We start from the raw sequence: 461,373 nt of genomic DNA on the forward strand, positions 1-461,373 counted from the left end.
AAGCTCTTGACTGCGGATTCCGCGGCGACCCGGCTGACGCTGCTCGAGGAGATGCCGTCGGCCAGCACCACGGCGATGCCCTTCAGGCCGAGCAGCGGCTCCTCGGGGATCAAGACGCCGTGGAAATCCTGATTGGTGTCCTTGCGGCCCTGATCCGAGAATTGCCCGACCGATATTTTCAGTGCGCGCGGCATCGTCCGTCCCAAAAGCGAATGGGGCCCTCCGTGCAGGAGAGCCCCATCAGCGGGCCTGGATCAAGCCGCGAGACGCTGGCGCTTCGGCGCCGTCTTCACATGCGTGGTGTAGAGCGTCAGCCCGGTGAAGGCGAGGCCGCCGGCGAGGTTGCCGAGCACGGTCGGGATCTCGTTCCAGATCAGGTAGTCCATGATCGAGAACTTGGCATGCAGCATCAGTCCCGACGGGAACAGGAACATGTTCACCACCGAATGCTCGAACACCATGTAGAAGAACACCAGGATCGGCATCCACATCGCGATGACCTTGCCGGGCACCGTGGTCGAGATCATGGCGCCGACCACGCCGGTGGAGACCATCCAGTTGCAGAGCATGCCGCGGATAAACAGCGTCGCCATGCCCGCCGCGCCATGCGCCGCGTAGCCCAGCGTTCGCGCCTCACCGACATTGCCGATGGTCATGCCGACCTTGTCGGGCTCCTGCGTGAAGCCGAAGGTCGTCACGAACGCCATCATGAACGCCACCGTGAGCGCGCCGGCGAAATTGCCGATAAAGACGAGGCCCCAGTTGCGCAGCACGCCGCCGAGCGTGACGCCGGGGCGCTTGTCGAGCAGCGCGAGCGGCGAGAGCACGAACACGCCGGTCAGGAGATCGAAGCCCAGCAAATAGAGCATGACGAAGCCGACCGGAAACAGCAACGCGCCGACCAGCGGCTGCCCGGTGTTGACGTTGATCGTCACGGCGAACCAGGCGGCCAGCGCGAGGATCGCACCGGCCATGTAGGCGCGGATCACGGTGTCGCGCGTCGACATGAAGATCTTGGATTCACCGGCATCCACCATCTTGGTGACGAATTCGGACGGTGCGAGATAGGCCATTCGTAAAGTCCCCTTGCGCAATTCGGCCGCGCCGGTTGCCTGCCGGAAGCGACGCGGGTGGGTTGAAATGCTCGTCCGTCCGGGGAGATGGGGCTTGAACGATTGCTCGCGGCGCCCGGGCCGGGCGCCTTGGTCCCCTCGCCGCAGCCAGCGCTGGCTTCGGCAATCCGGAGAACGGCAGTCGTCGTTGACTGGTAGAACCAAAAGCAATGGATATGCCAACCGCAGGGAGCGCCGGCCGGTCATAAAACCTACGTTAATCCAATGACTTAGATAGCCCAAACGGGAACCGGCCGGCGCAATGGCGCAGAATTATGCAGCATGCCCAGATGTCGCCCAAGCCGAATGCGCCCCTCTCTCCCTGTCATCCTGAGGAGCGCCAAGGGGTCCGCGCAAAGCGCGGCCCGATGACAGGCTCCGCGCGTCTCGAAGGATGCACGGCCCGGCTGGTGGCCGTCGATCCTTCGAGGCTCGCTGCGCTCGCACCTCAGGATGACGGGGAGAGAGGTCAGGCAGGGTCGATACGCGCCGGCCTACTTCACCTCGGTGCGAACCGGCGTGTCCTTCAGGCCGTTGTTGTCGTAGGCCCTGCGCAGCGTGCCGTTGGCGATCGCTTCCGTCATGAATTTGCTGACGAACGCCGCCGCGAGTGGATGGTTGAGCGGGACGGCGACCGCGGTGACGGTCTGCTTGAAGGTCTCGTCGAGAACGCAAGAGCCCGGAATCTTCTTCGCCATCGCAAGGAGCTGATCGCGCGACAGCGCGAAGGCGTCCACCTCGCCGTTCTCCAACAGATGGAAGATCTCGTCATAGGTCTGATAGCCCGTGACCTTGGCATGTTTGAGATGGGCGATCGCGCCCCGCATCGTCGTGGTGTTGTTGACGGCAGCGACCTTGACGCCGTCCTGATCGAGGCTCGCAAAATTGGTGATCTTCGAGCCCGGCCTGACGATGTAGGTGGCGTCGGCGACCTCGTAGATCGGCCCGAACGTCATCCTGGTTTCGCGCTCGGGATCCCTCGGCAGGAAGGTGACGTCCCAAGTGTTCTTCGCCGCGGCGTCGGTGATTTGGCCGGAGTTCTGGTGCACGACATATTCGACGGGAACGCCGAGCTGCGCCGCCATCTCGCGGCCGAGATCGACGGGAACGCCGGCATAGCCGTTGTCGGTTTTGGTCGACCAGAACGCGCCGCCCGCCGGACTGATCGCGATCGCGACCCGGAGCTTGCCGGTCGGCGCGATCTGATCCTTCAGGGCGTCGGCATTTGCGGATGTGGCCATAACAATCACTCCCAGAACGAGACCGGCCAGACGCAGCAGTCGAGACAACATCGGACGTCCTCCACGCCGGTCTTGCTGTCCGGCCGGCGCGCACCAAACCGCACGGCGCCGCCCTGTGCAAGCGCCGGTCTCGCAACGGAGCTATCCGTATCGGCCTATTTGACCCGGATGGTGATCTTCTCGGAGACGACCGGCGGGTTGAAGGGATAATGCTTGGCATCACCCAGCACCAGCTGGAGCGTGTGCTTGCCGGGCGCGAGATCGAGCTGCGTCTCGGTCTGGCCCGCGCCGAAGTGCTGATGCGACTTGTCCGACGGGATCGGCTCGTTCGGATTGAGCGGCTCATCGACATCGATCAGCAGATGGTGATGGCCGCTGTTCGGATAGTCGTCGCCGGCATGGGTGACACCCATGTTGTGCAGCCCGAAGCGGCACACGAACGAGCCCTTGAGAACAGCGCCGTTGCGCGGCCAGATGAAGTACAGTTTGGCGTCCTTGCCCGCCGGCTTGTTTTGCGCGACGGCGGGAGCAGCGAGCAACGCCAGTGCCGCAGCGAGCATGATCAGGCCTGCATGTCTCATAGCCCCTCCATCAAGCCCGGCGATCGCGGATGACCGCTCAGGGCGACAGCGCAACCCGGAAACCGTGGGTCGGGTAGCGCACATTGGTGTCGTAATTGTCGCGATTGGCCGGGCGCACATAGCGCGCGTCATTCTTCCAGGAGCCGGAGCGAATGACATGGGAGCCGCAATCGCCGCCGGTCCAGACCGCACCGTCGTCCGGCGCGCCCTGGTAATTCCTGTGCCAGCAATCCTCGACCCATTGATCGACCCCGCCGCCCATGTCGTAGAGACCGAACGGATTCGGCTTGAAGCTGCCGACCTTGACCGGCTGTTCGGCGGCAGCATCACCGCCGCAATCCTTGCAGCCGGCATGGCCCGGCTGCATCTGGTCGCCCCACCAGTATTTCGACTGGGTTCCGCCGCGCGCCGCGTACTCCCATTCGGCTTCGCTCGGAAGCCGATACGGCTTCTTGGTTCGCTCGGCGAGCCAGGCGACATATTGCTTCGCATCGCTCCAGCTCACATTGGTGACCGGAACATCGTCCTTGCCGCCGGCCGTGACGCCGCAAGCCTTGGCCGCCGCGCAGGCATTCCACTCCCGCACGGTGACCGGATATTTGCCCATCGCGAACGGCTTCACCGCCACCTTGCGGATCGGCCGCTCCGACGGGTCGTCATTGCTGCCCATCGAGAAGCTGCCGCCCTTGAGCGACACCATCTCGGGTTCCGGCAGCTCTGGGGTGGGGCTCGCGGATGGCGCAGGTTGCGGCGAGGCCTGCTGCACCGGTGCTGCCGGAACCGGGCTTGAACTCTGGCTCGGTGCCGGTGCCGGCTGCTGCACGGCAGGCGATGCCGCCGATGACGGCGGCGCCTTCGCCAGGTCGACCAGCTTGCTGCGCGGTTGCGCGAGCAGGTACCACAGCGCGCCGCCGGCGATGATCGCGATCGCCAGCCCGAGCAGCGTCAGCAGGATGGACTCGCGGCGCCGCCGTGTCCTCTGGTAGGCGGCGGCGTCCGGCAGCACGCGGTAGACCCGGATCGGATCTGTGATGTTCTTCACCTTCTTGTCGCCGAGCGATTCGTAGCCGCAGACCATCTTGTGCTTGATCTGCTCGTAGATGCCGCCGGAGATGAAGACGTCGCCTGGCGCGGCGATCCCTTCCAGCCGCGAGGCCACGTTGACGCCGTCGCCATAGATATCGTCGGACTCGATGATGATGTCGCCGAGGTTGACGCCGATCCGGTACTCGATCCACTGATCCCGCGCGATCGCGGCGTTGCGGCCGATCATGTTCTGCTGGATCACGATGCTGCACCGGACCGCCTCGACCGGGCTGTCGAACATCGCGATGAAGCCGTCGCCGGTGGTCTTGATCAGCTTGCCATGGTGCTCGGCGATGGTCGGCTCGATCAGATCGCGCTCGGTCCGCTTGACGCGGGTGTGCGTGCCCTCTTCATCGAGTTGCATCAGCCGGCTGTAGCCGGCGATGTCGCCGACGACGATCGCGGCGAGCCGCCGCGGCACGGCATCGCGGGGAGGCTGTGGACGGCCTGACTTGAAGTCGCGAATCTCTCCCATGGCGCTCCGGCTGCTCCACACATGCGTGCTCGCGGCGCAACCGGCGCCTTGTGCCCGAGGCACGGCCAAACCTACCACATCTGCGGTTCGGGACAAAGTTCGTGAAGCGTGACCAGGTCACGGATTGCCGTGCCTCCGCCGGCCGGGCAGGCGCGGATCGTCTCGGCGGTAACCGCCGCAAAACGCCCGGTATCAGCCCCCTTGCGTGGCGGGCGTGCGGATCTCGCGCGGAAGGATGATCGCAGCCGCAATGGCCAGCAGGCACAGCGCGGCGAAGGCTCGCAGCATCATCGAAAAGCCGCCCTGGTCGTAGAGCCAGGCCACCAGGCCGACCGACGCGCCCGCCGCTGTGAAGCCGACGAAATAGCGCACCGCATAGGCGCGCGAGCGCCATTCCTCGGTCGTGTACTTGCCGACCATCGCGTCATTCACCGTCACCTGGCCGAACGCGCCCATCACGATGCCGATCGAAACCACGATCAGCGGCAGGTTGGACAGGCTCGCGGCGAGATAGAGGAACGGTGCCAGCATGAACGACAGCGGCAGCGCCACCGTCTTCAGCGAATGCCGGTCGAGCAGCTTGCCGATCGTGTACTGCGTCATCGCGCCGAACACATAGACCCCGGCCGCGATCACCCCGAGCAGCGCCGGGCTCTTGGTCAGGTCCGCGAGCCGTTCGGCGAACAGCTTTGGCAGCGCCACCGTCACCGCGTTGAACGTGGTCGAGATCGCGATCACCACGATCAAAAGCGACAGCACCACCCGCCACATGTCCTCCTTGGCGACGCGCACCTGCGCGGCCGCCTGCCTGGAGCCCTTGCGATCCTCATGCACCACCGTCATCGCAAACGCGATGCCGATCAGCACGGTGACCGTGCCCGGCACGATGAAGGCCCAGCGCCAGCCGAGATACTGGCCGATCACCCCGGTGACCAGCGCCGACGAGGCAACCCCGAGATTGCCCCAGACGCCGTTGATCCCCATCTGGGCGCCGAGCTTCTCGGCATAGGACACGATCATCGCGGTGCCGACCGGATGGTAGATCGAGGCGAAGATGCCGATCGAAAGCAACGCAGCGCCGAGTTGCAGCGGCGCCTGCACGAAGCCGACCGAGATCATCGACAGGCCGATGCCGACGAAGAAGATCACCATCATGTGGCGGCGGCTCCAGCGATCGCCGAGCCAGCCGGTAATGAGCGAGCCGGCGCCGAAGGCGACGAAGCCGGGCGTCGCGTAGGGCAGCAGTTCCGAATAGGCCATGCCGAGCGCCGGCCCCATGATGATGACGGCGGCGGCGAAAATCAGCATCGCGTAGTGGTCGATGAAATGGCCGGCGTTGACGAAGCTGATCACCCGGCTCGGACTGTTGCTCGGGCTATTCCTTGGGCTATTCCCTGGACCATTCATGGACACGTCTCTCACGCGATTCTTCAATTGCTCGGAAATAGGTTATAGGTGCTTGTCCTGACGGGATGTCGCCAATGACTATCGCCGAACCGCCAATCAGAGCCCTCCACGACGACCGGCGCGTCACCGGTGACGGCGTCCACATGGTCGCGCGCAACTACCGCAAGGGCGTCCGGCTCGATCTGCACATGCATCGCGAGGCGCAGCTGGTCTATGCCGCCTCCGGCACCATGCAGGTGACCACGCCGAAGGGCCGCTGGCTGGTACCGCCGGACCGCGCAGTGTGGGTCCCTGCCCTGCTGCCGCACGCAATCGACGTGCTCGCCGACATCGAGATGCGGACGCTGTATTTCGACCAGGCCTGGCTCGCGCGCGAGCGGCGCAGCGACAGTCTCGGCCATGAATTCGTGGTGCGGGTGTCGCCGCTGGTGCACCAGGCGATCCTCGCGCTGTTCGATACACCCTGCGGACGCGAGCGCACCGAGCTGTTGATCAGGCTGGTGATGCTGGAGCTGCACCAGGCCGAGGATTCCGCAACCTTCATCCCGCTGCCGCAGGAGCCGCGCTGCCGCCGCGCCGCCGACATCGTGCTGACCGATCCGACGGGGGATCACGAGATCGATGCGCTGGCACGCACCGTCGGCACCTCGGCGCGGACGTTGTCGCGGCTGTTCTCGCTGGAGACGCAACTGTCCTTCAAGAGCTGGTGCCAGCGCGCGCGCATCGCGGCCGCGATCGAACGGCTATCGACCGACGCCAATGTCTCGGTCAAGCAGGTCGCCTCCGACCTCGGTTATGCCAGCGTGCCGGCATTTTCCCATGCATTCCGCCAGGTCACCGGCAAGACGCCGACCGCATTCGCGGAGAAATCGTGCGAGAAAGCGTGAACCGAAGTTGTCACCGGGCGCAGCGATGACGAATTATACCGCTGTCGCGCTGCGACATATTTCCGTACGATCCATGCGCTTGATTGCAGTCCTCCCGACCTTAAATCCCGTGTAAGGTCCGGCTTCACTGAATACGACCTGCTGGATGCGACGCGCAAATGGCCAATGCCTTCTTCTCCGACCTGCTCTCGACCATCTCCGAACGCGGCCGCGTCCTGCTCGGCCGCGCCAGCCCGGCCAATGACAAGCAGGATGCGTCCGAGCTTCTGGAATTGTGCGAAGCGCTGCTGTCCGGCCGCGGCGAGGCCTCCGGCACCGCGATGGCACGCGAAGTGCTCGACCGCTACCACCATCTCGATGCCGCCGGCCGGCTGTCGTTCTTCCAGACGCTGGCGCGCGATTTCGGACCCGATCACGCCCGGCTGGCGCAAGCGATCGACGCCTGGCGCGCCAACGCCAATGGCGACGATGCCAGCGACCTGCATTTCGCCTCCGAGCCGCGCCGTCAGGAACTGATCCGCCGGCTCAACCGCGCGCCCGGCGGCACCGGCGATCTGGTGTCGATCCGCTCGGATCTGCTTTCACTGATGAAGGGCAACAAGGACCTCGCCGCGCTCGATCGCGACGTGGTGCATCTGCTCTCGTCCTGGTTCAACAGGGGATTTCTCGTGCTGCGCAGGATAGACTGGTCGTCGCCGGCCAATATTCTGGAGAAGATCATCCGCTATGAGGCCGTGCATGAGATTCGCGATTGGGACGATCTGCGCCGCCGCATCGATCCGGTGGATCGCCGCTGCTACGCGTTCTTCCATCCGGCGCTGGCCGACGAGCCGCTGATCTTCGTCGAGGTCGCATTGACCGAAGCCATTCCGGGCGCGATCGCGCCGCTGCTTGCCGAAGAGCGCGAGCCGGTGCCGGTCGAGAAGGCCCGCACTGCGGTGTTCTACTCGATCTCCAACACCCAGCGTGGGCTCGGCGGCATCTCGTTCGGCAGCTTCCTGATCAAGCAGGTGGTTGAAGAGCTGCGGCGCGAATTGCCCAAGCTCGACAATTTCGTCACGCTGTCGCCGGTGCCGGGCTTCATGCAGTGGATCAAGCAGGCCGACGACGTGCCGCTCACCGACGAGGATCGCCAGTTGCTGGAGAGCCTCGGCAAGCCGGACTGGTTCGAGAACGCCGAACTCGCCGCGCAGCTGCGCGGGGTGCTGGAGCCGCTCGCCGCCTACTACTTCCTGAAGGCGCGCACGCCGAAGGGCCGGCAGATCGATTCGGTCGCCCGCTTCCATCTCGGCAATGGCGCGCGGCTGGAGCGGATCAATTGGCTCGGCGATCTCTCGCCCAAAGGACTGCGCGAATCCGCCGGCGTGATGGTCAACTACCTCTACCGTCTCGACGACATCGAGAAGAACCACGAGGCCTACGCCAACAACGGCGAGGTGATCGCCTCGAGCGCGGTGAAGAAGCTGTTGAAGGGCGATGGCCGGCGGCTGCTGGACAGGCGGCTGGGGTAAGACGCTCCCTTCCCGTCATTGCAACGACGACTGGGAGCTTTCCAACCCCGTCATCCTGAGAGCTTGTGACGGATTCGGCTCCTGCGGAGTTTTTGGCGGCTGTTCGTCGCAGCAATTGGCAGGTTTGAGTTCGAGTTCGGCGATGACCCGTTGTTTAGGCTCTGGAGAGGCGGTTGCCTTGCAGGATGTTGTTGACGAGGGCGTACCAGAGCACGACGGCACGGACCTTTTCGATGCCGCGCACGGTCAATTGCCGCAGGTCCCAATTGCGCCAGCGGGCATGGATGCACTCGCAGATCGACCGGGACCTGTATCGGGCCTTGCCCTCTTCGCTCGCCATTCGCGCACGCCAGGCCAACACCCCCGGACCGTCGCCGCGCCGCGGTAGATAGGGATCGGTACCGTGCTTGGATTGAGTGGGCGGACAAAAGATATCGATGCCCTCGGCATAGGCCCATTCGATGTCCTCGGCACTGCCAAAGCCGCCATCGACGAGATGGTCCTTGGGCAACCCTCCGGGCCGCGCACGCTGCCGCTCCAGCATGGGGCGCATCAGGCCGCGATCGGATCCGATGTTGCAAATTCTGGTGTCGACGACGATCTGCTCCCCGGCCACGCTCGTCACCTGCACGTTGTAGGCGGGGCGGAAGCCGCCGTTCGCCATCTTCATGACCCGTGCATAGGCGTCCGTCGTGGAGGCCCGCGGCTCCTTCGGCGTCTTGCCGTTGCCGCGACTTTCTTCGCGCTCCTTGCGCTGCTGCTTGATCTCGGCGAGCGCCGTCTGCGCCGCCTTCACCCGCGCGCTGCGTTCCCGCGCGGCCCGCTCCTTGGCTGCCCGGGCACGCTTATTGCTGGCGTCCGAGCGTGTGTCGACCTCGCGCTTGAGGTCTTCCACCACGGCCTCAGCCTGCGCCAAATGCTTATCCAGCGTCGCCTCGCGCCGGAACGAGGCCGCCCCGGCGCTGGCCCGGACCCGCATGCCATCCTGCGCCAAGGTCTCCAGATCGACGAGACCGGCCTTTGCCAACGCTGCCAGATGCTCACTGAGCAGTCGGTCAAGCAGATCGGCGTTGCCGACCCGGAAGTCCGCCAGCAGGTGATAGTTCACCGACACCCCGCCGCACAGCCAGCGATAGGCATCGTGGCTCTCGCACAGCCGCTCCAACGCCCGCGCGCTGCCAACGCCTTCGCTGGCGGCATAGAGCCACAGCGCCAGCAAAAGCCGGGGCGAGGTCGCGGGGTGACCGGGACGATCGCCGCGAGCCTTGATCCGGTCCTCCAACTCACTCAGATCAAGCTCTTCGACATAAGACCAAATCAGCCGCACCGGATGGTCTTCCCCGATCAGGCTCTCAATATCAACCGCTCGCAGCGCAATCTGGTCGCGCTGGGGCTCACGCAGCCGCGGAGCGCCGGGCAAGCCCGCTTCGGCTGGTGGCTTCGCCTGCTCCGGCAGGTCCCCAAACAACTCATCGGCAGCCAACATCACCTCCCGCGAATCCATCATCGCCAGAGAATCACACCGCGCCGGCTTTCGGCTATAATGCTCGCTGAAACCCCAAAAAAATCACACCCTCTGAGGAGCGGCCTCTTGGCCGCGTCTCGAAGGATGTACGGCCCGGCCGGTGGCCGTCGATCCTTCGAGACGCCGCTTCGCGGCTCCTCAGGATGACGGGCAGTGTTCGGCGCCTTGGCTTCGGATTGATGTCCTACTTCATGCCGAGCTCGATATTCTCGAAGCGTTGTAGGAATTCCGATTGTAGCGGTTCTAATGAGTAACCAGCATCACGCAGTCGCGGATCGCGGCCGCAGCCCGGCCGGCAGATGCGCGTCGATCCAGGCCGTGATCGTACGCTCGTTGCGATGGTAGAGCAGGCCTGCGGCGATCACGGCAATTCCGATCAGCGACAGCGAGAACGGGAACCACAGCGAGTCCTTGAACACGACGTCGGCGAGATGGCCGAGATAGAGACAGATGCCGAACGCGCCGAACACCGCATAGGCACGCCGCATCAGGATCACGGCGATCACGACGAGACCGACATTGAGCAGGCAATAGACCGCCTTGCTGAGTTCGGTCGAGCCTTCGGAGGCACTGATGCCGCCCCAGAACGCCATCAAGCCGAACAGGTGCAGCCAGAACGCAAAGTCGCCGTTGCGGCTGCGATAGTCCACGATCCACGCCACCGCGAGCACGGCAAGACCGAACCAGACCGACACCCGGCGCCGCATCTCGAAATCGGCATAGGCGGTGCCGCTGAACCACGGCGCCAGATCCATCGACATGAACCACAGCGCAACCGAGATGATCGCGACGATGAAAGCGAAGCGATAGGAGCGCAGCGCAACGATGCCGGCGGCGACGGTGGCGATCTCCATGAAGATCCAGCTGCCCTTCACCCAGACGTAGAAGTCCTGCACCGTTCCGGGCTTGCCGAACTTGCCCCACCAGCCGAGTTCGTCCTGAATGCCATACACCGCGAGCGGCGCCATCGAGACCGCGATCGCGATCAGCAGCCCGCCGGGAACCCGCAGATTCCTGTCGTGCCAGAGGTGGTGGCCTGCCACGGCGAAGCCGACCGCATAGGCGATCGCGCAGGCCGTGAGCGCCCGGCCGCCCATCTGGGTGAAGGCCAACGTCGAGAACAGGCCCATGGCGCCGATCACGATCAGCGCACCGGCGTACCAGAGCACGTGGGCGGCATCGAATTTGGCGGCCGGGCTGGCCTCGCTGGCCGAGCTGCTGCTCGCCAGGAAGGCCAACAGGCGGTCCAAGTCGGCGGCGCTGATCACCCCGGCATCGGCGGCGTCCCGGAGATCCTTAGCTGAATATGGCATGCGGCTATCCTTGCGGCCGGTTTCTGCGCCCTCCCTGGATGATCCGGAAGGCGCCTTCCCACATGAGTATACGCAGATATGAGCAACGTTCAATAATTTATTGAGCGACGCTCAAAATTTTTGGCGTGCGGGACATGTTCCGGGACCCGGCGCCGCCGCCGGGTGCCCGGGCCGCCCGCGCCAACCGGCTCAGCATCGATGGCCGCTCGCCTCAACGACGCACGACGAGCGTCTCGACAATGCCGGCATGATCATCGCGCGTGCGGTGAACAAGATGTGCGAGAGCGAAGACGGTCGATGCTCGACCTGCGACCGGGGTCAACGCGAACGTGCTTCGCTGGCCCCCACATGTCCGAAGCTTGTCTCGAACATTGCGCTTTGCTGCTGGCGACACGATCAGATTGACTGATCTCAACGCAGCCGACGACGTGCGCAGAATTCACGAGAGCAATCGCAAGCCTCGAAGTCGATTCCTGACACCGCGCTGACATCGCAAGCACGCGCGACGCGAAACAGTTTCACAATCCGACATTCATCGAGCTTGCGACAATTTCACGATACATCGACAGCGCTTTCCGTATGCTCGCCGGCGGGGTTGGTCGTGTAACCGCAGGGGACTTCATCATGAAAAAAATTCTGCTCGGCATTGCCGGCCTCGCAGCAATCGGCACGCCGGCCTTTGCAGCCGATCTCGCTCCGCGCACCTATATGCCGACCAAGGCGCCAGCGCTGGTCTCGCCCGCCTACGATTGGAGCGGCTTCTACATCGGCCTCAACGGCGGCGGTGGATGGGACAGGAATTGCTGGAACAACACGGCTCTGTTCGGCACGCCGGTGAGCCCAAGCGTCGGCGAAGGTTGCGCGAGCAATTCGGGCGGCACGGTCGGCGGTCAGATCGGCTATCGTTGGCAGGCTGCATCGTGGGTATACGGCGTCGAAGCGCAGGGCAACTGGGCCGACATCTCCGGATCGAGCCAGAGCCTGCTGTTTCCCAACATCACCAACCAGACCAAGACCGATGCATTCGGCTTGTTCACCGGTCAGATCGGCTATGCCTGGAACAACGCGCTGCTCTATGTGAAGGGCGGCGCTGCCGTCACCGACAACCAATATTCCGGCTGGTCGAACGCAACCGGCATCGAACTCGGCACGGCCAATGACACGCGCTGGGGCGGCGCCATCGGCGTCGGCTTCGAATACGGCTTCGCACCGAACTGGTCGCTGGCGCTCGAATACGATCATCTCTTCATGGGGACCGGCAATGTCGCCTTCACCGGCGTCGCTCCCGCCAATCTCGGCGTCAATACGCGCAACGAGGACATCAGCCAGGACATGGACCTCGTCACTGCGCGCATCAACTACCGCTTCGGCGCGCCCGGCATCGGGTACTAGCGCGTGAATCCGCAACCGAGATTGCAAGAGACACTGCACGGGAGACGACAAGGAATGCTGAAACTGAAAATGCTGCGCCAGGCGATCCTTGTGGTTGCCGTGGCCTCGATCGCAATGCTTGCCGCCAACGCGGCCTCGGCGCGCGGCTTCCATGGCGGCGGAGGCTTCCATGGCGGCTTCTATCGCGGCGGATTTTATCGCGGCTATGGCTGGGGCTTCGGTCCCGGCTTCTACGGACCCGGCTATTACGGCTATCCGTATTACGGCTATCCCTACGATGGCGGCGGCTGCTACCTCGTCCGGCGCCGCGTGCACACGCGTTACGGCTGGCGCATCCGCACCTTGCGGGTCTGTGACTGACGCGGTCGGCTCACCGAGGATCGCAAACCTCGCTTGGTGAACAAAGGGAGCGTCGTCGCACTGACCGCGCTCCCTACTCCGCCAGCGCCTTCATCTCCTTGTAGAGATCCGACTTCCCCTCGAAGCCGATGCCGGGAAGCTCGGGCATCGTGATGTGGCCATTCTCGACGCGCACGCCATCCGGGAAGCCGCCATAGGGCTGGAACAGATCGGGATAGCTCTCATTGCCGCCGAGGCCGAGGCCGGCCGCGATGTTGAGCGACATCTGGTGGCCGCCATGCGGGATGCAGCGGCTCGGCGACCAGCCGTGGGTCTTCAGCACCGCGAGCGTGCGCTGATATTCGCAGAGCCCGTAGGACAGCGCGCAATCGAATTGCAGCCAGTCGCGATCCGGCCGCATGCCGCCGTAGCGGATCAAATTGCGCGCGTCCTGATGGCTGAACAGGTTCTCGCCGGTCGCCATCGGGCCGGGATAGAATTCGGCGAGCGCGGCCTGCAACGCGTAGTCCAAGGGATCGCCGGCCTCCTCGTACCAGAACAGCGGATACTCCCGCAGCATCTTGGCGTAGGCGATCGCGGTCTCCAGATCGAAGCGGCCATTGGCGTCGACGGCGAGCTGCGCGGCGCTGCCGATCTCCTTCAGCACCGCCTCGATGCGCGCACGATCCTCGGCGAGCGGCGCGCCGCCGATCTTCATCTTGACGACATTGTAGCCGCGGTCGAGATAACCGCGCATCTCCTTGCGCAAGCTCCCGAGGTCCTTGCCCGGATAGTAGTAGCCGCCGGCGGCGTAGACGAACACGCGCGGATTGGCGCTGACGCCATGGCGCTCGGCGAGCAATCGGAACAGCGGCTTGCCGGCGATCTTCGCGACTGCGTCCCACACCGCCATGTCGATGGTGCCGACCGCGACCGAGCGCTCGCCATGGCCGCCCGGCTTCTCGTTCGACATCAGCGTCGACCAGACCTTGTCCGGATCGAGATTGTCGCCGGTGGTATCGAGCAGCGATGTCGGATCGGCGTCCAGGAGACGCGGCGCAAAGCGCTCGCGGATCAGACCGCCCTGCCCGTAGCGGCCGTTGGAATTGAAGCCATAGCCGACCACGCGCCTGCCGTCGCGCACCACGTCGGTGACCACGGCAACCAGGCTCGAGGTCATCTTGGTGAAATCGATATAGGCGTTGCGGATCGGCGAGGAGATCGGTTTCGTCACCTCGCGGACGTCGACGATACGGACGGACATGCTTGTGCTCTCAAAGTTAGGCTTGCCGCCTCATCGTCATTGCGAGGAGCGAAGCGACGAAGCAATCCATATTTCAACTTGCGGCGCGATGGATTGCTTCCCTTCGCTCGCAATGACGCGGAGGAAGCGCCTCAGGACTTCGCCTTATCCCTAAAATACGGCTCGACCGGGCCGTGCACCTTGATGGTCAGCGGATTGCCGTAGCGATCCTTGGCATTGCCGGCGGTGACCCGCACCCAACCCTCGCTGATGCAGTATTCCTCGACATTGGTCTTCTCGGCCCCCTTGAAGCGGATGCCAACGTCGCGCGCGAGGATCTCGGCGTTGTAATACGGGCTGTTCGGGTCGACCGAGAGGCGGTCGGGGAATTGGTCGTTGGTGTTGTCGTCGCTCATAGCAGCGCCTCGATGTCCTTCTTCAATCCTTCGGGCCGGGCGGTCGGCGCATGCCGCGCCACGACCTTGCCGGCGCGATCGACCAGGAACTTGGTGAAGTTCCACTTGATCGCCGGCCCGAGCAGGCCCGACTTCTCACGTTTCAGGTGTTCATACAATGGATGCGCAGCACTGCCATTAACGTCGATCTTGGCGAACATCGGAAACGTCACCGCGTAATTGGTCTCGCAGAAGGTGGCGATCTGCTTCGCATCGCCCGGCTCCTGCGCGCCGAACTGGTTGCAGGGGAAGCCGAGCACGGCAAAGCCGCGCGGCGACAATCCGGCGTGCAGCTCCTGGAGGCCCTTGTATTGCGGCGTGAACCCGCAGGCGCTCGCCGTGTTCACGATCAGCAGCACCTGCCCCTCGAATCGCCGCAGCGGCATGTCCTCGCCAGCGAGCGACTTTGCGGTGAAATCGTAGACTGTCGTCACGTTAGGCCACCGGATCAATGGCGGCGGACGGCGTGCCGCCGGCCTCGATTGCCTCGCCCGCGGCAAGACAGAGATCCTCGCGGTAGCGGGCGGCGACCAGCTGCACGCCGACCGGGATCCGTCCGACGAGGCCCGTGGAGACGACGAGCCCCGGCAGTCCCATGAAGGGAATCGCGATCTGCGGCAGCTGCGCGTGCCACACTCGGGCGAACGACGCCTCGTCCTTGCGGTCGAGATGATCGGGGAACGGCAGCTCGCCGGACACCGGCATCAGCAGCACCGGGTATTTGTCGAGGAAGGTAAACCATTCGCGGGTCAGCGTGGCGCGGCGGGTCAGCGCCTGCGACAGGTCGAACGGATGCACCCGGGCGCGCACGCCGCGCAGGCAGGCCAGCGCGCCGGGATCGCCCTCGCGCTCGGCGAAGGCGAGCTGGGCCTCAAAGCCGTCGCCGAGCCAGAGCCGGGTCTGGATCTCGGCCGCCTCGCGCAGCGACGGCGTATCGTCGATCTCCTCGACGATCCAGCCGGCATCGCGCAGGCGCTTGCCGGCATCGGCCACCGCGGCGACCACTTCCGGCACCGGGTTGAGGCCGTCGGGATTGAGGCACATCGCAACGCGCTTTTCGCGCGGCGGGCCCTCGAGCGGCACCGGCGCGTACCAGGGATCGCGATAATCCGGCGCCGACATCGCCGCCAATGAAATGCGCAGGTCATTGACGGTGCGCGCCAGCGGGCCCGACACCGCGCTGATCTGCGGGCCGATCGGACGCTCCGGCAGCGCCGCGTTGAAGGCCGGGATGCGGCCCAGGCTCGGCCGCAGGCCGTGCACGCCGCAGGCATAGGCCGGATAGCGGATCGAGCCGGCGATATCGGTGCCATGCGCGATATGGCCGATGCCGGCCGCGACCGCGGAGCCCGCGCCACCCGACGAGCCGCCCGGGGTGATGCCGGGATCGCGCGGGTTCTTGGTGTCGCCGTGAATGAGGTTGGTGGTGAACCAGCGATAGGACACCGCCGGACAATTGGTGCGGCCGAGCAGCACCGCGCCGGCCTTGCGCAGATTGGCGACCACAGGGTTGTCGACCTTGGCGATCAGGTCGCGCTGCGCCTTCAGCCCGTTGGTGGTGGCGTAGCCCTCCTGGTCGACATTGACCTTGATCGTGATGGGCACGCCGGCGAGCGGACCGACCGCCTCGCCACGCGCGATGGCCGCATCGACCTTGGCCGCCTGCGCCAGCACGTCGTCCGGCCGGTGATCGACCACCGCGTTGAGCTTCGGATTGACCGCGTCGAGCCGGGCCAGCCCGGCCTCGGCGGCTTCCTTCGCCGAGACCTTCTTCGATTTGATGAGGGAGGCGAGCTCGGCCGCCGACAGACGCCAAATATCCTGCATGAGACACTCCGTATGACGCAGGCGTTTTAGCCCCACACGAAGAGCAAGGCCAGCGGCCCGCCGCCTGATGTTTCAGCGGACATGTGCGATGTAATAGGCAAGGTCGCCGATCTGCTCCTTGCTCACCGTCTGCATCACGTCGGCCATGGTGGCGTCGTAGCCGTGGCGGCTGTTGTCCTTGTATTCGGCCAGCGTCTTGGCGAGGTAGTCCTCGCGCTGGTTGGCGATGCGGGGGACGTTGTCCTTGCCGGAAAAATCGGTGTTGTGGCAGCTGTTGCAGCGGTTCTGCTGCGCCAGCGCCTGGCCGCGCGCGATTCTAGCGGGATCGCCGGCATCCGCGGGCGGCGCGGGCTTCGGCAGGGTGGCGATGAAATCCGAGAAGGCGCGCAGATCGTCGTCGGTCATCGGCTTCGCCATCTCGTTCATCGGGTCGAACACCCTGAGCTTCTCGCGAAACATGAACAGCTGGATCAGCGCATAGGGTGCCTGCTGGCCGCCGAGCGACGGCGTGTTCTCGGTCTCCGACGTGCCATGCTCGCCATGGCAGGCAAAGCACGCCGCAGCGCGCTCCTGGATGGTCTCGGCATTGGCGGAGAATGTGACGAAGGCAAGTGCCAGGGTGGCGATGATGATTTTGTGCATTGTCCACTCCCGGCATATTCCGTCATTGCGAGGAGCGAAGCGACGAAGCAATCCATCTCTCCGCACGTGGAAAAATGGATTGCTTCGCTTCGCTCGCAATGACGTCGTTGGTAATTACTGGTTAGCGACCTTCGGCTTGCCGTAGCTGACGCGATAGACCGCGCCGTTCCAGTCGTCGGAGACCAAAAGCGAGCCGTCCTTCAGCAGCATCACGTCGACCGGGCGGCCGACATATTTGTTGTCCTCGAGGAAGCCGGTCAGGAACGGCTCGACCGACTTCACGGTGCCGTCCTTGTTCAGCCTGACGACGACGACGTCGCCGCCCTGCTTCTGCGACTTGTTCCAGGAGCCGTGGCGCGCGACGAAGATCACGTTCTTGTAGGCCTTCGGGAACATGCTCCCGGTATAGAAGCGCATGCCGAGCGAAGCGGTATGCGGGCCCATCAGGCCGACCGGCGCGGTATAGTCCTTGCAGGACTTACCCCAGCCGAGCTCCTGGTCGATGATGTTGCCTTGCCAGCAATACGGCGCGCCGAAATCCTCGCCCGCCTTGGTGACGCGGTTGAGCTCGTCTTCCGGCACCGTCTCCGACAGCCAGTCGCGGCCGTTATCGGTGAAGTACATCTGCTTGGTCTCGGGATTCCAGTCGAAGCCGACCGAGTTGCGCACGCCGAGCGCGTAGACCTCGGCGCCGGAGCCGTCGAGATTCATGCGGCGGATCTGGCCGTGATCGGCATCATGCAGCACGTTGTTGCCGGGCTGGCCGACCGGGACATAGAGCTTGTTGTCGGGGCCGATGGCGATGAACTTCCAGCCATGCGCCTCGTCCTTCGGCAGCTTGTCGTAGATCACGGCCGGCTTCGGCGGGTTGTCCAGATTGTCCTCGATCTTGTCGATCTTGGAGACCTTCGAGAGTTCGGCGATGTAGAGCGTGCCGTCCTTGAAGGCGACGCCGTTCGGGCGATAGAGGCCGGAGGCGATCACCTTGACCGAGCGTTTGCCGTCCTTGTTGACGATCGCATAGACCTTGTCGACGAGCCGGCTGCCGACGAACACGGTGCCCTTGTCGCCGAGCGCCAGCGAGCGCGCATTGGGCCATCCCTGCGGCATAGACCTCGACATTGAAACCGGCCGGCACCTTGAGCTTGGCGAGCGGCAGCTTGTCGGGCGCGGCCGGCAGCGGCGGCGGCGCCACCGGCGCAAGCTTGGCGGCGGCCTCATTGTCCGGACGGCCGATCATGGGCGAGCCCGGCGGCAGCGGCTGCGCGGCAGGCGCGGCACCGGCGGCGGGCGCGGCCGCGGGCTGTTGCGCCGCAACAGAGAGCGTGAACGCCCCCAGCATGGCCCCCGCCAGCATCAGGCTGCGTGGTGCGAACGAGCGTTTTTTCATGATGATCTCCCCTGGGTGGAAGCCGTTGTTGATTGCGCCATTAATGTGGACCGGCGCGGTTCGGCTTTCCGTTCATAGTCTTGCGAATTTGTCCGGACAATTGCAATCGGAAACATCACTGACATCGGCCAACGCATGGTTGTAGGCGGCGGCCGGGTCAGCGTGCGTCAGTGCCTCGTCATCGAGCGGTCCGGGCGATCCAGCATCGCCTCGGTGAAGGGAAACTCCAGCACGATCTCGCCCTCGTCGTCGGTCACCTCGATGACCGCGCTGAGCAGCGCACCATCGGCCCCCTCGGTCTTGAGCAGCTCGCGAATCATCGCCCGCGCCATCTCCCACGCACGATCAGGATCCCGCAGGATCTCGCCGTCGGGATCGGAAATCAGCTCGTCGCCGATACGGGTATTGAAGAAATAGCGTGGCATCGGCTGAACTCGGCTCGGTTAGTCGCTTCCCGTCGCGGGGAAGCACAGTTTAGTCACCAGGACCTTGGGAGGACCGCGGGCCCCTGTTTCTTAATCCAACATCACCATTCACCGTGTGGCGAACAACAGGAAAAAGGTCTGATGGCACCGGGTTTTGACGGGAACGGCGCGCACAAATTTGTGAGTGGGCCGCAATTGCCTTCCGCAGTGCAACATGCCGCTCCGCAGGGCTCCTTGCGAAAAATTTAAGTGGCGAACTTTTCGAACCGCAGTAGTTTACCCGTTAGGGCGGAAAGTTCGTCCGGTTGCAACAAGGAGAGCCAAATGGCCTGGAAAGCACCGAAGATCGTCGAAGTGTCGGTCGGCATGGAAATCAACATGTATATGTGCGCCACCCGCAAGTAAGCGGCAGCGCCCACTACACGTTTAGCGTTTTAGCGCAGGTGGACATCCGGGCGTAACGCGCTCCCGAAGAGGGGAGTGTGCTTCAAAGCCGGGGTCCACCTCGTAACGTTTCTGGGTTCGAGAAAAACTCTCCAGGGGACGGATCATGCTTCGTGTCGTCGTCCTGGGTGCCGCGGCGGGTGGCGGCGTTCCGCAGTGGAACTGCGGCTGTGCCGTGTGCAGAACGGCGCGAACCGATCATCCGGAAATGCAGAGCACGCAGGCCTCAATCGCCGTCAGCGGCGACGGCGCGCACTGGTTCCTGGTCAACGCCTCTCCCGATCTGCGCCAGCAAGTGACCGCCACGCCGCAACTGCATCCGAAGCCCGGTGCGCTGCGCCACAGCCCGATCGCCGGCGTCATCCTAACCAACAGCGAGGTCGATGCGGTCGCCGGATTGCTGTCGATGCGCGAGGGCTCGCCGTTCACGATCTACGCGCATGAGCGCGTGCTTGCGATCCTGCGTTCGAACAGCATCTTCAACGTGCTCGGCGAAACCAACGTCGTTCGCCAGCCCATTGCGGTCGACCAGGCCTTCGAACCCGCGTTGCCCGACGGATCGCCGTCGGGGCTCGAGGTGCTGCCGTTCGAGGTTCCCGGTAAAGGCGCATGGTATCTCGAGGGCAAGGCGCATCCGGCGGGGGCCGACGGCGTCGGCGATACGCTCGGCCTGCGTATTGCGGACAAGCGCAGCGGCAAATATTTCTACTTCCTGGCCGCCTGCGCCCGGGTGACCGACGATTTGAAAGCGCGGCTGAAAGGTGCTCCGCTGGTGTTCTTCGACGGCACGGTGTGGCGCGACGACGAGCTGGTCGCGGCGGGGCTTGGCAGCAAGACCGGCCAGGGCATGGGACATATCGCGATGTCCGGCGATCAGGGCGCGATCGCGAGCCTCGCCGGGCTCGACATCGGACAAAAAGTGTTTTTGCATATCAACAACTCCAACCCGGCACTGCTTGGGACCTCGGCCGAACGCAAGGCGGCCGAACAGGCGGGCTGGCAGATTCCCTCCGACGGAACGGAGATCGTGCTGTGAATATGGTGCCCACCAACGGAATGACCGCGCTCTCGATCGGCAAGGGCATCACGCTCGACAGTGCCGAGGAGATGGAGGCCACGCTGCGCACGATCGGTGCGACGCGCTATCACAGCCTGCATCCGTTCCACCGCCTGCTGCACGGCGGCAAGCTCAACAAGGGCCAGGTCCAGGCCTGGGCGCTGAACCGCTACTACTATCAGAGCACGATCCCGCTGAAGGACGCGATGGTGATCTCGCGCTTCCGCGACCGCAACACGCGGATCGAATGGCGCCACCGCATCGAGGATCATGACGGCGACCTCGGCAATGAAGGCGGCATCGAGCGCTGGCTGAAGCTGACTGAAGGCCTCGGCCTCGACACCGCCTACGTGGAGTCCACCGAAGGCATCCTGCCGGCGACGCGCTTCGCCGTGGAGGCCTATGTGCATTTCTGCCGCGATCGCACGCCGCTGGAGGCGATCGCTTCCTCGCTCACCGAATTGTTCGCGCCGAACCTGCATGAGGAGCGCATCTCGGGGATGCTGAAGCACTACGACTTCGTCAACCCCGACATCATGAGCTATTTCAGCCGCCGCCTGACCCAGGCGCCGCGCGACGCCGGCTTCGCGCTGGACTACGTCAAGCAGCATGCGAAGACACCCGCGGAGCGCGAGGCGGTCTGCAATGCGCTGATCTTCAAGACCAACGTGCTGTGGGTGCAGCTCGACGCGCTCTATCACGCCTATGTCAACGGCCAGATTCCGCCCGGCGCCTTCGTGCCGAAGGCGAGCTAAGGACACGATCATGGCCAGCCGCAACATCAGCGTCAGGGAGACCAGCCGGCCGAAACTGCCGCGGCATACCAAGCTGAAATTCGACGAGACGCGGCAGGTCTGGGTGATCCTGGCGCCGGAGCGCGTGCTGGCGCCGGACGAGATCGCGGTCGAGGTGCTGCAGCTCTGCGACGGCGTGCGCAGCGTCGCCCAAATGGTCGACCAGCTCGCGGAGAAATACGCCGCTCCACGCGAGGCGATCGCGACCGACGTGATCGCGATGCTGCAGGATCTGGCCGACAAGGGCTTTCTCACCGAAGCGCGCGAGAGCACGGCATGAGTGACACACTCGCCGACAACAAGATCACGACGGGCCCGAGCGACGGGCTTGCGGTGCTGGAAGGCGCCCGCTCGGCGGCCGAGACCTATGGCATCCCGCTCGCGGTGCTGCTCGAGGTCACCCACCGCTGCCCGCTGCAATGCCCGTACTGCTCCAACCCGGTCGAGCTCGACCGCGGCTCGACCGAGCTCACCACTGAGGAATGGAAGAAAGTGCTGAGCGAGCTCGCCGAGCTCGGCGTGCTCCAGGTCCATTTCTCCGGTGGCGAGCCGACCGCGCGCAAGGACATCGTCGAGCTGGTGCAGCACGCATCCGATGTCGGGCTCTATTCCAACCTGATCACCTCGGCGGTGCTGCTGACCAAGGACAAGCTGTCGGCGCTGGCCGATGCCGGCCTCAGCCATGTGCAGATCAGTTTTCAGGGCAACGAGCCCACCGTGGCCGATCGCGTCGCAGGGCTGAAGGACGCGCACAAGAAGAAGCTCGAGGTCGCGAAATGGACCCGCGAGTTGGAGTTGCCGCTCACGGTGAATGCGGTGATGCACCGGCAGAACCTGCATCAGCTGCCCGACATCATCCAGATGGCGGTCGATCTCGACGCCGACCGGCTCGAGGTCGCCAATGTGCAGTATTACGGCTGGGCGCTGAAGAACCGCGCCGCGCTGATGCCGACGGTCGAGCAGATCGAGGAGACCAGCCGGATCGTCGAGGAGGCGCAGGCGCGCCTGAAGGGCACGCTCGCGATCGACTATGTGGTGCCGGACTATTACGCGCTGCGGCCGAAGAAATGCATGGGCGGCTGGGGCCGCCAGTTCTTCAACATTTCGCCCGCCGGCAAGGTGCTGCCGTGCCACGCCGCCGAGAGCATCACCGGGCTCGAATTCGAGTCGGTGCGCTCGAACCACTCGATCGCCTGGATCTGGCAGAACTCGGAGGCCTTCAACCGTTATCGCGGCACCGGCTGGATGCCGGAGCCGTGCAAGTCCTGCGAATTCCGCGAGGTCGATTACGGCGGCTGCCGCTGCCAGGCCTTTGCGCTGACCGGTGACGCCGGCAATACCGACCCGGCCTGCGCGCTGTCGCCAAGGCACGAGGAAATCTTCAAGCAGGCCGAGCGGGAATCCGCCGGCACGCAGAACCGTTTCCTCTATCGCAACTTCGCCGGCGGCACGCTGGAGACGGTCGAACACCAGGAAAAGTCCCAGGACAACTCTCATGGCGCCTGACGCCGACGCCGGCAAGGCTGCCAGGCGCTCCGATCCCTTTGCGCCGCTGACATCGGAATGGCTCGATGTCGGCGACGGTCACAACCTGCACGTCGAGAGCGTCGGGCGCGAGGGCGGCATCCCGGCGGTCTATCTGCATGGCGGCCCGGGCAGCGGCTGCCAGCCGGACCATCGCCGGCTGTTCGATCCCGAGCGCTTTCACGCGGTGCTGTTCGATCAGCGCGGTTGCGGCCGCAGCCGGCCGAAGGGCAGCCGCGACCACAACACGACGCAGCATCTGATCGCCGACATGGAGAAGATCCGCGAACGCTTCGGTATCGCGCGCTGGATGGTGGTCGGCGGCTCCTGGGGCGCGACGCTGGCGCTGGCCTATGCAGAGGCTCATCCGGAACGGGTCAGTGGCCTGGTGCTGCGCGCGACGTTCCTCGGCACGGCCGAGGAGCTGGACGACGTCTTCCTGCGCGCTCTGCCACGCTTCTATCCTTCGCTGTATGAGGACTTCCTCAACTTCCTGCCCGAGGATGAGCGCGCGACGCCGCTTGCCGCCTATTATCGCCGCATCCTCGATCCTGATCAGGCCGTGCATGCGCCGGCCGCGCGCGCCTGGCACGACACCGAGCGCGTGCTGTCGGAGCACACGCCGAAGCAGACGCGGCTAGACCTCAAGGCGTCGGGTGCCCTGCCCTCGACGCCGTTCATGGAGGCGCACTACTTCGCCAACGATTGCTTCATGCGGCCGCACCAGCTGATGGACGAGGCCGGCCAGCTCGCCGGCATTCCCGGCATCCTGGTGCAGGGCCGCTATGATCTGCTGTGCCCGCCGGCGACCTCGCACGCGCTCGCGGCGCGCTGGCCGGGCAGCGAAGTCCGCATCATCGATGGCGCCGGCCACATCCTCTACGATCCCGGCATCCGCAACGCCGTGATGAAGGCGATCGCGGATTTGGCGGCAAGACAATGACTACGCGCGCACTCATAAACTGATCGCCCGCACAGCCCATTGCTTGGACTTTGATGGCGACCTGAGCTCGTCCGGCTCCGTTGGGTTTGTGGTGCAAGGTCGTTTGCGGCGTTCTCTGTCCAATCAGGATTGTGACAAGCCAGGCGGCGCAATCGACAAGATCGGGCCGTGCGATTTCATGTGCTGCCCCACATTCCGGCTGCCCCTCTCCCACCTGCCGAATGGGCGGCCCCACGAAAAATGTTCCGCTGTTATCCGACCGAATGGCCGAAATAGAGTTCCTTGTCTGGAGGGAGCCAATCGCCGTCGCGCGCGTTCTGTTCCAGGAACAATGAAGGACAGGAGCATGGGTTTGAACAGCATCGTCTTCTCTGACGTACCCTTCAGAGGCGGTGGTTGTGTTCACTAGTGAACATTTTGATCGGCGGCGGGCGGCGTATCTGGCAACAGCCCTTTGCCTCTGCCGTCTCGTGCAGAACGACAAATACTGAGCCATTTACCAAGCGCGCCATGGATCACACACGCAATCGCATTTCGACCGGCAACGCCGGTTTGGACTATGTCCTTCGTGGCGGCTTGCCACGCAACCGCTTGTATCTTGTCGAGGGAACGCCCGGTTCGGGCAAAACAACGCTCGCCCTCGAATTTCTCCAGGACGGGCAATCCAAGAACGAGCGGGTGCTCTACATCACGTTGTCGGAAACCAAGGAAGAGCTCGAAATCGTCGCGGCCTCCCATGGTTGGAATCTCGGCGGAATCGATATTTTTGAACTGAGCGCTGCGGACGAAGTCCTCGGCCCGGGCAGAGATCAGTCGATACTCCATAGCTGGGAAATCGAGCTTGGAGAAACGATCAAGCTCATCAAGGCGCAGGTCGAGAAGATCAAGCCCACCAGGGTCGTGTTCGACAGTCTCTCCGAAATGCGGCTGCTCGCCCAGGATCCGCTCCGGTATCGGCGGCAGCTTCTGGTTCTGAAGCAATTTTTCTCCGGTCTCAGTACGACCGTCCTGCTGGTGGACGACTTCACCGGATCAGGCGGCAATTCGGACAATCACTTACATAGCCTTTGCCATGGCGTCATTACCCTGTCGCGGCTGACGCTGGACTTTGGCGCGGCACGGCGGCGGCTTCAGGTTCAAAAGCTTCGAGGCGTGGATTTCATCGCCGGATTTCATGACTTCGTCATTCGGCGTGGCGGCCTGGATATTTTTCCTCGACTGGTCGCGGCCGAGCATGAAATCGAATACTCGAACGAACGCGTTCGTAGCGGCATACCGGAACTTGACGCCTTGCTGAATGGCGGCCCTGCGCGCGGCACAGGAATTCTGATCACCGGCCCCTCCGGCGCGGGTAAAACCACTCTCGGGCTGCAATACCTCGCTGCTGCTTGCGCGAGAGGAGAGAAGGTGACGGTCTATCAATTCGACGAGCGCATCGACACCCTTTTGGCGCGCGCGGAAGCCATGGGCCTCAATCTTCGAGCGTGCATCGATAAGGAGCAGCTTGTCGTTCGGCAGATCGATCCTGCGGAGATTTCGCCGGGCGAGTTTGCCGCCAACGTTATCAAGGAAGTCCAACAACGCTCCATCAAGATCCTCATGATCGACAGCCTCAGCGGCTACGTCGCCGCCATGCCGCAGGAGCAGCAACTTATTCTGCAGCTTCACGAACTGCTGTCCTACCTGAGCCAGTCCGGCGTCCTGACGCTGATGATCAACCCCCAAAGCGGCTTCTTCGGAAACCTGGAGACGAATGGCTTGGATGTTTCTTATCTGGCCGACACGGTCATCCTTCTGCGGTTCTTCGAGGCTGCAGGACGTATCAGGAAGGCCATCTCCGTGGTCAAAAGCAGGTCCGGAAGGCACGAAGATACGATCCGCGAGATGCGCATCGACGACCGGGGCGTGAGGGTCGGCGAGCCTCTGTCGGAGTTCAGGGGCATCTTGACCGGAAAACCGGAATACACCGGCGCAACCAATCCTCTCATGGAAGATCGCGGTTCAGGTGCATAGGACAGCAGCTGAGGGCCATCGCGTCCTGATCATCGCCCCTTACGGCCGCGATGCGGAGAGCGTATCGGGACTACTGCTGTCCCAGGGGTACGATACGAAGATCTGCGAAAGCTTCGTCGAGCTCGCGCCACTCGTCGATGCGCACGCGGGCGTCATTCTGATGACCGAGGAAGCACTCGGCGTTGACACGTCGGCGCTGCAATCCGCCCTGACGGCACAACCGGCATGGTCGGACATTCCGTTCATTCTACTATTCGGCCGACGAGCGGGACGCGAGCGTCCGAATGAGGCCGTCCGCCGAAAACTGCCGCCAAGCGCGACGAATGTGGTCTTGCTCGAGAGGCCACTCAGCAGCGAATCCCTGCTGAGTACGATCACGTCGGCGATGCGGGCGCGACAGCGACAGTTTCTGATGCGCGACCAGCTCGCGGAGCTAGACACGCAGCGGGCGAGGTTGACAACGCTGCTCGACAATCTTCCGGTCGGGGTCATGTTCCTTGACAAGACCGGAACCGGTCTGCTCTCCAATCCGGCATTCAGACGTTTTTCCAAGTCCGGCAAAAGCCCCGCTTTCGACCCTGGGGCAGAACATGAATGGCTTGCGCAGGACATCGACGGGTCTCCGCTCTCGCGAAGCCGTTTCCCGAGCGCGCGTGCGCTGCAGGGCGAACATGTGACCGGGGTCGAATTTCTCTACACGGGCTTGGCAGAGGGACCGGTCTGGACCCGGATCAGCAGCGTGCCAATCTTGAGAGACGGCGCGATCATGGGGGCGATAAGCGTCGTCGTCGACATCAACGAGCAAAAGCTCGCGCAGCAACGGCTGGCAAAGGCCGCCGAGACGCTCGAACTGCAGGTAGCCGAACGTACCGCGGAGCTCGAGAAGGCCTTGGCCGATCTCCGCAAGGAGACGGCAGAGCGGTCGCGGGCAGAATCCGCGCTGATCCAAGCTCAGAAGATGGAAGCTGTCGGCCAGCTCACCGGAGGCATTGCGCACGACTTTAACAACATGCTGACGGGCGTCATCGGCGCCATCGATTTGATGAAACGGCGCATTGCATCAAATCGGTTTGACGACTTGAATCGCTTCATGGACGCGGCGAGTACATCGGCGCACCGGGCTGCCAATCTGACGTCACGGCTTCTTGCCTTCTCGCGCCGGCAATCTCTAGACAGCAAACCGACCGATATCAATGCCCTCGTCCGGTCGCTCTCGGACCTGCTACATCACACGGTGGACGAGAACATCTCGATCGCCATCGAAACCAACGAGGACGTGCCCGCCGCCATCGTGGATGCCAATCAACTCGAGAACGCCATCCTAAACCTCGCCATCAACGCGCGAGACGCGATGCCTGACGGAGGCAAGCTTACCGTCGAGACGTCCGTAGTTGACCTCGACGCGACATATACAAGGTCTCGACCAGGCATTTCGCCCGGCCGCTACGTGGTCGTGGCAGTTTCGGACACCGGTGTCGGAATGACGCCGGACCTGATTGAAAAGGTCTTTGATCCTTTCTTCACGACAAAGCCTGTGGGGCAAGGCACCGGTCTCGGCCTATCGATGGTCTACGGGTTTGCACGGCAGTCAAACGGCCAGGTCCGGATCCATTCGACGCCGGGCCAGGGCACCTCCGCGAAGATCTACCTGCCGGCTGCGGATCAAAGCGCGGTCGAGACCACCGTTCATCATGAAGCGTCTCCGCAGGGAGCCGGTCAGCCCGTTCTGCTTGTCGAAGACGACCCTTCGGTTCGTCTTCTCATCGGCGAACTGCTCTCGGAGCTGGGTTACGGAACGATCGAAGCCCCTGATTCTGACACCGCAATCAAGCTGCTGGAAAGCGGCCGCCCGATAGACATGATGATTTCCGATGTTGGACTGCCCGGCATGAACGGCCGGCAGCTCGCTGAAGTCGCTCGCAAGCATCATCCGAAGGTGCCGATCCTGTTCGTCACCGGCTATGCCGCAAACGCCGCCATTCGAGCTGGTTTCCTTGGAACGAATATGGCGATGATAAGCAAGCCCTTTCAAATTGAAGAACTGGCGGCAAAGATAGGTGAGATGCTGTCCTAGGTCGTGTACCCATAAACGACGGCTTGCGGCGACGGCTTTTGACTCCGAGCGGCCTGCTGGCGGCGATTTCCGCTACAAGTTCTTGGGGGACTCACGGCCGCTTTCGGGTCGCTAACAATTGACGGATATGGTCCAGCACGGGTCGATAGTTCAGCTTCTTTGCCGCCTGCGGGCCCTCCTCGCAAAGATCGCCAGCTAACGCGAGGACTTTGCCGACTGTAGCTCCCAGCATCGTCTTCACAGTCGGGTGGTTGCCCCTTATCCAGGCAGAAAGAGCAAACCCGGAACCGGTGGGACTACCCGCGTCGATCAAGGCAACATCGATATTGTGCTTGCCACCTTCGAGGCATTCACGCGCCTCATCGTGGTCCGTTGCCTCCACCACGCGATAGCCGCACTCGCGAAGGTACTCCGCCAGCGGATGCCGCACGAGAACGTCATGTTCGACGATCAATACAGTTGCTGCTTGCATACGTACTACAGCGCAGGACCGAGCATCTCCGCGATCAGCATTGCGATCTGCTTGGGATCGTATGGCTTGCTGATGAACCTACCTACGCGGCTCGCTGCGCCCTCCAGTTCTGTGCTTCCGGAGGCAACGAGGATGAGCAGCATCGGTTGCATGACGCGCAATTTCCTAGCTAAATCAAGACCATCAAGAGTGCCTGGCATTCGAATGTCGGTTATGAGCGCGTCGATCCGTTCGCCTGATGAGATGTAATCCATCGCATCATCTGCGGTGGCTGCCTCAACAACCCCGAACCCAGCGCTTCGAAGCTGCTCAGCTGCATCAGATCGGATTAACCATTCGTCCTCCACGAGCAAAATCCTGACCCTATCGCTCTTTAGCTGCTCTTGGGGGACCATCGTTGGCGCCTCGGATGTTGTCAGACAAACCGCAGGAGGGGTACAACGTTCCAAACCATTGAGCCCTCTGCCATTTGCGCCACGTCGACGATAACAATCACCGGCGATTCCGAGCGCACGGTAATGTCGAGAACGACTTGGAAGCTTTTGCATTGGTTAAAGGCGGATTATGGGGCCTCGGTCGAGGACCTCGTCCGTTCTAAGCTCACGTCGACTTCCGCTGCTGCCCCAACAGAGATCCTTAGGGCTTTTTGGTGCTATGATTAGCTGCTAACGGCAGTGCAGCACCTACATTTTGGGACTTCCCATTGACATCCAAAGACCAGCCGGGACTTCAACGCAGGCCTCTCGTCAACGAGCCGGCTAAGGAACGTGCCGAGCGCTTGGCCAATCTGCTGGCCTCTATAGTTGAGTCCAGCGACGACGTGATCGTCAGCAAGAATCTGGACGGCATCATTACGAGCTGGAACAAGGGGGCCGAGCGCATCTTTGGCTATGCGGCCCTCCGAGGCGATCGGTCGGCCGATTACGCTTGTGATCCCGGAGGATCGACTAAGCGAAGAACGCGACATTTTAACGCGCATCCGACGTGGTGAACGGATAGACCACTTTGAGACTGTTCGCCGACGGAAGGATGGTAGCTCAATCGTCGTTTCGCTCACTGTCTCTCCCGTCAAAGATGCCCATGGCAACATCGTTGGCGCATCGAAGATTGCGAGGGATATTACCGAGCAGAAGCGGGCTCAGGAGCAGATCGGGATTCTCGCTCGCGAGGCGGAGCACCGAAGCAAGAACATCCTCTCAAACGTGCAGGCAATCATCAATCTTTCCCAGTCCGACACTTCCGAAGGCCTCAAGGATGTGATCAGCGGGCGCATCCAAGCGATGGCAAATGTTCACTCGCTGTTTGTTGAATCGCGGTGGATAGGCGCTGAAGTCTCGGCGATCGCCAGGCAGGAACTCGCCCCTTATCTCGATGAACACGGCACGCGGGTTCGGATGGACGGTCTTCAAACCATGTTAGAACCTACCGCTGCGCAGGCGATTGCTGTGGTCTTGCATGAGTTGGCAACCAATGCTTCCAAGTATGGAGCGCTATCTAACGCGAAAGGCCATGTTAGGTTGACGTGGTCGCGCAGCAAAGATGGAGTACTGGCGCTCCGTTGGACCGAATTGGGTGGTCCGAGCGTAAGTGCGCCAAAACGCAAGGGCTTTGGTAGTCGCCTCATCGAAGGAACCATCAAACCACTTGGCGGTATGGTGCGCTTTGACTGGCGTTCGGAAGGCCTTGATTGCGAAGTCGCCGTTCCGACGTGAAATCCCATACGAACTGGCTTCGCTGCTCTTCCACCGCGGCAACTTCCGTTCATGACACGAGGCCGCGGTTACGTCGGCTTCAACGTTAGCTTCTGGCACAAGAGCGGACGCGACGAGTTTATGAGTACGCGCCCCAGAGACCGCGTGAGCTCCTTTGTCGTGTCGTTCCGGGCGCGCTGTCCTGGCAATGATTTCGGAATAGTGGAAAAATAGCGTTGATTTGCCCGACGTGTCAAGTAGGTATTTTAATACTGGCTGCTCCTTTGCATGGGGTTGTTTCGCTGTTTTGGTCAGTGCCCCCTCAAACCAGGTTCAAATCCTTCGGCTTGATGCCGGGGAAGATGCGCTCGAGGCTTGCCTGCTGCAGGCCGTAGACGCGCTGGATCAGCCCGGCGAAGAACGCCTTGTAGTCGGTCAGAACCGGAAAATCGCGGTTCTGGAACAGCGTCGCTTCCGCGACCTTGACCTGCTCGCCGGCCATGCGCCCGCCATTGATGCCGCCGCCCATCACCCAATAGATGCTGCCATGGCCGTGATCGGTGCCGTGGTTGCCGTTCTCGCGGAAGGTACGGCCGAATTCGGAGATCACGACCACAACGGTGTCGCGCCACATCGCAGGCCCGATCTCCTCGGCGAAGCCGGCAAGGCCGCGGCCCAGTTCGCCGAGCCGGTTGGCGAGATAGCCGGTTGCCGCGCCTTGCGCGACATGGGTGTCCCAACCGCCAACATCGACGAAGCCGAGGTTGAACTGCTCGCGCATCAAGTGCCCGATCCGCCGCGCCGACAGCTCGAAGCCATGCGGCGACACCGCGCCGCGGTTCGCCGCCGCCATCTCCTCGGAGACGGATTTGTAGACCTCGTCGCGGACACGAAAACCTTCCGACACCGAGTTGGCGAGACTGCCCTGCGTGTACATCCCCTTGATCAGCTGCGCCTGGCGGTCGTCGACGCCGGGCTTGCTGACGCTTGCGATCGAGGTGTTCGGGACCTGGCTCTGGCCGCGGAAGATCAGCGGCAGCTGATCGGTGAAGGCGATCGGCTTCACCCGCGCCAGTTCATGCGCCAGCCTGCTCATGAAGCCGGAGCGGTAGTCGCGGCCACCGCCAACGGCTTGGCCGAGCTCAATCGTGTCCTGGGTCTCGAAATGACTGCGCGAGAGGTCGTCGCTGGTGCCGACGAACGGCACGAACGCGATCTCGCGCTTGGCCCACAACGGATGGATCGAATCGCGCAAGCTTGGATGCAGGCCCCATTCGGCGTCGAGCGTCAGAGCCGCATTCGGATTGCCGGCATCGGGCCGCGCGACCGCAAGCGTCGGGCGCGCGGCGTAATAGAACTCGCTGCCGACCGGCGCGATCACGTTGGCGGCGTCATAGGCGCCGCGCAGGAACACCACGAGCAGGCGCGCATCGGTCGCGGGCGCCGCCCAGACCCGGCCGGCCACGGTGAGCGAAGCGGACGCAGCGAAGGCCTTGATCAGTTCACGGCGGTTCATTGGCGAACCTCCCTTTCAGTGCATGAACTCGGGTGACGACAGGAAGAGCGTGTTCCAGTCCTGCGGCGAGACCGCCTGATCGAGCGCGGCGAGCGTGGTCGGACTCAGCGTCTGCTTGAGATTGCTGAAATAGAGCCCGTTCATGACCTGCGGAAACGCCGGCTGGTCGACCGCGTTGGGCTCGTTCGGCTTGAACAGCCCGGCCGATCCCGAGCCGATCGCGCGCGCGATCTCGAACCGCAGCATCATCTGCCCCGGGCCGTTCCAGGCCGTCGACAGCATCGAGTAGCCGTCTGGCGTCTCGTGGTTGAACAGACCTTCCGACAGGCGGTTGAGCCAGCCCTGGATCGGCATCGTGTTGAGAATGACCTTGGTGTCGTAAGCGAGCCGCACGGCCGAGATCACGTAGAGCACGGGATCCTTGAACTTGGCGCCATCCTTCAGCGTCGCGGTGAACTCCGGCGCATGCACCAGCGTCGACATCACGGCCGCGATATCCCCGTCGGTCTGCTGGAAGGTCTGTGCCATGCGCTGCACCAGCGCCTCGGGCGGGTTGTCGGATACGAAGTAGGTGGCGAGCTGCCTCGAGATGTGCGCCGCGGTTGCCGGGTGATGACAGAGGATGTCGAGGGCTTCGTCGACCTCCGCGAGGCCCCGGCCCTTGATCTGATGGCCGAGGAAGGTCTTGTCGCCATAGTCATGGCGCGCCGGATTGAACTCGAAGCCGCCTTCCCGAACGAGCTGGGACTGCAGCTCCGGCTTCAGCTTGGGATCCTGCGATGCGAAGTCGACGCCGACACCCGTGAGGATCCGCGCCAGCGCCTCGACGTCGGCCTGGCTGTAGCCGGATCCGACGCCCATCGTATGCAGCTCCATGATCTCGCGGGCGTAGTTCTCGTTGAGGTGGCCGGCCGCGTTGTCGGCATTGTCGAGATAGCGCAGCATCACCGGGTGATGCAGCGTCGCCGACAGCAGGGTGCGGAATTTGCCGAGTGCGTTGGCGCGGATCGCGTGATCCTCATAGTCGCCGATCAGCACGCGGATCATGGCCTTGTACTGAAACGCGTTGAAGTGGTTGTACCAGAACCAGGTCATCCGCTCGCGGAGCTGATCCGGCGCATAGAGCGCGCGCAGGATGGTGCGGGCCGCGGCCTGCTTGACGCGATCGTTCATTCCCTGCTGAAACACCGTTTGCGCCGCCCGGCGCTGCTCCGGGTCGGCGACCTGGTTGGCCGACTTGGCCTGCAGGTCGAAGGTCACCGCGATATCGAACGGGAAGCGATGCACGTCCGGCATCGCCTCGATCTGCGCATGCACGGCAGCCGGCAATACGGAGGCGGCCGGATGCAACTGCTCCTGCAACCAGCGCTCGGTGCCGATCTCGCGCAGATGCGCCGCGCTGGAGGCGCTGACGCCCCAGGTCAGGCGATCGAGCAGCGCGATGTCCTGCGCCGTGAGTTCGGCCGCCCGCGCCGGCTGGTGCAACGCCACCAGCCCCGCGATCGCACCGATCACCAGTTTCGCGACTGCCCGCGATCCGAGTACGGCCGTGATGCTCATGAAGGCTGACCTGCTCGGCTCATGGTGTCATGCCCTCACGGTTTGCACTTGCCGGGAGGACAGGCCGGCGCGGCGCGTGCCGCGGGCCTTGGCGGCGCCGCCGGCCGCGGTGGCGGAGCCGCGCGTTGCGCCTGCATCGCCGGCCGCGGTGGGGGCGGCGCGGCGCGCGGCGCCGGTGCGGGTGCCGGACGTGGCGCAACGGCTGCCGCGCGGGGCGGCGGAGGTGCGGGGCGCGGCGGCGGGGCGGCCCGCTGTGGCGCAGGCCGGGAGACCGGCGGCGGCGACACCGCGGCACGCGCGGGCGCCGGACGCGCCGCCGGCGTCGGCCGCACCGATGTCGCGCGGTTCGTCGGCGGCGGGGCCGTGGCAGGCTTCACATTGCCGGTCGGCGCGGTCGCGGCCCGGTTGAGCTGTTGCCTTTCCGGCTTGCCGGCGGTCGCGGGCGAAGCCGGCGCGTTTGTCGCCGGGCCAGCGGTGGGCTTGGTCGGGGCAGCAGGTTGCGCGTTGGCAGGCGCCATCGCCGTCGCAGGCTTGGCGGGCGTCAGCGCGTTCGGCTTTGCGCCGGATTGCGCAGTGCCAGGCTGCGTCGTACCGGGTTGCGTGGTGCCCGGCTGCACGGCGCCATGCTGTTGCGCGGGATTGGCCGGCGCGGTCGCCGACTGCGGCAGCGGCGGTCCATTCTTCGCGCCCGGCAGCGTATGCGCAGTCGGTGCGCCCATCGCGTTCGGCGCGGCCGCTGCGTTCGGCGCGGCGGGTGCGTTCGGTGCAGCGCCTGGCGCTCCCATCGCCGCGCCCTGCGCAGGCGTGACGCCTTGCCGACCGGCCGGCGGTGCGAGGTTGGCGCGCTGCGCCGCCGCCGCCGGCAGTTGCGGTGCCGCGGTGACCGGTGCACCGCCCATCGCCGCCGTCACGCCGGCGGCACGGAGCTGCGCCGGCGTCGGGTTCGGGTTGTTGATGACCGTGTTGATCACCGTCGTGTTGTGGATGTTGTTGAACACGATGTTGTTCTGCGGCGGCACCACATAGGCCGGCGCGGCGACATAGGCCGGCATCGCCACGAAGAACGGCGTCGGCAGCACGAACAGGCCGATCGGCGGCGGCGGCGGCGGCAGCACCACGAAGTCCGGCGGCGGCGGCGGCAGGAAGAACACCGGCGGCGGTGGCGGCGGCGCGAAGGCAAACACCGGATCGCTGTAGTACAGCACTGGACGGTCGACATAGACGATCTCGTCGGGCGGCGGCGGCGGCACGTCGTAGTCGAGCGCCGTGAACTGCGGCGGCGGCTCCAGTGCGGCCGAGAGATAGGAGAGCCGGCGCCTTGCGTCATAGGCGTGCGGCCCGCGCGGATAGCGCCGCAGATACGACCAGTACGCATCGGGCGTATCTGCATTGTAGGTGCGCCGCCAGGTGATCGCCTCGCGCCGCGCCGCCACGATCGCGCGCACCCGCTTGGCCAGCGGATCGGTCGGATAGGCCTGCAGATAATCTTCGTAGCCTTGCAGCGTGTCGCGCTCGAGCGCCGCCGCATAGGCGTCCTGCGCCGGAAAATCGCGGATCGGCTTGGTGCGCAGTCCGGCATCGACCTGCTGCGGCGGGGCATCCGGCTTGCGTTCGAAGAACATGAAGGGCGCATCGACCTTCTGCGCGTTCCACGGGATCTCGGCGCCCTTGGTCATTTCGTTGACGCGCAGGCGAACGCGGTCGAACACCTCGGGCAAGGTCAGGCCGCCGGCGCGGATCATTTCCGCCAGCGCCTGCGCGTACGGCCCGTAAGGCGGCGCACCGTCAGGCGCGACGGTGCCGGGCGCCGAATTGAAGGCGATCAGCATCTTCGGATCGGGATCGACCAGCGCAAGACCGCCGGCCAGCGGCTGGCCGTCCTTGGCAAAGGGATTGCTGCGCGCTGCATCGAGCACGATCACGCCGGCCTTGATCGGCAGCGCCGAGAGCTGATGGCTGTAATCCGAGATGCGGATCGCCTCGACCGGCACGTCGGTGTCGCGGGCGATCTTGGCGTCGACCGGCACGAAGTAGTTCTCGCCGGTGAGCTGCACGCCGTAACCGGAGAGATAGATGAAGGCCACCGCATTGGGTCCCGCGTCCTGCACCTTCTGGATGAAATCGCGGAACGACTTGCGCAGCGTCTCGGCATCGAGATCGCGCGCCCCGACCACGTCGAAACCGGCGGCCTGCAAGGTCTGCGCGATCAACCCGGCATCGTTCGCGGCGGTTTGCAGCGCGCCGGCCTGATAGGCGCCGTTGCCAACCACGAGCGCGAGGCGCTTCTCCTGATCCTCCGCATGGGCAGGAAGTGACGCGAGCGACACCAGGCCGACAATCAATGCCCACAAAATTCGCGCCATGGCGGCTGTCCTTTTTTCTTCCCGGAAACGGGCGTGTCGGATGAAAATGCTACTTCCGTGAATGCGCGCTGAACAGGATTGCGGCAATTGTGGCAATCCTTGGTCTGTACGCTGCCGGGCAGCAGGAACCGGCTTCCCTGGCCCGCGCGGGTCAGCGATATTGTGCAGATAAAACAGGCAAAAAAGGAGCACTCGATGCCAATCGCTGGACAGGGCATGCTGCTGACCTCGATGGATATCGACAGCTTACACGAAGCTGAATTCAACCGCTGGTACGACCGCGAGCATCTTGAAGAACGGGTCGCGATCGACGGATTCCTCGAAGCCCGTCGCTACGTCGCCGATGACGGCAAGCCGAAATATCTGAGCCTGTATTCGACCGCGACCTTCGATGTGCTCGAGAGCCCGGCCTACCGCAAGGCGCTCGCCAACCAGACCGACTGGTCGAAGGCCAACATCGCACGCTTTCAGAACATGATCCGCGGCGTGGCCCGCATCACGATCAGCCGCGGCGTCGGCCGGGGCGCGGCGCTTGGCATCATCCGCCTGCGCCCGCCGGCCGATGGCGCCGACAAACTCCGCACTGCATTGCGGGAACACCTCGATCCGGCCGCGCGCGACGGCATCATCTCGATGCACCTGCTGGAAAACGATCCCGTGCTGTCGAAGCCGCTGACACCGGATGCCGACAAGGCCGATCCCGGCGCCGGCGACTGGTTCGTGCTGATCGACGCCACTGACGTCAGCGCGGTGCCTGCTGCCTTGTCAGCGATCACCGGCAACGCAGCCTTGAAGCCGCTGGTGGTCACCAGCGGCGTCTACAGGCTGTTGTGGGACATCGCGAAGAGCGACCTGCCGCGGAGCTGACAAACGACTTGGCGGTGCAGTCATGCTGCACCGCCGCATAACGCGATCGAGATTAACGCTGAGCGCACATCAGCCGCGCGAAAGCAGATGATCGGACAATTTAGCCTTTGCCTTCTCTGGAACGGCTCTAATAAGATAAGCCTATGATCCAATTCAAAAACCAGAACAACGCCAACATGAGCGTTCGTCGTCAACGATAAGGCCGCGCGGTCAGGCATTTTCGCGCGGGTCAAAGGTAGGAATGAAACCGACTGATATCTCGGCGCCGGATTACTTTCATAAAGTAGTCGATTGCCAATGGGCCTGCCCCGCACACACCCCCGTTCCCGAGTACATCCGGTTGATTGCTGAGGGGCGTTACAGCGACGCCTACATGATCAATTGGAAGTCCAACGTGTTCCCCGGCATTCTCGGGCGCACCTGCGACCGTCCGTGCGAACCCGCGTGCCGCCGCGGCCGGGTCGAGGACAATCCGGTCGCGATCTGCCGCCTGAAGCGCGTCGCCGCCGACTTCAAGGACGACATCAAGCATCGCCTGCCGAAGCCTGCGCCGAAGAACGGCAAGCGCGTCGCGCTGATCGGCGGCGGCCCCGCCTCGCTCGCCGTCGCGCGCGATCTCGCGCCGCTCGGCTATCACTGCACCGTGTTCGACGGCGATCCCAAGGCCGGCGGCATGATGCGCAGCCAGATTCCAAAATTCCGCCTGCCCGACAGCGTGATCGACGAGGAGACCGGCTACATCCTGGGCCTCGGCGTCGAGTTCAAGGGCGGCCAACGCGTCGAGAGCCTGAAGCAGCTGCTCGCCGAGAACTACGACGCGATCTTCGTCGGCAGCGGCGCGCCGCGCGGCCGCGAGCTCGACATTCCCGGCCGCAAGGAGGCCGCCGCCAACATCCATATCGGCATCGAATGGCTCGCCAACGTGTCGTTCGGCCATGTCGACAAGATCGGCCGCCGCGTCATCGTGCTCGGCGGCGGCAACACCGCGATGGATTGCTGCCGCACCGCGCGCCGCCTCGGCGGCGAGGCCGTCAAGGTGGTGGTCCGCTCCGGCTTCGAGGAGATGAAGGCCTCGCCGTGGGAGAAGGAAGACGCCATCCATGAGGACATCCCGATCCTCAACTACATGGTGCCGGTGGCGTTCAAGCACGTCGCCGGCAAGCTGATCGGCGTCACCTTCCAGAAGGTGCGGGCCGAGTACGACACCAAGGGCCGGCGCAATCTGGTGCCCTCGGGCGAGCCGGACGAGACAATCCCCTGCGACGACGTGCTCGTTGCGGTCGGCCAGGAGAATGCGTTCCCCTGGATCGAAGCCGATTGCGGCATCGAATTCGACAAGTGGCACATGCCCAAGGTCGATCCCAAGACGTTCGTCTCGACCAATCCGAAGGTGTTCTTCGGCGGCGACGCGGCGTTCGGCCCGAAGAACATCATCTGGGCGGTGGCGCACGGCCATGATGCCGCGCTGTCGATTCACAAGATGCTGTCCGGCGAGGACATCAACGAGCGTCCGCTGCCCGAGGTGCACGTCTCCTCGCAGAAGATGGGCATCCATGAGTGGAGCTACGACAACGACATCTCCGCCGACAAGCGGTTCAAGGTGCCGCATCGCGACAAGGTGGTCGCGCTGAAGGACATCCGCACCGAGGTCGAGCTCGGCTACGACCTCAAGCTCGCGCTCGGCGAAGCGCAGCGCTGCCTGAATTGCGACGTGCAGACGGTGTTTGCCGCGCCGCTCTGCATCGAATGCGACGCCTGCGTCGACATCTGTCCGATGGACTGCATCAGCTTCACCCAGAACGGCGAAGAGGATGATTTGCGGCAGCGCCTGAAGGCGCCCTCGCCGCATCACGACCAGGCGCTGTACGTTTCCGGCGACCTGAAGACCGGCCGGGTCATGGTCAAGGACGAAGACGTCTGCCTGCATTGCGGACTGTGTGCCGAGCGCTGCCCGACCGGCGCCTGGGACATGCAGAAGTACCTCATTGATATGGTTCAAGCGGGATCAACATGTCAGTCCAAAGCCCGATCAGCAGCGTAAACGACTTCGTCGTACGCTTCGCCAACGTCAACGGTTCGGGCTCGGCTTCCGCCAACGAGCTGTTCGCGCGTTCGATCCTGCGCCACGGCGTGCCGGTCAGCCCACGCAACATCTTCCCCTCCAACATCCAGGGCCTGCCGACCTGGTACGAGGTGCGCGTCACCGAGGACGGCCATCTCGGCGCCCGTGGCGGCGTCGACATGATGGTGGCGATGAACCCGCAGACCTGGGACAAGGACATCGCCTCGATCGAGCCCGGCGGCTATCTGTTCTACGATTCGACCAAGCCGATGCCGTCGTCGAAATTCCGCGAAGACATCACCGTCATCGGCGTGCCGCTGACCGCGATCACCAACTCGACCTACACCGATCCCAGGCAGCGCCAGCTGTTCAAGAACATCATCTATCTCGGCGCGCTGTGCGCGCTGCTCGACCTTGATCCCAAGCTGGTCGAACAGTTGATCGGCGAGCAGTATAAGGGCAAGGAGAAGCTGCTGTCCTCCAACGTCCATGCGCTGCATCTCGGCCGCGACTGGGCATTGCAGAACCTGAAATGCCCGCTCGGGCTGCGGGTGAAGAAGTCCGACAAGGTCGGCGACCGCATCTTCATCGAAGGCAACAGCGCCGCCGCGCTCGGCGCCGTCTATGGCGGCGCCACCGTGTGCGCCTGGTATCCGATCACGCCGTCATCGTCGGTGGCGGAAGCCTTCACCAGCCACTGCAAGAAGTACCGCCACGACCCCGAGACCGGTAAGGCGAAATACGCCATCGTGCAGGGCGAGGACGAGCTCGCCTCGATCGGCATCGTGATCGGCGCCTCCTGGAACGGCGCGCGCGCCTTCACCGCGACATCGGGTCCCGGCATCTCGCTGATGACCGAGTTCATCGGCCTGTCCTATTTCGCCGAGATCCCGGCCGTGATCATGAACATCCAGCGCGCCGGCCCCTCCACGGGCATGCCGACCCGCACCCAGCAATGCGACGTGATCGCCTGTGCCTATGCTTCGCACGGCGACACCAAGCACGTGCTGCTGTTCCCGGAAGATCCGGCCGAGGCGTTCGAGTTCGCCGCCGCTGCCTTCGATCTCGCCGAGCGGTTGCAGACCACGATCTTCCTGATGCTCGATCTCGACATCGGCATGAACCACCGGCTGTGCCGCCCGCTGAAATGGGACGACGCCAAGCAATACGACCGCGGCAAGGTGATGACGGCGGAGATGCTCGAAGAAGGCCGCGATTTCGGCCGCTATCTCGACGTCGACGGCGACGGCATCCCCTATCGCACCTATCCCGGCACGCATCCGACCAAGGGCTCCTACTTCACCCGCGGCACCTCGCGCGACCGCTACGCGCGCTATTCCGAGGAAGGCGCCGTCTACGCCGATAACATGCAGCGCCTGGTGCGCAAGTTCGAGACCGCGCAGGACATGGTGCCACGGCCGCTGCAAGCCAATGCGGCCAAGCCGACCAAATACGGCGTGCTGTATTTCGGCTCGACCTCGCCGGCGATGGACGAGGCGATCGGGATTTTGGAGGCGCGCGGCCACCAGCTCGACCGCATGCGGATCCGCGCCTTCCCGTTCCACTCCAGCGTCGCGAGCTTCATCGCCGACCACGACTTCGTCTACGTGGTCGAGCAGAACCGCGACGGCCAGCTCCGCCAGCTGATCGTCAACGAGAACGGCATCGATCCCGTCAGGCTGGTGCCGATCCTGCACTATGACGGCACGCCGATCACCGCTCGCTTCATCGCGGGCGCAATCGGCGACCACCAGGATCATCTCAAGGTGACCCCTCTCCGCAAGGCCGTGACATGACGTACATTGCAAAGCCGAAGTTTCATCATCCCGGCCTGAAGAAGAACGAGCTGGGCTATACCCATCGCGACTACGAGGGGAAGATCTCGACCCTGTGCGCCGGCTGCGGCCACGATTCGATCACCGCCTCGATCATCGAGGCCTGCTACGAGCTCTCGATCGAGCCGCACCGGGTGGCGAAGATTTCCGGCATCGGCTGCTCGTCGAAGACCCCGGACTATTTCCTCGGCAATTCGCACGGCTTCAACTCGGTACACGGCCGCATGCCGTCGGTCTTGACCGGCGCCAACCTCGCCAACCGCGACCTGATCTATCTCGGCGTCTCCGGCGACGGCGACTCAGCCTCGATCGGCTTCGGCCAGTTCGCGCATTCGATCCGGCGCGCCGTCAACATGACCTACATCGTCGAGAACAACGGCGTTTACGGCCTGACCAAGGGCCAGTTCTCGGCGACCGCCGACCGCGGCTCGAAGTCCAAGAAGGGCGTCACCAACACCGACAACGCGATCGACCTGGTCGCGATCGCGCTGCAACTCGGCGCCACCTTCGTGGCGCGCAGCTTCTCCGGCGACAAGACGCAACTGGTTCCGTTGATCGCGGCTGCGATCCGGCACAAGGGCGCGTCCTTCATCGACGTGATCAGCCCCTGCATCGCCTTCAACAATCACGCCGGTTCGACCAAGAGCTTCGACTATGTTCGCGAGCACAATGACGCGGTGAACCGGCTCGACGTGCTGGTCGGCCGCGATCCGATCAGCGTCGACTATGCGCCGGGCACCGTGCAGGTGGTCGAGCAGCATGACGGTTCCAGGCTCGCGCTGCGCAAGCTCGATGCCGACTACGATCCGCACGATCGGCTCGGCGCCCAGACCTTCCTGCAGAAGCACGCGGCCAAGGGCCAGATCGTCACCGGTCTGCTCTACGTCGATCCGGACGCCGAAGACCTGCATACCCATCTCGACACCGTCGAGACGCCGCTCAACACGCTGGATGAACAGGCGCTCTGCCCCGGCTCGGCCGTGCTGGACAAGATCAACGCCAGCCTGCGGTAAGTTCGAATTCTCGCCGTCACAATACGCGGCAGGGATGTGCAACAAGCTCTATGTCGTCCCTGCGAAAGCAGGGACCCATAACCACCGATGCAGATTGTCGAGCTGCGCTGGAACAACGAATCCCGTTTACAACTGAGGGCACGGCGTATGGGTCCCTGCTTTCGCAGGGACGACAGCGGAGTTCGTGACGGCTACCTGTCGCTCAGCACCTCGCCGAACAGCGCCCAGGACTTGCCGTCGAATCGCGCCATCTGGATCTGGCGGATCGGCGTCACATTGTCGGGCTCGGTCTGCACCTTGATGCCCGGCAGCAGCATCGGCAGTGCCAGCGGCTTCAGATTGGTCGCCTGCTTGATGATGTTGTCGCGACTGTAATCGCCGTTGCAGTTCTTCAGCACCGCCGCCATGACCTGCGCGACCGTGTAGCCCTGCACGTTGAACAGATCGCCCGCGCTCGCATTCGGCTGATACTTCTTCATCCAGGCGGAAAACTCCTGCTGCGCGGGATCGTCGGCCCAGCGCGGATCGGTCGGGTCCTTCAGATAGAGCCCGGTCACGACACCGATGACGTTCTCGAGCCCGGCCGGCTCGAGCACCGCCGAGACGGAGTTGGAGACGGTCGGCAGGATGGTGAGCGGCTTCCAGCCCATGCTCGCCGCCTTGCGCAGCGCTTGCGCCGCGAATTTCGGCGTCGCCTCGGCGAAGAACACGTCGGCGCCGGACTCCCGCATCGTCACCATCTGGGAGTCGATGGTTGGATCGGTCGTGAGATACGTGGTCTCCGCGACGATCTGGCCGACATGCTCGCCGAGTCCGTCCTTGAAGCCCCTGAGATAGTCCTTGCCGGCGTCCTCGTTCGGCGTGATGACGGCGATCTTGGCATCCGGCTTGGTCTTCAGGATGTACTTCGCATAGAGCTTGCCTTCGAGCTCGTAGGTCGGATTGAAGCCGACCGTCCACGGAAATTGCTTCGGATCGTTCCACCGCGTCGCGCCGGACGACACGAACAGCTGCGGCACGTGCTTGATGTTGAGATACTTCTGCACCGAGATATTGGGTGCGGTGCCGACCGCGCTGAAGATCGCGAGCACCTCGTCCTGCTCGACCAGCTTGCGGGTCTGCTCGACCGTCTTCGACGGCGAATAGGCGTCGTCGAGACTCTCGAACTCGATCTTGTGGCCGTTGATGCCGCCCTGATCGTTGAGCATCTGGAAATACGCGGCTTCGGCCCGCGCGATGGTGCCGTAGGCCGATGCCGGGCCGCTATAGGGCGCGGTGTTTCCGATTTTGATCGCGTCTTCGGCTGCGATGGATGGCGAGATCGACGAGGCCGTGAGGGCGGTGACGGCGAGCAGGCCCGCCAGGCGGGAGCGAGTTGACAAGAGCGTATCCTTTTCTTGGTTTTCTTGACGCGGCGCACATTATCCATCGCGCCCGCGCAGACAATCACCAAGAACGTCTCCGTGCCATGTCCGCATGCCTGCATCACGTTTTCGCAGAACGTGATGCAGCTTCAAAATTCGTAGATGTGCCGAGAGGTTCGCCGAGCGAGACTTGCATTCCGCGCGGCGGCCTGTGCCGCGCTCATCTCCGCGAACGCGACATCCTCACGCCGCAACCGCCGCCGCGCGCGGGCTGACGACGTATTCCTTCAGCACCTTGTCGGTGCCGTCGACTTCGGTCAGCGCGACGTCGTAGGTCCATAGATCGGCGAGATGCTGCAGCACGCGCCGCGTGTCGGTCTCGTTGAGCTGGGCACCCTTCACGGTGGTGTGACGCAGCAACAGCCGGCGATCGCCGTCGAGATCGACGTCGACGACCTCGATATTGGCGTCGACGAAGCCGACGTCGTATTGCCGCGCCAGCTCGCGGCGCACCCGGCGGTAACCGCGTTCGTCATGGATCGCATCGACCTTGATCCCCTGGCTTTCGGCCGGATCGTCGTGCAGGTGGAACATGCGGAAGCGCCGGATCAGCGCCGGGCTGAGAAACTGGTTGATGAAGCTCTCGTCGCGGTAATTGCTCCAGATCTCGCGCAATACGCCCTCGACGTCGCCCTTGCCGGCAATATCGGGGAACCAGTCGCGGTCCTCGTCTTCCGGGTCCTTCACGATCCGCTCGATGTCCTGCATCATGGCAAAGCCGAGCGCGTAGGGGTTAAAGCCGGAATAGCGTCGGTCGTCGAATTCCGGCTGGAACACCACATTGGTGTGCGACTGCAGGAATTCGAGGAAATTGCCGTCGGTGATCTGGCCCTGCTGATGCAGCCGATTCAAGATGCGGTAATGGACGTAGGTCGCGGTGCCCTCGTTCATCACCTTGGTCTGGCCCTGCGGATAGAAGTATTGCGCGATGTGGCGCACGATGCGGATGAGCTCGCGTTGCCAACCCTGCAGGCGCGGCGCGGTCTTCTCGAGGAAATAGAGGATGTTCTCCTGCGGCAGACCGAGCAGCGCGCGGCGCCGCTCGGCGGTGAGGGTGGCCTTGCTCTTGGCCTTGGTGTTCGGCACCGTCCGCCACAGATCGTTGAACACGGCTTCCTCGTGCTGCCGCCGCTCGCCGGCTCGCTTCTCCTCGGCACGCAAATCGAGCGTCTTCTTGCCGGGATAGCGGTCGACGCCATGCGACATCAGCGCATGCGCGGCATCGAGCGTCCGCTCCACCGTCTCGCGGCCATGGCGGTCCTCGCAGGCCGCGATGTAGCCCTTGGCGAATTCGAGATAGTCGAGGATGCCGTCGGCATCGGTCCACTGCTTGAACAAATAGTTGTTTTTGAAGAAGTGATTGTGCCCGAACGCCGCGTGCGCGATCACCAGCGTCTGCATCGTCGCCGTGTTCTCCTCCATCAGATAGGAGATGCAAGGCGAGGAATTGATCACGATCTCATAGGCGAGACCCATCAGGCCCTTGCGGTAGGACGCTTCCTGGAAGGCGAACTGCTTGCCGAATGACCAGTGCTTGTAGAACAGCGGCATGCCGACCGAGGAGTAGGCGTCGAGCATCTGCTCGGCCGTGATCACCTCGATCTGGTTCGGATAGACGTCGAGCCCGAGCTCGGTGCGCGCGATCTTCTCGCAGGCATCGTGAATCCGCTGCAACGTCTGGAAATCCCAGTCGGCGCCCTCGAACAACCGTTCGCCGGAAGACCCCATCAACTATACCCTTTCCTGACTGGTGGTGCGGCGCTTGAACAGGTCCTGGAACACCGGGAAGATCTCGCCGCGCTCGCTCACCTTGCGCATCGATAGCGGCGCGCCTTCGTTGCGCAGACGCTCATAGAGCGTCCAGAGAGAGGAATCCGGCATGTCGAAGGTGTAGTTGGCGGCCTCGCCGACCTCGAGATAGGCGAAGAACTGGCAGACCGGCAGGATCTTGTCGGTCAGGAGAAGCCCAGTCATCCCGCTGTCGGAGGTCATGTTGTCGCCGTCCGAGGCCTGGGCCGCGTAGATGTTCCAGTCGGCGGGCCGGAAGCGGGTGCGGACGATGTCGTTCATCGCGACCAGTGCGCTCGACACCAGCGTGCCGCCGGAGGCCGGCCCGTGGAAGAACGTATCCTCGTCGACTTCCTCGGCGCGATCGGTGTGCCGGATGAACACGATCTCGACATGCTTGTAGCGCCGCTTCAGGAACACGTAGAGCAGCATGTAGAACCGCTTCGCTAGGTCCTTCATGTGCTCGGACATCGAGCCCGAGACGTCCATCAGGCAGAACATCACGGCCTGCGCCACCGGCTTCGGCACCGTCTCGAAGCGGCGGTAGCGGATGTCGATCGGATCGATGAACGGGATCCGCTTGGCCTTGGCCTTCAACGCCTCGAGCAGCGCCAGCAGCTCGCGGCGGCGCGTCTCGTCATGGCATTCCGCAAGCTCCGCCTCGAGGGCCTCGATGTCGTCCTTGCGCGGCCGGCGCAGCGCCACGCGTCGTGCCAGCGCCCGGCTCACCGTACGGCTGATCGAGATGTTGGCGGGCGAGCCCGAGGTCGCATACCCGGCGCGCTGGATGCCCTCGTTCTCGGTTTCCGCAAGCTTGCGCTTGGCGAGGTCGGGCAGCTCGAGATCGTCGAGGAAAAGGTCGACGAATTCCTCGCGGCTGAGCACGAAGCGGAAAGCGTCCTCGCTGTCGCCCTCGCCCGCCCCGGAGCCCTTGGCGCCGCTCTGGTTCGGGCGCTGCAACCAGTCGCCCTCGACGAATTTCTTGTTGCCGGGCAGCACCATGTCACGGGTGCCGCCTTCGCGCCGGAACCGCGGCTCATCCATGCCGTCCAGCGGGATAGTCACCTCGCCGCCTTCAAGGACATCCTTGATGTCCCGATCCTGCGACGACTTCTTGACGGCCCCCTGCACCAGCGCCTTGGCGCGCCGCAGGAAGCGCTGGCGGTTCTCCAGGCTCTTGCTACCCGGATTCAACCGCCGATCGACGATGTGCATGACCACTTTGCATCTGCCTCGCGCCGGATGCGATCAGAGTCGCATCGCATTCTTGCTTGGACGGAACGGAAGGCCGGTTGTTGCCGGCTTTCCGGATCGTGCATCAGCCGGCCTGCTTCACCCGCATGTACCACTCGACGAGCCGGCGGACCTGGCGCTCGGTATAGCCGCGCTCCACCATCCGCTCGACGAACTCGCCATGCTTCTTCTCGGTCTCGCCGTCCTTCTTGGAACCGAACGAGATCACCGGCAGCAGATCCTCGACCTGCGAGAATATCCGCTTCTCGATCACGTCGCGAACCTTTTCGTAGGAGGTCCAGCTCGGGTTCTTGCCGCCATTGTGCGCCCGCGAACGCAGCGAGAACTTGACGACCTCGTTGCGGAAATCCTTCGGGTTGGCGATGCCGGCCGGTTTCTCGATCTTGGTCAGCTCCTGGTTCAGGAGTTCCCGGTTCATCAGCTGGCCGGTGTCGGGATCCTTGAAGTCCTGATCCTCGATCCAGGCATCGGCGTAGTCGACATAGCGGTCGAACAGGTTCTGGCCGTAGTCGGCGTAGGATTCCAGATAGGCCTTCTGGATCTCGTTGCCGATGAACTCGGCATAACGGGGCGCGAGATCGGCCTTGATGAATTCGAGATAGCGCTTCTCGGTCTCGTCGGGCAGCTGCTCGCGGCGGATCGCCATCTCCAGCACATACATCAGATGCACCGCGTCGGCGCCGACCTCCGTGGTGTCGTGGTTGAAGGTCGAGGCCAGCACCTTGAAGGCAAAGCGGGTGGAGACGCCGTCCATGCCCTCGTCGACGCCGGCCGCGTCCTTGTACTCCTGCACGCTGCGCGCCTTCGGATCGGATTCCTTCAGGCTCTCGCCGTCATAGACCCGCATCTTGCCGAACAGCGTCGAGTTCTCGTGCTTGCGCAGCCGCGACATCACCGAAAAGCGGGCCAGCGTTTCCAGCGTGGCCGGCGCGCAGGGCGCGGCGGCGAGCTCGGAGCCCTGGATCAGCTTCTCGTAGATCTTCTGCTCCTCGGTGACCCGCAGGCAGTACGGGACCTTGATGACGCAGATGCGGTCGATGAAGGCCTCATTGTTCTTGTTGGTCTTGAAGCTCTGCCATTCAGCCTCGTTGGAGTGCGCGAGGATGATGCCGGTGAACGGGATCGCGCCGATGTTCTCGGTGCCGATATAGTTGCCCTCCTGCGTCGCGGTCAGCAGCGGGTGCAGCATCTTGATCGGCGCCTTGAACATCTCGACGAACTCGAGCACGCCCTGGTTGGCGCGGTTGAGGCCGCCGGAATAGCTGTAGGCGTCCGGATCGTTCTGGGCATAGGTCTCGAGCTTGCGGATGTCGACCTTGCCGACCAGCGAGGAGATGTCCTGATTGTTCTCGTCACCGGGCTCGGTCTTGGCAACCGCGATCTGGCGTAGCCGAGAGGGCTGGATGCGCGCGACGCGGAATTGCGAGATGTCGCCGCCGAACGCCTCGAGCCGCTTGTAGGCCCAGGGCGACATCAGCCCGCTCAGCCGGCGGCGCGGAATGCCGTACTTCTCCTCGATCATCGGCCCGAGCTGCTCCGGGTCGAACAGCCCGAGCGGGCTCTCGAACACCGGCGACAGCTCGTCGCCCGCCTTCAGCACGTAGATCGGATGGATTTCCATCAACGCCTTGATGCGCTCGGCGAGCGACGACTTGCCGCCGCCGACCGGCCCGAGCAGATAGAGGATCTGCTTGCGCTCTTCGAGGCCCTGCGCGGCGTGGCGGAAGAAGCCGACCAGGCGCTCGATCGTGTCTTCCATGCCGTAGAAGCCGGCGAAGGCCGGATACGACCGTATCGTACGGTTCAAAAAGATACGGCCAAGGCGTGGGTCCTTGGCCGTGTCGATCATCTGGGGCTCACCGATTGCCGCTAGTAACCGCTCGGCCGCATTGGCGTATCGCATCGGATCACTTCGACACGACTCCAGATACTCGGCCATCGACATGTCGGTCTGGCTTCGCGCTTCAAACGACCTTGCGAAGGCGTTGAACAAAGAATCGTTGTACATGATCCCTCTCTCCACGATATGTATCGCCGCACGACTGACACGAGTCGTAACAAGAGCGTCCTAGGATCGAATCAGCGTCGGCACGCTGGGTCTATTGGACACTCGACCGACTCACTTCGGCAATGCACGGCGCGTGCAGCCTCTGCCTTATCAACAGGCAGGAAGCTTAATGGTTCATCAATATCCCCCGTTGGCGGCCTGTTTTTGACGTTTGTAACCCCTCCGCCACATCCGTGGTTTAACGGGGCCCAAGCCTCCGAACAGGCTTCCGAAGCGGACATCCGACCGAGGCGACTTCCCCGTCCGAAATGAACGTTGGGCTTCCCTGAAAACGTGTGACCGTCCAGCCTTGGCGTCAAGATGCGCGCGTCACAGATTCGGATGAACAAACATTCAGAAGCCGTTGAACGCGCCTTCTTCTCGCCGCGACTAAGGCAACGAGCCCGTGCAGTTCCGCGCGGCACCATTGCCGCGCTGTAGAGATGACACCTTCACAGCGCGGCATATTCCCAAGGCCGATCATGCAACGAACGTTCCTAGTTGTCGCACTCGCAGCCGCCGCCTGTGCCGGCGCGTCGTCAGCCGTCCAGGCGCAGGAGGAGGTCGACAAGGCGGTCGACCAGGGCCTGGCAGCCGCCTTCGACAACAGGATGTTCGCCGGCCCCGCCCGGCTCGAAAGCCTACGCCTGCTTCGTGCGGCGCTACGATGCAAATCATCTCGCGCAGCACCCGAAGCAGAAGGTCAACACGATGAAGCTTCTGGTCGAGGCCGAAGACGCGCCGGAGGACAAGACCACCAATTACTCGTTCCGCCTTGGTGTCACCTACCGTCACCGCTCCGGCAATTTCGACTCCAGCGGCTACTGCAACCACGCGATCGCGACCGAATCCGGACAGGACATCCGCTTCGAATGCGGCGTCGATTGTGAAGGCGGCGGTATCAGCGTGGCGTTGTCGAAGGACGATAAATCCGCGATCGCACGCCTCGCCAGCATCCGGATGTGGAATCGCAACAAGCCCGACGATGACGCGGAAGAAGAACTGGTCGCCGGCGCCGACGACAAGATGTTTCGTCTCGATCGCGCCGGCTTGAACGAATGCGCCGAACTTGTGACCGACCGCAAGGAACTCGCAGCGCTTCGCCACAAGTGATAGACTTGATCAGATCAGCAACGATCGCGCGAGGGACGCCATGCATCGACGCAACATCCTGTGGGGCACGCTCTCCGCGCTCGGTGCAGCCTTCGCGGCGCCACAAGCGCAGGCTGCCACCGAGACAGCGCCGCAAAGGCTGAAGGTGGTCTACCACCTCGACGACCTCGACAAGGTCAGTTTCGTGATCGGCAATATCCAGAACCATCTCGACGGCGTCGGCGGTCCCGGCAATGTGACGATCGCGCTGGTGGTCCACGGCCAGGCGCTGAAGGCGTTTCATGCGTCCGGAGCCAACCCCGACCTGTCCAAGCATGTCGGACAGTTCAGCCGGGATGGCATCGAGCTCGCCGCCTGCGGCAACACCATGAAATCGCAGAACATCGGCCTTGCCGACCTGCTTCCCGGCTTCGTCGCCGCCGAGCGCGGCGGCGTCGTGCGGCTCGCCGAGCTGCAATCCCAGGGCTATCTCTACCTGCGTCCCTGAGGTTCGGGCGCGCAGCGCAACGCGTCATAAAAATGTGCTGAGATCGGGGTCTGCTCGGGGTGCATCCGAGGGGATCGAACTGTTGTGAATGGCGTTATCCCTTGGGAATGCTGATATTCCGCCCGGGCCCCCAGTCATGTTGACAATCCCGCTCCGCCCCCGAAAGCTGCCCGGGAACCCAAAAATCGACCCTCGATCGAACGAGAACAGGCACCCATGAACCCCGTCAAAGCACTCGAAAATCACCGCCAGGCCGTCTGGCTGGACTTCCTGGCCCGCGGCTTCGTCGCCAAGGGCGACCTGAAGCGGCTGATCGAGACCGACGGCGTCAAAGGCGTGACGTCCAACCCCTCGATCTTCGAGAAGGCGATCGGCTCTTCGGACGAATATGACGGCGCGATCGGCCAGGCGCTGAAGAAGGGCGACCGCTCGGTTGCCGACCTGTTCGAGCATCTTGCCGTAGTCGATATTCAGCACGCCGCCGACGTGCTGCGCCCGGTCTACGACCAGAGCCATGGCAGCGACGGCTTTGTCAGCCTCGAAGTGTCGCCCTATCTGGCGATGGACACCAAGGGCACGATCGCCGAGGCCGAGCGGCTCTGGAAAGACGTCCACCGCAAGAACCTGATGGTCAAGGTGCCGGCGACGCCAGAGGGATTGCCGGCGATCGAGTATCTGATCGGCGAAGGCATCAGCATCAACATCACGCTCCTGTTCTCGCAGGAGGTCTATCGCCAGGTCGCCGAGGCCTACCTCAAGGGCCTGGAAAAATACGTCGCCAAGGGCGGCGATCCCTCCCATGTCGCAAGCGTCGCGAGCTTCTTCGTCAGCCGCATCGACTCTGCCGTCGACAAGCAGCTCGACGAGAAGATCGCAAAGGCCAACGATCCGCATGAAAAGGAGCGCCTCGCCGCGCTCAAGGGCAAGGTGGCGATCGCCAATGCAAAACTCGCCTATCAGGACTACAAGCGCCTGTTCTCGGGCCCGCGCTGGGACAACCTCACCGCCAAGGGCGCCAAGCCGCAGCGGCTCTTGTGGGCGTCGACCGGCACCAAGAACAAGGATTACAGCGACGTGCTCTATGTCGAGGAGCTGATCGGCCCCGACACCGTCAACACCATGCCGCCGGCCACCCTCGACGCCTTCCGCGACCATGGCAAGCTCCGCGACAGCCTCGAGGAGAACGTCGCGGACGCTCGCCACGTGCTGGAGCAGTTGGAGAAGTCCGGCATCTCGCTCGACGCGATCACCGAGGAGCTGGTCAAGGACGGCGTCAAGCTGTTCGCAGACGCCGCCGACAAACTGTACGGCGCGGTTGCCTTCAAGCGTGCCACCTCGCTCGGCGGCGGCATCGACCACCAGAAGCTGGCGCTCGGCGCCACCATCGCGAAGGCGGTCGAGAACAGCACCGAGGAATGGCGTACCTCCGCCAAGATCCGCCGGCTCTGGCACAAGGACAAGTCGGTCTGGACCGGCGACGACGAGGACAAATGGCTGGGCTGGCTGACCAGCGCCGCCACCGCCGACGTCGCCGACTACGAGGATTTCGCCAAGCGCGTGAAGGGCCAGAACTTCACCGACGCCGTTGTGCTCGGCATGGGCGGCTCGAGCCTCGGACCGGAGGTCTTGGCCCAGACCTTCCCGCACAAGTCCGGCTTCCCGCGGCTGCACGTGCTCGACTCCACCGATCCGGCGCAGGTCCGCGCGATGGAGGAGTATGTCGACATCGCCAAGACGCTGTTCATCGTCTCCTCCAAATCCGGCGGTACCACCGAGCCGAACGTGATGAAGGACTATTTCTTCGACCGCGTCGCCAAGGCGATCGGCAAGGACAAGGCCGGCCACCGCTTCATCGCGGTCACCGATCCGGGCTCGTCGTTGCAGAAGATCGCGATCAAGCAGGGCTTTGCCCGCATCTTCTATGGCGACCCTGCGATCGGCGGCCGCTACTCCGTGCTGTCGCCGTTCGGCCTAGTGCCGGCGGCCGCCGCGGGCATCGATGTCCGCAGCCTGCTCGGCCATACGCTCGCCATGGTGCGCTCCTGCGGCGCCGACGTGCCGCCGCGGGAAAACCCGGGCGTCCAGCTCGGGCTTGCGATGGGCATTGCGGGCCTCGAGGGCCGCGACAAGGTGACGATCTTCGCCTCGCCCGACGTCGCCGATTTCGGCGCCTGGGCCGAGCAGCTGATCGCGGAATCGACCGGCAAGGACGGCAAGGGCCTGATCCCGATCGAGGGCGAGACGCTCGGCGATCCCGGCGTCTATGGCAACGACCGCTTCTTCATCGACCTCCGCACCGAAGCCGAGACCGACGCCGCGCATGAGGCCAAGCTCGCCGCGCTCGAGGCTGCCGGCCATCCGGTGGTCCGGATCGTCATGAAGTCGATCGACCATATCGGCCAGGAGTTTTTCCGTTTCGAGATCGCGACCGCGGTGGCGGGCTCGATCCTCGGCATCAACCCGTTCAACCAGCCCGACGTCGAGGCGGCCAAGATCAAGACCCGCGAGCTGACGGCGGCATTCGAGAAGACCGGATCACTGCCGGCCGAAGAGCCGGTGGTATCGGCCGACGGGGTCGATCTCTACACCGATGCGCAGAACGCCGAGGAGCTGCGCAAGGCCGGCGCCAATGGCGATCTCGATTCCTGGGTCAAGGCCCACCTCTCGCGCTCCGGCCGCGGCGACTATGTCGCTTTGCTCGCCTATATCGAGCGCGACGGTGACACCATGGACGCCATGCAGGCGATGCGTCTCAAGGTCCGCGATGCAAAGCATCTTGCGACCTGCGCCGAATTCGGCCCGCGCTTCCTGCACTCGACAGGACAGGCCTACAAGGGCGGCCCCGACAACGGCGTGTTCCTCCAGGTCACGACCGACGACCCAAAGGACCTGGCGGTGCCCGGCCAGAAGGCGAGCTTCGGCGTGATCAAGGCGGCGCAGGCGCGCGGCGATTTCGACGTGCTCACCGAGCGCGGTCGCCGGGCGCTGCGCGTGCACCTCAAGGGTGACCTTACCTCCGGGCTGGCGGCGCTCGATGCCGCGATCTCGGCTGCACTGAACTGACGGAGGCCACGATGCAACTCGGCATGATCGGCCTCGGGCGGATGGGCGGCAACATCGTCCGCCGCCTGATGAGCAACGGCCACACCGCCGTGGTCTACGACAAGGACCCGAAGGCGGTCGCGGCGCTGGTCGCCGACAACGCCACCGGCGCCTCGTCGCTGGAGGATTTCGTGCTCAAGCTGGAAGCGCCGCGCACCGCCTGGGTGATGCTGCCGGCCGGCAAGATCACCGAATCCACCATCGAGGCGCTCGCGAAGCTGATGCAGCCCGGCGACGTCATCATCGACGGCGGCAACACCTTCTGGCAGGACGACGTCCGCCGCGGCAAGGCGCTCAGGGAGCGCGGGCTGCACTACGTCGACGTCGGCACCAGCGGCGGCATCTGGGGCATCGAGCGCGGCTATTGCATGATGATCGGCGGCGAGAAGGGCGTGGTCGACCGGCTCGACCCGATCTTCAAGACGCTGGCGCCCGGGATCGGCGACATCCCGCGCACCCACGGCCGCGACGGCCGCGATCCCCGCATCGAGCAGGGCTACATCCACGCCGGTCCCGTTGGCGCCGGGCATTTCGTCAAGATGATCCACAACGGCATCGAATATGGCCTGATGCAGGCCTATGCCGAAGGCTTCGACATCCTGAAGAACGCCAATATCGAGGCGCTGCCGCCGGACCATCGGTTCGATCTCGACATCGCCGACATCGCCGAAGTCTGGCGCCGCGGCAGCGTGATCCCGTCCTGGCTGCTCGACCTTACCGCGTCCGCACTGGCGCAGAACCACACGCTCGACAATTACTCCGGCTTTGTCGAGGACTCCGGCGAAGGCCGCTGGACCGTCAATGCCGCGGTCGACGAGGCGGTGCCGGCCGAGGTGCTGACGGCCGCGCTCTACACCCGATTCCGCTCGCGCAAGGATCACACCTTCGCCGAGAAGATCCTCTCGGCGATGCGCGCAGGTTTCGGCGGCCACAAGGAGCCCCCGAAGAAGGCTTGACTTGAAGCATTGTCGAGCGAAGTGGGCACCGGTTCGCGTAAAGAAAACACGTCTAGAGCATGATCCGAAAAAGTGGAAGCCGGCTTTCATGCTCAAACAAGGAGATCATGATGCAATTCCGTGGAAACGCATCATGATCTAGAAGATAACCGCGGAAGGTCACGTGCAGAAGAAACCCGATCCCTGCTCCTTCATCATCTTCGGCGCCACCGGTGATCTGACGCACCGGCTGGTCGTCCCGGCGCTCTACAATCTCGCCGCCGGCAACCTGCTGCCGGACAAATTCTGCGTCGTCGGCATCGCCCGCAAGGGCATGTCGAGCGACCAGATGAAAGACAGCCTGCTACAAGGACTGCGGAAGTTCGCCACCCGCCCGGTGGACGAGGCGGTCGTCACGCGCCTGTTCGAATGCGTCACCGCGATCGAGGCCGATCCGAGCGATCCCCCTTCCTTCGATGCCATGAACGAACGGCTCGACAAGCTCGAGAAGGCCCGCGGTACCGGCGGCAACCGTCTGTTCTATCTCGCGACCCCGCCGAGCGCCTTCCTGCCGATCAGCGAGCAGCTCGGCCGCACCGGCATGCTGAAGGAGAACGGCGCCTGGCGGCGGCTGATCATCGAAAAGCCGTTCGGCACCGATCTGCCTTCGGCCAGGGCGCTCAACGCCGCGCTGCTGAAGCTGATGGACGAGCACCAGATCTACCGGATCGACCATTACCTCGGCAAGGAAACGGTGCAGAACATCCTGGTGCTGCGCTTTGCCAACGGCATGTTTGAGCCGATCTGGAATCGCAACCATATCGACCACGTCCAGATCACCGTCGACGAGAAGCTCGGCGTCGGTCATCGCGGCAGCTTCTATGACGCCACCGGCGCGCTGCGTGACATGGTGCCGAACCATCTGTTCCAGCTGCTGTCGCTGGTGACGATGGAGCCGCCGGCGCGGTTCGACGCCCATGCGGTGCGCTCCGAAAAGGCCGAGGTGCTGAGCGCGATCCAGCTCCAGAGCGAGCAGGAGGCGTTGTCCAACTCGGTGCGCGGCCAGTATCGCGCCGGCCGGATCGGCGACACCGAGATCGAGGACTATCTGAAGACGCCGGATGTCAGGCCCGATAGCTCGACCGAGACCTATGCCGCGCTGAAGCTGACCATCGACAATTGGCGCTGGGCCGGCGTGCCGTTCTATCTGCGCACCGGCAAGGCGCTGGCCACCAAGCGCACCGAGATCGCGATCAAGTTCAAGCAGGCGCCGTTCGCGATGTTCCGCGATACGGCGGTCGACCGCCTGTCGCAGAACTACATGGTCATCTCAACCGAGCCGACCGAAGGCATCGAGCTGCAGTTCAACACCAAGGTGCCGGGCCCGACCATCAACATCGATGGCGTCGAGATGAAGTTCCGCTACAAGGACTACTTCAAGGCCGAGCCATCGACCGGTTACGAGACGCTGATCTATGACTGCATGATCGGCGACAATCTGCTGTTCCAGCGCGCCGACAGCGTCGAGGCCGGATGGCAAGCGGTGCAGCCCTTCCTCGACGCCTGGAAGAGCGCCGGCGGGCGCGGTCTGCAACCCTACAAGGCCGGCACCGAAGGCCCGGAGGCCGCCAACGCGCTGCTGACCCGCGACGGCCGCAGCTGGCGGAAGCTCGGCTGACATGACCACGAGCGGCGAGCGCAGGGTCATCACGGTCGCCGATCCGGCGGCCCTGGCGAAGACCGCCGCCGAGCGGGTGATCGCCCGGATCGACCGGAACCCCGGCCGGATCGCGATCTGCCTCACCGGCGGCTCCAGCCCCAAGGCGCTCTACCAGCTGCTGGCGACGCCGGACTATCGCAGACGGATTCCGTGGGATCGCATCGACTGGTTCATCGGCGACGAGCGGCTGGTGCCGCGCAAGGACAGCCTGCACAATATGAGCATGGCGCGCCAGGCATTCCTCGACCGCTGCGCGCCGGCGGCGAATGTGCACCCGATCGCAACCGACACCGCCGATCTCAGGGATCCCGACGTCAGCGCGGCGCTGTACGAGAACGAGCTGATGGCGTTCTACGGCGCCGAGCACCTCGATCCGACGCGGCCGCTGTTCGACCTGGTGCTGATGGGAATGGGGCCCGACGGCCACACCGCCTCGCTGTTTCCAGGTTATCCCGCAGTCGAGGAAACCCTGCGCTGGGTGGTCGGGGTGCCCAAGGCCAATGTCGAGCCGTTCGTGCCGCGGGTCTCCTTGACCCTGCCTGCCCTCGCCTCCTGCCGCGAGATGATGTTCGAAGTGTCAGGCGAAAACAAGCGCGCGATCTTGACGCGCCTGTTCGCAGGCGAGAACCTGCCGGCAAACCGCGCACGATCGCTGGGCGAGACCGTCTGGCTGATCGATCAGGCCGCGCTGCCGGAGGATTTTCGTGGATGATTTCGCTGGGTGACTTTCTTGGGTGACGGGCAGACCCCCTGCGCCCTGGTCGTGATGGGCGTCTCCGGCTCGGGCAAGAGCACCATCGCCGACCGCCTCGCGATCCGGATCGGCTGGCGCTTCGAGGATGGCGACAGCTTTCATCCGCCGAGCAATGTCGCGAAGATGCATTCCGGCCGGCCGCTCACCGACGAGGATCGCTGGCCCTGGCTGCGCGCGATCGCCGCCGAGATCGACCGCACCTGCGGCGTCCGCGAGCGCGCCGTGATCGCCTGCTCCGCGCTGAAGCGCAGCTATCGCGACATCCTGGTGCATGGCCGCGGCGATATCCGCATCATCTTCCTCGACGGCACGCAGGAGCTGATCGCCACGCGGCTGGCCGCGCGCAAGGACCATTTCATGCCGCCGGGCCTGCTCGCCAGCCAGTTCAAGACGCTGGAACCGCCGACGCCGGACGAACGCCCGATCACGGTCGCGATCGACCGTTCGATCGACAGCATCGTCGAAGACATCGTCAGTCAACTGAAACTGGATCGCTCATGACCCGCATCGCACTTGTCGTATCCGATGTCGACGGCACGCTGCTCACCAAGGACAAGACCTTGACCGATGGCGCCCTCACGGCGGTGCGCAGGCTGCATGAGGCCGGCGTCGGCTTCACCATCGTCTCCAGCCGGCCGACTATCGGAATGGGCTTTCTGGTTGCACCGCTCGCGATCAAGTTGCCGATCGGCGCCTTCAACGGCTCGTCGATCGTCGATCCGCAATTGAGGCCGCTGGAGCAGCATGTGATCCCGCCGGCCGTGGCCAAGCGCAGCATCGATCTGCTTCGCGCGCGCGGCGTCGACATCTGGCTGTTCACCAACGACCGCTGGCTGACCCGCAATCCGGACGGCGAGTACAACGCGCACGAAAAGCGCGCGATCAAGCATGATCCGACCATCGTCGACGATTTCACCCCCTATCTCGACCAGGCCTGCAAGATCGTCGGTGCGAGTTCCGATGCGCCCCTGCTACAACGCTGCGAGGCTGAGATGCAGCAGATGGTCGGCCCTGATGCGACCGCGGTCCGCTCGCAGACCTATTATCTCGACGTCACCCCGCCCGGCCACGACAAGGGCACTTTCGTCGAGGGCATCGCGAAACGCCTCGGCGTGTCGCTGGAGAATGTCGCCACCATCGGCGACATGCAGAACGACCTGCCGATGTTCGCGCGAAGTGGAATCTCCTTCGCGATGGGCAATGCCAGCGATGACGTCAAGGCGCGCGCCACGCATGTCACCGAGACCAACGAGCGTGACGGTTTCGCGCGCGCGATGGACGTGGTGCTGACGACAGGTCGCTAAGGCACCATCAGCTCGACCGCTGCACCGCGGGCTTCTCGGCGTGGGCCCTGGCGGCGCTGAGATTGTGCACGGTGTTGATCAGCGCGATATGGGTCAGCGCCTGCGGGAAGTTGCCGGTCTGGCGGCCGGCACCGGAATCGAACTCCTCCGCCAGCAGTCCGAGATCGTTTGCGACCGCCACCACGCGGTCGAACATGGTCTGCGCCTTGTCGAGATCTCCCGCCAGTACATGGGCGTCGGCAAGCCACAGGCTGCAGGCCAGGAATGCGCCCTCGATCGGTTGGATTTCATCCGACACCTCGCGCGGATCGTGCCGCAGCACAAAGCCGTCGCGCATCATGTGGCGCTCGACCGCCGCGATCGTGGCGCGGATGCGCGGATCGTCCGGCGGCAGGAAGCCGACCGACGGCAGCAGCAGCAGGCTGGCGTCGAGCAGCTTCGAGCCATAGCTCTCGACGAAGCTGTTGAGGTCGGGATCGAAGCCGCGTCGGCAGACGTCGCGATGGATGGCCTCGCGCAGCACCCGCCATTTGACCAGTGGCGCCTTGAAGCCGAACCGCTCCGCGCTCTTGATGGCGCGATCGAAAGCGACCCAGCACATCACCTTGGAGAACACGTAGTGCCTGGGAACGCCGCGCCGCTCCCAGATGCCGTGATCCGGCCGGTCCCAGACATCTGCGAGATGATTGACGACGGTGCATTCCAGCGACCAGTTCTCCTCGTCGAGCTTGAGTTTGACCATGCGAGACTGGTGGAAGGCGTCGATCAGCTCGCCATAGACGTCGAGCTGAAGCTGTGCATGGGCGGCGTTGCCGACGCGGACCGGCGTTGCCCCCTCATAGCCGGGCAGCCATCCGGCCTCCCATTCGAGCAAGCGGCGCTGCCCCAGGATACCGTACATGATCTGCATGTTGGCCGGCGCGCCGGCCACCGCCCGCAGCAGCCAGTTGTGCCAGGCCGCCGCTTCCTCGGTATAGCCCGAATTCATCAGCGCCAGCAGCGTGAAGGTGGCGTCGCGCAGCCAGCAGAAGCGGTAGTCCCAGTTGCGCGCGCCGCCGAGCTTTTCCGGCAGTGACGTGGTCGGTGCCGCGACGATGCCGCCGGTCGGCCTGAAGGTCAGCGCCTTCAGCGTGATCAGCGAACGCATCACGAGGCCGCGCTGATAGCTGCTGTCGTAGGTCGAACGGCTGCACCATTCCTTCCAGTATTCCTCGGTATCCTTCAGCGCCGCTTCGGGATCGATCGGCTCCGGCAGCGGCTGGTAGGACGCCCCGTAGGTCAGGACGAACGGCACGGTGTCGCCCTCGCCGACCTCGAAATCGGCGATCGTGGTCAGGTCCTTGCCTGTGGTTTCGACCGGCGTGCGCAGCACGGTCATGTCCTGCCCGCAGATCGCCAACAGCCCCTCGCCGTCCGGATTCTTCTTCACCCAGGGGACATCGACGCCGTAGCCGAAGCGAATCACCAGTTCCATGTGCATCCTGACGCGGCCGCTGATCCCGCGCACGAGGCGCACCACGTCGGAGGCGTTGCCGCGCGGCGGCATGAAGTCGGTCAGCACAACCACGCCGCTTGCGGTCTCGAACCGCGTCTCCAGGATCAGCGTGTCGTCCCGATAGCGGCGCGAGGTCTGCTTGATCTCATCGGCCGGCGCCAGCAGCCAGCGCCCATTCCGCGACGTGCCGAGCAGCGCCGCGAAGCACGCCTCGGAATCGAACGCCGGCCAGCACAGCCAGTCGATCGAGCCGTCGCGGCCGACCAGCGCCGCGGTCTCGCAATCGCCGATCAATCCATAGTCTTCGATCCGGGAAGCCACACACCGTGCTCCGCATTAGCCCGCGTGCAACCGCTCGCGGGTTGCGCGCTTCAGCGCCTCGATATCGATCGCCGACGCGAGCTGCTCGAGCGGGATCGGGAGCCGGCGTTTCCAGTTCGGATGCTCGTAGACGGTGCCTGGGATGTTGGGCTGCTCGACAATGCCGAGCAGATCCTCCATCGACACTGCCAGCATCCGCGACCGCGTCCGCGCCATGAAACTCACGACCGAATCAAAATCATTGCTGTGGATCTCGTGCCGGCGCAGCACGTCGTCGAGCTGGCCGAGCGCGTCCCAGCGCCCCTGGTCGGTCTCGCCGGGATCGATCCCGAGTCCGCGCTTGGTCTTGAGGTCGCTGAACGAGCGCCAGCCGGCATAGGTCGAGAGGTCGTGGGTGTTGAAGGTGACCAGCGCGTTCGGCAGATAATAGTCGGCGTTGCGGAACACGCCCTGGTCGTCGGTCTCGAACATCATCACGAGGTAGGACCAGATGCCCCAGCCGTTCATCTGCTCGCGGAACCCCGGCGGCACGGTGCCAAGGTCCTCGCCGATCACGACGCAGCGGCTGGCCGTGCTTTCCTGCGCGGTCGCCGCCAGCAGCGCCTCGAACGGCATCAGCACATAGGCGCCATTGGCCGGCCCGAAGCCGCGCGGCACCAGATAAAGCCGCTTCAGCCCGAAAGCGTGGTCCAGCCTGATCGCGCCGGCATGGTGCATCGAGGCGCGCAGCATCTGCCGGAACGGCTCGAATGAGCGCTGTTCGAGGCCCGCGGCGTTGAAGCCGGCCAGCCCCCAGTCCTGGCCCGCGGTGTTGAGTGGGTCCGGCGGCGCGCCGACACCGAGATGACGCGAGATCGCAGTCTGCTCATTCCAGGCGTCGAAACCATCCGACTGCACGCCGACGGCGACGTCGAGATAGAGCCCGACCCGCATGCCGAGCTTGTGCGCCAGCGCCTGGCAGGCGCCGAGCTGGCGGTCCGCGGTCCATTGCACGAATTCGACGAACTCGACCTCGGCGGCGCTGTCGCGCGCCTCCCGCAATCTGGCGCAAGCCGCGTCATCGGGCTGCCGCCATTCATCCGGCCACTCCCACCACGGTTTGTTGAACTTGTGCCGCATCGTCTCGAAGCAGGCGAAGCGCGACAGCAGCGCGCCCTGCTCGTTGCGAAAAGCCTCGAAATCCTGCCGGCGGCCGGGACCGGGATTGGCCTTGAAGGCAGCGAAGGCCGCGCGCAGCGCGGGCCATTTCAGCGCCGCAACGCCGACATAGTCGACCAGGTCGTGGCCACGGAGCTGCGCCAGCGCGGCCTGCATCCCGGCATCGATGCGGAATTCGGGAATCTTCTCGACGTCGATATAAAGTGGGTTGAGGAACAGTCGGCTGCTCGGCGAATACGGGCTGCAATCACCGGGCCGGTCGTCGAACAGCGCATGCAGCGGATTGAGCCCGATGCCGTCGGCGCCGAGCTGGCGGGCGAATGTGAGCAGCCACTGCAGATCGGTGAAGTCGCCGATGCCCCAGTTGCGTGCGGAGCGCACGCCGTAGAGCTGCACCGCGATCACCCAGCAGCGATCGAACGTGCCGCCGAACGCGCCCTCCGGCGCCACCAGGAACGGCAGCTGCTCGCTGCCCGATGCGTCCGACAGCAGCAAGCGGTGCACGCCCTCCGGGAGGCCGGACGGCCACGCAACGTTCCGCCGATGCGCCTCGCCTTGCGCGAGCACCGCATCGCCGCTCATGACTTTCCATTGCACCGGAAGCTGCGCCGCCTCGGCGAGCTGCGTTTGCGCAGCCTGGCCGCCTCTGACGACCACGGGATCGGTGACGATCCGCCGCGGCGTCTGGGGCGGCAGCGCCGCCAGGATCGCCGTCAGCGCCTCCGGGGTTGTCACACGACGGTGACCGCTCCCATCGATATACTCGGTCTGGATTCCCAGGGTCTGGGCTTCGGCGTAAAGGTCCATTCGGCACGCTGTCTGCTCGCAACGGTATTGGGATCGTTGCTAAATTGTATAGATACGGGAAAGGGATAGTTGATGTTCAACGCTCTACCCTATCAAGCGTTCCCACCGGGAACCAATGCCCGGCGAGCGGCTTTCTATATGGGTCTGGCGCGCCTCCTTCCCGGCGTCGGGACGTCATTTGCTTATTCAATGGCGGCATCACCGTGAACAAAACTCTCCGGCCTGTCGAGAGTGCCCATGGCACTTTTCATGTCACCGATGTCTACCCGTCGGTCGACGGCGGCCGCTTTCCGGTCAAGCGCATCGCAGGCGAACCTGTCGAGGTGTGGGCCGACATCTACCGTGACGGACATGACGTGATTTCAGCGGCATTGGTGTGGCGGCACGACGGCGACAACGCGTGGCAGGTCGCGCCGATGTCGCAGCATAGCGACGACCGCTGGGGCGGTGCCTTCGTGCCCGACCGGCCCGGCCGCTACACCTACGCGATCGAGGCCTGGACCGACGACTTCGCCAGCTGGCGGCATCGCTTCGAGCAGAAGCAGCGCGACGGCGGCGACCACACGCTGGACGCGGTCGAAGGCGCGGGGATGCTGACCCGGGCGCAGGCCGGGGGACCCGCCGCAGCCGCCGTGATCATCCGGCAGTGTGAAATCTATCTGCAGAGCGGCGAGCCGGGCGCGCTGCTGGCACCGGAATTGCGCGAGGCGATGGCCGGCAGCCAGTTCCGGCGCGATTTGATGCGCTCGCCGCTCTATCCCCTCACCGCCGACCGGCCGCGGGCGCGCAGCGGCGCGTGGTACCAGATGTTTCCGCGCAGCCAGGGCAAGCGACCGGGCATGCATGCGACCTTCAGCGATTGCATCGCGCGGCTGCCCGACATTGCCGCGATGGGGTTTGACGTCGTGCTGCTGGCGCCGATTCACCCGATCGGGCGGACGCATCGCAAGGGCCGCAACAATGCCGCGATCGCGCAGGCCGGCGATCCCGGCAGCCCCTACGCGATCGGCTCGGCCGAGGGCGGCCACGACGGGGTGCATCCGGAGCTCGGCACGCTCGACGATTTCCGCGCTTTCCTTGCGGCCTGCCAGTCGCACGGCCTCGAGGTCGCACTCGATTTCGCCGTGCAATGCTCGCCCGATCACCCCTGGCTGACCGAGCATCCCCAGTGGTTCAAGCGGCGACCGGACGGATCGATGCGTACGGCCGAACATCCGCCGCAGCGCTGGGACGATGTCGTCAATCCGGATTTCAGCTGCGACGATGCCGCCGCGCTGTGGCGCGCGCTGCGCGATGTGGTGCTGTTCTGGGTCGAGCAGCGCGTCAAGATTTTCCGGGTCGACAATCCGCACACCAAGCCGTTGGCATTCTGGGAATGGCTGATCCGCGAGGTGCAGGACCGCGACGCGGATGTACTGTTCCTTGCGGAAACCTTCGCGCGGCCGAAATTGATGAAGGGCCTCGCCAAGCTCGGCTTCACGCAATCCTACAGCTATTTCACCTGGCGCACCCAGCGCATCGAGCTCGAACAGTATGTCGGCGAGTTGATCTCCTATCCCGAGCGTGACTTCTTTCGGCCGAATTTCTTCGTCAACACACCTGATATCCTGCCCTTCCATTTGCAAAGCGGCGAATCCTGGATGTTCAAGTCGCGTCTCGCGCTGGCCGCGACGCTGTCAAGCAGCTACGGCATTTATAGCGGTTTCGAGCTTCGCGAGCACACGCCGGTCCCCGGTCGCGAGGAATATCTCAACTCGGAGAAGTATGAGATCAGGGTGCGCGACTGGGACGAGCCAGGGAACATCAAGCCTTACATTGCGGCGCTCAACCGGATCAGGCGCGGCAATCCGGCCCTGCAACAATTCGCCAATCTGCGCTTTATCAACGTCGATGACGGCGGCGTGATCGGCTTCGTCAAGGAGGCGGTCGATCAGGGCAATGTGATCGCGACTGCGATTGCCTTGTCGGCCGAGCCGCGTGAGGTCTGGCTTCCGCTCGGCGACGTCATGGTCGGCCTTGGCGATGCCCGTCGGCCCGTCACGGAACTGGAAGACCTTGTCACCGGCGAGCGTCATGCGCTCGAATGGGGAGGCATCCGCCTGCGTCTCGATCCTGCGCGCGATCCCGCGTTGCTGCTGCGCTGTGTCGCCTGAAGGAGCCGTCATGAACGTTTTCTCCTCCGTCAACACCGAGGTGAAGATCGCGACCGAGACCGCGGACCAGCTCTGGTACAAGGACGCGATCATCTACCAGCTGCACGTCAAGGCGTTCGCCGACAGCAATAATGACGGCATCGGCGACTTCGCGGGGCTGACGGAGAAGCTCGGCTATTTGCAGGAGCTCGGCGTCACCGCGCTGTGGCTGTTGCCGTTCTATCCCTCGCCCGGCCGCGACGACGGCTACGACATCGGCGACTATGGCGACATCAATCCCGATTTCGGGACCATGAAGGACTTCAAGCGCTTCATCCAGGAGGCCAAGAAGCGCGGCCTGCGCGTCATCACCGAGCTCGTGGTCAACCACACCTCGGACCAGCACGCCTGGTTCAAGCGCGCGCGCCGCAGCCCGCCGAATTCCAGCGCGCGCAGCTGGTATGTCTGGAGCGACACCGACCAGAAGTACCTCGATACGCGGATCATCTTCACCGATACGGAAAAGTCGAACTGGACCTGGGATCCGGAGGCCGGCCAGTTCTACTGGCACCGCTTCTTCTCGCATCAGCCGGATCTGAACTTCGACAATCCGCGCGTGGTGCGCGCCATCGTGCAGGTGATGAAGCGCTGGCTCGACACCGGCGTCGACGGCTTCCGGCTCGACGCCATCCCCTATCTGTGCGAGCGCGACGGCACCAACAACGAGAACCTGCCGGAGACGCATGCCATCATCAAGCGGCTGCGCCAGGAGCTCGACGCCTATGCCAAGGGCAAGATCCTGCTGGCCGAAGCCAATCAATGGCCGGAGGACGTGCAGGAATATTTCGGCCATGGCGACGAATGCCACATGGCCTATCATTTCCCGCTGATGCCCCGCATCTACATGGCAATCGCCCAGGAAGACCGCTTCCCGATCACCGACATCCTCAGGCAGACGCCGGACATCCCGTCGGCGTGCCAATGGGCGCTGTTCCTGCGCAATCACGACGAGCTGACGCTCGAAATGGTCACCGATGTCGAGCGCGACTATCTGTGGTCGACCTATGCCAACGACCCGCGCGCCCGCATCAATGTCGGCATCCGCCGCCGTCTTGCGCCGCTGATGGACAACGACCGCCGCAAGATCGAGCTGATGAACTCGCTGCTGCTGTCGTTCCCCGGCACGCCGATCATCTATTACGGCGACGAGATCGGCATGGGCGACAACATCTATCTCGGCGACCGCAACGGCGTGCGCACGCCGATGCAATGGTCGCCGGACCGCAATGGCGGCTTCTCGCGCGCCGACCCGGCGCGGCTCTACGCACCGATGATCATGGACCCGGTCTACGGCTACGAGTCGGTCAATGTCGAGGCGCAGTCGCGCAGCCTGTCCTCGCTGCTGTCGGCGACCAAGCGGCTCATAGCGGTGCGCAAGTCGACGCTGGCGTTCGGGCGCGGCACCATGACCTTCATCCGTCCCGAGAACCGCTCGGTGCTGGCCTATGTCAGGCAGTACCAGGGCGAGGTGATCCTGTGCGTCGCCAATCTGTCGCGCTCGGCGCAGGCGACCGAGCTCGATCTCTCCGCCTTCAAGGACCGCATTCCGCTCGAGATGCTCGGGCGCACGCGCTTCCCGGCGATCGGCGAGCTGCCCTACATGATCACGCTCGCGCCCTACGGCTTCTATTGGTTCGAGTTGCAGGAACGCGACAAATCCGAGCCGGTGACGCCGCGCGCGGTACCGGAATTCGAGACGCTGGTGGTGCCGCTCAACTCGACCTGGACCTCGCTGGCGCGGGAGCGCGGCGTGTTCGAACACGACGTGCTGCCCGGCCATCTCGCCCGTTCTCGCTGGTATCCCGAGCATTCCGCCAAGGCGATCCAGCCGACGTTGGTTTCGGCGATCCCGTTCTGCGATGTCGGCGACAACCGGCCGTGGCTGATCTTCTTCGAGACCACGCAGCGCGGCACCACCAGCCGCTACGTACTGCCGATGCAGATCGAGTGGGTTCGCTTCGACCGTGAGCGCTACAATCCACGCGCGTTCGCCGCCGTGCGCCAGGGCGCGCGCGAAGGCACGCTGCTCGACGTCGCCACCGACCAGATCTTCACCGGCCTGTTCCTGCGGAACTTGCGGGAAAACCTCACGGTCGACGAAGGCGAGCAGGGCCTGAAGCTCGAATTCCGGCCGACCAGCCGGTTCTCCGACCGGCCGGTGCGGCAGCCGGAGCGGATTCGGGTGTTCGAGAACGATCAGCCGCATTCGACCGCGCTGGTCGACAATGAATACGTCACCAAGATCTACCGCAAGCTCGAAGTCGGCATCAATCCGGAGATCGAGATGGGCCGCTTCCTCACCGAGGTGGTCGCATTTCCGAATACGCCGGCTTTGCTCGGCACCTCCGAATTGGTCGAAGGCGACAAGCGCAGCGCCGTCGCCGTGCTGCATGCGATGGTGGTCAACCAGGGCGACCTCTGGAGCGTCGCGGCCTCGCATCTCGACCGCCTCATCGAGCGGCAGCGTCTGCTCGCGGCGAGCGAACATCCGGAGGAAAACGGCGATCAGGCCACTTGGCTGCGCCACATGGCGCATGCGGGAAAGCGCCTCGCCGAGCTGCACATCGCACTCGCCAGCAACCGCGACCTGCCCGACTTCGCGCCCGAGCCGACCAGGCCCGAAGATCTGCAGCGCTGGACCGACGAGATCATGGCCCGCGCCGAGCGCGTGTTCGACACGCTGAAGCAGCGCCGCAGCTCGCTGAAAGAGGCCGACCGGGTGCTGGCCGATCAATTGCACGCCCAGCACGACACGCTGCCGGAGCGGCTTAAGGCGCTGCTGCCGCGCGAGACCGACGGGCTCAACATCCGTCACCACGGCGATCTGCATCTCGGCCAGCTGCTGGTGGTCAAGGACGACGTCTTCATCATCGATTTCGACGGCGGGCCGGGCCGCACCATCGCCGAGCGGCGCCGCAAGGCACCACCCGCACGCGACGTCGCCGGCCTGATCCGCTCGATCGACTATGCGGCGACGGCGGCACTGGAACGGGCCCTCAAGGTCTCCCCCGACGAGAGCGGCAGGCTGAGCCTCGCTCTGGCCGAATGGCGCGACCAGGCGGCCGACGCCTTCCTGGCCGCCTATCGCGAGACCATGGCCGGCCAACGCCTGTGGCCCGCCGACGCCAAGGCGGCCGACCGCCTGCTCAACTTTTTCCTGCTTGAGAAAGCCTTCTACGAGATCGAGTATGAGCTGGCCAACCGGCCGGATTGGCTGCGGGTGCCGCTGACCGGCCTGTTAAGGATTCTGGCGCAACAGCCGCATGAGGGTGCATGAACAAACTGCCCGCCGAGGCCTATGCCATCATCGAGGGCCGTCACTCCGATCCCTTTCACTATCTCGGCCTCCATGCCGAGGGGGATCGCAATGTCGTGCGCGCCTTCCTGCCTGACGCCACCAATGTCGAGGCGATCGGCGAGCATGGCGAGACGGCACCGCTGGCCCAGATCCATGATGCCGGCCTGTTCGCGGGCCCCCTGCCGAACGGCTCGACTCGCTACCAACTCCGCGCCCGCTTCGGTGACAACGTCGTCGAGTTGGAGGACGCCTACCGCTTTCCGCCGATCCTGAGCGATTTCGATCTCTATCTGCTCGGCGAAGGCACGCATCAGCGCGTCTACGACACGCTCGGTGCACATCCGATGACGCTCGACGGCGTCGACGGCATCGGCTTCGTGGTGCTGGCGCCGAATGCGCGGCGGGTCAGCGTGGTCGGCGACTTCAATTTCTGGGATGGCCGGCGTCACCCGATGCGCGTGCGCGGTCCCGGCTACTGGGAGCTGTTCATTCCGCGCGCCCGCGTCGGCGATCACTACAAGTTCGAGATCATCGGACGCAACGGCCAGCATCTGCCCCTGAAGTCCGATCCCCTCGCGTTCGCCGCCGAGGTGCGGCCGAAGACCGCGTCGATCGTGATCGACGAGCGCAAAATCCCGCATCCGCGCCCGGCGCCCGATCGCGTCAACGCGCTGAGCTCGCCGATGTCGATCTACGAGGTGCACCTCGGCTCGTGGCGCCGCAAGGGCCGCAACGAGTGGCTGACCTATCGCGAGATGGCCGAGCAGCTGCCGGCCTATGCCAGCGACATGGGCTTTACCCATGTCGAATTCCTGCCCATCACCGAGCACCCGTTCGACGGCTCATGGGGTTACCAGCCGACCGGCATGTTCGCGCCGACCAGCCGCTTCGGCTCGCCGGACGATTTCGCCGCGCTGATCGACGCCTGCCACGGTGCCGGGCTCGCCGTGCTGCTCGACTGGGTGCCCGGGCATTTTCCCGACGACCCGCATGGTCTTGGCAATTTCGACGGCACCGCGCTGTACGAGCACGCCAATCCGCTGCAGGGCCGCCACCTCGACTGGGGCACGCTGATCTACAATTACGGGCGCACCGAGGTCACCAACTTCCTGGTGTCGAACGCACTGTTCTGGCTCGATCGCTACGGCATCGATGGGCTCCGCGTCGATGCCGTAGCCTCCATGCTCTATCTCGACTACAGTCGTCCCGCCGGCGGCTGGATTCCGAACAAGTATGGCGGCCGCGAGAACATCGAGGCGATCGACTTCCTGCGCCGCTTCAACACCGAGCTATTCGCGCATTTTCCGCAGGCGACGACCGCTGCGGAGGAATCCACCGCATGGCCGCAGGTGTCGCGCCCGGTCGAATATGGCGGGCTCGGCTTCGGCTACAAGTGGAACATGGGCTGGATGCACGACACGCTGAAGTATATCGGCAAGGATCCGATCCACCGCAAATTCCATCACGGCGATATCCTGTTCGGCCTGCACTACGCCTTCTCGGAGAACTTCATCCTGCCGCTGTCCCATGACGAGGTCGTGCACGGCAAGCGCTCGATCCTCGGCCGCATGCCGGGCGACGACTGGCAGCGCTTCGCCAACCTGCGCGTCTATTACAGCTTCATGTTCGGCCACCCCGGCAAGAAGCTGATGTTCATGGGCTGCGAGTTCGGCCAGGAACGCGAGTGGAACCACGACTACTCGATCGATTGGCATCTGCTGCAACAGCCGCGGCACAGCGGCATCCAGAACCTGGTCCGCGATCTCAACCGGCTCTATCGCGCGCTGCCGGCGCTGCACGAGCTCGACTGCGACCAAGCCGGCTTCGAGTGGGTCATCACCGACGACGCCAACAACAATGTGTTCGCCTGGGTCCGCAAGGGCAATGATGCGCGCGCCCGCTGCCTGGTGGTCGCAAACTTCTCACCCAACGTCTATCGCAACTACCGCGTCCGCGTGCCGTTCGCCGGCAAGTGGCATGAGGTGCTCAACTCGGATTCCTCCCACTACGGCGGCAGCAATGTCGGCAATATCGGCGAGGTCCGCGCTTCGGACGGCGCCACGCCCGAGCTGACTCTCACCATTCCGCCGCTGGCCGCGATCTTCCTCGTACCGGAAAGCTGATTGATGCGACTGACCGGAGGAACGTCCGCGCGGCTCGGTGCAAGCTGGGACGGCCGAGGCACCAATTTCGCGCTGTTCTCGGCCAATGCGGAGAAGGTGGAGCTGTGCCTGTTCGACGGCCAGGGCCGCCGCGAGCTCGAGCGGATCGCGATGCCGGAGCGCACCGAGGACGTCTGGCACTGCTATCTCAACGACGTCTCGCCGGGCCAGCTCTACGGCTATCGCGTCTCGGGGCCGTATGCGCCGGAGCGCGGCCACCGCTTCAACGCCAACAAGCTGCTGCTCGATCCCTACGCCAGGCGGCTCGCCGGCCGGCTGGTGTGGAGCGACGCGCATTTCGCCTACCGCACCGGCAGCGCGCGCGAGGACCTCTCGTTCGACCGGCGCGACAATGCGCGCGGTATGCCGAAGGCCGTCGTGGTCGACGAGACCTTCAACTGGGGACGGCGTGAGATCCGGCCGCAGATTCCCTGGTCCGACACCATCATCTACGAGGCCCACGTCAAGGGCCTGACCCAGAAGCGCGAGGACGTGCCGCCGAACCTGCGCGGCACCTATGGCGGCCTGTCGTCGCCGGCGATGATCGACCACCTCAAGCGGCTCGGCGTCACGACCATCGAGTTGCTGCCGATCCACGGCCTGATCGACGACCGCGTCCTGGTCGAGAAGAAGCTTTCGAACTACTGGGGCTACAACACCATTGCTTTCTTCGCGCCGGAGGCGCGCTACGCCCAGGACAATGCGCTGGACTCGTTTCGTACAACAGTCGCGCGGCTGCACGATGCCGGCATCGAGGTGCTGCTCGACGTCGTCTACAACCACACCGCCGAAGGCAACCATATGGGCCCGACGCTGTGCTTTCGCGGCATCGACAACGCCTCCTATTACTGGCTGAACCGCGAGAACCCGCGCTTCTACGACGACTTCACCGGCTGCGGCAGCTCGGTCAACCTCACCCATCCGCGCGTGTTGCAGATGGTGATGGATTCGCTGCGCTACTGGGTCGAGGTCTGCCATGTCGACGGCTTCCGCTTCGATCTCGCCACCACCCTGGCACGCGGGCCGAACGGGTTCGAGCGCAACCATCCCTTCCTCGCCGCAATCCGCCAGGACCCGGTATTGGCAACGGTGAAGATGGTCGCCGAACCCTGGGACCTCGGCCTCGGCGGCTACCAGGTCGGCGCCTTTCCATCGCAATGGTCGGAGTGGAATGACCGCTATCGCAGCGCGATGCGACGCTACTGGAGCGGCGAAGGCAGCCTGATCGGCGACATCTCCGGCCGCATGACCGCGTCGTCGGATCTGTTCCACCACGACAATCGCGCGACCCGCGCCAGCATCAACCACATCACGGTGCATGACGGCTTCACCCTCGCCGACCTGTTCAGCTACAACGAGAAGCACAATGAGGCCAATGGCGAGGACAATCGCGATGGCTCCAATGACAATCACAGCAACAATTGCGGCCATGAAGGCCCGACCAACGATCCCGCGATCATCGCGCTGCGCCGCCAGCTCAGGAAGAACGCGCTGGCCTGCCTGCTGCTCGCCCAGGGCACGCCGCTGATCCTCGCCGGCGACGAGGTCGCCAACACGCAAGGCGGCAACAACAACGCCTATTGCCAGGACAACGAGACCGGCTGGATCGGTTGGGACAATCTCGGCACCGACGACGATGCGACCGATTTCATCGGCCACCTCACTGCGCTGCGCCAGCGCTTCGGCCAGATCCGCTGCCAGAGCTGGCTCGACGGCCGTCGCACCGACGGCAGCTATGGCGTGCTGTGGCTGACACCAGCTGCGGAGGAGATGAAGGAATCCGACTGGAAATTCCCGGAGAGCCGGTTCCTCGCCTATGTGCTGGGGCCGATGGAACAAGGACAGGCGCCGATCTTTATCGTGCTCAATGCCGCGCCGCAGGAGATCGTGTTCAGAATGCCGAAGATGGCCGAATACAACAGCTGGCAGCAGGTTCTGAACACGACCAAGACCGAGCAGACCGGCGAGCAGTTTGCATCCGGCGCCGACACCACCGCACCGCCGCGCTCGGTGCTGGCATTTGCAGGCTCCGCATGAGCACCCAGCATTTCGGCCCTGAGCTCACTCCCGATGGCACGCGCTTCCGGCTGTGGGCGCCGGCGGCCAAGCGCGTCGACCTATTGCTCGACAAACCGCACCCGCTGACCCGCGATGCCGCCGGCTGGTACGTCGCCGAGATCCCGGGCGCCCGCGCCGGCTCGCGTTACAAATTCCGCATCGATGACGAGGTCGACGCGCCCGATCCCGCCTCCGCCTTCCAGCCGGACGACGTGTTCGGCCCGGGCGAAGTCATCGATCATGCCGCCTTCCAATGGCGCGCGACCGACTGGCGCGGACGTCCATGGCATGAGGCCGTCGTTCTCGAGGCCCATGTCGGCACCTTCACGCCGGAGGGCACCTACCGCGCCATGATCGACAAGCTCGATCATCTCGTCGCAACCGGCATCACCGCACTCGAACTGATGCCGCTGGCGGACTTCGCAGGCTCGCGCAATTGGGGCTATGACGGCGTGCTGTGGTACGCGCCCGACAGCGCCTACGGTCGTCCCGAAGACCTCAAGACACTGATCGACGAGGCGCATTTGCGCGGGCTGATGGTGATGCTCGACGTGGTCTACAACCATTTCGGGCCCGAGGGGAATTACCTCGGCCGCTATGCGCCCTCTTTCTTCAGCGACGCGCACACGCCATGGGGCAGCGCGATCGACTACCGCGTGCCCGAAGTGCGGGCCTTTGCGGTCGGCAGCGTGGTGAGCTGGCTGCGCGACTATCGCTTCGACGGGCTGCGGTTCGACGCGGTCAACACCATCGTCGAAGCCGGCGAAATCTCGATCCTGCATGATTTCAGCAGGGCCGCGGGCCAGCTCGCCACCGAGACCGGCCGGCAGATCAACCTCGTGCTGGAGAACGGCGACAACATTGCGAACCTGCTCGACGCCGCCGAGGACCCGCCGGACGGTAGATTCCGTGGCCAGTGGAACGACGATTATCATCACGCCTGGCACGTGCTGCTGACCGGCGAAAAGCAAGGCTACTATGGTGACTACCGCTCACCGAAACAGGACCTCGCCCGCGCGCTGTCGTCCGGCTACATCTATCAGGGCGAAATCTCCGAGTTCTGGGGCGGCAAGGCGCGCGGCGAGCCGAGCGGCGCGCTGTCGCCGACCTGCTTCATCAACTTCCTGCAGAACCACGACCAGATCGGCAACCGGCCGCTCGGCGATCGGCTCGAGAGCCTCGCGAAGCCAGAGGCGATCGAGGCCGCTCTGGCGATCACGCTGATCGCACCCAACACGCCGATGCTGTTCATGGGCGAGGAATGGGGCGCCACGACGCCCTTCCCGTTCTTCTGCGATTTCAAGGGCGATCTCGCCAACGCCGTCCGTGCCGGCCGGCGCAAGGAATTCGCCTGGGCCTATGCCAAATATGGCGACGATATTCCCGATCCGCTTGCCGAGCAGACGGCGCGGTCGGCTGTGCTTGACTGGGCCGCGCGCGAGCACGATCCCGGCCGCGCGCGGCTTGCGCTGGTGCGTGACCTGCTCGCCGTGCGGCGGCAAGAGATCACGCCGCGGCTGCAAGGGGTGCGCTTCGGCGATGCCATCGTGGCGGGCGACCTTCTGACGGCGCATTGGCAGATGGGGGACGGCAGCACGCTGCGGCTGACCGCCAATCTATCGGATCGCGCCATCAGCGAAGCGCCGGAGCCGAAGGGAACTGCGATCTGGGGCGGCGCGTTGTCGGGCGACCTCCCCGCCTGGGCGGCACGCTGGCACATCGGATAGCACAATGCCTCCGGCGATCCCGATCGCGACCTACCGACTGCAACTCACTGCCGATTTCGACTTCGATGCCGCAGCCCAGGTGGCGCCGTATCTGAAGGCGCTCGGCATCAGCCATGTCTATGCCTCGCCGTTCATGAAGGCACGCAAAGGATCGACCCATGGCTACGACGTCGTCGACCACACCAAGTTCAATCCGGAGCTCGGCGGCGAGGAGGGCTTTGCGCGGCTCAGTGACGCGCTGAAGAAGAACGACCTCGGCCTGATCCTCGATTTCGTGCCGAACCATGTCGGCGTGCATTTCGCCGACAATCCGTGGTGGCTCGACGTGCTGGAATGGGGACCGGTGTCGCCGCACGCGGTCTCCTTCGACATCGACTGGGACCAGCTGCCTTATCGCGCGCGCGGCGGCGTGCTGCTGCCGATCCTCGGCTCGTCCTACGGCCAGGCGCTGGAGCGCGGCGAGATCGAGTTGCGCTACGATGCCGGCGAAGGCAGTTTTTCAGCCTGGTATTTCGAGCACCGCCTGCCGATCGCGCCGGAGCGCTATGGCGAGGTACTGCGGACCATCGTCCGCGAGGCCGGCGCCGAGGACAGTCCAGCCGGGCGCGCGCTGCTCGAGCTCGCCGCCAGGTATCGCGGGCTGCGTCACCCGAACCGCAAGGAAGCGCCGGCGCTGAAGGCGGCGATCCGGGCGATCGAGGGCGCCGCCGAGCTCATCGCGAGCGGGCTCAATGCCTATCGCGCCGGCGAGGATCGCCCCACCCAGACGCTGGCGCTGCATCATCTCCTGGAGCGTCAGCACTACAAGCTCGGCCATTGGCGGCTTGCCTCAAGCGACATCAACTATCGGCGCTTCTTCGACATCAACACGCTTGCGGGCCTCAGGGTGGAGGACGCCGCCACCTTCGAGGCGAGCCACAGCCTGGTGAAGCGATTGATTGCGGAGGACCGGCTGCAAGGCCTGCGGCTCGATCATATCGACGGCCTGCGCGATCCCGCGCAGTACTTCCAGCGGCTGCGCCGTCTGATCCGCTCGGCGCAGGGCGGCAAGGCCAGGCCGTTCTACATGGTGATCGAGAAGATCCTCGGCGAGAACGAGAAGTTGACGAAGTTTGCCGGCGTCCACGGCACCACCGGCTATGAATGGATGAACACGATCAGCCAGGTGCTGGTCGACGGCGCCGGCCTCGATCCGCTCAACGAGATCTGGCGCCAAATCAGCAACCAGTCGCCGAACCTCGTGCCGGTGCTGCGCGCGGCCAAGCGCCGCGTGCTGGAGACCTTGCTGACCAGCGAATTCACCGTGCTGGCGCGGCTCGTCGCGCGCATCGCCAGCGGGCATTACTCGACCCGCGACTTCTCCGCCGACAGTCTGCGGCAGGCGCTCGAGCTCTACGTGCTGCATTTCCCGGTCTATCGCACCTATCTCACCGCCTCCGGCCCGACAGCGCATGATCGGACGCTGATCAGCGAGACCATCGAGCGCGCCCGCGCCGACTGGTTTGCCGCCGACGACGGCATCTTCGACTTCCTGCGCGATGCCCTGACCATGGACCTGCTGAAGCCCGGCCGTCCCCCGCACAGCGCGCCGCGGGTCCGGCGCTTCGCGCTGAAAGTGCAGCAGTTCACCGGGCCGATGATGGCGAAGTCGCTGGAGGACACGACGTTCTATCGCTATCACCGACTGCTCGCGCTCAACGAGGTCGGCGGCGATCCCGCGGCGAGTGCGATCGCGCCCGAGACCTTCCACGCCATGATGCAGGTCCGCGCCCGCGACTGGTCCCACGGCATGACGGCGACCGCGACCCACGACACCAAGCGCGGCGAGGACGCCCGCGCCCGCATCATGGCGCTTGCCGAAATTCCCGGCGAATGGACCAGCGCGGTGGCGCGCTGGAAGGTGCTGAACGCGCCACATCTGGTGCTGGACGGCGAGATGCGCGCCCCATCGGCGACGTTCGAATACATGCTGTACCAGGCCCTGCTCGGCGCCTGGGATCCGGACGACCCATCGCTGGGCGCACGCATCCAGGCCTATGCGCTGAAGGCAGCGCGCGAGGGCAAGCAGGAAACCAGCTGGCTCAATCCGCACGAGCCTTACGAGGCCGGCGTGAAGACATTCATCGCGCGGATCCTCGATCGCAACATCTCACCCGAGTTTCTCGGCGCCCTCGACACGCTGGCCGGGCGCACGGCGCTGATCGGCGCGCTGAACTCGCTCAGCCAGATCACGCTGAAGGCGACCATGCCGGGCGTGCCGGATTTCTACCAGGGCACCGAAAGCTGGGATCTTTCGCTGGTCGATCCGGACAACCGCCGTCCAGTCGACTTTGCTGCACGCGCGGACATGCTTCCAGCGCTCGATGCACCGGATTGGGATGCGCTGGCCCGGAGCTGGCGCGACGGCCGGCTGAAATTCGCGTGGACGCGGCATCTGCTGCGGCTGCGCAACGAGATGGCCGAAATCTTCACCAACGGCGGCTACGAGCCGTTGACGGTCAACGGCCCGCACCGCGATCATGTCGTCGCCTTCGCGCGGCGCCATGGCCGCGAGGCTGCTATTGTCGCGGTGACGAAATCATTTGCGCCATTCACGCAGGACGGACGCAGCTGGCCCCGTCCTGAGGCGTTTGAAGGCGAGCTCGACCTGAGCGGATACGCGCCGCCGGGCGGGGACAGCAAGCTCCAGCTTTCGACGCTGTTCGCCAAACTGCCGGTCGCGGTGTTGAAGGCCAAGACCGCGGCAGGAACAAAGCACGCCGCAAGGCGTGCACGTGCACACAGCTAGCACCGCGGGTCAGCGCTTGGTCAGCAGCAACTGCCCGCTCTTCTGGATGGCAGCCTGTGCCACTTCGGCAAAGCGTTGCAGCAGCCATGGCAGCGTAACTTCCAGGCGCACATGAGTATCCTCGACATCGACGTGTCCGGCCGCGACCTGCCCCAGTGCGCGGACACGAAAGTTCATGCGGTTATTGTCCCAGCGCTCCTCGTCGACGCTCATGACAGGTACATTCGCCGCGGCGCGCGACAAGCCGGCTTTCAGGCGCCGCACCGCCTCGTCGCGGCCAAGGCTATGGGGAATCGAGACAATCAGCGGAGCCGACATCGCAGTGCACTCCTCCATGGATTCCGTTGATGTAGTTCTGTTCCAACCCAAACGGAAGATCACACAGGTTTATCGTATTGCCGTAAGGGGAACCTTCGTAGTTGCGAATTGTTTCCCTCCCCGAAGGGCAGAGATCAATAAGCCCACGGGGCTGAGGAGAGCTCAATGTCAATTGGAACGATCATTCTTATCATTCTGGTCATCGCACTGCTCGGTGGCTTCAGCGGCATCGGCGGCGGACCGTTCTACGGTACCGGCTATTACGGCGGCGGCGGCCTCGGCCTCGTGATCGTGATCCTGCTGATCCTGCTGCTGATGGGACGGCTGTAGCATCCCGCGACGGAGCAACTCACATAGAGATGTCATCACCCGCGAAAGCTTTCGCGGGTGATCCGGTATTTCAGAGGCAGCAGCGACCGAACCGACAAGCCGCGGCATACTGAATACCCCGCCTTCGCGGGGTATGACGAACTAAGCCCGCGGCACAATCTGCTAATTCCCCGCAAGCTTCTTCATCGCTGCCTTGATCGACGATGCCGCATCCTCATAGCCGTCCCAGGCCTTGGTCTTGGCGAGCAGCGCCGGCACGGTCCGTACCGTAAATTTCTTCGAATCGAGATTGCCGCGCAGCTGGCTCCAGGCCAGCGGCATCGAGACCGTGGCGCCCGGCCGCGCCCGCGGCGACAGCACCGCGACCGCGGTCGACATCCGGTCGTTGCGCAAATAGTCGAGGAAGATCTTGCCCTTCCGTTTGGCCTTGGACATGTTGATCAGATAGCGCTCGGGCTCGTCCTGCTCCATCCACTGGCAGACGGCCTCCGCGAATGCCTTGGCCTCCTTCCAGCTCACCTTGTCCCTGGCGCCGTCGGTCAGCGGCGTGACGACGTGGAGACCCTTGCCACCCGTGGTCTTGCAGAAGCTTTCGAGGCCCACAGCCGACAGTCGCTTGCGCATGTCCTTGGCCGCGTCGATCACCTCGGTGAACGCCACATCAGGCGCAGGATCAAGATCGAAAACCAGGCGGCCTGGCGTATCGTAGGCGTCAGGCGCGCAGTTCCACGGGTGCAGCTCGAGGCCGCCGAGCTGCGCGACCGCCGCGAGACCCTCGATCTGGTCGATCTGCAAATACGGTTTGCGGTCACCGGACACCTTGGCGAGCTTAAGCAGCTTCGACGTGCCGGCCATTGCGTGGCGCTGGAAGAAGGTTTCGCCCTTGATGCCGTCAGGAGCACGAACGATCGAGCATGGCCGTCCCTTCAGATAGGAGATCATCCATTCGCCGACCGCCTCGAAATAATTCGCGAGATCGCGCTTGGTCACCGGCTCGCCGTCGCCGGCGTCTGGCCATAATGCCTTGTCCGGATGCGAGATCGCGACGCCCATGACTTCGGCGGACGATTTTCCGGCCGACGTTCCGGACGATTTCCCTTTGGCCATCGGCTTCACCACGTTGGTTGCGACCGGCCGTTCGGCCTCGACCTCATGCGCCGGCTTGTCCTGGCGCAGGCCCTTGAACGCAGCCTGGCGGATATTGCGGGCGTCGGTCCAGCCGGCGAATTCGATCTCGGCGACCAGCTCCGGCTTCAGCCAATGCACGTCGCGGGTCTTCTTCGGCGCATCCTTGCCGCCGAACGGGCTGGTGTCCGATGCCGCGGCCTTCAGCGCCGGCATGATGCGGCGGACGGTGTCCTGGCCGAAGCCGGTGCCGACGATGCCGACAAAGGCCAGATGATCGTCGCGATAGACGCCGGCCATCAGCGAGCGGAATTTGCCGTTGGTGGTCTTCCAGCCGCCGATCACCACCTCATGGCCGGCGCGGATCTTGGCCTTGGTCCAGTCATCGGAACGGCCGGAATGATAGGTCCCGTTGAGCTTCTTGGAAACGATGCCTTCGAGGCTGAGCTCGCGCGCGGACTCCAGCACGGCCTCGCCGCGCTGCTCGAAATGCTCGACATAGCGGATCAGGAGGTTCTTGCCCTTGCGCGACGCCAGCAATTTCTTGAGCCGCGCCTTGCGCTCGGCGAGCGGCAGCGGACGCAGATCCTCGTGGCCGGCAAACAGCAGGTCGAACGCGTAGAAGATCAGGTGGTCAGTCTTGCCATCGGACAGCGCCGCCTGCAGCGTCGAGAAGTGCGGTATACCGTCCTTGTCGAGCGCGACGATCTCACCGTCGATCAGGACGTCCGGCAGCTTGCCTGCCTCCGTCACGATCGCACCGAACTTGTCGGACCAGTCGAGCCCCTTGCGCGTCTTCAGCACGGCCTCGCCGTCCTCGACGCGGAGCTGCACGCGATAACCGTCGAACTTGATCTCGTGGCACCAGCCCGCGCCGTTCGGCGGGCTCTCGACCGCAGCGCAGAGTTGCGGCTTGACGAAATCTGGCATCTCCGACACCTGCTTCGACGTCGCCTTTCGCGCCTTCAACTTCGCTTTCGGCGCCGGCGCCTTGGTTTTGGCGCGCGCGTCCGCGGCCATGCCGTGATTGGACTGCCAAACCGCATCCGCCTTGGCCTTCCCGTTCCCCTTGGCCAGCATGAACGGCTTCGGCGCCCGGCCTTTGCCGGCGGCGATCTGGTCCATCGAGCGTCCCGATGCGACCGAGCGATCCTCGTCGAGTATCGCCTCGCCGTTACCCTCCACGGCATATTCGTCGCGGTGCTTGATCAAGAGCCAGTTGGTGCGCTTGCCGCCGAAGCGGTCGTTCTTCATCCGCACCAGCACCCAGCTGCCGTGCAGCTTGTCGCCATGCAGCGTGAACTTGAGGTCGCCCTTCTTGAAGCCGCGCTCGGGATCGTCCGATTCCCAGGTGCCACGATCCCACAGCTGCACGGTGCCGCCGCCATACTGTCCCTCCGGAATCGTGCCTTCGAAATCGCCGTAGTCGAGCGGATGGTCCTCGACCTCGACCGCGAGCCGCTTGTCGTGCGGATCGAGCGAGGGCCCGCGCGTCACCGCCCAGGACTTGAAGACGCCGTCGAACTCCAGCCTGAAATCATAATGCAGGCGCGTCGCATCATGCTTCTGGATCACGAAACGCCGTTGCTTGCTTGGCGCGACCTTGACTTCGCCCGACGGCTCGCTGGTCTTCTCAAAGTCGCGCTTCTTGCGATAGGTGGTGAGGTTTCTCAGCGACACGTGCAGGCCTCGGCGCAAATCATGGCCGCCGCCCCCGTGCGGCCTTCAGGAACCAAAACCTACGGTATCCGTTCAAGTTCCAAACTCAAGCTGTTTGGAGACGATCATGGCCGCTCCCCGCGCCTACTGGAAGGGCACGCTCAAACTTTCGCTGGTGTCGTGCCCGGTGGCGCTCTATCCGGCCTCGACCTCGGTCGAGAAAACCCGCTTCCACATGATCAACCGGGACACCGGTAACCGGCTGAAGCAACAGATGGTCGACAGCGAGACCGGCGACGTCGTCGAGGGCGACCAGAAAGGCCGCGGCTATGAGGTGAGCAAGGGCAAATATGTCGAGATCGAGAAGGACGAACTCGAGGCGGTCGAGATCGAGAGCAACCACACCATCGACATCGACAGTTTCGTGCCCGAGGGCGAGATCGACAAGCGCTATCTTGACCACCCCTACTACATCCGGCCCGACGGCAAGGCCGGAGTCGACGCCTTCGCGGTGATCCGCGACGCCATGAAGGACCAGGACCGGGTCGCGCTGGCCCGCATCGTGCTGACCAACCGCGAGCACGTGATCGCGATCGAGCCACTCGACAAGGGCATGCTCGGCACCACCCTGCGCTACCCCTACGAGGTGCGCGAGGCGGACGACTATTTCGACGACATCAAGAGCCCGAAAGTGACCAAGGACATGATCGAGCTTGCGAGCCACATCCTCGACAGCAAGGCCGCACATTTCGATCCGTCGAAATTCAAGGACGAATACGAGACCGCGTTGAAGGCGCTGGTCCGCCGCAAGGCCGCCGGCAAGCCGATCAAGGCCGCGGAACGCGAGGAGAAGCCGAGCAATGTGGTCAACCTGATGGATGCGTTGCAGCAGAGCTTGAAAAGCGGGAAACACGGCGCCCGGCGCTCGCGCTCCACCGCGCGCCGCCCGACCTCGCACCGCCGCGCCGCCAAGAAGACGCACCGGTCGAGTGCGCGGTCGCGCAAGGCGGGGTGAACTGATTCGCCTTGCGAGCGTATCGAGGCAATCCATCTCTCCATATGCGCGGAGGGATGGATTGCTTCGTCGCTACGCTCCTCGCAATGACGGATGAATGCAATTCATCCAGTTACTTCTTCTTCGAGCTCTTGCGCTTCTTGGCTGTCTTGCGCTTCTTCGACGCTTTCTTCTTGGAGGACTTCTTCGGTACCTTCTTGCCCTTGGCGCGCGCCTCGGACAAACCGATCGCGATCGCCTGCTTGCGGCTCTTCACCTTCTTCTTGGAGCGGCCGCTGCGCAGCGTGCCGGCCTTGCGCTTCTTCATCGCGCCCTCGACATCGCGCGATGCCTTTCGCGAGTATTTTCTGGCCATGGGTTCTCCTCTCCCGGTGAGGGAAAACAAGCCTCGATGGCAGCGAAAGTTCCGTTTGGTGTCGTCGGACGAGGGCACTGACGTAGCCCGCATGAGCGCAGCGACGTGGGAGAGATGCCCCGGATATCGCGGAGCCTGTCATCGGGCGCGCGTTCGCGCGACCCATTGGCTCATCCGGGCCACACGTTAGTCCGGCCCGCGCAGCCGATAGCCGATGCCGGTCTCGGTCAGCACGAATTGCGGACGTTCGGGATCGGCCTCGATCTTCTGGCGGAGCTGGCGCACATAGACGCGCAGATATTGCGCGTCGGTCAATTCGTCCCACAATTCCTTCAGCAGGAAGCGATGCGTCAGCACCTTGCCGGCGTGCTGCACCAGCACCCGCAGCAGGTCGTATTCCTTCGGCGACAGCTTGATCTCCTTATCGCCGACCTTGACGATCCGGCGCACCAGATCGACCGAGAGGTCTCCGGAGCGGAACACCGGCCGCTCGCCCTGCACCTGCAACTGGTGGCGCAGCGCCGCGCGCAGCCGCGCCAGCAATTCGTCCATACCGAACGGTTTTGTGAGATAGTCGTCGGCGCCGAGATCGAGCGCCTGCACCTTGCCGGCCTCGTCGCCACGGCTCGACAGCACCACGATCGGGACGCTCTCGTTGCGACCGCGGATCATCCGCAGGAGGTCGTGGCCCTGGATATCCGGCAGTCCGAGATCGAGGATGATCAGCGCCGGCCCCTCGGCCAGCAGCTCCAGGGCGTTTCTCCCGTTGGAGGCTTCCAGAATATCGTAGCCCTGCGTGCTCAGCCCCATCCGCAAAAGCTTGCGGATCGGCGGCTCGTCGTCGATGACCAGGACCTTGATCGGCGTCGCATTCATGCAGCAGTGTCCAGCGCGTTGGTGTCGGCGGGGATCGGCAGGCGGATGGTGATGACGGCGCCGCTCCGGTCGGAGCGGTTGGCCGCCGCGATCGTGCCGCGCATCGCCTCGACGAAGCCGCGCGAGATCGCCAGCCCAAGGCCGGTGCCGGGGCGGACATGGTCGCCCTTCTCTGCGCGATAGAATTTGTCGAACACGCTTTCGAGCTCGGCGGCGGGAATGCCGTTGCCCTCGTCGAGGATCTGCAGCGTGACCGCGCCACGGTCGCGCGTGCCGCGGATCGAGATCGTGGTGTCCGACGGGGCGTATTTGGCGGCGTTGTCGAGCAAATTGAACAGCACCTGCTCGAACAGCACGGCGTCGAGCTCCAGCATCGGCAGGTCGGTGGCGAGTTCCAACGACACACGGTGATGCACCAGGATCTTGGCGGCGCGGCGCAGCGCGCTGCCGACGATCTCCCCGACATCGTGCCGCGCGGTGTTGGGCACGATCGCGCCAGATTCCAGCTTGGTCATGTCGAGCAGATTGGCGATGAAGCGATTGAGCCGCTCCGACTCGTCGATCACGGTGGCGAGCAGATCGTGCTTCTGGGCGTCGCTGAGGTTCGCGCCGAGATCGCGCAGCGCCGAGGCCGAGCCGAGCACCGAGGCCAGCGGCGTCTTGAGATCGTGCGAGATCGAGGTCAGGAGCGCGCCGCGCAAACGGTCGGATTCCACCGTGCGCTTGACGCGATCCATGTCCTCGACCAGCAGCACGCGCTCGATCGCCAGCGCGCCCTGATCGACCAGCGCGTCGAGCAACCGGCGCTGGTCCGGCGTCAACAGCGGCCCGGTGCGGTCGTCGTCGATGCCGATCACGCCGATCGGGCCCCGGCCGGTGCGCATCGGCAGGAACAGCCGCTTGCCGCCCGGCAGCGTGTCCGAGCCGCGGCCGGCAGGACGATCGTTGCCCCAGGCCCAGTTGGCGGCCGCGAGATCGGCCTGATCGAGCTGGTCCTCGGGCGGATAGCCGCTCTTGACGGTCAGCATGCCGCCCTCCGGCAGCAGCAGCACCACGCGGACCTTGAGCATCAGCGCGATTTGGTAGGCGGTCGCCCACAGCACGTCGTCCAGCGTCGCAGTGCCGGCGAGCTTGCGGCTGAAGGCGTAGAGCGATTCGGTGGTGCGGACGCGGCCGATCGCCGTGTCGGCCTGAGTCCGCACCCGCGCCGCGACGTTGGAGACCAAAAGCGCGATCAGCATGAAGAAGAAGAACGCCGCGACATTGGTCGGGTCGGTGATCGTGAACGTGTAGACCGGCGGCAGGAAGAAGAAATTGTAGCACAGCGACGCCGCGACGCTCGCCAGCAGCGACGGCCACAGCCCGTAGCGCGCCGCGGCGCCGACCACGGCCGTGATGAACACGAGGTCGACATTCTCGATGCCGAAGAACGGCTGGATCAGCTTGGCCGCGCCGAGCCCGATCGCGGTCAGCAGCAGCGCCATCAGATAGGGCCGCGGATTGAACGGATCCTGCCGCTGCGCGGTCTGCACCGCCGCCTTGCCGACCGGCAGTTCGTCGCCGGCGATCACGTTGACGCTGATATTGCCGGCGCGACGCACCAGATCGTGCACGACCGATCCATGCGTCAGCTCGAACCAGCGCGAGCGCGTCGACTTGCCGATGATGATCTGGGTGACGTTGTTGGCCTGAGCGAAATTGATGACGTCGTCGGCGATGCGGCGGCCGACACCGGGCAGCGTCAGCGCCTCGCCGCCGAGCGATTCCGCCAGCCGCATGGTGTCGGCAAGCCGGTCGCGCTGCTCGTCGCTCAGTTGCAGGCTGCGCCGCGTCTCGATGCTGACCGCGGTCCATTGCGCATGCAGCCGGTCGGCGAGCCGCTTGGTGTAGCGCACGAGGCCTGCGGCGCGCGGATCCTCGCTTAGGCAAACCAGGATGCGTTCGCCAGCAGCCCACGGACCCTGGATCGCATTGGCCTGCATGTGGTTGAGCAGCTGCTCGTCGACCCGCTCGGCGGTACGGCGCAGCGCCAGTTCGCGCAGCGCGGTCAAATTGCCGGGCGAGAAGTAATGCTCCAGCGCCCGCTCGGCCTGCTTGGGCACATAGACCTTGCCTTCCCTCAGCCGCTGGATCAGATCGTCGGGCGTCAGGTCGATCAGCTCGATGGCATCGGCGCGATCGATCACCGAGTCCGGCACGGTTTCGCGCACCCGCACGTGGGTGATCTGCGCGACGACGTCGTTGAGGCTCTCGATGTGCTGGATGTTGATCGCGGTGTAGACGTCGATGCCGTGCGACAGCAGCTCCTCGACGTCGAGATAGCGCTTGGGATGCCGGCTGCCCGGCGCATTGGTATGGGCGAGCTCGTCGACCAGCGCGAGCTGCGGCCGCCGCGCGATCACGGCGTCGAGGTCCATCTCCTCGAGCGTCTGGTCGCGATAGCCCAGCCGCTTCCGCGGGATCACTTCGAGACCCCTGAGCAGTGCCTCGGTCTCCACCCGTCCGTGGGTCTCGACGACGCCGACCACGACGTCGACGCCCGCCTTGAGGCGGGCGTGGGCGCTCGAGAGCATCTCGTAGGTCTTGCCGACGCCGGGGGCGGCGCCGATGAAGATCTTCAGTCGCCCAGAGCGATCGGTCTCGCGGCGCGCCGCCTCCAGCAGCGCATCCGGCGAGGGTCGTTTATCGGGGTCGCGCTGATTGGCCATACCGCAATATAGTCATCCTGCGAGAGCGGGCCTACTCCCCTATTTCGCCTTTGCCGCATCGAGCGCCAGGTTGAGCGCAAGAACGTTAACGCGGGGCTCGCCGATCACGCCGGCAAGGCGGCCCTGGGTGTTCTGCGCCACCAGCTCGCGCACCGTATCCTCCGACATGCTACGCGCCTTGGCGACACGTGGCACCTGGAACAGCGCCGCATCCGGCGAGATGTCGGGATCGAGCCCGCTGGCCGAAGTGGTGACGAGATCGACCGGTACGCTGGCGGACGGGTTCTCCGCCTTCAGCTTCTCGACATCCTCCTTGACCCGGTCGTTCAGCGCCTTGCTGGTCGGGCCGAGATTGGAGCCGCCGGAATTGGCCGCATTGTAGGGCGCCGGCACGGTCTTGGAAGCATCGCTCGGATCGGGCGCCACCGTCGCCGATGGCCGGCCGTGGAAGTATTTATCCTCCTTGAACTCCTGCCCGATTAGTGCGGAGCCGATCACCTTGCCGTCCTTCTCGATCAGGCTGCCTTGCGCCTGCTTCGGAAAGATGACGCCGGCGATCGCCGTCATGGCGAGCGGATAGGCAAGGCCGGTGATCGCGGTCAGCAGCACCAGCACCAGGATGGCGGGACGGATTTCTCTGAGCATGATAGGTCTCCTAAGTCTCTTTCGTCATTGCGAGCGAAGCGAAGCAATCCATGGTTCGGCATAACGGATGGGTGGATTGCTTCGTCGCTTCGCTCCTCGCAATGACGGTTGTGGTTACGCCAGGCCCAAGGCGGCGACGATGAGGTCGATCGCCTTGATGCCGATGAACGGGATGATGATGCCGCCTAAGCCATAGATCATCAGGTTGCGGCTGAGCAGCGCGCCGGCGCCGACCGCGCGATACTTGACGCCCTTCAGCGCCAGCGGGATCAGCGCAATGATGATCAGCGCGTTGAAGATGATCGCCGACAGGATCGCGCTCTGCGGGCTCGCCAGGTGCATCACGTTCAGTACCTGGAGCTGCGGGTAGAACGCGAGGAACATCGCCGGGATGATCGCAAAGTACTTTGCGACGTCGTTGGCGATCGAGAACGTAGTCAGCGCGCCGCGGGTCATCAACAGCTGCTTGCCGATCTCGACCACCTCGATCAGCTTGGTCGGGTTGGAATCGAGGTCGACCATGTTGCCGGCCTCGCGGGCGGCCTGCGTGCCGGTGTTCATGGCGACGCCGACATCGGCCTGCGCCAGCGCCGGTGCGTCGTTGGTGCCGTCGCCGCACATCGCGACCAGCTTGCCCTTGGACTGCTCGTCGCGGATCAGCTTGAGCTTGTCCTCAGGCGTTGCCTGCGCCAGGAAGTCGTCGACACCAGCCTCGGCCGCGATCGCGGCCGCGGTCATCGGGTTGTCGCCGGTGATCATCACGGTCCGGATGCCCATCCGGCGCAATTCGGCGAAGCGCTCGCGGATGCCGCCCTTGACGATATCCTTCAGGTGCACGACGCCGAGCAGCTTGCCATCCTTGGCGACCGCCAGCGGCGTGCCGCCGGCCTTGGCGATCTCGTCGGCAATCGCCTGGATTTCGCGCGCCTCGGGGCTCATGTTCGCCGCGACCGCCCGGACGGTATTCCCGGAGGCCACCGTGCGCGGTGCGCCGCCGTCGACATAGGCGAGGATGGCGTCCACCGCACCCTTGCGAACCGACATTGCGCCGGCATCGATGCCGCTCATGCGGGTCTGCGCGGTGAACGGAACGAAAGTAGCATGGAGCTCATGCATGTCGCGGCCGCGGATGCCGTATTTCTCCTTGGCGAGCACCACGATCGAGCGACCCTCCGGCGTTTCGTCGGCCAGCGAAGCAAGCTGCGCCGCGTCGGCCAGGTCCTGCTCGGAGATGCCGCGGATCGGGCGGAAGGCGGTCGCCTGGCGGTTGCCCAGCGTGATGGTGCCGGTCTTGTCCAACAACAGCGTATCGACGTCGCCGGCGGCTTCCACCGCGCGGCCGGACATCGCCAGCACGTTGAAGCGCACCAGGCGGTCCATGCCGGCAATGCCGATCGCCGACAGCAGCGCGCCGATCGTGGTCGGGATCAGCGTCACGAACAGCGCCACCAGCACCACGACCGAGATCGAGCCGCCGGCATAGGCCGCATAGCTCGGGATCGTCACGGTGGCGAACACGAAGATGATGGTGAGGCCGGCGAGCAGGATGTTGAGCGCGATCTCGTTCGGCGTCTTCTGCCGCTCGGCGCCTTCGACCAGCTTGATCATGCGGTCGATGAAGGTCGAGCCCTGCGCCGCGGTGATGCGGACCCGGATCCAGTCCGACAGCACCTGGGTGCCGCCGGTGACCGCGGAACGGTCGCCGCCGGACTCGCGGATCACGGGCGCGGATTCACCTGTTATCGCCGCCTCGTTGACCGAGGCGACGCCTTCGATCACCTCGCCGTCCGACGGGATGTTGTCGCCGGCCTCGACCAGCACGATGTCGCCGACCTTCAGCGAGGTGCCGGGCACCATGCGATAGGTGCGGTCGGTACCGGTCAGGAGCTTGGCCTGGCTTTCGGTGCGGGTCTTCTTCAGCGATTCCGCCTGCGCCTTGCCGCGACCCTCGGCGACGGCCTCGGCGAAGTTGGCGAACAGCACCGTGAACCAGAGCCAGAGGATGATCTGGAAGGTGAAGCCGAGGTTGGCGCTGCCGGTGACGAGATCGCGCACGAAGATGACCGTGGTCAACGCGGCCACGACCTCGACCACGAATATCACCGGGTTCTTCGCCATCAGCCGCGGGTCGAGCTTGACGAAGGCCGATTTGATCGCCGGCACCAGGATCTTGGGGTCGAGCATGGTCGACGCCGTCACCTGCTTCTGCAGTCTAGTGGTTTCCATGGATGTCACTCCGGACAAATCAGATCAGAACAGGGTGTTGGCGTTCATGGCGAGGTGCTCGACGATCGGCCCGAGCGCCAGCGCCGGGAAGAAGGTGAGACCGCCGATGATCAGGATCACGCCGATGACGAGGCCGACGAACAGGCCGCCGGTGGTCGGGAAGGTGCCGGCCGAGGCCGGGATCGACTTCTTCTCGACCAGCGAACCCGCGACCGCCATCGCCGGCACGATCATGAAGAAGCGGCCGACGAACATCGCGGACGCCAGCGTCAGATTGTAGAACAGCGTGTTGCCGGTGAGGCCCGCGAACGCCGAACCGTTATTGCCGGTCGCTGAGGTGAAGGCATAGAGCACTTCGGTGAATCCGTGCGGACCGGCATTGGCCATCGAGGCCACCGCCGACGGCAGCACGACGCCGACCGCGGTCCAGCCGAGATACATCAACGGCAGCACCAGGATCGCGAGCATCGCCATCTTGACCTCGCGCGCCTCGATCTTCTTGCCGACATATTCCGGGGTGCGGCCGACCATCAGGCCGGCGACGAAGATCGCCAGCACGACGAACAGCAGCATGCCGTAGAGGCCGGCACCGACGCCACCGATGATGACCTCGCCGAGCTGCATGTTGATCAGCGGGATCATGCCGCCGAGCGCGGTGAAGCTGTCATGCATCGCGTTGACCGCGCCGCAGGACGCAGCGGTAGTTATCACGGCGAACAACGAGGACGCGACGATGCCGAAGCGGACCTCCTTGCCCTCCATGTTGCCGCCGATCAGGCCATAGGCCTGCAGGAGGGAGGTGCCGTTGGCTTCCGCCCAATAGGTGACGGCGACGCCAGCGACGAACAGGATACCCATCACGGCGAAGATCGACCAGCCCTGGCGCTCGTTGCCGACCATGCGGCCGAACACGTTGGTCATCGCCGCACCGAGCGCGAAAATCGAAACCATCTGTACCAGATTCGACAGCGCGGTCGGGTTCTCGAACGGATGCGCGGCGTTGGCATTGAAGAATCCGCCGCCGTTGGTGCCGAGCATCTTGATCGCGACCTGCGAGGCGACCGGCCCGAGCGCGATGGTCTGCTTGCCGCCCTCCAGCGTGGTGGCATCGACATAGGCGCCGAGCGTCTGCGGCATGCCCTGCCAGACCAGAAACAGCGTGTAGACGATGCAGATCGGCAGCAGCACATAGAGCGTGCAGCGCGTCACATCGACCCAGAAATTGCCGACCGTGCGCATCGACGAACGGGTGAAGCCGCGGATCAGCGCCATCGCCAGCGCGATGCCGGTTGCCGCCGACAGGAAGTTCTGGTGGGTCAGGCCAAGCATCTGGACCAGATAGGACAGCGTGCTCTCGCCGCCGTAGTTCTGCCAGTTGGTGTTGGTGATGAAGGAGATGGCAGTGTTGAAGGAGAGATCTTCGGCCACCGCGGTCTGTCCGGCCGGGTTGAACGGCAGCACCGCCTGCAGCCGCATCAAGCCGTAGATCAGCGCGAAGCCGCCGACATGGAACAGCAGCATGGCGACCGTGTAGGTCAGCCAATGCTGCTCGCGCCGCTCGTCGACGCCGCCGACCCAGTAAATGCCCCGCTCGATCGGGCGCAGCGCGGGCGAGAGGAAGGTATGCTCGCCGTTGAACACGCGGGTCATGTACCAGCCGAGCGGTTTGACCAGCGCGATCACGATCACGCAGAACAGGATAATTTGAATCCAACCGATGACGGTCATCGCGTCAAACCTTTCGAATGGGTGCGAAGCGCAGCAGCGACGCGAACATGCCGAGCAGCAGCCCGGTCAGCACCGCGTCGGCCAACAGAATTGTGCAAAGCGCTGACATCGACGGCCCTAGAAGCGTTCCGGCCGCAGCAGCGCGTAGGTGAGGTAGAACAGCAGGCCGAGCGAGACGAGGCCGGCGAGCGAGTAATCGAAGATCATCGCCGCCTCCGTTACAGCCGTTCGCAGGCGTAGGCGTAGCCGATGCCGGCCGCGAAGAAGCCGATCGCGAGCGCCGCCATGAGAATGTCCATCATGAGAGACTCCTATGCGTCCAGGGGCACGGGCGACGGTATAGGTGCTCCGCACCGGATCGCCGTGAAGTGCCATCCGGCGCATAGGTTTTCGAGATGTGACGCATAAGGACGTTATAGGAATCGTATAAGTGCCTCCGTAATCGTCGTCCCGGCGAGGGCGGGACGACAGCGAGGTCTTTATGGAATCCCTATATCTCCGCCCCTCGCCTCGTCTCGTTTTCAAATAGCACTCCGGCCATTTTGGGCCTGCGGCCAATGCTTTGGTCCGTAACCCAGGACGAGATGACGCGATGTCCGTGCTATCCCAAACCACCTCGACCGATCTCGGCGAACGGCTGCGCGACGCTTGCACTGTCACGGCCGAGTTCATGGCCGACATCATCAGCCAGACCTGCCGGCGCTTTCCCTCGGTCGGGCAGAGCGCCAAGACCTCGCGCGTCGAGCGCCTGATCCAGTCCGGCGCCTGGACCGATGCCGCGATCGCGCTGCTCGATCTCGAACTGCCGCAATGGCAGGTCCGCCGCCTGGTTTATGACGAAGGCGAGTGGCACTGCGCATTGTCGCGCGAGCGCGAGCTGCCCGATTGGCTCGACCAGTCGATCGAGACCCGCCATGCCGATCTCGCGCTCGCGATCCTCAGCGCGTTCGTCGAAGCGCAGCGGATCTCGGCGCCCGAGAATCGCACCAGCGTGCCGACCGTCCGCCGCGAGACCCGCACGCTGTACGAGCCGCTGTTCGTCGACAATATCGGCTGACGGCGGCGCAATCGTGAACGCGAAACAACTGCCACAGCAGCTGCAATCGTTCCAGGTCATGGTCCGGTTCGGCTTCCGGCTCGCCATCATGATCGGCTTTGCCATCTTTGCCGGCGCTGGGTTCGGCAAGGGCCTGGTCACGCTGCTGTGGATGTCGGCGCTGATCTGCGCACTCGTAGGCGTCGTCAAGCGCGAGGTACCGTTTGCCGCGAACCTCAATCATTGGGACGAAATGACCGCCTATGTCGCGCTGTGCGCGCTCGGCACCGGCCTGATCCAGGGTCTCTGAACCATACCCGAAAATCCTATGCCGCCCCTATGAAGTTGCTGTCCGCTCACGCTCGATTTCATATCCGGTAACACAGACATTGATCGCGTGAATTCCACCTCAAGGACCACGTCAGTGAAACTCGTCGAACCTCCCTCGTGTAGCGCAGCGTCCAGTATTGTCTTCATCGGCCGCAACCGCCGCGGCCAGTGGGTCGCCCAGCAGCAGAACGGCCTCTATGGGGGCCTGTTCGTCAACCGCGCTCAGGCGGTCAAATACGCGCTGTTCGAGAACGGCCAGCACCCCGAAATGATCGTCGAGCTGTCGCGTGAGATCGAGCTCGATATGCGCGGCGAGACCGCAAAGCTTCCCGCAAGCCGCGTGGCCTGAGCCACTCCCATGACTGCGAAAGCTGACACGGCCGATTGGCTGTCGGGCTTCATCCCGGATCTTCCGACCCCCTTCACCCACCGCGACGAGATCGATGCCGAGGCGTTCGGCCGGCTGTGCGAGCGCCAGATCGCGGCCGGCGCCACGGCGCTGGTGGTCGGCGAGACTGCGGGCGAAAGCGCGACGCTGGAGCCGGCTGAGCGCGTGCAACTGGTTCGCACCGCCGCCAATGTCGCGCGCAGGCGGGTCCGCATCATTGCCGGTGCCGGGTCGAATGCGACGGATCGAGCCGTCACCTTCGCGCAGGCCGCCGAGGCGGCCGGAGCCGACGTCATCATGTCGGTCGTGCCCTATTACAACAAGCCGATGCCGCAGGGCATGGCGGCGCATTTCCGCGCCGTCGCAGCGGCCACCACGCTGCCCGTGATCCTGCACGACATTCCGCAGCGGACGGTCAAGGGGCTTCCGGATGAGACCCTGCTCGGGCTCGCAGCAGTGCCGGCGTTCATCGGATTGCGAGACAGCAGCGGTGACGTCGCGCGCATGGTGCGCCTGCGCTCGCGTCTGCCGGCGACGTTCCGCATGTTGACCGGGGACGATGCATCATCGGTCGCCTGGCTCGCGGCCGGCGGCGACGGCTGCATCTCGACCGTGGCAAATATCGCACCCGATCTGTACGTGGCCGTTCACCGACATTTCCGCGCGGGCCGGCCATATCAGGCGCGTGAGTTGCACCAGCGCCTGGTGCCGCTCGCAACGTTGCTGGAGCGCGACCATCCCGCCGCGTTGAAGTTCGCGCTGGGTCTGCTGGGGCTCATCCAGCCGGCGACCCGGCTGCCGATCGTTCAGCTCGGCGGACCGGCGAAGGCCGAGGTCGCGCAGGCGATGGCCGGGCTTGCCGACGCGTATCTTGCAGCCGCGCGCTGAGATTTGCCAAAGCCATCGCAATGCACAATGAGATCAGTGCACGGGCCCGTGACACCGCGCCATATTGAGGTTCCCGGACGGCGCCCCATATCCACGGCAAGGGAGTGCTTGCCGTGCAGACCCTCAAGGCGGCTCTCGTTGTGGCGACCGTCCTGGTCGCCTTGGTTGCTTCCATCGGTCCCGGCGCAGCCGCGGACAACAACCGTCTTGCCCTGACCATTTCGATCGATGGCGCGATCGGCCCGGCATCGGCCAGCTACGTCAAGGACGGCCTGGCCAAGGCAACCGAGCGGCACGCCGAAATCGTCATCCTGCGCCTGAACACGCCGGGCGGTCTCAGCACCAGCATGCGCGAGATCATCACCGACGTGCTGGCCTCGCCCGTTCCCGTCGTCGGCTACGTTGCGCCCTCCGGCGCCCATGCCGCAAGCGCCGGGACCTACATCCTCTATGCGACCCATCTCGCGGCCATGGCGCCCGGCACCAATATCGGCGCCGCGACGCCGGTGCAGATCGGCGGCCCGCTGCCGGGCCTGCCGGGCAGCACCCCGGACAAGGGCGGCAAGGAGAAGGACGGCGGCAGCGTATCGGAAACCAAAGATGCCATGACGGCGAAGGTGACGAACGATGCCGTTGCCTTCATCCGCAGCCTCGCCGAACTGCGCGGCCGCAATGCCGACTGGGCCGAGAAAGGGGTCCGCGACGCCGCCACCCTCTCCGCCAACGCCGCATTGCAGGTCCATGTCATCGAATTCATCGCCCATGATACGGCCGACCTGCTCAGGCAGGTCGATGGCCGCACGGTGGAGCTTTCCCCCGGCAAGACGCAGCGCCTGGCGACCAGGGACGCCGTGATCGAGGCGATCGATCCCACCTGGCTCGCACGCGCGCTTGCGGTCGTCACCGACCCCAACATCGCCTTCGTCCTGCTGATGGTCGGCATCTACGGCCTGATCTTCGAATTCATGTCGCCCGGTGCCGTGGCGCCCGGCGTGGTCGGGACGATCTGCCTGCTGCTCGGCCTCTACGCGCTGAACATGCTGCCGATCAACTACGCCGGTTTTGCTCTGATGCTGGTCGGCATCGCGCTGTTGGCGATCGAGGCCTTCAACCCGACGGTGGTGATCGGCCTAGGCGGCATCGTCGCCTTCGTGCTGGGGGCTGCCATGCTGTTTCGGGTCGAGGCGCCCGGATACCGCTTGTCGTGGTCGGTGATCGGCATCGTCGCGGCGATGTTCGCAGGCCTCATTCTCGTCGTGCTCGGCGCGCTGCGCCGCGCACGCAACGGCCCACTCCGTGTTGGCGCACAGGCCATGCGCGGGCTGCCGGCCGAGGTGCTCGACTGGACCGGGACGACAGGTCACGTCTTCACCAATGGCGAGCGCTGGCAGGCGCGCGGCACCGAGGCATTCAAGGCCGGAGAGACGGTCGAGGTCGCCAACATTGTCGATTTGACGCTGGTGGTGCGGCGCGCGCCGGCCACCGCCGGCGAAGGAGGTAAAGCATGATGCTTGATTATTTCATCTATGCGGCGATCGCGTTGCTGATTATCGTCTTCCTGACCCAGGCGGTGCGCGTGCTGCGCGAATACGAGCGCGGCGTCATCTTCACGCTCGGCCGTTTCACCGGGGTGAAGGGTCCGGGGCTCATCATCCTGATTCCGGTGGTGCAGCAGCTGGTGAAGGTCGATCTCAGGGTGGTGGTCCAGGTGGTGCCGCCGCAGGATGTGATTTCGCGCGACAACGTCTCGGTCAAGGTCAACGCCGTGCTCTACTTCCGCATAGTCGATCCCGAACGCGCCATCATCAAGGTCAGCGACTACATGGCCGCGACCAGCCAGCTGGCGCAGACCACGCTGCGCTCGGTGCTCGGCAAGCACGAGCTCGACGAGATGCTGGCGGAGCGCGACAAGCTGAACGCCGACATCCAGGAGACGCTGGACAGGCAGACCGACGTCTGGGGCATCAAGGTCACCGGGGTCGAGATCAAGGATATCGACATCAACGAAACCATGGTGCGGGCGATCGCCAAGCAGGCCGAGGCGGAGCGGTTGCGGCGCGCCAAGGTGATCAACGCGATGGGCGAGCAGCAGGCGGCCGAGAAGCTGGTCGAGGCCGGCCGGATCCTGGCCCAGGAGCCGCAGGCGATGCAGCTGCGATATTTCGCGGCGCTGCATGACATTGCCGGCGAGCGCTCCTCGACCGTGGTGTTCCCGCTGCCGATGAATCTGCTCGAACACCTGACGCGACGAGGTGAACCGGCGACTTGATCGGAATCGCTAATGCCCGTGATGCTTGGCCCGCCAGGCCGGGCCCGGGCCGCGCATATAGTGCGCCTCGGGCCGGTACGTGCTGATCGGCTCCTCGCCGATCCAGGCGAGGAATTTGAGCAGCCCCTCTGCCGCGCTGCGCAGCAGCGAACGGATCGATGTCACGGCGCGCATCTCAGTAGTCCCACTTCTCGCCGAGCACGACCGGCGGGCGCGGATACCTTTCGGCATCGCCACCGGGCACGCCGGCATCGATGTGGGTCCGCACCCAATCGTCATGCCCGCGATGCAGCAGCAGCTCGTTGCGCAGCCGATGGATCTTGGCGGCAGCGATGGCGCGGTGAAGCGTTCTGAAGGCGAGACCGATCCGCCGGATACTCCGCCGGAACATCGCGGGCATCGCGCCGGCCGAACCGTGCGGCCGGGCATCGTGTACTTGGAGCAAGGTCATGTCCCACCTATCTGTTGGCGGCACGCGCGAGCGCCGCGTCACACCAGAAGATGCTGGGAAGGCCGTAGGAATTCGAGAGGACCCGTAGCCCTGTCGCATAGCCGCAGCATAAGCGGCCGCCGAAGGCGGCGGACGCATCGCAGCGATGCCGCAAATCGCAACATTACGGACAATTTTACCCTCAATCGGCAACGCGAGGGCCCGGTTTACGGTCGGCGGCAAGACCGGTAACCTCGCCCCCGATGCGACGTGGAGACGACCCATGCGGCCCAAAGATCAGACCAACTGGATGTTGACAGACGCGATCGAGGCGCTCGCCCGGGCGGAACGGTTGCACCAGAGTTTCCTGAACATCCACCCGCGCGCGGGCAGCAGCGAGCCGAGCTGGGAACCGCCCATGGACGTGATCGAGACCGAGCAGGAGATCCTGATCCTGGTCGCGCTACCCGGGGTCGATCCCGACGAGGTCGAGGCCGCGCTCGACGGCGGCACGCTGGTGATCTCCGGCCGCCGCACCTTGCCCGCCGAGCTCCGCAACGCCCGCATCCTGCGCCTCGAACTGCCGCAAGGCCGGTTCGAGCGCCGCATCGCGCTGCCGACGGGCCGCTACAGCATCAGCCGCTTCGCCGCGCATGGCTGCGTCGGCCTGCGGCTCGGAAAATCGAGCTGAGGGGATTTCGCCATGGCCGCATCAGACGTTTCAAGCCCGGCATCGAGTTCGACGCCAATCCCGAGCGATGCGACGATCATCGTCCCCGTCCGCAACACCGTGCTGTTTCCGGACGTCATCATCCCGATCACGATCGCGCGTGCGACCTCGATCGCCGCTGCCCAGCAGGCGGTGCGCGAGCAGCGGCCAATCGGCATCCTGCTGCAACGCGATCCCGAGACCAACGATCCCGGCCCGGACGGGCTCTACCGTGTCGGCACCGTCGCCAACATCGTGCGCTACATCACCGGCGCCGACGACAGCCATCATCTGGTCTGCCAGGGCGTGCAGCGCATGCGCGTGCTCGACTATCTGCCCGGCACGCCGTTCCTCGCCGCCCGCGTGCTGCAGATCCCCGAGCCCACCACCACCTCGCCCGAGATCGAGGCGCGCTTCCTCAATTTGCAGCGCCAGGCGCTGGAGGCCGCGCAATTGCTGCCGCAGACGCCGCCCGAATTGATCGCTGCGCTGCAAGGCACGACGTCGCCGGCGACCCTCGCCGACCTTGCGACCTCCTACATGGACATCAAGCCGGCGGAGAAGCAGGATATCCTGGAGACCATCGATCTCGTGGCGCGGATGGACAAGGTCTCGCGGCATCTCGCCGAGCGCATCGAGGTGCTGCGGCTGAGCCAGGAGATCGGCCAGAAGACCAAGGCGGTGTTCGACGAGCGGCAGCGCGAGGCGATCCTGCGCGAGCAGATGGCGACGATCCAGCGCCAGCTCGGCGAGGGCGACGGCAAGGCCGCCGAGGTCGCCGAACTGACCAAGGCGATTGTCGATGCCAAGATGCCACCGGAGGCCGAGGGCCAAGCGCAAAAGGAACTGCGCCGCTACGAACGGATGCCGGAAGCGGCGGCCGAAGCCGGCATGGTGCGCAGCTATCTCGACTGGCTGATCGACCTGCCCTGGAGCCTGCCGGAGGAGAAGCCGATCGACATAGCCGAAGCGCGCAAGATCCTCGACCACGACCACTATGGCCTGGAGAAGATCAAGAGCCGCATCATCGAATATCTCGCGGTGCGCAAGCTGGCGCCCGGCGGCAAGGCGCCGATCCTGTGCTTCCTGGGTCCCCCCGGGGTCGGCAAGACCTCGCTCGGCCAATCGATCGCGCGCGCGATGTCGCGGCCGTTCGTTCGCGTCTCGCTCGGCGGCGTGCATGACGAGGCCGAAATCCGCGGCCATCGCCGCACCTATATCGGCGCGCTGCCCGGCAACATCATCCAGGCGATCAAGAAGGCCGGCGCGCGCAATTGCGTGATGATGCTGGACGAGATCGACAAGATGGGCCGCGGTGTCCAGGGCGATCCGTCGGCGGCGATGCTCGAGGTGCTCGACCCCGAGCAGAACTCGACCTTCCGCGACAACTATCTCAGCGTGCCGTTCGACCTGTCGCGCGTCGTGTTCATCGCTACCGCCAACATGCTCGACGGCGTGCCGGGCCCGCTGCTCGACCGCATGGAACTGATCAGCCTGCCCGGCTACACCGAGGATGAGAAGCTCGAGATCGCCAAGCGCTATCTGGTGCGCCGCCAGCTCGAGGCCAACGGCATCAAGGCCGACCAGGTCGAGATCGATCCGGACGCGCTGCGGCTGATCATCAAGAGCTACACCCGCGAGGCCGGCGTCCGCAATCTGGAGCGCGAGATCGGCAAGGTGTTGCGCAATGTCGCGGTGCAGATCGCCGAGGGCAGCACCAGCCCCGTCACCATCGCGCCGAAGGACATCGTGGCGCTGCTCGGCCAGCCCCGGTTCGAGAACGAGATCGCGCAGCGCACCAGCATCCCCGGCGTGGCCACCGGGCTGGCCTGGACCCCGGTCGGCGGCGACATCCTGTTCATCGAGGCCTCGCGCACGCCGGGCAAGGGCGGGCTGATGATCACCGGGCAACTCGGCGAGGTCATGCGCGAGAGCGTGCAGGCCGCGCTGACCCTGGTGAAGGGCCGCGCATCCCAGCTCGGCATCGATCCTGCCGTGTTCGAGAAGAGCGACATCCACGTCCACGTTCCCGCCGGTGCAACACCGAAGGACGGCCCGAGCGCAGGCGTTGCGATGTTCACCGCCCTCACCTCGCTGTTGACCGACCGCACGGTGCGCAGCGACACCGCGATGACCGGCGAGATTTCGCTGCGCGGTCTCGTGCTTCCGGTCGGCGGCATCAAGGAGAAGGTGGTCGCCGCCGCCGCCGCGGGCCTGACCCGGGTGATGCTGCCGGCGCGCAACAAGCGCGACTACGACGACATCCCGGCCGGCGCCCGCGCCAAGCTCGAGTTCATCTGGCTCGAACGGGTCGACGAGGCAATCGCCGCTGCGCTGGAGCCCGCTAAGGCCACGTCTGCGGCGGCGGAGTGAGCGGCGGCGGATAACGCTCCGCGTTGATCATCTCGCCCGGGGCTCACCCCTCTCCCCAGCCCTCCCCCGCATCCGCCTTCGCCAAGAGGCTTCGGCGGACAAGAGGGGGAGAGCTGGGGAGAGGGGTGCCGCACGGCGTGCTCTCTCCACTCCATGTTCAGCGCCCTCGGAGCGGTGACGCTCAGCTCTTGCCCATGCAGTCTTCTATGTAGAACCAGCGATCGTCGCCGGTCAGGCCCTTCTGCTTCACCTCTTTGCGGCAGGCCTTCAGCTTGGGCTTGTTGGCGCTCCACTTCGCCTTCATGTCCTTCAGCTTCTGCATGGTGATCTTGACCTTCGACGGCTTGGCCTCGGTCGTGCTCTGGGCTGCTGCGGTGTTCAGCGAGCCGGCGAGAAGCAAGGCGGCCACAACGCAGCTTGCGGTACGAAACATGGCTGAAAATTCCCTTTGATTATCTGTTGAATTGAACATGCCGGCGCAGTCGCACGCGGGACGCAAGATGTCCCGCGCGCGACCGGTCTGCGATCAGAGGATTTTGACCGCGCTGAGCAGCGTCATGTAGACGCCCCAGGCCAGCGGAATGCCGACGAACAGCCAGAACAGCGCGGCCTTGGCGTCGAGCCCGCCAAACCCGATGCCGTAGGAGCCGTGCGGTCCGGCCGCCGCGGCGCTGGCGCTCGCATCCTGCAGCTTGGCGACTTCGGCGTCGCTCATGTGCCACTTCGGATCGACCGGCTTGATCAGGTAATTGCAGATCAGGCCGGCGATCAGCATGGCGCACAGGATGTACATCGTGGTGTTGTAGAGCTGGTCGCGCGGCACGCCGGCGGCCAGCTGAAATTCACGGATGTAGTTCACCACCACAGGACCGATGATGCCGGCGGTCGACCATGCCGTCAGCAGACGGCCATGGATGGCGCCGACGAACTGGGTGCCGAACATGTCGGCGAGATAGGCCGGCACGGTGGCGAAGCCGCCGCCATACATCGACAGGATGATGCCGAAGCCGAGCACGAACAGGAGCTTCGATCCCATTGCGGCAAAGGTCGGCGCCAAGGCGTAGAGCACGATGCCGAGAATGAAGAACGTGTAGTAGGTGTTCTTGCGGCCGATCTTGTCTGACAGCGATGCCCAGAAGAACCGGCCGCCGATGTTGAACAGCGACAGCAATCCGGCAAAGCCCGCCGCGATCGCGGCGATCTGCGCCTTCTGTCCGGCATCGAGCTGGTTGAAGCCGACATTGTGCAGCCCGATCAGCTTGCCCGCAAAGATCTCCTGCAACATCGGCGAGGCCATGCCGATCACGCCGATGCCGGCCGACACGTTGAGGCAGAGCACCCACCAGATCAGCCAGAATTGCGGCGTCTTGTGCGCGTTGTCGAGATGGACGTTTTTGCTCGAGATCATCGCGTTGGCTTTCGCCGGCGGCGTCCAGCCCTCCGGCTGCCAGCCGGCCGGCGGAATGCGGTAGCGGAACGCACCGATCATCATGAACACGAAGTAGATCGCGCCCATGGCGAGGAAGGTTTCCCAGACGCCGACCGAGGTCGGGGTCTTGAAATAGTTCATCAGCTTGTCGGCGAGCGGGGCGCCGATCATCGCGCCGCCGCCGAAGCCCATGATCGCCATGCCGGTTGCCATGCCGCGACGATCGGGGAACCATTTCACCAGCGTCGACACCGGCGAGATGTAGCCGAGGCCGAGGCCGACACCTCCGATCACGCCGGAGCCGAGCCACATCAGCCAGAGCTGATGCGTGTAGACGCCCAGTGCGCCGATCACGAGACCGCCGGCCCAGCACAGCGCGGCGACGAAGCCGGCCTTGCGCGGACCGACCTTCTCGAGCCAGCCGCCCCAGATCGCCGCGGAGACGCCGAGCAGCACGAAGAACAGCGTATACATCCACCCCAGGCTTGCGACCTTCCAGTCGCAGGTTGTGGTGAACAATTCCTGGACCAGCGAAATATCCGGGCACGCCTTCGGCGCGGTCAGCCCGATCGCGCGCGACAGCGGCAGCCAGAACACAGAGAAGCCGTAGGCCATGCCGATGCACAGATGGATGCACAGCGCGGCCGGCGGCACCAGCCAGCGGTTGAAGCCGGCGGTCGCGATCGTGTGTTCCTTGTCGAGGAAACCTGCGCCAGCCGCAGACACGCGTCCAGCGCTGCTCATCGTCGTCATTGTAACCTCCCCTGCAGCCGCCGTTACATCGGGCGCATCTGCGTCTTCGATCCCGTCTCAGCCCTTGCGGCAACCGTAGGCTCGGCTGCTCCGCACATTCCCTCGATGCGCCGGGACCAACCACGCGCATTGTCGGAAATGCTAACCCCCGATACGAACGGTTATGCCTGGCCGTGCAGCCCGACCAGGACGCAGGCCGGCCCTTGTCCGTCCAAATGCCCACGTCAGGGCACAGCTTCACCTGCACGACCCGGCGGAGATTATCAATTCGCGCAGAAGGGGAAATAGGTGTCGATAGGCAAAAGGTAGATATTCAGCTGCATCTAGCCCCTACGCGGCGATGCAGCATTCGATTTATCTATCGTTCCATTGATCTTCTGGATCAGGAAAACGATCCGGACATCACTGCGTTCGGTGATCTCGACCTTGTCGCCGGTCTCCTGGATCAGGGCCGGGATATCGATCACCGACAGCGGATCGGTGCAATGTACTTCGAGGAAATCTCCCGCCGTCACGCCCCTGAGCGCCTTGCGTGTCTTTAGCGCGGGCAGCGGGCATTTCAGGCCGGTGAGATCGAGCTTGGTCGTTGTCATGGTTCGACCATGGCGAAGCCGTCATGCATCGTCAACGCACCACCTGCTCAGCTTTCGACGGGCGCCGACGCATGCATATCGTCGATCGGGATCGCGGCGCGCAGCATCAATTCGGCAACATCCTCGGTGTCGTCGAGATGCACGACCGGCAGCGTGGTCTTGACGGCAACATCGCTGGCGATCCCGACCACGCGCTGGTCGTCGGGAAACAGCAGCGGCTTGCCGTTGGCGGCGCGATACACCTCGATCTTGTTGATCGGCTCGCGCTTGAAGCCCTCAACCACGACCAGATCGACAGGCGCCATCTTGGCGAGCAATTCCGGCAGCCGCGGCTCGGCGGCGCCGCGCAGCTCGTGCATCAGCGCCCAGCGCCGCGTCGAGGACACCAGCACCTCGGTCGCGCCGGACTGCCGGTGCACCCAGGAATCCTTGCCGGGCAAGTCGACGTCGAATTCGTGGTGGGCATGCTTGATCACGGAAACCCGCAAGCCCTGCCCGAGCAAATGGGGGATCACCCGCGACAGCAGGGTGGTCTTGCCGGCACCGCTCCATCCCGCGAGGCCAATCACTTTCATGCGCGTCTCCAAAGGCACTTAGCGTCCAATGCTGCTTATATCAGCGTTGAGCCCATGTCATGCCAGCCTGGGTGACGAGCGATTGGGTCCCCTAGTGGAGCGCCTTCGGAAGCTCGTGGAGCAGATGCGACCACAGCACGAGCGTGAATCTCGGCAACCGCCCGGTGGCGACGAGCAGCAAGGTGCCGACTGCCGCGATTGGGGCTCATCCCGTGGCTCGCTATCCTGCAGCGATCACCCGGCCCGCTGACCGACCGGCCGTCCCGGGCCTGGCAGGTCTTGCCGATCGACCCTCTCTGGCGGGTTTGCAGCGCACCCGCTTCCGCGGGCGTTGCGTGTCGGCTGCCAGCACTTCTTCCAGTGTCGTGTTCCTAAAGCGAAGCCTTCTGGACATCGCATCGCTCCCTGAACGGGTAGGAGCCCCATCAGTCGTTCAGCCACCGGCCCCGCGACCGGGTTCATGTCGGTGACCAGGGATAACCAGCGACGGAGCGCTTTGCTCCAGGAGAACAGTCGCCCTTCGCCCCACGTTACCGACCAACCGGCTATCCAGCGGATATACCTCGAAGTTTCCAATGCGCGGGACGGCCGGAACACGATAATGTGCAGCACTGGAGGATCATCCATGCCTCGCTCGCCTTCGATCGTGCCGCAGCAAGTCGACCGCGACACCTATCTGGTGCTGAACGATTTCGGCCGGCTTGGCCGTGCCTGGTGCGAAACCGAAGAGGAAGGCTCAGACCGGAAAACGCTGATCCGCCGCCTGCTGGATGACCAGTACAGCCAGCCGGTCCGCATCGTGGCCTTCAATACCAACGAGGGATGGTCGCGCGACGTCACGACCGATATCGCCGACGAGCTGCGGCGCCGTTTCGTCGAATACGATGAAGTCCCGAGTTCGGTGCGGCAGTTCGTGGAAACGGCCATGCGGCACTGAGCCGGATTGCCATGATCCAGCGCCGGCGGGCTCGAACCCCCACCCGAATCCAGATACCCCAATGAAATAAATGAGTTATTCGGCGGATCCCATGGCCGCCCCATAAGGCAATATTAACAGCATCTGCCTTACCTGTTCTCCCGGTCAACGGGAGATCCGATCAGTGCTCAATCGTGATGCTGTGCGAGACGCCACGGGCGCCAGGGACCGGGTCCTGGTCACCGCGATCTTTTTGGCGTCGGGCGCGGCATCCCTGATCCTTCAGGTGCTCTGGTTCAAGCAACTGCAATTCGTGCTGGGCAGCGCGACCGTCTCGGTCAGCGTCACGGTGGCAAGCTTCTTCTTCGGCCTCTCCCTGGGCAGCGCCCTCGGCGGCCGGATCGCCGACAAGGTCAGCCGCCCCCTAACGATCTACGGCTTTCTCGAACTCGCGCTCGCCGTCGTTTCCCTGGCGGTGACGGCGTTGCTGTCGCATTGGTCGACTTGGGTGGGCTGGCTGTCGCCGATGCTGGACCTGGAGTCGCCATTCCGGTTGCCGCTGATGGTGGCGCTGTCGCTCGCCATCCTGTCGCTGCCGACGATGCTGATGGGCGCGACCCTGCCCTTCCTGGTGAAATTCCTGACCCGCACGCAGACCGATTTGGCCAACCGCATCGGCCTGCTCTACGGCTTCAACACCCTGGGCGCCGCCATTGGCACCCTGACCGTTGGCTTTGTCCTGATGGGCCTGTGCGGCATCACGGGATCGAGCCTGGTTGCGGCGACGTTGTACCTCTGCGTCGGCGGCGTGGCCCTGCTGGTTGCGCGCAGCGCAAGCCCGATCGTTGCGGTCGCGGCAACCACGCCGGTGCCAACCGCCGCGCCGGCACACGACAGGACGTCGATCCTGATCGCGATCTTCGCATGCTCCGGTTTTGTCTCGATCGCCTATGAAGTGGTCTGGTTCCGCTTCCTGACCAATATCAGCACCTCGAGTGTCTACGCATTCTCAGGGATGCTCGGCGTCTACCTGCTGGGGCTGGTGATCGGCGCCCTGATCTGCGCCAGGCTGCTCGCCCCGCGCAAGGATCAGTTGCTGCGATACTTCGCCGTCACACAGCTCTTGATCGCAGTTGCGGCCACGCTGACCGTCGCAATCCTCGGCAAGGCGCGCACCGTCGGCGTAACACTGTCGCCGATCGTATCGGGCCTCTTGCCGGTCCAGGTGCAGGAGCTGCTGGGCGGTGACGTTCCATTCTTCCTCATTTGTGCCATTGCCCTGTTGCTGCCGACCACGCTGATCGGCATCAGTTTTCCGCTGGCCAGCGAACTGACCGTGATGCAGATGAGCGCGCTCGGTCGCAGGATCGGCACGCTCTACGCCTTGAACACGATCGGCGGCGTGCTGGGCTCGCTGGCGGCGGGGTTTCTCCTGATCCCCTATCTGGGCAGCCAGGGCGCGCTCACCGCATTGATCGTCCTCAACGTCCTGCTGTTTGTTACGACGACTTTGTCGCAACCGGATCTTCTGAAACAACGCACCCTGTGGCGGCAGGGAGCGATTGCCGCCAGCGTCATCGCCGCATCGCTGCTGCTGCTCACCCCGCATTATCTGCAGCGGGTGCTGACCGCGATCGAAGGCGGCGATGTCCTCGAATTGCGCGAAACCAAGCAGGCGACTTTTGCGGTGGTCGAGTATCGCGAGAAGGCGGCGGGCACCTATCAGCAGCTGGTGGTGAATTCGAAGAGCTACGCCAACAATCGCCCCGAGGGCCGGCGCTACATGGCCGCGATGGGCCACTATCCGATCCTGCTGCACCAGGGCCCGGTCGAAACCGCGGTCGTGATTTGCATCGGGACCGGAACCACGGTGGGCGCGATCAGCACCCACCGGGAATTGCAATCCATCGACGCGGTCGATCTGGCCTCGACAGTGTTCGAAGTCGCGCCGCGTTTCGTGCCGATCAACAAGCAGTTCCATCAGAACCCCAAGGTCCATCAGATCGTGGCGGACGGGCGCCACTTCCTGCTCGGGACCAAGGAAAGCTTCGACGTCATCACTCTCGAGCCGCCGCCGCCGCACGACGCCGGCGTCATCAACCTCTACACCGAGGAATTCTATACGCTGGCAAAGCAGCGGATGCGCCCCGGCGCCGTGCTCGCGCAATGGGTGCCGCTGGATTTCAATCGCGGCATCCTGCCGAAGATGATCCTCAAGGCCATGATGGGCCAGTTCAAGCATGTCTCGCTGTGGCTGCCGTCCAGAATGGAAGGCGTGGCGATCGCCTCCGACGAACCCCTGCAGATCGACCCGCGCACGCTTGCGATGCGGATGTCAAAGCCCGGTGTGGCTGACGATCTGACGGCAAACGGCCTGGGCGAGCCCGAGGATTTTCTGGCGACATTCATCGCCGCCGATGCAAAGCTCGCAGCCTTTGTCGGGGACGTGCCGACCCTGACCGATGATCGGCCGCGCCTCGAATATTACAACTGGTATCCGCTGAGCCCGATCAGCGTCGATGAATTGAAGCGACTGCGCGAACCGTTGGAAGCCTATCTCGCCGGCACGCGCATCGACGAGGCCCGCCTCAACACCGCGCGCACCGTCGCCAATGCGATCCTGGATGAGCACAAGGCCAGCGCTGACGGCGACGCCTCCGCCGCCCGCGCCGCACTTCGCCTCGCCGTCAAGCTCGACCCCGACAATTCCTATGTCGGCTTCCTGGACCGCAAGCTGCACGAGTGAGGCCGCCTCGGGCGGAGTCGCGAATTGCTGAACAATGCTGCAATGACGAGTCCCACTCACAACGAGCGCTGCGGCGTATGGGTCCCGGCCTTCGCCGGAACGACGGCGGTGGATCTGGCGCCGCGCGCCACTACGCCGGCCTGAAGCCCGCCTTGGTCAACGCGGCCCGCCCTTCCTCCGACGCCAACGCGTCGAGAAACGCCTGCACCGCGGGCCGCCGCTTGCGCGCCGTGACCAGCGCGAAGTCGTAATGCTCTTCGGCGAGCGGAATGAAGCCGAGCCCGGAGGCTTCGGCGACCGGCGCAATCGTCATGCCCCAGTCGGCGCGATGCTGCGCTACCGCGGCCGCAACCGCATTGTGCGAGCGCGGCTGATTCCAGTAGCCGTCGGGCCGGCTGCCACCCAGCAGGCGATCGATCAGGATGCGGGTGCCGGCGCCCTGGTTGCGGTTGACCATGATGCAGGCGGGATCGGCGAGCGCGGCGCGCACCGCCTCCTCCGCACTCAGGCCGGCAAAGCGCGCATCGTCCTTACGGAACACGATGCCCTGCATGCGCCGCCAGCCCGGCACCAGTTCGAGGCCGTCGGCGAGATACGGCGCGTTGTAGGTCTCGGTCTTGTCGTCGAACAGATGGATCGGCGCGAGATCGCATTCGCCGCGCTTGGCAGCTGCAAGCCCGCCGAGGCTGCCGACCGCGATCGAACGCACCATAAGGCCTGCATGCGCCAGCGGTGCGGTGACGAGATCGAGCCCGGTGCAATGGCTGCCGACGATCACAAGATCGGGCACCCGCACATGCGGCGTGAACAAGATCACCTCGGCGTCGCTGCCGGCCGCCAGTTGGTCGGCCAGCGCCTCGATCTTCAGGAAGCCGTCGGCTTGCGCGAACGAGGTGATCGCGCCCGAACCCTTGCCGCTCGGATAGGCGATCAGGCCGTCGGCGCCTTCGACCAACGACACCATCACGAACTCGGTGCGGCCGAGTTCGGAGGCGATGCGCACCGGCACCTTCGCCGCGACCTTGGCATCGGACCGTGGCGGCAGGCCGGCCATCCGCCGCAGCGTCGGCACGATCATGTCGTGGAAGGTGAACATTGCCGAGGTTGGGAAGCCCGGCAGGATCACCACCGGCTTGCCGTCGCAGACCGCAAGGCACAGCGGCTTGCCCGGCTTCAGCGCCACGCCATGCGCGACGATGCCGGGCTTGCCGAGCTTTGCGATGACGCGATGCGAGACGTCGCCGGCGCCCTTCGAGGTGCCGCCCGACAGCACCAGCATGTCGCTGTCCGCCAGCGCCTTGCGCATCGCGGCCTCGAGCATCGCCTCATTGTCCGCGATCGCGCCAAGGAACGACGCGTCGCCGCCATTTTCGGCGATCGCCGCGGTAACGATCGCGCCATTGGTGTCGTAGATCGCGGCCGGCCGCAGCCGCTCACCCGGCTGCACCAGTTCGTCGCCGGTCGAGAGGATCGCAACGCGCGGACGGCGCACCATGGCGACTTCGGCGATGCCGCAGGCCGCGAGCATACCGATCTCGCGCGAGCCGATCATCGTTCCCGCGCGCAACAGCGCCTCGCCGCGCGCGATGTCGGAGCCGGCGTAAGACACAAACTGCCCGGGCGACGCCGCGCGCCGGACCTCGATGGCATCCTTGCCGGCCGGCTGGGTGTGCTCGACCATCACGATCGCATCCGCACCGCGCGGCACCGGGCCGCCGGTCGCAATCGCGGTCGCGGTGCCCGGCAGCACCGGCAGGGCCGGCGCGGTGCCGCACGAAATGGTCTCGCCGTTCAGCGCGAGTTGCACCGGCGCGCCCTCGCCGGCGCGCGCAAGATCGGCGGAGCGTACGGCAAAGCCGTCGACATTGGAGCGATCGAACGGCGGCACGTCGATCGGCGCCACCACGTCCTCCGCCAGCGCACGGCCGAGCGCATCGGCGAGCAGCCGCGTCTCGGACGGCATTTGCCGCGGGAACAGCGCTGCCTCGAAGTGCGCGATGGCTTCCTCGCGCGACAGGATGGTCAGGAACTGGTCCTGCTCGACGGACGGGTTTGGTTTCGGCGTGAACGGTTGGGTCATCTCGGGAACTCACTCCCGCAACATATAGGCATCGACGACCGTGCCCGCAGCGAAGCCTTCCGCGGAGCCGGGCACAATCAGCAGGGCTTCGGCGCGCGCGATGGCATCGAGCGACAGGTCGGCGATCGCAAGCGCAGCCCAGTGGCTCTGCCGACGCGTCAGCAACACGACCTCCGCCATACCGACGCCAGAGGCGATCTTGCGTTCCAGCGGCAGCGCCAGGGTCTTGCGCGGCTGCCGGCCCGACAGGCGGTCAAGCACGGGAAGCGCGACTGCCCACCAGGCCGCGAAGGCCTGATCCGGCGCGCCCGGCAAGGCGATGACCGGCGTCGCGTCGATCCGGCCGGCTGCCGCAGTCCGCCCGGGTTGCAGGGCAATGCCATGCGCGATCAGTGTCCCGCGCGTCGCCAGCGCATTCACCGCCGCATCGGTGTGACCGACGCCGGTGCCGCCGATTGTGGCGATCAGATCGCAGCCTGCGGTATCGAGCGCGTCTGCGATCGCCGCCATATCTGGCGCCACCTCGGTGCAGACGATTTCGGCGCCCGCGAGGCGCGCGGTGTCCGCGATCAGCTGTGCGGTCAGCTCACCGTTCGAGATATTGACGATGCGCAGCCGCGGCCGCCGGACGCGCAACATCTCCAGCCCGGCCGCGCGCGCGAGCAGCAAACCGCGCGGCAGCAGCGGCTCTCCCGCAGCAAGCACGTCGCGCCCCGCCGCAATATCGCTGCCGGCACGCCGGACGCCCTGCCCCGGGATCGCCTCAGTGAGCACCTGCGGCAGCGGACCGGAGATGTCGACCGCATCGGCGTCGACCACGCAGTCGGTGCCGTCGGGCATCGTAGCACCTGCCTCGACCCAGACCGGGAGTTCGGCCAGCGGCAGCGGCGCATAGGAGGACGCGCCGACCAGATCATCGGCGCGCAGCGCCCAACCGTCGCGGGCCGCGACATCCTGCGGCGGATAGGAGCGCAGGGCCGGCATCTCGGCGGCAATGCAGCGCAAGGCATCGGCCGGCGGCAGCTCGACCGGCTCGACCGGCACAAGGTCGCGCAGCATGGCAGCCAGCGCCGTATCGAGCGGGGTAAGCGAAGCCGGAAAGCGCTGGGCAGTGACCATGGCCCGCTATGGACCGAATCGGCCCCGAAAGAAACCGCCTCGCGCCCGTCCGCCGCTGCGTCATTAGACCGATGGCGCGTTGACGCGGACCCCAAACTAGTTGCAAAAGAAACCGATATAACCGGGTTCCAGAGGCCCGGGACAATCATAATGGCCAATGCGCCAGTTCAGGAGGGAGACAGAATGAACGCCACCAGAGCGTTTTCAAGCGAAGTGGATACCGGTTCGCGTAAAGAAGACGCGTCAAAACAAAAATCTGGAGCCCGGCTCCGATTCAATCGGAGCGGAAATGGCTCCAGACTCGCCATGTTCGGGACGCTCGCAGCCGCGCTGCTGGCCTCCTCGGCCGCATCGGCGCAGGTATCCGATGACATCGTCAAGATCGGCGTGCTGACCGACATGAACGGCCCGGCCTCGACGCCGACCGGACAGGGCTCGGTGACCGCCGCCCAGATGGCGGTCGACGATTTCGGCGGCAAGGTGCTCGGCAAGCCTGTTACGGTGATCGTCGGCGATCACCAGCTCAAGCCCGACATCGGCGCCACCATCGCGCGGCGCTGGTACGACGTCGATCAGGTCGACCTGATCGTCGACGTGCCGGTCTCGGCGGTCGGCCTCGCGGTGCAGAACATCGCCAACGAGAAGAAGAAGCTGTTCATCACGCACTCGACCGGCGCGACAGATTTCCACGGCAAGTTCTGCTCGCCCTATGCAATGCAGTGGGTGTTCGACACCCGCGCACTCGCGGTCGGCACCGCACAGGAGGTGGTGAAGCGCGGCGGCGACAGCTGGTTCTTCATCACCGACGATTACGCGTTCGGCCACTCGCTGGAGAAGGACGCCTCCGCGATCGTGACCAAGAACGGCGGCAAGGTGCTCGGCGCGGTGCGGCCGCCGTTCGCGACACCCGATCTGTCATCCTTCATCCTGCAGGCGCAGGCCTCCAAGGCCAAGATCATCGGCATCGCCGGCGGACCGCCGAACAACACCAACGAGATCAAGACCGCGGCCGAGTTCGGCGTGTTTGCCGGCGGGCAGCAGATGGCGGCGCTGCTGGCGCTGATCACCGATGTCCACTCGATCGGGCTGTCGGCCGCCCAGGGCCTGTTGCTGACCACCTCGTTCTACTGGGACATGGACGACAAGACGCGTGATTGGTCGAAGCGCTATTTCGCCAAGATGAACCGGATGCCGACGATGTGGCAGGCCGGCGTGTACTCCTCGGTGACCGCCTATCTGAACGCGATCAAGGACAGCGGCACTGACGATCCGCTCAAGGTCGCGGCCAAGATGCGCGAGAAGCCGGTCGAGGATTTCTTCGCCCGCAACGGCAAGCTGCGCGAGGACAATTTGATGGTGCACGATCTCTGGCTGGTCCAGGTCAAGACCCCGGCCGAGTCGAAATATCCATGGGACTATTACAAGATCCTGGCGAAGATCTCCGGCGAGGACGCATTCGGCCCGCCGGACCCGGCGTGTCCGATGGTGAAGAAATAAGATGGGCAGCGGTCATTCCGGAATGGTCCGAAGGACCATATCCGGAATCTCGAGATTCCGGGTTCGATGCTGACGCATCGCCCCGGAATGACATCAGCTGAGACGCGATAGCGTCTCCGCTGATGTCACTTCGCCACTCCGATCTCGCGGAAATATCTGAGCACGCCGGGGTGGATCAGATTGATGTCGGGCGCCGCGGCGACGGTGTTCGCCGCCGTGGTCTCGCACGCCTGGGCGAGCTTCTTGCAGAACTCCGCCTCGACGCCATGCAGCGTCTTCGCCAACCGGTAGGCGACATCGTCGGACAAGGTCTCGCGCACCAGGACGTAGCTCCACGAGCCGATCGACGCGATTGCCTCGGTCTGCTTCGGATAGCTGCCGGCCGGAATGGTCAGCGGCTTCAGGAAAGTGTGCTTGGCGCGGACGCGCGCGATCTCCTCCGCGGTCGGCGCGATGAACCGCGCTCCGGCCGCACTCTCGGCGAGCTTGGTGAAGCTCGGCCAGCCGATCCCGGCGCCCCAAAGTGCTGCGACGCGGCCATCCTCCAGCATCGCAGGGCCATCGCCGGCACGGTCGAGATAGATCGATTTGAAATCCTCGTCCTGCTTCAGCCCAATGCCGTCGAGGATGTAACGCGACAGGATCGGGATGCCGGAGCCCTTGGCGCCGAACGCGACCGACTTGCCGACCAAGTCCTGGATGGTCCGGTACGGGCTGTCGGCGCGGACCACGAACATCCCCGGGGCCGAATACATCGCGGTGAGGATCTTCAGTTTCGTCGCCGGCGGCCGGCCGATGCCCTTGAAGGCCTCATAGGCCGGTTCGCCCGCCACGGTTGCGATATCGACGCTGCCGGCCTCGAGCAGCGGGATGTTCTCGTTGGAGCCCTTGGTGTTGCGCGGCTCGATCGACAGCGTCGGATCGGCCGCGTTCACGACCTCGGCAAGCGCGTTGCCATAGAGCGGAAAGCCGCCACCCGGCGTCGCGGTGGCGAAACTGATCGTGGTCTTCGAACTTTCCTTGGAAATGGTCCTGCCCCCCTCCTGCGCCGCCGCGCCGTCCGCGAGCAGCAGCGCGCCGGCGCAAATCATCACAGCGAATTTCATCCCGGGCCTCAAGCATTGCACATGAGCCCGACTATCGTCGCACGGGCAGGGTCGTAGGCAAAGCCGGCGTTTTGTGAAACCATAACGGCAACAGTCACAAGAAAATGACGGGAGAGACGATGTTCCGGTTCGCACGTGCTGCGTTGCTTGGTTTGATCTGCTGCCTTGCCTCGGGTGCCCCCTCCTCCGCTGCCGACTATCCGAATCGTCCGGTGCGCTGGCTGATCGGCTTTGCCGCCGGCGGCCCGGTCGACATCGTCGCTCGCATCATGAGCCAGTGGCTGTCCGATCATCTCGGCCAGCAATTCGTGGTCGAGAACCGCGCCGGCTCCGGCGGCAACATCGCCGCCGCCGCCGCGATCAACTCGCCGGCGGACGGCTACACGCTGCTGTTCGTCGCGCCCAACAACGCGATTTCGACCTCACTCTACAAGAAGCTGCCCTACGACTTCCTGCGCGACACCACGCCGGTCGCCAGCATCATGCAGCTCACCAACATGCTGGTGGTCTCGAACGCGATGCCGGTGAAGACCGTTCAGGAGTTCATCGACTATTGCAAGGCCAATCCCGGCAAGATCGCCTATGCGTCATCCGGCAACGGCACCTCGGTGCACATGTCGGCCGAATTGTTCAAGGCGATGACCAAGTGCGACATGCAGCACGTGCCGTATCGCGGGTCGGCGATCGCCTTTCCAGACATCATCTCCAACAAGGTGCAGCTGATCTTCGACAATCTGCCGTCGGCGCTGGAGCAGTCGCGCGGCGGCAGCGTGCGCGCGCTCGGCGTCACCTCGCCGCAGCGCTGGCCGGGTGTGCCCGATGTGCCGGCGATCGCCGAGACCGTTCCCGGTTTCGAGTCGGTCGGCTTCTACGGCATCTCGGCGCCGAAGGGCACGCCGCCGGAGATCGTCGAGATCCTCAACAAGGCGGTCGGCGAGGCCTTGAAGGACCCCAAGCTGGTGGCGCGCCTCGCCGAGGTCGGCGGCATCCCGAAGCCGATGACCCCGGCCGAATTCGGCAAACTGGTCGCCGACGAGACCGAGAAATGGCGCAAGGTCGTGGATTTCGCCGGCGTCTCGGTGGATTGAGGCGTGGATGGCTGCCACGGGCCGGTCGGGGGCGGCATTGCCGAAACCCGACGCAGCCTGTAAACGGAGCCCGCACCGTTGCCCGCCGCACCATGCGGCCCGCAAGGCGGCGGGGCCTGTAGCTCAATGGTTAGAGCCGGCCGCTCATAACGGTCTGGTTGCAGGTTCGAGTCCTGCCGGGCCCACCAAGCGGATGCGATTTGTGCGGACACTTTGAAAACGACTCGATTTCACCTTTTAGAACGACTCGATCTCGTTCCAAAAACGACTCGATCTTAGATCCCACTGAAACACCTCACGAATTTTGCCTCGATTTGTTCTCCTATTTTTGGAGCTCGAAAGATCCAGCTGCACGAGCGTGCACAACGGTCCGTCCGTTCAGTTGAAGTCGCGAAAAGCTTATGTGGCGGGCTTTCGCTTGCAATTCAGCACGCATTCCTCGGCCGAAGGACTTCTCTGACCGTCATCGCCAGGATGACGAGATCAAGCCGAAACGACCAATGGCGTATATACGCGAGATCGCGGGCGACTCGCTTCTCCATAGCCGTCAAATCCCGCGTCTCACCTCTGCATCCATTCACTTGTGCCCATCCGGTCATTCCCGGCCTCACCGAGTGACGGTAGGCGTACCTCGTGATCAGCCTGGAATACATCGCGTCGTGGACAAGAGCGTGCGGCCTTGGACCAACGACTGACATGTCGCCCCAGAGAACGTTGAAGAGTTGGGGAAGCTCGTCCAGGCTCGTCTTGCGCAGCACTCGCCCAATCCGAGTCACGCGGGAATCGCCCGGGCGCGCCTGACAAACATGTGCACCGTCCTCCATGCACGTCATCGTCCGAAACTTCAATATTTGAAAGCGTTGGCCGCCACGCCCCCCGCGCCATTGCCGAAATAAAATCGGCCCCCGAGTCTCGATCTTCACTGCTATCGCGATCATGATTATCGGCAAGAGCAGGATCACAAGCGCCGACGCAGCGATCATCAGGTCAGACGCTCTTTTGAATCTGCAGTTTGGGCCGATTTGCTCCCGCTCCCTCGCAATCCGGCTGCGGAACGTCCCTGCTCTCTTCAGCCTTAGATCTTGGGAACGCCCATCACGGCGCCCGTCTCCCGTCGTACTACGCTGAGGTTTGAAGGGATCCGACCGATCGGCTTCACCTGCAATTCCTCCACGGATCACACCGCGCCGATCTCTGTGGTTACGGGCGAGATGCCTGGCAAGCACGCCAGACGCGCCAAGGACATTAGGCCATTGCATTCCGATCCTCGCATGGAAACGACGACCATTCCTCCTGGCTGCTGTTGCATCCAGATCGTCGCGTCGGTTGTCAAAGCATCAAGGATGCCGATCGGCGTCCCCTCGGATGCTCCAGCTCGGCGCCCAAGCCCGTAGCGCCCGCTAGAGACAGACCTCGCATCGATGACGACGATACAGTCGATGTTCGCGGGATGGCGAGATTCCGTCGGTGTTAGGTCTGATGCGCCTGCACCGATCCGTTTGGACGCTTGCGGGACCGGCAAGACCGCCCTACTGAATGAGGCGGCATCGACATCACATCGCGCGGACGGATACGAGAAGCGCCATCCCATCGCGTGGCGTCGGCCCAGGAGCTCCGTGACAGCCATCATTCTGGCGGCATTCGGTTCCCTACTTCTCCTGACGCGCGTCATCGGCCTGCGCCAGATGATGCTGGCCGTCATGCTTTTGCGACCGTCCTGCGATCGCGCGTTTGATATCATAAAAGCCAGCCTTGGCGAGCATTCCGGGCCTGGTGCAGCGATCAACGCACTATTGATTGCCATGGCGCTCATCGCCGTCGTCCAACTTCCCAACGTTGCATTCTCTGCAACCTTGCTCGGATGGGGCGGCCTGCTTCTTACGAGCGCGATATCCCTCCTTCAAACGACGGATCTAAGCGCAGGCATACGAAACGTTCTCGCCCTCGCGACCTACGGAGCCGCCTTCACCCTTCCGTATGTGCTCGTCAAGAACCGGCGAATTGCGGCACAGTGTCTCGCCATTGCGCTCAGCTCGTCCGTGATACCGTCGATGTACGCGCTCGTCGAACTCGCGGCGAATCCCGCAATCCTGACCGGGGCACAGCGACTTCAGAGCACGTTCACGCATCCAAATATTTACGCGTTCTACATCATCGGCGTTCTCGCCCTCATTCTCTTCATGCATTGCTCTGCGGGATTCGGCATCTCGGCTCCAATGCGACGGGCTACGTTCGTCTACGCGCTCTATCTGCTGTTCTTGCTGCTGCTGACCAAGACCCGCAGCGCGTGGCTCGCGGCACTGTTCCTTACCGCAGGCTATGCGATAGTTGTGGACCGCCGCTGGCTCCTCGCCGTGGTCGTGGTGCCGGCCTCGCTTTTCTTGCCGGGGATCTCTGACCGCCTGGCCGATCTCGAGGTCGGCGCCGTCGATGGCGCTTACGAGCATCTAAACTCGATGGCGTGGCGAGAAGTGTTGTGGAAAGACACGCTTGAATGGCTGGCCTCCAACCCCCCAGGTCTGTTCGGCTACGGGTTGGGATCCTATCAATCCTACTTTCCTCTTTTCTTCGCGCGCGGAGACGGACAGGAGGGGATCGGTCCCCACAATGCTTTCCTGCAAATCTACTTCGAAATGGGAATCGCCGGACTATCAAGCTTCCTTCTTCTGATGGTTGCGATCATGTACAGGCTCGTCTCGACCATCGGCAGGGATTTCGCTGGCTCCTTCACAATGCTCTTGTTGTGTGTCGGCTATCTCATCGTTTTCTATTCAGACAATCTTCTTGATTACTTGCAATTTCAGTGGTTCTTCTGGTTCACGATGGGAACCACGTGCGCTTCACGTCGTTTCGCCGAACCGGCATCGCAATTGCGTCACTTCCCAAGCAGCGTCGTACTATCGAGTGGCTATCCTGAGCGATCGCTCCGGGATCAAGGAATCGTTGCGCGTCGATAGCTGCTGTGTGAACAAACGTGCCAACACCGACGCCTCTCGATCCACATCGTGCAAGGCCATGACGCGCTCACGGGACCTATGTCCCATGGCTCGCAAAGTCTCAGGCTGGGCAACGAGACATTCCGTCATCGCCGAGGCGAGCTCCTCAATGCAACCCGAAGGAACGATCCAGCCCGTTTTGCGAGCGATCACCAGCTCCGGAATGCCTGCGATTTGCGTTGCCAGCACCGGACGCCTGAGCGCCATTGCTTCCATGATGACTACCGGCAGATTTTCCGCGAGGCTTGCCACGACAACCGCTCGAGCTTTTAGCATTTCATGACGAACGTCGGCGCTGCTCAACCAGCCGAGCAGATGGACCGACCGAGACAGCCCAAGCTCCACAATGAGGTCCTCGAGCTCAGGGCGCGCTTCTCCGTCTCCAATGATTGTCAGCTCAAACCGGTGGCCCGCAGCGGCCACCAGTGCTGCAGCCCGGATCAGAATGCTTTGACCCTTCTCCCTGCATAGCCGGCCCACACACAAGAGCCGCGCGGCATCGGCAGCTCCCTCGTCGGCCGCCTCATAAAACTTTCGATCTAAACCGCAACGAACGAGCTTGATCTTATTCTGATCGGCAAGGTCGCACCAACGGTAGAGTTGAGACCTCCCGTAATGGCTGACGGCGGCGACGAATGCGGCTTCACGGATCTTAACTCGCAACCCGATGAATTCAGGCTTGTCGTATTCATCGTAGCCGTGGACCGTAAAGCTGTACGTCACGCCGGAAAGACGGGCAGCGAGCAGCGCGAGTTCGGCAGGGTTGGTTCCGAAGTGAGCATGAATATGTGTAGCGCCGGTTCGCCGTACGAGCGAGGCCACTCCGCACGCTTCGATGAAGTAAAGCAGATGCAGCAAAGGTCCACGATCACTCCGGCGCATCAAGCCCATGGTCGCTGCCAATGCCCTCGCAAAGCGTCGCGGATGCAGCAGAAGAGATTGAGCGACTGCACCCAGCAGGCCGAACGGCCGCTGAAGCAGGTAGGTCGTCCTGGATTCCTCCTCGATATCGCCGGGGTCAACCAAGGTCTTGCCGGCTCTTGCTGCGACGCGGACGACCTTAACGCCCAAACGCTCGAGTGCCTGGACCTCTCTCTTGATGAAAGTGTGCGTCACGGCGGGATATTGATTGATCATATACAGGACGATCGGCCGGCCATTTTCCGCCATTGGCACACGCTGAACAAATGGATCAGTTCTTGGAATGACCGGACGCATAGGCTGGGCCCTCTCCATGGATCGCTTCATGCGGCCAATTCCGCGGTCGGCAAACCCGGATAGTCCAGGACACCCCGGAGCTGTGTGCGATCCGGACACTGTCTTTCACGTCCACCAGACCTTCCGATCGCTTCCACGCTCGCCGCGAGTCGTCGGATTCCCAAAGCGATACGAGGAAGGATCCGTTCGGCTCGAGGAAGTTGCCAAAGCGGATCAGGATTTCTCCCGGCTGCTGGAAGTAATAGAGGACCTCATTGAGGATGATCGTATCGAACTTGCGCTCCGGGGTGTACGTGGCGATGTCGCTCGCAACGAATGTCGTGCGCGGGTCTGCCCAGGCCCGTCTCGCGACCTCGATCGCACGGTCGGAAATGTCCACGCCGACATACTCGATGTTCGTTAGCTGGCCGAACCAATTCCGCAGAATGCCCGAACCGCATCCAAGATCGAGCACATTCGCCACACGTCCGTCATACCGGCAGTAGCCGGCAATTACTGCGTAGCGGGCCATCTCCTCGATATTGTTGAGATAGTCCCATCTACCGATCTCGTAATCACGGTTGGGGGGCTGCGGCTCAGCCGCAAGACGGCGGTGCGAGCTCTGGTGGAACACCGCCCCGGTCAGTCCGCGGACACTTTGACGTAGCCGCCCGGGGACAATCCGTTCGATCATTTGACGCGTCTGCATCTGCGTCCTCACGCCTGCGGGCCCCGCCAGGGCGAATCCGGTCAGTTCCAATTGCGGGGATTGAGTGTCGAGCCGCCCCGATTTCTTCCTCGTCGCAAACAACTAACGCGGCGTGTGCCCATTGGACAGGCCAACCGACGGCACAATTGCGTACTAGTCCAGACAGATCATTGACGCTACGGCCACACCGCGGACTATCGCTGATGTCAGGCAGACCTGCGGTGATTGGTGAAAGTAACGCAGACGACATTCAACAACGCCGCCCCCGCACACGCGAGACGATCCGTGGTGAGTCACCTTCTGCGCGAGATGGTCCGAACTACCCTTTACCGGATCGGGGCGTTGCCGCTTTATCACAGGCTTCGTAACCGGCAGACCTTGACGGTCGTCACGTTCCATCGTGTCCTCCGGCGCAGCGATCCGCGTTGGGAAACAACGCTTGCCCCTTGGACGCTCGACGACCGGACCTTCGATCAGTGTCTCGCCTTCTTCAAGCGCCACTACACCATCGTAGGGCTGGACGACGTCAGACGATCCCTGAGGCGGGAGCGCTCTCTTCCAGCGAGGAGCCTGCTGCTTACATTCGATGATGGTTTCGCCGACAATTTCGACTACGCGTTGCCGTTGCTACAAAAGCACGGCACGCCGGCCACGATCTTCGTCACTTCAGACCGGATTGGACGCGAGGAGCGGCTCTGGACCGAGGACTTGCTCTCCGCCGTCATGGTTGGACGGATCGGTCAGCAGCAGGTCGCCTCCTTGTATCAGATTCTGTTTGGTGCAAACGATGATCCGAACGACACCAGTCTCGTTTGGGACATCGTGCGTCGCGGTCCCGAGCTTGAAGGCGCGATGGTCGAGACGGCTCTCTCCGCAGCGGGGGTCGATCTGCGAAGCATTAGGTGCCCCGCGCCAGATGCTAACATCTGAAGAAATCGTCACTCTCGTGCTGAACGGGATTTCCATCGGCGCCCATGGACAAACGCACACGGCGTTTCCCCTGTCGTCAAATCCTTCAGCCGAGCTTCATCAACCCCTTGCAGTGCTGAATGAAATCGTCACGCCATGCGGCGGCAGCCCGGTCGACGCCGTTTCATTTCCCCACGGAGCCTACACATCCGAGATCGCCGATCAGGCGCTCACCTCCGGCTACAAGCTGCTGTTCACCGGCGATCCGGAACTACATGTTCTCGATCACGGCTTTCTGCCGAGCCCGTACATTGGGCGGCTCGATGTCGAGGGGGAGCGGATCGCCCCCAATGGCCGGTTCCGGCCAGAGGTCCTCGCGACGTCGTTGTTTGCCGCGCGCCGGCAGTCGACGGCTCGCGTCCTGCCTCCGGATGGAAAACGTCGAAGCGCCGTCGTCCAAATCATGGCGACGAAGGCGCGCAGCCCGTCGGCGGACATTTCGCGGTGGCTAAGGTTACCGGCGAACACAGCGTCCAGCACGAAAAGCGAGGCTCGTTGATGCGCCTGCGACGGGCCATGCTGAATTCTGCCCTGCAGCAGAATGCAACCCTTCTCCTGTTTTTCGCAACAGGCATTGTAATCGCCCACCTGCTCACGCCACGGCAGGCCGGATCCTATTCGATAGCCATAGCGGCCGCCGGCACTGTCGCTGATTTGAAGGATACTGCGCTTGGATCCTATGTCGTCAGCGCACCACAGCTCGATAAGCCTCTGTTGAGGGCGGCCTTCGGTCTCAGCCTGTCGATCGCCGTTGGTCTCACAGTGGTATTGATGGGGCTGAGCTTTGTTCTCACTGATTTTTATGACGACGAAGCTGTCGGCCGCTCCTTGCGGATTCTGGCCTTTGCCCAGCTCGGTCCAGCCATCGCCTTTCCTGCGACGATGCAACTCATGCGCGCCATGCGCTTCGGCGTTCTACTTGCTGTCGGCCTGGTCGCCGCAAGCTGTCAAAGTGCCGTTTCCATCACTTTGGCAAAACTCGGATATGGAGCCGATGCGCTGGCGTGGGGCTATTTCACGTCCGCAGCAGTCACGGCAGCAATGACCGTTGCTTGCATGCCCGACGGCTTGCGCCTGGCTCCGACGCTTGCAGGTACGCGGCATCTGCTCACCTTTGGAGGCTGGACTTCCGCGACCCTCCTCGTTGGAAGCGCTACAATATCTGGACCGGAACTAATGATCGGCCGAGCCGTCGGGCTCGCCGATACCGCGCTGTTTTCCCGAGCTCAGAATCTCGTCTCTTTCGTCAGAAATGGTCTTGTGCTGGGCATGACAAGACCCATGCTGCCGAACCTCGCGGAGCGCGAGAGCCGCGGCGCCGATATGGCACCGATCTACGGATCATTTGTTGAGGCAATGACGGGACTGGCTTGGCCGGTCTACGCCGTGCTGGCGATTTGGGCCGAACCCATTGTCGGGACAATCTACGGAGACGCATGGCGCTCCACGGGCCGAATGATGATTCCGATCGCCATCGCCCACGCCGTGACGCTGATGGCAGGTCCCTACTACGATATCCTGATCGTCAAGCGACGTCAGCGCGCACTTTTTGCCTGCGAAGGCGCAGTCTGCATTTTCTCCATCGCTGCGGTCGGCTTCGGCCTGACGTTCGGAATCGAGGGAGCGATCTGGAGCCTGCCGATCAGCGGCGCCTTCTTTGCAATTTGCTATTTGGCTCTGCTGCGATCTGTCATCGAGTATGATCCGGTGCGGTTGTTGAAGGCCTGGGGACGGAGCTTTGCCAGCACGCTCGTGGCGCTTCCGGCTCCATTCGTCTTTCGTCACATCCTCGGCCAGAGCACTGCCGAAGTTCTCTTCGGATTTGTGGCGTCGAGCGCAATCTCTGTCGCGATCTGGGTCGCCGCAATCGCATTCCTTCAACACGAGCTGTCGGATCATGTTCGCAGCCTGATCGATGACCTGTCGCGTTCCATGGGGATCAGCGCATTTCCACGGATCCTGCCGCAACCACCCGAAACGGATCGAGGATGATCTTTGCGGGACCGAGCGGAGCGCCCAAGCCCCGGGACGACCGGCCGTCCGTCGAATGCGATCACGGCCGCGAGCGCAAGGACCGACTGGATCTCCTCCGCCGCCCTCCGCATCCGGCCGCCGATGCCTCCCAGGCTTCGACAAATCAGCGGCTTCCGACCGCGGCGCACGCAACCCCGGCTCTTGACGGGCTTCGCGCGCTCAGCATTGGCTTAGTCCTGGCAGCTCATCTGCTTCCGCTCGGGCCAAAGCATCTCGCGCTGAATTCGACCGCCGGACCGATGGGCATGAGCCTGTTCTTTGCTCTTTCCGGCTATCTGATCATTCGAAGCTTGCGCTCCACGAACATCCTCGACTTCATCGTGAGGCGCAGCGCCCGGATCCTGCCGCTGGCATATCTCTACATCGCATTCGTGTTCTGCGTCTTTGGTTTGGGCTGGCAAGCCCTGCTCAATCATCTGGGGTTCATCATCAACTACCGGCTTGATCGAATGATCCCGGTCACCGAGCACCTTTGGTCGCTATGCGTTGAGGTTCATTTCTACGTGCTTGTAACGGCGTTGGCGGCGCTTGGCGGGCGCAGGGGCCTGATCGCAGTCTGGCCTTGCTGCGCCGCGATTACGGCCCTTCGCATCTGGTACACCGCGCCGATCGAGGTGACCACCCACCTGCGCCTCGATGAAATCCTCATCGGCGCCTGCGTCGGCACCCTGCCAACGCACCGGCTCCCCTACTCGAAGGCCGCGCTCGTTTGGGTGGTCGCGGCGGTCTCATGGGCAACGAGTTCGCACCCCGATGCTGGCTGGCTGCAATACTTGCGGCCTTATGCTACGGGCGTACTGCTCTGGGCGACGCTTGCGCAACCGTCCAACGCGCTCATCGGGATACTCAGCAGCAAGAGCCTGTCCTATGTTGCTGCGATCTCTTATGCGCTCTACATCTTTCATCCGCTCACCGCACATGGATGGTGGAACGACGGCAATGTCTACCAGCGCTACTTGCTGAAGCGGCCTGTTGGCTTGGTTATCACGTTGCTGGCGGCCCATTTCTCGACGTTCTATTGGGAGCGCATGTGGATACGGGCGGCCCGGCGTCGACTACACTCAAGAGGCTTCTCGAAAGCATCATCAGAGCTGAGGAGCGCGGCGCCCGCAGCTGCACGTATGAACGCCGAAGCCGTCCATTCGACCGGCACTGCGCGACCTGCCCGGCCGAGCTAGCGCTGCGCCTTCTCGCTTGGCGATGACCCAAGGCTCACTTCATATGGTGCAGAATGGATCGTTGGAATCTTGATGATATCATCAGGCTGCACGGGATCTGCTTCATCGGCCACGATTTCTTCCGTCGCATCACCGGTTCTCCGGACCAGCGTGAAGCCAGAGCGCCGATCCTTCTGCGCCAAGCGCTCCCTCGCTTCGGCCGGAGCACCGATCTGCGCTTCGGTAAGCAGATCGCCCTGCGTCTTGATCCGCGCCCGCACTTCCGCAATGTTATCCCTCGTTTGTTCGAGGTCCCGCGTGTCGGCCTTCATTCTCTCCTGCATCCGCTCGTGAAGTTGACGCGTCGCCAACGCGACACTCTCTTGGGCCCTTACGATGCTCGTCTGTATCGTCAATTGCTCATTGACGATCTGCGCGAGAGACCGCTCCATCGAAAAGACCGTTGGCGCGAGGGCGAGACCTCGGGCGGAAAGAGCACGAAATTGCTTTAGCTGCTCCTGCGTACTGTCCCTCTCCTGAGCCAACGCGCTGACTTGCCCTCGAAGCGACTCGGTCTCGCTCTCATACAGAGCCTTGAGTTTTTCGAACTCCGCCTGCTCCGAACGGACTGCATTGTTCTCCAATTCGAGCGCCGAACGCTCGTCCTGGAGAATTGAGGAGATCTCCGGATTGTCCTTCCGATCCAGTTGCGGCGGGACCACGATATCCGTGCGCCCAGCGAGCGCCGCCGTTAGGCGGGCTTCGCGTGCGAGCAGGCGATATTGCTTCATCGACAGGGTCCGGAGCTCTCCCTGGGCCATTGCCATATCGCGATCCAAGCGAAGGAGACCAAATTCTGGCCGATAGTATCCGCCGGCGATGCTGATCGCCCCAAGGACCGTCAGGCCAGGCCGATAGGGATATTGGCCTGGGCGCTGCACATCACCCACGATGGAAAACGGTCTATACTGAATGATCTCGACCGCAGTAACCGGTCTTTCGGAGTCTTCGGAGCGACGTTGCAGCCGGTCAGAGATCTCCCGCGCCAGATCGTTCGGGCGCCGACCCGCCGCATCAACGTCTCCGATCAACGGTAAGGCAATTGCACCGTCCGCGGCGACGGTATATTCGCCGGTCAGATCAGGCCATTCCTGCACCTTGATCTTTACCCGATCCGACGCGCCGAGCTTATAGGCTTGCGCAAATGCCGACGGAATAGCGAGGATCACGGCGACGTTGATCGCGACAGCGATTAAAAGCGCCTTTCGCAGCATGATTCACACTCCTGTCGATACTTAAAGGCCGAATCTGGCCGACGCCTTTTGTTGCGCCTGCCTGCCGCTTAAATTCTCGAGCCGCAGCACTTCTCGCGGAACCTTGTTGAGAATCGTCCCAAAAACCTTTTCCCGCACCGGCCCTAGTGAACAAAGAGCATCGCTCAATTCGGCCTCGGAGGCGCGGCCCCACTCCACCACGACCAATAGATGGTCGATGATCTGGCCGGCCGACCGCACGTCGGCTGCCGTGGCAAGCGCGGGTAGATCCAGGATGATCCAGTCATAGGCGCACTCGCGCTCTGCACCGATCGCGTAGGCGAGGTTTCCCCAGAGCATATCCAGGTTGCCCAGCATGTCCCCACTCGGGAGAAGATCGAGATTCGGGCTGATCTCAGGCTGAATGGCGTCTGCCGGTGCAACCTCCCCGCGCAGCAATTCGTGCAAACCGGCTACCTGCGGCGCTGACCTTGGGGTAGCAAATCCGTTCCACTGCGCCGCATCGACCAGCAGTACACGACAGCCGTCATTTGCCAGGAACCTAGCCCAGTTGCTCGCCACGACGGTCTTGCCTTCACCGGAAAAGCAGGACGTGACGCCTACGAAACGCGGAAGCTGGCTCGATGTCTCGAGTACCGCCGAGCGGGTGCGTTGAAGTACCGTTCGTCGCAGGATCGACGTAGAGTAGGAATGGCCGGATCGAGGATCTTTCATGCGCGGAAGAGTGCCGAAGCATTCGACCGAGCTCAACGAAACCAGTTGCTCGGTGCTGCGCAAGCGCCGATCGAACAGTGCAATGCCAAGCCCAAACCCACACGCCAGCACAGCGCCAATGATCGGCGCCAGGAGCACAACGACCGCGGCCGGAAGCCCATCGCTGGAGGTCGGGGGGACAGCCTCGCTGATGATCCGCGCGGTCGGACCAAGCACTTTGATGCGCTCCCGCAGCGCCGCGCTCGTGCTGACAACCGCACTGGTATCGTTCTGCTCCTGAACAAACGATGCCGCCAGTTCGTTCGTCAGCCTCGATGCCTCTTCGCGGCTACGCGCGCGTGCCCGAACAGAAATGATAAGGCTCGCTCCGACACGAGTGACCGTCATGCCGGACCTCAGTCGCGCGAGCACTCTCTGCCTCCGCTTGTCGTTTGATAGGTCATCATCGGATGAGGTATTCGACGTTTGCAGAAGGTCGCGAGCTCGCGGCCATTTGATCCTGCCGACGGCCTGTTCCAGGCTGGATCTTGGCAAGATGTTCTCAATCTCATCCAATCCAACCTTGTCGATCACCCGTCCAAGGACTCTGCTGGACCTCAGCATTTCAATTGCACTCTGGATCAGCGAATTCTCGACCAAGATCTGGGTCACGACCGCATCAGGCCCGGACATTTGCAGTGTCGTATTCGAAATGAGTAGTTCGGAAGTCGCGCTGAAAACCGGCGCCTTGATGTCGCCATAAACGACGCCTGCCAACCCTCCGATGATGGCGCCAGCGAGCATGAATCGCAGAAGCGATCGACGACCCTGACGAATTTTTGACACTGCGATCTTGAGTCCGAGCCCATCGTGCCAGACATCCGACCGACCTGGCGAGTCAGCAACGCGATCGAAGACGTACGTGCGATTTTTGGATGAAGCGTCGAGCATTAATGCGTCTCCTGCCTGTTCCGTCCGCCGGCCAAGCGAGTCATCATTGCTGTCGTCTCGACTGGATTGCTTCCAGCAGATGCCACGGGAAGCCACGAAGCCGGTTATTGCCGTCCGGATAGCAGGCGGCTACTGCATAGCCTTTGGGGCACTGCAAAATGCCGCCAATTCCATAGTAGGGATGATCAGGTCCCCTTGAGAGCGGGTTTTCGGCGTAAAACACGACCGCACCCGCTGTATCGCGGACGACTATCCCGTATCGCTGCGCGGCGCGTGCCAACATGGCCGCGTAGGGATCCATATCGAGATCATCGAGATTGACACTGCTCGGGATTCGGAACGTCGTGCCCTCCGGAATTGCGTCGGGATCGTCGTCCTCGCCATCAGTGCGTTGTGCGGGATCAACCCAAACCGACCGTCGCGTTTGCGGCAGGGCGATATGAAGAGCATGATTGATCTCACCGCGCCGCTGCTCCGCGACGGTGATCAAGCCCGCAAGCAAGGCGAGGCCCGTTGCTGTCGCACCAAACTTGTAGCCATCACCGGTTGTCGGGAAATACCCCGGACTGGTCGCCAAGTTATCGATCCTGCCGCCCCACGAGGCCCGCCATTCGTCCACGCTCTCACCCGCCGAGTTGGTCGTTTTTCGCCCACTCGGTTCCATTCCCCAGAATTCCCAGTAGCGCGCTGTCGACGGCTGATAGACGACAGCTTCCGCGTCAGTTCCACTCGAAGGCCGAAATCCGACGGGCAGCGGGACGCTGTCCCATTGTCTTTGCAGCGGGTCAAATTGCCAGTTCGGAGTGGTTGCGCGCTCCGCCCGCACCCGAACCGTTGGCTGATCGCGGGAAACAACATAAAGTGGCGGCGAATAGCGGTCGATATTGACCGACGCGATGCCGTAGTGGGACTTTATCTGGCTCTGGAGTGCCGCTACCCATTTATCCGAATGTGAATCACGCGGGGCATCCGGTGGCAATCCGGCGTGCACATAACTCGTGGCCGAGAATTCTCGGTCCGGCATCATGATTAGGGACGGACGATCCTTCGCATCAAGGGCTTGTCGCGACGTGCGGCCGCTATCCATCACGGCGCCAGCGCAGATCCCTAGACCAAGAGCAACCATCGCGCCGGCCGAAATACAAACTTTGACGATCGGCTTTCGCATGCTCGGCATTCTCGTTCAATTTAGCGGCGTCGTATTCGCACCCGTGTACGATGCCTCCGCCCAGCCTCTCGTGTCGTGACTGAAGAGATGAGGGCATGCGCCGCGGCACCGCAACAGCTTCAAAGCAACTAGTCCTTTTGGAGGTGCTCATAGAGCGTGCGCGAGAGAACCTATCGCGGCTAGCGCCGCCAACAAGGCGCCTGCGCGAGCACAGTTCCGGCACCAGGCTCCAGGATTAGTTCGACCAGATACTCGCGGTCTCGACACGAACTAGTCAGCATTGCTTGCGAACCCATCCCTGAGAGCCCCCTAGCCAAGCGCCCGCTTGGCTACACTCCGTCTTGCCTCCCAGATGAGCGACGAGGCCGCGCAAGCTGCAAGTAACGCACGCCGCGCTTGCGCGCCATTCTATCAGCGGTCGGTGGACAACGCCTGATGCGTACTGCGCTGCAAGCACAATCGGCCGCCGAAAATGGCTTTCAGAATTCGCCCTTGCCCGACTTCTCCCGGAAAGTCGTCTGCATCGAGGGATTGCTATGCGATGCAGTAACGCTGGAAGAAGCGAAACGACAGATTGTTGCGTCAATCAGGGGCGATCGCCGCTGCAATATGGTCACACCCAATACGAACTTCCTGCGCCTGATCCGCTCGGATGCAAACTTCAGGGATGCTGCGCTATCGAACGATCTTTCCGTCATCGACGGGATGCCACTCGTCTGGCTCGCCCGCTTGCTCGGACTTCCGGTCCGACAGCGCGTCGCGGGATCTGACCTGTTCGATGCACTCCGAGCAAGCGGCGAGCGCATGAGCGCTTTCTTTTTCGGTGCGACGGATGACGTCGGCTGCCGCGTACGTGAGCGCCTCAACGAAGCAAACTCGGCGATCCTGTGTGCGGGCACCCTCGCTCCGGGTTTCGGCTCGGTCGAATCGATGAGCGATCCGGAAACCCTCAGGACGATCAACGCGGCCGCCCCAGACCTTCTGGTCGTCTCGGTGGGAGCGCGAAAGGGCATGCTGTGGCTCAGTCGCAACGAGAGCCAGCTCACGGCGCCCGTCGTCTGCAATCTCGGAGCGACCATCAACTTTGTTGCAAGAGACGTGAAGCGCGCGCCCGAACTCATTCGTCGCGCCGGAATTGAATGGCTTTGGCGCATCAAGGAGCAGCCCACGCTTTGGAGCCGCTATGCACTTGATCTTGTGACGCTGGTCCAAGTCTTGCTGCGCCAAGTTCTCCCCTGGCTCATCTACTCTCGTATCCACCGACCTTCCGATACACAGCTGGCCACGGCCCGTGTCAGGCATTATCGACGCGGCAATGACGAGGTGCTCGAGTTCTTCGGCGCGTGGACAGCGCAGAATATCCTGCCGGCACGCTCAGCTCTGACCAAAGCGTGCGTTGGCCAAGACAATCTTGTCGTCTGCCTCGACGGTGTCACCGGCGTCGACGCCGCGTTCCTGGGGCTGCTATTGCTTGCATATGGCTACCGACGCCGAATAAACCGGGGATTTTCCGTCGAGGCCTCAAGACGGCAGATCAGAAAGATGCTGCGCCTTAACGGTTGCGAGTATCTGCTTTCCGCTGGCCGAGCCGATCCCTCGATGTCGAAGTCAGATGACGTCGAACGAGCGGGCGCTTATCCCGAAAAGCGCATGAAGGCGATCGGTCCCGACGATGGGGTTTAGCGAGACCTGACCAGGTAGACTATGCTGCTTTCGGTCCTTAACATTTCGCTGGAGATCGCCTCTGGCCTCCTGGCTCTTCTCACGGCGGCGTTCGCGACGCAGGCGATGGCGACGTTCTTCTTGAACGCTCGATCATTCGAAATCTCGGCGCATCGCCCCACGGTCGCAGTATTGGTGCCGGCGCACAATGAAGAGCGGAGCATCGAGGCGACGCTATCTTGCCTCAAGCAGGATCTTTCGCCGGGCGATCGGTTGCTGGTCGTGGCAGATAATTGCAGCGATTGTACTGGGGAGCTTGCCGCCCAATCGGGGGCGGAAGTCCTGATCCGAAGCAATGCCGAGCAACGCGGGAAGGGCTTTGCCTTGGCAGCTGGCCTTCAACTACTGGCTCGGACGCCTCCCCAGGTCGTCGTATTCATCGACGCTGACTGTCAAATCAGCTCGAACGGCATTGGGCTGTTGGCACAAGCCTGTGCAACGGCCGGAGCGCCGATCCAGTGCCTGGATCTTATGGAAGGGCATCCCGACAGTCGACCGCGGCCGCGGTTGGCCGAGTTCGCCTGGCGCATCAAGAATGATCTTCGTCCTGACGGCTATTCTCGGCTTGGATTGCCATCCCAGCTCCATGGGACGGGCATGGCCGTGCCTTGGGCATTGATCAACCCGGCGCTGTTTGAAACGGGGCACTTGGCTGAAGACATCTTTCTTGGACTTGAGCTCGCGATCCAAGGCCATCCTGCTCGCTTCTTTCGAGAAGTGCGTGTCACCAGCTACTTCCCAGACGCACGCCCAGGCCAAGCCCAGCAAAGGCAGCGTTGGGTCCATGGACATCTTGGACTGATAAAAAGCCACCTGCCCCGTATCGTGCGGCATGCCATTAAAACGCGCGATATCCGCCTGCTTGCACTGTCGGCAGATCTTGCAGTTCCTCCCCTCGGCGTACTCGCGATGGCAAATATCATGCTGCTGACAATCAGCTTGATCTACCTTGCCATTGCCGGTCTCAAGGCACCGCTCGTGTGCGCCATCTTCGCGTTCGCTGTTTTTTCGCTCCCGCTAGCGGTCGCCTGGCACGTCGTCGGCCGCGACCTGATAGGCTTCAAGGAACTCGTCCAGGCACCGCTGCACGCGATTTCGGTCGTACGTTCCGCTGTTACATTGGCCTGCGGCCGACGAGCGCAATGGATCCGAGCTGACCGCCTATGGTCAACAGCGCGCGTCGGCCGACACACGGATCGCACCAGCCACTAGCGGCACAACAACCAACAGCAATCTCAGGCAAGAGCTCCGCCCTTCGTTTGCGACTCGAACAGCGCACGTCCGATCATCGTCGTCCGCGCCAGTCGCTTCAGAAATCGGCTCAGGTCATATCGGGGAATGCAGTCATGAATGAGAATAGCCTGAGCCTCGTCATAAAGGCCTGCATCCAGTAGCTGACGCGCGTGCTCCAACATGAGGAAATTCACGTAGCGCCTACCGCTCTCATGCAGGCGGTGCGGAACGGCATGCTGACGCATTAGATCGGAAAAGCGCTCTGCAAAAGGAGGCCGCGATATCCCGCCGGATCCACCACGAAGTGATGGCGAACCGGCGTCATTGTACGTCGCAGACGGGACAGCGTTATAATGAAACGGACCCCGGCACGCCAGCCTGCACCACATGTCGACGTCCTCGCCCATCGACACGCCTTCTGCAAACAGTCCAGCCGTCAGCAATTCGTCTCGGCGGATCATGATGGAGCTTGAACTGGCTGGATACGACCCATGTGAAAGCGCAAACGAGAAATAGTCATCGACTCTCTGTGCAGGGACGGCCGGGTCGATCAGGGAACCGCCGCCCCGGCTCTGCAGCCGCAAATTGCTGAAGACTGCGATAGCATTGTCGCCTTGCGTTGCGCACCAAAGACCCGCGAGATGATCCCGCGACCACAGATCATCTGCATCGAGGAGCGCGACCCATTTCCCCCGGGCAGCTCTAATTCCACAATTGCGTGCGGCCGAAACTCCAGCGTTTGATTGCTGGATCAGCTGGACATGCGGCACGCGAGCCGCCTTCACCAAGGTTGCGCTACCATCTGTCGATCCGTCGTCAACAATGATGAGTTCAAAATCGACGTCAATCTGCCGAGCCGCCGAACATAACGTGCGCAAAACGACGTCTGCCTTGTTGAACAAGGGTATGACGACGGTGATGGAAGGCGCCTGGCTGCCGATCACGGATGTTATCCATGGCTAGCGGACCGCGACGATGACGTGCGGCCTGCCAGCAGTATCTGGCCGACGCGCTCCGAAAGACAATCGCGGACTCGAATTAGTTCGCGTGCGTGAGCGCCAGAGGTCATGCAGAGCATTTGCAGGGTTAGGCGCAGCCGGCGTCATTTTTGGAACAAGGGAACACGCCGGACGTTCATTGGTGTTAGTTCCGGGCTAAAGGTGACAGTTGCCTAGTTTGCGGTCAATTTAGCCGTAGTGTCTCGAATACGTTTCAGGTTTCGAGAAAATTAGACAGTTCCATAGCTCGCTTTATCTTATGTTATTGGACCATGTCCGATGTCCGGTATTTCTTCGCTCCAAACGTATTAAGAACAATTGCGCGTTCCTGAAGTAATCCGGTCAATCTCTTTGGTGGTTGCGTGAGGATAATGGGACATGTCGAGCGCTGCGATAGTACCAACGTTTATCCTCCAAATTGATGGTCTCTTTCGCGAGGGGCTCCGGCTCATCCTTTCAAGAACCCGATTTTCGCCGCACGGCTGGGGGATCGAGCTCGATGAACTCAACGCCGTTCCGAGCGATGAACCGAGCCTCTTTATAGTCGGCGTCGAACAGAAGCGTGATCAAATCTTCGAACGGATACGCGCGCTCTATCCGCTGTCGTTCATCGTGGCGGTCGCCGACGAGCGCAGCGCCGACTGTCTGGCGTGCGCACTCGATGCTGGTGTCAACGCAGCTCTCTTCAACAGCGTCGCTCCGAGCGTTCTGGTTAACTGCCTTCATGCCATTACGGACGAACATCTGATCGTGATAGATGGTCGCCTCTGGCCTCTGGCTTCGGCCAAGCCGAACGCTGACGGACGACCTTCGCTTGCCGACCAAGACGAAACAGTTTGGGAGCGAGAAGCGTCGATCATCGCCGCGCCGCTCTTGTCCGCAAGAGAGACCGGAATACTGGAACGAATCGTCCGAGGCGACACAAACAAGCACGTCGCTCGTTTCTTCCAAATTGCTGAGCCGACCGTCAAAGCTCATGTTAAGGCGATTTTTCGGAAGATAGGCGCAACAAATCGAACCCAGGCTGCCATCTGGGCACTCAACAACCGGCTTCTCGTCGGCACCCAAGAGACACCGCAGGACACTGCTGCGCCGCTTCAGCCCAATTTGGCCGGCCGAGCCCGGCGCGCAGCGCTCACCGGGTTCGATGCAGAAACCGGCGATGCGGAGATCAGAGAAGCACCGATCGCACGAAGGTGAGCTAACAGCGGGATCGCTCCGACTTCCGGATTGTGGCGCGCTTCAACATCCGAAAACCGTGATGGGGTAACGTCTTGCGAATACCCTGTCGCGAACACGAAGGGAGTACGTTAGCTCCTGAGTTCGTCCGCGAGAGTGTAAGCTCCCTGCGCCGAGAGCGTCAGCAACGTCAGGAGCTTGCATTGGTTCCTATGGCAGATCGTTTGCTCTCAGTCGCGAACCGGGCCACCTAGAGTGCTATGACGCCCCCGCGGGCTGGCTATCATATGCTGGGCTGTCGCATATTACCTGCCTCCGAAGGGCGCACCCCAAAATACCGAAAACAACCCCATGCAAAGGAGCCGGCGGGTCCCGGTAGGCGGATCCCGGTATTCGACACGGCGCTTCACATGTCGGGCAAATCAACAAGATTGTTCTATTATTCCGAAATATCACACACACCTTATCTCACGTGACGTGACGTGGGCCGTAGCCACACGCGATTGCCCTGCCCGGGGAACTTGGATGGATTTGTCGCACCGTCGTTTGGAACGCGCATCGTTTGCGACCGTTGCTCCCGTAAGCTCAGCAATTGGAGTAAGCAATGGGATTTTTCACCAAAGACATCAAATCGCTGGATGACCTATTCGTGCATACGCTACGGGACATCTATTATGCAGAGCAGCAGATCATAAAGAACCTCCCAGACATGATCGACAAGGCAGGCGACCGATCTCTGAAGGAGGGGTTTGAAACTCATCTCGCCGAGACGAAGAACCAGATCATGCGACTGGAACGAGTCTTCAAGATGCACGGTGTCGAGGCGAAGGGGGTGAACTGCCCGGCGATCGATGGCATTCTGGAAGAAGCCAGTGACGTAGCCGGCGATGTCGACGACAAGACGGTGCTGGACGCAGCACTTATCGCCGCAGCCCAGGCTGTCGAGCACTACGAGATCACCCGCTACGGATCGCTGATTGCGTGGGCCAAGAAGCTGGGCCGAGAGGACTACGCTTCCATTCTCCAGGAAACCCTCGACGAGGAAAAGGCCACGGACAAGAGGTTGAACGATTTGGCCGTGAGCAGCGTCAATCAACGCGCTGCTTGAGTCATCCTTGCCGCACATATCGGCCCCCGTAATGGGCAGCCAGCCAACGATACGGCCTGCATGCCACGCGCAATCATTCGGAGCTTAGTGTGGATGAGCGTTAAGGACACTCTCGTAGGAACCGCCAAGCAATTCGTCGCCGAGATCGTAGGTGATGGCAGACTTGCGAATGAAGGCTCGGCCCAAGCCGGCGGGAGCCGCCTGGAAACGATCGATGCTGCGAATGAAGTGCCTCGGGAAACGCCGATGCTGCAGCCCGATGAGCAGCCTGTTCCACCGGAGGTGCCACATCCGGATGAAAACAGGTTTACTGCTTTGCTCGGCAACGCCGCGCTGGCGGTCTGGGCGGACCTTCCGCGGGACGCACAGGAGCGCTTGTTCGCAGCAGCGGCAGCCGACAGAGAAATAGCAAACGCTCTTGCCTCGTTTTTGCATGATCGGCATCCGAGAACGGCGCACCCGCCCAGACCGACCGGGCCAGCGTATGCCACAATACCCCGCGATGAGATACAGATGTCAATCAACCCCCAAAAGCGCGACATCGCTGAAGCCTTCGAAAACGGAACGCGGCGAGCGACACGTGATCGTCAAGGACGCCGGCAAGACCGAAGACAGGACCACGATCTTGTCCATGCGGAGGGTGGGACGCTTGGGCTTGGCAAAGGCAAGGATCTCAACCATGACGACTAGCCGATGACGGGAAGGACGACCGAATGACCGGCCGTTTCGAAGGAAAGGTCGTGATCGTGACGGGCGCGGCGTCCGGCATCGGGGCAGCGGCCGCGCGCCGCTTTGTATCCGAAGGCGCGAGCGCCGTGCTTGTTGACCGCGAGGAGATGAAGCTCGCGGACGTCGCGAAAGAACTTGGGTTCGGCCGCGTCCTGGCTCACACGGCAGACGTCTCTGACCCGGACGCCGTGGAGGAGATGGTGGCGACGACGATCAAGCACTTCGGCCGGCTCGACGTCCTGGTCAATAACGCGGGCGTTCACGAAGGCGGAGACCCTGGCACCATTACGAACAATCAGTGGCGCAAGGTCATGGCGACAGACGTAGACGGCGTGTTTTTCGGCTGCCGCGCCGCGCTGCCCCATTTGGAGAAGACCAAGGGCTCGGTAGTGAACACCGCCTCGGTGTCAGGGACCGGGGGTGACTGGGGTATGAGTCCGTACAACGCGGCAAAGGGCGCGGTGGTCAATTTAACGCGCGCTCTCGCGATGGATCTGGGTAAGAGAGGCGTGCGCGTCAATGCGGTTTGTCCATCCCTGACGCGAACGGGAATGACCGCCGACATGATGGATGACCAGGAACTGCTGGCCAAGTTCGCCGAGCGGATTCCGCTCGGCCGCGTATGCGAACCAGACGAGATCGCCTCCGTGATCGCTTTCCTCGCAAGCGACGATGCGAGCTTCATGACCGGCGCCAACGTGGCCGTCGATGGCGGCGTTTCGGCCTCGAACGGCCAACCGCCGCAGCAATAGCCGGTTTAGGACCCCGCTCCGCCCGCAAGGTCGTGACCGCGCTGAGGTCCGCCAGACAGACTGCAATGGCCTCGTCGGCTGGACGCCGAGAACGTCGCCCGCCCTGGCGGTATAGGCTGCTGCCGCTTCAACCAACCGCCTCACGATGCGTCGGCGGCTGTCCTGAAGGAAAAGAAACTCCAAGCTCTATCGCATCGGTGGCTGAAGCCCAGCCGACGAAACCCAATCATCAATGTCTGCAGCTATTTCCGCTGTGCGGGCTCGCTTCAGCAGACTGTCTCGCTCGACACCTGCCGGCATAGTCGCCGCTGTTTGAGCCAGCTCTCTGGCGAACGCAGAGAGACGATCCTGCAGTGATTTTGTTTGCTTAGCTCTATTTCGCTTTTTCGTCATACCGCACCCTTGTCTAAAGCGGGAGAGCGGCAGCTCTCCACCTTTTTAAGGAGCGTAGCTTGCTACGACATTATCGGCGACAACCTAGGTTTATAGGTGAGACAATCTCTTGAACGAACTGGCGCGCCAGAAACTTTGACGGTGACGTCGCGATGCTCGGCTGCAAAGCCAGGCTCAGCCCCTGTCGCCTAGCCCTTTTCGGGTCGCTTACTCAATTTACCCTTTAGGCCGATGACGCCGACCGGCGATCGCCGTTGGTTTGCGATGCTAGGTTGACGGTTATAAACGCTCTTTAGCCTACGTCATGCCATTGAGATGATTTAGCGTCTTGCGTAGCAGAGCTGACGATCCGGCTACTCTGCATAGCGGCGACAGTGCTCAAGATACGCTGTTTCATGCCGAGCAATGAGAGAGAGGACGCTTGACCAGAGCCACGAAGGTGCATTGAGCGACTTGCTTCTGCCGCGGCCCAGTTCCGTTCGCCAGCTCCTGCGAGTGAGAGGGTCCATCTGGCGCGCATGCGCACGTCCGACGACCGCTGCCAGGTAACGTCCGACATGAACCGCGTCGGGCGGCTTGAGACTCTCAATGTCGAGCTTTAGGTCCTGAGGCAACAACTCTCGTACAAAGACGTCTCGACGCAGCAGTGAGGCCGCAATCATTCGGCCACCCAGAAATGGTGACAACCTGCCGGCGCCCTCCACAACGCGCTCCGCGTCGTTGTGCGGCAACTTTGCCCCTTTGCTACGAGGCGCGACCGGCTTTGCCGCTTGCTTGACGTCCAGCAAGCAGAAACTGCGATCGTCCGCGCCATCGATTCCCAACAATACGGCGCTCCGAAACAGGCCCAGCGAACTGCAGCCCTTCCGCCAGTACGCTGCGTCAAGCAAGGCGATGTCGGAATTGCGTTCTCGCGACCGCAAAAGCGTCGCGAGCCGAGCGACTTCCTCCGATGAAGTCAGAGTGCGAAGCGCGCCCTCTTCTCTTCGCGACAGATCCCAGAAGGATCGACCACGCGGAATATCTGGCTTGGCGTCCCTAATCGATCGTTTGGCCAGCTTCTTCCATGAACCGGCGACAGCGGCTTTCATCGCCAACCGTATTGCCGGAGGTCGCTCTTTCAGACGCGGCTTTCCAGATAATGCGTCGCGATATCCGTCGACCATCCGCTCGATCATCTTCTCCGTCACGATGCCCGGGAGGTCCGATCCGCGTGCGGCCATTGCCAAAGAAAGCGCCAACCGGATCAGATCATAGGCGGGATTGCTGATGACCGTTTGGTCGAGGTCCCGAATCTCGATCTCGACATCGTCGTCGGCGTTCGCAAGCGGGCCGAGGTTGCCGCTATGGCAATCCCCACAAATCCAAACCGCCGGACCGGATGGAATCCGCTCATTCTGCTCGGACAGAAGCTCGTAGAAAAGGGCGACACTTCCGCGAACGAAGGCATGTGGCGAGCGCGCCATTTTGTGTAGCCGGCGTTTCTCGAGGATTCTGCATCGACGGCCAAGCGATGGATTTTCATCGGGCTTGCGGGCCATGGTCCAAGCGGGACCTCCTGACAATTCAACGCTGTCAAAGAAGATCGTTCCAAAGTCGATCGGCTAGGGAACATTTCGTCCCAGGCCGGCTTTACACGAGCGATCGGGCGGGCGTCGTGGCTTGCGAACGAGTGCCGGCCGCCCGATTTGCGCGAGATAGAGCAGGACTATGCTGGAATTCTTCACCCCCGGTTCGCCCGCGCTCTTCGTGCTGCTCATATTGTGCCTCGCCCTTGTCCTGTTCTTCGAGTTTTCAAACGGCTTTCACGACACGGCGAATGCTGTTGCCACCGTCATCTACACTCATTCCCTGAAAGCGACCCAGGCCGTCTTATGGTCGGGCGTGATGAACTTTATCGGCGTGTTAGTCGGTGGAATTGCCGTCGCCTATGCGTTGGTCGAGATCATTCCACCTGATGTCTTGACGCCGCCAGATGGTGCGCTGGCTGTAGGCATGTTGGTGGCGCTGACGCTTGCCGCATTGACCTGGAATGTCGGGACCTGGTGGCTGGGCATTCCCAACTCGAGTTCCCATGCTTTGGTTGGAGCATTGATCGGCATTGCCCTGGAGTACGGATTCGTTCAAGGACACAGCTTTACAGGCGCAGTGAACTGGCACCAAGTTAGCGGCGTTCTGAGCGCCCTGTTGATATCGCCGCTACTCGGGTTCGGATTCTCATTCACCTTGTATCGTGTGATTCGCCGGCTCATACCGAATCGCGAGCTTTATCAGGCGCCGATCGACGGAAATCGGCCGACCTGGTGGCTGCGGGGGTTGCTTGTAGTGACGTGCACGGGCGTATCGTTTGCTCACGGGACGAACGATGGCCAGAAGAGCATCGGGTTCATCATGCTGGCGATCATCGGCCTGATGCCGCAATCATACGCGCTGAATGAATATGTCTCCGGCGAACAACTCGCCCAATCGCTGCAGATTCTTCCGCAAAGTATAGCGCTGTTTCAGCAGGTCGGCGATCAACAGAGAGAAGCTGCCATCAATAGTGCGCAAAAGCTTCGTGGAAGCTTAACAGATGTGCGTTCGATCGGCGCCATTCCGTCGAACGAGCGAGCTCCTCTGCGGCATCAGTTCAACGTCGTCATTGCAGAGCTGAGTGCAATCGCACAGAAGAAGTCGGTGACGGATGCACAGCGACATCAAGCGAAAACCTATCTCGATAGTTTGACCTTAGCTGTACAGTATGCACCTTGGTGGGTCCGTATCCTGAGTGCACTGTGCCTCGGCGCCGGCACGATGATCGGCTACAAGCGCATCGTTAAGACACTAGGGGAAGGCATCGGGAGGGTAAGGATGAGCCCCATGCAAGGTGGAACAGCTGAAGCAGTGGCATCGATCCTGATCGCGTCCGCCGGTTTCACCGGTCTACCGGTGAGCACGACCCATGTGGTGACTGCGGGAATCGCCGGGGCAATGGTCGGCTCGGGTGCGGGACTGCAACCGCCGGCACTCCAGCGGATAGCGATAGCCTGGATTTTGACGCTGCCCGGGACCATGGTGCTTTCAGCGTTTTTCTTCTACGCGCTTTCGTAGGCGATGGATAATGAGAGTACCTTGGGCGGGTCGCTGATTGCGTGGCTAACATTGGCTCGTCATCGGTCGTGAAGGAGTCCGGCCGCATTTGCATGTTGAGCCGTGCGTTGAAGCTGCCCGCCTCGCGGCTGATTGGGCAAGATGGCACGCGCGCCGCTAACGCGGACCTGACAAGGCCGCCTTACTCTCTCAGCGCCTTGCGGATGTCGTCCCTGTGCAGAATAAACAACGCCTGACTTGCGTAGAAGCTATCCAGTATCTTTCTAGCGTCCGTTACGTTTAGACCCTGGGTAGCCATTTTTCTAATCCGCTCCTCTTGTTGAGCGATGTGTCGTTCGCCTCGGACGACATGACTTTCAGCTAGCCCCAGATGGCGAAGCTGCATCTCGTGGTAGCGTGACTGAAGCGAGCCAGCCATGACGCCCTCCCAATGCAGGCGGCAGCGCGCTCGGTCTCTCAGCCGTCACCGCCTACGGGCAGAACCTTATCACGTTCTGATGCGCCCGGTTCGTTCTCCGAGATTTATTTCCGGGATCTAGGCCGAAGGTGAGGATGGCACAGAACGCGTGAAGCGCGGGTGTCATCCGACGACCAAGAGCTAGTGCCCTGCCCGACCGATGACCCGATCAGGCATGTGATGAAAACCAGCTGGACCATGTACGTGGTATCTCAGTTTGAATACCGGCCCTCGGTCTGCTTGAGGGCCTCAGGTACTCACCGTAGTCATCGGTGAAGGGCGACCAACGTTTTGGGCACCGTGAGGCTTCGGGTGGATTCCAGGTGCCGCGGTGCGGGCTGTCGCCGCTCAGCTGCGACAGCCTTGCTCCGGACACGAGCATGTGGTTAGTCAGAGGCCATGAAATCCTTTCCGAAGCAGTTGATCGACGGTTACCTTGCCTTCGCGACCGAGCGGCTGCCGACTGAACAGTCGCGCTACCGGGATCTGTCGGAGCGCGGCCAGTCTCCCGAGACCATGGTGATCGGCTGCTGCGATTCTCGCGTCTCTCCGGAGGTGATCTTCGACGTCGGTCCCGGCGAGTTGTTCGTGGTCCGCAACATCGCCAATCTGGTTCCGGTCTACCAGCCCGACGCCAACGCCCACGGCGTCTCGGCCGCGCTGGAATATGCCGTAACGGTGCTGAAGGTGAAGAACATCGTGGTGCTGGGCCATGCCCAGTGCGGCGGCATTCGCGCCTTCGTCGACAAGATCAAGCCGCTCACGCCGGGCGACTTCATCGGCAAATGGATGCAAATGTTCATCAAGCCGGGCGAGGTGGTCGAGCAGCGCGCGCATGAGAGCATGCAGGATTTCGTCACCCGCATCGAGAAGGCTGCGGTGTTCCGCTCGCTGGAGAACCTGATGACCTTTCCGTTCGTCCGCGAGCGGGTCGAGAGCGGCGAGATGCTGCTGCACGGTGCTTATTTCGGCGTCGCCGAGGGCTCGCTATTCGTGCTCGACCGGATCGCAAAGGAGTTCATCAGCGTCGGCGATGGCCTCAAAGACTGCTAGCAGGAATCTACGCGCATCGCCGACACGGCCGGACTTCAGAGCGCTTAGCGGCTGCTGCCTCGCGTCAACCTAGGCATGATGCAAGCGTTCATCTCCTCACTGTCCGCCGCTCCGTCCGAAGGGCGTGATACCTCGCGCTGGTCTGGGGTTTGATGAACAGAGCCGAGACGCTCGGGTGCTGTCTGCGGACCTCGTTTTCGATTGATATGACGCAACGCTCGATATCGTCGGCGCGCTTGTCGTCCGCGAACTCGACGCTCAGCGCTGCGACGATCTCGGCCGGCGACAATTGCATAGTCATCAGCCCGTTGACTCGAAGGACGCCCGGTGACTGTCGCGCAATATCGAGGATGGACTTTGACAGTTCCGAATGAGCGGGCTCGCCGATCAGGAGGCTCTTGCTCTCCCTGGCGAGCCCGACGGACGCGACCCCGAGCAGAATTCCGATCAGGATCGAGCCAATGCCGTCCCAGACCGGCTGCGCCAGCAGCACTGCTGCGGCAGTCGCGGCAGCTGCAATCCCGATGCCGATCAGCGCAGCGCTGTCTTCGAGCAGCACCATGAAAGCGGGAGGGTCCTTGCTGCGGACGAAGGCCTCGTACCAGCCGAGCCGCGCGTCCGAACGAAAGCGGCGCAATGCAACAAGCCAGGAAGCGCCCTCGAAAAGGAACGACAATCCGAGCACGACGAAGCTGACCGTGGGATCCTCAATCGGCTGGGGCGCGGTGACGTGGAGAGCGCCCTGATACAGCGATACGCCGGCGCCGAGCGCGAATATCAGCAGCGCAACGATGAAGCTCCAGAAATACAACTCGCGCCCATAGCCGAGCGGATGAGATTCGTCGGGCGGGCGGCTCGCGCGATGGTAGCCATAGAGCAACAGCGCCTCATTGGTCGTGTCGACCAGTGAGTGTACAGCCTCGCTCAGCATCGCCGAGCTTCCGGTCCAGGCTGCGGCCCCCATCTTGGTGGCCGCGACGAGAACGTTACCGGCAAGTGCGGCATAAACGATGGTCTTCGATGATCGTTCTGCGGTCATATCTCCCGTCATTTTGGCTCGGATAGGCAAGAGCGGCGCCGACGGCGTCGTCGAGCAGTGCGTTGCGGCCGCGCTCCACATATTCAGCATCTGCTGTTGAAATTCGCCGTCTCCATCGAACTCGCGGCGCGAGCCTACGTATTGCTGTATGGCGGCGACAGCCGCTGCGTTTCCTTGAACTGTTCAAGGCGCCCCGCTTTGTAGACGTTTCGCTCGCGCAATGGATGGCATTGACCCCGTCCGAGCTCGTCGCGGCACATCTGAACATCGATCGGGCCGTGATCGAGACATTGCGCAGGGACAAGCAGCCGGTCGTCTAGCATCCCGAATCCGACGTTCGCATCATTTGCCGCGGTTCGGAACGAACTTCGGATAAGGACACTAGCAAACCTATGATTCTAGTGTGCTTTATGAATGCGAAGTTCGTGAAAGCGGTTGCCGCGAAATCGCACGAACTTCCCATTCAGCACACTAGCAGGCGCAGGATCCAGATCCGCTCGCGCGGAGCCGTTGGCTCGCTTCGCCACACGAACCATCGCAATCCCGACCGAGGTCGACAATTGCGCTGCTGAGGAACGGCGCGCGGTTCAGTGCGTCTCTTTCTGCAGAGGTGGCTCATATCGCATTGGCGCTTCTTTGCGATGATCGCGGCCTCGACCTTCCTACCGTGAGCGTTGCGCCCAGCCTCCACCTGCACAGACTGACGAGAGCACCGGCATCGACACCACCAAAATTCCCCGCTGATTTGCAACCGACGCAATGCCGCGCGATGAGTATCAGATGGCTGATCCAACCGAAGCCCCGGTTCACCTGGCAAAGAACTCAGTCACCTGCTCCGAACACCGATCGCACCGTCATCACGAAAATCCCGGACAGCACAGAAGAAATTGCGAACGCCGTCCAATCCGGTCGCGCGGTCCCGGCAACAATGCTCTCAAGCAATGCTTGCGGCCACCTCAGCATTCATCCCCCGGAAGCCGCATAAGATAGGCCAATCCGAAGCTCGCGAGTTCTTCGGCGTCACCGTCGCGCGTCTCCCAGCCTCCATGCAAATGACGCTCGAGGAGGCATCGGCGACGATCCGCGTCATCGATTCCGGAGTGGGTGGCGCGGAAAACGCGCCAGGCCGTATCGACCGCTGTCCGCAGTGTCACAGCATCTGCCATTCACAAAGCTCCGAGCGCAAGTCCTCCTGCCTCGGCAACTCGGCATCGCGGCAGAAGTTGCTAGTCTTTTTCCCGATCTGGATCGCGCCAGCCGCCGTTGGCTCGCGGAGTACCGCCCTGGCAAAACTCAGCGCTTATCGGGATGGGCAACCTTCCGAGAAATGGCCCTGCTTCGCTCGGCGTGGTAGACGTCCTGCAGCGGATGCACGAAGGGGTCGTTCAGCGAGCTTCGGTTCGCTGCTGCTCAACAATGCGTCGCCCGGCCTCGGCAACATACCTCTCAGCCGGCTATAGATGATGGCGCTGCGTCTCGTGGTTGTACGATGAAGTTGGCTCGCCCTGGCGAAGAGCTCCATCCTTTGTAGGCGGGAGCGTTCGGTCTCTCGGCCGCCGAGACCTTCGGCCACCGGACGATGCGCCGTGAGAACGCGGGTTGCTGGACGGAACTCGTTTCGCCTCCGGCGAGCCATGGGCGACACCTGCGTAGCGATACCGACAGCCGCGAGCGACCGCGATCCGGCCATGCATCTATCTTTGCCCTCCCATAGGAACGAACGCCGCGGCACCGCCGTTCGGACCCGATCCCCGCTCAGGAAGTTGAGGTTCTCAATGTATCACCACGTCAAAAAACTGATGTTCACCGTTCGCGTCGACGAGCCCGACCCCCGCTTTGGCAACATGCTCCTCGAGCAGTTCGGCGGCGCAAACGGCGAACTCGCAGCAGCCATGCAATATTCCATTCAGGGTCTGAACTGCGAGGACCCGGACCGCAAGGACCTCCTGATGGACATTGGCACGGAGGAGCTCAGCCATCTGGAAGTGGTCGGCACGCTTGCCCGCATGCACCTCAAGCCCTCGAAATTCGACCGCCAGGCGGCCGAGGCGGATCCGCTGATCGCGATCGCGGGCGGCGGTGGAGTCAACCTGTTCAATTCACAAGGCAATGCCTGGACCGCTGACTATCTCAAGATCACCGGCGAACTGGACGTCGATCTGCGCAACAACATCGCCGCCGAGGCGCGCGCCAAGATCGTCTATGAGCGGCTGATCAATTTCACCGACGATGCCGGCACCAAGGACGCATTGCAGTTTCTGATGACCCGCGAGATCACCCACATGAAGGCCTTCTCGCTGGCCCTGGAAAGCTTGAGCAAGCCGCCTTTCAGCATCGGCCGCATCGCGCCGACGCCCGGTCTGGTCAATCAGTACTTCAACGATTCGACCGGTACGGGCGACCATGGCGAGATCGACACCCGGGGGCCGTGGAACGAGGGGGGCGACTGGGTATTCACGGAGTCCCCGGCCATCCAGGCTGGCGAGCCGGGTCCCGCCAGCTCCATCGTCACGGAGAACTCACCGCCGGCCGATGAGGCTGGTCTCGGCGACCTCCTGATCGATGAACTTCGCGACATTCTCCACGCCGAAAAGCAATTGACGAAAGCGCTCCCAAAAATGGCGTAGGCAGCCCGCTACGACCAGCTGCGCGAGCTGTTCGAGCAGCACCTCGCCGAGACCGAAGCTCAGATCGAGCGCATCAACGAGTGCTTTGAGCTTCTCGGCAAGTCGGCCCGCCCCAAGCCGTGCAAGGGCATGATGGGCTTGATCGAAGAAGGAGAGGAAATCATTGGCGAAGGCGAAAAGAAGGAAAATGCCGCTGCCGACCTTGCGCTGATCGGCGCCGCGCAACGCGTCGAGCACTATGAGATGGCAGGCTATACCACAGCGCGCAATCTCGCCCAGCAACTTCGCCATAGCACTATCGTCAGCCTCCTGTCCAAGTCACTGGCAGAGGAAGAAAACGCCGATCAGTTGCTGAATCAGGTGGCACGTTCGCTGATGTCGGTCGCGAAGATGCCCGCGGCGGTCGAGCCGGCGGAATAAGCCGGCACGCTGGTTTTTGCTCATGAGAGTACTGCGGCCGGGAGTCCGAGGAGCCCGGCCGAGGGATACTGAGGGAAAGGAGATCGCACGATGCTCGAAGGGCTGCGGGTGATGACCCAGCCGGGCGCGATCATCGCGACCTTGCTCGTGCTGCTGCTGTTGGCTGCGGCAGATGTCGCGATCGTCATCGCGACCAAGGGCTGGCCGGTGTGACGATCGGCATGCGCCGCGCCTGACATAGGAACCTTTGTAGCAGCCGGCGGTTCGCCCGGGCAACCATGCTCAATGAGTGCCCATGCCTGCCTGGGTCCGATCCGGCCTTCTCCTCTCCGTCGCGTTGCCGCTCGTTGCTTGTGCCGGCTCGCAGTCGGCGCTTGACCCGCAAGCTCTCCAATCCGAGCAAATCCGTCACACATTCATCATCTTTCTTGCGGTGTCCGGGGCAGTCTGGAGTTGCGTCGTTGCTGCTCTCGGGGTCGGCCTGCTGCGCCGAAATCGCATCATAGACGCGCCGCTCGAGCTCCGCTTTTCCTTTGAGACGGGTGCCGGGCGCATCATTCTGGGGCTCGGCATTGCCACCACATTGATCGTGCTCGTCCTGTCTTTCGTAAGCTATGCCGGCCAGCGCACCCTGTTTGCCACGAACCGGGAAGCCCTGAAGCTCAGGATTGTCGCCCATCAATGGTGGTGGGAGGTTCATTACGAGGCAGACAGCCCACACAACAGCTTCGCCACGGCAAACGAGATCCGCATTCCGGTCGGCAAGCCAGTCAAGGTGGAGCTCGAGTCGGCGGACGTCATCCACAGCTTCTGGGTGCCGAGCCTCACCGGCAAGATGGACCTGATCACTGGACAAACCAACGAAATCCAGTTTACGGCGAGAAATCCCGGCACCTATCGCGGCCAATGCGCGGAATTCTGCGGCTTGCAACACGCCCATATGGCGTTCGCGGCAATCGCGCTCCGGCCCGATGAATTCGAGCGTTGGCGCGAGCACGAGAACCAGAGCGCAACCAGCCCGACCGACACGCTAGCCAAGCAGGGAGAAGAGCTGTTTCGCGGCCGCGGATGCGCGTTGTGCCATGCCGTTCGCGGCACCCTGGCAGGCGGCCAATTGGGTCCTGACCTCACCCACGTGGGGAGCCGAACGACGATAGCGGCGGGCACGCTGCCGCAAACGCCGGCGGCGCTGGGAGCCTGGATTGCCGACCCGCAGCACATCAAGCCCGGCAATCTGATGCCGAGGATGCCGCTGCAATCGGGAGAACTGATCGCGATCATTCAGTATCTGGAGCAGCTCAAGTGAGCATGGCCGTCGAGCAAAGAGAGCTGCGGGACGATGCCCTCCACGGGCTGCAACTTGCAACGCGACTGGAGCGCATCTGGCGGACGCCATCGGGACCGATCGGCGCGCTCATGTCGGTTGATCACAAGATTATCGGACGACGCTACATCGTGACGGCATTCGCCTTCCTGGTTCTCGGCGGACTCCTCGCGATCTTGATGCGTATTCAGCTGGCGGCTGCCGAGCAGCGTCTGCTTTCGCCGGACCTGTACAATCAGGTCTTCACGATGCACGGTTCGACGATGATGTTCCTGTTCGCCGTGCCGGTCATGGAAGCCTTCGCGGTTTACCTGGTGCCGCTCATGGTGGGCACGCGCAATATTGCTTTCCCGCGCCTCAACGCCTTCAGCTACTGGATGTTCTTGTTCGGCGGCTGTTTCCTCTGGATCTCCTTTGCATTCAACGTCGGTCCTGACGTCGGCTGGTTTGCCTACACGCCGCTTTCCAGTCTGCAGTTCACGCCAACCAAGCGCGCCGACGTATGGGCCCAGATGATCACCTTCACGGAAGTGGCAGCGCTCGCGGTTGCCGTCGAGATCATCGTCACCGTCTTCAAGCAGCGCGCCCCCGGAATGACGCTTGACCGCATCCCGCTCTTTGTCTGGGCGATGCTGGTTACGGCCTTCCTCGTGATGTTTGCGATGCCGTCGATCATGGTCGCATCCACCTCGCTCATCCTCGATCGGCTGGTCAGCACTCGCTTCTACGATCCTTCGTCAGGAGGCAATGTGCTGTTGTGGCAGCATTTGTTCTGGTTCTTCGGGCATCCGGAGGTCTATATCATCTTCATTCCGGCAACCGGCATGGTGTCGATGATCCTCGCCACCTTCGCGCGCCGGCCCGTGATCGGCTATCCCGCGATCGTTCTCTCGCTGATCGCGACGGGATTTCTGTCGTTCGGACTTTGGGTTCACCACATGTTCGTGACCGGGCTGCCCCAGCTCGGGGCCGGCCTGTTCACCGCGTCAAGTATGTTGATCGCCGTGCCGAGCGGCCTGCAGATATTCTGCTGGATCGCTACATTATGGGACGGCCGCCCGGTGTATCGGACGCCACTGCTGTTCGTGCTCGGGTTCATCGCGATCTTCGTGATTGGCGGCCTCTCCGGCATCATGGTGGCGTCGGTACCGATCGATACCCAGGTGCACGACACTTATTTCGTCGTCGCCCACTTCCATTATGTCCTGATCGGCGGCGCCGTCTTCCCGCTCATTGGGGCGGTCTACTACTGGTTTCCGAAGATCTGCGGCCGGATGTTGAGCGAGCGGCTCGGCCGCTGGAACTTCTGGCTTGCCTTCTTTGGCTTCAATATCGCGTTTTTCCCAATGCATATTCTCGGCCTGATGGGGATGCCCCGTCGGGTCTACACCTACACGCCCGAAATGGGCTGGGATCGGCTGAATTTGCTGTCGAGCATCGGCGCCGCGATCTTCGCGCTCAGCTTTGCGGTGCTGCTCGCGAATGCGATCTACAGTCTCCGCAGGGGAATGCCGGCCAGCGACAACCCCTGGGATGCATCCACTCTGGAGTGGGCGACGGCATCTCCCCCGCCACCGCAGAACTTCGACCGTATTCCTGTCGTGACCCATCGCGATCCACTATGGGCCGACCCCGACACGTTGCCGGTCATCGCAGGCCTCAGCATGGAACGCCGCGAGGTGCTGCTGACGTCGCTCGCCGAGGCCGAGCCGCAAATACGTGAGGCGTCGCCGGAACCCAGCATTTGGCCGCTGCTCACCGCGATCGCGACGACGATTTTCTTCATCGGCTCGATCTTCACGCCGTGGGCCGTGTTGTGGGGAACGCCGCCGATGGCGATCGCCTTGATCGGCTGGTTCTGGCCGACCGGCAGCAAAGAGGACGAGGAATGAAGCAGATCGTCATCCGCAACGTCGGAGAACTGCCGACCTTTGGCTTCGGCCCGCAAAGCGGACCGTGGTGGGGCGCGATGAGCTTCATGGCGCTGGAAGGCATGGGCTTCGCCATTGCGATCGGCACCTATCTCTATCTCTATGCCGTCAACCCGAGTTGGCCGATCGGCGCTTCGCCGCCCGATCTCTGGCCCGGAACGGCGGAAACCATCGTCTTCCTGCTCAGCATCATCCCCAACCAGTATACCAATCGGGTCGCGCACCAGCAGGATCTCCAAAAAGTGCGCGTCTGGCTCGTCGTCATGTCGCTGATCGGCATCCTGCTCTTGATCCTGCGCGGCTTTGAGTTCGCCCACCTCAATACCCGCTGGGACAACTCCGCGTATGGCTCGGTGGTCTGGCTGATCCTGGGCCTGCACACCACGCATCTTGCGACCGACCTCGGCGATACGATCGTGCTCGCCGTCCTGATGTTCACGGCCCACGCCAAGCCACGCCGCTTCAGTGACGTGACCGACAACGTGTTCTACTGGAACTTTGTCGTGATCGCATGGCTGCCGCTCTATGTGTTGCTCGATTGGGTGCCACGGCTATGACCGACAATGAAGCCAATGCCAGATTGCTCTATTGGGCAGGCGTAGCGCTCGGGCCCATCGCCTGGGGCGCCAATCTGCAGGCCGTCTACGCCCTCGCCCATCTCGCATGCGAGAAGGCGAAGTGGGGCGGCATCACCTTGAGCACGTTTCTGGTGCTCGCATCGCTGGCCGGCACCGTGATCTCGGCTCGCGCGGTGCGTCGCGGTGCCGGGACCGAATGGAGCGACGCCGGAGGCGGTGGTCCCAGAGCATTCATGGCCTGGCTCGGGGTAGGTACCGGCGTGCTATTCGCGCTCGTCATCACCGATCAGCTTCTTGCCGCGCTCATGATCAGTCCATGTTTACGTTGAGCCTCTTGCTGCTTCCAGCGCTGCTGCCATCGTCTGCTTCGGCGCATGGACTGTCAGACGTATCGGACCCGACGGCGCTGTGGAGCTACGATCCTTGGTTGCTGGTCCCGCTCTATCTTGCGGGTATTGCATACTACGTCGGAACACAGCGGCTGTGGCGGAGCGCCGGCGGCGGACGCGGCGTTACATACCGGCGGGTGACAGCATTCTGGACCGGATGGCTGGTTGTGGCGCTTGCCTTGACCTCTCCGCTTCACTGGCTCGGCGAGCGGCTGTTCACGGCGCACATGATCGAGCATGAGCTCCTGATGCTGGTTGCCGCTCCGCTGATCGCCTATGCACGGACCAACGGCCCGCTGCTGTGGAGCTTGACGCCCTCGCTTCGGCGCGCCGGCCGCCTGCTGAGCACAGCTCCGTTGGCGACGATGTGGGCGTTTCTCGGTCACCCGGTCAGCGCAACCGCCCTGCACGGGCTGGCCTTGTGGATCTGGCACGCGCCACCGCTCTATACGCTTGCGCTTGAGAATATCGCGATCCATCGCCTCCAGCACCTCAGCTTCTTTGCCACGGCGCTGCTGTTCTGGTCGGTGCTGCTTTATGGACGCGGGAGAGGGCGCAGCGAGCGGATGCGTGACGGCATCGGCATCGGCTGTCTCTTCGTGACGGTTCTGCATTCCGGCGTGCTCGGCGCGTTGCTGACCTTATCGACGCGTGTCTGGGTGCCGACCCAGGGCGCGCTCGCCGGCGATTTCGGCCTGTCTCCGCTCGAGGATCAGCAACTGGCTGGAATCCTGATGTGGGTCCCGATGGGCATTCTCTATACCGGCGCTGCCCTGCTGTTCGCCTATCGCTGGCTGACCGTGCTCCAACCGGCGAGCGTCTCCGGCACGCTGCGCAATGCGCCCCGGCGGTTAGGAACGCGGCCTGCCGACGAGCGTTCGCAGGTGATCCCTACAACGTCTTCTCTCGTGGAGGATACGTGAACAAGCTTTGGACGGGGGCAGTAGCCCTATCAGTTGCCGGTCTCCTGCTCTCGAAACAGTCTGTTGCGCAAGATCCCTCCCAGGGTGCCGGCGCATCCTGTCCGGTCGATCACGACCACCTGGCCGATATCCTGAAGAAAAGCGTCAAGCCCTCAGGCGGGCCGAGCAATGGCGGGCTCGACAATCATGAATGGGCCGCGGTGGTCAACCGGCAGGGCGTTGTCTGCGCAGTTGCATTCAGCGGCAACAAGGCCGACGATCAATGGCCGGGCAGCCGCGCCATCGCCGCGGAGAAGGCCAACACCGCGAACGCGTTCAGCCTGAAGGACAAGGCGATGGCGACCGCGAATCTCTACACCGGAGCGCAACCCGGCGGCTTTCTATTCGGTGCGGCGTCGAGTAATCCGCCAATTCCGGATACGATCTATGCGGGCCAGAGCCAGGATTTCGGGACGCAGCATGATCCGATGATCGGCAAGCCGATCGGCGGTGTCATCGTCTTCGGCGGCGGATTGCCGCTCTACGACGGCAACGGCATCGGGGGCGCGCTCGGCGTCAGCGGAGACAGTTCGTGTGCAGACCATAACGTCGCCTGGCGCGTGCGCCACCTGCTCGGCCTCGATCATGTGCCTGCCGGCGTCAGTCCCAACATGAAGGACGCGATCATCTACGATATCGGACCGGACGGCAAAAGCCCCTCGGGCTTTGGTCATCCGAAATGCAACGGCAAGGAAGACCAGATTGCGGTCGATCTCGGCGCGGGCGTGTCAGGAAACGTCGTGCGTTGAGCCGCACCCAAGCCATTTTTGGAACCAAGCCAAGGCGCAACGTTTGTACGTCGGTGACCGGAAATGCAACGCGGCACCCGGCCTCCATCGCCGTGGAGACTTTCACCTATGTTAAACACGAACGGTCGCCGCGCCTTGGTCGCAACGGCGAGCATGGTCTGCGCTGCCTGGACCTCATTTGCTTTCGCGCAAAGCGACCTGCAGAACCGAATGAGGGATCCCGGACAATGGACGATGGCGGCGCGCGATTACGCCAACACGCGCTATAGCGGTCTCGATCAGATCAATGCGGGCAACGCATCGCGCCTGCAGCTCGCCTGGACTTTCTCGGTGGGAGCTGACCGCGGTCAGGAGGCGGCTCCGCTTGTCGTCGACAATACCATGTATGTGGTGGGTCCCTACGCAGGCCCTTATCCCAATCGCGTCTTCGCGCTGGATGCCACCACCGGAGAGCTGAAGTGGTCCTATGCCCCGAAGCCAGAGCCGGCGGCGGCCGGCGTTGCCTGCTGCGATGTGGTCAACCGCGGCCTCGCCTACGACAATGAAAAGATTTTCCTCAACACGCTCGACAACCATACCGTGGCCATCGATGCCAAGACGGGCAAGGAACTCTGGCATACGAAGCTCGGCGAAATCAACAAGGGCGAGACCATCACGATGGCGCCGATCGTCGCCAAGGGGAAGATCCTGGTCGGCAACAGCGGCGGCGAAATGGGTGTGCGTGGCTGGCTCACTGCGCTCGACGAGAGCACAGGCGCGATCTTCTGGCGCGCCTACTCCACCGGCCCGGACCAGGACGTGCTGATCGGCGACGACTTCAAGCCATTCTACGCCAATCTCAAGGACAAGGACCTTGGCGTGAAGAGCTGGCCGGCGGACCGCTGGCAGGTCGGCGGCGGCACCGTGTGGGGCTGGGTCTCCTACGACCCGGAGCTCAACCTCGTCTACTACGGAACCGCCAACCCGAGCCCCTGGAATGCCAATCAGCGCAGCGGCGACAATCTCTGGAGCAGCACGATCTTCGCGCGCGATGCGGACACCGGGCACGCCAAATGGGCCTATCAACTCAATCCCCATGACCTGTTCGATCACGACGAGATCAACGAGAACGTCCTGGTCGACCTCGCCATCAATGGGCAGACGCGCAAGGTGCTGATTCACCCCGGCCGCAACGGCTACATGTATGTCATCGACCGCAGCACGGGTGAGGTGATTTCCGCCGACGCCTATGAGCTCATCAACGCCTACAAGGGCGTCGACCTCAAGTCGGGACGGATCATACCGAACGAGGACAAGACGCCGCTGCTCGGCAAGACCATTGAGGATATCTGCCCGGCGTCGCCGGGCGCCAAGGATTGGCAGCCCACCGCCTGGTCGCCTCGAACCAAGCTGCTCTACGTTCCGCATCAACATCTCTGCATGAACTTCAAGGCGTCCCAGGTCGGTTACATCGCCGGCACGCCTTATGTCGGCGCCGATGTCGATATGTATGCCGGGCCCGGCGGCTATCGCGGCGAGTTCATGGCCTGGGACCCCGTTGCACGGAAGAAAGTCTGGGAGATTCACGAGCGTCTCCCGGTATGGAGCGGCGCGCTCGTCACCGCCGGCGACGTCGCCTTCTACGGCACCATGGACCGGCTCTTCAAAGCTGTGGATGCGAAGGACGGTCACCTGCTTTGGCAGTTCCGCGCCGGCTCCGGCTTCATCGGCCAGCCCATCTCTTACCGCGGCTCCGATGGGCAGCAGTATATCGCGATCCTGTCCGGTGTCGGCGGCTGGCCCGGGGTGGTCGCGAACGCAGAGGTCGATGCCCGGGTGCGCAACAGCGCGCTGGGCTTCACGGGAGCCACCCAGGATTTGCCGTTCTACACCGCAGGCGGCAGCGAATTGCTCGTGTTCAAGCTCGGCGGCACAAATGTTCAGGACAACGGTCATGCGCCGGCTCGTTGAGTGTGTTTGCACGATCCTGGCCGTTACGCTCGGCACTGCCGCCGCGGCTACGGAGCAGGCTGGCGAGCTTCGCGTGTGTGCCGATCCGAACAATATGCCGTTCTCCAATCGCGCGGAGCAGGGGTTCGAGAACAGGCTCGCCGCCATGATGGCCGAACAATTCGGGATGCGGCTCTCCTACACCTGGTGGGCGCAGCGCCGCGGCTTCATCCGTAATACGCTCAGGGCCGGAAAATGCGACGTCGTGATCGGCGTTCCGGACTGCTTCGAAATGGCGGAGACGACGAAGCCGTATTATCGCTCGACCTACGTCTTCGTGACGCGGCGGGACCGGCATCTCGATGTCGCATCGCTGCTCGATCCGAAACTGCATCAGTTGAGGATCGGGGTTCACTTGATTGGCGATGACGGAAACAATGCGCCTCCGGCCGAGGCACTCGGCGAACAGGGCATCGTCGACAATGTCCGCGGCTACTCGATCTACGGCGACTATCGCGACGCCGATCCACCCGCGCGCCTGATCGAGGCGGTCGAAAGCGGCGAGATCGATGTCGCCGCAGCGTGGGGGCCGCTCGGCGGCTACTTCGCCAAAGGATCGCCAGTCAGACTCATGGTCACCCCGGTCCGGGACGGCGAACGATTTGCGCCGCAGCAGTTCCAGTTTTCGATTTCGATGGGCGTACGCAAGGGCGATCATGCGCTGCGAGACCGCCTCAATGAATTCATCGACGGGCATCGGCCGGAGATCACCTCGCTGCTGCGCAGCTACGGCGTCCCCTTGGTCGAGACGCAAACCTCCGCCGGAGGCGGTTAGCTGATGCGGACGATCCTCGCACTTGGCGGATTCCTGCTTTTCGCGAGCAGCCAAGCCGCGATCGGCCAGCAGAGCCTGCCGCAATCGCAGGAAGCGCAAACGCCCACGGTCTCTCCGCGCCCGGATTTCGGACAAAGCGTCGGCAACGGCCGGCCTGGCGTGTTCATGCAGGTGCCCGTCAGCCACCTCTTTCCGGGCGCTCAGCCAAGCAACCCGACGATCAAGAACCCCATGCAGGGTGATCCGAAGGCCGAGCAGCGCGGCATGACCTATTTCGTCAACTTCAACTGCGTCGGCTGCCACGCCGCAAATGGCGGCGGTGGCATGGGCCCGTCACTCAGCAACAACATCTTCACTTACGGCTCGCAACCGGAAAACATCTACCTTTCCATCTACCAGGGACGGCCGAACGGCATGCCTGCCTGGGGCGCCGTATTGCCGGACACGGTGATCTGGGATCTGGTCACCTATATCGGCAAGATCAGCAACGAACCGAGCCGCCATTGGGGCCGCACGTTCTCCGCGGAGCCGTTGTCACCCGAGATCGAGCAGGTCCCGACCGAACAGGTCTCGACCAGCGATCCTTGGTCCAGCACCAAGAAATTCAGTTCGGGTCAAAAGCCGTGAGCGCGCGATGGCAGCCCCCAATGGGCGGCAGGATCGCAATGTCGGCGCGCCGCTTGCTCGTTGTGCTTTGCCTTGGATCAGCCCTGACCGCGTACGGAAACATTGCCGCGTGGGGTACCGAAAATTTCAATGGCAGTTCGCGCCGGGGTGCAGATCTCGTGAAACGGTACGGATGCGGTGGCTGCCACGAAATTCCTGGAATCGCTAACGCCGACGGAAATGTCGGCCCCTCGCTTCGACGAATCGCCACCAGGACATATATCGCCGGATTCATCCAGAACTCGCCCGAGAACATGACGTTCTGGGTTCAGGATCCGCAAAGGATGCTGCCCGGCAACGCCATGCCGAGCTCGGGTATTTCGCAGGACGATGCGAGCGATATCGCCGCATTCCTCTACACGTTGCGATAACGGCCATGGATCAGCCCAATCCTGCGCCAGCGGTGTGGCACGAACTGGTTGCTCGCCTCGCGCATATCGACCGCCGAATGGTCGTGGCGGAAAGCATGTTTGTTGGCGGTTGGGCATTGATGTGGGCTTCGTCGCTTAAACTTATTCCCTTCATCCTGCCGGAAATCTGGCTCGCACTGATCATCCTCGGCCTTCTCGGCGCGAAGCCAAAAAGACCGAAATAGGTCACCCACGTCGAGGACATTCTCGCGCGCTGATGACTTCAGCCACGCCGATCGTCGCTTTCGGGCGGCAACGGCATCGCTCTCATATGAAGGGTTTGCCGCCGGTGACCGCCACCGTCGTCCCCGACGTGTAGCTCGAAAGCGGATCGGCGAGCATGACGTACGCGGTTGCGAGCTCGGCGGGTTGCCCTGCGCGCTTCATCGGCACTTGCTGGCCGAACGTCTTGACCGCCTCTTCCGGCATCGTGGATGGGATGAGCGGTGTCCAGATCGGACCCGGCGCGACCGCGTTGACCCGAATTCCCTTCGCTGCAAGCATTTGCGCAAGTCCGCCGGTGAAGTTCTGAATGGCGCCTTTTGTGGTCGCATAAGCCAACAGGATCGGGTTTGGCATATCGGAATTGACGGAAGCCGTATTGATGATCGCGGCTCCGGGCTTCATGTGAGGCACGGCCGCCTTGCTCAGGTAGAACATGGCGTGGATATTGGTTTCGAACGTGCGTTGCCACTCTTCATCGCTGATGTCGCCGATATCCTTGAATGTCGCCTGATGCGCAGCGTTGTTGACGAGAATGTCGATCCCGCCCAATTCATCCACGGCGCGGCGAACGATGCCGCGACAATGCTCGGCGTTGCGAACGTCACCGGAAATCAGCACGGCCTTGCGTCCCTCTCTTTCGACCAGGCTCTTGACCTCGGCAGCGTCCTCGTCCTCGTCGAGATAGGCAAGCACCAGATCCGCCCCCTCCCGCGCATAGGCGATCGCGACCGCACGTCCAATTCCGCTATCGCCGCCCGTGATGATCGCTTTGAAGCCGGTAAGCCGGCCGGATCCCCTGTAGCTCGCCTCGCCATGATCGGGCCTTGGGTCCATCTTGCTGGTCAAGCCCGGCATCGGTTGCTTCTGAGGGGGAAACGGCGATTTGGGAAAATCGGTCATGGCGCACTCCAAGATGGAATTGACCAACCGCGGGCTCCCCACGGTCGTTCCTGCATCCGTCCGCCGAATCCGATTCGGCGCCCATTGGAACCGCTCCAGCAAATCGACGTTCCCGCAGAATGTCTTTTGCATCAGCTAAAGGTTGGCTTACCACGCTAGGCACAGCAACGGCACGGCCCGCCGCCTTCGTCATCTTTGTGCTGTACTCGATCGCCTGGATTGCGTTTGGCAATGGCCTCGAATGGCATTCATTCGCCACACTGGCGACATGGGGCATGACACTGCTCATCCAACGAGCCGAGCATCGCGACACACAAGCCATTCACGCCAAGCTTGACGAACTATTAAGGGCGAGCGGACATCCGCGCCTGATGGAAGTCGACGACGAGGACGCGGAGGAAGTTGAACGGCAGCGCGAGCACGTCAGACGAAAACGCTGACGTTCGGGGCTTGGCGGAGCCCCAGTCTCTTTCGTGCGCTTGCGAGCGCTGTTGCGTCGAACCTGCGCGCCCGCTGCTTGACTGCACAGCAGGGCAAATGGCCGATGCCAGGCTTCCGAAGCAGGTGATCGATTGGCTCGAGGGATGCAGGCAGTGCAGATTTCACCAGACCACGCGGATTGGCTCGAGGACGCCCGATCGCCGGTTTATCGCACCAACGTCCGACGCTATCGACGGCTGCGCACCGGTCCGGCGGTGACCCGCCCGCCTGAGCCGCCGCTGACCGATTGCGCAACAGATCCCGAGCCGGTCTTCAAAACCGGCTCGGGCAAACTCCCTCAGCGTCCCCGGCGCTCCTTCGTGTCATTCATGGTTGCTCCGGGGTTCGCCGAACGCGGGCTGCTCGAGGCACCCTGACCGGTAGCTGCCGCCGGAGAGTCTCCGCCGCCTGCGCCGCCAGCCGAGCCTCCGGCGCCTGCACCGCCCGCGCCTGCGCCACCTGCACCCGCGCCGGCACCGCCACCGGCGCCGGCCCCCGCCTCCGCCGGCACCGCCACCGCCCCCGCCGCCGCCTTGGGCGGTTGCTGCGGCTATTGACCCGAAGATGAATGCGGCTGCCAAAGCGATTTTCGCTACTTTCATTTGAGCGCTTCCTCTGTGTTGGACCAGAGCGAGCAACATCTCTCGGGTACCGACGTTCCTAAGAGCGCTTCCTTCAGCAGGATGTGTCGCAGCGGCGATGCGTCGCGGCGAGGGCTTCAAGCCTCGCGCGCTCTGATCACGAGACTGACTGCTCCCAACATTCCGGACGGGCCGATATCGGGCTCTCCAGCAGCTTCCTGTCCAAGAAAGGGGCTTGCTGCGCGGAGAACGATGGTTATCGACGGCAGCCGGCCACAGGAATACTCTCTCATCGAAGAGATGGCCTCGTCGCCTTCCTGAGATTCGTCTTCCGCGCCAGGGTGACGCCCGATGGCCACTGGCAAATGCTGTCCGCTGCAGATTCCGGGCCAGATGCTCGATCTGGAAAGTCCTCACCTCAACGTCATGGACCATGAGCTTCTAGCACTGACGCCCTGCATCCTGGGCTTCGTACCACACGATGCGCTACGCTGCCGGAACAGGCAGCGCCCAAACGTTGCGGACGCGTTGCGGCGCGAGACGATCGGCGCAGCGGTCTTCAGAGAATTGATCGTCAATGTAGGCCCCGATCGGCGACCGAGCGCATGGCCCATCTTCTCATCGAGGCCCACAGCAGATTGCCAATCATTCACGCCCGACCGAACGTCTAGCTGGGCTCGATCTCGATGCGTTTGGCACGGACGTCGATCCTGAAGACCGGGGTATCTTCGCGCGTGACCACAACCGACCACTGGTTGGACTGGTCGAGATCCAGGTTAGAATCGATATCCCGAACGGTCATCACAGCAACCTCCCAGGCTGCCTCGTCGCTTGGCAGCTCCTCGCCTTCCGGGTCATAAAACGGGTGGCCATTTGAGATATGGAAGTAATATTTGCTCATCGAGATCAAACCATGTGCAGATGGCTCGTTCCTGCCGTGCAAATCAGACGCGGCCATACCAGACGCGACGCCATTCATGACTCTGGCACCGCACCACCCTGGCGCCAACGCGCATGACGTCGAAGCTTGCGGCGCTTCACATAGCATAAGGCGGGAACCGACTTCCGGTTGCAATACAGTGGGCGGCCTGAACCGCGCTGGCTGCTCCCGTGGAGGCAGTCCTGGCGTTTTACCGCGTTAAACGAGGGCCCTGTTCAGGATTCTGTGCTTGAGCCAGAAGGCCCGCTGTCGCCATCAATGTGGTGAGCCCTGACTCCTTGCAGGGGACGGCAGTATCATCGTGCTCGAATACGCCAACGCGGATCTGGTGATGAAGGCGGCCACAAAGATTGTGCAAGAGACCGGACGCCGTGTCGTTGCGTGTGATGACCAAGCGAACGCGATCGGCACGGTTCGTCGCGTACAACCCCACACGGATCGCATCACCGGTCAGTGCATTCCCACCTTCTCCTATCTCTTCCGATCGGCCGACGGCCCGTCGATCGGTTTCCGAGGCGGATCAGCGGCCATCTCGGGAGATTTCTCCTCTGAGAACTCATGGCCTCGGAATGGATTCGCGGCTTCATCGTCATAACCGCGCCTGCTGCTGAAGAACATAAGCGCCATGAGGCCGCAACCAACGACGAGGGAGAAGAAAACTCCCAAGCCCATCGCCATCCATCCGGCACGAGTCATATCGGCTGAGCCTACGGAATTCCAGCCGGCGACCGCAAGCATGATGGCGAGCACAAGCAATCCGATCAGCACCGCCAAGATGGCGACTTGTCCTCGCCCAATGCAGGGCATGGCGATCTCCTTGCTGAGGGGCGAATCTAGCTGCCATCACCGCTCCATCACCCGCTGCGGCGCGTCTTCTCCGGCGTTCAGCGGCAGAGACGTCGAGCCCGTTTATCATCAGTCTCGCAAGCCGATCGAGGCCGAAGACGAGCTCCAGCTAAGCCCGATCATCCGAGACCAGAACATCAATACCGATCTCGATAGCGCGGACGCTGCTGACCGAACGCCGCGCGCGGGTTGACCCCGCATGTCACATTCCTTCCGGATGCCGATGCAAGACATTGGGCGCGCGTTTGGTACATGCAGTCGCCGGGATATCCGACGCCTCTTCCCTGCACGCACCATGGGTAGTCACGTGCATTGGCGACGGTGACGTTTGTCGGTCCTGATATTGCAAGCGCCATGACCGCGATGAACAGATAGATACGCATGCTTGACTCTCTCGAGGCGATGCTCGTCCAACCGAGCAAAACGGCTCAAGTTCCTAACGGGTCGGCAGCCGAGTTCAGCGAGCCACGGCTTGAATAGGGATGGCGTCGAGCCTGACACCCCGATGTGGCAGGCGCCCGACGGTCTCCCGCGCCCCTATTTGCGACACTTGTTGCGCGCAAAGCGCGCGATCAACCGGCTCAGCTCAGATTTGTGGACCAGCGCTGTGGCCCGCTTTACCGGCAGCCATTTGGTTTCGCGTTACCCACGCTCGGGCCACCGAGACTTTCGCGCGCGAACCTTCATCGAGAACAGCTGGACGTCGCAGGCGATCCTGCGCTTTCCCTTCCGGCTACAGTGACTGTAGCGGCCGATCGGCTTTCCTCGCACTCTACCCAGCACGCCCGCCTTCTCGAAGGCTTCGATCTCGGCGGTGCGCTGCGGCTTGCCGCGCTTCGGCCAACCCTTCGGGACCGACCACCGCTGCTTGCGCCCTGTCGTGATCAGCAGGATGCACAAGTCAGCCTTGCGTCGACGGAAAGGAAGAGCCGCGAATTGCTTGTTGCCCATGCGCGGAGACGGAAATGCCTGGTCAGCGTCGCTTACCGGGAGCGGAGTGCAGCGCCGCTTTACCAGCGCTCCGGAGCTCGTCGAGAGACGGCCGCCCATTGTGCACGGCTTGCAGCAACCCGAAAGCTACGCTGGTCCGCCGGCTCGTGTCGGACCGCGGCACATCTCCGCAGACCTCGTCAAGCACCGCGCGGAGCACTGCCGCCGTCTCGCTATCGAGCATCGCCGCCTCCCTGCCTTCACGGATAGACGTTGATGGTAGCGCGAGACTGCGGGAGATGATTTTAAGTATGTTAGGATAGCGTGCAGATTTCGATCCTATTTGCTGTTTGATTTCGATCGGCACCGTGAGGAACTTCGGGGCACCGCGCGCGCTGATCTCGGCGTGCCGACCGAACGTCGGCGGTCTAGATCCGGCTGTCCCGATTTGACTGACAACAGCGAGAAAACTCGCCCAAACTGGCGACGCGCCCTCGGGCTCGGCATCGTGGCGGGCGCCGCCGACGACGATTGCTCTGCGATCGGGACCTATGCCAGTGCCGGCGCGCAGTTCGGACTCACGCTGCTCTGGATGGCGCCCGTCACGTTTCCGATGATGTTCTCGGTCGTCTATCTCTCCTCCAAACTGGGACAAGTCACCGGCAAAGGGCTATTCCAGGTCGTCCGGGAACGCTATCCGAAATGGCTGCTGTGGCCGATGCTGATCGGCGTGCTGATCGGAAACACCATTGAGGCCGCCGCCGACATTGCTGGCATGGCGGCCTGTCTGAACATCTTTGTGCCGATACCGCCGTTCCTGACCGAGATCGCGATCGCCGGCATCATCCTGCTGTTTCAGATGTTCGGCTCCTACGACTTCATCCGCAACGTGTTCCGATGGCTGGCGCTCTCGCTGTTTGCTTATGCCGGGTCAGCGATCCTCGCCAGGCCTGATCCGGCCGAGATCCTGCGCGGCACCTTCCTGCCCCATGTCGAACTGACCAGGGATTCTCTTTCGATCCTCGTCGCCATCATCGGAACCACGCTGTCGGCGTATCTCTATACCTGGCAATCCAACGTCGAGGTTGAAGAGAAAATTGCCGCCGGCAAGACCAGGACAGCCGAGCGACGCGGCGCGAGCGATGCCGAACTCGCACGCTCGCAGCGCGACATCGTCGTCGGAATGGTATTCTCGAATATTATCATGTACTTCATCATCCTATCGACCGGTGCGACACTGCATCAGGTCGGACAGACCAATATCGAGAGTGCGGCGCAAGCGGCGGAGGCACTTCGTCCATTGGCCGGCAGCGGTGCGACCGTGCTGTTCGCCACAGGGGTGATCGCGGTCGGCTTCCTGGCTGTTCCCGTGATGACGACCGGAGCCGCCTACGATCTCGCTCAAGCGATCGGCTGGAAAAGCAGCCTTCATGCGAGGCCGCGCGAAGCCAAGGCGTTCTATGCCTTGATCGCTGGCTTCACCACGCTCGCCGTCGTGCTGAACAGTTTCGGCATTAATCCCATGAAGGCTCTGGTCTATGCCGGCATCGTACAGGGCTTTTCGACGCCACCGCTGCTTTTGTTCATCGTGCTGCTCACCAACGATCGGGAGCTGATGGGAGATAAGACCAACAGCTTCTGGCTTAATCTGCTCAGCTGGGTCACCGTGGCCGCCATTTTCACGGCCAGCATCGGCCTCGTTGTATCCTGGTTGCTATAGGCGACAAGGCAAGACCTGCTCGCCACAACCGCCTTGAAGAACCATCCTTGCGGAGATCGAGGCAGCCAGGCTAGTTCGGGCCGGCACTCAATAGGAGCTTACTTCTTGGCAGTTCCCGGCTCCGCCATCTTGCGGTGCTGCTTGGCAAGAAGGGCGGCGGGGGTAATGTTGGCGACTGCCGACTGCAGCTTATTTTTTAGGCCGGTGACGACGTCCCCCTCGCCCTTCATCATCGCATCGAAGCCGGCTCTGGCGACATCTGCGGCATCGTCCTTCTTCGTGGTGCCGACGCTAGTATCCATCATGTCAGCGCGGCGGAAAAATTCCGTCTCGGTCGCACCGGGCATCAGGCAGGTTACGGTGACGCGGGTATCGCGCAATTCTTCCCGGAGCGCAAAAGAGAATGAGTCGAGAAACGCCTTGGAGCCATTGTAGACAGCCTGGAAGCTGCCGGGGATGAAGCCGGCGATTGAGCCGGTGATCAGGATGCGGCCGGAATCCCGGCGGCGCATCTCGTTGCCGACGCAATGGAGGAGATAGACCGTTCCGGTGATATTGGTGTCGATGACCCGCCGGATGCCGTTGAAATCCTGGTCCATGAAAGCGCGACCGAGACCGACGCCGGCATTCGCCAGCAGAGCGTCGATCGGACGGCCCTGCGTGGCGGCACAGAGACGATCGACCCCTTCCGTCGTCGAGAGATCTGCCAGCACTGCATCCACCTGTCCACCGAATCCCCGCAGCTCAGCAGCCGCCGTTTCGATCGCGTTCTCATCGGCGGCTATCAGGAGATCGAAGCCCGCCTGCGCGCAGCATCGGGCAAGTTCCAGGCCGATACCGGTGGATGCGCCGGTGACGATAGCAAATTGACGTGCGGCTGACATGAGCAATCCTCGAACAAATGAGTTGCTCGCTCAAATCGCCGACAGTCGGCTTGTTCCTATCCGTCCCTTCCATCACCGGCTGCAAAACTTCTCGAGCGCTAGCAACCAACTTTGTCGGTTCGACTTGAAATTCATCATTCAGGCCGGAGGCAGAGATGAAGGCGCTGGTTTGGCACGGCAAGGAAGATATTCGCTGCGACGAAGTCACCGATCCGCGGATCGAGGATCCGCGCGACGCCATCATCAGGGTCACGAGCTGCGCGATCTGCGGCTCCGACCTGCACCTGTTCCACAACTTCATCCCCGGCATGCTGCCCGGCGACATCATGGGCCACGAGACGATGGGTGAGGTCGTCGAGACCGGTGACGCGGTGGACGGCAAGCTGAAAAAAGGCGATCGCGTCGTGGTGCCCTTCACCATCATCTGCGGCCAATGCGAGCAATGCAAACGCGGCAATTTCTCCGTATGCGAGACCACCAACCGCAAGCGGCATTTGGCGGAAAAGGTGTTTGGCCACACCACGGCGGGACTGTTCGGCTACACGCACCTGACCGGCGGCTATCCGGGCGGCCAAGCGGAATACCTCCGCATTCCCTTTGCCGACACCACGCACATCAAGATTCCCGAGAGCCTCTCAGACGAACAGGTACTGTTCCTCAGCGATATCTTCCCGACCGGCTGGCAGGCCGCAGCGCAATGCGACATCGAGCCGACCGATACGGTTGCGATTTGGGGCTGCGGTCCCGTTGGCCAAATGGCGATCCGCAGCGCGATCCTGCTCGGCGCCAACCAGGTGATCGCGATCGATTGCGTGCCGGAGCGGCTCAGCATGGCCGAGGCCGGCGGCGCGACCATTGTCGACTTCAAGGCCGAAAGCGTGATGGATCGATTGCAGGAGCTGACCGACGGCCGCGGTCCGGACAAGTGCATCGATGCAACTGGCATGGAATCCCACGTGATGCCGTCGCAGCCGGACACAATCCTCGATCGCGCCAAGCAGATGCTGATGCTGGAGAGCGATCGTCCCCATGTTTTGCGCGAGATGATCTATCTCTGCCGGCCGGGCGGCGTGATCTCGATTCCCGGTGTCTATAGCGGCTTCTCGGACAAGATCCCGATGGGAGCCCTGATGAACAAGGGGCTCACGGTCCGCACCGGTCAGACCCATGTCAGCCGCTGGACCGACGATCTGCTGCGCCGCATCGCCGACGGCGAGATCGACCCGTCCTTCGTCATTACCCACATCGTCGACCTCGAGCACGGACCCGAGATGTACAGGCTCTTCCGTGACAAGCAGGACAGCTGCGTCAAGGTCGTGCTGAAGCCCTGAACCCAAAGCGAGAGCTGACACCATGTACTATGTTGCCAACATCATGCGCTCGAAGGGCGATCCGAAGATCGTGCGCAGTGGACCGCGTCATGCTCCTCCGGCGGACCGTCTTGCGCGCTCACTCGGCTGGTTCAGCATCGGGCTCGGTACTCTCGAGCTGCTCGCGCCTCGCCGCATCACCCGGCCCCTCGGCATGCAGGGGGACGAAACCTTGGTGCGCGCGTTCGGTCTGCGGGAAATCTTCAGCGGCATCATGTCGCTGTCCATCGACCGCAATGCCGGCCTGTGGAGCCGGGTCGCCGGAGATGGGCTCGACGCCGCGGCATTGATGTCGGCGATGACACGAGACAATCCCAAGAAGCACAACGTCGCGCTCGCCTTGCTGATGATTGGCGGCATCGCCTTGCTGGACTACCGCGGCGCACGGGAAACGACGCGGCGGCCGCAAAGCGGGCGCCGCCGGCTGTATCCGGATCGCAGCGGCTTCCCGAAGGGGTTGGCGAGTGCCAGGGACTCGGCTCGGAAGATGCTATCGCGTACCAAGGCCGCATCATCCTAAGTGCGCATGGCGTACGCCAAGACAGAGCGGACCGATGGCCGCATTGGCCGAGGCAAATCGAAACACGGCAGCCGCAGCCCATAAATCGCGTTGGCTCGCCGCGGTGGAGCTCGGCCTGATCAGCAGCAGTTTCTCCACTATCGTCAGCCAGTTGGCCGCCGCGAGGATTGGCCGCGACGCCGCTGTCGACTGGATGACGGTTGCCGCGATCCCGGCACGGGACGGGGTGCTCGGCCCGGAGCCGTCATGGAGCGCGATCCTCGTTGGCATTGCTTTTCACCAATGGGCCGACTTGTCCTGGGCCGTCGTATTCTTTGGCCTGCTCGGCCGTTGGACCACACACCTGACACACCTGACACCGACGCAGATCCTGCTTGCGGCACTGCCTTGGGCGATCCTATCGTCCGCAGCGGAATGGTTCGTTCTGGTCCCGCTGTTCCCATTCTTCCAGCCGCTCTTCACGCTTCAGCAACCCTACTGGATCGGGCTGCTAGTTCACGCCTCCTCAGCCGTGATGTATCCGCTGTTCGTCTGGCTGCGCTGGCCCGCCGGATATGTGCCGGCTCGCGATGCGCAATTCGCCCGCAGCTGGGCTACCGCTGCCCTCATCCTCGTCATCATTCTTTCCTCCGCGGCGCTCGGCAGTGTGACCGGTCGCGAGCTTCCATGGGCCGGCGGCGATCTGGATGCGGATCAACTCTACATCCGCCATATGGCGACCCATCATGCCCAGGGTATCGAGCTTGCACGGCTCGGTGCCGAACGTGCCCGCGATCCCCATCTTCGGGCACTCGCTAGACTTATGGTCGCGAGCCAGGCCGGCGAAAGCCGCATATTCGAACGCTGGTGGCAAAGCTGGTTCGAGGCTTCAATGCCGGACTGCACGGGCGACGAGCGCGCCCGAATGCCAGGCTTTCTGACCGCCCAGCAACTGCAAGAGGTTCGCGACGCCTCACCCGAGGCGTTCGACGAAGTGTTCGTGCAGATGATGACGCTGCATCACAAGGGCGCGGCCAAGATGGCGGACCACGAATGGCACAGCCGCGGCGACCTGCGGCTCCGCATCATGGCGCACGCCATCCGTCACGAGCAGCAGGGTGAAATCGCCATGATGCAGGGTGCAACCGGGCCGCCGGCGGTCGCAATCGCCTTCCGCAACATGTTCAACGACAATGTCAACTAAGCTCCTCCGGCAACCGGTGCTGAACCGGCTGCCATGAGGTGCGCGGCATACAAGTTCACGGAGACGGCGCCCAGCTGCCGGCAATCAACTTTGCTTGAGGTTTTCGTCGCATCGAAGCTCCGGCTCGCTCAATCCGCAGACTCGGCGCCACGGTTGCCTCGATTACAACGCGCCGCTTCCCCGCCGCTTTCTGGCTGTATCGCGCTGTACCAATTGTCCCAAGTTAATGACGGGCCCCCTGCACTCGCTAAGCTTTACTTCTAGGCCAAGTCTGGGCGACGCCATGCAAGCAGGATTCTCATTTTCAAGATTTGCCGATCGTTTGGCGGGTCTGGGCGAACTATCGTCCGATACTCTCGACTTCTTGGCTGGGATGCCGAGCAGTATCGGCCACTACAGCTCTCGCCATCAACTCCTGCGCAGAGGAGAGCTGCCAGCGCATTGTCACCTGTTGCTGCAGGGATATCTCTGCTGGCAGGTTCCCGAGGGGCGCGACGGCAGGATCATCTCGATCCATGTCCCCGGCGACGTTCCGGATCTCTACACGATCCACGACCCCCGCATTGATTACGACCTTGTGACGGTTGGTGCCGCCGTCGTCGCGTCGGTGCCTCAACGCTTCTTCGTGGAGCTGGCCGAACTTTCGCCGTCACTCTCGCATTCGCTATTTCGGCTCATTCTGATCGATGCCGCGAATTCGCGGAACTGGATCCTGAACGTGAGCAGCCGCGATGCGCTCGAACGCGTCGCACATCTCATTTGCGAAATAGCCACGCGGCTGCGCGCCGTGGGTCTGGCCAGAGACTCGCGAATTCCTTCCCCCTTCACGCAATCCGAACTTGCGGCGGCCTGCGGCATATCGGCCGTTCACGCCAACCGGACCATTCAGGAGCTGCGCCGCAGCAACCTGCTGCAATGGCATTCGAAGACCATTACGATCACGAACTGGTACGGCCTGGTTCGTCTGGCCGGATTTAATCCGGCCTATCTGCGGTTGCCCGCGTTCAACGAGATCGAGCCGGCGGAGCCGCCGGCGGCAAGATCAGCCGATGCAGTCGCTGTCGCCGCCTCGCTGCGCTGACCTAGAGCAGTCCGGACTTCTTCGATAACGGGCGCCCAGTCGCCCGGCCTTCTCTGCCGAAACAGCCTGGCCATCGGGTACCAGATGGAGCGTTGACCCGATGCAGGCCAGCGCCAGTCGCAGTCGGCATGCAGAAGCACCCACACCTCGAGCCCGAGCGCGCCGGCAAGATGCGCGATCATCGTGTCGACGCAAACGACCAGATCGAGCTGGGCTATCCGCCGGCCGAGCAAGCAAATATCCGCCGTGCTGATGTCCTGCGCGCCGATATCTCGTGACATCGCAGCGCCGGGTCCCAGCTGCAAAGAGTACAGGTCAAGATTGGACGAGCCGAGACGGCGCAGCTCGGACACTGGAATTTCTCTCCGCTTGTCCCAGGCGCCCACTTCCCAGACCAAGCCCACCGCCAATCGACCGCTTCCGCTTCGTCGAAATCCCGAAGGGCCCGGCGACAGGCTCAGATAGGGTCCCTGCAAGGCAATTTGGCTGCAGGTGGCCCTGATCGCGTGCGGTACCTCCATGATCTCGATATCGGTATCGAATTCAGCGTCCGGCCCACCATCGTGAAGTGGGATAGCACGATCGACGCCATCGGCGTGGGCGATAATCGGAAGCAATGCCGGCTGGCATAACAGCGTCACCTCGCGCGCAACCGCGCGCAATGCCGGCATGAAGCGAACGAACTGAATTGTGTCGCCAAGTCCGTGATAGCAACGAACCAGAACGTTCTGGCCGCGCAACTTCTCGCCCCGCCAGATTCGCTGCAAATGCCGCGGTCCGCTGTACTTGTCTACGTCAGACCGCCACAATTGCAGCAGGTAACGATCATTGATCGTCCACGCTCGCTCGAAATCGCCCGCGCGCATCGCATCGATCCAGTCCTGTCCCGGCTTCTCGCCGGGTGACCGATCGGATGGCGTAACGCCATCGCTCATTTGGCGCCGGTGCGCCGAACGAATTTGTGAAAGCGGCTTGTCTTTCCGTCCTTGGTGCGATCCTGATAGAGGAACGCAAGGTCAGCCTCGTCGAACTTGCGGAAGAATTCGTCCCAGCCGATCCGGTCGAGCCCCTCGTCCGGCGGATCGAAGTCGATCCGTAGGATTCCTGCATGACCATCTCGTTCGGTCGCCTCCACCGTTGCCGGACGGCCGTTCCGCGATTCCACCCAGTGCCGGATTGCGTTGTGGTCTGTGGTGGTGTGGGCTTCAGGCTCTCCCGCCTTGGGATGGCTTTTCGTCATGGTCGTATCTCGCGTGCTTACTGATTTGATGGAGTACATAACTCAACTCGGGCTCTTCGGCGCAACGCCGCTTCGTGCGTTTTGTTCTTAGCGAGTTGCCGCGGACGCGCAGGTGCTTGCCCGCATCTGGAGCATCATCTTCTTCATCTTCATCCAGAACGAAGATCGTTCCATCTCACGGGCTTCGGACACTAGCCTGAGTTAAACTATTTCGATTTATTCGGCCTGAGCCGCGATGTTGTCGCTACCAACGGGATCTACTCAGGAACGAACATACCTGCGGCACGTTCGCCGACGTACTTACGTTCGTACAGACTTCCCGGAGGATCACCGCAGATGCATTCACGCCTTCAGGACCGGCGGCGCGTTCGCGTCGGCATCGTTGGAGTTGGCAATTGCGCGAGCTCACTCGTGCAGGGCCTCGCCTATTACAGAGGCGCCGAGTCGAATGAGCCAGTGCCCGGCCTGATGAATGCGAATGTCGGTGGGTATCACATCAGCGACATCGAGATCAGCTCCGCGTTTGACGTCAACAGCAACAAGATTGGTCGCGATGTGGCCGACGCGATCGGAGCGGCCCCGAACAACACGCACCGCTTCTGCGATGTCGAGCGGACTGGCGTCGTCGTCCAGAAGGGCCCGCTGCTCGACGGGGTTGGCCGCTACCTCGAAGGCGACATTCCAGTGGACCACACGCCGCCGGTCGATGTCGTTGATACCCTGATGAAATCGCGGACGGATGTGCTGGTGTCGTATTTGCCGGTCGGCTCGCAGCGCGCCGGTGAATGGTATGCCGAACAGGCAATCGGAGCGGGCTGCGGATTCGTCAATTGCATTCCTGTATTCATTGCCTCCAACCCGTCCTGGCGCCGTCGTTTCGAGGAAGCCGGCCTTCCGCTGATCGGCGACGACATCAAGAGCCAGGTCGGCGCCACGATCGTGCACCGCGTCCTTGCCAATCTGTTTCGCGAACGAGGCGTCCGGCTCGACCGGACGTACCAGCTGAATGTCGGCGGCAATACCGACTTCAAGAATATGCTGGAACGCGATCGGCTCATATCGAAGAAGATCTCGAAGACCCAGGCCGTCACCAGTCAATTCGACGTGCCGATGGATGCCGACAATGTTCATGTCGGCCCGAGCGATCATGTCCCGTGGCTGACCGACCGCAAGCTCGCCTTCATCCGTCTCGAGGGAACGACGTTCGGCGGCGTTCCGCTTTCGGCCGAAGTCAAACTTGAGGTCTGGGACTCGCCAAATTCCGCAGGCGTCGTGATCGACGCGGTCCGCTGCGCCAAGCTCGCGATGGACCGCGGGATCGCCGGGGCTCTGACCGGTCCTTCAAGCTACTTCATGAAATCACCTCCACAGCAGTTCACCGACGATGAGGCCCGTCGGCGCACGCGTGCCTTTATCGAGGAGGGGCAGTGACTGATGGCGAAGACCATTCACCTTATCCGGCATGGCCACCACCCGCTGCTTGGGCGGTACCTCTGCGGCAGGCAGCCGGGAGTATCGCTTGACCTGTTGGGGCGCCGCCAAATGGCACATTGCGCCGAATTGATGCACCCGCGACCGGACATCGTCCGCTCGAGCCCTCAACTCCGCGCCCGGCAATCGGCCAATGTTTTGGGCGGCGCACTGGGCTTGCGGGTCGAGGTTGCCTCTGAAGTCGACGAACTCGACTACGGCGAATGGACCGGGCAGCAATTCGCGGATCTGCAAAGCGATCCGGCCTGGTTGCGGTGGAACACCCAGCGCAGCAGAAACCGCCCGCCAGGCGGCGAGAGCATGGGCGCGCTGCAAACCCGGGTCGTCGCATATCTTGACCGATTGCGGAACGATCCTGCCGGGACCATCGCCCTGGTCAGTCACGCGGAGCCGATCCGGGCGGCACTACTTCACTACAAGGGCCTCTCGCTGGACGAATTTCTCTCAATCAAAGTCGAACCGGCCAGCATCAGCACACTGTCGCTCGAGGAGGACCGCGTTCAGGTCGGCCACAGCAACGATGGGGTGGCAGCGTGAAGATCGTGATCTTCGGCCTGACGATCTCGTCGTCATGGGGCAACGGCCATGCGACCCTCTGGCGCGGCCTGTGCAAGTATCTCGCCCGTCACGGTCACAGTGTTGTGTTCTATGAGCGGGACGTGCCCTACTACGCGGCAAACCGGGATATGTTCGAACTGCTCGGCGGTCGCCTGGAGCTGTTTTCGTCCTGGTCCGAGATCGAGGATCACGCGCGCGGCGACGTGTCGGATGCGGATGCCGCGGTGGTCACCTCCTATTGTCCGGATGCCATCGCGGCGACCGACTTGATCCTTCAGCACGGGAGCGCGCTTCCCGTCTTCTATGATCTGGACACGCCCATCACCATAGCTCGGCTGAACGCCGGACAACCCGTTTCCTATATCGGAGCGTCAGGCCTCCGAGGTTTCAAGCTCGTGCTGAGCTTCACCGGCGGTCCACGGATACGAGAGGAATTTCAGCGACGGTTGGGCGCCGAAAAGGTTTGCCCGCTCTATGGTCACGTTGACGGCGAGGTGCATCACCCTGCGGCTCCCCAGCCGCACTATCGCGCCGCCCTGTCATATCTTGGAACATATTCCGAAGACCGTCAGAGGGTGTTGGAGGATTTGTTCGTCACTCCCGCGCGCAAGAGACAGGATCTGCGGTTCCTGATCGGGCGGCGCACAGTATCCCGAAAACTTCCCATGGTCGCCGAATGTCTTCTTCGTTCGTCATCTGCCTCCTTCGGAGCACGCGCCGTTCTTTGCATCCTCGCGCCTCACGCTTAACGTCACGCGCAGGGCGATGGCGGAGATGGGCTGGTGTCCGTCGGGGCGGCTGTTTGAAGCTGCCGCCTGCGGCGCACCGCTCATCAGCGACGCCTGGATGGGGATCGACGAATTCTTGACGCCGGGCGACGAGATATTGCTCGGGCATGACGCTCACGACGTGCTCGCAGCGCTCGACATGGACGATTCCGAGTTGCAGCGGATGGCTCGCCGTGCCCGAGAACGCGTCTTGGCTCAACACTCGTCGGAGCGGCGCGCAAGCGAGTTGGTCGCTTTGCTGGAGCAAGCGACGCAACGCGAGATTGATCAACCCGAGCCTATGGAGGCCTGACATGTGGGGCATCGTGCCGGCCGCCGGCCGCGGCAGCCGTATCCAGCCGCTGGCGTTTTCAAAGGAGTTGCTGCCGGTCGGAAGCCGGCATGACAACGGAGCGGATCGTCCCTGCGCTGTGGCGGAATATCTGGTCGAACGGCTGATCCTCGGAGGCGCCGACAAGATCTGCTTCGTCATTGCGCCCGGAAAATCCGACATACTCGAGTATTTCGGCGACCACTACCATACTGCGCAGCTAGCCTATGTCGTCCAGCCCGACGCATCGGGCTTGTGTGACGCTGTCTTCCGGGCGAGCACTGTGGTCGGGGATCGCGAGGACGTCGTGGTCGGCTTACCCGACACGATCTGGTTTCCCAAGACTGCGCTGCGTGCGCTGCCTGAGGTCGATCTCTCGTTCCTTCTGTTTCCTGTCGAACATCCGGAATTTTTCGATGCGGTGGTGCTCGAAGGCGAGCAGGTCCAGGAAATCCAGGTCAAGCGGCCGGATGCGGCGACCAACTGGATCTGGGGCGCCTTTCGGATGTCGGCGGCAAAGTTTCGGGACTTGCGGCAGCTTTGGGGACTGCGCGATCGTCGCGACGAATATTTCGGGACATTGGTGAACGCCTACCTCGCGGCCGGCGGCCGCGGCGTCGGGGTGAAGGCTGGCGATGCTTATGTCGACGTAGGGACCGTCAACGGCTACCGCACGGCGATGGCGCTGCTTTCCGATGGCGCCATCGAAGTCGCGGACCATGGTCGGCCACCTCCACACCCATTAGCGACCAACAAGCGAGGAACTGCATGACGCGTGCTCCGCTCTCCCTGGAAGAAATTCGACAGCGTGTCGATGCACTTGGACCGTGGTTCCACAATCTCGACCTCAACGGGATCAGCACCGCTCCGTCGCATTTTCTTGGAGACTATCCGCGTGTGAAGTGGCTTCACTTCGCCGAAGTGATTCCCGACAATCTCGAAGGCAAGACCGTCCTCGACATCGGCTGCAATGCGGGGTTCTACGCGCTGGAAATGAAGCGCCGCGGCGCCGCGCGCGTACTCGGACTCGATACCGACGAGGAATACCTGGCGCAGGCACGCTTTGCCGCTGAAGTGACTGGCCTCGATATCGAATTTCGCAGGCTCTCGGCCTACGACGTCGGGCAGCTCCGCGAAAGATTCGATCTCGTGATTTTCATGGGAGTCTTGTATCACCTGAGGCACCCACTGCTCGCGCTTGACATGATCCACGAGCACGTCGCGGCTGACCTGCTGTTGTTCCAGTCCATGCAACGTGGCGACAGTGGCGTCGATCACATCGACAGCGACTACGACTTCTGGACGACCGACCAGTTCGACTCGCCCGGCTATCCCAAGCTGCACTTCATCGAGCACAAATATGCCGAAGATCCTACCAACTGGTGGATACCGAACCGCGCCTGCGTGGAAGCCATGCTGCGCAGTTCCGGCTTTTCGATCACTGCCCATCCCGAGGATGAAGTCTACCTCTGCAAACGGCTGGCACAGCGTGAGCCCGGGAGGTGTATCCTTTCAGAAGAGGCTGCCGTGCGATGATCGAAGCGGCAAAGATTTGGAACGAACCAAACAATAAATCGCATTGGGACATATTGCTCGATCCGGATTGGACAAGATTCGCCGAGTTGGCCATCGCCGCGGGCAAGGCCATTCGGAGCGCGCACCCCACATTGCCGAGGGTCCTCGGCGGCATATCGCCGATTGATCCCGGCTTCATGCGCTCCATGCAGGCGCGCGGCGTGCTGGATCAGGTCGATGCGGTGGCGGTGCACGGCTTCCCGTTGGACTGGAATCTTTGGCAGATCGACCAATGGCCGAGCAAGCTCTCCGAAATTCAGGCCGAAGTCGTCGCGCTTCCCGTCTGGGTAACGGAAGTGGGCGTATCGTCGTTTGGCGCCGAGCAGGTGCAGGCATGGGGCCTCGAGCGCACCGCCGATCTGCTCATCGGCCGCACGCCGCGCATTCACTGGTACAGCCTGTATGATCTGCCGTCGACCTGGGAAGCGACAACCCGGCACAGGGAGGCGGAAGGCTCGTCCTACTACAGGCATTTCCATATGGGCCTACTGCGCGAGGATGGATCGCCCAAGCAGGCTCTCAAGCTCTATGAGCGATACGCGCCGGTTATGGGATTGTGTCAGTGGTTCCACTTCGAGGACCACCGATTGGAGGACGCGGCCAGCTGGATGCGCCGGCTCGGCGTAAGGCATCTGCGAACCGGGCTGTCATGGGCCGATAGCTTTCGCCCCGGCGCGCTCGCCTGGTTCGACCGACAGATGGAGGCGCTCGCCGAGTTCGATGTTACCCTGACATTCTGCTTCACACCGGAACATCGCGGCATCGCATCGCACCACACCAGTCCGCCCCTTGATGCGAACGAGTTCGCCGACTTCTGCGCGCAGATGGTCGAACGCTATTGCGCGAGGACCGGTGTAGCACCGCCCCCAGTGAATGCAGATCCGGAAAGCAAGCCGATATGCGTGCTCTAATCCTCGTGATGGATTCGGTCGGGATTGGGATGAGCCCCGATGCCGAGCTGTATGGCGATGGCGGCGCCGATACGGTCGGTCACATCGCTGAAGCCTGCGCGCGTGGTACGGCCGACAACGATGCTCGCAAAGGTCCGCTTGCAATACCGCATCTGGTCGGCTTGGGACTGGGTCAGGCCTGTCGGCTCGCCACTGGCCGTATTCCGCCGGCGCTCGGCGGACCGGTCCATCCCCTTGCCATGTTCGGCTGCGCCAGCGAGCTTTCGAAGGGCAAGGATACACCCTCGGGGCATTGGGAGATCGCCGGCGTGCCGGTCCCGTTCGACTGGGGCTACTTTCCAAAGATCAAGCCATGCTTCCCACAAGACCTCGTCGAGCGTCTTTGCGAAGAAGCCGGCGTTAGCGGCATCATTGGGAACTGTCATGCCTCTGGCACGGAGATTATCCGCGAACTTGGCGAGCGCCACATGCGCAGCGGCGAGCCGATCTGCTACACGTCTGCCGACAGCGTATTCCAGATTGCCGCCCATGAGCAGACGTTCGGGCTGGAGCGCCTCTATCATGTGTGCGCGGTCGCTCGCCGCCTGGTCGACCGATTCAATATCGGCCGCGTCATTGCCCGCCCCTTCGTCGGTCCAGCGGCCGCGCACTTCAAGCGAACAGCACATCGTCGCGATTTTTCCGTCCCGCCGCCCGAACGGACGGTTCTCGACCTTGCGACCGATGACGGCCGCGATATCGTTTCGATCGGCAAGATCGACGACATTTTCGCGCACCGCGGCACCGGCCGCAACGAGCGCGGCGACGGCAACGATGCGCTGTTCGACTGCACGCTGGATACGATCAACGATCTCTCGGACGGCGGGCTGCTATTTGCAAATTTCGTCGATTTCGACACGCTCTACGGCCATCGACGTGATGTCGCCGGATATGCCGCCGCACTCGAACAGTTCGACCGTCGCCTGCCCGAATTGCTGGCGCGCCTGAAAGCCGACGATCTGCTGATCATAACTGCCGATCACGGCTGTGATCCCACCTGGAGCGGGACGGACCATACCCGTGAGCAGGTGCCGATCCTGGCGCGAGCGAACGATCGGACGATGGTTATCGGCAGGCGCACCGGCTTCTCGGACATCGCAGCAACCGTTGCGCGCCATCTTGGCCTGCCTGCCGTCACACACGGCACGGCATTCTAGCTTGCGCGCCGTGCGCTTCACCAAGGTTATTGATCCAGGTTAGGCGAAGCATCGTTTGTACATTTCGCAGGAACAAACATTCCTCCGCGGGCGTCTTTCCTCCAAATGTGATTGGCGCGCGGTCAACCGACCATTTTCGTAGCGTGCTTCCACTCTCATCTCCCGGCCAGACACGCGGTCTGGCCTCATCCCGGATAGGGAGCAACGGCGCATGACTCGTGTTTTGATTACTGGCGGCGCAGGGTTTATCGGCTCGCATGCTGCCGACGCGCTGCTTGCCGCAGGCCACGAGGTCCGGCTGCTGGACAATCTGTCGCCGCAGGTCCATGGCGCGGATGGCGAACGCCCGCCCTACCTGAACAAGGACGCAGACCTTATTGTCGGCGACATCACGGATGGGTGCGCCATTGAGCGCGCGTTACGAGGCGTGGACAAGGTGCTGCATCTGGCTTCATCGGTCGGCGTCGGTCAGAGCATGTATGATATCGCGTCCTATGTCAGGACCAACGAGCTCGGTACGGCGCAGCTGCTCCAGGCTTTGTCGCGGTGCCCCGTGGAGCGTCTGGTCGTCGCTTCCTCGATGAGCGTCTACGGGGAGGGATTGTATCGAGTCGTCGATCATGGCGCCCATGCCGTCGGCGATCGCTCGATCAATCAGCTCCGCGACGGTGAATGGGAGTTGCGAGACGGCGCAGGCCGGAGCCTCGAGCCGGTGCCTACTCCCGAATCCAAGCCCCCATGCCTCAGCTCGATCTATGCCCTGAATAAGTATGCACAGGAACGGATGTGCCTGATCACGGGAAAGGCCTACGGCATCCCGACCGTCGCACTCCGCTTCTTCAACGTATTCGGTCCGCGCCAGGCTCTATCTAATCCCTACACGGGCGTTCTGGCGATCTTCGCCGCGAGGCTGCTTAACAACAGGTCGCCCCTGGTGTTCGAGGACGGACTGCAGCGCCGCGACTTTGTTCATGTTAGCGACGTGGCGCGAGCTTGCAGTCTTGCGCTCGAGTCGAACCACGATTCGTCTATCTTCAACATCGGTTCAGGTCAGAGCCGAACAATCCTGTCCGTCGCAAAGAGCCTCGCCGAGGTCATGGGGCGCACCGATATCGCGCCTGAGATTACCGGAAAACATCGTGTCGGTGACATCCGTCATTGCTTCGCCGATATCGGCAAGGCAGCTGCGGAGCTGCGCTTCACGCCAAGCGTCACCTTCGAGGATGGCCTTGACGAACTGTCCAGTTATCTTGCCGACCAGATCGCCGACGATCATGCCGAGCGAGCTCGCGAAGAATTATCACGCCGGGGCCTCGTGGCATGATGGGCGCACAACAGAACAAGCCCGTGTTGGTAACCGGCGGCTGCGGCTTCATCGGCTGCAACCTTGCTGATCGCCTGGCCGCCCGCGGCGATTCCGTTGCCGTATTTGACAATCTCGCCCGCGTCGGCGTTCGCGAAAACGCGCATTGGCTCAAGTCGCGACATGGTGGGCAGGTTGAGATTGTCGTCGCCGACATCCGCGATCCCATTCCCGTCATCGACGCCGTTCGTGACGCGCGCGCCGTGCTGCACCTCGCGGGCCAAGTGGCCGTTACCGACAGTCTGTCCGATCCAGCGGGCGATTTCGAGACGAACGCGCGCGGGACCGTCAACGTGCTCGAGGCCGTCCGCTTGCACAATCCGGCAGCGCCTGTCCTGTTCGCTTCGACGAACAAGGTCTACGGCCAGCTTGGCGATGAGCGCGGCGTTGCGCGCGTGGACCGGCGCTACGTGCCGGTCGCCGACGGCCTCGCGCAGGGCATCTCTGAAGGCGCGCCGCTCGATTTCTATAGTCCGTACGGCTGCTCGAAAGGAACCGCCGATCAGTATGTCCACGACTACGCCCGGGTGTTCGGGTTGCAAACTGTCGTGATGCGGATGAGCTGCATCTACGGGCCGCGGCAGTTCGGTACCGAAGATCAGGGCTGGATCGCTCATTTCCTCAGAAGCGCGATCGAGAACCGGGCCCTAACGATCTACGGTGACGGATATCAGGTGCGCGACGCGCTGCACGTCAGCGATGCCGCCGAGGCCTGGCTGTCGGCGCTCGATCGGATCGCTATCACTCACGGCTGCGTGTTCAATCTCGGCGGTGGCGCTGCCAACGCGGTAAGCCTCCTGGAACTGATCGATGAGATCGCGCGGCTGATCGGCCGTGAGGTGGAATACGGGTTCGCCGATTGGCGGCCCGGCGACCAGCCCTGGTACGTCACTGACACCACTGCGCTCTCCAAGGCGTTGGGCTGGACGCCAAAGGTCCCGCTGCGCGAGGGCCTGCAGTCGCTGCACGCCTGGCTTGACGGCCGGTTCGGGCCAATCGTCGCACACAAGGAGGCGTCGGCATGACCCGTGTCGCTCTGATCAATCCAAATTGGAATTTCGACGGCAGCATCTATTTCGGCTGTCGCCAGCCTCACTTGCCTATCGAATTCGGCATCTCGGCCCACTACCTGCGCAAAGCCGGACATCCGACGCTGCTGCTCGATGCGCAAATGTTCGACCTTTCGTATCGCGACATCGAGGCCGAGCTCCGGGCCTTCAGGCCTGATCTGATCGCGGTCACCACTGCTCCGACCTACCTTTTCTGGCGCTGTGCGCCGCCCGAGCTGCGCATCCCGCAGGAACTGCTGCTCTCGCTGGTCGGTCTGGCGCCAACACTGGTCGCCGTCGGCCCGCACGGATCGACGACGCCAAGGACGGCGCTGCGCAAACTCGGCGTCGATATTGTCGTGATGGGCGAGTGCGAGCAGGCATTGGTGCGCCTTGCCAACGGTGAACGGGATTTCGCGGGGCTCTGCTTCCTCGACGGCAGAACCGTTCGGGTCAACGGCGGACCGCAGGCGGTCGCCTTCAAGGACCAACCCGCACTGCGATGGCCGGCCGAGATGATCCAGAGTCACCATCACCATCATCACCGCTTCGAGGCGGAACCGGTCGGCCCCGGCGCCGAGGTCGAGGCCTCGCGAGGTTGCCCCTACAACTGCACGTTCTGCGCCAAGGAGAATTTCCGCAATGCTTATCGCCGGCGTCCTGCCGCGACGGTTCTCGACGAGATCGACGGCCTGCGGCGGCACGAGATCGAGTACCTCTACTTTATCGACGAGATCTTCCTGCCGAACGCCGAACTTCTGCACGGGCTGACCTCCCGCGGCATCAAGTTCGGCATCCAGACCCGGATCGACCTCTGGAAGCCCGAGATGCTGGCGCTGCTCGGTCGCGCCGGCTGCGTGTCGATCGAGGCTGGCGTGGAGAGCCTGACGCCGGAGGGCCGCGAGGCGCTGGCCAAGAACTGCAAGATGACAACGGAAGAGCTAGCGGACCGGCTGGTCGAGGCGCGCCGACACGTTCCCTTCGTCCAGGCCAACCTGATCGAGATGCCCGAAGACGATGATCCGGTCGTGCAGCGTTGGCGACGGCAGATGCAGGATGCGGGCATCTGGGCCAACGATCCAGTGCCGATCTATCCTTATCCGGGTTCGCCGGATTACCGAAAGCTCTGGGGCGAGCCGGACGACTTCGCCTGGGAGCGAGCGCACCAGCACTACCTCGCGATATTCGATCGGTTCAGCGACGTCCAGGATGAACGTCCGGTCCCGCTCGCCGCGCTCGAGCTGCAGGTTGCGCCATGACCCGGACTTCGCGCCTCACGGTTATGATGACCACCGATGCCGTTGGCGGCGTCTGGAGCTTTTCGTGCACGCTCGCCACGGCATTGGTCAGCATGGGTGCGGATGTCCACCTCGTCACGCTGGGGCCGCATCCGAGCCCCGAGCAGCGCCGCATGTTGCGCGACTTTCGCGTTCACCTGATCGAGACCGATCTCGCGCTGGAATGGCAGGACCCGGGCGGAATCGACGTACCCAATGCCAAACGCGTACTCGCCGGTCTGGAATCGCATATCCGGCCCGACGTCATTCACGTCAACAGCTTCCGCGAGGCCTCGTTCGAATGGACGGCACCGACAATCGTGGTTGCGCATTCCTGCGCAAATTCGTGGGCGCTCGCGTGCAACGATACGGCCTGGCTCAATGACCCGGCATGGCGGCATTACACCAGGGCAGTCCGGCAGGGCCTTAATGCCGCTAACAGCTGGGTAAGCCCCAGCCGAGCACTACAGCAGGTCATCCGTGAGCTCTACTGCCCAAGCTCCCCCGGCGTCGTGATCTGGAATGGCACGCTGCCTACCTCTCTGCCGACACCCAAGCGCGCCTTTCTGCTGGCCGCCGGACGGTTTTGTGATCGTGCCAAGAACCTCTCGGCTGTCGTCGAGCTCGCACGAGGATTGGAATGGCCGGTGCTGATGGCCGGTCCAACCTCGAGCGAAGTCCCGGCTGGCCCGATTTGGCTCGGGTCGCTTGATTATGATGCGCTGCAGGCGCGCATGAAGCAGGCCGCGATCTTTGTAAGTTTCGCGCTTTATGAACCGTTCGGCCTCGCGGCGCTCGAAGCTGCCTCGGCCGGTTGCGCGCTGGTTCTCTCGGACATTCCGACGTTTCGCGAACTCTGGGATGACGCCGCTCTCTTCGTCGATCCAGCAGATCAACGCGAGCTTAATTGCACGGTGCGCCGGCTGTGCGCCGACTACGATTGGCGCGCACGACTTCAACACGCAGCATACGAGCGGTCGCGGCGTTACTCGTTGGCGCAAATGGCCGGTGCCTATCACGATCTCTATGCCGCTCTGCCGACGGCTCGAATTGCCCAGCCCCACTCGCCTGCCTTGGAGATGATGGCATGAAATGCGTCTTGTTTTGTCATGCACTCACCTCATGCTGGAACAACGGCAATGCGCACTTTCTCCGCGGAATCGCCCGCGAGCTCGATGCGCGCGGGCACGACGTCGTCGTCTACGAGCCGATCGACGGCTGGAGCCGGCTCAACGCGCTTCAGGACGGCGGCGAACGGACTTTCCAGGAAGTGGTCGCTCTGCTGCCCGGAGTCGATATCAGGCAGTATCATCCCGGCTTCGATCTCGAAGGCGCTCTCGATGGCGCGGGACTGGTGATTGTTCACGAGTGGAATCCGCCCGAACTGGTCAAAGCGATAGGTCGGCATCGTGTCCTGACGGGCGACTACACGCTGCTGTTTCACGACACACATCATCGCGCGGTCACCGCGCCGCAGGAACTCGCCCGCTTCGACCTGTCCGGCTTCGATGGCGTGCTAGCCTTTGGCGAAGTCCTACGGGAGATCTATCTCGGGCTCGGGTGGGCTGACCGGGCTTTCACCTGGCACGAAGCCGCCGACACCAGGCTCTATCGGCCGATGCCGCAGATCGCACGACGGAACGATGTGATCTGGATCGGAAACTGGGGAGGACGGCGAGCGGGCCGCCGAGCTCATCGAATTCCTGATTGCCCCGGTATCCCAGCTCGGATTGCGCGGCGAAATTCACGGCGTTCGATACTCGTGCGACGCGCTGCGCGTGATCGAGGCCGCCGGCATCGACTATTGCGGTTGGTTGCCGGCGCATCGGGCGCCGGCGGCATTCGCCACCGCACGCGCAACGGTCCATGTGCCGCGCGGCCCTTACGTGCAGGCACTCCCTGGCATACCGACCATCCGGATGTTCGAGGCGCTCGCCTGCGGCATTCCGATCGTGTCCGCGCCTTGGAGCGACGTCGAGGGCCTGTTCCCGGAAGGCAGCTACCTGAGCGTGACCAAAAGCGATCAAATGCAGGCAGCGCTAAAGGGGCTACTGCACGATCCGGCGCTCGCGCAGGCAATGGCGAACTCAGGCCTTGACGTGATTGCAGAACGGCATACGTGCCGCCATCGCGTCCTTCAGCTGCTCGACATTGTCGAGCATATCCGCGGACCTCGGCGGCAAGTAGCCCAATCGCAGCGGGAAGGAGCGCTCACATGAAAATCTGCTTCTTCGGCTCCAGCCTGGTCTCTTCCTACTGGAATGGCGCCGCCACTTATTACCGCGGCTTGCTCAAGGAACTCGCAGCCCTCGGTCACGATATTACGTTCTTCGAACCTGACGCCTTCCAGCGCCAGCAGCATCGCGACATCGCCGACCCGCCTTGGGCCAAGGTTCTGGTTTATCCGCCGACGTGCGAAGGATGGCAAAGTTCGCTGGAGACTGCCGCGCAGTCCGCCGACCTTCTGATCAAGGCAAGTGGAGTCGGCGTGTTCGATGAGGAGCTCGAGAATGCGGCCGTCGAGATCCCGTCCCGCGCGATTCGTGTTTATTGGGACGTCGACGCGCCGGCGACGCTCGATGCGATGTCGCAGCAATCGCACCATCATCTGCGCAAGGTGATCCCGCATTACGACCTGGTCCTGACCTATGGCGGCGGTGACGCTGTTGTAGCCGCCTACCGCGCGGCCGGTGCGCGTGATTGCGTTCCGATTTACAATGCCCTGGACACGTCGACGCATTTTCCAGCGCCGGCGAGCCCGAGGTTTGCCTGCGATCTCGGCCTGCTGGCGAACCGCTTGCCCGACCGGGAGCAACGGATCGACAGCTTCTTCCTCGAGGTTGCGCGCGCCATGCCGTCAAGGCAGTTCGTGCTGGGCGGCTCGGGCTGGGACAACAAGGACACGCCCGCCAATGTGCGCAGCGTCGGTCACGTCGGCACCGGCGATCATAACGCGTTCTTCTGCTCCGGCCTCGCGACGCTGAACGTCAATCGCGAGAGCATGGCGCGGTATGGCTTCTCGCCGCCGACACGCATTTTCGAGGCGGCCGGCGCTGGCGCATGCCTGATTACCGACGACTGGAAGGGCATCGACACCTTCCTGGAGCCGGAACGCGAGGTGCTGATCGCATCGAGCGGCGCCGCCGTCGCCGAGCACCTGGACTCACTAACAAACGATAAGGCGCGCGCAATCGCCTCTCGCGCCAGAGCCCGGATCCTTTCGCATCACACTTATCGGCAGCGCGCGCGCCAGTTCAACACTCTTTTTGCGGAACGAACGATGAGAATCGAGGCAGCGGAATGACTCTCAGCATTGTCGTCATCGGACTATCGGTCACATCGTCTTGGGGCAACGGTCACGCCACCACCTACCGCGCCCTGATCGAAGCCTTGGCGCAGCGCGATCATCGCGTGACGTTCCTGGAACGGGACATGCCGTGGTATCGCGAACATCGCGACCTTGCCAACCCGTCGGCTTGGTCAGTTGAGCTCTATCAGTCACTGCCGGACCTTGCATTCAGATTCGGCAAGCTCATCAAGAGCGCCGACCTCGTGATCGTCGGATCGTACGTTCCCAATGGCATCGCGGTCGCGGATTGGGTGACGACCTACGCCCGGGGTATAACGGCCTTCTACGATATTGATACGCCTGTTACCCTCGCGGGGCTCGATCGAGGCCTGCCATATCTTTCCGCGGCGCTGATCCCGCGATTTGATCTTTATCTGTCGTTCACCGGCGGCCACGTGCCAAGCCATGTCGAGACTGAATATGGCAGCCCGCTCGCGCGCGTCCTCCATTGCAGCGCCGACATTGACATCTATCAGAGCCAGCAGCGGCAGCCGAAGTGGGAACTGGGTTATCTCGGCACTTACAGCCTCGACCGTCAACCGTCGATCGAACGGCTATTGATTGCCCCAGCCCATGCAATGCCGGACTTGCAGTTTGTCGTCGCCGGCTCGCAGTATCCTGACATCAGTTGGCCGGAAAACGTCGCGCGGATCGATCATCTCGCTCCCTCCCTCCATGCGGGATTTTACTCCGAGCAACGCTTCACGCTGAACATCACACGCGCGGACATGCGAGCCATCGGCTTTTCGCCTAGCGTGCGGCTTTTCGAGGCAGCGGCGTGCGGAACGCCGATCATCTCAGATCGCTGGACAGGTATCGAGACGATCCTGGAACCGGAGGCCGAAATATTGCTCGTTGACGACACCAGCGACGTTATTGAGATCCTGCGCGAGATGCCGGACGACGCTCGCCGATCTCTAGGCGCAAGAGCACGCCGGCGCATCCTAAGCGAGCACACCCCGACACATCGAGCACGCCAGCTCGAATCCTATTTTCAGGAGGCGCTTCGTCGGCGGAGACCGGTCGACCGACCAGCCGTCCGTACTAAGCACGCCGTCGAAATCTGAGGAGGATCAATTGACGTACCAAGCACACATCCCGGGCGTGCCGCCTTCACGCACCGTGCTGATCACGGGTGGCGCCGGCTTTATCGGATCGCATCTTTGCGACGCACTCTTGCGGCGCGGAAACCGCGTGATCTGCGTCGACAATCTTTTCACCGGAACGCTCGACAACATCAAGCCGCTTCTGAATCATCCCAAGTTCGACTTCATCCAGCATGATGTCCGCGAAGCCTTGAGCATTCCCGGGGAAGTCGACCAGATCTACAGCCTGGCCTGCCCGGCCTCGCCACGGCATTATCAGCGGGATCCGATCGGCACCATGAAGACATGCGTCATCGGCACCATGAATGTACTCGAGTTGGCTCGACAGAAGACCGCGCGCATCCTGCAGGCTTCGACCAGCGAAGTCTATGGCGACCCTGAGGTGCATCCGCAACCGGAAAGCTATGTCGGTCATGTCAACATGATCGGCCCCCGCGCCTGCTACGACGAAGGGAAACGCGCGGCGGAGACGCTGATGTTCGACTACCAACGGACCTATGGTGTAGATGTGAAGGTCGCACGCATCTTCAACACCTATGGACCACGCATGCTCGAGAATGACGGACGCGTTGTCTCGAATTTCATCGTCCAGGCGCTGCGCGGCGAACCGATCACGATCTACGGGGAGGGTCGCCAGACGAGAAGCTTCTGCTTCATCGACGATCTCGTCAGGGGACTCGAAATGCTGATGCAGAGTCCGTCAACGGTGACAGGGCCTTGCAACCTCGGCAATCCTCAGGAGATCACCATCGAGGCCATCGCGCGAACGGTTCTTGCATGTACCCAGTCGGCCTCGCCGCTGCGGTTCGAATCGCTCCCGGAAGACGATCCCAAGCGCCGGCAGCCCGTCATCGAAACCGCCGAGCGATTGCTTGGCTGGCGTCCACGCGTCACATTGCAGGAGGGGTTACAGGCGACGATCGCCTACTTCTCGCTCCGCATGGCGACACCTTCTCCCGCGCTGGTGAGCGCGCGTCCGTCGGCGAACTCTGCACGGCGCAGGCGGGCGCAACTGACCCTGGCCGGTCATCAATGACACTGCCAGAGACGGTCTGGATCGGCGACCGCGAACCGCGATCGATCACTGTATCTTCTCCACAGCTGATCGGTCGCGGCTATCGCGACTATCATCGATTTGCCATTGCAGACCGGCGAAGCGCCGAAGCCGGCTTTCCGCTCGAACGCGACGTACTCCGTTCCGGTCGCGTCGTTGGCGTGCTGGCGCTCGACCTTGAGCGCGATGAAGTCGTTCTGACCCGTCAATTTCGGATCGGCGGTCATCTCGCCACCCGACGCAGCGAGATGATCGAGATCGTGGCTGGTCGGGTTGATCCCGACGAGATGCTCGAGTCGGCAGCACGACGCGAGTGCATCGAAGAGATCGGGCTCACGCCGTTGTCGATGCTGCGGCTATTCGACTTCCTGCCGGCGCCAGCTCTAGCTGACGAAGTCATGACGCTCTTCTTGGCTCACATCGATGCCGGTGCAGCGCCTGTTCGGGCGGGTGCATCGTACGAAGGCGAAGACATTGAGGTCGTCCGCTGCCCGATCGGGCAAGCCATTCAACTGATGAAGCGAAACGAAATCCAAAGCGGTCCAACGATCATTGCCCTACAGTGGCTGCAACTGTCATTCGCGTCGCTCCATGATTCGATCCCGCAGCCACACGGCGACGAGGTTTCGAGTTCTGCTCCGCGCTGACGGGCGTGCATGCACTCACAACCAACAGGAATGGTCGGTGAATTTGCCATTCGCACCTACTCGACGATACGCTTTGCCGAAGCACAGCAACGTTCTGACGCAGGTCCGAGGGGAGCTTGATGGGCAACCCTATGCTTGGGCCGCCGCCCGAACGCTGCACTGGGCCCGTCCCCCCGGCAGGGTTATGTGCTACAGAACAAAGCGCGGTCGACTACCTCGCGTAAAAGAGGCACGGATCGCCATGCATCAGCTTATGGCAGCTCGCAGCAAAAGATAAAAAAATTGTGTTCGTTCAACATATTATGCATTTCGACGGTTATCAAATGAGAGCGCCAATCGGAAAACAAACAAGGGAATGAGCAGATGGCTCGCGAGAACGATGGCGCGGCGGGCAATCGTCCATGGCGCTGGGGAACCTCGCCGAGATTTCTGACGTGATCGGCGGCCCGCGAGGATCGCATAGCGACGAAGCGAGGTCGCTTGGCTGAGCACGGCCGGTTAGCCCCTATCCGCGGCAGCGATTGGAATTCGAGTCTCTGGAACGCCTCCGCCGTCCTACTTTCATTCACATATGCTAATGCGGGAACTCTCTGGGTCAGCATCAATCAAGGTTGCCTGTATCCAACACCTCAACCCGGATGTTCAGGCAACGGCCTCAGCACTGGCCTCCGGCCCCCAGAAGTGTTGAGGCCGTTTCGCTGCGCGCATTGGCCGCATGCAGCCATTCCCGCGACGAGGCGATATTCCCGTACCTTCCCGGTGCAATTGGCGCGCGCGGATCGCTATAGAACGCGCAGCGAACCGACACGGTCGGCCGCTTTCAAAGGGCGGACAAACCATGCCGAAGCACTGGTCAACGGAAGAAGAGCGGCGACTGCTCGAACTGCGCGAAAACGGGCTGACATGGATCCGCGTGGCCCGGCTTCTGGGCAGAACCGAAGCCTCGGTCGTGGGCCGCTATCTCAAGCACCTGAAAAACAAGAGGCAGCCGCGCAAAATCGTCTGCAGGCCAAAATTGCGCCTACCATCCCGGAATCCGCTGCTCGAACTTGCTGCAGCGGTGTTGGCCCGAAACAGGCAGCTACGAGCCGAGTTGATCGACAGACGATGGAGAGCCGTGGCACTCGAAAGCCGGCTGCAAGCGCTTAGTGATAACTTAGCCAGAGAAATGCAGCGCGCCAAAGATAACGTCGGCATGCGATCAACCCTCACTGCGGGTTCAGCAGAGCATATTCTCTGTATCACCGTTTCGCGCTCGGTATCCTCAAGCCTGCCGAACGAGAGCGAAATCCTTGTCGACGAATGGTGATCTGCTTGACTCTTCGTCGGGTTTTCACATCACGCGCTCCAGTTGGAAGCAGGAGCGTCAGCACTCTCGCTGGAGTTGCGACGACAACCTCGAGCGGACCGGCAAAGCATGAGCCTCATTGCGTCCGGACGCATTCAAGTATGAAGCGGGTCCAGCGAGCAGGCCGACGATAGGAACGGCGGCACGTGTGAATCGGCACCACATCGAACCGCGAGGGATTTCCGGCTCGGATGGTTTCAGTCCGGATCCTACCTCCGACGACATTATGCTACCGGCCTGGATACGCCAGTCGAGTTCGCCAACAGTTCCGCGACGTGCATCGTCTTCCGGCCAGTGCATTGCTCGATCTGCTCTCGGCAGCTGAACCCGTTGGCCAGAATTGAGGTGCCACTTGGCGCATTCCTGATCCTTGGCAAAAGGGCACGTTCGGCCGCAGTGACGGATAGGTCGTACTTGTCGCGTTCGAATCCGAATGCTCCCGCCATTCCGCAGCATCCTGACTTCATGATCTGATAATCCAATCCAAGGTGATCGAGAACGTGTCGTTCTGCCGACGGCGTGAGCACCGCGTGATGATGGCAGTGAAGCTGCACCAGCGCCGCGCCTGACATTCGGCCGAGTTGCTCGCCCGAGACGTGGCGATCCAGGAACTCGGTGAAGTACAGCATCTGCCGCGACAGCCGTCCGGCGTGCTCGTGGCCTGGAAAGAGGTTCGGCAATTCATCACGGAATGCGCTAACGCACGCCGGTTCAAGGCCAACGATCGGCATACCTGCCCTCGTAGCCGCCGCGAGTGACGCAAATGTGCGTTCCCAAAGCGTCTTGGCACGATCGAGCATACCCCAATCGTAGAGCGGCCGCCCGCAACACAGAATCTTGTCCGGAATCGTCACTGTGAATCCGAGCGCTTCCAGAACCTGCGTCGCCGCTATCGCGGTTTGCGGCCTGAAATAATTGTTGAACGTGTCCGGCCACAGCATGACCCTGTTGCTGCCGGTTCGCTCACCGCGGGCTTGAAACCATTGGACGAAGGATTGGCGAGCATAGCTTGGAATCCTGCGTCGCGGCGAAATTCCTCCGGCCCATTTGGCCGCTGCTGATAGACCTGGCGATTGTAGCACCGTGTTGACCAACCAAGGCATGGTGCTTGCGAGCCGCGACCATTGATGGATCAACCCCATGGAATAGGCGGCGCGCGGACGCACGCGCCCCTTGTAGTGATGCGCGCGGAATTCGGCCTTGTAGGTCGCCATATCGACCTGCACAGGGCAGTCGCTCTTGCAGCCCTTGCAGCCAAGGCAAAGATCCAGCGCCTCCTCCACCTCCGAGCTGCGCCACAGGTCGTCGATAGGCCCGCCATGCAGCATCTCGAACAGCAGCCGTGCGCGACCTCGTGTCGAGTGTTTCTCCTCGTTAGTTGCCATGTAACTCGGACACATCACGCTCTTGTTGCTGTCGCGGCGCCGGCAAGCCCCGACGCCGACGCATCGGCGCGTCGCCTTCGCAAAGCTGTTGTGGTCGTCCCTGTAGGAGAAGTAGGTGGACACATCGGGCGGCTGATAGTTCGGTCCGATCCGCAAATTCGAGGTCGGCGGGAACGGATCAATCACCTTGCCCGGATTCATCCTGCCCGACGGATCCCAGATAGCCTTGAATTCCCGGAACGCCTGCATCAGTTCCGGCCCGTACATCTTCTCCAGCAAACTAGCGCGAGCCTGGCCATCGCCGTGCTCGCCAGACAGCGAACCTCCGTAGCGAACGACGAGATCGGCGGCTTCGTCGAGGAATCGCTGCCAATTGGCAAGGCCAGCCTCGGTGCGCAGGTCGAACGGCACGCGGCAATGGATGAGGCCATCGCCGAAATGTCCATAAACCGATGCTTCGTAGCCGTGCTTGTGGAAGAGCGTCTTGAGCTCGCGCAAATATCGGCCGAGGTCTTCACGCCGAACGGCGCTATCCTCCCAGCCAGGATGCGATTCCGGAAAGTTCGGCACATGGGCGGTCGCCGCCAGCGCCGCCTCCCGCACTTCCCAGATCTTGGCCTGCTCCTTGTGATCGGCTACCAGCTTCGTAGCGTGCCCGCGTCGCCGAAATTCCTCGGCCAGCGGATTGGCCTTCGCCGTTGCTTCGTCGCGCGTGTCGGCCCCGAACTCCGCGATCAGCCAGCCGCCTCCTGACGGCAGCGCCTTCACATTCTCAGGATGAAGATGCTTCCGCTGGACGAACTCGACCAGCAAGCGGTCGATCCCTTCCAGCCCGATCGGGTTGTAGGGCAACATATCGGTCACGGCATCCGCCGCGAGATAGATGTCCTCGAAGCCGACGATGACAAGTACACGGTATCCCGGGCTGGGCATCAGGTTGAGCCCGGCGCGCAAGACGATTGCACAGGTGCCCTCGGTTCCGACAAGCGCTCGCGCGACGTTGAACCCGCGCTCCGGCATCAGCTCATCCAGATTTTCGTATCCTGACACGCGGCGCGGAATTCTGGGATACTTCGCCAGAATGAGATCGCGGTAACGGCCACGAAATGCATCCAATTGCCGGAATATCTCTGCTCGGCGTCCGCCTGCGGCGAGATGCTGGCGGAATTGCTCCTCGCTGGTCGGGCCGACCTCGAGGCGAACGCCGTCATAGGTGAGGATATCCAGCGAATGGACATTGTCCGAGGTCCGGCCCGCCATCACCGAGTGCACGCCGCACGAATTGTTGCCGATCATGCCGCCGATCGTGTTGTGGTCGTGCGTTGCGGGATCGGGTCCGAAAGTCAGTTGATGGCGTTCGGCTGTCGTGCGCAGATTATCGAGAATACACCCGGGCTCGACCTCGGCAATCCGCGAAACCTCATCGATTGAGATCACGCGGTTGAGGTATTTCGAACAGTCGATCAGGACTGCAAAGTTGCAACCCTGCCCAGCGAGACTTGTCCCGCCGCCGCGCATCACGATCGGGGCGTCGAACTTGCGACAAATCTCGAGAGTTGTGGTGACGGCTGCCGCCGAACGCGGGACCACCACGCCGATCGGCACCTGCCGATAGTTCGATGCATCCGTGGCATAAAGCGCTCGGCTGCCGGCATCGAACCGCACCTCTCCATCGACTGTACCGGCGAGTTCGCGGCCGAGGTCCCCATATTGACCTGGAGGGCGAGGCGCCACCTCCTCGCTGGTGATCCGGCCGCTCGGCGTTCGCTCGATGCGCCGCTGTGAGCCCCGCGCTTTGCGATGGTCGATTTCCAGAGTGTGGCTCATCGAGCCTCCTGTGCTCAGAAACGCGTGGCCCGACCGAGATAGCCATCGGCCAAGGCCACGCCCGCGTCGACAGGGCGAGGCGCGTTGCAGATTTGGCTAGGCGGCCGATCGCCACGATGGCCCTCGGTTTCCCCGCCATGGGCACCAGAACGCGTACGGTATTCGTCGCCGGCGTTCGGGTCAGATGATCTCGCGGACCACGTCGGACGCCACCGTCAGAGCGATCTTCCCGCCTGCCGGGGTGCCTCGAACCAGCGATTCGGCGAGGTTCTTGAGCTGGCTCATGCTCGCCTTGGGCGGCATCGGCGGCTCGTGCGGATCGACGGTGGCTTCGACCAGCACTGGGCCACGGGTATTCAGGGCCTGATGCAACACTTCGCCACAACGCTTCGGGTCGTCGACGCCAAACGCATTGAGCCCGAAGCCGCGCGCCACGGCAACAAAGTCGATAGGTTGCAGATCGCAGACGTATTCCGGATTGCCCAGAAACACCATCTGCTCCCATTTGATCTGGCCGAGCGTATTGTTCTTGATCACGACGATCTTCACATCGAGGCCATATTTCATGCAGGTTGCGAGCTCGCCCAATAGCATGGTGAGACCGCCATCGCCGACGAAGGCCACAACCTGCCGCCCCGGATGAGCGACCGCGGCGGCAATCGCATAAGGCAAACCGCAGGCCATGGTCGCGAGATTGCCGGAGCACGAGAACATCATGTTTCCACGTATTACGAGCTGACGTGCGATCCAGGTCGTGATCGTTCCGGAGTCGGTTGTCACGATCGCATCGTCGGACAGCAGCTTGTTGAGCTCATGCGCGACGACCTCAGGCTTCATGGGTTTGTCTTCCCTGGTGCCCCGCTCGGTCATCAGCTGGGTCCATTCCTTCATTCCACTCTGGACTTCCTCCAGGAACGAGCGGTCGTCCCGATAGTTCAGCCGGCGCAGCAGCGCCTGGAGGGACTTGGCGGTGTCGCCGACGAGACCTGCTGCGACGGGATACCGTAAACCGATCCGCTTCGGATCAAGCTCGATTTGGACCGCCTGCGCCTGTCCGGGCTTGGGATAGTACTCAATATAGGGAAACGTGCTGCCGGCGATCAGCAGCGTGTCGCAGGCCTCAATCGCCTCCTGTGCCGGCTTGGTGCCGAGCAGACCGATACCTCCTGCCGAGAATGGACTGTCGTCCGGGATTACGCCTTTGCCCAGCAGCGGCTTGATCACCGGCGCCCCGAGGCGCTCCGCCACGGCCAACACCTCATTGCGTGCGTCAAGCGCGCCGCGGCCGGCGAGAATGGCCGTCTTCTTGCCGGCGTTGAGAATGTCGGCGGCACGGCCGAGTTGCTCGTCACTCGGCGCCTGTGCGGAATGGACCATCAAGTCGGAAACATGATGGGGGATATTGCGCTCCGACTTTCTAGCGGTCTTCACGGGCTGAGACTGCATGTCGACCGGGACCGTCACATGCGCTACACCGCGATAGGCGAGCGCAGATCGACAGGCCAGCTCCATCACGTTCTCGACATGCTGTGGCCCCATGACGCGGCTGTTGTAGACACAGACATCCATGTAAAGCTTGTCGAGTTCCACGTCTTGCTGGGTGAATGTGTGGAGCAGATCGTGGAATTGCAGTCCGGTGATCGCAAGTACCGGCTGCCCATCGAGCTTGGCGTCATAGAGACCGTTGAGGAGATGAATGCCGCCGGGGCCGGACGTTGCGAGGCACACGCCGAGACGGCCGGTCCACTTCGCGTAAGCGCAGGCATTGAATGCTGCCGCCTCCTCATGGCGAACCTGAACGAACTTGATCTGGCCCTGACGCGTCCGGAGCGCTTCGATGATTCCATTGATACCGTCGCCGGGGATGCCAAAGACGGTGTCCACGCCCCAGTCGAGCAGCGTTTCGACCAGCACGTCTGATGCAGTCGGAGATGCCATGGTTTCTTCCATTCCTAGTCGCCCGCTGATCGGAAAACAGAATGCGGTGAGGAGCGTTCCTAGCGACCTCCGGTGAACTGCAGTGGCACCGAGCTTCAGGAACCCTTCCTTGCCGTGCGCTGTTGGCTTCGCAACGGGAGGACGGCACATGCGACACAGGCTTTTGCATGAAAGCAGCGGACAGAAGACCTATGCGGTTATCCTCGATACCGACGAGGAGGTGATGGCGTCGCTCAAACGTTTTGCTGCCGCCGAGAAGGTGCGCACGGCCCAGATCACGGCCATCGGTGCCTTCCGCGATGCCGTCCTGCTGTACTTCGACTGGAGCAAGAAGGAGTACTTGCGGATTCCGGTCTCGGAACAGGTTGAAGTCGCCTCCATGATCGGAGACGTCGCCGAGGGGCCGTCCGGCGAGGCGGAACTTCACATTCACGTCGTACTCGGCAAGCACGACGGCAGCGCGATGGTCGGACACCTCGGTGAAGCGCACGTGCGGCCGACGCTCGAAGTCATCGTCACGGAAAGCCCCGCTCACTTGCGCAAGCGAAAGGATCCGGAAAGCGGCCTCGCCCTCATCCGGCCGGAGGCGTGATGATTCCGATGTCGCGCGCGCTTCGAAATCGCACAGTCGTGATAACGGGCGCATCGGCAGGCGTCGGAAGAGCTGCCGCGCACCGATTCGCCCGCGCCGGCGCGAGGATCGGTCTGATTGCCCGCGACGAAGCTGCCCTGAACGGCGTGAAGGACGAGATCGAGAGCCTGGGCGGCCGCGGCTTCGTGGCGTCGGCCGACGTTGCGGATGCCGACCAGGTCTTCGCGGCAGCTGATGCCATTGCGCAGCATTTCGGGTCCATCGATATCTGGATCAACGATGCGATGGTCACCGTCTTCTCGCCGGTGTGGGAGGTGACGCCGGCCGAGTTCCAGCGCGTTACCGATGTCACCTATCTTGGTGTCGTCCACGGCACGATGGCCGCCTTGCGCCACATGCGCCCGCGCAATCGTGGCACGATCGTTCAGGTCGGCTCCGCCCTGGCGTTTCGGGGGATTCCGCTGCAAGCCGCCTATAGTGGCGCCAAGCATGCCATCCGCGGCTTCACGAATTCGCTGCGTGCCGAACTCATCCACGCGCGGTCGCACATCAATGTCACGATCGTGGAGCTGCCGGCCGTCAACACGCCGCAGTTCGATTGGGCTCGCACCCATATGGCGCATCAGCCCCGCCCGGTCCCGCCGGTCGTCCAGCCTCACGTCATCGCAGACGCGCTCTATCGCGCGGCTCTGCGCCCGTCGCGGGAATATTGGATTGGCGTCAGCACGCTGGTGGTCATCCTTGCAAATATGCTGGCGCCAGCGCTTTTCGATCACTATCTCGCACATGCGACGGTCGACGGGCAGCAGACCAAATTTCCCGTCGTTCCCTACCGAAAGGACAACCTGTTGGAACCCGTCCGTGACCTGCATCGCACCCGCGGCAGCTTTGGCGACGAGTCACGAGATCACGCGATTCTGATACGAGGAACGATCGCCCGGATCGTTCCGGTCGTCGCAGGCGGCGCCGCGCTCTTGGTGGCGGGTCTGCTGGCTCGTCCACGTTCGCGTCGAGCGCTCCCGGCCCGGCACCGGTGGTAGAAGCCGGTCACGAGCTTGACCATTCGCCAGTGAAGGCGGTCTCAGGCGACCCGTCCCCTATATGCCAGCAGATGCGGCCCGAGTTCGTCAATTCGGCTCGCACCGAGCAGCCCCATTGCATCCAACGCCTCCGATTGGAGGATTTCGAGTGCACGCAAAGCACCTGAGGTTCCAGCGGCACAGAGGCCATACAGAGGAGCGCGCCCGACCCAAACGGCGTCGGCGCCTAACGCGCAGGCCTTGAGCAGGTCGGTTCCTCTCCGCACTCCACCCAACATGTAAAGTGCGATCTTGTGCCCGACGACATCCCGCGCAAGCGGTAGCAGATCGAGCGGTGAAATCGTCCAGTCCAGTTGCCGGCCGCCGTGACTGCTCAGCACGATCCCATCCACGCCACTGTCGCACGCACGGCGCACGTCCTCGAGACAGAGCAGTCCCTTGAGGATGAACGGCTTCTTCCAGCGCCTCCGTATCTTCGCGACAGTATCCCAGCTCAACGACGCCGGCTGATGGGCGCGCACCCAGTTGGAAGCCGCGAAGAAGCTGCGCTGGTCTTTGGGCACGAAGTCGATGATGTTGGCGAAGCTAGGAATCCCGTGCGACAGCGGGTTCCGCGCGAGCCACAGCGGGTGCGCAAGACTTTCGAGGGCCGCGAACGACGAGAGCCGCGCTTTTCCGACCTGGTTGCGGCGCTGCCACTCGCGGTCGCCAAAAATCTGCGCATTAGTCGTCAGCACCAGCGCTTCGCAGCCCACCTGGTCGGCACGCTGCAGCAGCTCCTGCCAGATTTCATCGCCGCCAAAAACATAGAGCTGCCACCAGTGGCGTACGCCCGGCGCGGCGCGAGCCACCTCTTCCATCGTGTCATTCGACATCGTGCTTTGCACGAACGGAACGCCGGCATGCGCCGCGGCCTGGGCCAGCATGCAATCCCCATGGGAGCGAAAGATGCCGTTGAGCCCGGTGGGTGAGACCACCAGCGGCATCGCCGCCGAGCGACCGCCGATCTCTGTCGCAAGCGTCCGCTGCGAGACATCGACCAGGGTGCGAGGCATGAAGCGCCAATTGGCGAAGGCGCGCCGCTCGCCGTCCATCGCGGCTTCATCCTGCGCCCCACCTTCCAGATATTCGAGCGCAAAGCGCGGCAGCCGCTTATGGCTCATCGCGCGCAGATCGGAGATGGCGACGGCGCGTTGCGGGTTGAAACCGGTATAGTAGCGGCGCGCCGGTGTCCCATCGAGCTGCGCCAACTGCGTGTGTCGATTGGGCTCGCGCCCGGCCGGCCGCGATCGGCGCGCCAGCGCAACGCCGGCAATGCCGCCAGCCAGCCCCGCGACGGCGCACGCCAGCATCTGAATGAGACAACGTTCCGATTTATCGTGAGCAAGGGGCCGATCTGGAGCCTGCATGACAGCCTCAAATTTGCGCGTCCTTGAACAGCGGCGACCTCTGCTTCGGACCAAGCTTCCTCGCGCTTCGTTTGTTCCTGTTTCCGAAGCCGGCACGCGACCTTCGCCGATCCTCGGACGTTACGATTTTTTCATCTCGCCCTGGCCCGTGTTCCAGCAATACGCCCGTTCTGCACGCGTTGAACGGCAAGGGCAAACATCGTGTTCAAGAAGAGGAAGCATCATGAAGAAGTTCGCTGTCGCGCTCCTCGCGACCACCGTCTTGGGCGCTCCCGGCGCCTTCGCTGCATCCGACAATCAGCAGCCACAGCAAAGCAAGCAGATGCAGCAGAACCAAAACGGACAGCAACGCCAGAGCGGCGAGAACGCTCAGAACCAGCCGAGTCAGCAGAATGGTCAGCGGCAAGCGGCCCAAATGACCAGATGATTTCGCCTGACAGCCTTTCGCGAGGCGAGATTCGGCAGATTCAGCAGGCGCTCGACAAGGACGGCTTCAAGGCTGGCCGGACCGACGGCCGTTGGGGCCACGAAACCGAAAATGCTGTGAAGCAATTCCAGCAGAGCAAGCAGCGCCAAGCGACCGGACAGCTAGACCAGCAGACCGTCGCCGACCTTGGCCTGGACAGCTCGCAGTTCTCGCAACAGAACCAGCACAAGTAGGCCGGCCTCGCCGAGTGCGCGGATGAGATCCGCGCAGTCGGCGTAGCAACGGGATACGTGAGTCCCAGGCATATAAGCGCGTGTCACTGGAACCATCTCGGCTATCCGTGCTTCTCTTACGGTAGAGAGCGGTTCACCACAATGCGCGGTCGGCCAGCCACACCGTCAGTTCTCTGGATTTACGCAGGAGTGTTCGTTGCCCTCGCGAGCCCCGCGCCTAGCGCGTATGCCGCACTCAACGAAACTCAGTTGGAGCAGGTGGGCGTCTCCCCGAAACCGGGCGAGCAGTTGCCGCTCGACATAGGGCTCACGAATGAGCTGAACTACACCAAGCCTCTTAGGGCATGGTTGCAGGCGATGCCGACCGTTTGGGTCAGCGCCGATTACACCTGCTCGACGCTTTGCGGACCGCTCCTGTCGATTGTATCTAACGCGCTGGCCGACACGGGACTGCGGGCGGGCGCCGATTTTCGGCTCGTGGTGTTCGGCCTCGACCCAAAGGATACGATCGCGGACGCCCGAGCCATGAAAGCCGAGCAAATCACCACCCGCGGAGCGGTCGCGGACCATGCGACATTCTTGCGAGGAACTCCTGCCGGCGTGAACGAGCTCTTGGCAGCTTTCCATATTCGAACGAGCTATGATAGCGAACGCGATCAATTCGCCCACCCAGTTGCCGCGTTCGTGGTTACGCCCGAGGGCCGCATCTCGCGCGCGCTGTCCGGCCTCGCGATCGATCCCGGAACTCTGCGACTAGCCCTGGTCGAGGCCGGCCGCGGCCACGTCGGTAGCTGGTCGGATCAGGCCCACCTGCTCTGCTACGGCTTCGATCCAGCAACCGGCATCTACACCCTGGCAATCCAGCGAATGCTGACTGGCGCAGTGACGATCACGATGGCCGGGCTCATGGTGCTGGTAGCCCTTCTGATCAGGCGGGGTGGCGCCTCACCCAAGCCGGGCTGAAGAGGTGACCCTCATTAGCCAGCGCACGGTCGAAAGCCAGCCAGAGCAGCGTTCCAATGAAGAGCACTGCGGCGACCAGCATCAGCGCCGTCATCAGCGGCGCGATATCGTGGATCGCCGGGAGAATTAGAATGGTGGCTTCGCAGCAGCGCATCAGCAGGGTCAACCCGCAGAGCATCATCAGAGCGCGGGGATCGGAGCGAACCCTCGCGCTCAGCAGGCCGAAGAACGGTAGCACGAACTGGCCGAAGGCCACAGCAGCAAGCAGATATTGCCAGCCCTGCTCCGATCGGGCCTGATACCACGACACCTCGTCCGGGATGTTGCCCGACCAGATCACGATGTACTGCATGGCATGAAGGTAACCCCACAGCAGGATCAGCGAGAGCAGCAGTCCGCTATGGCCGGCGCTGCGTCTCATCGGGCGTCCCGCGAGCAGACTGACGCCGAGCACAAATGCAAAGCTGCTGAGCAGCGTGAAGCTGAGATAAAGAAGGCCGTAGACCGAGGAATGAAACTCCGGCTCCAGCGATTCCATCCAATCGATGCCGGCGAGCGATACGGTCAAGGCGTAGACGACCAATCCGGTCGACGCCGCACGCACCATGGCGACGTCGTCGCGCCATGCCCGGCGGAGCCAAACCGCAAGCCCGATCCAGAGCCCAAAATAGATCGCGCCGCGCAATATGAGGAACCAGGGTGCAAGGTAGTGCGCCTTGAATGATGGCAAACCGCTCGGATCGACCATTGCCGGATAAATCTGCTTCATGAAAGGCAGGACCGGCACCGACGCCAAGGCAATGACTGGCAGCAACCCCGCTGCGGCGACAAATTGCGCGTGCAGCGCTTCGGTCCAGGCGCGACGGACCAGATAGCTGGTCATCCACAGTGCCAGAGCTCCGATCGGAACCGCACCCCACGTCACCCACGCCACGAGATACGCCGATGCGGTGGAACGGCCATCGAGAATAAAGCCGGTCACCAGGGGCAATCCCGTAACGACGAGAACGATCGACCTGATATCGCGGCGCATGCTCATGGCTGCCCCGTGAGCTTGGCGCGCGCGTCCGCCGGAACGTCTTCGATCGAAGTACGGCGGCTAAGCTGCAGGGCGCGGATATAGGCCACGATGGCCCAGCGGTCCTGGGCTGGCACGCGCGCGGCGTAGGAGTACATCGCGCCATAGCCGTTGGTGATCACGTCGAAGAAGTGCTGATCGTCGGCCGCCACCAACCGGTCGACGTGGTAGCTGGTCGGGTGCGGCATCCCGCGACGAACGATGATGCCATCGCCGTCGCCGCCCGCGCCGTGGCACGGCAAGCAGAAGATCGCAAATCGCTGCCGCCCCCGGTCCAGCAGTTCGGCCGATAGTGCGGGTTTGGTCGTCGCCGCCCTCTCCCGCTCCGGATCGTCGCGCGCCACGGTGTTGGCTGGAGCAGGACGCAATACGCTGCCACGAAACAGTGGCGCCCGCGAATACTCGCTGTATTTCGGCTGCACATCCATATTCTGGTCGCAGGCCGCGAGGGCAAAGGCGAGCGTGACGGTGAACACCGACCTGATCATGGCGGCACGCGCTCCACCGACGCCGCGCCTACGCCGGTCAGGAACGCTGCAGTCGCCCGGTCGTCGAACATTGGGTCCTCACCCTTGATACAAAGGAAGAAGCGGTCCTTGCTGGCGAGGTGGAAGCGCGACGCCGAGAAGACTGGATAGTTGAGCCGCGGCAGGCCGTTCCAGCAGAGCATGGCGACCACCATCGCAAGTGCTGAGAACAGGATAGTCAGCTCGAATGTGACCACGGCGAACGCCGACAACGCGTAGATCGGTCGGCCCCCGACATTCAGGGGATAGTCATAGCTGACGAAAATCTGCATCAAGAGCGCGGTGCCCGCTCCTGCAAAGGCGCCGACCAGGCCGACCACGGAGATCCAGGGATGCGGGATATGCAGGATGCGCGCCAGGCCCTCGACGGGAAACGGCGTAAATGCATCGAGCTTGCGATAGCCGGCGGCGCGCGCGTGCCGTGCGGCAGCCAATAGCGCTTCCGGGCTCTCGAACTCTCCGAGCATTCCGTAGGCGCGCTCAGCCATGATGCGCCTCCGCCTTTTCCTCGTGGAGGAGCTCCTTGGTCTCGAAGACCGAGATCATCGGGATCAGCCGCACGGCGATCAGGAACGGCACCAAGAACAGACCGATCGTGCCAAAATAAGTCGACCAGTCCCAGAAGGTCGGCGTGAACTTGCTCCACGACGACACCAGGAAGTCGCGATAGAGGCTCGTGACCAGGATCATGTCCCGCTCGAGCCACATCCCGACCGCAACCGAAATCGAGATTAGGAGCAGCGCCCAACCGGAGCGCCGCACGCCGCTCCACCACAACGCTTGCAGTGGGACGAAGTTGAACAGCACGGCGCCCCAATAGGTCCAGGCGTAGACACCGGCGACGCGGTCCAGCAGCGTCCGCATCTCGTGCGCCTCGCCCGAGTAGAGCGCATCGAACACCTCGAACACGTAGCCGTAACCGGTCATCAGCCCGGTCGCGAGCAGGACCTTGCCGAGCACATCAAGATGATCGTCGGTGACCAAGTTTTGCAGCCCGAACCAGGAGCGCAGCGCGACAGCGATGATTGCGACCACTGCAAAGCCGGAGAACGCGGCACCCAGCACGAAATACGGCGGGAAGATCGTCGAGTGCCATCCCGGGATCTGCCCGGCTGCGAACAGCAGCGACACCTCGCTGTGAACGGACACAACCAGCGGCACGGCGAGCGCCGCGGTTACCCGATAAGCCTGCGACCAGCGCAGCCAATGTACGGCGGAGCCACGCCAACCGAGCGACGTGATGCCGAAGAAGATCTGCCAGCCCCGTTTGGTCGCGCGGTCGCGCGCGGCGGCAAGGTCCGGGATCAGCCCGGTGTACCAGAACAGCAGAGAGACCGTCAGATAGGTCAGCACCGCCCAGATGTCCCATTCCAGCGGGCTGCGAAACTGCGGCCAGACCCCCATCGTCGCGGGATAGGGAAACATCCAGTAGACGTACCAGGGTCGACCAAGGTGCAGGATCGGGTAGATACCGGCGCAGACAACCGCGAACAACGTCATGGTCTCCGCAAAGCGGTTCAGCGAGTTGCGCCACTCGCTGCCGGTCAGCAGCAGCAGCGCCGAGATCAGCGTGCCGGCATGACCGATGCCGAGCCACCAGACGTAATTGTGGATCGCAAACGCCCAGTTGACAGGAATGTTGATGCCCCAGATCCCGACGCCACGCGTGAACAGCTCGGTCACCGAGATCACCAGCAGCAACAGCAGAGCGCTCGCCAACGCCATCGCGATCACCCAGCGGCGTTCCGCCGGAAAATGCAGCGGAATGCCAGTGAGCTGGTCGGCGATGCCCCCCATGCTCTGGCGCCTTGGCAGGATGTCGGAACGATCGCTCATCCCTGCCCGCTCCCAGAGCCGTCCTCGCGCCAGCGCGCCAGATATGTGGTGCGGGGACGGGTACCGAGTTCTTCGAGCAGGGCATAGTGCCGACCATCGCGCTTCAGCCGCGCCACCTCGGAATTGGGATCGTTGATGTCGCCGAACACGATCGCCTTGGTCGGACAGGCTTGCTGGCATGCGGTCACGACCTCGCCGTCGCGCAGTGAACGGCTCTCCCTATCGGCCGTGACATGGGCCGCCTCGATGCGCTGGACGCAATACGTGCACTTCTCCATCACGCCGCGCGAGCGCACCGTCACGTCGGGGTTGTGCGCGGCCTGAGTCGGGGAATCCGCTGGCGCCCGGTAGTCGAAGAAGTTGAAGCGTCTCACCTTGTAGGGGCAATAGCTCGAACAGGTCCTTGTGCCGATGCAACGATTGTAGACCATCTGGTTGAGCCCTTCCGGACTGTGCGTGGTCGCATGCACCGGGCATCCCATCTCGCAGGGCGCGGCCTCGCAATGCATGCAGGGCACCGGCTGAAAATAGCTTTTGGGCTCATCGATGCTGCCGTCATAGTACCGGGCGATCCGCAACCAATGCATCTCGCGGCCAACTTTGACCTGCTCGGCCCCCACGACGGGCACGTTGTTCTCAGCCGTGCAGGCCGCCACGCAGGCATTGCAGCCGATGCAGGCGTCGAGATCGATCACCATGCCCCATGCGTTCTCCGAGGACGCCCATTGCGGATAGAAGCTTGCCTGCTCGGACGATGACGACTTCACTGCTTCGCCGGGGCCCACTTCGCGAACGAGATCGAAACCTTCCATGCGGTGGTGCAGCTGCGTCACCGCGAGCGTCTCGGTGCCATCGACCTTCCGCAAGCTGCCCCTGGCGAGCCACGGTTGATCCGCCGGCCGCAACCGGTAGGCATCGTAACCAAGACCGTCGCCAACCCGCCCGGCCCGGGTGCGGCCGTAGCCGAGATAGAGCGCGACCGTATTGCCAGCCTGGCCCGGCATGATCCAGACCGGACCGGTGACACTGCGCTCGCCAATTCGCACCTCCACGTGATCGCCATTGGCGACCGGGATGCGCCTCGCCAGATCGGGAGCGATCGCGACAATATTGCTCCAGGTAACCGTCGTGAGCGGCTTCGGCAGCTCCTGCAGCCAGCCGATGTTGGCATACTGGCCATCCCAAATGGTCGGATCCGGCCGGAAAACGATATCGATTTCACCATGCGGCAAGGGCGCGGTAACAGTTCCACTTGCCGGCCGTGCGTCCACAAAGGACGCTGCGCCCTGCACGAAACCATCATGCAGCGCCTGCTTCCAGCGCGTCGAATACGTGTCGCCGAATCTGGCCCGCCAGGTTTCACGGACGGCGGCATCAGAAGCTGGATCGATCTCGCCGAGCAGCATCGCGACGATCTGGTGGATGGTTCTCACGTCGTAGAACGGTGCGATCACCGGCTGGATGATGGTCGTCGTCCCATCGACCGCACGCGCGTCGCTCCAGCTCTCCAGCGCATGCGCCATCGGCAGTTGCCATTCGCAGAGCGCGCCAGTTTCATCGCGCTGCAAGCCAAGATGCAGCGAGGTTCTGACGCGCTGAAGCGCCTCCGCCGCCTTGAGCTCGCCGGGCGCACTGTAGGCCGCATTGCAATCGATCACGATCAGCGAATGGACTTTTCCAGCGTCGATGTCGGAGACAAGCTCCGTGAGCGTCCCGGCGTCCGCCGGACCAGCAATCGGCTCTGTGAACTTCAGAGTCTGCCCGGCATTGCCGAGAGCATCATTGATCCTTGCCGCCCAGATGGCTGCCGCCTGTCCTGCGACCGGGCCGGCGACGATCAAGGATTTGCCGCGCGCATTGCCGCAGGCATCAGCCGCGCGCTTGATCCAGTCGCGCTCACGTTCCGTGATCTCGCCCGCGGCGGCGCCCGAAACGCCAAGCGCGTGCGCCAACGCTTCCGCGAGAACGGGCATACGCGAGGCGTCGGCGATCAGCCGGGCAGCAGCAATGGCGCCAGTCGCCGAAGGCACGCTTTCTGCCATGAGCAATCGATTGCCAGGACGATCGCCAAAGCGATGCCGCGATGCTGCCCAGCCCCGCGCATTGCGCACCTGGTCGAGGCCGGGGCCGAGGACATCATCGTCGAGGCTAACGATGACGTCGCATTGTTCCAGCACGTAGTGGAGGTCTAACGGCTTTCCATAAGCGGCGTTGGCGAGCGATCGCTGGGGAGATGCCGCGACGGGAGCATGGAGATGAAGCCGTGCCTTGGGAAATTGCTTCACCAATTCATCGAGCTGTCGCAACAGGGTCGGCGAGGTAATCGGACCGGCCAGCAGTCGCAGCCCCTCGCCTCCGTCCTTGCTGAACCCCTCGCGCAGGACACCGACCGCCGCAACCACGTCGTTCCAGCTCACCGGTTCGCCGCGATGCGTCGGAGCCTGGGCGCGGTCGGGATCGTAGAGCCCAAGCACTGCGCTCTGCATGAAGATGTCGCTTCGCCCGCCAGTCACGGGGTGGTCGGGATTGCCGTCCAGCTTGGTCGGCCGGCCCGAATAGGTCGTGGCGATCACCGGCTGCGCATAGCCGTCAAGGACGACAGCGGTGGCGTAGCGACGCGGCACTCCGATCGTCGCGTCGTCGGGTTGATCGACATAGGGTAGCGCCGCCACGAACGGACTCTTCTCGCAGCCCGCGAGCCCGGCGAGCGCGAAGGATGCGCCCATCAGCTTGAGGAACTCGCGCCGCGCGGTCGGCGAGAATGTCCGAGCGGCTGGATATTCGGCATCGACGAAGGCCTGGAACGCGGGATCGTGAGAGAGTTCCTCGATGCCCGACCACTGGCGCCGCCCACCGTCCGGCGCGATGGGCTGGTTGTGGTATTGGCGGGCGTTGCGCGTCATCGGTGACACACCGTGCAGTGGGTAAGTTCGCCGAAGCGGATCTTTTCGTGCGCCGCGATGGTCTCGCCCTTGGCGCGAGCATCCGTCGGCGGCACCCATGCCATATCGGTGATGTGCTCCGGCGGCCGCAGCTTCGGTGCCGGGTCGCGATGACAATCCAGGCAAAACTCCATGGTGAATGGCTTGGCGCGATAAGTCAGCGCCATTTGATCGATTCGGCCGTGACAGTCTGCGCATCCAACGCCTTTGGCGATGTGGATGTCATGGCGGAAATAGACGTAGTCCGGAAGCTTGGCGACGCGCGTCCATTGGATCGGTGTGTGGCGGGCAAGGCTTTGCCGGACCGGTTCCAGCATGGGGGCGTTGGTCCAGATCTGCGAATGGCAGGTCATGCAGGTTTCCGTCGGTGGCAAACCGGCCTGGGGGCCGCTCTCGACATTGCTGTGGCAGTAGCGGCAATCGATCCCGAGTTCGCCCGCGTGGTGGCGATGACTGAACGGCACCGGCTGACGTGGGCGGACGCCGGTCGAGGTCATGTAGGACGACCGCGCAAAGCCAATGATGCCAACCGTGCCACCGGCCATCAGCGAAAGACTTCCGACAAGGAACAGCCGCATCCACGTATCGGCGGCGGGTGAAAAGAGCTGAGCCATCCGTGGCCGATCAGCTGGCGGGCACCTGATCGTCAAGCTCGGCTTCGTCGATTGGTTCCTAATCGAGGAACGCCAGGGCCCGCTCGGCATTGACCATGGGCGCGCTAGGACCCGGAACATGGCTCAGACCAGCGGATTCGACTTCGAACGGTCGGACATCGCGACCAATGCCGTCGCCTGGATCGCAGCCGGTCTGGGTGCGTTCGTGCTGATTGTTCCCATCGCAATGCCGCTGATCTTTCCGCAATCGTTACGCCACGCCAGTCCCGCCGCGCGGCCGGCACTGAGCTCAAACGCTCCGCCACTCGAAGTCACCCCATCGGACGAACTCGAACGCGCGCGCCGTGAGGATGCCGAGATGACCGGCAGCTATGGCTGGGTCGATCGCGACCGCGGGATCGTGCGCGTGCCGATCGAGCGCGCCATTGAGATGCTGCTGCGAAAGGGCCTGCCGGGATGGCCTACCGCATGAACTGCGATCTCTCCCCTTGTCACCGGCGGTGACCTGAGCATGTGGCGCCAGTGGATTCCGTTCTGGCACCCCGGCGTGTCTCCGGAAGGCGGCGACGTCGATCTGCTGTTCGCCGGCCTGTTGATCGCCAGCGCGCTCGTGCTGGGACTGCTGTTCTTCCTGCTAGCGCTGTTCTGCGTACGCTACCGCGCCGGCAACGAGGTCGACCGCGAGAACCACGAGGCCAAGAGCTGGCACTGGGAGGTCAGCTGGACCACGGCGTCCCTGCTCTGCTTTCTCGCGCTGTTTGTCTCGGGCGCCGGCGTCTACTTCGAAATCTACCGCAGGCCACCTGACGAGCTGACGGCTTTCGTGGTCGCCAAACAGTGGATGTGGAAAGTCCAACACCCCGGAGGCCAATCCGAGATCAACGTGTTGCATATGCCGGTCGACCGGCCGATCCGGCTGGTGATGGCCTCGCAGGACGTCATTCACAGCTTCTTCGTTCCCGCGCTCCGGCTGAAGCACGACGTGGTTCCCGGCCGCTATCAGGACCTCGAACTCACCGCGCAGAAGGCCGGGCATTATCACCTGTTCTGTGCCGAATATTGCGGCAGCGCGCATTCCGGAATGACCGGCGAAATCGTGGTGATGGAGCAAGTCGAGTTCGCCGACTGGCTCACGCAGCAGGCGCCTGCGAGCCCGCTCGCGGATGAAGGCGGCGCCCTGTTTCGCGAACTCGGATGCAGCGGCTGTCATAGCGCAGGCAGCAAGATCCATGCTCCGCAGCTGGACGGGGTTTACGGACGCCCGGTGCCGCTGTCCGACGGCAGCACTGTGATTGCCGACGACAAATATATCCGCGATTCCATCCTGCTGCCCCGCAGCCAGATCGCCGCGGGTTACGAGCCCCTGATGCCGTCTTTCGCGGGGAAGGTCACCGAGGACCAGTTGCTTCGTCTGGTCCTCTACATCAAATCGCTGGGTCGAGCGCCATGACCGAACCCGATTACCTCACCGTCCACTACACGCTTCGTTCGTGGTTCTTCACCACCGACCACAAGCGGATCGCGATCCTCTATTTCGCGAGCCTCACCTTCTTCTTCTTCGTCGGCGGCGCGGCAGCGACCGCCATGCGGATCGAGCTTGCCACGCCCCAGGCCGATCTCGTCAGTGACGACATATACAACCGCCTGTTCACCATGCACGGCATCATCATGGTGTGGTTCTTCCTGATCCCGTCGATCCCCAACACGCTCGGCAATTTCATCGTGCCGCTGATGATCGGCGCGCGCGACCTCGCCTTCCCACGGCTGAACCTGCTGAGCTGGTACATCTTCATGCTCGGCGGCAGCGTGACGTTGTTTGCGATCCTGGCCGGCGGCATCGATACCGGATGGACCTTCTACACTCCGTTCTCGACGCTCTATTCCAACAGCTACGTCATGGTCGCCGCAGCAGGCGTCTTCATCGCGGGGTTCTCGTCGATCCTGACCGGGCTCAATTTCATTGTCACCATTCACCGGCTGCGCGCGCCGGGATTGACCTGGTACCGGCTGCCGCTGTTTCTCTGGTCCCTCTACGCGACGTCGGTGATCCTCGTGTTAGCCACTCCGGTACTGGCGATCACGCTGGTGCTGATCGCGGTCGAGCGCTTCTTCGGCGTCGGCTTCTTCGACCCGCGGATCGGTGGCGACCCGTTGCTGTTCCAACATTTGTTCTGGTTCTACTCGCACCCCGCCGTCTACATCATGATCCTGCCCGGAATGGGCGTGATCAACGAGTTGATCTCATGTTTCTCTCGCAAGCAGGTGTTCGGCTACAAATTCGTGGCCTGGGCCAGCCTTGCGATCGCAGCGCTCGGCTTCCTGGTCTGGGGCCACCACATGTTCGTGACCGGGCAATCGCTGCTGGCGAGCCTCGTATTCTCCTTCATGAGCTTCGTCGTCGCCGTCCCCTCGGCGATCAAGGTGTTCAACTGGACCGCCACGCTGCACAAGGGCTCGTTGCGGTTTGACGCGCCGATGCTCTATGCGCTCGCCTTCATCGGTCTGTTCACGATCGGCGGGCTCACCGGCCTGTTCCTCGCCTGCCTTGCCTTCGACGTGCACGCCACCGATACCTATTTCGTGGTCGCGCACTTCCACTACATCATGGTCGGCGGCATGGTGACGGCCTATTTCGGCGGGCTGCATTATTGGTGGCCGAAGATCACGGGCCGGCTCTATTCGGAGTACTGGGCGCGGGCCGCGGCAATCCTGATCTTCCTCGGATTCAATCTGACCTTCTTCCCGCAATTCATCCTCGGCGTGGAAGGCATGCCGCGGCGGTATCACGTCTATCCGCCGGAATTCCAGGTCTGGAACGTATTGTCGTCGGGAGGCGCGACCATCCTGGCCGCCGCCTATCTGCTACCGCTGTTCTATCTTGGCTATTCCGTTTTCTTCGGCGCGCGCGCGTCGGCAAATCCGTGGGACGCGCCGGGGCTCGAATGGCAGACCTCGTCGCCTCCGCCGGAGCACAATTTCGACGTCCAGCCCGTCGTGACACGTGCGCCCTATCAATACTCCCGCAAGTTCGAAGCGGAGCCGCAGAATGCCTGAGAGTCCCGCCTTTGCACCGCAGTTCACGTCGGTCAGCCATCGCGATGAGTCCGCCGAACTCGGCATGTGGGTCTTCATCGCGACCGAGGTTCTGCTGTTCGGCGGCCTGCTGCTCAGCTATTTCGTCTATCGTCACGCCTATCCACAGGGCTTTGCGGCAGGCAGTCGACACACGGAGATCGCGGTTGGAACGGCCAACACCGCGATCCTGCTCACCTCGAGTTTTCTGGTCGCCTGGGCCGTCGAGATATTCTCGGCGGAGACGCGAAGATTGGCCGCCGGGCTGCTCGCCGGCGCGATCTGTCTCGGGCTCGCCTTCATCGCGCTCAAGGGCTTTGAGTATCATGGCGAGTACGAGGAGCACCTCGTGCCGGGTGTCGACTTCCAATTCAAAGGCGACCTCGCAAACGGTGCTCAACTGTTCTTCATCTTCTACTTCATCGCGACCGCAATCCACGCGCTCCATATGGTCATCGGCATCGGTCTGTTGGCAGTGCTCGCTCTGCTCTGCCGCAATGCCCCTTCGACTCGGCATCGCGCGGCACTGCACAGCGCGGCACTGTACTGGCATTTCGTCGACATCGTCTGGATATTCTTGTTTGCGCTGATCTACCTGCCGGGAAGGTCGACCGCATGACGCAATCCCGCCCCTCGCTCCCACTGGTCGCCGCATGGCTTGGCCTGCTTGGCCTGCTCGCACTGACCGTGACGATCGCCTATGTTCCGCTCGGCAGCGCGAATGCAATCGTCGCCATCGGGATCGGCACCGCCAAGGCGGCCGTGGTCGCCGCCATCTTCATGGAGCTGCGACATCGCGGCGCCCTGACCCTTTTGTTTGCCGGCGCCGGATTGTTCTGGCTCGGCATCCTGCTATGGCTCGGCTTGATGGATTTCCTGACCCGGACCTGAATTAGTTGGTTCTGGCTTGCAGCGCCGCGCGTCCCGTCCTGGCCTGTGCCTCGCTGACGGCCGGCCCCTTGCCCAAATGGTTGCGGACATAGGTGGCAACGGCGGCGACCTGCGCGTCGTTGAGCTGCCAGCCGAACGCCGGCATCGCGGGCCCGGTCGGCTCGCGATCGGTCGCCACGCTCTGTGCACCCTGCAGGATCACCCGCAACACGGTCGTCGGGTCGCCGGTGTCGACGGTTGCCGCGTGCGAGAGATCAGGGATCAGGTTCGGCACGCCGGTGCCGTCGGATTTGTGACAGGCCGAACAGAGGTCCTGATAGATCGCGCCGCCGGCCGTAAGCACCTTTTGGTCAGTCGAACTGTCCACCGCGGCCTTGGGTCCACTGACGTCCTTGAGATACGTCGCCATCGCCTTGACGTCCTCGTCCTTCAACTTCGAGGTCGAGAGATCGACGACCTCGCCCATCAGGCCTGCGGCCGCGGCAAAGCGATTGTGGCCGGTCTTGAGGTACTGCGCCAGATCGTCCGCGGACCACGATGCAAGCGGCCCCTCTCCACTGGTGATGTCGGGTGCCACCCAACCTTGCAGCGTATAGCCCTGCAAGGACGCTGATGCCTTGTCGCCGCCAAGCAGCGTCTTGGGCGTATGGCAGGCCCCGCAATGGCCCGGCCCCTGCACCAGGTAGGCGCCTCGATTCCAGTCCTGCGATTTGGCAGGGTCGCCGTGAAACTCACCCGGCGCAAAGTACAGCCTGTCCCAGGCGACCATCATGAACCTGATGTTCAGTGGAAATGGCAGCTTGTTGCTGGCAACGGCATTGCGCGCCGGTGCGATCGTCGAAAGATAGGCGCGAACGTCCTTGACGTCCTGGCGCGACATCCGGGTGAAGTACGGATACGGCATTGCCGGATACAGCCTCTTGCCGTCTCGGCGGATTCCCTGTCGCACCGCCGCATCGAATTCTGCATCGCTCCAGGCGCCGATGCCAGTGTCGCGGTCCGGCGTGATGTTCGGCGCGACCAGTACGCCGAATGGCGTCTCGATCGGCCGGCCGCCGGCGAACGGCTGTCCGCTGCCCGGCATGGTGTGGCAGCTGCCGCAATCGGCGGCATTGGCGAGATAACGGCCGCGCTCGATCGCGGCAAAGTCCTGCGACCCGGCGCCAATCGCCGCTCCGCCGCTTGCCACCAATGCAGCAGCCATCAGCGCGAGTTGCGACGGTCTAGGCATCGATCAACTGTCCCGGGCTCTTCAGATACTTGCCGCGGATCGCGTCCGCGGCCCAATAGGCCAGCGCCGCGACCGTGCCGGTCGGATTGTAGCCGGCGTTCTGCGGAAAGGCGCTGGCGCCCAGCACGAACAGATTCGGCACGTCCCAGCTCTGCAAATAGCGGTTCAGCGCGCTGGTCGCGGGATCCGTGCCCATGATCGCGCCGCCGCACAGATGCGTGGTCTGATATTTCGTGATGTCGTAAGGCCCTTTGCGGTACTCCTTGTGCACCTGTCGGGCGCCCATCGCCTGGAATATCTCGGCAAACTTGTCGGTCAAGAACCTGTTCTGCTTGATCTCGTTGTCATGGAAATCCATGGTGATACGCCCGAGCGGGCGGCCGAAGCGGTCCTTGTAGGTCGGATCGAGATCGACATAGACATCGCGGTAGCTGTACATGCTGCCGTGCACGCCGGTGCCCGGCTTCAGGGCGCTCTGATAGTTCTCCTTGACCGCCTTCTTCCATTGCGCGCCCCACAGCGGCGTTCCCGGCGGCACCGGGGTGGTCTCGATCGGCCGGCCGTTGGTCTGCACCTGCCCCATATAGCCGCCGCCGACGAAGCCATGCGGCCCGTGATCGAAATTGTCGCCGTTGAATTCGTCGATGCACATCCCGATCGCACCCGATGCGATGAAGGGATTGAAGATAAATTTTGCCGGGTCGAAGAAGCTGACGACATCGGAGATGGTCTGGTGGGTGAAGTTGCGGCCGATCACGCCGCTCTTGGCATTGGGATCGTAGGGTTTGCCAATCCCGGACAGCAGGAGCAGTTGCACATTGAAGATCGTATAGGCCGACAACACCACGAGGTCAGCCGGCTGCTCCCACTCATTGCCGTCAGTGTCGACGAAGGTGACGCCGGTCGCGCGTTTGCCCGAGCTGTCGCGATCGATCCGTACCACCTCGCTGTTGTCCCGCGCCGAAAAATTCGGCTTGCGGATCAGCGCCGGAAGGATCGTTGTCTGCGGCGAGGCCTTCGAATAGTTGCCGCAGCCGAACCATTCGCAGAAGCCGCAATAGGTGCAGGGTCCGAGCCGAACTCCGAGCGGATTCTGGTAGGCGCGTGACATGTTGCCCGATGGCTGCGGGAACGGCTTGTAGCCGAGGTCGCGGGCTGCCTTGGCGAACAGCGTGGCACCGAACGGCTGGTCCTGCGGCGGATTTGGATAGGGCCTCGATCGCGGTCCCTCGAAGGGATTGCCACCCTCGATGATCTTGCCTTTGACATTGCCAGCCTGCCCCGATGTGCCACACAGATACTCAAACTTGTCGTAATGCGGCTCGAGCTCGTCATAGGTGACGCCCCAGTCCTGGATCGTCATATCCTCGGGCATGAAGTTCGCACCGTAGCGTTCGGTCAGATGCGTGCGCAGCACGAAATCCGACGGCAGAAACCGCCAGGTCTCCGCATTCCAGTGCACGCCGCCGCCCCCGACGCCATTCGGCGGCATGAACGCGCCCCAGCTGCGGATCGGCAGCGCCGTCTGGTTCATCTTTGCGGAAGGTGAAGGTGGTTTGGTCCGGACGCAGGAACAGCTCATGACGGATGCGGTAGCGCAGCTCGTCCGCCGCATAACCCGGCGGAAAATCGGTCGCGGTGTTACGCCACGGGCCGCGCTCGATCGCCACCACGTCGAGCCCGGCGTCGGCGAGTTCGTGGGCCATGATCGAGCCGGTCCAACCTAAACCGACGATCACGACATCCTTTCTTGGCAGCTTGCGGGCCATGGTTGGTGCTCAAGATTTTGCAGGTGTCCAGTCGGCGCGGCCGGCAATGCCGACGGGGGGATAGGGATAGCGTTCGTTGTGCCGCTTCACCCAGTCGCGATAGTCGTAGCGGATACCGGGAAAGCCGATCATCTTCCAGCCGACCATGTCGCGGTTGCCGCCATGGATCGGATCCGAGAAGAAGCCTTCCGGCACGTCCTTCAATAGGGTGTCGAAGAACCCCTGCGCATCCACACCGTCGAACTTGGCCTCGCCCGCCTCAATCTTCTTGAGCACCGCGTCCTGCTGATCGGCGCTCAACTCGGCAAATGGCTTGCCGCCCTGGCTTGACCGGCAGAAAGCATCGAGCTCCGCCAGCCCCTTGCGATAGAGCTCGGCATGCGGGGTCTGCGATTGCGGTCCCTGCTCCTTGCTGCCCTTGATGTAGGGACCGAGCATGTACAGACCCTCATTCGCGCCATAGGCGCCCTTAAGCTGACGATCGATGAACACGGCGCAGCCAGCATCTTTACCACCCGGTGTCTCGGGATCCGGCGGAATGATCCGATCGACGATCGCTTCCATAGCGCGCGCCTCGTCGGCGGTGAAGAATTGCCAGGGGCCCAGCGGCTCGATCGTCGGCACCGACATCGGGTGCGGAGCCCAGGGCACGTGATCGCGGATCAAAGCCGCCCGGCTCAGCGATGTCGTGCTCGCCAAGGAGGCTGCCAGCGAAAGCAGGAATGATCGACGCCGCATGGGGGAAGCCTGTCGCACCCAATCCTTGGCAAACGTGGGCCACTTGCGCCGGTTCCTATGCTGCGGCTTGGTCGGGATACTCCTTTCGGACCATTCTTCATGCCCGCGCGCGCCCGCCGACGCCTGTTACTTGCCGGGTCAGCCGCTCGCCCCGTATCAAGCTGCGCCTCGAATTCGGCAGCATGGTACACAGAGGCCCCGCCAAGGCGGGGCCCCGAATGCGATGCTCACCATTTCTGGCGGCCATACCAGTCGTTCACTTCCCTTGCGGCCTGATCCTTTGCATAGCCGTAGCGCTGCTGCAGACGACCTTCGAGCTGGTCCTGCTTGCCGGCGATCACGTCGAGGTCGTCGTCGGTAAGCTTGCCCCATTGCTCCTTGACCTTGCCCTTCATCTGCTTCCAGTTGCCTTCGACACGATTCCAGTCCATCGCGGTTCTCCGTTGAAAGATGAGACCATCCAACTGGCCCGCTGAAGCTTCGTTCCGCAGCTGACTTGCGGCAAGACTTCGCAACGAGGCGAGACCTCGTACCACGCCGAACCGGGAGACCCGGCGACGCCTTGTCGCGCCGCAACCAGCGATAGGAACTTGCTCTCCGCAACCGTGTTGAGACGTCCGGACCACCCCAACCCACGGAGCGAGCTATGCCGGAGAAAGACCTCAGCGCCCTTTTCCTCGAAACCCTCAAGGACATCTATTACGCCGAGAAGCAGATCCTCAAGGCGCTGCCGCGCATGGCGAAGGCGGCCGATTCTGACCAGCTGCGCGCTGCCTTCGAGAAGCACCATGACGAAACGGAAGGACAGATCGAGCGGCTCGAGCAGATCTTCGATCTGATGGGCAAGCCCGCGCGCGGCAAGAAGTGCGATGCCATCGAAGGAATCCTCGACGAGGGCAAGGAGATCATGGAGGAGTACGCCGACACGCCCGCGCTCGATGCAGGCCTGCTCTCGGCGGCCCAGGCGGTCGAGCATTACGAGATCGCCCGCTACGGCACTTTGAAGGCCTGGGCCGGCCGGCTCAGCATGAAGGACGCCGTCAAGCTCATCGACCAGACCCTGGCAGAGGAAAAGAAGACCGATGAGACGCTCACCAAGCTCGCGGTCAGCGCCATCAATGCCGAAGCGGCCTGAGGAGCGGGCGATGAAGAGAACCATCATGGCCCTTGCAATGTGCTGTGCGCTGGCCCCGCCGGCGCTGGCGCAATCGGTGAGCGAGAAGACCGGCGTCAATTCCGTGCTTGGCGTTGCACCGAAGACGGCAGACTTCATCAAGGAAGCCGCGACCAGCGATATGCTGGAGATTGAGGCAGCCAAGATCGCCCAGCAGAAGGGCAATGCCGCGGAGAAGAAATTCGCTGATCAGATGGTGACCGACCATACCAAGACCAGTACCGAGTTGAAGGGGTTGGTCAGCGGCGAGATGAAGGCGGCATTGCCGACGGGCCTGGACGACAGCTTTCAGAAGAAACTCGACGTGCTGCGCAACACCAAGCCGGACGATTTCGCCAGCGAATATGATCCGATGCAGGTCAGCGCCCACAAGGACGCAGTCTCTCTGTTCGAGCGTTACGCCAAGGGTGGCGACGATTCGAAACTGAAGGACTGGGCCGGAACGACCCTACCGACACTGCAGCACCATCTCGCGATGGCGCAGGACCTGAATAAGAATCGGAAGTAGCAGGCCGGCGGTGGCCGGTCGTTTCGGTTGGAACGAACGGCCACATGACGGATTGCCTTACCATCCCGGCTTCGTGAGGCAATTCGAATGGCGCAGCTCGACGCCATGCGCACCCAACGAATGGAACTCCGGCATACCGCGGCGCTCGCCGCGGTCGGCATGCTGCTTGGCACGGCCTTCGCTCTCAGTACCCTGATCACGCCGCTATACCTGATCTATCAGAAGGCCTTTGGCTTCTCGCAGATCACCCTGACACTCATCTATGCGGCCTATGCGATCGGCAATATCGCCGCGCTGCTGTTGTTCGGTCGCGTCTCCGACCGCGCAGGCCGGCGGGTGACGGCATTGTCTGCGACCGTGGTGCTGATCGTCGCCGCTTTGGTCTTCCTGTTTGCCGACGGTATCACCTGGCTATATATCGGCCGTGTCATCAGCGGGCTTGGCATCGGCCTTGCGAGCGGCACCTGCAATGCCTGGCTCGCCGAACTGGTCGGCGAAGCCGAAAAGGGGCGCGCGGCCACCATCGGCACCAGTACCAACTTCATCGGCCTCGGAATTGCTGCACTGCTGTCAGGGCTGCTGGCGCAGTACGCGCCATGGCCGCTGCAGCTCTCGTTCGTGATCTATCTCGTGGTGGCTTGCGCGGTTGCGGTGCTGATCTGGTTCACCCAGGAGACCGTGCAGAATCCCGATCATGGGCAGATCGAGATGCGGCCGAAACTAGCGCTACCGCGAACGATCCAGGCGCAATTCGTGGCTCCTGCCATCACCGGCTTCGGTTTGATGGCACTGGTCGGCTTCTATGCCTCATTGATGCCCGCGATTCTTTCGCACGATCTTCATATCGAGAACCGCGCTGCCGGCGGAGCACTGTTGTTCGAACTCGCCATTGTCGTTGCGCTGGTCATCGTGGCGACCCAGACGCTTGCCAGCCGGACCTCGATGCTATGGTCGCTCGCGCTGATGATCCCTGCAGCCGCGGCGATCGTGATCGCTCAGGTCTCCGCGTCGCTTTGGGTCATGCTGGCAGCGACTACCATCGTGGCCGTATCCGCCGGGCTGGGTTATCGCGGCAGCCTTCAGGTCGTCAATCAGATCGCGCCCGCCAACCAGCGCGCGGCCGTCGTCTCGACCTATTTCGTGTGCTGCTTCATAGGCAACGCGGTGCCCGTGATTGGTGTCGGCGTGTTGTCGAGCCTCACCGATACGATCGTCGCCGACATCGCATTTTCCGCGACGATCGCGGCTTTCGCGCTGGTCGCGCTGATCTTCGGCGCCATCTACCGACGCTGACAACAGCCGCGGCTGAACTTGTCGTGCGCAAACGCATCAGCAAGTCCTCGACGATGGCTCGATCGGGAGGTTAGATCATCGCATGGCGCGCATCCTGATTGGTACATCCGGCTGGCACTATCGGTCATGGCGCGGTCCGTTTTTTCCCGAGGGATTGCCGCTCAAGCGACAACTCGACTACTACGCTCGCCAGTTCCCGACCACGGAGCTCAATGGCGTCTTCTATCGCACGCCCACGGAGAATGCGGTCGTGGCCTGGCGCGAGGCGACCGATAAGGATTTCGTCTTCGCCTGGAAGGCATCAAAGTTCATCACGCACTGGAAGCGCCTCTCCGATAACTCGATCAACAGTCTCGAATTGCTGGAAGATCGTCTGTCATTGCTGCGCAACAAGGCCGGCCCGATCCTGTTTCAGCTGCCGCCGAATTTCACGGTTGACGCCGACCGCCTGGCGTCGTTCCTCAAATTGCTGAAACGGCGACGGCGTTACGCCTTTGAATTCCGTCACCCGAGCTGGTACGAGCCGCGCATACTGAAGACTTTGGCAGCACGCAACATCGCTCTGTGCATATCCGATCACCACGACGCACCCGCGCCCTGGAGGCGCACGGCCGACTTCGTCTACGTCCGCGGCCATGGTCCAGGCGGACAGTACCGCGGCCATTACAGGCCAGCCGAGCTTTCGGAGTGGGCGAAGCGCATCCGCAGCTGGAAGAGGCAGGGATGCGACGTCTATGTCTATTTCGACAACGACCAGAAAAGCGCGGCGCCGGCCGATGCGAAACGCCTGCGCGAATTGCTTGACTCGGCTGGCCCGCAGCCGGCCAGACGATAGGAGCCAAGCGTTCTGGTTCGTTCGCGGTGATGGACTTGATGCGGATCCCGCTCGGCGTCCTGACCGGCGTCGCCACCGAGAACGGCAAGTAAACGCCGCACAGAGTTAGGAACGCCGCTCCGGACCGCCTCGTTGGGCCAGTACGCACCAATCAAATGGAGAGGCGATCATGAAAATATCCGACGCAATGACGTCCGAGGTCCAGCTGTGCACTCCCGACGACACGCTCCGCGACGTTGCCGAAGCCATGGGAACGCTGGGAGTTGGCATGCTGCCGGTTGCCGACGATGATCGTCTGGTCGGGATGATCACCGATCGTGATATCGCGGTTCGTGGCATCGGAACGGGCCGCGGCCCGGAGTCACGGGTCGGCGACATCATGACCGCTGAAGTGAAGTATTGTTTCGAGGATCAGGAGATTGAGGACATCGCGCAGAACATGGGAGCGATCCAGGTTCGACGCCTGCCCGTGTTGGACCGTGACAAGCGCCTAGTCGGCATCATTGCGCTCGGAGATATCGCCCAAATCCAGCCGAACGATGGCACAGGTGCGGCTCTGAGCCAGATCTCCCGGCCGACGACCCAACACGCACAATTCTAGCTACCCGATGTTCCATGCTCCGCTTCGCGAACTGGCTCGCGGAGCAGAGCGCTGGTGATGGACCAATGGCCGACTATGTGGCGTGGATTGCAATTGCCGCTGGAATCGTCGCGCTCGTCGCCGCCGCACTGCTCTGGCGCGCCAACTACGTCAGCTCCGATTGAGCTGGATTGAGTCCGATTGAGCTGAACTGACGATTCTCCATTAGCCGAGATCGCACGGCTTGCTCTTCACGTCTCGTTCCGCTCGTATCGTTCGCGGACGACCTCATCTCCTGTCTGCACCGCCCGTCTGTTGCGGAAGTGATACTGCAGCACTCCGAAAATCAAGGCTGTGAGGAGAACGAAAGCTGCTATGCCATAGATGATTTCCAGGCCCATATCCATCAGTCTTCTCCATGCGTTCCGACCACGAGTTCCCGGTCCGCCCTCACCGGCCTAATCATCGAGCGGCTGACCGGTTTGGTCGATCACAGGCTTCTCGTTGACGATCGCGAAGTGAAAGGCTGTCCTTGGGCCAGCCCTTCTGTTCTCGTCCACTATTGCGTGTTCGATTCCTGCCATTTTTCCAGGTCGGGCTTCTCGTCTCCGGAGCGCTGTTCCTTTTCGGGATTGCCTTTCCAGGGTTTATCAGTTTGCGCATGTGAACCCCAGTCGTTCGAGCGGCCGGAATCCTGCGTCACAGGCTTTCTGTTCATGTCGATCTCCTCAGGAACAGAAGCGCAGACGAGGCGATGGGTTCCTAAGCCGCCGCCGGAGGCCGCGCGCAATCTACCGGCTGCCAGGATTCTCGCCTTTCGCACGTAAGGGTTCCGAACTTAACTTATGTAAATCCCACAACTGCGGCGGTTCAATACAAGTCTTCAGAGTTGCCGAGTTCGACGGGCGGGGAGCCGAAGATGCCAATTGATATGATGATCCGCAAGGTCAGGCTTCATACGGCTCTCGCCGAAGAGGACATCGTGGCTCTGCGTTCAATCGTCTCAAGCGTCAAAGAGCTTAGCCCTGGGACATCCATCGTCCAGGAAGGCAGCATCAGTAGCCATTGCTGCGTCATGTTGAGCGGCTTCTCCTACCGCGCGAAAGTGTCGGACGGTGGCAAACGGCAAATCCTGTCGTTTCACATTGCGGGCGACATGCCGGATTTGCATGGAATGCTCCTCAAAAGAATGGATCATGACCTGACCACGCTGACGGACGCGCGCGTCGGCTTTATTGAGCATCGAGCCCTGAGGAAAGTCATCGATGCCCGGCCTGCGGTAGCCGAGGCCTTGTGGCGAGAAACCTTGATTGACGCAGTGCTGTTTCGTGAGTGGATCGTCAGCCTTGGCACGCGCACCGCCGCTGCGCGCATGGCTTACCTTGTCGCTGAACTGCGTCAGCGCCTCGCCGCGATCGATATGGTCGCCGAGGATCAGTTTCGTTTCCCCGTTACGCAGGCGAAACTTGCCGAGGCCCTCGGTTTGAGCACGGTGCACGTTAACCGGGTTCTCCAATCATTTCGGTCTCGCGGCATTCTCGACATCAACGGTCAGCTCGTGACGCTACGCGACATTGAAAAGATCGTCGAAATTGGCGGGTTCAACGAACTGAACTTGCAACTTCCGAATAGCCTCTAGGAGAATACGGATCGGACTTCCGCCATGGCCTCGATGACTTCAGTAATCCAGGACGTATCAATATAGGCGAGCCGCCGTCCGGCACATCTCCGAGCAGGCGAGCTAGAGTCGGTAGGCATCATGCTGACGATCCCGCGGCCTCGATCTTTTCATAGGTATCACAACGATTCCGGCTCGCAACCACAATCGCGCACGCCGTGCGGACAGCACGCCGCAGTACTGATCACAGAAAGACATCGCGCAGACCGAATTACATCAGACCACCGGCACAGCCGTGGTCGGCCTGCCGCCCATCCACTCCGGCAGCGCGGCACCGTCGCGATGCCTGCCGCCCGCACAGGCCGCGGCCCAGGCGGCGACCGCGCCGAACAGCAGCGCTGCGGCAATCGAGAATGCTAGGATCACCGCACTGCGCCGCGACCGCTGGATGGCGGTTCGGGCATCGCCAATGACGCTGTCGACACGCTTCTCAGCCTCGGCGGCGGCGAGCCCGGTCGCGGCGGCAACCTGCTGGATCAGATAGCTGTGATCCTCGGCGCTGATCCCGCTATGGCCGGAACTGGTCAGTAGAATGCGGCCGGCTTCCGCGCGCTCGTAGCCGATATCGATATTGGCGGGACGCCGCGCCGATCGATACAGGTGGTCGAGCTCGGTGCTCAGCAACGGCTCCGCGGCCGCCGCGGAGGGGCGGCTCTGGACCACTGGGCGCGCGGCGGACAGGCCGACCAGCGCCACGATCGTCGTCCCCAGAATGACAGCGATGGCCCAGGCTGTAAGGCCATGCAATCCATCGCTGCCCTCGATCATGTCGGACGGTGTCGCTCCGATGATGCGGTGCGCGCGCCCGGCGATATAGCCGCCGACGCCGAAGCTGGCCAGCGCCTGCAGGATCAGGTACAGCCCGGACAGCAGAGCAAGCGCCGCCGATGCGTCACGCCATGACGGCGAGCTGGAACTCACGCCCAATCCGAGCGCCGCACCAAATCCGATCAGGATCACCGACAGGGCCGTTGCGACCAGCGCACCGGCGAACACGGGGCTCCATTGCACCCGAAGGCCGATCCTGCGGTCGGCCGACGCGGCAAGCTCTCGCTCGTTATTCATGATGCGCCTACCGCAATCCGAAGAACGACAATATCGCGAGAATGACGACGATCAGTCCCACCAGATAGATCAGCTGGTTCATGCAAGCCTCCTCAGCTCGAATTCGCCATGACAAGCTGGCCGCCATGCCAAAGTTCCTATGCGGACACGCGGTCAGCAACAAAGCCCAATCTCGCCGGGGAGAGCACGAATAAGCCCCATCGCACAGGCAAAGCCGGATCGCTCCGGTTACACTTGCGCGTTTGCAGTGGAGGCCTCGACGCAGACGGGCTTTTTGACCGCTTTGCCCACGTCTGAGGGACCTCAGGCAGCAGGTGCATCCGCCCTCACCCGCACCGGGATCGATTTCGCCGCCGGTGTCTTCGCCTTCGTCTCGTGATGCCATAGCGGCAACAGCGGATTGCACTCGGGATAGTAGCCGGCGATGCATCCCGGTGGAATGTCATAGGCCACGACGCGCAGCCCGCCAACCTCTCGTGTCACACCATCGCTCGCCGCAGTTGCCAGCGTCACCATCGCGCCTTCCCTCAGCGCAAAGCGGTCGATGTCCCTTGGGTGCATCAACACGACTTGGCGCGAGCCATAGATGCCGCGGAACCGATCATCATAGCTGTAGATCGTCGTGTTGAACTGGCCGTTGCTGCGCAACGTGATCAACTGCACCACGTCGGGGTCGCGCGTTTCCGCCTTTGGATCGCTGGCGAGCGACGTCGGCACAACGAAATTGGCTTTCCCCGTCTTCGTCTTCCATTGCCGTTGACGCGCCGCGAGCGGCCGGTGAAAACCACCGGGTTGCCAGAGCCGTGCGTTGAAGTCGTGGAAGATCTCGGGATAGATCGCCGCGATCGCGTCGCGGATCCGGCTGTAATCGGCCACCCAATCGTCCCAAGGAATACTCGAGCGTCCTGGCGCCGCCGCCTTGGCCAGTTCCGCGATGATCCTCGGCTCCGACAGCAAATGCGGGCTGGCCGGTGCCACCTGGCCTCGGGAGCCATGCATGCAGCCGGTCGAATCCTCCATCGCCACCGCTTGCCGGCCGCTAGCCTGCTCATCGAACTCGATACGGCCGAGGCACGGCAGAATGAACGACACCTCGCCGTGGACCAGCGCGGAGCGGTTGAGCTTGGTCAGGATGTTGACGGTCAGGCGCAGCTTGCGCCATGCCGGCTCGACCAGCCGATGCTCCGGAACGGCGCGGACCAGATTGCCGCCGAGCAGCACCATCGCCCGCACCGAGCCATCGATCACCTTGGCGCAGGCCTCGACCGTCGTGACACCCCTATTTTCCGGCACGGCGAAGCCGAACTGCTGCTTGATCTTGTCGGCCGGCACCATCGATGGCTTCTCGGTGATGCCGACGGTCCGCTGCCCCTGGACGTTGGAATGGCCGCGCACCGGAGTGATACCGGCACCGGGCTTTCCGATGTTGCCGCGCATCAACGCCAGGTTGATCAGGGTCTGCACGGTCTCGACGCCTTGCTCGTGCTGCGTCAGGCCCATGCCGTAGATGAACATCACGGCCTTGGCCTGCGCATATACCGCGGCGGCCGCTTCGAGCGCATCCCGCTTCAGGCCGGATCGTTTTTCGATCTCCGACCATTCGCACAGATTCACAGCTTCAGCGAAATCGTCCCAGCCGTGGGTGTGCTCGTTGACGAAGGCCCAATCGATCACAGCATCCTTCGGATCGGCGCGGTCCTCCCGCGCCAGCAGCGCCTTCGCAATGCCCACGATGGCGGCGGTGTCGCCCCCGGACCTGACCTGGTGATATTGCGAGCTGATCCGGGTCGGCGCGTCGGCCAGCATCTCGCCGGGTGCCTGCGGGTTGACGAACTCCTCCAGCCCGCGCTCGCGCAGCGGGTTGAAGGTGACGATCGGCACGCCGCGCCGCGTAGCGTCCTGAAGCTGGTGCAGCATGCGCGGACTTGACGTGCCGACATTCTGCCCGAAGAAGAAGATGCAGTCGGTCTGGTAGAAATCGTCCAGCGTGCAAGTGCCGACCGGAACACCGATGCTCTCCGGCAGCGCCACCGAACTGGTCTCGTGGCACATATTGGAGCTGTCGGGCAGATTGTTGGTACCGTAGGCGCGCGCGAACAGGCCATACATGAAGGACGCCTCGAGCGAGGCGCGGCCGGAGGTGTAGAACACCGCACTATCCGGGTGCAGCGCCCGCAGTTCCCGCCCGATCTCGGCAAAGGCATCTTCCCAGCTGACCGGCACGTATTTGTCGGTCCCCGCGTCCCAACGCATCGGATGGGTCAACCGGCCGGCGGCTTCGAGGTGATGATCATCCCAACTTTCGAGCTCGGTCACGGTCCTTGTCGCAAAAAACTCCGGTGTGACGCGCTTGTGTGTGATCTCCCATGTCGTGGCTTTGGCGCCGTTCTCGCAGAACTCGAACACACGGGGGTCTGCGGGCTTGGCCCAGGCGCAGCTCACGCACATAAAGCCGCCGGTCTTGTTCTGCTGGAACAGAACACGGCTGCCTTTGAACGGGACATGCTCCCGCGTGAGGCTGTTCGCCAGCGATCGCACCGAACCCCAACCACCCGACGGTCCCGAATAGGGCTCGACCTCGAGCGTCTCGCTCAGCCGCTTCCTCGTCATGATCTATCCTTGATGAACTGCGTCCGCGGACGTGACCGTTGGCATGTCCTGCAAAAGCTTCACGGATCGACCAATCAAGGTCGGCGATGGTCAAACGTTCCTATCGCGATAGGCTGACTGATGATCGGCTCGTGCGACAGGAACGGTTCAACAGCCTGGGAATTAGCGAGCGATTGACAAAGCCGCATTGCCGGTTCCGCGATAACGACACGAGGCGTCCATGACCGACTCGATAGGAGAACAGCGACCGAGGCGGGCCCTCACGGCCAACACCGGTCTTCGGCGCGGAGCGGAAGCGGGGCACGAAGGCTTGACGGACCCGACCATCCTCCATCCGAAACCACCGTTCCGGAAGCAGTCGCAACCATGGCCGGGTCTTGCGTGCCGGATGGACCCCCGTCCCGATCACGGCGAGACCAGCTACAAGGGATCGGATCGGCTGGCAGGCCGCAAGGCGCTGATCACCGGCGGCGATTCCGGCATGGGCCGGGCCGCGGCCATCGCGTTTGCACGCGAGGGCGCCGACGTTGCGATCAACTACTTCCCGAGCGAGCAGCCCGACGCACAGGAGGTCATTGGTCTGATCGAGGCGGCGGGCCGTCGCGGCCTCGCGATCCCCGGCGACATCAGGAGCGAGACCTTCTGCCAGGAGCTGGTGGCGCGCGCCGTCGAGGGACTGGGCGGTCTCGACATCGTCGTGTGTAACGCTGCCCGCCAGCAGTCACGAGAGTCCATCCTTGATGTCTCATCCGACGACTTCGACGCGACGATGAAGACCAACGTCTACGCCCCGTTCTGGATCATCAAGGCTGCGCTGCCTCACTTGAAGCCCGGCGCATGCATCATTGGGACGACCTCGGAGCAGGCCTACGACCCTTCACCCGAGCTCTACGACTATGCCCAGACCAAGGCCGCAACCATGAACTATGTGAAATCGCTGGCCAAGCAACTCGGCTCGAAGGGAATCCGGGTGAATGGTGTCGCGCCCGGTCCGATCTGGACCCCGCTGCAAGTCTCCGGCGGCGCGTCGATGGAGAAGCTCGAGCAGTTCGGCGGCCAGACGCCGCTCGGTCGTCCCGGCCAACCCGCCGAGCTCGCATCGATCTACGTCCAGCTCGCTGCTGGTGACGCCAGCTATGCGACAGGTCAGGTTTATGGATCGGCTGGCGGATCTGGGCAGCCCTAGCGCTGACGGATGACGTCCTTCCCGGTCCGGGCGCCGATCGGGTTTGACGGGAGCATCACTTCGGAATCGGATCGGAGATATCCGCGCCTGGATTTTCCAGCTTGCCCGCGCGGGCGAGCTGCACGGCGTTTCCGAGCGCACGGGCAACGTTCACGACCTCCTGCTGGAATGCAGCATCCCTGTCGAGCGCCTGGTGTGACGTTGCGTAGGGTTCCATATACCCGACGTAGCCGTCCGCCTCACCGGTGCGCCCGCTCGAGAGGAGACCCATGTCGGTGAGCCAGTCTGACAATGATCGACGCAGCGTCTCGGCGCCAACGCTGTCCCCATGGACCACGAGGCCGAAATGGCGGCCGGCCAGATGGCGCGGATACGACCAGCCTTTTAGCTCCAGCGCCTTGGCCTCATCAGCTCGCTTGCCGTGCGTCGACGACGGATCCGGATTTCCGCCGTCGGCGCAGACCAGCCGGTCGATCATCGCCTTCAAGCCCGCGGGAGCGTGGTACCAATTCACCGGTGTAATGATGAGGATTCCGTGGGCCGCCACCCAAAGCGGATAGATCTCGTTCATCCAATCGTCGGTTTGCCCCAGTGAATAGTTCGGGTAGCAGCTGCATGGCCAGTGGCAAAGCGGCATCGCGGTCGCGACGCAGGACTTGCAAGGATGGATCTGCTTGCCGAATTCCGAGGTCAGTCTCGACAGGTCCAGAATATCCACGGCAAGACCCATTTGCCGAAAGACCGGCTCGGCCAATTCGACAAGCCGCCACGTCTTCGACATCTCACCGGGACAGGTGTGGTCACTGCGCGGTGATCCGTTGACGATGAGAATACGCATCGGCTCGTCAACCTTGTCATGACGGCGCTGTGCCTCCAGGATCGCCTGCCGTGCCACCAGCCAGTCGTTCGCGATCTCATAGGACGGATCGGCAAACCCGGGCCCCGCTTGACGCGTCGCCGGCGCTTTGCGCGAATGACTATAGCCGTCCCACGCCGCAGCGACGATCGCATCGACCTCCCGAGTCAACAGCTTGAACGCAGGATCGACGAAGCGACTTCGATACCGCCGCTCAAATTCGTCGCGCGACAGTTTGACAGAAGGCATGCCCTTCCGGACGTCCGGTTGCATCATAGGGGACCAATCATGGTGTCCTGGCATCAATGCGACGGCAACCTCGGCGGTTCCAATATCGCGCATGACCATGGCGTTCCGGACCCGATCGTTAGAGACGGTGGACCGCAGCTTGTTTCAACATGAGGAACCTGCTCAAGCAGGCGCGTCAACGACCGGCCACTAATGGGCGCGGTGCGCACCGTACTCCGGCCGAAACCAGCATAGGAACGAGTGCCCCGTGTTGTAGTTGGAGCCAGATCGCGCCGCCAGTATCGATGCTCAAGGCTCCGAGATGAGATTTCCAAGTCGAAGGATGATCTTGGCCGACGGCGGTGGCTGGCCGAAAACCTCGGATTCCCCACGCCGACCTTCGATCGGATACCCGGAGAGGAACTGTTCATCTTCCGGAGTGAGGTCCCGCCTCCGCTTGCACAAGATGCCGTCGATGACGCGCGCGCGCATGTGCCGCAAAACATGGTGTTCAAGTTGATGGAGTTGCCGCCAATGGCGTCGCCGGGTGGCCGCGTACGCATCGCCGACACCGCAACTTTCCGATTTCGACCGACGTCGCTGCGGCACTTGTCGAGGTCGATGCTGGCCGTATGCGCGAGATCCACCGGCATCCGAACGCCGCACGAATTGGTCGCGGCGCATCTGAATATTCAGCGCGGGGTGCTCGACGGACTACGCAGCCACAAGCAGCCCGTCATCTGAACGACATTGCATCATTCCCACAATGAGACGCGGAGACCGTCGATGCCAGAACGCAGGACAATTCAAAAGGCGAAGCAAGACCGGCGCCAGGGCAAGTCTGCAACCACCCAGGCCGGCGAGTTCGTGCACGAGGAGATTCGCAAGGTCCGGCGCGGGCAACACGGAGCGAGATCACCGCAACAGGCGATCGCAATCGGCTTGTCCAAGGCGCGGCGCGCGGGTGTTCCGCTCCGGCCCCCCAAGAAGGGCAAGGCAAAGGCGAAAACCCGCAAGAGCGCCGAATATGCCTATGAGGCAGGTCAAGGCAAGCGGAAGCCCCGCCGCCGGCCCGGTGCTTCGCGTGCCGTATCTCGCGCCCTGAAGCGGGAGCCCCACCGCACAGCATCGCGGTCCGCACTGTCGAAACAGGCACGACAGGCGGCGTCGCACCGCTCGGCCTCGGCGCGCTCGGCCGCCTCCCGCAAGGCAGCCAAGACCAAAGGATCGGCGCGCCGCTCCGCCGCGGCAAAAAAGGCGGCCCGAACGAGGGCGCGTCGACGCTAGGCAACGGCTCAATCGTCTAAGATCGGCCTGCTGACCGCTTCTCCAAGGACGCTTCCGATGGACGCCAGCTCACTCGACAAAGCCGACCTGACCGCACTCGACCAATACTGGCAAGCAGCGAACTACCTATCCGTCGGTCAGATATATCTGCTGGACAACCCGCTTCTGCGAGAGCCGCTGCAACCCGAGCACATCAAGCCACGGCTGCTCGGGCATTGGGGGACCACGCCCGGGCTCAACTTCATCTACGCGCACCTCAATCGCGTCATCAGGGCGCGCGATCTCGACATGATCTACATCTGCGGACCGGGCCACGGCGGACCCGGCATGGTCGCCAACACCTACCTTGAAGGAACCTATTCGGAAATCTATCCGGATATCACGCGTGACAAGGACGGCTTGCGAAAGCTCTTCCGGCAGTTCTCGTTTCCAGGTGGCATTCCGAGCCATGCCGCACCCGAGACGCCCGGATCTATCCATGAAGGTGGCGAGCTCGGGTATTCGTTGCTGCATGCCTACGGGGCGGCCTTTGATAACCCGAACCTCATCGTTGCCTGCGTGATCGGCGATGGGGAAGCCGAGACCGGCCCCCTCGCCGCATCCTGGCATTCGAACAAATTCCTCAACCCGGCGCATGACGGCGCCGTCCTCCCGATCCTGCACCTCAACGGCTACAAAATAGCCAACCCCACGATTTTCGGGCGCATGCGCGACGAAGAGATTGCGGATCTGCTCAAGGGGTATGGCTATGACCCGCTTTTTGTCGAAGGCAGCGATCCCAACGACATGCATCCAAAGATGGCGCGGGCTCTCGACGAGATGCTCGATTGCATCGGCGATATTCAGGATCGAGCCCGCGATCACCAGCGTGGAGGCCGCCCACGCTGGCCGATGATGGTCTTGCGCACTCCGAAGGGATGGACCGGTCCGAAAGAAGTCGATGGCAAGAAGATCGAAGGCTTTTGGCGTGCGCATCAGGTTCCCATCGAAGGGGTCCGAACCAACCGCGCGCATCTCGGGATTCTCGAGACCTGGATGCGCAGCTACCGGCCCGAGGCATTGTTCGACGAGGCTGGCTGCCTGCGAGCCGACCTTCAGGCGTTGGCACCAACGGGCCCGCGCCGGATGGGCGCCAACCCGCACGCCAACGGCGGAACCCTCAAACGAAAGCTGACGCTTCCAGATTACCGCAGCTACGCAGTCGATCTCGTGTCGCCCGGCTCCCAAATCGGCGAAGCCACGCGGACCGTGGGCGGTTATCTCCGTGATGTCATCGGGCTGAATGCGGCGGACAGGACATTTCGACTGATGGGGCCGGACGAAACCGCCTCGAACCGGCTCGACGCGGTTTTCGAGGCCACCGATCGCGTCTGGATGGAAGACATTGAGCCATTCGACGTGGGCCTTGCCCCCCATGGCCGCGTCATGGAGGTGTTGAGCGAGCATCTCTGTCAGGGCTGGCTCGAGGGCTACCTGCTGACCGGACGCCACGGTCTCTTCAACTGCTACGAAGCGTTCGTTCACATCGTCGATTCCATGTTCAATCAGCATGCCAAATGGCTCGAGGTCTCTCGCCGCCTGCCCTGGCGGCGACCGATCGCATCGTTGAACTATCTGCTCAGTTCGCATGTCTGGCGTCAGGATCATAATGGATTCACACATCAGGATCCGGGCTTCGTCGACCTCGTCGCGAACAAGGATGCCGACATCGTTCGCGTCTACTTTCCACCCGATGCGAACACCTTGCTCTGCATCACGGATCACTGTCTACGCACCTACGATCGTATCAATGTCATCGTCGCCGGGAAGCAGCCGTCGCCGCAATGGCTCTCGATGCAGGAGGCTGAGTCGCACTGCAGGGACGGCATTGGTATCTGGCAATGGGCGACCTCGGAGGGGAGCGATGAACCAGACCTGGTCATGGTCTGCGCCGGCGACATTCCAACGCTCGAGACCCTGGCCGCGGTCAGCCTGCTCCGCGAGGCGATGCCCGATCTGAAGATCCGCGTCGTCAACGTCGTCGACCTGATGACGCTGCAGCCCCGCGAGCAGCACCCGCACGGCCTCTCCGACAAGGAATTCGATCGTCTGTTTACGCGTGATCGACCGGTAATCTTCGCCTATCACGGCTATCCCTATATGATCCACCGCCTGACCTACAATCGCGCCAACCATGACAATATCCACGTGCGCGGCTACCGGGAAAAGGGAACGACGACCACGCCATTCGACATGGTGGTGATGAATGAGCTCGACCGCTTTCATCTCGCGATAGAAGCGGTCGAACGCGTTCCCGGCTTGCAGGCGAAGGCGACCGCGATCCGACAGCTCTGCGAGGCAAAGCTGACCGAGCATCACCGCTATATTCGCGAGCATGGTGAGGACATGCCGGACATCCAGAACTGGCGCTGGCGTCCCATCTCCGGGCAGGACGAGTGATGGCCAAGGCAATTCTCGCTCTGAACGCCGGCTCATCGAGTATCAAGTTCGCAGCCTATCGGGCCGATGGAGATGATCCTGGGCTCTCGTTGATTTGCAGAGGGCTTTTCGACCGGCATGCGGCGAGTGCAGGGTTCACCATCAGGGATGCCGCGGGCCGGATACTTGATCAAGCGCGGCCTGCCTCCGATGACCAGGCTGATTCCATTTCCTCGTTGCTTCCGCGGCTGCAACCCATTCTCGGCAAGGACGTCCTGGCTGCGGTCGGACACCGGGTCGTGCACGGAGGCGCGCACTTCTCCGCTCCCGCCCTGATCGAGGGCGACGTGCTGCAACGGCTCGATGCGCTGACGCCGCTGGCGCCACTCCATCAACCTGCCTGCCTTGCTCCGATTCGGGCCCTGCAACAGGCGCGTCCCGACCTTTTGCAAATTGCCTGCTTCGACACTGCATTTCACGGCGATGTGCCCTCGGTCTACAAGCGGCTGCCAATTCCGGACGTCGGAGACGGCATTCATCGATATGGATTTCACGGCCTCTCGTTCGAATACGTTGCTACTCGACTTCGCTCCCCCCAACAGCGCACTGTCATCGCGCACCTGGGCAACGGATCGAGCGTATGCGCGCTTCAGAACGGCAGAAGCATCAACACGAGCATGAGCCTCACGCCTCTGGACGGCTTGATGATGGCGACACGGTGCGGAGCCATTGACCCGGGGGTTCTGCTCTACTTGCAGAAGTCGAACAGACTCTCGGTCCAGGAACTCGAGGATATTCTTTATCGTCGATCAGGATTGCTCGGCGTCTCCGGTATTTCCGCCGATATGAGGACACTTCTCGCGACAACCGAGCCTAACTCGAAACTGGCGGTCGATCAGTTCTGCGCGCGAACGGCGGAGTACGTTGCGGTGATGGCGACTAACCTCGGCGGCCTTGATGTTCTCGTGTTTACCGGCGGCATCGGCGAGAACAGTTCGCGAATTCGTGGCGATATCTGCGCGAGACTTCGCTGGATCGGCATCGAAATCGACGAGATTGAAAATGAGCGGGGCTCGACCACGATTTCCTCGCCCGGTAGCCCGATCGAGGTTCGGAGGATCCCCACGGATGAAGAGGCAATGATCGCTGAGCACACTCTGGTTCTGCTCGCCGGATTGAGCCGATGAGGCCGTCGGCGTGGCCGTCTGCGCTGCGCCTCCATATCGCAACGACCAAGGGCTTCTGGGAGACAAGTTCAGGAATAAGCCCCCGGGGGCCGAGTTGCGACAGTGAAGTGACCCCGACCGGAAAGTGACCACGATGATCGCAATGCCCTATGACTATTTTCTGATATCGTGGTTCGCACTCGCCTTCGCTTCGACGGCGTACGTCGCTTACGATCAGTTTGCTGGCAATCCCGAACCGACCGTGATGAAATGGGGCTTCATTCTCATCACGCTCTACATGGGGCCGTTCGGGCTTCTCCTCTATGTCCTGACGGACAAGGAGCCGCGGCCGGGCGAGCATGAGGCATTCACCGCTCCCTTATGGAAGCAGGGCGTCGGCAGCACGATCCATTGCGTCGCGGGCGACGCAACCGGTATCATCCTGGCGGCGGTGATCACCGCATCGCTTGCCCTGCCGATGTGGGTCGACCTGATCGTCGAGTATCTGACAGGGTTCTCGTTTGGCCTGTTCGTCTTCCAGTCGCTCTTCATGAAACGCATGATGGGTGGCAGCTACTGGGACAATGTCAAAGCGAGCTTCATGCCCGAGTTCATCAGCATGAATGCGATGATGGCCGGTATGGCCCCCACGATGAGCACCTTGATGATGGGCCGCGACATGCGCGCGATGGACCCGCTCGAGCTTGTCTTCTGGGGCGTGATGTCAATTGGCGTCATGGTCGGATTCTCGACCGCGTATCCCTTTAACGTCTGGATGGTCAAGAATGGCATCAAGCACGGCCTGATGACCGAGCGCCCGCATGCGAAGCAACAGCAGCACGCGCATCAAGACCACAAGCAGCATCGCCACGGCGAACAGCAGAGCGCCGGGCAAGAGCACCGCGGGATGGCTGGCCGAGGCATGAAAAAACAAGCAACGATCGCACAGCAGGCCGCCCTCGCCGCTGTCACGTCATTGCTCCTGATCTCCGGAATGGTCCTGCCGGGCTTCTCGGTCAATCTCGGCCTGAGCGGGCACGATGTCGATGATGCGATCATGCCGCCGGGCATGATCGGTACTTTCGATCTCTCGGGCGATGCGATGAAGGACATGGCGGCCGTCAAGCCGCGGCAGGTCGGCTATGTGGCGCCAGCCGACGCCCGTGGCGACCGGGTGCTGGAGCCGCGGATCGAGAACGGCGTCAAAGTGTTCGATATCGATGCGTCCGTCATTCGCTGGAACATCCTGCCCGATGTCGCGGTGGACGCCTATGCCTACAACCGCCAGATTCCCGGGCCGCGCTTGCAACTCACCGAGGGCGATCACGTCCGGATCAACTTCCACAACAATCTGCCGGAATCGACGACGGTCCACTGGCACGGGCTGATCGTACCGAACGCGATGGACGGCCCGGCCGAGATTACGCAGCCGCCGATTCCGCCGGGAGGCTCGTACACATACGAGTACGAGGTCGGTCAGCACGGAACCTATTTCTATCACAGCCATGATCGCCCGGATCGCCAACAGGCGCTGGGGCTGTATGGCGCGCTGATCATCGCGCCGAAGGATCCGAACTCCGAAGTCGCGGCCGATCTCGACTATGTCGTCCAGTTACAGGAATGGCTGAAGCGCGAATGGCGCACTTACCCGGCGATGCTGATGGAAGGCGAGATGCCGAACTATTTCACCATCAACGGCAAGGCCTATCCGGCGACCGACACGATATCAATGAAGGTCGGCCAAACCATCAAGATCAGATTCATTGGCACCAACAACAATTTCGTGCACCCGATGCATATCCACGGCGGCCCCTTCGAGGTCGTGGCGGTCGACGGGGTGCCCCTGAGTGACACCGCGCGTTACCAGGCCGACACAATCAATGTCGGACCAGGGCAGCGTTACGATGTGATCTGGACGGCGCGCAAGCCGGGCAAATGGCTCGTGCATTGTCATATCCCGCATCACACCGAGAATAACAACACCGAGCAGAATGGCGGCGGTGGCTTGATGCTGGTCTTGAACGTTGAATAAGAATCTTCGGGGCATTCGCCTCAAAGCCGCGCGATGGCATCCATTTTCTCGAGAGTTGACGTCTCACATGATCTCGACCATCCCATAGCGTCTGCACCGGGTTTCAGCCACTCCCTCCCGACCTCGTTCCATCATTGAGCGCACCGATGCCCCGGTGCGGAACCTGATGAGGCGAATGATCGCTCCATGCCGCGGCAGAGCAATCGGATCCGGCTACAGCCGCGCCAATCGCGCGGGGGCACGGCATCATTTCGGAATAATAGAATAGTACCGCTGATTTGCCCGCCATGTCAAGTTCCGTGACGAATGCCGGATCGAACACCGGGCTACCGCCCGGCTCCTTTGCATGGGGTTGTTTTCGCTGTTTTGGCCGCGCGCCCCGCGAAGGAAGATCGGCGATAACCTCGGCCTGTCGCGGGGCGGGTTCAGGCGCGCAGCCGCAGCGAGATCTCGGTGCTGGCGAACGTCCTGTCCGGCGTCAGCACCACCATGTCGACGACGGTCATCGAGCCGGGCTGGCTGTAGACATATTTGACGTGCCAAAGCGGCCCGATATCGGGCGAGATGACAAAATCACCGGATTCGAGCGCCCTGGCGATCGTCCTGACCGCCTCGCTATTCCTGATCGGAAGCGAAAACACCGCGTCCATCAGCGCAGCAAGGCTGACGCCCTCGGCGAGGAAGGCGCGCGCAACATTGTCCCCGTGCGCCTGTCGAAGGGCCGACACGATCGCGGCGACAGCTTCCGGGTTCCTCACGCGACGCGCCTTGTTGAGCAGAGTTCGCCGGCCCTCGACTCACCGGGCCGGCTCCAGGCATCTTATAATGCAGGAAACGGCCCGTTGGTAAGGCTTCCGAAGTGCGATTCGCTGCGGCGATCACGCTTCCGTTGACACGCCTTCAACGGACCGCTCGTCACGGTTCGGTTCAGGATTCGAGAGGCGCGATCACCATTTCAACGCTGCCGTGCGGACCGGGTCGTCCCACAACGCGGCCGTCTCGGCATCGAGCAGGCTCACGGTGAGCGAGCAGCCGGCCATATCCAGCGAGGTGACGTAGCTGCCGACCAGCGAGCGCGCGATGCGCAGCCCGCGCTGCTCGAGCATGCGGCGCGCCGCGTTGTACATCAGATAGAGCTCGATCGTCGGCGTGCCGCCGAAGCCGTTGACCAGCAGCAGGGCTTCGGAGCCCGTGGGCGCCGCAAGATCGTCGGCGATGGCGGTCGTCATTTCCGACGCGATCGCGTCGGCGGCTTCGAGCTTGACACGGCGGCGGCCCGGCTCGCCGTGGATGCCGACGCCCATCTCCATCTCGTCCTCGCCGAGCGCGAAGGTCGGCGTGCCCGCAGCAGGCACCGTGCAGCTGGTCAGCGCCACGCCCATCGAACGCGTCCGCGCGTTGACGCGCTCGCCGAGCGCCACACAGGTCGCGAGATCGGCGCCCTTCTCGGCGGCGGCGCCGACGATCTTCTCGACGACCAGCGTGCCGGCGACGCCGCGGCGGCCGATGCTGTAGGTCGACTTCTCGACCGCGACATCGTCGTCGGTCACGATGGTGGCGGTGCGGCCTTCGGCGCTCTCGGCCGCCATCTCGAAATTCATGCGATCGCCGGCATAGTTCTTGACGATGAACAGCACGCCGGCATCGCCCGCGACCGCCTGCGCGGCCTCGACGATCTGGTCCGGCGTCGGCGAGGTGAACACCTGGCCGGGACAGGCGGCATCCAGCATGCCGTGGCCGACGAAGCCGGCATGCAGCGGCTCATGCCCGCTGCCGCCGCCCGAGACCAGCGCGACCTTCCTGCGGTTCAGCTCCCGGCGGCGAACGAATTTGCGCTCGGCGCCCAGCGCGACCAGATCGGCATGCGCGGCCGCAAAGCCGTCGAGGCTCTCTGCGAGAACGTTGTCGACCGCATTGATGAACTTCTTCATGGTGTCCTCCCCGCCTCGTTCGGCGTTTTCGCCTATTTTTCCCGCATGACGGCAATCAGGCGCCGCGTGAACTCCTGCAGCAGCGCGTCGAGCTCGGCATTGCGCTTGGAACTGCCGAGATCCGGCAGATGCAGGGTCAGCGTCCGCTCATGCGAGCCTTCGCTGAGCCGGCCGACGCGGCGCGGATGCGCGCGGGCATAGGCGCGCAAGAATGCCGTCTTGGCCTGCGGCGGGAAGTGGCAGACATCGAAGATCGTGTTGAGATGCTGCACCGGGATCGGCACCGGATAGGCCGGGTTGCTGATCTGGCTGACGAAGCTGCGGTTCTTGCCGATGGCATGGGCCAGCCGCAGCCGCATGCCGGACGGGCGGCTCTCCAGCACTTCCTTGAAGATGCGCTTGTAGACCGCAACCGCGCCGGCTTCGGGCGCTTCATCGGCCGCCGTGTCAGCCAACACTGCCTCCGCTGCTCAGCCGATCGATGGTCTGCTTGATCTGCGCCAATGCCGAGGCGTTCACCGACAATTCGCGCAGCCCGCAGTTCAAAAGCGCGGGCAGACAGCGCGAATCGCCCGCCATGTCGCCGCACAGGCTGACGCTGACGCCGGCGCGGCGGCCGTGCTCCGCGGTCCGCGCGATCAGTTCGAGCACTGCGGGATGCAGCGGATCCATCAGGGGGGCGAGAGCTCCGTTGGAACGATCGCAGGCCAGCACATATTGCGCGAGATCGTTCGAGCCGATCGAGAAGAAGGCGGCCTTGAAGCTCGAGACCGCCAGGGCCGCCGCCGGGACTTCGACCATGATTCCCAGTTCGGGAAGCATTGCGGCAATGCCGTCCGCCTGCAAGCGCTGCACGGTATCGACGAACAGCTTCCGCCCCGCCTCGAGCTCGTCGGCCGAGGTCACCATCGGGAACATGACCTTGAGATTGCCGCGTACCGCGGCGCGGGCCAGCGCGCGCAGCTGCACGGCAAAAGTCTCCGGCCGCGCCAGGCACAGCCGCAGGCCGCGCACGCCGAGGAACGGATTGGCCTCGCCATCCAGCGTGAAGCCGGGCACCGGCTTGTCGCCACCGGCATCGAAGGTGCGGATCGTCACCGGCCGCTGGCCGGCCCAGCGCAGGACCGCATCATAGGCCTGGAACTGGGTTTCCTCGTCCGGTAGCTCGCTCCGACCGGCGAGCAAGAATTCGGTCCGCATCAGGCCGATGCCGTCGGCATATTGCGCGTCCGCGTGATCGAGGTCGTCGACGCGCTGGATATTGATCAGCAGCTTGATGTGCTCGCCGCGCCACGACGCCGTCGGCCGCCGCAGGATGGCGCGCGCCGATGCCCGGCTCTTGCGATGGCTCTCGCGCCGCTTCTCGAAGATGCGCACCTGCTCGGCGCTGGGATCGAGCTCCAGCGTCGCGCCCGCGCCGTCGAGCAGCGCCGTGGTGCCGGCATCGGGAATGCTGCCGAGCTGCACCACCATCGGGATGCCGCGCGCGCGCGCCAGCATCGCGACATGGCTGGTCGGACTGCCGTGCAGCAGCGCGAGGCCGCCGCCGCCGGACCAGTCGATCTCCAGGAAGCGCGACGGCGGCAGGTCGTCGGCACAGACCACGCCGCCGCTCGGAATCTTCAGCGGCTCGCCCGCGTCGCCGCGCAGGATGTGGACCACACGGTCGCGCAAATCCGCAAGGTCCGACGAGCGAGCCTGCAGATACTCATCCTCCGCCGCGTTGTACTGCGCGATCTGCTCGTCGAGCGTCGACCGCCATGCGAGGTCGGCAGGGCGCCCCTCGCCGATCGATGCGAAGATCGCTTCGATCAGATCCTCATCCTCCAGCAATGCGACCTGAAACTCGAGGATCTGCGCGGCTTCGCCGCCGGCGCTGGCGGCAAGATCGGCAATCTGCCCGCTTGCGAGATCGATCGCCTTGCGCAGCGCGAGCGCCTCCTCGACCAGCGTGCCGGCGACCCGCTCGCCGCCCGCGCCGGCGTCGACGCGGACGAGCGGACCATGGGCAAAGCCGATCGAGGCGGTCCTGCCGCGGTAAGCCAGTCCTGCAGCGCCGCCCTGCATGCTAGCCCGCTCCATCCGGAAAATCGCTGGCGACCAGATCGACCAGCGCGGCGACGGCAGCCTCGGCATCGCTGCCGGACGCCTTGATCTCGATCGTGCTGCCGTGCGCGGCGCGCATCGCCATGATCTTGGCCACGCTCTTGGCATTGATCCATTCGGGAGCACCCGCGACCCGCACCGAGATCTGGGCCTGGAATTTCTTGGCGAGCTTGGTCAGCTTGACCGCGGGGCGCGCATGCATGCCCACCGCGTGCACCAGCCGCACATTGCCGGTGAAAATCTGTTCGTCCGCTTTATCAAGCATGCTCATCATCCATCATCGCTTCGCCGACATCTCAGTCGGCCGAGAGTTCTTCGGCCACCGCCTTGACCTGAGCCAGCGTGCTGCCGCCCGCCGCTTCGGTGGCCGCCATCACGGCGCCCTCGACGATCGGCGCGTTGCAGACGACAACGAGATCGCGCCGCGCAGGCTCCAACATCTCGACCGCCATTTCACTGTTGGTCTCGGCACCGCCGAGATCGACCAGCACCGCGACGCCCTTGGGAGACCAGGCGGCATTGATCGCGTCGATGATCAGCGGCACGCTGGTGCCCAATCCGCCGTCCGGATTGCCGCCACAAAAGGCCACCTTGACCTCGCTGCCGACCATCTGCCGCACCATGTCGGCGGTTCCCTTGGCGATGTCGCTGGAATGCGAAACGATCACGATCCCTACGGTGTCGGTCATGGGCGAGCCTCCAGGCCAGCGCACACCGCCTGCACCAGCACGCAGCTCGACCGCGCGCCGGGATCGACATGCCCGACGCTGCGCGCACCGAGGAACGACGCGCGTCCCTTGGTGGCCTGCATCGGTGCAGTCCGCTCCACGGCCTCGATCGCGGTGCTGCGCACCCGCGCGATCAGGTCCGGCTGACCGGCCGCCGTCTTCAACGTCTCCAGCACGGGAACCAGCACATCCAGCATCGTCTTCTCGCCGACCTGCGAGCGGCCGCGCGCGCTCACCGCGTTCACGGCGCTGCCGAACACATCGGCGATATCCTCGGGCAGCTGCTTGTCATGCGAGAGCGCCTCGCCCGCGGCCAGGAAGAAGCTGCCATAGAGCGGCCCGGAGGCGCCGCCGACCGTCATCACCAAGGTCTTGCCGATCATCTTGAAGGCCTCGTCGAGCGGCTGTGCCGAGATGGCATCGAGCTTGCCAAGCACGGCCTCGCAGCCGCGCTTCATGTTGGTCCCGTGGTCGCCGTCGCCGATCGCCTGATCGAGGCTGGTCAGCTCCGGCGCACTGGCGATGACCTGTTCCGCGGCCGTCTTGACCAACGACTTGAATGTCTCTGCTGGCACCGACATCTGTTCGATCCTCTCGCCCCTCTAATGAACCGCCGTGGCAATGCGCTGCCCGGCACGGTCGAAACACAACGGATGCACCAGATGCAAGTCGACCTCCTGGCCGGCCTGCAGCGGCTGATGCGGATCGGCCAGCGTCACCAGTGTCTCGCCCTTATAGTCCAGATGAATATGATTCTGCTCGCCGAGGTGCTCGACCCGATGCACGCGACCGACCATCTGCCCGCCATTGCGTGCGGCGAGCTGAAGATGCTCGGTGCGGATGCCGACCGTTTCGGTTCCGGTCGGCATCGCGACATCGGCGAGCAGGCGCGCCGGCAGGAAATTGATCTGCGGCGTCCCGAGCCGCGAAGCGACATAGCTGCTGGACGGACTCTCGTAGATCTCTCGGGGCGTGCCGAGCTGAAGCAGCTGGCCGTCCTTGATCACGCCGATCCGCGAGGCCATCGTCATCGCCTCGACCTGGTCGTGGGTGACATAGAGGATGGTGGCGCCCAGCTCGATCTGGATCCGCTTCAGCTCGAGCCGCAGCTCCGCGCGCAGCTTTGCGTCCAGCGAGGAGAGCGGCTCGTCCATCAGATAGATCGAGGGATCGCGGACCAGGGCACGGCCGATCGCCACGCGCTGCATCTCGCCGCCGGACAGCCGCGTGGCGCGGTTGTTCAGCTTGCTTGCGATATGCAGCAGCTCGGCGGTCTGTTCGACCCGCTTGCGGATGATCGGCTCCGCCACCCGCCGCGCCGGCGAGCGCAGCGGAAACGCCAGATTGTCGTAGACCGTGAGATGCGGATACAGCGAGTATTGCTGGAACACGAAAGCGACGTCGCGCGAGCCCGGCGGATCCTGCGTCACGTCGCGTCCGTCGATCATGACCGAGCCCGTATCCGGGCTCTCCAGTCCGGTGATCAGCCGCAGCGTCGTGGTCTTGCCGGCGCCGCTCGGTCCAAGCAGCACCATGAATTCGCCGTCGTTCACCGTCAGCGAGAGGTCGCGGACCGCTTCGACCGCGCCGAAGCGCTTGGTGACGTTGCGCAGGGAGACGTCAGCCATGGTGGAGGCCCTCCTCGCTGGCGGTCCTGATCGCACGGCCGCTGCCGATGTCGAACAGCGCCAGCCGTGCTGGGTTGAATTCGAGGCCGATGGTCTCGCCGATCCGCACCGACGCACTCGACGGCAGCCGCGCCGCGACCCGGCCATAGGCGGTGTCGACGGTGACGATCTGAGTGGTGCCGAGATATTCAGCACCGAACACCTCGCCGCGAACGGCGCCCGCATCGGTGAAGCGGATATGCTCCGGACGGACGCCGAGCGCCAGCGGCGCGGTGGCGCGATCCTCGCGGATCTCCGGCACCGCAAGGCTGGCGTCATGGAAAGAGATCGCGCGATCGCCGGATCGCAGGCCGCCTTCGAAGCGCAGGAAGTTCATCGGCGGCGAGCCGATGAAGTCGGCAACGAACATGCTGGCGGGCCGGTCATAGACCTCCTGCGGCGTGCCGATCTGCTCGACCCGCCCCTTGTTCATCACGGCGATCTGGTCGGCCATCGACATCGCCTCGAGCTGGTCATGCGTGACATAGACCGTGGTCGCCTTGATGCGATCGTGCAGGTCGCGCAGCTCGCCGCACATCAGATGGCGGAACTCGGCGTCGAGCGCGCCGAGCGGCTCGTCCATCAGGAACGCCTTCGGCCGCCGTACCATGGCCCGTCCGAGCGCGACGCGTTGCCGGTCGCCGCCCGAGAGCTTCGAGGTCTTGCTCGACAGCAGATGCTCGATCCGCAACATCCGTGCGGTCTCCTGCACCCGCTCGCGGATCTCGCGCCTCGCCATGCCCTGGCACTTCAGGGGGAAGCCGATGTTCTCGCCGACGTTCATGTGCGGATAGAGCGCGAACAGCTGGAACACGAAGGCGATGTCGCGGGCGGCGGCGCGGTGGAACGTGACGTCCTCGCCGTCGAGCAGGATCTTGCCTTCGGTCGGCAGTTCGAGGCCGGCGATCATGCGCAAGGTGGTGGTCTTGCCGCAGCCGGACGGCCCGAGCATCGCGAAGAACGTGCCGTCGTCAATCGTGAAGGTCGAGCCTTCCACCGCAGTGAACTGATCGAACGACTTGCGCAAGTTTTCGATGCGGATCTGTGCCATGGCCTATTCCGGAAAATGGCTGACAATGACGAAGCCGACCGTGCCGGCCAGGATCGTCACGAAGGAGTAGCTGTAGAGGTCGATCGACCAGGGCTGCACCAGCATGATGATGCCGCCTCCGATCAGGATCATCGCGACGGCCTCGCACGGCCCGCGACGGAACCAGCGCGCTAGGCGACGTTTGGCAATCACAGAGCCGCTCATTTGCGCACCGCTCCAAAGGTGATGCCGCGCAGCAGATGCTTGCGCAACAGCACGGTGAACATGACGATGGGAACGACGAACAGCGTGGTCGCGGCGGCAACCGCCGGCCAGTCCTGTCCGCCCTCGCCGATGATGAAGGGGATGAACGGCGGCATGGTCTGCGCCTCGCCGCTGGTCAGCAGCACCGCGAACGCATATTCGTTCCAGGAGAAGATCAGGCAGAAGATCGCGGTCGCCGCAATGCCGGTGACGGCCTGCGGCAACACCACCTTGCGCAGCGCCTGCAGCCGGGTGTAACCGTCGACCAGCGCTGCTTCCTCATACTCGCGCGGAATCTCGTCGATGAACCCCTTGAGCAACCAGACCGCGAGCGAGACGTTCACCGCGGTGTAGAGCAGGATCATGCCGAGCCGCGTGTCGGTCAGGTTGAGCTGCCGGTACATCAGATAGATCGGGATCGCCACCGCGACCGGCGGCATCATGCGCGTCGAAAGGATGAAGAACAGCAGATCGTCCGCCAGGGGTATGCGGAAGCGCGAGAATGCATAGGCCGCGAGCGTGCCGAGGAAGACCGCAAGGAAGGTCGAGCCGAAGCCGATGATCAGCGAGTTGACGAAGCGCGGCACGACTTTCGACGGCCCGGCGATCACCATGTCGCGCTGCCGCACCAGCTTGTCGTACCAGGTCTGCGGCGGCGGCAGCTTGGCGATGAAGTCTGGCGTCTGGCGGGTGCGCACGGTGAACAGGTTGACATAGCCTTCGAGGGTCGGCTCGAAGATCACCTTGGGCGGATAGGCGATGGCATCGCTCTGCGACTTGAAAGCGGTGGCGACGATCCACAGCAGGGGCAGGATCGTGATCACCGCATACAGGATGACGAGACCGCCGGCGAACGCCTTGGCGCGCGGCGAGGCTTCGACGATGGAATGCGCGGTGGATCTGGCGGCGACGGCGGTCATCGTTGCTTCACCTTGTTGAGCGTCTTGACGTAGATGTTGGCGGCACCGAACACGGTCACGAACAGGATGATGGCGAGCGCCGAGGAATAGCCGGTGCGCCACTTCTCGAACGCCGCGCGCTTCAACGAGATCGATACCAGCTCGGTGGTCGAGCCGGGCCCGCCCGAGGTCAGCAGGTTGACCATGTCGAACATCTTGAAATTCTCGATGGCGCGGAACAGCACCGCGAGCATCAGGAACGGCACCGTCATCGGCAGCGTGATCGACCAGAACTGGCGCCATGCCGAGGCGCGATCGACTTCCGCCGCCTCATAGATGTAATCGGGGATCGAGCGCAGCCCGGCGAGACAGATCAGCATGACGTAGGGCGCCCACATCCAGGTATCGACCAGCACGATGGTCCACGGCGCGAGCGACACCTGCCCGGTCATGCTGAACGAGCTCGGCGGCACGCCGGTGAACAGGCTGATCAGGTAGTTGAACGGTCCGATCTGCGGCTGCAGCAGCAGCGTCCAGAAATTGCCGACCACCGCCGGCGACAGCATCATCGGCAGCAGGATGATCGTGGTCCAGAAACTGTGGCCGCGAAACTGGCGGTTGATCAACAGCGCCAGGCCGAAGCCCACGACCACCTGCAACGCCACCGACGAGATCACGAACTGCGCCGTGGTCTGCAGCCGGAACCAGACGTCCTCGTCGTTGAGGATGTCGCTGAAATTGTCGAGACCAACGAACCGCAGCGGCAGATAGGACATGCTGAGGTTGAGGTTGGTGAAGGACAGCCGGATCATCCAGATCAGCGGAAAGATATTGATCGCAAGCAGCAGCGCGATCGTCGGCGCGACGAACAGCCAGGCGATGGTCCGGTCCGACAGACCGTGGCCGCGCCGGGCGGCGCGGGATGTAACAGGCTTGCTCACGCCTGGGATCGTAGCATGATCGGGTTGCAGGATCGTCGTCATCGTGTCCATCGGCTGGCTGGATCGGCTTCCCCGAGATCTAGTCGGGGAAGCCAGTTCAGGTGGAGTGTCGGCGCCTGCTATTGCGAGGAGGCGACTTCCTTGCCCTGCTCCTTGAACACCTTGGTCCAGTCCTTGACCAGGAGATCGAGCGCCTGCTGTGACGTGCCCTTGTCGGCGACGACGTAGTCATGCACCCGCTTCTGCATGTCGAGCAGCAGCTGCGCGTAGGACGGCTCGGCCCAGAAGTCCTTGACGATGCCCATCGACTCCAGGAATTGCGGCGCGAACGCCGCACTCTTCGGGAAGTCGGGCGCGTCGACCACCGCCTTGAGAGCGGAGTAACCGCCGATCTGCCACCATTTCTGCTGCACGGCGGGCTGCGCGAACCACTTGATGTAGGCCAGCGCATCATCCTTGTGGTCGGAGGTTGCCACCACCGAGATGCCCTGCCCGCCGAGCTGGGTGAAGTGCTCCTTCGGACCGGCCGGATTGACGAAGAAGCCGATCTTGTCGCCGCCGACATTCGGATCCTTGTAGAGGCCGGGGAAGAAGGCGAACCAGTTCATCTGCATCGCGACCTGGCCGGACTTGAAGGCATCAAGGCCTTCCTGCATGTAGGCGTTGGTCATGCCGGGCGCCGTGCAGCACTTGTAGAGCTCCTTGTAGAACTCGAGTCCCTTGGCCGCGTCGGCGGAGTTGACGATGCCCTGCATCTGATACGGCTTCTTCGGATTGTCGTAGGCAAAGCCGTAATTGTAGAGCACATTGGTCACGCCCATCGTGATGCCTTCCGAGCCGCGCTCGGTGAAGATGTAGGCGCCGTAGACCTTCTTGCCGTCGATTTCGCGGCCCTGGAAGAACTCGGCGATCTGCTTGAGCTCGTCATAGGTCTTCGGCGGCGCCAGGTCGCGGCCGTACTTGGCCTTGAACGCGGATTGGATCTCGGGCCGCGAGAACCAGTCCTTGCGATAGGTCCAGCCCACCGCGTCGGCCATCGCCGGCAGCGCCCAGTAGTTCGGCGTGTTCTTCGGCCACTGCGAGTAGCCGACGACGGTCGCCGGGACGAAGTCGTCCATCGAGATCTTCTCCTTGTCGAAGAAGTCGTTGAGCTTGACGTACCACTTGTTCTCGGCGGCGCCGCCGATCCACTGGCTGTCGCCGATGATCAAATCGCAGAGCTTGCCGTGGGAGTTGAGCTCGTTGAGGAAGCGATCGGCATAGCTCGTCCAGGGCACGAACTCGTACTTCATCTCGATGCCGGATTGCTTGGTGAAGTCCTTGCCGAGCTCGACCAGCGCGTTCGCCGGATCCCATGCCGCCCAGCACAGCGTGAGCTGCTTGCCTTGTGCTGCGGCTTCGCCGCCGCCGAGACCGGCGAGTGCCGCGGCCGCAACAACCGCGGACGCCGCCGTACTGCGTAACCATCCCAGTGTTCGCATATCCATTCCTCCCTATCGTTGAAGCACCTAACCCGCTCGACGCATCCCTGCCGGATCGACGCCGAGGATTTCGAAACCGAGTTGATGAGCGATGCTGGAGGCGAGACAGAGCGTTTCCGGACGTTGGGGTCCGGATCGGCTGGGCTCCTCCCACACATCTGCTCGATGCGCGATGTTTATCGTTTTTGTAATACTAAACGTATTACTAAATTCACGAAGTCGTCAAGCCGGTTTTGCAAGCCCGGCGAAAAGTCGGTCGACACGCGCACAGAAGACGAGCCGATTGCAGTGCAGCAAAGGCACTGTTGGCTCTTTCAAATCCACGCTCACGACGCGCGGCGCATTCGGGCAACCACTGGCGAACAGCGAGGCGCTGTTCGCAATTCTGTTTAATAAACCATTTTACTGAACGTTCAGCGCGCCGTGGTGCATGGCGACGCGTCACGGTGTGCGAGATTGGCGATCGCCTAGAGATAGCTTGCGAATGCGAGCCGCTGCCCCGGCGTCAGATGCAAGCCGTGCTTGGTGCGCCGATCAAGGAAGTCGGCAGGGCTTTTCGCCCATTCGTTCTCGCGCAGATACACCGCTTCGCGTTCATAGAAGTCGCCGCCGAAATGACGGCCGAGATCGGCGGAGCTACGGGCCGAACCCAACAGCTCGCGTGCGCGCGTGCCATAGAGCCGGGCATAATGACGGACGAGCGTTCGCGGCAGATCGGGATAGGCGCGTGCCAATCCCTTCTCGAAATCAGCGAAGCTGCCGCCGATGTCGCCGCCCGGGAGCGGCCGAATCGCAGTCCAGGCAGGTGACAGCTTCGGGAACCACGGTGCGAGGCGTTGCATCGCCTGCTCCGCCAGCCGGCGATAGGTCGTGATCTTGCCGCCGAAGATCGAGAGCAGCGGCGGCGCTCCCTCGGCGCCGTCAACCTCGAACACATAGTCGCGCGTCACGGCCGACGGATTGTCGGCATTGTCGTCGTAGAGCGGCCGAACGCCCGAGAAGGCGTGCACAATTGCGCTCGCCTGCGGCGAGGTCTTGAAATAACGGCGCAGCACCTGCAGCAGATAGTCGATCTCGTCCGCGCCGATCGCGACGTCCTCGGCGCGGCCGTGATAGGGAATGTCTGTCGTACCGATCAGCGCAAGATCATCTTCATAGGGATTGACGAAGATCACCCGGCGATCGGTATTTTGCAGCAGATAGGCCTGCGGCCCGTCCCAGAATTTCGGCACCACGATGTGGCTGCCCTTGACCAGCCGCACGCTCTGCGCCGAGTTCAGCCCGGCCACGCCGTGGATGACGTCCTGAACCCACGGCCCGGCGGCGTTGACCAGCGCGCGCGCCCGCACGATCTGCGCGGTGCCGTCGTCACCCTGCATCTCGAGCAGCCAGACCTCACCGTCGCGGCGCGCGCGCACCGCCCGCGTCCGCGGCAGGATGCGAGCGCCGCTCTGCGCGGCATCGATCAGGTTGAGGATCACCAGCCTGCTGTCGTCGACCCAGCAGTCCGAATATTCGAAGCCTCGCCGGAATTCCGGATGCAGCGGCGCACCCTCCGGGGCCCGCGACAAATCCAGGCTTCGGCTAGCCGGCAGCTGCTTGCGGCCACCGAGATGGTCGTAGAGCAACAGCCCGGTGCGGACGAGCCAGGCCGGCCGCTGCTCCGGCGAATGCGGCAGCACGAAGCGCATCGGCCAGATGATGTGAGGTGCGGAGGCCAGCAGCACCTCGCGCTCGATCAGCGCCTCGCGCACCAGCCGGAACTCGTAATATTCGAGATAGCGCAAGCCGCCATGGATCAGCTTGCCGGAACGCGACGAGGTGCCTTCGGCAAAATCGTCCTTCTCGCAGAGCAGCACCTTCAACCCGCGGCCGGCGGCATCGCGGGCGATGCCGGCACCGTTGATGCCGCCACCGATGACAGCGACATCGACCAGCCCGTGATCCGTGCCTGCGACCGGCGCAGTGCCCGTCATCGCTTGCTGCTACGCCGTTTCTCGGCGCGGCGCGGCGCCGCCTTGGCCGTCGCGCGAGCCTTGGTTGTCGCGCGAGCCTTGGCGGGCTTCGGCGCCTGCAAGCCGTAGGTCGAGAACCCCTTCGCGGTCTCGGCAATCTCCTCGTCGGTCAGGATGACGTGCGAGTCCAGCGCGAGCGAGAGGTAATACTGCTTCGCGATGGTCTCGAGCTCGACCGCGAGCCACATCGCCTTGTCGAGATTGGCGCCGAGCGCGATCATGCCGTGGTTGGCGAGCAGGCAGCCGTTGCGGCCTTCGAGCGCGGCGATCGCGTGATCGGACAATTCCTTGGTGCCGTAGCGCGCATAGCCGGCGCAGCGGATCTCGGTGCCGCCGAACGCCGCCATCATGTAGTGGCAGGCCGGGATCGGCTTGCGTGCGATCGCCAGCACGGTCGCATAGGTCGAGTGGGTATGGACGATGGCGCCGACATCGGGCCGGGCGCGCGTGATGTCGAGATGGAAGCGCCATTCGGTGGAAGGCTGCAACGGCCCCTCCCAGGCGCCATATTCGCCCTCGAGCGGCATCGAGGCGATCATCTCCGGCTTCATCGAATCGTAGGGCGTCGCCGACGGCGTGATCAGCATCCGGTCCTTGTAGCGCGCGGAGATGTTGCCCGATGTCCCCTGGTTCAGACCCGACGCGTTCATCCATCGGCACTTGGCGATGATCGCCTCGCGCAATTGTCGTTCCTCACGGGTCATACGGACTACCTTTCTCTTCAGCACGGCTTGCCTCTTCAGCACGGATTGCGCGGCGGTTCGCCAGCCAGGTAGCGGCGAACCTCCTCGGCCGCCTGCTCGGCGGCCACGGTGACGGTGCGCACGGAGGCGCCGGCGATGTGTGGCGTCAGCGTGACGTTGGGAAGCCGCAACAACGGCCAGTCCGCCGGCACCGGCTCGACGGCGAAGGTGTCGAGCATGGCGCCGCCGAGATGCCCCGATGCCAGCGCATCGTGCAGCGCCTCGTAATTGACCAGCGGACCGCGCGCGGTGTTGATCAGGAACGCACCTTGCTTGATCCGCGCCAGCGCGTCGCGTCCGATGAAATGGGTGGTCTCGGGCGTCACCCGCGCATGCAGCGTGACGACGTCGGCGCGACCGAGCAGTTCGCCGAGCGCGACATGCTCGACGCCGTCATTGCGGTCCTGGGCGCTGAGCTGGACATAGGGATCGGCGACCAGGATCTTGCAGCCGAACGCCTTCAGCAGCTTGACCACACGGCTGCCGATCGCGCCGTAGCCGACAATGCCGACCGTCATCTCGCCGAGCTCGCGCCCGGTGCGGTCGGCGCGATAGAGATCGCCGCGCCATTCGCCGCCGCGCAGCGCCTCATGGCCGCTTCGGATCAAACGGGTCTCGGCGAGAATGGCGCCGATCGTGAACTCCGCCACGGCGCTCGCATTGCGGCCGGGCGTATTGACCACCAGCACATTGTGGTCGCGCGCCGCCTGCATGTCGATATTGACCGGGCCGCCCCGCGACACCGCGATGAATTTCAGCATCGGCAGCCGCTCCAGCATCGATCGCGAGATCGGCGCCAGATGGGTGACGAGCAGTTCGGCGTCGCCGATGAAGTCGATGATCTCGTCCGGCTGCCCCATGAATTCCTTCAGGCCGTCGAGCTTCGAGCCGGCATAGCCGTGCTCCATCGGCTCGTCCGGCCAGGGCTGCTCCAGGGAGCGGATATCGACGCCGTTGCCGCAGGCTGTGCGGATATGCTCGGCGAACACCGAGGGCAGCATGAAGCGGTCGCCGACGATGGCGATGGATTTAGACATGGTCGCCTCCGGCGCGCAGTGCGGCGAGTTGTTTCCAGACCGGTCGCGATGCCAGCCGGGCATCGAGATAGGTCGGGAAGATGCTGGCATAGCGCTTCGCCAGCGCGGCGTCGGGCGATTGTGGCGCACTCAGATGCGGCGCAACCCACCGCTCGGCGCAGGCCCGCATGTCGGGATAGGCGTCGGTCGCGACCGCCGCGATCATCGCAGCGCCCGCGGCGCCGGCCTCGGCGCGGCTGCAGATGCGGACCTCGCAATCCAGCGCAGCGCCGAGAATGGCGCCGAGCGCACGGCTCTTCGCCGCGCCGCCGGTGATCCTGAGATCGCGCGGCAGCGACCCCATCGCGGCGTAGCAATCCCGTGCGGCGAAGGCCAGGCCCTCCATCACGCCGCGCATCAGATCGCCATAGCGGTGGCGCATGCGCAGGCCGAAAAACTGCGCGCTGGCCTCGTGCGCGACGAACGGGCCGCGCTCGCCGGCATCGGAGATGAACGGATGGAACAGCACCTCGCCGGGCCTGGCCCGCAGCACCTGATCGTCGAGCCGGCGGATCAGCTCGGCGCGCGTGCGCGTCACGCCTTCCGCCGCCAGCATGTCGCAGGCAAGATCGAGCATCCAGTCGATGTTGAGCGTCGCCGCCATGTTGGACTGCATCTGGGCATAGTGACCCGGCACCGGGAACGGCATGGTGTAGCCGGTGGCCTCGCGGTTCAGCGTCACCGCGTCTGCGCTAGGCACCAGCCGCATATGCATGCCGGTCGAGCCGATGATGGTGCAGCCGACATCGGGTGACGGATCGTACAGCCCGGCCCCGAGCGCATTGCAGATCACGTCGACATAGCCGAGGCAGACCGGCACGCCTTCCGGCAGGCCGATCTCCATGGCCGCTGCGGCTGAGAGCGGATGCGTCGTCACCGCGCCGTCCACGACCGGCGGGAAGAGATGCGTCAGCTCGGCGATGCCTATCAACCGCGCGGTCTCGGCATCGAAGCCGCGCTTGCGGAATTCGCCGCAGGAGAAGGTCGCCTCCGACGGATCGGTGGCGCGCTCACCGGTCAGCAGGAAGTACAGCCAGTCCTTGCAATGGAACGCCGTTGTCGCCCTTGCGATCGTCTCCGGCATGTGCGCCTGCAGCCAGGCCAGCTGCGGTCCCTGCTGGCAGGCATTGAGCCCGGAGCCGGTGCGGCGGTAGAGCGGCGCGTTGCGCTCGCTGGCGCGGATCTCCTCGACCAGCCGGCCGGCGCGCGAGTCGAGCCACAGCAGCGCCGGTGCAACCGGCCGGCCGTCGTCACCGATCAGCCAGGTGCCGTCGCCCTGCCCGGTCACCGCAATCGCCGCGATCCGTGCTGGCAAGTCGGGCACAGCGTTCGCAAGCGCACGAATCACTGCGACCGTATCGCTCCAGGTCCGCGCCATGTCCTGCTCGACGTGGCCGCCGGGCGCGCTGCTGTACGCATTCGGCCGCGAGACATCGGCAAGCTGCTCGCCGGCCAGCGTGAACGCCACCGCCTTGATCAGCGAAGTGCCGGCATCGATGCCGATGATGACGTCGCGGCGTGCGGAAGCGGCCATGGTCAGGACACCTCCGCATGACGGATGCAGCTTTCGTCGCGGCCGAAGATGTGCAGGTGACGCGGCTCCAGTGCGAACGGGATCATGTCGCCCGGCCGCGCGGCGACGCGGCCCGGCGTGACCGCGATCAGCATGCGACCGCCGCAATCGCCGGCGACATGCGACTGATCGCCGAGCCACTGGTTGGAGACGACCTTGACCCTGACGTCGCCGGTCCCGACTGCGATCTTCTGCGGACGAATGCCGATCCGCACCCGCGGCGTGCCGGCGAGCGCCTGCGCCGCCTCGCTATCCAGCCCCGCACCACCGATATCGAAGTGCATGTCGGCGCCCACCGACAGGCGGAAGCCGCCATCCGATCGCGCCACGCCAGCGTCGAGCAGGTTCATCGGCGGCTCACCGATGAAGCTCGCGACGAACAGGTTGGCGGGCCGGCCCTTCAGCTCCTTCTCGCTGGCGAACTGCTGCAGCACGCCACCTTCCATCACCGCGATGCGGTCCGCCAGCGCGCTGGCTTCGGTCTGGTCATGGGTCACGAAGATCGCGGTCATGCCACGCTCGGCGAGCAGGCTCTTGATCCGGCCGCGCAGCACCGCGCGCAATTGCGGCTCGAGCTGCCCCATCGGCTCGTCGAGCAGATAGAGATCGGCGTCGCGCACCAGCGCCCGCGCCAGCGACACGCGCTGCTGCTGGCCGCCGGAGATCGCGCGCGGATAGCTGTCGAGGATGTCCTCGATCTCGACCAGACGAGCGATCTCGTCGACCCGACGCGTGACCTCACTGCGCGACAGCTGGGCCGACTTCAGCGCGAAGGCGATGTTCTCGCGGACCGTCAGCGGCGGATAGAGCGAATAGCCCTCGAACGCCATCGCGACCCTGCGGCGCGCCGGCGGAAGCTCGTGGATCCGCCGGCCGCCCAGCGCGATCGATCCGGCCGAGACGTCCTCGAACCCCGCGATCATCCGCAACGTCGAGGTCTTGCCGCAGCCCGACGATCCCAACAGCGCGACGATCTCGCCCTTCTCGACCGCCATGTCGAGCGCGCGCACCGCATGCACCGGCGGCTTGCCGCGGCTCTGGTAGACCTTGTCGATGCCTCGAAGCTCGAGCATGTCCATGACCATCCGCTCCTATGCCGCCTTGAGCCGGTGCGTCTGCCCGATCCTCAGCCCGGTCGCGCGATCGAACAGCATCGCAGCCTCAGGCGCGAAGCGGACGAACACGTGATCGTCGGCCGCGCCTTGCGGGGCATCCGGCGGCAGCGCCGCCAGCCATTCCGTTCCGTCGGCGAGACGGAGCAGCAGCACCGCCTTCTCGTGCATTGGCGTGATCGCGAGGATACGCGCCGGGATGGCGTCGTCGCCGGACGCGGACGACACCGAAAGATCCTCCGGCCGGACGCCAAGCCAGCATGCGCCGGGCGACGCCAAACCATCGGCGGGCCCGAGCCGCATCCTGGCGCCGGCGACGTCAGCCGACAGCATGCCGTGCTCCGCGACCGGCGAGACCTCGGCGAGGTTGATGGTCGGATCACCGAACAGCCGCGCGATCGCGACCGACGCCGGCTGGGCGTAGATATCGGCCGGCGTCGCGACCTGGACGAGCCGGCCGTCGATCAGCACTGCTATGCGATCGGCGATCGCCATCGCCTCGCGATAGTCCTGGGTGACGTAGAGCACGGCGGCCGTGCCGCGCCGCAGCAGGTTCGGCAGCTCGAGCCGCATCTCGTAGCGCAGCTTGGCGTCGACGTTGCGCAGGGGATCATCCAGCAGCAGCACGTCCGGATTGCCGATCAACGCGCGGGCCAGCGCCGTTCGCTGCTTCTGCCCGTTCGACAGTTCGCGCGGCGCATGGCCAAGCACGTGCTCGATCTTGAGCAGCTTGCTGATTGCAGCGACGCGGCCCGCAGCCTCGTTGCCGCCGCCGCGCAAACCGCTTGCGATGTTGTCGCGGGCGGTCATGTGCGGAAACAACGCAAAATTCTGGAACGCCATTCCGATGCCGCGCCGCTCCGGCGGCGCGCCGACGACCGAGCGGCCGCCGACCAGGATGTCGCCGTCGTCAGGCTCGAACATGCCCGCGATCATCCGCAGCAGCACGGTCTTGCCGCTGCCGGAGGGGCCGAACACCGCGACGATCTCGCCGGGGTCGACCGCCAGCGACAATTCGTTGGCCGGCCGTGTCGCACCGAATGCCTTGCTCACCGAATTGATTTCGAGACGCGCCATCGGATCAGCCTTTCACCGCGCCGAGCGAGAGCCCCTCGACCAGGTAGCGCTGCGCATAGAGCGCCAGCAACAGGGTCGGCGTTACCGACAGCACGATCGCCGCCGCGATCTGGCCGTACTGGATTCCCGACGCGGTGACGAACGCGAGCGCGCCGACCGTCACCGGCTGCTTGTCGGCGGAGGCCAGGATCAACGCGAAGACGAAATTGTTCCAGCAGAAGATGAACGACAGCAAGCCTGCTGCGGCGATGCCCGGTCCCGCCAGCGGCACCGCGATCCGGGTGAAGGCCTCGCGCCAGGAATGCCCGGCCAGCCGATAGGCATGCTCGATATCGGGGCTGATGTCCTCGAAATAGCCGCGCACGATCCACAGGATCAGCGGCAGCGCGATCAGCTGATAGACCCAGACGATGCCGAAGTAGGTGTCGTTGAGGCCGAGCTCCTGGTAGTACAGCGACAGCGGCAGCAGCACGAGCAGCGGCGGCGCGAAGCGGAACGACAGCAGCGTGAAGGCGATGGTCTCGCCGAGGCGGAATTTGAAGCGTGCAAAGGCATAGGCCGCCGGCACGCCAAGCAGCAGCGCCAGCAGCACCGCCGCGCTCGACAGCACGACGCTGTTGAACAGATTGCGCATGAAGGAGATCTGCAGATTGCCGGCCGCGGTGCGCAGCTGGCCGGAGATCAGCGCCTCGTAGTTCGCAAGCGTCGGCTCGAACAGGATCCGCGGCGGAATCCTCAAGATCTGATCGTTGTTCTGGAACGACATCATGAAGATCCAGACGATCGGGAACATGAAGAAGATCAGGATCAGCGTGAGCGCCACGCCGCGGAAGATGCGACCGGCAAGGCTGGAATGTTCCATCGTGCCCCTCCCCGTCACGCGTGGCCGTGCGCACGCGCGCGCAACCGCAGCCAGTTCTTGATGAAGATGTTCGACAGGATGTTGGTGATCAGCCAGAGGATCATCAACAGCGCCGCCGACCTGCCGACATTGGTGTACTGGAAGAATTCCAGATAGGCCTGCACCTGGAACACCATCAGCCGGTCGCCCGGCCCGCCCTGCGTCATGGCATAGATGATGTCGAACTGCTGGATCGAATCGAGCAGCCGGAACAGCGACGCCGTGATGATGTACGGCGCCAGCATCGGCAGCGTGATGCGGAAGAACACGAAGCTCGCCGGCACGCCGTCGAGGGCCGCGGCCTCGAACGGCTGCCGCGGCAGCGAACGCAGGCCTGCCAGCAACAGGATCATGATGAAGGGCGTATAGACCCAGACGTCGACCAGCACGACCGTGAACAGCGCGCTCGACGGATCGGAGGCCCATTTGAAGTCGGTGACGCCGAACAGGCTGACCATGTAGGACAGGATGCCGAAGCCCGGATTGGTCATCAGCTTCCACATCAGCGCGGCGATCGCCGGCGCCGTCATCAGCGGCAGCAGCAGCATGATCGACACCGCATTGTGGAAGCGGGTCGGCCGGCGCAGCAGCAGCGCGATGCCGAGGCCGAGCAGCAGCTCGAGCACGACCGTCAGCACGGTGTAGGTGATCGAGATCTGGAACGTATTCCAGAACGCCGGATCGGACAGGAAGTCGATGTAGTTTCCGGCGCCGATGAAACCGCGCAGATAAGGCAGGTTCAGCCGGTAGCGTTGCAGCGAATAGACCGCCGCGGTCACGAACGGAACCAGGATCGCCACGCAGATCAGCAGCGCCGGCAGGCTGAGCAGATAGGGCAACAGGCGCACGCGCGGCTTCGGTTTGGCCGGCGCTGCCTGCGCATTCGTCGGGAGGGTTTGGACCATGCTCATGATGATAAGAGATCGCGTTCCGCTGGCAAACGCCGCCGGCTCGGATGGGACAAGGGTCCGAGCCGGCGGATGGACGCGGTGCGGGGGATCATGCACCGCGGGTTTGATCGGTCAGCCGAGACCGGCCTGCTTGAGCTGGCGGTTGATGCTGTCGGCGAGCTTGTCGAGCCCCTCGTCGACGCTGACCTCCTTCGCCACCATCTTCTGCAATGAGGCGGCCCATTCCGTCGTCAGGTCGAAGAACAGCGGCTGCGCGGTGAAGTAGATCTTGGCGCCGGGCGACGACATATCGTGCTGCTCGAGATAGCCCGGATAGGATTTCGCGATGCGGTCGCGGAACTCGCTGTCCTTCCACACCGACGCGCGCACCGGATTGACGAAGTCCATCTTGCGCGCGCCGAACAGGTCGTGCTCGACCGACGCCGCCCATTGCATGAACAGCCACGCCGCATCCTTCTGCTTGGAGAAGGTCGACATCGCGAGCGACCAGATCCAGACGTTCGGGGTCGGCGCCTTGGCGGCCGGATTGGCGGCAAACGGCGCATAGCCGAGATGCCCCTTCTCCTTGTTGTCGCCGCCGTTCATGAAGTAGCCGAGGATGTCGGCATCGAAGATCATGCCGGAGGCGCCGGCGCCGACGTCGGTGCCGACCTGGTACCAGGTATAGGTCGACCAGTTCTTCGGGCCCGAGGTCTGGATCATCTTGACCCATTTGTCGTGGAATTCCTTCGAGGCCTTGGTGTTCATCGCGGCCTTGAGCTTGCCGCCCTCCATCACGAAGTCCTTCTGGCCGAAATTCGAATAGGCCGACAGGAAACCGGGATGGATGGTCGCCCAGGAACGCGAGCCGCGCACGCCGACGCCATAAGGGCCGCCGGCGTCCTTGGTGATCTTGGCCGCGACCTCCAGCATCTCGTCGAGGTTCTTCGGCGGCTTGACGCCGACCTTGTCGAAGATGTTGCGGTTGTAGGTGATGTTGTTGAGCTCATAGCCCCACGGGATGCACCACTGCTTGGCCTTGCCCGAGCCGAGCTCGGAGCCGGCGACGCCGTCCCACGCCGTGGAAGCGCGCAGGCCCGGCAGCACATCGTCCCAGGCGAAGGCCGGGTTGGTCTTGGCCGGATCCTTGATGTAGGTGTTGAGGTCCTCGATCCAGCCCGCCGGACCATAGGTCCAGGTCATGTAGGCGCCGGTCATGAAGGCATCGTACTGGTCCGACTTCGACGACAGCGCCGCCGTCACCTTGTCGAAATAGACGTCCTCCGGGAAGATGTCGTAGGTGACGTTCATGCCGGTGAGCGACTTGAACGCCTCGATGTCGCCGATCATCGCGTCGACGTAAGGATGCTTGTTGAGCAGCAGTTTGACGGTCTTGCCGCTCTGCGCCTTCCAGTTGAAGTCCGCAGCCATCGCCTTCGACATCGATGAGGCGAAAGCGGCGTTTGCGGCGATGCCCGCGATGCCGAGCTTGGCCGCGCCGTCGAGGAGATCGCGGCGGCTGATGCGTTTGGCAGCGTAGGAGTCGAACAGATTCTTCTCGCGATCGAACATGTATTTCCTCTCCTTGTTGACGCTTGTTTTATGTGTCCTTCCGGGTCTTGCTTCTTGTCTTGCCGGATGTGGTCTCCGGCTTGTCTGTTGCGAGCGCCTTTGCGGTCACCTCGTCGATGATGAGGCCGTGCAGAACGCCGCTGCGCAGCACCCCGCGCAACGCGGTCACCTTGGCCGGCCCGCCGGCGATGGCGACGATGCGGTGCTTCCTGAGATCGGCCATGCTCATCGAGGTGGCGCGCGCAGACAGGTCGGTGTCGAGCACCGCGCCGTCGGCGCTGAAGAAATGCCCGAGCAGGTCGGCGCAGGCGCCGACGCGCTTCAGCTCGGCGACCTCGTCCGGCTTGATCATGCCGCTCGACACCAGGAAGCCGTCGCGGCTGACCTGGCCGATGCCGACGAACAATAGCGAAGCCTGGCGCGCCAACGCGAACACGTCGGCGATGCCGAATTGCTGCATCAGCACGGCGCGGTCGGCGACCGAATTGGCGAACACCGGCACCGGCAACAGATAGGCTTCCGCGCCGGTGCGCTCGGCGAGGCGATGAATCACGTCGAACGGATTGGCGGCAAACTTCCGCGTCAGTCCGCCGAGCAGCGACACGAACTGCGCATCGCGCGCCGGCGTCTGCGGCATCTGCTCGACCACGGCGGCCAGCGTGCGGCCATGGCCGACGCCGATCACCTTGTCGTCGCCGCGCTCGAGGATCTGGCGCAGGAAGCTTGCGCCTTCCAGCGCCAGCGCCTTCAGCGGCAGATCGCTCTCGCCGAGATCGGGCGCGACGCGGCAGAACGCAAGCCCGAAACGCTGCGTGAGATCGTTCTCCAGCGCGACGCATTCGGCGACCGGTCCCTCGACGAACACCCGGATCATGCCCTCGCGGCTGGCGCGCGCGATCAGGCGGTGCGCCTTGGTGCTCTGGATGTTGAGGCGGTCGGCGACCTCCGACTGCGTCAATCCTGCCGCGAAATACAGCCAGGCCGCTCGCGTCGCGAGCGACGCCTCGCCGTCGATCACCGGCAGCCTGTCGGGCGGAGGAGCCATGTCCGGAAAAGTCCGCTTGCAAATTTCTTCACGTCCTGCAAAAAATTGCAGAGGCCGAACGGGGCGTCAATCCCCCAAACGTGCTGCAGCGCAACCAATGTCGACGCGCGCCGGCACCAGAGAGCGGTGAAGTCGGATGGGAGGTTTGTATCTCGGCATCGATGTCGGAACCGGCGGCGTGCGCGCCTGCGCGATCGATCCGCAGGCCGGCATCCGCGGCTTCGCATCGGTCGCGATGCCCGCACCGCGCGTCGACGGCAACGCCATCGACCAGAACCCGGAGCTGTGGTGGCAGGCCGCGGAGGCCGCAATCCGCAAGCTCGGCGAAACAGTCGGTCTCGACGACGTCACGCGCATCGTCGTCGACGGCACATCGGGCACGTTGCTGCTGGTCGATGCAGCCGGCCGCCCTTGCTCGCCGGGGCTGATGTACAACGACGCGCGCGCCACGCATGAGGCCGCGCGCGTCGCAGCGGTCGCTCCGCGCGAGAGCGGCGCGCATGGCGCGAGCAGCGCGCTCGCCAAGCTGCTCTATCTCCAGAATGACGGCTATGTCGGCGATGCGCGCCACGCGGTGCACCAGGCGGACTGGATCGCCGGCCGGCTTGCCGACCATCATGGCATCAGCGACGAGAACAATGCACTGAAGCTCGGCTACGATCCGGTCGCGCGCGCCTGGCCGTCCTGGCTCGACCAGCTCGGCGTGCGTGACGATCTGCTTCCCGAGGTGCTGGAGCCGGGAACGCCGTTTTCCGAGCTGGATCCGCAGATCGCGCGCTCGCTCGGACTGCCCGCCACAGCTCACGTCGCGGCCGGCACCACCGATGGCGTAGCGGCCTTCATCGCGACCGGAGCCGACCAGCCGGGCGATGCCGTCACCTCGCTCGGCACCACGCTGGTGGTGAAGCAGCTTGCGACCCAGCCGATCTTCGCGGCGGACCAGGGCGTCTATTCGCACCGGCTCGGTGAGCGCTGGCTCGCCGGCGGTGCGTCGAACTCCGGCGGCGCCGCGCTGCTGATGCATTTCAGCGCAGACGAGATGGAGCGGCTGACGCCGCAGGTGATACCGGACCAGCCGACCGGGCTCGACTACTATCCGCTGCCCAAACCCGGCGAGCGCTTCCCGATCGCCGATCCGGCGTTGGCCGCGCGGATCACGCCGCGGCCTCCGGAAGATTGCCGTTTCTTCCAGGGCCTGCTCGAAGGCATCGCCGCCGTGGAAGCCCTCGCCTACCGGCAGTTGGCGCGGCTCGGCGCACCGGATCTGCGCCGCGTCATCGGGATCGGCGGCGGCGCGAGGAACGATGCGTGGACCAAGATCAGGCACCGCGTTCTCGGTGTCCCGGTCTCGGTCGCCGAGCAGACCGAAGCAAGCTACGGCGCCGCGCTGCTCGCACTGAACGGAGGTCCGCCATGAAGGCCGATGCGACTGCGATCGCCGGCCTTCACGCCATCGCCGACCGCTTCGATCACGTGCTGCTCGACCAGTGGGGCACCCTGCATGAAGGACTGGCGGTGTTCCCCGCGGCACTGGACTGCGTGGCCAAGCTGCGCGAGGCCGGCAAGCATATCCTGATCCTGTCCAATTCCGGCAAGCGCGCCGGCAGCAACCAACGGCGCCTCACAGCACTCGGCCTGCCGCCCGAGGCCTATGACGGCGTGCTGTCTTCGGGCGAAGTCACCTGGCGCGGCTTGCATGCGCGCGAGCAGCCGCCCTTTGCCGAGCTCGGCCGCACCTGCTTCCTGATCTCGCGCGACGGTGACCGCTCGATCGTCGACGGCACCGGGCTCACGGTCGCTTCGACCGTCTACGAGGCAGACTTCATCCTGCTCGGCGGGCTCGACGATGATGCGGCGGAGCCCGAGCGTTGGCGCGCGCGATTGACCGCGGCCGCCGCGCGGCACCTGCCGATGCTGTGCGCCAATCCCGACCTCGTGATGTTCGGCGCCACCGGACTGATTCCAGCGCCGGGCGCGCTCGCCGCGTTCTATCAATCGCTCGGCGGCGCCGTGCTGTTCGTCGGCAAGCCGCATCCACCGATGTTTGCCGCCGCACGCGATCAATTGGGACATCCCCCGCCGGAACGGATCCTCGTCATCGGCGACTCGCTCGACCACGATATCGCCGGCGGACGCACCGCGGGCATGCTGACCCTGCTGATCGGCTCCGGCGCGCACCGCGCATCGCTTGCGCAGACGAGCGATCTGCCGAACGCGATCAAGAGCGTCGCCGGCACAGCGGCGCGCACGCCGCACTGGACGATGGACCATCTGACCTGGTGAGAACAGCCGATGCAACCGCCTGAAACACTCAACGAACTCCGCCGCATGTCGGCGCGCGTCGGCAGGAACATCGAGCTGGTGCAAGGCGCCGGCGGCAACTCGTCGATCAAGGATGGCGACGTGCTGTGGGTGAAGGCCTCGGGCACCTGGCTGGCCGATGCCGCGGACAAGGAGATCTTCGTGCCGGTCGCGCTGTCGGCCGCGCGCGCGGCGCTGACGCAAGGCGACGAGCGCGTGCCGCTCGCGCCTGACGCCGGCACCACGCTGCGCGCCTCGATCGAGACCTCGCTGCATGCGCTGATGCCGCACCGGATCGTGCTGCATGTCCACTCCGTCAACACCATCGCATGGGCGGTGCGGACCGACGCCCGCGATGAATTCGCCCGGCGACTGGACGGGTTGGCATGGCGCTATCTCGACTATCATCACCCGGGGCTGCCGCTCGCCCGCGCGGTCGGCGAGGCCATCGCGCAGGATGCGGTCGACGTCCTGATCCTCGGCAATCACGGCCTAGTGGTCGGCGCAGACACCTGTGACGCTGCGGAGGGTTTGGTCGCCGAGATCGAGCAGCGCCTCGCGCTGGAGCAGCGTCACGCACCGGCAGCCAATCATGACGCGCTTCGAAGCATCTACGCAGGCACGAACTATCGCCTGCCGCGCGATCCGCGCGGCCACGACATTGCTACCGACCGCTACAGCCGCGCGATCGCGACCAGCGGTTCGCTCTATCCCGATCACGTCGTTTTCCTTGGCCCGGGCCTGCCGGTGCTGGAGCAGCACGAGAGCCTGAACGCCATGATCGCGCGGACCGCCGCGAACGGACTACCGCCGCCGGTTGCGCTTCTCGTCCCCGATGTCGGTAGCCTGATCCGCGTGGATGCAAGCGACGGCGCGGAAGCCATGCTGAGCTGTCTTGCACTGGTCACGTGTCGGGTGCCCCTGACTGCGCGAGTCCATTACCTGACGGCAGAGAATGAGCATGCGCTGCTGAACTGGGACGCCGAGCGCTATCGCCGGCAACTGACCGCGGATCGCTGATCAGCCAACCAATAGTCCTGCGTCAGGCCGAAGCCGCCGAGACCAGGTGCTCGACCGCGACGGCCGCCGTCGCGGCCGGCTGAGCACATTCCCGCCGGTTATCGTCTCCTGAAAACTTGCGATTGGACGCTGGTTCGACCCGCGCGCTAATCCCACCACGAAGCACAAATCAAAAGCCGCGCTGGCAGCGATCCATCGCCGAAAGCTTCGTCAGGGAGAAAACATTGTCAGCTCACGCGCACGCGGAGACCAGCGACGACGCGCCCCGTTCGCTGGAGGCCACGCTGAAGGCGATCGGTGTGCCCCTCGCCCTCGTCGTCGCCGCCGCCATCTGGTTCAGCCCGACCCCGGAGACCCTGTCCTTGCAGGGCCACAAGGCACTGGCGCTGTTCGGCGGCATTTTCGTGCTCTATCTGACCGAAGCGATACCCTTGGCGATCGCCAGCCTGATGGTCGTGCCGCTTGCGGTGCTGAGCGGAACGGCGCCGCTGCGAACCGCGCTCGACGGCTTTGCCGCCTCGCCGGTGTATCTGATCGTCGGCGCCTTCATCCTCGCGACCGCCATGGTGAAGACCCGGCTTGCCGAGCGCATCACCTACATCATCCTGGCGAAGTTCGGCAGCGCGCCGACGCGGATCACACTCGGGGTGACGCTGGTCAATATCGCGCTTGCCTTCCTCGTGCCGTCGTCGACGGCGCGTACCGCAATCCTGCTGCCGGAATGCCTCAGCATCCTGACGATCTTCGGCGCAGCCGCTCGCTCGCCATTCGCGATCAACCTGCTGCTGACGCTGACGATGACCAACGCGACGATCGGCGCCGGCGTGTTGACGGCGACGGTGCCGAACCCGGTCACGGTCGAGTTCGTCGCCAAGATGAGCGGTCACACCATCACCTATGCCGAGTGGCTGCTCTACGGATTCCCTCCGGCGCTGCTGATGACCATGTTCACCTGGTGGGTGATCCAGCGGGTGTTTCCGCCGGAGTTCACCGCCGGCCATGAGCAGGCCGATACACGGGTCTCGCAGAACCTCGCTGCGATGGGACGGATGTCGTCCGCCGAGTGGCGCGCTCTGACGGTGTTCGTGCTGGTGACGTGCCTGTGGGCGACGCAGGGGCTGACCGGGCTCGACACCACGGTGGTCTGCCTGATGGGCGCCTGCCTGCTGTTCCTGCCGCGCTTCGGCGTCATCGACTGGAACGACGCCAACAAGGGCGTCTCCTGGCAGGTGCTGCTGATCGCCGGCGGCGGCGTGTCGCTCGGCGATATCCTGCTCAAGACCGGCGCCGCCAACTGGCTGGCCAATTCGATCTTCCACGCGCTTGGCCTGGCCGGTGCATCGGCGCTGGTCGTCATCGTAGTCGTGATGTTCATCGTGCAGTTCATGCACATCATGTTCGTCGGCACGACCGCCATGGCGACCGCGCTGTTGCCGATCATCCTGGCGATGGCAGGCACCGCGGGCGTCAACCCCGTCGCACTGGCGCTGCCGGCCGGCATGATCATCGGCGGCTACCCGCTGCTGATGTTCTACAACACGCTGCCGAACATCCTCGTCTACGGCACCGGACGGCTGCGCGTCGAGGATTTCCCGCGCGTCGGCGTGATCGTCTGCGTCGTCGCCTGTCTTCTTTATGCCCTGTGCGCCGCGACCTGGTGGCATTGGCTTGGACTTGTCTGATCCCTCAAACATCGTCGTCCGGAGAACATCACATGACACTGCCCCTCGCCGGCATCCGCGTCCTCGATCTTTCGAACGTGCTTGCCGGTCCGTTCTGCGGCTATCAGCTCGCTCGCCTCGGTGCCGAGGTGATCAAGGTCGAGAATCCCAAGGGCGGCGATCTCGCGCGCCGGCTCGGCGCCGATCCGGCGATGGCGAAGCACCTGATGGGCCTGTCGTTCGTCGCTGTCAACGCCGACAAGCAGTCCGTCGCGATCGACTTCAAGGCCGACGACGGCAAGGAGATATTCCTGCGCCTGGTCGAAACCGCCGACGTCGTTTTGGAGAATTTCCGGCCGAAGGTCATGGAACGGCTGGGGCTCGGCTATGAGGTGCTGGCCAAGCGCAATCCGCGCATCATCTATTGCGCGATCTCGGGCTTTGGCCAGGACGGTCCGTGGGCCGGCCGCCCGGCCTACGATCAGATCGTTCAGGGATTGTCGGGCGTCATGAGCGTCACAGGCGATGCCGACAGCGCGCCCCTGCGCACCGGCTTCCCGATCGCCGACACTATCGCGGGTCTCACCGCATCCTTTGCGATCACGGCCGCCCTCGTCGAACAACGACAGACGGGACGCGGGCGGCAGATCGATGTCTCGCTGCTCGAATCGACCTTGGCCGCGATGGGCTGGGTGGTTTCCAACCACCTCAACGGCAATGTCGACCCGCAGCCGATCGGCAACGAGAATTTCACCGCCGCTCCCTCCGGCACGTTCGCGACGGGTTGCGGACCGCTCAACATCGCGGCCAACGAACAGAAGCAGTTCGAAGCGCTGTGCGACATCGTCGGACGGCCGGAGCTGAAGACCGATCCGCTGTTTCGCGAGCGGCAGTCACGCAAGGACTACCGCGTCGCCTTGAAGCGCGAGCTCGAGCTCGCCCTCGCCGCCAAATCCGCGGCCGAATGGGAAACGCTGTTCAACGCCAAGGGCGTTCCGGCGGGATGCGTTCTGACCGTGCCGCAGGTGCTGAACGAAGCGCAGATCGTCGGCCGCAAGTTCGTCGAGAGCCTGAAGGCCGAGGTCTCGGGTGGCCAGACCATGCGGGTCACGCGCCCCGGCTTCCGGCTCGAGACGGACTATCCGGAACCATCGCCGCCGCCCAGCCTCGGCCAGCACACCGAGAAGTGGCTCGGCCAGCTCGGTTTCACGCGCGACGAGATCCGGGCGCTCGGCGAGCGCGGCGTCGTCGCCATCGACAACCGGGAGAGCGCCAGGATACCGGACCTGAAGCTGCGCGCCGAGACTTCGAGCACCTGAGAGGACATCGAGGACAGTTGCCATGACCAATCAAGATCCCGCAGACCTGCTGCAAAAGGCCACCCAGTGGTGGTCGACCGACATCATCGACATGAAGCCCGGCGTGATCCGCTTCCGCGGCTTTCCGATCGAGCAGTTGATCGGCCGGGTGTCGTTCCCGCAAATGATCTGGCTGATGCTGAAGGGCGATCTTCCATCTCCCGAGCAAGGCGCGCTGCTGGAAGCGGCGCTCGTCTCCGCCGTCGATCATGGTCCGCAGGCGCCGTCGATCGCGATCGGCCGCATGGCCGTGACCTGTGGCCTTCCGCTCAATGGCGCGATGGCGTCGGCCATCAACGTGCTGGACGACATTCACGGCGGCGCCGGCGAACAATGCATGGAGCTGTACGCCGACATCGCGCGCCGGCAGGATGCGGGCGTCGAGCTGAAGGCGGCCATTCAGCAGGGCCTCGACGCTTTCGCGGCGACGAATGGCAAGATCGTGCCGGGGTTCGGGCACCGCTTTCATCCGGTCGATCCGCGCTCGCCCCGGCTGCTCGAGCTCGTCGACGCCGCACGCAGCAACAACATCGTGTTGGGACGCTTCGCCGAGATCGGCCGCGGCGTCGAGGCCGAGATGCAGCAGCGCAAGGGCCGCAAGATCCCGATGAACATCGACGGCGCGACCGCCGTGATCTATTCGGAGCTCGGCTTTTCGCCTGCGCTGGGCCGCGGTCTGTTCATCCTCTCGCGCTCGGTCGGCATCCTTGCGCATGCCTGGGAGCAATCGCAACAAGGCGGCCGGATCAAGGGACCGATGCCGCCGGGCATTCCCTATCGCTACACCGGCCCTGCTCCCCGGGATTTCGCGAAGTGATCCGATCGCGTTCAGCGGGACTGCCGCACGCGTTTCTGGGCTCGCTCGGTGCGGCTGACCACGATGGCCGGCATCGCGGCTGCGCCGTCCGTCATGCCGGGCAGCGTGACTTGCTCGAGGAAGTCGCGCCCCCTGGATTTGAGCAGGCTCACCACCCGCTGCGCGGCCGGCGACAGATAGCCATCCCTGCGGGTGACGAAGCCAAGCGGCCTGCGCATCGTGGTGGCGTCGATCATCAGGCGGTCGAGCTGGCTGCCCAGCCGAAGCGGATGCAGGTTCCGCGTCGACGTGAAGCTGAGCAGCGCCGTGTCGGCGATCAGCTTGGGCAGCGTCGTGATCGAATTGGTCTCGATCTGCACCGTCGGCGGCGCAAGGCCATGCGCTTCGAACACATTATCGAGCCATTGGCGCATCGCGACGGTGCGGGCCGGCAGCACCCATTTCGCGGCAACCAGGTCCTCGATCGCGAGCGGCTTGCCGCACAACGGGTGGTCCTTTGCCGCGACGACGACGACATCGTCCATGCCGAACGCCTCGTGACTGAACTCCTGCTCGTCGGATGGCAGGATCGGGCCGATCGCAAGATCGAGTGTCCGCTCGCGCAGCGCCGCCCTGACCACCCCGCTCATGCCGATCTGCACCTCGATCGCAAGGCCCGGCGCGTCGGCGATGATGGCGCGGCAGATCTGCGGCAGCAGATACTCGCCCATCGTCGCCCCACAGCCGATGCTGACGCGACCGGCCGCACCGGCAGCGAAATCGGTGACCTCGCGCAGCGACTCTTCCATGGCCTCGCGCATCCGCCGGGCCCGCGCCAGCAACACTTCGCCGACCCGCGTGAGCGTGATCCCGCGCCCGGTCCGCTCGAACAGGTCGGCACCGACGGCGTCCTCGAGGCGCTGGATGCATTTGGTCAGCGCGGGCTGGGTGCGGCCGAGCTTGTCGGCAGCCCGGCCCATATGGCCCAGGTCGGCAATCACCTCGAAATAGGTGAGGTCGCGAAGGTCCACGTCTTCCTCCCGGTTATCGGTTCTTGAACATTAGCGATTGGACCGCTGCCCGCCGTTTCTGGCACTTTTGAACCTAACACAACCGGGCCCCATCGGGGTAACCGGCCACATGCAGGGAGGATCGGCAGATGACCGAGATCGCGGCCAACGGATCGCTCGCGGAAGGCAATCCGGATGCAGGGTTGCTCGCCAGCGCGCTTGCCAAGAACACTTGGCGCCTGGTCCCGCTGCTCGGCCTCGCCTATCTCTTCAACTATCTCGATCGCACCAGCGTCGGCTTTGCTGCGTTGCAAATGAACAAGGACATCGGCCTCAGCGCCACGCAATTCGGCTGGGGCGCCGGCATCCTGTTCTTCAGCTACTGCCTGCTGGAAGTCCCCAGCAACATGATGATGTACCGGTTCGGTGCCCGGCGCTGGCTCGCCCGCATCATGATCACCTGGGGCCTTGCGGCTGCGGCGACCGCGCTGGCGACGGGACCCTACAGCTTCTACCTGATCCGCTTTCTGCTCGGGGTGTTCGAGGCCGGCTTCTTTCCGGGCGTGATCTGGTACCTCTCGATCTGGTTTCCCGAGAAGCACCGCACCGGCGTGCTGGCCCTGTTCATGGCCGCAACGCCGCTCTCCTCGCTGCTCGGCAGCCCGATCTCCGCGGCGCTGCTCGGGATGGACGGCTTCTGGGGGCTCGCAGGCTGGCAGTGGATGTTCCTGCTCGAAGGCCTGCCGGCCTGCGTGCTTGGCATTCTCTGCCTCGTCCTGCTCGCCGACACGCCCGAGCAGGCGGGGTGGCTCACCCGCGAGGAGCGGCAAGCGTTGCTCGCCGCTCTGGCTAGCGACAAGCACGACAAACCGAAGAAGGATCTGTGGGCCGCGATGCAGGATGTGCGGGTGCTGATGCTCACCGCGATCACCTTCGCCTTCACGATCGGTTCTTACGGCATCGGCATCTGGCTGCCGCTGATCCTGAAGAGCCACGGCCTCTCCAACATGCAAGTCGGCTGGCTCTCGGCGATCCCCTATTTGTTCGCGACCATCGGCATGTTGTTCTGGGCGCGTCTCGTCGACCGCAAGGGCCGGAAGATCTACAATCTCATGGCCGCGTTGATCCTCGGCGCGCTTGGCCTTGCGCTCTCCGTTGTCTTCAGCTCGCTGGTTCCGGCGCTCGCCTGCCTGACGCTGGCGCTGGTCGGCACGATTTCGGCACGCACGGTGTTCTACACGATCCCGCAGAGCTTCCTGACCGGCGCCGCGGCCGCCGGCGGCATCGCGTTCATCAACTCCGTCGGTGCATTCGGCGGCTTTGTGGGCCCTTACATGGTCGGCTTCCTGAAGGACGCGACAGGCTCGTTCAACGCCGGGATGATCGGGATGGCTGCGATCCTTGTGGTGGCGACGGCAATTGCCGGCTCGCTCAAGCTGGTCGCCGGCAAGATGTGAGTATTATGGCTGGCGAATATCGCCTAGCCGACCAGCCCGTAACACCGGCCGCGTCATCACTGCTCGGCGGAGAGGAACAGGCGATGGGCCGGATTCTCGCTCTCGTTCCAGTAGGGATAGCCGAGTGCATCGAGCGCTTGCACGAACCGGGCGCGCTCCCCGGGCTTGACCTCGATACCCGCCAAAATGCGTCCGTAGTCGGCGCCGTGATTGCGGTAGTGGAACAGCGAAACGTTCCAGTCGGGCGCCAGGCTCTCGAGGAATTTCAGCAACGCGCCGGGGCGCTCCGGAAATTCGAAGCGATAGATCACTTCGTCCCTGAGCAGCGGGGCGCGGCCGCCCACCATGTAGCGCACATGGTCCTTGGCCATCTCGTTCTCGCTCAGATCCAGGATCGGATAGCCCTCGCGCCGGAGCAGCTCCATCACTTCGCGCTTCTCGGCCTCGCCGCGGCTCAGCGCGATGCCGACGAACAGTTGCGCCGGCGCGGTGGTCTCGGCAAAGCGGTAGTTGAATTCGGTGATGGCCCGCGAGCCGAGGATCCGGATGAAGTGGCGATAGCTGCCCGGCTTCTCCGGCACCGTCACCGCGAGCAGCGCCTCGCGATGTTCGCCGACCTCGGCGCGGTCGGCAATGGTGCGCAGCCGGTCGAAATTCAGATTGGCGCCGCTGTTGACGGCGATCAGGCTGCCGTCGCTCAGCGCGCCGCGCTCGGCGTAAGCCTTCAGCCCGGCGAGCGCCAAGGCGCCGGAGGGCTCGGCCACCGATCGCACGTCGTCGAAGATGTCCTTGATCGCCGCGCACATCGCGTCGGTGTCCACGGTGACGACCTCGTCAAGCAGGTCGCGGCAGAGCCGGAACGTCTCGGCTCCGACCTTGCGCACGGCAACACCGTCGGCGAACAGCCCGACCTGGTCCAGCGCGACAATGCTGCCCTTGGCGAGCGCCGCCGCCATCGACGCCGCGTCGGCCGGCTCCACGCCGACCACCTTGATCGCGGGATTGAGGAACTTGACGAACGCGGCCACGCCGGCCGCCAGCCCGCCGCCGCCGATCGGCACGAAGATCGCCTCCATCGGATCGGGATGCTGGCGCAGGATCTCCATCCCGACGGTTCCCTGGCCGGCAATCACATCGGGATCGTCGAACGGATGCACGAAGGTCAGGCCGCGCGCAGCCTCGATCTCCCTGGCCTTGGTTTGTGCATCGTCGAACGTGTCGCCATGGAGCACAACGTCGCCGCCCAGGCGCCGCACCGCTTCGACCTTGATGGCGGGTGTCGTCCGCGGCATCACGATCGTCGCGGGAATCCCGAGCTTGCGCGCCGACAATGCCACGCCCTGCGCATGATTGCCCGCCGACGCGCAGATGACGCCCAATTTGCGCTGCGCGTCCGGCAGTCTGACGATCTTGTTGTAGGCGCCGCGCAGCTTGAACGAGAAGATCGGCTGAAAGTCTTCCCGCTTCAGCAGCACGGCGCGCGACAGGCGCTCCGAAAGCCGCGGCATCGGATCGAGCGGCGTCTCGACCGCTACGTCGTAGACGCGGGCGGTCAGGATGCTTTGGGCGTAGTCGCGGAGCGCGTTGTCGGCAGCAGTCATCTCATGTGCTTCTGTCGATGGGGAAGCGATCGATATCGATCGCGTGCATCAGGCTCGAAGCATCGCATGACGGGAGGCCGGAGTGAAGTAGAGACAGCCGGGACAAACACGCCGGTCCATCAGTAGCCTCTGACCGCTTCACGCCGTGAGCCGCGGCGAAGTCCACTCCCGGCCATGATCTCCGGGCGCTTCCCAGCCTGATTCCGTGACGATCAGAGTGTCCTCGAGCTTGATGTAGCCGCGCGCCGGATGCAGCAGCGCCGTTTCGATCGAGATGACCATCCCGCAATCGAGCAGCCGGTCGGCGTCATACGGCGCGTAAGGCACCGGGCCGGTCGCGGTGAGCCGGGGCGCCTCGTGACTGACAAGCCCGATGCCGTGTGCGGTGAAGTCGAGCACGGCGCGATGCGGCGACGTTTTCACGGCAGCCTCGCCCGCCGCGATGATGTCGCCACCCAATGCGCCCGGCCGGATCGCGCGCCGGGCCGCCTGCTGGATGTCCTCGACCTGTTGTAGCAATTCGTGGAGTTCGCTGTCCGGCTCGCCCAGTATGCCCATGCGGCTGAGGTCGCCGATATAGCCGCGATAGTTTCCGCCGGAATCGATCGAGATCACGTCGCCCTCTTCGAGACGCTGGTTCGACGGCGCGCGGTTATGGCTCTTGCCTGCGGCAATCAGGCAATATTCGAAGACGAGATCACGCTCCTGCTCTTCACGGCGCAGACGAGCCACGACGTCGTTCTTGGTCATCCCCGGCGCGCAGGTCCTCAACGTCGCCATCATCGCATCGACGACCCGTTCGGAAGCTTCCCGGATGAGGTCCAGTTCGGCGGGAGACTTTATGGCGCGGAGGCGCTCAAGCGTGAAGTGGGCCTCGCGGAACTCGACATTGTTGAACCCGGCAAACAGATGATCCCTGGCATCGGCCGGCAGGAAGCTTGCCTCGATGCCGACGCGCTTGGCTGCGCCGCCCAGCTTTCTCACATGATCGATCGCAAGCCCGATCGCATCGATCGTTCCCCAGCTACCCGTCTTGACGATCGGCGTCCATATCCGTCCGAGCTCGTGCTCGAACTTTTCCATGCGGTTGCCGATATAGGCGGAATGTTCCGGACGCCCTTTCTGATAGACGAACACCGGCAGATAGCGGCTGGTGCCGATCGCCTCCATGACGTCGAAGAAGAAGAAACGATATCCGCCGAGCAGGTACTGCACATTGTGACGCGAGGTGACGATCAGGATGTCGAGTCCGGCATCGTCCATCAGCCGATCGAGTTTTGCGGTGTCGAACGGCGCTGTCGTTGCGATCGTGTCGAGTGCATTGTCCATGGGTTGACCCTCCGTCCTGTCAAGTTGCGGTTTTCGCCGCCAGCGGCTTCGATGTGGCGCCCAAGCCGGCGCTCTCGCCGAACAGCGCCACCGGGCGTCCGTGCGGCTCGACGCCGAGGAACGTGAAAACAAGCCCGATCAGGAGCCCCGCGCCGGCAAGAAAGCAGAACGCCGGCATCACCGCGGCGGCGGTTGCGCTCGGATGCACGAGATTGTCCGCACCGGCGATCAGCGCGAGACATAGCGGGCCCACGATCTTGCCGACCCCGTTCGAGAGCTGCGCAAGGCCGACCGCGCGTCCCGACAGCTGCACCGGAAATATCTCCGCGGGATAGGGCCCGATGTTCGAGAACCCACCGTCGAAGAACAACGCGCCGATAATCAGAAAGACCAGGAATAGCGGCACCGAGCCGGCAAAGTCGTTGTGGAAATAGGCCGCCAGTGCCAGCGAGACCGCAGTGCCATAGCCCATCAACTGGCCACACGGCTTGCGGCCGATCCGGTGCGCGAGGAAGGCGAAGCCAGTCCGGCCGACAACGCCGGCGAGGCTGACATAGATGAACATCTTCGCCGCCTCCTGCGGCGCGACGCCGAGCAACAGCGCCACGATCGTCGGTCCCCACAGGAAGACGCCGTAGTTCGCCGTGCTGGCGCCGAACCAGATCAGGACCGTCAGCCAGAAGCGGCGCTGCTCGGCGAAGAGATCGGCGAAGGTCGCCGGGTTCGCCGGCGGCAGCGTGGGCAAGGCGAACCCATCGCCGCCGACCCGATAGAGCTTTCGGATGCTGGCCTGCGCCTCGCGCACGCGGCCCTTGCTGATCAGCCAGCGCGGCGATTCCGGCATGACGATCACGGTCAGAATCGCGAGGATGATCGGCAGGAAGCCGACCGCCGCCAATCCGCGCCAGCCGACCAGCGGCAGCAGGAAGCTCGCCGTGACCGACGCCGAAAGCACGCCAAAGGCGACAGGGACGACCACGAGGCTTGTCACCAGCGTCCGATGGCGGGTGGGCGCAAATTCAACGATGGCCGGGACTGCCGCCGCGGCGCCGGCGGCAAGGCCGAAGCCGACGAAGAAGCGCAGGATTGCAAGCGCAACCCAGCCGTCTTCGGGAATGAACGCGATCGCGCCCGAGGTCATGCCGCAGAGCAGAACGCCTGATATCGCCAGCGGCTTGCGCCCGAAGCGATCCGCGAGGACACCCGCGACGAACGCCCCGAGCATCGCCCCGATGCCGGCGCTCATCAGCATGATCGAGGTTTGCCCGAACGTCAGATGCCACTTCGGCGCCAGCACCGAGACCAGGAATCCGACCACAAAGAAATCGAAGAAATCGACCACGCCGGTGACGGCGAAGATGATGATCGATAGCCAGTAGCGCGTCGTCACCGGCGCTTCGTCGAACGGCACCGCATTCGCCTGCTCAGGCATGGTCTCCCCCTGTTGTTGTCAAGCCGCCTTCTTTTTTGAATTCAGGAATGCCGTCACCGCCTCCGCCACCCTCGCAGGAGCCTGAATCGACGCGACGTGGCCGACACCTGCGATGGTCCTGGTCTCGACGCGCGCGAGATCGCGGGCGAGCGCGAATGTCTCCGCATTGGGGATCAGGCGGTCGTCGCCACCGGCCAGCAGAAGCGTCGGGCGATCGAAGCCGGTCAGGTCGGCGGCGACCGGCTGCGCGAGCAACGCGCCGCGTCGCGCCTTCTGGCGGTCGTCGCGGGCCGAACCACGGAAGATGTCGATCAGTTCGGGCCGCGCGCGCAAGTAATCCGGCGGGAAAAAGAACTCCGCAATCTTCGGCGCATTGGCGATGGTGTCCGCGCGGTAGGACGCGAGTTGTCGGAAGACATCCGCATTGACGTCCAGCGGGCTTCTGTTGACCTTCCAGGTGCTGCTGAGGATCAGGCGGTCGATCCTGCCGGGATGGCGGGCCGCCAGCACTTGCGCGATCTGCCCGCCCAGCGAGGTTCCGAAGACATGGGCGCGATCGTAGCCGAGCCCGGTGATCAAGGCCGCAGCATCATCTGCCAGATCGGCCAGCGAATAGGATAACGATGGATTCGTGGTGGCGCCGGAATCGCGCTGGTCGTACGCGATCACGGTGAAACCAGCCGCCAACACCGGCACAAGGCCATCGAACATCGAATGGTCGGCCTCACCGCCGTGCAGCAGCACGATCGGCTCGCCACGTCCCATCTTCTCATATGCCGTGACGACCCCGTTGGATTCGAACGATTGCATCAGAGCCCCCGCTAGTGCAGCAGCGTTGAAAGCGCGCCGGCCAACTCCTTCGCCGGGTCCGACGGCAGCCACGGCATCCGCCACGCCACATGGCCGTCGGGACGCACCAGCACCGCGCCGCGCATGCCCAATTGGAAACCGTCCGCCGGATCGGCTGACGGCAACTGCTTCAGCGAGAGCGGCAAACGGATCTTCTCCGACACCTGCTTCCCCGCCTCCAGCCACTCGCCGCCGAGCGGCCCCGTGACGACGGTGAACTCCTTGTCGAACCAGTCGAGCGTGGATTTCTTGCGCGACGGCTCGAGCCACATATGCGGAAAGCGCGCGCCGGGACGGTCGGTCGGCGTGTAGTAACGGGAGTTCAGCGCCTTCGCGACGGTGCCATCGGGGATCACCGCGCCCTCCTCGTAATTGTGTCCGAGGTTTTGGCCGATGCTGTGCAGATGATTGTCCATGTCGTTGATCCAGAACTTGATCCGGTCCGGATCGCGCGATCGCACGGCGTCGTCGGTCAGCCCGAAGCGCAGCCGGTTGCCGTAGCTGAAATTGGCGTTGGACTGCGCGATCGGGCGGCGTTCGCTGGAATAACTGTCGAGCAGCTTTTCATTCGCGAGTCCCTTGAGGACGAAGGCGACTTTCCAGGCGAGATTATGCGCGTCCTGAACGCCGGAGTTCAGGCCGAACCCGCCGGTCGGCGGAAAGCGGTGCGCGCAGTCGCCGACCAGAAACACCCGGCCCTTCCGAAAGGTCTCCGCCACCTGCATGCTGACGCGCCAGATCGAACGGTTCAACAGCGTGACATCGAGGTCCGGAATGCCGGCATGGCCGCGCGCGATCTCAACGAATTCCTGGTCGGTCCACGGCCGCTCGCGATCGTCCTTGGTGAGGCCGATCTGCGTCACAGTCAGCCAGCGATCCCGGCCGTTGGTGTTCAGGATGGCGGCGCGCGGCAGATCGGGTGTTTCGGGGACGATGATGAAGCCGGCCGCCTCGCGCGCGATCGGCAGCCGCGACAGATCGGCGCGCCAATATTCATTCGACATCACCGCCAATGTGGACGGTCCGACCATGTCGATCCCGGCGCTGCGGCGGGTCTGGCTGCCCGCACCATCAGCGGCGATCAGATAGGTCGCCGTCCACTGCGTCACCTCACCCGTCTTCTGGCAACGTGTCGTGACGTTGACCCCGCTGTTGCTCTCCTCGAACGATTCACAAGCCGTGTTGAACAGGACCGTGGCGTGCCGGGATTTCTCGACCACCCGCAGAATCTCCTCCTCGACGGCGTCCTGGGCGACCAGACTCTTCCAGGCCGGCGTATGACCGACATTCGGTTCGGGACGGGTGCGGCCGAACTCCTGTCCCGCGATGCTGTCGAGGAACACGAACATGTCGGAGTTGTCCTGCAGGCCGCGGTTGCGGATCGCCTGCTCGATCCCCCACTGCCGGAAGATCTCCATGGTGCGGACCCAGCAGCCGCGCGACTTCGGATGATCCGTCGTCGTCGCGCTCTTCTCGACCACCACGCAGTCGATGCCGAAGCGATCGAGCAGCAACGACATCGCCAGCCCAACCGGCCCGCCGCCGGCGATGAATACGGATGTCTGGCGTGCCTCGTCGGTGGCGATGCCCATGCGCGCGTCTCCTCGGTTTGATCGTTGCGAGCAGACTGCTCTCTTTTCGATATCTCACAAGAATATGTTTGATATGGTATCCATCTCAATCTGAGATGGAGCGACCATCATGGACCTGCGGCAGATCCGCTATTTCGTTGCCGTCGCCGAGCGTGGCGGCTTTGCTGCGGCCGCGAGCACATTGAACGTCGCCCAGTCGGCGCTCAGCCGCCACGTCAAGGAGCTCGAAGTCGAATTGGGCGGCGCCCTGCTCGAACGCGGCGCGCGCGGCGTCTCGGTCACGGAATCCGGCAAGGTTTTGCTGGCACGGGGACGCTGGCTGCTTGGGACGATCGACGACATCAAGGCCGAGGTGCGAACCGAAAACCGCGAGCCCAGCGGCACGGTGCGGATCGGCGCGCCGCCGAGCCTCGGCGATATCCTCTACCCGCCGCTTGCCCAGACATTCGTGAAGCAGTTTCCGCGCGTGCGGCTCGAGTTGAGCGAGGGCCTGACCGAGAATGCATCCGAACGCCTGCTGCGCGGTGAGCTTGATCTGGGAATCGTGACGACGCCGTCGCCCAACGATCACCTCGACTATGAAATGCTGATGGCCGAACAGGTGTTCCTGATCGGGCCGCCGCGCGATCCGCTGCTCAAGCGCGGCCGGCTGACCCGCAAGGAGTTCGACGCCCTGCCGGCCGCCGTGGCCCCGCTCAGCCGCAACCCGTTCCCATCGACCATGCTGTGCGCGGTACGCGTCGACAACAGCGCCCCGATGAAGCGCATGGTGGCCGCGGGCCTCGGCTACGCCTTGCTGCCGTTCTCCGGCATTCACCAGGAAGTGGCGAGCGGAACGCTATCGGCGGCGCTGTTGCCGTGGATGCGCGCCGAGCGCGTGCTGGCGCTGCCGCGCGGGCGGCCGGTGAGCCGGGCAACGCGGGAAGCGATTGCCGTGCTGAAGACCATCTGCCGCGCGCTGATCGATCAGGGCATCATCCTCACCGCACCGGCGCGCAAGACCTGAACGCTCCCCCCAACTCCGTCCTTCCGGTCGACCAATCATCTTGACCATGGTTGTCATGACAACTATAGAGTCATTCCAAGATTGGCGATCAAGCCGGCTGTTCCCGTCGCGCAAGGACGTGCGAACCGCGAACCGGTCCACCTGGCACAGCCGGTGGCAAGTCGAAGGGAGGACGTGATGAATGCTGCTTCGCAGAACCGCGCGGCCAAGCTGCGGGAGATTTCCCGCCTCATTGACGATCGCCCCGCCGAGCGCATCTTCCAAGTCGATCGCCGGATCTTCACCGATCCCGACGTGTTCGAGGCCGAGCTCCGCCATATCTTCGAGGCGACGTGGAATTTCATCGGCCTGGAATCCCAGGTCGCCCGTCCCAACGATTTCGTCACCACCCATATCGGTCGGCATCCCATCCTGGTGATGCGCAGCGCTGAAGGCAAAATCGGCGCATTCCTCAACACCTGCCGGCACCGCGGAACGATCGTCTGTCCGTTCAAGCAGGGGCGGCAGAAGTTTCACGTCTGCCGCTATCACGGCTGGGCCTACGATTCGAGCGGACGCAACATCTCGGTGACGGAGGAAGCGAGCGGGCAGTATCCGCCGTCCTTCTCGAACCAGAATCACGACCTTCTTCCGGTGGCGCGGCTCGGCTCCTATCGCGGCTTTCTGTTCGCGAGCCTTTCGGCCGATGTTCCGCCGCTGGAAGAATTTCTCGGCGACACCCGCGCCTTCCTCGACCTCATCATCGATCAGAGCGACAGCGGCGAAGTCGAGTTCGTGCCCGGCGCCAGCACGTATACGTTCCATGGAAACTGGAAACTGCAATTCGAGAATGGCCTCGACTACTATCATTTCGCAACCACCCACAGCTCCTACGTCGACATCCTGAAGAAGCGCAATGCCAGCGCCGGGCCGGATGCCGGTTTCACCGTCGAGCCGGAGGGCGAGCAGGAAGGGCAAGGCAGCTTCAGCTTCGATTATGGCCACGCCGTCAACTGGTCGATCAAGCACACCCAGCTCTATGGCCGGCCGCTCGGCATGGATTCGGCGCGGCTCGATGCCGTGCGGCAGCGCGTCGGCAGCACCCGCGCCAAGTGGATGCTGCGCCAGCGCAACCTCACGATCTTCCCGAACCTTCAGGTGATCGACATCCTGTCGGCGCAGGTGCGCACCTGGCGGCCGCTGGCGCCGGACAAGACCGAGATGGTGTCGCATTGCCTTGCGCCGGTCGGCGAAAGCGCCGCGGCGCGCACGCTGCGCATTCGCAATTACGAAGATTTCTTCAACGCCTCCGGGCTCGCAAGCTCCGACGATAACGTCATGTATGAATTCTGCCAGACCGGCTACGACGCGACGACCGCCGCGCCAACCCAAGGCTATCTGCGCGGCGTCGCCGAGATCGGCCACGGCGACAGCGTCCATACGCGCGAGCTCGGCGTAGCCCCATCCGAATGGTCGTTCGGCCCGACAAGCTTCGGCGGCGAGACCAATTTCCATCCCGGCTATCGCGAGTGGCGCAGACTGTTGCAGCGCGCCGCGGGGGAGACGGCGTGATGGCTGGCAGTGCAATCAGGCAAGCAGATGCTCACGCGATCGCAGCCGCGACCATCTACCGCGAGGCCCGCCTGCTCGACACCGGCGAATGGACCGATTGGGTCGCCATGTACAGCGAGGACGCCGTCTATTGGGTGCCGGCATGGCTCGACGAATACACCACCACCGGCGATCCCGACACGCAGGTCTCGTTGCTCTATCACGATGCACGGCGCGGGCTGGAAGAGCGGATCGCGCGCATCGAATCGCGCAAATCGATCACGGCGCTGCCGCTGCCGCGCACGGTGCACCAGATCTCGAACCTCGAGGCAGCCGAAAGCGGACCCGACGAGATCGTTTGCCACTCGGTGTTCTCGGTCCACGTCTACGACCAGCGCGTCGCCAAGGAACACCTGCGCCACGGGCGCTACCAGCACACGCTGCGGCGTGAAGGCGACACCTGGAAGATCGCACGCAAGGTCATCACGCTGGCCAACGACCGGATTCCGACCGTGCTCGATTTCTACAGCATCTGAGAGGGGACATGACGGATCAGGGGACCTGGCACGAAGCTGCGGCACTCAGCGCGCTGAGCGAAGGCGAGCCGTACGGCATCGAAATCGGCCGACATCACATCGCGCTCTATCGCGTCGGCAATGAATACTACGCCACCAGCAACATCTGCACCCATGCGGAGGCGCTGCTGTCCGACGGCCTGCTGGACGGCTGCGAGATCGAATGCCCGCTGCATATGGGCCGCTTCGACATCCGAACCGGCGAGGCACTGACCAGCCCGGTCGAGATCGACATCCAGACCTATCCGGTCCGCGTGGCAGGCGACCGGCTGGAAGTCTGCCTGCCGGCATAGAACAACAATCGGGGGAAACGGCAATGACCGAAGTCGTGATGGACAAGGCGGCGATCGCGACCGCCGATCCGGAGATCGAACGCACCGCGATCCGCAAGGTCGCGCTGCGCCTGATGTGGTTCGTGATGGCGATGTACTTCCTGGCCATTCTCGACCGCGGCAACATCTCCTTTGCCGCGCTGCAGATGAACAAGGAGCTCGGGCTCAATGCCGAGAAGTTCGGCATCGCGGTCGGGATCATGTACCTCACCTATTCGATCTTCGAGATCCCGAGCAATCTGATCCTCGCCAAATACGGCGCACGGATCACGCTGACGCGGATCGCGATCCTGTGGGGCATCGCCACGGTGCTGATGGCCTTCACCCAGGGCCCGCTCAGCCTTTATACGTTCCGCGGCTTCCTGGGCTTTGCCGAGTCCGGACTGTTTCCCGGCGTGATGCTGTTGCTGAGCCTCTGGTTTCCGTTCAGCTACCGCGCCCGCTACAACGCGATGTTCAACTATGCGGTGCCGATTTCCTACATCTTCGCCTCGCTGATCTCGGGCGCGATTCTCGAGCTCAACGGATTGTTCGGCATTTCGGGCTGGAAATGGCTGTTCATCCTGGAAGGCATGCCGCCGATCATCCTGGGGATCGTCGGCATCTTCTACCTGACCGACCGCCCGCAGCAGGCGAGCTGGCTGTCGGCCGCACAGCGCAACTGGCTGACCGGTGCGCTGGAGCGCGACGCCAAGGCGACCGGCGTGGTGCATGCCGAGGGCGTGTTGCGGACCGTCACCAAGCCGATGGTGCTGCTGTTCGGCCTGTGCAATTTCGGCCTGTTCTGCGGGCTGGCCTCGCTGTTCCCCTGGCTGCCGCAGATCATCAAGTCGTTCGGCCTGCCGAATTCGCAGGTCGGCTTCGTCACCGCGATCCCGCCGATCGCCGGGCTGATCGGCATGATCGCGTTGTCGCGCCACTCCGACCATGTCGGCGAACGCTTCCATTATGCGGCGATGACCTTCGTGATCGCGGCCGCGGGCTTCGCGATTGCCGCCTTCTCGACATCGCCCGCCTGGATCATCATCGGGTTCATGGTCGCCAATGTCGGCGTCTACGGCACGCAGGCCGTGTTCTGGACCATCCCGCAGTCCTACATGTCACGGCAGAGCGCGCCGGGCGCGATCGGCCTTGTCAGCACCATCGGAAGCATCGGCGGTGCGACGATCCCGATCGTGATCGGACGCGCCAAGGACGCCTCGGGCAGTTTCACCACCGGATTCCTCGTGGTAACAGGCGTTCTCCTCCTCGCGGCGGTCCTGGTCTTGATCGCCCGCTCCCAGCTCGTGAAAGAATGACAAGCCGGACTGCCACAAGCCGTACCAAGCCCGCTGCCCCGCGCCGCGCCCCGCAGGAGGACGCGCGCTCCGAACTGGTGATCGATTTCGAGCGCTACGTGCCGACCGTGCTGTCGAGCCTGGTCGCGAAGCTGCGCGCCAACGCCAACGCATTCTTCCCGCAGGCCTATGGCGTGTCGCTGGCGGAGTGGCGGGTGCTGTCGTTCCTCAGGGAGCATGAGCCCGCCAGCGCCTACGACATCTGGACCAACGCGCAGCTCGACAAGGCCGTCGTCAGCCGCGAGACCACGTCGCTGAAGAACAAGGGACTGATCGAGCTGACCCCGGTTCGCGGCAGCGCCCGGAACCGGACCGAGATCCGGCTGACGGCCGAGGGCGTCGCGCTGCTCGACCGCAGCCTCGACGAAATCCTGCGCCGGCACAGCAACCTCACAGCCGGCCTCGACGCCAAGGCGCTCGATGCCTTCTTCCGTGTCGTCGATCACATCGAGCAGCGCATTCCTCACATGGCCGACCAGCCCGGAGAGACCGTGCCGGCCCACGCACCGGTCAAGCGGATTGCGAAGCGAAGGCCGCCGCGCGGCGCCTGAAAGCGGCAGGCCGGGACGACGGCGATCGCGCGGATCGAAATACGAGTCATGTGGCAGTGAGTGCACAGGGGAACCGGCTGTAATTTATGTTTCAGTAAGCAAGTTGTAGCAAGAATCGATCAGTGAGTTGCGTATAGGAGACTTCCAGTGATCGACTTTGACGAACTTCGTAGTATCGCCGCGGATGTTCGTATCTTCATCGACGCCTCGGAAGACAAGGGTGGCGCCCTGAAGGCGATCGTCGATGCCTACGACGTCGTTCTCGGCATCTTCCCGGCCGGCCCTGGCATGGATCTTCACGTGGTCAAGGGCAACGAGGTGCTCAACCACATCGCGCAGACCCAGGCCTCGTCGGGCTTCACGCATACCGCCATCGCATTCCAGACTCGCGAGCAGGCTGTTGCACTTGAGCAACTGATGGCGGCGTAGCCACCGGCGCCGCGGCCAGGTGAGCCGGCGCGGGGGACACTTTGTGCAGCCTCCAAGCATTTGATATGATTCGGCCAATCGCGCTATATTGCGAGCGTGGATATGGGCGAGCACCTGACGGTTCATACCGGCGAGCTTCATGGCTTCGAGGGACTCCACGATGCCGTGAAAGGCTCGCATGTCGAGGTCATGCAGCTTGAACGCGGCAAGCTGCGCGGCACGCTGTCCCATGTCGGGATCGGCGATTTCTCGCTCAGCATCGGTGCATTCAACGTCGGGGTCCGCACCCAGCGCATCTCGACCGATCCCAAGCTGATCATCGGAATGCTGCTGAACGCCACCGACCGCGTCACGCATTTTGCCTTCGACATGCAGCCGGCCGACGTGCTGGTGATTCCTCCGTTGGTCGAGCATGACGGCGTCTTTCACAAGGCCTCGTCCTACGCGGCGATTCGCTTCGATATGGCCGATCTGCCCGACGTCTTCGGCGGCGAGCCGCGGCTGGCCGATGCCGAGACGTGGAGCGCGAAGAACCACTTCCGCGCCGACCCTACCGTCGGCATGGCCGGGGCGGACAGGCTGCCGCAGATCATCGCGCATCTCGCGCGCTATCCGGACGCATTGTCGCAGACGTCGGCCGAATTCTGGAAGCGCGCGATCGTCGATTGCGTGACGGCAACGGTCGTCACCTCGCTGCCGCCGGACGGATCGAGCTATTTGCCGTCGGCGATGAAGCTGGTGCGCGATGTCGAGGACTATCTGCACGCCGCCGGCACCCGCCCGGTCCATGTCTCGGAAATCTGCACCGAGCTGCGGCTGTCGCGACGCAGTCTGCACCGCGCCTTTCACGAGGTGTTCGGCGTCGGCCCGGTGACGTTCCTGCGCTACAAGCGGCTGTGCACGATCCGCTCGATCCTGCGCGAAAGCACGCCGGAGCAAACCACCGTCTCCAAGGTCGCGATCGAACAGGGTTTCATCGAACTCGGCCGCTTCTCGCAATACTACCGCGCGATGTTCGGGGAATATCCGTCGCAAACGCTCGGCTACGCCGGCTAGAGCGTTTTCGCGCAAGCTCATTTCGACCGCCCCGGATCGCCGTTGCCGGACAACACCTGCGCGGCGCCGCCGATGCCGCGGCGGAACGCTTCATCGAAGGTGACGCCGCGGAACTGCCATTTGTAGTCCCGGCCGTGCCAGGCCATCCGCCATTGCGTGACCCAGCCGAGATCGTTGTCGTCCCAGACCAGCCGTCCGATCAGGACGGCCTCGCCGCCCTGCGGCGCGACGATCGCTGCCAGCTTCCCCGGCGGCATCTTCAAGAGCTCGCCTGCGCTGAGGCTGGCGCTCGTCAACGCCGCGGCGGCCGGCAGCACGAAGCGCATGCCGCGCTTGCCGGCCGCCGCCACCAGCGCGTCGCGCTGCAAATCGGATTGCGTGCCGTCCGAACTAACGATGTAATCCTTCGGACCGTGCTGCATCTCGACGAAGATGCCGAGCACCGGACGCTGCGACCGCCACGGCTTGAGGCCGAGCTTGGCGAGAATGCCGTCGATCTTGCTTTCGTCGAAAGCAACCGTCAGGTCGTAGGGCCGGTCGCGGGTGCCCTGCTCGTCATGATGCGGCTTGCCGGCATACTGGTCGTGGTAGTCGAAACTGCTGACGAACGCCTTGGCCTTCGATTTGTACGCGGCCAACCTGTGGTCGCCTGCGAGTGCCGGCTGACCGGAGACCTTGATCAGGACGTCCTCGAGACATGCAGCGAAGCCGATGATCCGGTTCGGCTCACCCTGGCCGGTGACCACGGTCTGCGCCCGATAGAGGCTGTCGTCCGCCGCCATCGCAGCACCGCAACAGATCAACGCGGCGGCAAGCAGCGCTCGAACCATGCCGCGCGCGAGCGCGGCAAGCGGATTGGGTGTCGTCTCAAGCATGCCTGCCATGGTCACCTCCGCACGGTCGCTGCACCGTCCGGTACAGCTTGGCGGTATTTTCCGCGGGCGCCAACACGTTCAGGCATGGGCGCCATTCCATTGGCCCCGCCGCGCGCTCTGGTCACGCGCGGCAAGCCTGACATATGCTGAGCGGATGCGCGGCGGCGGTGATTGTGTCGCCCAAGATCACAACACCCAGCAGGAGACGTCCCGTGAAATGCTACGAGTTGCAAGGCCCAGGCGGCGTCGATGCGCTGGCGCTGGTCGACAAGCCGGTTCCGCAGGCCGGCCCCGGTGAGGTCCTGGTGCGGCTGAAGGCGGCGACGCTGAACTATCGCGACCTGCTCACGGTCAAGGGCGGCTACGGCTCGCGCCAGAAATTTCCGCTGGTGCCGGTCTCCGACGGCGCCGGTGTGGTCGAGGCGGTCGGCGCCGGCGTGAGGAATTTCGCGCCCGGCGACCGCGTGATCGGCAGCTTCTTCGAAAGCTGGCTCGGCGGCGAGCCGAGCGAGGCGCGGATGCGCGCCGCACTCGGCGGCAGCGTTGACGGCGTGCTGACCGAGTACCGCGTGTTTCCGGCGCATGCGCTGGTGCGCACGCCGGACCATCTCAGCGACATCGAGGCCGCGGCGCTGCCATGCGCCGGGCTCACGGCGTGGAGCGCGGTGGTCAAGCTCGGCGGCATCAAGCCGGGACAGACGGTGCTGACCCAGGGCACCGGCGGCGTCTCGCTGTTCGCGCTGCAATTCGCCAGGATGTGCGGCGCCCGCGTCATCGCGACCTCGTCCAGCGACGCCAAGATCGCGCGGCTCAAGCAACTCGGCGCCGATGTCACGCTCAACTACAAGACCACGCCCGACTGGGGCAAGAAGGCGCGGGAAATAACCGGCCGCGGCGTCGATTTCGTGGTCGAGGTCGGCGGCGTCGGCACGCTGAACGAGTCGATCCGCGCCACCCGGATCGGCGGCACCATCGCCTTCATCGGCGTGCTTGCCGGTCCCGCCTCGTCCGATTCGCGGCTGCCGTTGATGGTGATGCAGCAGCAACGGCTGCAGGGCGTCACGGTCGGCTCGATCGAGGATCTGCAAGCGCTGTGCGACGGCATCGGCATGCACGGCGTCAAGCCCGTGATCGACAAGGTGTTCGCCTTCGACCAGGTCAAGGATGCGTTCGCCCACATGGCGAGCGGCGCGCATTTCGGCAAGGTCGCGATTGCGATCGGCTAGCGTACCTGCGATCAAGGACTACCTTCCCGTGAACTGCGCCTTGCGCTTCTCGACGAAAGCCTGGCGGCCCTCCTTCGCGTCGGCGCTCTCGCGGATCACCTGCTGCAATTCGATCTCGCGGCGGAACTGGTCGGCATAGCTCGCGTGCTCGCTTTCCTCGAGCAGTTGCCGCGTCGCGACCAGCGCGCGGGTCGGGCCGTCGGCGAGGCGGCCGGCGAGCGCTCTGGCTTCGTCGAGCAGCTTTGCGTCGTCGACGACATCGCGCACCAGGCCCCACTCCTTGGCCCGCTCTGCCGACAGCGGCTCGTTGAGCAGCATCAAATCAAGCGCACGCTGGCGGCCGACCAGCCGCGGCAGCAGCCAGGTCGAGCCGAGATCGGGCACCAGGCCGATCCGGCTGAACACCTGGATGAAGCTCGCCGAGCGCGCGGCCAGGATGATGTCGCCGGACATCGCGAGGCTGAAGCCGCCGCCGGCGGCGACGCCGTTGACCGCGACCACCACCGGCGTGCGGCATTCGCGCAAGGCCTGCATCGCCGGCCAATAATGCCTCATCACGCCGATGTAGATGTTGTCGCCGAGCGAGTTGAACGCCTTGAGGTTCTGCCCCGAGCAGAAGCCGCGACCCGCCCCGGTCAGCACCAGCGCGCGGATGGAGGGATCGATGCTCATCTCGCCGACGGCGCGCGCGAGATCGCCGAGCAGTTCGGGCGTCATCGCGTTCAGGCTGGCGGGATCGTTCAGCGTCAGAATGCCGACCTTGCCGTCCCGTTCGCGCGTCACACTGCTCATTTTCCTCTCCCTGGAATTGCTTGTTATTGTGCTTATCGTGCCGCTCTATTGCGCTTAATGTGGCATGCTTGGCATGCTACGCCAACGTGCCCCGCCCGCAACAAGAACAGCGAAAGCAACGCCATGTCCGACCAGTTCTCCAACTCGCAAGTGATCCGTAAACCCGCCGTCCAGGCCAAGGGCGGCATCGTCGCGGCGCAGTCGCGCAAGGCGGCCGAGGTCGGCGCGGAGGTATTGGCAGCGGGCGGCGATTGCGTCGACGCGGTCATTGCAACCACCTTCGCGCTCGGCGTGCTGGAGCCGTGGATGAGCGGCGCCGGCGGCGGTGGCGCCATGGTGCTGTACCGCGCCAGGGAGAACCGCGTCGAGGTGATCGACTACGGCATGCGTGCGCCCGACGGCCTGCGCATCGAGGATTATCCGCTGACCGGCGGCGCGGCCTCCGACCTGTTCCCCTGGGCGCGGGTCAAGGACGACCGCAATCTGCACGGACCGGGCTCGATCGCCGTGCCCGGCGTCGTCGCCGGCATGGAGGAGGCGCATCGCCGCCACGCCAAACTGCCGTGGAAGGAGTTGCTGGCGCCGAGCGTCAAGCTCGCCGGCGAGGGCCTGCTGGTCGATTGGTGGACCACCGCGATGATCGCCAGCTCCGCCGCCGATCTGCGGCGCTATCCCGCGAGCGCCGCGGCCTATCTGCAGGACGGCCTGCCGCCGAGCGCGCCGTGGGGCATCAAGTCCGTGGTCCGCATGCCGCAGGACAGGCTGAAGGCGACGATGGCGCAGCTCGCCGCCGCGGGGCCGCGCGATTTCTACCAGGGCGATCTGGCGCGCAGCGTCGCCGACGACATCCAGGCCGCAGGCGGCGCGCTGTCGGTGCGCGATCTCGCGTCGTTCCGCGCCCATCTGCGCGAGCCGCTGAAGATCCCCTATCGCGGCGGCACGGTCTATGCGACGCCGGAACTGACCGCGGGTCCGACCATGGCGCGCACGCTCGGCCTGTTGCAGAAGTCGCTCGCGCCGGCGCAGGGCGGGCCGGATGCGGTCGCCTACGCGGCCTATGCCGAAGCGCTGCAAGCCGCCTATCGCGAACGGCTGAAGGACATGGGCGATGTCGACGGCCGGCGCGCGCTCGGGGCCGAGGCGATCGCACCGAGCTGCACCACGCATTTCTCCGCGGTCGACCGCGACGGCAACATGGCGGCGGTGACGCAGACGCTGCTGTCGACCTTCGGATCCAGATTCGTGACGCCGAACACCGGGCTCACCATGAACAACGGCATCATGTGGTTCGATCCGACGCAGGGCGCACCGAACTCGCTCGCGCCCGGCAAGCGCTGCCTGACCAATTACACGCCCGTGGTGGCGGAAGCCGCCGATGGCCGCCGGCTTGCCGCCGGCGCATCGGGCGGCCGCCGCATCCTGCCTGCGGTGTCGCAGCTGTTGTCGTTCGTGATGGATTTCGGCATGGATCTCGATGCCGCGATCCATCAGCCGCGGATCGACGCCAGCGAGGGCGCAATCGTGATCGGCGATGTGCGCCTGCCGCAAACCGTGCGTGAGGCGCTGCGCGGCCGCTTCGACTATGCGGAGGCGCGCATCCAGACCCAACCGAAGAAGTTCGCCTGCCCCAGCATCGTGCTGCGCGATGGCACCACAAACAGCGGCGCCAGCGAGCCGTTTCATCCGTGGAGCGATGCGGTGGCGGAGGGATGACGACGCTGAGGAAGTTTCTCGATTCAATTGCCACACTCTCGGTGTCATCACCCGCGAAAGCGGGTGATCCAGTATTCCAGAGACGGCTGTGCTTGAGCCGAGAAGCCGCGGCGTACTGGATCGCCCGGTCCCGTCTACGCCAAGGCTTCGACGGGGCTTGCGGTCTTGGGCTCGCCGAAGCTTCAGCGGAGGCGGCGAGCCGGGCGATGACAGTGTGAATGAGGACGCAGCTTCGCGTTCTCGCGACATCATCTGTCCGAAGTTTTGCATCTCGTTCCGCCCTCCTCTCACAGAGGGCGCAGGGAAAGCCGGGTGCCGATCGCACCCATGGGCCCCGAGCAATGGGTAGAAAGCTCGGGGGTAGGACCACAGGTGTAACCGGAGCAATCCGGCTTTCCCTGCGCGATGGGTTACGGCTTATACGTGCTCTCCCCGGCGAGACTGGGCTTGTTTGTCACCGTCTTCACAACGCGCATTGCGCAATCGGAAGAGACACCTACCGCTAGGGCGTCAGGCCTGCACGATTTCGCCGTCCGCCTCATGCGCGTTCGTCAACTGCGCATTCGGCGTCCACCGCATCTCGACCCGCGTTCGTGACGACCGCGAAGCGCCCCTCGTGTCGGGTGAGACGGGGAATTCATACACCGAGTTGTCATTCGGATAAAGCGAAATATTTTTGCCACCAGAGCTTGACGCGTTTTGCTGAGTTGCCCGTCGTGTTGAATGGGCAACACCACCGGGCGGACTGCGTGGTGCGAACTGCGCCGCTGCGTTATAGTGAGACGCCCTTGGTCAACGACGGTTGGAGCATTGCGGAATGATCACCTGCTACCTGCGCTACGAGATCCGGCTGGGCAAGCTCGCCGACTTCGAAGCCTATGCGGCCATGTGGCTCGAGCTGCTGCCGCGGTTTGGCGGCATCCATCACGGCTACTTCCTGCCATCCGAAGGCGCAAGCGACGTCGCGTTGGCGATGTTCAGCTTTCCGAGCTTCGCCGCCTACGAGCAGTATCGAAAGGATTCCGCCGCCGATCCCGACGTTCAGAAGGCGATTGCCTTCGCAAAGGAGACCGGCTGCTTCACGCGCTATGATCGGTCGTTCTTCCGGCCGTTGTTTCCGAAGGCGGACGAGCAACAAGCGCGGTGACTGAATTGAGTGCGGAAAATGGATGCGGAGAACGTGACGGTTGCTACCTCCACCGCCGAGTTGCGAATTCTCGACAAGCGATAACCATATGCGTTGTTCTGCTTTCCTGCTGTCCGCTCTGACGTTGCTCAGCCTCTCTGCTGCACAGGCGGCCGGACTGCGGGCTTTCAACGTTCCCGCGAGCAATGACGGTCCCGCGATCCGGGGCGTGATCTGGCATCCCTGCGCGGAGCCTCCGCACGAGATCGATGCCCGCGGCGGCAGAACGTTCTTCGGCGTGAACGACTGCCCGATCATGGGAAACAAGCTGCCGCTGATCGTGATCTCGCATGGACGACGCGGATGGCTTGGCGGCCATCACGACACCGCCGCCGCGCTGGCGGATGCCGGCTTCATGGTTCTGACGTTCAATCACCCGACCGACACTGAACGCGACACCAGCGGCACCGACAGTCTTGCCGTCACGGTCGAACGACCGGCCGACATCAAGCGCGCGATCGACTACGCGCTTCAAGGATGGCCTGATGCCGTTCACATCGACGCCGGACGCATCGGTCTCTACGGTTTCTCCTGGGGCGGCTACACCGCGCTCGCGGCGATTGGCGGTGAGCCCGATCTCCGCAAGGGCCTTCCGAACTGCCAGACATCGAGCTTGCGGGCCTGCAAGGAACTGGAGGGCGGAGAAAAGCCGAGCGGACCGGTCGTCCACGATCCGCGGATCAAGGCTGCGGTCATCGTCGATCCCTTTCCCGTACTGTTCTTTGCGGCCGAGAATCTGAAGGCCGTGACAATCCCGATTCAGCTATGGAGTTCGGACCCCGCGCAGAACGGCGACGGTCTCTCCGGGTGCTGTGCCTCCGCCATCAACGACAGGCTTCCGTCCAAACCGGACTTTCACCTGGTGAAGGATGCGAAGCACTTCTCTTTCCTCGCGACCTGCACGCCGGAGGAGGCGGCGAAGATGCCCGGCATCTGCACTGACGCGCCGGGCTTCGACCGCGTTGCCTTTCATCAGCGCTTCCACGCCGAAGCCATTGCGTTCTTCAGGACGCATCTGGGCGAGGCAGGGGCGCGATGCCGATCGCCTACACCCCGAGCTTGTCCCGCGCCCGCCCGGTGAGCACCGCGGCGGTGACGCCGACCCGCCACAACGCGTGCATCGGCATCGGCTTGATGCCGGTCACCGGCATGTCAATCTCGGCCTTCGGCCCGCCGATCAGGCGGCGGGCGAGTTCCGCGCCCATTGCGGTCGAGAGCGCGACACCGCGGCCATTGCAGCCAAGCGAGATCAAAAGATTCTCCGCCGGCTCGTGCACATGCGGATAATGATCGGGGGTGATGGCGAGGCGGCTGTTCCAGCCGTGGGTCCAGCTCGTACCCTTGAGCTGCGGCCACAGCCGCTCGGCGTAGCGGATCAGATAGGCGACGTCGGTCGGCTTGCTGATCCAGCGCATCGGACCGCGGCCGCCCATCAATAGCCGGTTGTGCTGGTCGATGCGGTAATAGACCGTGATGTGGCCGCTCTCATAGAGCACCGGGCGGCCCGGCATGATCGCGCGCGCGATCTCCTCGGGCAGCGGCGCAGTCGCTGCGATCGACGAGAACACCGGCACGATGCTGCGGCGAAGCGCCGGCCAGAGATCATCGGTAAAGCCGTTGGTCGCGAGCAGCACCTTGTCGGCGTGCACGACGGCGCGCGGGGTCTCGATCCGCCAGCGGCCGCCGTCACGGCGGAGCCGCAGCGCCGGCGTCTCGCCGTGGACGGCAACGCCCGCCCCGATCGCGGCGCGCGCCAGGCCCCGGGCGTAGCTCAGCGGATGCAGATCGCCGCCGCGGGCATCGAGCATGGCGCAGAGATAGCGGTCGGTGCCGGTCATTGCGCGCAGCTCGGCGGCGTTGAGCAGCTTCACCGGCATGCCGCGCCGGATGCACTGCTGCGCCGTGGTCGCGATCGCCGCGGCACTGGCCTCGTTGTAGGCGGCACGCAGCGTGCCGTTCTGCCGCGCCTCGCACGGGATCTGGTAGCGGCGGATCAGGTCATGCGTGAAGTTGGTGGTGCCGTAGGAGAACTCGATCATGCGGCGGCCGAGATCGGCGCCGAAATCCCGCTCGATCTGGTCGGGGTCGTGCTTCAGCCCGGGATTGGTCTGCCCGCCATTGTTGCCGGAAGCGCCCCAGCCAGGCTCCTGCGCCTCCAGCACGGTGGCGAGCACGCCCTGCTCGGCGAGATGCAGCGCGGTCGACAGGCCGGTGAAGCCGCCGCCGACGATCGCGACCGGCACGCTCTTGTCCGACACCAGCGGTGGTGTCGGCGTCGCCTCCACCGCGGTGTCGGCGTAAAGGCTCGGTGGGAGAGGAAGGCGGGTGGAAGCGTTCATTGCAGGAGACCGGATCACAACGGATGCAGCACGCGGCGCAGGAAATCCTGGGTGCGCGGGTGCTGCGGTTCGTTGAGGACGGATTTGGCGGCGCCCTGCTCGACGATGACGCCGCCGTCGATGAACAGCACGCGGTCGGCGACGTCGCGGGCAAAACCCATCTCGTGGGTGACGACCACCATGGTCATGCCGTCGTCGGCGAGCTTGCGCATCACCGACAGCACCTCGCCGACCAGCTCGGGATCGAGCGCGGAGGTCGGCTCGTCGAACAGGATCGCTTTCGGCTGCATCGCCAGCGCCCGCGCGATCGCGACGCGCTGCTGCTGGCCGCCGGAAAGCTTCGGCGGATGCACCTCGGCCTTGTCGGCGAGGCCGACCTGCGCCAGCAGCGCGCGGCCGCGCGCGATCGCCTGCTCGCGGGGCTCCTTCTTCACGTACAGCGGTCCCTCGATGACGTTCTCGAGCGCGGTGCGATGCGGAAACAGGTTGAAGCGCTGGAACACCATCGAGACCTGGGTGCGGATCGCCACGATCGAGCGGTCGTTGCTGTCGACGCGCGCGCCCTCGACGCTGATCTCGCCGCGGTCGTAGCTCTCGAGCCCGTTGATGCAGCGCAGGATGGTCGACTTGCCGGAGCCGGACGGGCCGATGATGCAGACCACCTCGCTCCTGGCGACCGAAGCGGTGATGCCCTTCAGCACCTCGACCTTGCCAAAGCTCTTGTGGACGTCGTTGAGTTCGATCATTTGCGGTTCGCCTTGTTCTCGAAGTGCCGAACCAGCAGGATGAGCGGGATGCTCATGGTGAGATACATCAGCGCCACCAGCGTGAACACGCTGGTGTTCTTGAAGGTCGAGGAGGCGATCAGCTTGCCCTGCAATGCGAGCTCGGCGACCGTGATGGTCGAGGCCTGCGAGGAATCCTTCAGCATCATGATCATGATGTTGCCGTAGGGCGGCAGGATGATCCGCACCGCCTGCGGCAGCACCACGCGGCGCATCGTGAGCCACCAGCCCATCCCGATGGTCTGCGCCGCCTCGATCTGGCCCTTGTCGATCGCCTCGATGCCGGCGCGGAAATTTTCCGCCTGATAGGCCGAATAGGCGATGCCGAGCCCGATGATCGCAGCCTGCAACGCCGACAGCGCGATGCCGAAATCCGGCATCACGAAATAGATGTAGAACAGCAGCACGATGATCGGGATGCCGCGGATCACATTGATCAGCGCGGCGCTGAGGCCAACGAAAACGCGGATGCCGGACACCCGCATCAGCGCCCACACCAAGCCGAGCACGGTCGACAGCAGCAGCGAGCCGACGGTGACGGCGATGGTCAGCCAGACACCCTGCAACAGGATCGGCACGAACTCGACGGCGTCATGGAAGAATTTTTGCATCGGCTCTACGTATCTGTTCCGTCACCGGCTGAATATTCCGTCGCCCTGAGGAGCGCGCAGCGCGTCTCGAAGGGTCGACGGCCACCGGCCGGGCCGTGCATCCTTCGAGACGCGGCGAAGACGCCGCTCCTCAGGATGACGGGTCATTGACCTTGCGTAGCCCGGCAAGTTCAGTCGCGCACGCTCACGACGCGCCGCCTTTCTGGCCCCATTTCTCCAGGATCTTCGCGATCGTGCCGTTGGCCTTCAGCTTCGCCAGCGAGGCGTTGATCTTGGCGAGCAGCTCGGTGTCGCTCTTGCGCACGCCGATCGCGACGGTACCGACGGTGACCGGCTTGTAGCCGTCGACCAGCCGGACGTCGGCGAAATTGCCCTGCTGCAGATTGTAGGCGAGGATCGGATAATCGGCAAAGCCGGCCTTGAGGCGGCCGGCATTCACGTCGCGCAGGATGTCGGGAATGGTGTCGTAGACCTTGACCTCGCTGAACAGACCGGTCTTCTTCAGCGCGTCGACGAACGCAGTCCCGACCTGGGCGCCGACCACCGTGCCCTTCAGATCCTCCTGCGAGGCGTAAGCCTTGGTGTCGGACTTCGGCACCACGAGGCCCTCGCCATAGGTGTAGACCGGCTCGGAGAAGTCGATCACCTCCTTGCGCGCGGCGGTGGCGAACATCGCGGCGGCGATGATGTCGATCTTATTTGCGGTCAGCGAGGGGATCAGCGCGGAGAACTGCATCGGCTCGATCTGCACGGCAAAGCCGGCATCCTTGCCGATCTCGGTGGCGAGATCGACCATGATGCCCTGGATCGAGTTGGTCTTGGTGTCGAGGAAGGTGAAGGGGATGCCGGTCGGCGTCGATCCGACCTTGAGCACCTGCTGCGCCGGCGACGGCGCGCTCACGGCAAGGGCAAGCGCCGCGACCGCGGCCTGGACGAAACGCTGAAAGGACATCGCACCACCTCCCGAGATCGGCCCCGGTGCCGCTGCGCCCGCTGTGTCAGCGCTTTGGGTTGCGGGCGACGCCGTTCCGGCCTATTTTCACCAATATGAAATTGTGGTCACGAAACCGCGGCCAATGCAAGCGGTTTTCATGCACATGAAGGAAGCGGACTGACGTGAGCGGCAGCAGGAGATTGCGCAAAGGCGCGGCAGCGAAGCCCGTGACAGCCCGCCGCACGGCCAAAAAGCCCATCAAGAAGCTGGACAAGAAGCCGGCCGAGCCCGCGATGGATCTCGCGGTCGGGCGGCGGATCCGCGACCTGCGCCGCGACAAGGCAATGTCGCTGGAGACGGTCGCCGCGCGCACCGAGCTGTCGATCGGCTTCGTCAGCCAGATCGAGCGCGGCCTGTCGTCGCCGTCGCTGCGCGTGCTGGCGACGCTCGCCGACGTGCTCGGCGTCGGCATCGCCGCGCTGTTCGGCGCTACGCCGAAAGACGACGGCGCCGGCGGCGTCGTGACCCGCGAGGTGCAGCGCGCCGAGCTGAAGCTGTGGCGCACCGGCATTTCAAAGCAGCTGCTGAGCCCCGCCGGCAGCGAGAGCCGGCTCAATCTGTTCCTGGTGCATCTCGACCCCGCCGGCAACACCGGCGACGAGTTCTACACCCATGACGGCGAGGAAGCCGGCCTTGTGCTTCAGGGCGAGATGACGCTGACGGTCGACACCGAGACCTGGACGCTGAAGCAGGGCGACAGTTTTAGATTTGCCAGCCGGCGGCCGCATCGCTTCTCCAATCCGGCGCGCGATGCCAAAGCCGTGGTGCTGTGGGTGAATTGCGTGACGGCGGCGGGGTGAGGCCCCAACCTATCCGTCGTCCCGGCGAAGGCTATCCCACGTCGTCCCGGCCTAGTGCGCAATTGCGCACTAGGCCGGGACGACACCTGTTATTGCGGAGCCCTCACGTCACGCCGCATCACCTCAACCCCATCACGACGTCCTCGATCTTGATCGGGAAATTGCGCACGCGGATGCCGGTGGCGTGGAATACGGCGTTGGCGACGGCGCCGGCGCTGCCGGTGATGCCGATCTCGCCGACGCCCTTGATGCCAAGCGGATTGACGTGCGGATCGTGCTCGTCGACCGTGATGACCTCCATCGGCGGCACGTCGGCATTAACAGGCACATGATATTCGGCGAGGTTGGCATTGAGGATGCGCCCCGAACGACGGTCCATCACCGCCTCCTCGTGCAGTGCAAAGGAGAGGCCCCAGATCATGCCGCCGCGGAGCTGGCTCGAGACCATCAGCGGATTGATGATGCGGCCGGCGGCGAACGCACCGACCAGCCGGGTGGCGCGGATCTGGCCGAGCTCGGGATCGACCTTGGCCTCGGCGAACACCGCGCCATGCGCGTGCATCGCATATTGCGATTGCGCGGCAGGATCGGCCGCGCCGGTGCCGGAGGCCTCGACCTCGGCGACGCCGGCGCGCGCCAGGATCTCGGCATAGCTTTCGCTGCGTGCATCGTCGTCGCGGCGGTGCAGCCGCCCGGCCCGCGCCACCACGCCGGCATTGCCGGCGCCGAACAGCGGCGAGCGCTGGTCCGAGGTCGCAAGCTCGGCGAGTTTTGCGATCACGGCCGCACCGGCATTGTGGATCGCGGCGCCGACCGTTGCGGTATGCGCCGAACCACCGGCGATGCCGGCATCCGGCAGATCGGAGGTGCCCGACCGGAACGAGATCTGATCGAGATCGAGCGCGAGCGCATCGGCCGAAATCTGCGCCAGCGCGGTCCAGGCGCCCTGCCCCATGTCATGCGCGCCGCTCTCCATCACGCCGCGCCCGTCGGCGCGGATCATGGCACGGGCATTGCCCTGGAACATCAGCGCCGGGAATGTCGCGGTGCCCATGCCCCAGCCGACCAGGAAGCCGTTGTCGTCGCGCATCTGCCTGGGCTGCAGCGGACGTCCCACCCAGCCGAAACGTTCGGCCGCTCTCGCGTAGCACTGGCGCAGCGCCTTGGAGGAGAACGGCTTGCCGGTGGTCGGCTCGACCTCGGCGTAGTTCTTCAGCCGGAATTCCAGGGGATCGATGCCGCAGGCGAACGCCGCCTCGTCGATCGCGCTTTCCAGTACGATCGATCCGGTGGCCTCGCCCGGGGCGCGCATGAACAGCGGCGTGCCGGTGTCGACGCGCACCGCTTCATGCGCGGTGCGGATCGCGGGGCTGGCATAGAGCGTGTGCGAGGCGTCGGCGGCGGGCTCGTAGAAATCGTCGAAGCTCGACGTCGTGATGCGCGCCTCGTGATCGATCGCGGTCAAGAGGCCTGCATCGTCGCTGCCGATCCGGATCCGCTGCCTCGTCGCTGAACGATGGCCGACCGGGCCATACATCTGGCTTCGCCGCAGCACCAGCTTGACCGGACGCCCGACCAGCTTGGCCGCCATGACGCCGAGCACCTGCGGTCCGGAGATCAGCCCCTTGGAGCCGAAGCCGCCGCCGAGGAACGGGCTGTTGATGTGGATGTTGCCGGGCAGAATTCCGAACAGCCCGGCGATCCGCATCTGCGCCATCGCCATGCCCTGGCTCGGCGTGTCCAGGAACAGGCGGTCGCCGTCCCACACCGCGACGATCGCGTGCGGCTCCATCGCGTTGTGATATTGCGCCGGGGTCTGGTAGGTCGCGTCGATCCGTTTCGAGGCCGCGGCGAAGCCCGCATCGATGTCGCCGTGGCGGACTTCGGCGGGATTGCCGATCCCGACCGCCGGCGGCACATAGGCCTCGGTGGCGTCGAGGCCGACGCGTGCGATCTCGACCTGGTAGCGCGGCGACAGCAGCGCCGCGCCTTCGGTGGCGGCCTCCAGCGTCTCGGCGATCACCACCGCGATCGCCTGGTTGGCGTAGCGCACCTCGTCGCTCTGCAGCAGCTCCATGCGGAACGCGAACGGGTTGCCCTTGGCGTCCGGGTCTTCAGCAAGTTCCGGCTTGTGCGCCGGCGTCATCACGTCGATCACGCCGGGATGGCGCTTGGCGGCGGCGACATCGAGCGATTTGACGCGGCCGCGCGCGATGCAGCTGGTCGCGATCACGGCATAGACCATGCCGGGCGGATGATTGTCCGCGGCATAACGCGCCTTGCCGGTCACCTTCAGCACGCCTTCGGTGCGGGTCAGCGACTGGCCGATGTTCGAGCCGTGCCTGAGATGGGCGGGGTCGCGGGTCAGATTGAGTTCAACCGTCATGCGCTACGCTCCTGCAACGGATGAGAAGGGAGAGCCCGGCAGCGCGGCAATGCGGTCCGGCGTGCCTGCGGCGGCAAGGGTGAGCGCGCGCACGACGATACGTTGCGCGAGCTCGATCTTGAAGGCGTTGTCGCCGGACGGTTTTGCCTCCGTCAGCGCGGCGCGCGCCGCTTCGCGATAGATCGCGGCATCGGGCGCAACGCCTGCGAGCACCTGTTCGGCCTCCCGCGACCGCCACGGTTTTGCGGCGACGCCGCCGAGCGCCAGCCGCGCCTCGCGGATCCGGCCGTCCTCGATGCGCAAGCTAGCGGCGGCGGAGACCACGGCGAAGGCATAGGACGTGCGCTCGCGGACCTTGATGTAGCGCGCATGCCCGGCGAAACTGTTCGCATCGGCCGGCAGCCGCAGCGCGACGATCAAATCGCCCTGCTCCAGCGCGGTCTCACGCTCCGGCGCATCGCCGGGCAGACGATGCAGCGCCTCCAGCGGCAGCTCGCGCCGGCCGCCCTTGCCCTCGATCTCGACGATCGCATCGAGCGCCACCAGCGGCACGCAGAAATCCGACGGGTGGGTCGCGATGCAGCCCTCGCTCCAGCCGAGCACCGCGTGCAGGCGGTTCTCGCCCTGCAGCGCGTCGCAGCCGGCGCCCGGCCAGCGCCGGTTGCAGGCGCTGCCGGCGTCGTAGAAATAGGCGCAGCGCGTCCGCTGCATCAGGTTGCCGCCGACGGTGGCGGCGTTGCGCAGCTGGGCGGATGCACCTGACAGCAGCGCCTCGGCGACCGCCGGATAGTTGCGCGCGAACTCCGCGTCATGCGCGAGATCGGCGTTGCGCACCAGCGCGCCGATGCGAAGCGAACCGTCGGCGAGACGTTCGATGCGATCGAGCCCGGGCAGACGCGTGACGTCGACCAGCCGGCTCGGCCGGCTGACGCCGCCCTTCATCAGGTCGAGCAGATTGGTGCCGGAGGCGAGATAGCTCGCGCCCTTTTCGGAAGCCGCCGCGATCGCGTCCGCGACATTGGCCGGCCTGACATAATCGAAGTTCATCATGCGGAGCGCCTCTGCCTGCTGGCGGTCATGTTGGATTGGGCCTCGAGCACGGCTTCGGTGATGCCCTGATAGGCGCCGCAGCGGCAGAGATTGCCGCTCATGCATTCGCGCACCCGCTCCGGGTCGGAGCCCGCCTGTCCCTCCTGGATCAGGCCGATGCCGCTCATGATCTGGCCCGGGGTGCAGAAGCCGCACTGGAAGCCGTCATGGGCGATGAAGGCGGCCTGCACCGGATGCAGCTCGCCGCCGCGCGCGACGCCTTCGATCGTGGTGATCTCGGCGCCGTCATGGCTGACGGCGAGCGCAAGGCAGGAATTGATGCGGCGGCCGTCGACCAGGATGGTGCAGGCGCCGCACTGGCCGCGGTCGCATCCCTTCTTGGTTCCGGTGAGGTCGAGCCGCTCGCGCAGCAGGTCGAGCAGCGTGACGCGGGGGTCGTCGAGGACCATTTCCCGGCGGACGCCGTTGATGGTGAGACTGAGTGGGAGATTCATGCAAGGCGCTCCGATCCGTGTATGGTCGGGTTGAATCGAGGCAGCGCGAACCCGTGGCCGCCGATCCAAGGGGTCGGCGCGCCTTGTCGGGCCCGGTGCTGGTCGCCATATACGGAGGCATCCTCCGTTTACAAGGGAGGGGAAAAGAAAAAGGATGGCCGGCTCGTCACCAGAAATTGTCCGCAAGCCGCGCGCCGATGCGGTGCGCAATCGCGAGCGCGTGCTGGAAGCCGCCAAGGCCGTGTTCTCGGCCGGCGGCAGCGAGGCGAGCCTGGAGGCCGTGGCGCGCCATGCCGGCGTCGGCATCGGCACGCTGTATCGCCACTTCCCGACCCGGGAGGCGCTGTATGAGGCGGTCTATCGCCGCGAGGTCGAGCAGCTCGGCGATCTGGCCGAGCAATTGCAGAACGCCCCCGAGCCGGTCGCGGCGCTGCGGCGCTGGCTGCGCGCCAATGTGGAATTCGTCGCCACCAAGAAGGGCATGGTCTCCGCGCTTGCGCTGGTCGCGGCCGGCTCGACCGAGCTGCACGCCTATTCGTTCGATCGCCTGACCAAGGCGATCGGCACCCTGCTCGCGCGCGCCGTCGCAGCCGGCGCGATCCGCGAGGACATCAGCGCCGAGGACGTGCTGCGCGCGCTGATCGGCATGTGCTACATGCACGACCAGCCGGGCTGGCAGACAAACGCGCTCAGGCTCCTGGATGTGTTCGTGGACGGCTTGCGGGTGCAGCCGGCAGCGAAAGCGGCAGCGGCGAGGCCTGCGAAGAAGGCAGAACGAAAAGCCCCGCGCAAAGCGCGATGACATGAAGTTCAATCGTCATCGCGCTTCAGCTCCTTGTTGGGCATGATCTTTTCGGAAAACCGCTTCGCACTTTCCGGATCATGCCTTAGGCGGGGCTCTCGCGGTCACCGCGGATTGGTCCGCGTTCCGCTGTTGTTGCCCGGCAGGTTCGATGTCCCGGTGCCGGTCGCGGAGTTGTTATTCGGATCGGTCGAGTAATTCGGCGTCGAGGTGTTCGGGCTGTTCATGTTGCCGGTGGTGCTGCCGGGCGGATTGCTCATTCCCGAGCCCGTTCCCATGCCGGTGGTGCCGCCGGTGCCCGAAGAGCCGGTGCCGGTTCCTGTGCCCGAACTTCCCGTTCCCGCGCCCGCACCCGCGCCGCCGGCCGATCCGCCTCCGGAGCCACCACCGCCTTGGGCGAAGGCGAGTGACGTTGACAGCATCATTGCCGCCGCCAAACCGATCGTTGCCAGTTTCTTCATGTGAACTCCTTTCCTGGTTCGAATCGGAGCAACGGGTTCCACGAGGCCATCGTTCCTAGGCGGTCGGACGCGCGTCCGGCTCCCATGGGACGAGGAACATGACCGGGCTCCCGGCGGCCAGCGCGAGACTGCGTTGGATGAGGCAGAAGAAAGTGTACTTGGCAACACCGCCGGACCAACCAGCTTCTGTAACTATGTCGTAATCCGATATATCTTGTGCAACTGCACGGATTCCGACGATTGAACGAAGGTCGAATGAGCCATTTTGACGTTTCCATTCGCGCGCCGTCCCTCGGAATGATTATGCTGGCGCAAAACAGGTAGACGCGAAGCTCGGCTCCGCGATCTGCCGATTGGCCATGGCGAGGAAAACGCGCGTTCGCGCTCGAGCTTTCGAGGACGACTCCCGGCATTCGGGAAAAGATGCGCCTGCCGTTCATTTGGATTGCAGAAATGAACGAGAGCATCTCATCTCCGTTTATCCGCTACCCGATCGGCACGTCGCTGCTGATGGCCGGCATTCTGTTCGTCGGCATGGTGGCCTATCCGCTGCTGCCGGTCGCGCCGCTGCCGCAGGTCGACTTTCCGACCATCCAGATCTCCGCGAGCTTGCCCGGCGCCAGCCCTGAAACCATGGCGTCTTCCGTCGCGCAGCCGCTGGAGCGGCAGTTCGCGCAGATTCCAGGCATTGCGCAGATGACCTCGACGAGCTCGCTCGGCTCGACCGCGGTCACCATTCAGTTCGACCTGAACCGCAACATCGACGGCGCCGCCAACGACATCCAGGCCGCGATCAATGCCGCAGGCGGCCAGCTGCCGAAGAACCTGCCCTCGCCGCCGACCTATCGCAAGGTCAATCCGGCGGACTCGCCGATCCTGCTGTTGTCGGCGACCTCGGACACCCTGCCGCTGATCAAGGTGAGCGATGCGGTCGACGCCCAGCTCGGCCAGCAGATCAGCCAGATCTCGGGCGTCGCCCAGGTGTTCATCGGCGGGCAGCAGAAGCCCGCCATCCGCGTGCAGATCGATCCCGCCAAGCTGGTCGCCAAGGGGCTTTCGCTGGAAGACATCCGCAGCCAGATCGCGATCACGACGGTCGACAGTCCGAAGGGCAACATCGACGGCACGACGCGCGCCTACACGGTCTACGCCAATGATCAGCTCACGGAGGCCAAGGACTGGAATGATGTGATCGTCGCCTACCGCAACGGCGGCCCGTTGCGGATTCGCGACATCGGCCAAGCCGTCTCCGGGCCGGAAGACATGAAGCAGGCCGCCTGGGCTGACGGCAAACGCGGCGTGTTCCTGGTCATCTTCAAGCAGCCCGGCGCCAATGTCATCGGCACGGTCGACCGGATCAAGGCGCAACTTCCGAGGCTGATCGCCGCGATCCCGCCGGCCATCAAGATCAAGATCATCAGCGATCGGACGCTGACCATCCGTGCCGCGGTGGAGGACGTGCAGATCACGCTGCTGATCACCATCGTTCTGGTCGTGATGGTGATCTTCATCTTCCTGCGCAGCTTCTGGGCCACGGTGATTCCCGCCGTCACCGTGCCGCTCGCGCTGCTCGGCGCCTGCGCGCTGATGTGGGTGTTCGGCTATACGCTCGACAACCTGTCGCTGATGGCGCTGACGATTGCGGTCGGATTCGTGGTGGACGACGCCATCGTCATGCTGGAAAACATCACGCGATATGTCGAGCAGGGCATGCGGCCGCTCGCCGCGGCATTCCAGGGCGCCGGCGAGATCGGGTTCACGATCCTGTCGATCAGCATCTCATTGGTCGCGGTGCTGATCCCGCTGCTGTTGATGGGCGGCGTGATCGGCCGCCTGTTCCGCGAGTTCGCGGTGACGCTCGCGATGGCGATCTTCGTTTCACTGGTGGTGTCGCTGACGCTGACGCCGATGATGGCATCGCGCTTCCTGCGTGCGCATGGCGAAGCCAGGCACGGCCGGCTCTACCAATGGAGCGAGGCGGCATTCGACCGGATGCTGCGCGGCTATGAACGCGGGCTCGACCTGGCGCTGCGCTGGAGCCGGACCACGCTGTGCATCTTCTTCGCGACGGTGGCGGTGTCGGTCTACTTGTTCGTGATCATCCCCAAGGGCTTCTTCCCGCAACAGGACAACGGCTTCCTGAACGCCGTCTCGGAGATGGCCCAGGACATCTCGTTTGCCGATATGAAGCAGCATCAGGAGGAGCTCAGCAGGATCGTCCGGGCCGATCCCGCGGTCGAGAGCATGGCTGAGTTCATCGGCGGCGGCGGCACCGCGCTGAACTCGGGCCGCATGTACATCACGCTGAAACCGCACGAAGAGCGCAACGCCAACGCCCAGCAGATCATCGCGCGGCTGCGGCCGAAGCTCGAAGCGGTCGAGGGCGCGCGCCTCTACATGCAGGCGTCGCAGGATGTCCGGCTCGGCGGCCGCGCCACGCGGACGCAATTCGAATACACGCTGCAGGACGCCAACCTTGCCGAGCTGAACGAATGGGCGCCGAAGATCCTGGCAAGAATGAAGACCCTGCCCGAACTGCGCGACGTCGCCACCGACCAGCAGACCGAAGGGACGACGGTGACGATGACCATCGACCGCGACACCGCGTCGCGTTTCGGCATCCAGCCGCAATTGATCGACGACACGCTATACGACGCGTTCGGCCAGCGCCAGGTGGCCCAATACTTCACCCAGCTCAACAGCTACCATGTCATCCTGGAGATCCTCCCCGAACTGCAGGGCAAGCTCGACACGCTCAACAAGCTCTACATCAAGTCACCGACGACGGGCGATGAAGTGCCGCTCTCCGTGTTCGCCAAGTGGACGACGGTTCCGGTGCGCCCGCTCGCGATCGCCCATCAAGGGCAGTTTCCTGCGACCACGATCAGCTTCAATCTCGGGGAAGGCGTCGCGCTCGGCCAGGCGACCGATGCCATTCAGAATGCCGTCGCCGATCTCGGCGCCCCGGCCACGCTCAGTTCAAGCTTCCAGGGCACCGCGCAGGCCTTCCAGCAATCGCTGAGTTCGGTGCCGCTCTTGATCGTGGCCGCACTGGTCGTGGTCTATCTGATCCTCGGCATTCTCTACGAAAGCTACATCCATCCGCTCACGATCCTGTCCACGCTGCCATCGGCCGGGGTCGGTGCGCTGGCGATCCTGATGGCGTTCGGATTCGACTTCAGCCTGATCGCTCTGATCGGCATCATCCTCCTGATCGGGATCGTGAAGAAGAACGGCATCATGATGGTCGACTTCGCGATCGCCGCCGAACGCGAGGAGCATCTGTCGCCGCAGGAATCGATCCGCAAGGCGGCGCTGCTGCGTTTCCGCCCAATCATGATGACGACGATGGCAGCCCTGCTCGGCGGCGTCCCGCTGATGCTGGGCACCGGAACGGGATCGGAAATCCGCCAGCCGCTCGGCTATGCGATGGTCGGCGGCCTGCTCGTGAGCCAGGCGCTCACCCTGTTCACCACGCCGGTCGTGTATCTCTATCTCGACCGGCTCTCGAACGCGCTGTCGAACTGGACGGCGAAAAGAACCGACCGCGACGAAGAACCGCCGACGATCAGGAACGCTGCCGAATGACGACGGACGAAGCCATCAACGCGCGCGATAGATATCCGGCCGGAGGATCTCCATGAAGCGCGACGGGTTGCCGATCGGCTCGAACCCGAACCGGCTGTACAATCCATGGGCGTCCGAGGTCAGCAGCAGGAAACGCCGCAGGCCCTGCAGGTCCTGGTGCTCGACGACGCTGCGCATCAGCCGCTTCGACAGGCCCTTGCCGCGATGGGCTTCGAGGATGAACACGTCGGCGAGCAGCGCGAAGGTGGCCTTGTCGGTGACGACACGCGCAAAGCCGACCTGCGCCGTGCCCTGATAGACGCCGAAGCAGAGCGAATTTGCGATCGCGCGCGTCACGGTCGATTTCGGAATGCCCTGCGACCAATAGCTCTCCTGCGCCAGGAAGCTGTGAATGACCTCGAAGTCGAGGCGCTTTGGATCGGCTGATATCTCGTAGTCGGCAAGCATCTGCGGCATCGGCATTCGCGCTTTCCTCTGATCGAGCTGCCGTAGCCCGCATGAGCCAACGGGGCGCGCGTTCGCGCAAGCCGTTGGCTCATCCGGGCTACGTTTGATCGAGCCGTTACCCGAACCTGACATCGTAGCGTCTGATCGACAGGTCCTTGGTGTCGATCTCGGGCGTCTTCCCGGACAGCATGTCGGCCAGCACCCGGCCCGAGCCGCAGGCCATGGTCCAGCCGAGCGTGCCATGGCCGGTGTTGAGATGCAGATTGGCGTAGCGCGTCGCGCCGATCACCGGCGGGCCGTCCGGCGTCATCGGGCGGAGGCCGCACCAGAACGTGGCCTTGGCGAGATCGCCGCCGCGCGGAAACAGGTCGGTCAGCGAATGATCCAGCGTCGCGCGCCGCGCGGCATAGAGCTTGGTCGAATAGCCTGAGATCTCGGCGGTGCCGCCGACGCGGATGCGATCGCCGAGCCGCGTGATCGCGACCTTGTAGCTCTCGTCCATCACGGTCGATTCCGGCGCGCCGGACGCGTCCTTGATCGGCACCGTGATCGAATAGCCCTTCACCGGATAGACCGGCAGCGAGATGCCGAGCGGCCGCACCAGATGCGGCGAGTAGCTGCCGAGCGCCAGCACATAGGCGTCCGCGGTCATCATGCCGGCGCTGGTCGCAACGCCGGTGATGCGGGTTGCGTCGGCGTTCAATCCGTCGATGCCGACGTTGAAGTTGAAGCGCACGCCGAGCTTCTCGGCTTCCAGCGCCAGGGCCTGCGTGAACATGTGGCAGTCGCCGGTCTCGTCATGCGGCAGGCGCAAGCCGCCGGCGAACTTCTGCTTGACGCCGGCGAGCGCCGGCTCGGCTCTGATGCAGCCCTCGCGGTCGAGCACCTCGAACGGCACGCCGTACTGCTTCAGCACCGCGATGTCGTCGCCGGTGCCATCGAGCTGCGATTGATAGCGAAACAGCTGCAACGTGCCCTGTGCGCGCTCGTCGTAGCGGATGCCGATCTCGCTGCGCAGCGCCTGCAGGCAGTCGCGGCTGTATTCGGCGATCGGGATCATCCGGCTCTTGTTCACCGCGTAACGCTCCGTGGTGCAGTTGCGCAGCATCTTCAAGAGCCACAGCCACATCACGGGATCGAGCTTGGGACGGATCACCAGCGGGCCGTGCTTCATCAACAGCCACTTCACCGCCTTCACCGGCACGCCGGGACCAGCCCAGGGCGACGAATAGCCCGGCGAGACCTCGCCGGCATTGGCGAAGGAGGTTTCAAGCGCGGGCTTCGGCTGGCGGTCGATCACCGTCACCTCATGGCCTGCACGCGCGAGATAATAGGCGGAGGTGACGCCGATCACGCCACTGCCGAGAACAAGGACCTTCACTTTTCCTCACATCCTGCAGCGAAAACGCAATCGCCGCTGCGAAACCACTCTGCTTCGCAACGGCGACAGCAATTTGTAGAGCTAGCTAGAAATCAGCTAGCAATTATCAGGCCACGCGCTTGATCGAGTCGCCGAGGATCGAGACGATGTCGTCGATATGCGACTTCTCGACGATCAAAGGCGGCGACAACGCCAGCGAGTCGCCGCTCATGCGGAAGTAAAGACCGCTGTTGAAGCAATCGACCATCACGTCATAGCCGCGCGCGCCGACGACGCCGTCACGCGGCGCGAGTTCGACCGCACCCATCAGGCCCTGGTTGCGGATGTCGACGACGTTCGGCAGGCCCTTCAGCGAATGCAGCGCATCGCGCCAGTAGTCGGCGATCGAAGCGCCGCGGGTCAACAGACCCTCGTCCTTGTAGATGTCGAGCGTGGCGAGACCCGCCGCGCAGGCCACCGGATGCGCCGAATAGGTGTAGCCGTGGAACAGCTCCATGGCGTTGTCGGGGCCGACCATCAGCCCGTCATGGACCTGGCGGCTGGCGAACACCGCGCCACACGGCACGGTGCCGTTGGTGATGCCCTTGGCGGTCGTCATCATGTCGGGCGTCACGCCGTAGAAATTGGCGGCGAACGGGGTGCCGAGACGGCCGAAGCCGGTGATGACCTCGTCGAAGATCAGGAGGATGCCGTGCTTGGTGCAGAGCTCGCGCAGGCGCTGCAGATAGCCCTTCGGCGCCGGCAGCACCGCGGTCGAGCCCGGCACCGGCTCGACGATGACGGCCGCGATGGTGTCGGCACCATGCAGCGCGACCATCCGCTCGACATCGTCGGCGAGCTCGGCGCCATGATCCGGCTGGTCCTTGGCGAAGGCGTTGCGGGCGAGATCATGGGTATGGCGGATGTGGTCGACACCGGGCAGATGGGTCGCGAACTGGCGGCGGTTGGCGACCATGCCGCCGACCGACATGCCGCCGAAGCCGACGCCGTGATAGCCGCGCTCGCGGCCGATCAGACGGGTGCGAGTCGGCTGGCCGGCGGCGCGGTGATAGGCCAGCGCGATCTTCAGCGCGGTGTCGACCGATTCAGAGCCCGAGTTCGTGAAGAAGATCCGGTCCAGCCCCGTCGGGGCGATCTCGGCGAGACGCTCGGCGAAATCGAACGCCAGCGGGTGGCCCATGTTGAACGAGGGGGCGAAGTCCAGCGTGGAGAGCTGCCGCTCGACCGCGGCCGCGATCTGCGGGCGGCCATGACCGGCGTTGACGCACCACAGGCCGGCGGAGCCGTCGATCACCTGCCGGCCGTCGACCGAGGTGTAGTACATGCCCTTGGCGGAGGAGAACAGCCGCGGCGCTTTCTTGAACTGCCGGTTGGCCGTGAAGGGCATCCAGAACGAGTCGGTCTTGATGGTGTTCGGAATCTGATGAACGGTCACGGCGGCGCTCCATTATGGGTTTCCATAGTCGGACCACGCTTCCCAGCACTCAACAAGTCCTTTTCTGCCGCAGTACAAGCCATTGATCTTGTTGAGGCGGTCTGCGACTATTTGTTCGATCCGCAACACCTGCAACAGCGGCTTGCCAAGGGAATTGTCATGAGCGTCGATATCGGCGGACGGCTGCGATTCATCCGCGCGCGGCACAAGCTGTCGCAGCGCGAGCTCGCCAAGCGCTCCGGCGTCACCAATTCGACGATTTCGCTGATCGAATCCAACCAGATGAACCCGTCGGTCGGCGCGCTGAAGCGGATCCTCGACGGCATCCCGATGGGGCTCGCCGAATTCTTCGCGATCGAGCCGGAACGGCCGCGCAAGGCGTTCTACCGCGCCGACGAGCTGACCGAGATCGGCAAGAAACCGATCTCCTACCTCCAGATCGGCGACAGCCTGTTCGGACGCGCGTTGCAGATCCTGAAAGAGCGCTATGAGCCCGGCAGCGACACCGGGCGGGTGCCGCTGGTGCATGAGGGTGAGGAAGGCGGCATCGTGGTCTCGGGCCGGCTCGAGGTCACCGTCGACGACGAGCGGCGCGTGCTCAACGCCGGCGACGCCTATTATTTCGAGAGCCGCCGCCCGCACCGCTTCCGCTGCATCGGCGCCAAGCCGTGCGAGGTGATCTCGGCCTGCACGCCGCCGACATTTTGAACCCGGCGCGCACGGCCGGCGACCCAAGGCGCAGAGGCCGCACGGCGCGGCCCTGCGGATGACGTCGATGCCTTGCTCCCCACGGCTTGCGACCACCGTCGCGGCCATCGCGGTCCTTGCCTCCGGCCCGTCGGCTGCGATGGACGATGATCTGCGCGCCTCGAGCAGCGCGCCGACCGCGATCAGGCTGTGCGGCAATAGCGGTGATGACCGGATCAAGACCACCGACTGCAAGAAGGCCGGCTATGACAGGCTGGTGGCGCAGATCGACAAGGCGTTCGATGCGGCAATCGGCAAGTTGCCGGCCAATGTCAGGCCGCTGCTGAAGCGCGACCAGGCCTGGTTCAACGAGATGATCATCGACGCCGCCGAGGCGCTCGCCGATGCTAACGAGGACGAGCTGAGGAAGAGTTTCGCCGAGGCGTTGCGGCGCCGGGCGGCAGCCCTCAACGGAATCGTATCCGGCCGGCCCGGCCTGTCAGGCACCTGGGTCAATGCCTTCGGCAGCATCACATTGACGCCGGCCGATGATGGCGCCTATCGCCTCGCCGCCGATCTGCGCGGCGATTATGGCGGCGACCGCAAGCGGAGCTGCAAGCTGACCGCCGCGCTGAAGCCGTCGGGGACTGGCTGGTTCGCCGGTCCCGCGGTGATCGAAGCCGACGCCTCCGCCGACAAGGCGAAGACCGACGCAACGGCCGCTCCAGCCAAGCCGCCGTCATTGAAACTGCGCCGCCAAGGCGAGACCCTGCGGATCGTCGGAAGCATCGATGACGAGGATTGGGACGGGCTCAACGACTGCTCGTCGATGTGGCAGATCACCGGCAGCTATTTCGCCGCCGGCAAGGACGACGTGTCCGACAAGGCCGACACCGCCTTCGTCGCCCCGACCTTCGACTGCACCAGACCGGAGAGTGCGACCGACGAGGAAATCTGCGCCGACCCTGATCTCGCCGACAACGACCAGCGGCTGAACCGCGCCTGGAAGGCGTTGCAGCCGCGGCTCGACGACGCGACGCGGCGCGCGCTGATCGACGACCAGCGCAACTGGGTGAAGAGCCAGGCCGCGCAATATCCGGAATTCCTGCATCCGGCCTGGAATAAACAGAGTTCGCAGGTCCACTTCACCGTCGACGCGCGCGATCACGTCAACGGCTTGCAGCGGGAGCGGCTGGCGCTGCTCGAGGGCTTTGACGACAAGCGCAGCGGGCTTGACGGCATCTGGCTCGCCTACAACGCCATCATCAAGGTCTCCACCGACAAGGACGGCACGATGAAGGCGGAGGGATGGAAGTGGGACCAGGGCGACTGGAAGGCCGGCTGCGACTACGAGATGACGGGCAAGATGGTCGGCGGCGCCTTCCGCTCCGACGAGCCGCGCAAGAACCCCGACACGCTGGAGCGCGACCACGCCATGCTGATCGTCAACCGGCAGGACGACGCCTTCGCCAGCAAGCGCACCGGCAAGGACGGCACCGAGGACAGCGCCGACGAGGCAAAATGCAAGCGCCGGCTCGACAACTCCTCGACCGCACGGCTGTTTCCGGCCCGCCCCTCGCCCGACATCGACAATTTCAAGGGCTCGATCCGCTGACGCAGGCAGGCCAGCGCCCTGCCTGCGATCATCTCAACCGACGGAAACCAGCCTGTGATAGGGTGCGTATCTGCCGGTATCCGAGAAGGAGCCCCGCGTGCGCGCGATCGCCCTCATTGCCGCCATTCTGTTCGCCCTCGCCGCGCCGGCCATCGCCGACGACCTCAGCGCCGCGCAGGACGTGATCCGCGCCCAGGAGCAGGCGTTCGGCCGCGACGATGCCGCCGGCGCCTATTCCTACGCCGCGCCCGCGATCCGGCAGATCTTTCCGCAGGCCGACATCTTCATGTCGATGGTGCAGAACCAATATGCGCCGGTCTATCGACACAGGAGCTTCGAGTTCGGCGCGGCGCAGAGCGCGGGGGACCGGATCGCGCAACGCGTCCACATCGTCGACGCCGATGGCGAGGCGTGGGAGGCGCTTTACACGCTGGAGCGGCAGGCGGACGGCAGCCTGAAGATCACCGGCTGCTCGCTGCTCAAGGCCGGCCAGGCGGTGTGATCGCGGGATCGGATCGCTGCGCGAGGCCCTTTCCCGGCCCGAGCCTGTCTTCGAGCCAGTCGAAGATGACCTCATTGGCCAATGTCGGGTTGTCGATATGTCCCTGCATGGCGGCGGTTTCGCCACGCCGGAACAGGATCAAGCTGGCGTCGCGATGGACGCTGCTCAGCTGGTCGCCGAATTTGGCCAGGGCACCCGGCAGCAGCCAGCCGGCTTCACCGGCGGTGACGAGCAACGGGCAGTCGATGCCGCGTGAAATCGCGTTGGCTTCTTCGATCCAGCAGATCTGCCTGTCGTCGCCGACCTGCCGATGGAAGAAACTTCTCTCGTGCAGGTCCCACATTCCGGCGTCGCAAACCGCCGCGGCAAACCGGGCATCGCTGGCCGCCGCACGGGCGACGAGCGAGGAATTGCAGGCATCCGCCACGATGGCGATCCGCGTGCGATCGACGCCGGGCATTTCCGAAAGAAAGTCCAGCACACGGCTCATGGCGGCTTCGAACTTGTGGCCCTCGAGCCGTTCCGGCGGCAACGCCGTCTGGCTACCCAGCAGATCCACCGCGAGCAGCGCGAAGCCGCGCTCGTTGGCGTGAGCAGCGTATTTGGTGATCAGCTCTTCCTTGTAGGAGCCCGGCTCGCCGATGCAGACGATGACCGGTCCATCGTCGCGAACAGCCGGCGGCAGGTAGCAGGCCTGAAGCGACAGGTCGTCGGTCCAGGGAATCGAGAGCAGCCGGCCGGCAGGAACGCGGTTCTCCAGGAACTTGAGCGCGCATCGCCGCATGCCGTCGACGGCACGCTTCAACAGATCGTTGGAGTAGCCGGGAGGTCTCGCGGCGGCGTGAAAGTAAGTCGTGGCGCGAAGCCAGTTGCGACGGGCGGTGATCATGTTGCCGCTCAGCGACGACAATTCGGCCCTCGCCTCGTTCAGCTCCGCGGTCTTGATCCACTCCGCCGACCACGAACTCTCCGAAGCGAGATCGATCTTGCTGAGGGTCAACCAGCATTCGGAAACCGTCGAGCCGCCCTCCTGTGCGGCGGCCAACAGCTTGATGAACTCCACCGACAGATCCTCGCGATCCGGCCAGGCGGGCCAGCCCTTGTCATCGAACTCGACGCTGCTCGACGAGACGCCTTGCGCTTCATGGTGGTCATGCATGTTTCGTCAACTCGTTCGCACCCGGCTCCGCTGCCGGTACGCGTTATCGATACGAGTCCGCCAAATCGCGTCGACGATCCACCGCTTCGGCTGCCGCGCGACGTTGGCGGCGAAATCGCAAACGCCAGTCACCCAGCTCTCCTAACAAATTATTCCAATGCGGCTTCATATAATTGAAGTAATTCAGCGGCAGCAATCGTCGATATGGCGGCGCAGGAATGCATTGCGCTTATGCCTGAGGGGCCGAATGTTGCCGCAGCAATCATTTGCCTAGTGGATGCTCAATACACCTCCCCTCCGTTGTCCAGCTCGCCTGTCGCGTGTGGCGAACCTGCTCTCGGCGCAGGCACGCTCACGGGATCGCGAGAATTGGTAGGCCGCCGGTCACTCGACTGTGACTCTGCCGCGCAGCCCTACGGACGCGCGACGACATTGCGCCGTTCGATCAGCACCGGACAGCTGGAAAGAGACGGTATTGTTGTCCTTGACAAGGTAGCCTTGCACCGCCAGCGCGCGGTCGCTCGACTTGATGAATCGCTCGACGAGATCGAGGAAGATCGAGAATTCCTCATCGTTCATGCAATCGAGCCAAACGTCATTGACGTCGGACTGCATCGGCGCCAGCGAGTCGAGAAGGGCGCAGCCGGCCGGCGTGACGGTCAGCTTGGTCCGGCGCCGATCGTCCAGATCACCGGCCTTTTCGACCAGCCCCAGCTCGGTCAGGTGCTGGATCGTTTTGGTGACACCCGCGCTGGTCAGCCGGAGATACGCAGCGACGGTGACCGGGAAGACGTCGCCGCTGGTCTCGAGATAACGGATCGTGGTCAGGATCGTGTACTGAATGCCGGCGATGCCGGCTTGCGCCGCGTAACCCTGGGTCAGGTGGTGATGGCGCGACGACAACGAATGCAGGCAACCCGTGAGGCGCTGCACTTGCAGCTCGGCCGTCTTCGCGGGTCGACCGGTTCGCTGCGCCGAACCAGACGCCGCCGCGGAATGGGCCATCGAAGGTCTGCGATGGCGGTTCGATCTCGCAATTGCCTTCGGCATACTGTGCCACATTCCCGATCAATCCACGATTAGATGATATAGTCATATAATATTCGACCCGTATCGCACATCACGATGCGGAGCAGTTTTCGATGCCGGGCTTCACGAGTCCGTGCGCCGCGGCAGCGCGACGGTTTTGCGCCGTGGGATCGGTTCACAGCCCTGAAGCGCGCGCGATCGGATCGCTCAAAATGAAGAACCTCCGGCAGGGCATTGCCGGAGGTTCTGGAGGTTAGTTCATGAAGATGTGTAATGTCTCCTCATCATCATGGCCGGCAGAGCAACCGACGCTTGGTTTGTACATGATAGACTAATGTTAGTAAATCATACAACAGGCTCTTCTTTCAAAATCGGAAGACGCTTTCAAAATCAAAGCCCCGACGGTTTCCCGCCGGGGCCTTGTTTGGCGATCAAGTCCGGATCAGCCGGATATTACCAGTTGCGCTGCGCGCGGAGCAGCAGGGTCAAGGTGTCCTGATCCTTCAGCTCGTACACCGCTGCCGGCTTGCCGATCGAGGCGCTGCCGGGATAGGTGATCGTGCCGGCATACTTCTGATCGAGGTGGGTGTAGGTCAGGTCTGCCGAGAAGGTCAGGTTCTTGACCGGAGTCCACTGCGTCTGCGTGCCGATCTGCGCAATGTTGTAGTCCGGGTTGCACGAGGTCAAGCCGGCGGTACCGAACACCGCGCCGAACGAACCGCCAACACCGCTGCCGGTTGGTCCGCAGATCGCAGACTTCGCCGTATCGTTGTAGTGAATGCCCGCGTAAGCACCGTAGATGCTGGTGTTCCAGTTGGGGCTCCAGTTATGGATATACGCACCGCGCATGCCCCAGGTCTGGATCAACTGCTGCTGGCCGCCGTTGACGAACACGCTGTCCGGAGCCATGCCAAAGCCGATGCTCTGATAAGCGCCAGGAATGTTGGTCCCGCCGAAGTAGGTGACAGCGCCGGCGATCGACAGATCCTGGATGTTGTAACGGGTTGCACCGTCGGTGTAGACGCCCTGGATGTTGATGGTATCGCCAGGTCCGGTCGGGATGTTCTTGATCGACAACGCCAGCTGAGCAGCCCAGCCCCACTTGTCGTCCGGATGACCGGTCAACTCGGTGCCGCCATAGTATGCTGCGTGGTTGTCATGCGCCGCGAACGACGCCTGGAACAGGCCCCAGGCCTGGTCGACACGGAGAGCCGCGACGAGGTCCGGAGAAATCGTGCCGGCATAGTCGCTCGCGCCATACGCACCGAGGGCACCGCTACCGAGCGTACCGAGATTCTGCACGCCGGCCTGATAGTAGGCCGACTGATCCTGAGCCGACAGGGCGAGCGACACGCCGTTGCCGAACTGCGCGGTGTAGGTGAACTGGTTGACACCCGTGACCGTGCCGCCGCCGCCGACGAGACCGTCGAAGTTGTTGCCCGGATAGTTGGTCCACGGCGCCGAGAACTGCGAGACCGCCTTACCGATAGTGAAGCCCGCGAACTGGATAAAGGCGTAGTAGACGCCAAGCGTACCGGCAGCAACGCCGCCCGAGGTCGCGTTGTTCGGAGCGGCCGCCGTTCCGATCGGCGAGTAAACCGTCGCGCCGTTGCCTTGCCCACCGTAGGTGTCCGACGTCCAGCTGAAGGTCAGGTCGACATAGGTGCGAACCACGCCGTACTCGGTCGCGGTGCGGGTGTCGACGTTGAGGTCTTCACGCGAACGCCAGGTGTAGCCGTTGGTGAAGCGATTCTGTGCGCCACCAGCACCTGACGTGTTGCCGGAGGCGTCCGAGTTCGTGTTCGCGAGAACGTCGGCGCGCAAATAGCCGCCCAGCTTGATGCAGGTGTCGGTGCCGGGGATGAAGTAGAAGCCCGGACCATAGAGCGAGCAGACCTTCACGTACTCGACTGCCTTGGCCTTGACCGGAAGGTCGGCCGCCATGGCGCCGCTGCTTGCGACGAGAGTTGCCACCGAGCCCAACAAAAGGCCCTTAACGATCTTCATGCTATCCTCCAAGTGATGCCTTGCACTGCTGGCAAAGCGACAAAAGTTCCCGTTCCCGAAAACCGCTGCCGCGCAGCCATTTTCAAGATGCTCGTGGTCAACTCGGCCACTGCAGGCGTGAGATGGTGGATGCCCCCCATCTACGATGCGGAACAATGCAATTGGGCAGTCACATATTCAACTTATATTAGTTAGTCATTCTATCTTTGCGCGCCCCTGTGTCATTCGGGCAACGCATCAACCAACATTTTTGTCAGGCCAGCTTCAAAAATCGCTCGATATCTGTGAAGATGAATTTTTGTTAAGGATGGTCATGACCGAGCGCAGATCGACCGACAAACTGCAAGACGCGGCCGAGCGACTGGCTTGGGAGATCGTCTCGACCAGCATGCGCCTTGAGGAATTGCGCAGCATCTGGGCCAAGATGATCGGAATCACCGGCCCACAATGGATGATCATGACTGTGCTGGCGAATGCCGAGGACCGCAATGTCGGCCTGCCCGTCGGCGCGGTGTCACGGGCGCTGCGCGTCGATCAATCGTTCGTGGTGACGCAGTCAAAGCTGCTCGAAAAGAAGAACCTGCTGCGTCGGAAGAGTTCGACCGAGGATGCCCGGGTCGTGAACCTGTCGCTGACCGAGCACGCCAAGAAGCAGATGGCGAACCTGTCTTCGCAGCGCAAGGAATTGAACGAGTTCGTCTATGCCGATCTCGATCTACGTGAATTGCTGCAACTGACGGGCAAGATGGATTCGATCAAGAATCGCCTGGAAAAAGCGATCGCGAAAATCTCGGTCGATCTCTAACCGCTGCGCGCTTTTCCGGATCATGGCATTTGCTGGGCATGATCTCCTCGGAAAACCGCTGCGCACTTTTCCGGATCATGCCAGTACCAGCCGCTGCCGCGCCCGCATCAGCAGCAGCAGGATGATGCTGACATTGAGCAGGTTCCAGGCGAGGCCATTGGCGAAGGCCGCGGCATAGGAGCCGGAGGCGTCGAAGATCACGCCGGAGATCCAGCCGCCGAAGGACATGCCGAACACCGAGGCGAAGATCACGATGCCGATCCGGGTCGCGGCCTCCGAGGCCGGCATCGCCTCGCGCACGATGATGGCGTAGCTCGGCACGATGCCGCCCTGGAACAGGCCGAACATCGCCGAGATGATGTAGAGCGAGGTCAGGCTGTCGAAGAACAGATAGAACAGCAGCGCCGCGCCCTGCGCGATTGAGCCGATCAGCAGCGTGCGGATGCCGCCGATCCGGTCGGCGAGGAAGCCGGAGCCGATCCGGCTGATGATGCCGAATCCGAGCATCAGCGACAGCATCTCGGCGCCGCGCGCCACGCCGTAGCCGAGATCGCCGCAATAGGCGACGATGTGAACCTGCGGCATCGACATCGCCACGCAGCAGGAGATCGACGCCAGCGACAGGATCGCGGTCAGCGCGTTGGTGGACAGGCGGAGGTCGACGCGCGGCGGCGGCGCGTTGACATGGCTGCGCCGGGTCGCCGCCCCCATCAACACGCGCAGCACCATCAGCGCGAGCGTCATCGCGACCGCGGTGAAGATGCCGATCGCGATATGGGTGGTGCGCCAGCCGACACTCTGGATGCCGAAATTGACCAGCGGCGGCCACACCGTGCCGCCGACATAATTGCCGCTGGCGGCGATCGCGACCGCGAGGCCGCGGTAGCGCTCGAACCAGTGCGAGGCTTCCGCCATCAGGGGGCCGAAGGTCGCGGCCGACGACAGGCCGATGGCGAAATGCAGCAGGATGAAGGTCCAGATCGACGGCGCATAGCCGGCGCCGACATAGCCGAGGCCGAGGATGCCGATCCCGGCGCCGATCGCGGCGACGATGCCATAGCGATCGCTGATCTTGCCGGTCACGACCTGGCCGATGCCGAAGCCGAGCATCACCATGGTGAAGGCGAGCGAGGCCGTTCCGCGCGTCGCGCCGAAGTCGGCTTGCACCACCGGCAGCGCCACCACCACCGACCACATGCCGACGCTGCCGAGCGAACCGATCACCACGGCGACGACAAGGCGCAGCCATGCCCGGCGCGAGTCGGGAATGAATGATGCGACTTCAGGAGAAAATTCAGAAGAAATTGCCACGGCAGCCGGAACTTCGTCGGCATTTGCCTCAAGGTCAAGCGCATTGCCGAGAGATTAGGCATGCAGCAGCAAGGGGACGCGCCGAACTCACCAACGCGTGAAGTGCCTCAATTGCCGTAGTTCGGATCCTGCGCTTGGAACGGGCCGCAGGTCGCGCCGATGCCGAACCGCTGATCGAAATCCACGGTGCCGCCGCTGACTGGGATGCGGGTCGGCGGCAGGCCGCGGGTGTACTGGTCGACCGTGACAGATTTCTTGTCGGCGCTCATCGTCACATGCACCGGCTCAAGGCCCTTGCCCTTGTTCAGCTCGGTCAGATCGAGCGTGTAGAAGCCGTCCGCTGTCTTGCCGGCAGCCATGCCGCCATGCGGCGCGAACACGACCGATTGCGGCAGGTAGATCTCCATCAGAACGCCGTTCCCCTTGCAGGAGATCATGCGGATCAGCCAGGTCCGGTCGTCCGGCAGCGTTGCGGCCGATGCCGGCACCGAAAGCAGCGCAATTGCCGCAGTAAGAGCTGCCGTGACGGTTCGTCCGGCCCGGTTCGACATGGAGGCCTCCGGCGGCTGAGTGGCGTTGTTGGCGTTTGGTCGGAGACTGCGCCGCGAAAGTTCAAACGGCGTCGTGCACTGCAGCGGTCGCGACGACCCGATCGACCGGGAATATCGCCCATCGTTCCGCGATCCATGCTGACGAGAAAACTGCTACAATGCGAGCCGGTTCACATTGGCGTCCCGCCACCCGGACCTATCATCCCGCCGGATGGTGCGCAGCTCGCAAGGTATCAGGATCGAAGCGCTTAACTGTCGGAGGGTCATCATGCATTCGTCGTCAGCAGAGTGGTTGCCCGTTGCGTCGGCGCCATCGGACCGGGAGCTCGAGGTCTGTGTCCTCGACTATGATGGCATGGTGCATGCGCTGATGTTCCCCTGCCACCGCGACGGCGCCGCGTGGGTCGACCATGCCGGCAGCAAGCATCCCGACATCCAGCCGACGCATTGGCGCAAATGGATGCCGTCCGCCAACTAGCGCCATCATGACCGGACCGAGACGGCCACCGCCGATCTCGCACCGCTCGTGAAATTGAGCTAGACTTGCCGTGTGAGGTTCAAGGGTGGGCCAGGAGGCTCGTCATGGAATCACACGTGATCCCTTTTGAAAATCGCTGGACCAACGGCAAGCATGCCTGGGAGTAGCATTGCGAGCTCGAATGGCTGGGCGTGCCGGTCGTTCGGACGATGTATTGCGAGCATGAGACGCACCGTCCCAACAAGTCGGCCGTGGTGTTCGATATCCCTGCGGGCTTTGTCCACGACTGGCTGGCCTTCCACGACCGGCGCGACGCCCGGCGGCAATTGCTGTGGCGCGCCAGCGTCATCACGCTCGGCCTGATCGCCGCGTCGGGCGCGGTGCTCGGTGTGCTGAGATAGGCCGCGATCCCGCCCCGGAACAGCCGGACGGTCCGCCCCGCCCTTTCCGGCCGGGAATCCTTAGGCCAATCCCCTGCTCGAACGCCTGCGACGTCCGGCGCGGCCCTTCCACGGCACTTATTAACCCTTTGCTAACCATACACCCGGCAAGAATTGCCGAGTGAAGTCGAGTGTCGTCGAACGCGTCTAACGGGCGGAGATCCCCGTGAACGCCAGCGCGGTGCCTCACTTTCGGAACGGCGGCCCTGCGGCCGTCGCGCAGACGCTTGGCGGCCGCGGCCGCCAGTCGCGGGGGAGAGCGGCTACCATGGTCGACGTCACGGCGGGTCAGGGCACGGCAGGCAAGAGCGGATTGCCGAGCCTCGGCGAGATCGGCGACATCCTCAAGCGCGGCGACCTCGCGCTGGCACTCGGCGTCCTCACCATCCTGGTGGTGCTGATCCTGCCGCTGCCTTCGATCGTGCTCGACCTCTTCCTGGCGGTCTCGATCACGGTCTCGATCCTGATCCTGATGACCTCGCTGTTCATCCAGGCGCCGCTGGAATTCTCCTCGTTCCCGACCATCCTGCTGATCTCGACCATGCTGCGGCTGTCGCTGAACATGGCCTCGACCCGGCTGATCCTGAGCCATGGCCACGAGGGCACGGCTGCTGCCGGCCACGTCATCGAGGCGTTCGGCAATTTCGTGATGGGCGGCAACTTCGTGATCGGCATCATCGTGTTCGCGATCCTGGTGATCGTGAACTTCGTGGTCATCACCAAGGGTTCGGGCCGCATCGCCGAAGTCGCGGCGCGCTTCCAATTGGACTCGATGCCCGGCAAGCAGATGGCGATCGACGCCGACCTGTCCGCCGGCCTGATCGACGAGAAGGCCGCCAAGGAGCGCCGCAAGGCGCTGGAGGACGAGAGCGGCTTCTTCGGCGCGATGGACGGTGCCTCGAAATTCGTCCGCGGCGACGCCATCGCCGGCCTCCTGATCGTCGGCATCAACATCGTCGGCGGCATCATCATCGGCGTCGCCCAGCAGGGCCTCTCCTTCAGCGAAGCCGCCCGCACCTACACCGTGCTGACGGTCGGCGACGGCCTCGTCACCCAGGTGCCGGCGCTCATCGTCTCGACCGCGGCCGGCCTGTTGGTCTCCAAGGCCGGCATCACCGGCGCTGCCGACAAGGCGCTGATGCGCCAGCTCTCCGGCTATCCGCAGGCGCTCGGCATGTCGGCCGGCGTCATGCTGGTGCTGGCGCTGCTGCCGGGCATTCCGACGCTGCCGTTCCTCGCGCTCGGCTCCGGCGCCGCGGTGCTGGCCTGGAACGCGCGCAACCAGAAGCGGGCGGCGAAGGCGGCCGAAACAGCGGCAGCGGCTGCACCGGCTGCGGCCGCGGCCGCCGCCGCTGCCGCCGCGGAGGAGCCGATCGCCGCCGCGCTGAAGATCGACGACCTCAAGATCGAGCTCGGCTACGCGCTGCTGCCGCTGGTCAACGGTCCCGACGGCACCGACCGCCTCACCGAGCAGATCAAGGCGCTGCGCCGCTCGCTTGCGATCGAGATGGGTTTTGTGATGCCGGCGGTGCGCATCCTCGACAACGTCCAGCTCGAGGCCAACAGCTACGTCATCAAGATCAAGGAAGTCGACGCCGGCACCGGTAAGATCTGGCCGAGCCAGTTCATGGTCATGGACCCGGCCGGCAACCAGGTGCAGCTCCCCGGCATCCACACCATGGAGCCGACCTTCGGCCTGCCCGCGACCTGGGTGGACGCCGGCCTGAAGGAAGAGGCCGCGCTGAAGGGCTACACCGTGGTCGATGCCGCCACCGTGCTGTCGACCCATCTGACCGAGCTGCTCAAGACCAACATGGCGGATCTGTTGTCCTATGGCGAGGTGCAGAAGCTCCTGAAGGACCTGCCGAAGGAGCAAGGCGAGCTGATCAAGGACATCGTGCCGAGCCAGGTCACGGTGTCGGGTATCCAGCGCGTGCTGCAATTGCTGCTCGCCGAACGGATCTCGATCCGCGACCTTTCGACCATCCTCGAGGGCATCGCCGATGCGCTGGCGTTCTCGCGCAACCCGGCCACCATGGTCGAGCATGTCCGCGCCCGGCTGGCGCGGCAGATCTGCGCCCAGAACACCTCGCCGAACGGTTATCTGCCGCTGATCGCGCTGTCGGCGCGCTGGGAGCAGGCATTCGCGGAATCGATCGTGGGCCAGGGCGACGACCGCAGCCTGGCGATGCAGCCCTCGAAACTGTCGGAGTTCATGACCGCGGTGCGCAATGCCTTCGAGCAGGCGGCGCGCGAAGGCGAGGCGCCGGTGCTGGTGACATCGGCCGCGATCCGGCCGTTCGTTCGCTCACTGGTGGAACGGTTCCGCTCGCAGACCACCGTCCTGTCGCAGGCCGAGATCCATCCCCGGGCCCGGCTGAAGACCGTCGGCAGCGTGTAGAGCGTGCGTTCTGATCGGATCGGAACGCTCTAGCGGCCGCAAATCATTTGCGTTTTCGCCTGTGCTTTCTCGCCACAGGCAACTGATTTATGTGGAACGGACCGGATCGGCCCCATCTGGAATGCAACATTCCAGCGTCAGACCAAGCTACTGATATTACAAAGCTTTAAACGATCCAGGATTACCAAAGCGTCATATTTGATCGCGACCGATCACGTCTCATCACGCCCTTGTGATGGCCTCTAGGGAACGGAATCGGCAAATCCTACGTTAGCGAGGCACGAGACGTTGAACCGGGCAACAGACCAGACCGACAGATTTACTGAGAGCAGGAAGGCGGCAGGAGACTTCCATGAACCACTCGATCTACAGCGCTGACCGTACGACGCACCTGAAGATTGTGGTCGTGGCCTTGGTCGCCGGTATCCTGGTCGCTGGTTTCGGCATCTCGGCGCACAATTCGTCGGACGAGGGTTACACCCAGACCGCACGTGTCATGAAGGCCGGGAAGCCGGTCGCGATCACGAGTTCGGGCACGTCGCTGGTCCGCTAACAGGAGAGTTTCACGAATTCACGTGGTGTTCTTTACAGCCCCCCAAAGTCGCTACGTGGATATTTAAGACCCCCAACTACCCCCAAGTTGACTATCGAAAACGCCCGCTCCCCACGGGCGTTTTCTTTTTTGTGCGGATGGTGGGTTCAACGCCGGTGCCGACTGACGGCGCGTACAGCTCTCTCCACGTCATTGCGAGCGTAGCGAAGCAATCCATCGTTCCGCGTGCTGGTGACCATGGATTGCTTCGCTTCGCTCGCAATGACGACCAATAGCGAATACCCACGGCCGCGCATGAGGGAGCGGCAACGCCTACCGGGGCGTCGTGTTCGTTCCGCCCGGCACGGTCTCGATCAGCTTGCCGGTGAAGATCGGCGCCGAGGTCGGCTGGCCGTTCGGCGAACCGCCGGCCTGTTCCACCGTCACCGCGTAGGTCGCGCCGTTGACCACGTCGGGGTCGTAGCCCGACAGCACCGGCCGCGCGGTGAACTCATCGGCGCCGATCACGCCGAGCGAGCGCGGCTGCGGCAGCTTGTCGGAGATCAGCCAGAGCTCAAAGCTCTTGCCGGGCTCGGCGGTGGCGCCGACCTTGCGGACGGTAAAGTTCTTGGTCGCGCCATCGATGGTCATGATGAAGGCAGGCCCGCCATTCGGCCCCTGCAGCAGCGCGACATATTGCGCCGACGGCGTGAGTGCCGGCGCCGGCGTCTTCACTTCCACGGTCTGGATCCGCGGCTTCGGCCGGATCGCATTCGGCAACGCGTCGGGCTTGTAGATCTGCAAGCCAAGCGTCACCAGCAGTGCCGCCGCGATCGCGGTCGCCGCCGACGCGATACCGCGCCAGCGCCTCACGCGGCCCGCCAGCGCGATCATGTTGGTGCCGTCGTTGACGCCAAAACGCGGCTGGACCGGTGGCCGCCGGATCTCGGCCGGCTGCGGGATTTCTGACGGCCGAGACGGCTCCGGATCGAACGCAGAGCCGAATTCGGGATCGTCGGCAAGCGGCGGCGCTGTCGTCGCGGCCGGCGTCTCGGGCAGCACCAGCGGCGCCTGCGGCGCGCCGGCATGGCCGATCGCCGTCTTGATGTTCTCCCAGACCACCGGACGCGGCTCGACCAGGCCGACCATCTGGTTCAGCGGCCCCAGCCTGAATTCCCAGGCCCGCACCAGCGCGGCGAATTCGCTGTCGACGGCCATCATGGTTTCGACCTGGGTGCGCTCATCGGCATCGAGCGTACCGAGCGCATATTCCGCGGCGAGCGCGATATGGTCTTCGCTAATGGCCATCAATCAGAGTCCAAGACACTCCCGGATATCCATCAGGCTGCGGCGCAGCCAGGTCTTCACCGTGTTCACCGGCGTCTCGAACTTTGCGGCGAGTTGCTCGCGGCTCCAGCCGTTGTAATAGGCGAGCAGCACGAGCTTCTGACGATCCGGCTCCAAACGACCGACGCACTCCAGCAATCGCTTCAACTCTTCCGTCATCTCACGCCGTGCCAGCGGATCGGGCGAGTCGGCGGCAACCTCCATCGCAGCCGGCTCGTCCTCCAGCGAGGTTTCGCCGCGCTTGCGCACCACGTCGATGGCCCGATTGCGCGCGATCGACGTCATCCACGTGATCGGGGAAGACAGCGCCGGATTGAACTGCCCGGCGCTGTTCCAGATCTTGACGTAAGCCTCCTGAATGACCTCCTCGGCGAGGTCCTGTCGCCGCAAGATACGGAGCACGACACCGAAGAGTTTCGCGCGGGTGGCGACGTACAGCCGCTCGAAGGCGGCCTCATCGCCCTTGGCGACGGCGGCGATCAGCCAGACCAGCTCAGCCGGCGTCAGCATCTTGCGCCCCCCAAGCCCGCCCCCAAGCCTGCATCCCCCATCGCTTCCTTGCCACCCGCGCTGCCGATCATGGTCCGGACCGGTGGTAGCATATTTTGGGACACCGCCATCCGCCAAGTGCGCTGACGAGTGCTGACAAGTGGCTGAGAGGCGGCCGGCTTGTGGACAGTGCCCAGCAAAAAGCCCGGGCGATCGGCCCGGGCTCGCAAATCTGGTCAGCGGAGGGAGCGAGACTTCAGGCGATGACGCCGAGACGGGCCCGCATCAGGCCGATCGAATCCATGTCGGCTTGCTCGCGGGCGCTCTCCTCCGCGCGTTCGCGCGCCTGGTCGCGCTCGTCGAGCAGTTCGACCTTCTTCAATTCCTCGAACGCCTCCGACAGCAGCGCCTTGGCGTCGTCGAGCTGGGCGCGCAGTTCGTCGGCCGAGCGGGTCAGGTTTTCCCGGCGCTGGATCGCGGCCTTGGCATAGGTGGGATAGGCGAAGTGCGTGGGGTCGTTGATCCCGGCGCGCTCCTGCTCGGTCTGGATCTCGCGCTCGAGTTCGATGGACATGCGCTGGAAGTCGGCGATCATGCCCTCGATCTGGGTAACCCGGCGGCGCTTTTCATCGACCTGAAATTTCTTCAGGCGGATCAGCGTTTCACGTGACTTCATCGACTCATACTCCCCAGAAGTCCCAAATCTGAACGCGGGACAGAGCCGGCTCCCCGCTGGGCCCCGCCGGCATAGCTATGGTCCGGAGATGATGGCCTGACAAAGTTAGCGTTCCGTTTCCAAACCCGACAGGATTTGAGCGAGTTGCCGGTAGCCGTCGCCGAGGCTGGTCGCCTCCTCCTTGGCCTGGCGCAGATAGGCCTCGAGCGGCTCATGCAGCCGGATCGCCTCGTCGACCTCGGGGCTGGAACCCGGCCGGTAGGCGCCGAGCCGGATCAGTTCCTCCATGTCGGCGTAGGTCGCCATCACCTGCCGCGCCTTGTTGATGAAGGGCAGGAAGTTGGGATCGGCCGATTTCGGCATGGTGCGCGAGACCGACTTGAGGATGTTGACCGCGGGGTAGCGGCCGCGCTCGGCGATCGCCCGCTGCATCACGATATGGCCGTCGAGGATGCCGCGCACCGCGTCGGCGATCGGCTCATTGTGATCGTCGCCGTCGACCAGCACCGTGAAGATCGCGGTGATGGTGCCGTTGCCGGTGCCCGGCCCCGCCCGCTCCAGAAGCTTCGGCAATTCGGTGAACACGGTCGGCGTGTAGCCCTTGGCGGTCGGCGGCTCGCCGGCCGAGAGCCCGATCTCGCGCTGCGCCATCGCAAACCGCGTCACCGAATCCATCAGGCACAGCACGTCCTGGTCCTCGTCGCGGAAATACTCGGCGATGGCGAGCGTCAGATACGCTGCCTGGCGCCGCATCAGCGCCGGCTCGTCGGAGGTCGCGACCACCACGACGGAGCGCGCCAGGCCCTCCTCGCCGAGATCCTCCTGGAGGAATTCCTGCACCTCGCGGCCGCGTTCGCCGATCAGCCCGATCACCGAGATCGCGGCATCGACATTGCGTGCCAGCATCGACAGCAGCACCGACTTGCCGACGCCGCTTCCGGCGAAGATGCCGAGCCGCTGGCCGCGGCAGCAGGTGAGAAAGGTGTTGAGGCCGCGGACGCCGAGATCGAGCGGCGGACCGACCCGCTTGCGCGAATGCGCCGGCGGCGGCGAGTTGCGGTAGGACATCGGCGAGGCGCCCTGCGGCAGCGGGCCCTTGCCGTCGATCGGCTCGCCCATCGCGTTGACGACGCGGCCGAGCCAGGCGGGCGACGGCCGCACCTGGCTCGCCGCATTGGCGATCACGGCGCGGCAACCGCGCCTGACGCCCTCGAGCCCGCCGAACGGCATCACCACCGCGTTCTCGCCGGAGAAGCCGATCACCTCGGCCGGGATGAAGCGGCCTGCGCCGACGTCGATCACGATGCGGGCACCGACCGACATCGCGTGAATCGGGCCGGCGATCTCGACCATGAGGCCGCGGACGCCGACCACGCGGCCATATATATTGACGCCGTCGATGTCGCCGATCTGCTCCGCGAGCGCCTTCATTGCGAAAACCTTAAGTTTCCGCGATTTTGCTCCAGCCGCTTAACTTCGTGTTTACCCGCATCATTAATCATTGCGTCACTGTCTTTGGTGACTGAGGTCGCTTGCCCATCAGAAGAAGGGCGAGTCGCGAGAGTCGGTTAGGCCCGGCTCTTAATGTGGAATCTGAACGGGCACGGTTAGGAAAAGCTTCTTCTACGCAATATCTTAGGGCGATTCGACAAAAATTGCACGGTTAGAGCTTGCGTGAAGGAATCAGTTTTTGTTAACCATATCTCGTCAGGATCCGAATCAGTTGTTCAAAGGCGTTTTGTGAGTGCCGCAAGTGCGGCCGACCTGACGCCCGGAGCGGCGACTATAGGGGACTGGCATGCGCGTTTTGCTAATTGAAGATGATAGCGCCGTCGCGCAGTCGATCGAATTGATGCTCAAATCCGAGAGTTTCAACGTCTATACGACGGACCTCGGTGAAGAAGGCGTCGATCTCGGCAAGCTTTACGACTACGACATCATCCTGCTCGACCTCAACCTGCCCGACATGTCCGGCTACGACGTGCTCAAGCAGCTCCGGGTCTCGAAGATCAAGACCCCCATTCTGATCCTCTCGGGCCTCGCCGGCATCGAGGACAAGGTCAAGGGTCTCGGCGTCGGCGCCGACGACTACATGACCAAGCCCTTCCACAAGGACGAGCTGGTTGCCCGCATCCACGCGATCGTGCGCCGCTCCAAGGGTCACGCCCAGTCGGTGATCCAGACCGGCGATCTCGTGGTCAATCTCGACACCAAGACGGTCGAGGTCGGCGGCCAGCGCGTGCACCTCACCGGCAAGGAATACCAGATGCTGGAGCTGCTCTCGCTCCGCAAGGGCACCACGCTCACCAAGGAAATGTTCCTCAATCACCTCTACGGCGGCATGGACGAGCCGGAGCTGAAGATCATCGACGTCTTCATCTGCAAGCTCCGCAAGAAGCTCGCCAACGCCTCCGAGGGTCGCAACTTCATCGAGACCGTGTGGGGCCGCGGCTACGTGCTGCGCGAGCCGCACGAGGCCGACGAGCGCATTCCCGCCTGATGCTTTCTACAGCAAACCTCCTCAACCCCGCCGCAAATGGCGGGGTTTTTGTTTGTGCCGATGTCACGCCACCGGGATCGCGCTCAGGGCGGCAAGCAGATCCGCTCCCTTGGGAACGCCGAGCCCGGTGCAGGCGCTCCAGCCGGGACCTGCATCGTAACCCTTGCCGCCGACGCGGTTGTTGCCTTGCTGGACCGCACGGAAAGCGCCGGGGTTGGCATAAAGCGCTGAATTGAGCATGCCGATCTGCGCGCCGCGCGCGGCGACCGCGATTGCGACCAGGGCCGCCCATAGTGGTGTCGCGGCGCTGGTCCCGCTCATCGCCATCGCCTGTCCGTTGACGATGATGCGATAGCCCGGGTTCGCCGCGGCGGCGCAAGCGACATCCGGGACGCCGCGCCTGACGGCGCCGTCGTTCTGCGACGTCGGCAGCGTCAGATGCGACTGATAGTCGGGGACGGGATAGGCGTCGCTGATGCCGCCGCCGGTGCCGATCGCGCCGGCATTCCAGACCGCCTCCGCCGCGCCCGACGCTGCACCTTGGGCAAGCCCGGGCTGCGTGCCGCCGCAGCTCGTCGCATAGGGGCTTGAGGCGGGAAACCAGACATGGAGCTTGCCGTCGGTCAGGCCGCTGGTCGCAAGCTGATCGCCGCTGGCGAACAGCACGCTGACGCGCAAGCGCGCCGCATCGGCCAGCACGGCCTGCATCGCGTCGCGCCCCGGCGCGGTCCAGAATTTCTCGGCGCTGCCCCAGCTCACCGAGATCACCTGCGGCGCGTGCACGTCGTCGAACACCGCCCGATGGATCGCGTCGGTGAGGCCGGCGGCGGAGTTCTCGGCGAAGTAGACCACGATCCTGGCCTTCGGCAGCAGCCCGGCGAGCACCTGGAGATCGAGCGCGAGCTCCTGATCGGCGACATCGTTGCTGCCGAGACCGCCGTTGCCGGCCTCCGGCACGTTGACGACATCGGGCGGCTGCCTGTTCATGCCGGCCAGCGCCATCGCGAGGTCACTCTCGAGATAGCCGCCGCCGAGCGCGACGATGCCGACGCAGATCGACGATACGTCGCGATCCAGCGGAATGCCGTAGCGGGCCGCGATGTCGGTCGGCCACAGCCCGTCGCCGCCGCCGGTGTCGGCCTGGGCCCGCGCCAGCGGCGCTCTGGCCCGCAGCGACCGCAGCGGCCGCTGATCGAAGCCGAGGATGGCGCGGGTCCATGGCGCGATCTCGGCAGGCACGGTCAGGCCGCCGACGCGCGCACGGAACTCGCGCGTGCCGTCGCGATAAATCCGAAGCGTCGCGCCGAAGATCTCGGCCATCTGCCGCGCGGTGCCTTGCAGTTCGACCGTGCGCGCGACCGGATCGCTGCGGCCGACAATCAGCCTCCGCGCTTTCGCCAGCCGCACGATGCGGGCGATCGCGGGGGCATGGCTGCGATGGCGCTGCGTCGCAAGCTGGCGCCGGGTGACCGGCTTGGCGAGCCGGGCGAGGTCACCGGCGCTGCCGGGCTGAAACGCGTCCGGCGTGCGCCGCTTCACATAGACCACGATCGAGATCGGCTCATCGGGATCGACATCGCCGACCAGCGTCGCGCCCTCAGGCGCGGCGCGGTTGCTGCCGGCCAGCGGAATCCTGCGTTCGCGCGAGCCCGCCATCGGTGCGGCCTCACTTGCCCGCGCACGGGCTCGGCTGCGCGGGTGTCTGCGTATCGTCATAGGCGCAGAACGGGATGGACCAGACGAAGTCCGCCGCGGTCGCGATCCGCGTGAGGCCGGGCTTGCCTTCGAAGATCGGCGGCTGGCCCGAGAACTTCCAGTACCATTCCGGCAGCAGCGGCCCGAGCGGCGCGACCGGGCCGTTGGGGCCGAACGACAGGAAGCCGGCCTGCGACGATGGCGTGCCGTCCGCCTTGAAGGCCGCCCGGCCGTGGCAGGTGATGCAGGACGAGGTCGCGACGAAACCGTCCTCGGTGACGGAATTGCCGAGCCTGATGTCGAGCCCGACATTGTCGACGAAGTCGGCCTGCGAACCCTTCAGGCAGTAATTGCCGTAGACGGGATCGATGTCCGCGCCCGACAGCATCGCCGTCAGCGCCGATGTCTTCGCGCAATCCGGATAGCCCTGACCGGCGGTGCGGTTCGACGGCACGAACGCGGTCTGCGCGCCGAAACTGTCGCGACAGCCGATGATGTCGCAGCGGCCCGGATTGAAGCGATGCTCGAATGTCGCCCAGGTCCAGTTCGGCACCTGCTTGCTGATCACATGCATCGAGACCAGCGCGTATTGCACGCCGGCCGCGCTGTTGACGTGATAGAGCTGCGGCACCTGCGCCGCCGTCACCTTGTTGTTGGTGAATTGCGGGATGTCGCTGACCGGCACCCAATTGCCCTTCACCTCGATGGAATCGACCGGGAACGACAGCGCCTTGCCGAACGCGGCCTTCACGCCCGACAGCTTGTAGAGGTTGTTCTGCACGATGAAGTCGAAGGTCGGCTTGTTGTGACGGGTCTCCTCCATCTGGCCCTGCCCGGCGCCGGGCGGCAGCGCCGGCAGCAGGCCGCCGCTCTGCTGCACGCCTTCGCGCGCCACCTGCGGCAGGATCGGCGGGCGCAGCACCAGCGGCGTCGCGGCTGCCGGAAACTGCGGATTGGGCTGGAACAGATCGGTGTCGCTCGCCCAGGTCTCGAATGTCGAATTGCTGCCGCCGGCACGGGTGTTGGCCTGGATGAAGAGTTGCCAGGCGACCTGGTCCGGCGCGGTCATCGCGGGGTTCGGCGGCGATTGCGCCGCGGCCGGCAGCGCGGGAAGCAGCAACAGACCACAGACGAGCAGCGTGTCGATCGACCTTCTCATCTTGCTCTCCACATCCGGTTCAAAAAAGCTTGGGGTTCAAGAAAGCTTGGGGTTCAAGAAAGCTTGGGGTTCAAGAAAGGTTGGGCTCAAGGTTGGAATCCGTCCCCTATCCAGCTCGCATAGATATCGAGCTGTTCCTGCGACCAGCGGTGACCTGGCGGCATGAAGCCGGACGACAGTGCGGCGAAGACGCGGCGTGCATTGGCGTGATCGGCAAAGTCGTCATTGCCGGCCGGGTCGCCCATCCAGTCGGCGTCACTGATCCGAACGCCCTTCGCCGCCATGCAGGCGATGTCGCCCGGTCGAAACATCGGGAGGATGTCGTTGCCGAAGCTGGTCGTCATGGCGATCACCGTGCCCATTCGCGACATGAACTTCTGGTTGCATATCGTATAGACGACCATCGCAGCGGCCGCTGTGAAGCGGCTCACACCGCCGCGCAGCAATTTTTCCGTGGCTCGCCACCGGAGCCCACAGGTCACATCGAACCGAAGCTTCGCGAACCGCGACCAATCAGCTATAGGATGGCGATCTAGGGCAATTCGGGCGCATCACATGATCCTGCAATCCCTCGCCGGCCTGCCGGCGTTCCTGGTCTATTTCTGCACGGCGCTGATCGCCGTGGTCGCCTATTTGTTCGTCTACACGCGCGTCACCCCGCACGACGAATTCCAGCTGATCCGCGACAATGATTCCGCGGCGGCGATCGCGCTGGGCCTCAGCCTGCTCGGCTTCGTGCTGCCGGTGGTCAGCGCCATCGCCCACTCGGCCAACGTGATCGACTGCCTGATCTGGAGCATCATCGCGCTGATCGTGCAGATCATCGTCTATTACATCGTGAAGATCCCGGTGCCGAACCTGTCGGCGCGGATCGCCTCCGGCGAAATGGCGGCGGCGATCTGGCTCGGGCTGTCCTCGCTGGCGGCGGGCGCGCTGAACGCGGCCTGCATGATCTACTGAGCCGTTGAGCCGAAGCATGGCGCGCAAACCCAACCCGGAATTCGGCAAGCGGCGGCCGATCGTGCCGGCGGTGCCGCCGCGGCCGGATCAGCCGTCCAAGCGCTCCAACCATGTCGCGCTGCTGATCATGGGCACGCTCGCGGTCGGCGGCAGCGCCTATGCGCTGATGCCGCGGCAGAATTGCCAACCCGTGCAGCCGACGCCGCCCGGCGTGACCGCACCGGGGGTCACCGCGCCGGTGCCGCCGCAACCCGGTGCCGATTGCGCGCCGCGCAGTTCATCATCCGGGTCGGGCGGCGGCGGCAGCAGTTCGTCACGCAGCAGCTTCTACAGCGGCGGCTCCTCGTCGAGCGGCGCGTCATCCTCGTCGAGCTCGTCGTCAAGCTCGTCAGTGAACCGCGGCGGCTTCGGCTCGTTCGCGCATGCGTTCGGCTTCGGTGGCGGCTGATGCGAAGCTGACAAACATCACGGTCCCCTCATGCAACGCATCGCATGCCCCGAACGCGACGATTGGCAGGCCTCCGCCGAAAACGCCGGCTTCACCTTCCATACCATCGACGGCGAACGTTACTGGGACGAGCGCGCCTATTACGCCTTCACGCTCGACGAGATCGAGCGCGACATCGAGGCTCCGACCGGCGAGATCGATGCGATGTGCCTCGAGCTCGCCGGACGCGCGGTCAAGGATGAACAATATCTGCGCCGGCTGAAGATACCGGAGGCGTATTGGGATCTGATCGCGGCGAGCTGGCGCCGCAAGGACCCGAGCCTGTACGGCCGGCTCGACCTCAAATTCAGCGGCAGCGGCCCGGCCAAGCTGCTCGAATACAATACCGACACGCCGACCTCGATCTTCGAGGCCGCGGTGTTTCAATGGACCTGGCTCGAACAGGCGATCGAACGCCACATCATCCCGAAGCGCGCCGACCAGTTCAACTCGATCCACGAGCGGCTGATCGAGACCTGGAAAACGATCGGCGCCAACCATCCGCTGCATCTCACCGGACTGACCGGCAACGCCGAGGACGCCGGCACGCTCGCCTATCTCGAGGACACCGCGGCGCAGGCCGGGCTGAAGACCACCCTGCTCGACATCGAACAGATCGGGCTGCGCAGCGACAATCAGTTCGTCGACCTCGACGAGATCCCGATCAGGCTCGCGTTCAAGCTCTATCCGTGGGAGTGGATGTTTCACGACGCGTTCGGCAAGAATCTATCGACCGCACCGACGCAGTGGATCGAGCCGCCGTGGAAGGCGATCCTGTCCAACAAGGGCATCCTGCCGCTGTTATGGGAGATGTTCCCGAACCACCCCAATTTGCTGCCGGCCTATTTCGAGGACGACCCGCAGGCCGCGCAGCTCGGCAGCTCGTTCGTGCGCAAGCCGATCTATTCGCGCGAGGGCGCCAACGTCGAGCTGGTCAGCGCCGGCCTCACGCTCGTGGTTGAGCAAGGCCCCTACGGCGCCGAAGGCTTCATCCGCCAGGCGCTGGCGCCGCTGCCGAATTTTTCCGGCCAGTATCCCGTGCTCGGCAGCTGGCTGGTCGACCACACGCCGTGCGGGCTCTCGATCCGCGAAGACGAGAACCCGATCACCGGCAACACCTCGCGCTTCCTGCCGCACGCGATTTTGTGATTCATGTTCGTGGAAACGAAGGCAGCTTTTTCACCGTCATCCTGAGGAGCCGCGAAGCGGCGTCTCGAAGGATGCACGGCCCGGCTGGTGGCCGTCGATCCTTCGAGACGCGCGCAAGTGCGCGCTCCTCAGGATGACGGAGCAGACAGCACCGGGCTCGTAGGTCGGAAGATGGGGCTAGCGCGCCGCAGACGCGACCGCCTTCAGCGCATGAACCGCGGCGCCGGAGCGCGCGACCGGGACGATGCTCGGCTGATAGAGCCCGCGCCGGTCGGGATAGGGCTTGAACAGGGTCGTGATGCCGACCACCGATTCCGCCGCGCCGAGCGCCAGCACGCCGTCGGGCTCGAGCATTCGTGCGATCTTGCCGAAGATCGCGGCCTTGGTGCGCTGATCGAAATAGATCAGCACGTTGCGGCAGAAGATCACGTCGAAGGTGCCGAGATGCGAGAGGTCGCCAAGCAGGTTGAGCTGGCGATGCTGCACCATGCCGCGGATGTCGGCGTTGAGCTGCCAGTGCTCGCCCTGCTGCATGAAGAACTTCACCAGCAGCTGGATCGGCAGGCCGCGCTGCACCTCGAACTGGCTGAACAGGCCGGCCTTTGACTTCTCCAGCACCGCCTGCGACAGGTCGGTGGCGACGATCTCGATGCGCCAGCCGGCGAACAGCGCGGTCATTTCCTTCAGCAGCATCGCGATCGAATAGGGCTCCTGCCCGGTCGACGACGCCGCGCACCAGATGCGAAGGCTGCGGCGCGCGGCGCGGGCCTGCGCAAGTGCCGGCAGCACGGCGTCCTTCAGATGGTCGAACGGGATCTTGTCGCGAAAGAAGAAGGTCTCGTTGGTGGTCATCGCTTCGACCACGTCAGACGTCAGCGCCTCGGCGCCGCCCTTCAGCCGCTGCACGAGCTCGGCAATGCCGGCGAGGTTCGACCGGCGCGCCAGGGGCAGCAGGCGGCTTTCGACGAGATATTGCTTGTCGGCGGACAGATCGAGGCCGGAACGCTCTTTCAGCAGCCTACGCAGATACTCATAGTCCAGCGGCGTCACGACCGGTCTCCGGCAAACACGCGAACAAGCTTCGGTGCGATCTGATTGAGCGGCAGCACCGCGGCGCAGATGCCGGCATTGACCGCAGCACCGGGCATGCCCCAGACCACGCTGGTCGCTTCGTCCTGCGCAATCACGCTGCCGCCGGCGGCGACGATGTCCTTGCCGCCGCGCATGCCGTCGGAGCCCATGCCGGTCAGGATCACCGACATGATGCTGCCCTGCCAGACATCGATCGCGGAGGTGAACATCGGATCGACCGCGGGCTTGCAGAAATTGACCGGCGGCCCGTCGTCGAGCGCGATCACCGCATCGATGCCATGGCGCGCGATGCGCATGTGACGTCCGCCCGGCGCCAGATAGATCCGGCCCGGCTTGATGCTCTCGCCGTCGATCGCCTCATGCGCCGGCCGCTTGCTGGCGCGCGCCAGATGCTCGGCAAGAATGGTGGTGAAGGTCGGCGGCATGTGCTGGGTGATCAGCACCGGGACGCGGTCGATCACCGGACCGATCTCCGCGACCAGCGACATCAGCGCCTGCGGGCCGCCGGTCGAAGAGCCGATCAGCAGCACCTTCGGTGCCAGCAGGCCGAACGAACGGCGCGCGATCGGAGCCGGCGCGACATGCGGAGCCGCGGGCGCCACCGTGCGCACCTTGTCGTGAACGGGCGCGAGCGGTGGGCTTGCCGTGGTGTGCGCGGTGCTGCGGCGCACCTTGGCGCCGAGATGCCGGATCTTCTGGATCAGGTCGTGGCGGAAGATTTCCGCGGCGGTAGCCTCGCGCGTGCTCTCCGGCTTTGGAATGTAATCGGCTGCGCCGAGCGACAACGCCTTCAGGCTGATCTCCGCGTTGCGGCGGGTCAGCGTGGAGGCCATGATGATGACGAGATCGCGCTTCTTCGCGAGCAGCTGCGGCAGCGCCGAGATGCCGTCGAGATCGGGCATCTCGATGTCGAGCACCGCGACATCGGGATTGATGCGCTCGAGCTGGTTGACGGCGTCGAGGCCGGTGCGCAGCGAGGCCACGACCTCCATGTCGGGCTCGGCACCGATCCAGCGCGAGATCATCCCGCGGATCACCACGGAATCGTCGACCACCATCACCCGCACCTTGTCGGTACGGGTCGAGGTCGGGACCGCAGAACTTGTCAACGCAACACTCATGACTTCACCAGCGACGCAACACGACGCACAACAACCGTTGAGCCGAAGGCTTCTGCCGCCGGATCGAACAGAAACCTAAATGAGCCCGACTTCCTGGAACTTCGCGGTAACGATGTCCCGGTCGAACGGCTTCATGATGTATTCATTGGCACCGGCATGCAGCGCGCGGGCGATATGCGCGACGTCATTCTCGGTGGTGCAGAACACGACCTTGGGCTGATCGCCACCGGGCATGCGGCGGAGATTGCCGAGAAACTCGTAGCCGTCCATGACGGGCATGTTCCAGTCGAGCAGCACGGCTTCGGGCATCGCGCGCTTGCAGGCTTCGAGCGCCTTGGCGCCGTCCTCGGCCTCGACGATCGTGAAATCGAGCCCTTCCAGGATACGGCGGGCGACCTTGCGAATGACGCTTGAGTCATCGACTACAAGACAGGTTCTCATCTGCGACCTCACCTTCCTCATCCCCGGTGGGATGTTCAGTTCTTCAGTTTTTGTTCACGCCGCCTTGGCGTCGGGCACCAGTTCGAGCACGCGATCGACATCGAGGACGACCATGAGCTGGCCGTCGAGGCGGTGGACGCCGCCGGCGAGCTTGGCCATGCGGGGATCGAGGTTGACCGGATTGTCCTCGCGGCCGTCGTCGGGCAGCCGCAACACCTCGCCGATCTGGTCGATCAGCAGGCCATAGGATTCGCCGCGCTGGTCGACGCCGACCGCCATCGGCGGCTGGCCGTCATCGGCCTTCGGCAGCCCGAGCCGGGCGCGCATGTCGACCACGGTGACGATGCGGCCGCGCAGGTTGAGCACGCCGGCGATCTCGCTGGACGACAGCGGCACCCGCGTCAGCCGCTCCGGCATGAACACGTCCTGAACGCGCGAGATCGGCAGTCCGAACAGCTGGCCGCCGATGACGGCGGTGACGTATTCGGCGACCGCGCCTTCAGTTGTTTCGGTCTTGCTGGTCATTGGTTTGTTTCCCTCAAGCGGCCCGACGCATCTCGGCGGTCTGCTCTTTCAGCGCCGCGATCAGCCCGGGACGGTCAAACTTGGCCACATAGTCGTGGAAGCCGGCCTGCCGGCCGCGCTCGATCGCCGCCGGCGACACCATCGCCGACAGCGCGATGATCGGCAGCTGGTTCAGATTGTGGTCAGATCGGATGTTCTCGGCGAACTCAAAGCCGTTCATCTCGGGCATCTCGATGTCGGTCAGCACGACGTCGAAGGCCTGCCCCGAGCGCAGCGCGGCAAGGCCCTCCTGCGCATTCGGCGCGGTCCTGACCTTGTAGCCGGCAGCCTTCAAGACCGGCGCCAGCATGTTGCGGAAGAACGCCGAGTCGTCGACCAGCAGCACCGACTGTGCCGACGCCGACGGGCGCATCTCCTTGCGCGAGAACCAGTCGGCGAACGCCATCGGCAGGAAGTGGCCGACGTCGATCACCTCGGTGGCCTGCCCCTTGATCACGGCCGAGCCCAAAATGCCGTCCTGGCCGCCCGCGACCTCGATATTGAGCCGCTCCTCGACGATGTCGATGATCTCGTCGACCACGAGCCCCATCGAGCGGCCGTCATCGGCGAACACCAGGATCGGCTGCGCGCCCTGGCTCTGCACCTCGACGCCGGCCATCTGCACCAGCGGCATCAGCTGCTCGCGGTACTGCACCATGTAGCGGCCGTTGCTGAGCTCGATCTTGTCGGTGGCGATCTCCTCCAGCCGGGTGACGAGGCCGAGCGGCACCGCCTTGGGCTGCGAGGAGCCGGCGCGGAACACCAGCAGCGAAGTCAGCTGCTCGCCGCTTGCGGCATGGGCATTGGCGCTGTCGTCGGCCATGTCATGGGCCGAGGAGCCGGAGGCGCCGAGCGCCTTGGCGATCCCGTTGGGGTCGATGATCATGATCACGGCGCCATCGCCCAAAATGGTGTTGCCGGAGAACATGTCGATGTGCCGCAGCTTCGTGGACATCGGCTTGACCACGATCTCCTCGGTGTGGAACACGCCGTCGACCACGATGCCGAAGGTCTGGCTGCCGACTTGCGTGACCACGATGAAGCCGTTCTCGGCATCTGACGTGGTGGCGCCGTCGTCGATCTTCAGCAGCTTCTTGAGATGGATCAGCGGCAAGAGCTTGTTGCGCAGCCGCAGGACCGCGGTGTCCTTGATCCGCTCGATGCGGTGCTCGGAGTTGGCGCGGGCGCGCACCAGCTCGACCACGGAGAGCTGCGGGATGGCAAAACGGTCGCCGCCGGCTTCGACGATCAGGGCGGAGACGATCGCCAAGGTCAGCGGGATCTTGATGGTGACACTGGCGCCCTCGCCGGCCACGCTCTTGATGTCGATGGTGCCGCCGATCTGGTCGATATTGGTGCGCACCACGTCCATGCCGACGCCGCGGCCGGACACCGAGGTCACCTGCGCTGCGGTCGAGAAGCCCGGCGCGAAGATGAACTTGTGGATCTGGGCTTCGGTCATCTTCTCGAGCTCGGCCTCGGTGACGAGGCCGTTCTGGAGCGCCTTGGCCTTGATCCGCTCGGTGTTGAGGCCGCGGCCATTGTCGGCGATGCAGATGATGATGTGACCGCCTTCGTGATAGGCGGAGAGGCGAATGGTGCCCTGCTCCGGCTTGCCGGCGGCGAGGCGCTCGGCGGTGGTCTCCAGCCCGTGGTCGGCGGAGTTGCGCACCATGTGCGTCAGCGGATCCTTGATCAGGTCGAGCACCTGGCGGTCGAGCTCGGTGTCGGCGCCGTGCATCTCCAGCTCGATCTGCTTGCCGAGTTCGCCGGAGAGGTCGCGGACGATGCGCGGCAGCTTCTGCCAGGCATTGCCGATCGGCTGCATCCGCGTCTTCATGACGCCCTCCTGCAGCTCGGCGGTGACGTTGGAGAGCCGCTGCAGCGGCACCTTGAACTCGGTGTCCTCGTTGCGCCTGCTAATCTCCAGCAGCTGGTTGCGGGTCAAGACCAGCTCGGAGACCATGGTCATCAAATGTTCGAGGGTGTCGACATTGACCCGGATCGACTGGTTGGCGATCTTGTCGCCTTCCTGGACGTCGGTCTCGGCGGCCGCCTTGCGGGCCGGCTTCTTTGCGGCTTCCGCGGGCTCGGCGACAGGTGCCGCGGCCACCGGCTTGGCAACCGGCGCCGATGCGGGTGCAGTCACTTCGGTCTCGGTCTCGCGGAAGGCGCGCTCGAGCTCGTCGAGCGAGACCTCGCCCGGACGCAAGGGGCGCTCCAGCGTCTGCACCACCAGCGTGCCTTCGGTCATTGCCGCCTGCACCGACGGGGCGTCGACCACCGGCACATCTTCTTCGGCGACATCAGCAGCCGCCATTGCGGCCATGCCGCGATCGACCATGGCCTCGAGCTGATCGATCAGGTCGCGGTCATTGCCTTCAGGCTCGGCTTCGGTTGCCTCGAGCCCGGCCAGAATCTCCTTGATGCGGTCGATCGAGGACAGGATCAGCGTCACGGCTTCGGCCTTCACCGGCATGCCGTCGCGGAATTTGCCCATCAAGGTCTCGCCGGCATGCGCCAGCGCTTCCAGCCGCGGCAGCCCCAGGAAGCCGCAGGTCCCCTTGATGGTGTGCACAAGGCGGAAGATATTATCCAGGATCTTCGCGTTGTTCGGATCCTGCTCGAACTGCACCAGCTGGTTGTCGACCGTATCCAGGCTCTCGCTGCTCTCCGTCAGGAACTCGCGCAACAGATCGTCCATGAAAACCAACCTTCGAAAAACGCCGAAAACGCAGGCGGCGCGCGACATCGACGCGCCTGACGGAACCGAGGTCAGCTTCTCCGCAAAGCGTTTAAGTTTGGTTGAGTAATTGGAAAAGAACGGGATCAACAAAGAGATAAGGCCGCACGATTGAATCGCGCGGCCGGTCGTAACCTTTGATTAATGATCTCCGCGCGGCCGCGTTCAGGCCGCGGCGACAATGACCTTGTCGCCGTCGAGCGTGAGCGTCACCTTGAGCCCGCAGGCTTCCGCCAACAGGCGCGTGTAGTATGGCTGCACCGCATGCGCATCGACCGTGTTCGCCGAGGTCCCGCTGAGGATATCGACGATGTTCTGCGGCACGCGGGCATTGAGCCCGGCGGACGTGATCCGGAAGATCGTCGCGTCACCCTCGCCGACCGGATCGACGGTGAGCGTGCCGCCGCGCGGGATGGTCTGCTGTGCGACCACCAGCATGTTCAGCAGCAGCTTGACGCGATTCTTGGGCAGCAGCAGCCGCGGCAAATTCCAGACCAGCGTGACCTTGCCGTCCTCGATGTGCCCCTTCGCCATGTTCTGGGCGTCGCCGAGATCGATCTGGGCGCCCGAGGAACCGGCTGCGCCGAACGCCAGCCGGCAGAACTGCAACCGGGCCGACGCGGTCTTGGCGCTCTTGCGGATCAGATCGAGCGCGAAGTCGCGATCTTCCGGCTTCGGATTGTCGTCGAGGACCTCAAGCCCATTGACGATCGCGCCCACCGGACTGATGAGATCGTGACAGACCTTCGAGCACAGCAGCGCTGCGAGCTCGAGCGCATCGGGAGCGGGACCGGGAGACGAAGTGCCAGACATCAATTGTTTCCTGGAAAGCCGCACGCCGACCGAGGAGTGCGAATCACGCATGCCTGTCGGCTTGATACACCGCGCAGACGGATGCTGCCAGCTTGCGGCGGGACTGGCATCATGATCTCAGGGGAAGACGAACAGGATATGAGACCCGCTCATGAATAAGGCACAATCGGCCACCGTCGACTGCGACAAGGCCGCCACGCTGCTCGGATCGCTGACCGAACTGGTGATCCGGGCCGGTGAGGCGATCCTCGCGGTCAACCGTTCCGCCATGCAGGTCACCGGCAAGAGTGACGGCTCGCCGGTCACCGAGGCCGATCTCGCCGCCGACCACATCATCGTCGAGGGGCTGACGCGGCTGGCACCGCATGTCTCGCTGCTGTCGGAGGAGCGCGTCCATCTGGCGACGCCGCCCTACAAGGACAGTTTCTTCCTGATCGATCCGCTCGACGGCACCAAGGAGTTCGTCGCCGGCCGCAATGAATTCACCGTCAATGTGGCGCTGGTCACGCACGGCGTGCCGCTGCTCGGCATCGTCGGTGCGCCGGCACTCGGCTTGATCTGGCGCGGCATCGTCGGCAAGGGCGCCGAGCGGCTGACGCTCGAGGGCAATCAGGTTTCGCAGATCGCGCCGATCAAGACCCGTCGCTGTCCGCCGCGCGGCGCGCCATGGACGGTTGCGGTCAGCCGCTCGCACGGCGATCCCCGCACCGAAGCCTTCATCGACCAACGCGGTGGCGCGGTCCGCGCCGTGCTCGGATCGGCCGTCAAGTTCGGCCGCGTCGCCGAGGGCGAGGTCGACATCTATCCGCGGCTGTCACCGACGTCGGAATGGGACGTGGCGGCCGCGGTCATGCGGTGATCGTGGCGGCCGGCGGCAAGGTCACCGATTCGAAGGGCAACCAATTGCATTTCGGACTCGGCCGCGAAGACTTTCTGGTGCCCGAATTCATCGCCTGGGGCGACCCGGCCGCGGCGCCGTGATTACTGCGCGAGGCTTTCTTCCAGCTCCGGCCAGCGCGCGGCGGCTTCCTTGAGGAAGCGCGCGGGATCGGCGGCGAAGGCATCGCGGCTGTGTTCCCGGCTGAACAGATAAAGCCTGTTCCCGACCACGGCCCAGAAGCGCGGATTGCCCGCGCAGGTCACGCCCCGCACCAAGTCGGTCGGATCGTAGCCGCCGAACTGCGGGCCATAGATTTCCGGATGCGCCACGAACGAGGCGCGGTTGCCCTCGTTGCGGAAGCGCCAGATCGCGCCGCTGTCGGCGGCCTCGAATTCCGGCCGCCCCAAGGTGGCGGTGGCGTCGGTGAAATAGGCGACGGGATCGAATCCCTCGATCGCCAGACCAGAGTAACGGTTCGTCACCACGCGCTCGGTCGTCGTGGCCTTGACCGGCAAACCGGGGCCGATAGCCGCCAAAATGCCCGCCAACAGGCCGAAAAACGCCATGCCCCGGCACGATCCATATCTTTCCTGCCGTTGTGCCGTCATAGTTGATACCGATAACATCCGAGTCGAGGGGACACTGGGCGCAACCTAGAGCCGTGCCTGTTGGCATCAGGTTAAAGGGCAGCGCCCAGATTTCGATAGCAGGGGTTCTTTATGACTTTCGCATCACGCCTTGCCGCGGTCGCGTTCGCCGCGCTGATGTGCTGGAGCGCAGGGGCGTCCGCGCAGCAGCCCCCACCGCCGCAATATCCGCCGCCGCAGCGTGAGCCGACCCCGTATACTTACGGGCCAGACGAATTGGTCGGCGCCGGACACAAGTTCTTCGGCAACGTCTCGCGCGGGCTCGCCTCGGTGATCGAGCGCGCGGTCAGCCAATGGGGTCTGCCCAACGGCTATGTGCTCGGCGAGGAAGGCTCCGGCGCGTTCGTGGCCGGCCTGCGCTACGGCGAAGGCACGCTCTACACCAAGAACGCCGGCGACCTCCGGGTCTACTGGCAGGGTCCTTCGGTCGGCTTCGACTGGGGCGGCGATGGCGCCCGCACCATGACCCTGGTCTACAACCTGCCATCGACGCAGGCGATCTATCAGCGCTTCGTCGGCATCGACGGCTCGGCCTACATCGTCGGCGGCTTCGGCATGACGGCGCTGACCGCCAACAACATCGTGCTGGTCCCGATTCGCTCGGGCATCGGCCTGCGGCTCGGCGCCAGCGTCGGCTATCTCAAATACACCCCGCGCGCGACCTGGAACCCGTTCTAGGTTACAAGCCCCGCCAGGTTACACACGCCCCCGGCCGGGTGATGCGCCGGAGCGCGCCGGCTCGGTTGGATTCACCTTAACGCGGCAAACGGGCTGGCCTTCGGCCGGCCCGCCGTGGCATTGTGATTAACAAATTCTTTCTTCTGTTCTCGGAGTGATCCTTCATGATCGAGCCGATCATGTACGCGGCGATCGGTTTCCTGATCTCGATGCTGTGTGGCCTGATGATCGTGCCGCTGGTGCATAACCGGGCGGTGCGGCTGACCACGCGCCGCATGGAGGCGGCCACCCCGCTGTCGATGGCCGAGATCCAGGCCGACAAGGACCAGCTCCGCGCCGAGTTCGCGATGTCGGCCCGCCGGCTCGAGATGAGCGTCGAGCAGCTCAAGAGCAAGACCACGAGCCAGCTCGCCGAGCTCGGCAAGAAGACCGATGCGATCAACCGCATGAAGATCGAGCTCGGCGAGAAGAACGCCGCCATCTTCGCGCTGGAGGCGCGCGAGAAGGCGATGAAGGAACAGCTTCGCGCCACCGAGGAAGAATTCGGCGCCAAGAGCGAGCTGCTGCGCAACGCCGAGCAGGCGCTGACCGACAAGCAGAGCGAGCTCGGCAAGATCAACGCCGAGCTCAGCGACCGCGCGATGGCCGCCGACAGCCGCCAGGTCGAGCTCGTCGCGGTGCGGACCCAGGTCGAGGAATTGAAGAACCGCGTCGGCGATGCCGCCAGGGAATTCGCGGCGACCGAAGCGCGCCTCGCCCAGGAGCGCAGCCAGTCGGAAACCGTGACGCGCGATCTCGCCGAGGCGCGCGGCCGGGTCGAGAATCTGAGCCAGCGTGTCACCGATCTCGACCGCCAGCTGATCGCCCAGGTCAAGGAAGCCGAGATGCTCGGCAACCGCGTCACCGACCTGGAGACGCGGCTTGCAACCCAGGGCAAGCTGCTGGCCGAGCGTGAATTCGAGAACAGCCAGCTCAAGCAGGCCAACGCCGCCGCCGAGCGGACGGTGCAGGAGCTGCGCGAGGAGATCGCCGCAGCAGGCGGCGGCAAATCCTCGGTGCTCGAGAAGCTGCGCCAGGAGAAGGCCGCCGTCGAGGAGCAGCTGCGCACAGCCCGCGACGAGCGCGGCAAGCTGCAGCGCGACATCAACGCGATCCAGCAGCAGGCCGAGAGCTCCTGGGCGACCGAGCGGATGGAGAACGCGCTGCTGCGCGAGCGCATCAACGATATCGCCGCCGAAGTCGCCAAGCTCGCGATCCAGCTCGAGGGCCCCAATTCGGCGATCGAGGCGATGCTGGCGGCGGAGCCGACCGTGCCGGCGAAGACCGCCGCCAAGCCTGCCAATGGCGCCATACCCGGCAGCGGCATGCCCGAAGGCGGCGGGACGCTCGCCGAGCGGATCCGGGCGCTGCAGTCCCACGCCTCCCGCGCGCGACAGCAAGGCGCTTGATTTACGCAGGGTTTGGCTTGACACCCCTACCCGGCACTTCGTAAATCGCACGCTCTGACGAAGCGCCACTTTTCGACCGGCCGGCATCGGCCATTGGCACGCCAGATCCCGGACGCATAGCTCAGCGGGAGAGCGTTCCCTTCACACGGGAGAGGTCCAAGGTTCGATCCCTTGTGCGTCCACCATTTAGATCCAGATTTCAAAGACTTAATGGATTGATTCCCTCAGCGTGTGCCCCAAAGAAGTCGGGGCACAACGGGGGCACATCGCTTGCGACACGGCTGGCAAAAACCGCCTCCTGTCCCAGCCGCCGCAATTTCGAGGCCGATCAATGCGCTTGGCTGATCCCTTGGCCAGGCTGCACCTACGAGCCTGCCAGCAGCGTCTTCGGTGCTGTTGCTCAGGCGTCACGCGGGACGAACTGGGTTTTCGCGCGACAGGCGAACTGACGCCGATGCGACGGGAGACCCGCCCGGCGCCCCCGGCGTTCAAGGATTCAATTCCACGGACGACAGGAAGCCGGAAACCGGGTGCGAGCGGTCCCGCCGGCGGTCCGGTTCCGGATCCGCTCCGATTTCCAATCCTTGGAATGCGGGTTCCCAGGATGGCTTCGCGCCGACGCCGAACCGAAGATTCCGGCCGGCCGACACGGCGCCCCCGACGCCCGGCGCGCCGGTCAGGAATCGGCGCATGTGCGCCAAACAGCGTCTTCGCAAGGAGATCGTGAGGAAGGCAGGCGATCGTCGAAGCAGCCGAGAAATCTAGCAGAAAGGACGCTGACCACGAGGATTGAATAGCGCGTGTCCCGAGCTGATCGTTCGCTGGCGCGGTCTCACCGCCTCGCCTTCTTGGGTGGGGATCAGCCGGTGGAAAACGACTCGGAAAACACCAGCCACCCAGCCTGCTGATCGGCGCGCCCCGGCCACTCGTCCTCCGCAGATAGGCCCCTCAAACTCGTCACTCTGGATCTTGCCGGACGAAGACCTGCTGTCCTTTGGGACGCAAGTCGACGATCGGATGCCCCAAGGCAATGCGGAACGCCGTGCGGTCTACACCCATCGCCGCAAAGCAGTCCTCAAGCGTAGTGCTATCATCGACGGCATGGTGCATTGCGGACTCTGAAACTCCCGCGCGCATTGCGTGCCTTAGCAGCTTGAGGACTTCGTCATCGCCTCCCGAGCAGTAGAATTTCAAGCGCATCCTGCCGCGGACGAGATAACAGCCCTTCATCCCGGGCTCCCGATCCGCGGCGCGCTCTACCACGGCGTATCTCGGAATAATGTCCCGAATGTCCGGAGGCAAGCGCTCGCCGTCCTCAGACGGGGAGCCGACGCCATCTGAACCGCGTCCGAGACGCGCCGGACACCGAATCTCTCGATCCAATCGGAGAATGCATTGGCCCAACCCGGGCCGAGCGGCTCGTCGGGCCAAGCCTTGTGGCCCCACATGTCGCGCAATTGACGCGCCGCAGCCCGCCATTCCGGGTTGGATGCCATAGTCGTTCGCCTGTGGACAGACAATTCGAATCGTGTGGAGTCCTACGCCCCGGTGGCTCTCGCGAACCAGCTATGTTCATGCGGATATTGGTAGAAAAATATTTGTTGGGACGGGCCAGCGACTCTTGGATCGGATCGGTGAATTGCGGGGAAAGCGGTTCGACAAGCCCACCGGACGAAACTTCACAGACCGACAGGCGGCGCCCTATCCATCCCAGCCACGTCTATCTTTCAGGGAGATCATCCCGTCGAACGCGGCCAGTTTGGCCTTCGCTTCGGATTCATATCGCCGTAACGAAGCGTCCTGCGGATTTTTCGGTGAGCCTGCCGCCCCATAAACCATCCCCGTTCTGGAAGATGGTGATGTTGTGTTCATCGGTATTGACGAAGCTGGCGGTCGTCGGACCCTTCCTGTTGCCAAGCGACGAGATCCTCCAGCGGCGGTCGAGCCAACGGCTCTTGCGTCCAGCGGCCCCTCTCAGTGCGCGCTCGCGTCGCGCCGGCTCGCAATCATACCCGTGAGGCACCGCCGTATTCTCTGCCCTCAGCAATCCGCTGTCGTAGATTCCAAGTTAAGAATATGGCTCGGGCAACGGGCAGCAGTTCAAGGAAAGCCAGACGTTCAGAGCGACGAATAAAACCGAGCTACCGGTGCACCCGGACTTGCCGCCTGGTCCATTACAATTGCCTTGCTCAGCTTCTTCACGGCCCCAGAAGTGGCGTGAAGGGTGCGATCATCAGCCGGCCGGGCCACGAGCAAGGCGACTCGATCCAACGTGGAACCTCTACGGGCCGACTGAAACTGGCAGCTTTCTAGCATGCTGACCTGGGTTTATCTCGACGACCTCCAACGGAGAACCTTCATGTACATACCACCCCACTTTCGAGATGACGACCTGGAGAACATTCGAGCGACAATGCGGTGCGCGCGATTGGCCAACCTGATCACGGCCACGTCAGACGGGCCCCTTGCGACGCCTCTTCCGCTCTTTCTCGATGAGAGCGACGGCGAACACGGCGCGCTGTACGGCCACCTAGCGAAGGGCAATCCGCAATGGCGCACGCCCCCGATCGGAGAAGCTCTCGCGATCTTTGCTGGCGCAGAGGCTTATGTGACGCCATCCTGGTATCCCAGCAAACGACAATCTGAACGTGAGGTGCCGACATGGAATTACATCGCGGTCCACGCCCATGGGCCGACCGAGTTCTTCGAGGATCCCGATCGCCTGCTTGAAATCGTGACGCGTCTGACGAATATCCATGAGACGTCACGAGCGACGCCTTGGGCCGTCAGCGATGCTCCCGCGGATTTCATCGCCGCCCAGTTGCGTGGGATCGTCGGCGTGCGCATCCCCATCACCAGGGTCGAAGGCAAGCGCAAGATGAGTCAAAACCGTCCCGCTCTTGACCGCCTTGGTGTCGCCACCGGCTTGGCGGCGAGCAAACTGCCACGGGATCAGGAAGTTGCAGCTCTTATCCTGATTCAGGGCTGAGGCGACAATGTGCATGACTGGCGCCAACAGGGCCGGTCGACAGAAAGCGAGCCTACATCTGCAGCTCTCAAGGGCCCCAGCGGCATTAGTCTTGCCGTGACGCCGGTCGAGGCATTAAGGATTGGCTGCAGCGGCGGCCTCTCAGTCGAAAGTTGTTCAACACCCCGGAGCTTCGACTTAGCATTCCGAGAGTCTGAGAACCCAATTTGCCTCACCAGAGTGAACCGATCTCGGAGAGATTAACCTCGCCCATCGATTAACTCGCAAAATTCACTTACGGAACGGTCAGCTCGAACTTACCGCACCATGTAGACTCTTGTCCGTATTCTGACAGAGACGCAATGTCGTGTCAGGTCCAGTGCAGCGCGCATAGTAAGCGTTGAGACCTTCCAAAGCCCCTCCGGCCTTATTGCATGCCAACGCTGGCTGGCATGGCCATTGCTTCAACTAAATCAATCCAGAAATAGAGCTACAGAAGCAGCAATGCTCACGCTCTCCACCCGCCCTCTCGCCTCGGAAGAAGGGGCCGCCTGTTCAGCTCCCTGGCGCGCGTTGCACCCGTGACGACTCGGTTCGAACCGCGACGATCGCCCCAGACATGTAGACGAGTAAATATCTAAGTCTCGAACACATTCTATCGCACGATCACATTTGCCTTAGGTTCATGCATGAAATCCGCAATTATTTTCGACTGGAATGGCACGCTGCTCGATGATGTCAACGCAGTTCTGCAAACCATCAATGCAATTTTGAGCCGCTTCGGTCGCGCAGCTGTGGATATGCACAAGCTTCGAGAGAAGTTCGAACTTCCTCCTTCGGTTCTTTTCCGCAACCTAGACATGTCGAAAGATGAAATCGAAGTCGTGCAGAGCAACGACAACGCCATTTTTCACGACACTTACGAGTTCCTGGCACGCAACGCGGCTTTACGTAAAGGGGCTCGAAATGTTTTGCTCGCCGCTGACCAGCGAGCCATTCAAACCGTCATTGTCAGCAACCACATTGTTGGACCAATTCGCACACAATTGCGAAGACTTGGGATCAAAACTCACGTCACCGACATTTTGGCATTTGAGAGCCGCGCAACTCAGTTTAGAAGCATGAACAAGCAAGAACGGCTGCGCTTGTATATGCAGGCCAATGATCTATCCCCAGAAAGAACTGTCATCGTGGGCGATATGCCAGTTGAGACCGAGATTGCCCGCAATCTTGGCCTTATCAACGTATCAATCGTGGGAGGATATGTTTCCGAAGGGCGCTTACGCGCGGCAGGGCCCGACTACATGATTTATGATCATCATCAATTATTACCAATCTTACGGAAGCATTGCCTTTTTGAGGGCAGTTGAGTGATTGCAATAACATAACCGAATGTCTTCCGTCGGCTGCCGCTCTCTTTGCACCATATTCGGTGGGTGAGGTCGACGATCGAGCTTCTTTGTCGCTCGGTCGAATCATCGGTTGGTCCGAGAACTCGAGCCAATTAGCGCAATTCGTTGCCATCGGGGGCTACATGTTCTTCTTTCGCCTGGCACGTTGCTTGCTGAAGATCATCCGCCCCGAGAAGCAGAAACTTCAAGGGCTTGGAAAAACAACATGAGCACAACGGCTTTGATCGGTGACGTCATTCCGGGCGCCGATGTTCTGAAACGTGCAGCGCGCATCGGTGCCGAAGTCAAAAATATCGAGCTATCGGGCGATCTACCGGACCGCACGATCGCTGCGATCAACAGCTTGCTGCTCGAGCACAAGGTGATCTTCTTCCGCAACCAACGACATCTCAATGACGTTGAACAGGAGCGCTTTGCTGCTCGCCTTGGAAAGCTAACGCCTCATCCGATGCTCGGCGCCGCCAGGGGGACGGCCTCGCTCCTCGAACTGGACTCCACTCGCGGCGGCGGTCGTGCCGATGTTTGGCATGCGGATGGAACCTTCGCCGATGCCTATCCCAAGATTTTAGTCCTGCGGGCCGTAGTAATGCCAGCTTACGGAGGCGACACCGTGTGGTCGAACACAGCTTCCGCGTATCTCTATCTGCCGCCGCCGCTACAACGGCTTGCCGAGGAGCTATGGGCCGTTCACAGCAACGTTTTCGATTACGCCGGGATCGCGCGTGTCCGCGAGGTGGACAAGAAACACTTCGACGAGGTATTCACCAGAACGGTTTTTGAGACCGAGCATCCCGTCGTGCGCGTCCACCCCGAAACAGGCGAGCGGACGCTAGTGCTCGGTGCTTTGGTGAAGCACTTTGTTGGGATCTCCAAATACGACGGACAAAAGCTCTTCGATCTGTTCCAGTCTCACATCACCGCGCCCGAAAACACTGTGCGCTGGAACTGGTTAGAGGGCGATATCGCGATATGGGATAACCGCGCAACGCAGCATTACGCCGTCAACGATTACGGGGACGGGCATCGCGTCGTACGTCGGGCGACAATCGAGGGCGACGTGCCTATCAGCGTCGATGGCCGGAGTAGCGTACCGCGCCTGAAGGCGACCGAATAAATGCCCATCGACGCCAGGCGCTCTTGCGTCTGAAGACAGAGAAAGCCCGGTAACCGGCGTTATTTCGGGGCAGACGCAGGAACACGCTTTCCGACACGATATCTTAGCTCACGGGCCAAACCCGGCAGCGTCTCGGTTGATGCATCGTACTGTTAGCTTTGACCGGCAGCTTCGAGAAGCCTTGAGCATCACTGTCATTCGCCGGCTACCGGTACGCGGCCGCCACGTTTCAATTTAGAAAATCCTCGATCCGTGGCCATAAAGCGCGCCAACATGGGAGCGATGAGCTTAGTCGGTTCGACCACTTGACCACCTTGAAGCGTAAGGGCTTCTGCATATGCGATGAGATCGCGATGCACGGCCGCCGGCAGTTCCGCACTCACTTTGACCGGCTTGTCATCTGGAAGCTCTCCTATTTTGAGCTTTGGCATGTTGTCACCCTCTATACGGCGTAAGTATGAGGTCACGATTGACAAGAACACGAACCGGGAAACCAGGTCGTACGGTCAAAGTGGGCTGGATGTTGAGACTGCGTCGAACCACCTGCTGTCCGGTTTGGTTTAGGGAGTCGGAGGCACCGTGTCGTAATGCCTGGATGATGGCGCTGTCGTTGCTGTTGGTGTCCGAGCCGGCCCCCAGTTCAGTCCCGACCGCCAGAAACGTCGATAGTGCCGCAGCCTTGAACAGCTCGCCCCAGTGATTATCGACCTGATCTTCGAGGCCTGCATATCCGGCAGCGTCAGCGCCAGGTTGTCGCTCGAGAACGATGGAACGTCCATTCGGCATGATCAGCCGGGTCCAGACGAGTAGGACGCGTGACTGGCCGAAAGTGACCTGGCTGTCGTAGACCCCGATCAGACGCGCGCCCTGCGGAAAGTACCGATGTTAGCCATGTCACTTCTCCTGTTGTGTTTCGAGCCCGCGACCACCGCGGCCTCGATGGCGATCTAAAGGCCGAGGACGATCGGCGACGCACCCCTTGCGGGCCGGAGCGCAGCGGAGGACGCCGTTGTGGCGACTATCTTGCCTCGCGAGGAATGGGCGAAGCCCAGGGGAAGAAAGTCGCATCAACGGCGTTGCGGCTCAGACGATCGAGGCGAAGCCGGTCTTCGGCCAGATCAAGCCATCCAAGAGGCCACGTGCGTCCGCGGGACGGATCGCAAGCTCGGGAGAAGAGACTTGGCAAATCTCGGTTGGGCTGCACAAGAAGCTGGAACGGCTCGGCGAACAAAGAGAAACAACCTGCCGCAAAGGGGTGTCGTCATGAGAGAACGATCGAGAACGACTCAACGTGCCAAGCGACGAGGTGGACCGGGCAGAGATCGGCGCAGCCTGGTCGAAGCGTTCCGAAGAGGGCCGCGATACCTCTCACTCGAGTCACTTACCCCCCGGCTCAATATGGCGATCCTGCGCAACCTGTTTGATGAGGAAGCTGACGAGGGATCATCCTTTGCGCATGGCGGCCACGAGAATCGTTGAGACTGTTGCTCCACCAGTTCAGCCGGCTCCAACAGGCGGGTCTTCGCAAGCAGGGACAGTCACCTGCGTCCATGTCGCGCGCCAACGCAAAGCGCGTCAGCGGCCCGATCTGCGCAAGCGTGAGCACCGGGTGCGACGAAAGGGCCAGGCCGCCACTGACCGCCCGGCAGAACAAGCCAATGCATGATGTGGTAACAACAAGACCAGGCGCGAGCACGGTGGCGGCTTCATCCGGATGGATGACGATCGCGTCTTCCACCACCATCACAAGTCGCAACTTCGGATAGAAGGCTGGACGCGCCGGAGTGCCAGGCGTCCAGCTCCGCGCGATGGTTCGAAAAGACGGCGCTCACGCGCCGCCGAATTTCCAGACGGGGATGCCGAAACGCCTCGCCTTATCGGCGAGGTTATCCTGGATTCCCGTACCCGGAAAATGCATGACGCCGATCGGCAAGAACTCGAGCATGGCGTCATTGCGCTTGAACGGTGCCGCCTTGGCGTGCTTCGTCCAGTCGGGCTTGAACGCGATCTGGGGCACGTTGCGGGTCGTCGCCCATTTGGAAGCGATCAGTTCGGCCCCCTTGGGTGAGCCGCCATGGAGCAGGACCATGTCGGGATGCTTGGCGTGAACCTTGTCGAGGCGATCCCAGATGAGGTGGTGGTCGCTGAAGTCGAGCCCGCCGGTGAGTGCGATCTTCGGTCCTGCCGGCAACATGACCTCGGTCTGGGAACGGCGCTTGGCGGCGATGAAGTCCCGCGAGTCGATCATGGCTGCCGTGAGCGTGCGGTGGCTCACCAGCGAGCCCGACCGAGGACGCCAGGACGAGCCGGTGTGAACCTCAAATTGCTCCATCGCCTGGTCGCGGAAGAGTTCCAGGCAATTTCGGCGCTCGATCAAGGTGAGGCCCTCCGCCGTGAGGCGCTCGAGCTCGACCGATCGCACCTCTGACCCATTCTGCTCCCGCTGGCTCTTGTGCTGCGCTTGTTCATTGTCGTCGAGCTGGCGTTCGATGCGATCGACGGCCCGATGGAACAGATTGACGGTTGACCAGAGGAGTTCGCTGAGATCCGGTTCGAGCCGTGTATCGCTTAGCGCGGCAACCAGGATGTCGAACATATCGACGATGGTAGCGGCGATCATCTGGCTCTCGGGGAAAGGTCTTGGATCTGGCTGATCGTCGAAGGGGCGATAGCCGAAGAGCTGCAATTCGCTGAGGACGTGCTCGGTCGGAGACGGGGCGTGCGTCGGTTCGATGTCGTCGTGGTCGGTCATCGCAAGAGATCCTTTGGCGGAGCGGCCGCGCCCATCGCGGCCTTCGTGGCGATCACTCAGACGGCGGGCGGAACGGGTCAGAACCCGGAGCGGCTTGTCCGATCAGGCCCGCAGGGCGTGGGCGGTAGCGCAGGGCCGAAGCGGCAGCGGAGGATGGCGAAGACCGGCTATTTTGCTTCGCGATGCAAAGCGCGCTCGCCAAATCGCAATCATGTCTTCTCATTGCCTGCGCGCGGCGGAAAATAGCCGGACGCAGCCATTGCCGGCCCGGACCGCTTGCCGTCCGATCGCCCACTAGAAGGCCGAAGGTCCCGTCCGCACCGCCAATTGGCCTCGGCTATGACCGATCTTTCGCCATCGGTCGAACAACCGCGACTACCCGGCGTCGATCATGGAGGAGCGCAGGAAGCGGGCGGCATCGTCAGGAACGAGTTGAAACCGCAACGCTGCCCGGAGAGCCTCAAGGCCGAAGATATGCAGATCTTCATTGAAGTCGCCGAGCCGAGGTAACAGCGAGATCGCTTCGACGCCGGCGTCCTCCGCGCGCCGGGTAAGGATGGCCCGTACGGCGTCTCCGGCGGCATCGGCGTCACGGGCGATATAGAGCCGACGCAAGCCAGGCGGCAGCAACATGGCTGAGAGATGATTGGCCGAAAGCGCAGCAGCCATCGGCAAAGTCGGCAGGACGCAGCGCAGCGACAGCATGGTCTCGATGCCCTCACCGGCAGCAAGCACATCATCCACCGGGCCGAAACGAACAGCGTTACCGAGCAGATCGCCCATGGCCCGCCGTGGAGTGTCGATGGGAGCCTTGCCGAGCCGGATGCGATCAAAGCCGTTCGGATCGAGCCAGGTGCGATGCACGCCGCAGATCTGCCCATCAAGATTGGTGACGCCGGCTATCATCGCTGGCCAGGTTTCCATCGGCAAATGCTCGTCCGGTCGATAATAGCAACGCGGATGGAAGCGCAAGCTGCCGCCATGGTGGATACTGACCATTCCGCGACGCCGCAAATAAGCTTCGACGACGGTACCGTCGATGGGGCTGGACATTGCAAACAGGCGACGGGCGGCTTGCTGCGATCCGGCTCGCGCTGCTGGACTGACGGCATTCGGGGCGGGTTGCTGCTCGCAATGAGGTAGCGTTAGAAAGCGTCTTGCCTCCTCGGCCACCTCGCGAAAATCGCGCAAAGCCATGCTTTCGCGGATGATGTCGAGCAGGTCCCCATGTTCTCCGGTGGCGGCATCGGTCCACTTTCCGGCAGGTCCCTTCGTCGATTCCTGCAGCCGCACGAACAAAGAGCGTCCTGGCGTGTTGCGGACATCGCCGACCACCCAGTATCGCCCCACCCGCTTGCCATTGGACAGATAGCGTCGGCATACGCCCTCGGCCTCGCATGCGAGGCGGCGTACCAATTCTGAGACATCAAAGACCATCACGCGCCCTCCCGCTCAACGAAACGGCTCAAGACGAATTTGCTTAAGAGGATGTCGCGCGACGGCGACAGCTTGATCTTCCAGACGGCGCTTGCCATGTCAGCTTCTCCGAACCGGGCGGCCGGGAGCCTCTCTCTCGGCCTCCAACCCGTTCGCGGACAAGCCTGTCCAGCTCTCGCTCTGGCTTTCGGCGGCAAATGGCGTTCGTTGGCGGCAGCCGCGCTATCGGAACAAACCAGGTCGCGCCGTTCACATCCCGGATCAGATGAAGCTCGAAATGGCCGCCGGCGGTGGCAGAGGCGGTTATGTTGACTGTCCCCGAGGCAATACGTTTGACTGGACGCGAAGCCGAACGCACGCACGACGGCGGTTCGTGGCGGCAATTGTATGAGTCAGCCGATCGTGTTGACGCGAGGAGCCAGATATTCCGCAGTCGTCGTCGCAGTCCCATGCGCGGGTCTCGATCGCGCAAGAATCCGAAGCCAAGACCTGTCAGCCCGCGATGGACACGACAGCGAGAGAGCAGCGCCCATCACTCGTGAATGGAAAGGGTAGACGTACCAGGCCGGAGACCAGGATCTCCGGCCTGGCTGCCATTAGGCCGCCCGGTCGAGCAACTTCTTGGCCTTGGTCTCCATGTCGAGGCGGACATCTTGATGCGGCTTGTCGCGCGCGACGGCGGTGATGCCCTGCACGAAGTCGAAGATGCTTTCAGGCGGGCGCCCCTCCTCCGCCAGCACTGCGTCTATCACCTTGCCTGTCTCCGCCTTGGAGAAGCCGCGGCGGCGCAAGAACTCGTTGCGATCCTCGTCACTGCGGGCCACGATCCGCTCGCGAGCGGCCTTGATGCCGTTGACGAAAGGCATTGGTGAAGAGTTGGCGAAGTTCGACAACGCCGGCGCTGCTTCGTGAGCAAAGCGTGAGGCTGCGTATTTGGAATGGCGGATGGTGATCTCCTCGAAATCTTCCACGCCCCATAGATTGCGATTCTGGCAAACCGCACGAAGATAGAAGCTCGCCATGCCGAGCGTCTTCGCGCCGACTTCCGAGTTCCAACAATAGAAGCCTCGGAAATAGAGGTCGGGCGAGCCGTCGCGAAGACGACCAGCTTCGATCGGATTCAAGTCATCGACCAGAAAGAGGAAAACGTCCCTGTCTGATGCGTAGAGGGTCGTCGTGGCCTTCGAAATGTCGACACAGGGATTGTAGATGCCGCTGGACCAGTCGAGTACACCGGGCACCTTCCACCGTGTATCGCCTGTGCCATTGCCGGCGATGCGCTGTACGGCCTCGACCAGCTCGTGGTCGTAGATCCGGCCATAGTCGGGGCCGGTGACAGCGCGAAGCTCAACACGGCTGTCCTCGGTCTCGAGCGTTTTGATCTGCTCGACGCGATTGGCGTTCAAGCCATATTGCAGGTTGATGGCTGCGAGTGACGCAGGGAGCTGCCGCAGGTAAGCGGCCGGCGCGCCAACCTGGCTCGCAAGCTGACCGAAGCTCCAATGCGTCGGCGCAACCGGCGTGTCGGAGCCAGGCAACATCAAGGTCAGCCGCTCAGGGGCGGCACGGCTTGCGTCGACATGGATGAGCGCGCTTTCGACCACGCGCGTCCGGCTGCGGTTCGCGCGATCGTGCACCGTGCGGGCTAGCTCATCGAGCGACAGGTAACGCTCATCCGCCGGGCGGGAGAACCACTCCGAGGACACCCGACCGACGCGCTCGCCGCGGCTCACATCCACTCTGTATCCGCCGCTCGCAACGCGGCCGGCATCAACAATCTGCGTATTCATGGCAGCAATCTCCATGACGAGCGCCGGAAGACTCTCCTCCGGCCTTCAACCCGTCATGGCCAAGGCCACTCCACTCTGCCTCTCCCTTTTCATCGGCCGCTGAGGCCCAAGAGATTCCGCGTCGCCGCAGCTCCCGTCAGGGATGGAAGCCCGAAGGGTGAAAACCCGGCGCAAGCCGGGGTTTCAGCGTGAGCCGACAGCCCGCTCCCGCAGGGAGACGGCGATGAACCCAGCACCTACGGTCCATGGATGCTCACGGCGTGACGATGCCAGATTGCGGAGGCGGAACATACCGATTGCGGAAAACGCGAATGTCCCGTGACCCTCCCGGCCCCCGCACGACTGTATAGGCCACACTATTGATCTCGATCGTCGTCTGTCGCTGGCTCGAACTCGGCAGTAAGCCGCGCTGATGTAACTGAAGAATCAGGGAAGCAGGGGCCGGTTGATCGCGATGGACCCAGTTCGGGCCGACAACAGGGCCGAAGTCTAGATGCCCGGAGTCATTCATCGGCCCTGTTACTGCGTGATCCAGTCGCCGCTGATGGCGCGAAGGCTCGGCGGAAGACGAAGGTCCGGCCGCTTCTTGATTCTGAAAGCCGCCGCGGAACGGACCCACGACTGACGGCCCGGCTTGTTGGCCGCGCTGCATCGCGAATACGTGGGCGACTTCGCGTACCGTTGAGTCGTCGCTGCGTACTCTGTCTCGGGGCGGCACCGGGCCGCGTCACCTCGAGGAGGGCGCGCTGGCGACGCAGGTTCTCCTCTGAAGCAGTGAAACCCGCGCTGTCGCTGGTATCATCTCGGCTCTCGATAAAGTTATCGAAAGTGTCGACGGTGTCGTGGCGACGCCCTAGAGTCTGCGCTTCGTGATGACGCACGGCATCGACTGAACCTGACGAGGCGGCTTGTTGACCCGGAGTGGTCGGTCCACGGGCGCTATCATGCCGCACAAAGCGAGAATCGTCGGGCAACGCAGGCGGCAACCGCTCCGCCGAAGCTCCCTGCCTATTGGCGTCCAACCGCGCAAGGCACCACCGCCGATATTCGTTAATATCCGCCTCGGAGGCAATGCCGCCCGAGCTATCTAAAATGCCGTTGCGGTCGACGATCCCCGTAAGGCCGTCGGTGGGGCCGCCCTCCGACGGATTTCGTACAAAGCGAGGACCGTCGCGCAACACAGACTCACGATAGGGACGATTCAAGCGAGACTCCGGGCGACGCTCCCCTATCCCGGCCAGCACCGCGCGAAACTCCTGCGACATACTGCCCAGGGAATTGTCGCACGCGTTGGATGACCCGACTCTTCTCAGCGCGGCTGGTTGCTGGCGAAAATCCGTTGGACCAGCTGATGGAAAGGCTTCCGTCCTCGGATGCTGGACTTCCTCATCTTCGATGATTGTTGGCATTGCGCGCGCAGACGAAGCTCGCTCAATAGAATCCATACCTAGTCTCCCGTTGAGAACCGCCAAAGCCGGCCTTCGGATTGCGGTAGACTGCCGAGCTTAGCTTACAGGATGCTGACAAGCTCGACGACAAACGCGGTGGCTGCCTTGAGACGACTCCAGACGTGAGAACTTCAAAGCCGCCAGTCGCGTGCGTCTATCTCCGCGGCCGGGGACGTCGGCGACTTCAGCAGCGCAGATCGTAGACTCGTCCACTCAGTCGTGAGCAGGGTTTCGACGATCCGGATGTTCTATCGCTACAGGTAGGACAACAACTTCGCGAATTTACCCCAAATCTCCTAAACGATGACCACACAAGAGAGATTAGATGAAGCCGCGCTGCTCATACACTTAACGCGATGCAAGCGGTGCAGGCGAACGGCGCGGCGTTGAGCCGAAATCGTTCGTCGCAAGCAAATCGATCCAGGAGACACGAATGAAATTGGTGAAGACCTCTGTACTCGCATGCGGCCTTGCAACTTTCCTTGCGTACCCAGTCATTGCGCAGAGCCTTGCTGCGGACGCCAAGGCTCGCAAAGGCGTGCAAGGAACAAGCATACAGAGCGGGATAAGCGATGACGAGGACTCCCCGCCCAAGCTCAGGACCACGGGTGCAAAGGCGGGCAGGAAGTCGACCAAGGGCGCAAAGAATGCCGCGGACGGCAACGCATCCGACGATGAGGCAGTTGACGATACTGCGACCAGCACGCCGATAAGCGGCAAGCGGCACTGACGCGAAGCCCTGTTGGGGCCAACCTCCGGTCGTGCCCTGCGGCCGGAGGTTCATCTAGTCTAAGGCGCAGCAATACGGATAGCTAGTTGTGATGGTCGCCAGCTTCCGAGAGGACGGCGAGGGAAAGGAAGGGTCCAGGCGTGCACTTGCGCGGCTGTCCCGGACGGGCGCCATGGCCCTGATCAACCGCAGCGCAACGACCGCCATACCCAAGAACACGAACAGCTAGATGATCTCGAAGTACCGCCGACGTTCAAAGTCAGTCACCCGATGTTGAACGGCCTCCCACTCCCAGCGCCGGGAGCAGGAAAAGGCCTCGACAAACCTTTCTCCGAACACATCATTGGCCGCCGGCGACTCTGCAAACCGATATGTTGCCTCCGACAGGCTTTGAGGCAGCCTTCCGGAGCGCGGACACATTTCCATGCTTGCATCACCGACGATCGAAGCCGGCAAGTCCGCATCTGTCTCGACGCCCAGCACGCCCGAGCCGATGGCGCATGAGAGAGCGAGATATGGGTTCATGTCTGCACCAGCCAGCCTGTACTCAAGGCGATGTGCAGACGGCTCTCCCGGAATGGCCCGCACCGCGCAGGAGCGGTTGTCAATTCCCCAGCTTGGGCAGACCGGCGCCCAGTAGCCGGGGACCAATCTCTTGTAGCTATTGAAGTTCGGCGCGGCGAGCACGCAGAACTCATTCATGTAGTTCAGCTGTCCGCCGAGAAATTGCCTCATGATCTTTGAGAGGTTGCGAAACGCGTTACTGTCGTAGAACACATTCTGACCGTCAGAGGACATCGAGATGTGAATATGGCCCGACTGGCCAGGCCACTCCTCACAAACCTTGGCCATGAATGTTGCCATCATGCCTTTCGTCTGCGCCCAGGCCTTTATCATTGCCTTAAAGATGATCGCTCGATCCGCAGCTTCCAGGGCATCACAATGATGAAGTGATGCTTCAATCACGCCCGGCCCTGTCTCGAAGTGCAAGCCGCTGAGAGGTATTCTGGCCTTCTCACAAAGCGCCAAGATCTCGCCGAACAGCTCCTGGTGCGCGACAGAGCGCGCAATCGAGTAACCAAAAGGACCTCGCGTGAACGGAGCCCATTGGCCGAACGGCTTGTCCTCAATTGTATCGGCGTTCTCATTGAACAGCATGAACTCGAACTCGAACCCGGCCGTGCAGCCGTATCCGTGATCAGCTGCCCTTTTCAGGACTTTGCGCAGGATACCTCGCGGGCAGATGTCCTCATGTGCGCCCATAAACTCCGCAAGGTAGAGATCCTGATCGCCGAGATAGGACACCAAACGGCCGGTGCCAGACAGAACACGCAGATCGGCATCTCCAAATGCTGAGAGCGGCTTATTGGTAAATCCTGCGGGAATGACCCGGTCCGCACAATCCCACGCCAACACCGCTTCAGAAAACTTGACGACTCTATCCCCGTCCGAGAGATCTTCACCCAGGACGTGCTTACCTCGAAGGATGCCGTCAAAGTCACTTACGCCAATCATCGCCGCACGAGCTGAGTTCGCGCGGGCCCCACGGATGTCGGTCATTCGCCGCCTTCCTGCGCCATCAGATCGAACACCTGGTTCATCCGCAGCGCACGCAATTGGCGATAGTCATCCTCAAGCTGTACCAAATCGTTGTTGACGAGGTACACAATGCCTGGTGTGGACACTAGGTCGATGGTCGGGACCAGCTTTTGGCCTATGGGAACGAATGCGATGGCATCAGCGAAGCTCGCGAGGTTACGGATTGCAGCCAATCCGGAGTATCCGGCAACGACACCGCTCATATCGGAAATCAAAGAGACGCATAGCGCATGAGCCTGTCGTTTGTAGGCCCCACGCAACCTCATACACTCACCAAATTCCTTGGGTTTTGCGTACCGCCAGGCCGTTAGCGACATATGATTGTCACCCAACGCCATGGTCCGGGCTTTTGCTGACATGGATCCTTGCAGCCTCGCTCCGAAGTCGACCAACACTGGTCCGCGATCATCGACGATGATCTCTGCATGCGAGGGTCCGTTGACGATCCGAAGCGCCTGCAACGCACGCATAAGATAATCGGACAGCTCCAGAACGATTGGCTCCCTGGCTCCCAGCAACCACTCGCGTGAGCAGACCGATGACGCGCCCTCGACGGGAACGGTCTCATAGGTCCAGGCCTCGGTGACGAACGCTTCTCCATCGATCGAGACGGCATTCACGGTATATTGCTGACCCTTTATTCTCTCCTGTGCAAGCGCCAGCTCATTGAACGCTCCGACCCGGTTCGTTTTTCCGACGATGGCAGCCAGAGCGCGCTCGACATCCGCATCAGCCGAGCAAAAGAACACGTCCTCCGTGCCTGTGCTGTTCAGCGGCTTGATCACGATCTCATCGAAGTTCTCTTGACGTTTCCAGCGAGCGATCTCAACGGCGTTGTCTGACACGACCTGCCTGATCGATCGCACGCCTGCTGCGGCCAACGCTTCGGACATCCGCGATTTGTCACGCCGGGCGGCTGACAGAGCCGTGCCATTCGAAGGCAACCCCAGCCGTTCTGAGATGGAATCGGCGAGCTCAACTCCGGTCTCGGACCCCGCAATAACGAACTCGAGCTCCCTGCCGCGGAGCGCCTGAAGATGAAATTCAACGATCTCGTCGTGGGCCATGCATTCGCGGGGACGAATGACTTCATCATACAGGTCCGCGTCGAAATGCGACTGGAAGATGGCTGGGATCTCTGCAGCCGACATCACGTGCACCGTTCCAATTCCGTACCGCCTGAACTCTTCAGGTAGAAATCTGCCAGTCGAATATGCGTCGACGATTACACATTTGCGTTCGTTCATGCGGTCCTCCGATATTGCGAGTAGACGTTGCCGACAGCGACAATCGTGATGAGAACATTTCCAATGAACGTGTGGAGCGAAGGCACGATACGAGAATCGAAGTACTGGAACAGGAACGTGATGACAGGGGCGGTGGACAGCACCATGTTGACGGTAAAGGGCTCGACGCGGCGGATGCCCTCCTGGATCAAGAGCAGCGGAACAATGATCGTGGAAAGCCCAATCGCCGCGATCGCACGCCAATGTTGCGAGATCTCGAGCATCATGGAGGAATAGTCGACCAGTCCCAGCAACAGCAGAATCGTTCCGTAGAACCGATGCGCCAATACCTGTCGGCCGGAAAACCCGCAATCGAACAGTAGTTTGACCAGTATATTTGTAAGCGCCAGCGATAGGCCGGCCACGATTGCGAGGACGATGCCGAAGGACGATTGCGGTCCCCACTGCACGCCCGCATTGCCGCTGACCGAGATCCAGATCATGTAGCCGCCAATCATCGCAATCGTGGCGCTCACGACGATGTCGGATGTTGGAGGGATACCCTTCCGCCTGATCAGCGCATTCAACCACACCGTCGCGGCGGGTCCTAGCGCCACCATGAACGCGACGACGATGGCAGGTTCGGCGTATTTCAGGCCGACAAACAATCCGATCCAGCTGATCGCGGTCACGAGATTGAGCGACACAAAAGCCACGAGCGCGGGCTTCGTCACTCTTGCCTTGCCCGTCCCGTGACCAGCCAGCAGATTGAACGACAGACATACCGCGGCAAAGGACACCAACAGAGCGACGAACAGGTCTGCCTGCTGAAAATACGATGCCGCATACACCTCGCCCGCCGCGCTCAGAACGACGTAAAGCGCCACAAAGAGAACTCCCAGAGCGAAGCGGCTTGTCGATCGCCCGCCGTTCGTTTGAGGCTGTCGCGGCGCAGCGCGCCCCCCGAACCATGCCGGCGCGTCGGTTCCGGTGAACTCCCCTTTCGATCTGGGCGGACCGCGCTTGGTTTGAAATGTCACTGTCCACCTCTCGTGCGTCTTTGTTCGGCGTACGCATGACACGCCTCTCCGAACGCCGTAAATAGTCGCTTGCTCAGCAGATCGGTTGAGGCGTGCCATTCAGGGTGCCATTGCACCGCGATCTGCAGCGTCGGCGCGCCCACGACCGAGACCGCTTCGACCAGACCGTCAGGCGCCCACGCCTCCCGTCTTAGCGCACTGGCCAGCACCTCTATGCCTTGATTGTGAAGGGAGTTGACCTGTGCTTCGACGGTGCGCGCGATCGGAAAGAGCGCACCGTCCGGACATACCCTGATACTATGCGCGACATCGTACTGGCGATCTCTCGGGCGGTCTGTCTTCTCGGCGTGCATCTGGCCACTTCCCAGACTCCACTCGCTAAGAGATGAGCGAAGTGTGCCGCCGAAATAGACGTTGAGCTCCTGCAGACCGCGGCAAATGCCCAGGATCGGCATTCCCTGGGCAATGGCGTTCCTGATCGCTACCCCGGATAGCCTGTCCCGGGGACGATCACGGATTCCATTCTCGATGTCCTCCTGATCAGCCCTCGGACGGGACGTAGGCGCCCTCAGAACGGCAGGATCGACGTTGGATTCGTCTCCTGTCAACATGAGCCCGTCGAGAGCCCGCATGATCGCGGGTCCGGTCTCAACCGACGCATCTTCAGCGTCGATCGTTGGCAATATGACGCACGCCACTCCCGCATGATCAAGCAGGGCCTTGACGTACTTGCGCCGCAACCAATCGCGATGCACGCCATCGACCAACAGACGGTTCGAGGTGATGCCGACCACGGCGCGGGCTTTGTCTGGCCGTTGCAACGTCACGCGGGTTGTCCGCTCGTGTTGGCACCGCGCATAGACTGCTCATACAGACGGCGGTTTCGCTCCTTCAGCTGAGTGATGACGCTCGGCTGACCTTGCGGCCCCTTGACAAAGAGCCCTCCCCAGCTTGCGGCAACCTTTGCGTAAGCCGGATCCTGCATCCTGATTTTCTGGGCTTTGTGCAACAGCCAGAACGGGATGCCGGGCGAGAGGTGATGCTCGAGGTGATATTCATCCAGGTTTTGCCCCAGGATGGCCCGCTCCAGGAAATTTCCTTTGCGATTCCTGGTCAGATAGACGTTCTGCGTCTCGGTCTCGCACATCGGTGAGTGCTCGGCGAGTTCGACAAACCAGCCAAGCACCTGGAACGTGGTGAGATAGGGCACGATCCAGAACAGGATCACGATGTGGAGCAGCCCCAGGGCATATGATCCGCCCAGGATGCAGATCCAGAAGAGATAGAAGCCATATTTGTCGATAAGTATGCCTGAGCGGCTCTCGTCCTCGGCGTCTCTGATCGAAAACCGGTTGGTCCAGAGATACTTCAGGTACGCCACCGTCGCACCGCCAAATATCGGCTTCCAGATCAGGTTGAACGCGTACCGCTCAGGCGGCTGCACGTCGTAGACACCATTGGCCAGGAAGAACTTCAGATCAGGGTCCTTGTCCGGGTCGCCGAGATAGGGATGATGCAAATAGACGTGTGAGATCCGGTAGGCCCAGTGGCGCTGGAACAAAGGATAGGCAGCGAACAGAATCCCGAGAACGTAGTTCCAGGTGGTGTTCTTCGCGAGCGTGCGATGGGCCGCATCATGGGCGATCGTCGTCAATCCGCGCTGGTAGGCGCCGATCAGAAGGACCGCGAGCGGATACAACCACCATGAGACCGACACGGTCGCGAGCGTGCACGCCGCGATCACGACGTAGTCTTTCGCGATATACGCAGCACCCGTTATGTTATCGGGCCTCAGCTCGGAGAGCTGCCTGTTGATCTCGCGGCTGAATGGAACGGCCTCATAGCGTGACGACCTCAGTTTCCAAGCTTCTGGCTGATTCATGAGAATCCCTTCCTGATCACCTTCTAGGTTGTCAGATTGCGGAGAGCGCCTTGTGCAGATCGCGGACAATGTCGTCGACGTCCTCGATGCCGACGCAAAGCCGGATCGAACCGCCAAATATGCCCGCGGCCTCGCGCTTCTCCCGTGGAACGGTTGTGTGTGTCGTGGAGACGGGATGCGTCACCAGGGTGCGGGCGTCCCCCACATTCGAAACGTGATACATCAAGTCGACGTTCTGGATGAACTTGCGTCCGGCCAGCTCGTCCTCCACCTCGAACATGACCATTGCGCCGTGCCCATATGCCGGGTTGAGCGTCTGGTCGACGGTTTCCCGATCGGCGCCTTCGAAAAGCCCCGGATAGAAGACACGGCGCACCTTTGGATGCTTCTTGAGAGCGTCTGCGACGACCCTGGCGTTGGCGCAGTGCTGCTTCATGCGAAGCGGCAGCGTCTCAAGCCCCTGGATCAGTTGGAAGCTCGCAAACGGAGCGATCGCAGCCCCCGTATCGCGCAGCCAAGTCATGCGAGCCTTCAGCAGAAACTCGCTTTTTCCAAGATCGTCGACATCCTGGAGTGCGCTGCGCCAGATAATCCCGCCATGCGCCTCGTCAGGACCGTTGAACAACGGAAAGCGGGAGGCTCCCCGGTAGCTGAACTTCCCATTGTCGACAATCAGCCCGCCCAACGTGGTGCCATGGCCGCATATGTATTTCGTCGCGGAGTATGTCGTGATCGCAGCACCGAGATCTGACGGCCGGCATACCAGTGGCGTCGTGGTATTATCCACCACCAGGGGAACGCCGTACTTCCGACCGATCTCCGCCAGCTGCTTGACCGGGAGCGGAATCAGACAGGGGTTCGAAATCACCTCTCCGAACAGGCATATCGTGCGATCATCGATGGCACGCTCGAATGTCTCAGGCCTTCGAGGGTCCGCCGTCCTGACGCTGATACCAAGACGCTTCAGCGTGTTATGGAGCAGGTTCCAGGTATTGCCATACAGATAGGGCGAGGCGACGACATTATCCCCGACCTGCCCGCTTGCCAGGTTGACGATGGCAAGGAAGGTTGCCGCTTGCCCTGATGCGACGGCGAGCGAGTCCCTTCCCGTATCGACCGCCGCATACCTTCTTTCCAGCGCGCGGGTCGTCGGATTGATGATCCTTGTATAGGTGAACCCATCAGCCTTTACGTTGTAGACGTCCGCAATGTGGTTCAGATCGCCATCGAGTTCATACGCCGTGTTCTGATATATCGGCACGGCCACAGCTTTCGTCACCGGGTCGCGGCGGTAACCCGCGTGCAGAACGGCAGTCTCGGGGGACCATGGCACCTGCGCGCCCGCTGCCACACGAGGCGGCACCTTGGCGAGCGCCTGGGATGTCTCCTGGGCGGATATTGGTCGCGCTGCCGCACCCTGACCAGGGCGGAAGTATGTCCGGAAGGCGCAACCCAACTGCTGGATCCAACTGGATTGAATTTCCCCCATGCAACCGACCCGAAAACTCCGCGTCGCACCGTGCAGCTTGGAGTAGATGTAAAGGTTGTGGCTCGCCAGGTGGCGATACAGCCCATCGAATGCTGCCTGATCCGCCATCCCCGACGGCGCAACGAACGCAACGCAGACCGGTGACTGCACGTTCGGGGCTAGCAGCGGGGAGACCACTCCCTCGAGCTCCTTGATGAGATCGTCCCTGACCTTCTCATACCTGCGGCGGCGGGCAGGAATGCCCTCTTCCTCCAGGATTTCCAGTGCCCTGGTCGTTGCCTGAACGATATGGGTGGGAGGTGTCGAACGCCATTCACCTGTGCGCTCCAGCGAGAGCCATTGATCTCTCACGTCGAGCACAAATGACCTCGGCTCTTGAACCGCTTTCTCCAACAGTTCGCGAGCGGCGATCACAAACGCTACTCCCGGAGGCCCCTCTATGCACTTGTTGCTCGACGTGACCAGGACGTCAGCCCCCCCCTTGCTCAGGTCAATATCGATGCCGCCAAAAGAACTCATCCCGTCGACGATCGTCTTAACGCCCCGCCGCCTCGCCTCCTCCACGATCGCATCCAGCGGATTGACGATGCCGGTCGTGGTCTCGCAATGCACGAAACACAGGTGCGTAACGCCGGGATTTCGGCTCAGATGCTCGCCGATTTCCTGAGGGTCCAAAGGGTCGGTCGCGCGCTTGGCAAGCGTCACCGCTTCGACACCCCATAGCCGCAGCATCTTGTATATGCGCTCGCCATAGATGCCATTTACGCAAACGAGCGGCTTGTGGGCTGAAGACACGAATGTAGATAGAGCGGCTTCCATCGCAAAAGAGCCGCCGCCCTGAATCGGGACCACCGAATAGTCATCGGCATTTGCCAGCAAATTGAGCATCAGCCGCCTCATGCGGGCGGTTACTTCCTTGAACTCGCAATCGCGCGATGCAAGGTCGAGCTGCATTTGGCTCCTGACGTCCAGCGATAACGACAATGGACCAGGCGTCAGCAAAGAGCGCTGTCTTGTCACACTATTCCCCCTCAGTTGTATTCATCGATGGACCTGGAGCAAAACCGCCCCAGCAAAGAGACGACGAGCGCCGTTCAACAGCTTGGAGCCCTGCGCGATAGTGCCTCGAGTGATGTCATTCAGATCTCTGACCGCTCCTCGAACCCATCCGGCACGGCGGCCCACTCTGAGCCCGCCATACGCATCGCGACGATTTGAGCGCGCGTGCCGGCTTGTCGCCGCGCATCGGCAGTCCAACTGGCCGGCTTACGTGCGTCGTGTGCCACTCCGGTAATGTTGAAATCGAACTAGCAGCGCGCGTCGAACGGCGGCGGCCGGCCCCGATCCCGGCATGGCGCCTTTGGTGATTGCCGCTTCCTGCGTGAGCCTAAGATTTGAGACATTCGCACACTGTCGCTCGTTGGAGGTTTTTGTACGCTGACGACCCTCGCCGTCCATTTTTCAGATCGTACAACTTGACGTTAGGTGCGTTTCAACCCTCTCTGGAATTTTCTCGTGTGAATTTTTCCTGACGTACGCCTCCACCTTCGGAAGACAAGGTGACGGGTGCGGAGATTATCGGACGAGCCCGGTAGTAGCCTGGAGTCCAATGACGCTGCTGGAATTCACCCGAGCTCGATGGCCACGGACAGGTCAGCTGACCTGCTCCGCCCGCGTGCGTGCGCGGCGCTTTGCCACATCGGCAAACAGATACACGGGGTCTGTTTGCGTTCGATGGAGCGTCGGGAAAGCGGACTTTGGAACGAGACGATGAGCGCATGGCCGGATGGCGAAGAGTAAGCAGCTTGCGCGGGTTCGAAGCCAGGTTTTCTGACGGAACGATGATGGTCTAGAACGCGGATTGCTGAGGAAATCGCTTGTTGATTAAACCGCCTGAGAGCCGCACGTCTGGATCGCAAGTCATGCGCGGTCTGTCAGCAACCGCTCGCACGATTTTCCGTCCTGTCTGCCTGGTCACTGCGCTCTGTCGAGTACAGCCTGTTTGCTACTCTTGCATCGTGATCCACTTGGCACATGAATTGCTGCGAACCTTATCGGCTTGGCTGTTTATCTTCACGCCCCCCAAGGCGGCCAAGCTGGCGAAGCAAACTTGGCGCGGGTGGCTCCTCCAAACACCCGCGCCTTCTTTCCGAAGTGCTGTAAAAGTGGAGAGTTTCGGCAACAGACGCGCTGAGAAGATCAACTCATGGCCCGTAGGAGCCACATAAAATGCATGCCGGTTCTGGGTAGTCGAAAGGACGAATCGAAGCTCGCCTGGTACTTGCGACGAATAAAAGCTTGCTTCATGAGCCAGCCCCTCACGATCACTTCACGGAAGTGTGCCGCAAGGGAAGGGCTCACATTCATTTCGGCTCTCCAGGAAGCGCTTGGCTCTACCAATTCCGAGAACCGCGTCTCACTGGAAAGCGATTCGCGCGCCTTGAGGCCGAATAAAGTTCGCTGGGCCTGTGGCAACAAAACTGTCGAGAAGTGGTTCGGATTATCGTTGACGACCTTGGTGATACCATCGGCGCTGTAGGTCCCCCGTCGGTATAATTCAGCACTTACAGGTTTTGGCCGCGGAGACGATGACAGCGCGGTGTTTGGCGTCGCCGTCAGGATCTACGAATGATGCGCTCTTCCGTGAATGCGATCGGGCGGATCGCGCGCGGCAGCGTTATCGTCGAGCTCGATTCGGCCATCTTCGGCGAAGCGCGTCACGCCCGCGCCGCCCGGCGTGAGAGCGCGCATCAGATGCCGTCCGCCAGCTTGCTGCTTGGCTGATCAAGCCGGGTTTTGTTCGCAGCCATTTTGGGACTGCGTCGTCTAGCGGCCGGACGACGCAATCCAAGACTGGTCCCTTGAGCTCTGTCCCATAGCATCAGCGACATTATGTTTGTGCGAACGCGGGCTTGCTCGTGACGAGGTCTGGTGTCGGCCTCACTTCATCAGCGCTTCGACCTCTGCTCGAAGAGCGTGGCGCGAGGCGTCTCGCGAATAGAACATGTGGCCCCCCGGAAAAACGACAAGTTTGACGCGCGGTGCGGAGGCAAATGGCGGCAGCTGATCGAGCACGATCTGTGATGCGAAATATGGCGTGGCCAGGTCAAACAGCCCGTGCACGACCAGCAATTTCATATTCCGGTCCGTCGCCAAGATCTTGCGCAGCTCCGAAACTGACGCCGGAGGGCTACGGCCGAAATCCCAGGCCTCCCTGACCTTGCGATTGGCCAGTTCATAGGAGCCCTCCGGCCGCCAGCCAAGCTTGCGCGTAAGGAGATCGACAGTGGCGCTGGTCAAAGGCGCCAACAGCGTATCGCTTGAGGGATCGCCTGAAAGCTCGAAATCGGACTCCGGATATGGATCGAGGCCACGCACAGAGGCGTCAAACCTGCCGATTAACTTGCCATTCTTGCGGTCGAACTCACGGCGGAACTCGGCGACTTCGAAACGGCCGGCGAGCCGACGGCTGACCGCTTGGTCGATGCCGGTCAGCACCGCGACCTTGTCGGCCAGACGCGTGGTTGCTTCCTGGTCGGCTTGGCCTTTGATGAGATCGACCAGAAACTCGCCGCGCGCATAGGCTTCCACGTCGGCGAGACCGGTTCGGTTTACCGAACCTTCGGCTTCACGCAGGGTCGCGACATAGCTGGGCAGTGTGGCGACGTAGTGCAACGGGCCCCTGCCGGCGCTGTAGTCGAACACTGGCGAGACCATGATCAGGCCCCTGACGCCTATGCCCTGCCGCATCTGCAACTGGTCGACGACCTTCGGCCCACGAATACCGCCATAGCTTTCACCCGCGATGTACTTCGGCGACAGCAGCCGGTCATGCTTTTCGAGCCAGCGACGGATCACCAGCGCGAGCGCATTGACGTCGCCCTCAACGGAATAAAGCCACTTGCGCGCGTCATCGCCGGCCGCCACGAAACGGCTATAGCCGGTGCTTACGGGATCGAGAAACACCAGATCAGTGAAATCGAGCCACGTTTCCGCGTTTGGCCTCACCTCGGGAAATGTCGATGGCGTGACCTCGTCAGCATTGATCGGCAGCCGCCACGGTCCGGCATTGCCAAGCTGCAGCCACGCCGATGATGAGCCTGGTCCGCCGTTGAAGAAGAATGTAACCGGGCGCGTGCCGAGATCAGTGCCTTCAAGCTGATAGGAAGTATAGACGATATCGGCCTGCGGCTCACCCTTATCGTCAAACAGGCGGATGGAACCGGCGGTCGCGACGAAAGAAAGCGTCCGCCCGGGCAGCTCAAGCGTGTGCCTGCTGCTGGAGTCCGGCGGCAGGCGATGCTGCTCGGTCAGCGACGACATACTCGGGGTTTGACCGCCACCACCCTTCTGGCCGGCCGGTATCGTGACCTGGGCGGGGGAAGGATTGTTGGCCCGAGCGCTCTCCGTTGCCCCGCAGGCGAACAGGATCAGTGCAAGAGAGGTGAGACCCGGAGCGGTCGATTTCATCGCGTTTCTCCTGCCCCGGTGCGCCCCCTTGGTGCGCGAGGCGTGTCTGTCAAAACGGCCCTAACGACTAGCTCATGCGGCTGAACGACAAAGCTACCAGATCGAGTAGTCGTCCCCCTCGCCCGAGGCGCAAAACTCGTCATTCCACACACTTCCAAGAAGTGCTCGCCACGGTTCAGCAAAGCGCCTCCAGAGGGCGATGGTCGTGCGCGTGGACATTGCGCACAAGGCGAGGCTGTGGCTCGAGATCGACGCTGGGCAGGGCAACTGCTTCGAGGGTAGTTCGTGAGCAACGCGACATCAGTGAAGCGCATTGTAGATCTGCGTGCTCAAGGGCAATCGCAGTATCCGGCCGTCGGATGCCAATCAGCTCGCTGATTTAAGAGTAGGATGTCGGCGCCGCGTCACGCCATCAGGACAACTTAGCGTGGACGGCCACGTGCCAGACAAGTCTGTAGCGACCTTAGACTACTGCATCCGACCGGATGAGCACCCGATGACTGGGCGCAGGAACCCTTCCGCCGTGGCAGGCCAATGGGGATCAGCGGCACGGCCGATGTATATCTATCTGTCGAGTTCCATGCCTAGGCACAGGCGGACGCCGCCGAACACCGGCCATTGCTCGGCATCCATAGTGCACTTGCGTTGGCGTTTCACCGCCCCCGACTAACTCGGCGTGCCTTTTGGACTGCCGCCATAAGCCGCAACCTCCGCCCAACAATCGGCGGTCTCATAAATCCGCACACTCGCGCAATTGGGAATGCGATCAAAGAACCAACGGGCGATGATCTCGGCGGTTGGGTTCTCCAGTCCATCGACATCGTTGAGCAGTCGGTGATCGACGAGCTTCAGCAGCGGCTCCAGTTCGGCATCCATCTCAGCGAAATCCTTCACGAAGCCCCTCGCGTCCACCCCTCCGCGTATTACCACTTCCATACGGTAGTTGTGACCGTGTAGGTTCTTGCATTTGTGGCCATCGGGGAGATGGGGAAGGCGATGAGCTGATTCAAAACTATAGGTGCGGCCAATCAGCGTGAGCACTGCATCATCGTCGTTCATTCCGTAAGTCTCTCGCGCCGACAATTTGCTCCGCAGAAAGCGGCCTACTAACCTTCGCCGGCCCTTCTTCTCTATCGGATCGACGGAGCAATGCCAGGCCGAGCAAGGCGGAGAGAGCAGAGCCGAGGCCCGGCAGTATCAGTGTGACAGCATAACCTAACCTCGCCACGGCAAACCCACTCGCTGCGAAGCCCACCAACGCTGACGCCGACATTACCGAGGTCAGAAACGTCACATCTGTCCCCGCCTTGCCCGGCCGGGCGAGCCCGAGAAACCAGTTCGTGAATGTAACATGCTGAACAGCGAGCGCCGCGAACACGATGCCGACGCTCACAACGGCGCTCAGGCGAACGTTGACGTAGCGATCAACCGTCGCGAGCACGCTGAAACTTATGGCCATGACTGCGCAGCCCCAGATCAAGCCTCGCTGCGGTGCCATTCGGCCGATGATTGCGCTGGTCAACGGCGCTACCAGCGTATACGTCAATACGTTCGAAAGCGCTCCGATCCATCCAATGTCTGCTGCGGCGAAGCCGAGGTCAACAAGCCGCAACTGAACCGTCGCGAACGCCACAGCGATCCCGATAACCGCCGGCGCGATCAATGCGGCCGTCGTCCACAGGCCATGGTAGCGAAAGATCGCGGAGATCGAGGGGCGTTCCGTCGCGCTCGATCGGTCGCCGCGTTGGAGCGGTTCAGAAATAGCGAACACCCAACCAGCGAAGACGGCTAGCAGCAGCGCCAAGCCCAACAAAGCTGGACGCCAACCGACCATCTCGATCAATTGGAGGCAGACGGCGCCACCGATCACATGGCCTATGGCCCGGCCCCAACCCAGCAGCGCGGCGCCGAGGGGCCGTTCGCTGGAATCGAGAGCTTCAGCTATATAGCCCAAAGTTGCGATCCGCTGCGTGGCAGCAATGGTCGCAAGTACCAGGGAAACAAGAAAAAGCGAGACAAAATCGGTTTTTGGATCCAAGAATGCCATTGCTGCCAGCACAATGGTACTGCCAACTTGGGTCAACAGTATCCACGAACGTCTCAGCCCGAGACGATTGAGGCTCCATCGATCCACCACGGGGGCCCAAAGGAAGTTAACGGTGAATGCAAAGAAAGCGGTGCCATATAGGCCGACTAGTTCCAAGCTAGCACCGTTGCCCCGAAGGATCACGGGAATGGCCGAATAGATGAACGCGATCGCCAGATACTGCTGACTAGCCAACGCAACCATCCCAATATATGGCACGTAACGATTTTCCATCCGCTTGCTTCTCCCGAAATCGATTTCGCGCATGCCTTAAGAGAACTGTTTGAAAAGACAGCGGCGGGCCGTTATCCGTTCGGATCGGGCCATACTCAATTGAATGCACACCGCGCCTGACCTTCATCTTGTTGAGCCCATTTGCCTTCCCAGTAGACGGCGCTATCGACGTCACATTGGCAAGCAAGGCTCCCTGGCGTACGCCGGTCGTAACCATCGTCGACCCAGCGCGTCTCCAGCTCCGCAGGCAGGTCGACAGCTTGGTCCCTGGTTGAAGGTCCACAGCCCGAGGAAAAAGGTGCGCTTGCCGGTAGCGCTGTCCTCTCCAACGGTCGCGCTTGCCGGCAGCAGCGCCAGCGCAGGGATGACACCTGTTCCTGCATCAGGTCTTCACCACGCGTTCGTGCAATCGGGTAGTGGCGTCGAGCGCCGACAGGATCGCGCCCTCCTGCCATGGCAGCTGCGAGGCGTGCTCGCCCGCCAGCGCGATGCGGCCGTCGATCTGGCACAGATTGCGGGTAGTGCTGCGCGCGGGCGGCCTCGGTCCACTGGCCGGCGCAGCCGAGCGTGAACGGCACCCGATGCCAGGCCACCGCGACGCCGTTCTCGAATTCGCTCTTGTATTGCGGATGGATCGCGGCGCCGAACTCGACCGCGCTGGCGACCCGCTCGGCCGGCGTCATCGCGGTGAACTCGAACGAATTGGCGCCGCCATACATGTAGGCACCGAGCAGGATGCCGCGGCCGCCGCGGTTGAAGCCATAGTTCGGATACGCGATCTGCTGGATCGGCAGGTCAGTGTAGCTGATGCCGCCATAGATCGCGTCGTCCTCCTCCCAGAAGCGGCGTTTGAACTGGAGCCCGACCTTCACGGAGGCTAGGTAGGGCAAGGAATCGATCGCATTTTTCATCGGCCCGCCGACATCGATCGGCAGCTGGCTCAGAATCGACAGCGGAATGGTACAGATGCACCAGTCGGCGGTCGCCTGCTGCACGGCGGACGGGTTGGCGGTGTCGACATAGCTCACGGTGACGCCGGAGCCGTTCTGCTGGATCTGCGTGACCTTGGCGTTATAGCGGATGAGATCGCCAACCTCGCGCGCGAACGCCTTGCCGATCATGTCCATGCCGCCAACCGGCTGGAACATGGTGGTCTGGAAGTCGTAGCGGGTGTAGGTCCGCACATAGCGCCACATCCGCGACCGCAACAGCTCCTGCAGCGAGATCGGGTTGCTGGGCAGCGGATCTCCCATCAAGCCACCGCCTGGATCGTGGGCATAACCGCGGAATTCGGCGGCGACGAGATTGGCGTTGTACTTGCAATCGCGATCCAGCGCGCCCCAGTCGCGCAGCGCTTGCAGCAGGATCTCCTGGTCTTCCTTGCTGACGAACTCCTCGAGCCTGCCCTGCTGGCTGACTTTCGCGAGCAGCTCCGACACGCCGCCCTGGAAATCCGCCTTGATGCTGCGAAAGCGTTGCGGCTTGCCTTCGAATGCGCGCGTCGCGTGCAGATAGGCATTATGATTGAGCTGGATGAAGGGTTCCAGCGTCACATTGAGCCTGCGGCAATAATCGAGCAGCGCCCGGTGGTGACAGGGAATCCGCCACGGACCGGGATTGAGGTAGAGCCCCGGCTCGAACTGGCAGGCCTGCTTAAAACCGCCGAGCTCGACAAAACTGTCCCCGCCACGGATCGACCAGTTGCGACCGCCGGCACGGCTGTTGAATTCGAGGATCTGGACCTTGTAGCCGGCCTTGCGCAGTTCCAGCGCAGCCGTCATGCCAGCAAGACCAGCGCCGAGAACCAACACCGAAGCGCCCTTGACGTCGCCCGCGAGCTTGAGCGGCCCCTTGTAGGCGGACTCGGATGCGAAGCCGAGGCTCGTCATTGCGTGATACATCGCCGAACTGCCGGCGATGGTGCCGATCAGCGCGAGCAGATCCCGTCGCCTGATCACAAATTCATTCTGCACCTGCGTTCACCCAGCCGTTGATTTCGATGACGAAGGCAAACGGCTCGTGCGATCAGTTTCAAGAAAGTGCGCACGCTGCAGTGCAGACTGGTGGCGCCGCCGCGGTGTGCCTGCGACATCGTCTTCGATTATCTCATTCCCACATTGGTCGTGTACCGCGTCGATCGCCGTCGATAAAACAATCATAGCTATCTATCCGCAGTCTTGAGGTAGGCAGGCCGATCCGCGGTCGCAGGAGCTGGTCAGTACACCTGAGTTGATGAACCAACGTCCGGTCACCTCTGGCGACGATTAGCGAGCCGTCGATCATATCTCGACGCGTCGAAGATGCGCACGTTTCGTTCATCGAGGCGCTTGCCGGACACGTATAGCCGTTCGACGGAAAACGAAGCAGTTGATCACGCGGCACGAGCCCTCGAGCGACTTCTTAAAGTGCACCAGCAAGAGCGATGCCAATATTTTACGACATCGATAGGTGGAGAAGCCGACTAGCCCAGATGTGCGGTAGGCCAGACGATGACTGATCTCCTCAGAGATGTTGCCGCTCTTTCATTGGCGACTTTCGAGCTCGATATCGGAGGTTTCTGGTTCTAGTCGCACAACCAAGCCGCTCCGCCGGCGATTGCGGACACAGCGAACCAGTGGAGCGCCGGGACTAACCGCGCTTGGCCAGAGCGTAAACTATTCGCAGTTTTGAACGCCAGCGATCGGCTAGTTCGAAGTCGCTTTTGCGCTGGTGGTATTGAACCCGACATTGTTCGATGTCCGACGCACGGAGCTGATGACGCCGAAGACGTGCGATGATTGGTTGTATGAGTTCACCCCGGCTTGAGCGGCTTTTCGAGTCCTTGCCAGCGATAGATCGCAAATGACAGCGCCCAACTGACCAGGAAGACGCCGACGACGAGATAGCCGAAATTGGCCAAGCTGCCGTTGAGATCGTTCACCGCGCTCCAGAAGGTGCCTTCAAGCGCTAATTTGTTGGCGAGCAGGCCAAGTGCCTCGATGCCGCCGATCAGCAGCGCCACGACGACTGAGATCGCCGTAATGGTCAGATTGTACCAGATCTTGCGGATCGGATTGAGGAAAGCCCAGCCATACGCGCCGACCATCAAGACGCTGTCGGTCGTATCGACGAGCATCATGCCGGCGGCGAAGAGAGCCGGAAATATCATCACCGTAGTGAAGTCTAGCCCTCCCGAAGCTTGCCCGGCTGCGACGGTGAAAAGGCTGATTTCCGTCGCGGTATCAAATCCGAGGCCGAACAACAGACCGATCGCGAACATCTGCCAGCTCGCCGTCACCATGCGAAACAGTGGGCGCAAGAGCCGGGACAGCAAGCCACGACCAGACAGAAGCAGATCGAACTCATGCTCTCCAATTCGTTCGCCACGCCGCGCACGCTGAAAGCTCCGCCAGACATCCCGTAGGATCACAAGGTTGATGGCGGCAATCGTCAGTAAGAAGAAGGCTGATGCGCCGGTGCCGATGATGCTGCCAACCGCCCGGAACTCCTGGAAACCGCTTTGCAGGGCGAGCGCCGCAGCTGCGATCGCGGCGACCGCCACTGCAACCGACAAGGAATGGCCAAAGGCGAAGAAAAGTCCGACCGCGAGAGGGTGCCTGCCATCCTGCATCAGCTTGCGAACGACATTGTCGATGGTCGCGATATGATCGGCATCGACGGCGTGCCGAAGGCCGAGCACATAGGCCAGCAAGGCTGTCGCCAGCAGCGTCGGCCTGTCGGACAGCGCTACGATGGCCCAGGTCCAGGCCAAGCAATTGATGGCCAACAAGAAGGCATAGAGCGAGATGATTCGACTACGCGAGGCCGCCGATCCGTCGTCTAAGGCAAGCGTTAGATATGAGAACATGATCTTGCTTCGGTAGCGCATCTAGATGAGTTTGGTTACGAACGTCCCTCGTTGCATAGGCGCCGCGCACGCCAAAGCCGGTCCGGTCAGACTGAAGACGAACCGACGGATACAGCATACGATGATCATGACCATTCGCAGCACGAGGTGGACAATTGCGCTGGTCGCAACGGCAGTGGAGTTGAGTGGCATTTCCTACTTTTCATGGCTAGTGCCTCCTTCGCGGTGCAGGTTTCGTGCCGCTCTGCTCGGCTAACGTGCTCGACCGCTTCGTCAGGCTTATATCGGCCGTGAGCTCGTGTCGCGCGATTGCGCCGCCGCGTTGACGTTGCAACCTCGATCTGAGCCGTAGTCAAGTTTAGCGAGCCAACCAGTGCCTCAGAGCACCCCGTCCGACGCATTGCGCATGACAATGGCTGCTAGCAGGTTTCCTGGCTGCGGTTCGCCGCTCTTGCCCCTTCTCGGAATTGCGAATCCCGGTGGTATGGAATGGTCATCGCCGCGCCACTTATAGTTGCGCAGGGCCGCTCCGGCATTGTCCTGCCAGAACCCACCGAGCGCCCTTGAATAGCCTTTCGAACACTACCGATGACAAAGCGAAATGGCCTCAGAGGGCGCGTCAAGTAGTCGCCGGCGAACAGGCGAGACGCCGTGGCTGAGGAAAAAGAGATAACTTTGCCTCTCAATCTCGGAATTGCGGACGAGATCGAGGCTCCAAGACGCTGCGGCTCTGCCTGCACAGTAACTCGGCCCGGCGCTAGCCCCACGAAGAAAAAAGGACGCTTGAAGACACTTAGGCGACTGGAAGGCTGACTTCGTCTCTGTCCTTCGTCATGGCGTCATAGACTTTGACCTGGAGCATGGGACGGCGCTTCTTAAGCTCTTGCGCTCCTGCCCAGGCGCCGTCTCTTGTCGCGAACTCGGTTTTCAATTGACCGTCGACTTCGAGCACATAACCGAAAGCGGGCAATCGACGAGTGGATGCAACCATCTTAATCCCTTAGCATCGACGAATCCGATCGATGCTCGCACCTAACCCGAGTCGCCTTCGGCAGGCCAGTAGGCAGGAGAGCGGCATCCGCGACCACGAATCGGCAGGTTATCGCCGCTCGTCGCAGAGGACTGCGCGCGCCATCACGGCGTTGACGACGACTTCCGCTGCTTGCTCTGGCGCGTGCTCCATTGTCCTGAGATGAATCTCGGGCCTTATCGGCGCTTCGTAGGACGCATCGATGCCCGTGAAGTTCTTGATCTCACCGGCTTTTGCCTTTGAGTAGAGACCTTTTGGATCCCGCCTTGCGCATTCCTCGATTGGCGTATCGATAAAGACTTCGATGAACTCGTCCTTACCAATCAGGCTGCGAACCATATCTCGTTCGGACCTGTAGGGGGAGATGAACGAACAGATCACGATCAAGCCGCTGTCCAGCATCAACTTGGCAACCTGTCCGGCACGCCGAATGTTTTCCACCCGCGCAGCCTTCGAGAAGCCCAGGTCCGCGTTCAATCCGTTCCGGAGGTCGTCACCATCCAGCAGCATGGCATGCCGCGACATTGCGAGCAGCTTCTGATCAACCATGTTGGCGATCGTCGACTTTCCCGCGCCAGACAGACCGGTGAACCAGACGACGCAAGGCTTCTGATCCTTGAGCGCGGCGCGCTCACTCCTGCCCACCGAAAGCGCCTGGCAGGAAACATTGGTGGCCCGCCGCAGCGGAAACGCAATCATGCCGGCGCCGACGGTGCGATTGGTGCAACGATCAATGACGATAAATGATCCGGTTTTCCGGTTGACGTCGTAAGGATCGAATGCGGCGGGCAGTGCAGTCGCAATATTGCAGAACGCGATCTCATTGAGAGAAAGCGTCTCGGCAGCCAGGTGCTCACATGTGTTGACATCGATCCGATGCCTGATCGCGGTAATGCTGCCGGCGACCGTTTGCAAGCCAATCCGCAGGATGTAATTTAGTCCGAGAGCGAGCGACTCGTTGTCCATCCAGATCAGATAAGCGGCGAATTGATCGGCGACGCTGGGTCGTTCGGTTGGTCGCGTCAGAAGATCGCCACGGCCAATGTCGATCTCGTCTTCCAGCGTAATGGTGACGGCATCGCCGGCTTCGGCGTCGACAAGGTCGCCATCATGGGTCACGATCCGCTTGATGCGGGTGGTACGTCCGGATGCGGCGACGACGATCTCGTCGCCTGCCGAGATCCTGCCGGAAGCCACCGATCCGGCGTAGCCGCGAAAATCCGGATCGGGCCGGTTCACCCATTGGACTGGAAAGCGGAAAGCCTGGCTTGCGGTGTCGGACTGGATATCGACGCTCTCCAAATGCTCCATCAGGCATTGACCATGATGCCACTTGGTATGAGCGGACCGGTCGACGACGTTGTCGCCGTGGCGGGCAGAGATCGGGATCGGAACAATCGAGCTAAAGCCAAGGCCGGCGGCAAAGGCCAGATAGTCGGCGACGATCCGATCGAAAGCAACCTTGCTGTATGCGACTAAGTCGATCTTGTTCACTGCCAGCACAACATGGCGAATGCCAAGCAGCGAACAAATGAAGGAGTGGCGGCGGGTCTGAACCAACACGCCCTTGCGGGCATCGATCAGGATGATTGCGAGCTGCGCATTCGAGGCGCCGGTCGCCATGTTGCGGGTGTACTGCTCGTGACCGGGAGTGTCAGCCACCATGAAAGAGCGCCGCGGCGTCGTGAAGAAACGGTAGGCGACGTCGATCGTGATACCCTGCTCCCGTTCGGCCTCGAGCCCGTCCACGAGCAGCGCGAAGTCGATGTCGGCGCTGCCATGCCTGACGCTGTCGCGTTTCACTGCCACAAGCTGATCTTGGTAGATCATCTTGCTGTCGTGCAGCAACCGCCCGATCAGGGTCGATTTTCCGTCGTCCACCGAGCCGCATGTTATGAAGCGCAGCTGGTCCCTTGCACCAGGGTGGACAGGTTTCGACAATGCTATGGAAATCATCAGAAGTAACCTTCCCGCTTCTTCTTCTCCATCGAAGCGGCTTCATCGGTATCAATCAGGCGCCCCTGACGCTCGGACACCGTCGCAGTCTGCATTTCTGCGACGACCTCTTCGATCGTCGTCGCATCGGATTTAATGGCCCCGCTCAAGGGATAACATCCCAGCGTGCGAAAGCGGATCATGCGCATTTGCGGCGTCTCATCGCAGTTGAGCGGCAATCGCCTGTCGTCGACCAGGATCGTCGCGCCATTTCGGCGTACCGTCGGTCTTAGCTTTGCGAAGTAGAGCGGGACGACCGGGATTTTTTCGAGCATGATATATTCCCATACGTCGAGCTCGGTCCAGTTTGACATCGCAAACACGCGCATGCTTTCGCCCTGGCGTATCCGTGTGTTGAACAGGCTCCAGAGCTCCGGCCGCTGGTTGCGGGGGTCCCATACGTGTCCGGCCGAACGGAAGGACAGTATCCGTTCCTTGGCGCGGCTCTTTTCCTCGTCACGCCTGGCTCCGCCAAGCGCGGCATCAAATCCGTAAAGCTCGAGCGCCTGCTTCAGGGCGTCGGTCTTCATCACCTGGGTATGAAGCGCCGAGCCGGAGTCGATCGGATTGATTCCGCGCGCAATGCCCTCCTCATTCACATGGACGATCAGCTCGACGCCGAGTCGTTTGGCCGTCGCGTCCCGGAAGCTGATCATCTCGCGGAACTTCCAAGTCGTGTCGACGTGAAGCAGGGGGAACGGCAATTTTGCCGGATAGAACGCCTTGATCGCTATGTGCAGCAGCACGCTCGAGTCTTTTCCGATCGAGTAAAGCATGACCGGCCTTTTGAACTCGGCGGCCACCTCACGCATGATTTCGATCGATTCAGCTTCAAGACGGCGCAGATGTTTTGGCAGCATATATGTTCTTTTCGATGCAGGATCTCGGTTCTGCAGCGCCGGCCCAGAGGAGGAAGTCGGGTGCGGAGCGAGCTCGCCGGTGCGCTTGACCGGTTGGGCAGCAGACCGACTGACACACCCCGGGCATGTCGCGTTCTATCGTGGCGCCGCCGGCGCCTGCCTCACACGCTATTGGCGTAGATCAGTTCGTTTGGGGGGAGGGCCTGGCTAAATCAGCCAGCGTGTTTTGATCGCAAGCATCCAGATCACCCTAAGCCATATTGACGATCTGCTCAAGCCGCGCGACCTCACCTCGCAAGAGCTCGATCGCCGCATCACGAGTCCGAATAGCATCCAGCCCTGCGGCTCGATCAGCTTCTGACGCCAACAGTGCCTGTTGCAACTGCGCTCTCATTGAATCGGCCAGCCGCAAATTTTCCGCAATACTGGCGGCGGACAGATCCTGCGGCTGGACCACGGACATGTCGCACGTGGAACGAAAGGTCTCCGGAACCTGCGGAGCAGGGTGGACTTGCCCGGATTGAGATAACCCGCACAATGCACCCGCCTTTCCAGTTCGCAAATTCCGCCAAGTTTGGAATATTTGTCGATGAAGTTCAGTTAGCCGAGGCCCCCTATCCACAACTCCGGCTTGCTGTGCTTGCAGCAGCTCCGCCTCATATCCCAGTTCTGTCAGAAGCCTGGTGCCGACCAGATCGGTCACAGTTTGCATCTCTTCGATGCTTAGTTGGGATTGCCATGTCTTGACAGAGCTTTGATCGATCGCATTTCGTTCCAGGATTTTGCGATCCCCCCAGCTATCGCTGCGACAGGGATTTGCGGCTCATGATTCGATAGCCGTTCGGTTCGATCGATTGGGCGAGATCGCAGACGCATTTGTCAGCTACGATGCCCCCGATTGCTCGACAGTCGAGATGAAGTCAAGGGCCAGCGCAATTGCGCGAAGACTGGCTTCGGATTCGAAAGGCTGCAAAGAATTCTAATGCTTAGCAGGTACCTGCGCGCGGCACATGGGAAGTTGCTATGTGCAGTCGACGTGCTGCCGCTTTCCTCGACCATTGAAAGCATAAATGCGACATGCACCATGCACTTCGCTGTCTTGGCATAGGCCGGAAGAGTCCGGCGCTAGAACGGAGAGCTCGGCGAGAGGGACAAGGAAGCACACAGGCGGACATCTGAAATGCCAGGCGGATCGAATCTTTCAGCGCGCGCTATCGCCCCGCCGCAACTATCTGCCCCCGGCCGGTCAACACAATGAGCGCGTAGCGGCTCTGCCCGCCGTGCTATCGCAACCCCCACAATCCGTCCGAACTGTACCAAGTATCTGAGTTGCTTGCTCTTGCGGCGTTGTCCCGATTTCTAATCCGCGCTAATAAAAGTCTGTGAAGGATGGAACCTTGGCTCACGATGCCGCCGGATTTACCTAATCCAGCAACCGCGCCTTATCGTATCTCCACTGACGGACAGGAGATATTCCGGCCGTTCATGTGGGAGATCAGATCGATCAGTGCCTGCCTCGAAGAACTCGCCAAATTCCGTGCCAATATGCTTGGTATCACTGGGCCACAGTGGATGATCCTGATGGCAGTGGACTACCTGGGCAAAGAAAAAGGTGTGTCCGTCAATCTGGTGTCACGGTTGATGCACGTCGATCCTTCTTTCGTCACGACCCACTCAAAACTCCTGGAGAAAAAGGGATTCCTGCGGCGCAAACCCTCCACAGCCGATGCACGAGTAGTTCAGATGTCGCTGACCGCCAAAACGCGCAAGCATCTCGCAAGTTTGACGCCTCGAGAGGAAGCGCAGGATGTACAGGCTTTTGACGAGTTCGGCCCTGACGGATCAAGCGAGTTCATTACCGGGCTGGCCGCAGTGAGGCATCGCTTGGAGAAGGCCCGCTCTGGCATCCAGAAGACCAAAACGAGCAATCGTCAGAAATGAAGCTGGCTAACCATCCGACTCTCCCGGCCTTCGAATATTTCGTGAGGCGGCGCGGTCGAAGGTGGTTATGGTCCCTTCACACCGCCGAAGGCGCGCAGGTGATGATGGGTTTCGCACGCAATCGCTCCGCCGCCGTCTATCAAGCTAACAGAGCGCTTTTTCAGTTGCTGCTGAGCGCGCCTTATCGCTTGGCAGCTCAAGTTCACCAACAAACTCCGCGGCCACCGCTTACGCCAAAGCTTTAGCCTAGCATGAGCTTCAACTGCGGCGGCGTGGGTGTCAAGACTTGCAGCGATGCGGTTTGCTAATTGGAGCGCCCCCTCTCGCCGTCTCCGAGAACAATCGAGGCCCTTAACAGCGATCCGCCGCATTCCTCGACCCCTTAACGGGAACGAGCGACCATCGAAACAATTTCCAACCTTGAAACATTCGAAGCAGGACCGATTGTACGATTGTCTCGTCGCTCTCGATCATACCGGGGGCCTTCGGGGCCGTGCTCCTTTAAACCTCAAGGATCACGAAGCACTTGAGCCCTTTCCTCGAGAGTGACAGACCAAGCGCGTGAAAAGCTCTTTCCACAAAGCAATTGGCAGCCCGTGCAAAGCAATTTCAACGGCCGTAAAGGGCGGCCTGCGAGCCGCCCTTTTGTGCCGGCTACCAGCGCTGCTAAGTAAGCTACCGCTGATGTCCGAGTCCTATTCCGAGATTTAACGCCTTCTGGCGCAACGCACCGACGCTGCGTTTGGTCATTTTTGCAATTTTTATGACGGGAGTCCGAGCCTTCGAATGGACTTTGAGCTCCTTGATATCTGCCTTGGTCCACTCGCGCCGCTTAACGCGTTTCTTGGTTGCTTTTTTCACAGTGAATGCTCCTTTTGAGAGGAGCGGCTTGTAACATAGTTTTTTAGGAGCGACGACCGTAAAAAAAGAGGCAATCATCGGAACTCGCGCCATGATATGTGTTCAGAAGACAACGCAGCTCGACTATTGTGAACTTAGTACAGATGCCGTCTTGAGGGGCTTCGTCTGGTTATTCGAAGCTAAGCCCGCAGACTAACATGTTGCTGGAAGGAAGTGAGCAAGCAGGGTGTGGTAAGTTTGCACAAACTCCGAACCAGGCATGTTCGTGATTTGTATTAGGCGGGGAGGCTCAACGCTCGAGGACTATGAGATATCGTAGCAATCTCTACCACGGTCGCCTACTACGCTTGGCGCGCTGCGCTGTCTAGACTGTCAGAGCCTCCTTGCGCTGGCGAGAACACCAGATCGAGTCCCGTCGTCCGGTCTCGGCTCAAGGTTGGAGGGACAAGTGTGTTCTTATGAACAGGCAGCTTTCACCTCTCTTGACGCGGGCCGAGAACGGCAAACGCTGGATTGACCGCCCGCGATGATATCTCATAGAGGGGCTTCGGCTGACGTTAAGATGAGCGGCCACGGCTTCAGCCTTGATGGCACGATCTTCCTCCAATTTTCTTTTGATGTGATGTATGCATATTTGGCGAGAAAGGAAGACGAAGCCGCCGCCTGATGGTCGGCGATCGGTGCTATTGCGCCGCGAAAAATGCGGCCGCCTTATTGGGCCAAAGGCGCGATAAGATGGCTTAGCCTGACCGATCCAAAGCTGACCGGCGTTATCGATCGACTTTTTCCTCGCCGCGAGGCCGTCCTCAAGCTTGCCGGACAATGCGACCTCGCGGTGTGTCGGTAGTCAGACGTGCTGCCGAGCATTTGTTGCTGATCATGGCGCATTGCTGCCCTGGCAATGGAAGCTCCTGCGCCGAGCCGACAAGCCCGCCGATCAGCAGGTCGCCTGACCTCACGCAATGCCATCCATGGAGCTCGCCGTGCCCGCGTTCATGCGTCGCTCAGGTGGTCTCGTCGTATGCGTACTCAGCTCCTCACGTGAGACACTATGATGCTTTGCGAACACACCGATTGCGGATTTTCGATCGGCGAGAAGCGCATTTACAGGCACGCGCCCTGTTCAGCTGAAGCCGACACCTGCGCCTAGTCGGTCCCGCAGTGCCGGTCGACTGATGACAAGATCGTTGAGGTTGAGGTTCAGGTCCGGCCGTCTTGCTGCCAATCGTCTTACAAGTTCCCGGGTGCCGTCCACGACAAAGACGCCGCAGTCATAGCCGTTCTGCTGCTGTCTTATCGGGGCCCGTTGCAGGTTAGCGTCGAGCCGTCCTGCGAGTACCGCTGCGGGCCTGTCATTGTATCCCTGGGTGGAGTCATAATGAAAGGCGATCGGCCCGCCCCAATTGCGGCGGTCAACCAGCAGCATCGACCAGTGACTGCCGCGCTGATGCCTATCCGTATCGCTGGCATCGCTTACCGGCAGAAACAGGAAGTCGGCGGTATCATGACGAACCCACCCTAATGCTCGTTCGGCTATCTCCTTGGAGGGGGATCGCAACATTTGGGCTATCAGGGGATCCACGAACCGCGTCCGGGCGGCGAGATCCGGATTGTTCTGCAGCAACTCCTGCGCCAGGAGCTCATAGTCCCGCTGGATATGCTCGTCACCCAACCACTGCGTGGGGCCGAGGACGGCCTCGCTGCGCTGGCCGGAAGAGGCAACGGTAGCCGAGGGGCCGATCCGAGCACTCGGGACGGGAGACGGGCGAGGATGATGGATGACCTGCGCACCGCGGCGTCCTAGCGGCCCCAATGGGATCGAGCGGGTCTCACCATTGACGGAGACCTGGGTTGGGCCGCTGGACTGGGGCGGCAGGCCCCCGATGTTATCCCGGACATTGTGTAAGAAATCCGGCACCGGCTGGCGGCTATCCTGCCAATCCGCGTCGACTCGGTGTCCGATGTCCTCAAGCGCCTGACGTACGCCCGACCGCCCGACGAAGAACGCGGGTTTACCGGCAGGGCTGAGCACTGGCGCTGACTGAGCATCGTCGCGCATCTGCTGCGGCGTGAGCGGCAGATCAACGAAAGACTGAAGACCGCGGAAGGTATCTCCCGACTGAGCTGGCGCGTCCGACGGTCCGGTGAAGAGCGGCGGGTTGGCGACAGCCCCACCCACCGGCGCTGACTGAGCATCGTCGCGCATCTGCTGTGGCGTGTTCGGCAGATCAACGAAAGACTGAAGACCGCGGAAGGTGTCTGCCGACTGAGCTGGCGCGTCCGATGATCCGGTGAAGAGCGGCGGGTTGGCGACAGCCCCACCCACCGGCGCTGACTGAGCATCGTCGCGCATCTGCTGCGGCGTGTTCGGCAGATCAACGAAAGACTGAAGACCGCGGAAGGTGTCTGCCGACTGAGTTGGCGCGTCCCATGATTTGGTGAAGAGCGGTTTGGCGACAGCCCCACCCGCCGGTGCTGACTGAGCATCGTCAAGCATCTGCTGCGGCGTGTACGGCAGATCAACGAAAGACTGAAGACCGCGGAAGGTGTCTGCCGACTGAGCTGGCGCGTCCCATGATTTGGTGAAGAGCGGTTTGGCGACAGCCCCACCCGCCGGTGCTGACTGAGCATCGTCAAGCATCTGCTGCGGCGTGTACGGCAGATCAACGAAAGACTGAAGACCGCGGAAGGTGTCTGCCGACTGAGCTGGCGCGTCCGACGGTTTGGTGAATCGCACCGGTTTGGCGACAGCCCCACCCACCGGCGCTGACTGAGCATCGTCACGCATCTGCTGCGGCGTGTACGGCAGATCAACGAAAGACTGAAGTCCGCGGAAGGTATCTGCCGACTGAGCTGGCGTATCCGATGGTCCGATGAAGAGCGGCGGTCTGGCGTCAGCCCTACCCACCGGCGCTGACTGAGCATCGTCACGCATCTGCTGTGGCGTGTACGGCAGATCAACGAAAGACTGAAGACCGCGGAAGGTGTCTGCCGACTGAGCTGGCGCATCCGATGGTCCGGTGAAGAGCGGCGGTCTGGCAACAGTTCCACTCACCGGCGCTGACTGGGCATCGTCGCGCATCTGCTGCGGCGTATACGGCAGGTCAACGAAAGAGTTGAGACCTCGGTAGATCGCCGACGACCCATCTGGTACCGCTTCCGGCGTCGGCCGCTCAATATGCGGCAGGTGCGGCGACCACGTTGAGCTCGACTCGTCACGCCGCGGCTCCCCACCCGCCTCCTCAGGGGAGACGCCCAGCGCAGCGTTCGCCTCGACGAGGCATAGGTAGCTCCGAAGACGATCGAAGCCCATGTCAGCGTTTCGACTGGCTTTTTTGAAGTCCCTGTGATCGTTATTCAACGACTTTTGCTGCTCACTGGTGCCGGTGAGCCGGCTCACTATGCTCCCTCGCCCGTTCCTTTGTAGCCAAGCACCGAATCTTCGTTGGTTGCCGGCCAGATTTTGAACAACTTTTCTCCTAGTATCCTCGGATTTGAGCAGGCTCAGCTCTGCCTTTTCCAGGCTATCAATGATGCGGGCGTCGTCGGGATAAAGATGCAATGTGGGCGACGGGACAGTATGACCGCGGGGCTTCCGGGACGCACCCGCTCCGGAAACGTGCTCGGCATCGCCGACCTTGCCTAACGCGAACAATAGATGCTCGTCCTTCGGGAACAACTTCTGAGCAAATTCAATGCGCGCAGCGTGGTCTAGCTCGGATATCGAGCAGCCTTCAACTTTAAGCGCGTTAGAAAATCTGCGAAGACTACGATCATGACGAGCAGCGCTGCCCGACGTCATGCCGCTGGCATTAAGCCGCTCCGAGAGGGGCGCGTCTTCCGCTGAGGGGATCGTGCGCGGCCGCCCGCCAGAAGCTACATAGCTCGAATCATGATACGAACGAAGGATATTCAACCCCTTCTTCATGTCTTCGTCCTTTGGGAAGTAAGTCTTGACGTAACGGATCAAGGACTCGTGTTCCTCCAGAACAATCGTTTGACGATGAGCGCCAAGATGATTTCCAAGTCGGCGAAGCGCCTGAGTATAGCGCTTAACCGTCTTCTTGCTTGGCTTTTTCTGATCCGCATATTGGGCAATCGCCTTATCGATAAGGTTTCGATGTTCTGCAGAGAGATCGGGATGGTAGTTGCGGCCGCCACGGGAGACAGGAGGTGGATCGGGTGGGCGCGCCTCGGCCAAGTGCTGCTCAAAGCCCGCTTGCCCGGCCTGGCCGCCCTGGTTCTCTTCCAAGACGGCGTGATGCACCTGGGACCAAGCTGTTACATTGGATGGATCGGAATTGTACGGGTCCACGCTAGCCTCACATCCAAGAAATCAATTGAGCTGATCCTATCTGGATAGGCTTTCCGGAAGCTGACGAGGCCGTCGCTTGTGGAACAATGCACCGCCACATCCGCAACATGAAACGCCCCCCGCGGGCTCTCAATCGTCGCAGGCTTCATCGGTTTCAGGACCCGCCTTCCTTGCCGCCGATGACGCCTTCCGCCGGCATGGGAGCCGAGGACTCGTCATTGCTCTGGTTGCAAAGCGGCATACGGCGGCACCGCAGGTGCACGCATAGGTGCCAAGCCACAGTTGATCCGTGGATCGCTCTCGCAAATCCGCGACGAGCCTTCCGCGATTCGCTCCTGCTTCATTCGCTCTCTCATGGGTTATTCACGGAGAGGGCGCTGGGACGACTTCGCCCGCTTCCTCGACGATGGCAGGATCTGCATGACCACGGATGGTGTTGAGAAGCCCTACCGTCAGTTCATGGCAACTTTTTTTGGCTTCTCCTTCCAGGCCGTCACCATCCGCTCGTACGCCTGCTCGACGCGTGCGACGTAGCCAGCTTCCCGTTCGCGGATTTCCTTAATCCAATAGTCCCGGCCCGGGCCAGCCTTGCCGTAGGCACGGGGAGCCCCAGCCTTGAGAGCCACCTTCCGGAGTTTCATTGCCGTGAACGCTGGCCGCGCGTAAGCTCCATAGTCCTTCCCGGTCGTCAGGACGTGCCAGATCATGACTGCGAGCTTGCGCGCCGTCGCGACGGCTGCGACCCCGGCCCCGTGCTTTTTCTGCGTGCGGTTGAAGAATGCTCGCAACGGACCCGGCGCCGTCTTGGCTGACCACGCCGCTTCAACCAGCATCTTGCGGGCGTCACGGTTGCCCTGTTTCGAGATCCGGCCATGCCGTGCCGGGTGCTCGCCTGACTGCCGAACCCGCGGAGTCAACCCGAAATAGCTGCTGAGCTTATCCGGCGACGGGAAGCGTGCAATGTCGCCGATGGAGGCCAGTACACTCGATGCGACAACCGAACTCACGCCGGGGATCGTCATCAGCTTGAGGGCCCGTGGATCGCCCAGAGCCTGCTCGGCCACGACTTTGTCGATCTCCGACAGTTGCTTCGTCACGCGTTCGAGTTCCGCGATCAGACGCCAGAGCATTGCACGCTCCTCCGGTGGAAGAGGCAGACTGTCCAGCCAATGCTGTCCGCGCTTGCCGAACAGATAGCCTTTGTAGGGCGGGATGAGGTTGGCATGCAGGATAGCCTTCATGCGTCCTTTAATCCGGATGATCTGCGCCAAGACGCCAGCGCGCTCGGCCATCTGGCGCCGGCGGCTGTAGGTGTCCTCGTCAGCAACCCAGACCTCCGGCAAGAAGCCGGCAGCATGCAACTTTGCCAGGGTCCCAGCATCGACCTTGTCCGTTTTGACTCGCGCATAGGCGATCGCCCGAACGAGCCTCGGATTGGCGACCGCGATGCGCTTAACGTGCGGGCGCAGAAGACGTTCGACCGCGGCGCTGTTGCCCGTCACCTCGATGACCACCTCATCCTCGAGGCTGAGTGTCTTGGCGAAGGCGACAAGCCTATCGTGAACGAGCTCTACGCGGAGCTGTCGGATTATTGTTCCGTCCTCCAGGATCGCCACCTGGGCGAACGATCGGTGGATATCCATGCCAACGATTTGCATGCTTGGTTCTCCTTTGTCTTAGGAGCCAGTGGCTTGCACGACATCTACGGATCCGCGCTCGCAGCGCAGCCGGGCAAGTCGTAGGGGGCGGCCAAGTAACAAAGCGAGCTCACAGCTCATGGTCATGGCGGCCTGCCACCGTTTCGTGCTCCAGCGCCCCTATCCCGGCTTCGACAGACTAATCCGGACGACCAGTCCTCTCCACCGGGTTTGAGCGCTGAAAACATCATGCCCTTTAACAATTGTGCTGGGCGTGCATTGAGAGGCATCGTTTTGGAAGGTGGAACTGGACCTTCGCCGGCAGCCAGCGCGGCGCCAACCGGGCCGCCATCATGTTGGCAATGATCACGACCTGTCGCCTTGACGAGGTCAACCCAAGGCTTGGTTCGCCCACGTCCTCGCCGGTATTGCCAAATCTTCCCGCATCGCGTCTGCACGAATTGCCCTGATCAACAAGTTATCGCTGCCTGTCCTTGCGACCACGCGTCTTTCAGTTGCCCCCTGGACCACCGGAACGGCCGAGCTAGCACTCTCGTCCCAGCGGGGACCGTCGCTATTACGCTGGCCCATCTGCACTATTTGGACCGGCGCCTCGTCGGGCTCGTCATCGGCGAGGGCGCGCCAGGCCGCGCCATCGAGATCGTCATACTGACCACTGTTCAGCGCCCACAGAAAGCCGAGCAGGCCAACGAAGCCCAGTGCAAGAGCGAGTGGAACCAGATAGATCAGAACCTCCATCAGACTGCCTCGCCCCGTCGCGCCCGCAGCGCATTGAGCATAACCAGCACGGACGAACCTGACATCGCCGCGGCGGCAATTAGCGGCGTCACCAGGCCGGCGATCGCAACCGGGACTGCCAGGACATTGTAGAGGACAGCGAGCCAAAGGTTCTGCCGCATCAGCCGCAGCGCCTTGCGCGAGGTCATAACCGCCGTCATCACGGGCCGAAGACGCTCACCGAGGAAGACCGCATCAGCGACCGCCTGGCTCATATGAGTGGCCGTAACAGGCGACATCGAGGCATGAGCCGTTGCGAGCGCGGGCGCGTCGTTCAAGCCATCGCCGACCATCAGCACCTTGTATCCCTCGTCCGTCAGGCCTTCGACCCGGGCGACCTTATCCGTCGGCGAGACGCCGGCGCGCCAATTTTGAATGCCGAGCGTCTCGGCCGTGCGCCGAACTGCTGGCTCGCGATCTCCCGACACGATCTCTACCGCGACCCCAAGGCTCGCGAGGCCCGCGACGACCTCGTGCGCGTCTGGCCGCACGCGTTGGCGGACGGCGAAGACGTGCTTGCTGTCGCCGTGTCTAAAGGCGACGATAGAAGCCTCTGGATCTCGGCAAAGAGCCTCGTCGGCGAGGCTGTCAGCACCACAGAAGGACGGGCGGCCGAGCCGGATCTCCGACCCTTGATAGTAACCCCTAACACCCTGCCCCAGCTCCTCTTCGATATCGGCCAGCGGCTCGCTTGCGCCAGCAGCTCGCGCCACGGCCGTGGCGACCGGATGGCGGCTCGATAATGCAAGCCGGCCCGCCAATTCGACGACATCTTCCGGAATGTTGGCGAGATTGGCGACATCGAGCTCCGGCAACGTCAGCGTTCCGGTCTTGTCGAAGACCACCCGGTTCACTTCGGCCATGCGCTCGATCGCATCCCCGGCGTTAAGCAGCACTCCGGACCTGAACAGCACGCCGGACGCCACGGTCTGCACCGCCGGTATAGCCAGACCCAGCGCGCAAGGACACGTGATGATCAAGACCGCGATCGCCGTGACGATCGCATCATGGAAGGTTGCGCCAGAGGCAAGCCAACCGAGCATCGTCAGAAAGGCAGTTGCATGGACGATCGGGGCATAGACCCGCGAGGCGCGCTCGGCTAGGCGTAGGTAGCGCGAGCGGGCTTGCAGGGCATGATCAAGTAGCCGAGAAATCTCGGCGAGCAGCGTGTCCTGCGAGGCCGCCACCGCGCGAACGCGCAAGGTACCCGATCGCACCAATGTACCGGCGAACACCGCGCTGCCGGGCACCACTAGCGCGGGCAAGGTCTCACCCGTAATGAGGCTTTGATCGACCTCGGAGCGGCCGTCGATCACGTCGCCATCGACGGTACAGCATTCGCCGGGTCGGACCAGCACGACGTCGCCCGGTTTGATCGTTGATGCCGGAACGGTTCTGATCTCCGTCGGGCTTATGAACTTCGCGGCGGTCTCCGCCTTGAGCGCGGCAAGATTGCCTGCGAAGGCGCGGGTGCGCCGCCTCACATTCTGGTCGAGATAGCGGCCTGCGAGTAGGAAGGCGATCAACATGATCGCCGCGTCAAAATATGCATACTCGGCATGAGCGATGGTCTCGATCAGCGAAGTCGCCAACGCGAGTACGATGCCGATGCTGATCGGCACGTCCATATTGGCCCCGCGCGCCCGTAGCGCGGTAAAAGCTGAAAAGAAGAACGGCTGCGCCGAATAAGCCGCGGCAGGAAGCACGATCAGCGCGGAGAGCCAGTGAAAGAAGTCGCGCTGCTCCGGCAGCATGTCCGAGACATTGCCGGACCATACCGGGATCGAGAGCATCATAACGTTCATCGCGGCAAAAGCAGCCACGCCCAGCCGCCGCAGCAAGTCCCGCGCCCGCTCCGATTCCAGTGTCTCCGCATTGTCCCGTTGAAAGGGATATGCGCGATAGCCCAGTTCAGCGAGCCGCTCGATGAACAGCGCTGGATCGAGCGCGCCGGCTTTCCATTCCAGCGCCAGTCGGTTGTCGGTGAGATTCACGCGCGCCGAGGTCACGTCCGGAATGCTCGATAGATTGCGCTCGATCTCGCCCATGCAGCCCGCGCAATTGATCCCTTCTACCGCGAGGTCGAGTTGGACGAAGCCCGTGCCTGTCCTCTTCAAATAGTGCGAAAAGTCGACGTCCTCCTGCATGCTCATCTGCCCTCAGTCCAAGACGATGCGATTTTTCGACAAAAACATGCGGCGGCCGTCAGCGCCGCCTTCGATCACGAGATCCCACCTTCCGACAGCGACCCCCGCGGCGTCTCCTCGGTAGGTTCCAGCACTGCGCTCAGCCACGTTGATCGCGAGATCGGCCCGGCGGTCCACCGGTCGCTCGAGCCGGGCCTCGAAATTCATTCCTACGAGAGGCGCGCCTGCGCGGTCGCGCGCCTCGATCGCAAGCACCGCCCGGCCGTCGAACTGCCGTTCCACATGTACCTGCACCTGCCAGCTTCGCTCGTTCTGGTCCCGCGCCGCCAGGATCTCGCGCTGATAGGCGAGGCTCGCGCTGTAGGCGCTGTCAACCTCAGTTCCTGGCAGCGTCGTGATGGCAAAGCGCATCATGATCAAATTGGCGCCAATCACGACCGAGAAGAAAGCCAGTATGGCGATCAGGACAAAGCGTCCGGTAATGGGCCGTGCGACTGGAGTTGATGCGGTCATTGGCAAGATCTCGTCAGTAATTCTTAGGGGAAGACGAAGTGGTCCGTTGCGGTGGCGACCTCTCCGAGGCCAATGTCGGTGACCCGAAATGTCACCGGCATCGACCGTTCCGGCGTGTCGTCGGCCGGCGCGGTCACCAATAAGCGGAGTTCTGTCGTGGTATCGCGAGCCAAGACAATCGTCGGTCGTTCCACGGTCACAGAATCTACGCCGACGACGTGGACGGACGTTTGGGGCGGTCCATCGATGTCGATCGCAATGACGCGGTCGAACGCGAGTTTGTTAAGCAAGCGTACCGTGTAGCCGTTGCGAATGGAACCATCGCTGAGCCTGACCGCTATCGGATTACGATCGTGCAGCACGTTGACGTCGAGCAGTGTTCTGGACAACACCCCATAAAGCATCATCGCACAGACGACCGAGATCAAAGACGCATATACGATCGTCCGCGGGCGTACCGGCTTGAACACCTCCGACTTGCCTTCCATTCGGCGCCTGATATTGATGTCGTTGTCGTAACCAATCAGGCGACTTGCGCGCCCGATCTTCTTCATGACGGCATCGCAGGCGTCGATGCATAGCCCGCACTGGATGCAGCCGAGCTGGGCGCCGTTGCGAATGTCGACGCCGGTCGGACAGACCGCCGCGCATTGATTGCAATCGATGCAGTCTCCAATCTTTTCGCCCCGCGCGCGCAGATCGAATGACTTCTTCAACGAGCAGCGCTGTTCGCCGCGATCGTACTTGTAGGTGACATTGAGTGCCCACTCGTCGGTGAGCGCAGCCTGGATGCGCGGCCAGGGGCACATATACACGCAAACCTGTTCGCGCATGTAGCCGGCCAACAGGTAAGTCGTAGCGGTCAGGATCCCGATCCAGATATAGGCGATCGCGGGCGCCTGAAATGTCGCCAGATCGCGCACCAATGTATGCGCGTCGGCGAAGTAGAGCACCCAGGCACCACCGGTCCACCAAGCGATCATCAACCAGACCGCGTGCTTTAGCACGCGCTTTGCCGCCCGCCCCACTGTCATCGGGCGTGCGGCGGCCCTCAGTCGGTCGCGACGATCGCCCTCGATCCAACGCTCTACCGCATAGAACAGATCGGTCCATGCCGTTTGCGGACAGAGATAGCCGCACCAAATACGTCCGCCCAGCGCGTTCATCAAGAATAGTGCCAGCGCGGCAAGCACGAGCAGCCCGGTGAAGTAATAAAGCTCCTGCGGCCACAACTCGATGAAGAAAAAGTAGAACCGCCGGTTCGGGAAATCGAGCAACACCGCCTGGTCAGGAACGCCTAAGCCACGACGCCAACGCACGAACGGCAGCAAATAGTAGATGCCCAGACACACCACCATCAGCCGCCATTTGATCGTGCGGAAAGTGCCGCAGACGCTCTGCGGCTGGACCTTCTTATGAGTTGTATAGAGAGGCCCGTCTTCGCCGATCGGCGGGTTATCGCGCGCACCAGTCTTGTTCAGGGCTAGCTTCATGGCCGACCTTACATCTGGCACGGGTGACTGATTTAGAGCCTCGTCGATGGGCCGGTGGCTTCTCGGCTCATCTCACCTATTGTCCGCCACCGAGCGAGTGCACATAGACCGCAAGTGCCTTGATCGTGATGGAATCGAACCGCCCGCTCCAGGCCGGCATGATGCCCCCACGGCCATAGCTGATCGTCTCGATCAGCGTCTCCTCGTCCGAGCCGTACAACCAAATGTGGTCCGTCAGATTCGGCGCGCCGAGCTCATGGTTGCCTTTGGCGTTCTCGCCATGACAGACCGCACAATTGTCGGCAAAGATCCTTGTGCCGGCCGCGGCATCGAAATTGCCGACTGTTGACAGGCCGGACAGCGATCGCACGTAATTCGCTACTGTGGCGATCTCATCTTTCCTGAGGATGCCGTCGCGGCCGAAGGCCAGCATTTGCCCCTCATGAGCCTGGGCGTGCCCGGACCGTGCGCCGAACTGGATGGTCCGCTGGATCTGATCGAGCGATCCGCCCCACAACCAGTCATCGTCGTTGAGATTGGGATAACCCTTGGCACCTGCGCCGCCGCTGCCATGGCATGGCGCGCAATTGTCTGCGAACACCGTCTTGCCCCGGGCACGGGCCAGTGCCAGCAGGGCCGGATCCGTCTCGATCTCTGTCAGAGACGCTTTGCCGAGAACCGCCATCTTCTCGCCCCGCAGCCTCTCGAGCCCGGCAAGATCGTTGACGACACTCGCGCGGGTCGAATGTTGAAATACGCCGGTCGTGTAGCTGGAGAGGAGCGGCCAGGCCGGATAGACGACCCAATAACCGATCGCCCAAAGGATGGTGGCGTAGAAGGTCGAGATCCACCAGCGCGGCAGCGGCGTGTTGAGCTCCTTTATGCCATCCCATTCGTGTCCCGTCGTGGAGCGGCCAGAGATCCGATCGAAGTCGTTGCGGTCAGTCATGGTCTGTAATCCCGGCACAGCGGCATGCGCGCCGCAGAGTCAAAACGCCGCCTATTGCCGGGCCACAGCGCATAAACAACAATTGCCATGAAGATACCGACAAACAACGGCGTCCAGAGGCTCACGACGAAGCTTGACGCCAGGCTCTCGATGGAAATGACGGCTTTCATCACAGGATCCTTCAGCGCAGATTGGCTTTTTCGTCGTAGAGCTTGAAATCGATCAGCGTTCCGAGCATCTGCAGGTATGCGATGAGCGCATCGAGTTCGGTCGGATTGCCAACGCTTCCGTCGAAATTGCGCACAGCTGCCTTCGGATAGCGTTTCTGGAACGAGGCGAGGTCCGCGCTGTCAGGATCGAGTTGGGCCTTCAAGTCAGTGACCGCGTTCTTGATCTGATCTTCGGTATAGGGGACACCGACCGCCCGGTTGGTGCGCAGATGTGCAGCCATGTCGGTCAGGTCGAGCTCGGTGCGTGCCAGCGTCGGGTATCCAGGCATGACCGACCGCGGGACGATGGCCCGCGGATTAGTCAGATGCGTGACGTGCCATTCATCGGAGTATTTCGCGCCGACACGCGCGAGGTCCGGGCCGGTACGCTTCGAGCCCCATTGAAACGGGTGATCATACATGCTCTCGGCGGCCAGCGAGTAATGTCCGTAGCGCTCGACCTCGTCACGCAATGGCCGGATCATCTGCGAGTGGCACACATAGCAGCCTTCGCGTATGTAGATGTTGCGGCCCGCAAGCTCAAGCGGGGTATACGGTCGTACGCCATCCACGGCCTCGATCGTACTTTTGAGGTAGAACAGCGGCGTGATCTCGACCAGCCCGCCGATCGCGATCACGGCAAGGATGCCTGCGATCAGGATGATCGAGTTCTTCTCAAAGATCTTGTGTCGGTTCCAAAGAGACATGCGATGACCTATTCCGCGACTTGGAGCGCTCCAGTGTCCTGGATTTGATCGGTTTGCTTTGCATTCACGGTCATCCAGAGATTGGCGGCCATGATCAGCGCTCCAATCAGGAACATTGCGCCTCCCGCGGCGCGGATGATGTAGAAGGGATGCATAGCCTCGACCGACTCGATGAACGAGTATTCGAGGAAACCTAGCGGGGTATAGGCGCGCCACATCAGGCCTTGCAGGACACCAGACACCCACATCGCCGAGATGTAGAGCACGATCCCGATCGAGGCGATCCAGAAGTGCCAGTTGACGAGCTTGAGGCTGTACAGCTCGCGCTTCCAAAGCCAGGGAACCAGGCAATAGAGCGCGCCGAACGATACAAAACCGACCCAGCCCAGCGCACCGGAATGCACGTGGCCGACCGTCCAGTCGGTGTAATGACTGAGCGAGTTGACCACCTTGATTGCCATGGTGGGGCCCTCGAACGTCGACATGCCATAAAAGGCCACCGAGACCACGAGCATGCGGAGCACCGGGTCAGTGCGCAGCTTGTCCCACGCACCCGAGAGCGTCATCAGGCCGTTGATCATTCCGCCCCATGAGGGCATCCACAGCATGATCGAGAACGTCATGCCCAGGGTCTGCGTCCAATCCGGCAGCGCGGTGTAATGTAGATGGTGAGGGCCGGCCCAGATGTAGAGGAAGATCAGCGCCCAGAAGTGGATGATCGAGAGGCGGTAGGAATAGACCGGGCGCTCGGCTCTTTTCGGAATGAAATAGTACATGATGGCCAGAAAGCCGGCGGTCAGGAAGAAACCGACCGCGTTGTGGCCGTACCACCACTGAAACATGGCGTCCTGCACACCGCCCCAGGCGATGTAGGATTTCGAGCCGAACACGGAGACCGGTGCTGCGGGATTGTTGCCGAGGTGGAGCACCGCAATGGTGACGATAAAAGCGAGATAGAACCAGTTGGCGACGAAAATGTGCGGCTCCTTCCTTTTCACCAATGTCGCCAGGAACACGATGAGATAAGTGACCCAGACGATGGTGAGCCAGAGATCGGCGTACCATTCGGGCTCGGCGTATTCCTTTGACTGGGTGGCGCCGAACAGATAGCCGGTGCCCGCGATCAGGATGAAAAAATTATAGCCAACTACCACGAACCACGGCGCAAGATCGCCCGCGAGGCGCGTGCGGCAGGTCTTCTGCACGACGTAGAAGGAGGTCGCGATAAGTACGTTTCCGCCGAACGCAAAGATCACGGCCGACGTATGCAGCGGGCGGAGTCGGCCGAAGCTCGTCCAAGGCAGATCGAAATTCAGTGCGGGCCAGGCGAGTTGCGAGGCGATAAAAACGCCGACCGAAAAGCCTGCGATACCCCAGAACATCGCCATCACTGAGGCGAATTTGATTGGAGCGAGATTGTAATTCGGCCGGCCCTTGATCTGCGCCGGCGGCAATTGCGCCGGGCGTTCATAGTAGCGATTGAGAATAACGCTTGCGGCGGCCAGACTGGCGGCGGACGCCAGCAATGCGTGGAAGCGAAATGCGGAATCGTGCCCCATCGCTCCTGCGAAAAAGCAAACATAGGCAGAAACGGCGAATACCGACATCAGGCCTGCTTCACCCATGGTCATGGATTTCGAGGTGGGGGACGGGCTTGTCATGTCTAGGCCTTCTTTGAAAGCGGGCTTGCCAGGAGATCACATTTTCGGAGGACGGGACGAGAGCGCGATCAGTCGCTAGAACGCTGCGGAGCGCTGCCGATATCACGCGCGAGCGCGCGCAGAGTATGTTCGTTGGGGCAGCCTTTGAGGGGATTTGCAGGCTTATGCCGCTCGAGGTCGGCCGCGCAGCGGATCTTGGTCTGACAAAGGCCGCATACCCGCTGCAAATCGCGCAACACGTCTCCATGGCGGGCAGCCAGCGCATTCCCGGAAAAGCCGGCGAGCGCGAGGCGCTTGCTTAGGAGTTCAGGAGAGCCCGGATTTTGCGCCATCTTTCGAAAGTCCGACGTGGACAGATTAAGTTCACGTGCGATCGCGTCGATATCCTGCGCGCTCAAATAGGCCAATTCGGCTGTTCGGGACAGCTTCGCTCGTAACCGGGTAAGCAGATTCTTGAACCCCCAAGGGCGACCGACAGATCCAGAGTGGCTAACCATGAGTCATCCCCCTCAAAGCAGCCATAGCTTCCGGCAGCAGACTTGTTTTTGACATGCATCAAAATAAGGCCCGTCTGTGCGAGAAAATCATCGATCCGGATCGCCCCAGAAGGACGATGATGCGCTGCGAGCCCGCAGAACCGCAGGCCGGCAAATGTCGGGTGCGAGCTCTAGGAGGGTGCCACAAACAAGAGGACCGCCTGCCCAATTGGCGGCAGCATCGCGAGCTGTGCTCTCGATCGACGCTCGGGAAGACGTTTTGTGAATCTCGCCCTCGATTCGCGGAGTATCTCCACGATCAAAATTCGGACTTCCCTAGCCGAGCTCAGGCTAACCACCCCATGCCGGGGGCAGCGCAGGCGGGGTTCGAAGCTCCATCGCATCGGCGAAGATGGTCCAATCACGGACACCTTTTTGCCTGCAGAAGTCGGTTTCTGCCTGTTGTGCAGCAGCACTCAGCGAGGCTGCATGCACCCGGAACGTTGCCTGACAGGCACGATGCTCGTGGCCGGTCTCGTCACAAACGGTCTTGATGAACCGAACGTTAAATGAAGGCATGATACCCTGTTCCTGTGCGTTTGCTTATGTTGCATTCTGCCAGCCGCGCCAGGCGAGTATTTGATTTGTCTCAAGCAGCACCCAAAAAGATTGTCGCTCCATCGAGATAAGGTCGAGACTGGGGCAGGTGATGTGAGTGCTCTTTCGTCCGAAGAAGCTCCAAAGCAACAAGCGTCGGTTTGTCGGATCACATCTGGTTGAGGTCGCTCAAGAACAACAGCTCTCGTCTTCCCGTGCGTTGGGCCGGCAGAGTTGAGGCGCGATCCAGAAAATTCTCATGAGACGGTTGGGGGCAGATGGCGATTATCGATCAATCGCAACTTCAATCGCCGGCAATGTGGAAGCTTGTGACGCCGCGAACCTTGCACGGTGCTTGGTCGTCTCACAAGGCATTCCCGACCGCTCCGCCTGATTGTGAGGCAGCGGGCAAAGGCATTTCCGACCGGCACCGGCGGCCGAAGACTACCGGCGGCGAGAACTGCCCGCACGTGAGCAGATGAGGCGAACCGGCTTCATCTCGCTCGTGATGGTCCACCCTATCGCCGCAACGGCAAAGCCGATGATCAGGCTGGCCGCGGCTAAGGTTTCGATAAGCCCAAGGTTAAAGACTTCCGCGCCATAGCCGATGGCTACGATCAGCGCGGGCAAGACCAACGACAATGTGAGGCGAGCAATCAACTTAGCATCTCCTTCGCGACTCTCGCAGCTCAATGACACGCGCTGTGATGATGCAATGCCCGTACGCTGCGCAGCAACATTCGCACATTGCGCGCCCCTACATTTTGATTTCAATCAAACCCGCTACACGCTGGCGTGTCGCGTGGATCGTTGCGCGGCCCTGCCGGATGACCAGATTCAATGCGTGTTACCGGCAACGCACTCGCAGTGACCACTCGTCCTCGCCCCGTTCTAGACGCGCGTCGGCTTCTTTTTGACCTGCATCAATACGGCGGCGGCGGCTTGCGGATAGAAACGACTTTCCAGTCAAGCTCAGTTAAATGGCAGATAGAAAGACTTGGCGCCCCATCATCTCTTCGTATCCAATACCCGCGACTGGGCTCACGAGCTGCTGCCGGACGCACCCGAGCGAGTTGCACCCGGTCACCTGCGCCGCGTGTAATGCTGAGCACTTCATCGACGCGCAGATCGGCACGATGCTCGGGCCGAGCGCAGCTAACCTGAATGCCATCAAGCCAATCCCGGCGTCATACCGTTCGCGCACGGACACGCCGCCAGACTCGCAAGATCACGCTCGAGGGCATCAAGACTCCAGGCCTTACGCGGACCCGGTAGGACGGGGAGACTTCCGACCGACAGAGGATATTCGACATGACAGACCAGGGCGACAAATGTCCCGCTGCGGCACGCTTGCAGGAACGGCAGTCCACTCCAGCTGCTGTCCAACAGTAATCAATACCAACCGGCGCTGGCTTGAGCTGGTCCGGTTCGACTCGACCGGATCGCGGGAACTGTTTCGTAGCCCAAATTCTTCGGTCGGCGATCGGATCACGTCTCAGCACGATCCGATCGGTGGCGCTACGCGCCAAAGCATCTGGATCGCAACTGGCGTGATCGAGACCATGCGCCGCTTTGGCGAGGTCAGGCCGAGCCTGTTGGGCCAGCGGCCGAGCGATCTCGCCCTTAGTATCGGAAGGTTGCCTATTTTTGTCAGTCAGCGGCGATGAACACCGTCCAGGGTCTCTAGGCGACTTGACCTGGGAGCGCATTGAAACGGCGCCCTTTGACCGGGAGCTGGAGATCGCGGTGATCGAGGGTAATACCATTCACCGGTTGGTCTTTCCTTGCCGCCGCACCTTCGGCGGCTGGATCAAGGCCATGACCGGAGAGCACGTCGCTGTGCAGCCCACGCACTGGCGCATCTGGCCGAGATAGCGGCGGCCACCCTGAACACAATAGGTAGCGCAACGAAATGCGGCTGCATTCGGTCGCCTCACATAGATAAACTATGTACAGTCGATCGAATGAAAGGGATTGCCCGGAAACATGTCCGACCACATTTGGTACCGCTATGGCACGGCCGCGGCGGCCGCCGCGCTGGCGGTCGTGCTTCGTGCGGCGCTGGATCCGTATCTTCAGGACCGCACGTTCACGATCATCTACCTTCCAGTCATCGTTTTTGCCGCTTTCGCTGGCGGCCGCGGACCGGCCATCTTCGCTACGCTGCTCTGCCTCATCATCAGCGCGGCATGTCTTGGGAACAACCTCATCTCCGATTCCGCAAACATGATCGATATAGCCGGACTCGCGGTACTTGGCCCCCTGCTCGGCTTCATGGGCGATCGGCTGCGGCGAGAATCAGAGCAGGCGCGGTACCGACAAGCCCATCTGCAGTCGATCCTGGACACCGTGCCGGAAGCCATGATCGTGATTGACGAGAGGGGAATCATTCGCTCGTTCAGCGCCGCGGCAGTGCGTTTATTCGGTTGGTCTCCGGACGAAGTGATCGGATCGAATGTATCCAGGTTGATGCCACAGCCCTACCGCGGCGAGCATGACCGCTACATTGAGCGCTATCTGGCTACCGGAGAACGGCGCATCATCGGCATCGGCCGTATCGTGGTCGGCGAGCGAAGCGACGGCTCGACCTTTCCGATGGAGCTTGCCGTCGGTGAGGCCAAAGTGAGCGGGGAACGATTCTTCACCGGCTTCATCCGAGACCTCACCGAACGGCGAGCGCAGGAACGACGATTGCAGGAACTGCAATCTGAGCTCGTGCACGTCTCGCGGTTGACCGCCATGGGGGAGATGGCCTCGTCTATTGCCCACGAGATCAACCAACCGCTCTCCGCAATCACAAACTACATGCGCGGCGCCAAGACGCTGCTGGCATCAGACAAGCCGGACGCCAATCGTATTGGTGATGCCATCGAAAATGCCGCCCAGCAAGCGCTGCGCGCCGGCAATATCATCAAGCGCCTGCGGGAATTCGTTGCCAAAGGCGAGACGGAGCACACGGTGGAGAATCCGCTCACCTTGCTTGAAGAGGCGGTCGCTCTGGCCTTGCTCGGCGCCAAGGAGCAAGGCGTGCGGGTGACGATCCGCAGCGATCGCGATCTGCCATCGATAATCGTGGACAGGATCCAGATCCAGCAGGTTGCGCTGAACCTGATACGAAACGCGATCGAGGCGATGGCCTCCAGCCCGCGTCGCGAATTGACCGTCGGAGTTACCAAAATCAACGGCCTCGCCAGGTTTACCGTCGCCGATACGGGCTCTGGCATCAGCCCTGATGTCGCCAATCGCCTGTTCCAGCCCTTTGTCACGACCAAAGAACATGGCATGGGTGTGGGACTATCAATCTGCCGCACGATCATCGAGTCCCATGGCGGCCACATCGTCGTGGAAGCCAATCCGGGCGGCGGCACGGTGTTTCAGTTTACCCTGCCATTTGCGGAGGCCAATGAGGAAGCATGACCATGCGGCGCATTCTAGTGATCGACGATGACGCCGCGATGCGGGACTCGCTCGCGTTTCTGCTTGATGTTAAAGGCTTCTGCGTGGCAACCTATGAGACGGCGAGCGGCTTTGTCGGTGACGCCGCGAGTGGTCCGGTTGACTGCATTGTGTCGGACATCCGTATGCCGGGCATGAGCGGCCTGGAACTGGTCCGCAAACTGAAGGCGGATCGCGTCGACTGTCCCGTCATCCTTATAACTGGTCACGGCGACGTAACGCTGGCAGTCGAAGCGATGAAAGCGGGTGCAGTCGACTTCATCGAGAAGCCCTTCGAAGACGAGGTGCTATTGCGCGCGATCAATAGCGCCTTGGAAGCAAGGCCAACCGAGCCAGCGGACGATGCGGCGAAACTGCAGGCCAACGCCCGCCTGGCAGAGCTCTCGTCGCGCGAGCGTGATGTCCTGCAGGGACTACTGGCCGGCAAGATCAACAAGGTGATCGCCCATGATCTTGGTATCAGCCCGAGAACGGTCGAGGTTTACCGGGCGAACGTTATGGCCAAGACCAATGTTCGCAGCATGTCCGAGTTGATGCGAATAGCCATCGCCGCCGGACTCTAGCAACATCGCAAGCGACCGAATGTCCTATTCAAGCATCAAGCTGCGTGCTCCAACCGGTCAGCAGATCGCACCGAGCAGGTCATGTTCCCGATGCTGAGGCACCTCAATCCTCTGCGGATTCTTGGCGGGCGTAGCTTGTGCAATACAGGCGAGGACCATTCCTGGCCATGGACTATCGTGAGACCCGCTTCTTGCCAGTTTGATCGCGCTCAAAAACGTTCAGCGGCGGCATGTGAAGCGGATCAATTGCGGGCCCGGATTGTGCTCCGAGGCAGCGGTCTTTGACTTCGGAGAACGACAATGCTCGGGAATATACTGGTTCACCTTCCGACGGAGCTCCCGGCGCGGGCTGCAATCAACGGGTCGATTTCCTTTGCGCTGAAAACCGGCGCGCATCTTGATGTTGTAGCCATCGGTTACGAGAGAACCATTATTCCGCTTCTTGCAATCGGCGTAACGGCAGTCACTTCTGTTTTCGACGTTGAGCAGGCGCGTGCGTTGGAGCGGGCCGAAGCAGCACTTCATGCCTTCGACCTGCAGGCACGGAATGCCGGCATTTCCTATACGAGTCGCGCGCTGAGCGCGCTTCCAACCGACGCGCGCCGGATCATCTGCGCGAGCGCGCGAGTCCACGACATGACCATCGTTACACAGCCTCAGAGCGGCTACGATAGTTGCGATAATCTGATACTCAGGGGGATCCTTTCCCGGGCTGGCGGGCCAGTTCTGTACCTGCCACCTACCTTCGACCGCGCCTTCTCGATCAGACGAGTAGGGATTTGCTGGGACGGCAGCCACCGTGCGGCGCGTGCGTTGCACGACGCGACGCCACTTTTGTGTAAAGCCGATGATCTGACCATCATCGCGACCACCGCTCCGGACAAGGTCCCGGCAGAGAGTTCCACCGCGCATGTGGGAGAGTATCTCGCAAAATCAGGACTTCCTGCGAAAGTCGTGTCGCTTCCGACATCCCAAGCAGCGCATCGTGCCCTCCCATCGCTTGCAGCCGACGAGAGTCTCGACCTGCTGGTGATGGGAGGCTACGGTCGCTCTCGGCTGCAGGAGAGGCTGCTCGGCACCGCGGGGCATGTGCTTCGCGGGATCAATATCCCGGTCCTGATGTCACACTGAGGGCAAGACCGTACGGGCGGCATGTCGCCAGATCCGCTAGGCTGCCATCAAAATGCTAATGCCCGAGCTCAACATCAGGGCAGATCACGACTTTCCTTTTGGTTTTCAAGATTGGGCCGGCTGTTGAGCCGGGTCAATATGTCGCGCGAGCCGGTCTCTATGATTCAGCTTGCAACTCGGAGTGACGACCGGACCGTCGTCCACCTCGATCCTCATGATCCCGCCTCGTCACCTCCGCGGCCGACCCGTGCTGGCCAGCATCAGAGTCATGATTTGCGAAGGAAACTTCCCCGCGGCGGCTCAAAGTGACAATGGACGACAGCTTTTGGAAACTCTTCACTGCTGCAGCCGTGCGCGTTCAGTTGTTTCTGTGGTGGGCGGCCGAGTCAGCACACAGCTTCCGATCCAAAGCTGGCCCAATCTGATCTGAACATGTTCGAGTAACGGGGGATTCGCGTCGCGCGTCTCCCGTCATGAACCTACGTGTAAATACGTAGTGGATTCTACTTAGGTAAAACATCCAGATTTCACAGTTCGTCAGGAGCGACCAATCTGCGTCTCATCGACGTTCCCAAGCAGAGTCCGCTATGTACGCTCAGGCCGCCAGCCTTACTGAGACCAGCCGCCATCCACCCCACATCTTGCGTGGGCAATCTGACAATCGTGGACCGCTTGGTATGATTGCGACATCGATGCGGTTCACACGCAATAGCGAGATTTACGGAGAGGACGAAGCAGCCGAATACCTTTATCAGGTGGTATCGGGGGCTGTGCGAACCTACAAGATTCTGGAAGACGGACGTCGTCAGATCGGCGCGTTTTATTTGCCCGGTGACATCTTTGGCTTTGAGGCAGAAGAACGCCATATCTCTTCGGCCGAGGCGATCTGCGAGACGCACCTGCTAATGGTGAAGCGCACCGCTGTCATCTTTCGCGCCAGTCACGAGAGAGAACTCGCAAGGCAACTCTGGGACGCGATGGCACTCGAGCTCCGCCGTTTCCAGGCGCATTCGATGCTCCTGATCAGTAGCGCAGAAGAACGGGTCATCGCGTTCCTGCTCGACATATCTCGCCGCACTACGAAAAACGCGGCCATCGATCTGCCCATGTCACGGCAGGATGTTGCAGACTACCTTGGCTTGACTATTGAAACGGTGTCGCGCACTTTCACTCAACTCGAGCAGCATGGCGCTATCGCTCTGCCAACCACTCGCCGAGTCGAGCTCCGCAAGGACAGATTGTCCGACCGCTTTGCGCAGAACTTTGGCTAACGTAATTTGCGCCAGCTCCAGGCAGGGCGGCGCACTCCTTCTGTGGGCCAAGTAGTGCCGGAAAATGCAGCGCAGAAGGACATCAAACTGCGGCTTGGGCGATCCGGCAGAAATCGTCGGCAGTTCAGATTTTCCCCCATGGAGCACCGCTATGATCATCGGTCGCTTGCTTCGAGAGCATCGCAATATCGATCTGCTTCTGGTCGCGCTTCAACGCGAATTGGAGATTTTCGAGCAAGGACATCGTCCGGACTACGAGGTGATCCGCGCAATCATCAGCTATTTCGAGGTTTACCCTGAGGTGTACCATCATCCTCAAGAAGACTTGATCTTTTCCAAGCTCAAGAGGCGCGATCCGAATGCGGCCGCAACGGTCGGCGATCTCGCGCATGAGCATCAGGAAGTCATCGACCGCTTGCACCACTTTGCTCGCGCCATTGATGGCGTCCTGGCAGATCGTGAAGCCCTTCGGCAAGACGTTGGCAACATCGTGCGCGCGTTTATAGTACGCGAGCGGCATCACATGATGTGGGAAGAACGCGACTTCTTCCCCACCGCTGTTGCAGTTTTATCGCCTCAGGATTGGGCCGAAGTCGCATCCGCCCTCACCGATCATGGTGATCCGCTATTCAGCGAGACAGCTGAAGCAGCTTCCGACGCGCTAAGAGCCCATATTCTACAATTGGAACAAGAAGCTGAGGACGAACGGAGCGCGCTTGCGTTTTCGAGCGCGTTGGCCGGCAACCAGCGACACAATGCGGAGAGCGATGGACCACATTGATCGTTGGCGGCTTCGGCAGGAAAGTGGACATCATTTCATGGGACCGATATGAAGATCGCCTTGCCGGCTCTCAGATTACGCGCAGGCGATATGCTTCTCCGCCCGACGATCGTTTGCTTTAACTGGCGGCGCAAGCGGCATGGCCGAACGTTAAAATCGATCTGATTCGACGTAATCGGCAGTGGCCGTAACAGGCTCGACCATGCCGCATTGGCATCGCGCGAAACGGACATTTCTCAGCAGAGCTGTCGAACGTCAATTAATGATCCGTTTGCTGCTTCGTTTCGTCTCGTTCTCGCTCGATTTGACCATGATGGAAGGTGCATTGCGAAGGAAGCTCATTCCTGCCGCGCGACCGCTTCATCACAATTCAAAGCATGATGTATGCGCCGCGGGCATGGCCTACCGGCCAGCCCATCAGTAACCGCGATATTTGAGGCAGCGCAAAGCTTACCAGGCTCCTGTCCGGTAATCGTGCGGCCCGAGAGCGAGAGAGGCATCGCAATGCGACCGGACCTAGCACAATCCTACGGGCAGCACCGACTACCGCGCTACACCAGCTATCCGAGCGCCCCTCATTTCTCGGCATCAGTCCGGGAGCTCGACTATCAAGCTTGGCTCAAGTCCCTCGACGGCCGGCAGTCCGCCTCTATCTACCTGCACGTGCCATTTTGCCGAAGCATGTGTTGGTACTGCGGCTGCCATACATCTGTCACGAAACGCGACGATCCGATCGCGATCTATGCGGCTGGATTGCGCACTGAAGCCTACCTCGTTGCAGAAGCCATTGGCCAACGACAGGCAATCTCTCATATCCACTTCGGCGGCGGCACGCCGACGATCCTGACACCTGAAGCATTCGCCGATTTGGTCGGCTCGTTGCGTTATTCGTTCGCCGTCCTGCCTGATACTGAGATCGCCGTCGAGATTGATCCCCGCATGTTGAGCAATCCGATGGCCGAAGCCCTGGGCTATAGCGGGGTCAACCGGGCAAGCCTTGGCGTGCAGAGCTTCGACCCGGTCGTCCAACAGGCCATCAACCGCCCTCAGAGCTTCGAACAGACCGCCATTTCGGTCGAGCGGTTACGCCACGCCGGCATTTGCCGGATCAATTTCGACCTGCTGTATGGGCTGCCCGGGCAGACGGTCGATTCGTGCCTGGATACCGTCGGCAAATGCCTCGAATTGTATCCGGACCGGTTTTCGGCCTTTGGTTACGCGCACGTTCCGACCTTCAAGAAGCATCAACGCAAGATCAACGAATCGACTCTGCCCGACAGCGTCGAGCGCTATCTCCAATCCGAAATGGTAGCTGACACTTTGGTTGACGCTGGATACGTACGCGTAGGCCTCGATCACTTCGCCCTGCCGCATGACAATCTCGCTGTGGCGGCGAAGCAAGGCAGGTTGCGCCGCAATTTCCAGGGATATACTGACGATTGCGCAGGCGCGCTTATTGGCCTCGGTGCCAGCGCCATCGGCCGGCTGCAGCAGGGGTTCGTCGCGAATGCTGTCTCGACCAGGGATTATCTCGCTCGCATCACCGAGGATCGGCTCGCGACAGCGAAGGGCTATTTACTGACTGATGATGATCGCTACCGGGCGGAGATCATCGAGCGAATTATGTGCGACATGACAATCGATCTCTCCGAGACATCTCGCCGTCACGGCAGGGATCCGGATTCGGCCGTTGTCGATCATTCCCGGCTTGAAAGCCTTATCGCAGATGGCGCCGTCGTGTTCGACAATGGCCGCCTTTCCGTAGCCGGCGGCGCCCGGTTTCTGGTCCGGAGCGTCGCCTCCGTGTTCGACGCTCACCTCGCTCGGTGCGGGGCTACGCACAGCGCGGCGGTCTAATCGTGTGAACGGCGGCCGTGCCACTCTAGTCATCCCGCACTTCTGCACCAGTGAACTGGTATGCGCGGTTCGGGCCAATCTCGTGATCGTGAAGCATCTTATATGTCAGCCACTTTCATGGTCACGCGTCGACCCCCCATCCATTCCAAACAGAGTTCCAGACCTTCGCCAGAGTGGAACCAGACAGACTGCCTGCGCAGCCTGATCAACAAGAAACCACTCATGCATTGAATCCTTGCGGTCGCGTTTGCTCGCATGGTCGCGCCGATCCAGCGGCGGGCAGGCGCCGTTAATTGCACTTAAGGCGGCCGGGCGTCGCCAGCCGTGGTCTTCGCTCGCTTCGGCAAACCGTTGTGAACGCGGCTCGTCGCGGACAAACCTTGGTCTAGTCTTCCAATACTCAACTACGTTGGTCGCATACCACAGCATGATTGAGCCACGCTGAGCCGTGCTTTAACTTCGGTTCAGATTTACGGCGAATGTCCTCGCCGGCAATCGGACCATCGGCTGTCCTCCCTGCGCCGGTGGAAGTCGGCGATGTGTCAGCGTCGCTCCCCTCAGACTTAACTATCGCCCGGCCTGCTAAACGCGGCCGGGCGTTTTTTTGTCCGAGCTCGGTCGAGATGATCCAGAGCGCAAACGCGCTATGAGCGGATCAGCGTCCTGGAGGAGAGAGCCAAGCGCAGGATCAACGACCTGGCCGATCGGATGCCGCGCGCAGTTGCCGGGCGGCGGCGACCATATTGATCAGCGCCGGGCGAACCTCCTCCCATTTGCGCGTCTTCAGACCACAGTCCGGATTTACCCAAAGCTGCGAGTCCTGCAACCGCTGCCGAGCCAATGCTATCAGCTCCTTCATTTCCCCTGCCTCGGGAATGCGGGGAGAATGGATGTCGTATACGCCCGGCCCGATTTGATTGGGATATTTGTAATTCCTGAACGCGTCGAGCAGCTCCATCTTCGAGCGCGACGTCTCGATCGAGATGACGTCCGCATCCATTGCAGCAATGGCGTCGATGATGTCATTAAACTCCGAATAGCACATGTGCGTATGAATCTGGGTTTGATCTGCAACGCCTGATGAGCATATCCGGAAGCTATCGACGGCCCATTGAAGGTAGGCCGCCCACTCCGATCGGCGCAATGGCAATCCTTCGCGGAGGGCCGCTTCGTCGATCTGGATCATGCTCGCACCGGCTATCTCGAGATCACGGACTTCGTCGCGGATCGCCAGTGCGATCTGCCGGCAGACCTCGCCTCTTGGAATATCATCGCGAACAAACGACCAGTTCAGGATCGTTACTGGTCCGGTCAACATCGCCTTCACCGGCTTACTGGTGAGTGATTGCGCGTAGAGCCACCAATCCACGGTGATCGGCTTTGGCCGCAAAACATCGCCAAACAGGATCGGTGGCCTGACACAGCGCGAGCCATAGGATTGTACCCAACCATTCCTGGTAAATGCGAACCCGGCGAGTTGCTCGCCGAAGTACTGCACCATGTCATTGCGCTCAAACTCGCCATGCACGAGGACGTCCAGCCCAATGTCCTCCTGCCAACGTAGAGCGCGCGCGGTCTCCTCCTTGAGGAACTTGTCGTATTGCTCGTCGCTCATGGCGCCTTGCGCATGTGCTGCGCGGGCGTTACGGACCTCTGGGGTTTGCGGGAAAGATCCAATCGTCGTGGTGGGAAAGGCCGGTAGTCCAAAGCGTTTGCGCTGGATCTCGGCCCGACGGACAAATGGGCTGGCGCGCCGGCGCATGGCCTGGTCAATCGCTCGCATCCGTACCGCGAGATTGGCATCGCGGATCTTTGGTGAAGTCCGACGGAACGTCACGGCCGACTCCGATTCAGCGAGACTTTCAGCAACATTCTGATCACCCGCGAGTGCCCGCGCCAGGATCGCGAGCTCACGCATCTTCTGTACCGAAAAGGCAAGCCAGCTCTTGAGATCGGATGCAAGTCCGGTCTCAAGTTCAACATCGACGGGCACATGAAGCAGCGAGCAGGACGGAGCGATCTGGACACGATCCCTGCCTAGCTTCGCGATGGCGGGATCCAGTTGCTGGCGGAGCGTCGACAGGTTCGACCGCCATACATTTCGTCCGTCGATGACGCCGAGAGACATGACGAGGTCGCTTCGCCGGGCAGCAATGATCCGGTCCAACAGGTTCGGCGCGCGAACCAAATCCACGTGCAGTCCGGCAACGGGCATGTTCAAAGCTGTGTCCAGATTATCGCCGAGATCGCCGAAATAGCTCGCGACCATGATCTTGACGTCGGGTACTTCCTTGGCAAGCCGATCGTAGACGTGCAGCAAAGATTTTCGCGCCCGCTCCTCCAGATCAAGGACCAGGCAGGGCTCGTCGCATTGAACCCAGTTTGCTCCTCGTTTGGCTAGTTCTCGCAGAACTTCGACATAGACCGGTATTAGCTCGTCCAGGAGCGACAGTGGCTGGAACGCATCCGCACTCTTGCCAAGCTTTAAGAATGTGACCGGCCCGATCAGGACAGGGCGGGTCTGGAATCCCAGGGCTTTGGCTTCCTCGTACTCCTCGATAGGCTTTCGCGAGGACAGGCGGAACGTCTGTCCCCGATGAAATTCAGGGACCATGTAGTGGTAGTTGGTGTCGAACCACTTGGTCATCTCCTGTGCGGGCGCGCCATATCCGCCCGATCCGGGGCTGCAACTCGCATTCTGGCGGTCCCACTGTGAACCGCGGGCCATCTCGAAGTACGTCTTGAGTGAAACCGGCTCGATTTTCGACGCGTAGACTTCCGGTATGGCACCAACCATGACAGAGGTGTCGAGCACCTGATCGTACAAAGAGAAGTCGTTGGACGGAATGACGGTGACACCGAGGGATTTTTGACGGGCCCAGTTCGCAGCGCGCAGGCCAGCTGCGTCCTCGAGCAATTGCTGTTCGCTGATTGCGCCGGCCCAGTAACTTTCAAGCGCGCGTTTGAGCTCGCGTCTTGGACCGATCCGAGGCGTTCCAAGCGTGGCAACCGGAAGCGAGAGAAGAGACATAGCGCTAACCCCGTAGTTGGGGGCAAAGGCCATGGCGGACGCAAGCACGATCGCCGGAGGGCGGCTGCTTGGCGTACCACCGGGACACCCCGCCCGTGGACGTAAATGTGGTCGAGGCAGGTCTCCTGGCTCGCGGGTCATCGCCGCTGTCCGGTCTTCCCAAAGCCCCACGGGCTTCAGTGACTTTGTTGGACAGCGGCTCGCCGCTTACAGTTGCGGGGGCAGCGCCGGCCTGTTCACCGGCTTCCCTCTTAGCTCCGGATCCAGCGGGACCGGAGAACCTCTACGATTTCGATTATCTGCAACGGACCTCTTCCGTCAACCTCTCAGATGACTCTCTCACGTCAATGAGGCGCGCATGTTGATCTGCGTGCCAACCAATCCTGGTAGGCGACTTGCGGTCTGTGATGCCGATAATGCGCAGGAACACATATCGATTCGCGTCAACGGACACTGGGAAACCCCGCAATGAAAATGGCTGTTTGGAGCGCCGTTGGCGTCTTTGCTGTCACCATCTTTGCGATCGGCCTGTTGGGGCGATTGGTGAAAGCGTTCATGAATCAATCCGTCAGACAGATGCTCTCGAAGATGTTGAGCAACTCGAGAGGAAGTTAGCGCGATAGTTGATTGTTTCTCGCTTGCCGGCCCGCGCCACTGGAAACAGCGGCTCATCCAGCCATGAATATGGAACTGAGGCAGCTGGACGATTGACCAGATTGCACCATCGCGCGCGTAGGCAGACAACGCGCGCACCATATCATCTGCCTGCCTGACGATGCGCTTCCGAACGATTCCGTACGCCCGGCAGTGATGACCGACTTTGGCATATGATCATTTGCGAGCCGATAGAGATCGCAGGCGTTCGGGTGACAACACCGGACCGGACGGTTCAAGACCTTTCAAAAGTTCTTCCCGATTCCTCATTCGCAAATTGGCAACGGCCCTCGCTTGCGCCTCGAGGATCGGCTCCACAAAAGCTGAACAAGCCCGCGCGGATCGGCTGAATGGAAACATTGAAACGAGCGCCGTCGGAAAGCCGACAAACATTGCACTAATCTGGCGCGATTTGCCGGCTATTTCCTGGCACGAGGGATGCAAGCTCCGGGATGCCCAGGCTTCTCCCCCTGGGCAGGTCCAGCACAGCAGATGAGGTTGTGATTGGCCCACTGAAGTTAGCGGCGCGTGACATCGAGGGGATAGCGCCTGCTCGCGCGGGACATCGGCAGGCACCCGCGTCGCGTTGCCGCTAACTTCTTCCAATCGAGCATAGCATTGAAGGCGCCGCATTGACGTGTAGATGAAAACCGATGGTCCAGCCGTTATGAAGAGAATGTCTGCAAGAGGCGTGCACCGTCTCTGTCAATCGCTGATTTTCCTTGCTGGGCTGGTTGCGGCGGCCGACAGTGCGCGAGCCGGCGAAAACGCGCTCGTCGAACGCGTCAAGTCAACCTGGCGAGCACAAGACGGTGAGACAATCGAGCACATTGTCTCAAAGGTCTCGAAAGTGGCGCACTTTGTCCCTCGAAACTGGGGAATCGCCGAAGGCATCGACCACACTGAGTATGTTTATCTTTCCTGGACCAGACATCAGGATAACAGTTCAGACGAACATTACGTTATTACCTGGAAGGTCGGGACCGACGGAAAGATTGAAGTTGCGTCTCCCTATGCAAAGCCCATCGAACTCGGCTGGCGCGCCCTGGCGCTTTCTCTCATCGCCAGTGAAGTCACCGACGGCGAAAAAGAAGCAAACCTTGGTTTTCTGCATAATCCGGTCAATTTCAACTTTGTGACGACCGCGCAGGGCAAGCTCGGAAATCTTCTCCGCCACGGCCGTTGTCACATCATCGAACCTGTTGTCGTGGATTACGTTACGGCGGCGACTGACAAGCCGACCGAGAAAGCGCACCGGTGGCGCGTTCTGCTGCTGGTGAACTGCAACATACCAGGCCCCCGCTACTTTACCGAAAATGGGGTTATCACCTTCGAGAAGCGCGAGGGACACGATTGGGAGCCGCAATCTTTCCTTGCCAAGAGGATTGCGACTTTTCCTCCCGGCTCCTGGTTCCATCACATAGAGCCAAACGAACGGGACGCGTTGGAGGGGGTGCGAAAGGCCTCGACGGATGATCAGGATGGCAGCGCTACTCCTTGAGCGCTGAGCGCGCCAATAGCAGGAGCCATGCGCTGGAAAGTTGACGCGTCCAGCTATGCCAGCAGGAGGCGAGCCTCGCTCCGGCCTGCAAGCCCCATCGGGAAAGCCAGGCATCAGGAAGGCTGTTGCCCCTTCAGACGAGTAGCCACAACGGAACTGGTATAAAAAGACACATCCGAGCTCTCGCCCGAGCGCCATGTCGTCCTTCGCGGATCAAGCGAGGCGTTGCTGAGGCCAAGCCCGATCCAGCGTGCGCGCAGCGCATCGCGCGACCAGCAAGCACCCGCGGGAGCGAGTGCAGCGACGAGACCGGTTTAAGAGGGCCCCCGGGAACGGGGCAGTGATAGCGACGCCGGCATCCTCGATGGCGCGGGACCCTTTCCCGAGTGCCCCCGGCGAGGAGCTCCGCAGCCTTGCTGCGAGGATCGAAGATCGAATTGAGCCTGATCTAGTCTAAATTTCCTCGCGCGCATTCGTCTGCGCGTCATAGATCTTGATTTGAAGCGTGGGAAAACCGCTTCTTTAGTTCTGCTCAACCAGCCCGGGCGCCGTCTCTGGTAGAGAATTCGGCTTTGAGTCGGCCGTCGACTTCTAGCGCGAAACAAGAGACCGGCAATTCAGGGGTGGCCATAACCATTTCAATCCCATTGTGCAGCGAGGCGGTCGAACATGATTATTAGGATGAGTCGCCTAAGCCCTGCCAGCGCTAACTGCCGCAATGCCCTGAGTGCCGACACGTGTTGTGGACTGATTCATCCTCTGAAATGGCAACCAGATTGCCACTCGCAATAGTGCGAGGAAGCCTTAGCACCGCAAGCCCGTAAAAGCCGGCCCCGTCAGTCCGCACGCTCGCCATTATGCGGAGCCGTGCTTTCTTCCGTTCGAGCATCAAAGGCCAGCCAGGCGTAGTGGAATTCACTTCGCGCGCAGCATTTCGGGGCGGATAAGGTCGCGGACGCGGGCCACCGTATGAGTGATGCATGGTGGTTTTGTGCCGGGACCAGGCGACAGGCCGATCTCTTTTGCGCAATCACTCTTATCATGCCTTGTCCAAGCCTCCGCTTGCCTCACCATGATGGACCGCGTGCAGAGCTGTCGAACGATAGCAGTCAACAAGGCCTAGCAACGCCGCTTCTTCCGCTCGGCGGCGGAGACTAGCACCCGCCCGCTTCTTCCGAGCCCTTGGAGAAATAGCGTGCCAAGCGCCCTTCCCGGGTCGCGCGTCCAGCGATGAAACATGCGGGATCTCTTCCTCAGGTCCAGAGCGGGAGATATGTCCGGGGAGAAGCAGAGTGAGCTTCAGATGCCAGCACCGCATCGGAAAATAACCCCAAAAGAAATCTCTTGAATCTCACCCAGCGTCAGGTCGTAGGCTGAAAATGTAGGCAAGCTTGCACAAAAGCATCGCCGAACGATGCTGACCAGATGACGAACCTGTGCGGACAAGCAGTCGGCTGTGACGGCACCGGATCGCGGGGATTCGAGCCGATGAACCAAGAGCGAAAGGATACCAGGATGAAGTACCGCGTAATGATGGCAGCATTCCTCGCTATCATCGCGTCTCCTGTTTGCGCGGCGAAACTCAGCGGTACTCCCCAAATCCTCGACGCCAACATGATAGAGATCGAGCAAACGCGAATTCGGCTTTCGGGTATCGAGGCCCCCGAGACCGATCAGATTTGCCTGGATGCTCATGGTCGAAAATGGGCCTGCGGGGTCGCTGCTCGTGAGGCCCTTATCAGCTACTCGAATGGACGAATATGGGATTGTCAGACCGCAGGAGTAGATAAGTACGGCAGGTCTCTCGGCAGTTGCTTTATCGAGGGCCAGGACGTGAACGCCTGGATGGTAAGCTCCGGTTGGGCACTGTCATCCGATCCATCCACCCATGTCTACGTTGTCAATGAAGTGGTGGCGAGCAATGCCTTTGCCGGCTTGTGGTCGGGAGCATTCATCACCCCCTGGGACTGGCGCCACCGCAACAAGAGCACGATTATTGTCGGCGCGAGCTCGGTGCCGAACAAGGCCCAGGAACTCCTGCTCGGATCCGCGCTGCTATCTGACCCACCCTCGCCCGATTGCCTGATAAAGGGCACCGTCGACGGTACCGGCGAGCGCACGTATCACTCTCCGGGGCAAATCAGCTACGGACAAATCGACATGACGAAGAAGCCGGCTGAACGCTGGTTCTGCAGCGAAAACGAGGCCGAAGCCATGGGGTGGCATAGAGCCGCGCGATAGAGGTCCTACCATGCATGCAAACCATACACGGGGCACTCCGTATCCGGCCGAGGTCGCGCCTTCGCGCCGCTCGCTGTTGCTGTTCGCTGTTTCGGCATTGGTCGTGCCGTTTGCCGGCAACATTGTCGACGCGAAGCAATCAACAGCACCGCCGAAGCCGGATAACCAGCTCTCGCCCGATGCTGCGCTGAAGCGGCTGATGGAGGGTAACGATCGTTATGTGCAGAGCGTGTCGCGAGGGCGCGATCTGGAACGCGAGCGCCGACTTTTAGTCAATGGTCAGAATCCATATGCGGCGGTTCTGAGCTGCGCCGATTCGCGGGTAGCGCCCGAGCTTGCCTTCGACAGCGGACTTGGTGACCTATTCGTATGCCGCCTGGCCGGTAACTTCGTCAACGATGACACGCTAGGTAGCCTGGAGTATGCGGTTGCTGCACTGAACACGCCGTTGATCCTGGTACTCGGTCACGATCACTGCGGCGCGATAGACGCCACGATCAACTCGCTTGACGAAGGCAAGCCGGCGCCGGGACATATCCGCTCCCTCGTCAGCGCACTCGCGCCTGCCGTAAGCGGGGCGCGCCACCAACGAGGTGACAGCTCTGCCGATGTGATCCGGCAGAATGTGATCGACAATGTCAATAAGCTCAAATCCGCCAGCCCGATCCTGAACCCGGCTGTCGAGCAGAAAACACTAAAGATCGTCGGCGGTCTATATCGGCTCGAAACCGGCAGGGTCGACGTATTGAGCTGACGCTGATGCCTTCGCGCGATCGCCCAGCGGGGTGACCTCGCCCCCCCTCAATCGACTGGCACAACATTCGCGGATCCATCGGGCTACATCAAGGGCACCGGAACGTGGATCCGCGTCACGATCGTCATAACTTCGGGATAATGTTGGCGTGGTCTCCTGATCGTGGTCATATTCTTCGTATGTATGTTGGTAACGCGCGGGCCAGCATCCGGACTCTCGATATCGCGGCCGATGTTGTTTATTATCGTTGTCTTTAGCAGCGTGGAGACAGCCAGAACGGATTCACCCGCTGCCATCGCCGTGGAGAGGCTATCCTTCGCGTAGTTGTTTTGTGCCTTATGGTGCGTTCGAAGCCGATGCCGACGGCGATTTCACGAAACCGGTTCACACGGGCGCTTCGGCGGCTTGCTGAATCTGCGATCCGCCAGGGGCCGATGCTGTCCAACCGCTGCCGCACGCGACAGTCCATTGCCGACCTATGAACAGCCGAGATAGTTGGAACCGAATGACCGCAAGACTGTAGCGGCTAGCTCCGCTGGTTCTATCTCGGCGCCTTTCATCCAGTCCTCCTGAGCCTGACGAACCCTCCCTGCATTAATTCCGCATTGTAAGTTCGGCCATTGAGGGCAATGGTTGTTGTGTTGTTTGGACTAGGCATGAAGCCCGTTTCCTGCAGCTTCTCGATTAGGGCTGGGGTCGCCCACTGCTCCGGAAGCGGGAAACCTCTGCGCGACGTCTCGAAAATGAATGCTCCGAAATCTGGTAGCCCCGCTGGCCCAGCCCCAATATTTTGGTCCTCCGGAGGGTTATGAATGAGGCGCACGCCGCTAGAGGGGTCCAGGGCAGCCGTATAGCGATGCCCCTTGATTTCATAGGTCATACTCGGCTGGTCGGCGTCAGGCAGGAGACCCAAGTGGTTCAGTCTCTCGACCATTTGCCCGGGGGCGGATTGGGTGCCGTGGGAAAACTTGTGGGGAACGGCGAATGAGACATCGTATGCCGTCTCCTCAGGCACGGCGGACGACGATGGCCCGGGTTCATTGATGATCCGACTAAATAGATCATGATCTTCTTGTGTCCAGGCGTATTCTCCCGGAGGCTCTGGGGATCCGCCGCGGTTGATCTCATTGAAATCCATACAGCTCTCCTTCTGTCTTAATCTCTTGCAGATCCGCACCGCCGTTACCTCCGCCGGTTCGGTCATCGAGAGGGAAGGTCTATGCTAAGAGGCCTGGCTTTCGAGAAGCTGACGAGTTTCGGGGAGACGAGCGCAGCGGCAGACGTGGCGGTCGTGGTTCACAGGAAAGGTGATGTCTCGGTCCGGGCTCGAGCTCAGGTCGACAAGTCAAAGCGAGCGACCTACGATCAAATCGACCTTAAGCCGACATCGAGAAAGCGCCGGGGAGCGATCCTAAACCTTCCCACAATTCCTCCCGCGGGCGGGAGCTTCGGTCCGGATCCCGGACAACATCAATATCCAGCGAGACTATTGTTGATTCGAATTCGAGTGTGACCGGTACCTGCCATCCCTTCGGAGTTGCTTTCCCCATCCATCATCAGATGATACTCACCTGTCGAGCTTAGCCGTCTTCGCGGCCCGACGAGGTGTGCTTGACAGGGGCCTTCCAGCGACGCTGCTCCATCGACATTCGTGGCCTGATTGTCGACTGTGACGTGGGTCGATCCGCCGATCGGTCGGCATGCTGATGGATGTTCAGTAAGCCTTCAATATCGAACAGGTTGAGAAGCCATACGACGCGGATCGTCCGACCTTGGCCATCAAGCAGGACTAAAGATTACATACAGGAGAATTGCGACGACGATGGCTGTCCAGCCCACCGATGATACGAAAAGTGCTACTCGCGCCGACATGGGGCGTTTTCTCCTTCGTCAGCCAACGAAGCCGCCGCCAGTGTCGCAATGAGCAGCCTCGTCGAATTCATGTCGAGTTTATATTTGGGCCGCATAGGGCGGAACTAACGAGCGCAGGACGTCGTGATTACCGATCGGCGGGAGGATTTGCGCGCCCCAACACATTCCTTGGAAGATCGTTGATCGATCCGAATACCGACCAGCATCACGATTGTGGGACCTCACCGTAGCTTACCCCAGGTCTCTTCGACCAGCGCATCGATCATCTCGGATACATCATCTTGCTCGACATTAAGGGTTAACGAAATCCGCAACCTTGCCCTGCCCGGGGGCACTGGCGGTCGTATTGCTCGGACATCAAAACCGCGCGCCTGCAGTGCTGCGGCCAGCCGCATCGTGCGGGCGTTGTCACCGACCCTGTAAGGAACGATCTGGGAGCTCGAACGGGTCGGGCGGCCGCAGATGGCGAGCTGACGATGTGCAAACTCGATAAGATCGATCAGGCGTCGCCGCCGCTCAGGCTCCTCCTGTACAATCAAAAGCGCCTGCCGAACAGCGACTGCCATCAGGGGCGACGGCGCGGTAGCGAAGATAAATGGACGACACCGATTGACCATGAAATCGCGCAATACGCGGGACGCAGTGACAAGAGCACCGGCCGCGCCTAGAGCCTTCCCGCAGGTGTGGATCACCAGAATATATTCGCGTCCCTGGTATGGCGCTGTGAGCCCCCGCCCCTGCTCGCCGTAGATGCCTGTGGCATGGGCCTCATCCACAACCAGGAACGCCTCGTACCGTTCAGCGATTTCAACCAGATCTGCAAGCGGTGCGAAGTCACCATCCACACTGTAGAGGCTCTCGACCAAGATCCAGACGCGCCCTACGCCGCCTTTGGCGCGCCAATTACCAATCGTGTCTTCAACCGATTGAGGATCATTATGGGCTGCTATCCGGAACTCGGCTCGGCCCGCGCGCGCGCCTTCATGAATGCTGGCGTGCACGAGCGAATCGAGAACCAGCAAATCGCCTCGCTGCGGCAGCGTTGTCAAAACAGCAAAGTTTGCGATGTAACCGCTACCGAAGAACAGCGCTGTCTCCGCCCGAAAGAACCGCGCCGCTTCCGTTTCGAGAGCTTCGTGTTCCTCGCAATTGCCGCGCAGGATCCGTGACCCGCCAGCTCCGATGGGCGCTCCAGCCAGGAGCGCAGCGAACAGAGCCTCTTTCATACGTGGCGCGCTCGCCAGTGCCAGATAATCGCTGGAAGCAAAATCAACACCTGCGCGGGCCTTGAGGCCGCGCCGCCAGCCCTCGTCTCTCATAGCTTCTACGGCCGCGGCATAGCGCTCAAGCTTGCTTGGGTGAGTTAAGTTCATTGCCTGATCCAGCCCATGCCATCGAAAAGGAAGACGAGAGAACGCCGCGCAGTTTTTGATCCTGTTAGAACGAGCTGTCCTCTCTCAAGCAGAGCGACGCGCGACCTTTGCGCCTTCGCATGGTTGCAGCCTGTCAATCAGAGGCGCCACTCCCGATTTCGGAACGCTTCGATCACGTAGATGGCCGTCGTCGCTTCGGCTTTTATAAGTCACGTCTTGTCCGCTCAAACGGCTATCCTGGCCACGCGACCGCGCAATCGATCGAGTCTTTGTCCAACAATCTGGCTCGGGCCACTGGAGCGCGACGCATTTGCGGGACGGTCTACGGCATGCTGGGCAGAGCGGCCAACCACCGCGATACCTTCCGTCGGGTCGGTAGACGCGATCAACAGAGCGTTGCTGAGGCGCCCTTCGATTTGGGCCATCACGACCACCAGCGCGCGCTCGAACGTCTCAAGGGCGTTGCCAAATAACCGCTCTCAAGGTCGAGCCACAGCCACCGCCAGTCAAATAGAACTGGCATTTCTGGCCTGGTCTCCACATGCTCGCCCACTCCAGCGCTGCTGCCGTGGCTGAATCGTTGACCTCGCACGGAGACACCAGCGTCTTTGATCCCTTGCACCCGAAAAGCGCTTTACCGAGAGGGCCCGATAAGAGGACGAGCCTTGCGCTGCGCACTTTTTCACTCGCGGAAAGTCATGTTGGCAGATTACTGTTTGCCATTCGCGCGCAACCTCGGCACGAACCGGACAAACGCGCATCGCGACAGTGAGTGTGATCCAATTGCATCACAATTGTTCGATACGAACAAACCGTTTCCAACGCCATTGCCGATTCTATCGCTCGCCGCCCTGTGATCTTGTGGCGCGCATCACGGCAACCGGAGCAGCGTCACGTTGCAGCCAATGCCACGATAGCGTTCTGACCGGTTTGGGTCGCGAGCTCGGATGTCTCACGATTCGTCACATGGCTTGTTCACTGACACGAATGAGTTCAGTCCAAGCGAGTTTCGACGGCAGACCGGAACTCGCGACACTTCGCTGCGATAGATCGAACAATCCAACAGACTTAACGCGCCGACGTGTCGCGCTAATCCGGAAGGCGTCCACTCCTTCCGAATTCATAACGCTTCCGGAAACCGCAAAGCAACAGCTCGCCGCATTTGCAATGGTTGGTACGATTCGTGGGTTCGGACGTTTGGACGGTACAAGGTTTGACCGATGGTGAGGCGTGAAGGTCCGCTCGCTTGGCCAGCTCGTGGTATCATTTGCCATCGGCACCTCGCGAGTTCTAATCAGGTCCCGTTGCACGTACAGTGAGGAGGCACGGGAGCTAGGTCGTTCTTCCGGCTTGTGCCAAGGGTAAACGGCGACAAATGCCGGCGCGAGCTGGCACTGGGCGGTAACATTAGCTTTGCCCGGAGCGTTCCTTACAACAGGGAGCGGCGACATATACGGGCACACGCGCGCGCCAACATCGATCCCTATCTGAGCTGTCGCATAGCACTGATCTCGCCAGCAGGGACCGGCAGACGATGACAGCACTGACAACACTTTTGCTGGATGAGCTGCATAAGTTCAGTTGGGATCCGAGGCAGTTGAAACTCGTCGAACAAAGGCCGCCAGCGGCCTTCGAAAGAGTGAACCAAGCCAAGAGACTGCACGACTGCCTTGTGTCCGACACGGCGGATATAATCAGTGGATCTCTCGCCGGCAGGCTGGAACGTCTTCAAACGCCACAGGAAGCTTTCTGTAGCCGCTTGCATGAGCTGGAGTCCGCAACACATAGGACAGGACTTGGCAATGCGAAGGCTGCGTCTGCAGCCGGTCCCTCGCGTTTGTCACGCGGCCTGCGTCCGCCCTCGCCTCTTAGCAAGGGCGCAGGCGGCACGGGCGAGCCGCGTCAACCTTGGAACAAAGTAGAAAAATACTGCATGCTCTGCCATCCATCTTGAGTGCCTTTGCAGCGATACGCCATATCGCCAAGTCCCAGTGACGGCAAATGGCCGAGACGGGCGCGCCCTCGGTCCAGGTCCATCAGCAGTCAGTCACCTCGCGCCTTGGCTGCTTGACGACACGATGTAGCAGGAACCAGACACAGTAGGCGCTCACATCCCGCTGACCCGGCTCGTGCCACGCGATTTACTCCCACGGATATACAGCTAACAGCCCCTGTTTGATGGCACATCGATTGCTGGTGAGACGATACACGGATCCACAGGTTCGTGAGGCGTCACAACTCCCAGTTTGAGAAGAGATGGGGAAGCAAGCGTTATCGTCAACTCTCGCAGTCCTGGTCAAACGGATGAGGACGGATGCCGTCGCCGCAGCTGTTTGCTTACCGGTCCAACCTCGAGGGCAGCGCCGATGGCCATGTGTTGCTCGGCCTTCGGGCCCCTCAAGACCATGTTGTTGACCCGATCCGTTCGGCAAGCGGTTTGGAGAGGAAGGATCCTGCTGGCTGGTCACGATCGATATCAACTGCGGCAATCGGCGATCTTCTCCGGCTTCACTCAATACGGCCGGCTCTGCCATGCGCTCGCAATCTCCATCAATGACCGGCTACACCGCTGGTCGTCAAAACACCGAGGACAATCATGAACGTTCCGCCAGGAATGATCGCAGCAGAAACGGATGTTTCGGCTGCAACGAGTGATGATCTGTCGCCGCTGCTGGCCGATATCCGCGCGCGCCGAAACGAGTTCGCCCGCGCGCAGAAGGTTCCAGATGACGTTATTCAGGCATTCAAACGCATTGGCGTCTACCGGGCTTTGGCCGCCAAACGCTTCGGCGGCGACGAGAGAACGCCTGCCGACTTTTGTCGCCTGATCGAGCGCATTTCCGAAGCGGACGGATCGGCCGGTTGGGTCGCCAGCTTCGGCGATGGGGCTCGCTACCTCTCTGCTCTCCCTGAGGGCACGCTTAGCCGCGTATATGCCAATGGACCTGACGTGGTGTACGCAGGTGCAGTTTTCCCGCTCCAGCCCGCTCAACGAAGTGCCGACGGGTTTGTTGTGAACGGCGTATGGCCTTTCGCCAGCGGATCACCGGGCGCGGAGCTAATTGGTGTTGGTATCACCGTAGACGATGATCCAACAAGTGGACTTGCACGCATAGCCGTGATCCCGGCCGACAAGGTAACAATCCGTCCAAATTGGGACGTCATCGGCCTGCAAGGCACCGGCAGTCATGACATCGTTGTCGACAATGTTATTGTACCAGAGGAATGGACACTGATCCGCGGCGGTCCATCGGCTTTCGACGGGCCCCTCCATCGCTATCCTTCGGTGACTTTCGCTGCGCAGGCGCATGCGATTGTGGGTATCGGCATTGCGCGCTCCGCGCTGGACGAGGTGATCGGCATGGCCCGGAGCCGCACCTCGATTACTGGAGCGCCGGTGATGGCAGAGCGCGGCTACATCCAGCTGGAGGCCGCCAGAGCCGAAGCCATGTTGCGCTCCGCACGCTCCTTCTTCTATGAAGCCACCGAGGAGCTTTGGAACGAAGCGTTGCAGGATACGGTCCAGTCGACTACGACGACCCTGATGCGCCTTGCCGCAACCAATGCGGCCCGACAGAGCGCCGAGGTCTGCAAGATCGCGAGTGGTCTCGCAGGAACGCAATCACTCTATACGACAAGCAATCTCGCGCGCGCGATGTGCGACAGTTTCGTGGTTGCCCAGCACGCAGCCTTGAACGAGGGAACACTTCAGAGCGCTGGTCGTCTCCTGCTCGGAAGTTCAGCGCCAGCAGGGTTTCCGTGAAGACCGGCCATCAACGGGCAACTCCGCACGACCCGCAACAACGGTCTACCGAATCCCGCGTCATGCTCGCTCGCCCGAGAACTCGTCCGAGACACTCATCCGAACGAGTAGATGCCGAAGCGGAAAGCCTTGAACCAGGCTATCAATCCGCGCTTCGGTGGAACCGATATTTCAGCTTTCGAATATTTCATCCGAGCTGCGACTAACTCGCAGCCGTTGCGGTAACAATTGTCGAGCTAGGCCGGGGTGGCTCGATCTGCTGCATCACATTGTCTTCTAGATGGAGATCCTTCGCAGAAGCATCGGTCGCTCGAGGCGGGGAGAGGCCGACTATTCTGAGATGCAACCACTCGCCCGAGTGACAACAAGGTCTACCGGACGCTGCGAAACCCATGAACCATGGATAGTGCTGCGCCGTGGGCCTTCGACTTCTTTGCAAAGAGGTCGTACTTCACTCTGCCCACCGACGAGTGATCCGCACTCGTCGACTTCATCATTTGTTCGTTTCGTACAAAGATTCCGCGCGAGCGATACAGCGTCTGTCAATCTGTCCTGTACGCGATGCGCTGGATGCAGCATTAACGTCACCAATGAACAACGCTTCATACGCCACCAATGCTGTACTTACTGGAATGGAAGATCGGCAGCCAACGGAACATCGCCAGATCGAAACGTCTTATTCCGCGGCGATATCACGTCGGGAACATCCTTGTGATCCGCACCAGAATCAAATCATGATAGATCATCACGATCCAACATGAGCGATTCAGCCAAAGCCCAGTCGCGTCGCGCCGAAAGCATCACAGCGCCTCTGCGGCACGCAACCTTCCGTCGCATCTGGATTGCGAGCCTCCTGTCCAATGTCGGCAGCTTGATTCAAGGTGTGGGCGCAGCCTGGGCGATGACGCAGATGACGTCGTCGGCTGACAAGGTGGCGTTGGTACAGACAGCGCTTTTGCTGCCAGTGATGCTGATTTCGATACCAGCGGGCGCAATCGCTGATATGTACGATCGCCGCATCGTAGCACTGGTTTCGCTTGGCATTGCGCTCGCCGGCGCAACCGGCCTGACGGTGGCCGCCTGGCTTGACTTGGCCACACCGAACGTCTTGCTCGTACTCTGCTTCGTGGTGGGCAGCGGCATGGCGCTTATGGGACCGGCCTGGCAATCATCCGTAAGCGAACAAGTACCGTTGGAAGCGCAGCTACCTGCGGCCATTGCGCTGAATGGCATCAGCTATAATATCGCACGGAGCGTCGGCCCGGCGATCGGCGGCGTGGTGGTCGCCAGCGCCGGTGCAGTGGCCGCATTCGCGCTCAACACGGTGCTCTATCTACCGCTGATAGCCGCATTGTTCCTTTGGAAGCGCGTCAGCGCTCCCTCACGCCTGCCGCCTGAAAGATTGAGCCGCGCAATGGTGTCTGGCGTGCGCTACATCAGCAATTCGCCATCGATCAAGGTCGTGCTGCTGCGCACCCTTGTAACCGGCGTCGGAGCCGGCGCGATTACTGCGCTGATGCCTCTGGTGGTGCGGGATGTATTGCATGGCGACGCCCAGACCTACGGCATCATGCTTGGCGCTTTTGGCGCGGGGGCCGTGGTCGGCGCGCTGAACATTGCCGAGATCCGCAGGCGGATGAGCGGCGAAGCTGCAATTCGCGCCTGTGCATTGTCCATGGGCGCGGCGATGGCTGCCGTGGCGCTAAGCCGCCAACCGCTATTGACCGCGGCCGCACTGGTCCTGGCTGGAGCCGTCTGGATGCTGACATGGGCGGTGTTCAACATCGGAGTTCAGCTGTCGGCGCCACGCTGGGTAACCGGTCGCTCGCTTGCGGCCTATCAGGCGGCGAGTTCAGGCGGGATTGCCGTCGGCAGCTGGGGTTGGGGCCATCTGACGGACGCGGCCGGCGTTGAAACCGCGTTGCTGGTGTCGGCCGCCCTGATGCTCGCCTCACCACTCATCGGCCGTTGGCTACCCATGCCCCGTGTCGGCGCGCGCGGCGAAGAGTCCGAGCTGCTTGCCGATCCCGAGGTACGGCTCGCCTTGACTGGACGTAGCGGGCCGCTCGTCGTCGAGATCGAATACCGGATTGCACAAGAGAATGTCCGCGCGTTTCACAACGTCATGCAAGACGTGCAATTGTCCCGCCAGCGCAACGGCGCCTATGGCTGGTCGATCGCGCGCGACATCGCCGATCCCGAATTGTGGACCGAACGTTATCACTTTCCGACCTGGCTGGATTATTTGCGCTGGCGCAACCGCCCGACCCGGTCGGAACGAGCCCTGGACCGGCAGGCCGTCCACTTTCATATTGGGCCCGCGCCGATACGTGTGCGCCGCATGCTAGAGAGGCCATTCGGCTCGGTACGCTGGAAGGACGACACGCCCGAGCACGCGAGGGCGGAGATATCGCCAAACACGGCAAGCGCGGGTAGCCGGTCGCTTCGGCCGACCAAGTAATCAGGTTTGCCCGAAGCCCCGGGATTGGTCGGATGGATGTGCACGAACGCAGAAGGTCAGTTTCGGGCAGGCTGTACGGCTAGTTCAAAGTGCGAGCAGCCCGCCAGACAATCAGATCTCCTGACCAATGCTTGCGGTGCCACTTGAGCGCTGATGCAATCCTGGGAGGTTTTGAACCCCGTCCGTTGCTATTACGCCCGTTTCAATGTGCGAAGAAGCCTCCGGCTTGGACGGAGGTTTGGGATGGGACTCGACAGCAAAAGGGACGCCCGTTTGGATGGCTCGTCGGCGTAAGCGCCGTTCGAACATACGGGTTCGAACGCTGATCTCTAGGTTTTTCGGTTCTGGAGGGCTGCTGGTTGATCTACCTCAGCTGGGAGTACTTGAGCGCTGTCATGTTGATTGCTCTTTCAGTTTGTTGCGTCGTTCAACGAGACGCCCAATTGCTCTCATGGCGTCCGTGCGCTCTTGGTAGTTTTCCGCTTTTTGCGCCTTGCGTTTGAGTTGATCGATCTCCTTGTTGATCCGTTCGATCTCGTTGATAGCGTGATTGGATTGCTTCATGAGAGGCCTCCGGGTTAGCGCTGAATTTCGAGCCGTCAGCTCGCTCTATTTTTTCGTTTGTGGAAGGCTACCAGCCGTTCCGTCTCAGTTAGAGTTGCAGTTTTGGTTCTAAATTGGCCACCGTCGTGTTCTTGCGTGTCAGGTCGCCGAGCAGGCAAGCAGCACCAACCGCCCGGGCGGTAGTTGGGTGCTACTTCTAATCGATCCAATGTGTTCGGCTGTAAACCAACCGGGATCGCCACAGTCCTGTGCCACAAGATATTCTTGTCGCTCACTGGGCGCCTCAAGAATGCCAATCGTCGATTTTCTTCGCTCAGGCAGGAATTTAGCCGTTTCCATAGGCCTGTGGCAACAAACTGAAGAGCTGGCGGTTCGGGTGACCGTTGACGATCCTGGTTAGGAAATCGATGATTCAGGTCAGCGGATCAATGTGTTTCAGCTGGATGAGGCGGATGGCTCCCGCTGCCGGCATCATAGTTTAGAAGTGGTCGCGGCGATCGCCTTAAAGGAGATCCATCCATGAACGAAATGGCGACGGTCGGTCTCGATTTGGCAAAGCGTGTTTTTATAGATGGCGAGCAGTAGCTCAGGTGATTCGCGCAGTACGAGCGTCCACGATGATTCCGGCCGGTGATTTACATGGCGACGCAACCGATTGACTTCCGCTGCACGGGCTTGCTGCGAAGGTGCACAAGATGCTTCGTCTCGATCCGTTCAGCGGGAGCAGCCTTTCGTATTCCGATCCAAGCCAGCGGACCGGATCACGATTTTGGTCTGGGATCGAACCGGTATGGTGTGGGTGCACAAGCGCCTCGACGGCTGCAAGTTGGTTTGGCCAACGATAGCGGACGGCTGCAGGGAAGCGACTTTGTCCGCAGTGAGTGATCTATGCACGACTTGTTGCTGTGCGGCCACTTCCGGTCTATCGCGAGCATGCAAACCGCAAGGCGATGAAAGTAGACCGAGCGCGACAATGCCTACAAAAAGCGGCGGCCGGACTGTAATCACCACGGAACAAAACTTATTGTGTTGTCAGACGCCCGGAATACACGGGCATTTAGTGTCCCGTTGGGTGAGCGGGAGTGTACTGCTTTGCAGCATCCGTGCACGGTTCACTCGCCTGCGCCGCGCCGCTAGATGTTCCTGCGCGTTTGCGCATCACAACTAGCGAACCAAGCGGGCGCCGAGCCAATCTGTCAGTGATGCGACAATGATCCTCCGCTGAGTTCAGCCTTAATGGAGGAGCATCGCCACCCGAAAAGTTAATCGGGACCCAGCACGGATGAGCTATCCCGCGAATACATCTTTAGCGACCTTGAGTGGTGATGCCTTAACGGATTTGCGAGCCGGCTTTGCCGCGAATTTCATCGGCGCCTTCGTAAAAGGATTGACGCCGATGCGGGCTTCAGTGGGGGGTTTGTTCACAATGGACATTTTTACCATGCCGGGAATGACGAACTCGCCGCAGTCATGCAATTCTTTGTAGCCTACAATCGCCAGGTGCTCAATCACGGCCCTTACGTCAGCCTTGGGAAGCTGCGTTCCATCAGCAATCGAGTCAATTAGCTGGCTCTTGGTCATCTTGGACATCGTGACATCCCTCTACGAGGCAGAGAACGGTTTCGAATAGCCGAACTCCGCCGATCCTCACGTTGAGCACGGCAACGTGCAAATTGTTAGGCCCTTGGACATATTCCGGACGTGATGGCTTTAGAAGGTATCGTAAGCGAAAACACAAGGCTCACTTCCGTATGCGGCGCTCTGCCGGTTCATAGATGAGAAAACTGGTCGTGTCTCACCTGACCGACTAGGTCAATCGGCACGATGTTGCCAGCCGTTTCCACCAGTCGGGAGATCGAAAGTGGAGAGAGGCATCTTGGCCGCACAACGCGCTTTTATCGCTGCCTTTTGCGTGCACTCACCAACGAAGAGAACCGAGGCTGTCAAGCCGAAAAAGATCCGTGCAGCTTCGCACGCCACCGAGCGGTACTCCGATCGCACAAGAAATTCTGGCCGAAAGAGGCCTAGCGGCTCCTCGCTTCGTTCACGTCGCATGTCCAACAATGGTTCGTTGAATGGCGGTGCGATCAAGGTCGCGAAGCTCATGCTGTTCGCGAGCTTGATGATTTCCTAGCAAAGTAAACCAGCTTACGCGGTGTATGCGCGCGTGGCATGCAGCTTGCTTAGAGACCTGAAACCGCAGGGAGCCATTGAAACGCAGATTGCACCATGCGGACTGACCGAGCCGAAGTTGATAGGCCTCGCAATCCTAAGGAGCCCTTTGGCAGTCGATGCGGCTAAAATAGTGCCTGGACGACGAAGGGGAACGAGGTCGCAACAAGCGCATTGCGGTGGAGAATTCAAGCTGCGGACAACGTCAATACTGATGCCGTTTTACTCACGACCGGGAGACTACAATGGATAAAGTTCGCAGTGAAGCCAAGACTGTTCAGCTGGTGTTTCACAATGGCGGTAATGCGCCGTTCGACTTCGTGATCGAGTTGTTACGCGAGGTATCCGGCGAACTTGAGCGTCACGCCTGCACACTCACCACTGCCCGGCAGGGGAGGGTCTCCTGCGGCCCTTTCCAGCCATCAGTTGCGAAGGCGCTCCTCGACAAAGCGCAGGAGCGCATCCACAGTGAAGGACATAAGTTGCTGATCGCCACTGAGCCCTCAGGCGAAGCGCAGGCGCCGCATCCCTCCGAAGCGCAATTCAAATGGGGCTTTGATGCGCTTGCCTGGCATTTTGCTGATATCTCGGTGGACAGGCTCGTGACCATGGTGCGAGAGTTCCCGAGCCACGTGTGTGCGGATATTCAGGTCGCGATGGACAAGCTCTTTCCCTCGCCAGTCCGTTTCTTTGGCGCGTATGAGCCGTGGCGTTACGAGACACTGTCATTCGCGAGGCTCCAGCGGTCGGGACGCGATGCTATTTCGCTGGCTCCGCCGCAATACCATGAGATCGACGTCGGCGAGACAGCGCCCGTCAAATGCCTGCACAACGGGCTGTGGCTCTGCAAGACGGACGAGTTTCATTACGCGGTCGTGCTATCCTATAACCGCGAGTATGATCATGAAGCTGTGATGCGCATCGAGATTGTGGTTCCTGGCGAAGTGGCCGGCGAGCCCTTTGCGCAGCGTTGCTTCGATGAATTGGAGAAGGCACTACACTCCGCCCGATCGTATCGCGGCAAGATCCTCTCCCTCACTGCCGACCCCAAGTATAGCGGCCGGTCGGGCGGCATCACGGTGCATCGATGGCCGCTGGTGAGCCGCGCCGACGTGATCCTGCCGGAGAAAGCGCTTGAGCTGCTCGACCGCAATATATTGAGCTTTGTCGGAACGCGCGACACGCTGCGCCGGCTCCGTCAGTCGACACGTAAGGGCATTTTGCTTTATGGCCCCCCCGGCACTGGCAAGACCCATACAATCCGATATCTTGCAACCAACCTGACTGGTCAGACTACCCTCATAATCGCAGCCGAGCAGGTTCAATTTCTCGACGTCTATATGAATTTAGCGCGGCTTTTGCAGCCCGCCCTGGTGGTCATCGAGGATGTCGATCTGATCGCGCGCAACCGTGTCCAAATGCGAGGACCGTGTGAGGAGTCGCTGCTTAACAAGTTGCTCAACGAGATGGATGGCCTGAAGGACGACGCCGACATCTTGTTCTTGCTTACCACCAACAGGCCCGAAGAGCTCGAGGCCGCCCTCGCGGGCCGGCCCGGCCGCATTGACCAGGCAATCGAAGTGCCGGTACCTGATGTAAACGGCCGCGGCAAACTGGTGCGGCTCTATGGGGGAGGCCTGCCGCTTACCGACGCCATTGTCGATGAAGCCGTGCGCCGCACCGAGGGAGTCGCCGCCGCTTTCATCAAGGAATTGATGCGGCGCATCGCACAATCGTCCATTGCGCGGGATGGTGGCGAGTCGGTCATCTCACATGATATCGACCAGGCGCTGGATGACATGCTGTTAACGGGCGGACGGCTCAACATGAGGCTGCTCGGGGGCGCACAAGGCGCACCGTCACAACAGAGTGATCGCGTATGCCAAGTTTAGGACACGAGCTTCTTTGGCGGAATTTCACCGAAGCACGTAGTTGCATACTCAGCCTAGACGGTTCAGGCGGCTCCGTAGAAACGTGCCGGGTCAATGCTACCGAGGCTCACTCACTTTTTCGGCCACATCCGTTCGTCCACGACCAGCGGCGCGAGCGGCGACTGCGGAGCCTCGCACGACCGTGATCCGCCACGATCTCGAAAGCTTCGTCGCCAAACGCAAATCTTCCAGCGAGTCGGCCCTGCTTGCGCGACACCTCGCCACCTAAACGCGGGGCCGCGACTTTCGGCGGCGATCCGAGCCCGCTCGGCCTCTAAACGCACACGAGGCCAGATGGTCCCTCGAGCACTTCAAGCCGGCTGATCTGTCCCAAACGCAACCGATGAGCCGTCCAAATCAGCACCTATTTTCATTGTCCACTCCTCTTCCAAACCTCCGTTCATGTCGGAGGTTTCATCGCACATCTAGTCCAAACCAAGCCGGGGTATTGGCCGAGCGTTTACGAGAAAGCAGCAATAGTGCAATCACAATTCTCCATGATCAACATCGGCATAAAGCGAGCACCGCATGCAAACGCTGTTCGCTGAGCTTTACCCGATCGATGCACAACGCGCTATCCGGATTCGACGCGTTCCACCGGGTTGGAGGCAATGGAGCTTGTTAGACTTACCTAACGTAGATCAATGATCGTGCGACAAAATGAATCGGCTGCTCGAGAGCCTGCAGATCTATATTTTTCCGTGCGATACGCCCTCATGTCCATCGATCCGCGAACCGGTTCGACCGGAAATTACGCGGCCCCGCCCCATGAAGAACAAGGGCGGGGCCGCTCCCCTCCCCCGGGGGACGCCGCGCTGCGGATCATAACGTCCATCATCTGCGGATTGACCATTCGGTATGCGGCCGAGCGCGTCAGCCGGACTGCGACTTTCGGCCCTCTGCATTTTGCGTGACATTGCGCACGACGAGTTCAGAGAGCTGCACGACCAGCTGTTTGAGACGCGCTATCTCTTGTCTGCAGCGCACCAGCTCACGCTCTTCATCTGTCGTTGTCGACAGTTCATAGCGGCTCCCAACCGCATGATTCATTTGACCTCTATCCGCCAAGATAACCGCGAACGACAATTCAAGCACACCCTATTGCCCCGTAATTGTACGGGCACGTCGGCCTTTCGACGCCACTAAACATTGTACGCAGCGGTCAAACTGTCTCGCCAAGTGGATCACTGTGTTATCCGCGCCACAGATCCGTCCGTTTCGTACATCCATAAACTCGCTGGCATGACGCGCCAGGACGTCGAGCCTTGTCCTCTTGGAGCCGGAACGAATAATCACTCGGATCTCTATTGCCAGCCTGATTTGCACGTCACGTTGACGACAGAGCGCACCACCCCCGAAACCTATCCCAGGCTGACGAGACGATCGCCGTTCCTGCTGAGAAGGTCTGCCGATCGTGTTTCACGGGGCTTCATATCCAGCCGCCGATTCGACGGGGCCCTTTCCACCTCACTCATGATCCACCGCAAATTAGATGCATTCTTGCGTGACCAAATGAGCCGCGCCAGCTCCGGAATTGCTTGTCTTGGTCCCAAGGCACGATGCGGAAGGTGTCAATGTCGAGCCTGCGTTGGCTGCACGCTCGTGAGCCTTGACGTTCGGTTGGAGGGTACCGCAGCCCGGCGGTCCACGCGATCGCACGCCATGTTTCGTCGTTCTCCAGAAGTAAGCGGTTTATCGTCGAGCTTTAAGGGATAGCCAGAAGGTCGTCGTCCGGTACGTTTGTGGCTATCCCGCATCTCCCCTGGAGATCCCGTAGAGCTCGAATAGGAGAGTAGAAGAAACGTTGAACATCAAGAGGAACCGTGCAGAATGGCTGCGGCCATAGCTGGTGGGGATAGGTGTCGATATCGGCGTACCCCGGCGATAGAACGGGGTACGCTTGCCGCACCAAATGCTCATTGCGCGCCTCCGGGGCGTCACGGGCTTGTCCGAGCAAGACCAAGCTGAGCTCGAAAGCATGCCTCATACCATCAAACAGTTTGCTCCGGGCGAGTGTCTGGCACGCCAGGGGGATCGGCCTGTAAGCTGTGCAGTCGTGATGGGCGGCTTTCTGTCTCGCCAAAGAGTGGCATCGGATCGGACTCAGATAACGTCCTTCTATGTACCCGGGGACATCCCCGACCTGCACACCCTTCACTTCCCGGAAATGGATCGCGATCTCTGCAGCATCGGCATGAGCGTCATTGCCTTTGTACCTCACTCCTACCTCAGGGATATCCTCGCGAAGTCCGCTGCGCTCGCCCATGCGTTTTGGCGGGAGACGTTGATTCATACGGCGATCTATCGCGAATGGATCGAAAATCTTGGCTCCCGGGAAGCGCTGCCTCGACTTGCTCATCTTATCTGCGAGGTCGCCGCGCGGCTTGAGCTCGTCGGTCTTGTGGACAATGGTCGCTTCCATGTTCCGTTCACACAACAAGACATCGCCGATGCATGCGGACTTTCGACGGTGCACGTGAATCGGACAATCCAGGAGCTTAGGCGCAGGAAGCTCATTGAATGGAACGGACATGCTGTTGATCTTCTTCAGCGAGATCGACTCGAGTTGCTTGCAGAATTCCGTCCCTCCTATCTGATGCGCTGAATTGCTTCGACCGTTGCTGCTTGCGCAGCCTGGAACATCGCAGGCGGCGTTCACCATTCGACAGGCAAGATCGAGCGCTCGGTTGTAATTGGCTTTGAGGCGAATGCATTGCTCGTGGGCGAAATCCGGGGCAATTTTCCCGTCCGGCCAGCGTCCCGCCGCGATCTCGCCGCAGCGAACGTGTGTCGCCGACCGGATTTCGAGGAACGCCGGCAAGATCCACAAAATCTGCATCGTCAATCGCTGAGGAGCTCGCGGCCACGGAAAGAGTGATTTCCGTGTTGCCACCCCAGCTTTGGCGCTTGGCTGTGATGTGCCCGCCGAATGAGCCGCGCCGCACAACTCCCCGGTAAAGATGCTCGGATCGGGCACCGAGCCCATCGTGCTCGGACCGATCCTGTCCAGTCTTGGTAAAATGATCATCGCGCATTTGAGATCGTCGACACCGACCGTGTCATTCGGCTGGCTAACAAGACGCTCAAAAGGTGCGCCGAAGTTTCTCGACCGCCAATCAGAAAGCACGTCAGCTTCTGGAAAGGCCAAAGGGCATGAGATCACATAGAAAACATGCCGCGCAGCGCGTCTCGATCACGGTGTAGTACGCGACTATCAGGGAGCGAGTGCAACACGTACGTCTGCCCCTCTCGAAGGTACTTAGCTGATTGTAAAAGGCTCCGCTTGAATTGTATGCGGGTCAGCTCAAAGAGCTTGAATCGCACGCGGCGGCACGTTGTATCATCTCAGAGTAGCTCACAAGGGAGTCCGAAAGGACCTACTGTTGCTGCCATGATGAGACGCTGATGCGGTCGATATGTGTGCAGCAGAGGCCAACTCCACTGTTGCGACCATCATCTATGCGATGACGCAAAGGAGGAACACTCGACACCAGATCTGCCCGACATGATCATTCGCAATTTGAATTTGCGGTGAAATCTTTGCCGCAAATAACCGTCGGCAGCCCTCCCTCTGTCGACGGACGCTGGCGCGATGCTTAGCAGCCTCGCTCCCCCAGACTGACTCCGCCCGGCCATCGATGAGGCCGGGCCTTTTTTTGCCGCCCATGAAGGGCGTGTTTTGAGGCGTTCTAGCCGGCGTCTGTTGATTGCGGAGAGTTGAGAACGAATTTGAATTGCCGGTGGGTCCATCAGACGGGCTGAGTATCTCGCGATCAAACCGCGTACAATTCGGACGATGATATACGAGAGTGGCGACCGATCGACACATTGCAGCGACTGCGGCCTTAAAAGCTTCCACATGGCGTCGCGAAGCTGAACTTGCGAGCGCCTTCTCGATCACGAAAATATATGTCTGGTGCGCGCATCGGGAGCACATGTGGGTGGATTTTCTTTGAGAGCTCTTAGATCTATCAAAGATAGCATTCCGGAAAAGTCGCTTGCTCATGCATTTGCCGCCTCGAAGGGCTTGAATCGCACGCGACGTCATATTGTAAGATCTCACGGCGATGATCCTTGGCAGACAAGCGAAGCCAAACCGGATAATCCGGAGCGATCGCATGGATCAGCCGCGCGTCCAACGCTCGCGATGAGACTTAGCTCGATGGCACCTCCTCTCTAATGAATACGGCGCGATAGCGCATCGGCGATATTTGTTGCCAGAAGATGGGATAATGACGGCCGATATTGTTGATGTATGCGTAATCGGGAGCGGCGCCAGCGGCTTGACGGTCGCTCACGAGATCGCGCAACGCGGATTGCGAGTACTCCTTCTCGAGGAGGGGCGAACACTTCCTCCCGGCGCTTCGCTGGCGAGCGTCCAAAAAGACATGGATAGCGCCCTGGTGCAGACTGCGGCAGGAACGTTGACGCCGTTCGGGCGTCCGTGGACCGTCTGCGCGCTCGGCGGCGGAATGACCTTATATGCCGGAATAGCCTTCCGCTGTCGCGCCATCGATTTTGACGCACGAGCGCATGTGGCCGGGGACGCGCTCGACCCGAGCTGGCCGATCGACTACACGGACCTACGCCCATTCTATGATGAGCTGGAACGGCGCGTTGGAGTGGCGCGCGTAGCCGGAGCCGACCCGCTCGAGCCGCCGAGCGATCCCCCCGTTCTGCCACCGCACCGGTACAGTGTGCAGGGCCAGTTGATTGCTGATGCCGGGGCACGCCTGGGCCGGCTCCCGTTCCCCACTCCATTGGCAATCAACTCGATCCCATATCGTGGCCGGCCAGCCTGTCGCTGCGAGGGACCATGCAACGAACATCTGTGCCCAAGCGGCGCAAGGGCCGATGCACGCTCGCCGTTCACAGGGATCGCCCTGCCGCCGGACGCGCTGACGATTGCGCTCGGCAGCAAGGCCGTCCGCATCGATCTCGGCAACGTCAGTCGAGCCGATTCGGTGGAATGGGTGGACACGCTCAACCGACAACGCGCTCGGGTTCGCGCCCGCTGCGTGGTACTCGCGGGCAACGCAGTGCAGTCTGCCGCCCTGCTCCTACGGTCGGCGCAGCCCGCAGCGCCCAACGGAATCGGCAACGCATCTGGCATGGTAGGCAGTGGTATCTCGTTTAAGATCAGCGGCTACGTGTCCGGTAGGACCACGTTGAATTCGCCGATCACGCCCCAGCCCGGCCGCCCCTTCTCCACTGTCGCGGTGTCCGATCACTACCTGGACGACGAGGCGCCTTCGGGGCTCGGCGGAATGATCTACGAAGCAAGTCCGCCTGAACGCACGGATTCCGACGGAGAGATAAGGCTACGGCTGCATTTTTTGGCAGCCGATCAACCCATGCGCGACAATGCGGTCCGGCTGGCCACCAGCCGGGACGGGCTAGGTTTGCCCAAGATCATTCTCGATTACCGGACCCATCCCCTCGACAAGCGCCGACTAGGCTACTTGTCGCGACATGCGTCGAACTTGCTGGTCGAGGCTGGGGTAAAACAAGTCGATTATCAAGATTCCAATTATCAGTTCGGCAGCGGCCACCTGCATGGCGGCTGTCGGGCCGGAATCGATCCGACACAGTCGGTGGTTGACCATTGGGGCCGCGTGCATGACATCGACAATCTCTATGTCGCGGATGGCGGCTTCTTCCCCTATGCCGGGGGCGTCAACCCGACCTTCACCATTCAGGCGAACGCGCTGCGGATCGCTCGAAGAATAGTCACGCAGCTGACGTAGCGAGCGCAACGGAGACGGGTTTTGTCGATCAGCACGCCTACTGCCACCGTGACCGCGACCGACGGGCATGGATCGGCACTGCGACGCGCCCTGCGCGTCACCGCCTCGCGGAAGTGGGATCTCAACAGGCGTTTTCCGGTGGTGATGACGCGCGCGTCAGGCGCGCATGCATGGGACATTAATGGAAAGCAATACATCGATTTCACTTCCTGTAGCGGTGCCGCGCCGCTCGGGGCCGGATACGAGCCGGTCGTGGCGCACGCAGCCGCTGAGATGCGCCGTACCGGAGGGATTCTGCCCGGACCGCTGTCAGTGCACCGGGTCGAATTGGCCGAACGGCTGGCGGAGATCTTCCCCGTCGCGGAACGCTCAATGTTTTTCCGCACCGGATCTTGCGCTACCACCGCAGCCGTGCGCCTTGCCCGCGCGTTCACGGGCCTCAACCATGTACTGACCAGCGGATATCACGGCTGGCATGACTGGCAGTTGCAGGACCGACCGGAGATGGGGTTGCCCAATCGGGACCGGGACAGCGTGGACTTCCGCTACAACCTCGACTTGCTCGACGAACTGGCAAGTGTCCAGCGCGTCGCCGCGGTGATCGTCACCCCGGAGGTCAACTTCTTCCCGCCTGAATACCATCAGGAACTGCAGAGGCTGGTGCATCGGCACGGCGCCCTGCTGATCCTTGACGAGGTGATGACCGGATTCCGCTACGCCCTTGGCGGGTACCACATGGCGATCGGCCTCACGCCCGATCTGATTACACTGAGCAAAGGACTGGCGAACGGAATGGCGCTGTCGGCAGTCGCGGGTCGTGCGGACGTACTGGCCGCGGCCGAAAAGACATACATGGGAAATACTTACCAGCGCGAAGTAACCCCATTCGCCGCCGCATTAAGCACGCTGCACGCCCTGCGCGACGGGAGCGCCCTGGCCCGGATGCGCGAGGTCGGCGAGCAATTGATCAAGGGGCTCAACGGCGTCTTCACAAGACAACAGGTCGCGGCATGGGCGTTTGCCTGGCCCACCATGTTCGACGTCGTATTTGCTGATGCCGAGCTTGGCCATGCCTTCTTCCAGGAAATGTGGGGTCGGGGCTTTCTGATGCAGTATGGCGGGCGTTTCATGCCTTCGGCGGCGGTATCCGACACCGATGTGCAGGCCGCCGTCGAAGCAGCTGGCGATGCCCTTGCGGCGGCGCTGTCCCGCACGGAGAGCCCGGCTTGCGACCCGGATCCAGTCGCAGCCGCAGTAAGGTTCGCCAGAGATCATTTCGTTGCCACCCCGGGAGCGGTTCGGCGCTGGTTCAATGCGCCCGTCCACTGACAAGCACGCATGTCGAACAGAGAACAAGGCCATGTCGCAACCGGATCCATTTTCCACATCGCCGGTGCTTCTCGGAGGTGACAACCGGTCGGGCACCACCCTGCTGAGTATCGTGCTCGACTCACATCTGGATCTGGTAGCCGGGCCAGAGATCGACTTCCTCGAACCGCCCAATCTCGGGCCGCACATTCTTGGTGCCATCGATCTGCTTGCGGCCGATTCACGGCTCATGGGCGCACGCAAGAACACGATTGATCCGTTCTGGTACGACGGGATGCATTTTTTGGTGCAGTGCCGCCGCTTCGGTCTCGACTTCGATGACGTGCGCGAACTTGTCGGCAAGGTCATGGTCGTCACCGGCAATGACATTGTTTCGTTCGCCGACCGATGCCACCTCATCAACGAGATCGGCGAGTTGCGCCGCACGCGCAGCGGAGCCCAACGCTGGGGATTGAAACTGCAGCGGAAGATCACCCGGATCGACGACTTCGCCCGCCTGTGGCCGCGTGCACATTTCGTGCATATCGTGCGGGACGGCCGCGACGTTGCCGCCTCTCATCTGAGGACAGTTCCTGATTGGGGGTACCGAACAATTGCCGATGCCGCCCAGGGCTGGGCTGAAGTGGTATCCCGGCCGCACGGAATCGCGCCGCCTGGCCGTTACCTCGAGGTGCGTTACGAGGACCTTGTCAGCAGTCCCCGCAGTACTCTGGCGGCGATTTTGGATCACCTCGGCTTGCCTTGGGACGAGGCCGTGCTGCGTCACGCTGAATACGAACACGCGTTGTTCGAACAACCGCACGACCATCCGGCAGCCGAGGCTGCGGGAAAGCCGCTGCATCAGGGGCGGATCGGTCGCCATGTCCAGGATTTGACGCCAGCTCAGATTCTGGAGTTTGAGGAGATCGCCGGAAGTGAACTGGCCCGACTAGGCTATCTGTCCACCTCAACCCCGTCTGGCGACGCTTGAGTCGCCGGCACCGATCTGCTGCGCCCCACAGGCTGCCGAGCAGCTACCTTGCGCTGCTCGTCGGCCAGACCATTTCCTTGCTGGGCTCCAACGTAACCGTGCTGGCGCTGCCGCTCACTGCAATTACCCTGCTGGATGCCGGACCGGCGCAGGCGGGGCTCTTGCTGGCCTGCGGTCGGGCACCGTGCCTTTTCGTGAGCCTGTTCGCCGGGGTCATCGTCGACCGTCTCCCGCACCGACGAATCCTTCTGACCGCCAATGTGGTGATGGCGGTAACGCTCGCCACCATTCCGTTGTGCGCCAGCCTTGGACATCTGGGAATGGTTCAGCTGTACGTGACAACCGTGCTGGTTGGGGTAGCCGCGGTGATCGCCGACGTGGCTTATCTGGCGTGCATACCCGCAGTCCTCGACCGGTCTCAGCTGGTTCGGGCGCAGAGCTCATTGGAGTTCAGCCAGGCGACCGCGATGGCCGCAGGTCCGTTTCTGGCCGGCTGGCTCATCAACGCGTTTTCCGCTCCAACCGCAATCCTGGCCGACTGCGTCTCCTTTCTGCTTGCCGCCGCGTTGCTCTCGCTGGTGCCGATGCGTGCCGCCTCATGCTCAGCGGCCCCCTCGAGCACTGTGCTCGTCCAAATGGCAGAAGGGTTGGCGAGCGTGTTCGGCAATCCAGTTTTAAGGGCCGTTACCCTGGCCACCGGCACATTCATCTTTTGGCACAACGCGTATTCTGCGGCTTTTCTGCTGCATCTGACCAGGAATCTCGAATTCGACAGCCGGATCGTCGGCATGGTGCTCGGCATCGGCGCGCTTGGTGGTGTGGTGGGCGCGGCAGGCTCACCATGGGCGGGCCGGACAATTGGGCTTGGTCCCGTATTAATGACCGGTTTGGCGGTGAGCGCGGCAGGCATGAGCCTTGCGGCCCTGCTCACCGGGCCCTGGTGGGCAGCAGTGGCATGCGTGGCGCTCTCCCAATTCATTTTGTGGATCGGCCAGGGTCTCTACCACGTGCAGCAGGTTCCAATTCGATATGGGTTGGTCCCGCAGCACCTGCAAGGCCGGGTCAATGCGAGCATCCGCTGCGTCGTGTGGGGACTGGGCTCATTGGGCGCACTGGTCGGCGGCGCGGCCGCCGCTGCAACGGGCCTGCGCATCATGTTGCTGGCGAGCAGTGTGCTAGGCACTGCCTCGATACTCTGGATCTGGCGCTCGCCGCTGCGCCGCATGCGCAGCTTGCACCTGTAACCGTCGCGACGGCCCTTCATGGACATCAAGGAATTTTGCGATACTGATCGGCAGCCGGGGCGGCTGATGGTGTGGCGGATCAGCGTTCCCGACCCGGTCAGCTGGCGGCCCGACCCGCGCCGTCCGTCCCATGTTCAGGAAGACCATCTTCGCTTTGCGCACGATGGCCGACCCGGCTGGCTCGGCACCGCCTTCGACTTGCCGGGCGAGTTCAACGGCGCTGCGCTGACCAAATCGATCCTTGGCTGGGTCGACCGGCACGAGGCGCTACGCAGCCGGTTGGTCAAGGATGGATCGGCAATTCGTCGTGCCACGATTGATCCAGGCGCGGCAGCGCTCGAAAAAACCGTGGTGGGTGACTGCGCCGATCCCGATGAAATAGCTCAATTACTGGAAGAGCTGTTCGACGCAGAGACCAAGCCGATGTCCTGGCCGGCATATGTCTTCGTGACGATCACCCGGCCGACATCGACAAGCCTCCTCTTGGCCTGCGACCACTCCGTCAGCGATGCCTACTCTATCGCTTCGGTGCCATACGAAATCCGCGAGCTATACACAGCCGCAATCCTGGGAGTGGCGGCCGGGCTGGCACCGGTGAGCAGCTATCTGGACCACGCTGAATCCGAACGAGAGCGACTGGACGATTTGACCGATGATCATCCTGCTATCGCTCACTGGCGCGAACTGATCGCCGCAAACGGCGGTCAATTGCCGGATTTTCCGCTACCACTCGGTGCGCCGGAGGGGACCTTACAACGCACAGGACGAATGTGGCTGCTCGATGCGGCACAGGCATCTGAGTTCGATCGCGGCTGCAGGGTCCCAGGGCGGAAACGCGACGACGGGATTATTCGCCTGTCTGGCGCTCGCCGGAAAGACACTGGCAGACCAACAAGAATTCCTCGCCGTTGCCCCCTTTCACACGCGGTACGATCTGCGCTCGATGCGCTCGGTAGGATGGTATGTCGGGATGGGCCCGGTGCGTTTCCGCCTGGCTGGCACGTTGCCGGAGCTCCTGCGCGCCGCGCGGCTCGAGCTCAAGCGAGCCAGGAAAACCGCTCAGGTGCCATTTCCAAAAGCGATGGAGCTGCTCGGCACCGCGCTGCGCGACCGTTTCATGGTCTCTTATATGGACAATCGCACTGTGCCCGGGTCAGACCTGTGGCCGCAGTGGCGGACACGATTTATGATCAGTCGTAGTTCTGATGCTTGCGAGACATACCTTTGGATCAGTCGCTGGCAGGACGGAATCTATGTGCACTTCCGTCACCCCGGCACCGCCCTCGCGCGAACCGCGATAGATCACTATCTCGCTGAAGTGGCGGCGCACGCTCATTTCATCAGTCGCGCTCGTCCACTGCCGCAACTTTCGAACTGACCAAAAGGCGCACAGCATCCTCACTTGCCTTTTTTGCACTGAGCTTGGCGATGGCACAGTCCTTGCCAAGCCTTGGCCGTGAGATTAATTCGTCCGAGAATGGCCGAGGAGGCCTACGGGATGATCGGCTGCTGCAGTTATGCTCGCATGGATAAGGGGAGCTTCAATGAAGCCTGCTACGACCAAGTTGTCCGCAGATGCAGACCGTTCGAACAAGGAAGACGCCAGGGATGGCGCGAGCACCAACTCACGGCATGAAATAACAATAGCGGCGCCAAGTGCGTGACGAAATCCGACCAACTCAAGGAGCTACGCGAACTCATGCAATTGCTTTGGCATTTGTTCGAACGAGTGCACGAGCTTCCAAGAGGCCCAGAACATACAGCAGCCGTTCAGACGCTTAAACGCTTGGAGCGCCGGCTGGTAGTCCTGGTTCAAGCATCTGAAACGGCTCGGGCGATTGACCGCAAACTCGCCGATCGTGCCGGCTCGCTAAGCCGGTGATTGTCACACTCTCACCAAAGCCTCGACGTGGCCGCCATCGGCGGGATCTGCAATAACAGCCGCGAACAAAAAGGACGCCTGCAAGCCTGTCCGACCGCTACATTTGTTCGCCTATTGATCATTGATTGTGCAGCTTTGGGCGGCATAAACTGCGCAAATCAGTCTTCCAGCTACGAATGAGCGCCGTATTCAAGTAGCCGCTAGAAGCGCGTATTTTTAAGCAATACATCGCCTTCCACGTCGCGCGGATAATGCGCCGCCACTTCGAACGATGGTAACAGGTCAAGAATGGCCTGGAGAGACAGCTGCCCTTCGTACAGCTCGCGGTCGCTGTATTCCGTGTAGATGAAGCGCGTGTTGCTGACGGTCTGCATGCCGCCGGCGATGACGTCGGCTTCGGCCCCCTGGACATCCATCCAGATGAAATCGACCCTGTTCAGCCCGGCTTCGTTGCACCAATCGTCAAGCCGCCGCGTTTGAACCGGGACGGGACGATCAAAGCGAACCCAATCATACTCAGTCAAATGATTTTTCGGGCGGCGTATCGAGCCGGAAAGGTCCCATTCCTTCGCATCACCATCTGCATTGCTTGGATGGAATTCGATCATCCCGTTTCGATCGCTGATCGCGATTTCAAGCAACTTCACCTTGTCGAGAGATGGGCCCAGCTTCTTCCTGAAGCGCGCGATCGCTCTGGGGTCAGGCTCGAAGCAGTAGAGCTGCGCTTGCGGGCACAGGTTGAGAAAGTATTGCGTGTCGGTTCCGTCGTTGCATCCGATATCCAGGATGACCGGATCCGACTTCTGAAGAAGGGAAACAATGTGCTGATGTATTTCCACAGAAGACACCGGTCTTTCCCCAATAGTTGAGATGTGTGCTCGAAGCCGCAATCACATGCCTGACGACCCCGCACAATGTATATCAACGTATATAATTCATATGCCCGTCCCCCTTTATCCAAGGCCATCTGGACGCTGATACCAAACGGCAGTCCGTCGCGGCGAAAGCCGCAGCAATTGTCCTGGGGCGACAGAGCTGTCCGGAAGGACCTAAATCGGACAACGCGCAGGAGAAGCGGATAGCCATGCCGGTGTGCGGTCCCTCGCCCTCGAGACTAAGGATCGTCTTCCTCCAAACATCGTCGTTGCCGGCGCATTACCCGTCGGCGGCTCTCGATGGAGCGGTCGAGGACAGAGTGACCGCTCCCGTGCAACGATGACCAATCACCGTCTATCGCAGTTGCAGCCCAGCCAATGTCTTCCTCCATCTGATAGTCGGCGTTCCGGATTCGCGCACTCTCGATCCTTCGGCTCACGACTTTTAGGCTGTTTGGCCTGAAGGAGCGCGATCACGCCGGCGATTCTGAGAGCGCGCCCCAGGCCACGCTGACCGCCACTGAATGATGGGCAGAACTCACCGCAACGTTCGCCGATGGCGCTCGGAGAAAACAGCATTGCTGCGGCGCGAACTCCTTAAGGAGCATCGATCACGGCCACTCCGGCGGGGCACGCGGCCTCCCAGGTGGTCGGGCGCTCCCGACGAATCGGCTCGGTTCCGGAAGGCTACGGCAATTCGGGCCGTCGACCGCGGGTCACGCTACGTTCCGCTACCCTTCACTTCGCCGGACCCGCTGGGTGCATCCAGAGACCGCGAGATAGGGGTATAGGGGGAATATGGTTGTGTTGACGAAACGCAATGTCATTTTCGCAACAGCTTGGCTGTCTCTAGACATGATGACGTCTGCTTCCGACCTAGGACACGCGCAGTCCAGGCGCACGATTCAGCAGAACCGCAGGCAAGAGGCGCTCCTCATCGTTGGCCTGGCTCTTGCTATCACCGATACTGTTGCAATGTGGCGAAGCGCCAACTCGTTCAAACGCTCAGGAGGTCCGTATGAATTTCCGTCCGCTTCACGACCGCGTCGTGGTTAGGCGCATCGACGCTGAAGAGAAGACCGCTGGCGGTATCATCATTCCCGACACAGCCAAGGAAAAGCCCTCGCAAGGCGAAGTCATCGCCGTTGGCCCGGGCGGCCGCGACGAGACCGGCAAGCTGATTCCGATCGACCTCCAGGTCGGCGATCGTGTCCTGTTCGGCAAGTGGTCCGGTACCGAGGTCAAGATCGACGGCGAAGACCTGCTGATCATGAAAGAAAGCGACATCATGGGCGTGCTCACCGATGTGTTTTCCAAGAAGAAGGCCGCCTGACCCGGCTACTCGCACATCTCACCCCGACGGGCGCCTGTGTCGGCGCGCCGAAGGATGAGAGAATAACCGAAGGAATTGTTTATGACAGCCAAAGAAGTCAAATTCGGAGTAGACGCGCGCGACCGCATGCTGCGTGGTGTGGACATCCTCGCCAACGCGGTACAGGTCACGCTCGGTCCGAAGGGCCGCAACGTGGTGCTCGAGAAGTCGTTCGGCGCTCCCCGCATCACCAAGGACGGCGTCGCCGTCGCCAAGGAGGTCGAGCTGGAGGAGAAGTTCGAGAACATGGGCGCCCAGATGGTGCGCGAAGTCGCCTCCAAGGCTGCTGACGCGGCCGGCGACGGCACCACCACGGCGACCGTGCTTGCGGCCGCAATCGTGCGCGAAGGCGCCAAGTCGGTCGCTGCCGGCATGAACCCGATGGATCTGAAGCGCGGTATCGACCTCGCGGTCGAAGCCGTCGTGGCCGACCTCCAGAAGAACTCGAAGAAGGTCACCTCGAACGAGGAAATCGCCCAGGTCGGCACCATTTCGGCCAACGGCGATGCCGAGATCGGCAAGTTCCTCGCCGATGCCATGAAGAAGGTCGGCAACGAGGGCGTGATCACGGTCGAGGAAGCCAAGTCGCTCGAGACCGAACTCGACGTCGTCGAGGGCATGCAGTTCGATCGCGGCTACATCTCGCCCTACTTCGTCACCAACGCCGACAAGATGCGCGTTGAGATGGACGACGCCTACATCCTCATCAACGAGAAGAAGCTCTCCTCGCTGAACGAGCTGCTGCCGCTGCTCGAGGCCGTGGTGCAGACCGGCAAGCCGCTGGTGATCGTCGCTGAAGACGTCGAAGGCGAAGCGCTTGCCACCCTCGTCGTCAACCGCCTGCGTGGCGGCCTGAAGGTCGCGGCCGTCAAGGCTCCGGGCTTCGGCGATCGCCGCAAGGCCATGCTGCAGGACATCGCGGTCCTGACCGGCGGCCAGGCCATCTCGGAAGACCTCGGCATCAAGCTCGAGAACGTCACGCTGCAGATGCTCGGTCGCGCCAAGAAGGTGATGATCGACAAGGAGAACACCACGATCGTCAACGGCGCCGGCAAGAAGGCCGACATCGACGCCCGCGTTGCCCAGATCAAGGCGCAGATCGAGGAAACCACCTCGGACTACGACCGAGAGAAGCTGCAGGAGCGTCTCGCCAAGCTCGCGGGCGGCGTCGCGGTGATCCGCGTCGGCGGCTCGACCGAAGTCGAGGTGAAGGAGCGCAAGGATCGCGTTGATGACGCGATGCATGCGACCCGCGCGGCTGTCGAGGAAGGTGTCCTGCCGGGCGGCGGCGTCGCCCTGCTCCGTGCTTCCGAGCAGCTCAAGGGCCTGCGCACCAAGAACGACGACCAGAAGACCGGCGTCGAGATCGTGCGCAAGGCGCTGTCCTGGCCGGCCCGCCAGATCGCGATCAACGCTGGCGAAGACGGCTCGATCGTGGTCGGCAAAGTCCTCGAGAACGACCAATATTCTTTCGGCTTCGATGCCCAGACGGGCGAGTACAGCAATCTCGTCACCAAGGGCATCATCGATCCGACCAAGGTCGTGCGCATCGCGGTCCAGAACGCGTCCTCGGTGGCGGCTCTGCTGATCACCACGGAAGCGATGGTCGCCGAGCTGCCGAAGAAGGCCGCGGCGGGCCCCGCAATCCCTCCCGGCGCCGGCATGGGCGGTATGGATTTCTGACTGCGCCCCTCAAAGCGCCGACACATGCGGAGCCCTGGCAGGAATGCCAGGGCTTTTCAGCTTCGGGCGAACCATCCAGACACCATTTGAGCTGGATCGGCAGGTGGCGTCGAGAGCCGCATCGGTCATCCCTGCCAGCAGCGGTTGGTCCGATCAAGCCTCTTCTGACGTATCCTCCGCGCCTGTTGCTTTGCGAAGTAGAGCGGGACGACCGGTATCTTTCGAGCATGGTATAATTCCATCTAGCTCGGTCCAGGTTGACATCGCGAACACCCGCATGCCTTCACCTTGGCGGATCCACGCATTGAACAGGCTCCAGAGCTCCGGCCGCAGGTTGCGGGGATCCCATATGTGTCCGGCCGAACGGTAGGAGAGTATCCGTTCTTTGGCGCGGCTCATTTCTTCGTCACGCCGGGCTCCCCCGAAACGCGGCATCAAATCCGTAAAGCTCGAGCGCCTGCTTCAGGGCATCGGTCTTCATAACTTAGGTATGAAGCGTCAATCCGGAGTCGATCGATTCCGCGCGCAATGCCCTGCTTGTTGACATGCACGATCAGCTCGAGGCCGAGACGTTTGGCCGTCGCGTCCCGGAAACTGATCATCTCGCGGAATTCCATGTCGTATCGACGTGAAGCAGGGAAAAGGCAATTTTGCCGAACAGAACCGCAATATGCAGCAGCACGCTGGAATCTTTTCCGATCGAGTAAAGCATGACGGGCTTCTTGAACTCGGCAACTACCTCACGCATGATTTCGATCGATTCAGATTCGAGACGGCGCAGATGTTTTGGCAGCATGTAAGTTCTTTGGATGCTGGATTTCGGTTCTTCACCGCTCTGCGACGCCGGCCCAGAGGAGCAATGTTGGCGGCGGACGGGCCCGGCGCTGCGCGTGGCTATTCAGAAGGTCGAGCGCGCGTTGGGCAGAAGACCGACACAGCCTGAGACCTGTCGCATTCCGTCGCAATGCTGTGGCATCAGCCTCACACCTATTACGTAGATCAGCTCGTTATAGGCTAAAGGCTAAATCAGCCAGCAGGTTTTGATCGCAAGCATGCAGATCACCTAAGCCACATTGATGATCTGCTCAAGCCGCGCAACCTGACCTCGCAAGATCTCGATAGCTGCATCGCGAGTTCGAATAGCATCCAGCCTTGCAGCTCGATCAGCTTCTGACGCCAACAGTGCCTGTTGCAACTGTGTCCTCGGTGAATTGGCCGGCTTCAAATTCTCCTCAAGGTCGGCAGACGACGGATCTTGCGCCTGCATCACGGAGGAGTCGGACGCGGAACGAAAGTTCTGTGCAACCTCTCGAGCAATGTGGACTTGCCCACCAGATTGAGATGGCCCGGACGATGCCCCCTTGCCAACTCGCAAATCCCACCAGGTTCGGAATACCTGTCGATAGAGCTCCGTGACCTGAGGGCCTCTATCGACGACCCCGGCTTGCTGTGCACGAAGCAGTTCCGCCTCATATCCGAGTTCTGTCAAGAGCTCGGTGCCAACCAGATCGGTCACGGTTTGCATCTCTTCAATGCTTAGTTGGGATTGCCATGCATCGACAGAGCTTTGGTCGACCGCGTTTCGTTCCAGGATTTTTCGATCTCCGAAGCGGCTGGATCGAAGATAGTCTACTTGTCCAAAGCCTGCCGATGCGTTCGCCGCCGGATCACAGCCGAGTCCAGTCAGAAGGCGTCGAACCTCTTCGTCCGGATGGGCCACAAGCAGTTCGTATCGCACCAGCTGTGTGTGCGGGCGCGTGCGCTGCGCCGCCAATCTGGGAAGGCCTAGAACCAAATCGGAAAGTGCAGATATCAAGACATCTGGCACGCGGAGCACGAGATCGGCGAGACTGGACACGCTGAGCGAATAGGAGCTTTCCGCCCGAAGCGGGATTCCCCACGTGGATTTCAGTGAAGCCGCGATGGCATAGGGATTGCGCATCAGAAGGATGTGTGGCGCTCGCGGATAGACACGTTCAAGAAATTCAAGCGCTGCCCAATAGCGTGGCGTTTTGTCTATGATGATCCGCTTGCCTGCGGCTGCCAGATACTGACCATATGCTGCGTCGGCGAAAGCCCGATCGGCAATCGTCCGATCGATACGCGCTAGGAATTCGGAGTTTGCGCCCTCAATCAAGGAGGGTCCTGCCGGGTGGCCTTGGTCCACCCTGCCAAAAGCCTCGAGCGCCAGCATCAACCAGGGTTCAGGCGGAGCCGCAATTTCTGGGTGTTGCTGAAGCAAATGCGCCAGGAGCGTCGTCCCCGATCGTGGAAGTCCAAGCAGAAAGCAGACCGCGGGCGGACGGTTAAAAGTAGCATTCATAATTCAGACCTCATGCTTCAGCAGCGAATTCATAGCCGCTCGTTCGACTGAGCGAACCCAGCCGCGGGGCTAGGGCGCGTACTCGTAAAGTTACGACAATACCTGGCGTCAGGTTAGTTGTTCGCGCAGTTCCGGTTCAGGAGATCAAGCGGGATTGCGGCGCAACCATCCTTCATTTTGAGACCGCCCCGCATGTTGAGAGCAAGAAGTGTAATGTTTGTTGCGCCGGCGACGAGCTCGATCGCCTGCACAGCATAGAACGTGGCATCGAATTCTGCCGCCTGAGCTTTGGACGCAAGGAAGAGCGCAGACGGAATAAGAATCAGGATGCCGTTTCCTGTAACGAATGGCATGCGCTTGAATTTGGCCGCGATCAGTCCGGCCCGGCGCCCCTTTGCCAAGATGACACCTGTGCCACCGGTCACAGCGAGCGCCGGAATCAGCAACAAGAAACCCCACGCTATGGTGCTCTTAACCGCTGCAACTGTGGCATGGAACGCGAACAGCTCACTGAGTACCGTCGATAGCCAAAATGTGCCGATCGTTGCGATAGCCAAGGCGCCAGCGACAGGATGGATCAACTTGATCATGAGTATCTTCACTTCCTAAAAGCAGCAGCGCTAGGCAACGCAGATGCCGGGCACGGCAACTTTCTGGAACAGATGAGGGGAAGCTATCGCCGAGGCCGGATAACTGGCGATTTTTGCTAGAAAGTCAGGTTGGGTGAAGGCCGCGCGGAAGTGTGCGGTGGATTCCCAGACGGCGTAGTTCAGATAGGTCGAGCTGTCGCCGAGAGCCCTATGCAGCTGAGTGGAAATGAAGCCCGGCTGTCGCTTCATGAACGGTGCGTCATCCTGCCAGGTCTTGAGAAAAGCCGCCTCATCGGCCTTGTCGAGAGTGAATGGGTTCACCAGGACGACAGAATTTGCCTCAATTGCGATCTGGCGGTCGATCGGGAAGGAAGGGTCGAGTGGGCGTAGCAGCGACATGAGTGCCTCCATGGCTATTTAATTTATGATGCCTAATCGGTATTATGACTACATACCAACTTGACGTCATGATGTCAATATAAAGCAATGGTGACAAATGAAAAGAGCCGAGCGAACCCCCGAGGGTGACGCCCTGACCGACCTTGTTCTCGATCTATTCAGGCTCGACAGCCTACTTCTGACGGTCGGCGACCGTCTGGTCGCCCCGCTTGGCCTAACAAGTGCACGCTGGCAGGTGCTTGGCGCCATTGTGTCCGCCGAACGTCCCCAACCGGTCGCTTGGCTCGCTCGCGACCTCGGCGGCAATCGTCAAAACGTGCAGCGGATTATCAATGATCTGCACAGGGAGGGCCTCGTATCTTTTGAGGTCAACCCTCATCACCGACGGGCGCAGCTCGTCGTGCTCACTGATAATGGACAGCGCGCCTTCGAAGCCGCAATGGAATTGCAGGCTCCCTGGATCAACGATCTTTCAGAAGGGCTGTCGGTCAAGGATATACGGATCGTCCATCGCGTGATCACGGCCTTGCGAGATAAACTTGAGGGCAGCCGTGAGGACAAGTCGGCCTGACATGGCAAAAGCATTGTGCTCGGCCCGTCGCCCGCCATTCAAGCTCCCAAACCGGGGCCTCGAATCATGCGCCATGAACTAACGGACTACGAATGGGCAGCTATCAAGTCTATGCGACCAAACAAGCCGCGTCGAGCTCCTCGGGTAAACGACCGACGCGTCCTCAATGGCATCTTCTAGGTCCTGCGATCCGGGGCACCTTGGCGCGATTTGCCGGATCATTTTGGCCCTTACACTACCTGCTATAACCGCTTTGTTCGCTGGCGCCGGGCCGGTGGCTGGGGCCGAATCATAGATGCACTCGCCGCTGCTCACGATGCGGCCGTCCAGATGATCGACACCTCTATTATCCGCGTTCATCAGCACGGATCGTGCATCGCCAAGAACCAGAGGCAATCGTGTGCACCGACTTGCGAAAGTCGACCGGCTGTGCCGCCAGCACCACCTTGAGGTCAGACCGTAACGCAATCAACGGAGCCCCGAAGCGCCGATAGCACTGTCGAAAGCGTCGCCAGCACCACTCCGGGCTCGACCCGGATGCGTGCGCCGCCCACCTCGATCTCCATCATCCCGCCAAGCTTGCCTTGGGGGCGATGCGATCTGCGGCAGCACCTTATGCGCGGACGCGAACCGGTCCGGTTCGTCTGCCGTCGCCGGACCGCTCTCGGAAGCGATCCGGACCGGCACGAAGCCTGGCGCCTGAAAGCTCGCTGCCGTCGCGAACTTGCGCCGCCACACCGTCGCAGCCCACGGACAACGCCATGGCGCCGAGCGACCTCGGAAATATTAGCCCTTCCTCGAAGCTCTCCCCCATGATCTGGGCCTTCTCTTCCACCGTCCAGTACCGTCGCCAACGCTGCCCCGTGATCACCTCGATCCCACGATAGGAGCCTCCTTCCTGCCTGGCATCAACCACGGCTTCATGCATCTGCCATAGCTCACCTCAAAAAAAGCAGGTCATACCAGGCTGCATCGCAGCTCATTCGCGCGATGCCCAGGTGGGGCGCTCATGCCGGTTACCATGTGATTGATGCTGTTGAGTGTTCGACAGATCGCGGGATCTCTGGCGAAGGAACAACTTACTCAAGAGGCTGCAAAGATACTCCACTGCTGCGAGCCGTTCGCTTGATCAAAGATCAAGCGGCGCGGCCAGTTGTCCGGGCTGTACAAGCAACGGCCAAAGCCCATAGAGCCAACCGAGCACCGAACGCAGCCGCAAGACCGCCAATCTGACGCATCAGTTTCACAAATGAAGAGGCCGCAGCGGGGATTCCCCGCTGAGGCCAGATTGAGCTTGCCGACACCGCTGGTCGCCGAAATCAGCAGCCGTACGTTGGGCTGAAAAAATACGAAATGAAAATTACCTGCCCATAGCAGCATAATCTGAAAAAATTTGGGTTCCGAAAATAACAGGTGTCAATCCTCTTGAGAATTGCCACATCTATAACGGCGGTATCCATAGTCCCAACCTTCCAATTTTGCTTATCGGCTCCCGTTTCCGGGGGCAAACACTCAAACTCGAGCCCCGCGCACCCATTTCGTGGGTGAACACGTCAATCCGCTATGGAAATGCGCGCAAGGTCGGCCGACTTTGAAGCAAAGCAGTGAGCCGCCGGGGCAGCGGTCTTGTGTTGTCCAGTGCTCCCAACTTATCCTCGCAACCCGAGCTGAGCCGAAGGCCCGGCATTGGCGAGCCACCGCCCTCGCCGACCTCTGGCGACACTCGGTCAGCACTTCTCGACCCGGCCAGCTCATTATTGTTGAGCCCCAGACTGCTGATTGCTTGACGCGCCCGTGTTCTGATTTATTGAATTGCTTGGCTTCTGGCGACGCAGGACCTGAACCAGCCCCTGCTGTGCCTTCACTGCTTTCCGTCCCGTTCATTGCTTCAAACACAGACATTCCATGCGGACCAATGCGCATAACGGGAGGTTTGCCGTCCCGTGACTTCGCCTGAACAACGAACAACCTCGCAACGACTTTGACGTCTGTAAAGCCGGCGTTGGTCTTGTCGAATACGACGGCTTGATCCCACGCCGACCTGGCGCACCGAGAGCCTCGACTCTCCATCAGAGCCGAGGTTCGCAAATGAAGGCCTATGACCGCCTGCACCTAAGATGCGGATGAACTCTTCTTTTGTAGATCAAGCCACCTTGTCAGCTAGCGTTTTCGGCGCGTGGCTGAGAGGACGCGCAAGCTCCCCGAATACGCGGCCTGGCCGTAACACTTCGCCGATGGTAGCCGTGCGTCCGGATGTCTTCGCGGATTTGCTCGCTCACCGACCGTACGACGCGTTTCTTCCGCCAGTTCCTGTTGAAATGGAGCGGAATGGAATCGCCCCGAGGAACAACGAGAAGGTCGTTCCGTTCGTTCACGTAGATATCGTACATGGATCCTCGCTCCCGACGAACATAGGCCGATGCTCAAGCGTTTTGGTGACTTTGACGACACGGTCGCGAGAAACCCACATGAGCCGCTTTGCTCCTCGAGAGGGTCACAATCGAGCCGCCACCTCCACGGCAACGCGGCGCCGAGCGTGAACTAGCCAAGTCGCAAGAATCCCGCACGCGGACATCGAGAGACGCCTCGGCGTCTTCCTCAAGTTCGGTTTCCACGTCGGTCTTCAAATTACTCAGCATGCTGCGGCAATAACCTGCAACGTAGTGAGCGAGAGGAAGGCCTCGGGGTCTACGAGCAGCTTGCCGACCAACCCTTTGACGTCCTCTGGAAAACGGCCCCAGCACCTCTGGGGGCCAAGGGCCGGTACTGGGGCCGCCATCCTGCCTGACTCAGGCATAAGAGACGGGCAACTTGACAATAAAGAGCGGGCCAAACTGGGCAATTAGCATATGTGAATCTCCGCCACGTTTTCCAACGAGAAGCGATCGTAGCCGACCTTACACCCCCGCCTGAACTGGATGCGCGCCAATATTCTTTTCACCAAAGCGGCGGTTGACTCGCTTCTGAACGTTGGGCCCCTCTGTCGCGAGGTCGGCGCAGCGTCTCGGTTCGAAATCGCTCCGACATCGATCGGGCCGACTTCGTAAAGCTCGATGTGGGGAATCACCGGTGCCAGTCGGCGGGACGGTCCGGGTCGCCGTCTGGCAGACCGTCAGTCTGATCAAGACTCTCCCGCTTCGCAGAACTCTGCGGAGTGACCGGTGCCACGAGCCTGCTGCACGTCGTTCGCTCATCGGGGAAGCGGACAACGCCGGGCGCCACGTTCTAATGCGGAGTAAAGGGGTCCTCAGAACCGACGGTGCGCTCTGACCGGCAATTCCGCGGGCGTCCTGTTGCCTAGCGTCCCCCGCACAAATTCTGGGGCTCTGGCGAGCGAGCTATACCAATGTGTATTCCGGCGAGCCGCAGGGATAATTGGCATAAAGCGCAGGGGCAATCATTCTGGCTGCATGGCTATGTCCTCTCAAGTTTGCGCCCTTTTCGAGGAGGCGCCGGAACGCTCAGCCGGAGTTCGTGCTTCCAGCCTATACTCCACTCTGATCGATGACCTCAGTCAGTTAAATTTCGCAGACGCGGATGACCGTCGAGCATTCCCTCCGACCCTACATAGTATGCTGGCAAGGCATGGACTGTTCGGGCTCACCATACCGGCAGATCGCGGCGGATTGGCTCTTTCCCTGCAAAAGGCCATCGAGCTCATCTCTGCCACTGCATCTTTCGATGTCTCCGCTGCCTCTACCCTCGTCATCCATAACTTTCTGGCCTTGCCCTGCATCGAAGCGGCACCGCATCTGCCAAACCAAGAGCAGGTCATACGGGGTGCAACACGCGGCGATCTTTGCGCTTTCGCTTTGACGGAGCCTGGAGCAGGTTCTGCCCCGAGGCACATAGAAGCTTCGGCATTCATGCATGAAGATAAGGTTCGCATCTGCGGCCGTAAGATTTGGATTGGCCTCGCTGACTGGGCCCGGTGGATCGTTTGTTTTGCGCGAGCGTCCGGTCATGATGCCAAAGGTCGCCTCGTTGGTGTACTGGTTGATAGGCAGGCTCCCGGCCTTAAAGTCACGCACGAGCATCGCACCCTCGGTTTGCGTGGAATTATACAGAATACTCTCGAGTTCCAGGACGTCGAGGTGCCACGTGCTTACGTGCTTTCTCGCGACCAAGACGGTTGGGGCGCAGCGGCATCCAGCATGAACCGCGGCCGAATAGGTGTGGCTGCGATGGGCCTTGGCGCCCTTGAGCGCGCGATCCAGGTCGCGGCTTCATATGCAAATCATCGTCGCCTAGGTAAGCTGCGCATGATTGAGAACAGCTACATAGAGCAGCTGTTTGGGCAGATGGTACTTCGCCGCGAAGTTGTGAAGGCGATGCTTACGGCATCCTGCCGACTCGTCTCTGGGCAGGGATCTCCCAATAACCACCTTGCATCGGCAACGAAGGTACTGTCGTCCGAATGGTGCGGCCTTGTCGCCGATCAATGCGTCCAACTGTTGGGTGGCCGAGGGTACGATGAGGGGACGCCCTTAGCTAAAATCTATCGTGACGCCCGTATTCTCCGCATCTTCGAAGGTCCGACGGAGACGCTTTTATCCCATCTTGGCCGTTGTCTTCTTTCCAGAGCCACACGCGACGAAATAGCCGATCTTTTTGTCTCTCTGGGTGCGGCGTCGGTCCATGCGGACGCCGTTGATGAGCTCCGCGGCCTCGATGAGACAGATGGTGCCGTGCTAATCTATGCAGGTTGGCTCACCACATTGGGATTAGCACAAGCTGTCATGACTGCTGGCACTTTCACTGCCTCGAACTGTGCCACAGCGGCGGCTGATCTGGTCAGCACCGAACTAGCTGCTGTGCGTTCTCGCGCGCCGACACGCCTAAGTGTCGAACGCCGCAGTCATGCCAGCCAGACGCTGGCCAGTTTTCTTCAAGACGCGGCATGCTCCATCCGCTCCCCTGTTCTCTCAGACGATTACCTTAAATTGGTACAATATGTCTAACGTCCAGCCACGAGCTGGAGCGAAGGCGAACTGCCACACAGGCATTGCGGATGCGCCGAGTCTCCTCGAGCATGACCTGACCTTATCAGGGACAACAAGCCGCCGACCACGCAAAGCTGCCAGTTCATGATGGCGCATCGCGTCAGCCTTGAGATGCTCCATTCACCGCCCCGCCGGACGAAGGATCCACGATCGCGCGGCGCGGGACTTTCCGTTGAAAACGATCGGGTGGCTCCTGCAGCATTTTTGCTCTGGACCGTTGCTTGCTCGCGGCGTCCGCATTTGAGACGACGTTGAACGGCATACGCTTGCTAAGGCTCGTATCCGCGTAACAATCCCTACTTCACTGAATCGATCCTCAAAACCGACTTGCATTTCGTCTTTTCTGTTGATGCCCACGACGAAGCAAGCGCCGCTCCCCTCCTCCCCCTTCTGCATGTCTCGTAAGACGAACGCGAATAACCTTCATACCTGCTCGTTACTGAAATGAAGGAAATTACAGACGTCAAAGTATTTTGCCTCATTCAAGCGGAATCCAAATGCCGATATTCGGCTCGTCAGAACACACGGATCGAAAGCAAACGCCTGGAAGCCGTTCGAGCAATCTAATCGGACGTAGTCATCTGTCCGCACGACAGCCTGAACGTTTATCCCGCACAGATCATAATATTCTAGCCGCGTCGCGGTCGCTGCCTCGCTCGTTGAAAAGAGCGACAACGCGAGATCAAAGGGCGTCCGGCAGATTAGCGTGAGAAATTCGATTGGACGATCCATGGTGCCAAGAAAATTGAACGGCAAAATGCAAAGCACTCTTCCGTCATATCGCCGCATGATCTCATCGACCAGACGCCTTCTTTTAAAGAATTTGTTGGCCTCGCAGCGGACAATAGCCGCGTTGTCATCCTTTAACCTTCGCGCACGAGGTGGATTGATATCGACACCGAGGTAATCACTGTCATCGTTCTTGATGCCGACAAGGCGGTAGCAACTGCAACCTACCTCAATAATCAACCGGTATGTGGTCGAACGCAGGAGTTCAAGATAGAAGGCTCTCTCACGTTCATGGAACTGACGCACCCGAGCGGTGAAGTAGCCCGGACGCATGAGCCGCATACCTTCGTCGCCCAGATAGATCGCTCGATTCACTTGGCGAGATCGGAATGCAGAGGAGTTCATTGGCGCCTCATCTCATCCCGCTTGGCCGAAACATAAAGTCTGCGACATCGTTGTCCGATCGCCGTGGTTAATTCATCGCTCAGCATATTCGCGGCCAAAGCCACATCTGCGACGGTCTGCTCGGGGCAGATCAGGTCGACCGTTGTACCCGGCGCAGTCCAGCTCTCGGGCAGATCCGTCACATCGATACTGATGAGATCCATCGAAACGAAGCCGACGATTGGCGCGCGGGCACCACATATGAAGACATGACCTCGATTGCTGAGACTACGCGGAAACCCATCTGCATAACCGATAGAGGCGGTCGCGACACGCATCCGTCTCTTCACTGGGTATGACCTGTGGTATCCTATCGCTTCCCCGATCTTTACTCTGCGACTTTGAATGATTCGCGTTCGCAGGCGAACGACTTGCGACGGCCTGAAGTCGGGATCACCGGATACGGAAAGGCCGAGAATTCCTCCACCCGACCTTATGAGGTCGAAATGAAATTCACATCCGGCAAATAGCCCCGCGGAGTTCGACAGCGAAAGGATCGCTTTGGGAAACAGATAGGTGAGTTTGCGGAACTGATACAATTGTTGCCGACTGATTTCGTTGCGCCACTCCGCGCAGGCGAGTTGGCTCATGAACAGCACGACCGGCAACTCCGACAGCCCCCTTTCATTCTCGGCGGCTTTTTGCAGCTCATCGATGGGAAACCCCAGTCGAGACAAGCCCGTGTCGACATGGATACCTGCGGGCAACAACCGGTTGCGAAGGCGGCAATGCCCAAGCCATGCATCCAGCTGTTCCCTGCTGTTCAGGATCGGCAGCAAGTCATGGTGCTCGATAGCCGCCTCCGAACCGGGCATAACCCCATGAAGCAGGTAGATTTTCGCAGCTAAAGGCAGCACCTTGCGCAGGGCCACGCCTTCTTCCACATCGGCCACGAAGAAATGCCCGCAGCCAAGCCGCGCAAGAAACGGCGCTATGCGGAGCGCGCCAAGGCCGTAGGCGTCTGCCTTGAGAACTGCGCCGCAAGCGCTTTGGGGCGCCAGCATCCGAAACTTCCGGTAGTTAGATTCTATCGCGCCGAGATCAACAACCATGGTCGATCTCGATGTATTGGCATAACCGGCATCTGACAGATTATCAGAGAGATTGGAGTTGAGACCAATCACATCCGGCATATGCCGCCCCTCATGTCGCCGTACTGTCGTGCCGATCCGCAGCATATAGGGATCGTACCGCCTCTTCCGCACACGCCGGCCCAAAGCGAAACCCATTGCCCGAACCACCCCCGATCACATGCAAACCTGCGATATCTTTCGCTGGACGGGAGAACGGGACACCATCCGCCGAATAGCCGTCGCAGAACACACGTGCTGATGCCACTGCTGGCACTTCGGCGGAAAACCACTTGGCCAGAATTGCGGTAGCACGCGCGAGATCATCCGAACTGAGCCGCAGTTCATCGGAGGCCGGATTCACATCCCATTCCTGCGAGGTAAAGCTAAACAGCCAGTATCCCTGCTCGATCATGGGAATGAGGAACGCGTAGTCATCGAATAGCCCGATCATTGGACAGTTCGGCGTGGGCCGTGCGGCCAAATGGAGCGCGACTACCTTCTTAACTCGCAATCCCGATTCGTCTGTTAGATGCCGGCGCAACGGTGACCCTGGTAACCAGGGCCCGATTGCAAGAATGGCCCGCTTCGTCGAGAGCTCGCTGTTATCAGAGGTCTGGAGAAGAATATTGCGTGGCCCCTTCCGTATTCTTGTAATTGATGTACGCTGGCTTATTGAAACACCTTCACTCTTGAGCCTTTGAGTCAGATCCTGAATGATGGAATCGACTTGACAGTACGAACCACGATCCAACAGGACGGCCACATCGTCGGGGACCAAAAACTGTGGCAGCGATAATAACCTCTCGGCCAGAGCAAAGGATGTTGATGGGGTCGGGTGGCCCACGCTGCTCTGTCGCGCGAGTTCGCCGGGATTGCGCGTCAACCAAAACACATCACAGTCTCGTCCCTTGGGCCATTGTCCATCAGGATAGATCCCGCGCCAGAATTTTGAACCACAATCGATGAGGCTCCTTTCCTTCTGGTTACGACAGATGTTGATCTGGATCCCAGGCGCAAACCCGCTGGTACCAGATCCAACGATATCTCGTTCGACGATGACTATTCTTTTTCCCGGGCCATCGCTCGCTGCGATGAAGGCAGCACTGAGGCCCATAACGCCGGCCCCGATGACTGCGAGGTCATAGAGCTTGTCAGTCATTGAGTTTGTTTCCAGGAGATGGAGAAGGCGCTCAGAACTTCGCTGCCACTATTCCGCAAGTGATGGGTCTGATTTGGCCGCAGAAACACCAGATCGCCGGCCTTCACGGCCAACTCACCATCGTCGGTCACTACCTGACCGCGCCCGCTCGTGATCCGCCAGATCTCGGTCGAAGGATGGGAATGAGGCGTCGACACCGCGAGTGGATCGAGGGCGGAATTCGATGAATTCAACCGGAACGGTGATCCCCGGATCATCTATCCCTTTGACGTCCTGTACCAGCACGCCGGGGCTATAGACCGTTACGTCCCCTAAAGTCATCAGCTGAGCATTCTTCACGGTGTATCTCCAATCATGCAGCTGGACCGCGACATGCTGCGCATTGCCGATCCTCAGCGGGCGCTCTCAGGCACCGCACCATGCCACTCGAGAGTTCCTGTTGCAGGCCCGCAATCGTAAGCTACCCGACCAATGATCGAATTGAGCACCGTCGAGGCGCGCCAAGGAACCAAACTCAGATTTGTGTCGGCGATGCCATGTTGAAATCGTGCGCCATTCTGGACGTATAAGCGGCAGCTTTCGGGACCATCAAACCGGGCCCGGAACTCCTTGCCGACCACGATCTCCCGAGAGCCACCAGGCGCACTCACAATCGAAAGCCGGTTTGCGACCGGCTCCAGAAAGGGAGGGATCTCGGTACGGTAGCCCGTGGCCAGCACGATAATGTCAGCGACATGTTCTGCGCGGACGCCGGTGGCCTGCTGACGCACTCCCAGGCGAAATGGAGATGTGGCACGCAGCTCCTCAGCCATGGTGTCGACGCGTATTTCGACCTGAGCGGGATACGAACCTCGACCAACCTCGCGATCGTAAAGTGCGTTGTAGATCGCGCGTAGTGTCGATGGGTTGACGCCATCGCTCGCCAAAACCTGCCGTGCAAGGGTTTGCTTTCTGGCGGCGTCGGTTTGCTCAAGGAACCATGCGCCAAACTGTGGAAAGAACCACTCATTGACGAAGGGGCTATCTTCGAGGGCAAATATGCTTGCGCGGCGCGTGACCCAGGTCAAGGCTCCCAGCGCGCCGCATGCACCGGTTAGCAGATGAAGAAATATTTCTGCTCCGCTTTGTCCCCCACCGACCACAACAACACGCTTGTTGGGAAACTCGCGGCGTCGCAGGAGAAAGGTACTCGCGTGAAACACCTGATTCTCCGGTGCATTTCTGCTCCAGTCAGGAACAGAGGGCACCCGGCCTACGCCGACCACTGCCGTACGGGTCTGATAATCGCGGCGGTTGGTAGCGATACTGAACGCATCACCGCGTAGTTCGACTGCAATAACCTGCTCGCCGAATTGAACGTTCGCTAGCTTTTCTGCTGCCCATTTCAAATAATCTTCAAATTCGCTCCGGCCAACCGAAGCGATTCCTCGAACAATGGCCTGATAAAGCCGTCTTTTCTCGTGCAGGTAGGCGAGAAAGCTATATGCACTGGTCGGATCTGCTGGCGTTACCAGGTCCTTTAAGGGGCTGGTTTGCATAAGAGCCCCATCTAGAAGCAACCCTGGATGCCAACTCGGCGCCTCCGATCTTTCCAGGATGTGTAAGGAAATTTCCGGAATCGGGGCCGCGAGCGCTGCCAGGCTCAGATTCGCCGGGCCTGCGCCGATTGCCGTTACCTGATGGCCGCCGCCCTGCTTCGACATCACACTGTCCGCGAGACGAGCCATTTAGCGCTCCCGGCTGGTTGAAAACACTTGAATTGCGAGAACGATGCCATTGCCACCGACAAGCATCATCATGCTGATCAGCAGATCATCGAAGCTGTGGACGCTCACGATCTGCCCGGCGATATATGGAAATCCGAATAGACCAACGAAGTAGGATAGCGTGAAGACCTGAGAAGCAACCGCCAATGATGTCCCGTCTGTACCTGCAATGAAGACGACCATACCGTTCAGAGTCGAATAGCTAAGTCCGTATCCAAGGGCGAATACCGCTGTACCGAGGATGTAGATCTCCGCACTCCTTGCATTGATAAAAAGCAAGAATAGTCCCGCCATGGTGCACACGACGAGAAACGCAGCGACCCACTCAAGCCGGACCTTTCCGATGACGGGCGCCGCCGCGAAGCGCAAGAAAACAGCCGTCAACGTGAAGACTATAAAGAATGTATCGGCGGATTGCCCCCGCGATGAAGCGTAAAGCGTCTGGAACGTGGACAGACCGGAAAACACGCATGCGCCGATGCCGATCATGACGATCGGATATCGCGTATTCGACTTGAAGGCCTCTCGCACGCCCTCAAACGTGAGTCGAACAGTCGCCATTTTGATCTGAGGAGCGCGCGCCAGTGCCCTGCCGGCCAACTCCAGCAGCATGGCGCCAACGAGACATGCAGCCGCGAATAGAGAGTAGGCTGCGATATAGGATCCGAAAATCTCCACGACGGTGCGCGCCAGGGGGACAGCAAGTCCGATCCCCAGCATCTGGGATCCGGAAAGCAAGGTGAGATACTTGACACGAGCCGCAGGCCGCACGCGTTCCAGTATTTGAAGCGGCGCCAGCATATAGAAGATTGACCATCCAATGCCGAGCGAGAGCCCGCCGAGATAAGCGAGGAACATAAAAGCCGGCGCCGCTGCAAAACAGATCATTGCAATTGCCATCACCGCGGCAGCAAGGGTGATCGTTCGCATCACCCCAAATAGATCGGCGATCCGGCCAGCTACAAGCGAACATAGTATTGTCGCGACCGTACCGGTCGAAATAACTGTTCCTGCTATGGATGCGCTCTGTGGAGCCGACCGCAGAGCATCCACGAGAAAGAAGCTCGACCCATACGACGCGGCCACGTTGATGCTACCAAGCATAAATGGAATCGAGACCTCGAGCGGCACTTCATCGGGCAAGTTCTCGGCGGCGATAATGTTCGCTGCAGCGCTCATTGTGCAACTTTTCCCGGAAGGCACCGGTCAATGTCTGCGGCTGTCAAGCTGCGCCCATCGATTCTTGGTACGCTTCCGCTTCGTTCGGATGAGGGTCTCGCCGCGCAGGCTGCGAGGGGATGTCCTTCATGACCGAGCCAGTGCCACAGAGCTTCTGTTATCCTGGGCATCAGCGGCCAACCCAGTATGCTGAAGCCCATCAGCCATGTGTAAGCGATCTGATGGTTCGGATTGGAATCAAGACAATCGAGCCATTCGGTTACCGATCTGGACGCGTGCGATACGCGCAGATGATCTAGCGAGAGAGCGGAGCACTGTTGGTCATACAGCCGGTCCAGCGTGATCATCATTGCATCATCTACGTGACACGCGGCGAAGGCCGGCATCGCGTTGATGATGTCCGTGCAACGGTTGATGACCCCAGCGCTCTTGTCGAGAATTGCATTATAGCGATTAATCAGTTGTTTTGGGATCAGATCAGTTTCCGCTTCTTCGGGGCAGATTTCCGACAGACATGCTCTGAGAATATCGATAGATATATCCGGCACTTGAGCTATTTCACCCGCCCAAATCACGTGGCCGCGGCTGGTGGAGAACTTCGATCCGTTCAACCGAAGGAAACGATTAAAGAAAATTCGGTCAAATTGACGAAATGACTCTTGGCCCAATGCGCATCCGGTAACTCCCACGAGCATCGGAATTGTATTGTCGATGCCGGTCGCGCCGATCAGGAAAGTATCGGAATTGCGCGCAAAGGCACTTGGCGTGCCGGATGTCTCCACATCTTTATGCCCGCAATAGAGGGAATGAGCATAGAGCAACGAGGAGTAGCTAAACAGGATCTGACGTGTGTTGAACTGCCGCGAATTCCAGGACAATCCATGCAGGCCAGGAACGGTCAACCGCATTTGCTGCCCTTTGCGTGCGATATACCGCTTCCCTATCTCCACAAAGCCAGGTTCGATAGCCGCATCGTCCCACGCCCGGACGAGTTGGTCCTTTCGTGCAATTGAGAGAAAGGCAGAAATGTTATCTGTCCATTCTACAATCCGTCCCCGCCTCGACACCGGATTTCGTGCTTCATCTGGCTCGAAATGATGTCCACACTGTTCGCAGAAGAAGCTCCCCGCGGACGCTTCGCATACGGGGCAGGTTGCACCAAACCAGCCTCCAATGCAGAAACGCTCTTCCGTTGGCGTCAGAGCAGAACCAGCATCGTCGACGGGTAGCCGCGCTGCGCGAAATTCCAGCGATCCTGCTGCAGATAACGCATCCATGAGCACGTTGCTGACATTGGAAAACCGCTGAAGATTTTTACCGTGGGCTGGATCATCGAAATGGTCGAAAACGATCCCTAGTGAGGCGAGATCATGAGCAATCCCGACATGGAAGCCATGAGCCAAGTCCGACGGGTCGATGTTCTCGCGGGCTGCTCGGACTAGAACATGGTTCTCGAAGCCGTCGGTCGTCAGACCGGAGCGAACATGATGGCCTGCCCTCTTCAGGTGCCTTTGTAGAACGTCTATTCTGAGAAATGGGCCGGCAGCGTGGCCAAGATGTGCCCTGCCATTAGCCGTCAAGTTGACGGGTGAGATATATACGTCGGCGGGCTTCGTATTCGCTACGCTTAGCGGTGTGATGATTGGGCTTCTTCTCATATTTGCACAAATGACATCCAGGAACCGATCCTGAAAACACCCGAATAGACATCCAGATAATTCGCCACGACAACGGGAATACGCGCGCGGCTTGATAGGTTACGGCTCCCATCGGGTTGCGGATCCAGGGCGTTCAAAGCGTGTCACACACTGTTTGAATACCTCTAGACCCTCTCCTAGCTGGACACGTCACGTGTCGATTCACCTCAGCTCGCAACCTGGCCACCCTCTCCACCTCTGCTTAGTCAATCTCACGGATCGCCCCTGGAGCGGTCGAGATGACGCCGTGAAGAAGCAAGCGGCGCGCCAATTCAAAATCGCTGATTCTGCCCATGCCGCGGCCTGCATTTAGGTCGACCACCAACATTTTGTCGCGAACCTGACAGACGGCTCGGCAGGGCCGGCAGGAGTCCGCCACAGGCTCTTTCCCATTACTCCCTTACGAGCAACGGCGACCTGTGGGCTGGGCAACCGGCGCCGGCCCTGGGCGACTGCGAGGTCACGATCTACGCCGGGCGACCATTCCGGCCATTGCAAGGTTTCAGATGATGCTGCCCAAGCGGACGACCGCGCAGCGATCAAATAGGCCCGCGCGAAAGGGATGCATGCGCTCTCACTGGACGAGATCCGATAGCTTGCTGCGAAACACGGACCTTACCGACCAGCCGATTGCGCTTCGGAGCAGGTCGCGCGCGCCGCTGAGAACTGGCCGGCGAACATGCCGGCCTCCGCAGGTCGACAAAGCCATTGAAGCCAACACCAGGAGCTTAACCCTGTTTTTGAAAGGTTGAGACGGCTTCAATCTTGTGCCTCAAGGAGCCGAGTGGTCGCCCCAACTCAACCGAGACCATTCAACAGACACCGTTATTGCGCCTTCCCGCGCAGTGCAATCCGGGCGTAGGGCGACTCAGCCCCTTAAGTTTGAGGCAGGCGTGCTCTGTCGTGCGTGAGCTATCGGCCAAGCAAGCAAGGCAATCTCGCGAACGTACAGCACCTCATGCGCGACCATCGTGAATCTCGGCGCCAAGCTACGATACCTTCAGGCCACTACCGGAACGTGGGCAGCAAATTCGATCTTCGATGGCTTCGGAGTTGGCACCTCAAACCAATGCGGCTTCCGATCTCGATCGTTGCCGTCATGCAAGACAATTCGGGCGAGGACGTCGGACTGGCCTCCGGAGCCCTGATATGCCACTCACGTCATTCTTTGCGTGACGACCGTGGATATTCGAAGCTTGTTCGGGGGATTCCTGTATCGGTCGCCGAGACTTTTGAACAACTCGCCCATCTGGTCTGACCGAACCGCAAATTCTCCATAATTTGGATCAAACAGGGTCGTCATTCCATTCGATGTCGAGGTCGCAATTGTATGCGCGTCACGCGGTTTAAAACGCAGGCTCATCAGATAGACCGATGGATCGTGGGTAACTTCATGCACTATCCGGGCAATTCCGGAGGACGTTCCAAACTCATATCGAGTCTGAGCGTTCGCAGGATCTAATCCCGCCTCCCGCAACATAGCGGTTTTTGCCTGAAGGTTGGTAGAATCCCCCGCCCTGTCACTTCGCAACAACGCCTTGAGATCTTCATACCGTCGCTGCCGCACTGCCGCCGAGGCATGATTTTCAGCGCCCGGTACCAGCGCGCGCATTCGAGACGATGGACTTCTGGCGAGATTGAGGAGCCACTCAGCTGCCAAGCCCACGCAGATGCCATTGACATTGGCGCCAGATAATTCGGCAGTTCTGTATCGGAACAAAGGCTGGCTCGGCTCCGCCGGAGAGGCTGAACTTGAACCGGAAGACAGAGAAGAGGTGGTGAGGTCCGATGAGACCGGGGTGTGGACGTTCGCATCCGAGGTATGCGGCCTGCTGCAGCAGAGCCCCATTTTATCCGACAGCTCTTCGGGAGGCAGGCTCTCTTCCTGCGCGAGAGCCGTAAGCACTTGCTCGAAGTTGCTGTTATCCGTCGACTGACTCAGTTCATCCGCTTGATCGGCGCGCGCGGCTTGGTCAATTACCGGATTGAACATGGCGGTCCCGTGCCTCTAGCGTATGCTTGCCTGGACCGAGTGGGGCTGGGCGAGCTCTACCTGCGAATGGTATTGCGGCAAGCTGACGACGAGCTGACGAGCAAGAATAGGTTGGAGAAGCCGCCGCATGGCGTCTCTTGGATGGCCACCTTTTCCGCTACCTAATCCCGGCCGAAATGCCGGCGCCCTGGTCGACGACTTCAAGGATACGGAGTGGCCGGGCACAGTCGTCGGTGGATGCAATTTTATCCCGAGCTCGGGTTTGGCGCGGCTCTCCACGCAGATTTGACGCGGCGATGGCCCGATTCTGACGATGTCGTTCCCTCAATTCGCCAGCACAGGACTCGCCGGGCCGGTGCGTTATCATCACCTCCTGTTTCGCTGGGCTGGCAAGCCCGCGACGTAAGGCAAACGCAACAGCCGACACCTTCCGTTGCGGTGTGGGGCTGACAACAGCGCCGGACCACTGCTTTTCATCTGCCACGCGGACAATCCTTAGCCTACCTCATAATGCGGTCGCACTCATGCGGGCAAACCACATTGCCGCCTCCGATGGGCCGAGCCCAACGACGCCTACAAAGCCCGATGGCGGCATTGGGATGTCCCGATGAGTTGGCCTCCACAGATGCAGGCAATACCGACTGTTATTTACATATTGCGAGTGTGGGGGATGCAGCTGCATCACGCATTCCTCTTCATCCCAGAACAGGTCTTTGACGAAGCACATCTCTTCCCAATTCGGACAACGTCGCGGCGTTGAGATAGCGACATGCTCCCAACCAGGACGAATTAATCCGCTGATCCTCAGTTCACAGCCGCAAGGTCCCTGTACAACGAACATGCCGCAAGGACCTGATCCTGGAAGGCTGGCAAACTGGCCATATTGTACGCGACCGGCCTCCAGCCTCTCTATTATTTGCGTCCGCACGTTTCCTCCTTTGCCTCGTGGACCGCCTTGAAGTCGATGTAGATGACGTTGTTGTTTTGCAACTCACAACTTGGCGCATGTTCCGTCCTCTTTGGGACGGCGCTCCAATACCATTCTTCAGCGAACCACCTGCTGAGAAAGCCGCAGATGTCCATCACTTGTTCTCCTGTCTTTTTGGACGCTGACGCCCTGCCCAGGGCGCTTGCCAGTCCTTGCGGGGCCTTTATTGCCCGAATGCAAACCGTGCAAGATCCACTCGATAATGACCCGGCGCATAGGTTGAGAATTGCCACTCTGGGAGGCTCGGCGGTCATGGGAGCCGACATCTCGATCACCGCACAAGGCCCATGCGGAGCGCCTTGCTCATCGACTGCAGTGTACACCGCCGAACAACGTGCGCATCAGCATACGATGTATGCCTTGAGCTTTAGCAGTTAACGAGCAATGTTTCGTTGCGTGCGCCGCGTCGAGGTCTCGCGGAGATGCGCTTGATCCTACAGAGGCGTCGAGGGCCACCACCTCATCGCCGCCGGATCGACCACAATGCTTGGTATGCGCTCCGACATGGCCTGACATCTACATTCCATTATCGCTCGCAATACCACAGCATATTTCGCCTATCCTCGTTCAATGCTTCGCAAGGGCGATATTGCTGCCTCACCACCTGTCCTACGATCATTCGCCGCTTTCTGCTCACCGGCTCTGAAACAGTGCCAATGCGTCATCTATGTGACCGTAATTGATTCGTGCGGTAGCAAAATCGAAATGCGCTCGCGTCACGCCGTGACGGTTAAGCATACATTGTCCCCATGCCGATAACATCCATGGGTTGATGAGATCTCGTAAGCTAGTGGTCAGAGAAGCTGATTAGTCTATCTTGAGGCACTGCAATCGCGCTGCCGCCGCCTGCCCCTTTGTCGCGTCCCTACAATGCAACTCCCAACCCCTATTTGTCGAATGTCGCTAGCGAGCTCCTGCCTTCTTTCGATGCCGATGTCGCCTTCCGGACACCAAGGTCGCAACTCCGACCAAGGGCAGCGAGCTCGCGTGGCTTCCTTCGCATCAAGGCTGCGCCGGCACCTGTCCGCTCGTGGCATGCTGATTGCTGCAGTTGAGTCCAGGCTGAGTCCAGGCGCCACTTATCTGGCTATTTGTTTAGTTCTGAGCGATGCGCTGCCCAGCGCCCCTCAGCGTTGGTAGCACCTCCTCTAACCGCCCATTGCATGAGAACGGCATCACCTGGATGGAGGTGGCGCTGCAGACAAGACTCTGACAACCCGAACCATGAAGGAAGACTGCGAACTTATGAACGACACGATGCATCCGGAAACCAACCGTTACCCGCGGACCAGTGCGGCACGTGGTCAATGACTCACTGGCGCGCACCGAAGGACCCCACTGCCAGGAATTATGGTGCCGATTGCCGTTGTTCGCAGGCGCAACGGCGATGGAATCTATGGCCGCTGGCCGCACTCCTCTTGGGTGCGCTGCTCTGGGCCAGCATTTACTGGATCGTCGCGGCGGTCTTATGAGCCAAAGAAGCTCGCAGAACCGAAAAATCGCAAGGGAAGCTGCGTCGGGTGGCACGCCCACGTACCTCCCGACCTCGGCGGTTCGATTGCAGGGCAGGAATATGCCCGCCGTCAGCGGGAAGCGGGCGCTTCTTTCACGAACCAGCCTTGTCTTTCACGAGCCAGCCTTGCGCCCCGGCTTGGCTAGCGGGATATGAATTCGCAACTGAGGCAAGAAGACGCACCCGGCATACCGTGCCGAACCAGCTTCGAGGCCACTCAATGTGCCTCGAAGCCAAACGGCCCATCGTGGACCAAAGCGCCACCTTCAGCGCTACTTACTTGGATGCGACGATTGCCGAGTGACATTTGCTCCGCGATTGGCGCTGCGGCCGTCCAGCTGAGGCGCGGCTTCTCGAAGCCCAGCAAAGCCCTACAGCTCTCGCTCTGGCCATGTTTCGTCCTCCCTTCTACGCGTCTGCCACTCTTGGGCACGCCGAGCCAGCTTATCGTACTCGATCGCAACGTTAAGAAGCCTGTCTCTGGGTTTACCGTAAGCGAGTCCTTCCGCCTTTTTTCGCGTTGCTTCCGCACGGCTTCGCCAGTGGTCGGGCTGATAGAGTTTACTTTTCGGATTCATGCCGTGAGCATGCAATTGAGACATCAAAGAAATGCGACACCGGCGCTCCGTATAATCACGTAAGAGCCGGCGGCCATCAAAGCGCCGTTCGCCACCGCAGAGGATACTCGGTTGACTTGATTCAAGAAGAGGGTTGAATCATACGCAGCGTCAGATTGTACGATCCTGGACAGGCCGGGAGCGCCTCCGGCAATCCAGACGCTTGCTGCAGGCAATGAGAAGAGCGAATGTGTCGAACATCTAGACTCACCCCGCGAGAGTCGCGCGGGATCACACGCTTTTGCAGACACGTGCCTGTTCACACGTTATCCGAGGCTACCTCGGCTAGCGGCGGAAGCAATCGGGCCCTTCGAACATTTCTACAGAAGGCATCATCCCGATCGCCGTCTCCACATTAATGTGGAGCGCAGGCCGACTACACTAAGCATGACCTGCTGGTGTCCCAGCAGGGTTCGTTACGCAGGATCAATTGCGTCATCAGCTGGCGCACCTGGCGTTTGGCCCATCTCTCTGCCTCGATAAGTCCGGCACCAGCCCGCAGGTCTTGTTCGATCCCGTATCGCGCCCGCGTGACGGCAACTATCGGCCGTGAGGTGGGGCTGCGCTCAAACACCGAAAGACGTACCACGCCGAATACCTCAGGACATCGAGGCATATCAGAGTAAGCGAAACGGCACTCGGGGCATTGCACCTGGCGCTACACGTCTATTGGCCGACGGACAGACGATTTTGCGCTTCGCTCAAGACATCGCAGACCTACCACTCTTAAGGAATGGCATGACTCAATACCAACTGACCGGTTTGGCTTCGCTCCTAAAATCCTGCCGCGCCGTCGCTCTAGCTGCCGCAGTGACTGCTGTAATCCCGCGGCAGGTAAACGCGCAAGATCAAGCCCCGACTCCCGAGGAGAGACAGGCGTGTATGGAGGACGTGTTCCGCCTTTGCAGCAATCACATACCGAGCTACGTCGCTATCCTTGCTTGCCTCAGATCCAAGCACAGCAGCCTCAGCCAGCAATGCCGTTACGTGATCTCCTCACGAGATATGGGCAAGAACGGCGGTACCTCGAAGTAGAGGATCAGGTGGCCTGTTCGCCCGCCTCACGTTCCGAGATAGCCGACCTCGCACACCGTACTGATCGCCAACAGGGGCGAGATAGCCGCCCGCATCGTCAAAACATTACGTAGGCTTGGACTCCGTTCCGCAATTGCCTACCACGAACTAGATACGAGAACACCCGCCGTCTCCATAGCCGACCTGGCCATTCAGGTCGGCGGCAGAACGCCGATCACAAGTTATCTCGCTCCTGGGCAGATCATCGCGGCCACCGACCAGGCGCGCGCCGGCGCGCTGCTCCCGGCTATGGGCTACTTTCCGAAATGCGGAGTTCGCCAGAGCCGTGACAATCGCCGGCGTTGCGTTCGCCATCCTTGCTGGCGCAGCGACGGCACCGCTCTCATCGGCCAGCGATCTCTTGACGGCATCCACGACATGGAGAGCTTGACCCTCACGTTGCGTCAGGTTGTAGCCTAGACAAAATGGCGGTGCCCAAACCACCCGATCACTCAAACGTCGACGTTCGGGCGTGCGTCGATGGGCAAGACGGCTTCATCAAGACAGGCAGTGCCATGTCTCTTCAACAAACGCCCCCGTTGAATCGAAACGCTTCGGATGCCGACAATGAACGTGTAAAGTCGATGGAAGCGCTGAAATCAATTATCGGTAAAGTTGCTACCGGCGCCACCCTGACCCGTGCGGAAGCTGCGTCAGCATTCGACGGCCTGTTGTCGGGTCATGCGACTCCGTCGCAGATCGGCGGCTTGTTGATGGGTTTGCGAGTCAGGGGCGAAACGATCGAAGAGGTCACCGGTGCCGTCTCAGCGGTACGCGAGAGAATGCCGCGGATCGAGATCGCATGCGATCCCATCAATATGGTTAGTACGAGCGATACCGTTGCGTATTCGGCCGCCGTCATGACCTGCGCCTCATTTATCGTCGCCGGAGCCGACGTTCCTGTCGCCAGGCATGCCCACAGCGATACATCTTCAAGTCCTAGCACGGCAGGCATGTTGGCGCATCTCGGTGTCAACGTTGACCTCAAGCCTGAGGCCGTTGCGCGCTGTGTCAACGAAGCCGGAATCGGCTTCTCATTTGCGTCGGCCCATTATCCAGCGATGCAGCGCGTCGGCCAGATCCGGACCGCACTTGGGACCCATACCATCCTTAACCTCATCGGGCCCCTGTCCAATCCGACCAGGGCCAAGCGGCAGATCGTTGGGACATTTGCTCGCGAATGGGTGCAGCCTCTGGCTTACGTGTTGAAAAACCTCGGCGTCGAATCGGCATGGGTGGTTCATGGCTCTGACGGAGTCGGCGAAGTTACCCTCGCCGGACCGACCTTTGTTGCTGCGCTTGCGGCCGGCACAGTGCGCACCTTTGAAGTAACGCCGGAACAAGCCGGGCTTGCCCGCTGCGACAAGGAGACGCTGGAGAGCGGCGAAGCGAAGGCCAATGCCGTCGCCGTGCAAGACGTACTCAATGGCATTCCAGGTCGACTTCGCGACGCTGCACTTTTAAATGCGGCGGCGACACTGATCGTGGCTGGCCGCATCCAGACGCTGCAGGAGGGCGTCGCCCTTGCACAACATGCGCTTGACGGTGGCGGCGCAGCCGTTCGACTGAAACGCCTGATTGCGGTCTCCAACGGCTCCGGGTTCGAAGGAGATTCCGGCGGAGGCCGATCGTGACAAGCGCTAAGCAATTTCAGCGAATGGGCGTCGACTCCTTGGTGCTCTCGATGAGCATGCGCCGCCTGCCGCGCGCCGATCAAGGCAATCCGCGTTAAGCACGCGGGTTCGAGAGCCGTTCATGTTCATCAGCGAGAATCTGCTCCGGGCCTGTTGCCGAGAGAGAGAGACCCGCGGCGTGCGCCGCGTTCCAAAGGAGATAATCAGATAATGTCATCGCAGAAGCTGGAAGCACTCGGATCCATCGCAATGATAGAACACATCATTCGAAAGTTTCGTGAATTGATCGATACGGATGGCTCGATCCCGCCCGAGCTGCGGGGTTCGCTGCACGCGACGCTCGATGTGCATCTTCTAGATGCAAAAAAGCGTGTTCTCTTGCGAGTGCATTGAGCGCGCTAACCAGGGCGGGACTCCGGTCGAAAGCTGATTATGAAGCACCAGTTTTCCCCAGGGTAGGGAAACTGCTGTCTATCCAGCCGGCAGACCTCCGTCCGGCAATGCGAACTCTGGCAAGCGGTACCGCCATCGTGACGCCCGGAGCGGCCGGCGGACGACGTCGACTGATAGCGAATTCCATGACTCCATCTGCATCCCACTCGTCGTGCTTGCTTGTCGGCATTCGCTCCTCTGAGTTGCATGACGCGATACTTGGTAGGTGCAGTTCTGCAATCAATCTTATCCGCAGCGACGAGGAGGACTTAGTCTGCGTTTTTGCGGCCAGGAGGGAGCGACACGTTCATCGCTTCGGCACCGCTTCCTGGGCTCAAGGCATGATTGATGTGCCGTTATTGTACCAAGCATTTTGCGCGCTCGAATGCGCGTGGTATGACGACAAGATCATTGGCACACATAGGATCTTTATCGGACAAGTTGCCGCAGCGCGGACTGGCCACGGCTGTACATTGTTCAATTTCGAGCGCGCGCTTCGAGTTCTGCGCAGAACGTCGTTAGAATAGAATACGTATTGAGCGGACGACCGGTACTGGAGCGACAGTTATCAAACAATCATCCCGCCGACTCGTGGATTGGTTTGGTTCTTACGGGCTACCTCACGTTGAGAAGCACGCATTCCTCGCGACTAGCTACACTTTCCTACCGCATGCTGGACCCACATGGTCCACGACGTAAACTACCAGCTTTGGTAGCTCAGTTCTCCTCGGTAGGCGCGTAGCATCGCGGCAAGATCGTGGTTCAAACGCGCACTGCGTCGCAATAGACGGCCAAGCTGAGATCTCCGTGCTCGATCTCGATGCGGGCAAGTGGGCGTACCATGATCTTGGGTGAGTGATGAAAGTTCAGATTCGAGGGGCATCAGACAACTATGTCCAGTCACCCGTTTGAAACCTCCGCGATCCTCGATGGCATCCGCCGATGGGTCGAACTCGAGTCGCCGACGGAGCGGCCGGATCAGCTCAACAAGCTGGCTGACGTGGTAGCGGCAGGCTATCGTGACCTACCGGCGACCATCGAACGCATTGCGGGACGCGAGGGTTGCGGCGATCACCTGGTCACGCGTTCGTCCTGGGGACAAGGCGTGCCGGGCATTCTGGTTTTGAGCCATCTCGACACAGTTCATCCGATGGGATCCATAAGACGACTACCGTTCAAAATCAACGGTGACAGCGCGTTCGGCCCGGGCACCTACGACATGAAGGGCGGTGCCTATCTGGCCTATCATGCATTTCGGCAGATCTGCGCCGACGACGCACGCCCACCGCTCGGCATCACCCACCTCTACGTGTCGGATGAGGAGATCGGCAGCCCGACCTCGCGGGCGCTGGTCGAGGCAGAGGGCCGCAAGGCGAAATATGTGCTGGTTACCGAACCAGCGCGCGACGGCGGCAAGGTCATCACCGGGCGCAAGGGCGTTGGCCGCTTCGATGTGCTCATCAAGGGCGCATCGGCGCACGCCGGTACACGTCCCGAGGACGGCCGTAGCGCGATCCGGGAACTAGCCAATGTGATCCAGACGCTCGAGGCAATGAACGACCTTTCGCGCGGCATCACCGTCAACGTTGGCGTCGTCCGCGGCGGCACTAAACCAAATGTAGTCGCCGAACAGGCTTATGCGGAAGTCGATCTGCGCGTGCCGACCATGGCTCATGCAGACGAGTTGGTGCCAAAAATCCTCCGAATGACCTCGCGCACCGATGACGTTCGCCTGAAAGTATTGGGCGGCTTGAACCGTCCTCCCTATGAGAAGAGCAAGGCCGGCGCTACGCTCTACGAACACGCCAGGCAACTTGCCGCTGAGATCGGTTTCGATCTGCTCGACGCGTTCAGCGGCGGCGGCTCCGACGCCAATTTCACCGCGCCGCATACCGCAACCCTCGATGGCCTGGGCGTAGACGGCAAGGGCGCGCATACGCATTATGAGCAACTCTATATTTCATCGATCGAACCTCGCGCGCGGCTGCTGTATCGCCTCTGTCAGACACTGCGATAACCACGAAACGGGAGGTGAGCGTGCCTAAGCGGAAGTTGTCGCGAATCGGCTACAGCTGCGAGCAGTCGATCGCTGGAGTTGCGAGCCTCTCCAACAAGGACCCGGTCAGCAGCAGAGCCGTTCTCATAAGAGCGCAACTTTCTGACGCAAATCGCGCTGCAAGCTCTCCACCCACCCCCGGGGTCTACCCCGACATACCCATTGGGATGTACACGCAGGTTGTCAGAAAGGACTTGAAACGGACGTAACGTTAAGTTGTACGATATTTCGGTTGGCACGCATCTTCATCCGCCGCCGGGACTGACGAATGTCTCAGCTGGTCAGAACAATCCCGCACCCTGGTTGGTCATGATCTTCATCCCTGGCGGCCTGTCGGTCGAAACAGTAACGCAGCGCGCCTTGAACGCAGCCTTACGCCTCGCGGCTAGTTGCAATGGTCGGGCATTGCAGAATCGCAACATTGTGGCTGGCGCAAGTCGGCCCAGCAACGAGCAGGTGACGTGAGAAGAGATCAATGCAGAGTTCGATGCAGCGCCCCTGCAGGGCGCGGCCTCTTCCCGATATTGAACCCCAACCCCTCTTCTGGCGGAACACAGTCCCAAAAGCGTTCCGCCGAACCGGCTCTTCGCTCCGTTCATGCCGGCCTGCCGGTGGGTTCTCGTCGCGGAGATGTGCGACCGGCCGTGAACCTCCAGAGGATTTCAACGGGCCCCCGCTGCAAGTATCACTCGGCGTGAACGGAACGGCACCGAAGAGATTGCCTGGTATCCTGGAGCAGCAAGTTGAAAGAGCCTGACGGCGTCAACAAGGTCTTGTTGATCGATCATATTGAAGGCCAGTGCCGGGCCATCATCGGCTTCAAGGATGGAGACGCCAGAGCTGCCTATATGTGCGGCGAGCCTGTCTGTCAAAGACCAGGCAAGAAACAGTCGTCATGGTGCGCTTACCACTACGGGCAGATGCACACCACCACTGCTGAGCCAAGCAGAATGAGTAATCAATCGCCAGCGATTGGCCAGGCAATATCCGTTGATCGCGCCCGTAACGACCATCAATAGCTGCGTTGTCCTGCCGAAAGTCGTGATTATCGCTTGTGCAACGGACGCCGAACCATGTGATGGCGGCCTCGCGAGCGCGTTGCGAGGTCGCGCCCGGATCGAAGCAGAAGCGCTGATGGCGCATGTCCGGTCGCGGCTCGCCCGTTTCAAGGTTCCAAGCGAGATCATTTTCACGCAGGGGAAGGTCCAGCATTTTGCGCCGAAGGAAGCCAGCAGGCAATCAAGCGGCAAGGGAGGCGGCAGTTGAGTTCGGCGGATGCAGACACGCCGTGCTTTCCAGCAATCCTACCGATGATGCCACGAAATGATCTTGTCGGCCGCATTTCCAGGTCACGGGCAGCCAGTTCATCCGTTTTTGCTAATGCTCTCTGAGTAACCGACTACGCAAAGGTGACCGATGCCACGGATCATAATCATGAATGCCGGTACGCCCCAAATGTCGGGCTCCGATCTGACAGCAGCTCAACTCGCGCTCGCTGCCAACTCGGCTTACCGTTCGACGTGGTTTGCTGAGGAGGGTGATCTGATCGTCTCGCCACTTTCCATCCCGGCAGATCTGCTCTCCTACATCGGCGAGATACTTGATTTCGACGCCTCAAGCGTTTCATTGCTTGTACCTGAATTTGGTCACGAAGCGCCGGTCCTGAATGATTGCACCCTGCTGTCCAGCAGCATCGTTGAGGGACTCAACAGCCATATTCGTCAAGCATGTTCGTGGAGCATGTATCCCTGCTACTCCAGCGAAGGCGTCGCGCGATTGGCGGCGATGCTGGGCATTCCGCAAACCGGGCACGATTTCGCTCTGCAGCGAGGACCTGATCTGCTGAACCGCAAGAGCCATTTCCGTCAATTGGCGACAAGTGTCGCGCTTCCGATGCCAAATGGAATCGTCACGACGAACTCGAACGAATTGTTCCGGGCGGTCGACTTGCTCCGGCACGAAACCGGCAGGGTCATCGTGAAGCTGGACAATGGGGCCGGCGGCGTCGGAAATATCATCCTGGCCAGTAACGAAAGCGGTCCACTGCCTGGGGCAAGAGATACACGGCGGATTCTATGGCCGTCGTTTGATCCTGACGCACTTTGGGCCGAGATGGCCACGGCGTCGTGCAGCACGCTGGTCGTGGAATCATATCACCTTGCCAGGTCCCTCTTCTATCTTGAGTATGAGATCGAGAATGATGGTTTAATCTTCATCAACAGTGGAAACATACGTCTGCGTCGAAGCACAGATCAATCCGAAAAGGCTCTGATCTGGACAGGACTAGAGCTTCCAAGCGATCTGAGGAATGAGCAATGGTTGACTGCGCAGACGCATGCTCACCGCTTCGTGTCCCTTGTCCGCAATCTAGGATATCGCGGACCGGTTAATATTGACGCCATTTTCACGAACGACGGGCGGCTGCTCTTCAATGAAGCGAACGGCCGCTGGGGTGGCGGCTCGGTATTACACAGCATTGCCGTCCGGCTCCTGGGCTTCGACTACTCCGGCTCCCACGTTATTTCATCCGTGAGGAATGTTCGATCGGGTTCGCTCAAGGCTGCACATGAACGTTTCGCCAGGGAGGGTTTTCTATTCGATGGCACACGCAAGCAGGGCGTGATCCCGCTCGCCAGTGACCAGGAGGCTGGCACGGTGGAGTGCCTCGTGATTGCGTATGACCGGCCCGCCGCCGGCGATCTCAAACAACGGCTACTCACATTGGCTTGATTGGGGTCATGGTAACCGCATGTATCCTGCCACTCCAATCATTCGAACTTACCCCTGCTTCCGACAGTGTGCTGGAGGACGGTACCTGGGAGGTGACCGGGATCCGCGTCCATCTCGCCTGATGCGGATATCCGTTACCGGCTGCGCTGTTCAGCCGACAGACGGATCCGGGCGAAAACCGTCGGTCGGATGGAGTCCGTCAGCGTAAGGCGCGATCAGTCCCGAGGCGATCCTGAAGCGCCGGTCGATCGGCGATGAGGCGCTCGAGGTGCAGCGGCTCACGGTCCGGCCGCTCTCCTTGCGCCAATCGTCCGACCAACGCTCGCGTCGCGTCCACCACGAAGACTCCGCAATCATGACCGTTCTGCTGCTGGGCCATCCGTGCCGCTTGCAAGCGGGAGCCAAGACGTGCTGCCAGCTGTTCTGCAACGGCATAGGTCCTGGCAAGCTTTGATGTGCCGGCGGCGGCCGCGTCTTCCTTGTACTGCTTGATGAGTGCTGCGTCGTCCGGATAGGCTTTTAGGTCAGGTTGGCCTGCGACGGGTGCAACTCCGCCCGCTGCCTGAGAGGTCCGCAGATGAGCCAGTGCCGTACGCACATTCGTGGCACCGCCCTTTGCTATGAATTCCTCGATCTCTTCATCCAGGCGCTCGTGGTCAAGCCGTTCCGCTATTGGTTGCCTGTCGTTGCCAAAGAGCCAGCGGCCGAAGCCTAAGAGATAATCTACATTACTGCTGGCTGTGCGCTCGGCAGCCCCGCCCCTGAGGAGCGCTTCCCTGAGCCCGAGAATGAGGGGAATATCCTCAGAATAAAGGAGATCGGCGCTGCGCCCGATCTGGCCTGCTTGCCGAGCCAGATAAGCCGAGGGGCTCGGCTGATCCATGACGCTCGAGGGCGCATCCTGCTCGTGACCTTGCGCAGGCAGCATCTCTGGCCAGCCGACCGTTCGCTGCCACACGCTGTCGGGCGCAACGACGTCTGCCGACCGCATTTCATCCGTTCCGACCGCGGCTTCCGTATCGGGACGAATACCGCCATCAAGCTCGACCGCGTCGTCGCCGGCCAGAGTCTTTCGCAAGTGGGCTAGTGCAGCTCGAACCTTCGGGTGATGATCGGGGGTGGCCTCATAGCGCATGAGGTCTTCATCCAGCGACTTGTCGTGAAGCCGGGCAGCGATGGCGAGCTTGGCATTGTTACGTAGGTACTCACTGAATCTGCCTAGGGCAGTTCCATACTTGTATGCTGTCGCTGCTTCCTTCTTGCCCTCGTTAATGACAGTCGACTTGTACTCCTTGATGAGCTCGGCGTCCTGAGCAAAGGGGCAAGTCCGCGGGATAGCCCCCCTCCGCCCGACACCTGAGAGGTCCGCAGATGGCCGAGCGCAGTGAGGATACCCCGCCCGCCAATCTCTTCGAAAGCCGCTGCATCGCTGTCCAGCGTACTGTCGTGAAGACGCTGGGCAATTCCCTGCTTGCTGTGTTTGACGAGCCAGCGTCCTAACCTGAGAAGCGAATCGACGTGCCCTTTTGCAGTACGTTCCTTGAATCCGCGCTTGATGAGTGCTGCTCTCAACCCCTCGACGAGAGGCACATCTTCAGAATAAAGGGGCTCACCGCTACGGCCTGCGAAAGCCCACACTGCCTGCCCCCGAGGGCAGCAGCATCGCCCGGGAGCTTCCGCCATACGATAGCGTCGAATATTCATGCTGATCGGTATCCGTAAGGGGCAGCCCCACGCTTCGTGATGCGCCGACCAGCTGGGCGGAGGTCTGCTCCGGCACGCCACTACCCGCATTGGCGATCTCTCTCAGCTGTTGTCCGAATGCCGCCGCGTCCGCCAAGGGGGAGACCGACGAGTTGTCTTGCGCGCCCGCGCTGCCCGACTGCTGAAGCGCGCGACCAGGAGAGGGAAAGTTCATTCGCAGTCACTTTCGACGGTGAAATATCTGGGCCTCGGCTGCGGCAAGGGACAATCGGCGATCGAGCGAGTGCGATTAGAGCATCAGCTAACCGCTTCTCTTTCGCCTGTCCTTTGCACTAGACCCTGGTTTCGCCACACCGTCCCAAATGGTCCCAGCATCCGCCTGCTTTGCTAGGTCGGATAGCTGTCAAGAACCTGACGAGCCCGTAGCTTTCTACGAGCGGCGCGACAACACGGTCGTGCACGCGCCGGAACACCCGCAGTTCGAAAACAGTGACGAAGTTCCGCGACGTTGCCCCGGTATACTTATGAGGCAGGTTGCGCGATTCTGCCGATCGTGGCTTCCATGGCCCGGATCAGCATTCTGGCAGCCTGGGCGAGGAGCAGCCTGTCCGCGCGGGTGTTTGCGTCGACTCCCTTAAGCCAGAGCAATTTCGGTCGCCGAATTCACCATCTACCGCCACGCTCATTGCAGCAAGCGATCAGCTGACGATGGGTGCCAACGAAGGCATCGCCGCATAGGCCCCCCAAAACAAATGGACCCGGCAAAAAACGTATTCACTGCTCGAAACACCCGGTTCCCGCGTTGACCAACGTTGGCGCACCTCGACCCGGTAGAATCTGGAACCGCCGACGCGCCTTTGTGGGCGCGAGCTCGCTCCGGGGATCCTGGCGGGTCACCACGTCATTCCTTTCCGAATGGCTCTCGCCGACGGCCCTCACCGGAGCCAACCTGAAAGCGCGCGCCGCAGCGACAAACCATCTCGCAAGACAGATCTTCTGCAAGATGGGTGCGATCTGCCGATCTCACTGCCTGAGAGCACTTGCGCCACTCAACCTATTCGCAAGTTTTT

General features: G+C 62.4%; 384 protein-coding genes, 2 tRNA genes, 11 pseudogenes and 2 riboswitches (1 of these 399 running past the window's edge). Of the genes and pseudogenes, 198 read left to right on the top strand and 199 right to left on the bottom strand.

From position 1 onward, the window contains the following. The 6 genes from ACVMB0_RS35305 to ACVMB0_RS35330 all read right to left on the bottom strand — a co-directional run. Window positions 1-194 carry the beginning of a protein kinase domain-containing protein gene (locus ACVMB0_RS35305; protein ID WP_461349141.1) on the bottom strand. Its footprint begins 1,543 nt before the window's first position, so 194 of the gene's 1,737 nt are visible here — the first part of the coding sequence; the start codon lies at window positions 192-194; its stop codon lies beyond the left edge, outside the window. A gap of 60 nt (window positions 195-254) precedes the next feature. Then, window positions 255-1,073 (bottom strand): formate/nitrite transporter family protein, encoded by an 819-nt coding sequence (locus tag ACVMB0_RS35310; RefSeq protein ID WP_050403146.1) that lies wholly within the window; start codon window positions 1,071-1,073, stop codon window positions 255-257. A 533-nt stretch (window positions 1,074-1,606) separates the two neighbouring features. After that, window positions 1,607-2,353, bottom strand: coding sequence for a transporter substrate-binding domain-containing protein (locus ACVMB0_RS35315; protein WP_461349142.1), 747 nt, complete (start codon window positions 2,351-2,353; stop codon window positions 1,607-1,609). Between the two features lie 155 nt (window positions 2,354-2,508). Continuing rightward, complete coding sequence (locus tag ACVMB0_RS35320; RefSeq protein WP_461349143.1) at window positions 2,509-2,934, bottom strand: DUF4399 domain-containing protein; 426 nt, start codon at window positions 2,932-2,934, stop codon at window positions 2,509-2,511. 37 nt (window positions 2,935-2,971) lie between these two features. Next, window positions 2,972-4,495, bottom strand: coding sequence for an SUMF1/EgtB/PvdO family nonheme iron enzyme (locus ACVMB0_RS35325; protein WP_456753258.1), 1,524 nt, complete (start codon window positions 4,493-4,495; stop codon window positions 2,972-2,974). Window positions 4,496-4,687: 192 nt separating this feature from the next. Continuing rightward, window positions 4,688-5,902, bottom strand: coding sequence for an MFS transporter (locus tag ACVMB0_RS35330; protein ID WP_461349144.1), 1,215 nt, complete (start codon window positions 5,900-5,902; stop codon window positions 4,688-4,690). A gap of 74 nt (window positions 5,903-5,976) precedes the next feature. On the opposite strand from ACVMB0_RS35330, the gene ACVMB0_RS35335 reads away from it, so the two are divergent. Continuing rightward, complete coding sequence (locus ACVMB0_RS35335) at window positions 5,977-6,789, top strand: AraC family transcriptional regulator (RefSeq protein ID WP_461349145.1); 813 nt, start codon at window positions 5,977-5,979, stop codon at window positions 6,787-6,789. Window positions 6,790-6,947: 158 nt separating this feature from the next. Continuing rightward, window positions 6,948-8,300, top strand: coding sequence for a malonyl-CoA decarboxylase (locus ACVMB0_RS35340; protein WP_461349146.1), 1,353 nt, complete (start codon window positions 6,948-6,950; stop codon window positions 8,298-8,300). 154 nt (window positions 8,301-8,454) lie between these two features. Here the strand turns inward: ACVMB0_RS35340 and ACVMB0_RS35345 are convergent, their stop codons facing one another. Continuing rightward, the gene (locus ACVMB0_RS35345) at window positions 8,455-9,786 is read right to left on the bottom strand and encodes an IS1182 family transposase (protein WP_456756372.1); all 1,332 of its coding nucleotides are present in this window, start codon (window positions 9,784-9,786) and stop codon (window positions 8,455-8,457) included. Between the two features lie 299 nt (window positions 9,787-10,085). Continuing rightward, the gene (locus tag ACVMB0_RS35350; RefSeq protein WP_461349147.1) at window positions 10,086-11,138 is read right to left on the bottom strand and encodes a hypothetical protein; all 1,053 of its coding nucleotides are present in this window, start codon (window positions 11,136-11,138) and stop codon (window positions 10,086-10,088) included. Window positions 11,139-11,762: 624 nt separating this feature from the next. On the opposite strand from ACVMB0_RS35350, the gene ACVMB0_RS35355 reads away from it, so the two are divergent. Next, the gene (locus ACVMB0_RS35355) at window positions 11,763-12,530 is read left to right on the top strand and encodes an outer membrane protein (protein ID WP_461349148.1); all 768 of its coding nucleotides are present in this window, start codon (window positions 11,763-11,765) and stop codon (window positions 12,528-12,530) included. Window positions 12,531-12,584: 54 nt separating this feature from the next. Continuing rightward, window positions 12,585-12,890, top strand: a complete 306-nt coding sequence (locus ACVMB0_RS35360) for a hypothetical protein (protein WP_456753251.1) — start codon at window positions 12,585-12,587, stop codon at window positions 12,888-12,890. 73 nt (window positions 12,891-12,963) lie between these two features. Here ACVMB0_RS35360 and ACVMB0_RS35365 read toward each other — a convergent pair whose 3' ends face one another. From ACVMB0_RS35365 to ACVMB0_RS35390, 6 genes are all read right to left on the bottom strand, one after another. Next, entirely contained in the window at window positions 12,964-14,133 is a 1,170-nt protein-coding gene (locus ACVMB0_RS35365; protein WP_461349149.1) for a mandelate racemase/muconate lactonizing enzyme family protein, read from the bottom strand. Between the two features lie 131 nt (window positions 14,134-14,264). Next, window positions 14,265-14,528, bottom strand: a complete 264-nt coding sequence (locus tag ACVMB0_RS35370) for a DUF3297 family protein (RefSeq protein ID WP_456753249.1) — start codon at window positions 14,526-14,528, stop codon at window positions 14,265-14,267. Further along, on the bottom strand, window positions 14,525-15,001 hold the full coding sequence (locus ACVMB0_RS35375; protein WP_461349150.1) for a glutathione peroxidase: 477 nt from the start codon (window positions 14,999-15,001) through the stop codon (window positions 14,525-14,527). The genes ACVMB0_RS35370 and ACVMB0_RS35375 overlap by 4 nt, the downstream gene beginning before the upstream one ends. A gap of 1 nt (window position 15,002) precedes the next feature. Further along, entirely contained in the window at window positions 15,003-16,394 is a 1,392-nt protein-coding gene (locus ACVMB0_RS35380; protein WP_461349151.1) for an amidase family protein, read from the bottom strand. A gap of 72 nt (window positions 16,395-16,466) precedes the next feature. Then, the gene (locus tag ACVMB0_RS35385; RefSeq protein ID WP_461349152.1) at window positions 16,467-17,036 is read right to left on the bottom strand and encodes a c-type cytochrome; all 570 of its coding nucleotides are present in this window, start codon (window positions 17,034-17,036) and stop codon (window positions 16,467-16,469) included. A 114-nt stretch (window positions 17,037-17,150) separates the two neighbouring features. Further along, on the bottom strand, window positions 17,151-18,146 hold the full coding sequence (locus ACVMB0_RS35390) for a PQQ-dependent sugar dehydrogenase (RefSeq protein ID WP_461349153.1): 996 nt from the start codon (window positions 18,144-18,146) through the stop codon (window positions 17,151-17,153). An 11-nt stretch (window positions 18,147-18,157) separates the two neighbouring features. Between ACVMB0_RS35390 and ACVMB0_RS35395 the strand changes: the two genes are divergently transcribed. Beyond that, on the top strand, window positions 18,158-18,571 hold the full coding sequence (locus ACVMB0_RS35395; RefSeq protein ID WP_461349154.1) for a hypothetical protein: 414 nt from the start codon (window positions 18,158-18,160) through the stop codon (window positions 18,569-18,571). A gap of 22 nt (window positions 18,572-18,593) precedes the next feature. Here the strand turns inward: ACVMB0_RS35395 and ACVMB0_RS35400 are convergent, their stop codons facing one another. Beyond that, a complete protein-coding gene (locus ACVMB0_RS35400; protein ID WP_212021861.1) occupies window positions 18,594-18,851 on the bottom strand; it encodes a DUF6894 family protein in 258 nt (85 codons plus the stop codon). A 324-nt stretch (window positions 18,852-19,175) separates the two neighbouring features. On the opposite strand from ACVMB0_RS35400, the gene pqqA reads away from it, so the two are divergent. From pqqA to ACVMB0_RS35440, 8 genes are all read left to right on the top strand, one after another. Continuing rightward, the gene (pqqA, locus tag ACVMB0_RS35405; protein WP_035635412.1) at window positions 19,176-19,256 is read left to right on the top strand and encodes a pyrroloquinoline quinone precursor peptide PqqA; all 81 of its coding nucleotides are present in this window, start codon (window positions 19,176-19,178) and stop codon (window positions 19,254-19,256) included. A gap of 145 nt (window positions 19,257-19,401) precedes the next feature. Next, window positions 19,402-20,331, top strand: a complete 930-nt coding sequence (gene pqqB, locus ACVMB0_RS35410; RefSeq protein ID WP_461349155.1) for a pyrroloquinoline quinone biosynthesis protein PqqB — start codon at window positions 19,402-19,404, stop codon at window positions 20,329-20,331. Window positions 20,332-20,333: 2 nt separating this feature from the next. Continuing rightward, window positions 20,334-21,107: a pyrroloquinoline-quinone synthase PqqC gene (gene pqqC, locus ACVMB0_RS35415; RefSeq protein WP_461349765.1), complete on the top strand. Its 774-nt coding sequence runs from the start codon at window positions 20,334-20,336 to the stop codon at window positions 21,105-21,107. 10 nt (window positions 21,108-21,117) lie between these two features. After that, the gene (gene pqqD / locus ACVMB0_RS35420) at window positions 21,118-21,426 is read left to right on the top strand and encodes a pyrroloquinoline quinone biosynthesis peptide chaperone PqqD (protein WP_461349156.1); all 309 of its coding nucleotides are present in this window, start codon (window positions 21,118-21,120) and stop codon (window positions 21,424-21,426) included. Next, window positions 21,423-22,652, top strand: a complete 1,230-nt coding sequence (gene pqqE, locus ACVMB0_RS35425) for a pyrroloquinoline quinone biosynthesis protein PqqE (RefSeq protein ID WP_461349157.1) — start codon at window positions 21,423-21,425, stop codon at window positions 22,650-22,652. Before pqqD ends, pqqE begins: the two co-directional genes overlap by 4 nt. Beyond that, on the top strand, window positions 22,642-23,613 hold the full coding sequence (gene pip / locus ACVMB0_RS35430) for a prolyl aminopeptidase (RefSeq protein ID WP_461349158.1): 972 nt from the start codon (window positions 22,642-22,644) through the stop codon (window positions 23,611-23,613). Before pqqE ends, pip begins: the two co-directional genes overlap by 11 nt. A gap of 510 nt (window positions 23,614-24,123) precedes the next feature. Next, window positions 24,124-25,626, top strand: coding sequence for an ATPase domain-containing protein (locus ACVMB0_RS35435; protein ID WP_461349766.1), 1,503 nt, complete (start codon window positions 24,124-24,126; stop codon window positions 25,624-25,626). Beyond that, the gene (locus ACVMB0_RS35440) at window positions 25,619-27,700 is read left to right on the top strand and encodes a hybrid sensor histidine kinase/response regulator (RefSeq protein WP_461349159.1); all 2,082 of its coding nucleotides are present in this window, start codon (window positions 25,619-25,621) and stop codon (window positions 27,698-27,700) included. Before ACVMB0_RS35435 ends, ACVMB0_RS35440 begins: the two co-directional genes overlap by 8 nt. A gap of 91 nt (window positions 27,701-27,791) precedes the next feature. On the opposite strand, the gene ACVMB0_RS35445 is transcribed toward ACVMB0_RS35440, so the two are convergent. Both ACVMB0_RS35445 and ACVMB0_RS35450 read right to left on the bottom strand, forming a co-directional pair. Beyond that, window positions 27,792-28,172: a response regulator gene (locus tag ACVMB0_RS35445; protein WP_456753241.1), complete on the bottom strand. Its 381-nt coding sequence runs from the start codon at window positions 28,170-28,172 to the stop codon at window positions 27,792-27,794. 5 nt (window positions 28,173-28,177) lie between these two features. Further along, window positions 28,178-28,519: a response regulator gene (locus tag ACVMB0_RS35450; RefSeq protein WP_456753240.1), complete on the bottom strand. Its 342-nt coding sequence runs from the start codon at window positions 28,517-28,519 to the stop codon at window positions 28,178-28,180. Window positions 28,520-29,062: 543 nt separating this feature from the next. On the opposite strand from ACVMB0_RS35450, the gene ACVMB0_RS35455 reads away from it, so the two are divergent. After that, window positions 29,063-29,884 (top strand): HWE histidine kinase domain-containing protein, encoded by an 822-nt coding sequence (locus tag ACVMB0_RS35455; protein ID WP_461349160.1) that lies wholly within the window; start codon window positions 29,063-29,065, stop codon window positions 29,882-29,884. A gap of 301 nt (window positions 29,885-30,185) precedes the next feature. Here the strand turns inward: ACVMB0_RS35455 and ACVMB0_RS35460 are convergent, their stop codons facing one another. The 3 genes from ACVMB0_RS35460 to ACVMB0_RS35470 are packed head-to-tail and all read right to left on the bottom strand — an operon-like array spanning window position 30,186 to window position 35,302. Continuing rightward, complete coding sequence (locus tag ACVMB0_RS35460) at window positions 30,186-31,379, bottom strand: DUF1501 domain-containing protein (RefSeq protein ID WP_461349161.1); 1,194 nt, start codon at window positions 31,377-31,379, stop codon at window positions 30,186-30,188. Between the two features lie 15 nt (window positions 31,380-31,394). Continuing rightward, window positions 31,395-32,939: a DUF1800 domain-containing protein gene (locus ACVMB0_RS35465; protein WP_461349162.1), complete on the bottom strand. Its 1,545-nt coding sequence runs from the start codon at window positions 32,937-32,939 to the stop codon at window positions 31,395-31,397. A gap of 35 nt (window positions 32,940-32,974) precedes the next feature. After that, a complete protein-coding gene (locus ACVMB0_RS35470) occupies window positions 32,975-35,302 on the bottom strand; it encodes a caspase family protein (protein ID WP_461349163.1) in 2,328 nt (775 codons plus the stop codon). Between the two features lie 195 nt (window positions 35,303-35,497). Here ACVMB0_RS35470 and ACVMB0_RS35475 point away from each other — a divergent pair, with 195 nt between their 5' ends. From ACVMB0_RS35475 to ACVMB0_RS35490, 4 genes are all read left to right on the top strand, one after another. Beyond that, the gene (locus tag ACVMB0_RS35475; RefSeq protein WP_456753235.1) at window positions 35,498-36,169 is read left to right on the top strand and encodes a hypothetical protein; all 672 of its coding nucleotides are present in this window, start codon (window positions 35,498-35,500) and stop codon (window positions 36,167-36,169) included. Window positions 36,170-36,410: 241 nt separating this feature from the next. Next, window positions 36,411-38,210 carry an FAD-dependent oxidoreductase gene (locus ACVMB0_RS35480; protein WP_461349164.1) on the top strand — a complete coding sequence of 600 codons (1,800 nt, stop codon included), beginning with the start codon at window positions 36,411-36,413 and terminating at the stop codon, window positions 38,208-38,210. Then, window positions 38,180-40,027, top strand: coding sequence for a 2-oxoacid:acceptor oxidoreductase subunit alpha (locus ACVMB0_RS35485; protein ID WP_461349165.1), 1,848 nt, complete (start codon window positions 38,180-38,182; stop codon window positions 40,025-40,027). The genes ACVMB0_RS35480 and ACVMB0_RS35485 overlap by 31 nt, the downstream gene beginning before the upstream one ends. After that, complete coding sequence (locus ACVMB0_RS35490) at window positions 40,024-41,079, top strand: 2-oxoacid:ferredoxin oxidoreductase subunit beta (RefSeq protein ID WP_176529699.1); 1,056 nt, start codon at window positions 40,024-40,026, stop codon at window positions 41,077-41,079. Before ACVMB0_RS35485 ends, ACVMB0_RS35490 begins: the two co-directional genes overlap by 4 nt. Window positions 41,080-41,270: 191 nt before the next feature. On the opposite strand, the gene ACVMB0_RS35495 is transcribed toward ACVMB0_RS35490, so the two are convergent. The 4 genes from ACVMB0_RS35495 to ACVMB0_RS35510 form a co-directional block, all read right to left on the bottom strand. Continuing rightward, the gene (locus ACVMB0_RS35495) at window positions 41,271-42,461 is read right to left on the bottom strand and encodes an ABC transporter substrate-binding protein (RefSeq protein WP_456753230.1); all 1,191 of its coding nucleotides are present in this window, start codon (window positions 42,459-42,461) and stop codon (window positions 41,271-41,273) included. Window positions 42,462-42,686: 225 nt separating this feature from the next. Further along, window positions 42,687-44,231 carry a SpoVR family protein gene (locus ACVMB0_RS35500; protein WP_456756468.1) on the bottom strand — a complete coding sequence of 515 codons (1,545 nt, stop codon included), beginning with the start codon at window positions 44,229-44,231 and terminating at the stop codon, window positions 42,687-42,689. 3 nt (window positions 44,232-44,234) lie between these two features. Then, on the bottom strand, window positions 44,235-45,506 hold the full coding sequence (locus tag ACVMB0_RS35505) for a YeaH/YhbH family protein (protein ID WP_461349166.1): 1,272 nt from the start codon (window positions 45,504-45,506) through the stop codon (window positions 44,235-44,237). Window positions 45,507-45,609: 103 nt separating this feature from the next. After that, entirely contained in the window at window positions 45,610-47,553 is a 1,944-nt protein-coding gene (locus ACVMB0_RS35510; RefSeq protein ID WP_021080883.1) for a PrkA family serine protein kinase, read from the bottom strand. Window positions 47,554-48,074: 521 nt separating this feature from the next. Between ACVMB0_RS35510 and ACVMB0_RS35515 the strand changes: the two are divergent. From ACVMB0_RS35515 to ACVMB0_RS35550, 8 genes and pseudogenes are all read left to right on the top strand, one after another. Continuing rightward, a pseudogene (locus ACVMB0_RS35515) lies at window positions 48,075-48,705 on the top strand (hypothetical protein). Between the two features lie 40 nt (window positions 48,706-48,745). Continuing rightward, entirely contained in the window at window positions 48,746-49,192 is a 447-nt protein-coding gene (locus ACVMB0_RS35520) for a DsrE family protein (protein WP_461349167.1), read from the top strand. A gap of 216 nt (window positions 49,193-49,408) precedes the next feature. Further along, window positions 49,409-52,255 carry a bifunctional transaldolase/phosoglucose isomerase gene (locus ACVMB0_RS35525; RefSeq protein ID WP_461349168.1) on the top strand — a complete coding sequence of 949 codons (2,847 nt, stop codon included), beginning with the start codon at window positions 49,409-49,411 and terminating at the stop codon, window positions 52,253-52,255. Window positions 52,256-52,266: 11 nt separating this feature from the next. Further along, window positions 52,267-53,250, top strand: coding sequence for a phosphogluconate dehydrogenase (NAD(+)-dependent, decarboxylating) (gene gnd, locus ACVMB0_RS35530; RefSeq protein ID WP_461349169.1), 984 nt, complete (start codon window positions 52,267-52,269; stop codon window positions 53,248-53,250). Window positions 53,251-53,413: 163 nt separating this feature from the next. Beyond that, window positions 53,414-54,907 carry a glucose-6-phosphate dehydrogenase gene (gene zwf / locus ACVMB0_RS35535; RefSeq protein ID WP_461349170.1) on the top strand — a complete coding sequence of 498 codons (1,494 nt, stop codon included), beginning with the start codon at window positions 53,414-53,416 and terminating at the stop codon, window positions 54,905-54,907. A gap of 1 nt (window position 54,908) precedes the next feature. Continuing rightward, on the top strand, window positions 54,909-55,661 hold the full coding sequence (gene pgl, locus ACVMB0_RS35540; RefSeq protein ID WP_461349171.1) for a 6-phosphogluconolactonase: 753 nt from the start codon (window positions 54,909-54,911) through the stop codon (window positions 55,659-55,661). Window positions 55,662-55,715: 54 nt separating this feature from the next. Next, window positions 55,716-56,204, top strand: coding sequence for a gluconokinase (locus ACVMB0_RS35545; RefSeq protein ID WP_461349767.1), 489 nt, complete (start codon window positions 55,716-55,718; stop codon window positions 56,202-56,204). Next, window positions 56,201-57,007, top strand: a complete 807-nt coding sequence (locus ACVMB0_RS35550) for an HAD family hydrolase (RefSeq protein ID WP_461349172.1) — start codon at window positions 56,201-56,203, stop codon at window positions 57,005-57,007. The genes ACVMB0_RS35545 and ACVMB0_RS35550 overlap by 4 nt, the downstream gene beginning before the upstream one ends. 7 nt (window positions 57,008-57,014) lie before the next feature. On the opposite strand, the gene ACVMB0_RS35555 is transcribed toward ACVMB0_RS35550, so the two are convergent. Together ACVMB0_RS35555 and malQ are read right to left on the bottom strand one after the other, a co-directional pair. After that, window positions 57,015-58,823 carry a glycoside hydrolase family 15 protein gene (locus tag ACVMB0_RS35555; protein ID WP_461349173.1) on the bottom strand — a complete coding sequence of 603 codons (1,809 nt, stop codon included), beginning with the start codon at window positions 58,821-58,823 and terminating at the stop codon, window positions 57,015-57,017. Between the two features lie 15 nt (window positions 58,824-58,838). After that, complete coding sequence (gene malQ, locus ACVMB0_RS35560; RefSeq protein ID WP_461349174.1) at window positions 58,839-60,788, bottom strand: 4-alpha-glucanotransferase; 1,950 nt, start codon at window positions 60,786-60,788, stop codon at window positions 58,839-58,841. A 203-nt stretch (window positions 60,789-60,991) separates the two neighbouring features. On the opposite strand from malQ, the gene ACVMB0_RS35565 reads away from it, so the two are divergent. Genes ACVMB0_RS35565 through treY form a run of 6 tightly spaced genes read left to right on the top strand, consistent with a single transcriptional unit; the run spans window position 60,992 to window position 75,013 of the window. Beyond that, window positions 60,992-62,941, top strand: coding sequence for an alpha-1,4-glucan--maltose-1-phosphate maltosyltransferase (locus tag ACVMB0_RS35565; protein ID WP_461349768.1), 1,950 nt, complete (start codon window positions 60,992-60,994; stop codon window positions 62,939-62,941). Between the two features lie 10 nt (window positions 62,942-62,951). Continuing rightward, window positions 62,952-66,257 carry a maltose alpha-D-glucosyltransferase gene (treS, locus tag ACVMB0_RS35570; protein WP_461349175.1) on the top strand — a complete coding sequence of 1,102 codons (3,306 nt, stop codon included), beginning with the start codon at window positions 62,952-62,954 and terminating at the stop codon, window positions 66,255-66,257. Further along, window positions 66,254-68,401, top strand: coding sequence for a 1,4-alpha-glucan branching protein GlgB (gene glgB / locus ACVMB0_RS35575; protein ID WP_461349176.1), 2,148 nt, complete (start codon window positions 66,254-66,256; stop codon window positions 68,399-68,401). The genes treS and glgB overlap by 4 nt, the downstream gene beginning before the upstream one ends. Window positions 68,402-68,404: 3 nt before the next feature. Then, window positions 68,405-70,477 (top strand): glycogen debranching protein GlgX, encoded by a 2,073-nt coding sequence (gene glgX, locus ACVMB0_RS35580; RefSeq protein WP_461349177.1) that lies wholly within the window; start codon window positions 68,405-68,407, stop codon window positions 70,475-70,477. Continuing rightward, on the top strand, window positions 70,474-72,225 hold the full coding sequence (gene treZ / locus ACVMB0_RS35585) for a malto-oligosyltrehalose trehalohydrolase (RefSeq protein ID WP_461349178.1): 1,752 nt from the start codon (window positions 70,474-70,476) through the stop codon (window positions 72,223-72,225). The genes glgX and treZ overlap by 4 nt, the downstream gene beginning before the upstream one ends. 4 nt (window positions 72,226-72,229) lie before the next feature. Further along, window positions 72,230-75,013, top strand: coding sequence for a malto-oligosyltrehalose synthase (gene treY, locus ACVMB0_RS35590; protein WP_461349179.1), 2,784 nt, complete (start codon window positions 72,230-72,232; stop codon window positions 75,011-75,013). Between the two features lie 9 nt (window positions 75,014-75,022). Here the strand turns inward: treY and ACVMB0_RS35595 are convergent, their stop codons facing one another. Then, entirely contained in the window at window positions 75,023-75,331 is a 309-nt protein-coding gene (locus ACVMB0_RS35595) for a polyhydroxyalkanoic acid system family protein (protein ID WP_461349180.1), read from the bottom strand. Window positions 75,332-75,496: 165 nt separating this feature from the next. On the opposite strand from ACVMB0_RS35595, the gene ACVMB0_RS35600 reads away from it, so the two are divergent. After that, on the top strand, window positions 75,497-75,661 hold the full coding sequence (locus tag ACVMB0_RS35600) for a DUF3309 family protein (RefSeq protein ID WP_082190472.1): 165 nt from the start codon (window positions 75,497-75,499) through the stop codon (window positions 75,659-75,661). A 162-nt stretch (window positions 75,662-75,823) separates the two neighbouring features. Here the strand turns inward: ACVMB0_RS35600 and ligD are convergent, their stop codons facing one another. Beyond that, window positions 75,824-78,466: a DNA ligase D gene (gene ligD, locus ACVMB0_RS35605; RefSeq protein WP_461349181.1), complete on the bottom strand. Its 2,643-nt coding sequence runs from the start codon at window positions 78,464-78,466 to the stop codon at window positions 75,824-75,826. 106 nt (window positions 78,467-78,572) lie between these two features. Here ligD and ku point away from each other — a divergent pair, with 106 nt between their 5' ends. After that, a complete protein-coding gene (ku, locus tag ACVMB0_RS35610) occupies window positions 78,573-79,460 on the top strand; it encodes a non-homologous end joining protein Ku (RefSeq protein WP_461349182.1) in 888 nt (295 codons plus the stop codon). A gap of 112 nt (window positions 79,461-79,572) precedes the next feature. On the opposite strand, the gene ACVMB0_RS35615 is transcribed toward ku, so the two are convergent. The 7 genes from ACVMB0_RS35615 to ACVMB0_RS35645 form a co-directional block, all read right to left on the bottom strand. Continuing rightward, window positions 79,573-79,815, bottom strand: coding sequence for a DUF6496 domain-containing protein (locus ACVMB0_RS35615; RefSeq protein WP_456753210.1), 243 nt, complete (start codon window positions 79,813-79,815; stop codon window positions 79,573-79,575). Between the two features lie 186 nt (window positions 79,816-80,001). Beyond that, window positions 80,002-80,691 carry a response regulator gene (locus ACVMB0_RS35620; protein ID WP_456753209.1) on the bottom strand — a complete coding sequence of 230 codons (690 nt, stop codon included), beginning with the start codon at window positions 80,689-80,691 and terminating at the stop codon, window positions 80,002-80,004. Next, window positions 80,688-83,399: a DUF4118 domain-containing protein gene (locus tag ACVMB0_RS35625; RefSeq protein ID WP_461349183.1), complete on the bottom strand. Its 2,712-nt coding sequence runs from the start codon at window positions 83,397-83,399 to the stop codon at window positions 80,688-80,690. The genes ACVMB0_RS35620 and ACVMB0_RS35625 overlap by 4 nt, the downstream gene beginning before the upstream one ends. A 39-nt stretch (window positions 83,400-83,438) precedes the next feature. Further along, window positions 83,439-84,044 (bottom strand): K(+)-transporting ATPase subunit C, encoded by a 606-nt coding sequence (locus tag ACVMB0_RS35630; RefSeq protein ID WP_461349184.1) that lies wholly within the window; start codon window positions 84,042-84,044, stop codon window positions 83,439-83,441. Between the two features lie 114 nt (window positions 84,045-84,158). Further along, complete coding sequence (gene kdpB / locus ACVMB0_RS35635) at window positions 84,159-86,270, bottom strand: potassium-transporting ATPase subunit KdpB (RefSeq protein WP_461349185.1); 2,112 nt, start codon at window positions 86,268-86,270, stop codon at window positions 84,159-84,161. Window positions 86,271-86,294: 24 nt separating this feature from the next. Continuing rightward, the gene (kdpA, locus tag ACVMB0_RS35640) at window positions 86,295-87,998 is read right to left on the bottom strand and encodes a potassium-transporting ATPase subunit KdpA (protein WP_461349186.1); all 1,704 of its coding nucleotides are present in this window, start codon (window positions 87,996-87,998) and stop codon (window positions 86,295-86,297) included. A gap of 117 nt (window positions 87,999-88,115) precedes the next feature. After that, window positions 88,116-88,205 carry a K(+)-transporting ATPase subunit F gene (locus ACVMB0_RS35645; RefSeq protein ID WP_016846764.1) on the bottom strand — a complete coding sequence of 30 codons (90 nt, stop codon included), beginning with the start codon at window positions 88,203-88,205 and terminating at the stop codon, window positions 88,116-88,118. Window positions 88,206-88,590: 385 nt separating this feature from the next. Between ACVMB0_RS35645 and ACVMB0_RS35650 the strand changes: the two genes are divergently transcribed. The 6 genes from ACVMB0_RS35650 to ACVMB0_RS35675 all read left to right on the top strand — a co-directional run bounded on the left by ACVMB0_RS35650 (window position 88,591) and on the right by ACVMB0_RS35675 (window position 92,909). After that, window positions 88,591-89,055 (top strand): hypothetical protein, encoded by a 465-nt coding sequence (locus tag ACVMB0_RS35650; RefSeq protein WP_461349187.1) that lies wholly within the window; start codon window positions 88,591-88,593, stop codon window positions 89,053-89,055. Window positions 89,056-89,068: 13 nt separating this feature from the next. Further along, window positions 89,069-89,344, top strand: coding sequence for a hypothetical protein (locus tag ACVMB0_RS35655; RefSeq protein WP_461349188.1), 276 nt, complete (start codon window positions 89,069-89,071; stop codon window positions 89,342-89,344). A 114-nt stretch (window positions 89,345-89,458) separates the two neighbouring features. Beyond that, the gene (locus tag ACVMB0_RS35660; protein WP_456753202.1) at window positions 89,459-89,713 is read left to right on the top strand and encodes a hypothetical protein; all 255 of its coding nucleotides are present in this window, start codon (window positions 89,459-89,461) and stop codon (window positions 89,711-89,713) included. Between the two features lie 9 nt (window positions 89,714-89,722). Next, window positions 89,723-90,640, top strand: coding sequence for a 4-hydroxy-tetrahydrodipicolinate synthase (gene dapA, locus ACVMB0_RS35665; RefSeq protein WP_461349189.1), 918 nt, complete (start codon window positions 89,723-89,725; stop codon window positions 90,638-90,640). Between the two features lie 113 nt (window positions 90,641-90,753). Next, window positions 90,754-92,148, top strand: coding sequence for an NfeD family protein (locus ACVMB0_RS35670; protein ID WP_461349190.1), 1,395 nt, complete (start codon window positions 90,754-90,756; stop codon window positions 92,146-92,148). Then, on the top strand, window positions 92,145-92,909 hold the full coding sequence (locus ACVMB0_RS35675) for a slipin family protein (protein ID WP_461349191.1): 765 nt from the start codon (window positions 92,145-92,147) through the stop codon (window positions 92,907-92,909). Before ACVMB0_RS35670 ends, ACVMB0_RS35675 begins: the two co-directional genes overlap by 4 nt. A 9-nt stretch (window positions 92,910-92,918) precedes the next feature. On the opposite strand, the gene ACVMB0_RS35680 is transcribed toward ACVMB0_RS35675, so the two are convergent. Together ACVMB0_RS35680 and ACVMB0_RS35685 are read right to left on the bottom strand one after the other, a co-directional pair. Beyond that, complete coding sequence (locus ACVMB0_RS35680; protein WP_456753198.1) at window positions 92,919-93,083, bottom strand: hypothetical protein; 165 nt, start codon at window positions 93,081-93,083, stop codon at window positions 92,919-92,921. A 1-nt stretch (window position 93,084) separates the two neighbouring features. Then, window positions 93,085-93,360 (bottom strand): hypothetical protein, encoded by a 276-nt coding sequence (locus ACVMB0_RS35685; RefSeq protein WP_456753197.1) that lies wholly within the window; start codon window positions 93,358-93,360, stop codon window positions 93,085-93,087. Window positions 93,361-93,622: 262 nt separating this feature from the next. Between ACVMB0_RS35685 and ACVMB0_RS35690 the strand changes: the two genes are divergently transcribed. Then, on the top strand, window positions 93,623-94,030 hold the full coding sequence (locus ACVMB0_RS35690; protein ID WP_456753196.1) for an Hsp20/alpha crystallin family protein: 408 nt from the start codon (window positions 93,623-93,625) through the stop codon (window positions 94,028-94,030). Between the two features lie 12 nt (window positions 94,031-94,042). Continuing rightward, a complete protein-coding gene (lon, locus tag ACVMB0_RS35695; protein WP_461349192.1) occupies window positions 94,043-96,421 on the top strand; it encodes an endopeptidase La in 2,379 nt (792 codons plus the stop codon). A gap of 181 nt (window positions 96,422-96,602) precedes the next feature. Here lon and ACVMB0_RS35700 read toward each other — a convergent pair whose 3' ends face one another. The 4 genes from ACVMB0_RS35700 to mobB all read right to left on the bottom strand — a co-directional run bounded on the left by ACVMB0_RS35700 (window position 96,603) and on the right by mobB (window position 99,771). Beyond that, window positions 96,603-96,854 (bottom strand): hypothetical protein, encoded by a 252-nt coding sequence (locus tag ACVMB0_RS35700; protein ID WP_461349193.1) that lies wholly within the window; start codon window positions 96,852-96,854, stop codon window positions 96,603-96,605. Window positions 96,855-96,947: 93 nt separating this feature from the next. After that, the gene (locus tag ACVMB0_RS35705; protein ID WP_461349194.1) at window positions 96,948-98,603 is read right to left on the bottom strand and encodes an OFA family MFS transporter; all 1,656 of its coding nucleotides are present in this window, start codon (window positions 98,601-98,603) and stop codon (window positions 96,948-96,950) included. 323 nt (window positions 98,604-98,926) lie between these two features. Beyond that, window positions 98,927-99,196, bottom strand: coding sequence for a sulfurtransferase TusA family protein (locus ACVMB0_RS35710; RefSeq protein ID WP_461349195.1), 270 nt, complete (start codon window positions 99,194-99,196; stop codon window positions 98,927-98,929). 47 nt (window positions 99,197-99,243) lie between these two features. After that, window positions 99,244-99,771 (bottom strand): molybdopterin-guanine dinucleotide biosynthesis protein B, encoded by a 528-nt coding sequence (gene mobB, locus ACVMB0_RS35715; RefSeq protein ID WP_461349196.1) that lies wholly within the window; start codon window positions 99,769-99,771, stop codon window positions 99,244-99,246. A 625-nt stretch (window positions 99,772-100,396) separates the two neighbouring features. Here mobB and ACVMB0_RS35720 point away from each other — a divergent pair. Beyond that, window positions 100,397-100,708, top strand: coding sequence for a hypothetical protein (locus ACVMB0_RS35720; protein ID WP_456753190.1), 312 nt, complete (start codon window positions 100,397-100,399; stop codon window positions 100,706-100,708). A 163-nt stretch (window positions 100,709-100,871) separates the two neighbouring features. After that, entirely contained in the window at window positions 100,872-103,433 is a 2,562-nt protein-coding gene (locus tag ACVMB0_RS35725; protein WP_456753189.1) for a fused MFS/spermidine synthase, read from the top strand. Between the two features lie 130 nt (window positions 103,434-103,563). Here ACVMB0_RS35725 and ACVMB0_RS35730 read toward each other — a convergent pair whose 3' ends face one another. After that, window positions 103,564-105,513 carry a molybdopterin biosynthesis protein gene (locus ACVMB0_RS35730; RefSeq protein WP_461349197.1) on the bottom strand — a complete coding sequence of 650 codons (1,950 nt, stop codon included), beginning with the start codon at window positions 105,511-105,513 and terminating at the stop codon, window positions 103,564-103,566. Window positions 105,514-105,522: 9 nt separating this feature from the next. Then, window positions 105,523-106,632 carry a molybdopterin-binding protein gene (locus tag ACVMB0_RS35735; protein WP_461349198.1) on the bottom strand — a complete coding sequence of 370 codons (1,110 nt, stop codon included), beginning with the start codon at window positions 106,630-106,632 and terminating at the stop codon, window positions 105,523-105,525. Window positions 106,633-106,938: 306 nt separating this feature from the next. On the opposite strand from ACVMB0_RS35735, the gene ACVMB0_RS35740 reads away from it, so the two are divergent. Further along, window positions 106,939-108,129, top strand: coding sequence for an ABC transporter substrate-binding protein (locus tag ACVMB0_RS35740; RefSeq protein WP_461349199.1), 1,191 nt, complete (start codon window positions 106,939-106,941; stop codon window positions 108,127-108,129). A gap of 125 nt (window positions 108,130-108,254) precedes the next feature. Here the strand turns inward: ACVMB0_RS35740 and ACVMB0_RS35745 are convergent, their stop codons facing one another. Next, window positions 108,255-109,235: a TAXI family TRAP transporter solute-binding subunit gene (locus ACVMB0_RS35745; protein WP_461349200.1), complete on the bottom strand. Its 981-nt coding sequence runs from the start codon at window positions 109,233-109,235 to the stop codon at window positions 108,255-108,257. Between the two features lie 119 nt (window positions 109,236-109,354). On the opposite strand from ACVMB0_RS35745, the gene ACVMB0_RS35750 reads away from it, so the two are divergent. Both ACVMB0_RS35750 and ACVMB0_RS35755 read left to right on the top strand, forming a co-directional pair. Next, window positions 109,355-110,323 (top strand): Bug family tripartite tricarboxylate transporter substrate binding protein, encoded by a 969-nt coding sequence (locus ACVMB0_RS35750; RefSeq protein WP_461349201.1) that lies wholly within the window; start codon window positions 109,355-109,357, stop codon window positions 110,321-110,323. 112 nt (window positions 110,324-110,435) lie between these two features. Further along, window positions 110,436-110,511, top strand: a tRNA-Ile gene (locus ACVMB0_RS35755). A 237-nt stretch (window positions 110,512-110,748) separates the two neighbouring features. Here ACVMB0_RS35755 and ACVMB0_RS35760 read toward each other — a convergent pair. Further along, a complete protein-coding gene (locus ACVMB0_RS35760; RefSeq protein ID WP_456798985.1) occupies window positions 110,749-111,582 on the bottom strand; it encodes a sugar transferase in 834 nt (277 codons plus the stop codon). 357 nt (window positions 111,583-111,939) lie between these two features. Between ACVMB0_RS35760 and ACVMB0_RS35765 the strand changes: the two genes are divergently transcribed. Beyond that, on the top strand, window positions 111,940-113,280 hold the full coding sequence (locus ACVMB0_RS35765) for an O-antigen ligase family protein (RefSeq protein WP_461349202.1): 1,341 nt from the start codon (window positions 111,940-111,942) through the stop codon (window positions 113,278-113,280). Here ACVMB0_RS35765 and ACVMB0_RS35770 read toward each other — a convergent pair. Together ACVMB0_RS35770 and ACVMB0_RS35775 are read right to left on the bottom strand one after the other, a co-directional pair. Then, the gene (locus ACVMB0_RS35770) at window positions 113,221-114,537 is read right to left on the bottom strand and encodes a glycosyltransferase family 4 protein (RefSeq protein WP_461349203.1); all 1,317 of its coding nucleotides are present in this window, start codon (window positions 114,535-114,537) and stop codon (window positions 113,221-113,223) included. The genes ACVMB0_RS35765 and ACVMB0_RS35770 overlap by 60 nt on opposite strands. Next, window positions 114,512-115,225, bottom strand: coding sequence for a class I SAM-dependent methyltransferase (locus tag ACVMB0_RS35775; RefSeq protein WP_461349204.1), 714 nt, complete (start codon window positions 115,223-115,225; stop codon window positions 114,512-114,514). The genes ACVMB0_RS35770 and ACVMB0_RS35775 overlap by 26 nt, the downstream gene beginning before the upstream one ends. 288 nt (window positions 115,226-115,513) lie before the next feature. Here ACVMB0_RS35775 and ACVMB0_RS35780 point away from each other — a divergent pair, with 288 nt between their 5' ends. The 4 genes from ACVMB0_RS35780 to ACVMB0_RS35795 are packed head-to-tail and all read left to right on the top strand — an operon-like array spanning window position 115,514 to window position 119,406. After that, window positions 115,514-116,155 carry a polysaccharide deacetylase family protein gene (locus ACVMB0_RS35780; protein ID WP_461349205.1) on the top strand — a complete coding sequence of 214 codons (642 nt, stop codon included), beginning with the start codon at window positions 115,514-115,516 and terminating at the stop codon, window positions 116,153-116,155. Next, window positions 116,142-116,693 carry a polysaccharide deacetylase family protein gene (locus tag ACVMB0_RS35785; protein WP_461349206.1) on the top strand — a complete coding sequence of 184 codons (552 nt, stop codon included), beginning with the start codon at window positions 116,142-116,144 and terminating at the stop codon, window positions 116,691-116,693. Before ACVMB0_RS35780 ends, ACVMB0_RS35785 begins: the two co-directional genes overlap by 14 nt. Then, window positions 116,639-118,186, top strand: a complete 1,548-nt coding sequence (locus tag ACVMB0_RS35790) for an oligosaccharide flippase family protein (protein ID WP_461349207.1) — start codon at window positions 116,639-116,641, stop codon at window positions 118,184-118,186. The genes ACVMB0_RS35785 and ACVMB0_RS35790 overlap by 55 nt, the downstream gene beginning before the upstream one ends. Beyond that, complete coding sequence (locus ACVMB0_RS35795) at window positions 118,183-119,406, top strand: acyltransferase family protein (protein ID WP_461349208.1); 1,224 nt, start codon at window positions 118,183-118,185, stop codon at window positions 119,404-119,406. Before ACVMB0_RS35790 ends, ACVMB0_RS35795 begins: the two co-directional genes overlap by 4 nt. On the opposite strand, the gene ACVMB0_RS35800 is transcribed toward ACVMB0_RS35795, so the two are convergent. Genes ACVMB0_RS35800 through ACVMB0_RS35810 form a run of 3 tightly spaced genes read right to left on the bottom strand, consistent with a single transcriptional unit; the run spans window position 119,403 to window position 123,471 of the window. Beyond that, on the bottom strand, window positions 119,403-120,659 hold the full coding sequence (locus ACVMB0_RS35800; protein ID WP_461349209.1) for a polysaccharide biosynthesis/export family protein: 1,257 nt from the start codon (window positions 120,657-120,659) through the stop codon (window positions 119,403-119,405). The two genes, ACVMB0_RS35795 and ACVMB0_RS35800, sit on opposite strands and share 4 nt — an antisense overlap. A 21-nt stretch (window positions 120,660-120,680) precedes the next feature. Then, window positions 120,681-122,303: a hypothetical protein gene (locus tag ACVMB0_RS35805; protein WP_461349210.1), complete on the bottom strand. Its 1,623-nt coding sequence runs from the start codon at window positions 122,301-122,303 to the stop codon at window positions 120,681-120,683. 43 nt (window positions 122,304-122,346) lie between these two features. Next, entirely contained in the window at window positions 122,347-123,471 is a 1,125-nt protein-coding gene (locus ACVMB0_RS35810; protein WP_461349211.1) for a hypothetical protein, read from the bottom strand. Between the two features lie 435 nt (window positions 123,472-123,906). Between ACVMB0_RS35810 and ACVMB0_RS35815 the strand changes: the two genes are divergently transcribed. Together ACVMB0_RS35815 and ACVMB0_RS35820 are read left to right on the top strand one after the other, a co-directional pair. Next, a complete protein-coding gene (locus tag ACVMB0_RS35815; RefSeq protein ID WP_461349212.1) occupies window positions 123,907-125,154 on the top strand; it encodes a WecB/TagA/CpsF family glycosyltransferase in 1,248 nt (415 codons plus the stop codon). A gap of 21 nt (window positions 125,155-125,175) precedes the next feature. Continuing rightward, the gene (locus ACVMB0_RS35820) at window positions 125,176-126,405 is read left to right on the top strand and encodes a glycosyltransferase family 2 protein (RefSeq protein ID WP_461349213.1); all 1,230 of its coding nucleotides are present in this window, start codon (window positions 125,176-125,178) and stop codon (window positions 126,403-126,405) included. A gap of 23 nt (window positions 126,406-126,428) precedes the next feature. On the opposite strand, the gene ACVMB0_RS35825 is transcribed toward ACVMB0_RS35820, so the two are convergent. Next, the gene (locus ACVMB0_RS35825; RefSeq protein WP_461349214.1) at window positions 126,429-127,370 is read right to left on the bottom strand and encodes a glycosyltransferase family 2 protein; all 942 of its coding nucleotides are present in this window, start codon (window positions 127,368-127,370) and stop codon (window positions 126,429-126,431) included. A 432-nt stretch (window positions 127,371-127,802) separates the two neighbouring features. On the opposite strand from ACVMB0_RS35825, the gene ACVMB0_RS35830 reads away from it, so the two are divergent. The 4 genes from ACVMB0_RS35830 to budC all read left to right on the top strand — a co-directional run bounded on the left by ACVMB0_RS35830 (window position 127,803) and on the right by budC (window position 131,192). Next, on the top strand, window positions 127,803-128,624 hold the full coding sequence (locus ACVMB0_RS35830) for a response regulator transcription factor (protein WP_456753169.1): 822 nt from the start codon (window positions 127,803-127,805) through the stop codon (window positions 128,622-128,624). A gap of 583 nt (window positions 128,625-129,207) precedes the next feature. Continuing rightward, window positions 129,208-129,711 carry a YciE/YciF ferroxidase family protein gene (locus ACVMB0_RS35835; protein ID WP_456753168.1) on the top strand — a complete coding sequence of 168 codons (504 nt, stop codon included), beginning with the start codon at window positions 129,208-129,210 and terminating at the stop codon, window positions 129,709-129,711. A 93-nt stretch (window positions 129,712-129,804) separates the two neighbouring features. Beyond that, window positions 129,805-130,401, top strand: a complete 597-nt coding sequence (locus ACVMB0_RS35840; RefSeq protein WP_461349215.1) for a hypothetical protein — start codon at window positions 129,805-129,807, stop codon at window positions 130,399-130,401. A 23-nt stretch (window positions 130,402-130,424) separates the two neighbouring features. After that, window positions 130,425-131,192 carry a meso-2,3-butanediol dehydrogenase gene (budC, locus tag ACVMB0_RS35845; RefSeq protein ID WP_456753166.1) on the top strand — a complete coding sequence of 256 codons (768 nt, stop codon included), beginning with the start codon at window positions 130,425-130,427 and terminating at the stop codon, window positions 131,190-131,192. 746 nt (window positions 131,193-131,938) lie between these two features. Here the strand turns inward: budC and ACVMB0_RS35850 are convergent. Then, window positions 131,939-133,126 (bottom strand): DUF2252 family protein, encoded by a 1,188-nt coding sequence (locus ACVMB0_RS35850; protein WP_461349216.1) that lies wholly within the window; start codon window positions 133,124-133,126, stop codon window positions 131,939-131,941. A gap of 169 nt (window positions 133,127-133,295) precedes the next feature. Between ACVMB0_RS35850 and ACVMB0_RS35855 the strand changes: the two genes are divergently transcribed. Beyond that, a complete protein-coding gene (locus ACVMB0_RS35855) occupies window positions 133,296-134,675 on the top strand; it encodes an inorganic phosphate transporter (protein ID WP_461349217.1) in 1,380 nt (459 codons plus the stop codon). Between the two features lie 181 nt (window positions 134,676-134,856). Here the strand turns inward: ACVMB0_RS35855 and ACVMB0_RS35860 are convergent, their stop codons facing one another. Next, window positions 134,857-135,093, bottom strand: coding sequence for a hypothetical protein (locus ACVMB0_RS35860; RefSeq protein WP_461349218.1), 237 nt, complete (start codon window positions 135,091-135,093; stop codon window positions 134,857-134,859). Window positions 135,094-135,531: 438 nt separating this feature from the next. Here ACVMB0_RS35860 and ACVMB0_RS35865 point away from each other — a divergent pair, with 438 nt between their 5' ends. Continuing rightward, window positions 135,532-136,185, top strand: a complete 654-nt coding sequence (locus ACVMB0_RS35865) for a carbonic anhydrase (protein ID WP_456753162.1) — start codon at window positions 135,532-135,534, stop codon at window positions 136,183-136,185. Window positions 136,186-136,273: 88 nt separating this feature from the next. On the opposite strand, the gene ACVMB0_RS35870 is transcribed toward ACVMB0_RS35865, so the two are convergent. Continuing rightward, a complete protein-coding gene (locus ACVMB0_RS35870) occupies window positions 136,274-137,224 on the bottom strand; it encodes a cation diffusion facilitator family transporter (RefSeq protein ID WP_461349219.1) in 951 nt (316 codons plus the stop codon). 1,775 nt (window positions 137,225-138,999) lie between these two features. Between ACVMB0_RS35870 and ACVMB0_RS35875 the strand changes: the two are divergent. From ACVMB0_RS35875 to ACVMB0_RS35935, 13 genes and pseudogenes are all read left to right on the top strand, one after another. Continuing rightward, window positions 139,000-140,271 (top strand): annotated as a pseudogene (locus ACVMB0_RS35875) (DUF892 family protein). 90 nt (window positions 140,272-140,361) lie between these two features. Further along, a complete protein-coding gene (locus tag ACVMB0_RS35880) occupies window positions 140,362-140,484 on the top strand; it encodes a hypothetical protein (protein WP_461349220.1) in 123 nt (40 codons plus the stop codon). A gap of 82 nt (window positions 140,485-140,566) precedes the next feature. Further along, on the top strand, window positions 140,567-141,577 hold the full coding sequence (gene coxB, locus ACVMB0_RS35885; protein ID WP_461349221.1) for a cytochrome c oxidase subunit II: 1,011 nt from the start codon (window positions 140,567-140,569) through the stop codon (window positions 141,575-141,577). A gap of 2 nt (window positions 141,578-141,579) precedes the next feature. Further along, on the top strand, window positions 141,580-143,487 hold the full coding sequence (ctaD, locus tag ACVMB0_RS35890; protein WP_461349769.1) for a cytochrome c oxidase subunit I: 1,908 nt from the start codon (window positions 141,580-141,582) through the stop codon (window positions 143,485-143,487). Continuing rightward, window positions 143,484-144,083 (top strand): cytochrome c oxidase subunit 3, encoded by a 600-nt coding sequence (locus ACVMB0_RS35895; RefSeq protein WP_461349222.1) that lies wholly within the window; start codon window positions 143,484-143,486, stop codon window positions 144,081-144,083. The genes ctaD (ACVMB0_RS35890) and ACVMB0_RS35895 overlap by 4 nt, the downstream gene beginning before the upstream one ends. Continuing rightward, a complete protein-coding gene (locus tag ACVMB0_RS35900; RefSeq protein WP_461349223.1) occupies window positions 144,080-144,433 on the top strand; it encodes a hypothetical protein in 354 nt (117 codons plus the stop codon). The genes ACVMB0_RS35895 and ACVMB0_RS35900 overlap by 4 nt, the downstream gene beginning before the upstream one ends. Beyond that, window positions 144,421-145,416 carry a cytochrome c oxidase assembly protein gene (locus ACVMB0_RS35905; RefSeq protein ID WP_461349224.1) on the top strand — a complete coding sequence of 332 codons (996 nt, stop codon included), beginning with the start codon at window positions 144,421-144,423 and terminating at the stop codon, window positions 145,414-145,416. Before ACVMB0_RS35900 ends, ACVMB0_RS35905 begins: the two co-directional genes overlap by 13 nt. A 44-nt stretch (window positions 145,417-145,460) precedes the next feature. After that, a complete protein-coding gene (locus ACVMB0_RS35910; RefSeq protein WP_461349770.1) occupies window positions 145,461-146,204 on the top strand; it encodes a heme-binding protein in 744 nt (247 codons plus the stop codon). Between the two features lie 153 nt (window positions 146,205-146,357). Further along, the gene (locus tag ACVMB0_RS35915) at window positions 146,358-148,154 is read left to right on the top strand and encodes a PQQ-dependent dehydrogenase, methanol/ethanol family (RefSeq protein ID WP_461349771.1); all 1,797 of its coding nucleotides are present in this window, start codon (window positions 146,358-146,360) and stop codon (window positions 148,152-148,154) included. After that, a complete protein-coding gene (locus ACVMB0_RS35920; RefSeq protein ID WP_461349225.1) occupies window positions 148,138-148,968 on the top strand; it encodes a substrate-binding domain-containing protein in 831 nt (276 codons plus the stop codon). Before ACVMB0_RS35915 ends, ACVMB0_RS35920 begins: the two co-directional genes overlap by 17 nt. 3 nt (window positions 148,969-148,971) lie before the next feature. Continuing rightward, window positions 148,972-149,595: a c-type cytochrome gene (locus tag ACVMB0_RS35925; RefSeq protein WP_461349226.1), complete on the top strand. Its 624-nt coding sequence runs from the start codon at window positions 148,972-148,974 to the stop codon at window positions 149,593-149,595. A 20-nt stretch (window positions 149,596-149,615) separates the two neighbouring features. Beyond that, window positions 149,616-150,005, top strand: a complete 390-nt coding sequence (locus ACVMB0_RS35930) for a c-type cytochrome (RefSeq protein ID WP_461349227.1) — start codon at window positions 149,616-149,618, stop codon at window positions 150,003-150,005. A gap of 5 nt (window positions 150,006-150,010) precedes the next feature. Then, window positions 150,011-150,229 carry a hypothetical protein gene (locus tag ACVMB0_RS35935; RefSeq protein ID WP_461349228.1) on the top strand — a complete coding sequence of 73 codons (219 nt, stop codon included), beginning with the start codon at window positions 150,011-150,013 and terminating at the stop codon, window positions 150,227-150,229. 82 nt (window positions 150,230-150,311) lie between these two features. Here the strand turns inward: ACVMB0_RS35935 and ACVMB0_RS35940 are convergent, their stop codons facing one another. Then, on the bottom strand, window positions 150,312-151,169 hold the full coding sequence (locus ACVMB0_RS35940; RefSeq protein WP_461349229.1) for an SDR family oxidoreductase: 858 nt from the start codon (window positions 151,167-151,169) through the stop codon (window positions 150,312-150,314). A gap of 119 nt (window positions 151,170-151,288) precedes the next feature. On the opposite strand from ACVMB0_RS35940, the gene ACVMB0_RS35945 reads away from it, so the two are divergent. Together ACVMB0_RS35945 and ACVMB0_RS35950 are read left to right on the top strand one after the other, a co-directional pair. Next, window positions 151,289-151,609: a low affinity iron permease family protein gene (locus ACVMB0_RS35945; RefSeq protein ID WP_456753145.1), complete on the top strand. Its 321-nt coding sequence runs from the start codon at window positions 151,289-151,291 to the stop codon at window positions 151,607-151,609. 144 nt (window positions 151,610-151,753) lie between these two features. Further along, a complete protein-coding gene (locus ACVMB0_RS35950) occupies window positions 151,754-152,026 on the top strand; it encodes a hypothetical protein (RefSeq protein ID WP_461349230.1) in 273 nt (90 codons plus the stop codon). Window positions 152,027-152,897: 871 nt separating this feature from the next. Here ACVMB0_RS35950 and ACVMB0_RS35955 read toward each other — a convergent pair. After that, window positions 152,898-153,209, bottom strand: a complete 312-nt coding sequence (locus ACVMB0_RS35955) for a DUF6894 family protein (protein WP_456753144.1) — start codon at window positions 153,207-153,209, stop codon at window positions 152,898-152,900. A 432-nt stretch (window positions 153,210-153,641) separates the two neighbouring features. Continuing rightward, window positions 153,642-153,944 carry a hypothetical protein gene (locus ACVMB0_RS35960; RefSeq protein WP_461349231.1) on the bottom strand — a complete coding sequence of 101 codons (303 nt, stop codon included), beginning with the start codon at window positions 153,942-153,944 and terminating at the stop codon, window positions 153,642-153,644. 31 nt (window positions 153,945-153,975) lie between these two features. Between ACVMB0_RS35960 and ACVMB0_RS35965 the strand changes: the two genes are divergently transcribed. Next, complete coding sequence (locus tag ACVMB0_RS35965; protein ID WP_461349805.1) at window positions 153,976-154,209, top strand: hypothetical protein; 234 nt, start codon at window positions 153,976-153,978, stop codon at window positions 154,207-154,209. Here the strand turns inward: ACVMB0_RS35965 and ACVMB0_RS35970 are convergent. Both ACVMB0_RS35970 and ACVMB0_RS35975 read right to left on the bottom strand, forming a co-directional pair. Continuing rightward, entirely contained in the window at window positions 154,154-154,399 is a 246-nt protein-coding gene (locus tag ACVMB0_RS35970; RefSeq protein ID WP_461349232.1) for a DUF3551 domain-containing protein, read from the bottom strand. The genes ACVMB0_RS35965 and ACVMB0_RS35970 overlap by 56 nt on opposite strands. 259 nt (window positions 154,400-154,658) lie before the next feature. Continuing rightward, window positions 154,659-154,967, bottom strand: coding sequence for an NUDIX hydrolase (locus tag ACVMB0_RS35975; protein ID WP_461349233.1), 309 nt, complete (start codon window positions 154,965-154,967; stop codon window positions 154,659-154,661). Between the two features lie 322 nt (window positions 154,968-155,289). On the opposite strand from ACVMB0_RS35975, the gene ACVMB0_RS35980 reads away from it, so the two are divergent. Next, on the top strand, window positions 155,290-156,666 hold the full coding sequence (locus ACVMB0_RS35980) for an Nramp family divalent metal transporter (RefSeq protein WP_456753140.1): 1,377 nt from the start codon (window positions 155,290-155,292) through the stop codon (window positions 156,664-156,666). Window positions 156,667-156,764: 98 nt separating this feature from the next. On the opposite strand, the gene ACVMB0_RS35985 is transcribed toward ACVMB0_RS35980, so the two are convergent. Continuing rightward, complete coding sequence (locus tag ACVMB0_RS35985; RefSeq protein ID WP_461349234.1) at window positions 156,765-157,550, bottom strand: SDR family NAD(P)-dependent oxidoreductase; 786 nt, start codon at window positions 157,548-157,550, stop codon at window positions 156,765-156,767. 155 nt (window positions 157,551-157,705) lie between these two features. On the opposite strand from ACVMB0_RS35985, the gene ACVMB0_RS35990 reads away from it, so the two are divergent. The 4 genes from ACVMB0_RS35990 (at window position 157,706) to ACVMB0_RS36005 (ending at window position 161,704) form a co-directional block, all read left to right on the top strand. Beyond that, window positions 157,706-158,881, top strand: a complete 1,176-nt coding sequence (locus tag ACVMB0_RS35990) for a zinc-dependent alcohol dehydrogenase (protein ID WP_456753138.1) — start codon at window positions 157,706-157,708, stop codon at window positions 158,879-158,881. A 43-nt stretch (window positions 158,882-158,924) separates the two neighbouring features. Continuing rightward, complete coding sequence (locus ACVMB0_RS35995; protein ID WP_456753137.1) at window positions 158,925-159,440, top strand: hypothetical protein; 516 nt, start codon at window positions 158,925-158,927, stop codon at window positions 159,438-159,440. A gap of 34 nt (window positions 159,441-159,474) precedes the next feature. Further along, window positions 159,475-160,623, top strand: coding sequence for a DUF305 domain-containing protein (locus ACVMB0_RS36000; RefSeq protein ID WP_461349235.1), 1,149 nt, complete (start codon window positions 159,475-159,477; stop codon window positions 160,621-160,623). Window positions 160,624-160,906: 283 nt separating this feature from the next. Continuing rightward, window positions 160,907-161,704: a Crp/Fnr family transcriptional regulator gene (locus tag ACVMB0_RS36005; RefSeq protein ID WP_461349236.1), complete on the top strand. Its 798-nt coding sequence runs from the start codon at window positions 160,907-160,909 to the stop codon at window positions 161,702-161,704. Here the strand turns inward: ACVMB0_RS36005 and ACVMB0_RS36010 are convergent. Then, entirely contained in the window at window positions 161,608-162,639 is a 1,032-nt protein-coding gene (locus ACVMB0_RS36010) for a glycosyltransferase family protein (protein ID WP_461349237.1), read from the bottom strand. The genes ACVMB0_RS36005 and ACVMB0_RS36010 overlap by 97 nt on opposite strands. Continuing rightward, complete coding sequence (locus ACVMB0_RS36015) at window positions 162,636-162,944, bottom strand: hypothetical protein (protein ID WP_461349238.1); 309 nt, start codon at window positions 162,942-162,944, stop codon at window positions 162,636-162,638. The genes ACVMB0_RS36010 and ACVMB0_RS36015 overlap by 4 nt, the downstream gene beginning before the upstream one ends. Window positions 162,945-163,280: 336 nt before the next feature. Between ACVMB0_RS36015 and ACVMB0_RS36020 the strand changes: the two genes are divergently transcribed. The 17 genes and pseudogenes from ACVMB0_RS36020 to ACVMB0_RS36100 all read left to right on the top strand — a co-directional run bounded on the left by ACVMB0_RS36020 (window position 163,281) and on the right by ACVMB0_RS36100 (window position 180,927). After that, the gene (locus ACVMB0_RS36020) at window positions 163,281-164,375 is read left to right on the top strand and encodes an inositol-3-phosphate synthase (protein WP_456753132.1); all 1,095 of its coding nucleotides are present in this window, start codon (window positions 163,281-163,283) and stop codon (window positions 164,373-164,375) included. 3 nt (window positions 164,376-164,378) lie between these two features. Then, window positions 164,379-164,972, top strand: a complete 594-nt coding sequence (locus ACVMB0_RS36025) for a histidine phosphatase family protein (protein WP_456753131.1) — start codon at window positions 164,379-164,381, stop codon at window positions 164,970-164,972. Then, a pseudogene (locus ACVMB0_RS36030) lies at window positions 164,969-166,073 on the top strand (CgeB family protein). The gene ACVMB0_RS36025 and the pseudogene ACVMB0_RS36030 overlap by 4 nt, the downstream one beginning before the upstream one ends. 1 nt (window position 166,074) lies before the next feature. Continuing rightward, window positions 166,075-166,863 (top strand): sugar phosphate nucleotidyltransferase, encoded by a 789-nt coding sequence (locus tag ACVMB0_RS36035; protein WP_456797748.1) that lies wholly within the window; start codon window positions 166,075-166,077, stop codon window positions 166,861-166,863. Further along, window positions 166,860-167,627, top strand: a complete 768-nt coding sequence (locus tag ACVMB0_RS36040; RefSeq protein ID WP_456797747.1) for a TIGR04290 family methyltransferase — start codon at window positions 166,860-166,862, stop codon at window positions 167,625-167,627. The genes ACVMB0_RS36035 and ACVMB0_RS36040 overlap by 4 nt, the downstream gene beginning before the upstream one ends. Beyond that, a complete protein-coding gene (locus ACVMB0_RS36045; protein ID WP_461349239.1) occupies window positions 167,624-168,577 on the top strand; it encodes a glycoside hydrolase 5 family protein in 954 nt (317 codons plus the stop codon). The genes ACVMB0_RS36040 and ACVMB0_RS36045 overlap by 4 nt, the downstream gene beginning before the upstream one ends. Beyond that, entirely contained in the window at window positions 168,565-169,773 is a 1,209-nt protein-coding gene (locus ACVMB0_RS36050; protein WP_461349240.1) for a phosphopentomutase, read from the top strand. The genes ACVMB0_RS36045 and ACVMB0_RS36050 overlap by 13 nt, the downstream gene beginning before the upstream one ends. A gap of 211 nt (window positions 169,774-169,984) precedes the next feature. After that, window positions 169,985-171,097, top strand: coding sequence for an NAD-dependent epimerase/dehydratase family protein (locus ACVMB0_RS36055; RefSeq protein ID WP_456797745.1), 1,113 nt, complete (start codon window positions 169,985-169,987; stop codon window positions 171,095-171,097). Continuing rightward, the gene (locus ACVMB0_RS36060) at window positions 171,094-172,161 is read left to right on the top strand and encodes an NAD-dependent epimerase/dehydratase family protein (protein ID WP_456753124.1); all 1,068 of its coding nucleotides are present in this window, start codon (window positions 171,094-171,096) and stop codon (window positions 172,159-172,161) included. Before ACVMB0_RS36055 ends, ACVMB0_RS36060 begins: the two co-directional genes overlap by 4 nt. Next, window positions 172,158-173,444 (top strand): TIGR04295 family B12-binding domain-containing radical SAM protein, encoded by a 1,287-nt coding sequence (locus tag ACVMB0_RS36065; protein WP_456753123.1) that lies wholly within the window; start codon window positions 172,158-172,160, stop codon window positions 173,442-173,444. The genes ACVMB0_RS36060 and ACVMB0_RS36065 overlap by 4 nt, the downstream gene beginning before the upstream one ends. Next, the gene (locus ACVMB0_RS36070) at window positions 173,441-174,553 is read left to right on the top strand and encodes a glycosyltransferase family 4 protein (protein ID WP_456797744.1); all 1,113 of its coding nucleotides are present in this window, start codon (window positions 173,441-173,443) and stop codon (window positions 174,551-174,553) included. The genes ACVMB0_RS36065 and ACVMB0_RS36070 overlap by 4 nt, the downstream gene beginning before the upstream one ends. Next, a pseudogene (locus ACVMB0_RS36075) lies at window positions 174,550-175,681 on the top strand (CgeB family protein). Before ACVMB0_RS36070 ends, ACVMB0_RS36075 begins: the two are co-directional and overlap by 4 nt. After that, window positions 175,678-176,766 (top strand): CgeB family protein, encoded by a 1,089-nt coding sequence (locus tag ACVMB0_RS36080; RefSeq protein ID WP_461349241.1) that lies wholly within the window; start codon window positions 175,678-175,680, stop codon window positions 176,764-176,766. The pseudogene ACVMB0_RS36075 and the gene ACVMB0_RS36080 overlap by 4 nt, the downstream one beginning before the upstream one ends. After that, window positions 176,763-177,878, top strand: coding sequence for a CgeB family protein (locus ACVMB0_RS36085; RefSeq protein ID WP_456797741.1), 1,116 nt, complete (start codon window positions 176,763-176,765; stop codon window positions 177,876-177,878). The genes ACVMB0_RS36080 and ACVMB0_RS36085 overlap by 4 nt, the downstream gene beginning before the upstream one ends. 10 nt (window positions 177,879-177,888) lie before the next feature. After that, window positions 177,889-178,953 carry a UDP-glucuronic acid decarboxylase family protein gene (locus tag ACVMB0_RS36090; protein ID WP_461349242.1) on the top strand — a complete coding sequence of 355 codons (1,065 nt, stop codon included), beginning with the start codon at window positions 177,889-177,891 and terminating at the stop codon, window positions 178,951-178,953. Then, window positions 178,950-179,618 (top strand): NUDIX domain-containing protein, encoded by a 669-nt coding sequence (locus ACVMB0_RS36095; RefSeq protein WP_456797740.1) that lies wholly within the window; start codon window positions 178,950-178,952, stop codon window positions 179,616-179,618. The genes ACVMB0_RS36090 and ACVMB0_RS36095 overlap by 4 nt, the downstream gene beginning before the upstream one ends. An 838-nt stretch (window positions 179,619-180,456) precedes the next feature. Then, entirely contained in the window at window positions 180,457-180,927 is a 471-nt protein-coding gene (locus ACVMB0_RS36100) for a hypothetical protein (protein ID WP_461349243.1), read from the top strand. Between the two features lie 263 nt (window positions 180,928-181,190). Here ACVMB0_RS36100 and ACVMB0_RS36105 read toward each other — a convergent pair whose 3' ends face one another. Further along, window positions 181,191-184,178 carry an FAD-binding and (Fe-S)-binding domain-containing protein gene (locus ACVMB0_RS36105; RefSeq protein WP_461349244.1) on the bottom strand — a complete coding sequence of 996 codons (2,988 nt, stop codon included), beginning with the start codon at window positions 184,176-184,178 and terminating at the stop codon, window positions 181,191-181,193. A 180-nt stretch (window positions 184,179-184,358) separates the two neighbouring features. Further along, the gene (locus ACVMB0_RS36110) at window positions 184,359-186,128 is read right to left on the bottom strand and encodes a thiamine pyrophosphate-dependent enzyme (RefSeq protein WP_461349245.1); all 1,770 of its coding nucleotides are present in this window, start codon (window positions 186,126-186,128) and stop codon (window positions 184,359-184,361) included. A gap of 136 nt (window positions 186,129-186,264) precedes the next feature. On the opposite strand from ACVMB0_RS36110, the gene ACVMB0_RS36115 reads away from it, so the two are divergent. Then, the gene (locus ACVMB0_RS36115) at window positions 186,265-186,708 is read left to right on the top strand and encodes a PPC domain-containing DNA-binding protein (RefSeq protein ID WP_461349246.1); all 444 of its coding nucleotides are present in this window, start codon (window positions 186,265-186,267) and stop codon (window positions 186,706-186,708) included. Continuing rightward, window positions 186,708-187,748, top strand: a complete 1,041-nt coding sequence (locus ACVMB0_RS36120; RefSeq protein WP_461349247.1) for an SDR family oxidoreductase — start codon at window positions 186,708-186,710, stop codon at window positions 187,746-187,748. The genes ACVMB0_RS36115 and ACVMB0_RS36120 overlap by 1 nt, the downstream gene beginning before the upstream one ends. 41 nt (window positions 187,749-187,789) lie before the next feature. Here the strand turns inward: ACVMB0_RS36120 and ACVMB0_RS36125 are convergent, their stop codons facing one another. Next, window positions 187,790-189,157, bottom strand: a complete 1,368-nt coding sequence (locus tag ACVMB0_RS36125; protein ID WP_461349248.1) for an alpha-hydroxy acid oxidase — start codon at window positions 189,155-189,157, stop codon at window positions 187,790-187,792. Here ACVMB0_RS36125 and ACVMB0_RS36130 point away from each other — a divergent pair. The 3 genes from ACVMB0_RS36130 (at window position 189,156) to ACVMB0_RS36140 (ending at window position 190,780) form a co-directional block, all read left to right on the top strand. Beyond that, on the top strand, window positions 189,156-189,584 hold the full coding sequence (locus ACVMB0_RS36130) for a hypothetical protein (protein WP_461349249.1): 429 nt from the start codon (window positions 189,156-189,158) through the stop codon (window positions 189,582-189,584). The two genes, ACVMB0_RS36125 and ACVMB0_RS36130, sit on opposite strands and share 2 nt — an antisense overlap. After that, the gene (locus ACVMB0_RS36135) at window positions 189,581-189,817 is read left to right on the top strand and encodes a peptidoglycan-binding domain-containing protein (protein WP_461349250.1); all 237 of its coding nucleotides are present in this window, start codon (window positions 189,581-189,583) and stop codon (window positions 189,815-189,817) included. The genes ACVMB0_RS36130 and ACVMB0_RS36135 overlap by 4 nt, the downstream gene beginning before the upstream one ends. 189 nt (window positions 189,818-190,006) lie before the next feature. Next, complete coding sequence (locus ACVMB0_RS36140) at window positions 190,007-190,780, top strand: thioredoxin domain-containing protein (RefSeq protein WP_461349251.1); 774 nt, start codon at window positions 190,007-190,009, stop codon at window positions 190,778-190,780. Here ACVMB0_RS36140 and ACVMB0_RS36145 read toward each other — a convergent pair. The 6 genes from ACVMB0_RS36145 to ACVMB0_RS36170 are packed head-to-tail and all read right to left on the bottom strand — an operon-like array spanning window position 190,746 to window position 197,777. Then, window positions 190,746-191,819 carry a hypothetical protein gene (locus tag ACVMB0_RS36145; RefSeq protein ID WP_461349252.1) on the bottom strand — a complete coding sequence of 358 codons (1,074 nt, stop codon included), beginning with the start codon at window positions 191,817-191,819 and terminating at the stop codon, window positions 190,746-190,748. The genes ACVMB0_RS36140 and ACVMB0_RS36145 overlap by 35 nt on opposite strands. Then, on the bottom strand, window positions 191,816-192,346 hold the full coding sequence (locus tag ACVMB0_RS36150; RefSeq protein ID WP_461349253.1) for a c-type cytochrome: 531 nt from the start codon (window positions 192,344-192,346) through the stop codon (window positions 191,816-191,818). The genes ACVMB0_RS36145 and ACVMB0_RS36150 overlap by 4 nt, the downstream gene beginning before the upstream one ends. Beyond that, complete coding sequence (locus tag ACVMB0_RS36155) at window positions 192,343-192,873, bottom strand: DUF3341 domain-containing protein (protein WP_461349254.1); 531 nt, start codon at window positions 192,871-192,873, stop codon at window positions 192,343-192,345. The genes ACVMB0_RS36150 and ACVMB0_RS36155 overlap by 4 nt, the downstream gene beginning before the upstream one ends. Continuing rightward, window positions 192,866-194,221, bottom strand: a complete 1,356-nt coding sequence (nrfD, locus tag ACVMB0_RS36160; RefSeq protein WP_456753105.1) for an NrfD/PsrC family molybdoenzyme membrane anchor subunit — start codon at window positions 194,219-194,221, stop codon at window positions 192,866-192,868. The genes ACVMB0_RS36155 and nrfD overlap by 8 nt, the downstream gene beginning before the upstream one ends. Then, window positions 194,218-197,124, bottom strand: coding sequence for a TAT-variant-translocated molybdopterin oxidoreductase (locus ACVMB0_RS36165; RefSeq protein WP_461349255.1), 2,907 nt, complete (start codon window positions 197,122-197,124; stop codon window positions 194,218-194,220). The genes nrfD and ACVMB0_RS36165 overlap by 4 nt, the downstream gene beginning before the upstream one ends. Further along, entirely contained in the window at window positions 197,121-197,777 is a 657-nt protein-coding gene (locus ACVMB0_RS36170; protein ID WP_456753103.1) for a cytochrome c3 family protein, read from the bottom strand. Before ACVMB0_RS36170 ends, ACVMB0_RS36165 begins: the two co-directional genes overlap by 4 nt. A gap of 118 nt (window positions 197,778-197,895) precedes the next feature. Between ACVMB0_RS36170 and ACVMB0_RS36175 the strand changes: the two genes are divergently transcribed. Genes ACVMB0_RS36175 through ACVMB0_RS36195 form a run of 5 tightly spaced genes read left to right on the top strand, consistent with a single transcriptional unit; the run spans window position 197,896 to window position 201,740 of the window. Then, on the top strand, window positions 197,896-198,249 hold the full coding sequence (locus ACVMB0_RS36175; protein WP_456753102.1) for a hypothetical protein: 354 nt from the start codon (window positions 197,896-197,898) through the stop codon (window positions 198,247-198,249). 39 nt (window positions 198,250-198,288) lie between these two features. Further along, on the top strand, window positions 198,289-199,227 hold the full coding sequence (gene coxB / locus ACVMB0_RS36180; RefSeq protein WP_461349256.1) for a cytochrome c oxidase subunit II: 939 nt from the start codon (window positions 198,289-198,291) through the stop codon (window positions 199,225-199,227). Beyond that, window positions 199,224-200,831, top strand: coding sequence for a cytochrome c oxidase subunit I (gene ctaD / locus ACVMB0_RS36185; RefSeq protein ID WP_461349257.1), 1,608 nt, complete (start codon window positions 199,224-199,226; stop codon window positions 200,829-200,831). Before coxB (ACVMB0_RS36180) ends, ctaD (ACVMB0_RS36185) begins: the two co-directional genes overlap by 4 nt. Continuing rightward, window positions 200,824-201,468: a cytochrome c oxidase subunit 3 gene (locus ACVMB0_RS36190; RefSeq protein WP_456753099.1), complete on the top strand. Its 645-nt coding sequence runs from the start codon at window positions 200,824-200,826 to the stop codon at window positions 201,466-201,468. Before ctaD (ACVMB0_RS36185) ends, ACVMB0_RS36190 begins: the two co-directional genes overlap by 8 nt. Then, complete coding sequence (locus tag ACVMB0_RS36195; protein ID WP_456753098.1) at window positions 201,465-201,740, top strand: cytochrome C oxidase subunit IV family protein; 276 nt, start codon at window positions 201,465-201,467, stop codon at window positions 201,738-201,740. The genes ACVMB0_RS36190 and ACVMB0_RS36195 overlap by 4 nt, the downstream gene beginning before the upstream one ends. Window position 201,741: 1 nt before the next feature. Here ACVMB0_RS36195 and ACVMB0_RS36200 read toward each other — a convergent pair whose 3' ends face one another. From ACVMB0_RS36200 to ACVMB0_RS36215, 4 genes and pseudogenes are all read right to left on the bottom strand, one after another. Next, window positions 201,742-202,971, bottom strand: coding sequence for a c-type cytochrome (locus tag ACVMB0_RS36200; protein ID WP_461349258.1), 1,230 nt, complete (start codon window positions 202,969-202,971; stop codon window positions 201,742-201,744). After that, window positions 202,964-204,740, bottom strand: a pseudogene (locus ACVMB0_RS36205) (GMC family oxidoreductase). Before ACVMB0_RS36205 ends, ACVMB0_RS36200 begins: the two are co-directional and overlap by 8 nt. Window positions 204,741-204,749: 9 nt before the next feature. Further along, window positions 204,750-205,370, bottom strand: coding sequence for a gluconate 2-dehydrogenase subunit 3 family protein (locus ACVMB0_RS36210; RefSeq protein ID WP_461349259.1), 621 nt, complete (start codon window positions 205,368-205,370; stop codon window positions 204,750-204,752). 335 nt (window positions 205,371-205,705) lie between these two features. Then, on the bottom strand, window positions 205,706-205,909 hold the full coding sequence (locus tag ACVMB0_RS36215) for a CsbD family protein (RefSeq protein WP_456753094.1): 204 nt from the start codon (window positions 205,907-205,909) through the stop codon (window positions 205,706-205,708). Window positions 205,910-206,124: 215 nt separating this feature from the next. Between ACVMB0_RS36215 and ACVMB0_RS36220 the strand changes: the two genes are divergently transcribed. From ACVMB0_RS36220 to ACVMB0_RS36240, 5 genes are all read left to right on the top strand, one after another. Further along, complete coding sequence (locus tag ACVMB0_RS36220) at window positions 206,125-206,613, top strand: YciE/YciF ferroxidase family protein (protein ID WP_456753093.1); 489 nt, start codon at window positions 206,125-206,127, stop codon at window positions 206,611-206,613. A gap of 10 nt (window positions 206,614-206,623) precedes the next feature. Next, window positions 206,624-207,160: a DUF4142 domain-containing protein gene (locus tag ACVMB0_RS36225; protein WP_461349260.1), complete on the top strand. Its 537-nt coding sequence runs from the start codon at window positions 206,624-206,626 to the stop codon at window positions 207,158-207,160. A gap of 87 nt (window positions 207,161-207,247) precedes the next feature. After that, window positions 207,248-208,453, top strand: coding sequence for an MFS transporter (locus ACVMB0_RS36230; protein WP_461349261.1), 1,206 nt, complete (start codon window positions 207,248-207,250; stop codon window positions 208,451-208,453). Window positions 208,454-208,535: 82 nt separating this feature from the next. Beyond that, window positions 208,536-209,288, top strand: coding sequence for a DUF72 domain-containing protein (locus ACVMB0_RS36235; protein ID WP_461349262.1), 753 nt, complete (start codon window positions 208,536-208,538; stop codon window positions 209,286-209,288). A 169-nt stretch (window positions 209,289-209,457) separates the two neighbouring features. After that, window positions 209,458-209,889 carry a CBS domain-containing protein gene (locus ACVMB0_RS36240; RefSeq protein ID WP_456753090.1) on the top strand — a complete coding sequence of 144 codons (432 nt, stop codon included), beginning with the start codon at window positions 209,458-209,460 and terminating at the stop codon, window positions 209,887-209,889. 230 nt (window positions 209,890-210,119) lie between these two features. Here the strand turns inward: ACVMB0_RS36240 and ACVMB0_RS36245 are convergent, their stop codons facing one another. Continuing rightward, the gene (locus tag ACVMB0_RS36245; RefSeq protein WP_456753089.1) at window positions 210,120-210,275 is read right to left on the bottom strand and encodes a hypothetical protein; all 156 of its coding nucleotides are present in this window, start codon (window positions 210,273-210,275) and stop codon (window positions 210,120-210,122) included. Window positions 210,276-210,427: 152 nt separating this feature from the next. After that, window positions 210,428-210,586 (bottom strand): hypothetical protein, encoded by a 159-nt coding sequence (locus ACVMB0_RS36250; RefSeq protein WP_461349263.1) that lies wholly within the window; start codon window positions 210,584-210,586, stop codon window positions 210,428-210,430. Between the two features lie 201 nt (window positions 210,587-210,787). Here ACVMB0_RS36250 and ACVMB0_RS36255 point away from each other — a divergent pair, with 201 nt between their 5' ends. Continuing rightward, the gene (locus ACVMB0_RS36255) at window positions 210,788-211,507 is read left to right on the top strand and encodes a Crp/Fnr family transcriptional regulator (protein ID WP_461349264.1); all 720 of its coding nucleotides are present in this window, start codon (window positions 210,788-210,790) and stop codon (window positions 211,505-211,507) included. 255 nt (window positions 211,508-211,762) lie between these two features. Here ACVMB0_RS36255 and ACVMB0_RS36260 read toward each other — a convergent pair whose 3' ends face one another. Together ACVMB0_RS36260 and ACVMB0_RS36265 are read right to left on the bottom strand one after the other, a co-directional pair. After that, on the bottom strand, window positions 211,763-212,542 hold the full coding sequence (locus ACVMB0_RS36260) for a hypothetical protein (RefSeq protein ID WP_461349265.1): 780 nt from the start codon (window positions 212,540-212,542) through the stop codon (window positions 211,763-211,765). Between the two features lie 372 nt (window positions 212,543-212,914). After that, window positions 212,915-215,221, bottom strand: coding sequence for an FdhF/YdeP family oxidoreductase (locus ACVMB0_RS36265; protein WP_461349266.1), 2,307 nt, complete (start codon window positions 215,219-215,221; stop codon window positions 212,915-212,917). Window positions 215,222-215,441: 220 nt separating this feature from the next. On the opposite strand from ACVMB0_RS36265, the gene ACVMB0_RS36270 reads away from it, so the two are divergent. Next, a complete protein-coding gene (locus ACVMB0_RS36270; RefSeq protein WP_456753084.1) occupies window positions 215,442-216,407 on the top strand; it encodes an SDR family oxidoreductase in 966 nt (321 codons plus the stop codon). 55 nt (window positions 216,408-216,462) lie between these two features. Here the strand turns inward: ACVMB0_RS36270 and ACVMB0_RS36275 are convergent, their stop codons facing one another. After that, on the bottom strand, window positions 216,463-217,539 hold the full coding sequence (locus ACVMB0_RS36275) for a flavodoxin family protein (RefSeq protein ID WP_461349772.1): 1,077 nt from the start codon (window positions 217,537-217,539) through the stop codon (window positions 216,463-216,465). Between the two features lie 456 nt (window positions 217,540-217,995). On the opposite strand from ACVMB0_RS36275, the gene ACVMB0_RS36280 reads away from it, so the two are divergent. From ACVMB0_RS36280 to ACVMB0_RS36300, 5 genes are all read left to right on the top strand, one after another. Continuing rightward, entirely contained in the window at window positions 217,996-218,235 is a 240-nt protein-coding gene (locus ACVMB0_RS36280) for a hypothetical protein (RefSeq protein ID WP_461349267.1), read from the top strand. Between the two features lie 42 nt (window positions 218,236-218,277). Then, window positions 218,278-218,778, top strand: coding sequence for a DNA-binding protein (locus ACVMB0_RS36285; RefSeq protein WP_456753082.1), 501 nt, complete (start codon window positions 218,278-218,280; stop codon window positions 218,776-218,778). A gap of 57 nt (window positions 218,779-218,835) precedes the next feature. After that, entirely contained in the window at window positions 218,836-221,217 is a 2,382-nt protein-coding gene (locus ACVMB0_RS36290; protein WP_461349268.1) for a phosphoketolase family protein, read from the top strand. Further along, window positions 221,217-222,383, top strand: coding sequence for an acetate/propionate family kinase (locus tag ACVMB0_RS36295; protein WP_461349269.1), 1,167 nt, complete (start codon window positions 221,217-221,219; stop codon window positions 222,381-222,383). The genes ACVMB0_RS36290 and ACVMB0_RS36295 overlap by 1 nt, the downstream gene beginning before the upstream one ends. Window positions 222,384-222,516: 133 nt before the next feature. Next, window positions 222,517-224,394, top strand: coding sequence for a DUF4396 domain-containing protein (locus ACVMB0_RS36300; protein ID WP_461349773.1), 1,878 nt, complete (start codon window positions 222,517-222,519; stop codon window positions 224,392-224,394). A 425-nt stretch (window positions 224,395-224,819) separates the two neighbouring features. Here the strand turns inward: ACVMB0_RS36300 and ACVMB0_RS36305 are convergent, their stop codons facing one another. The 23 genes from ACVMB0_RS36305 to ACVMB0_RS36415 all read right to left on the bottom strand — a co-directional run bounded on the left by ACVMB0_RS36305 (window position 224,820) and on the right by ACVMB0_RS36415 (window position 247,445). Then, complete coding sequence (locus tag ACVMB0_RS36305; RefSeq protein ID WP_456753079.1) at window positions 224,820-225,152, bottom strand: hypothetical protein; 333 nt, start codon at window positions 225,150-225,152, stop codon at window positions 224,820-224,822. Window positions 225,153-225,341: 189 nt separating this feature from the next. Then, a complete protein-coding gene (dhaK, locus tag ACVMB0_RS36310) occupies window positions 225,342-226,325 on the bottom strand; it encodes a dihydroxyacetone kinase subunit DhaK (RefSeq protein WP_461349270.1) in 984 nt (327 codons plus the stop codon). Window positions 226,326-226,357: 32 nt separating this feature from the next. Beyond that, window positions 226,358-226,780, bottom strand: a complete 423-nt coding sequence (locus tag ACVMB0_RS36315; RefSeq protein ID WP_461349271.1) for a hypothetical protein — start codon at window positions 226,778-226,780, stop codon at window positions 226,358-226,360. Further along, window positions 226,773-228,392, bottom strand: coding sequence for a phosphoenolpyruvate--protein phosphotransferase (ptsP, locus tag ACVMB0_RS36320; protein WP_461349272.1), 1,620 nt, complete (start codon window positions 228,390-228,392; stop codon window positions 226,773-226,775). Before ptsP ends, ACVMB0_RS36315 begins: the two co-directional genes overlap by 8 nt. Window position 228,393: 1 nt before the next feature. Next, window positions 228,394-228,696, bottom strand: coding sequence for an HPr family phosphocarrier protein (locus ACVMB0_RS36325; RefSeq protein ID WP_461349273.1), 303 nt, complete (start codon window positions 228,694-228,696; stop codon window positions 228,394-228,396). Between the two features lie 31 nt (window positions 228,697-228,727). Then, window positions 228,728-229,120 carry a dihydroxyacetone kinase phosphoryl donor subunit DhaM gene (dhaM, locus tag ACVMB0_RS36330; RefSeq protein WP_146989240.1) on the bottom strand — a complete coding sequence of 131 codons (393 nt, stop codon included), beginning with the start codon at window positions 229,118-229,120 and terminating at the stop codon, window positions 228,728-228,730. Continuing rightward, window positions 229,117-229,740, bottom strand: a complete 624-nt coding sequence (gene dhaL / locus ACVMB0_RS36335; protein ID WP_461349274.1) for a dihydroxyacetone kinase subunit DhaL — start codon at window positions 229,738-229,740, stop codon at window positions 229,117-229,119. The genes dhaM and dhaL overlap by 4 nt, the downstream gene beginning before the upstream one ends. Before the next feature lie 21 nt (window positions 229,741-229,761). Beyond that, entirely contained in the window at window positions 229,762-230,787 is a 1,026-nt protein-coding gene (locus tag ACVMB0_RS36340) for an ABC transporter ATP-binding protein (protein WP_461349275.1), read from the bottom strand. Then, a complete protein-coding gene (locus ACVMB0_RS36345) occupies window positions 230,780-231,877 on the bottom strand; it encodes an ABC transporter ATP-binding protein (protein ID WP_461349276.1) in 1,098 nt (365 codons plus the stop codon). The genes ACVMB0_RS36340 and ACVMB0_RS36345 overlap by 8 nt, the downstream gene beginning before the upstream one ends. 3 nt (window positions 231,878-231,880) lie before the next feature. Beyond that, window positions 231,881-232,009, bottom strand: a complete 129-nt coding sequence (locus ACVMB0_RS36350) for a hypothetical protein (RefSeq protein ID WP_461349277.1) — start codon at window positions 232,007-232,009, stop codon at window positions 231,881-231,883. A gap of 68 nt (window positions 232,010-232,077) precedes the next feature. After that, window positions 232,078-233,040, bottom strand: coding sequence for a carbohydrate ABC transporter permease (locus ACVMB0_RS36355; protein ID WP_461349278.1), 963 nt, complete (start codon window positions 233,038-233,040; stop codon window positions 232,078-232,080). Then, window positions 233,037-234,011, bottom strand: a complete 975-nt coding sequence (locus tag ACVMB0_RS36360) for a carbohydrate ABC transporter permease (protein WP_461349279.1) — start codon at window positions 234,009-234,011, stop codon at window positions 233,037-233,039. The genes ACVMB0_RS36355 and ACVMB0_RS36360 overlap by 4 nt, the downstream gene beginning before the upstream one ends. Window positions 234,012-234,079: 68 nt before the next feature. Further along, window positions 234,080-235,441 carry an ABC transporter substrate-binding protein gene (locus ACVMB0_RS36365; RefSeq protein ID WP_461349280.1) on the bottom strand — a complete coding sequence of 454 codons (1,362 nt, stop codon included), beginning with the start codon at window positions 235,439-235,441 and terminating at the stop codon, window positions 234,080-234,082. 467 nt (window positions 235,442-235,908) lie between these two features. Further along, window positions 235,909-237,417, bottom strand: a complete 1,509-nt coding sequence (locus tag ACVMB0_RS36370; protein ID WP_461349281.1) for a glycerol-3-phosphate dehydrogenase — start codon at window positions 237,415-237,417, stop codon at window positions 235,909-235,911. After that, on the bottom strand, window positions 237,414-238,160 hold the full coding sequence (locus ACVMB0_RS36375) for a class II aldolase/adducin family protein (protein WP_461349282.1): 747 nt from the start codon (window positions 238,158-238,160) through the stop codon (window positions 237,414-237,416). Before ACVMB0_RS36375 ends, ACVMB0_RS36370 begins: the two co-directional genes overlap by 4 nt. A 35-nt stretch (window positions 238,161-238,195) precedes the next feature. After that, window positions 238,196-239,236, bottom strand: a complete 1,041-nt coding sequence (locus ACVMB0_RS36380) for a 2-hydroxyacid dehydrogenase (protein ID WP_461349283.1) — start codon at window positions 239,234-239,236, stop codon at window positions 238,196-238,198. Then, window positions 239,229-240,809 (bottom strand): FGGY family carbohydrate kinase, encoded by a 1,581-nt coding sequence (locus tag ACVMB0_RS36385; RefSeq protein WP_461349284.1) that lies wholly within the window; start codon window positions 240,807-240,809, stop codon window positions 239,229-239,231. Before ACVMB0_RS36385 ends, ACVMB0_RS36380 begins: the two co-directional genes overlap by 8 nt. A 2-nt stretch (window positions 240,810-240,811) precedes the next feature. After that, on the bottom strand, window positions 240,812-241,927 hold the full coding sequence (locus tag ACVMB0_RS36390) for an ABC transporter ATP-binding protein (protein WP_461349285.1): 1,116 nt from the start codon (window positions 241,925-241,927) through the stop codon (window positions 240,812-240,814). Window positions 241,928-241,939: 12 nt separating this feature from the next. After that, complete coding sequence (locus tag ACVMB0_RS36395; protein WP_461349286.1) at window positions 241,940-243,037, bottom strand: ABC transporter ATP-binding protein; 1,098 nt, start codon at window positions 243,035-243,037, stop codon at window positions 241,940-241,942. 4 nt (window positions 243,038-243,041) lie between these two features. Continuing rightward, window positions 243,042-243,899: a carbohydrate ABC transporter permease gene (locus ACVMB0_RS36400; protein ID WP_456753061.1), complete on the bottom strand. Its 858-nt coding sequence runs from the start codon at window positions 243,897-243,899 to the stop codon at window positions 243,042-243,044. Window positions 243,900-243,913: 14 nt separating this feature from the next. Continuing rightward, window positions 243,914-244,843, bottom strand: a complete 930-nt coding sequence (locus ACVMB0_RS36405; RefSeq protein WP_461349774.1) for a carbohydrate ABC transporter permease — start codon at window positions 244,841-244,843, stop codon at window positions 243,914-243,916. Window positions 244,844-244,960: 117 nt separating this feature from the next. After that, window positions 244,961-246,400 (bottom strand): extracellular solute-binding protein, encoded by a 1,440-nt coding sequence (locus tag ACVMB0_RS36410; RefSeq protein WP_461349287.1) that lies wholly within the window; start codon window positions 246,398-246,400, stop codon window positions 244,961-244,963. Window positions 246,401-246,428: 28 nt separating this feature from the next. Beyond that, window positions 246,429-247,445 carry a sugar-binding transcriptional regulator gene (locus ACVMB0_RS36415; protein ID WP_461349288.1) on the bottom strand — a complete coding sequence of 339 codons (1,017 nt, stop codon included), beginning with the start codon at window positions 247,443-247,445 and terminating at the stop codon, window positions 246,429-246,431. Between the two features lie 136 nt (window positions 247,446-247,581). Here ACVMB0_RS36415 and ACVMB0_RS36420 point away from each other — a divergent pair, with 136 nt between their 5' ends. The 6 genes from ACVMB0_RS36420 (at window position 247,582) to ACVMB0_RS36445 (ending at window position 254,602) form a co-directional block, all read left to right on the top strand. After that, window positions 247,582-248,862 carry an FGGY-family carbohydrate kinase gene (locus tag ACVMB0_RS36420; protein WP_461349289.1) on the top strand — a complete coding sequence of 427 codons (1,281 nt, stop codon included), beginning with the start codon at window positions 247,582-247,584 and terminating at the stop codon, window positions 248,860-248,862. Beyond that, a complete protein-coding gene (locus ACVMB0_RS36425) occupies window positions 248,859-249,728 on the top strand; it encodes a TIGR01459 family HAD-type hydrolase (RefSeq protein ID WP_461349290.1) in 870 nt (289 codons plus the stop codon). Before ACVMB0_RS36420 ends, ACVMB0_RS36425 begins: the two co-directional genes overlap by 4 nt. A gap of 9 nt (window positions 249,729-249,737) precedes the next feature. Then, window positions 249,738-250,766, top strand: a complete 1,029-nt coding sequence (locus ACVMB0_RS36430) for a class II aldolase/adducin family protein (protein ID WP_461349291.1) — start codon at window positions 249,738-249,740, stop codon at window positions 250,764-250,766. A 224-nt stretch (window positions 250,767-250,990) separates the two neighbouring features. After that, the gene (locus ACVMB0_RS36435; RefSeq protein WP_461349292.1) at window positions 250,991-252,448 is read left to right on the top strand and encodes an SLC13 family permease; all 1,458 of its coding nucleotides are present in this window, start codon (window positions 250,991-250,993) and stop codon (window positions 252,446-252,448) included. A 32-nt stretch (window positions 252,449-252,480) separates the two neighbouring features. Beyond that, window positions 252,481-253,746 (top strand): CaiB/BaiF CoA transferase family protein, encoded by a 1,266-nt coding sequence (locus ACVMB0_RS36440; protein ID WP_461349293.1) that lies wholly within the window; start codon window positions 252,481-252,483, stop codon window positions 253,744-253,746. 22 nt (window positions 253,747-253,768) lie between these two features. Beyond that, window positions 253,769-254,602 (top strand): citryl-CoA lyase, encoded by an 834-nt coding sequence (locus ACVMB0_RS36445; protein WP_456753053.1) that lies wholly within the window; start codon window positions 253,769-253,771, stop codon window positions 254,600-254,602. Between the two features lie 11 nt (window positions 254,603-254,613). On the opposite strand, the gene ACVMB0_RS36450 is transcribed toward ACVMB0_RS36445, so the two are convergent. After that, window positions 254,614-255,612, bottom strand: a complete 999-nt coding sequence (locus tag ACVMB0_RS36450; protein ID WP_461349294.1) for a LysR family transcriptional regulator — start codon at window positions 255,610-255,612, stop codon at window positions 254,614-254,616. Between the two features lie 128 nt (window positions 255,613-255,740). On the opposite strand from ACVMB0_RS36450, the gene ACVMB0_RS36455 reads away from it, so the two are divergent. Next, window positions 255,741-257,048, top strand: a complete 1,308-nt coding sequence (locus ACVMB0_RS36455) for an MFS transporter (RefSeq protein WP_461349295.1) — start codon at window positions 255,741-255,743, stop codon at window positions 257,046-257,048. A 56-nt stretch (window positions 257,049-257,104) separates the two neighbouring features. Here ACVMB0_RS36455 and ilvA read toward each other — a convergent pair whose 3' ends face one another. The 5 genes from ilvA to ACVMB0_RS36480 form a co-directional block, all read right to left on the bottom strand. Beyond that, window positions 257,105-258,649 (bottom strand): threonine ammonia-lyase, biosynthetic, encoded by a 1,545-nt coding sequence (ilvA, locus tag ACVMB0_RS36460; protein WP_461349296.1) that lies wholly within the window; start codon window positions 258,647-258,649, stop codon window positions 257,105-257,107. 138 nt (window positions 258,650-258,787) lie between these two features. After that, window positions 258,788-259,978, bottom strand: coding sequence for a M24 family metallopeptidase (locus ACVMB0_RS36465; protein WP_461349297.1), 1,191 nt, complete (start codon window positions 259,976-259,978; stop codon window positions 258,788-258,790). 19 nt (window positions 259,979-259,997) lie between these two features. Then, window positions 259,998-261,410, bottom strand: a complete 1,413-nt coding sequence (locus tag ACVMB0_RS36470) for an MFS transporter (RefSeq protein WP_461349298.1) — start codon at window positions 261,408-261,410, stop codon at window positions 259,998-260,000. Between the two features lie 18 nt (window positions 261,411-261,428). Next, window positions 261,429-262,154 carry an alpha/beta fold hydrolase gene (locus tag ACVMB0_RS36475; protein ID WP_461349299.1) on the bottom strand — a complete coding sequence of 242 codons (726 nt, stop codon included), beginning with the start codon at window positions 262,152-262,154 and terminating at the stop codon, window positions 261,429-261,431. A gap of 77 nt (window positions 262,155-262,231) precedes the next feature. Then, a complete protein-coding gene (locus ACVMB0_RS36480; protein WP_461349300.1) occupies window positions 262,232-263,851 on the bottom strand; it encodes an FAD-dependent monooxygenase in 1,620 nt (539 codons plus the stop codon). Window positions 263,852-263,960: 109 nt separating this feature from the next. Here ACVMB0_RS36480 and ACVMB0_RS36485 point away from each other — a divergent pair, with 109 nt between their 5' ends. The 8 genes from ACVMB0_RS36485 to ACVMB0_RS36520 all read left to right on the top strand — a co-directional run bounded on the left by ACVMB0_RS36485 (window position 263,961) and on the right by ACVMB0_RS36520 (window position 270,667). Further along, window positions 263,961-264,857, top strand: a complete 897-nt coding sequence (locus ACVMB0_RS36485) for a LysR family transcriptional regulator (RefSeq protein WP_461349301.1) — start codon at window positions 263,961-263,963, stop codon at window positions 264,855-264,857. 177 nt (window positions 264,858-265,034) lie between these two features. Further along, window positions 265,035-266,408 (top strand): aromatic ring-hydroxylating oxygenase subunit alpha, encoded by a 1,374-nt coding sequence (locus ACVMB0_RS36490; RefSeq protein WP_461349302.1) that lies wholly within the window; start codon window positions 265,035-265,037, stop codon window positions 266,406-266,408. Next, window positions 266,408-266,923, top strand: a complete 516-nt coding sequence (locus ACVMB0_RS36495; protein ID WP_461349303.1) for an aromatic-ring-hydroxylating dioxygenase subunit beta — start codon at window positions 266,408-266,410, stop codon at window positions 266,921-266,923. The genes ACVMB0_RS36490 and ACVMB0_RS36495 overlap by 1 nt, the downstream gene beginning before the upstream one ends. Before the next feature lie 8 nt (window positions 266,924-266,931). Further along, the gene (locus tag ACVMB0_RS36500) at window positions 266,932-267,255 is read left to right on the top strand and encodes a non-heme iron oxygenase ferredoxin subunit (protein WP_461349304.1); all 324 of its coding nucleotides are present in this window, start codon (window positions 266,932-266,934) and stop codon (window positions 267,253-267,255) included. 23 nt (window positions 267,256-267,278) lie between these two features. Then, complete coding sequence (locus ACVMB0_RS36505) at window positions 267,279-268,592, top strand: MFS transporter (protein ID WP_456753041.1); 1,314 nt, start codon at window positions 267,279-267,281, stop codon at window positions 268,590-268,592. Next, window positions 268,589-269,182: a MarR family winged helix-turn-helix transcriptional regulator gene (locus ACVMB0_RS36510; RefSeq protein ID WP_461349305.1), complete on the top strand. Its 594-nt coding sequence runs from the start codon at window positions 268,589-268,591 to the stop codon at window positions 269,180-269,182. Before ACVMB0_RS36505 ends, ACVMB0_RS36510 begins: the two co-directional genes overlap by 4 nt. A 147-nt stretch (window positions 269,183-269,329) precedes the next feature. After that, the gene (locus tag ACVMB0_RS36515; RefSeq protein ID WP_021079000.1) at window positions 269,330-269,611 is read left to right on the top strand and encodes a hypothetical protein; all 282 of its coding nucleotides are present in this window, start codon (window positions 269,330-269,332) and stop codon (window positions 269,609-269,611) included. Window positions 269,612-269,713: 102 nt separating this feature from the next. Next, window positions 269,714-270,667 carry a helix-turn-helix domain-containing protein gene (locus ACVMB0_RS36520; protein WP_456797713.1) on the top strand — a complete coding sequence of 318 codons (954 nt, stop codon included), beginning with the start codon at window positions 269,714-269,716 and terminating at the stop codon, window positions 270,665-270,667. 17 nt (window positions 270,668-270,684) lie between these two features. On the opposite strand, the gene ACVMB0_RS36525 is transcribed toward ACVMB0_RS36520, so the two are convergent. Further along, a complete protein-coding gene (locus ACVMB0_RS36525; RefSeq protein ID WP_461349306.1) occupies window positions 270,685-271,551 on the bottom strand; it encodes a DUF2066 domain-containing protein in 867 nt (288 codons plus the stop codon). 203 nt (window positions 271,552-271,754) lie between these two features. Between ACVMB0_RS36525 and ACVMB0_RS36530 the strand changes: the two genes are divergently transcribed. Further along, window positions 271,755-272,768 carry a zinc-dependent alcohol dehydrogenase family protein gene (locus ACVMB0_RS36530; protein ID WP_461349307.1) on the top strand — a complete coding sequence of 338 codons (1,014 nt, stop codon included), beginning with the start codon at window positions 271,755-271,757 and terminating at the stop codon, window positions 272,766-272,768. 18 nt (window positions 272,769-272,786) lie between these two features. Here the strand turns inward: ACVMB0_RS36530 and ACVMB0_RS36535 are convergent, their stop codons facing one another. Beyond that, a complete protein-coding gene (locus ACVMB0_RS36535; RefSeq protein WP_461349308.1) occupies window positions 272,787-273,560 on the bottom strand; it encodes an enoyl-CoA hydratase-related protein in 774 nt (257 codons plus the stop codon). A gap of 123 nt (window positions 273,561-273,683) precedes the next feature. On the opposite strand from ACVMB0_RS36535, the gene ACVMB0_RS36540 reads away from it, so the two are divergent. The 3 genes from ACVMB0_RS36540 (at window position 273,684) to ACVMB0_RS36550 (ending at window position 277,540) form a co-directional block, all read left to right on the top strand. Beyond that, the gene (locus ACVMB0_RS36540; RefSeq protein WP_461349309.1) at window positions 273,684-275,273 is read left to right on the top strand and encodes a gamma-glutamyltransferase; all 1,590 of its coding nucleotides are present in this window, start codon (window positions 273,684-273,686) and stop codon (window positions 275,271-275,273) included. A gap of 817 nt (window positions 275,274-276,090) precedes the next feature. Then, window positions 276,091-276,420: an NIPSNAP family protein gene (locus tag ACVMB0_RS36545; protein WP_461349310.1), complete on the top strand. Its 330-nt coding sequence runs from the start codon at window positions 276,091-276,093 to the stop codon at window positions 276,418-276,420. Between the two features lie 40 nt (window positions 276,421-276,460). Beyond that, complete coding sequence (locus ACVMB0_RS36550) at window positions 276,461-277,540, top strand: alpha/beta hydrolase family protein (protein WP_461349311.1); 1,080 nt, start codon at window positions 276,461-276,463, stop codon at window positions 277,538-277,540. Here ACVMB0_RS36550 and ACVMB0_RS36555 read toward each other — a convergent pair. The 4 genes from ACVMB0_RS36555 to ACVMB0_RS36570 form a co-directional block, all read right to left on the bottom strand. Continuing rightward, window positions 277,506-278,798: an NAD(P)/FAD-dependent oxidoreductase gene (locus ACVMB0_RS36555; RefSeq protein WP_461349312.1), complete on the bottom strand. Its 1,293-nt coding sequence runs from the start codon at window positions 278,796-278,798 to the stop codon at window positions 277,506-277,508. The two genes, ACVMB0_RS36550 and ACVMB0_RS36555, sit on opposite strands and share 35 nt — an antisense overlap. Before the next feature lie 14 nt (window positions 278,799-278,812). Then, window positions 278,813-279,544 (bottom strand): amino acid ABC transporter ATP-binding protein, encoded by a 732-nt coding sequence (locus tag ACVMB0_RS36560; RefSeq protein ID WP_461349313.1) that lies wholly within the window; start codon window positions 279,542-279,544, stop codon window positions 278,813-278,815. Further along, window positions 279,541-280,194 carry an amino acid ABC transporter permease gene (locus ACVMB0_RS36565; protein ID WP_461349314.1) on the bottom strand — a complete coding sequence of 218 codons (654 nt, stop codon included), beginning with the start codon at window positions 280,192-280,194 and terminating at the stop codon, window positions 279,541-279,543. The genes ACVMB0_RS36560 and ACVMB0_RS36565 overlap by 4 nt, the downstream gene beginning before the upstream one ends. A gap of 184 nt (window positions 280,195-280,378) precedes the next feature. Beyond that, the gene (locus ACVMB0_RS36570; protein WP_461349315.1) at window positions 280,379-281,146 is read right to left on the bottom strand and encodes an ABC transporter substrate-binding protein; all 768 of its coding nucleotides are present in this window, start codon (window positions 281,144-281,146) and stop codon (window positions 280,379-280,381) included. 164 nt (window positions 281,147-281,310) lie between these two features. On the opposite strand from ACVMB0_RS36570, the gene ACVMB0_RS36575 reads away from it, so the two are divergent. Beyond that, window positions 281,311-281,988: a cupin domain-containing protein gene (locus ACVMB0_RS36575; RefSeq protein ID WP_461349316.1), complete on the top strand. Its 678-nt coding sequence runs from the start codon at window positions 281,311-281,313 to the stop codon at window positions 281,986-281,988. Between the two features lie 118 nt (window positions 281,989-282,106). On the opposite strand, the gene ACVMB0_RS36580 is transcribed toward ACVMB0_RS36575, so the two are convergent. From ACVMB0_RS36580 to ACVMB0_RS36590, 3 genes are read right to left on the bottom strand one after another with little or no spacing between them, the layout of a single operon-like run. After that, window positions 282,107-284,374, bottom strand: coding sequence for a xanthine dehydrogenase family protein molybdopterin-binding subunit (locus ACVMB0_RS36580; RefSeq protein ID WP_461349317.1), 2,268 nt, complete (start codon window positions 284,372-284,374; stop codon window positions 282,107-282,109). Between the two features lie 3 nt (window positions 284,375-284,377). Further along, window positions 284,378-285,424 carry an FAD binding domain-containing protein gene (locus tag ACVMB0_RS36585; protein ID WP_461349318.1) on the bottom strand — a complete coding sequence of 349 codons (1,047 nt, stop codon included), beginning with the start codon at window positions 285,422-285,424 and terminating at the stop codon, window positions 284,378-284,380. Continuing rightward, complete coding sequence (locus ACVMB0_RS36590; protein WP_456797709.1) at window positions 285,421-285,918, bottom strand: (2Fe-2S)-binding protein; 498 nt, start codon at window positions 285,916-285,918, stop codon at window positions 285,421-285,423. Before ACVMB0_RS36590 ends, ACVMB0_RS36585 begins: the two co-directional genes overlap by 4 nt. A gap of 154 nt (window positions 285,919-286,072) precedes the next feature. Between ACVMB0_RS36590 and ACVMB0_RS36595 the strand changes: the two genes are divergently transcribed. Continuing rightward, on the top strand, window positions 286,073-286,720 hold the full coding sequence (locus tag ACVMB0_RS36595) for a TetR/AcrR family transcriptional regulator (RefSeq protein WP_461349319.1): 648 nt from the start codon (window positions 286,073-286,075) through the stop codon (window positions 286,718-286,720). Between the two features lie 104 nt (window positions 286,721-286,824). On the opposite strand, the gene ACVMB0_RS36600 is transcribed toward ACVMB0_RS36595, so the two are convergent. Continuing rightward, window positions 286,825-287,181 carry a hypothetical protein gene (locus ACVMB0_RS36600; RefSeq protein ID WP_456797707.1) on the bottom strand — a complete coding sequence of 119 codons (357 nt, stop codon included), beginning with the start codon at window positions 287,179-287,181 and terminating at the stop codon, window positions 286,825-286,827. A gap of 453 nt (window positions 287,182-287,634) precedes the next feature. Here ACVMB0_RS36600 and ACVMB0_RS36605 point away from each other — a divergent pair, with 453 nt between their 5' ends. Beyond that, window positions 287,635-290,769, top strand: a complete 3,135-nt coding sequence (locus tag ACVMB0_RS36605; RefSeq protein ID WP_461349320.1) for a multidrug efflux RND transporter permease subunit — start codon at window positions 287,635-287,637, stop codon at window positions 290,767-290,769. Between the two features lie 15 nt (window positions 290,770-290,784). On the opposite strand, the gene ACVMB0_RS36610 is transcribed toward ACVMB0_RS36605, so the two are convergent. The 3 genes from ACVMB0_RS36610 to aptA all read right to left on the bottom strand — a co-directional run bounded on the left by ACVMB0_RS36610 (window position 290,785) and on the right by aptA (window position 294,032). After that, window positions 290,785-291,231 carry a GNAT family N-acetyltransferase gene (locus ACVMB0_RS36610; protein WP_461349321.1) on the bottom strand — a complete coding sequence of 149 codons (447 nt, stop codon included), beginning with the start codon at window positions 291,229-291,231 and terminating at the stop codon, window positions 290,785-290,787. 100 nt (window positions 291,232-291,331) lie between these two features. Further along, window positions 291,332-292,597: a D-amino acid dehydrogenase gene (locus tag ACVMB0_RS36615; RefSeq protein WP_461349322.1), complete on the bottom strand. Its 1,266-nt coding sequence runs from the start codon at window positions 292,595-292,597 to the stop codon at window positions 291,332-291,334. Between the two features lie 106 nt (window positions 292,598-292,703). Further along, window positions 292,704-294,032 (bottom strand): omega-aminotransferase AptA, encoded by a 1,329-nt coding sequence (gene aptA / locus ACVMB0_RS36620; RefSeq protein ID WP_461349323.1) that lies wholly within the window; start codon window positions 294,030-294,032, stop codon window positions 292,704-292,706. A gap of 159 nt (window positions 294,033-294,191) precedes the next feature. Here aptA and ACVMB0_RS36625 point away from each other — a divergent pair, with 159 nt between their 5' ends. The 3 genes from ACVMB0_RS36625 (at window position 294,192) to ACVMB0_RS36635 (ending at window position 296,836) form a co-directional block, all read left to right on the top strand. Next, on the top strand, window positions 294,192-294,740 hold the full coding sequence (locus ACVMB0_RS36625; RefSeq protein WP_018273259.1) for a cupin domain-containing protein: 549 nt from the start codon (window positions 294,192-294,194) through the stop codon (window positions 294,738-294,740). A gap of 67 nt (window positions 294,741-294,807) precedes the next feature. Then, window positions 294,808-296,334, top strand: a complete 1,527-nt coding sequence (locus tag ACVMB0_RS36630) for a lysozyme inhibitor LprI family protein (RefSeq protein WP_461349324.1) — start codon at window positions 294,808-294,810, stop codon at window positions 296,332-296,334. Window positions 296,335-296,431: 97 nt separating this feature from the next. Next, the gene (locus ACVMB0_RS36635) at window positions 296,432-296,836 is read left to right on the top strand and encodes a DUF4864 domain-containing protein (protein ID WP_461349325.1); all 405 of its coding nucleotides are present in this window, start codon (window positions 296,432-296,434) and stop codon (window positions 296,834-296,836) included. Here the strand turns inward: ACVMB0_RS36635 and ACVMB0_RS36640 are convergent. The 3 genes from ACVMB0_RS36640 to ACVMB0_RS36650 all read right to left on the bottom strand — a co-directional run bounded on the left by ACVMB0_RS36640 (window position 296,814) and on the right by ACVMB0_RS36650 (window position 301,031). Continuing rightward, window positions 296,814-297,995: an alpha/beta hydrolase family protein gene (locus ACVMB0_RS36640; protein WP_461349326.1), complete on the bottom strand. Its 1,182-nt coding sequence runs from the start codon at window positions 297,993-297,995 to the stop codon at window positions 296,814-296,816. The genes ACVMB0_RS36635 and ACVMB0_RS36640 overlap by 23 nt on opposite strands. Window positions 297,996-298,379: 384 nt before the next feature. Continuing rightward, window positions 298,380-299,000: a MarR family winged helix-turn-helix transcriptional regulator gene (locus ACVMB0_RS36645; protein WP_461349327.1), complete on the bottom strand. Its 621-nt coding sequence runs from the start codon at window positions 298,998-299,000 to the stop codon at window positions 298,380-298,382. 477 nt (window positions 299,001-299,477) lie between these two features. Then, the gene (locus tag ACVMB0_RS36650; protein ID WP_456753015.1) at window positions 299,478-301,031 is read right to left on the bottom strand and encodes a porin; all 1,554 of its coding nucleotides are present in this window, start codon (window positions 301,029-301,031) and stop codon (window positions 299,478-299,480) included. A gap of 145 nt (window positions 301,032-301,176) precedes the next feature. On the opposite strand from ACVMB0_RS36650, the gene ACVMB0_RS36655 reads away from it, so the two are divergent. Further along, on the top strand, window positions 301,177-301,836 hold the full coding sequence (locus ACVMB0_RS36655) for a MarR family winged helix-turn-helix transcriptional regulator (protein WP_461349328.1): 660 nt from the start codon (window positions 301,177-301,179) through the stop codon (window positions 301,834-301,836). A 75-nt stretch (window positions 301,837-301,911) separates the two neighbouring features. Here the strand turns inward: ACVMB0_RS36655 and ACVMB0_RS36660 are convergent, their stop codons facing one another. Together ACVMB0_RS36660 and ACVMB0_RS36665 are read right to left on the bottom strand one after the other, a co-directional pair. Then, entirely contained in the window at window positions 301,912-303,147 is a 1,236-nt protein-coding gene (locus tag ACVMB0_RS36660) for an MFS transporter (protein ID WP_461349329.1), read from the bottom strand. Window positions 303,148-303,254: 107 nt separating this feature from the next. Further along, a complete protein-coding gene (locus ACVMB0_RS36665) occupies window positions 303,255-303,698 on the bottom strand; it encodes a hypothetical protein (protein ID WP_461349330.1) in 444 nt (147 codons plus the stop codon). Window positions 303,699-303,966: 268 nt separating this feature from the next. On the opposite strand from ACVMB0_RS36665, the gene ACVMB0_RS36670 reads away from it, so the two are divergent. The 4 genes from ACVMB0_RS36670 to ACVMB0_RS36685 all read left to right on the top strand — a co-directional run bounded on the left by ACVMB0_RS36670 (window position 303,967) and on the right by ACVMB0_RS36685 (window position 307,570). Continuing rightward, window positions 303,967-304,176, top strand: a complete 210-nt coding sequence (locus ACVMB0_RS36670) for a hypothetical protein (RefSeq protein ID WP_456753011.1) — start codon at window positions 303,967-303,969, stop codon at window positions 304,174-304,176. 191 nt (window positions 304,177-304,367) lie between these two features. Continuing rightward, a complete protein-coding gene (locus ACVMB0_RS36675) occupies window positions 304,368-304,577 on the top strand; it encodes a hypothetical protein (RefSeq protein ID WP_456753010.1) in 210 nt (69 codons plus the stop codon). A gap of 307 nt (window positions 304,578-304,884) precedes the next feature. Continuing rightward, on the top strand, window positions 304,885-307,017 hold the full coding sequence (flhA, locus tag ACVMB0_RS36680) for a flagellar biosynthesis protein FlhA (RefSeq protein WP_456753009.1): 2,133 nt from the start codon (window positions 304,885-304,887) through the stop codon (window positions 307,015-307,017). A 352-nt stretch (window positions 307,018-307,369) separates the two neighbouring features. Further along, window positions 307,370-307,570, top strand: coding sequence for a hypothetical protein (locus ACVMB0_RS36685; RefSeq protein WP_229188127.1), 201 nt, complete (start codon window positions 307,370-307,372; stop codon window positions 307,568-307,570). Window positions 307,571-307,882: 312 nt separating this feature from the next. Here the strand turns inward: ACVMB0_RS36685 and ACVMB0_RS36690 are convergent, their stop codons facing one another. The 4 genes from ACVMB0_RS36690 to fliI all read right to left on the bottom strand — a co-directional run bounded on the left by ACVMB0_RS36690 (window position 307,883) and on the right by fliI (window position 311,492). Then, a complete protein-coding gene (locus ACVMB0_RS36690) occupies window positions 307,883-308,857 on the bottom strand; it encodes an anti-sigma factor (RefSeq protein ID WP_461349331.1) in 975 nt (324 codons plus the stop codon). Window positions 308,858-308,860: 3 nt separating this feature from the next. Then, window positions 308,861-309,406: a sigma-70 family RNA polymerase sigma factor gene (locus ACVMB0_RS36695; RefSeq protein WP_461349332.1), complete on the bottom strand. Its 546-nt coding sequence runs from the start codon at window positions 309,404-309,406 to the stop codon at window positions 308,861-308,863. Between the two features lie 235 nt (window positions 309,407-309,641). Beyond that, window positions 309,642-310,061, bottom strand: coding sequence for a flagellar export protein FliJ (gene fliJ, locus ACVMB0_RS36700; protein ID WP_456753006.1), 420 nt, complete (start codon window positions 310,059-310,061; stop codon window positions 309,642-309,644). A gap of 105 nt (window positions 310,062-310,166) precedes the next feature. Then, on the bottom strand, window positions 310,167-311,492 hold the full coding sequence (gene fliI, locus ACVMB0_RS36705; RefSeq protein WP_461349333.1) for a flagellar protein export ATPase FliI: 1,326 nt from the start codon (window positions 311,490-311,492) through the stop codon (window positions 310,167-310,169). A 367-nt stretch (window positions 311,493-311,859) separates the two neighbouring features. On the opposite strand from fliI, the gene ctrA reads away from it, so the two are divergent. Continuing rightward, window positions 311,860-312,561, top strand: a complete 702-nt coding sequence (gene ctrA / locus ACVMB0_RS36710) for a response regulator transcription factor CtrA (RefSeq protein ID WP_016848562.1) — start codon at window positions 311,860-311,862, stop codon at window positions 312,559-312,561. 63 nt (window positions 312,562-312,624) lie between these two features. Here the strand turns inward: ctrA and ACVMB0_RS36715 are convergent, their stop codons facing one another. From ACVMB0_RS36715 to ACVMB0_RS36725, 3 genes are all read right to left on the bottom strand, one after another. Further along, window positions 312,625-314,217, bottom strand: coding sequence for a S53 family peptidase (locus ACVMB0_RS36715; protein WP_461349334.1), 1,593 nt, complete (start codon window positions 314,215-314,217; stop codon window positions 312,625-312,627). Window positions 314,218-314,227: 10 nt separating this feature from the next. After that, complete coding sequence (locus ACVMB0_RS36720; RefSeq protein ID WP_456753003.1) at window positions 314,228-315,415, bottom strand: hypothetical protein; 1,188 nt, start codon at window positions 315,413-315,415, stop codon at window positions 314,228-314,230. 86 nt (window positions 315,416-315,501) lie between these two features. After that, entirely contained in the window at window positions 315,502-315,819 is a 318-nt protein-coding gene (locus ACVMB0_RS36725) for a hypothetical protein (protein ID WP_461349335.1), read from the bottom strand. A 151-nt stretch (window positions 315,820-315,970) separates the two neighbouring features. Here ACVMB0_RS36725 and ACVMB0_RS36730 point away from each other — a divergent pair, with 151 nt between their 5' ends. From ACVMB0_RS36730 to ACVMB0_RS36740, 3 genes are read left to right on the top strand one after another with little or no spacing between them, the layout of a single operon-like run. Continuing rightward, window positions 315,971-316,375, top strand: coding sequence for a DUF350 domain-containing protein (locus ACVMB0_RS36730; RefSeq protein ID WP_074132099.1), 405 nt, complete (start codon window positions 315,971-315,973; stop codon window positions 316,373-316,375). A 16-nt stretch (window positions 316,376-316,391) separates the two neighbouring features. Then, entirely contained in the window at window positions 316,392-316,823 is a 432-nt protein-coding gene (locus ACVMB0_RS36735) for a hypothetical protein (RefSeq protein WP_461349336.1), read from the top strand. A gap of 30 nt (window positions 316,824-316,853) precedes the next feature. Next, window positions 316,854-318,011, top strand: a complete 1,158-nt coding sequence (locus tag ACVMB0_RS36740; protein WP_461349337.1) for a glutathionylspermidine synthase family protein — start codon at window positions 316,854-316,856, stop codon at window positions 318,009-318,011. A gap of 177 nt (window positions 318,012-318,188) precedes the next feature. Here ACVMB0_RS36740 and ACVMB0_RS36745 read toward each other — a convergent pair whose 3' ends face one another. The 6 genes from ACVMB0_RS36745 to chpT form a co-directional block, all read right to left on the bottom strand. Then, a complete protein-coding gene (locus ACVMB0_RS36745) occupies window positions 318,189-319,061 on the bottom strand; it encodes a CheR family methyltransferase (protein ID WP_461349338.1) in 873 nt (290 codons plus the stop codon). After that, entirely contained in the window at window positions 319,058-320,224 is a 1,167-nt protein-coding gene (locus tag ACVMB0_RS36750) for a protein-glutamate methylesterase/protein-glutamine glutaminase (RefSeq protein WP_461349339.1), read from the bottom strand. The genes ACVMB0_RS36745 and ACVMB0_RS36750 overlap by 4 nt, the downstream gene beginning before the upstream one ends. Window positions 320,225-320,299: 75 nt before the next feature. Continuing rightward, window positions 320,300-320,665 (bottom strand): response regulator, encoded by a 366-nt coding sequence (locus ACVMB0_RS36755; protein WP_021081912.1) that lies wholly within the window; start codon window positions 320,663-320,665, stop codon window positions 320,300-320,302. A 54-nt stretch (window positions 320,666-320,719) separates the two neighbouring features. Next, a complete protein-coding gene (locus tag ACVMB0_RS36760) occupies window positions 320,720-321,190 on the bottom strand; it encodes a chemotaxis protein CheW (protein WP_461349340.1) in 471 nt (156 codons plus the stop codon). A 13-nt stretch (window positions 321,191-321,203) separates the two neighbouring features. Further along, window positions 321,204-323,933, bottom strand: coding sequence for a hybrid sensor histidine kinase/response regulator (locus tag ACVMB0_RS36765; protein ID WP_461349341.1), 2,730 nt, complete (start codon window positions 323,931-323,933; stop codon window positions 321,204-321,206). Between the two features lie 204 nt (window positions 323,934-324,137). Next, on the bottom strand, window positions 324,138-324,785 hold the full coding sequence (chpT, locus tag ACVMB0_RS36770) for a histidine phosphotransferase ChpT (RefSeq protein ID WP_456752995.1): 648 nt from the start codon (window positions 324,783-324,785) through the stop codon (window positions 324,138-324,140). Window positions 324,786-324,936: 151 nt separating this feature from the next. On the opposite strand from chpT, the pseudogene cysQ reads away from it, so the two are divergent. Continuing rightward, window positions 324,937-325,766 (top strand): annotated as a pseudogene (gene cysQ, locus ACVMB0_RS36775) (3'(2'),5'-bisphosphate nucleotidase CysQ). Here cysQ and ACVMB0_RS36780 read toward each other — a convergent pair. Continuing rightward, window positions 325,767-326,231, bottom strand: a complete 465-nt coding sequence (locus tag ACVMB0_RS36780; RefSeq protein WP_461349342.1) for a YHS domain-containing (seleno)protein — start codon at window positions 326,229-326,231, stop codon at window positions 325,767-325,769. Window positions 326,232-326,384: 153 nt separating this feature from the next. Between ACVMB0_RS36780 and ACVMB0_RS36785 the strand changes: the two genes are divergently transcribed. The 3 genes from ACVMB0_RS36785 to ACVMB0_RS36795 all read left to right on the top strand — a co-directional run bounded on the left by ACVMB0_RS36785 (window position 326,385) and on the right by ACVMB0_RS36795 (window position 328,623). Next, window positions 326,385-326,990, top strand: a complete 606-nt coding sequence (locus tag ACVMB0_RS36785) for a DUF1134 domain-containing protein (protein WP_050420523.1) — start codon at window positions 326,385-326,387, stop codon at window positions 326,988-326,990. 164 nt (window positions 326,991-327,154) lie between these two features. Further along, window positions 327,155-328,438, top strand: a complete 1,284-nt coding sequence (locus ACVMB0_RS36790) for a hypothetical protein (RefSeq protein ID WP_461349343.1) — start codon at window positions 327,155-327,157, stop codon at window positions 328,436-328,438. Window positions 328,439-328,548: 110 nt separating this feature from the next. Then, window positions 328,549-328,623, top strand: a tRNA-Val gene (locus ACVMB0_RS36795). Window positions 328,624-329,395: 772 nt separating this feature from the next. Here ACVMB0_RS36795 and ACVMB0_RS36800 read toward each other — a convergent pair. Beyond that, on the bottom strand, window positions 329,396-329,668 hold the full coding sequence (locus tag ACVMB0_RS36800) for a hypothetical protein (protein ID WP_461349344.1): 273 nt from the start codon (window positions 329,666-329,668) through the stop codon (window positions 329,396-329,398). 1,129 nt (window positions 329,669-330,797) lie between these two features. Between ACVMB0_RS36800 and ACVMB0_RS36805 the strand changes: the two genes are divergently transcribed. From ACVMB0_RS36805 to ACVMB0_RS36815, 3 genes are all read left to right on the top strand, one after another. Further along, window positions 330,798-331,427 carry an FMN-binding negative transcriptional regulator gene (locus ACVMB0_RS36805; protein ID WP_461349775.1) on the top strand — a complete coding sequence of 210 codons (630 nt, stop codon included), beginning with the start codon at window positions 330,798-330,800 and terminating at the stop codon, window positions 331,425-331,427. A gap of 668 nt (window positions 331,428-332,095) precedes the next feature. Continuing rightward, the gene (locus tag ACVMB0_RS36810) at window positions 332,096-332,776 is read left to right on the top strand and encodes an HAD family hydrolase (RefSeq protein ID WP_461349345.1); all 681 of its coding nucleotides are present in this window, start codon (window positions 332,096-332,098) and stop codon (window positions 332,774-332,776) included. A gap of 247 nt (window positions 332,777-333,023) precedes the next feature. Beyond that, complete coding sequence (locus tag ACVMB0_RS36815; RefSeq protein WP_461349346.1) at window positions 333,024-333,932, top strand: TauD/TfdA dioxygenase family protein; 909 nt, start codon at window positions 333,024-333,026, stop codon at window positions 333,930-333,932. 194 nt (window positions 333,933-334,126) lie between these two features. Here ACVMB0_RS36815 and ACVMB0_RS36820 read toward each other — a convergent pair whose 3' ends face one another. The 6 genes and pseudogenes from ACVMB0_RS36820 to ACVMB0_RS36845 all read right to left on the bottom strand — a co-directional run bounded on the left by ACVMB0_RS36820 (window position 334,127) and on the right by ACVMB0_RS36845 (window position 339,911). After that, window positions 334,127-334,363, bottom strand: coding sequence for a DUF2274 domain-containing protein (locus ACVMB0_RS36820; RefSeq protein WP_229195521.1), 237 nt, complete (start codon window positions 334,361-334,363; stop codon window positions 334,127-334,129). A gap of 4 nt (window positions 334,364-334,367) precedes the next feature. Continuing rightward, a pseudogene (locus ACVMB0_RS36825) lies at window positions 334,368-334,805 on the bottom strand (TraB/TrbI/VirB10 family type IV secretion system protein); the annotation flags it as partial. A gap of 520 nt (window positions 334,806-335,325) precedes the next feature. Beyond that, window positions 335,326-335,676, bottom strand: coding sequence for a hypothetical protein (locus ACVMB0_RS36830; protein ID WP_461349347.1), 351 nt, complete (start codon window positions 335,674-335,676; stop codon window positions 335,326-335,328). 84 nt (window positions 335,677-335,760) lie between these two features. Continuing rightward, a complete protein-coding gene (locus ACVMB0_RS36835; protein ID WP_461349348.1) occupies window positions 335,761-336,684 on the bottom strand; it encodes a DUF2493 domain-containing protein in 924 nt (307 codons plus the stop codon). 375 nt (window positions 336,685-337,059) lie between these two features. After that, complete coding sequence (locus ACVMB0_RS36840; protein WP_461349349.1) at window positions 337,060-338,121, bottom strand: DUF7146 domain-containing protein; 1,062 nt, start codon at window positions 338,119-338,121, stop codon at window positions 337,060-337,062. A gap of 596 nt (window positions 338,122-338,717) precedes the next feature. Next, complete coding sequence (locus ACVMB0_RS36845; protein WP_461349350.1) at window positions 338,718-339,911, bottom strand: DUF932 domain-containing protein; 1,194 nt, start codon at window positions 339,909-339,911, stop codon at window positions 338,718-338,720. 1,881 nt (window positions 339,912-341,792) lie between these two features. Here ACVMB0_RS36845 and ACVMB0_RS36850 point away from each other — a divergent pair. Then, complete coding sequence (locus ACVMB0_RS36850; RefSeq protein ID WP_461349351.1) at window positions 341,793-342,089, top strand: hypothetical protein; 297 nt, start codon at window positions 341,793-341,795, stop codon at window positions 342,087-342,089. A gap of 225 nt (window positions 342,090-342,314) precedes the next feature. Here ACVMB0_RS36850 and ACVMB0_RS36855 read toward each other — a convergent pair whose 3' ends face one another. The 6 genes from ACVMB0_RS36855 to ACVMB0_RS36880 all read right to left on the bottom strand — a co-directional run bounded on the left by ACVMB0_RS36855 (window position 342,315) and on the right by ACVMB0_RS36880 (window position 350,279). Next, entirely contained in the window at window positions 342,315-343,649 is a 1,335-nt protein-coding gene (locus tag ACVMB0_RS36855) for a glutamine synthetase family protein (RefSeq protein ID WP_461349352.1), read from the bottom strand. After that, the gene (locus tag ACVMB0_RS36860) at window positions 343,646-344,935 is read right to left on the bottom strand and encodes an ATP-grasp domain-containing protein (protein WP_461349353.1); all 1,290 of its coding nucleotides are present in this window, start codon (window positions 344,933-344,935) and stop codon (window positions 343,646-343,648) included. Before ACVMB0_RS36860 ends, ACVMB0_RS36855 begins: the two co-directional genes overlap by 4 nt. Further along, window positions 344,932-345,801: an EamA family transporter gene (locus tag ACVMB0_RS36865; RefSeq protein ID WP_461349354.1), complete on the bottom strand. Its 870-nt coding sequence runs from the start codon at window positions 345,799-345,801 to the stop codon at window positions 344,932-344,934. Before ACVMB0_RS36865 ends, ACVMB0_RS36860 begins: the two co-directional genes overlap by 4 nt. A 149-nt stretch (window positions 345,802-345,950) precedes the next feature. Next, the gene (locus tag ACVMB0_RS36870) at window positions 345,951-346,781 is read right to left on the bottom strand and encodes a gamma-glutamyl-gamma-aminobutyrate hydrolase family protein (protein WP_461349355.1); all 831 of its coding nucleotides are present in this window, start codon (window positions 346,779-346,781) and stop codon (window positions 345,951-345,953) included. After that, window positions 346,778-347,836 carry a dhydrorhizobitoxine desaturase gene (gene rtxC / locus ACVMB0_RS36875; protein ID WP_461349356.1) on the bottom strand — a complete coding sequence of 353 codons (1,059 nt, stop codon included), beginning with the start codon at window positions 347,834-347,836 and terminating at the stop codon, window positions 346,778-346,780. Before rtxC ends, ACVMB0_RS36870 begins: the two co-directional genes overlap by 4 nt. 31 nt (window positions 347,837-347,867) lie before the next feature. Next, window positions 347,868-350,279, bottom strand: coding sequence for a 2-aminoethylphosphonate--pyruvate transaminase (locus tag ACVMB0_RS36880; RefSeq protein ID WP_461349357.1), 2,412 nt, complete (start codon window positions 350,277-350,279; stop codon window positions 347,868-347,870). Between the two features lie 1,674 nt (window positions 350,280-351,953). On the opposite strand from ACVMB0_RS36880, the gene ACVMB0_RS36885 reads away from it, so the two are divergent. Continuing rightward, window positions 351,954-352,109 carry a hypothetical protein gene (locus ACVMB0_RS36885; protein WP_461349358.1) on the top strand — a complete coding sequence of 52 codons (156 nt, stop codon included), beginning with the start codon at window positions 351,954-351,956 and terminating at the stop codon, window positions 352,107-352,109. 156 nt (window positions 352,110-352,265) lie between these two features. On the opposite strand, the gene ACVMB0_RS36890 is transcribed toward ACVMB0_RS36885, so the two are convergent. The 9 genes from ACVMB0_RS36890 to ACVMB0_RS36930 form a co-directional block, all read right to left on the bottom strand. Then, window positions 352,266-353,795: a S10 family peptidase gene (locus tag ACVMB0_RS36890; protein ID WP_461349359.1), complete on the bottom strand. Its 1,530-nt coding sequence runs from the start codon at window positions 353,793-353,795 to the stop codon at window positions 352,266-352,268. A gap of 666 nt (window positions 353,796-354,461) precedes the next feature. Then, entirely contained in the window at window positions 354,462-354,854 is a 393-nt protein-coding gene (queD, locus tag ACVMB0_RS36895; RefSeq protein ID WP_461349360.1) for a 6-carboxytetrahydropterin synthase QueD, read from the bottom strand. Then, window positions 354,841-356,115, bottom strand: a complete 1,275-nt coding sequence (locus tag ACVMB0_RS36900; RefSeq protein WP_461349361.1) for an MFS transporter — start codon at window positions 356,113-356,115, stop codon at window positions 354,841-354,843. The genes queD and ACVMB0_RS36900 overlap by 14 nt, the downstream gene beginning before the upstream one ends. A 95-nt stretch (window positions 356,116-356,210) precedes the next feature. Beyond that, a complete protein-coding gene (locus ACVMB0_RS36905; protein ID WP_461349362.1) occupies window positions 356,211-358,088 on the bottom strand; it encodes a flavin monoamine oxidase family protein in 1,878 nt (625 codons plus the stop codon). Window positions 358,089-358,906: 818 nt separating this feature from the next. Next, on the bottom strand, window positions 358,907-359,962 hold the full coding sequence (locus ACVMB0_RS36910; RefSeq protein WP_461349363.1) for a HoxN/HupN/NixA family nickel/cobalt transporter: 1,056 nt from the start codon (window positions 359,960-359,962) through the stop codon (window positions 358,907-358,909). Window positions 359,963-360,366: 404 nt separating this feature from the next. Continuing rightward, window positions 360,367-360,564, bottom strand: a riboswitch (cobalamin riboswitch). Between the two features lie 191 nt (window positions 360,565-360,755). Then, window positions 360,756-360,953 carry a hypothetical protein gene (locus ACVMB0_RS36915; protein WP_461349364.1) on the bottom strand — a complete coding sequence of 66 codons (198 nt, stop codon included), beginning with the start codon at window positions 360,951-360,953 and terminating at the stop codon, window positions 360,756-360,758. Between the two features lie 108 nt (window positions 360,954-361,061). Continuing rightward, window positions 361,062-362,948 (bottom strand): sulfate adenylyltransferase subunit CysN, encoded by a 1,887-nt coding sequence (gene cysN, locus ACVMB0_RS36920; protein WP_461349365.1) that lies wholly within the window; start codon window positions 362,946-362,948, stop codon window positions 361,062-361,064. Beyond that, entirely contained in the window at window positions 362,948-363,847 is a 900-nt protein-coding gene (cysD, locus tag ACVMB0_RS36925; protein ID WP_461349366.1) for a sulfate adenylyltransferase subunit CysD, read from the bottom strand. The genes cysN and cysD (ACVMB0_RS36925) overlap by 1 nt, the downstream gene beginning before the upstream one ends. Window positions 363,848-364,097: 250 nt before the next feature. After that, window positions 364,098-364,559 (bottom strand): hypothetical protein, encoded by a 462-nt coding sequence (locus ACVMB0_RS36930; protein ID WP_461349367.1) that lies wholly within the window; start codon window positions 364,557-364,559, stop codon window positions 364,098-364,100. Between the two features lie 677 nt (window positions 364,560-365,236). On the opposite strand from ACVMB0_RS36930, the gene ACVMB0_RS36935 reads away from it, so the two are divergent. Beyond that, window positions 365,237-365,788, top strand: a complete 552-nt coding sequence (locus ACVMB0_RS36935; protein ID WP_461349368.1) for a MarR family winged helix-turn-helix transcriptional regulator — start codon at window positions 365,237-365,239, stop codon at window positions 365,786-365,788. Between the two features lie 675 nt (window positions 365,789-366,463). On the opposite strand, the gene ACVMB0_RS36940 is transcribed toward ACVMB0_RS36935, so the two are convergent. The 3 genes from ACVMB0_RS36940 to ACVMB0_RS36950 form a co-directional block, all read right to left on the bottom strand. Next, complete coding sequence (locus ACVMB0_RS36940) at window positions 366,464-366,649, bottom strand: hypothetical protein (RefSeq protein ID WP_076829490.1); 186 nt, start codon at window positions 366,647-366,649, stop codon at window positions 366,464-366,466. 1,123 nt (window positions 366,650-367,772) lie between these two features. Continuing rightward, window positions 367,773-370,964: a Ulp1 family isopeptidase gene (locus ACVMB0_RS36945; protein WP_461349369.1), complete on the bottom strand. Its 3,192-nt coding sequence runs from the start codon at window positions 370,962-370,964 to the stop codon at window positions 367,773-367,775. A 452-nt stretch (window positions 370,965-371,416) separates the two neighbouring features. After that, window positions 371,417-372,607, bottom strand: coding sequence for an IS110 family RNA-guided transposase (locus tag ACVMB0_RS36950; protein WP_461349776.1), 1,191 nt, complete (start codon window positions 372,605-372,607; stop codon window positions 371,417-371,419). Between the two features lie 252 nt (window positions 372,608-372,859). Between ACVMB0_RS36950 and ACVMB0_RS36955 the strand changes: the two are divergent. Then, window positions 372,860-373,071, top strand: a pseudogene (locus ACVMB0_RS36955) (IS66 family transposase); the annotation flags it as partial. Window positions 373,072-373,201: 130 nt separating this feature from the next. Here the strand turns inward: ACVMB0_RS36955 and ccoS are convergent. The 11 genes and pseudogenes from ccoS to ACVMB0_RS37010 form a co-directional block, all read right to left on the bottom strand. Next, a pseudogene (ccoS, locus tag ACVMB0_RS36960) lies at window positions 373,202-373,360 on the bottom strand (cbb3-type cytochrome oxidase assembly protein CcoS); the annotation flags it as partial. Further along, window positions 373,360-375,546 (bottom strand): heavy metal translocating P-type ATPase, encoded by a 2,187-nt coding sequence (locus tag ACVMB0_RS36965; RefSeq protein ID WP_461349777.1) that lies wholly within the window; start codon window positions 375,544-375,546, stop codon window positions 373,360-373,362. The pseudogene ccoS and the gene ACVMB0_RS36965, both read right to left, overlap by 1 nt. A gap of 12 nt (window positions 375,547-375,558) precedes the next feature. Continuing rightward, entirely contained in the window at window positions 375,559-376,059 is a 501-nt protein-coding gene (locus tag ACVMB0_RS36970; protein ID WP_461349370.1) for a FixH family protein, read from the bottom strand. A gap of 23 nt (window positions 376,060-376,082) precedes the next feature. Continuing rightward, window positions 376,083-377,552 carry a cytochrome c oxidase accessory protein CcoG gene (gene ccoG, locus ACVMB0_RS36975; RefSeq protein ID WP_461349371.1) on the bottom strand — a complete coding sequence of 490 codons (1,470 nt, stop codon included), beginning with the start codon at window positions 377,550-377,552 and terminating at the stop codon, window positions 376,083-376,085. A gap of 76 nt (window positions 377,553-377,628) precedes the next feature. Continuing rightward, complete coding sequence (ccoP, locus tag ACVMB0_RS36980) at window positions 377,629-378,501, bottom strand: cytochrome-c oxidase, cbb3-type subunit III (protein ID WP_461349372.1); 873 nt, start codon at window positions 378,499-378,501, stop codon at window positions 377,629-377,631. Beyond that, on the bottom strand, window positions 378,498-378,671 hold the full coding sequence (locus tag ACVMB0_RS36985; RefSeq protein ID WP_461349373.1) for a cbb3-type cytochrome c oxidase subunit 3: 174 nt from the start codon (window positions 378,669-378,671) through the stop codon (window positions 378,498-378,500). The genes ccoP and ACVMB0_RS36985 overlap by 4 nt, the downstream gene beginning before the upstream one ends. A gap of 11 nt (window positions 378,672-378,682) precedes the next feature. Next, a complete protein-coding gene (gene ccoO / locus ACVMB0_RS36990) occupies window positions 378,683-379,417 on the bottom strand; it encodes a cytochrome-c oxidase, cbb3-type subunit II (protein ID WP_461349374.1) in 735 nt (244 codons plus the stop codon). An 8-nt stretch (window positions 379,418-379,425) separates the two neighbouring features. After that, window positions 379,426-381,078: a cytochrome-c oxidase, cbb3-type subunit I gene (ccoN, locus tag ACVMB0_RS36995; RefSeq protein WP_461349375.1), complete on the bottom strand. Its 1,653-nt coding sequence runs from the start codon at window positions 381,076-381,078 to the stop codon at window positions 379,426-379,428. Window positions 381,079-381,146: 68 nt separating this feature from the next. Then, window positions 381,147-381,485, bottom strand: coding sequence for a hypothetical protein (locus ACVMB0_RS37000; protein WP_461349376.1), 339 nt, complete (start codon window positions 381,483-381,485; stop codon window positions 381,147-381,149). Window positions 381,486-381,905: 420 nt separating this feature from the next. Beyond that, window positions 381,906-382,133: a hypothetical protein gene (locus ACVMB0_RS37005; protein ID WP_461349377.1), complete on the bottom strand. Its 228-nt coding sequence runs from the start codon at window positions 382,131-382,133 to the stop codon at window positions 381,906-381,908. Between the two features lie 462 nt (window positions 382,134-382,595). After that, window positions 382,596-382,811, bottom strand: coding sequence for a hypothetical protein (locus tag ACVMB0_RS37010; protein WP_461349378.1), 216 nt, complete (start codon window positions 382,809-382,811; stop codon window positions 382,596-382,598). Window positions 382,812-383,843: 1,032 nt separating this feature from the next. Between ACVMB0_RS37010 and ACVMB0_RS37015 the strand changes: the two genes are divergently transcribed. The 7 genes from ACVMB0_RS37015 to hemN all read left to right on the top strand — a co-directional run bounded on the left by ACVMB0_RS37015 (window position 383,844) and on the right by hemN (window position 391,210). Then, window positions 383,844-384,026, top strand: coding sequence for a hypothetical protein (locus ACVMB0_RS37015; protein ID WP_461349379.1), 183 nt, complete (start codon window positions 383,844-383,846; stop codon window positions 384,024-384,026). A 111-nt stretch (window positions 384,027-384,137) separates the two neighbouring features. Next, on the top strand, window positions 384,138-385,568 hold the full coding sequence (locus tag ACVMB0_RS37020) for a PAS domain S-box protein (protein WP_461349380.1): 1,431 nt from the start codon (window positions 384,138-384,140) through the stop codon (window positions 385,566-385,568). Continuing rightward, window positions 385,565-386,170, top strand: a complete 606-nt coding sequence (gene fixJ, locus ACVMB0_RS37025) for a response regulator FixJ (protein ID WP_461349381.1) — start codon at window positions 385,565-385,567, stop codon at window positions 386,168-386,170. The genes ACVMB0_RS37020 and fixJ overlap by 4 nt, the downstream gene beginning before the upstream one ends. Before the next feature lie 300 nt (window positions 386,171-386,470). Further along, window positions 386,471-387,301: a universal stress protein gene (locus tag ACVMB0_RS37030; protein WP_461349382.1), complete on the top strand. Its 831-nt coding sequence runs from the start codon at window positions 386,471-386,473 to the stop codon at window positions 387,299-387,301. Between the two features lie 587 nt (window positions 387,302-387,888). Next, window positions 387,889-388,572: a helix-turn-helix domain-containing protein gene (locus ACVMB0_RS37035; RefSeq protein ID WP_461349383.1), complete on the top strand. Its 684-nt coding sequence runs from the start codon at window positions 387,889-387,891 to the stop codon at window positions 388,570-388,572. A 151-nt stretch (window positions 388,573-388,723) separates the two neighbouring features. Then, window positions 388,724-389,353: a hemerythrin domain-containing protein gene (locus ACVMB0_RS37040; RefSeq protein WP_461349384.1), complete on the top strand. Its 630-nt coding sequence runs from the start codon at window positions 388,724-388,726 to the stop codon at window positions 389,351-389,353. A 504-nt stretch (window positions 389,354-389,857) separates the two neighbouring features. Beyond that, on the top strand, window positions 389,858-391,210 hold the full coding sequence (hemN, locus tag ACVMB0_RS37045; RefSeq protein ID WP_461349385.1) for an oxygen-independent coproporphyrinogen III oxidase: 1,353 nt from the start codon (window positions 389,858-389,860) through the stop codon (window positions 391,208-391,210). Between the two features lie 688 nt (window positions 391,211-391,898). Here the strand turns inward: hemN and metE are convergent. Beyond that, on the bottom strand, window positions 391,899-394,241 hold the full coding sequence (gene metE / locus ACVMB0_RS37050) for a 5-methyltetrahydropteroyltriglutamate--homocysteine S-methyltransferase (protein ID WP_461349778.1): 2,343 nt from the start codon (window positions 394,239-394,241) through the stop codon (window positions 391,899-391,901). 98 nt (window positions 394,242-394,339) lie between these two features. Then, window positions 394,340-394,541: riboswitch (cobalamin riboswitch) on the bottom strand. Between the two features lie 997 nt (window positions 394,542-395,538). Between metE and ACVMB0_RS37055 the strand changes: the two genes are divergently transcribed. From ACVMB0_RS37055 to ACVMB0_RS37065, 3 genes are all read left to right on the top strand, one after another. Then, the gene (locus ACVMB0_RS37055; protein ID WP_461349386.1) at window positions 395,539-396,396 is read left to right on the top strand and encodes a nodulate formation efficiency C protein; all 858 of its coding nucleotides are present in this window, start codon (window positions 395,539-395,541) and stop codon (window positions 396,394-396,396) included. Window positions 396,397-397,911: 1,515 nt separating this feature from the next. After that, window positions 397,912-398,637 (top strand): thermonuclease family protein, encoded by a 726-nt coding sequence (locus tag ACVMB0_RS37060; RefSeq protein ID WP_461349387.1) that lies wholly within the window; start codon window positions 397,912-397,914, stop codon window positions 398,635-398,637. Between the two features lie 10 nt (window positions 398,638-398,647). Then, window positions 398,648-399,391, top strand: a complete 744-nt coding sequence (locus ACVMB0_RS37065; protein ID WP_461349388.1) for a carbonic anhydrase — start codon at window positions 398,648-398,650, stop codon at window positions 399,389-399,391. 556 nt (window positions 399,392-399,947) lie between these two features. On the opposite strand, the gene ACVMB0_RS37070 is transcribed toward ACVMB0_RS37065, so the two are convergent. Both ACVMB0_RS37070 and ACVMB0_RS37075 read right to left on the bottom strand, forming a co-directional pair. Next, a complete protein-coding gene (locus ACVMB0_RS37070) occupies window positions 399,948-400,529 on the bottom strand; it encodes a hypothetical protein (protein ID WP_461349389.1) in 582 nt (193 codons plus the stop codon). Window positions 400,530-401,484: 955 nt separating this feature from the next. Further along, complete coding sequence (locus ACVMB0_RS37075; RefSeq protein ID WP_461349390.1) at window positions 401,485-402,636, bottom strand: 8-amino-7-oxononanoate synthase; 1,152 nt, start codon at window positions 402,634-402,636, stop codon at window positions 401,485-401,487. Window positions 402,637-405,232: 2,596 nt separating this feature from the next. Here ACVMB0_RS37075 and ACVMB0_RS37080 point away from each other — a divergent pair. Continuing rightward, a complete protein-coding gene (locus tag ACVMB0_RS37080; protein WP_461349391.1) occupies window positions 405,233-406,399 on the top strand; it encodes an acyl-CoA dehydrogenase family protein in 1,167 nt (388 codons plus the stop codon). 757 nt (window positions 406,400-407,156) lie between these two features. Further along, window positions 407,157-408,860: an MFS transporter gene (locus ACVMB0_RS37085; protein WP_461349392.1), complete on the top strand. Its 1,704-nt coding sequence runs from the start codon at window positions 407,157-407,159 to the stop codon at window positions 408,858-408,860. Window positions 408,861-409,253: 393 nt separating this feature from the next. On the opposite strand, the gene ACVMB0_RS37090 is transcribed toward ACVMB0_RS37085, so the two are convergent. Further along, window positions 409,254-409,424, bottom strand: a complete 171-nt coding sequence (locus tag ACVMB0_RS37090) for a hypothetical protein (protein WP_461349393.1) — start codon at window positions 409,422-409,424, stop codon at window positions 409,254-409,256. Window positions 409,425-410,079: 655 nt separating this feature from the next. Here ACVMB0_RS37090 and tnpB point away from each other — a divergent pair. After that, window positions 410,080-410,592 (top strand): IS66 family insertion sequence element accessory protein TnpB, encoded by a 513-nt coding sequence (gene tnpB, locus ACVMB0_RS37095; RefSeq protein WP_461349394.1) that lies wholly within the window; start codon window positions 410,080-410,082, stop codon window positions 410,590-410,592. Between the two features lie 119 nt (window positions 410,593-410,711). Here the strand turns inward: tnpB and ACVMB0_RS37100 are convergent, their stop codons facing one another. After that, a complete protein-coding gene (locus ACVMB0_RS37100; protein WP_461349395.1) occupies window positions 410,712-411,014 on the bottom strand; it encodes an HU family DNA-binding protein in 303 nt (100 codons plus the stop codon). 827 nt (window positions 411,015-411,841) lie between these two features. Here ACVMB0_RS37100 and ACVMB0_RS37105 point away from each other — a divergent pair. After that, window positions 411,842-413,488 (top strand): AAA family ATPase, encoded by a 1,647-nt coding sequence (locus tag ACVMB0_RS37105; RefSeq protein WP_461349396.1) that lies wholly within the window; start codon window positions 411,842-411,844, stop codon window positions 413,486-413,488. Window positions 413,489-414,400: 912 nt separating this feature from the next. On the opposite strand, the gene ACVMB0_RS37110 is transcribed toward ACVMB0_RS37105, so the two are convergent. Beyond that, on the bottom strand, window positions 414,401-414,577 hold the full coding sequence (locus ACVMB0_RS37110; protein WP_461349397.1) for a hypothetical protein: 177 nt from the start codon (window positions 414,575-414,577) through the stop codon (window positions 414,401-414,403). 1,144 nt (window positions 414,578-415,721) lie between these two features. On the opposite strand from ACVMB0_RS37110, the gene ACVMB0_RS37115 reads away from it, so the two are divergent. The 6 genes from ACVMB0_RS37115 (at window position 415,722) to ACVMB0_RS37140 (ending at window position 424,017) form a co-directional block, all read left to right on the top strand. Continuing rightward, a complete protein-coding gene (locus ACVMB0_RS37115) occupies window positions 415,722-416,132 on the top strand; it encodes a Crp/Fnr family transcriptional regulator (RefSeq protein ID WP_461349779.1) in 411 nt (136 codons plus the stop codon). 1,627 nt (window positions 416,133-417,759) lie between these two features. Next, window positions 417,760-419,274 carry an FAD-dependent oxidoreductase gene (locus ACVMB0_RS37120; RefSeq protein WP_461349398.1) on the top strand — a complete coding sequence of 505 codons (1,515 nt, stop codon included), beginning with the start codon at window positions 417,760-417,762 and terminating at the stop codon, window positions 419,272-419,274. 21 nt (window positions 419,275-419,295) lie between these two features. Continuing rightward, a complete protein-coding gene (locus ACVMB0_RS37125) occupies window positions 419,296-420,603 on the top strand; it encodes an aminotransferase class III-fold pyridoxal phosphate-dependent enzyme (RefSeq protein WP_461349399.1) in 1,308 nt (435 codons plus the stop codon). 31 nt (window positions 420,604-420,634) lie between these two features. Further along, a complete protein-coding gene (locus ACVMB0_RS37130; protein WP_456852488.1) occupies window positions 420,635-421,573 on the top strand; it encodes a sulfotransferase family protein in 939 nt (312 codons plus the stop codon). Then, a complete protein-coding gene (locus ACVMB0_RS37135; protein WP_461349400.1) occupies window positions 421,570-422,817 on the top strand; it encodes an MFS transporter in 1,248 nt (415 codons plus the stop codon). The genes ACVMB0_RS37130 and ACVMB0_RS37135 overlap by 4 nt, the downstream gene beginning before the upstream one ends. A gap of 18 nt (window positions 422,818-422,835) precedes the next feature. Further along, a complete protein-coding gene (locus tag ACVMB0_RS37140; RefSeq protein ID WP_461349401.1) occupies window positions 422,836-424,017 on the top strand; it encodes a condensation domain-containing protein in 1,182 nt (393 codons plus the stop codon). An 882-nt stretch (window positions 424,018-424,899) separates the two neighbouring features. Here the strand turns inward: ACVMB0_RS37140 and ACVMB0_RS37145 are convergent. Continuing rightward, complete coding sequence (locus tag ACVMB0_RS37145) at window positions 424,900-425,547, bottom strand: FkbM family methyltransferase (protein ID WP_461349402.1); 648 nt, start codon at window positions 425,545-425,547, stop codon at window positions 424,900-424,902. 1,045 nt (window positions 425,548-426,592) lie between these two features. On the opposite strand from ACVMB0_RS37145, the gene ACVMB0_RS37150 reads away from it, so the two are divergent. Both ACVMB0_RS37150 and groL read left to right on the top strand, forming a co-directional pair. Continuing rightward, window positions 426,593-426,907 carry a co-chaperone GroES gene (locus ACVMB0_RS37150; RefSeq protein ID WP_076829306.1) on the top strand — a complete coding sequence of 105 codons (315 nt, stop codon included), beginning with the start codon at window positions 426,593-426,595 and terminating at the stop codon, window positions 426,905-426,907. Between the two features lie 81 nt (window positions 426,908-426,988). Further along, window positions 426,989-428,629, top strand: a complete 1,641-nt coding sequence (groL, locus tag ACVMB0_RS37155; protein WP_076829308.1) for a chaperonin GroEL — start codon at window positions 426,989-426,991, stop codon at window positions 428,627-428,629. Window positions 428,630-428,811: 182 nt separating this feature from the next. Here groL and cysD (ACVMB0_RS37160) read toward each other — a convergent pair. The 4 genes and pseudogenes from cysD (ACVMB0_RS37160) to ACVMB0_RS37175 form a co-directional block, all read right to left on the bottom strand. Further along, window positions 428,812-429,425 (bottom strand): annotated as a pseudogene (gene cysD, locus ACVMB0_RS37160) (sulfate adenylyltransferase subunit CysD); the annotation flags it as partial. A gap of 267 nt (window positions 429,426-429,692) precedes the next feature. Beyond that, window positions 429,693-430,952, bottom strand: a complete 1,260-nt coding sequence (gene noeE / locus ACVMB0_RS37165; RefSeq protein WP_461349403.1) for a nodulation protein NoeE — start codon at window positions 430,950-430,952, stop codon at window positions 429,693-429,695. 113 nt (window positions 430,953-431,065) lie between these two features. Next, window positions 431,066-431,542: a hypothetical protein gene (locus ACVMB0_RS37170; RefSeq protein ID WP_461349404.1), complete on the bottom strand. Its 477-nt coding sequence runs from the start codon at window positions 431,540-431,542 to the stop codon at window positions 431,066-431,068. Between the two features lie 30 nt (window positions 431,543-431,572). Further along, window positions 431,573-431,941 carry an antibiotic biosynthesis monooxygenase family protein gene (locus tag ACVMB0_RS37175; protein ID WP_461349405.1) on the bottom strand — a complete coding sequence of 123 codons (369 nt, stop codon included), beginning with the start codon at window positions 431,939-431,941 and terminating at the stop codon, window positions 431,573-431,575. Between the two features lie 97 nt (window positions 431,942-432,038). Between ACVMB0_RS37175 and ACVMB0_RS37180 the strand changes: the two genes are divergently transcribed. Together ACVMB0_RS37180 and ACVMB0_RS37185 are read left to right on the top strand one after the other, a co-directional pair. Beyond that, window positions 432,039-432,512 carry a MarR family winged helix-turn-helix transcriptional regulator gene (locus ACVMB0_RS37180; protein WP_461349406.1) on the top strand — a complete coding sequence of 158 codons (474 nt, stop codon included), beginning with the start codon at window positions 432,039-432,041 and terminating at the stop codon, window positions 432,510-432,512. A 66-nt stretch (window positions 432,513-432,578) separates the two neighbouring features. Beyond that, a pseudogene (locus tag ACVMB0_RS37185) lies at window positions 432,579-432,911 on the top strand (IS5 family transposase); the annotation flags it as partial. 214 nt (window positions 432,912-433,125) lie between these two features. On the opposite strand, the gene ACVMB0_RS37190 reads toward ACVMB0_RS37185, so the two are convergent. Beyond that, complete coding sequence (locus ACVMB0_RS37190) at window positions 433,126-433,440, bottom strand: hypothetical protein (protein WP_461349407.1); 315 nt, start codon at window positions 433,438-433,440, stop codon at window positions 433,126-433,128. A 2,488-nt stretch (window positions 433,441-435,928) separates the two neighbouring features. Here ACVMB0_RS37190 and ACVMB0_RS37195 point away from each other — a divergent pair. Continuing rightward, window positions 435,929-437,473 (top strand): acyl-CoA dehydrogenase family protein, encoded by a 1,545-nt coding sequence (locus tag ACVMB0_RS37195; protein WP_461349408.1) that lies wholly within the window; start codon window positions 435,929-435,931, stop codon window positions 437,471-437,473. Window positions 437,474-437,938: 465 nt separating this feature from the next. Here the strand turns inward: ACVMB0_RS37195 and ACVMB0_RS37200 are convergent, their stop codons facing one another. The 9 genes from ACVMB0_RS37200 to ACVMB0_RS37240 form a co-directional block, all read right to left on the bottom strand. Then, entirely contained in the window at window positions 437,939-438,649 is a 711-nt protein-coding gene (locus ACVMB0_RS37200) for a hypothetical protein (protein WP_461349409.1), read from the bottom strand. Continuing rightward, window positions 438,646-439,866 (bottom strand): alanine racemase, encoded by a 1,221-nt coding sequence (gene alr, locus ACVMB0_RS37205; RefSeq protein WP_461349410.1) that lies wholly within the window; start codon window positions 439,864-439,866, stop codon window positions 438,646-438,648. The genes ACVMB0_RS37200 and alr overlap by 4 nt, the downstream gene beginning before the upstream one ends. Beyond that, window positions 439,832-440,920: an NAD(P)/FAD-dependent oxidoreductase gene (locus ACVMB0_RS37210; protein ID WP_461349411.1), complete on the bottom strand. Its 1,089-nt coding sequence runs from the start codon at window positions 440,918-440,920 to the stop codon at window positions 439,832-439,834. The genes alr and ACVMB0_RS37210 overlap by 35 nt, the downstream gene beginning before the upstream one ends. Next, the gene (locus ACVMB0_RS37215; RefSeq protein WP_461349412.1) at window positions 440,917-441,177 is read right to left on the bottom strand and encodes a cupin domain-containing protein; all 261 of its coding nucleotides are present in this window, start codon (window positions 441,175-441,177) and stop codon (window positions 440,917-440,919) included. The genes ACVMB0_RS37210 and ACVMB0_RS37215 overlap by 4 nt, the downstream gene beginning before the upstream one ends. 135 nt (window positions 441,178-441,312) lie before the next feature. Next, window positions 441,313-442,647, bottom strand: a complete 1,335-nt coding sequence (locus ACVMB0_RS37220) for a lysine N(6)-hydroxylase/L-ornithine N(5)-oxygenase family protein (protein ID WP_461349413.1) — start codon at window positions 442,645-442,647, stop codon at window positions 441,313-441,315. Then, window positions 442,648-443,865: an MFS transporter gene (locus ACVMB0_RS37225; protein ID WP_461349414.1), complete on the bottom strand. Its 1,218-nt coding sequence runs from the start codon at window positions 443,863-443,865 to the stop codon at window positions 442,648-442,650. It lies immediately after the preceding gene. Beyond that, window positions 443,862-445,523 carry a class I tRNA ligase family protein gene (locus ACVMB0_RS37230; RefSeq protein ID WP_461349415.1) on the bottom strand — a complete coding sequence of 554 codons (1,662 nt, stop codon included), beginning with the start codon at window positions 445,521-445,523 and terminating at the stop codon, window positions 443,862-443,864. Before ACVMB0_RS37230 ends, ACVMB0_RS37225 begins: the two co-directional genes overlap by 4 nt. Before the next feature lie 1,195 nt (window positions 445,524-446,718). Next, entirely contained in the window at window positions 446,719-447,555 is an 837-nt protein-coding gene (locus ACVMB0_RS37235) for a YopT-type cysteine protease domain-containing protein (RefSeq protein WP_461349416.1), read from the bottom strand. Window positions 447,556-448,060: 505 nt separating this feature from the next. Then, window positions 448,061-448,396 carry a DUF7694 domain-containing protein gene (locus ACVMB0_RS37240; protein ID WP_461349417.1) on the bottom strand — a complete coding sequence of 112 codons (336 nt, stop codon included), beginning with the start codon at window positions 448,394-448,396 and terminating at the stop codon, window positions 448,061-448,063. A gap of 3,405 nt (window positions 448,397-451,801) precedes the next feature. On the opposite strand from ACVMB0_RS37240, the gene ACVMB0_RS37245 reads away from it, so the two are divergent. The 8 genes from ACVMB0_RS37245 to ACVMB0_RS37280 all read left to right on the top strand — a co-directional run bounded on the left by ACVMB0_RS37245 (window position 451,802) and on the right by ACVMB0_RS37280 (window position 458,599). Then, window positions 451,802-452,167, top strand: coding sequence for a biotin carboxylase N-terminal domain-containing protein (locus ACVMB0_RS37245; RefSeq protein ID WP_461349780.1), 366 nt, complete (start codon window positions 451,802-451,804; stop codon window positions 452,165-452,167). 164 nt (window positions 452,168-452,331) lie between these two features. Beyond that, on the top strand, window positions 452,332-453,381 hold the full coding sequence (trpD, locus tag ACVMB0_RS37250; RefSeq protein ID WP_461349781.1) for an anthranilate phosphoribosyltransferase: 1,050 nt from the start codon (window positions 452,332-452,334) through the stop codon (window positions 453,379-453,381). A 210-nt stretch (window positions 453,382-453,591) separates the two neighbouring features. Beyond that, window positions 453,592-453,774 (top strand): hypothetical protein, encoded by a 183-nt coding sequence (locus tag ACVMB0_RS37255; protein WP_253624336.1) that lies wholly within the window; start codon window positions 453,592-453,594, stop codon window positions 453,772-453,774. A 107-nt stretch (window positions 453,775-453,881) separates the two neighbouring features. Beyond that, window positions 453,882-454,340, top strand: coding sequence for a flavin reductase family protein (locus tag ACVMB0_RS37260; RefSeq protein WP_461349418.1), 459 nt, complete (start codon window positions 453,882-453,884; stop codon window positions 454,338-454,340). A gap of 365 nt (window positions 454,341-454,705) precedes the next feature. Then, window positions 454,706-455,830: a M20 family metallopeptidase gene (locus tag ACVMB0_RS37265; protein ID WP_461349419.1), complete on the top strand. Its 1,125-nt coding sequence runs from the start codon at window positions 454,706-454,708 to the stop codon at window positions 455,828-455,830. Between the two features lie 782 nt (window positions 455,831-456,612). Further along, on the top strand, window positions 456,613-456,888 hold the full coding sequence (locus ACVMB0_RS37270) for a hypothetical protein (protein WP_461349420.1): 276 nt from the start codon (window positions 456,613-456,615) through the stop codon (window positions 456,886-456,888). Further along, window positions 456,860-457,135, top strand: a complete 276-nt coding sequence (locus ACVMB0_RS37275) for a hypothetical protein (RefSeq protein WP_461349421.1) — start codon at window positions 456,860-456,862, stop codon at window positions 457,133-457,135. Before ACVMB0_RS37270 ends, ACVMB0_RS37275 begins: the two co-directional genes overlap by 29 nt. Window positions 457,136-457,303: 168 nt before the next feature. After that, window positions 457,304-458,599 (top strand): preATP grasp domain-containing protein, encoded by a 1,296-nt coding sequence (locus ACVMB0_RS37280; RefSeq protein ID WP_461349422.1) that lies wholly within the window; start codon window positions 457,304-457,306, stop codon window positions 458,597-458,599. 199 nt (window positions 458,600-458,798) lie between these two features. On the opposite strand, the gene ACVMB0_RS37285 is transcribed toward ACVMB0_RS37280, so the two are convergent. After that, the gene (locus tag ACVMB0_RS37285) at window positions 458,799-459,734 is read right to left on the bottom strand and encodes a hypothetical protein (protein ID WP_461349423.1); all 936 of its coding nucleotides are present in this window, start codon (window positions 459,732-459,734) and stop codon (window positions 458,799-458,801) included. Between the last annotated feature and the right edge of the window lie 1,639 nt (window positions 459,735-461,373).

The sequence above is a fragment of the Bradyrhizobium sp. USDA 4451 genome (genome assembly GCF_054822585.1).

Coding starts and splice junctions, on each gene's coding strand:
- ACVMB0_RS37280 (WP_461349422.1), top strand. CDS start 457,304: ATGAATGCCGGTACGCCCCAAATGTCGGGCTCCGATCTGACAGCAGCT.
- ACVMB0_RS35945 (WP_456753145.1), top strand. CDS start 151,289: ATGTCTTTTGCATCAGCTAAAGGTTGGCTTACCACGCTAGGCACAGCA.
- ACVMB0_RS35550 (WP_461349172.1), top strand. CDS start 56,201: ATGACCCGCATCGCACTTGTCGTATCCGATGTCGACGGCACGCTGCTC.
- ACVMB0_RS36735 (WP_461349336.1), top strand. CDS start 316,392: ATGGCGCGCAAACCCAACCCGGAATTCGGCAAGCGGCGGCCGATCGTG.
- ACVMB0_RS36595 (WP_461349319.1), top strand. CDS start 286,073: ATGGCCGGCTCGTCACCAGAAATTGTCCGCAAGCCGCGCGCCGATGCG.
- nrfD (WP_456753105.1), bottom strand. CDS start 194,221: ATGAGCGATCGTTCCGACATCCTGCCAAGGCGCCAGAGCATGGGGGGC.
- ACVMB0_RS35740 (WP_461349199.1), top strand. CDS start 106,939: ATGTTCGGGACGCTCGCAGCCGCGCTGCTGGCCTCCTCGGCCGCATCG.
- ACVMB0_RS36665 (WP_461349330.1), bottom strand. CDS start 303,698: ATGTCGAACCGGGCCGGACGAACCGTCACGGCAGCTCTTACTGCGGCA.
- ACVMB0_RS36010 (WP_461349237.1), bottom strand. CDS start 162,639: ATGAGCGATGGCGTTACGCCATCCGATCGGTCACCCGGCGAGAAGCCG.
- ACVMB0_RS36020 (WP_456753132.1), top strand. CDS start 163,281: ATGCATTCACGCCTTCAGGACCGGCGGCGCGTTCGCGTCGGCATCGTT.
- ACVMB0_RS35340 (WP_461349146.1), top strand. CDS start 6,948: ATGGCCAATGCCTTCTTCTCCGACCTGCTCTCGACCATCTCCGAACGC.
- ACVMB0_RS36695 (WP_461349332.1), bottom strand. CDS start 309,406: ATGCTGACGCCGGCTGAGCTGGTCTGGCTGATCGCCGCCGTCGCCAAG.
- ACVMB0_RS36830 (WP_461349347.1), bottom strand. CDS start 335,676: ATGGTGGTGGAAGACGCGATCGTCATCCATCCGGATGAAGCCGCCACC.
- fliJ (WP_456753006.1), bottom strand. CDS start 310,061: ATGAAGTCACGTGAAACGCTGATCCGCCTGAAGAAATTTCAGGTCGAT.
- ACVMB0_RS37240 (WP_461349417.1), bottom strand. CDS start 448,396: ATGTTCGTTGTACAGGGACCTTGCGGCTGTGAACTGAGGATCAGCGGA.
- ACVMB0_RS36790 (WP_461349343.1), top strand. CDS start 327,155: ATGATCGAGCCGATCATGTACGCGGCGATCGGTTTCCTGATCTCGATG.
- ACVMB0_RS35930 (WP_461349227.1), top strand. CDS start 149,616: ATGGGCGGCAGGATCGCAATGTCGGCGCGCCGCTTGCTCGTTGTGCTT.
- ACVMB0_RS36170 (WP_456753103.1), bottom strand. CDS start 197,777: ATGGCTCAGCTCTTTTCACCCGCCGCCGATACGTGGATGCGGCTGTTC.
- ACVMB0_RS36175 (WP_456753102.1), top strand. CDS start 197,896: ATGGCTCAGACCAGCGGATTCGACTTCGAACGGTCGGACATCGCGACC.
- ctaD (WP_461349769.1), top strand. CDS start 141,580: ATGGCCGTCGAGCAAAGAGAGCTGCGGGACGATGCCCTCCACGGGCTG.
- ACVMB0_RS35795 (WP_461349208.1), top strand. CDS start 118,183: ATGATCTTTGCGGGACCGAGCGGAGCGCCCAAGCCCCGGGACGACCGG.
- ACVMB0_RS35730 (WP_461349197.1), bottom strand. CDS start 105,513: ATGACCCAACCGTTCACGCCGAAACCAAACCCGTCCGTCGAGCAGGAC.
- ACVMB0_RS37200 (WP_461349409.1), bottom strand. CDS start 438,649: ATGAACTCCTCTGCATTCCGATCTCGCCAAGTGAATCGAGCGATCTAT.
- ACVMB0_RS36420 (WP_461349289.1), top strand. CDS start 247,582: ATGGGAGGTTTGTATCTCGGCATCGATGTCGGAACCGGCGGCGTGCGC.
- ACVMB0_RS35330 (WP_461349144.1), bottom strand. CDS start 5,902: ATGAATGGTCCAGGGAATAGCCCAAGGAATAGCCCGAGCAACAGTCCG.
- ACVMB0_RS36690 (WP_461349331.1), bottom strand. CDS start 308,857: ATGGCCATTAGCGAAGACCATATCGCGCTCGCCGCGGAATATGCGCTC.
- ACVMB0_RS36415 (WP_461349288.1), bottom strand. CDS start 247,445: ATGGCTCCTCCGCCCGACAGGCTGCCGGTGATCGACGGCGAGGCGTCG.
- ACVMB0_RS35975 (WP_461349233.1), bottom strand. CDS start 154,967: ATGGGCAACAAGCAATTCGCGGCTCTTCCTTTCCGTCGACGCAAGGCT.
- ACVMB0_RS36445 (WP_456753053.1), top strand. CDS start 253,769: ATGACCAATCAAGATCCCGCAGACCTGCTGCAAAAGGCCACCCAGTGG.
- ACVMB0_RS36325 (WP_461349273.1), bottom strand. CDS start 228,696: ATGCTTGATAAAGCGGACGAACAGATTTTCACCGGCAATGTGCGGCTG.
- ACVMB0_RS36580 (WP_461349317.1), bottom strand. CDS start 284,374: ATGACGGTTGAACTCAATCTGACCCGCGACCCCGCCCATCTCAGGCAC.
- ACVMB0_RS36385 (WP_461349284.1), bottom strand. CDS start 240,809: ATGGCCGCTTCCGCACGCCGCGACGTCATCATCGGCATCGATGCCGGC.
- budC (WP_456753166.1), top strand. CDS start 130,425: ATGACCGGCCGTTTCGAAGGAAAGGTCGTGATCGTGACGGGCGCGGCG.
- ACVMB0_RS36525 (WP_461349306.1), bottom strand. CDS start 271,551: ATGGCAGGCATGCTTGAGACGACACCCAATCCGCTTGCCGCGCTCGCG.
- ACVMB0_RS35750 (WP_461349201.1), top strand. CDS start 109,355: ATGTTCCGGTTCGCACGTGCTGCGTTGCTTGGTTTGATCTGCTGCCTT.
- treY (WP_461349179.1), top strand. CDS start 72,230: ATGCCTCCGGCGATCCCGATCGCGACCTACCGACTGCAACTCACTGCC.
- ACVMB0_RS36045 (WP_461349239.1), top strand. CDS start 167,624: ATGATCGAAGCGGCAAAGATTTGGAACGAACCAAACAATAAATCGCAT.
- lon (WP_461349192.1), top strand. CDS start 94,043: ATGGCCGCATCAGACGTTTCAAGCCCGGCATCGAGTTCGACGCCAATC.
- dhaL (WP_461349274.1), bottom strand. CDS start 229,740: ATGTCGGTGCCAGCAGAGACATTCAAGTCGTTGGTCAAGACGGCCGCG.
- ACVMB0_RS35315 (WP_461349142.1), bottom strand. CDS start 2,353: ATGGCCACATCCGCAAATGCCGACGCCCTGAAGGATCAGATCGCGCCG.
- ACVMB0_RS37260 (WP_461349418.1), top strand. CDS start 453,882: ATGCGAACTCTGGCAAGCGGTACCGCCATCGTGACGCCCGGAGCGGCC.
- ACVMB0_RS37190 (WP_461349407.1), bottom strand. CDS start 433,440: ATGCATGAAGCCGTGGTTGATGCCAGGCAGGAAGGAGGCTCCTATCGT.
- ACVMB0_RS36015 (WP_461349238.1), bottom strand. CDS start 162,944: ATGACGAAAAGCCATCCCAAGGCGGGAGAGCCTGAAGCCCACACCACC.
- ACVMB0_RS35995 (WP_456753137.1), top strand. CDS start 158,925: ATGCGCTCGAAGGGCGATCCGAAGATCGTGCGCAGTGGACCGCGTCAT.
- chpT (WP_456752995.1), bottom strand. CDS start 324,785: ATGTCTGGCACTTCGTCTCCCGGTCCCGCTCCCGATGCGCTCGAGCTC.
- ACVMB0_RS36400 (WP_456753061.1), bottom strand. CDS start 243,899: ATGGAACATTCCAGCCTTGCCGGTCGCATCTTCCGCGGCGTGGCGCTC.
- ACVMB0_RS36950 (WP_461349776.1), bottom strand. CDS start 372,607: ATGGATATCCACCGATCGTTCGCCCAGGTGGCGATCCTGGAGGACGGA.
- ACVMB0_RS36485 (WP_461349301.1), top strand. CDS start 263,961: ATGGACCTGCGGCAGATCCGCTATTTCGTTGCCGTCGCCGAGCGTGGC.
- ACVMB0_RS35600 (WP_082190472.1), top strand. CDS start 75,497: ATGTCAATTGGAACGATCATTCTTATCATTCTGGTCATCGCACTGCTC.
- ACVMB0_RS36375 (WP_461349282.1), bottom strand. CDS start 238,160: ATGACCCGTGAGGAACGACAATTGCGCGAGGCGATCATCGCCAAGTGC.
- ACVMB0_RS36340 (WP_461349275.1), bottom strand. CDS start 230,787: ATGGCTGACGTCTCCCTGCGCAACGTCACCAAGCGCTTCGGCGCGGTC.
- ACVMB0_RS36600 (WP_456797707.1), bottom strand. CDS start 287,181: ATGAAGAAACTGGCAACGATCGGTTTGGCGGCGGCAATGATGCTGTCA.
- ACVMB0_RS35485 (WP_461349165.1), top strand. CDS start 38,180: ATGTCAGTCCAAAGCCCGATCAGCAGCGTAAACGACTTCGTCGTACGC.
- ACVMB0_RS35470 (WP_461349163.1), bottom strand. CDS start 35,302: ATGGCGCGAATTTTGTGGGCATTGATTGTCGGCCTGGTGTCGCTCGCG.
- ACVMB0_RS36545 (WP_461349310.1), top strand. CDS start 276,091: ATGATCACCTGCTACCTGCGCTACGAGATCCGGCTGGGCAAGCTCGCC.
- ACVMB0_RS37195 (WP_461349408.1), top strand. CDS start 435,929: ATGTCCTCTCAAGTTTGCGCCCTTTTCGAGGAGGCGCCGGAACGCTCA.
- ilvA (WP_461349296.1), bottom strand. CDS start 258,649: ATGACTGCTGCCGACAACGCGCTCCGCGACTACGCCCAAAGCATCCTG.
- ACVMB0_RS37175 (WP_461349405.1), bottom strand. CDS start 431,941: ATGTCGCTGCTACGCCCACTCGACCCTTCCTTCCCGATCGACCGCCAG.
- ACVMB0_RS35445 (WP_456753241.1), bottom strand. CDS start 28,172: ATGCAAGCAGCAACTGTATTGATCGTCGAACATGACGTTCTCGTGCGG.
- ACVMB0_RS35815 (WP_461349212.1), top strand. CDS start 123,907: ATGCGTACTGCGCTGCAAGCACAATCGGCCGCCGAAAATGGCTTTCAG.
- pqqD (WP_461349156.1), top strand. CDS start 21,118: ATGGCCAGCCGCAACATCAGCGTCAGGGAGACCAGCCGGCCGAAACTG.
- ACVMB0_RS35895 (WP_461349222.1), top strand. CDS start 143,484: ATGAAGCAGATCGTCATCCGCAACGTCGGAGAACTGCCGACCTTTGGC.
- pgl (WP_461349171.1), top strand. CDS start 54,909: ATGACCACGAGCGGCGAGCGCAGGGTCATCACGGTCGCCGATCCGGCG.
- ACVMB0_RS36835 (WP_461349348.1), bottom strand. CDS start 336,684: ATGACCGACCACGACGACATCGAACCGACGCACGCCCCGTCTCCGACC.
- ACVMB0_RS35355 (WP_461349148.1), top strand. CDS start 11,763: ATGAAAAAAATTCTGCTCGGCATTGCCGGCCTCGCAGCAATCGGCACG.
- ACVMB0_RS36195 (WP_456753098.1), top strand. CDS start 201,465: ATGACGCAATCCCGCCCCTCGCTCCCACTGGTCGCCGCATGGCTTGGC.
- ACVMB0_RS35685 (WP_456753197.1), bottom strand. CDS start 93,360: ATGACCTTGCTCCAAGTACACGATGCCCGGCCGCACGGTTCGGCCGGC.
- ACVMB0_RS35710 (WP_461349195.1), bottom strand. CDS start 99,196: ATGACAACGACCAAGCTCGATCTCACCGGCCTGAAATGCCCGCTGCCC.
- ACVMB0_RS36225 (WP_461349260.1), top strand. CDS start 206,624: ATGAAGAGAACCATCATGGCCCTTGCAATGTGCTGTGCGCTGGCCCCG.
- ACVMB0_RS37255 (WP_253624336.1), top strand. CDS start 453,592: ATGTCATCGCAGAAGCTGGAAGCACTCGGATCCATCGCAATGATAGAA.
- ACVMB0_RS37080 (WP_461349391.1), top strand. CDS start 405,233: ATGAACGTTCCGCCAGGAATGATCGCAGCAGAAACGGATGTTTCGGCT.
- ACVMB0_RS35705 (WP_461349194.1), bottom strand. CDS start 98,603: ATGACGACGATGAGCAGCGCTGGACGCGTGTCTGCGGCTGGCGCAGGT.
- ACVMB0_RS36390 (WP_461349285.1), bottom strand. CDS start 241,927: ATGGACATGCTCGAGCTTCGAGGCATCGACAAGGTCTACCAGAGCCGC.
- ACVMB0_RS35400 (WP_212021861.1), bottom strand. CDS start 18,851: ATGCCACGCTATTTCTTCAATACCCGTATCGGCGACGAGCTGATTTCC.
- groL (WP_076829308.1), top strand. CDS start 426,989: ATGACAGCCAAAGAAGTCAAATTCGGAGTAGACGCGCGCGACCGCATG.
- ccoN (WP_461349375.1), bottom strand. CDS start 381,078: ATGACAAGCCCGTCCCCCACCTCGAAATCCATGACCATGGGTGAAGCA.
- ccoO (WP_461349374.1), bottom strand. CDS start 379,417: ATGTCTCTTTGGAACCGACACAAGATCTTTGAGAAGAACTCGATCATC.
- ACVMB0_RS36640 (WP_461349326.1), bottom strand. CDS start 297,995: ATGCATGACCACCATGAAGCGCAAGGCGTCTCGTCGAGCAGCGTCGAG.
- ACVMB0_RS35360 (WP_456753251.1), top strand. CDS start 12,585: ATGCTGAAACTGAAAATGCTGCGCCAGGCGATCCTTGTGGTTGCCGTG.
- ACVMB0_RS36300 (WP_461349773.1), top strand. CDS start 222,517: ATGATCGCAATGCCCTATGACTATTTTCTGATATCGTGGTTCGCACTC.
- ACVMB0_RS36120 (WP_461349247.1), top strand. CDS start 186,708: ATGATTCCGATGTCGCGCGCGCTTCGAAATCGCACAGTCGTGATAACG.
- ACVMB0_RS36520 (WP_456797713.1), top strand. CDS start 269,714: ATGGGCGAGCACCTGACGGTTCATACCGGCGAGCTTCATGGCTTCGAG.
- ACVMB0_RS37285 (WP_461349423.1), bottom strand. CDS start 459,734: ATGCGCTATGAGGCCACCCCCGATCATCACCCGAAGGTTCGAGCTGCA.
- ACVMB0_RS35465 (WP_461349162.1), bottom strand. CDS start 32,939: ATGAGCATCACGGCCGTACTCGGATCGCGGGCAGTCGCGAAACTGGTG.
- ACVMB0_RS35500 (WP_456756468.1), bottom strand. CDS start 44,231: ATGGGGTCTTCCGGCGAACGGTTGTTCGAGGGCGCCGACTGGGATTTC.
- ACVMB0_RS36505 (WP_456753041.1), top strand. CDS start 267,279: ATGACCGAAGTCGTGATGGACAAGGCGGCGATCGCGACCGCCGATCCG.
- ACVMB0_RS36000 (WP_461349235.1), top strand. CDS start 159,475: ATGGCCGCATTGGCCGAGGCAAATCGAAACACGGCAGCCGCAGCCCAT.
- ACVMB0_RS36845 (WP_461349350.1), bottom strand. CDS start 339,911: ATGAATACGCAGATTGTTGATGCCGGCCGCGTTGCGAGCGGCGGATAC.
- ACVMB0_RS36280 (WP_461349267.1), top strand. CDS start 217,996: ATGGTGTTCAAGTTGATGGAGTTGCCGCCAATGGCGTCGCCGGGTGGC.
- ACVMB0_RS36425 (WP_461349290.1), top strand. CDS start 248,859: ATGAAGGCCGATGCGACTGCGATCGCCGGCCTTCACGCCATCGCCGAC.
- ACVMB0_RS35800 (WP_461349209.1), bottom strand. CDS start 120,659: ATGCTGCGAAAGGCGCTTTTAATCGCTGTCGCGATCAACGTCGCCGTG.
- ACVMB0_RS37130 (WP_456852488.1), top strand. CDS start 420,635: ATGTCGCAACCGGATCCATTTTCCACATCGCCGGTGCTTCTCGGAGGT.
- ACVMB0_RS37110 (WP_461349397.1), bottom strand. CDS start 414,577: ATGAATCATGCGGTTGGGAGCCGCTATGAACTGTCGACAACGACAGAT.
- ACVMB0_RS35700 (WP_461349193.1), bottom strand. CDS start 96,854: ATGTTTCGTACCGCAAGCTGCGTTGTGGCCGCCTTGCTTCTCGCCGGC.
- ACVMB0_RS36935 (WP_461349368.1), top strand. CDS start 365,237: ATGGAACCTTGGCTCACGATGCCGCCGGATTTACCTAATCCAGCAACC.
- ACVMB0_RS35455 (WP_461349160.1), top strand. CDS start 29,063: ATGCGGCCCTCCGAGGCGATCGGTCGGCCGATTACGCTTGTGATCCCG.
- ACVMB0_RS36815 (WP_461349346.1), top strand. CDS start 333,024: ATGAGCACAACGGCTTTGATCGGTGACGTCATTCCGGGCGCCGATGTT.
- ACVMB0_RS35390 (WP_461349153.1), bottom strand. CDS start 18,146: ATGCCGCAGGGATGGCCCAATGCGCGCTCGCTGGCGCTCGGCGACAAG.
- ACVMB0_RS36230 (WP_461349261.1), top strand. CDS start 207,248: ATGGCGCAGCTCGACGCCATGCGCACCCAACGAATGGAACTCCGGCAT.
- cysD (WP_461349366.1), bottom strand. CDS start 363,847: ATGCTGCCAAAACATCTGCGCCGTCTTGAAGCTGAATCGATCGAAATC.
- ACVMB0_RS35510 (WP_021080883.1), bottom strand. CDS start 47,553: ATGTACAACGATTCTTTGTTCAACGCCTTCGCAAGGTCGTTTGAAGCG.
- ACVMB0_RS36610 (WP_461349321.1), bottom strand. CDS start 291,231: ATGCCGATGCCGCAGATGCTTGCCGACTACGAGATATCAGCCGATCCA.
- ACVMB0_RS35965 (WP_461349805.1), top strand. CDS start 153,976: ATGGCGATCTCCTTGCTGAGGGGCGAATCTAGCTGCCATCACCGCTCC.
- ACVMB0_RS36125 (WP_461349248.1), bottom strand. CDS start 189,157: ATGCAGGCTCCAGATCGGCCCCTTGCTCACGATAAATCGGAACGTTGT.
- pqqB (WP_461349155.1), top strand. CDS start 19,402: ATGCTTCGTGTCGTCGTCCTGGGTGCCGCGGCGGGTGGCGGCGTTCCG.
- ACVMB0_RS36560 (WP_461349313.1), bottom strand. CDS start 279,544: ATGATCGAACTCAACGACGTCCACAAGAGCTTTGGCAAGGTCGAGGTG.
- ACVMB0_RS36900 (WP_461349361.1), bottom strand. CDS start 356,115: ATGGAAAATCGTTACGTGCCATATATTGGGATGGTTGCGTTGGCTAGT.
- ACVMB0_RS37020 (WP_461349380.1), top strand. CDS start 384,138: ATGTCCGACCACATTTGGTACCGCTATGGCACGGCCGCGGCGGCCGCC.
- ACVMB0_RS36240 (WP_456753090.1), top strand. CDS start 209,458: ATGAAAATATCCGACGCAATGACGTCCGAGGTCCAGCTGTGCACTCCC.
- ACVMB0_RS36290 (WP_461349268.1), top strand. CDS start 218,836: ATGGACGCCAGCTCACTCGACAAAGCCGACCTGACCGCACTCGACCAA.
- kdpA (WP_461349186.1), bottom strand. CDS start 87,998: ATGACCGTCATCGGTTGGATTCAAATTATCCTGTTCTGCGTGATCGTG.
- ACVMB0_RS36490 (WP_461349302.1), top strand. CDS start 265,035: ATGAATGCTGCTTCGCAGAACCGCGCGGCCAAGCTGCGGGAGATTTCC.
- ACVMB0_RS37090 (WP_461349393.1), bottom strand. CDS start 409,424: ATGAAGCAATCCAATCACGCTATCAACGAGATCGAACGGATCAACAAG.
- ACVMB0_RS36255 (WP_461349264.1), top strand. CDS start 210,788: ATGCCAATTGATATGATGATCCGCAAGGTCAGGCTTCATACGGCTCTC.
- ACVMB0_RS36555 (WP_461349312.1), bottom strand. CDS start 278,798: ATGAACGCTTCCACCCGCCTTCCTCTCCCACCGAGCCTTTACGCCGAC.
- ACVMB0_RS35810 (WP_461349211.1), bottom strand. CDS start 123,471: ATGCGAAAGCCGATCGTCAAAGTTTGTATTTCGGCCGGCGCGATGGTT.
- ACVMB0_RS35775 (WP_461349204.1), bottom strand. CDS start 115,225: ATGCAGACGCGTCAAATGATCGAACGGATTGTCCCCGGGCGGCTACGT.
- ACVMB0_RS37030 (WP_461349382.1), top strand. CDS start 386,471: ATGCTCGGGAATATACTGGTTCACCTTCCGACGGAGCTCCCGGCGCGG.
- ACVMB0_RS37085 (WP_461349392.1), top strand. CDS start 407,157: ATGAGCGATTCAGCCAAAGCCCAGTCGCGTCGCGCCGAAAGCATCACA.
- ACVMB0_RS36085 (WP_456797741.1), top strand. CDS start 176,763: ATGACTCTCAGCATTGTCGTCATCGGACTATCGGTCACATCGTCTTGG.
- ACVMB0_RS35680 (WP_456753198.1), bottom strand. CDS start 93,083: ATGCGCGCCGTGACATCGATCCGTTCGCTGCTGCGCAGCGCGGCAGAG.
- ACVMB0_RS36730 (WP_074132099.1), top strand. CDS start 315,971: ATGATCCTGCAATCCCTCGCCGGCCTGCCGGCGTTCCTGGTCTATTTC.
- treZ (WP_461349178.1), top strand. CDS start 70,474: ATGAGCACCCAGCATTTCGGCCCTGAGCTCACTCCCGATGGCACGCGC.
- ACVMB0_RS35325 (WP_456753258.1), bottom strand. CDS start 4,495: ATGGGAGAGATTCGCGACTTCAAGTCAGGCCGTCCACAGCCTCCCCGC.
- ACVMB0_RS36110 (WP_461349245.1), bottom strand. CDS start 186,128: ATGGAAGAAACCATGGCATCTCCGACTGCATCAGACGTGCTGGTCGAA.
- ACVMB0_RS36625 (WP_018273259.1), top strand. CDS start 294,192: ATGAGCGTCGATATCGGCGGACGGCTGCGATTCATCCGCGCGCGGCAC.
- ACVMB0_RS37265 (WP_461349419.1), top strand. CDS start 454,706: ATGTCCAGTCACCCGTTTGAAACCTCCGCGATCCTCGATGGCATCCGC.
- ACVMB0_RS36035 (WP_456797748.1), top strand. CDS start 166,075: ATGTGGGGCATCGTGCCGGCCGCCGGCCGCGGCAGCCGTATCCAGCCG.
- ACVMB0_RS36540 (WP_461349309.1), top strand. CDS start 273,684: ATGTCCGACCAGTTCTCCAACTCGCAAGTGATCCGTAAACCCGCCGTC.
- ACVMB0_RS36135 (WP_461349250.1), top strand. CDS start 189,581: ATGATTTCGCCTGACAGCCTTTCGCGAGGCGAGATTCGGCAGATTCAG.
- ACVMB0_RS35860 (WP_461349218.1), bottom strand. CDS start 135,093: ATGGCTGGCTCGCTTCAGTCACGCTACCACGAGATGCAGCTTCGCCAT.
- ACVMB0_RS35365 (WP_461349149.1), bottom strand. CDS start 14,133: ATGTCCGTCCGTATCGTCGACGTCCGCGAGGTGACGAAACCGATCTCC.
- ACVMB0_RS36495 (WP_461349303.1), top strand. CDS start 266,408: ATGGCTGGCAGTGCAATCAGGCAAGCAGATGCTCACGCGATCGCAGCC.
- ACVMB0_RS36350 (WP_461349277.1), bottom strand. CDS start 232,009: ATGATCCTGATCGGAGGCGGCATCATCATGCTGGTGCAGCCCTGGTCG.
- ACVMB0_RS35675 (WP_461349191.1), top strand. CDS start 92,145: ATGATGCTTGATTATTTCATCTATGCGGCGATCGCGTTGCTGATTATC.
- ACVMB0_RS35625 (WP_461349183.1), bottom strand. CDS start 83,399: ATGGCCAATCAGCGCGACCCCGATAAACGACCCTCGCCGGATGCGCTG.
- ACVMB0_RS36405 (WP_461349774.1), bottom strand. CDS start 244,843: ATGGTCCAAACCCTCCCGACGAATGCGCAGGCAGCGCCGGCCAAACCG.
- ACVMB0_RS37150 (WP_076829306.1), top strand. CDS start 426,593: ATGAATTTCCGTCCGCTTCACGACCGCGTCGTGGTTAGGCGCATCGAC.
- ACVMB0_RS35545 (WP_461349767.1), top strand. CDS start 55,716: ATGGGCGTCTCCGGCTCGGGCAAGAGCACCATCGCCGACCGCCTCGCG.
- ACVMB0_RS36095 (WP_456797740.1), top strand. CDS start 178,950: ATGACACTGCCAGAGACGGTCTGGATCGGCGACCGCGAACCGCGATCG.
- ACVMB0_RS35595 (WP_461349180.1), bottom strand. CDS start 75,331: ATGTCGGCTCCGCTGATTGTCTCGATTCCCCATAGCCTTGGCCGCGAC.
- ACVMB0_RS36805 (WP_461349775.1), top strand. CDS start 330,798: ATGTACATACCACCCCACTTTCGAGATGACGACCTGGAGAACATTCGA.
- ACVMB0_RS36430 (WP_461349291.1), top strand. CDS start 249,738: ATGCAACCGCCTGAAACACTCAACGAACTCCGCCGCATGTCGGCGCGC.
- ACVMB0_RS36470 (WP_461349298.1), bottom strand. CDS start 261,410: ATGCCTGAGCAGGCGAATGCGGTGCCGTTCGACGAAGCGCCGGTGACG.
- ACVMB0_RS35385 (WP_461349152.1), bottom strand. CDS start 17,036: ATGCACAAAATCATCATCGCCACCCTGGCACTTGCCTTCGTCACATTC.
- coxB (WP_461349256.1), top strand. CDS start 198,289: ATGTGGCGCCAGTGGATTCCGTTCTGGCACCCCGGCGTGTCTCCGGAA.
- ACVMB0_RS36850 (WP_461349351.1), top strand. CDS start 341,793: ATGAAATTGGTGAAGACCTCTGTACTCGCATGCGGCCTTGCAACTTTC.
- ACVMB0_RS36065 (WP_456753123.1), top strand. CDS start 172,158: ATGACCCGTGTCGCTCTGATCAATCCAAATTGGAATTTCGACGGCAGC.
- ACVMB0_RS35735 (WP_461349198.1), bottom strand. CDS start 106,632: ATGGTCACTGCCCAGCGCTTTCCGGCTTCGCTTACCCCGCTCGATACG.
- ACVMB0_RS36985 (WP_461349373.1), bottom strand. CDS start 378,671: ATGAAAGCCGTCATTTCCATCGAGAGCCTGGCGTCAAGCTTCGTCGTG.
- ACVMB0_RS37170 (WP_461349404.1), bottom strand. CDS start 431,542: ATGATCAAGTTGATCCATCCTGTCGCTGGCGCCTTGGCTATCGCAACG.
- ACVMB0_RS35645 (WP_016846764.1), bottom strand. CDS start 88,205: ATGATCTTCGATTACTCGCTCGCCGGCCTCGTCTCGCTCGGCCTGCTG.
- ACVMB0_RS36910 (WP_461349363.1), bottom strand. CDS start 359,962: ATGTTCTCATATCTAACGCTTGCCTTAGACGACGGATCGGCGGCCTCG.
- ACVMB0_RS35865 (WP_456753162.1), top strand. CDS start 135,532: ATGAAATCCTTTCCGAAGCAGTTGATCGACGGTTACCTTGCCTTCGCG.
- noeE (WP_461349403.1), bottom strand. CDS start 430,952: ATGAATGCTACTTTTAACCGTCCGCCCGCGGTCTGCTTTCTGCTTGGA.
- ACVMB0_RS36760 (WP_461349340.1), bottom strand. CDS start 321,190: ATGACCAGCAAGACCGAAACAACTGAAGGCGCGGTCGCCGAATACGTC.
- mobB (WP_461349196.1), bottom strand. CDS start 99,771: ATGAAAGTGATTGGCCTCGCGGGATGGAGCGGTGCCGGCAAGACCACC.
- ACVMB0_RS35970 (WP_461349232.1), bottom strand. CDS start 154,399: ATGCGTATCTATCTGTTCATCGCGGTCATGGCGCTTGCAATATCAGGA.
- dhaM (WP_146989240.1), bottom strand. CDS start 229,120: ATGACCGACACCGTAGGGATCGTGATCGTTTCGCATTCCAGCGACATC.
- ACVMB0_RS35435 (WP_461349766.1), top strand. CDS start 24,124: ATGGATCACACACGCAATCGCATTTCGACCGGCAACGCCGGTTTGGAC.
- ACVMB0_RS36810 (WP_461349345.1), top strand. CDS start 332,096: ATGAAATCCGCAATTATTTTCGACTGGAATGGCACGCTGCTCGATGAT.
- ACVMB0_RS36100 (WP_461349243.1), top strand. CDS start 180,457: ATGCCGAAGCACTGGTCAACGGAAGAAGAGCGGCGACTGCTCGAACTG.
- fliI (WP_461349333.1), bottom strand. CDS start 311,492: ATGAAGGCGCTCGCGGAGCAGATCGGCGACATCGACGGCGTCAATATA.
- ACVMB0_RS36605 (WP_461349320.1), top strand. CDS start 287,635: ATGAACGAGAGCATCTCATCTCCGTTTATCCGCTACCCGATCGGCACG.
- queD (WP_461349360.1), bottom strand. CDS start 354,854: ATGAACGACGATGATGCAGTGCTCACGCTGATTGGCCGCACCTATAGT.
- ACVMB0_RS35905 (WP_461349224.1), top strand. CDS start 144,421: ATGTTTACGTTGAGCCTCTTGCTGCTTCCAGCGCTGCTGCCATCGTCT.
- trpD (WP_461349781.1), top strand. CDS start 452,332: ATGGAAGCGCTGAAATCAATTATCGGTAAAGTTGCTACCGGCGCCACC.
- ACVMB0_RS35650 (WP_461349187.1), top strand. CDS start 88,591: ATGTCCGTGCTATCCCAAACCACCTCGACCGATCTCGGCGAACGGCTG.
- kdpB (WP_461349185.1), bottom strand. CDS start 86,270: ATGGAAACCACTAGACTGCAGAAGCAGGTGACGGCGTCGACCATGCTC.
- ACVMB0_RS35370 (WP_456753249.1), bottom strand. CDS start 14,528: ATGAGCGACGACAACACCAACGACCAATTCCCCGACCGCCTCTCGGTC.
- ACVMB0_RS36655 (WP_461349328.1), top strand. CDS start 301,177: ATGCGGAACAATGCAATTGGGCAGTCACATATTCAACTTATATTAGTT.
- ACVMB0_RS36565 (WP_461349314.1), bottom strand. CDS start 280,194: ATGCAAAAATTCTTCCATGACGCCGTCGAGTTCGTGCCGATCCTGTTG.
- alr (WP_461349410.1), bottom strand. CDS start 439,866: ATGCTGCGGATCGGCACGACAGTACGGCGACATGAGGGGCGGCATATG.
- glgX (WP_461349177.1), top strand. CDS start 68,405: ATGCGACTGACCGGAGGAACGTCCGCGCGGCTCGGTGCAAGCTGGGAC.
- ACVMB0_RS36370 (WP_461349281.1), bottom strand. CDS start 237,417: ATGACGGGCACTGCGCCGGTCGCAGGCACGGATCACGGGCTGGTCGAT.
- ACVMB0_RS35985 (WP_461349234.1), bottom strand. CDS start 157,550: ATGTCAGCCGCACGTCAATTTGCTATCGTCACCGGCGCATCCACCGGT.
- ACVMB0_RS36380 (WP_461349283.1), bottom strand. CDS start 239,236: ATGTCTAAATCCATCGCCATCGTCGGCGACCGCTTCATGCTGCCCTCG.
- ACVMB0_RS36210 (WP_461349259.1), bottom strand. CDS start 205,370: ATGTCGGTGCCGACGATCGAGCCGCTGGGCCCCTGGCAATTCTTCACC.
- flhA (WP_456753009.1), top strand. CDS start 304,885: ATGGTCGACGTCACGGCGGGTCAGGGCACGGCAGGCAAGAGCGGATTG.
- pip (WP_461349158.1), top strand. CDS start 22,642: ATGGCGCCTGACGCCGACGCCGGCAAGGCTGCCAGGCGCTCCGATCCC.
- ACVMB0_RS35805 (WP_461349210.1), bottom strand. CDS start 122,303: ATGCTCGACGCTTCATCCAAAAATCGCACGTACGTCTTCGATCGCGTT.
- ACVMB0_RS36970 (WP_461349370.1), bottom strand. CDS start 376,059: ATGACCGCATCAACTCCAGTCGCACGGCCCATTACCGGACGCTTTGTC.
- malQ (WP_461349174.1), bottom strand. CDS start 60,788: ATGGACCTTTACGCCGAAGCCCAGACCCTGGGAATCCAGACCGAGTAT.
- ACVMB0_RS35380 (WP_461349151.1), bottom strand. CDS start 16,394: ATGCAGGATATTTGGCGTCTGTCGGCGGCCGAGCTCGCCTCCCTCATC.
- ACVMB0_RS36155 (WP_461349254.1), bottom strand. CDS start 192,873: ATGGCTGAGCGCGCCTACGGAATGCTCGGAGAGTTCGAGAGCCCGGAA.
- ACVMB0_RS36715 (WP_461349334.1), bottom strand. CDS start 314,217: ATGGCGGGCTCGCGCGAACGCAGGATTCCGCTGGCCGGCAGCAACCGC.
- pqqE (WP_461349157.1), top strand. CDS start 21,423: ATGAGTGACACACTCGCCGACAACAAGATCACGACGGGCCCGAGCGAC.
- ACVMB0_RS35460 (WP_461349161.1), bottom strand. CDS start 31,379: ATGAACCGCCGTGAACTGATCAAGGCCTTCGCTGCGTCCGCTTCGCTC.
- ACVMB0_RS35940 (WP_461349229.1), bottom strand. CDS start 151,169: ATGACCGATTTTCCCAAATCGCCGTTTCCCCCTCAGAAGCAACCGATG.
- ACVMB0_RS36070 (WP_456797744.1), top strand. CDS start 173,441: ATGACCCGGACTTCGCGCCTCACGGTTATGATGACCACCGATGCCGTT.
- ACVMB0_RS36780 (WP_461349342.1), bottom strand. CDS start 326,231: ATGGCGTTTTTCGGCCTGTTGGCGGGCATTTTGGCGGCTATCGGCCCC.
- ACVMB0_RS36355 (WP_461349278.1), bottom strand. CDS start 233,040: ATGACCGCCGTCGCCGCCAGATCCACCGCGCATTCCATCGTCGAAGCC.
- pqqC (WP_461349765.1), top strand. CDS start 20,334: ATGGTGCCCACCAACGGAATGACCGCGCTCTCGATCGGCAAGGGCATC.
- ACVMB0_RS35475 (WP_456753235.1), top strand. CDS start 35,498: ATGCCAATCGCTGGACAGGGCATGCTGCTGACCTCGATGGATATCGAC.
- glgB (WP_461349176.1), top strand. CDS start 66,254: ATGAACAAACTGCCCGCCGAGGCCTATGCCATCATCGAGGGCCGTCAC.
- ACVMB0_RS35955 (WP_456753144.1), bottom strand. CDS start 153,209: ATGAATGGCGTCGCGTCTGGTATGGCCGCGTCTGATTTGCACGGCAGG.
- ACVMB0_RS35335 (WP_461349145.1), top strand. CDS start 5,977: ATGACTATCGCCGAACCGCCAATCAGAGCCCTCCACGACGACCGGCGC.
- ACVMB0_RS37220 (WP_461349413.1), bottom strand. CDS start 442,647: ATGGCTCGTCTCGCGGACAGTGTGATGTCGAAGCAGGGCGGCGGCCAT.
- ACVMB0_RS37230 (WP_461349415.1), bottom strand. CDS start 445,523: ATGAGAAGAAGCCCAATCATCACACCGCTAAGCGTAGCGAATACGAAG.
- ACVMB0_RS35880 (WP_461349220.1), top strand. CDS start 140,362: ATGCTCGAAGGGCTGCGGGTGATGACCCAGCCGGGCGCGATCATCGCG.
- ACVMB0_RS37055 (WP_461349386.1), top strand. CDS start 395,539: ATGAAAACCGATGGTCCAGCCGTTATGAAGAGAATGTCTGCAAGAGGC.
- ACVMB0_RS36820 (WP_229195521.1), bottom strand. CDS start 334,363: ATGCCAAAGCTCAAAATAGGAGAGCTTCCAGATGACAAGCCGGTCAAA.
- ACVMB0_RS35770 (WP_461349203.1), bottom strand. CDS start 114,537: ATGCGTCCGGTCATTCCAAGAACTGATCCATTTGTTCAGCGTGTGCCA.
- ptsP (WP_461349272.1), bottom strand. CDS start 228,392: ATGCAGGGCGGCGCTGCAGGACTGGCTTACCGCGGCAGGACCGCCTCG.
- ACVMB0_RS37005 (WP_461349377.1), bottom strand. CDS start 382,133: ATGCCTTCATTTAACGTTCGGTTCATCAAGACCGTTTGTGACGAGACC.
- ku (WP_461349182.1), top strand. CDS start 78,573: ATGGCCGCTCCCCGCGCCTACTGGAAGGGCACGCTCAAACTTTCGCTG.
- ACVMB0_RS36270 (WP_456753084.1), top strand. CDS start 215,442: ATGACCGACTCGATAGGAGAACAGCGACCGAGGCGGGCCCTCACGGCC.
- ACVMB0_RS35990 (WP_456753138.1), top strand. CDS start 157,706: ATGAAGGCGCTGGTTTGGCACGGCAAGGAAGATATTCGCTGCGACGAA.
- ACVMB0_RS36570 (WP_461349315.1), bottom strand. CDS start 281,146: ATGTCCTTTCAGCGTTTCGTCCAGGCCGCGGTCGCGGCGCTTGCCCTT.
- ACVMB0_RS35480 (WP_461349164.1), top strand. CDS start 36,411: ATGAAACCGACTGATATCTCGGCGCCGGATTACTTTCATAAAGTAGTC.
- ACVMB0_RS36250 (WP_461349263.1), bottom strand. CDS start 210,586: ATGAACAGAAAGCCTGTGACGCAGGATTCCGGCCGCTCGAACGACTGG.
- ACVMB0_RS35520 (WP_461349167.1), top strand. CDS start 48,746: ATGCATCGACGCAACATCCTGTGGGGCACGCTCTCCGCGCTCGGTGCA.
- ACVMB0_RS37075 (WP_461349390.1), bottom strand. CDS start 402,636: ATGAACTTAACTCACCCAAGCAAGCTTGAGCGCTATGCCGCGGCCGTA.
- ccoP (WP_461349372.1), bottom strand. CDS start 378,501: ATGACTGACCGCAACGACTTCGATCGGATCTCTGGCCGCTCCACGACG.
- ACVMB0_RS36740 (WP_461349337.1), top strand. CDS start 316,854: ATGCAACGCATCGCATGCCCCGAACGCGACGATTGGCAGGCCTCCGCC.
- ACVMB0_RS36930 (WP_461349367.1), bottom strand. CDS start 364,559: ATGCAAACTGTGACCGATCTGGTCGGCACCAGGCTTCTGACAGAACTG.
- ACVMB0_RS36360 (WP_461349279.1), bottom strand. CDS start 234,011: ATGGACACGATGACGACGATCCTGCAACCCGATCATGCTACGATCCCA.
- ACVMB0_RS37060 (WP_461349387.1), top strand. CDS start 397,912: ATGAAGTACCGCGTAATGATGGCAGCATTCCTCGCTATCATCGCGTCT.
- ACVMB0_RS36890 (WP_461349359.1), bottom strand. CDS start 353,795: ATGAAATCGACCGCTCCGGGTCTCACCTCTCTTGCACTGATCCTGTTC.
- ACVMB0_RS36115 (WP_461349246.1), top strand. CDS start 186,265: ATGCGACACAGGCTTTTGCATGAAAGCAGCGGACAGAAGACCTATGCG.
- coxB (WP_461349221.1), top strand. CDS start 140,567: ATGCCTGCCTGGGTCCGATCCGGCCTTCTCCTCTCCGTCGCGTTGCCG.
- ACVMB0_RS36755 (WP_021081912.1), bottom strand. CDS start 320,665: ATGAGAACCTGTCTTGTAGTCGATGACTCAAGCGTCATTCGCAAGGTC.
- ACVMB0_RS36105 (WP_461349244.1), bottom strand. CDS start 184,178: ATGAGCCACACTCTGGAAATCGACCATCGCAAAGCGCGGGGCTCACAG.
- ACVMB0_RS35620 (WP_456753209.1), bottom strand. CDS start 80,691: ATGAATGCGACGCCGATCAAGGTCCTGGTCATCGACGACGAGCCGCCG.
- ACVMB0_RS37115 (WP_461349779.1), top strand. CDS start 415,722: ATGAGCGTCATTGCCTTTGTACCTCACTCCTACCTCAGGGATATCCTC.
- ACVMB0_RS36220 (WP_456753093.1), top strand. CDS start 206,125: ATGCCGGAGAAAGACCTCAGCGCCCTTTTCCTCGAAACCCTCAAGGAC.
- ACVMB0_RS36080 (WP_461349241.1), top strand. CDS start 175,678: ATGAAAATCTGCTTCTTCGGCTCCAGCCTGGTCTCTTCCTACTGGAAT.
- ACVMB0_RS35925 (WP_461349226.1), top strand. CDS start 148,972: ATGCGGACGATCCTCGCACTTGGCGGATTCCTGCTTTTCGCGAGCAGC.
- ACVMB0_RS36410 (WP_461349287.1), bottom strand. CDS start 246,400: ATGTTCGATCGCGAGAAGAATCTGTTCGACTCCTACGCTGCCAAACGC.
- ACVMB0_RS36145 (WP_461349252.1), bottom strand. CDS start 191,819: ATGAGCATGCGCCGCGATATCAGGTCGATCGTTCTCGTCGTTACGGGA.
- ACVMB0_RS36650 (WP_456753015.1), bottom strand. CDS start 301,031: ATGAAGATCGTTAAGGGCCTTTTGTTGGGCTCGGTGGCAACTCTCGTC.
- ACVMB0_RS36685 (WP_229188127.1), top strand. CDS start 307,370: ATGAACCACTCGATCTACAGCGCTGACCGTACGACGCACCTGAAGATT.
- ACVMB0_RS35850 (WP_461349216.1), bottom strand. CDS start 133,126: ATGGCCCGCAAGCCCGATGAAAATCCATCGCTTGGCCGTCGATGCAGA.
- ACVMB0_RS35505 (WP_461349166.1), bottom strand. CDS start 45,506: ATGCACATCGTCGATCGGCGGTTGAATCCGGGTAGCAAGAGCCTGGAG.
- ACVMB0_RS35630 (WP_461349184.1), bottom strand. CDS start 84,044: ATGCTCAGAGAAATCCGTCCCGCCATCCTGGTGCTGGTGCTGCTGACC.
- ACVMB0_RS35320 (WP_461349143.1), bottom strand. CDS start 2,934: ATGAGACATGCAGGCCTGATCATGCTCGCTGCGGCACTGGCGTTGCTC.
- ACVMB0_RS36440 (WP_461349293.1), top strand. CDS start 252,481: ATGACACTGCCCCTCGCCGGCATCCGCGTCCTCGATCTTTCGAACGTG.
- ACVMB0_RS36055 (WP_456797745.1), top strand. CDS start 169,985: ATGACTCGTGTTTTGATTACTGGCGGCGCAGGGTTTATCGGCTCGCAT.
- ACVMB0_RS36915 (WP_461349364.1), bottom strand. CDS start 360,953: ATGGTTGCATCCACTCGTCGATTGCCCGCTTTCGGTTATGTGCTCGAA.
- ACVMB0_RS36005 (WP_461349236.1), top strand. CDS start 160,907: ATGCAAGCAGGATTCTCATTTTCAAGATTTGCCGATCGTTTGGCGGGT.
- ACVMB0_RS37065 (WP_461349388.1), top strand. CDS start 398,648: ATGCATGCAAACCATACACGGGGCACTCCGTATCCGGCCGAGGTCGCG.
- ACVMB0_RS35855 (WP_461349217.1), top strand. CDS start 133,296: ATGCTGGAATTCTTCACCCCCGGTTCGCCCGCGCTCTTCGTGCTGCTC.
- ACVMB0_RS36800 (WP_461349344.1), bottom strand. CDS start 329,668: ATGAAGGGCTGTTATCTCGTCCGCGGCAGGATGCGCTTGAAATTCTAC.
- ACVMB0_RS35915 (WP_461349771.1), top strand. CDS start 146,358: ATGGTCTGCGCTGCCTGGACCTCATTTGCTTTCGCGCAAAGCGACCTG.
- ACVMB0_RS36535 (WP_461349308.1), bottom strand. CDS start 273,560: ATGAGCAGTGTGACGCGCGAACGGGACGGCAAGGTCGGCATTCTGACG.
- ACVMB0_RS36190 (WP_456753099.1), top strand. CDS start 200,824: ATGCCTGAGAGTCCCGCCTTTGCACCGCAGTTCACGTCGGTCAGCCAT.
- ACVMB0_RS37040 (WP_461349384.1), top strand. CDS start 388,724: ATGATCATCGGTCGCTTGCTTCGAGAGCATCGCAATATCGATCTGCTT.
- ACVMB0_RS35920 (WP_461349225.1), top strand. CDS start 148,138: ATGCGCCGGCTCGTTGAGTGTGTTTGCACGATCCTGGCCGTTACGCTC.
- ACVMB0_RS37070 (WP_461349389.1), bottom strand. CDS start 400,529: ATGGATTTCAATGAGATCAACCGCGGCGGATCCCCAGAGCCTCCGGGA.
- ACVMB0_RS36365 (WP_461349280.1), bottom strand. CDS start 235,441: ATGCGAACACTGGGATGGTTACGCAGTACGGCGGCGTCCGCGGTTGTT.
- ACVMB0_RS36295 (WP_461349269.1), top strand. CDS start 221,217: ATGGCCAAGGCAATTCTCGCTCTGAACGCCGGCTCATCGAGTATCAAG.
- ACVMB0_RS36395 (WP_461349286.1), bottom strand. CDS start 243,037: ATGGCGCGTCTCGAAATCAATTCGGTGAGCAAGGCATTCGGTGCGACA.
- ACVMB0_RS37210 (WP_461349411.1), bottom strand. CDS start 440,920: ATGACTGACAAGCTCTATGACCTCGCAGTCATCGGGGCCGGCGTTATG.
- ACVMB0_RS36050 (WP_461349240.1), top strand. CDS start 168,565: ATGCGTGCTCTAATCCTCGTGATGGATTCGGTCGGGATTGGGATGAGC.
- ctaD (WP_461349257.1), top strand. CDS start 199,224: ATGACCGAACCCGATTACCTCACCGTCCACTACACGCTTCGTTCGTGG.
- ACVMB0_RS35310 (WP_050403146.1), bottom strand. CDS start 1,073: ATGGCCTATCTCGCACCGTCCGAATTCGTCACCAAGATGGTGGATGCC.
- ACVMB0_RS36630 (WP_461349324.1), top strand. CDS start 294,808: ATGCCTTGCTCCCCACGGCTTGCGACCACCGTCGCGGCCATCGCGGTC.
- ACVMB0_RS35490 (WP_176529699.1), top strand. CDS start 40,024: ATGACGTACATTGCAAAGCCGAAGTTTCATCATCCCGGCCTGAAGAAG.
- ACVMB0_RS37100 (WP_461349395.1), bottom strand. CDS start 411,014: ATGTCCAAGATGACCAAGAGCCAGCTAATTGACTCGATTGCTGATGGA.
- ACVMB0_RS35350 (WP_461349147.1), bottom strand. CDS start 11,138: ATGCCATATTCAGCTAAGGATCTCCGGGACGCCGCCGATGCCGGGGTG.
- ACVMB0_RS36785 (WP_050420523.1), top strand. CDS start 326,385: ATGACTTTCGCATCACGCCTTGCCGCGGTCGCGTTCGCCGCGCTGATG.
- metE (WP_461349778.1), bottom strand. CDS start 394,241: ATGTCTCTTCTCTCGCTTCCGGTTGCCACGCTTGGAACGCCTCGGATC.
- ACVMB0_RS36060 (WP_456753124.1), top strand. CDS start 171,094: ATGATGGGCGCACAACAGAACAAGCCCGTGTTGGTAACCGGCGGCTGC.
- ACVMB0_RS36200 (WP_461349258.1), bottom strand. CDS start 202,971: ATGCCTAGACCGTCGCAACTCGCGCTGATGGCTGCTGCATTGGTGGCA.
- hemN (WP_461349385.1), top strand. CDS start 389,858: ATGCGACCGGACCTAGCACAATCCTACGGGCAGCACCGACTACCGCGC.
- pqqA (WP_035635412.1), top strand. CDS start 19,176: ATGGCCTGGAAAGCACCGAAGATCGTCGAAGTGTCGGTCGGCATGGAA.
- ACVMB0_RS36965 (WP_461349777.1), bottom strand. CDS start 375,546: ATGCAGGAGGACGTCGACTTTTCGCACTATTTGAAGAGGACAGGCACG.
- ACVMB0_RS37215 (WP_461349412.1), bottom strand. CDS start 441,177: ATGATCCGGGGATCACCGTTCCGGTTGAATTCATCGAATTCCGCCCTC.
- ACVMB0_RS36840 (WP_461349349.1), bottom strand. CDS start 338,121: ATGGTCTTTGATGTCTCAGAATTGGTACGCCGCCTCGCATGCGAGGCC.
- ACVMB0_RS35720 (WP_456753190.1), top strand. CDS start 100,397: ATGCCTCGCTCGCCTTCGATCGTGCCGCAGCAAGTCGACCGCGACACC.
- ACVMB0_RS36750 (WP_461349339.1), bottom strand. CDS start 320,224: ATGAGTGTTGCGTTGACAAGTTCTGCGGTCCCGACCTCGACCCGTACC.
- ACVMB0_RS36150 (WP_461349253.1), bottom strand. CDS start 192,346: ATGATCAGGTCGGTGTTCACCGTCACGCTCGCCTTTGCCCTCGCGGCC.
- ACVMB0_RS36860 (WP_461349353.1), bottom strand. CDS start 344,935: ATGAACGAACGCAAATGTGTAATCGTCGACGCATATTCGACTGGCAGA.
- cysN (WP_461349365.1), bottom strand. CDS start 362,948: ATGATTTCCATAGCATTGTCGAAACCTGTCCACCCTGGTGCAAGGGAC.
- ACVMB0_RS35745 (WP_461349200.1), bottom strand. CDS start 109,235: ATGAAATTCGCTGTGATGATTTGCGCCGGCGCGCTGCTGCTCGCGGAC.
- ACVMB0_RS35935 (WP_461349228.1), top strand. CDS start 150,011: ATGGATCAGCCCAATCCTGCGCCAGCGGTGTGGCACGAACTGGTTGCT.
- ACVMB0_RS36040 (WP_456797747.1), top strand. CDS start 166,860: ATGACGCGTGCTCCGCTCTCCCTGGAAGAAATTCGACAGCGTGTCGAT.
- ACVMB0_RS37035 (WP_461349383.1), top strand. CDS start 387,889: ATGTACGCTCAGGCCGCCAGCCTTACTGAGACCAGCCGCCATCCACCC.
- ACVMB0_RS36590 (WP_456797709.1), bottom strand. CDS start 285,918: ATGAATCTCCCACTCAGTCTCACCATCAACGGCGTCCGCCGGGAAATG.
- ACVMB0_RS35900 (WP_461349223.1), top strand. CDS start 144,080: ATGACCGACAATGAAGCCAATGCCAGATTGCTCTATTGGGCAGGCGTA.
- ACVMB0_RS36880 (WP_461349357.1), bottom strand. CDS start 350,279: ATGCAGCTCGACCTTGCATCGCGCGATTGCGAGTTCAAGGAAGTAACC.
- ACVMB0_RS36265 (WP_461349266.1), bottom strand. CDS start 215,221: ATGACGAGGAAGCGGCTGAGCGAGACGCTCGAGGTCGAGCCCTATTCG.
- ACVMB0_RS35760 (WP_456798985.1), bottom strand. CDS start 111,582: ATGCAATGGCCTAATGTCCTTGGCGCGTCTGGCGTGCTTGCCAGGCAT.
- ACVMB0_RS36885 (WP_461349358.1), top strand. CDS start 351,954: ATGATGCGCTCTTCCGTGAATGCGATCGGGCGGATCGCGCGCGGCAGC.
- fixJ (WP_461349381.1), top strand. CDS start 385,565: ATGACCATGCGGCGCATTCTAGTGATCGACGATGACGCCGCGATGCGG.
- dhaK (WP_461349270.1), bottom strand. CDS start 226,325: ATGAAGAAGTTCATCAATGCGGTCGACAACGTTCTCGCAGAGAGCCTC.
- ACVMB0_RS35840 (WP_461349215.1), top strand. CDS start 129,805: ATGAGCGTTAAGGACACTCTCGTAGGAACCGCCAAGCAATTCGTCGCC.
- ACVMB0_RS36245 (WP_456753089.1), bottom strand. CDS start 210,275: ATGGATATGGGCCTGGAAATCATCTATGGCATAGCAGCTTTCGTTCTC.
- ACVMB0_RS37180 (WP_461349406.1), top strand. CDS start 432,039: ATGAAAAGAGCCGAGCGAACCCCCGAGGGTGACGCCCTGACCGACCTT.
- ACVMB0_RS37225 (WP_461349414.1), bottom strand. CDS start 443,865: ATGAGCGCTGCAGCGAACATTATCGCCGCCGAGAACTTGCCCGATGAA.
- ACVMB0_RS35690 (WP_456753196.1), top strand. CDS start 93,623: ATGCGGCCCAAAGATCAGACCAACTGGATGTTGACAGACGCGATCGAG.
- ACVMB0_RS36855 (WP_461349352.1), bottom strand. CDS start 343,649: ATGACCGACATCCGTGGGGCCCGCGCGAACTCAGCTCGTGCGGCGATG.
- ACVMB0_RS36025 (WP_456753131.1), top strand. CDS start 164,379: ATGGCGAAGACCATTCACCTTATCCGGCATGGCCACCACCCGCTGCTT.
- ACVMB0_RS36500 (WP_461349304.1), top strand. CDS start 266,932: ATGACGGATCAGGGGACCTGGCACGAAGCTGCGGCACTCAGCGCGCTG.
- ACVMB0_RS36345 (WP_461349276.1), bottom strand. CDS start 231,877: ATGGCACAGATCCGCATCGAAAACTTGCGCAAGTCGTTCGATCAGTTC.
- gnd (WP_461349169.1), top strand. CDS start 52,267: ATGCAACTCGGCATGATCGGCCTCGGGCGGATGGGCGGCAACATCGTC.
- ACVMB0_RS36465 (WP_461349297.1), bottom strand. CDS start 259,978: ATGGACAATGCACTCGACACGATCGCAACGACAGCGCCGTTCGACACC.
- ACVMB0_RS37120 (WP_461349398.1), top strand. CDS start 417,760: ATGACGGCCGATATTGTTGATGTATGCGTAATCGGGAGCGGCGCCAGC.
- ACVMB0_RS35870 (WP_461349219.1), bottom strand. CDS start 137,224: ATGACCGCAGAACGATCATCGAAGACCATCGTTTATGCCGCACTTGCC.
- ACVMB0_RS37235 (WP_461349416.1), bottom strand. CDS start 447,555: ATGTTCAATCCGGTAATTGACCAAGCCGCGCGCGCCGATCAAGCGGAT.
- ACVMB0_RS35950 (WP_461349230.1), top strand. CDS start 151,754: ATGCAGGCAGTGCAGATTTCACCAGACCACGCGGATTGGCTCGAGGAC.
- ACVMB0_RS36510 (WP_461349305.1), top strand. CDS start 268,589: ATGACAAGCCGGACTGCCACAAGCCGTACCAAGCCCGCTGCCCCGCGC.
- ACVMB0_RS36130 (WP_461349249.1), top strand. CDS start 189,156: ATGACAGCCTCAAATTTGCGCGTCCTTGAACAGCGGCGACCTCTGCTT.
- treS (WP_461349175.1), top strand. CDS start 62,952: ATGAACGTTTTCTCCTCCGTCAACACCGAGGTGAAGATCGCGACCGAG.
- ACVMB0_RS36670 (WP_456753011.1), top strand. CDS start 303,967: ATGCATTCGTCGTCAGCAGAGTGGTTGCCCGTTGCGTCGGCGCCATCG.
- ACVMB0_RS36215 (WP_456753094.1), bottom strand. CDS start 205,909: ATGGACTGGAATCGTGTCGAAGGCAACTGGAAGCAGATGAAGGGCAAG.
- ACVMB0_RS36585 (WP_461349318.1), bottom strand. CDS start 285,424: ATGATGAACTTCGATTATGTCAGGCCGGCCAATGTCGCGGACGCGATC.
- ctrA (WP_016848562.1), top strand. CDS start 311,860: ATGCGCGTTTTGCTAATTGAAGATGATAGCGCCGTCGCGCAGTCGATC.
- ACVMB0_RS36235 (WP_461349262.1), top strand. CDS start 208,536: ATGGCGCGCATCCTGATTGGTACATCCGGCTGGCACTATCGGTCATGG.
- ACVMB0_RS35835 (WP_456753168.1), top strand. CDS start 129,208: ATGGGATTTTTCACCAAAGACATCAAATCGCTGGATGACCTATTCGTG.
- dapA (WP_461349189.1), top strand. CDS start 89,723: ATGACTGCGAAAGCTGACACGGCCGATTGGCTGTCGGGCTTCATCCCG.
- ACVMB0_RS36645 (WP_461349327.1), bottom strand. CDS start 299,000: ATGGCCCATTCCGCGGCGGCGTCTGGTTCGGCGCAGCGAACCGGTCGA.
- ACVMB0_RS36765 (WP_461349341.1), bottom strand. CDS start 323,933: ATGGACGATCTGTTGCGCGAGTTCCTGACGGAGAGCAGCGAGAGCCTG.
- ACVMB0_RS36480 (WP_461349300.1), bottom strand. CDS start 263,851: ATGGGCATCGCCACCGACGAGGCACGCCAGACATCCGTATTCATCGCC.
- ACVMB0_RS35525 (WP_461349168.1), top strand. CDS start 49,409: ATGAACCCCGTCAAAGCACTCGAAAATCACCGCCAGGCCGTCTGGCTG.
- ccoG (WP_461349371.1), bottom strand. CDS start 377,552: ATGAAGCTAGCCCTGAACAAGACTGGTGCGCGCGATAACCCGCCGATC.
- ACVMB0_RS35785 (WP_461349206.1), top strand. CDS start 116,142: ATGCTAACATCTGAAGAAATCGTCACTCTCGTGCTGAACGGGATTTCC.
- ACVMB0_RS36455 (WP_461349295.1), top strand. CDS start 255,741: ATGACCGAGATCGCGGCCAACGGATCGCTCGCGGAAGGCAATCCGGAT.
- ACVMB0_RS35830 (WP_456753169.1), top strand. CDS start 127,803: ATGTCGAGCGCTGCGATAGTACCAACGTTTATCCTCCAAATTGATGGT.
- ACVMB0_RS36725 (WP_461349335.1), bottom strand. CDS start 315,819: ATGGTCGTCTATACGATATGCAACCAGAAGTTCATGTCGCGAATGGGC.
- ACVMB0_RS35615 (WP_456753210.1), bottom strand. CDS start 79,815: ATGGCCAGAAAATACTCGCGAAAGGCATCGCGCGATGTCGAGGGCGCG.
- ACVMB0_RS36720 (WP_456753003.1), bottom strand. CDS start 315,415: ATGAGAAGGTCGATCGACACGCTGCTCGTCTGTGGTCTGTTGCTGCTT.
- ACVMB0_RS36275 (WP_461349772.1), bottom strand. CDS start 217,539: ATGATGCAACCGGACGTCCGGAAGGGCATGCCTTCTGTCAAACTGTCG.
- ACVMB0_RS37105 (WP_461349396.1), top strand. CDS start 411,842: ATGGATAAAGTTCGCAGTGAAGCCAAGACTGTTCAGCTGGTGTTTCAC.
- ACVMB0_RS36165 (WP_461349255.1), bottom strand. CDS start 197,124: ATGACGCGCAACGCCCGCCAATACCACAACCAGCCCATCGCGCCGGAC.
- ACVMB0_RS35820 (WP_461349213.1), top strand. CDS start 125,176: ATGCTGCTTTCGGTCCTTAACATTTCGCTGGAGATCGCCTCTGGCCTC.
- ACVMB0_RS35345 (WP_456756372.1), bottom strand. CDS start 9,786: ATGTTGGCTGCCGATGAGTTGTTTGGGGACCTGCCGGAGCAGGCGAAG.
- ACVMB0_RS37140 (WP_461349401.1), top strand. CDS start 422,836: ATGGACATCAAGGAATTTTGCGATACTGATCGGCAGCCGGGGCGGCTG.
- ACVMB0_RS36285 (WP_456753082.1), top strand. CDS start 218,278: ATGCCAGAACGCAGGACAATTCAAAAGGCGAAGCAAGACCGGCGCCAG.
- rtxC (WP_461349356.1), bottom strand. CDS start 347,836: ATGAATCAGCCAGAAGCTTGGAAACTGAGGTCGTCACGCTATGAGGCC.